We start from the raw sequence: 461,373 nt of genomic DNA, 5'->3' as shown, positions 1-461,373 counted from the left end.
CTTTCTAAAGCGGGCATTAACAAATTTTGGCGCATCACGTTTAAATCGCTACTTAAAGGATTCAAAATTTGTACGGCTTCATCCAGATTTTTAGAATAAGCCATTTTGGTTAAAGAATTGCACCAAATTTCTGCATATCCATTTGCCGTTAACAAATCGGCAATGGTGTTGGTTGTATTTTCCTTTTCTGGCTTTATGCTGTAAGAAAGGGAAGCATTTACTTTTGCCGGGATTTCAATATTATTGTAACCATAAATCCGCAAAACTTCTTCAGTAACGTCGCATTCGCGGGTGACATCTACTTTGTAAGCTGGAACTTTCAGCGATAAGCCTGTTGCACTTTCTGCGGTTGCTTCAATTCCTAAAGCTAAAATTATCGCTTTAATTTCCTCAGCAGGAATGTCTGCGCCAATTAATTTTGTAATTCCATTGTAGGTTACATCAAACTCAAATGGCTTAATCGGGTGAGGGTAGATATCAGAAACAGGTGATGAAATTTCGCCACCGGCTAAGGCCTTGATTAATAAGGCTGCGTATTTTAAGGATGTAACGGTTATTTCTGGGTCTGTACCCCTTTCAAACCGAAAAGATGCATCGGTTTTTAAACCATGCCTTTTGGATGTTTTACGCACCGAAACCGAATTAAAATATGCACTTTCTAAAAAGATGTTCTTAGTTTCTGCTGCTACTCCTGAAGTTTTTCCACCAAAAACACCTGCTATACACATTGGTGCTTCAGCGTTACAAATCATCAAATCATCTGCGTTTAACTTTCTCTCTACGTCATCAAGTGTGGCAAACACCGTGCCTTCTGCCACTTTTTTAACAATAACCTTTCCACCAACAATTTGATCGGCATCAAAGGCATGTAAAGGCTGTCCGAAGCTGTGCAACACGTAGTTTGTAACATCAACGATGTTGTTTATGGGGCGCAACCCAATTACTTTTAGTTTATCTTTCAGCCAATCGGGAGAATCGGCAACTGTAACACCTGAAATCGTTAAGCTGCTGTATCGTGGGCAAGCCTCTAAATCTTCTACTTCAACAGGAATCACCAAATTTTCATTATCTGTTTTAAAATCAGCCAGACTAGGAATTTCATATTTTGTTCTGAAGTAACCTGCCAAATCTCTGGCAACGCCCAAGTGCGAAGCTGCATCTGCACGATTTGGTGTTAATCCAATTTCGAAAACGAAATCATCTTCCATTTTGAAATGGTTTTTAGCCAACATTCCAATTGGTGCATCCTCCGGTAAAATCATGATTCCATCATGAGATTTGCCTAAACCAACTTCATCTTCGGCACAAATCATCCCTTGAGAAACTTCTCCCCTAATTTTAGATTCTTTAATTTTAAATGGTTCTCCTTCTAATGGATAAACCGTTGTACCAACGGGCGCAACAATAACCCGCTGTCCTGCGCCTACATTTGGTGCACCACATACAATTTGAAGATTTTCTGATCCGCCGATGTTTACGGTTGTTACACGCAAGCGATCGGCATTTGGATGCTGTACACAGGTTAAAACTTCTCCAATTACCAAGCCTTCTAAGCCTCCAATTATAGGCTGTACCTGATCTATACTTTCTACCTCTAATCCTACATTAGTTAGAATTAACGAAAGTTCGGCAGGCGTTTTATCGATCTGTACAAATTGTTTTAACCAGTTATATGATATTTTCATGTTTGGATATCGGGTATGAAGTATTGGCAATAGAGATTAAACCTCTGGGCAACACTAAAATTTTATAAAATGCAAAGATATTATTAAAAGCGCAAAGCAGAAAGCGGAATGGCTAAAATTAAAAGTACAAAGCAGAAAGCGCAAAGACTAAAGGTGAAAGCAGAAAGCGAAAAGACTAAAGGTAAAAGCGAAAAGGCTAAAGGTAAAAGCAGGAAGCACAAAGACTAAAGGTAAAAGCAGAAAGCAAAAAGCGAAAAGACTAAAGGTGAAAGCGCAAAGCTGAAAGCACAAAGACTAAAGGTGAAAGCAGAAAGCGAAAAGACTAAAGGTGAAAGCACAAAGCAGAACGACCGAAGTTAAAATCGCAAAAGTGAGTTAAGAATTGATTAATGATTGATAGACAGGTTAGAAAGGATAAGGGCGCAAGCGCCAGCACCGATAACCACCAGAATTACCGCAATAAGCATTAGGCGTAAGCCCAGTTTTAAGGGCTTATGATTTATAGTCTTTATGATGGTGACGATTAGCCCCACACCGAAAAGAATGGCCACCATGACCCAATAAAAAATAAAGACTTCCATAAATTACGATACACTTAGAATCACTGCACAAGCACCAAACCCAATCACCACCATAATTACAGATATAATTATCAACTTAAGACCTGACTTAACAGGCTCATTATTACTGGATTTTACAATTACTTGAATTAAACCAACTATAAAAAGCACAATCGCGGTTAAAGCGTAAAGAAATAAAAGGAGTATAAGCATATCAAATCATATTTAACTTTTCTCTTATTGCATCAATCTTATTGTCTCGATAAAAGATATTCATCGTTTCGAACGGCACTATTTTATATTTATCGCTTACAATATGAACACAAGATTTTTTAACCGCACGAACATCAAAATCCAGCGGATCCATGAAGTTCATGATGATAATTCTAAAAAGATTATCGTAGCTTAAACCATCAGACTGAACTCTTGGTAAGCAGCACATTAATTCTCCGAAGGTATTTTCGGCACAATCTACAGAAACGCCAGTGCTAAATAAATTGAGCATGTGTTCTTTTAGCTGCTCATCATGCTCAAAAACAATTGTGTTTTTGGAATTGTTGAGTAACTCTTCAGGGTTAATCAAATGCGTCATTGGAATAACTTCATCTCCAATTTTGAGGGCGTAGGCCATACACAGTGCATCTGGATTACAAGGAACGGGAATTAAATCTTGTGGAGTGAAGATTGGATATTGCTCATAAATTTTTCGCCTAACCTCTGTTAATGTAATCCTCCCTTGTTGGTCGTTATAGTCATCATTTCTTCCTGCCACCTGGGTGGGTTGAAAGGTTACCCCACGTACACATTTTTGCTTCAATGCATAATCTAGAATATCACCAATTTCATGGTCGTTCAAACCGTTTTGAAGGGTAGCAACCAAAGTTGTTGAAACGTTAAATTGATTTAGGTGCTCTATTGCCTTTTTTCTCACCTGGGTTAAGTCTTCGCCCCTTAGTTTTGTTAAAACTTCTGGGCTAAAACTATCAAACTGCAAGTAAATCTCAAAATCGGGCATGTATGTTGCCAGCTTCTCTACAAAATGAATGTCCTTTGCAATTCTTATTCCGTTGGTATTTACCATTAAGTGTTTAATGGGCTTTGTTTTAGCAAGATCCAATATTGCAAAGAACTCGGGATGAACGGTTGGCTCTCCGCCAGAAAGCTGAACCACATCGGGCTCTCCCTCATTGGCAACCACCACATCCATCATTCTGTTTATTTCTTCCAATGTTCTGTGCCTGCCATAATTTGGTGATGACATGGCGTAGCAGGTTGGGCAAGCTAAGTTGCATCTATCGGTAACTTCGATTACGGTTAAACAAGAATGTTGCTCATGATCGGTACATAAACCACAATCGTAAGGACAGCCATAATGTACTTTCGTGTTGAATTTAAGCGGCATTTCGGATTGTTTATTGTAATTCCGAATCTGCTTGTAATATTCTACATCATCGGCAATCATCACCTTACTGTTGCCATGGGTACGGCAGTTTTTTAACATGAAAACTTTTGCATTTTGAAATACAATTTTTGCATCGCAAAGCTGTAAACATTCAGGACAAAGGCTTTTTGTATAATCGTAGTAAATGTAATCTCGCGTGTTTGCCATAGGTATCAGCTAAAACTTATTTTCGATATTCTGATTATAAACTTATAGTAATATATAAAAATAAACAAGGCAGACCAATGAATACTGCTTAAATTTAGAAATAGCGGATGGTATGGCTTGATAAATTCAATAAGAAAGCGAAATAAAAAATACAGCACCATAAAGAGCTTAAATCGATCACCATTTATCAATTGCTTGTACCGCATTCCTCTGAATAGCAGCATCAATATGATTAAATAAATCATCTCATAAAGCATAATGGGGTGCCTTAGCTTACCATCACCCAAGTCCATGCCCATAAAAAAATGTGTTTCGATTCCAAAAGTGGGTTCATCAATCCCCATAGAGAAACAACCTATTCTACCAATAAAAAGGGCTGCCAGAATGGGAATGACATAAATATCGCCAGAGGCAATTTTAACCCCTATTATTTTTTTAATGATTTCTACTCCAAACAAACCACCTAACAGGCCTCCAATAATGGTTTTACTTTGGTAAAGCATTAAAAAAGTTAAATGGTTTAAAACTTCAGGAGTTTCTAAAATGGCAACAATTCTAGAACCCATTAGCGCCCCTACCATTGCACCCAACATAATCCACAGGCGGTTTTCATCCGAAATTGGATCTGTGATGCCCTTTTTTAAAAAGTAATAAATTCTAACACCTATAATAAAAGCTAGGGTTTCAAAAATATAATGGAAATGGTAAAGTTCGCCAAACAGTTCAAACTGAAATGGAAAATACGATGAATGTGCAGGCTGCAAAAGCTTTATTTAAAGGATAGTTTAACAAAGACAGGTAGATGATCAGAATAGTATCTTTTATCTTGACTATCCGTAAGCACGGCAAATTTTTGCACATTAAAGGCTTTGTTTACAAAGATATAGTCTATTCTGTTTTTTAAATCACTGTTAAAATCGAAACCATTAAAGGTACCTAAGGGTCCATAAGGCGGCTCCATTGTTACATCTTTTGCATCAATTAAAAAAGATTTAATGGTTGCAATGGCTTCAGTTTCTGGAGTAACATTTAAATCGCCAGTAAAAACCACTGGTAAAGTTGGGGCAATTTCTTGAATTTTTTGTTTAAGGAGCTTTGCAGATTCGATTCGGGCTTGAACACCAACGTGATCATAGTGTGTGTTGAACACCAGAAATTCTTTCTTATTCAATTTATCATACAATCTTACCCAAGAGCAAACTCTGTTTAAGGCTGCATCCCATCCTTTTGATGGAACATTAGGCGTTGGAGATAGCCAGAAAGTTCCTCCGTCTTTTTTTGTGAAACGAGATTTATCAAAATAAACTGCAGAAAATTCACCTTTTCTTTTACCATCATCTCGACCTACACCCACCACATCAAAATTTGAGTTTTCCAGCAGAGCATCAAATTGTTCGGGTAAGGCTTCTTGCACACATAAAATATCCGCATCGTGAAATTTTACCAAGGCTTTTACATGGTCTTTACGATTTGGCCAGGCATTTATCCCATCGGAAGCCACATTTAAACGAATGTTGTACGTAATGATATTCAGCGGAACGCCTGCTTTTTGCGCAAAAGATGCAGAGGCAAAAACCAAAAGAAGGAGGAAGATATTGAATGTTTTCATTGGAGCAATTTACAAAAATGAAAATGAAACATGTTTAATTATTATTAATTAAACATGAAGAACGCTACTCTAAATCAAGTCTTCATCTTTATAGCTGTAATAATTATTGTTGGCAAATATGAGGTGATCGACTACGTGGAGATCCAGAAAATACCCGGAATCAACAAGTTTCTTGGTGAGTTTATTGTCGCTATCGCTGGGTTTCAAACTTCCTGAAGGATGGTTATGAGCCAAAACAATATTGGCCGCATTATTTTCTAAGGCTACTTTAAAAATTATTTTCGGATCGGCAATGGTTCCGGCTTGCCCACCTTTGCTAATCAAGTATTTGCCGATGATGTGGTTGGATCTGTTGAGTAATAAAATCCAGAATTCCTCATGATTAAGGTGTGCAAATGTTTGGTGTAAATATTTGAAAACATCTTTCGAAGTATTCACTTGGATCACTTCATCCTCGATATGTTCTTTTCTTCTCAGCCCTAACTCCAAAGCAGAAACGATAGAAATTGCCTTGGCTTCTCCTATCCCCTTAAATTTAGAAAGATCAGCAATCGTTGCCTTGCCAAGTTTGGTTAGGTTGTTTTCGTAAAAAGCTAAAATTCTTTTACTTAAATCGAGTGCAGTTTCAGTTCTACTGCCTGAACCAATTAAAATCGCAATCAGTTCAGCATCTGTTAAGTGCCTCCTACCGTGTTGCAGGAGTTTCTCTCTCGGGCGATCTTCTTCTGCCCAATGCTTAATGCCTAATTTCTGTTCGTAATCTGCCATTTTTTAAAAATAAAAAAGCATCCCAACTTTTGGTTGGGATGCCTTAAAAATCGTAAAAAAACGAGCTTATTTTAAACCGTTAACGAATTTCGTTAATTTTGATTTGTTGTTAGCTGCTTTATTTTTGTGGATAATATTCTTTTTAGCTAAACGATCTAACATAGAGATTACTTTAGGCAAAAGCTCAGAAGCAGAATTTTTATCTTCTGATGCACGCAATCTTTTAATGAATGTACGTGTAGTTTTTGCCTGATATCTGTTACGTAAACGTTTTGTTGCGTTTGCTCTAATTCTTTTTAATGAAGATTTATGATTTGCCATTTCTATTTAGCCTTTTATTTTTTACTAATCGTTTCCTATAATTCGGGTTGCAAATATAGGATTTATGTTTTTAAAATACAAACACTTTTAGTTTTTTTCTGAACTAAAATAAAACCCCATTTCTGTTGGTCAAAAATACAGTTTTTTGATTAATAAAAAACCAGATTATGTAATTTAATAAAAATCAGTTTCTGTTATGAATACACGCTTAAAATACTATTTTTGAGGAAAACGAATTTCGAGTGAAAAAACGAATAGCCATATTTGCATCAGGTTCTGGCTCAAATGCGCAGAAGCTCATGGAGCATTTTAAACGCAGTACCGATATAGAAATTTCTTTGGTTTTAACCAATAATGCCGACGCTTACGTACTGCAAAGAGCAGATAATTTCGAAATACCAAGCCACATTTTTGATAAGCACGAATTTTATAAAACCGATAACATCATTGATTTACTAAAAAATCTCGATGTCGATTTTATTGTGCTCGCAGGTTTTTTATGGTTGGTTCCGCAAAATTTAATTGCAGCTTACCCAGGTCGCATCATTAATATCCATCCCGCTATTTTACCAAAGTTTGGCGGAAAAGGCATGTATGGAGATCATGTTCACAATGCGGTTATGGCCGCAGGCGAAACAGAGGGTGGCATCACCATTCACTATGTGGATGAAAACTATGATGAAGGCGAATACATTTATCAGGCTAAATATAAGATTGATAAACACGATAATCTTGAGATGATTAAGTTTAAAGGACAGCAGTTGGAACATTTACATTATCCAAGAATAATAGAAGGATTGGTTAAGAAAATCAAAAAATAGAATTCCTCAATGGTTCATTTTTGATCTTTTGGAATAAAAACCAATAATGCAGTTTAGCAATTTAAAGATTTCTTCCCCCTTAAAACCATCAGACCTTAATTTTTAAAAAATCCTCATTTTTTAAGAAGACATACTAATAAAAAACCATCGTGTTTTACTACCTTTGCGGCTCAAAATTTACAGTACAATGAGTCAGCCGATTAAGATTAAAAACGCTTTAATTTCAGTATATTATAAAGATGGTTTAGAGCCATTGGTAAAATTGTTAGCCGCTCAGGGCGTACAATTGTTTTCAACTGGTGGCACAGAGCAGTTTATTAGAGATTTAAACCTTCCGGTAACAGCCGTTGAAGATTTAACCGGTTACCCTTCTATATTGGGTGGTCGAGTTAAAACGCTACATCCTAAAGTATTCGGCGGGATATTAAATCGTAGAGCTTTGGCTGGCGATCAAGAGCAGATTGCAGAATATGAAATCCCAGAAATTGACTTGGTTATTGTAGATTTATATCCTTTTGAGGAGACGGTTAAAGCTGGTGGAACGGCTGAAGAAATTATTGAAAAAATTGATATTGGCGGAATTTCTTTGATCCGTGCTGCAGCGAAAAATTTCAATGATGTTGTAATTATTGCATCAAAAAACGACTACCCTACCCTACAAGCTCAATTAGAAACGCAAAACGGAGAAACCACATTGGCGCAACGTAAAGCCTACGCTAAAATCGCTTTCCATACTTCTTCGCATTACGATACTGCGATATTTAACTATTTTAATACAGAGGAACCGCTTGATGTTTTTAAACAGAGCGTAAATACCGCTAAAACCTTACGTTATGGCGAAAACCCGCATCAAGGTGGGGTATTTTATGGCGACCTAGATGCCATGTTTACAAAATTGAATGGTAAAGAACTTTCTTACAACAACTTGGTAGATGTTGATGCTGCTGTAGCATTAATTGATGAATTTGAAGAGCCAACCTTTGCCATTTTAAAACATACCAATGCTTGCGGTATTGCCTCCCGCCCTACCGTAAAACAAGCTTGGCTTGATGCTTTGGCATGCGATCCTGTTTCAGCCTTTGGTGGTGTTTTAATTACCAATGTAGAAGTTGATTTAGAAACGGCTCAAGAAATCAACAATTTATTTTTTGAGGTTTTGATTGCCCCTTCTTACCAACCAGAAGCGATTGAACTTTTCAGCAAAAAGAAAAACCGCGTAATTCTTCAGCGTAACGAAGTAGAATTGAGTAAAAAACAATTCAAAACTTTATTAAATGGCGTTATCGAGCAGGATAAGGATTTGATTATAGAAGGTCCTGAACAAATGACAACGGTAACCGATAAAGCTCCAACCGAACAAGAATTAAAAGACTTATACTTCGCCAATAAAATTGTTAAACACACCAAATCCAACACCATTGTATTGGTAAAGGATGATGTTTTGATTTCAAGCGGTGTAGGCCAAACCTCAAGAGTAGATGCTTTAAAACAGGCAATCGAAAAGGCGGCATCTTTCGGCTTTAGTGTAAAAGGAAGTTCTATGGCATCTGATGCATTCTTCCCTTTCCCTGATTGTGTTGAAATTGCAGCTGAAGCAGGCATTACGGCAGTTTTACAACCAGGTGGTTCAATTAAAGATGCAGATTCTGTTGCCAAAGCAAATGAAATGGGTATCGCAATGGTTACCACTGGCGTTAGACACTTTAAACATTAATTTTTAAAAAAAATCTTAGAAATAACGCCAATACGCCTCAAAAGGCTTTTATTTTAGAATTTTCGCCTTTTACTTTTCTTTGTAACTTTAAACATCTTGATAAACAAGAGGATGAGGAAAGAAAATAATACTTAAAACAATAAAAAAGCTATTTTTACATTAGGAATAGTATAGATTTGATAAAATAAAGAAAACACACCTTATACATGGGATTATTCAATTGGTTTACGCAAGAAGTTGCCATCGATTTAGGCACAGCGAACACCCTAATTATACATAACGATAAAGTAGTTGTAGATGAGCCATCTATCGTTGCTTTTGATCGGACTACAAACAAAGTTATTGCTATTGGTCGTCAGGCCATGCAAATGGAGGGAAAAACCCACGATAATATTAAAACCGTACGCCCTTTAAAAGATGGTGTAATTGCTGATTTCAACGCTGCTGAAGCGATGATAAAAGGCATGATTAGAATGTTAAATGGCGGTAAAGGTTGGATGTTTCCATCTTTACGTATGGTTATTTGCATTCCATCGGGCATTACTGAGGTAGAAAAACGCGCTGTACGCGACTCTGCTGAAATTGCTGGCGCCAAAGAAGTGTATTTAATTCACGAACCAATGGCTGCTGCCGTAGGTATCGGAATTGATGTGGAAGAGCCGATGGGAAATATGATTATCGATATCGGTGGGGGTACTACTGAAATTGCAGTAATTGCACTATCGGGTATTGTTTGCGATCAATCTATCCGCGTTGCGGGAGACAACTTCGATTCAGACATCGTTAACTACATACGTCGTCAACACAATATAATGATCGGCGACCGTACGGCAGAAAAAATTAAGATTGAAGTAGGCGCAGCTTTACCAGAATTGCAAGATGCACCTGCTGATTTTGCCGTTCAAGGTCGTGATTTGATGACAGGTGTACCAAAACAAATTACCGTTTCTTACACAGAAATTGCCCACTGTTTAGATAAATCAATCTCTAAAATTGAAGAAGCGATTTTAAAGGCGCTTGAGATTACTCCACCAGAACTTTCTGCTGATATTTACCAAACAGGTATTTATTTAACAGGCGGTGGTGCATTGTTAAGAGGATTAGACAAACGTGTTGCCGCAAAAACTAAACTGCCTGTTCACGTTGCAGAGGATCCATTACGTGCGGTTGTACGTGGAACTGGCATTGCGCTAAAAAACATTGGCAGTTATAAATTCTTAATGCAATAAGCACATTTACGAATGTAGATTTTAGATTGACGATTGATGAATAACGAAACGTTAAAAACAAATACCCTAACTTATTCTTCTACAATCAGAAAACTAATTTCTACATTGCCTTTTAGTGCTTTAAGTGAATCGTTTAAGCCTAAGGGTTTTGTTGGTGCAGTTTATCAATCCTCAAAAGACCTTAATTTAACTCCAAGTTTTTTGAATAGGCTTATTAAAGTGGAAGCAAGATTGGGTGCAAAAAGGCTTTCCAATCAAAATCATGTAGGCAATCGTAAATCTAAAATCGTGAATTAACATGCGTAACCTTTGGATTTTCATAAGCAGATATAACGCATTTTTCCTGTTTATCATATTTTTTTCAGTTGGCGTTTTTCTCACGGTAAAAAACAATGCTTATCAGCGGAGTGCAACTTTAAACTCTACCAATGAGGTTGTTGGAACGGCATACGAAAGGCTGAATGTGTTTAAAAGGTATTTAAATCTGGGTGTGGTAAATGATAGCCTAGCGGCTGAAAATGCTAAACTTAAAACCAAATTGCTCGATTTAACCACGATTGATTCTGCAAAAGATGTGAAAGTTATCGATACCATAACCCACCAACAATACACCTATTTAGCGGCCAAAGTGGTTAAAAACTCGGTAACCTTGCGTAATAACGTTATGACGATCAATAAAGGTGCGATTGACGGCATTAAAAGTGGGATGGCGGTGCTCTCTCCAGAAAGAGGTGTTGTTGGTTTCATCAGAGACGTATCTGAGCATTTAGCCACCATTCAATCTTTACTGCACAAGGATACCAGGATTAGCGTGGTTGTAAAAAAGAATAATGCCTTAGGTTCTTTGGTTTGGGGCGATGGAAATTTCGACATTAGAAAAGCCTACATCAAAGGCGTTCCCAATCACATTAAAATGAATGTTGGAGATACCATTGTAACCTCTGGTTTTGCTTCTTTCCCTTCAGGGATCTTGGTTGGAAGAATTAGCCGAACCAATGTTGCAACAAATGATAACTTTCTTTCTGCTGAGTTAAATTTATTTAACGATTTTAGCACTTTGCAATATGTTTATGTGGTAAAAGATAATAAAGCTGAGGAACAAAAAGCTTTGGAAAGCATGGTGAAGCCAAATGAATAGTAGAATAATAATTATAAATATCATCAGATGGTTCTCCTTGCTTTTTGTGCAAATATTTTTGCTCAAGAATATGGGCTTCTATGACTTATCTACTCCATTTATTTACGTATTGTTTCTATTGCTATTGCCTTTCGGAATGCCAAACATTCTTTTATACCTTCTGGCATTTGGAACTGGCCTAACCTTAGATGCCTTTTACGATACCATGGGCGTGCACGCTACCGCATGTGTTGTTTTGGCTTTTGTAAGAATTTCTTTCATATCCATAAGCTTAAATAAGGATGCTATTGATGATCCTGAACCATCTTTAAGTTACATGGGTTTCCAATGGTTTTCATTGTATGCCTTTCTCTGCGTTTTAACGCATCATTTAGTGCTCTTTTTTTTAGAAACATTTAGGTTAACCGAAATTGGTTATACCTTAATGAGATGCGGCTTAAGTTGTATCTTTACACTACTCATTATTTTACTGGTAGAGTTTATATTCTATAAAAGAACATCGCGCTAATGGAGCAATTATTTAATCGAAAATATGTTATTCAGGGGTTGTTTATAGTAGTTGCCTTAATTTTATTGGCTAAACTATTTTACATCCAAATTTTTAGCGATGCAGCATTTGTTGCCGCAGAAAGTAACGTATTAAAGAAAAAATTCAAATACCCTGCTCGCGGTGCCATTTTAGATCGCAATATGAAGGTGATTGTACAGAATGAACCTGTTTACGATTTAATGGTTATTCCAAACGAAGTAAAAGAGTTTGATACACTTGCGCTTGCAAATGCCTTGGAAATGACTATCGACGATGTACACAAAAGTTTAAAAAAGGCAAAGGCCAAATCAAACTACCAATCTACACCTTTTTCAAAACAGATTTCCGTTCAAAGCTACGCCCGTTTACAGGAGATTTTATATCGCTTTCCGGGTTTCTCTACCCAGGACAGAACCATTCGGCATTACCCAGATAGCGTTGCCGGACAGTTGTTTGGCTACGTAAAAGAGGTAAGCCAAACGGATATCGATAAATCAGAAGGTTACTACAGACCAGGAGATTACATCGGAAAAAGTGGGCTGGAAAGATCTTACGAAGATGTGCTACGTGGCGAAAAAGGGGTTGTAAATACCGTTTATGATGTTCACAACACGCCACAAGGCAGTTATGCACAGGGCAAATACGACATTAATGCCGTTTCTGGCGACCGCTTAATTTCTGGAATTGACATTGAGGTACAAAAATTAGGTGAAGAATTAATGCAGAACAAGGTTGGGGCTGTTGTAGCCATCGAGCCTGCGACTGGTGAAATTATATCCTTAGTAAGTAGCCCCGGGTACGACCCAAATATTTTGGTAGGTAAGGGTTTCGGAAACAACTATATGGATTTTATTGTTGGTAACCCTTATCGCCCATCGTTGGTAAGACCGATACAAGGTTACTATCCGCCTGGATCATCATTTAAACCTATTGATGCTTTAATTGCTTTGCAAGAAGGAGTTATCGACCCAAATATGACCTTCAACTGCCCTGGTTACTATATGGCAGGAAATCATAAAGTGAAGTGCGAACACGTGGATGGAAACATCAGTATGCGCCGAGGCATTGCCAGGAGCTGTAACACTTATTTCTGCCATGTTTTCCAAAAACTGATTACAAAAAATGGTATGAAAAATCAACGTCAAACCTATCAGGATTGGCGTGATAAAGTCGCAAAATTTGGATTTGGCGCCAAATTGGATATTGACATGCCTTTCGAGCGTAAAGGCTATTTCTACAATGCCGATCACTACGATAAGATTTATGGCAAAAGATGGGGTTACACCACTGTAATCTCTCAAGCTATCGGTCAAGGTGAGATTACCGCCACACCACTGCAAATAGCCAATGCAATGGCTGTAATTGCCAACCGCGGATATTACATTAAACCCCACCTAATTAAAGGCATTGGCGATAAAAAACTGGTTAAAAAAGAATATGTTACCAAAAACTATGTAGATGTTGATCCGAAATATTTTGAGCCTGTAATTGATGGTATGCAAGATGCGGTGAACACGGCATGGGGAACAGCAGTTCTATCTCGAATTCCAGATATTATGATGTGTGGTAAAACGGGTACGGTACAAAACCCACATGGAAAAAATCACTCGGTTTTTATTGGCTTTGCGCCAAGAGATAATCCAAAAATTGCCATAGCTGTAATTGTAGAAAATGCAGGTTACGGAAGTACCTATGCTGCGCCAATTGCGAGTTACATGGTCGAAAAATATTTAAAACGATCGGTTACGGGCGCCAGAGCCAGTCAAATTGAGTGGATGAAAGCGCAAAATCTGCTCCCACCACTTATTGATAAGAAAAATAAAACCAAATTAAGCAAGGCCGATAGCTTGGCTGTTAAGAAAATAGATTCTGTAAAGCGGGTTAAAGACAGTTTAAAAATTAAGTCGGCTGTAATTAAGCAATCGGTATCTACCAAGCCAGCAAAAAGTAAACCCGCTACTATCAATAGCACTAAACCAGAAACCCGATAATATGATGCAGCAACAAGGCAACCGGTTTTTCTTCAATGTAGATTGGATTACAGTTTTAATCTACATTGCACTCTGCACCATAGGTTTTGTAAGTATTTATGCGTCTATCCCACACCATGATCCGGCCGCTTCTTTCGATTTTACCAGTAGTTATGGCAAGCAACTGATCTACATCATTACCGGACTTATTTTGGGCCTATCCATCTTATTATTTGATGGTAGATTGTTTAATGTATTTGCGCCTTTTATTTACGGCATAACCATCCTGTTGCTCATAATCGTACTTTTTGTGGGGAGAAATGTTGGCGGAAACCAAGCCTGGATTCCCATCGGATCGTTTAGATTACAACCTTCAGAATTTGCCAAGTTTGGTACAGCATTGCTTCTGGCTCGATATGTAAGTACTTTTAACCCAAAATTTCGAGACATCAAGTCCATTTTTATCGCAGCAGCCATTGTGCTTGCCCCCCTCCTATTAATTATGCTCCAACCAGATACTGGTTCGGCATTGGTGTTTTTAGCCTTTATGTTTCCCTTGTATAGAGAGGGTTTATCTGGTTACTTCCTTTTAATTTTCCTCGGAATGATTGTGCTTTTTGTAGCCGATTTCTTGGTTCCAACCTATATTTTAATTTTGATTTTAACCACAATTGGAGGCTTGTTTATTTATGCGAATAAGAGAAAGCAAAAGCTCATCATCACCACCGTATTGGTTACGCTAGTGGCTATAGGCTATTTGTTTTTGGTGAAGGTTGCCTATACGAAAGTTTTGGAGCCCCACCAAAGAAGTAGAATTGAATTGATGCTGGGCTTAAAAACCGACAATAAAGGCGCTGGTTACAATGTAATTCAATCGCAAATTGCCATCGGATCTGGACAAGCAACCGGACGCGGATTTTTACAAGGTACGCAAACCAAATATGGCTATGTACCAGAACAAAGTACCGATTTTATATTTTCTACCATTGGTGAAGAATGGGGATTTGTAGGATGTTCTGTAGTGATCGGGTTATATATTTTCTTGTTGTTAAGATTGGTTAACTTGGCCGAACGCCAAAGATCAACTTTTTCAAGGGTGTACGGTTATAGCGTAGCCTGCATTCTATTTTTCCACGTTTTTATCAATATCGGGATGACGATTGGCATCATCCCCGTAATCGGAATTCCCTTACCCTTAATTAGTTACGGAGGCTCATCACTATGGAGCTTTACAATTTTAGTGTTTATCTTTCTGAAATTGGATTCTAATAGAATGGGCTTTATTTAAGCTAGATAACCTGAGGGCGGTGTAAACTAAAGGGTGAAAACAAAAACAATCTAAACATCCATTAAGGTGCTGAAATAAATTCAGCATGACGGATTGTGGACGTAATGGCAAAAAGTTTTAACATCAATTAAAATGCTGAAATAAATTCAGTAAAAACTCATCTGCATTAAAATGCGTTATTTGCTAAACCTTCTATTTAACAGTTCATAAAACTGATCTACCGTGGCTTGTTTGCTTGCCCAATTGTTTTTTACCGCATAGTTTTTCTGTAAAAAGCTATCCGCCATTTCAAAACTGTTCATTTTATTTACCAAATCTATGGCTTCAGAGTAAGCCAAATTGTAGCCATTAAATAAATCCTTAATGAACAACAATTTTTCATTTAGGTTTATGGCTTGTTTCAAATCAGCAATTTGTGGTTTACTTGGTTCCGAATGACTGTTGGTTTTACCAAGCAAATCATTTAAACTCGGTGCGGTTTTGGTTGAAACAGGTTCTACGATTGATTTCACAGGTACAGCTTCTGGGGTAAAAACTGGTCGTTCTTCTACAACCGGAGGCGAAATAACAGGGTCATCAAAATCTACATCTTTCAATGCCTCAATTGGTTCGGTAATTTCATCTGCTGTAGGAAACTCAAGCTCTGGTTCCTTGTGCTGTCCTTCTCCCACTTCATGCGAAATCAAAAACGGTTCAGGTCCAATTTCATCTTCCGTAATGTTTTCAGTTTCTTCTACCGCATCGGCCTGCAATTCCTCTTTTTCGTGGATTCTTTTCTTTTGTGCTAAAATTTCTTCTTCGGCCTTACTTAATGGCCGATCGAAAATTTCCTCCACAGGCTTTGCTTCATAATCAAATTGATCGTTTTCATTGTGGTTGCCCAATACAAACTCAAAAGTTTTATCGCTTTGGTCGGGCTTAAAAAAATCTTGTTCCAAAATCCTTTCGGCCGTTGCTTCATGGATTTCTTGCTCATCAAAAATTTCCTGTTCCTGCTTTACATCTACGCGCTCTTCTTCCTCCTCGGCAGTAGCCACGTCGGCAAGCTCTTCAAGGTCGTTCAACCCCTCATCTATTTGCTGTGCAAAATCATCAACCGCAGTGTGTTGAACGTTTTCAACGCGCTCAAAATTAGCGACTGGTTGACTTTGTGGTTTATCCTTCTGATTGATAGTATTTAATTTCTTTACAATTTGAACATGGTCAGATAGAAAATTGGCATTGGCCAAAAACAGTTCTACTTCCAAATCATTCAACTGACCTGGATTTTGAGCAAGGAACTGATATTGATCATTCAATTCTGTTAAAATATTGCCTATTTTCTTAAAAATATCCTGTTGGTTCATCATAAAGTTAAAACGGATTTTTGGTCGATTTATGTTGGTAACTATGTACCCAAAAATAACACATAATTCTCATATTTGTTCGGTTTAAAAATTATAGCACACACACAAAGGCATAAAAATTAGGGCATGTTATTTAGCGAACAAAATTTTAGGAGGAGAGGCGAATTTTCTGGAAGTATAGAGGTGGTTTGTGGCTCTATGTTTTCTGGTAAAACCGAAGAGCTTATTCGCCGACTAAAAAGAGCGCAAATTGCTAAGTTAAACGTAGAGATTTTTAAGCCTAAAACCGATACCCGCTACCACGAAACTGCTGTGGTTTCGCACGATTTAAACTCCATTAATTCTACCCCTGTTGATAGCGCATCGGCTATTTTATTGCTCGGTACCAATACCCAGGTGGTGGGAATAGATGAGGCCCAGTTTTTTGATAACGAACTGCCCGATGTTTGCAACAAATTGGCGCTGAAGGGCATCCGCGTAATTGTGGCTGGCTTAGATATGGATTTTACCGGAAAACCTTTTGGCCCAATGCCGGCCTTAATGGCTATAGCCGAGCATGTTACCAAAGTTAATGCAGTTTGCGTTTGTTGTGGCAATCCGGCACTATACAGTTACCGAACTGTTTCTAATGAATCGACAGTTTTACTAGGCGAAAAAGAAAGTTACGAGCCACGCTGCCGGGCATGTTATAATTTAGATCGGGGCTAGCAGTTTGTTTGGCTGGTGCGCCAGCAAAGAATAATCAGGTTCAATAAATTTTTCTGTCTATCGGCTGGTATCACACCGAGCGAAAATTATAAAGAAAGGATTGGAAATGAACGTTCGTTGTTTCATTGGTAAAACCTGCCCCGCTGTACCTCCAAGCGCTATGAAAAATAGCGGCTTTCCGTCCCATCGGGTTTAAGATTGAAGGTTTTTGCGTATCGGTTAATGAGCTAAAAAGCAAAGATCCATTGTACGGCCCGTTTGAAACAGAACCATTGTACCTAAACCCGACAGCAGCGGCAGCCTCGAATTTTTTCAATGAGGGCTAAAGCGAATGGCGGGACTACCGGAATGAAAGCATTACTGAACGTTGTTTTCCAAAAAAACATTGTAGCTTAAAAAGAAGATATACAGTTAAATACATAAAGAAAGGATTGGAAATGAACGTTCATTTTTTCATTGGTAACACCTGCCCCGCTGTACCTCCAAGCGCTATGAAAAATAGCGGCTTTCCGACCCATCGGGTTTAAGATTGATGGTTTTTGCGTATCGGTTAAGGAGCTAAAAAGCAAAGATCCATTGTACGGCCTGTTTGAGACAGAACCATTGTACCTAAACACGACAGCAGCGGCAGCCCCGAATTTTTTCAATGAGGGCTACAGCGAATGGCGGGACTACCGTAATGAAAGCATTACTGAACGTTGTTTTCCAAAAAAAACTTTTGCAGGCCTGGAAAATAACCATCAGTTTTGCATTGAAATACTATTTTTGATTGCTTAACCGACAAGTACGGTCGAATATAACAGCTAAAAAGAGCAAACCTATGAGTGAACAAATAAATACCATTGCTATTTTGGGCTGTGGCTGGTTTGGACTGGCTTTGGCGAAAAAGTTGATCGAATTGAATTATTCGGTTAAGGGCTCTACCACCTCCCCTGAGAAATTAGAGCTACTTTCTGAAGCTAAAATAGCGCCATACTTGATTAATTTTACTGCCGATGAAGTGATTGCTGATGATGCTTTTTTTAAAGCTGATGTGTTGTTTATCTGTATTCCGCCCAAAAGAAATTCGCCAACACTTAAAGATTATCCTGATAAAATAAACGCAATTGTAAAGGCTTCAAACAACATTAAAAACATTGTTTTAATTAGTTCTACAAGTGTTTATGCAGATAACAACGAAGCTGTTAACGAAGAGCGTGAAACGCATCCAGATACAGATTCTGGTCGTATGGTTTTGGAGGGCGAAAGGGTATTGAAAGATTTGGCGCTAGATAAGTACACGGTTATTCGCTTTGCGGGATTAATTGGTCCTGAGCGAAATCCAGGTCGGTTTTTTGCCGGCAAGAGCAACATTCCAAATGGCTTAGCACCCGTAAATTTAATTCACCAAACGGATGCAGTGGGCATTGCTTGCGAAATTCTGGCTAAGAAAGCCTTTGGCAGAACGTACAATGCTTGCAGCCCTCAGCACCCAACAAAACAAGATTTTTATACCCATGCGGCACAAACATCAGGATTGGTTTTACCACAATTTATTGCCGAAAAACACAGTTGGAAAATTGTGGAAAGTGTGCATGTATCAAAATATTTAAACTACCAATTTAAGGTAAGTATTTGATATTGAATCGATACGCAAACGGTAACTTAGGCCAGCAAGCCGAGTAACTCCTTTTTGGTTAAATTTTTAAATAGTCCTCCATCGCTTTGGATTAAGTTTTTTACCAGATCTTTTTTGGTGGCTTGCAGTTTCATAATCTTTTCTTCGATGGTATCAGGACAAATTAAACGAACAGCCATTACATTTTTGTGCTGCCCAATGCGATATGCCCGATCTATAGCCTGATTTTCGACCGCTGGATTCCACCAAGGATCTACCAAATATACGTAGTCTGCTTCGGTTAAATTTAGGCCGGTACCACCTGCTTTTAAGCTGATTAGAAAAACGGAAATATCGTTGTTCTGCTGAAAGGATTCTACCGTCTCTTTCCTGTTCCGCGTTTGACCGGTTAAATATTCGTATTTCATTCCTCGTATTTCGAGTTGTTTTTTAATTAAATCGAGCATGCTTACAAATTGAGAAAAGACCAAGATTTTATGGTTTTTGGCTTTGTTTTCTATTTGCTCCAATAAAACCTCAATTTTGGATGATGCCTGAATGTAGGATTTGCCATCGGCCAGTAAGGCTGCCGAGTTGCAAATTTGTCTTAATCGGGTAATGCTTCTTAAAACATGCATAGAACTTTTCGGCAACTCATCTTCGGTTTTCCCCAGTATGTAATCTTGTATTTCCTTTTTATTGGCTTCGTAAACCTCTCGCTGTTCATCGCCCATTTCGCAGTATAAAACAATTTCGGTTTTATCTGGAAGTTCCTTGGCTACTTGTTCTTTGGTTCTTCTTAAAATAAAGGGCTTTATTTTCTGCTGCAACTCTTCTGCTCGGCGACTGTCTTTAAACTGATCGATTGGGGTTGAATATAAATCGGCGAATTGCTGCTTGCTGCCAAATAATCCGGGGCAGGCGAAGGACAATTGTCCGTATAAATCGAAGGTATTGTTTTCAATCGGTGTTCCCGTCATCACCACTTTGTTGCGCGATTGAAGCATTCTAACTACTTTATAACGCTGAGATTCAGGATTTTTAATGTTTTGAGATTCATCTAAAAAGATATAATTAAAGCGATAATCTTTTAAGAAACGAATATCGGAAAGTAGTGTACCATAAGAAGTTAAAATGATTTCAAAATCATCAAAAGTATCCGTAGTTTTTGTGCGCTCATTGCCATAAATGGTTTTCACTTTTATGGATGGCGCAAACTTTTGTACCTCAGCCTTCCAGTTGAATATTAAAGAGGCCGGAACAACAACGAGATTGGTGTTATGGCTTACTTTTTCTCTTTGCGAGAGTATAAAGGCCAAAATTTGAATGGTTTTCCCTAAACCCATATCATCGGCCAGGCAAGCCCCAAAGTTAAAATCATCTAAAAAATTAAGCCAGTTTAAGCCATCTTTTTGGTATTGGCGCAAGCTTGCTGTAAGTGCTTTTGGCACCTCTACTTCGTGCATGGAATGTGGTCCCTCAAATTTTTGCTTATAATTCTTAAGCTCATTTTTTACTTCTCCATCCAGCAAAGCATCTTCATAAAGATTATTTATAGAAGCAAACTTTATTTTATGGGTTAAAAGTCTATCCTCTACAACTTCGCCAGCGCTGAAGTAGCCGACAAATTTTTCTATCCATTCTTCGGGCAAAATACCCTGCGTGCCATCATCAAGCGTAACAAACTTGCTCTTGTTTCTGATGGATTTATGGAGGTGCTTCAAAGCAACATTCTGCTTGCCAAATTTTACTTTAACTTTTGTTTCAAACCAATCTGTTCCGCTTAATACTTCGATATTAATTTCTGCTTTGTGCTCGTTTAGTTTATTGTTTTTGAGTTTATTAAAACCCAAAATATGAATGCCTTTACGTCTCCAAACATCAAAGGCATCCAAAAACCAGCCTTCTTCCAAAAATCGCTTTCTGTGGAGATAATAGGAATCGTTGGTTTCCTGCTCGTAGAAATAAGGATGCTGTTTTAAAATATTCGCGATGAATTGCAATTCCGTATCCTCATCGCGATGGAGTGTGAAAAGGTTGCCAAATTTATCTTGCGCCTGAATTTGCTTTTTTGATAGTACAGGAATTTCGATATTCCCGTAGCGCATTATGGGTGTAATTAGAATATAATCTTCCGATTCGGACAAATAAACCAGTTGTTCATTTTCTAAATCAAAGCCTTTCTCCTCTATCTGGCTTTTTGTTGCGGGTTTTAAGTAGGTATAATCTACTTTTATGCTGCCCTCCAATTGAATTAGGATGACCTTCTGAAAATCTGGATATTTGGATTTATGCAGAATTAAGCGATTGCTTTGTTTTTTAAAGAAGCCAATTACACGCAAAACATCAGAACGGACAATAAGATACAGTTCTTGGTGCAGCTGTATAAAATATTGATAACGTATAACGAGCTGATCGAGTTCGTACGATTTACCTTCTATTAATAGTCGCCCGGTAATTTCGAAGAAATCGTCTCGTTGGCTGACCGATAATCTCAAATCGACATCTAAAAGATGAAGCTTAACCGGTTTGATTGATGAGGCTTGAATATTGGCAGAAACTTTTGCATCGTGCTGGTAAACCGGTATCCCTGAGGGATTTTTAACAATTGATTTTAAGGCAACTAACTCAGCTTCCGTTTGATCGGTATTGTAATTTTGTTGAAAAGACGAAACCCCACTGTAAAATTTGAGCAGGTTACTGTCTTCAGTTTTAAAAAGTAAATCTAAAGGATTGATGCCTTTGAGCGGATTTTTAACCTTTCCAGATTTGGTTGTTTCTGCTTCAAATAAATCGACCGTTAAGTTATTGTAGTATTTGTGCTGACTCAAAACCATCAGCATGGCATCGCTTGCTTTTTTACCCATTAAGCTGGGCTTACCTTTCTTTGAGGGCAATAAAAGTGATTCTAAGTTTTGCTGAGCCTCTAAATTGAAGGCTTGTAAAGATTTCATCTTTGGTTTAATCTCCGTTAAACCGTTTTCATATTTAAGGGCAAAAATCTCATCAAGATTGTTTTCTTTTTCCAAGCCATAGGCCACTGCAATTTTGCTCATTTTTATTCTTCGAAGGGTTTCATCGAAGAAAATCAGCAAATCTTCTCGTTGTAAAATGTTATACAGCACCTGTGTTTGGTGCTCGCATAGTTTGTTTTTGGGGCTTGTACACCTGCAAGATAGTTTTACCGAATTTTCATTTTGCTGCACCTGTACAATCGGAAAGTGAAGGCTGGAATCTTCATAACTAAAGGCTCCAAAATTGATTTCCAGCTGTTCGGGAATTATGTTGAAATATCCCTTCGCATCGGTATAAACCTGATGATTAACATGTTTCAAAATGACAATACTGCTTAAATTTTTGAGGTTGAAATCTCTCAAAATGTAATCGTAGGGATTTTGTTCTATCGATTGATCGCCTGCAGTATCGTCCTTCATTAATATCGAAATGTTAAAGGTCTAAATTAACAAATAATAAGATTTAATAGGTGTACATTTTAATTTTGGCTGGCGCGGAACAGATTAAATGAGCTGTTTGGAGCGCCTAACCGTTAGTGGGTAACCAACCACGCATCGCTTACAATGATTTTCGAAGGTTTAAATAGAAAGGGATCTCAATTTTATCAGTTCTACCGCTTAAAATAAATTCTGCGGCCTGTGTACCCAATTGGTTAAAATCAGTAGAGATGGTTGTAATACCGTCTAAAATGATTCTTTTCAAGGGGGTTTCATTGTAAGAGATGATACCGACCTCCACACCAATTTTCAACTTTTGGGCAATCAGGCGCTCAATCAGCGTAACCAAATCATCTTCCATTAAGTTGATATATACTTCTCCAATTCGAATCTCCTCATCCTTAATATTATGAATCACTTTGTGTGCAAAAGCATATTGCTGGCAAAAACGATAAAAACCCGTTAAAATTTCGTGGGGAAAATAACTGTTCTTCGGAAAAACTATTTTTAATGTGTTGTAGTTGGATAACCGATCCAAAGCCTGCTCAAGCGCTGCATAAATATCTTGTGCAAAATTTTCATAAGCCGCTGCATAATCTCCTGTTATCCCAGGCAACAGCTTATCCAAAATAATTAACTTCTCTTTCGGGATGGTATTGATAATTTCGTGTGCATTTTCTCCACCCTCTAAAAAATGGGGTATAATCACGAAATGAGAATAATCGTCTTTCTTGCTGATTAATAGTTTCTTAAACAAAGCGAAATCATTGTTATAGATGTAAAAATCTATCGCAGCTTGCTCACCAATGGCTTTGGTAAAGGCATCGTAAGTAATTTTTTTATGCGTGCTCAGCTTATTAAACAGCAAGCAAATCTTTAGCTTTCTAGAAAAATCGGTATTGATGATGAAGTAACCCTTACCCGGTACAGAATCTACCACACCCAATTTTTTCAAATGGCGATAACCTTTTTCTGCCGTATCTCTGGACATTTCCAAACCAAAACTTAACTCATTTATAGAAGGCAAAAGACTATTTTTTTTCAGCTTTCCACTTTCAATAGCGGCTAATATGGCATTGGTTAATTGCTTATATTTTGGTGTAGATGAATATTCATCAACATGGATGTGGGCTATTAAATCTTCTGGTTTCAATGTAAAATGATTTGCTGAATTTCGAAGATAATAAAAAATCTGCCTTAGGGTTAGGATTTTACAGGGTTCTTTGGATGGCCGAGTAATATTTTAGCTGGATAATGTCGCTCGGTGCAGGGTTCGAATTCCAAGCATCGTTTATGGCCAGTGCAGTTCCAATAGCCGTAGCTTGAGATACTGAGGAGGCATAAACCTCAATATCTGGTATAGATGTGGCCAGCAAGTGCATGTAAATGGCATTTTTACCGAAACCACCATCCACAAATATTCTACGTACCCCATTATTCAAAATGAGTTTTAGTGCATAAATCTGCTGTTTAATCAAATCGAAAATGAGTTGATGATAAGCTTCTTCGGCAGTTTGGAAGATTGTCAAATCTCGATCTACAAAGGCAGAATTGGCTTTAAATTCGGTTTGAGGACTTTGATTTTCGGGAATCTTATTTGCCAATTTTAAAATCATCCCCGGATTAAATTTCAAATGTTTGAAAAGATAGGCGGCCCGATCGAAATGATCGGCAATTCTTTTAAGTTGAATTTCATGCTCATAGCCCGCAAAAATTCTTGATGCCTTAACGGCCTTGCCCTTAAAATGCATGTAGCAAAGGCAATCCTGTTTCAGTTCGGCTGCCGTAAGTGGCTCTTGGTTAAAAGGATTTAAACTGATGCACCACGTTCCGGTAGAAAGCAAAATAAATGGCGCAGAAAAGTTAGCCAAATACGGAATTAAAGCAGCAGAACTGTCGTGCAAACCTACACCAACTTTAAAATCAGCACCCTCGTATTGGGTTGCCGAACTAGAATCTGCTGGAGTAAATTGTCCAAATTTTTCATCAAGCCCTTCCGCGGTAACCCAATTGTGATATTGGTTTTTATTAAAATCCCACAGTTGGGTGTGGCAACCAATACTGGTAATATCGGCTAGGGCAACTCCTGTAATTAAATAGCTCAAATACTGTGGCAAATGTAATGCCCACTTTACCCGATCAAAAATTTCTGGCTTTTCCCTTTTTAAACGATAAAGCTGCATTCCCGAATTTAAGCTGCCTAAAATAGGCGAGGCCGTTTCTAAGGAGATTTTTTCCTCCCCACCGTAGCGATGATAAAATTCATTTTTAAGCGTTTCGGGGTATTCCTTTAAATAATTGTAAAGGGGCGTTAACGGTGTTCCATTTTCATCCAAATAAACAAAACTAGCCCCATAGGTAGAAAAATTAATGGCTTTGATTTCAAACTCATCCATTTTTAAAACTTGCTGCAAGGATTCGTAAACCGACGTGCGCAGACTTTCTAAATTTTCGCAAGGTTCGCCGTCTTCATCTAAAGTTTCAACAAAACGGGCAGAACGTTCGAAAACAATTTTATAGTTTTCGTCTATTAAAAACAGTTTCTTGTTCGTTTTACCAACATCAAATATGGCTACAACTGGTTTAGGCATCTTATCTATCAAATTATAAACCCGTAGCAACCGTATTTACCCCACGTTGGTTAACCAAAGTTTTTCTACACGCTAAATCGCGATATAAACCAATTGGCGATAGTGCCGCCCCTGCCCTTAACCTGGCTTCTGCCACTAAAGGTCTTAAATCTGTTCTGAATGTATTTTGCAAAATTTCTTGCGCTTTGGCAACATCATTTTGGTCTTGAGCTTTATTAAACGCTTTTCTATCCACCAATAAGGCTTGTGCATAGGCAATCATAATGGCTTCTACCGATTGGAGTAAATCCTCTAAGGGATCTTTCACATTGTGAGATGCATCAATCATCCAGCCCAAGTCTTTTGCGTGGTTCATTCCTTTGGCGTCCATCCCCTCAACCAACTCATTAAATATCAAAAAAAGCTGATACGGTTTTATGCTCCCTGCGGTTAAATCATCATCGCCATATTTAGAATCGTTGAAGTGAAAACCACCTAATTTTCCTTCCATTAATAGCAGTGCGACAATTTGTTCGATGTTGGCATTGGGTAAATGATGGCCCAAATCAACCAAGGTGTAAGCCTTTTTACCCAATTTTGAGGCATATAAAAGCGATTGTCCCCAATCTCCCACCGTTGTTGAATAAAAGTTAGGTTCAAAGGCCTTATACTCAACAAACATTTTCCAATCATCAGGCAATGCCGAATAAATTTCTTGTAAGCTTTCTAAAGTATTTTCAAAAGCCTTGCGGAAATTTAACTGGCCAGGAAAACAAGATCCATCGGCCAACCAAACGGTTAAAGCAGCCGATCCTAAAGCAATACCATGTTTAATTACCTCTATATTGTGTTCAATAGCCTGTTTGCGAATGGCTGGGTTTACATTTTGAAGTGAGCCAAATTTGTAGCTATGGGCAGCGCCAGATTGATCTTGAAAGGTATTCGAGTTCATGGCATCAAATTTCAATCCGTAGCCCGCAGCTAAGCTTTTTAAGGCATCGGCATTTTGGGGAATATCCCAAGGAATGTGCAGCGAAATGGCACCACTTGCAGCGTTTAAGGCGTGCAGTAAACCCACATCTTCAATTTTTTCTTCAATGGTACGTGGCTCTCCACCTGTTATGGCAAAACGGCCAAAACGTGTTCCTCCTGTACCCAAGGCCCAACTCGGTATCGCAATCTGAAAATCAACAAGTTTTTGAATGACACTTTCTAAATCGATGTGCGACCAATCTTCCTTTATAAAATTAAGCTTGCGCTGATGAGCGGATATTAGGGAGTCGTTATGTTGTTCAATTTGGTTCTGCTCGATATTCATCAGAATATTTGGTTTTATTAGGTTAATAATCAAGATGATAAAAGCATCTTTATGGAATCTACCTCTGAAAAAGGTACTTAAAAAGTTGTTTCGGCCTGCATGGCATACAGACCGAAGAAAACAACTTAAAAACAATCTTAAATTTATCGTACAAAAGCCATGGCTACTCCACCATCCACATTGAGTACATTTCCTGTTGATTTATTTAGCAAGCCACCAACAAACGCAAAACATGCATTAGCAATATCATCTGGTAAGATAATTTGGTTTAGCAAGGTGCGTTTTGCATAATAAGCAGGCAACTCGGCAACGGTAATTCCGTAGGCTTTTGCCCTACCTTCGGCCCATCCGCCAGCCCAAATGTTACTATCACTAATTACCGCATCCGGATTTACCACATTTACACGAATGTTATCGGCACCCAATTCCGCAGCGTTTAATCTGCTTAAATGTAACTGAGCGGCTTTGGCACTTCCGTAACCTGCATTGTTTGGACCACTTACCAAAGCATTCTTACTTACAATATTAATGATATCGCCACCAATATTTTGCTTTTGCATCGTATTTGTTGCAGCTTGTGTAATAAAAAACTGCCCTTTAACCAACACATCATAAAGTAAATCCCAATCTTGCTCCGTGTGATCGCCAATGCTTTTAGAAATGGATAAACCCGCGTTGTTAACCACAATATCTATCCCACCAAAAGCCAAGGCGGCAACATCAAATGCGCTATTTATATCCTCCTGATTGGTTACATTTAGAAGCGTAGTGCTATACGAATCTTTGCCAAATTGCGCTTCAAATTCCTTACCTGTAGCCTCTAAACGCTCTGCATTCATATCGTTTAAAACCACTACCCCACCTTCTGAAACGAATTTTTTAGCAATCGCTTTACCAATTCCACCTGCACTGCCTGTAATTAGGGCAATTTTGCCCGTTAATGGTTTTGGCTTCGGCATTCGTTGCAGTTTGGCTTCTTCTAACAACCAATATTCAATATTAAAGGCTTCTTGATGTGGTAAAGAGGTATATTCAGAAATGGCTTCTGCCCCTTTCATCACGTTAATTGCATTGATGTAAAACTCTGCTGCAACCCTTGCCGTTTGCTTATCTTTGGAAAAAGTAAACATCCCGATTCCTGGGTATAAAATTACCACGGGGTTTGTATCGCGAATGGCTGGACTATTTGGATGTTTACAAGCTTCGTAATAAGCGGTGTACATTTTTCGATAGTCTTCAAATGCAGGTTCGAGCGTTTCCTTTAAGCGTTTGGTATCTGATAAATCGGCATCGCTTTGCAAACTTAAAACCAAGGGACTAATTTTCGTTCTTAAAAAATGATCTGGGCAACTGGTTCCCATTGGCGCAAGGCGACTCAAATCATTAGAATTGATGAATTCTAAAACTCTCGTGTCATCTGTAAAATGCCCAATCATGTGTTGTTTTGAAGAACACAAACCACGCAAAACTGGCGCTAAAGCCGCTGCCTGCTTTTTACGCTGACTCGCTTCTGCACTTTGAATTTTTTGTCCGCCGAAAACTGGGCCTTTTTTACCGTAGTTCTTTTCCAGATAATCAGAACAAATTTCAATAACTTCTAAAGTGTTTAGATAACTTTCATACGCCGTATCGCCCCAAGTAAATAAACCATGAGAACCCAACATAATGCCCCGAATACCAGGATTTTCATCCAAACATTGTTTTAAGGTTAAGCCCAACTCAAAGCCTGGCTTCTTCCATTCTACCCATCCAATGCTACCCCCAAAAAGTTCTTGAGTAATTTTTTTACCGTCTTTTGCAGCAGCAATTGCAATTGCAGCATCGGGATGCAAATGATCGATATGTTTAAATGGCAAAAATCCATGCAATGGCGTATCAATAGATGGTGCTTTAGAGCTCAAATCGAAAATACAATGATTAAACAATTCAACCATTTCATCCTCATGTGCTACACCGCGATAAATATTTTTAAGGCTACGCAAACGATCAACATAAAGTGCCGCCAAGCCACTTTTTTTTAGCGTACCCAAATCTCCACCAGAGCCTTTAACCCACATCACTTCAGTTTCTGTACCCGTAAGTGGATCTTTTTCCAATAGCTTACAAGATGTATTTCCACCGCCATAATTGGTTAAGCGCAAATCGGCACCCAACAAATTTGAACGGTAAATTAACAGGGCAACTTCATCGCCAGCTAATTTTGCGGCTTCGTCTTCATCCCACAGATAGCTTACATGCTTATAACTTTTCGTATCGATTGACATTTTAATATTCTATTTATTTTTAAAGATTAACCTTTTATTGAGTTACCGTAACCCACAATGAAAACAGAGGCAATGATGGTTAAAATACCAAAGAGCACTGTTAGCAATGTTTTTCTCGAAACACCTTTCCATTCCTTTAATACCAAGCCCCAAACGTTGGCAATTAATATGATGAAGGCCATGTGCAAAATCCACGAGCTGGCGCCATTACCCATCTTGCTCTCGCCCATGCCGTAAAAAAAGAACTGGAGAAACCATGTGGTACCAGCCAGCGCAGAAAAAATGTAGTTTTTTAAGAGTGGTGTGGTTTTGTTGGTGTAATCGCCAAAGGTTTTATTTCTGGCGTTCAAAATCATGCACCAAATGAAGTTTGTGGTTAAACCGCCCCAAAGTACAATAACGTAGGTAACGTTATTAGAGAACAAGAAATTTCCTGTTTCAGCTGGATTAGCCGCCTTCCAAATGGTGTTTGCGGCATCCGCCATTGGTTTTCCTGCTTCTATTCCGAAATTAAAACAAGCACTTAAAACGCCCGACACTATGCCAACAAATAAACCTAAACCAAATTTATATTCGGTTTTAATTTCTAATCCATGAGGATCGGTAACGCCAGATTTCATTTCTTTCTCCTTCATCATCCCAGCCTTGCCACAAATTACAATGCCGATTACGCAGACCAAGAGTCCGAGTAAAACCATTCGGCCCCAATCGGTATGCAAAAACATGGTGAAAGTATCTTTTCCCGCCTGTGGAAAAAAATCGAAATAGATGGAGGGCAAAATGGAACCCAAAACCATACATAAACCTAAGATAATGCTGCTACCCAGAGATACGCCCAAGTAACGAACCCCCAAACCATAAGTTAAGCCACCAATTCCCCAAAGGATGCCGAAAAAATAGGTGATCAGTAAGATTTTGCCATTCGTGCTGGCAATAATATCAGTAAAATTAGGAATGGTTAAAAATGCAGCTAAGGGCGGAACGATTAACCAAGAGAATATGCCTCCAACAATCCAGTAGCTTTCCCAAGCCCAGCCTTTAACCTTTTTGTATGGAATGTAGAAACTACCGGAAGCGAAACCTCCGATAAAATGAAAAATTACGCCTAGAAATGCTTGCATGCTTTGTTGATATATTTGGTTGGTCTAAAATAGAAATGATGAGAAGCATAACTGTTATGCACTGTTATGTTTTAACCATCAGGTTTTAAAATTTAAACACCATCATTAAGCAATTGGCAGTAAGAAGATGGCTTATGCAGTATCATCTCAACTTGAGCGCAGCGGACCGGAGCGTTCCTTTTTTTTAAAAAAACGCCCTTAAAGATTTATTTAATAACGTGAGTTCGGGATAACAAAGCTATCTGTTAAAAATAGCTAAGACCCTGAAATAAATTCAGGGTGACGATACCTTAAACCCATCCCTCATAGTGAATAAACAATCCGTCCTGCTGAATTTATTTCAGCATCTTAATGGACACAGATTTACGTTGGCTTACGCCCCTCAAAGCTTAAACCGAAACTCAGGTTAATATAGGCAACACAATGCATAAGGCATTTAAAATTGGGATTTAATTTGCACGCCCAAAACTAGGTTGCCGACGACTTTTAGCTTTCGAACACCACTATATTTATACCCACGCGAGGGCGAGCTAAATGTTTTGCAAATTCTTTGCATTTAAATAACGAGCGGTTTAAGTAAACTCACACTTTCCCTGCCGGTTAAAAGGGATTAAACCAAGAGACTTTTTAAATCGGCAGGCGAGTAATTGATTGATTTTAAGGTTTTATCGTCACCTTTTCTAAATACCAAAAATAGCCCATCAATTTCTTTGTAATACGATTCAGTTTGGTCTTTCTCCAAGTAATGTTTAATGGTTTTTTCGGCCTCCTCAATGGTTTTGCAAGCCTTGCTCATGTTAGAGCGATGCACTTCATCAAACAGCGATTTAAACTTGGTGCCTAAACCAAACTCGTGGATTGCCCCCGCCAAAACATATTGCAAATCGCACAGTGCATCAGCTACCTCAACCAAATCATCATTTTCAACCGCTTCTTGTAATTCTTTCAATTCTTCCGCTAAAAGAGAAATTCTGAGGTTCGCCCTCTGCTTTGAAGGTATAATCGGTGTTTCTAAAATTGGATGCTTAAAAGTAGTATGAAACTCTGCAACCTGATTTAAAGAATTTGTTTCCTGCATGGTTATTTTGGCTTAATGTAAATGCCACAAACTTAAAAAAATCGAACTAAATAATTTTGAGAAATTATAAATAGCAGTAAACCAATTTGCTTGGCATTTTAGCCATACCACCTCAAAACTATCCCTTCTTTCCCTCTCGCACCACTTTAAAAAATTCATCTTTATAAGTTTCTCCTATCGGGATGGCTTGATCGTTGATATATACAGTATTCCCATCAATCATCTTGATTTTCTCAATTGAAATGATGTACGATTTATGAATGCGATAAAATGGTGGTCTTGGCAATTCCACTTCGAGTTCTCGTAGCGCTTGGTAGGTTATAATTCTTTGAGAGGCTGTGTAAACCGACACGTAATTCTTTAATCCTTCAATGTATAAAATATCATCATAGTTAACCTTAATAAATTTATTTTTGGTATCGCCCTTGATGAAGATAAAGTCATTCGCTTGGTTTGGTGTAGCTACAAGTTCTGATTGAGCCGCCGCAACTGGCGCTAAAATTTGCTGCGCTTTTATAGCCGCTTTGTAAAAACGTTCATAAGATACTGGCTTCAATAGATAATCAACCACATCAAGATCAAAACCTTCCAAGGCATATTCTGGATAAGCCGTAGTTAGGATAACTTTACATTTCCCGCCGCAGATTTTCAAAAACTGTATGCCTGTAAGTTCTGGCATTTGAATGTCTAAAAACACCAAATCTACCTTTCCATCCTGTACTAAATTCAAAGCCTCAAAAGCATTGGTTGTGGTCCCCACCAGTTCTAAAAAAGGCGTTTTATTAATAAATGCAGCAATAATATCTGAAGCATAAGATTCATCATCAACGGCTAGGCAACGGATCATAGGTGTTTTTGTTAATAAGGATAAAATGAGATTGAAGCTTTAAATTTAAAAATTTATATGTTTAAAATTAGCGTGGTTTTATAAGTATTCCCGTTGTTGGAAACCAGAAGCTCATGCTTGTCTGGATAAATCAAATCCAATCTCCGTTGAATATTAACCAAGCCAACTCCACTGGAATGGTCTTTTTGAGCATGACTAATCTTATTGCTGACTTCAAAACTCAATCGGTTATCTACAACCTTTAATTTAATGCGAACAGGTTGTTTTTCATCATTCACTACCCCATGTTTAAAAGCATTTTCAACAAATGGAATCAACATCAAAGCAGCCACTTTTTGCTCTGCAATTCCGTCAGTGGTAAATTCCACATAAAACTTAGGTTCAAAACGCATTTTAAACAATTCGATATAGCTCTCTAAATACTCAACCTCTTTGATTAGTGTTACTTTTCCATCCGGACTTTCGTTCAAGGTATAACGCATCAAATCTGAAAGTCGCAAAACCGCATTCGCCAATTTATCGGAAACTGGAATGGCTAAGGAATACACATAATTTAAAGTATTGTACAAAAAATGTGGGTTAATCTGCGATTTTAAGAAAGCAAGTTCTGATTTAACAACCTCATCCTTAAGTTTTCTATTGGAAATTTCTGCCTTGAAGTTTTGTTGAACACTATATACCGCAGCCGGAATGATGATGTAAGAAATGCCGTAGTAAATATTATCAGTAATGTATTCGAAAGCAGTTGTACTGTCGTAGTAGTTATGAAAGCCAAACCATTTCAAATATAAAACTTCTTCAATTAGATAACGCAAAGCAATAAAAATGGCCAATGTAAATAATGCGCCCAAAATCAACTGAAAAGCTTTTCCACGTTTTAAATAATTTGGATACAACCACAAATAGCAAATGTAAAATTCGATGAATTTGATTAGCATCATCGATATACCAAGTGCCTTGCTCACAAAATCTACTGACTCAATAAGATAGCCACTAAACTGATAGGCAACAATTAATAGCCAGCAAAGTACGTGTATGGAGATGATTTTAAGATTTTTCATGCTGTAAAACTATCGAAAGCATTTCTTGGGATAAAGTTTCTTATTCCAAACCTAATAAAAATTATCCCAACCCCTCTTTTTTAAGGATAAACACTTCATTAATTATAAATGGGTCTTTGGGATAATAATTTGAGGGGTTGGGATTATATAATTTAAAGCGCTATGCAACTTTTACACCTTTGAATCGTCAATTAAAACAACCAAACATTATGATTAAGCTTTTTAAATTATCCGCTACACTTTTAATACTGATTTGCTTTTTTCAAGTACAGGCACAAACTTTCAAAGTATCAGGTCAAATAACCGATCAAACTAAAAAACCGTTAGATTATGCATCTGTTGCATTAATTCATTTGCCTGATTCGGTTTCGCTCGGCTTACAGGTAACCACTAAAGAGGGGGTGTTTGAATTCAAAAACATCAAAGCAGGGCGGTATTTTATCAAGGTGCTGATGGTCGGTTTCGATAAAAAGCAAAGTTTGTCTTTCGAGGTTAAAGAAAAAGATGTGCTGGTACCAACGGTAGCTTTGAAAGCGCAATCTATAGATTTGAAAGAAGTTAACATCATTTCTAGAGTTCCGGTGATCGATCAGAAAGCCGATCGTACGATAGTGAATGTGGAGCAAATGAATACCGCTGGAGATAATGCCTTAGAAGTGTTAAGCAGAGCTCCTGGAATAAAACTAGACAAAGATGAAAACATCATTTTAAAAGGAAAAAGCGGTGCCAATATTATGATTGATGGGAAAATGAGTTATATGAGCGGTGCTGAATTAACCACTTATTTGAAATCCCTCCCTGGCTCAGTGTTAAGTAAAATTGAGTTAATTACCAATCCACCGGCTTCATTTGATGCCGCAGGAACAGCAGGTTTCATTAATATTAAGGTGAAAAGAAATAAAATGCAGGGCACCAATGGTAACGCCAACTTGGGTGGCGGTTATGGCAAATATGAAAAAGTGTATGGCGGTTTAAACTTAAATTATAATATTGGCAAGATAAGCAGTTATGTACGACTAAATGCAGGTAGATACAATTCGTTCAATCGCCTAACCCTGAACAGAGCAATTGGCAATACCCAATACAACCAAGTTAATTTTTGGCATCCCATTACCAACAGTCTCAATTATTCAGCAGGTGCAGATTACTTTCTAAATGAAAAACACACCGTTGGGGTAATGTTTAAAGGTTATGCCTCTCCAGATGAAACCAATGTTGATAGCAATTCGCCAAATTACAATGCTATTGGGGTAAAACAGGGACAAGTAAATATGATTAACCCACAAGAAAATCATTCTGGAAATTATGCCTTAAACTTCAACTATCGTTTTAAAATGGATACCGCAGGTAGAGAGCTTGGGTTTGATGCCGACTATGTGAATTATAGCAACAACAAAACGGAGCGCTTTACCAACACCTATTTTGATGGCAATGATAATTTACTTGGCCAACCCATAAACCTACGAAACAACGGTATGGGCGAAGTAGCCATTTATGCCTTAAAGTTAGATTACGTGCATCCAATAACTAAAACTTTAAAATTAGAAACTGGATGGAAAAGCAGTTGGGTTACGGCACAGAGTGATGTACGCTTCGATTCATTAAAAACAGCAGGATGGATAAACGATGCCAGAAGAACCAATGCCTTTAACTACAAAGAAAATATCAATGCAGGTTATGCATCACTAAATCAATCGTTTAAGAAAATAGATATTAAAATTGGCATTCGCTTAGAGCAAACTTTAGGTAACGGATTTTCATCAGGAACAAATACCACAATCGAAAGAAAATATTGGAAATTATTCCCCAATCTTTCTGCTTCTTGGGCAATTAACGATCAAAACCAACTAACCGCATCCTATAGAAAAAGCATTAACAGACCATCCTATAGAAGTTTAAACCCCTTTGCCTTTTATTCTGACCCATACACTGCACTACAAGGAAACCCTTTGCTTCAACCCTCTTACGCAAATAATTATGAGCTAAATTACAGCTTGAAAAACTTCAGGTTATTGAGTGTTAGCTATGCCACAACAAAGGGTTCAGAAGCTGAAGTTATTTATCAAAATGATGCAACCAAAGAAAGCATCAGCCGACCTGAAAACTTAAATCAGGTAAGCAGTTTGTATTTCGCTACCGGAAGTCCGGTTGATCTATTCAAATGGTGGAACAACAATACAGAAGTTTCCGCCTCTTACAATAAAACAACCTCTCCTGTTCAAGGATCGGGTTTTAGCGCCGCTCAATGGAGTTGGGGAGTAAGCAGCGATAATACCTTCACCCTCCCAAAAAATTATGCATTAAGTCTGTATGGCTATTACGAAGCACCATCTGTTTCTGGCCTGTTTAAAAATTTAGAAAATTATGCCATCAATATTGGAGCTAAAAAAACCTTTTGGAAAAAAAATGCAACCCTATCTGTTAAATTAAATGATGTATTTGCTACGGGAAAATTCAGAGCCACGCTTAACTACAATAATATAAATACCTATTGGCAAAATGAATGGGAGAATAGAAAGGTATCCGTTAACCTCGCCATCAAATTTGGAAACATGAAAATAAAAACCGCCAGAAACAGAAGAACAAGTACCGGAGAAGAAGAAGGTCGCGCAGGTAACTAGCAAGAGTTTAATGTTAACGTGCTAACAACATAAACAACCAAACAAATAAAAATTAGAGCACCACAAGCATCCAAACATTACAAGCAAAATGACCAGAATTACCTAAAGGCGCCGATAATTTTTTAAAACCAGTTTTTTCATACATCGAAATCGCCGTCTTTAGTTCTGGGAAAGACTCTAAATAAACCTCGTTATAACCAAAGTGCTGTGCAGATTCTATACTTTTCTGCATCAGCATTTTACCAACACCCTTGCCCCGCGCTTCGGCAGCAGTATAAAGCTTCACCAATTCCACACAACCATCGGGTAAGCCCGCAGTAGGATAAATTCCGCAACCACCAATTAACTTGCCATCTTCTTCTGCAACCCAATAAACAGATTTTTCTGCGGTGAAAACATCCGATAAATGATCTGTAGTTGGGTCGGTATAAACCGTACCTGGTTTATCAATCTTGAATTCTCTCAATATGGTTCTGATGACTTCAGCAAGTTCGGTATTATCCCTTTGTTCTATTTTACGATAGGTTATGGCCATTGCATTTTTTTTCCCAAAGTTAAAAATCCATCCATAAGCTTTAAAGAAAAATTCAAACATTTAAATGAATGGAATTTTTGGAGAATGGATCAGCTCAAAATAGATTTACTATTTTGGCGTTATGTTTGCACTATACAAAAGCCTTCTAATTTTGAGGCAAGATTTACACTCACTAACACACACAAAATGAAACAGAAACTCATGCTTTGCCTTCTTACGATATCCCTTTTTGGATGTGGAATTAATAGGCAAGCCCAACAAATTAAAGCGCTTGAAGATTGCACTTATAAAATCACCAGCGTACAACAGGTGCTTGTTGCAGGTACTGATGTAAAAAAACTAATCGAACAACAAAATTTTAACATTGGTAGTTTGCCCGGTGTTGCCTTAGGTTTATTAAGGAAAGATATTCCACTAAGAGCAAACCTGAACTTAGAAATTACCAATCCATCGGCCAACTTAGCGGCAATAAATCAATTCGAATATAAAATTTTAGTGAACAATACCGATTTAGCGGAAGGCATCATCAACCAGAATGTGAGCATTGCCCAAGGACAAACGGTAACCGTTCCTGTGCAGTTAAACAGCAACATCTACAGCCTCATCTCTAGCGGAACGGTTTTAAACGACATCATCAGAGCAGCACAAAAAGGCTCATCTAAGGATGAAAAATTAGGTTTACTGACCATCAAAATTAAACCAACTTTTATGATTGGAAATACGCCATTCAAATACCCTGGCTACATCACCATCAATAAAGACATCAGCAGTAAAATTTTGCTTTAAAAATAAAAAGGTTCTGAAAGTAATCTCAGAACCTTTTGTTTATCCTATAAAACCTAGATTAAAACTTCTTAAACGGCATCTTAACCATGCCTTTAAAGCTGTTTTGATCTAAACTTAATTCCACTGATTTAATTTCAGCTGATGATAATTTCGAAGGCATAACAGTAGAAGTAGCGTTTAAACTGGCTGTTTTAGCCGGTGTAGCCACAAAGCTTCCTGTTCTGGCATACAATAACGCATAGCCTAAAAGTGTTTCAGATTCATCACCCCAGGCTTTTGTTAAATCCTCACTTGAAGATTTATCAACAGTTAAACCTGAGTAGTAACCACCAACTCCGTTTTTATTTTTGGTTTCGAATTCAGGGATATACATGTCCAACTTATCAATCCGAATTGGGAAGAAGCCCACTGGTTTACCATAAGTAGTTGTACCGATCAATTTAACATCCATTACAGGTTTTAAGCTGTTGATGGTTAACTCACTCGCAGAAGCTGTACCGCTACCCACAATAAAATAAACCCGACTTAAATTCAAAGATCCTGATTTGGCAAACTTTTCAATGTTATCAGCTGATGTTGAGCGGTAATCTAAATCGGCATATGTAGCGTATTTTTTATTTACACCTGTTGTAAAGGTTTGAAGTTTGCCATCAGCATCTAGCAAAGGTTGATTTACTAAAATTGATGTACTTCTTTGTGCTGTGGTTAAATTTTGAAGGTAGTCGTTGTAATAATAAGTAAACATGGTATTTCCAGTTTCCGCTGCAGGAGCCGCCAGATTGATAATCTGCGTCGCAGTTGATACATATCCCCCACCATTGTACCTTAAATCTACAATAAGTTCGGTAACGCCCTGAGTGGCAAAGTTTGCAAAGGCAGCATTTATATCGGCTGTAGCATTATTTGTAAAAGTATTAAATACAATATAACCTACCTTTTTGGTACCCGCAGTATAAGTTCCGGTATAAAGAATGGGTTTCACCGTATAAGTTGCATTGGTAACCGTTGCGGTTTTAGTCTCATTTGCCAAATTAACAAAGGTTAATGTTACACTCGCGTTGGTTCCAAAAATTGCATCATTTAAAAAAGTAACGTTACTGTTGTTGTAAGTTAAATCAGTTCTACCGTTTACCGCCGTAATTTTACAGCCACGCGTTAAACCTTGTTGCGCTGCAGGAGAACCAGGGTAAACATATTTAACTCTTAAATCTGTAGTGTTATTGTACATAACAGAAAAGCCATAGTCGTTTGCAGTACCATTCACGTCAGCTTTTAATGCGCTTGTTTTTGCAGCCGTGGTTACGTAATCAAAGAAAGAATATTTTGGCTCTGCATATCCACTAACATACTCGTAAGGTCTTCCTGTTGATGGATCTTTAGAAAACTGCGTAATGGCGTACAGTTCGGTTTCGTTACTGCTATATCCCCTGGGATTGAAAGCAGCATATGTTGGCAAAGAGTTGTACCAATAATAAAGCTCTTTCGAATATAAAAAAATCGAATCTTTCGTCAACTCATCACGAGTAGCGGTAGCAGTAGGAGTTGGTGTGGTGGTAGGCGTGGGATCTACCGGGTTAGGTGTACTTTTTTTACAAGAAACAAAAATGCTGAAGCCCAAAAAAGCCAAAACCACGAAATGAATATTTTTAATTTTTTTCATGTGTATGTTTGTAGTGTTATTGCGATATACGTTGTAGAGCGACATTTGGTTGTCAATGTTAAGTTTTTAATAATCAGAGGCCTAAATTAGCAAAAAAACGCAAAATAAGACTTAAAAGTATAGTTCAACCAAATTTATACATCGTTTCAGTCTTTTTTGATTTATACAATCTAATTTAGAAAATAAAACAGAGATTTAAATGAAGAATGTGAAGAAAGAAAACTTGCCGAGCAAAATCTGTTTGGTTTGCCAAAAACCCTTTTCTTGGCGAAAAAAATGGGCCAAAAATTGGGACGATGTTAAATACTGTAGTGAGCGTTGTAAAAAAGAAAAAAATTTTAAAACAACTGATGGCCAATAAAATTTGTCAAAATTAGCCCCCTAATATGTCCCTTTTACCCCACTACTTTTACCTCGAAAAGCTTCATATTTGATTTATCGAAACAAAAAAACGTTATGGAAAAAGTTAAATTTAACATCAACATTAACGCACCAGCAGAAAAAGTTTGGGCTATACTTTGGGGACAAGATACCTATCCCTTGTGGGCTGCTGCATTTGCAGAAGGCTCAAAAGCGATAACCGATTGGCAAAAAGGCAGTAAGGCTTGGTTTGTTGATCAGAACAATGAGGGTATGGTTTCGCGAATAGCAGATAACATTCCAAATGAATTCCTGTCCATCGAACATTTAGGAATGATTAAAGATGGCGTAGAAGATCTGAATCATGTTTGGAACGGTGCGAAAGAAAATTACAATTTGGAGGAGAAAGATGGACAAACGCAGTTGTACATTACCATGGATAGCAACGCAGAAATGAAAGCGTATTTCGAAAACATCTGGCCAATAGCATTAGAAAAAATAAAAACACTAGCGGAGCGTGATTAAGAAAGAAATCCTAAAATCGAGATGGACAATTACACAAAATATAGCTAGCTCTTACATAAAGCAGTTATGGCATCTGAATATTCTTTTGTAATAAGCCGGCTGTCTACATTTTTGCATTCGCGGTAATACCTTAGGGCGTTAACACAATTTTTTTTCACGTAATATGCAGTAGAGAGTTTAAACAGGGTATTTGCATATTTTGGGTTTATTGAATAGGATTGCTGTAAAAGTTTTACGCCATCGTTAAAGTCTTTGTCCTTATTTGAGTCGGCATATTTAGCAAGGAATATTGTTGCCTTATCTGTTAAAATATTGGTGCTTTTAGGATTTAGTACTAAACCTTCGTCATATTGCTTTAGTGCCAATGTATTGTCGCCGAAGGTGGCATAAATTGCACCGAAACCCCAAAAAGAATTTTCATTTGTAGGGTCTAGCAACCATGCCTGATTAAATCTAAACATTGCCGTCTTTAAATCTCCTTGGTAAAGATATTTAAATCCCAAACTTACTAACATGTCAGAAGCTTTCCGATGGGTGCCTTGTTGCGTGAGATAGGTTTCTATCAGTTCTTGATCCGCTTTTTTCTGCGCTTCGGACTTAATTACATTGCCATATTTTGGAAGTAAGCGTATTTCGCTTTTCGATTGTATCTTCCAATCGGAATAATTGCCCTGTTGTTGTCCGAATGAAAGGAAGCTTACAACAAGGAAAAGTAGCGTCATCAAATATTTCATATTTTTCAGGTTGAATATCTAAAAGTATAGGATTTTTTTGACCTATAGGTAAACCAATAAAAACAATTTGTTTGGTTCGAAAAGAAAGGAAAATTGAGTGGAACGCCAAACCCGAATATTACGAACTCTTAAAAACCAAAAAAGCCCTACATTTCTGTAAGGCTTTGGGTTGTGGTGCCTGCTGGAATCGAACCAGCGACACAAGGATTTTCAGTCCTTTGCTCTACCGACTGAGCTAAGGCACCAACCGTTTGGGATTGCAAATGTAGTGTTCTTTTTTCAAAAGCAAAATTTTTTTTCAAAAAAATCCCTGTAGCGCTGATTATCAATTAATTAATTTTTACATGCATTTTTAAGGCATCAATTTTATAAAGTATAGAATCAATCCAAACAAAAAAATATCAATTTTTTTATGCATGCATAGTAATTTATTTGAATTAAATATTCTAATTTAGCGCTACAAACCTAAAATACATGGTGGCTCAAATTCTTTTTCTAATTTTTACCCTTGCAGCAATTGCGCTGTTTACCATTAATTTCCGGAAAATTATCCGCAACATCCGTTTGGGTAAAACGGTAGATCGTAATGACCAACCTCAAAAACGCCTACTTACGATGATTAAGGTGGCTTTTGGTCAATCGAAAATGGTTGTACGCCCAATTCCGGCTTTCTTGCACTTTTTTGTTTATGTTGGCTTTGTCATCATCAACATCGAAGTTTTGGAAATTATGATTGATGGGCTTTTCGGTACACACCGAGTTTTCAACGGCCTTGGGGGCTTGTACAATTTCTTAATCGGCTCATTCGAAGTTCTTGCCCTCACTGTTTTGCTTTCATGTGTGGTTTTTTTAATCAGAAGAAACGTTTTGAAGTTAAAGCGCTTTAGAGGTACAGAAATGACGGCTTGGCCAAAATCGGATGCCAATTATATCCTAATCGTCGAAATTCTGTTAATGAGTGCGTTCTTATTGATGAATGCTGCCGATGGAAAATTACAAACCTTAGGCGTTGGGCATTATGTAACCGCAGGTGCTTTTCCAGTGAGTCAGTTTTTAAATGGATTATTGCCATCGTCAGAAAGTGCATTGATCATGTTGGAGCGGGGTTGCTGGTGGTTTCACATTTTAGGCATTTTGGCTTTCTTAAACTACCTACCCTATTCAAAACACTTCCATATACTTTTCGCTTTTCCAAACACTTATTTTTCAAATTTAGAGCCTAAAGGCGAATTTACAAATATGCCATCCGTAACCAATGAGGTAAAAGCCATGCTCGATCCTTCGTTTGTTCCGGCAGAAACTGAGCCAGGTAAGTTTGGCGCTAAAGATGTAACCGATTTAACTTGGGTGAATTTGATGAACGCGTACACCTGTACCGAATGTGGGCGTTGCACCTCAGTTTGTCCGGCAAATATTACAGGTAAGCTTTTATCTCCAAGAAAAATTATGATGGACACCCGCGACCGGATTACGGAAGTTGGAAAAAACATAGACAAGTACGGATCAGAACATCAAGACGGTAAATCTTTATTAGACGATTACATCACGAGAGAAGAAATTTGGGCCTGTACAAGCTGTAATGCATGTGTAGAAGCTTGCCCGGTAAATATCGATCCATTGCAGATCATCATGGAATTACGTCGCTTTGCGGTGATGGAAGAATCTCAGGCACCAGCAAGCATCAATGCCATGATGGGAAATATAGAAAACAATCAGGCACCATGGAAATATTCACCAGCAGATCGTTTTAATTGGGCCGAAGGAAATTAATAAATAAGCCCATAAAAAATCCATAAGAACTAAATACTTGATACCCGATACTTGATACTAGATACTCGATACTTGATACCCGATACTAGATACTCGATACTTGATACTAGATACTTGATACCCTAAACTTGACACTCTAAACTAAATACTAATCACTCTACGTAAAGAAATGGAATTTAAAGTCCCAACAATGGCCGAATTAATGGCTGCAGGTGAAGAACCGGAAATATTATTTTGGGTAGGTTGTGCTGGAAGTTATGATGAGCGAGCACAGAAAATAACCCGCGACATTTGCAAAATCTTGCATCATGTTGGGATGAAATATGCTGTTTTGGGCACCGAAGAAAGTTGCACAGGCGACCCAGCTAAACGTGCAGGTAACGAATTCCTGTTCCAAATGCAGGCCATGACTAATATTGAGGTGTTAAACGCTTATAACATTAAAAAAATAGTTACAGGCTGTCCACACTGCTTTAATACCATAAAAAACGAATATCCAGGCTTGGGTGGCACTTACGAAGTAATCCATCATACACAGCTCATACAAGATTTAATAAATGATGGCAAATTAAAGGCTGAGGGTGGCGAGAGTTTCAAAGGAAAAAAAATAACCTACCACGATCCATGTTATTTGGGGAGAGGAAACGGCATATACGAAGCACCGAGGAAAGCTTTAGAAGTTTTAGATGCCCAACTGGTTGAAATGAAACGTTGCAAAAGCAATGGTTTGTGTTGTGGCGCAGGCGGTGCTCAAATGTTTAAAGAGCCAGAAAAAGGCAAAAAAGATGTTAATGTTGAGCGTATTGACGAAGCCTTAGAAACCAACCCACAGGTAATTGCTGCAGGTTGTCCTTTCTGTATGACGATGTTGAGCGATGGCATCAAATTAAAAGATAAAGAACAAGAAGTTAAAGTCCTGGATATTGCCGAAATTACTGCAAGAGCCAATGGTTTATAATTAAAACCTAATCCATGAACACCGAAAAGCTCCTGATTTAGGGGCTTTTTGGATTAATTTTATTTAGGTTCTCACGAATTTGATTCAAATCTTCAGCTTCAATATTTTTAAGTGGAATGATGATTTGAGTAGCCATCGAATCCACATCCCCTCCACGATCTTTATAAGTTTGCACAATTACATCATCGCCTTTGGTACGCAAACACAATTTGCCCGAAACTGTAGTACCATAATAATCCATATCTTTAAACTTAGCCAACTTAAAAGCAAAATATTCTGTTTTACCATTGTTAAAATATCGCTTGTATCTACAAAAACCATTGTTAGTAACATTTAGTTCGTAGCGCTTAATTTGGTTGCTTTCTTGACTAAAATCGTAATGATCCGTAAACGACTTTTGAAGATAGCCCACATATTCATCAATAGAATCAGAATACGAAAAACCGCACAGAAATAAGCAAAAGGCCGGAATAAGAAATAATTTCAAGCGCAATGTAAACTTTTTCATAAGGCAGATATTTTAGGTAAAGCAAATTAAATAAAATCATAAATTTGTATATGAGTTTTTCTCCACAATCAAGAGTTTGGATCTATCAAAGCAACCGTAAGTTTTCGTCAGTTGAACAAGCTGAAATCCTTAAAAAATTAGAGGCTTTTACCAACCAGTGGAAAGCGCATGGAAACGAATTGCTCGCCAAAGCAGAAATCCGTTATGGTTATTTTATAATTCTTACTGTTGATGAGCGCCAAGCAAACGTTACCGGATGTTCTATAGACAGTTCTGTTCGATTAATCAAAGAAATTGAGCAAGAATATCACGTCGATCTTTTCAATAGGTTTAACATTGCTTATAAAGTTAACGATGATGTTGTAGTTAATGGTAAAGAAGATTTCGAAACCTTGGTTAACATCAAACAAGTTACCACAGATACCATAGTATTCAACAATATGGTTCAAACCCTGGAAGAATTGAATACCAAATGGGAAATACCATTTAAAAACAGCTGGCATTCAACAGTTTTTGCTCATTTACTGTAATTCGAGCATTAAGTTTTAATACTTTCTATTCCATTCCTTTATGCATGGCATTTTTGCAGTGCAATACAAACACAAGTTCAAAACCAATATCTCTAATGGCATTTTAATTTGCTTAGAAGCAAACAATTAACGCCTAAAAAAGATTATATTGGTTAAACCAATTCCTATTTATGAAACGCTGGCTCAAAATCTCCCTAAAAATACTGTCGGCAGTGCTTTTGTTAGTTATACTAACTTGGCTTGCAGGCGCCTTTTACATTAGCAGAAACAAAAAAGAAGTATTGGCTTCGATACTTGAGCAGTTGAATAAAAACCTAAACGGCCAAATTACTGCCACAAACATGGAACCTACCTTGCTTAAAAGTTTCCCAGGGGTATCTGTTTCTTTGAATGGTGTATTACTGAGGGATAGCTTATGGGCAACACATAAACACGATTTATTGAAAGCACAAGATATAGACGTGTCATTGAATGTGCTTTCCCTAATTGTTGGCAACATCAACATCAATCAAATTGCCATTAACAACGCATCAATTTACATTTATACCGACTCAAGCGGTTACAGCAATACCAGCATTTTCAAGAGCAAACCAAAAGGAGAACAGAAATCAGCCTCAAAATCATCAGCACTTGAAGTCAAAAAAATTGATTTTAATCAGGTAAGCTTGATACTGGACAATCAAAAAAGATTTAAGCTATTTAACTTTGACATCGATCAGATTCAGGGAAGAATGCAATATCCGGATAGTGGGTGGACGGGCAAGATTAAGCTTAAAACACAAGTGAATAGCTTTGCATTTAACACCAGAAAAGGTAGTTTTTTGAAAGATAAATCATTAGAAGGTACACTTTCCGCTCACTACAGCAAAGATTTAGATGCCGTAATTCTATCACCAGAAATCTTAAATATCGGCGGCCACCCCTTTACCATTGGTGCTAAGATAGAACTTGATAAATCTGCCTTTGCCATAAGTATTGCCGTTGATGACATTTTATACAAAGACGTTGCATTGCTCCTTTCGCCAAACATTTCTTCGAAGCTTTTAAAGTTTGGAATTGCTAAACCGATTGACATTAGGGGCAATATTGTTGATGACGGTTCTGGCAAATATGGCGATCCATTGATAAAAGTTGGCATTAAGGTTAGAGATAATGCTGTAACCATACCCGCCGGAACGTTAACCGCCTGTAATTTTGATGGCGCTTTCACCAATCAAGATACCCTAGGTGGAATTATTGGAGATGAAAACTCATCTATAAAGTTTAGTAAGCTTACCGCCAAATACTTTAATGCACCATTAAGTATAGAAACCTTTACCGTTAATAACCTATCCCGCCCTATTGCTACAGGTTTGGTTACGTCGCAATTTCCATTATCTAACCTCAACAATTCGCTGGGCACCAACGATTTTGTATTTAAAAACGGAACAGCCAATTTGCGCTTGTATTGCCAAGCAGATATCGATAATTTTAGATTTACAAAACCCGTGGTATCAGGAAAAATTGATATTGCCGATGCAGATATACTCTACGTTCCACGTAAACTACACTTGGTAAAAAGTGCACTAAACATTAATTTCGATCAAAATGATTTATCTATTCAAAATGGTCACTTTCAATTAGGTAAAAGCGAACTGAATGTAAGCTGCAACATTGCCAATTTTGCAAACTTGTACTATACCGATCCAGAAAAGATTCTGGTGAATTTAAAAATGCACAGTCCGCAGTTGTATTTAAACGAGTTTCTGCCGTTTTTAGGACCTAGAGCCACGAAGAAGAAAACGAAATCAGGCAATTCGATGAAAACAGCCTCGAAAGAGCTGAGTAATGTTTTGGAAGTTTCTAAAATGAATATTCGCTTAACGGTTGATCGGGCGATTTACGACAAATTTACCGCGAAGAATCTAGATGCTGATATTTCACTTCGAGGAGAAGGTATCTATTTTAACAAAATAAGTGTTGCCCATGCCGGAGGTTTGCTTTCCTTGAATGGAAATATCGTGCAAGAGGCATCTTCTAACCTGTTTAAAATGAGCTCAAAAATTAGCCATGTAAGCGTTAAAGATTTCTTTTACTCATTCGATAATTTCGGACAAAATACCATCACCAATAAAAATATAAAGGGCTATCTATCCTCGTTGGTTAACATTTCTGGCCGAATTTCGCACACCGGCAAGATTTTTCCACGATCCATAAATGGTAAGGTAATTTTCAACCTCAACAATGCAGCACTCGTAAATTTCGATCCGATGGTTAAGGTAGGGAAATTTGCCTTTGCGAACAGAAATTTATCCAACGTAGAAATTAAAAACTTGGATGGTACATTAACCGTAAAAGGCGACAAGGTTGAAATTAGCCCAATGCAGGTTAACTCTAGTGCAATGAATTTCAATATTAAAGGTGTTTATGCACTTGGTTCAGGCACTGCTATCGCAATGGATATTCCACTTAGAAATCCGAAAGGCGATGAAAATCTCACCAAAAGCGAAAAACGCGAAGCCAGAATGCGAGGCATTGTGCTCCATTTAAAGGCGGTTGACGACGAAAAAGGTGGGATAAAAATTAGGTGGAATAAAGACCACGACTAATTAAAATCCCACGTGTTTACGTTTAGTAATTAATGATTATCTCCTCATTTTTATTATCGACCACAAAGGTTTGAGATTCTTTTATTTGATTGCTGATTCTCATGTTTTTAAGGGCCAATGCATCATAATAAATTTGATCTAAATTGGCCAAAGGGTCGAATGGTTTGCAATGCTCTTTTTTCGATTTCAATGCGGTAGTAACATCATTAAAACCGTGCATGATAATTTTGATTTTGGTGAAGTTTGACTTAAACTCACCTTGTTTTTTTGAAAAAGTAATGCTTCTTTTATCTGGGTTGAATTCTATATTCCTTTTATAAAAACTCCCTTTCTCGTAGTTCAGCGTTTCGCCATCATCTTCATAATAAGCAAATGTATTTCTTTTGCTTCCATTATAAATATGAACAAACAATACGTCGTCTGGCTTTTCCTTTGTGCTTTGGGTTACACTTTGCAGCGGGATAATTGAAGATTGTTTTGCAAAAATTGGAAGGTGATAGGCATCTAAATCAATTACTTTTTCTTGATTTCCTTCTATTTTTTCATCCGTGAAAAGATTATAAAAAACATCATCTGGAAAATAAACCTTTTTCTGCTTTTCCTTGCCAGTTACTGGAGCAATAAATAGGGCATCACCAAAGAGGAACTGATATTGATAATTAAGATCATATGTCTTTTCGTTGAAGGGATAATCTAAACATAATGCTTTAGCTATTGGCATTCCATTTTGGCTGGTTTCTTGAAATTTAGAATACAAATATGGCATTAGCTGATACCTAAAATTGATGTAGGATTGTGAAATCAATTCGTTTTCTTCGCCATAGGCCCAAGGTTCGTTAGCGGCTGCAAACTGTTCTCGGTGGTTTCTCAAATAGGGAGAAAAAACACCAACTTCTATCCAGCGTTTGTACAAATCTTTGTTCCCATCTCCGGTGTAACCACCCAAATCGGGCCCTACAAATGGAATGCCTGATAAGCTCATTTGATTATTGAGCAGCACCCCAAGTAATAGATGCTCGTCCTTAGCCTGATTGTCGCCACTCCAAACCGTCGAATACCGTTGTACACCTGCAAAAGCAGAACGTGTCATTACGAAAGGTCGTTTATTGCCCCCATATTTCTTAAAGGATTCAAAAGAAGCGCGTGCCATTAAAAAGCCATACAAATTATGCGATTCTGCCGTATTGGATATCCTTCCATTATAATTAAACACCACGTTATCGGGCATCATTTGTCCATCAATGGCAGGTTCATTCATATCATTCCAATAACCATTTATACCTACTTCTTGATAGACTTTCATTTGATCTGCCCACCAGTTTCTGGCTTTTGGATAGGTAAAATCAGGGAAATGATTGGTATTGGGATATATATCTGCAATGTACTTTTCTCCATCCTGGTATTTTAGAAATACATCTTCTTTGATTCCATTTTGATAAGCACCGTAGCTAGAATCTATTTTAATTCCAGGGTTTACAGAGGCCGTAAGTTCTATTCCTTTAAGCTTCAGTTGCGAGGCCATTTTTTTCATGTCGGGGAACTTTTTTGTATCAATTCGAAAAGGCTCATAATCAACTAAATAGTCTGCATCCAAAACAATTCCATCTAAGGGAATTTTTTTCTCTCGGAAGGTATTTGCAATAAAATTTACCTGGCTTTCATTGTAATAACTGCATCTGGATTGTTGATAACCGATACTCCATTTCGGTGGAAGTGGCATCCTGCCGGTTAAGGCGGTATAATTTTCAATAACCTTGGCAACAGAACTATCGTGAATAAAGAAATAATCCATATCCCCACCATCAAAACTCACAGACATGAAGCGCTTATTGGAAGCTCCGAAATTAAAAGTTCCTTTGTGGGTGTTGTCGTAGTAAATTCCATAAACTTTATCTTTCAAAATCCCGATATAAAAAGGAACACTAATGTACATAGGCACTTTAGCATCGTCATATTTGTAATAATCTGTATTCCAAGTAGTAACGATTGATTTACTTCTGTCTAAATTTCCCAGCGACTCTCCCATTCCTACAAAACGCTCTCCAAAGTGTTTTTTATAAACCGTTACTTTATCTCCTTGAAAGGTTGTTCCTAGGGCCTTTCCGTCTAAATCTTCGTTTATAATTTCGCCTCTGTTATTTTTATAGGTGATTTTAAAATATGGTTTTTTCTGAATTTCTGCTACAATTTTATCTGTAGAAATGGTTAAAACATTGGCATTATCTAGGATTTTGAAATTAGAAAAATCTGGCATTTTTTCACTGACCAGCGCAAAGGAGAAATCCTCGATATTCTTTTTTCCAGAAACCTGCAAGCGGATACAGTTCGGGTTATATACTGATATTTTGAAATAATGTTTTAAGGTACTGCCTTCTATACCATGATTGGTTTTTTTGTACTCTACAATCTCCCCTACTGATTCTTGAGACCACACGGTTTGACTAAAAAGTATGCAGATGAAAAATGTTTTAAATCTTGTAAACTTCATGTTTTGTTCTTATTATTTGGTTATGTACTTAGAGGTCGATCTTCATTAAAAATCGAGTGGCCCCAACCTTCTCATATTTCTTAAAATTAGATATTGCCTGTGCCGAATATAAGGCGTGGCGTTGTTGGGTGTCCACCTTCTCGGATTTGGAAAGCAGGAGGCAATTAATGCGGCCTGATTTTTAGTGAGTTTAGTGCAGGATTTGCCATAATATTCTTGCGCGGCAGCTTCAGCACCATAAATGCCATCGCCCATTTCAATCACATTTAAATAAACTTCTAAAATTCTTTCTTTACTCCAAAAAATCTCGATTAACAAGGTAAAATAAGCCTCAAAACCTTTCCTAATCCACGATCTGCCTGGCCAAAGGAAAACGTTTTTTGCCGTTTGCTGAGAAATAGTACTTCCCCCCTTCACTTTTTTTCCTTTTGCATTACTAGCGAAGGCTTTTTCGATGGCTTTAACATCGAAACCTATATGCTTCAAAAAAAGTTGGTCTTCTGCCGAAACTGCTGCTCTTTTCATATTGTCAGACATGTTTTCAAATTTAACCCACTTTTTCTCCGTTTTAAATGGCTTACCATCCGCCTTGCGTTCAATATTCCTTAATACCATCAATAGTGTTATGGGTGGATTGATGAAACGTAAGGCAATAACCCAAAAAATAGATACCAATAAAAAATACAAAAATACTTTAGTGGCAATATTGGTTATCTTCTTTAAAAGTGGATGCTTTGCTTTGGTTTTAGATCGAGTAGTTTTGGTCATGCTTCAAAGTTAATAAAATCTAAATGTCTGTATAATTTTTACAATCAGGGTAATTACATTCATTTAACCATATTTGAATTGTTATTAAACATATTTGCCTTTCAATCGTTAAAATCAAAAAGAATTATCATGAGCATAAAAGTAGCCCTCATAACAGGAGGAAGTAAAGGAATAGGTTTTGGTATTGCCGAAGCACTTTTAAAGGATGGTTATAAAGTAGCCATTAGCAGTAGAACGCTGGATGCGGCAAATGCTGCAGCTTCACAATTGGTTGCGCATGGCGACATTTTAGCCATAGAAGCGGATGTAAAAGACTACCAGTCACAACAAGAGGCAGTTAATCTCATTATTGAAAAATGGGGACAACTAGATGTGTTAATTGCCAATGCTGGTGTTGGGCATTTCGCACCGATTGAAGATTTGGATGTAGCCCTTTGGAATGAAACGATAGACACCAACCTTACAGGTGTTTTTTACAGCATTAAGGCCGGTTTAGCAGAGATTAAAAAAACTAAAGGCTATATTTTTACCATATCGAGTTTGGCCGGCACAAACTTTTTTGCAGGGGGTTCTGCCTACAATGCCAGTAAATTTGGCTTAACTGGCTTTACACAATCGATTATGCTGGATTTGAGAAGCCACGGAATAAAAGTTAGTACCATTATGCCAGGTTCGGTTGCTACCCACTTTAACGATCACAATCCGAATGCGGAAGAAGATGCTTGGAAAATCCAGCCAGAAGATATGGGTAAACTCGTTGTAGATTTATTAGCCATGCCTGCGAGAACTTTACCAAGTAAGATTGAGATTAGACCAACTACACCAAAAGGGTAAATAAGTGCATAAAAAAAGTCCTTTCAAAAAAATGAAAGGACTTTTTTTATGATTTTTAAAGAATGCTTATTCAGCAATTACTTCAAAAGGAACTTGAACTTTAACTTCTTTGTGTAAGTTTAAGTTAGCAACATATTCGCCAACAAATTTAGGTTCAGTTTCGAAAGTAATACGACGACGATCTACATCAAAGCCTTGCGCTTTTAATGCTTCAGCAATCTGGATGGTATTAACCGCTCCGAAGATTTTTCCGCTTTCGCCAGCTTTAGCACCGATAGAAAGTTTAACGGACGTTAAACGCTCAGCAATACCTTCAGCATCTTTCTTAATTTTATCTTGTTTAAAAGCAGCTTGCTTTAAATTTTCAGCTAAAACTTTTTTAGCAGAAGAAGTAGCCAAAGCGCCAAATCCTTGAGGGATTAAATAGTTACGACCATAACCTGGTTTTACATTAACTACATCATCTTTCTCGCCAAGGCCTTTAATATCTTGTTTTAAAATAATTTCCATATCTCTGAGCCTCCTATTTTAATTGATCTGCAACGAAAGGTAACAAACCGATGTGACGAGCACGTTTAACTGCTTGAGCCACTTTACGTTGGAATTTTAACGAAGTACCAGTTAAACGGCGCGGTAATAATTTACCTTGATCGTTAATAAATTTCAACAAGAAATTTGCATCCTTGTAATCGATGTATTTAATGCCGTTTTTCTTGAAACGGCAATATTTTTTACGGTTATCCTCTACTTTAGGGGCGGTTACGTATTGTATTTGTTCTCTTGCCATTACGCTGCAACCTCCTTAGTTTTTTTGTTAAACGCACCACTACGTTTTTTCTCATTGTAAGCAACAGCGTGTTTATCTAAACGGATAGTTAAGAAACGTAACACACGCTCATCGCGTTTTAATTGAAGCTCTAATTTTGCGATCAAATCACCTGAAGCTTTGTATTCAGTTAAGTTGAAGAATCCGTTTGATTTTTTCTCAATCGGATACGCTAATTTTCTCAAACCCCAATTATCCTCTTGGATAATTTCGGCACCGTTATCTACAAGAACAGCTTTGAATTTGGCTAATGCCTCTTTCGATGCTTCCTCAGATAACAATGGGGTTAGAACGATAACAGTTTCGTACTGATTCATTGTTATAAATTATGTTTTTAATTTGTTAATCCCGAGGTATATTACGGGGTTGCAAAAGTAGCAATATATTTCTTAAAATCAAACCTTTAATTAGAAAAAGGTTCGATTGCTGCTTCATTTACATCAAATCCTGAGGCATGGATAAAAAACTAATAATCCTCAATTTAATTTCCTACTTAAAGATATTCCTAAATTGATAAAAAAAGCGCTCCAATAACCTCAAATCTTCAGTTACAATTTCTGCAGACCCACGTAATTCTTTGTCAAACTCAAGTTCCTTTTTTTGTGAGGTTTCAAGATTGTTAGGCAATTCGGCCTCAATAAAATAATTACCATCCTTATCAGGCGCTAATGAAATGTTCTTAATTCTTCCCTCCACTGTTCCAAACTGCTGATATGGATAATTATCCAGCTTTATTATAATTCTCTGCCCGGTTTTGATTTTCCCCGTGTTAGCCGCTGGAACAATTAATTTACCAATTAAAGATTTCGTACTTGTAGGCAAAATAACGAAAACAACTTCTCCTGACTTTACAAACTGATTTTCGCCCCAATACTGTTGAAAGCTCACTTTTCCATCAATAGAAGAGGTAAGTAAATACATATGCTCCCAATCTTTTAATGATTTTTTGAGCTGATCTAAAGACTGTAGTGTTTCAACTAAAAAATTGGTATCATCTTTTTGTTTTGAAATGGAGCTACCGTGTATGTTTTTTTTGGTGGCCGAAATTGCATTGGCTTGTGACGAAAGAGATATATCGACACTTTGCAGCGCTTGTTGAGCCTGTAGCAACGCAATTTTCTTCTGCTCAAATTCAACCGCTGAAATTACTCCATTATTAAATAATTTTTGATGCCTATTGTAATCTTGTTCAGCTAAATTCAATTTGACTTGCTCTAATTTTCTTTGAATAATTAAGTGTTGCATTTGAGCAGATTGTTCGGATAATGTTTCTTGTCCAGCAACTGTTTCTACCTTGTAAGGCTGTAACTTTTGTTGCAAAACGTACTGCAAATAGGATTTCTCAAACTGAATAAAAGCTGGCTGTATTTCACCCAATTGGAGGGTTCTTAATTTATTTATTGGAAAATGAAATACTTCGAAATTAGGTTTCAGCGTATCTAAAACAGATTTCAGCATCAAAATATGCTGATAGTTAGCGCTCGTTTCAAAGTTGGCCAACACCTGTCCCGCTCGTACAGTTTGTTGGTTTCGAATTAAAATTCTTTCTAATTTACCATTTGTTCTTGCCTCAAGTTTTTCTGGCGGATATTGCGTTGTAATTTGCACCTGGGCAGGAATAAATTCTGGGTATTTTACAATCCAGGATGCAATCAAAATTAAAATTAAGAAGGTAAAAATAACCGTAATTCCCCAACGAATCATCCAAGATGGAGGTTCGCTTAGTACCTCATGAACGGCTTCAGAACGAAGCTGTAATTCATCTAATTTATCTTGCATATTTAATTTCCTAACTCTAATTGATTTTTAACCAATCTATAATATTCACCTCTCAATGCAACTAAATCCTTATGTGTGCCTTCCTCAATAATCTTTCCCTTATCCATAACAATAATTTTATCGGCGTGCTTAACCGTGCTTAGCCTATGGGCTACAATAACAGCCGTCTTGTTTTTTAAAAACTCATTTAAATTTTCGATAATTACCTTTTCTGTATTTGCATCTAATGCAGATGTTGCTTCATCAAAGAAAATATATGCAGGGTTTTTATATACAGCTCTTGCAATTAATATTCTTTGCCTTTGTCCTCCACTCATTCCAATCCCTTCGTTTCCAATTTTCGAGTTGTAACTGAGCGGTAAACTTTCAATGTATTCCTTTATGTTGGCTGTTTCTACAGCTTGCAACAATCGTTTTTTATCGATAAAGTCTTCGCCTATAGCAATATTGTTGGCAATTGTATCATTAAAGATGAAGCCATCCTGCATCACTACTCCACAGAGATCTCGCCAAGACTTTTGAGAAAGATTTATTAAATTATGATGACCGACCTTAACCTCTCCAACAACAGGATCGTAAAATTTCATTAACAACTTCATCAAGGTAGTTTTACCGCTTCCACTAGCACCTACGATAGCTGTAGTTTTCTGTTTTGGAATAACAAAACTAATGTTATCCACCACAAAGTCTGGCGAACCTGTATATCTAAAACTTAGGTTTTTAAGTTCAATATCTGCAATTTCTATATCGTGTATTTTATCTGTTGATCCATCTGGAGATAGTGGTTCTTCATCTTGTTTATCGTGAATTTCTCCCAGTCTTTCTAAACTTATTTTGGCATCTTGCATTTGTCTAAAAAAGTTTACCATTTGAGATAATGGAGCATCTAATTGTCCAATGATATATTGAACGGAAAGCATCATACCTAAGGTTAGGTCGCCCTTAATTACCAATGAAGCTGATAAAAATGTGATGACAATGTTTTTCAATTGATTAATCAGGCTCGATCCGACACTTTGATATTGCTCCAGGGTAAGGGCCTGCATTCCAACTTTAAAAAGCTTGATTTGGACAAATTCCCAAGCCCAACGCTTCTGTTTCTCGGCATTATGAATTTTAATCTCCTGCATTCCGTTTACCAGTTCGATCACTTTGCTTTGTTCTTCTGAAACCTGCGAAAATCGTTTATAATCTAGCTCTCTTCTCTTTTTAAGGAAAAACAATATCCAACCTAAGTAGCATAAGCTTGAAAATAAAAAAACCAAGAATATATATATATTGTAATAAGCTAAAATACAACTGAATACAATGAAATTGAACAACGAAAAAAGCGTACTTAATGTAGCATTTGTGAGAAATTGCTCAATTCTGTGGTGATCATTTATGCGTTGCATGATATCGCCTGTCATGCGTGTATCGAAAAAGCCAATGGGTAGTTTCATTAGCTTAATGAAAAAATCAGATACTATTGAGATATTTATTCGAGTACTTAAATGAAGCAGTATCCAACTTCTGATAATTTCTATGGATGAACTGCCTATAAATAACATAACCTGGGCCGCAAGAACCAAGTAAATAAAATTCAAATCTTGATTCTGAATTCCAATATCTACAATACTTTGAGTAAGAAAAGGAAAAATTAATGAAAATAAACTACCAGCAGCTAAACCAATAATTAACTGTAAAACCAGGCTTTTGTACTTATTTAAGTATGCAAAAAGGAAGGAAAAACTAGTTTTAGAATTCGTATCCTCCCAAATGCTCTTGCTGAATTTTGGAGTGGTTTCTAACAATAAAGCAACACCCTCTTCAGTTTTTTCATGTGCATTATTACCAATCCAAAATTTTAAAAATTCCTGTTTACTGTAGGTTATAAGCCCGTAGCTTGGATCGGATATATGAACCTTATCCTGTTTATCAATTTTATAAACCACCACAAAATGCACTTTATTCCAATGCACAATACATGGCATTGACACCTCATTTTTCAGTATTTCAAAATTAATCTTTACACCTAAAGATTTAAAACCAATATTTTCCGCAGCATCGCTTAGGCCTAACAAACTGCTGCCCTCTCTCGTGGTTTCGCTTAAATTTCGAACCTGCTGTAAGGGGATAACTTTATTATAATATTTAGCAACTATCCTTAAGCAGGTAGGGCCGCAATCTTTAGAATCTGGCTGTTTGTAAAATGGGAATTTTTTCAATTATCAATTTAATTATTTTGTATGTTTTGATGTAAATCAAGGAAGTTGTTAACAGAATAGTGTACCCACCTATATAGCAGTTACATCGCTTGGGCCTAGCCTTATTAGAGTTAAAAAATATTTCTAATTTTTTAGAGATCCTCAATGCCAATCCTCATTTTCAGTACATTCCATGACCGAATATGCTGTGTCTTATCTATCTGATTGAGGTATCGCCTCAGAACGTTCCGTTACAATATTAGCCGAAGGAAATCAGGTAGATAGCCGATGAGTTAATCATCCCACCTGCTCTTGCCCATCTGCATTTTTTTAATCGCATTTTCAATTGATTTATTTTGGTAAGAATCGGCCTCACTTTTATGAGCCTCTAGCTCAAACACGGCTTCTTTAGTTTTACCAATCTTAAAAAGTAAGTCTGATTTTGTCCAGAAACTATATTTGCTTACAGGGAGGGATTTTACATCATACCAATTTAATACGTTCATAATTAATTTTTGATCATCACAACCAAATAAAATGTCCTGAGCCGCTCTCTCAAAAGTTTTATTGGTTAAGATGTTTTGACGTAATTGAGAGGTGATTACTTTTATAAGGTTTTCCCATTCCTTGTTCCAACTATAGTAGTTCAATTTAGTATAGTTTATTATGCTTGATGAAAATTTCGGATATCTCCTATCCATTATTTTTTTCAACTCACTCCAATTAACACTTCTTTTAATTTCACCACTATAAATTGTCATCATTGCCTCTGGCTTAAATTCAGCTTTCCCTCTTACTCTGATGTGAGAAATAGCGACTTCATTGAAAACAATTTCTGAAACTATATCTTCAGCTTTACCTTTACCTACCACCGCATTAATTCTTTGTGGATAACGGGATAACAGATTAAAACCTATGTCTGTACTTTTCTTTGTTGCCATTACAATAAATTCAATATTCTTTTTTGTCAAAAGATTTTTTTGGGTTTTGAGATAGCTGTTTATATAAGTATTCAGCTTAACATAATCATTTACCCTAGTAGCCGTGTTAATAAGCTTCAAAAGAAAATCTGCATCTCGCTTTCCATTATTGTATTGTGTAGTTAGCCCAGTATATTGTGTTTCTGGATGCAGTGCCATCTCAAGCTCACTGATAAAATCGGTAGCATTCCTATAACCCACTATCCTATGGACTATTTCACCGTTTGCACTTAAAATGATAAAAGATGGATAACCCTCCACGCCCAATTCCTTCTCCAATTTCAATGCTTCAGGATATCTGCTTTTGGTTTCTTGACTATCATTTTGTGTAGTATCGCACTGATAACGTGCCGCAATAAAGTTTTTGTTCAATGCAGATGCTACCGAGTCCTGAACAAATATTTCCGACTCCATGCGTTTGCAAGGTGCACACCAAGATGTTTGGAAGTCAAGAAAAATAAATTTATTGGCTTCTGCGGCTTTTAACCTAATTTGCTCCCAACTGAGTTTGTTCTCAAAGTTTGTTTTACTACTGTTATCTTGGGCGCTGACAATTTTCAGTAAGAACAAGAAGCCAATAATTATTATTGATGTCTTCATAAAAGTCATAAGTTTATCTTAATAACGGGGTCCCTTATTTCTAAGTGACCGAAAACTATTTAAGCAGCGCATTTCCATCAACTATTGCAAGTTCCCTTCGCATTACTTGGAACATAGCAGCTGCCACCATGCGAAGTACAATTTTGGTAGTTACAACATTTGTAATAATCTCCACCACTATCAGCCATGATTTTGTGGATTTTTGATCTATTTTTCATATTTTAATTTCTCAGATTTCTTCATTCCTTGAAAAGTTGAGCTAATCTATTTTCTAAATCACTTCCTCGTAAATTAAGGCCAACAACATTTCCTTTACTATCAATAAGGTAATTCGCGGGAATGGCATTTATATTTAATTCTTTTCCTATTCCCGATGCTGCTCCAGGATTAAATAAATTAATGAAATCTTCAATCTTATCTACCTTAATTGCAGTTAACCACTTAAGTTTATCCTTCTCTGCATCGATTGATATGGAAATAATATTAAAACCTTTTTTGTGATATTTTTGATAAGCGAGTTTCAAATTTGGGGCCTCTGCCCTACACGGATTGCACCAACTGGCCCAAAAATCTATCAAAGTATATTTATTCAGCAAATCTTTGCTATTAAGAACTTTATTCTCGGTATTTACAAGTGTAAAAAAAGGCATACGATTTGCCGTTTTTAAGCTCGGTTTCATTTGCTCGGCCAAGTCCTCCATCAAACTTAGCGTATGACTACCATACTTGCTTTTTTTTAAGCTGTCGGGGAATGAATGATAAAGGGTAAAACACTTCTCTATAGGCACAATTGGGATAGATGTAAAATCGTTAAAATTAAACATGGCAACCCTTGAATCTTTATTTTTCTCAATCAAGTAAAATTCTAGTGCCTTTTGCTCACTAAACAACTGTCTTTTAATCTTCTTCTTCTCTTGCTTATTTAAAACATCATTTTTTAACTTCACATCAATAGAGGTAAAAGCACTATCAGTCTTATTCTTATATAGGTAATCGTTTTCATAGAATAAGTTCTGCACTTCATTGAGCTTACCTCCGGTAACGAGAAATTTATTTTTAGAGGAAATGTAAGGAACATTAATGTTTGGCTCCATTATTAGCATTCTGACAAATGGCTTTGAGGGGAACAAGGATTCCTCATTTAAGACTGTGTCCAAATTGCTCAACAATAAAGTCCCCAAACCTATTTCGCCAAACTCGTCTGGTTGTTCTGAAAAATATTCTCCAGTAAACGAAAAAAAACCTTCAATAATTCGTCGCTTACCTATTTGGTTATAGTTATTGTCGAATAAAAATGCATTTTTAAATTTTTGTTCTCCAATCACTTCGCCGTTTAAAATAAACTTCTTTTTTTGTGCATATCCGACCAATCCAAATTGGACTAGATACAGAAATAATAGAATTCTAATCATAGTATTAGATTAATAAAAATATTGTTATGTCGATCAAGGAAACTGTGTAGTGTAGGTTCCTGTCAACGTAGGTTATAAAAGTATTATCTTAGCTTAATACCTCCTTACCCCTTGTTGATGCTATGAAATTCTGAACTTGCTATCGTTGGATGTTAGCTTAGTATTATTATTTCGTGTCGATTATTAAATAAGTAGAGCGGCATCTTTTGTATTGGTATTTAGGTAAAATGTGAATTTCGTTGAAGTAAATTTTTAATTATTTTTTTGGCTCTAGATTAAACAGTAAAAACTTATACAAAGATTTATTTATATCAAAAATCACATCAGTATAGCATCCATTTAAAACATCATCACCAGAAATATAAAACGATAGTCGAACAGGACTAGACTGTGCTATTTGACCAAAGACAGATTGGCTAAATTTCAATTCTTTCGTACTTTTAAACAATAAATCCAGTACATAATTATCCTTAACCCTCACTACTTTAATATTTAAATTAATGATATCGCCTTTTTCATTATGGGAGTTTTGCCTCATTTTTGAATTTGGATAATTTGCCTTGTAGTTGAAGTGAAAGTTATTCTGCTGATTTATAAGCATATTATTTATTAAAAGATTAATCATCTTTTCTTGATCAATCTTCATATCTTCGCTATCAATTCCATTAAAATTAATGATAGCATTTCTTTCTTCATCAACCATTGAAGAAAGATTCTCCTGAGTGCTAAAAACAAAAATACTTAACTGACTATTTAGTATCTTATGTATTCTATCATATAATTCATTAATATTATTAATAATGAGGTCTGGCAAGTCTTTATATATATCATCAGTCTTCATTAACAAAACGTTGTTTGCGCCATTATACAATGAAATGCGATTAAAATATTCAAATCTACCATATGCTACAGCTGGCAAATCATAGAGCTTTTCTGTTCCCATAACTTCTGATTGCACAAACAATTTTAATCTACAAGAATCATTTATTTTTTCACTTTTATCAATCAAAGAGTTGCTTTTTTTTATAGAATCTAAAGCTTTTTTTGTTAAACTATCAATAACCGCTGAAAATTTTGATAAATGATTATCTTGATAGTTTACAGTGTTGATGGTAACATTTACCGCCTTTCCAAGAATTGATGATTGAGCTTTTACCATTAAAAAAAAGAACATCAAAAAAAGGAACAATGATATAAATCTATTACTCATAATTATTTATCAAATGATCGTTATCAAATAAGACGCCCTTTGTTTCCTCAAGGCGTCTTATGATTAAATATTAACAAATGTAAGTTAAAGTGATGCCAGTACATCCTTGATCGCACCCAGCTATTGCCTCATTAAGAGTCGCGTATGTGTTTGGACAAGAATGATTAGTTACGTATGCAAGACAGGCATCTTCCGTAGGAACTTTTCCTCCATTAACATTTTTTAGCTGTTCACGACTTAAAACATTTTCATTTGTAAACTTGGCTTTTTTCATAATTCAAATTTTACTTTTTTTTTAAAGTTATGTTGTCCATTCACGCAAGGGCAACTTAGGCGATACCGATTTAGTCGGTATTTTTGTTTAGGCTATTCGTTTGCAACCGAAAGGCTTATTTTTGCGCAAAAAATTTTCAATAGGCTATTAGTATAAAGTCATTATTCTAAAAACACTATATAACAAGGTATTTTAAATCATCTACACCATATGGTTCTGGTAATTTATAACCATTAATTAGAATAGTTGGGGTAAATTTCATCTCAGCAATATCACACCAGTTTTTCTGTTTTTCTAACGCCTGGGCAATTTCTCCGTTAAATTTTAAGGGGTACTTTTCAGCAAGTTGCTTGTATTGCAAGCTGTCTTCGTACCAATATCTCAAAATATTTTCTGTCTCTTGCTGGCTATTTACATTCCCATAAGCCGTTAAATGTTGCGCAACTTTCGTTCGTTCATCATTATCATTGTTCGTACTGAATATGATGTTTAGTCTTAAATCATCGCTGGATTCCAGCAAATTCATTATGGACTTATGAGCCTTGCTGCAAGGCCCACAAACAGGGTTGCTGACCATCGTGATGATATTTTCAGCATTAGTGTTACCCAAGGTAATCGGCATCAGGTCATCATGTATGGCATAACGCGGCTGATTCGTAAGCACTTGGTTAAATAGATTAGAATCGTATTTGAATTTTTTCAACTGTTCTTTGATGGGTGCTAACTGTACAGCGTTCAAAAAGAATGGTTTTAAAAAAGCCCAAATTAGAATTGGAGTGAGGAAACATATAACGAAATGAAAGAAGTTTAAAGCTGAAAGACCGAAGCTAAAAGTAAAAAGGCCAAAACCCAAAGCATTAACAAATTCTAACACCAATAGGAACTGCACAACGCAGCAAAGTACACACCATTTTTTAAAGCGCAACTGATAACCAATTGAATAAATGGTATAGGGCAAAGCAAAAACATTTAACCAAGCCAAAAAGTTAATTGATGATGGATTAAAAATAAGTTGTAGCAATGACCCAGCAAAATAGAAAAACCCTACCTCGCTCCAACTTAACCAACTGGTAATTTTGGAAGCATCTGATTTTAGGATTGCATTACAATCATTTTTACCGCCTAAACCGCATAAGTTTTTTATTAATGGATTATTGGAATTAATGCTTTGCATCAATAATAAAATAGACACACAAAGTCCTAAAAACTTAACTAAACACAGTACTACACTAGGCCATGAAAATGATGCGGAGCCTAATACAAAAAACAACGTACTCAGAACCAATAGAGAACCGAGTGGTAGAACAAGGCCTTGGAGAAAAAACTTTAGATAGTTATCCCAGAAATTTACTTCTCCACTTTGCGCAGTCTTTTCCGCATGCAAGGCAATGCCATCCCATCGTTTCAAAAACTCCTCTTCAGTTATATTAGCGCTCTTATTATGCTCATCCGTAAAAGTTACAATTCCGTCGTTTATATGGGTAACTATAAGTAATTTGCCGTTATCTTCCTTACAATGAGCCAAGAAAGGGAACAATAAGTCTTCAGGATCATAGTCTGAACGCGAGATATTATATCCTTGATTGACTATTTTAAACTCCGTCAAACAATCACTAATACTTAATAAGCTTGGATAGTCGGGATGGTTTTTTAAAGATTCTGAAATCGTTTTCTTATTAACCTTTACGCCAATTAATTGTATAAGTTTTTGGGTAACGAATTCTACATTTGTAATTTGAGCATTAAAAAAGTTCATCTCCTGTTAATTTGGTTAGCAGCTTCAAAAATTGGATATACCACAATTGCTGGGATGTAAAACGCCTAAGGGATTTTGGCAGATATTGGCTTTTCGAAAAACCAATAATCGAAAGTGGAAAAAGTTTTTTAGAAATTTTAAGTTTTTATTCCAAATGCCCAAAATATTATTCAAAATCGAAATTTTCGAAATCTTATCTAAAATATTCTTTTATATTCCTATTCACTGCCTAAAGATCCGGTACTGCCACTATCTCAACCACTGATTGCTCTTACTTCAGTTGTTAATGAAATTCCTTAGCAGCTGTAATTAATATTGGATAAATTAGAGCTAAAAAAAACCTGAGTTCTTGTTTTTTATTTATGAATTCTTGAAAAATTGATGGAAAAATTTCTGGATGCCATATCTTCTTTAGGGTTTTACGATTATAGAACAGAGAATTGCCCAATTGAATATTGCCTTCGGCTTGATTAACGATAAAATAATATTTTTGAGTTTGGCATCATAAGTCTGAGCATATGCATTAAGGAAATTTGTATAATTAAAATGGCAAAAATATAGAAGATTCCTCATGATTATTTTTAAAGAATAAAAATTAGGCTTGTGTTAGAGATAACTAGACGGGAATAACTGAAAAGTGGTACCAATTCTGATACCACTTTATTTTAAGACCCCACCTAGCACCGCGGAGAGTCAAGTTGGACTATCGAAGAGTTAAATAGCCCAGACGTATCAACGATTAAACTCCTCGTAGTCGTCTTAATACATACTGAAGTGCTGTCTGTTGAAGGAGTTGTTCCTGCTCTGGTAACTGTTCCGTCACTTACAAAACCTTGCCCGCCGAATACATTCTTCATTTCAGCCCTGCTTATTTCATTCCCTTGAAACTTTTTTAAACTTTCTGAATTTTTCATTTTTGTTTAATTTTTGTGACCGTCTCTTTTTTGGGTTCGACAATTCCCATTATAGTATTTGTAAATTCTAAATATGATATTTCAGCATTATTTTGATTTGGTTAGCAGCTTTAAAAATTGGATATACCACAATTGCTGGGATGTAAAACGCCTAAGGGATTTTGGCAGATATTGGCTCTTTGAAAAACCAATAATCTAATTTGGAAAGAATTTTTTTAAAATTTTAAAGTTTTTATTCCAAATGCCCAAAATATTATTCAAAATCGAAATTTTCAAAATCATATTTAAAATTTTCTTTTATATTCGTATCATTATCAACAACATCCCCTATTCATTTTTCATCCCCATAGCAAAACTTAATTAACTATTTGGATGACATTTTCTTGTATTGTAATTGATGATGATCTTGTTGCAGTAGAGCAATTGGAAGAATTTATTCTTAAAATACCAATGCTTACTCTAAAAAAGAGTTATACCAACGCATTGCTTGCTTTAACCGACATTCAAGCACTCAAAGAACCTATAGATTTCTTATTTACAGATATTGAAATGCCAGAACTAACTGGATTTGAGCTTGCTAAACAGGTATCAACTAAAATCAAAAAACTAGTTTTAGTAAGTGGATATATGAATTACGCCGTCGATGGCTATCCGATTAATGCAAGAGCTTTTTTACATAAGCCCTTCGACTTTAAAAAATTTGAACGGGTTGTATTCAGATTGATTAATGAGTTTAAATCTGAAAATCCGTATGTATTTATTAAGTCAGGTAAGCATTCTATAGTAAAAATGCACCTTAAAGATGTAATTGCTGTTGAAGGAAATGGTAATTACATTAACATTTATACATTGGATGAAACCTTATCTATACATTACAAATTATCCGATATTGAGCAAGAACTTAAACCGTTTAAAATATTTGAAAGGGTAAGTAAGTCTTATATTATTTCAACGGTACATATTGTAAACAAGAAAGGCAACAAAATCCTGCTGAAAAACGGATTGGAAGTGTTGATAAGTGAATCATACAGAGAGGCTTTAAAGTTAGAGTTGTGATATTGCAAAAAGGAATCACTTCCAGCATTTATCCAAATGGTTTAGGATGGTCTACCTGAAAAAATTGTGTCAAAACATGCTTAACAAAAAAAAGGAGATCATCATAAAGACAATCTCCTTTTTGTATTTTCAAATTAGCGGGGATTAATTGGCGTCAACGTTTTTTATAAACGTTTGCTTGTTCGATTTTACGATGAAAGTTAATACTTTAGAATCCGTTTGGCCGGCATAGAATTTTTGGTCACCTGTGCTCTATCTGTAAAAGTTTCAGAATATAATTCTTCATTAAACTCATTAAAAACCTGAACTTTTATTGGGTTCTTATCTTTACTTTCTACATTAAGGGTAATTACCTTATCGTTTTTGGTAATCACCGGTTTTAAAACCTCTGTTACGGTTGGTGCAGATACCAAGGCTAAACCATTTCCAATTACCACATCATATTCGGCCAATTTACTGCCTGTCTCTACTTTTAAAGTGTAGTTCCCATCAGGAAATTCTTCTAAATTATAGGTTTTGGTAGAAGGCGCGTCAGTGTGGATTTTTTCTTCGAATAATTTTTCTTCGCCACTTCCGTATAAAGAAAGGGTAATGTCATTAGCCTCGTTGATGAAAAAACGAATGTTCTTTTCTTTCTCATTCTTCACTTTTAAAGTGAAAACATCATCATTTGCAGATGCGCCTGAAGCCGAGAAAAAGATTATTGCGATTAAGCCGATTTTTAAGAAATTTTTCATAACCAAATTGTTTAAAATGTGTGTGATGATTTGATAATGCTAAATTAAGTACAGGCCTGATTAATAGTGAATTGCATATTTTCCTATTTCTATGCTATATTACCCTAAAAATTATCATAATAATGTATACAGAACAATAAAGTATATTTTTTTTAGTTAAGTTTGAGTGATAAATCATGAAAACATTAAAACCCAGTTTCGAAGCCATAGAACCATCTTTTGGGAGTTCTTTCCGATACGCTAAGTATGTGCAAAATGCCAACAACATGGCCCATCTTTGGCATTACCATCCTGAGGTTGAGATGGTTTACGTAAATGGTGGCGCAGGCAAAAGACAAATTGGAAGTCATGTTTCTTACTATACTGAGGGCGATTTGATTTTGATTGGTAGCAATTTGCCCCATTGCGGTTTTACAGACACCAACACGGGCAACAAAAATGAAACTGTAATTCAAATGATGCCCGATTTTTTGGGAGACGATTTTTTAAACTTAAAGGAGATTGTGGGCATAAAAGCGCTTTTTGATAAAGCCAAAGGCGGAATTGCTTTCGGGATGGAAACTAAATTGGCGGTAGGTAAACGTATTGAAATGATGGATGAGCAAGGCCCCTTTAACAAGCTACTTACTTTGATTGGCGTTTTGAAAGAACTGGAAAGCACAAATGATTACAAAATTTTGAATGCCGCAGGTTTTTCAATGGAAATGCAGGTACAGGATAACGACCGCATTAACATGGTTTTTAATTATGTGAAAGATCACTTTCAAAATCAAATTAGTTTAGAGGCGGTTGCCGAAATGGCGAGCATGACGGTGCCTTCATTTTGTAGATACTTTAAAAAAATCACCAAAAAAACCTTTACTCGCTTCGTAAATGAATATCGGGTGGTGCACGCATCTAAATTGTTGGCCGAAAAACCCATCAGCATTGCTAACATTTCGTTTGAAAGTGGTTTCAATAACTTTAGCCATTTCAATAAAATATTTAAAGAATTTACCGGCAAAAGTGCTTCACAATACCGACACGAATTAAAATCGGTGATTAAATAGTTCCGAATCAACTTTTCAACATTCCAACTTCAGCACATTTCAACTCCATAAAAAATTCCTATTTTCGTGCCGATGGAAAATTTTATTGTTTCTGCCCGTAAATACCGCCCGGCTACGTTCGAAACCGTTGTGGGGCAACAGCATATTACAGGCACGCTTAAAAATGCCATCAAAAACAATCAACTCGCACAAGCATTTTTATTTTGCGGACCCAGAGGTGTAGGTAAAACCACCTGTGCCAGGATTTTAGCCAAAACGATTAACTGTACCAACCCTACAGCAGATATTGAGGCTTGCGGACAATGCGAAAATTGCGTTTCTTTCCAAACCGGTCATTCTTTCAACATACATGAGCTAGATGCGGCATCAAATAACTCGGTTGATGATATTCGGAGTTTGATTGAGCAAGTACGCATACCCCCACAAGCCGGAAAGTATAAAATCTATATCATTGATGAGGTGCACATGCTCTCGGCCAATGCATTTAATGCTTTCCTTAAAACGCTAGAAGAACCACCATCTTACGCCATTTTCATCTTAGCTACAACTGAGAAACACAAAATCTTGCCGACGATCTTATCCCGATGCCAGATTTTTGATTTCAACAGAATACAGGTAGAAGATATTTCGAGTCATTTGGCTACCATCGCTCAGCGAGAAAGCATCGCATACGAACCTGATGGTTTGCACATCATAGCACAAAAAGCCGATGGTGGTTTGCGCGATGCGCTTTCCATGTTCGACCAAATTGCCAGTTACGCCAATAAAAACATCACTTATAAATCCGTAATTGATAACCTAAATATTTTAGATTACGATTACTTTTTTAAACTCACCAACCACCTCACCGCAGCAGAGGTTAGTGATACCTTACTGTTATTCGATGAAATTTTGAATAATGGCTTCGATGGAAACAACTTTATAAACGGACTTGCCACACATTTCCGTAATTTGTTGGTGGGTAAAGATGCCGCTACCATTAAACTTTTAGAGGTTAGCGAAAACATTAAGCAGAAATATTTAGATCAATGCAGGAAAACGGAACTCTCCTTTTTGCTAACGGCACTTAACTTAGCCAATACCTGCGATTTAAATTACAAAAACTCAAAAAACCAAAGGCTCCAAGTAGAACTTGCATTGATTAAGATGTGCCACATCCGATCTGTAGTTCAACTCGCCCAACAGCCTTTAAACACAGATAATACAGCAACTGATTCCGATCAGGATAAAAAAAAAACTAATGTCGTAGCCGAGAAAGCACCACAGGCAGAAAGTTTAATCTCAAAATCAGAGAGTGAAAGTTTATCCAATCCAGCCAAAAAACTTCCTGAAACAGAAGTCCCTTTAAGTAAATCTGTTGAAGAGAAACCTAAAGAGACGCCCAGGCAAAGCACCATGCCTTCTGCATCCTCCATCAGCATCAATATCCCAAAGGTTAATGCAGCCAGCACACTCATTCCATCTTTAAACGATTTAAATCGGGTGGCCAATGGCGAGGAAGATAATGGACCCAAGAAAGCCACCGGCGATGCCAGAGAGGCATTCAGTTATGATCGGCTACTGGAAGTTTGGAACAACTATATTAAAATACTTAAAGGGGCAGATAAAATTAACCTATTTACCATCTTAAATAACTTTCCGCCAACACTTCTAAATCCCACGTTGATCGAGATTTCGGTCGAGAGCAAAACACAAGAACAGTTGGTGCAGCAAGAGTCAGTAGAACTCATGAATTTTTTACGTCATCAGTTGCAAAATTTCGCCGTTGACATTACTTTTAAACTTGTTGAGCGTAAAATTGAAAATAGGCTGTACGGAAACCGAGAAAAGTACGACTATTTGGTAAACAAAAATCCCAAGCTTGATGATTTACGCAGGCGGTTTAATCTGGATATCAATCCATAGCATACATTTTCTTACACCCTAATACCAAAAAAGCAGGACAATATCTGGTATCATCCTGCTTCCTTAATTATGATTGTTTTTCGTCAAATAACCATCGTTAAGATGGCGATCGCTGTGACTATTTTTCGGGTTCGTCGTTAATTGGATAACCTTCTTCATCCAGGTCGTCGCGGTTATCTTCTGGTGTGCGGGCCAAAATTTCATCTTCAGGACTCAGTTTTACACTTTCACCGTTATCTACATGCATACCCAACTCCTCTAAATTATCATTTGCAATTTCTTCATCGCTTGCATATTCATCACCTACATAAGGGTTGGCTTCGTCATAAGTAGAATCATCATCCTTCGCACCAACGGCAACCGTTTCATATCCCATAGGGTGGTCGTAATCTGCATCCTCTCCTTTTACATCCAGCTCATAGCTTTGCTTGGTTTCATCGTAAGAAAGGTTTTCTTTGTTAATTTCGCTATTTTCTGTAGTGCTATGTATTTTATCGTTCGATCCTTGATTTTCGTTATTTGCCATGGTATTGGTCTCCTTTATTTTATATGAAGATAACAAATCGAGGGCAATAAGGTTTGTTTTCAAAGCAAGTTAATGGAAAGAATTATTTGGGCGTGCCCCAAGCTGCGCAAGGGTCGGGCTATCCGCTAAATCTTTTTTTTAAAGCCCTAAGGCTGCTGTTGAATTTGCGTTTTCTTCTCGAAGCTTTAAAAAAAAGGATACCGCTCCTATCCCTCACGCAAAATAGGCAAATACAAGGCTGGCTTATATAAAAAAAACGCCTTGATGCGATTCAAGGCGTTTTCAATTATAGGAAAAATTGGCTTACAAAGAAGCCAAAGTGCTGTTCAATATTTCACTTGGACGCATGGCCTTGCTTGCCAAATCATCGTTAGGGTTGTAGTAACCACCAATGTTTTGAGGTTTCCCTTGCGAAGCAATTAACTCTTCATTAATTTTCGTTTCATTCTCAATTAGGGCTTTTGCTAAAGGCGCAAATCTGGCCTTCAAATCAGCATCTTTAGATTGAGCAGCCAATGCTTCTGCCCAATACAAAGCCAAATAAAAGTGAGAACCACGATTATCTATCGTGCCTAATTTTCTACCTGGCGATTTATCCGTAGCCAAAAATTTAGCGTTAGCCTCATCCAAAGCATCAGCAAGTACTTGCGCCTTTGCATTGTTCTGTGTTTGAGCCAAATGCTCTAAAGAAGCTTGTAGGGCTAAGAACTCACCTAACGAATCCCAACGCAAATAACCTTCTTCAATAAATTGTTCGATGTGTTTTGGAGCAGAACCACCCGCACCAGTTTCAAATAAACCACCACCATTCATCAACGGAACAATAGATAACATTTTTGCAGAAGTTCCTAATTCTAATATAGGGAATAAATCGGTTAAATAATCACGCAATACGTTACCTGTTACCGAGATGGTATCCTCACCTTTACGAATTCTTTCTAAAGTAAATTTAGTCGCCTCAATTGGAGATAAAATTCTAATGTCTAAACCTGCCGTGTCGTAATCTTTTAAGTAAGTGTTTACTTTGGCAATAATCTCTCTATCGTGCGCTCTATTTTCATCCAACCAAAAAATAGCTGGTGTTTCTGATAAACGTGCTCTGTTAACAGCGAGTTTAACCCAATCTTGGATGGGTGCATCTTTAGTTTGGCACATGCGGAAAATATCTCCCTTTTCTACCTTTTGATCAAAGAAAACATTACCAGCAGCATCAGTAACACGGATAATTCCATTACCCGAAGCTTGGAAAGTTTTATCGTGCGAACCATATTCTTCTGCTTTTTGGGCCATTAATCCTACATTCGGAACTGAGCCCATTGTGGTTACATCAAAAGCCCCATGTGCTTTACAATCATCAATAGTGGCGGTGTAAACTCCTGCATAACAACGATCTGGTATTAAAGCAATGGTATCTTGTGGCTTACCATCTTTGTTCCACATTTGGCCCGAAGTACGAATCATAGCTGGCATAGAAGCATCTACAATTACATCAGATGGAACGTGAAGATTGGTAATGCCTTTATCAGAATTTACCATGGCTAACGCCGGACCATTTTCAATCGCCGCAGCTAAAGCAGCTTCAACTTCTGCTTGTTTAGGGTTGCCTGCTATTTTCGCATATACATCCCCTAACCCATTACTTGTATCTACGTTTAGTTCCTTAAACACATCTGCATATTTAGCAAACACATCAGCAAAGTAAACTTCCACAATCGCACCAAAGATTAGTGGATCAGAAACTTTCATCATCGTGGCTTTTAAGTGCGCCGATAACAAAACGCCTTCTGCCTTTGCCACTGCAATTTCTTTTGCAACGAACGTTTTCAAAGCGGATAAGCTCAAAGCCGAACTGTCAATCACTTCGCCAGCTTTTAAAGGTGCTAAACCTTTTAATTCTTTTACTGTTCCATCTGTACCTACAAATTCTATTTTAAATTGTGAGGCTTCTGCAACGGTTACCGATTTCTCTGATCCATAAAAATCACCTTCAGTCATACTGGCCACCTTGGTTTTCGAATCTGCAGACCATTTTCCCATCGAATGAGGATTGGTTTTGGCGTAATTTTTTACGGCCTTTGGCGCTCTACGATCTGAATTACCTTCACGCAAAACCGGGTTTACCGCCGAGCCTAAAACCTTTGCATATTTGGACTTTATTGCTTTTTCTTCTTCCGTTTGTGCATTATCAGGATAATTTGGAATGTTGTATCCTTGCGATTGCAATTCGGTAATCGCACCAACCAATTGAGGGATGGATGCCGAGATATTCGGTAATTTTATGATGTTCGCTTCTGGAGTGTTTGCCAAAGTGCCAAGCTCAGCCAATGCATCACCAATTTTTTGATCGTCTTTTAAATACTCCGGAAAGTTTGCCAGAATTCTTCCTGCTAAAGAAATATCTCTGGTTTCTACATCAATACCTGCTGATGCGGTAAAAGCTTGTACAATAGGTAAAAGTGAGTAGGTTGCCAACATTGGCGCCTCATCGGTTTTGGTGTAGATAATTTTTGATGTATTTGACATGTGTATTTTGATTTTGCTTATTAAGGTTAATGATTAATCGAGTTTGCGTTAAAAAAAACGATTATTTTTAAAATCGCCTAAAGATAAAATAATCAGATGAATTTAGGAACACGGCAATGTTATTTAAAGTTTCAAAAGAATAAAGGGGGAGACGAAAAGCGGGAAGACTAAAGAACGAAGCTGAAAGACTAAAGATCAAAGCTGAAAGACTAAAGCTAAAAGACTAAAGCTGAAAGATCAAAGCTGAAAGACTAAAGGGGAAAGATCAAAGCTCAAAGACTAAAGGGGAAAGACTAAAGGGAAAGACTGAAGCTGAAAGACTAAAGGGAAAAGACCGAAGCTGGAAGCGTAAGCACTAAACAGATTAGTTACAAACATATTTCCATGGTGCGGTGTTTATCTTTTTTGTGAACTTATCCCACCCATCAATTTATAAAAAATGAAAAACAAGATTTTATATACAGCCCTATGTTCGGCAGTAACCTTTTTTGGTTGTCAATCCAAATCAGGATCGCAAGAAAACGAAACGAAAACCACCACAGAAGTTGAAACCAAGGTAGAAGATATCAAACTTCCTGCTCCAGATACAACGGCATCAAAAAGTAAATTTAGTAAAGTTGTGGGTTGGCCTGCTGGCAAAATGCCCATTGCACCAGAAGGTTTTGTGGTGACCAAATTTGCTTCAGATATAAAAAGTCCACGCAATATGATTATTACGCCAAATGGCGATGTGCTTGTGGTGCTCACCAACTCAGAAAGAAGTACAGCAGAAGCCGTTGCAAATGCCGTTACCGGAAAATCTAAATCGGAAGTGCCGGGTAAAAGTGCAAATACCATTCTGCTTTACAGAGATGCCGACAAAGATGGCAAACCTGAATTGGTTACCACTTTTTTAACGAATTTAAATCAACCTTATGGCATGGCGATTATTGGCAATCATTTTTATGTAGCCAACACTAACGGCATTTTACAGTTTCCATATAAAGCTGGCGATACTAAGGTTAATGGACCTAGCAAAACCATATTGAGCTTACCTGCTGGCGGTTACAACAACCATTGGACACGTAATTTAATAACCAATGCCGATAAAAGTAAAATTTATGTCAGTGTTGGATCGGGCAGTAATGTTGGTGAAAATGGCATGGAAAATGAGAAAAGAAGGGCCAACATTTTAGAAATTAATCCGGATGGATCTGGAGAGAAAATATACGCCAGTGGCTTGCGTAATCCTGTGGGGCTAGATTGGGCACCAGGAACCAACATGTTATGGACGGCAGTAAATGAACGCGATGGTTTAGGTGATGATTTGGTACCCGATTACATTACAAGTGTAAAACCAGGTGCATTTTATGGCTGGCCTTATTCGTATTACGGCCAAAATGAAGACCCAAGATTAAAAGGCCAAAATCCAGAATTGGTTAAAAAAGCAATCGCTCCCGATGTTCCAGTTGGTGCACATACGGCATCATTAGGTTTAGCATTCTATAAGGGAGACAAATTCCCAGCAAAATATCAAGGCGGTGCGTTTATTGGTCAGCATGGTTCTTGGAACCGCTCAGCCATATCCGGTTATAAAGTTGCATTTGTGCCCTTTAAAAATGGAAAGCCTGCTGGTAAAATGGAAGATTTTTTAACAGGCTTTATTTCTGATGCCCAAAAAGCAGAGGTTTATGGGCGCCCAGTAGGTGTAACGTTAACGCCTGATGGTGCACTTTTGGTTGCAGACGATGTAAGTGGGGTAATTTGGAGGGTAGCCGCAAAATAATTCGACATCCTAAACGCTTTAAGAACCGCAGATTATTGTAATTTTAACACAAAAATCTGCGGTTTCTTTTTAAAAAATTCTTAAACCTAAAAAATTGAAGTCAACCCTTACCTTCCTATTTGCCTTATTTTCACTTTGCAGTTTTGCCCAAAACGTAAAAACCGATTCGGTTAAAAATTTAAACGATGTTGTGGTTAAGGGTTATTACAATAGCCAACCCCTATTAAGATCTGTATCTGCGGTAAGTTTAATAGATAGCAATGCAATAAAAAATCAGCAAAGCAACTCACTTGTAAGCACTTTCAACGCTGTACCGGGTGTACGCATGGAAGAGCGATCGCCAGGAAGCTATCGTTTATCGCTTCGTGGAAGCTTGCTAAGATCGCCATTTGGCATTCGGAACATCAAAATTTACATTGATGATTTTCCGCTAACTGATGCAGGCGGCAATACTTATCTCAATGCGCTTGATGTTTCATCTGTAGGCTCCTTGGAAATTTATAAGGGTCCGGAAGCCAGTATTTTTGGCGCCAATACAGGCGGTGCAATTTTAATTAATCCACCGAGTGTAAACCAAAACCGAATTGATGCTTCGGTAATCGCAGGCTCGTATGGCTTATTTCATCAAACAGCCAACGTCCAGCATCAATTCAAAAATTACAGCTTCAGCTTTTCAGAAGGTTATCAAAAGAGCAATGGTTACCGACAAAATAGTGCTATGGATAGAAAATATTTTCAAACCATGCATCAATGGAATTACAGTCCTGTGGGGAGCTTGAAAGCGTTTGCCTTTTACAGCGATTTAAGTTATCAAACACCGGGTGGATTAACGGCAATACAACTGGAGCAAGATCCAAAGCTCGCCCGTCCGGCCACACCCACCCTCCCGAGCGCAATTACACAACAAGCGGCCATTTACAATAAAACCATCTTCGGAGGCATTTCCAATACCTATCAAATTAGTCGAAATTTTAAGCACGTAATTGCTTTATTTACAAGCTATACCGATTTTAAAAATCCCTTTATAACCAATTACGAAAATCGCTATGAGCGTACATTGGGTTTTAGAACATTCCTGCAATTTGATCAAATTAAGAACGATCTTAAATTTAGTGCGCAAGCTGGCCTAGAAAGTTCTGGAACCAAAAGTCAAATCAAAAATTTCAACAATAATGCGGGCTCGCCCGCGGGCTTGCAGGCTTATGATGATTTAAAGGCCAATCAGGACTTTGCCTTTGTTCGCTTAAACTTCGACATCGATAACAAAGTTTTAATTGAACTTTCCTCTAGCGTAAACTTTTTCAACTACCAATACGAAAGCTTCTTCCCTACTGCAATTGCCGAAAAAGAGCGGAAGTTTAGCACGCAGTTTATGCCAAAGTTGGCAGCTTCATACTTGGTTAATTCTGCATTCTCTCTGCGACTATCTGCCAGCAAAGGCTATTCTCCTCCAACCATTGCAGAAGTGAGATCATCAGACAACAACATCAATAACAACTTGCAGGCAGAATTGGGCTGGAATTATGAGGCTGGATTGAGATACAAAACTGAAAATAACCGTTTTTATGCCAATGCAAGTGTTTTTCAATACCGACTTGAAAATGCCATTGTTAGAAGATTAAATGCAAACGACACGGAGTTTTTTATAAATGCGGGTGGTACAAAACAAAGGGGTATAGAATTGGAAACAGCCTTTTGGATTATACAGAATAGCCCTTCAATTTTAAGTGGCTTACAGCTAAAGAGCAATTATACCTATAGCCATTTTAGGTTTGATGATTTTGTGAGTGGCAATTCAAATTTTAGTGGCAACAAGCTTACAGGTGTTCCAGATCATATTATCGTGAACAGTTTGGAATTTCAATTCCAAAAAGGCTTCTACTTATTTGCACAACACAATCATACTTCTGCCATTCCACTTAACGATGCCAATACCGTTACCGCAAAAAAATACGATTTAGTTGAACTTAAGGCTGGTATAAAAAGTTTGAAGTTATGGAGAACGCAACTTGATTTATTTGTTGGCGTAAACAACTTACTTAACGAACGGTACAGCTTGGGCAACGATTTAAATGCCGCAAATGGACGATATTTTAATCCTGCAACTGGCCTAAATTTTTATACGGGTTTGGCTGTAAAGCTTTAATTCATTCAGAATATTAGTTAAACTTATAGCACCCTGAAGTTAAATTCGGTTTTAATCGTTTCTCAGCAATCTACGTTTAATCAACGAGGCGACATCAGCGCTACCCTCAAACTTCCTAAAATTCCAGTTCGTAAAACTTATGTAAGCCACAGCCAATATCATAGTATGTGGCTTACATAAGGATAAGCAACCCAGTTGATGACGAATGGTTTAATTCACCGTTTCGCGTTCTTTAATCTCAAGCTCGTTTACCACAACTTCTGCAGAAAAACGTTTTGTGCCGTCTTTAGCTTCGTAACTGCCTGTTAAGAGCTTTCCCTCTACGGTAAGTTGTGTTCCTTTTTTAATTTGTGCTTCTGCCAAATCGGCTTTGGCATTCCAAAAAGTTAAACTAATCCATTGTGTTCTATCTATTTCTTCGCCCGATGCCGTTTTATAATAATCGTGTACGGCTAAGCTTACTTTAACCAATTTTTGATTTCCTGCTACCGTTTTAACTTCAGCATCTGCACCTGCAAAACCGCTTAATACTACTTTGTTCATTGCACTTTTCATAATTCTAAAATTTAAGTTTCTAAATATTTAACGAACGGATAGTCACCACGACTACCGACAGGACAAAGGTGCAATAGGTTTAAAATATTAGTCGGTTGATAAATGTTTATAGTCGGTTATAAACGTTTACACACGGATAAGGTTAATATATGAGTATGAAAAGGGTGGTATTGTAAGATTCAGAAATTTGTAGGGAACCGCATTAATCTAATGGCACTAGTTTTCCAAAAACTTGTATCAAAAAAGAAAGTCTATTTTACTTACAAATAAAGGTTTTAGTGATACAATAATGGGGATGTTTCTCCTCAAAATGCCTGCTCGCTAATTAAATGCATTTTAAGAGCCAGAAAATGGTTTTTGGAGTTATTGTTATTTAATCAAATTTGTGTTTAATGTAGAATCCCGGACGCTATATGCGTTAAAAAAGACAATTATTTGCGCTGGTTTTTGAACAATGTCGATTATCGTTTTTTGTAGGTATTCCGGAGTCGGCTATGGGTTTTGCTGCGCAAAAGGGCACGATGATGGAGTTCGGGATGGTCGGCTCAAGCTTTGTTGATCAAAGCCAAATAGAAATCTGCTAAAAATGAAAAGCCCTTATCGTGCGAGACACTTTTGAACGAAACAGGTTGGAAACTCTTACTGACACACAACTTACTTAAACTATTAATATTTGGTCGGGTATCTTAATTTATCTTAATCGTTGTCCCATTAAATGGATGATCCTTTAAAAATTTTAATCGGTCCTTAGCGAATTCTCCTTCAAATTTGTTCATCTCTTCGCTATTGACTAAAATTGAATTTTTAGGTTTTTCCACATTTTTAAAAATGTCTGAACCTGTCCTTAAGTTTGTTAGCTCTACAGTCCTACCAGATGTAGTTTCTATGGCTTTAATAATCAATCCATCTAAGCCTAAAATTCCATATAAATTATGTGGAACTTTGTAACTATCGCAATACCAAATGTCCCATTTAGCGCCATTAGATGATGTACCCTCAACTTTTTTACATTCATAGCCAAATATATTTTGCTTAGTATTTGTATCTTTCCATTTGTAACTAGGTATAGGTACTTCAAAATAAAACTTTTGAAACATGTAGCGGAAATACAAATACTTATTTCTTTGATAATCATATATAATCTGTCTATCTGTACCATATTCATTAATAGTATTAGATAAAAATTTTTTCACATCCATCATTTCCCCACTAGGGCTAGGGTTTGACTTTGCAAAGCCAATTGTATATTTATTTGCATAAGCCGTATCTGTCATAAACCTATCTAGATCTTTTTCAACACTATAATTGTTTGAAATCAATAACAACGAGTTTATGATGTTGGGTTTGATTTTATCGGGTAAAATTGTTAGCGTAGTTTTATAGTGAATCTCATATAAAATGCTATCTGATTGCGCGAAGGAGATACTAACGACAAAAGTTAGTATTATTTGAAATAATAGAGTTGTATATATTTTCATTCAAAATAAGTTGCAATTAAAAATATCCTGTGATTAACTAGTTATGGCATTATAACTCTCACATGTTGACTCCCTGGAGTATCGTCTGGACAAGCTTGTTGAGTTGGACATTAGCTGACAACAAGATCAGGGATAGTAACAAAAAGCTCCGCATTAGTATTGCAAACATAATTGACTACAATGTGCTATAATTACTGAACATCTGCAAGGCGGCTTTTTTATCGAGGGGATTGTTCATCAGCAATTTTTTAAAATTAGAAATCTGATTCACATCCTTGATATTTTGATAATGGATCAAAATTTTATCAAGATAAGCTAAAGCACTATTTTTATTTTTAGCAAATGCTATGATAAAAGCAACGTTAATGTCGTTACCTAAAGCACTATATTTTGCTCTCTTGGCCTTTTCACCAGCAATCATTAAAGCTTTATTAAATGCGACAGACGCTTTTGATCTGTCCAACAAATAATCCCTATAAATTATCCCCTTTTTTAGATAATTGCTGTGATCAGAAGGATTAGATTTTATCGCTTGATCAATATTTTTTATTGCTTCCTGATATTTTTTTAGGTAGATTAATGAAGTTAATTTATTAAGGTAAGCAGAGGTATATCCGGGCTCAAGGTAGGTGGCGGAATCTAAAATTTTAATGACTTTAATGCTAAGCTCTCGTGTATTGAGTCCCTCTTTGGAACCATTTGTTATTAACAGGAAAAATGCCTTTTCATTAAGTGAAAATGCTTTCGAAGTATGTTTTTTTGTGGCTTTCTGTCGGCATTTACCAAATAGGGGCATAAAAAACAGAAGAATGATTGTAAAATATTTCATCATATGAATGGGAAGATTTTTTATAATTTAATTTAAGGAACTTCTTTAGGTTATAGTTATAGGATAGGCAGCAGGTCCTTATCACCTAAAAGGAAGTGCGTCATCGATTTCTTGCACAATGGCTACAATCTCCTTTCCATCCGCACCCCTGTGTATCTCGAAATCATACTGTAGGTTTGCATTGATACATATGATTGAAGCCTCTGTCTTATTCTTTAAACAAACAAATTTAGTAACCATAAAATATAATTTTCCAGATTCAGCCAATTTGCGAATGTCGCTCAAATCATTCTTCTCAAATTTTACAGGTGATTTAAGCCATTGAAGGGAAATATTTTGATTCACTATTTCAGTACTAATCAAGGTTATCTGCTTGTATTGGCGCTCATTGGCGCTTAAAATATTTAAACACTTTTGTATAACATGCTGCCTGTCGCAATCGATTTCAGACTGTTCTGACAGGCATGAACACAGGCAAATTATGTATAAGATGATGAATACACCTACTTTATTGTAATTTAAACTCATAGTTCCTAACGTCCTTTGCATCCTCCGCATCTGCCCTAATACCAATGCCCTAGAGATAGATCATACACATTTAATCCTTCCGATGATTATAAACCGCAAATTATCAAAAACGATCGAGTTTTTATCGAATTTAAAGTTTCCCTTTAACTTATTGTCTCAATACGCGAATTTCTCAACCCTTAACTTTCTATTTTTTGTCTGCATTAGTTAGGCCCTATTCCACAAGCTCAAGAACCCGTTCAATATGCCCAACAAAAGGCCTCACCTACCGCTTTGCTTTTAATTTCCCAAGCATTTTGAAATGGCAACAATTATTTTTAGTTTTGATATCATCCCATAATTTAACCCCAAATAATTATGGAAACCATCTGTTTAGATTGCGGAAACGCGATAAAGGGAAGATCTGATAAAAAATTTTGTAACGACGCTTGCCGAAATCATTATAACAATCGCCTAAAAAGCGAGGACAACTTTCTACTTAAAAGTATTAACCAAATTCTAAAACAGAATCGGTCTATTCTGTTGAAACTCAATCCCGAAGGCAAGGTCAAAATGGCCAAATCGAGGTTATTGAAAGCTGGTTTTAACTTCTCCTACCACACCCACCATCACCAAACTCATAATGGAAACACTTATGTTTTTTGCTACGAACAAGGCTATTTGCCATTGAATGATAATGAGTTGCTTCTGGTTAGAAAAGAAGAAAAATAAGTTGCAGAAACATAAAAAAAGTTAGCTACAAAGGCAACATCTATTATCCGAAACAATTTTTGTATTTAAATAAACCATTATGAAACAATCGAAGTTCTCTATCTTCACGCTCCTTTCAGTTAGCTTAATTTTCACAAGCTGCTCAAAAAACGATAGCAGCAGCAACACAACATCAGGCACTTATACCGGAACTGGTTCAATTACACAAGGCGTTGGCACGGTTACAACCAGCAATCTATTTCAAGCGGGCAACCGGGTGGCTGGTTTGGGCACCATTACCTCATCAGATGGCAAAACCTGGTCACTTCCTGCCGATGTTAATTTCACCAACTCTAGCTTTCCCTTTGCATCTGATTTGTACAATTCGTACGTTTCAGGGCATTCTTATGCTACTGCCGCCAATGCAACGGCTGCACTTTCAGGTTCTGATGTAGTTACCGTTGATGCGACAGGTAGTGTTTATACCGCCTACATTTTTGCCGATAATTATTTTGAAATGTACGTTAACGGAATACCAGTTGGTAAAGATCCTGTTCCATACACCGATTTTAATTCGAGCATTGTACGTTTTAAAGCCAATAAACCATTTACAGTAGCCGTTAAATGTGTGGATTGGGAAGAGCATTTAGGCATAGGTACAGAAGCACAGGGAGCTTCAGCGCATCATATTGGCGATGGTGGATTTGTTGCCGTTATCAAAGACGCGAATGGTGCGATAGTAGGGATAACAAACAACACTTGGAAAGCCCAAACCTATTATACAGCGCCTATTTCAGATTTATCATGTGTAACAGAAAGTGGCAACACCCGATTATCAAGCAGTTGCAGTACATCAGACGGATCATCTACCAGCTACGGCATTCATTGGGCAGTACCTGCCAATTGGTATGCAAGCAACTATGACGACTCTGGCTGGCCTTCGGCAACTACATTTACCAACAATACTGTGGGTGTTGATGGCAAATCATCGTACACCAATTTTGCAGATGTTTTCGATAACAGTAGCAACGATGCCAGCTTTATTTGGTCAACCAACTTATTACTCGATAATTTGGTACTTCTTCGCAAAACCATTCAATAAGGTTTGTGCCACAGCGAGGGATTTGATATTTGAAAATAGCGTACCTCTTCTACATATAAATTCTATTTATAGCAAGGAGAGATACATAATTATATCCAAATTAATTAACACAAAACCAACAAAAAAAAACAAATGAAACTCATACACATCTTAATTAGCATCATTTCATTCTCTATATCATTAAAGGTTAATGCACAAGAATTTTACTCGTTGAAGCATACAGAACTTCAAAACAAAATAAAAGGAGGTTGGGCAGGGCAAATGATCGGTGTATCTTTCGGAAATTTGTTTGAATTTAGATATCAAGGTTCTTTAATTAATGATTATCAAAACTTACCTTGGGAAGATGGCTATCTCGTACCATCGCTCAATCAAGACGATCTCTATCTGGATATTTCCTTCATTGAAACCATCGAAAAAGAAGGAATTAACGCTCCAATTTCTTCCTTTTCAAATGCAATGGCTCATGCAGGCTATTATCTTTGGCATGCCAACCAAGCAGCCAGATATAATATTTTAAATGGAATCTCAGCCCCTCAATCTGGTTATTGGGTTAATAATCCACATGCAGACTGTATAGATTATCAAATAGAATCCGATTTTGCCGGACTAATTTCGCCAGGAATGCCCAACATAGCTTCAGAAATATCAGACAAAGTTGGTCATATCATGAACTATGGAGATGGGTGGTATGGTGGAGTTTATTTTGGAGCAATGTATTCTTTAGCTTTCGTTTCAAAAGATGTAGAATATGTTGTTAATGAGGCCTTAAAATCTATTCCCGAAAACACAACTTACCATCAATGTATTTCGGATGTTATTAAGTGGCATCGTAAATACCCGAACGATTGGAAGCAAACTTGGTTCGAAATTCAAAAAAAGTGGACCGATGATATTGGTTGTCCGGGAGGAGTTTATACGCCATTTAACATCGATGCTAAAGTAAACTCTGCTTATGTGGTTTTAGGATTACTTTACGGAAATGGAAACTTTGAAAGAACTATGGAAATTACGACGAGGTGCGGACAGGATGCAGATTGCAATCCTTCTTCTGCTTGTGGTATTTTAGGTGCAGTGTTAGGATATGATGCTATGCCATCCAAGTATAAAAAAGGATTCCCGGCAGTTGAAAGTGAAAATTTCAAATACACCCATACTTCACTAAATAAAGTATATCAATTAAGTTATAACATTGCGCTTGAAAACATCAAAAATTATGGCGGCATTATCACAAATAACTCAATAAAAATACCTAAAAAACAAATAAAAACAGTTCGTTGGGAGCAAAGTTTTGAAGGGATTAAACCTTTTGAAAAAAGGGGCATTGGACATAAACTTGAAGATGAATACACCTTTGATTTTACTGGCAACGCGTTTGTAATAAATGGAGAACATTTACTGAAAGCAGGAAACCACACAGATTCAGAAAAACTTGCTGACATTGCCATAATAGAATTGTACATTGATGGAAAATTTACTGAAACGATTAAGCTTCCAGTAAATTACATCGTTCGCAAGCACGAAATCGCTTGGAAATATCAGCTTGAGAATAAACAACATCAAATAAAATTGAAACTTTTGAATCCTAGTCAAACATCTTATGTGCAATTAAATGATGTTATCTTTTATGAAAAAACAAAAAATGAGTGATACTATCCTTAAGCTTACCGTTTTACCAAGTTTTTGTTAGTATACTATAAAAGAATCCAAAATGAACACCCAAGAACAAATTACAAATTACATTAATAGCCAACCCGAGGCAAAGCGTATTGACATGGAAACATTACACCAAAATATACTGGCGCTAATGCCCAATACACAATTGTGGTTTCTGGATGGGAGAAACAGCGAAAACAAAATCGTATCTAACCCCAACATTGGTTATGGATCTCGCACCATCCAGTATGCCGATGGAACAAGCAAACCCTTTTATCAAATTGGTTTAAGCGCAAATACAACCGGTATATCGGTGTACATAATGGGTATTGATGACAAAACCTATCTACCGAAAACTTTCGGAGAAACAATAGGTAAAGCAACCGTAACAGGTTATTGCATCAAATTCAAAAATCTAAGCGATATAAACCTAGCGGTGCTCGAAAAGGCCATACGCGCTGGTTTAGCAACATCATAAATGCAGCAAACACTGAATAAACAACGTGTTCCGAAGATGGGAATTGTCTCAATCTACCCACAAAATCGTCTGTTTTACACCTTAACAGTATGATTCTAAGCGCTTAATTTTATATCATCACATAAGCAATAGCCTACTGGCCTAAGATTTAAATAATTCAAAATAACATTAAGCAAAAAGATGTCGAAACCAAGCTTTAGCACAACCTTTCTGGTTAATCATCCGGCAAAAGAAGTATTTAATGCCATTAATAATGTACGTGGATGGTGGCAAGGAGAAATAGAAGGATCTACCAATCAACTACATGATGAGTTCAGCTATCGTTCGGGCGAGTTTCATTTTTCCATACAAAAAATAGAAGAACTGATACCCGACCAAAAAGTTGTATGGCGAGTAACCGAAAGCAAGATTAATTTTGTTGCAAATAAAACCGAATGGGTTGACACAAAAATTAGCTTCGAAATTAAACAAATTGATAACCAAACACAGCTTCGCTTTACGCATGTTGGCTTGGTACCAGACCTGGAATGCTACGGAAGCTGCTCAAACGCTTGGAGCAAATTGATAAACGAAAGTTTATTTAGTTTGATCACCAAAGGCCTAGGCACGCAAGTATTTGGCTAAAGGAAAATATCTATGTAAATTTCCACTATCTATTTGGTGTCATTATGATTTAACTTACCTGTACTTCGGTTCTAATCACCAAGGCTAGGTGCAGCAGAATCACTTAATCTTAATTAAAATCCATCATTAGAATAGCTGAACCAACAAATGAAAACCATTAAAAAAGAATTAACTACAGCGCAAAATCAAGAAATTATCCAAACTTTAAAAAAGCGTTTTGAGGCAAACAGTAATCGCCATAAGGGAATGGATTGGCAAGCCATACAAGCCAAACTCGAAGCTCAAAAAGACAAACTTTGGTCGATTAATGAAATGGAATTAACAGGCGGTGAGCCCGATGTGATTGGGTTTAACGAGCAAACTAACGAGTATATTTTTTGCGATTGCTCAGCAGAAAGCCCTAAGGGCAGAAGAAGCCTATGCTACGATGATGAAGCCCTTCAAGCCAGAAAGGAATTTAAGCCCGCAAATAGTGCCATTGAAATGGCAAAGGAAATGGGAATTAAAGTTTTAAACGAAACAGAATACCGCGCCCTACAAGAACTGGGTAATTTTGACCTCAAAACATCAAGCTGGATTGAAACACCTGCAACCATTAGAAAGCTGAAAGGCGCAGTCTTTTGCGATCGCCGTTATGATACTGTATTCGTATATCACAATGGTGCAGAATCTTACTACGCAGCAAGAGGATTTAGGGGATTACTAATCGTTTAATCAGTCCATTACCGTAAATGCCTTGGTTCGTGTCTTCACGAAACGAAAACAGTATAGACTAGAAAATAATCTTACAGATGCGAGACATTCCTTCTAAATAAACCGCAATTTATTCTTGGAAATGTACGGACAGTAGTTCTTTGCCGATTGCAGTCCTGTTTTCCGCTAAATCCCCAATAGAAAAAATCGGGGGATACCGCTCCAACCAGGTTTAAAATGAACGCCCAGTGATCATCTTTCCATCGCCTAGATGCGTGTCTGCACGAAACGAAAACAGTATACACTAGAAAAATAATCTTACAGATGCGAGACATTCCTTCCAAATAAACAGCAATTTATTCTTGGAAATGTACGGACAGTGGTTCTTTGCCGATTGCAGTCCTGTTTTCCGCTAAATCCCCGATAGAAAAAATCGGGGGATACCGCTCCAACCAGGTTTAAAATGAACGCCCAGTAATCATCTTTCGCCTCGGTTCGTGTCTCCACGAAACGAAAACAGTATAGACTAGAAAATAATCTTGCAGATGCGAGATATTCATTACCAAATAAAGCATTAATTAATTCTTGGAAATGTACGGACAGTAGATCTTTGCCGATTGCAGTCCTGTTTTTCCGCTAAATCCCCGATAGAAAAAATCGGGGGATACCGCTCCAACCAGGTTTAAAATGAACGCCCAGTAATCATCTTTCCATCGCCCAGGTGCGTGTTTCACTGATTGGGCAAACACAAGTCATCATCATTTTTAACATCTTTAATCAATATTGGGTTGAATTTTCTATCTTAATCGCAAATGCACGATACCGTAAAATCAAACAAAAGAATCATAATTGGAGTCATTTTTATTCTGGCTTTGTTATTTGTCCAACAAATTACGTTTTCCCCTTTTTTAAAAAGCATTGGAGCTACTGCAAATGGGATTACCGTATTTACGTCCAGATTGTTGATGTGGTTTTCGTTGCTCCTACTCTGGTTCTACACCATTAAAATAGAAAAGCAAAAGTTCATCATTTGGGAGGAAAAAAACTATAATATCCCATTTTACATTGTTTCCGTAATCTTGATGTTTATAGCCATCATCATTGGTATCGTATTTATTCATAAAATCGTAGCACTATTGGGCTTAAAAAGCAATAGTGCATCCTTGGTTCGAATTATCGCGATTTTTAAAACGCATTACTGGCTCATGGTTGTTACGGCCATAACCGCAGGCATTGTAGAAGAATTGATTTTTAGGGCATACATGCAACCCAGACTCGAGCACCTATTCAAGAGCCCAGTTAGCGCCATTGTAGTCTCCTCCGTTCTTTTTGGCTTGCTACATTTTCAATACGGAACCCTAATCAATGTGTTAGGACCCATCTTTATAGGCGCCATTTTCGCCATTCACTACTATAAATTTCGAAACATTAAAGTATTAATCTTAAGCCATTTCCTATGGGATTTCATATTACTTACGCTTTCCCTAAAAAAGTAAAAATGAGCAAGTATCGGGTATTCCGCAATTGTTTGTAGCCCTATTTTTGTATCTAAACCATAAGATTATGAAAGCTCAGGATGAAATTAACTTTAACAGAATTGCAGAAGCCATCCATTACATACAAAGTAATTTTAAATCACAACCAAGTTTAGAGCAAATTGCCGAAAAAGTAAACTTAAGTCCCTACCATTTCCAAAGATTATTTAGCAAATGGGCAGGCACAAGTCCGAAAAGATTTTTGCAGTACATCAGCATCAGTTATGCCAAAAAGCTATTAAAAGAAAATCAAGCCTCATTGTTTGAAACTGCATTGGAAACAGGCCTTTCTGGAACCAGCCGACTGCATGATTTGTTTATCAATATCGAGGGCATGACCCCAGGAGAATATAAAAATGGTGGCGAAAATTTAAACATCAATTACAGCTCTGCTGAAAGTCCGTTTGGAAACATTTTAATTGCATCCACGCCAAAGGGCATTTGCCACATCTCTTTTACTGATGAAGAATCCCTAGGTTTAGAAAATCTAAAAGCCCAATTCCCACAGGCAAACTATACGCCAAAGCTCGATTTAGCCCAACAAAATGCCCTTTTCATTTTTAGTCACGATTGGACCAAACTCAACCAAATTAAGCTTCATTTAAAAGGAACCGATTTCCAGCTTAAAATTTGGGAAACTTTGTTAAAAATCCCAATAGGTAAGCTTTCCACCTACGGTGCAATCGCCAAACAAGTACAAAACGCTAAAGCATCGAGAGCGGTGGGTACGGCAATCGGCAGTAATCCAGTTGCGTTTTTAATTCCTTGCCATCGTGTTATTCAATCAAATGGAGCATTGGGTGGCTACCATTGGGGCACTGCACGTAAATCGGCTATAATCGGTTGGGAAGCTTCAAAAATTGAATTGAATTATAGCATTTGCGTTAATCAAAAACAATCTGCAAACAAGAACCCCTCAACGGCAATTTAATTGATTCGGCATACCAACATATCGAAAACAGCGCTTAGAAAGCAAATAAAAAATCATGAAATTTGCTTCGGTGGAAATGCCCGACTAAAAATTTATGGCAAACTGAGTTGCAAATCGGGTAAAAAAATGAAAAAGCAAAATCGGGTATTCTTCCATTCAGAGGAAGGTGCTAGGAACCAAGGCTTTCGCCCCTGCGGACATTGTTTAAAAAAGAAATACAAAGAATGGATTTATTTAACCAACAGCCAATAATCGACCATAATTTACTGCCCTACGGTGGAACAGTAAATTATTTTGGGAAACTAATCTCGAAAAAAGAGGCAGATGATTACTTTTCGATTTTAATGGAAACCATTGATTGGCGAAATGATGAAGCTTTTATTATGGGTAAACACATCATCACCAAAAGAAAAGTGGCTTGGTACGGCAACGAAGAATATGCCTATACCTACTCAAAAGCGACCAAACACGCTCTATTATGGACCCCAGAATTATTGGCGTTAAAACATCTGGTTGAAGAAAAAACGGCAACCACTTTTAACTCCTGTCTGCTCAATCTTTATCATAATGGCGATGAAGGCATGGCCTACCACAGTGACGATGAAAAATCGCTCGGAAAAAATACGTCAATCGCATCATTAAGTTTTGGTGCAGAGCGGAGGTTTTTATTTAAGCATAAACAAACTAAAGAAACGGTAACCACCTTTTTAGAGCATGGGAGTTTATTGGTTATGAAAGATGAAACGCAAACCAATTGGCTACATCGTTTACCGCAAACCAAAAAAATTAATACAGCAAGAATTAACTTAACCTTTAGAACAATGGTTTAAAACCACAAAATTCCATAACTCAAAATCAATTGCATAGCAGCAACGTTAAATCTTAAACCCAAATGCAATGTAAAGCGGGACAGCCGATCTCGATGAAACACAGAACTTCAATTCCAGAAATTAAAAGGCGTATTAATTAGATGATGGCTCAAATTCTATAACCCAAAACCTATTTTTTTGGAAACCAACGTTCAGTAATACTTCCAATCATGCAGTCCCTCTGTACGCTAAAGCCGAGCTGAAAAAGCTCGGGCTACCGCTCCCATAGGGTTTAGGCACAACGGAACTGCTTAGCAGCAACCTTAAATCTTAAACCCGATTGTAATGTAAAGCGCCCGATCCTTCATCGGGCCTTGTAATGTAAAGCGGGACAGCAGTTCCCGATGAAACACAGAACGTTCATTTCCAGAAATTAAAACGCGTATTAATTAGATGATGGCTCAAATTCTATAAACTACAACCTATTTTTTTTGGAAACCAATGTTTAGTAATCCTACCAATCAGGCAGTCCCTCTGTACGCTAAAGCCGAGCTGAAAAAGCTCGGGCTACCGCTCCCATAGGGTTTAGGCACAACGGAACTGCTTAGCAGCAACCTCAAATATTGAACCCGATTGTAATGTAAAGCGGGACAGCCGTTTCCGAGGAAACACAGAACGTTCATTTCCAAAGATTTAAACGCATCATCTTTTGCTCATTGTTGGATTGAAAAACAACTTTTAAAATGAATTATCCTAAAATTTAGTCATTAATGCTTAAACTCTTTAATATCAACAATCCTATCTTCATCAGGATTTTTAAGCAAGAAAAGCGTACCGCGGTCGTTCCTTATCCAACTGTAACCTTGTTGAATGTTACTCACTAAAGTTTCTGGCTGGTTGAGTAAGCTTGCATCAACCGGAAGGTTTAACGTTTCGCCGGTTTTATAATTTACCTGGTATAACGAATTTTCGGTTAGGAAAACCAAGGTTGTACGATCTGAAGAATACATAAAAAATTTGCCTTGAATACGCTCATTAGGCTCCTGTCTTTTAATCGGATAGACGGTGCCGTTCACAGAAGTAATCAGGAAATCGTTGTTTACAATAAAGCTTGTGCGACTTATTTCTTCCAATCCCTTTGTTATTTTACTATCGTTCTTTCCCTTTGATGCCCTATCCAAATCGATAACCTGTAAATTTCCATTTTTTAAATAAACGATGTAAAATGGCGAAACCAAACCCGAGCCATCAGCAACTTGAACAAGCAAGGCTGTTTTTTGTGAGTTTAAGTACCTGGCTTCCGAAAATTTACTGGCTACAGGTTTTGGGTCTTTTTTAATGGAAATGATTGTATCCTTATATTGAATGGCAAATAGATCTACATCACTAGACTCATGTTGTACAATAGTGAGGATGTTATCCTTAGCATCAGGAAATTCGTTGAAGCTTTCATTGGTGGTTAATGCTCTGGGCGAATAGGTTTTCTCGTTTTTTCTAGGTTTGCAGGCCAGCAACGAAACAGATAAAAAGAGGGCTAAGAATGTAATTTTCATAGATTTTAGTAACGGCTAAATTTCCCGCCAAAATAATCATCTTTATACAAAGGTTTAAAAAAAATTACTTTTACAACGTAAAGATTTAGTTAAAACGGTTAAATACAATAAAACAGCATGTACACCATTCCATTTACCCACATCAATTGGGACGCCGTAGAAAAAACCCACCACCCTGGAGAAACGGGCGAGTCTTACTGGCAAACTTTAAATTTCGACGGATTGCGCATCAGAATTGTGGAGTGCTCTGCCGGTTACCTTGCCGACCATTGGTGCCAAAAAGGACACATTGTACATTGCCTGGAAGGCAGTTTCACAAGTGAATTGGAAAACGGTGAACAGGTTAGCCTATCAAAAGGCATGACCTATGTGGTATCAGATCAGTTAAGTTCTCATCGTTCAATCTCAGCGGAAAAGGTGAAACTGCTGATTATTGATGGAGATTTCCTGAAACCAGAACTAAAGCAACAAAAATCGGCAGACGAACATTAATAAACAAAATAGGAATATCTCGTTTTAAAATGATATTTTCGCCAAAAAAATCAAACAAATTATGGAAACTAAAGATAGTAACGGCAACATTTTAAACGAAGGCGATTCTGTAACCGTGATTAAAACCTTGAAGGTTAAGGGCATGGCAAGCGATATTAAACAAGGCACAGCCGTGAAAAACATTCGTTTGACTGACGATCCAAAAGCCATTGAAGGCAAAGTAAACGGAACAGTACTCGTACTTAAAACTGAATTTTTGAAAAAGAAAAATTAGCATTTAAAAGTTGTAGGTTTAATTTGTAAGTGAGATGGGGCAACTGTGGTTTAATTTTTGATAATTGTATTCAAAAATTAATAAAACCATGAAAAACTTATTCTTTTTAGGATTAATCGTATGCTTTTTAAGTTCTTGCATCGAAAAAATTGACACCAAAGCGTTAACCAATACCCAATGGGAATTATCGGAATTGCCAGGCACTACCCTGCCAACTACCGCTAAAGCAACGCTAAACATTGCCGATAGCCTAAAAATTGGAGGCAAATCTTTCTGCAACTCTTACGGAGGTCAGGGAGAAATTAAAGACAATAAACTGGCGCTTAAGAATATTTTTAGTACAAAAATGTTTTGTGAAGGTACAGATGCAGCAGAACATGCGTACTTACAAGCGCTAAACCAAGTTGACAATGCTAAAATTATGGATGGTAAATTGCACTTATTTGCCGCAGATAAAACACTTCTCGTATTTACGAAAGTAAATTAATCAAGTTTACACGATAAAGCAAGCCCGAATAAACCGTTTTATCCATAAATTCGGTTTAACCTAAGGTAGAAAGACCAGAATTCACATCTATCAAAATGCCGAAATAAATTCAGTATGATAGATGAGTTTTAAAAGATCGTTAAAATACCTCCTAACCGGGAATTCATCTCAGTATGTTAGTGGTTTTAAAAGATATCTTTGTTACTCCAAATCACGTTATTATTCGTATTTTCGGGCTTTTTAGTTGATTAGAAAGGATGCCATTAAAACTTAAAGAAGATTTAAAATTCTTTTTCTCTACCCTGAGGAAAGCATTTATTTTGTTTCAAAAAAACGATCCTTTGCGTTTGGCAGGAGCAACTGCATTCTTTACCAATTTTGCCCTGCCACCAATTTTAATCATCCTAATTCGCCTTTTCGGTATGTTTACCGATAGAAAATTATTGGTTACACATATTTTTGAGCGCCTAGCCAACATATTAGATGAGAGCAGCATTGCTCAAATTAGGTTAACTTTAAGAAACATTAGAGGCATTGACCAAGCTTGGTATGTAACACTCTTTAGCTTTGTATTTTTTCTATTCGTGGCCACCACCCTTTTCAATGTAATCAAAAATTCGCTCGAACAAATATGGACTATTGGTTTAGAAACCAAAAAAGGGATTTTAGTAACCCTTAAATCGAGAGCCATATCGGTTACGATTATTTTACTGGCGGGAATTTTGTTCTTTTTAGGCTTACTGGCAGATAGTGTTCAAGCTTTTATAGGTGCATATTTGAAAACCGGTTCCCCATCTTTCAGTTTGGTGATATCGTCAATTATCAATCAGCTTATTTTTGTAATCATTGTAACCACCTGGTTTACCATGCTGTTTCGGTTTTTAACCAACGGCAGGCCAACTTGGCGAGCAGCCATTTCTGGTGGATTGTTAACCGGATGCTTATTTACGGCGGGTAAGTACATTCTTCGCATTTTATTGCCACTAAGCAACATTAGCAACATCTATGGTTCGGCTGGCTCTATAATTGTAATTATGCTTTTTGTATTTTATTCTTCCTTAATATTCTATTTTGGCGCATCATTTATAAAAGCTTTAAGCAATGAAAGAGAAACACCTATCGAACCTAAAAACGGAGCTTTCGCTTACGAACTTACGCAAATTGAACACGAAATTTTAAAAGAAGAAAAGGGCAAATAAACTTAATTATTTGCCCTTCAATATTTTGCTTCAACTTATTTAAGCCGAAACCTTTTCATATCCCTGCATTTCGAAAACCGCAAGTTTATTGAGTAAATTGTAATGTAAAGTACCAAACAGGTTTACCAACCCCTCGTTACTTTTGCCTTCTATCCAAACCGACTCTTTAACAACTTCTGTATTGTTGTTGGTCTGATTGCTGAAAATGGTCTCCTCATCTTTAATAATCAAATCTTTAGCATCAATACGAAATTCGTTAAGTAGCGAGATAAAATTCTGGCCTTTGAGTAATAATTCTTTCAAGTTCATAAGGCAATTTATATTAAGTTAGTTCGATGGTAAAAGCAATTATTAGTCCAACTAATCTCCTAACAATCAAAATGTTGATAACTTATAGAATTCTATAGCCTACCCCAATGGTAAATAGGTTTAACTTGGTTCCAGGGTAGCCAGATTTGTTTATTTTAGAAAGACCCAACTCGTAACGTGCATCAAAACTGATCTTTTTTATATCCAGTCCGGCACCAAATTGCCAAGCCAAAGCCTGATCTTTAAACTCTGCCCTAAAAACATTTCCCGCTGCCTGACTAAAACTTTGATTTTCATCTAAAATTAAAGAGAACATTGGGCCTGTATTTAACCTTAAACCAATACCTGCGGCGCCAAATTTAGTTCCGATTAAAAGTGGAACGTCTAAACTCGTAAAGCGAACTTGGTTTACTTCGCCAGTGGCATCGCTAACCAAGTTCGCTTTTTTTCCAGATACATATAATTCTGGTTGAAAGAAAACCCCCGCAGCGCCTACCCTTGCCCATAATCCGCCATAAAAACCTGTACGATTTTCGCTGCTAAAAGTGTTATCAGAATCAAATTTAGAAAAATTTGCTCCGGCCTTTAATCCCAGTTGGAATGAAGGCAAAACCTGTGCGCTTGCATAAAATCCGGCAAATAAACAGGCAATAGTTAGATAGATCGATTTCATAATGAAATGGGGTATTTCTTAAATAAATTAGCTTGTTGCATTGTTAATAGCCTCTTGTTCTTTAAGGGCGTCAACATTATTTTTATCACCAAAATTTTGAGTTTTATCTGCAAAGTAGTCTAAAATACCAACAATGGTATCTAAGTTGTCTGCTAAGCGTTGGTGCATATCAGGCAAGTCTTTTTCTAGTCTGCTATCGCCTAATTCGATATTATCAACCTCAATTTTACCAATTTTTTGAATAAGTGCCTGCTGAGAATTTTGTACATCTTCCAGTTCACGCACAATTTTTTCCATCAATTCAAATTTCTTTAAAGTATTCATAGGATTCTTATTTTAAATTTTTAAAACTGTTTACATACTAAACCAATAGAGCCATATTTTGTTTTTATTTGAAGCATGTTTAACTGTTAATCCGCTAAATATCAATGAATTTTAAGTGAGTAAACTTCAAGCTGATTGAAATTAGGCCCGTTCAATCTTTACGGCCATGTGAAAATTAGGTTAAACTATTAATTTCAATGCGTCATCTCGATTGGAGCATACCTCTACACTCCGTCATCTCGACTGGAGCGCAGCGGAACGGAGACATCCTTGAAACTAAAAACAAAAAACCTTAAAAGATTTCTCCGCTTCGGTCGAAGTGATTCCCAACTTATGCCTATTCCGTAATAAATTTACAAAAGGCTATCAGTACTGAAAAACTAGGTTAAACTTTCAAATACAGGTTTAACGTTGTCCCAAAAATCATCAAGCGCAATCATTCTAGGTTTGAAGAAGGAAATAAGTTGGGGCCAATGCTGCTGATTGTAGATGTTTACATGTTCTAAACTACTGGAAATGCGACTAATTATTTTTCCATACTCATCCGCAACATCCTGTTCCCATACCCAATCCTCCCCTAACGTATTGCTTAACATCAGTTTAAATTCTTCAAATTGATTGAAAATCAAATGCCTAACACCTGTATCACCATGTTCCAAATGAATGGAAATCACCGCTTTTTTCTGATCGACATCCATTTTAAAAAAAATGTTTTTCACACCTGTTTTGTAGTTAATCCAGTTTACAGTTGTGCCACTTGCTGATGGTACGGCTTTCATATATTGCCCAAAACTGATCCAGAACTGTTGCCTTAACCTTGCGGCCTCTTCCTTACTGTACATACTTATTCATAATCGTTGGCATGGAAAACCATCGTTTAATTGGTAAGCTACAATATTAAAAGATTAGTATTTAGATTCAAAATGATAATTACCTGATCCGATTTCTTCTTCCTTATTAGTTTTTGGCAAAATTACCCTTGCTTTCGCATTTGCTGGCACGCTAACGTCCAGTTTGAAAATTCCCTCCTGTATCACCCATGAAGATTTTACAGTACCGTAAACCGTTTCCAGCGTTGCTGAAGCGCTGGTTAAATTACCCCCTGGCTTTGGCGATATCACTACCGCTTTATAACCTGGCTTCTCTTGTACAGGATTAATGCCTGCAATATTCTTGTACATCCAATCGCCAATTGCCCCATAAGCATAATGGTTAAAAGAGTTCATATCGGGCGTTTGGAACGAGCCATCTTGTTTAATTCCATCCCATCTCTCCCAAATGGTTGTAGCGCCCATTTTAACCGGATAAAGCCATGATGGATAACTTTCTTGCAAAAGCAAATCGTAGGCAACATCCTGATAGCCAAAACGGCTTAATACGTGACAAAGATAAGGTGTGCCCAAAAATCCGGTGGTGAGGTGGTTCCCATAATCTTTTACATTTCGAGCCAATCGCTCTGCAGCCTGTTGGCGCATATTTTCTGGAAGTAAATCAAACTGAAGGGCAAGAACATAGGCCGTTTGCGTATTTGAAGCCAGTTTTCCATTCTCGGTCATATTTTCACTTACATAAGCTTTTTTAATTTTCTTAAGCAAAGCGCTGTATTTTTCTACATCTTCCGTTTTATTTAAAACTTTGGCTGCATTTAAAAGCATTTGGGTGGAATGTGCATAAAAGGTTTGTGCAATCATATATTTGTCAGTCACCGCTGCACGCCCATCGTTATCATCATTCGGACGATAAAAAAGCCAATCGCCAAAGTGAGAACCACTATTCCAAAGGTTATTTTGCGAAACCGATGAGATGTAATCTACCCATTTTTTCATGCTAGGGTATTGCGCTTCTAAGATGCCTTTATCGCCATAGGCCACATATAAATCCCATGGAATAATGGTTGCCACATCGCCCCAGCCGGCAGAGCCTGCGTCTCTTTCGTTCAGTACATTTGGCACAACATAAGGAACACTTCCATTCGGTAGTTGATCGGCACTCACATCCTTTAACCATTTCGTAAAAAAGCCCGATACATCCATGTTATAAGCCGCTGTAGAAGCGAAGGCCTGTGCATCGCCTGTCCAACCCAATCGCTCATCTCTCTGCGGACAATCGGTGGGTACATCAACAAAATTCCCTTTCTGCCCCCATTGAATGTTGTGTTGTAACTGATTCAAAAGGGTGTTGGAAGTGGCAAAGGTTCCTGTGGTGTTCATATCAGAATACACCGCAACTGCTGTTAAATCTTCCAGTTTAAGCGTTCCGGGAAAGCCCTGTATCTTTACATACCTAAAGCCCTGAAAAGTAAAATGAGGCTCAAAAATTTGTGGAGCTCCACCATTTACAATATAGGTGTTTTGTTGTTTTGCCGAACGTAAATTGGTGGTATAAAAATTACCAGCCTTATCCAATACCTCTGCATGGCTAATGGTTATTTTTGTGCCCGATGCGCCTTTGGCTTTTACCATCACCCAACCCACCAAATTCTGCCCGAAATCGACAACGGTTTCTCCAGCAGGCGTTTTGAAAATTTTAAGGGCTTTAAATTCTTCGTGTTTGCTCACCATTGGTCCACTCATACCCACTAATTTTTCCGTTCCATTCGGTAAAATCCTAACTGGTTTCCAGTTAGCGGTTTCCTTATATTTTATGTTGTCCCAACCCTGAATTTCCAATCGGGCATCATAAGTTTCCCCATCATAAATGTTGGATGCCAAAATCGGCCCATTTGTGGTTTTCCAGCTGTTGTCTGTGTTTATGATTTCCTTTGTCCCATCAGTATATTCAATCTCCAATTGAAGCAAAAGTGCTCTGGTATCGCCGTAAAATTGGCGTTGATTGCCAAAACCGATTCTGCCTTTATACCAACCATCGCCAAGCATAACCCCAATGGTGTTATCGCCTTTGTTAAACGATTTAGTAACATCATAAACTTGATATTGTAGGTGGTTTTTATAACTCGTCCATCCGGGTGCAAAATAATGATCGCCCAACTTTTTGCCATTAATGTGCGCCTCGTAAAGTCCTTTGGCGGTGATGTATGCCGTAGCCGATTGAATGGTTTTGCTCAGTTTAAAATCTTTTCTAAATAATGGGCTCGCCAATAAAGAATCTTTGCCCGGAACGGTAATCCATTTCGCCGTCCAATCGCTTGATTTTAAACCCGTTTGAAAATATTGAATGGGCGACCATGCCGATGTGTTGCCATGATTATCCTTTACCCGTACCTGCCAATAATATTTGGTTTTAGAAGCCAATGCTGGCCCCGCATACGAAACAAGAACCGATTCATCTCCCTTTTTTTCAACCGACCAAAAAGCTTTTTTAGAAAAAGAAGCCGTGGTTGACAATCTAATTTCGTAAGCGGTTTGCATGGTATTCTGAACCTCAGACACCAATTTCCAACTTAATCTAGGGTTTGGATCATCAACGCTAAGCGGATTGGTTAAATGTTCTACGGTAAGCCCAGTAACTGAAAGTTTCTGAGCGGAAGTATTCATCACAAAAGAAATTAACAGGAAAAGGATAAGCCCTGCCGTTGGTTTAGGGAATGCGTGTTTCATAAATGGTTAGTGTTAATTTATAATGCTTAACAATGCGATATTGAGAAATATAATTCGGCTTACTATCCTGCACTGTTATGAAAAATTAAACGTTACAAACACGCAAATAAATTCATAAGCACCTCTTTAATAGAGCATTATAATATAAAAATACCCGGAAATTATTTTGTTTTTGGATGCTAAAGCCTGTTATTTGGCCATTAAGCGGGCCACGTACTTTCCAATAATATCAAATTCAAGATTTACCGTATCGCCAACAACCACATCTTGCAAATTGGTGTGCTCAAAGGTATAGGGAATAATGAAAACTGAAAACTCATCTTGCTCGGAATTTACAACCGTTAAACTGATTCCATTAACGCAGGCAGAGCCTTTCTCTACGGTTACATTTCCGGCAGAAGCATCGTATTTAAAACGGTATTCCCAGCTTCCATCCAATTCTTCGCGTTTTACGCAGATGACCGTTTGATCTACATGACCCTGCACAATGTGTCCATCTAGGCGGGCGTTCATTTGCATGCAGCGTTCCAAATTTACTTTACTGCCCACTTTTAAATGATCCAGATTGGTTTTATTCAAGGTTTCATCAATCGCGGTAACGGTGTGGCTTCCATCGTGCACAGCCACAACGGTTAAACAAACACCATTATGGGCAACACTCTGGTCAATTTTTAATTCATTGCTAATGGCTGATGATATGGTGAAATGAACATTTGTTTGATCGTTTTGTACGGCCGTTACCTCGCCAAGTGTTTCTATAATTCCTGTGAACATTTTATTTTATGGTATTCATCAAACCAAATGGTTAGGCATGATGATGATGTTAATATTTCTGTCTATTTTTTCTCCAATCAGAACTCCCCTTACTTTTTCCATCCGATTGAACCACATCCGATTTCTTTTCAAACAGGGCCGATGCAATTACCGCAGCAATTAAGGCTTCGGTTTCATCTTCCACTTTTAGGCTATTGGCGTTAAAGTATTTGCCAACAAAATGAGTGTCAAATTGCCCTGTTTTAAAGGCTTCGTGTTGCATCACAAAAGTACCAAAAGCCAAAGTGGTTTCTATCCCGGTAATCTCATATTCTGCAATTGCCCTAATCATTCGTTCAATGGCCTCTGTCCGATCTTTACCAAAGGTGATGAGCTTTGCGATCATGGGGTCGTAATAAATGGGAATATCCATACCTTGCTCAAAACCATCATCCACCCTTACCCCATTTCCTTTAGGGGTTTTATAGGTTTGCAAAGTGCCAATATCTGGCAAGAAATTGTTGTTTGGATCTTCTGCATACACGCGAAGTTCTACGGCATGTCCATTGATTTTTAAATCCTCTTGGATAAAACTCAATGCTTCTCCCGATGCAATTTTAATTTGCTCCTTCACCAAATCAATTCCCGTAATCAGCTCTGTAACAGGATGCTCTACCTGTAAACGGGTATTCATTTCTAGGAAAAAGAAATCGAGGTTTTCATCCAAAATGAACTCTACCGTTCCGGCACCAGTATAATTTACCGAGCGGGCAACATCAACGGCACACTTACCCATGCGTTGCCTAATTTCTTCGGTAAGTACCGATGATGGCGCTTCTTCAACCACCTTTTGATGCCTGCGTTGTACCGAACATTCTCTTTCGAAAAGATGAACAATATTGCCATGCGTATCGCCCAAAACCTGAATTTCTATGTGCCTTGGCGAGGTAACATAACGCTCTATAAAAACAGAACCATCGCCAAAAGCCGAAGTGGCTTCACTTACCGCAAGTTGCATTTGTTCTTCAAAATCATCGGCCTTTTCTACAATGCGCATCCCTTTGCCCCCACCGCCTGCCGCAGCCTTAATTAAAATCGGGAAACCAACTTCTATAGCACGGAGTTTGGCTTCGGCAACATCTTGAATCGCTTCTTCCGTACCGGGTACCATAGGGATGTTATATTTCAAAGCCGCTGCTTTTGCAGAGAGCTTATTCCCCATAATTTCCATGGCTTGTGGCGATGGGCCGATTAAAATTAAACCGGCATCGGCAACCATTTGCGCAAAGGCAGCATTTTCAGACAAAAAGCCATAACCTGGGTGAATGGCTTCTGCACCGCTTTGTTTACAGGCATCAATAATTTTTTCGCCAACCAAATAACTTTGATTAGAAGGCGCTGGCCCGATAAAAATCGCTTCATCAGCGTAACGCACGTGCAAGGCATTTCGATCTGCTTCAGAAAAAACGGCCACCGTTTTAATGCCCATTTCTTTTGCTGAACGCATAATCCGTAAAGCAATCTCGCCACGGTTGGCCACAAGTATTTTAGAAATTTTAGAATGATGATTTTGGTTTTCAGACATTTGGCTATGAATACGTTAGTTTTTCAATCGTTAATTGGGATGAACTATTGATTTTGAACTCTGTTTACAAATGTAATATTATTTCAACGGCTTGGTCAATCATTGCTGGGCTCAAATCCAAATGCGTAACCAACCTCACCGTACTTGCGCTGGTGGTATTACAATGTAAACCCTTTTCCTTCAATCGATTAACAACCTGCTCCGCGGTTCCTTTGGCTACTTCGAATACCACAATGTTGGTTTCAACAGGCATCACTGAAAGCACATAATTGGTTGAGATTAAAGCATCTGCCAAGGCCTTTGCATGCTTATGGTCGTCCTTTAAACGTTCTACGTGATGATCCAACGCATAATTTCCCGCAGCTGCCAAAAACCCTGCCTGACGCATTCCTCCACCAAAAGCTTTTCTAATTTTTCTGGCCTTTTTAATGGTTTCTTTACTTCCCAATAAAACAGAGCCAACTGGTGCACCCAAACCTTTTGATAAACAAACCGAAATGCCATCGAAATATTTTCCATAGCCATGTGCGTCATCTCCAGTTGCCACCAAGGCATTAAAAATTCTGGCTCCATCCAAATGAAGTTTCAATCCTTTTATGTTACAAAGATGATGAATTGGAGCAATTTGGGCTAAGGTGTAACAGCTCCCGCCACCTTTGTTTACGGTATTTTCTAAAACCACCAAAGATGAATTCGGATAATGAATATTGTCTTCATTAATTTCCGGCTCAATCAATTCGGGGGTTAAAATTCCACGCTCGCCATACAATAAGCGAACGGATGCCGCAGAATGATAAGCAATTCCACCAATTTCATAACGATACACATGTGCCGTTTGATCGCAAATCACCTCATCCATTGGTTGTGTAAAACATTTAATTCCGATTTGGTTGGTCATCGTTCCCGAAGGGCAAAACAAACCCGCCTCCATATTAAATGTTGCCGCCAATTTGTTTTCCAATTTTTGCACGGTTTCGTCTTCACCAAAAACATCATCCCCTACTTTTGCGCTCATCATGGCATCCAGCATTCCGGCCGTTGGCTTGGTTACGGTATCACTTCTAAAATCTAAAAAACTGCTATTCATTTTATCTATATTGTAAAATATTTCATACGGTTCAAAAAAAAGACCAATGCTCTTTATGGTATAATTTTAAGGATTTTAGCCCATTAAACGCATACTATAGTGTATTTTTTACACACTTAAAAAACAACAACAACAAATTGTTAAAAAATTATTAAAAAAAAAGATACAAAATATAAGAGTTTTTATACTTTTATCGTGCTAAAACCAAAAATAAATAAAATGATAGTAATTGCAGACGGTGGATCAACCAAAACAAATTGGTGTTTGATTAACGAGGCCGGCAGAAAAATTTACTTTAACACCGAAGGGTACAACCCATATTTTTCGAAAGGAGAATATATTGTACAGTCTTTAAACGAAACGCTTCCAGACCACTTGGAGCGAGAAAAATTAACCGCAGTTTACTATTATGGTGCTGGATGTTCTACCCCTGCAAATGTAAAGATTGTGGCAGATGCCATGAAACAGATTTTTACGCATGCTACAGTTTTTGTTGGCCACGATTTACTGGCCTCATGCCGTGCCCTTTTAGGTAACGAGCCTGGCTTTGCTGGTATTTTAGGTACCGGAACAAACTCTTGTTTATACGATGGAACGGATATTACTTTAAATATCGATTCATTAGGCTATTTTTTAGGCGACGAAGGAAGTGGTTCATACATCGGTAAACGCATTTTAAGCGATTACATGAAAGGTTACATGCCGAAAGGTTTGCGTGAGGCTTTTTATGATAACTACGCTTTAACCAACGAAGACATTTTCGATAACATTTACAACAAGCCGTTACCAAACCGTTTCTGCGCAAGTTTCAGTAAATTCTTATACGATTTTAAAGATAACTACGAAGATTATGCCTTTAGCACAATTGATTATGCCTTCACTGCATTCTTCGAAGCTTTAGTAATCCACTATCCAAACTACAAAGATCACAAATTAAATTGCGTAGGTTCGGTAGGTTACAGTTTCCGCGATATATTGAGCATTGTAGCAGATCGTTACGAGATGGGCGTGGGTAAAATCATCCGCTCACCTATAGATGATTTGGTTCACTACCATTTGGAATTGGCTCCAAACGTATAATCCATTGATAACGCTTCGGTTTTGAGTTGAGCATTTAAAACTGAGCTAAAAAAAGAAAGTCCCGATTTGTAAACCAAACCGGGACTTTTTTTATGATTGCTTTTTGCGAAATACTTAGGTTAAAAAGAGATCTCTTTACCAAATAACTTCGCGTATTTACGCTTATCAAAACGATATAAAGTAGCCGCTCGGTAAGAAACGCCCTTTTGTTTTTCATCTAATTCTTTTAAAACACCAAAGCCTAGAATTTTCTTTCTAAAGTTTCGCTTATCCAGTTTCTTACCGATAATCAATTCGTAAACATGCTGTAATTGGGTCAGCGTAAATTTTTCGGGCAAAAGTTCGAAAGCAATGGGTTGATGTTTTATTCTGCGCTTTATTTTTTCGAGGCCCTTATCGTAAATTTTCTGGTGATCGAAGGCCAGTCTTGGCAAATCGGTAATGGGCAGCCAGTTGGCACGTTTTGCATAATTACTTACTGGCCGTAGTTCTTTATCGCCGCCTAAACGGATCAAAGCATAGTAGGCTAAAGTAATTACACGTCCTTGAGGGTGCCTGTTGGGATCGCCGAAAGCATAATACTGCTCCATAAATATGCCACGTAAACCGGTAAGTTCGTATAAAATGCGGGAGGCCGATTGATCCAAACTTTCATCAGGCCCAACGATGTTACCAGGCAATGCCCACCAATCTTTAAATGGTTCTTCGTTTCTTTCGATGAGGAGGATTTTTAGTTCTTTGCCATCAAATCCAAATAGGACACAATCAATTGAGAATACGGAATCTAAATGAGGTAAAATTTGTTCCAAGGTAAAATTTAGTTATTTTAAGCAGATAAAGGTATGACTTTCAATATTAAGTAAAAAAAATAAAAAAAATTACTTAGTGTAAAAATTACACACTATATTCGTATTATAAAGATGAAGCCAAATATTAAAAATATAGCTGTATTGACTTCTGGAGGCGATGCCCCAGGAATGAATGCTGCGATTAGAGCTGTAGTACGCACCGGAATATACCATGGCATCAATATGTTTGGTGTTATGCAGGGGTACCAAGGCCTAATTACCGACAATATAAAACCAATGGACGCCCGTTCAGTAAGTAACATCTTACATTTAGGCGGAACCATTTTAAAAACTGCCCGTTGCTTAGAATTTAAAACCGACGAAGGACAGGAAATAGCTTATAAAAATTTAAAGAAAAACGATATTGATGGCCTTGTGGTTATTGGTGGCGATGGAACTTTTACTGGTGCCAGACGTTTCTCTGAAAAATATGGCGTTAAAGTAATTGGCATTCCAGGAACTATTGATAACGATTTAGGTGGATCTGACTTTACTTTAGGTTATGATACGGCCATTAATACCGTTATTGAAGCCATAGATAAAATTAGAGATACGGCAGATGCCCACGATCGCTTATTTTTTATTGAGGTAATGGGTAGGGATTCTGGCTGTATTGCTTTAAGAAGTGCAATTGCCAGCGGCGCAGAAGCCGTGTTGTTGCCTGAAAAGGAAACCAGTGTAGGCGAATTGATTGAAAAATTAGCTTTAGGTGCAGCTACCAAGAAATCATCGAGCATTGTAATTGTTGCCGAGGGGCACAAGCAAGGTGGTGCGTATGATGTTGCGAAAAAAGTGAAAGAAACTTTCGATCATTACGATACCAAAGTAACCATTTTAGGGCACTTGCAACGTGGCGGTAGCCCAAGCAGTTTCGACCGGATTTTAGGAAGCAGACTTGGTTTTGCCGCGGTAAATGCTCTTATTGCCGGGCAAACCGAACAGATGGTTGGACTAAAAGGCAACGAAATTAAGTTAACCAGCATTGTTGAAGCCTTAACCGCACATAGCTTTAAACTAGAGCCTGATTTAATGGAAATGACTGAAGTGCTATCCATATAACATGATAGCAGTTGTTTATAGCGGATCGAGAACGGCGTTTTGGAAACTTACTCAAAATGGAAAAGTGGTGGCACATTGCAATACAACGGGCATAAACCCTTGTTTTGTAGATGCTAAAACCATACTTCAAATTTTAAATAAGAAAGTTGTTCTGGTAAACAATGCAGAAAATATAAAGAAAATTTATTTCTTTGCAGCGGGAGCTTCCTCTGCCGATCGTAAAGAAGCCTTATCCAATACTTTATCTTCTTTTTTTAGATACAGTAAAATCATTGTAGAAAATGATTTGTTTGGTGCCGCAAAGGCCGCTTGCTTTGATAAAACGGGAATAGTGGGAATGTTGGGCAGTGGCGCAAATTGTGCTTACTTTGATGGCAAAAAACCCATAAACAATAACTTTGGATTAGGTTATATTTTAGGCGATGAAGGTTCATCAAACTATTTTGGAAAAGTTTTGTTGAAAGATTTTTTAAGCAAAAAACTTCCTAAAGACCTTGAAACTAAATTCATTACCAATTACAATTTAGACCGCCCTCAAATTTTAGAACGCATTTACAATAAGCCACAGGCGAATATATTTTTAACCTCTTTTTTTGATTTCTTTACCCAAAACAGCCAACATGAATACATCACCAAGCTGATTGATGAAGGATTTGAAAAGTACTTCGAAATTTACGTGCTGCCCATGGTTGCCAAATATAAAAACGAAGACATACACATTGTGGGTAAGGTAGCTGCCGAATTGGAAGATCGACTGCTGTTAACCGCAAAAAAGTACAACCTAGAAATTAAAACGATTATTAAAGAACCTATACTAAATTTATTAAAACATTACATTAATTAACAAAACAATGAGCAAAATTGGAATTAACGGCTTTGGCCGTATTGGCAGACTGGTTTTCAGAGCTGCTTTGAAAAGAGGATTAGATATTGTAGCTATAAACGACTTAATTGAGCCGGATTATATGGCTTACATGTTGAAATATGATACTACCCACGGTAAATTCGATGGAACAATTGAAGTGGTTGATGGTAATTTAGTGGTAAATGGTAAAACGATTCGCGTAACTGCCGAAAGAAATCCTGCTGATTTAAAATGGGATGCTGTAGGTGTTGAAGTGGTAATCGAATCTACTGGTTTATTTTTAACTCGTGCTGATGCTGAAAAACACATCGCCGCTGGTGCTAAAAAAGTAGTGTTCTCTGCTCCTGCTAAAGATAGCGATATCCCTACTTACGTAATGGGTGTAAATCATCATAAACTTACTGCAGATCAAACAATTGTATCTAACGCATCTTGTACTACAAACTGCTTAGCGCCAATTGCTAAAGTATTAAACGATAACTTCGGTATTGTTGAAGGCTTAATGAGTACCATCCACGCGGTAACTGCAACTCAAAAAACTGTTGATGGTCCATCCGCTAAAGATTGGAGAGGTGGCCGTGGTGGTTTCTCTAACATCATTCCTTCATCAACAGGTGCTGCTAAAGCAGTTGGTATGGTGCTTCCAGAATTAAAAGGTAAATTAACGGGTATGTCATTCCGCGTTCCTGTAGCCGATGTTTCTGTTGTTGATTTAACTGCACGCTTAGAAAAACCAGCTACTTACGAGCAAATTAAAGCGGCTATGAAAGCTGCATCTGAAGGTGAATTAAAAGGCGTGTTGGCTTATACTGAAGACGAAGTTGTTTCTTCTGACTTTATCGGTGATGACCACGCTTCTATCTTTGATGCTAAAGCGGGTATCTCATTGAATGATAACTTTGTTAAAGTGGTATCATGGTACGACAACGAATGGGGATATTCTTCTGCATTAGCTAAATTCGTAGAATACTACGCAAGTTTATAAATAAAATGGCCGAAAGGCTGATTTTTAACATTTTAAAAGGCAACATTGTTACGCAATGTTGCCTTTTTGTTTTAAACACGATGCTCATCAGTGAAATTAATTTTTATTTCAATTGATTATTTGAAAATAATTAAAACAACCTATCATATTTATACGTTTTAACTGAGTATTTACAATTATGAGGCGTAATATTTTTTGATTTGTCCTATTTCGGGGAAAACTGATACAATTTGCTTATATCATACCGATTTTTGACAATATTTAACAATTGCTTAACATATTTTTGCTTTATATTTGCAATACAGTCATTTTATATCCCTAATCCTTCTATAAAAAGTGTAGTAAATAAAAAATGACAAAAAAAATACTTAAAAATTTCTTAGTGTATTTTTTACACTATCAAAATTTTTCCTATATTTGTAGAGTAATAAACGGAACGATGTTTATCACCACAAAAAAAGATAAATCATTTTCTTGAAAAACTTCGGTTTAGATGGAAAATTAAAGACAAAGCCTGGCTCATAACAGGTTTATATTTGGTTAGAAAAAAGAGACAAGTCTGGATAGATTGTCTCTTTTCTTATTTTTGGGGATTCGGGTGGTAGTGTTGAATTTAACGTTACTCAACAAAAGTCCAAGACTATTCTAAGGGTTGAAATCTTTTCCCTTCCATTGGTTTTCTTCTTTGCAAAGGTTATTACATTCATGGACTATATTGTTGCCTGACCTTAAAATAAATACTTTATTAAATCGGCTTGAAACATCTATTAGCTTTGCAAAGCTAAAATCAAAATAATTAAGAGGACTCCATTGATCTTCTACTAGCAACAACCACAACTCGCCATACAAAGCTGAATAATTCTTTAGTTTACCATCTTTTGCTTTTACTCTTTCCTGTAAAACATCGCCTTTAATATTAGGTACCATGCCTGCCTCGACAACTGCCCAACAATCATATTTATTGTAAATTGATATATGCCCAATCGGGTCAGGTAATTGATGTTCTCCAGTGTCCATATTAAAATTTTCGAAAGAAGCGTTCGTGTTTAGCGTAGGAATATTGGTTTTGACAAACTCTAAAAGGAAATTCGACAAAGTTTTTTCATCCTTCCTTGTCAACATCCTTGACGGCATATCTAAACCATATGATGAAACAAAATCGACATATACGGATAACCGTTCTTTATTAGTAGTTTTAAACATGTGGTGGGCATACGCAACAATTCTATTTGCTGTTACATAATGCCTGGTTAAATCATCACCCTTAGCATCCTTGGGCAAAAACATTCTTGTATGTTCAACCCCAATTATCTTATCATCACTAATTTTGAACTTAAAGTCGGGTTGTGGCTCTGGACATTCATCAAACACGACAGGTAAATTCTGAAGCTTCAGAAATTGTGCCATATGAGCGATTTCTATTTTTTTATGTCCCATGTTTACCGGATACTTGCGTAGTTACGTATGAAAGTGATGTACGCTTGACGAGGAAAGCGTGTCTTTTATTAAATTTAATACCATAGAGAAACTCTCTCAAAAACAATTGCGCTGGCGACAAAAAGATTAATTTCTACCTTAATTTTTTAATTGAAAGATTTGTAGCCCCACCTTTTCGGTAAGCTTATTGATTTTCTTACTCATATCATTTTGAAAAGTATCTACCTTAATTTCAATGAAAATTATTTGTGATTTCATTCACTACAACGTTCGTAACACGTGGACACTCTAGCTAAGTTCGCTAAAGTAACACATCGAGTTACATTTTTAAGCAACTGAATCACAAGCTTATTTATACTTTATTAATTCTGTGAGAAATTTAGCCATATTAACAAGGGACTGCTTCTGCTCTGGGGTTATACCCTCAGGGTCAAAATGCATTATATCATTCCGAATCTCTCTAATGGAATCTAGTTGATTTATAAATGGAATTCTGTCAATTTTCAAATTTAATTTAATCCAGTTATCTGGCTTTTCAATTAATCGAATATATTGACCAAAAGTAAGGTCATCAATAAATTCAATCGTATTTTCAAATTCTTCCTCTTCACAGAAAGATTTTATATCTTGAACTAAGAACTTTTCATCGAGCAGCAATCTGATAAGATTCTCAATCTGCTCCAGAAGAAGAAAGGGCTCAGTAAGCAATAAAAATTGAGTACTGATGTCAGCGATTGTAACGATGCCACTTAGGGATTTGTCCTTTTTTTGAACTAATACGAAGTCCTTTTCTATCACAATTTTAATCGCATCTAAAAGTGGTTTATCAAGGTCTACAATAGTCACGTTAGTGTCTAAAAAGTCCTTAACTTCATTGGAACTATTGCCGTTAGTTATCCCATAACCTATACTTTCCCATGTAATGAAGCCTGCAACGCTTCGAGGATTACTCATAACGGGAAGCTGTGAAAAATTATGCATCATCATTTGTGTAATTGCATCACTTAACTTCGCATCTCTTGAAATTGAGATGGGTGGCTTATTCGCTGCGGGTAATATACTTATTTTTTGAATGGGGCTAGTTGACGCTTTACTTTTGGCTCTAGCCTTGTGCTTTAAAATAAGAGTACCATCGATCCACAATTCCGCATAGTTAGGACTTGTCTCTAGATTTTGTTCTTCTAGATATACGTCAATTCTCCCTTTATTACCTTTAGTTCGTTTTTCACAACTAAAGTATCTTAGAAAGTCTCTTGTTGTAAGTTGAATATCGATATTCTGCTCTTTGATATCCTTAATAATTTGCAAAAATTCTGGTTTGATGTTCATAATTAGCGTTAATTTTTTTTATGATGAAGTGATAAAAGTTTAATGGTGCCCTATCAATATTAGTGATTTTGGAAAAAGGCATCTCGTGGATGTGTTGTGAGAATCTTATATCTCTGTCAACTATCCAACTGACATATGTTTTCGATTACAAAAGTTCGGAAAGATCAAGTTCCGACCTATGCTAATAGCCCGAAATGCCAAGGAAAAAACATTTTTCAAATCTGTAAGAATTTACCTTTACCACCCTTTCGAGGACTTGAGGAAGGATTCCAATTTGTGAGAAAGTTTAAAAAATAGTGGATTTTGGTTTTGACCAACGTGATCTGATACTCCTGAATTAACTCCTTGGATTCCTATTACTTCCCGAGTGCCTATCACAATAAGTTGATGAATGGATTTAGAAGAATTATAAGCAGTGCGATATCTGCTTTCGCGATTGGGAGACGAAGCCGCTTCGCTGTCGGTTCGATAATCGTTTCTTGGTGTCGTGCATCTTGCCATGACCTTAAGTTTGAGAGGTTAATATTTTTAAAATTACGTTAAAGCGTTCCCTAGAAGAAGGTTACAGATAGAATGTTCGAATAGGATGAGAGCTTAACTGTTACTAAGCTAACACTTACGTTTGATTTTCACAAATTTCATTTGCTATCATGTGTAAAGACTTTGCGTTTAATGATTTAAGAAATTTCTCTTTTCCCTACACAAAATCCCCCTTGCTGGCGCACGCATGCCGCGTGTGCATTTAGTGTTCCAGAAAAATCGCATCGTAAATGTGCTCCTATATGAGGTTGTTTTCATAATGATGTATATAGGAAGTAAATTCTTTTATTCCTACCGTCTTTTATTATGCAATTTAAATCTTGTATATAAAAGTCAAAATAATTTAAGGAAATGTCCTTTATAAACCATTTAGGTCTTTTTGGCGAAACTATTTTATTCAAGATTGAATCAACTTCCAGTTTCTTGATCTGTTTGTACTTCTTAGTGTCCGCAAGTATAGAATTTATCCTTTTTTCGTCAACGAATGCAAAAGTTCCATATGAATTGTTGTTTCCTAAATTATGAATTTCCTTAAAGTCAAAACAGTCCGGTCCCAAAATCTCTGGAAACCACCCCTGTTGTCTAGCTGATGATTTCTTGAAACTTAAATAGTCGGTATAATATTGTTCATAATTATCAGAACAAGAAGCAAGAAATAATGCAATCAAAAGTGTGAATATAAATCTCATGTCTAATATCCTGCTATGCCACATAACCCATAAATATCGCAACTCGTTCGCCCAAAAAGATGCTTTAATAATTTAAAAGGCTTTTTTCAGGTTCAAAATGTAACGATGTTCAACGTTTATATCCGTTCACATACTTACGGGAGAGAAATATTATTGAAATAAGAGCGTAATTAATTATCACTAATATATAAAAATATTATCGAGATACAATACGGGAACCCGTAAAGATCTACACCTAAACTGCTCGTTACCTGCAAACTAAGAAAAGCGTGCCTAGTAAGCTACCTACAAAATTATAGATGTATTAATATTAATAAGAAGAAATTCTCAATCAACACATTTCTGCTTCGCAATTCTGCTTAACCAAGTAAACATTTTACATTGAGATTCTTGATAGCTTGGAAGGTATTCCCAGGCTTCGAGAAAGGTTTCTTGAAGGATGGCTTCTGCTTTGCTTTGATTGTTAACGGCTCTGAGTATGGTGCCATAAAGCAGTGGAGAATATTGCTTGTACAGCAATTTAAATGCTTGAATGTCTTGCATTTTTGTTTTTTGCAGTGTAATCTCTTGTCCACTCACCCAAGTTTTAAAGGTTTTTTGCTCTTGGTGAAGTTTCGTTTTGGTTAGAGATAGTTGCATTTGTTAATTACGATTATAAGGGCTTAACAGCAGTAACCGCTTATTGTTCTGCGGTTTGGCTTTTAATCGAACAACTAAAAGGAATGTAATCTTGAAATCGCTTTTTAGGCAATATTATTTGGAATTGATTTGAGCGCGTAGGGTTTACAGATGTGATTGATGAGGCCATTATTTGAAAAGTTGGCAGGTAACATGGGCCAAAGGCTTGTGCCTTAAATTTTAAACCCGGTTGAAGCGGTATCCCCCGATTTTTTCTATCGGGGATTTAGCGTAAAACGGGACTACCTCTTGCCAAGCATTACCGAAGCCTTGTTTTTCTAATTAAAGTTTAAAGTCAGCAGGCAGCCAAAGCAATATTTATAGCTTATTAATGAGTTGAACCGCAGCTTTGTGTTGCACAGCATCGGCCGGGATTTTTTGAAGCCAAATTTTAGTGTCTTGCTTCCGATCGTTTTTTAGGTAACTGAGCGCTATGGCATAAGCTGCATCGTACTTGAAGGCCGACTTACCTGCATAAATAGGATTTAAAATGGCTCTGGCTTGATCTAAATTGTTGGTTTCGATTAGTGAATTGCCGTAATAATAGGCCAGCATGGCGTTTTTTGGGTTGGCTTGATACTGCTTTTGTAATAGCGGTTTTGCGGCATAAAAATTCCTTTGATTGTAATAGAGCGCAGCATTTTCTAAATCGTTATTGTTAATGCCCTTGCTTGGGCTAATGTTCATGGCACGTCCGTCGGCGTATTGATTGTATAAATTGGTTCGCCAAGGTGCCCAAATTAGAAAAACTAAGAGCAGTGTGGCCAAAACACCTGTTAACCAATTGAAAAGGGGCTTAAGTGTACCCACCTTGGCTTCTTCTACGAAAGGTTGTTTATGGAAAGCATAAAGGGTATCGCGAAATAAATCGTCATCTTGGTTGGGAGCTAGATGGATTTTTAGGCTTTGATGAATTTCGTTATAATCTTTTAAATGCTCTTGCAAATCGAGTTCGTATTGTACACGCATCTCAAAACCCATTCTTTCCGTTTCGTTCATGTCGCCCTCTACATAACGTGCGGTGAGTAAAATTTTGTCTTCAATCATTAATTTACCTATAAACTAATGGCTTAAACAATTATCCCCTTTGTTTTGTGTGCAAAAAGCATATAAAAAATTGGATAGAATGTTTTTTTTTGCTGATGCAGATTGAGCAAAGGGGAGATAAACTTTATCTTATTTAGCGCGGGATTGGATAACTACTGTGGGTTCGGTTTGAGCGCAAAGGCTAAAGCAAACCTACGCCATTTAGATGCTGATATAAATTCAGTATGACGAAAGGGATATTACAGGATTAAAAGCAAACACACAGCGTATATGATTTTATGCGCTGCGTGTACGCATTATTTACTTTTAAAAACAACTACGGCTAAAGGCGGCAGGGTAATGTTGATGGAATATTGTTGGTTGTTATACCCTTCCAAATATGGGCTAATGTCTCCTCTGTTGTTGATTCCGCTTCCGTAATAAATGATGTCGTCGGAATTGAAAATTTCTTTCCATTTAGTTTTAAAGGGTACGCCTACTTTATAATTTTCTCGAACTACTGGGGTAAAATTAAGCACAACGATTAGGGTATCTTTTGCTTTTGGGCCTTTGCGGATGTAAGCAAAAACAGATTCGTTTGCATTATCTGCATCGAGCCACTCAAAACCTTCGTAACTAAAATTGAAATGGTAGAGTGCGGGCTCTTTCCTGTATAAGAAGTTAAGTGCTTTAACGGTTTCTTGCATCCCTTTGTGTGGCGCATATTGCAACAGGTGCCAGTTTAAGGATTGCTTAAAATTCCACTCGCCTGTATCTGCAAATTCGTTACCCATAAACAATAGCTTTGCCCCTGGGTGGGTAAACATGTAACCGTACAGGGCTCTTAAGTTGGCAAATTTTTGCCAATCATCGCCCGGCATTTTATACAACATGGGCGATTTACCGTGAACCACTTCATCATGCGAAAAGGGCAACATAAAGTTTTCGGTAAAGGCATAAGTCATGCTGAAACTGAGGCGATTGTGGTGGTGTTTTCGACCTAGAGGATCTACCTTGAAGTATTTTAGGGTATCGTTCATCCAGCCCATCATCCATTTCATGCCAAAGCCTAAGCCGCCTGCATACACGGGTCTGGTTACGCCATCAAAGGTACTGCTCTCTTCGGCAATGGTTTGCACGCCCTTAAAGTTTCCGTAAAGGGTTTCGTTTAAATCTTTTAAAAATTGAATGGCGCCTAAATTTTCGCTTCCGCCGTATTCATTTGTGGCTGCATCTCCATCTTCTCTTGAGAAATTGAAGTAGAGCATAGAGGCTACGGCATCTACCCGTAGGCCATCGGCATGGTATTGATCGATCCAAAAGGTGGCATTGCTGATTAAGAAGGACCGTACTTCTGGCCGATCGTAATTGAAAATGTACGATTTCCAATCGGGATGAAAGCCTTTCTTCATATCTGCATGCTCGTACAAATGCGTGCCATCAAACTCGTACAGTCCGTGCCGATCGCCCGGAAAGTGTGAGGGTACCCAATCTAAAATAACTGCAATATTGGCTTTATGAAGCTCATCGATGAGGTACATTAAATCTTGTGGCGATCCGTAACGTGAGCTGGCACCGAAATAGCCGGTAATTTGGTAGCCCCAACTTGGCGAATATGGAAATTCCATTACAGGCATTAGTTCCACATGGGTAAATCCCATGTTTAACACATACGGAATTAATGTATTCGCAACCTCCCTTGCATTTAACACCCGCTTTGGGTTATCTGGATCGCGTTGCCACGAGCCCAAATGAATTTCGTAAACGGAAATGGGTTGATTGATATGGTTCAGTTTTGGACGTTTGTTTAACCAGGCCTTATCTTTCCAACTGTAATCGGTATCCCAAACAATGGATGCGGTTTGTGGTGGATGTTCCCACCTGCGTGCATAAGGGTCGCCTTTTTCGTGTTCAGAATGGTCGAATCCTTTTACAAAATATTTATAAACTTCGCCTTTGCCAATATTGGGGATAAAACCTTCCCAAATTCCTGATTTATCCCATCTTCTGTTGAGTGGATGTGCTGTTCTATCCCAATGGTTAAAATTCCCCACTACGCTAACTTGATGGGCGTTGGGTGCCCATACCGAAAAATAGGTGCCTTGCGTTTGTTCTACTTCTACCAAATGCGAACCCATTTTCTCGTACAAACGGAAATGTTTGCCAACCAAAAATAAATCGATGTCGTAATCTGAAAACAGGCTGTAGGCCCATACCGATTTGCTTTGATCAATTTTGGTTACGGTTGCTTTTTTTGCAGGAACTTTTTTTGTAGATGGCATAGCTATTTTTGGCTAGATAGTGATAACCCCAAACACTAAACAGCATTTGGGGTTATTTGTTACAGACTTAAAATCTGTATTTCTGAGAAGTTTTTATTGCACTTAAAGTGTAAACAGTTCTTATCGTCTGTGTAATAATCTGTTACTTCTTTATTATCAACAATGATCTTTTTTACTTGAAAAGATACACCCATTACGTTACAAGCATAAAACTCGTAGTTCGGGGTATAAAGACCTTCTGTAAGTTGATTAATTCTTAAGAGTTGACTATCGCCTTTAACGGTGAATTTCTTTTCTAAATAGATATCTTGTTCGAAAGCAAAGGTATCGCCATGATCTTCGTACATAAATGAGTTTACTTCGTAATCGCTGCTGTAAATATTCATCACCACTTCTGTAATGGCTTTTTCATCTACATATTGCATTACTGGGTATTCTGGTATCACCGATCCTGCTCTTACAAACATAGGCATGCTGTCAATTTTGGCGTCAACGGTATATTCATTTTCACCCACCAAAACTTCATTTGTCCAATAGTTATACCATGTACCTTTCGGAAGGTAAACTTTTCTTGAGATAGCGCCTTGCTCTAAAACAGGGCATATCAATAATTTATCGCCATAGCAAAACTCATCTTGGCGGAAACTGTTGCTGATGTTTTCTTGCTCTAGCATCACCAATGGCCTTAAAATTGGGAAACCATAACGGTGATGTTCCCAAAAAACAGAATACAGATAAGGCATTAAGCGGTATCTCAATTCGATGAATTTTCGGTTAATGTCTTCAAAGAAATCTCCAAAACTCCAAGGTTCACGCTCGGCGGTATCTCCGGCAGAGTGCGCTCGCATAAATGGCGAGAATGTTCCCAATTGAATCCAACGGGTAAATAATTCGCCATCTGGCTCACCACTAAAACCACCGATATCGGTTCCGCAGAAAGGAACGCCTGAAACAGATAGCCGCTGACATTGAATGTTACCAATTTTTAAGTGTTCCCATGTGGCAATGTTATCACCTGTCCAAACGCTTGCGTAACGTTGCATTCCCGAATAACCTGCTCTGGTGATAGTAAACGGACGTTTATTGCGCATAAGTTTTTTTAGTCCTTCATACGTAGAACGAACCATTTGCATGCCATAAACGTTGTGTGCTTTACGGTGCGAACCGCGGAAACCATCGTAGTTGTGTCGCACATCGTTCGGGAAAGTGCCTGATCCAAATACTGCTGGTTCGTTCATATCGTTCCAAAACCCCGCTACGCCCATATCTACCAATTCTTTGTATAAATCGCCCCACCACTCGCGTACTTGTGGGTTGGTAAAATCTGGGAACTGGCAACGTCCTGGCCACACATGCCCTTCCATATAATAATCGTCGCTTCGGCGACAGAAATATCTCTTTTCTTTTCCTTCTTTGAAAACCCAATAATCATCATCCACTTTAATTCCGGGATCAATCATAACAACGGTTTTAAATCCATCGTCAGAAAGTTCTTTAATCATTCTCCGTGGATCGGGAAAGTATTTTTTATTCCAAGTGAAACAGCGGTAACCGTCCATGTAATCGATATCCAAGTAAATGGCATCGCATGGAATTTTACGATCTCTAAATTGTTTTGCAATTTCTTTAACTTTCGTTTCTGGATAATAACTCCAACGGCATTGCTGATAGCCCAAAGTCCATTTTGGAGGCATTGGGTGGGTACCGGTTAAACTTGCATAGCGTTTAACCACATCCATCATGTGTGGACCGTGGATGTAATAATATTGCAACTCACCCCCATCTGCCCAAAAACTGGTTTTGTTTACATCTTCACCACCAAAATCGAAATACGATTTAAAGGTGTTATCGAAAAATATACCATAAGCCGCTTGGTTGTGTAAACCAATGTAGAAAGGAATAGTTCTATAAAGTGGATCTTGATTCCATCCGAAAGAATAGGCATCGGTATTCCAGTTCTCAAACCGGCGACCACGAAGATTAAAGTTCCCAGATTTATCGCCTAAACCAAAGAAATTTTCTTCGGGGTGGCATTTCTTGGTAGCAAAAATATAGTATCCGCCAAAATCTGTGTTTTCTTCCCAGTGCATGGAGTTGGCTTCATCAACCATAACCAAATTGGTTATGTTATCTGAGAATGAAACATGAAAGTTTGCTTTTTCTATCTTGCAGGTAACGGAGTGGGTAGATACGGTGTAACTATCTTCATGTTCTTGCATTTTAAATACCGTTACCTTTTGATCTACTTCTGGTACGGCGTAAGAAAAATCATCTAAAAAAACACCGTGCGGCGCAAGCCGAACGCGGATAATATCATCACTTACTACTCTTATTTCTACCCTTGCATCCCCATCCGAAAAATAAAACCTGTTTCCGTCTTTACTAACTTCTTTAACTGAGCCAAGATATTGTTTTACAATTGGCTTTACAGATATATCAACTGGATTGTTTAAATGCTGTATTTCTTGTTCTTTTTCAATTAGATCGCTAACCTCGTTTGGCTTATCGTTTTGCGCTTCCATCCTTATTTATAAAAAATTTAATATTAATTACTCCTTAAACTGGGATGTGCTTAAGAAAGCACTATAATACAAATATTTTAGATAAGCGCCCTAATAAATCATAAAAAAAGCCTTCCCCGCTTTGCAGCAAGAAAGGCTTTGGCAATACTGTTTTTCAATTTAGGGGTTAAACGTAAAGGCTAAATAATAAATGGCGCCTGCTTGAGGGTTTCCATAAGAGGTGAAATAGTATTTGTTTAAAATATTCGATCCACCCAATTTAACGATCGACATTACTGAAGGGATTCTTAAACTTACCTGAGCATCTAAAGTGCTGTAGGCTGGTACTTGCCCTGCAGAGAATGATGAGTTCCAGTAGAATTGATCTTGCCAGCGATAAGAAACATTAAAACCAAAGTTTTTTACAATTTCCTTATTGCCTAAACCCAAATTGTAACGGATTTTCGGTGTGTTGAAATCGTTAATGTAATTGGCAGGAAGGTCGCCAATTTGATTGTAAGATACGTTTCCGCTGATGTTATATTTTCCAATTAAATAATCTAAACCTAATGCTGCGCCATAAGAGGTTACTTTACCCTCTGCATTAACAGGCACACCGTATTTTACAAAATTGGTGGTTGCTCCAACTTGCTGATAAACATTTACTGCGGTAATGAAATCTTTGTACTGATTATAATAACCATAAGCATCTATCAACAATTTTGGACCCAACAAACCTTTGTAACCAAGTTCATAAGCTTGTACACTCTCTGGTCTCACACCTCTGCTATCAAAAGTATATTTCTGTAAAATACCTGTGGTAGATCCACCCAATGATAAAGCCGACTTATAAGCACGGAAACTGCTTTCTGTATAGCCTTTAGTGGCTTCGGTACCTAAACCATATTTAGCCAAACTTTCTGGTAAACCACCAATTAACCTCTGCGAACCTCCACCTACAGAAAGATCGATGTATTGATTTTGGGTGGTTGGGTTACGATAGCCAGTTTGGTAGGATAAACGGATATTGTTGTTTTTGGCAACCGTAAAAACTCCAGTTATACGAGGTGTAAAACGTCCTTCGAAATTGGTGCTTTTATCATAACGGCCGGCAACAGTAAGTTTAAAGAACGCTCCAAACTTTTTCCCTGCCTGTGCAAAAGCGCCATATTCGTTAATATCGATTTTGCGATTCAAATCATCAAAAATGGTTCCTCCTGATCTAAGTTGATATAACCTACTCGATGCACCCACCTGAAATTCGATTACATTGTTAAGTGCATTGGTAAAATTGTACATAGCTTCATAATGATAGAGATTGGTTTTATCATCAAATCTGGCTCCATAAGCACCCGTCGCAAAGTTTGTGGCACTGATATTTGTATTTTTAATGGTTTCTTTGTTGGTATTAAAACTCATTGAACCCGGTAGTGCTCTTGCTGCATCGGCTGCTGCCCGAGCAGAGGCATTTGCAGCATCTTCTGAAGCCCCCTGAGCTCTTGCAGCAGAATATTCAAGTGTATAATTTTGAAACCATCTGCTTGATGAAGTACCTTTTTCATTTATGTAACTACCTAAAATTGAAGATATATATGAATCACCTGAGCGCTCTTGAGTGGTATAGGCTTTGACGTAGAAATCTTGCCCTTTTAATTCTAACTTGTACTGTCCGATGCTGAAATTTCGTAGAGAATAACGATCTGATCCAGTGTAAACCGATGTTCCTGTGCCCCAGTTTGCCTGAGCGGTTAGTTGGATGGTATTGGTGAAATTATAATATAGAGCGCCCGAGGTTTTAAGCGATTTAGTATTATAGTCAACCAAATCTTCTTCATTATACCCCGTTCTGGAAACTTGTTGATTCGACGTGGTACCTTTATTTAAACTATAGGCAACCCCTAATAATGGCAGGGCTGGCCGTAAAGCAATGTAAGCAGGGTTCGTTCTCACCAAGTTGTCAATTTGCGGGTAGGTTAGGCCTAAACTAATGAGGCTATTAAATGCCCCAACAGCGGCTGGCTGGCTTGCCAAAATACCCCTTGCCACAAATTGCAAATTTTCATTTACCTCATCGCCATACACGTTCACACCATCATAACCTGGATCTGAAGCCCGTGTGCCAGGTTTTACGGTATTTGCTACGCGATCAAAGTTGGAATAGTTGTTGCCAAACCAATCTTTAGCCTGTAAAAACGAAAAAGCTGCCTTAAACCCAAATTTATTATTCCACGATTTTGCCACACGAACATCCAACTGATTAAAAGGCTGAACGCTGCTATTGTCGTCGTTTACATGATTTACACCTGTTTTATATTGAAAACTTGCGCCTTGATATTTGAAAGGGTCTTTGGAAGTCATTAACAAGGTACCATTAATACCACCAGCGCCATATAAAGCAGAAGATGCGCCGGGCAGAAGTTCTACATTATCAATATCAAGTTCTGTAATTCCAACAATGTTGCCCACAGAAAAATTTAAACCTGGTGCTTGGTTGTCCATTCCATCAATATATTGGTTGAAACGGGTATTTCCATTTGAATTAAACCCACGTGTATTAATTGATTTGAAAGTTAAACTTTGCATACTGCTTTCTACACCTTTCATATTGTTTAAAGCATCGTAAAAAGATGGTGCTGCAATTTCCTTTATCGTGGCTGCACTCATTCGCTCGATAGAAACAGGCGATTCCAAAATACGCTCTGGTGTTCTGGAAGCAGATACCACAACATCACCACCCAAAACAACCGCAGTTTCGAGCTCAATGTTAATTCCAGTAGCACTTCCCGTAACTTGTTGCTCTGCCGTGCCGAAGCCAACTGAAGATGCTACCAGCGTAAAGGGAAGCTTAGCTGTAGTGGTAAACGTAAACACACCACTCCCATTTGAAGAAGTTCCACCCGATTGGCCTTTGATAATAATACTCACGCCGGCAAGCGCTTCTTTAGATTGCTTATCCTTAACGGTACCACTTACCGTTATGCTCTGTGCCTGCACCACAACAAAAGTTGCGCATACAAATAAAAACACAAAGATGATCTGTGTTAACATTCTGCTCATAAATGATTATAGTTTGGTTATTTGTTTATTTAGTTAATATAAACTTAAATGCTTTTTTTTAATTAAACAAATTATGTTTGCATAATAATTTTATTGAAATTTTTAATTTTGCTTGATAGGCAGTTTTGTTGTAATTTGCATATATCCTTCAAAAAGAAACGATTTGGATCTTTAGCTAACCATTATGAATAAAATCAAGGCTCTTCTCTGTATCATAATACCCATAGCAATAGCTTTTCTATTTAACACAAAAATCGGAAGTACGCCACCCCTCCTCAAATTTCTAAACCCTTTTATGGGTTTTTGGCAAAATGCCGAAAATAACCACTTTATGTTTAACCATAAGGCAAAGATTAAAGGCGCCATTGATGAAATTGAAATTGTGTTCGATGACCGAATGATTCCGCACATTTTTGCCAAGAACGATCATGATCTTTATTTGGCGCAAGGTTATGTAACGGCCATGCATCGCCTTTGGCAAATGGACTTCCAAACCCGCTTTGCCGCTGGCAGAATTAGTGAGGTAGTTGGAGAAAAAGCTATTGAAGTAGATCGCTATCAACGCAGAATGGGTATGGTTTATGGTGCCGAAAATTCTTTAAAGGGGATGATGAAAGATGCCAAATCTAAAGAAATGATTTTGGCTTACACGGAAGGAATTAATGCCTACATCAAAACCCTTTCACATGCAAATTACCCAATAGAATACAAAATACTGGATTTTAAGCCCGAAAATTGGACACCGGTTAAATGCGCCCTACTCTTGAAACAAATGTCGGCCGTTTTGGCGATGGGCTCTGATGAATTTTATATGACTAACATCCTCAAAAAGTTTGGTCCTGAAATCACTAAAGACCTTTTCCCTGATTATCCTTTCCGCGAAGATCCAATCATTCCTGTCGGAACGAAGTGGGATTTTTCTCCGCTACCCATTCCGAAAACGCCTCAAAGTTTTACAAATGCACAAACTGGCGAAGTAAGAACTAAGGAAAAAGTAGAAGGAATTGGCAGCAACAACTGGGCACTATCGGGTTCTAAAACGGCGTCGGGCTTTCCGATACTATCTAACGATCCGCATTTAGACTTAACTTTGCCTTCTATTTGGTATCAAATTCAACTGAATGCACCTGGCATTAATACGTATGGCGTTTCTCTTCCAGGCGCACCTGGGGTAATTATTGGTTTCAATCAAAAAATAGCCTGGGGTGTTACGAATGTTGCGGCAGATGTGCTTGATTTTTATCAGATTAAATTTAAAGATGCCTCCCATAACGAATATTGGTACAACAATAAATGGAACAATACCACTAAACGCTTTGAAACGATTAAAATACGGGGCGGAAAAGACGAGATTGACACTGTTTATTATACACATCATGGCCCAGTTGTATATTTCCAGAAACCAAAATACTCAAAAGCCAATAATGTTCCGGTAGGTGATGCTTTGAGATGGATTGCGCATGATGAATCGAACGAACTCATGACCTTCTATTATTTAAATCGTGGCACAAACTACAATGATTACCGCAAAGCCCTTACTTTCTATACGGCTCCTGCACAAAATTTTGTTTTCGCCAGTGTAGATAATGATATTGCCATCACACCGAACGGTAAGTTCCCATTAAAATGGAAAGATCAGGGTAAATTCATTTTAGATGGAACAGATCCTGCTTACGACTGGCAGGGCTGGATTCCGCCCAACCAAAATCCAACAGTTAAAAATCCACCGCGAGGCTTTGTGAGCTCTGCAAATCAATCCTCTACCGATAAAACCTATCCATATTACATCAATTGGGAATTTTCACCCTACGAACGTGGTAAGAGAATAAACGACCGACTTAGCGCAATGACTAAGGCCACCCTAGACAGCATCCGGCTAATGCAAACCGACAACTATAGCATCATGGCTCAAAATGCTTTGCCAGCCCTAATGCCCTTAGTTAATACAGAACAACTTAACGCCACTCAAAAGGAAGCATTTTCTTACCTAAGCAAGTGGAACAAAAGATATGATGCAAAAGAAATTGCGGCGAGCGTTTTTGAAATTTGGACTAAACGTTTAAGCTTTGATATTTGGAATGACGATTTCGAGGTTGAGGGCATCCCAATGCGCTACCCTTCCAGAGATCGTACAGTCGAAATGATCATCAACGAACCGAACTCAAAATGGTACGACAATACCAAAACCAGTCAAAAAGAGACCCTTGCCGATTTGGTAAATGAAGCGTTTAAGTATAGTTGCGACAGCCTAGAACGCCGCTTTGGGCCAATTAATAAAGATTGGAATTGGGCAAATGTAAAACAAACCAATGTTCCGCATTTGGCAAAAATTCCTGGCTTTGGGTCAAAAGTATTGCTGATTGGTGGTGCCAAAAGCACCATTAACGCGCTGAGCGAAACCAACGGCCCTTCTTGGAGAATGGTCATCGAATTGGGCAAAAAACCAAAAGGCCATGGGGTATATCCTGGTGGTCAATCTGGCAATCCCGGAAGTAAGTTTTATGATAATATGGTTGATACTTGGGCCAATGGCAAACTTTACGATTTGTTTTATATGCAATCTGCTGATGATCAATTGGGTACAATTATTTCACGTTTAAAAATTTCAAAATAGCAAAATGGTATTCATCGTTATATTAATTATTTGTTTCCTACTTCAAATGGTTGCGCCGTGGTGGGTTATCATCATTATTGCTTTTGCTACTTGTGGCATAATTGGTAAAACGGGTAAAATAGCCTTTTGGCAATCCTTCCTAGCCATATTTCTACTGTGGATAGGCTATGCACTTTTCAAAAGTTTACCTAACGATAATGTGCTAGCCAGCAGAGTGGCGGTAATGACGGGCGTTAAATTATGGTGGGCATTACTTCTGGTAACTGGAATTTTAAGCGGATTAGCAGCGGGCATAAGTGGTTATTGTGGCTACCAATTCCGCAAAGCGATGCTAATCAAAAAAACTGACGAGAAAATAGCATAAGCCTTCGTACTTTTGTGTTGTGAACATAACCGCTGAAGCTATTTTTTCTATCGATAATGATGAGCAGTTTAAAAGACTTGCACTAGAAATATTCAAATTCCAAGCAGCGCATTGCGCTGTCTATAAAGAATATATTCATCATTTACATATCAATATTGAAGCGGTTTCTGAAATTGAACAAATTCCCTTTCTGCCGATTGGTTTTTTTAAGAGCCATACCATTTTAAGCAGCACCAAGCCTGTTGAAGTGGTGTTCAGCAGTTCTGGTACAACAGGCATGATTCAAAGTCAGCATCAAGTAATCGATGCAAAATTATATGAACAAAGTTATTTACAGGCTTTTAAAGCGTTTTACGGCAACATCGAAGATTATTGTTTCCTAGCTTTACTCCCCTCCTACCAACAAAGGGCTGGTTCTTCCTTAATATACATGGTAAATGATTTAATTGAAAAAAGTAAGCACCCAAAAAGCGGCTATTTTCTGTATAATCACGATGACCTGCTACAAACCCTTAAAGAACTTAAATCAAAGAATCAGAAAACAGTTTTGATTGGCGTTACTTATGCTCTGCTGGATTTTATTGAACAATTTGACGTAGATTTTGAAAATCTGATTGTTATGGAAACTGGTGGAATGAAAGGAAAGCGCAAGGAAATGGTTAGGGCCGAACTACACGAACAGCTCACTAAAGGTTTCGGGATCAAATTTATTCACAGCGAATATGGCATGACGGAACTTCTTTCTCAAGCTTATTCTTTAGGTGAGGGTGTTTTCAATTGTCCAAAGTGGATGAAAGTTTTAATTCGAGACGTGAATGATCCATTAACCTTAATTCCAAACGGTAAAACTGGTGGCATCAACGTGATTGATTTGGCTAATGTAAATTCTTGTTCGTTTATTGCAACACAAGATCTAGGTAGAATTAATCCCAATGGGAGTTTTGAAGTTTTAGGCCGTTTTGATAATGCAGATATTAGAGGCTGTAACTTGTTAGTTCAATAATTACAATAGCCGATTGTCAAAACTGAAAGGCTTAACCTCGAAAATTTAAGTTCCTTAACCAAAGGATGATTCACATTTTATTATAAAATTACATTCATCCTCAATCCCTGTTGAGGGAACTTTAAGCAATAAAAATTCAATATCCTTAACAAATAAAAAAAGCCTCAATCAAATCGAGGCTTTAGGATAAAAATTTTAACAAGGTTATTCGGCAATGAGTAGAAAATAGTTTTTCTTACCTTTTTGTACCACAATAAATTTATCATTTAATAAATGTTCAGCGTTGAAAAGCTGTGATGGCTCTGCAATTTTTTCTTTATTAACTGCCACGCCACCACCTTGAATTAACTTTTTGGCATCACCTTTTGATGAGGCAACGGTGGATTTTTCGGCTAGCAATGTTGCGGCGTCAATTCCAGCATCCAATTCCGATCTATCAATTTTAAATTGAGGAATTCCCTCAAAAATATCCATAACCTGATGTTCTGAAAGGCTTTTTAAAAAGTCTAAGGAGCCGTTTCCGAACAAAAATTCTGATGTTTTAATGGCTGTTTCTAAGGCTTCTACAGAGTGCGTTTTTACTGTAATATCTTCTGCTAAAGCTTTTTGCAAAATCCTAAGGTGTGGAGCTGCATTATGCTCTTCTTCCAGTGCCTCAATTTCTGATTTGCTTTTTAGGGTGAAGATTCTGATCCATTTTTTAACGTCATCGTCTGATGCATTTAACCAAAATTGGTAGAATTTGTATGGTGAGGTTTTTTCTGGATCCAACCAAATGGCTCCGCTCTCCGTTTTTCCAAATTTTGTACCGTCGGCTTTTTTTATGAGTTGTGTGGTAATAGCATAAGCCGTTCCACTGTCTTTTCTCCTAATTAATTCCGTTCCAGTTACGATATTGCCCCATTGATCCGAACCACCCATTTGCACCATGCAATTGTGATTTTTCCATAGGTAGTAGAAATCGAAGCCCTGTACAAGCTGGTAGCAAAATTCGGTGAATGACATACCTGTATCGCCTTCCAAGCGTTTTTTAACGCTATCTTTTGCCATCATATAGTTTACGGTAATGTGTTTACCAACATCACGGATAAAGTCTAAAAAATTCATGTTTTTAAACCAATCTGCGTTGTTAACCATTACAGCGCCATTGCCCTGATCTTCAAATTTCAAAAATTTAGCCAGCTGGCGCTTCATTCCGGCAAGGTTATGCTCAACCATTTCCGGCGTTTGCAGATTACGTTCGTCTGATTTCCCAGAGGGATCTCCAACCATTCCTGTTGCACCACCAACCAACGCATAAGGCTTATGGCCAGCATTTTGAAAGTGGATAAGGGTCATGATTTGGGTTAAGTGCCCAACATGTAACGAATCTGCGGTTGGGTCAAATCCGATATAACCAGAGGTCATACCTTCATTTAACTTTTCTTCAGTATTCGGCATAATATCATGCAGCATGCCACGCCACCTTAACTCTTCAACAAAATTCGTCATTGTACAAACACATTAATTATTGTGCGTGCAAAGATAAAATTTTAGCACAGTTTATAGCAAAATTAGTTAATCGGGATTTTACATCAGCTTTGGCGGGGTTTGGGATGTAAATGAGGTTATTTGTAAAGATGCATCCCATCTTCTTCGGAAATGTTTTCCCAAGTACTGAACTTTGTATTTGTTATCCAGCTACATTCTGTAATTCCTAAACTATGGTCAATATGACGTGCAAAGGATCCGTCCTCTTAATTGAAGCGCAGCGAAATGGAGAGATCTTCGAAATTAGAACTAAATTTGTGAATACATCAAACTTCAAGGATTTCTCCTCATACCTATTCCTAATATTTTTAAGGAGGGGTTTTCTACATTTGATTTTAATATTACCTTGCAACATGAACTTTTTGTCCCATTACTATTTCGATCGATTAAATGCTGATGCACATGTTGTAATGGGAACTGTTCTTCCAGATTTGATTAAGAACGCATCGAAAGAGGCCAATTTGTATCCTCAAAAAAATGAATTTCTGTTTACAGGAAATCCCGATGAGGAAAGTTTATTGTATGGATGGAAAAGGCATTTGGCTGTAGATTTGTTATTTCATTCCTCAAACTTTTTCTTGGAAAAAACTACAGAATTAAAATTTCTGATTATCCCTGTTGTGGAGCACACGCCAGTTAGACCTTCTTTTTTGGCGCACATAGGCCTCGAACTTTTATTGGATCACCTTTTGATTGAACATAATTTAATCCAAGTTCATCATTTTTATGATAAGCTTAGTGCCGTTAAAACGGATTCTTTGAGCGATTTTCTTGAACACTGTAATCTCAGTAATCCAGCTCAATTTTTTGCCTTTTTAGATCGCTTTATTAGTAGTAAATACTTATTAAGCTACCAAAAATTGGAGAACTTGAGTTATGCCTTAAATAGAATTTGCATGCGCTTATGGCCAGAAAGTTTGAAGGAGGAAAAGCTAAATGAACTAACCCTACAACTCGGCATTTTCAAAAATATTTTGGAACGAGATTTTATGGATATTTTCGACGAAATTGAAAGCAAATTGATTTAATCGTTTGCCTGAAAACCTGCGGGTAGTGCAGATGCCATTATTCATAAACCTTATTGCAGCGAAATCCTTTTTTGTTTTTCGCAAAAAAGATTGGAGCGGAAAGAAGGGCTATAGATACCAATAAAATGCTGAGCGTAGATTTACAAAATGTTTATTTTTTTTAACCATAACAGGCTACTAAATACGGTTTAATCCATTTAAAAGCAGAAAAAGCACTTAAAACTCGCACTTGTATAAGTGAAAAAAGAACATTTTTATCTAAGTTTGTTGTATGTCGCTATTAACGGTAAAAGATGAAATGGATGCCTTGGTTTCGGAGCTTAACCAACATAATTATAATTATTATGTTTTGGCCATGCCGACCATTGCAGATTATGAATTTGATAAAAAACTGGCACATTTAAACGAGCTGGAAAAAGCCAACCCTCAGTTTGCCGACCCTAACTCCCCTACCCAACGTGTTGGAGGCGATATTACCAAAAACTTTATAACTGTAAAACATAAGTACCCAATGCTTTCGCTGGGGAATACTTACAATGAACAGGATTTACGGGATTTTGATGAACGCATTCGCAAAGCGATAGGTGATCATTTTCAATACGTTTGTGAGCTTAAATTTGATGGCTTATCCATTAGTTTAACTTATGAAAATGGCAAACTTGTTCGGGCGGTTACGCGTGGCGATGGTACTAAGGGCGATGATGTAACTAATAATGTAAAAACAATCCACACCATCCCCCATCAAATTAAAACGGTGGAGGCACCTGAGCACTTTGAAATCCGTGGGGAGATTTTTATGCATAAGGCTGCTTTTTTAAAGTTGAATGCAGCGAGAGAGGAACTTGGCGAAATCCAATATGCTAATCCAAGAAACTTTGCATCTGGCACCATTAAAATGCAAGATAGCAGGGAGGTAGCGAAACGGCCTTTAGATGGTTTTATATATTTTTTATATACCGACAATAATGATTTTAAAACCCATTGGGAAAGCTTACAGGCGGTAAAAGATTGGGGTTTTCATGTTTGTGAGCACAACAAATTGGTTAATACAATTGATGATGTACTTCACTTCATCCACCATTGGGAAAGTGAGCGCTTTAAATTAAGTTATGATATTGACGGCATTGTAATTAAGGTGAACAGCTACGCCCAGCAACAAGAATTGGGTTTTACATCGAAATCGCCACGTTGGGCAATTTCATATAAATACAAGGCTGCTGAAGTAGAAACCGTTTTAGAAAAAGTGACCTATCAGGTTGGGCGCACTGGTGCTGTTACGCCCGTTGCAAACTTGAAACCTGTTTTACTTGCGGGTACAACGGTAAAGCGGGCAACACTACACAACGCAAACGAAATAGAGCGCTTAGATTTGCATGAGGGCGACACCGTTTTTGTAGAGAAAGGTGGTGAAATTATTCCAAAAATTATCAAGGTTAATTTGGATAAGCGTTTGCCAAACTCAAGCAAGGTTCATTATTTGCACAACTGCCCCGAATGTGGAACTGAATTGGTTAGAAAAGAGGGTGAAGCAGTGCATTATTGCCCTAATGATGAGGGTTGCCCTCCACAAATTGTAGGCAAAATTCAGCATTTCATATCTCGCAAAGCGATGAACATTGATGGACTTGGTGACGAAACGATTGAAACTTTTTTTAAGCGTGGATTGATTAACCACATTAGTGATTTATATACCTTATACCAAAAATCTGATCAGTTGAAAACAATTGATCGTTTTGGCGAACGCTCTATAGAAAACATGCTTGGCGGGATAGAAAAATCGAAAGAAATGCCTTTTGAGAAAGTGCTGTTTGGTTTAGGCATTCGGTATGTGGGCGAAACGGTTGCCAAAAAATTAGCTGCTGGAGTTAAAAATATCGATAACCTATCCAAAGCAACAGTTGAGGATTTAATTGCCATTGACGAGGTTGGGCAACGGATAGCGGAGAGCTGCGTTGAGTATTTCGGAAATCCAGAGCATATGAGGCAGATAGAATTACTAAAATTAGCTGGATTGGCATTTGAAATTGAAGAAACTGTAATTGAGCTGGCGAGTGATAAACTTATTGAAAAAACATTCGTAATTTCGGGCGTTTTCGAAAACTACAGTCGTGAACAATTGAAAGATTTGATTGAAGCGAATGGCGGTAAAATTCTGAGTGGTATCTCAGGAAAATTGAATTATTTGGTTGCTGGAGATAATATGGGTCCCTCTAAATTGGAAAAGGCTACCAAACTAAACGTGCCGATTATAAGCGACGCGGATTTATTGGAAATGATTAAATAAGAGGCTAAAGGGGAAAGGTTAAAGCGTAAAGACTAAAGCGGAAAGACTAAAGGGGGAAAGCTAAAAGAGGAAAGACTAAAGGAGGAAAGGCTAAAGGGGAACGACTAAAGGAGGAAAGGTTAAAGCGGAAAGAATAAAGCGGAAAGGTTAAAACGGGAAGATTAAAGGCAGTAGTTTAAAGCAAGAGAATGAAACTTTTGTTTTCTTTCGTTGCTTTTGTGGTTTAAAAAAAGGGAATGACCAAAGGAAATTAATATCCTTTAAGATGCTGAAATAAATTCAGCATGACGGAAGTGTGCATGGTGGGTTAGTTTAAAAAATCGCTATAAACCGTTCGTCGCCCTGAATTCATTTCGGGGCCTTAGCTATTTAAAGCTCGTTTTGTCATCCCGAACTCATGTTAAATGAGCTTATTTAATTCGCGATTGATATAAAAGAATAAGTTGAACTATAATTAGTTTTATAATTCAGAAAAGATAAACACCTTGTTGCCTTCAAAGGCTTCCAGGCAAAAAACAATTGATATATAATGAACAAATTTCAGGGTACAGGTGTAGCGCTCGTTACACCGTTTAACACAGATGGATCAGTTGATTATGATGGCTTAAAAAACCTAATTAATCATTTGGTTGATGGAGGGATAGATTATCTCGTTTCTTTAGGTACAACCGGCGAAACCGCTACCATGACCAAAGAGGAGAAGAAGAAGGTGTGGGCTTTTACTGCTGAAATTAACAATAACCGTTTACCGCTTGTTGCTGGAATTGGCGGAAATGACACTGTGGCCGTTGCAAACGACATCCAGGAATTTGACGCCACTGGATATAGTGCCATTTTATCGGTTAGTCCGTATTATAATAAACCTACTCAAGAGGGTATTTATCAGCACTATAAATATCTTGCTGAAAGCTCTCCACTAGATTTGTTGTTGTACAACGTTCCAGGGCGTACGGCTAGTAACATGAGTTCGGAAACGATTTGCCGCTTGGCACATGATTTCAAAAACGTTATCGGAATTAAAGATGCCTGCGGGAATTTTGACCAGTTTAACCAGATTATGAGGGATAAACCTGAAGATTTTCTTTTGATTTCTGGCGATGATCCAATTACTCTACCGATGATTGCCCTTGGTGCTTCAGGAATTATTTCTGTTGTGGGAAATGCCTTACCAAGACAGTTCTCTGATATGATTAGACAATGCCTGGCGGGCGATTTTAAAGCTGCTTTGCCTGCGCATTTAAGTTTAGTAGAGTTTACCCGGCTGGCATTTGCAGAAGGCAACCCTGCTGGCGTTAAGGCCGCTCTAAAGCATTTGAATATTTGTGGTGATACGGTTAGACTTCCTTTGGTAAAAGCATCTTCGGCATTAACCCAAGCAATCGTTACCGAAATTGAAAAGCAAAGCCAATTTGCTTAAAGATTAAACTTAAGCGACGACCATTTTTCAAAAAAACCATTTATCCTCAAAAGCAAAAGGCTTTTAGAAAATTCTAAAAGCCTTTTGCTTGGTTCAAATATTATATCAATAGTTTAAGCTTTGTTTTTAGTGTCTTGCACTTCTAAACGAATCGCTTGAGCTAAATTTTTCAAATCTTGCATTCCCTTGCGAACGCGGGTTCCAGCAGCGCTGTTCCCTTTATTATAAAACTTATCTGCGTCAGCTTCCAAAGCTGAAACTAAATTTTTTACTTCTTCAAATTTTTTCATTTTTAATTACTCCTATAATTTTTAATGTTTAAGTTTTAATTATCTTACTCTAATTTAAACGGTTTAACGGTATAAAAAAATTTTTAGCATTAGAAAAAACAGCCCTTAAAATGGTTTTTTTCCACATTTCGTGCTTTTATAAACATTTTAAAGCTTAAATAACCAAATAAACCGCTATTAATCAGTTCTTTACAAATATCCATAAAATACAAAAGCCCTTTAAACAAGTTTAAAGGGCTTTTATGATTTGTTTGTTACTTAAACAGTTGCAAACAAATTTTCTTTATAATATCCATTTTCTAGCTTGGTAGCCACTTCGCTAAAGGCATCCAATGTACGTTGTACATCTTCTAAAGTATGTACCGCAGTTGGGATTAATCTTAATTCGATCATTCCTTTTGGAATAACCGGATATACCACGATTGAACAGAAAATGCTGTAATTTTCACGTAAATCAAAAGTGATTGCAGTGGCATCAGATAATTCTCCTTTTAAGAAAACTGGGGTCACCACCGAATTGGTTACTCCTAAATCAAAACCACGGTCCCGCAATCCTTTTTGCAAGGTAGTTGCAATTTCCCAAAGTTTATCTTTTAATTCTGGTTTGCTTTTTAGCAATTCTAAACGCTTTAATAAACCCATTACCATTGGCATAGGCAATGCTTTTGCAAAGGTTTGAGAACGCATGTTATATCTCAAGAAATTTGTGATTTCCTCAGTTGAGGCAACAAAAGCACCAATTCCCGCCATTGATTTTGCAAAGGTTCCGAAGTAAACATCAATACCTTCAATACAATCTTGTGCTTCGTGCGTTCCTGCTCCGGTTTTACCCATTGTGCCAAAACCATGTGCATCATCAACCAGAATACGGAAATTGAAATCTTTTTTCAATTCAACAATTTCCTTTAACTTACCTTGAGCTCCACTCATTCCAAATACACCTTCGGTAATTAAAAGAATTCCGCCTCCCGATTCATTGGTTAGTTTTGTAGCACGCTCTAATTGCTTTTTGGCGCTATCAATATCATTGTGTTGATACACAAACCTTTTACCCATGTGTAAACGTAAGCCATCAATAATACAGGCGTGAGATTCACCATCGTAAACAATAACATCGTTTCTATCTACCAAAGTATCGATAATAGACACCATACCTTGATAACCGTAGTTTAATAAGAATGCATCAGGCTTGCCTACAAATTCAGCCAGCTCTTGCTCCAGCTGTTCGTGATATTTGGAGTTACCGCTCATCATTCTGGCGCCCATTGGGTAAGCCATACCGAATTGAGCAGCAGCTTCTGCATCAGCCTTTCTAACTTCTGGGTGATTGGCTAAGCCTAAGTAATTGTTTAAGCTCCATACCAAATGCTCTTTTCCTTTAAACTGCATGTGTGGCGCAATTTCTCCCTCTAATTTTGGAAATGAGAAATATCCATGAGACCATTTTTGGTGTTGCCCAAGTGGCCCCATGTGCTTTGCTATCTTATCAAATATATCCAATGTATTATGTATTTATTGTACTAAAATTTTGCGAATTTACGGTTTATTACGCTTATAATCAACTCGCTTCATCCTAAGCTTGTCAATTAACTTAATTTAACACTCCAATTTTACGCCAAAAAAGCCCCGATTACCTCGGGGCTCTAATTCTATATTTGGTTTATTCTAGTCAACGTTGTCGTGTAAAAAAGAATTGTTTGGTCTGATTTCGGTACCACCTTCTTCATCGTTACTTAGCGTAAAGCGACTCACTTGAGATTCTGAAGAATGCTGAACTTGTTGCAATTGCATTTGTTTGCGTTTATAAGCAGGCTCATTTTCCAATTCTTGTAATCCGTTTGTGGTACGCAATTTCATACTCAAATCTTTCAGGCGCAAAATGCGTTCTTTTGATTTTTTCAATTGCTCCTCCATGGACTCATCATTCTTATCATCATCCAAACCTACAACTGGCATTTCTGGTTCAGGTTCTGGAATAGCAGGAATTTCTGCTACAGGTGTTTCAAAAACATATTCTGTTTCGGCCAATTTAATCTCAAACTCGAAACCTGTTTCTTGTGGTTGCTCTGCCTGTGGTTCTTCTTCTACTAAGGTATGACGAACGATATTATTCTCTGGCTCCTGAACTTTTGGAGTTTCTTGTTTGTTGGCAAACATACCGCCAAATAAATCGGCTTGGGCAATTTCTTCTTTTGCTTTCATTACTGGCTCATAAGAAGGCGTTGTTTTTGGCTGTATAAATGAATTTACAGGCTCAACAGGGCGAACCAATGGCGCTTCTTCTGGCGTTAATAATGATATTTTCTTTTTGTTTTTCTCTTCGTTTACACGTTGTTCTGAAGTTTGGAAACCTGTAGCAATAATCGTTACCGAAAGTTTATCTCCCAGCGATTCATCAGAACAGTTACCCCAAATCAAATCTGCTGATAAACCTGCTTTTTCTTGTATGAAATCTGTAATGATTGATACTTCATCCATGGTTACCTCTCTTACACCAGAACTGATGTTCAATAAGATGTAACGCGCACCTTCAATTTCATTATCTTTTAACAATGGAGAAGCCAATGCACCTTCTACAGCTTGCAAAGCACGATCATCGCCCTCTGCTGCAAAGCTACCCATAATGGCTACACCGCTATCTTTCATTACGGTACGCACATCTTTAAAATCAACGTTGATGTAACCTGGTACCGTGATGATTTCTGCAATACCTTTAGCCGCAGTCGTTAAGATATCATCTGCTTGGCCAAAGGCCGAACCTAGTGTTAAGTTTCCGAAAATCTCACGCAATCTGTCATTTGAAATCACCAGATAAGAGTCAACGTATTTTTTAAGTTCCTCCATGCCTTCGTCGGCCTGGAGTTTACGTCTTTTTCCTTCGAAAGAAAAAGGTGTAGTAATAATTGCAACTGTTAAAATATCAAGTTCTTTAGCTGCTTTGGCAATAATCGGACTTGCACCTGTACCTGTACCACCGCCCATACCAGCTGTTATAAATAACATTTTGGTTGTGCTACCCAGCATGGCTTTAATGTCATCAATATTCTCTATTGCTGAATTTTTACCAACTTCAGGGATAGATCCTGCGCCCATTCCTTCGGTTAAGCTAGCACCCAACTGTACCTTATTAGGGATAGGGCTAAACTCCAAAGCCTGAGCATCGGTGTTACAAATAATAAAATCTACACCATTAATACCAGACAGGTACATATGATTCACTGCGTTGCCGCCACCGCCACCAACACCAATTACTTTGATGATGGATGACTTATCTTTTAACATTTCGAACTGCATATCTTTATGAATCAGTTGTTTAAAAATTTTTAAATTCTGTTCATTACTCAACGTAATATTAACACTTTTTCCACAGACGTTTTCCACAAGTGTTCATAATGTGGAAAACTCTTATTTTGTTGAAAAATAATTAACTTTTCAAGTAATCTTCATCACTTACATTCATATCATCTTGAATGAAAGTTCTAGTTTTTGCAAGTAACTTATCGAATAAACCCGGTCCGCGTTTTTCTTTTTCCTTCGCCACTTTTGCTTTCTCTACAAACACACCTGGTTGTTTCATTTCTTCAATCAACTCTTCTGCTTTCTGGATGCCTTTGATCAACAAACCAACGCTGGTTGCATACATTGGGCTTTTTAAGTCATCGTAAATCGCCTTTGGCATTTCTTCGTATTTAGATAAATGCTCATTTGGATAACCAATACGGCAATCTAAACCGGTAACATATTCTACCGCTTGACTTAAGTGCTTTAATAATGCACCACCACCTGTAATAACGATACCACCGATTAATTTTTTCTCGTATCCGGATGATTTGATTTCATAATATACATGCTCGATGATTTCTTCCATACGGGCTTGAATTACATAGGCAAGATTTTTTACAGAAATTTCTTTCGGCTCGCGACCGCGTAATCCTGGAACGCAAATGATTTCATTTTCTTTATTTTCTTCTGCCAATGCCGATCCAAAGCGTGTTTTTAACAACTCAGCTTGATTACGCATTACAGAGCATCCTTCTCTAATATCTTCCGTTACGCTATTGCCACCAAAAGGAATTACGGCCGTGTGGCGAATGATCCCTTCGTGGAAAATTGCGATATCGGTTGTGCCCCCACCAATGTCGACCAATGCAATACCAGCTTCTTTTTCTTCATCGCTCAACACCGATTCTGAAGATGCTAGTGGCTCAAGAATCAAATCTTGAGTTTGTAACCCTGCATTATTTACACATTTGATGATGTTTTTTACCGCCGTTACCTGTCCGGAAATGATGTGGAAATTGGCTTCCAGGCGTACACCAGCCATACCAATTGGATCTTTAATGCCTGGTTCATTATCGATGGTAAATTCTTGTGGCAATACATGGATAATTTCCTCTCCTGGAGGCATCACCAATTTAAACATATCATCAATTAACTTATCGATGTCTTTTTTACCGATTTCGTTGTTTAATTCTCTTCTGGTTAAAATCCCTCTGTGCTGCAAACTTTTAATGTGCTGCCCAGCTATCCCTACATTTACCACTTGTATTTCTACATTGGATTGTCCGCTGGCTACTTCTACTGCTTGAGCAATACCTTGCACCGTTTTTTGAATGTTAGAAACTACCCCACGTGTAACTCCCGCTGATTCTGCTTTCCCTATTCCTAAGATTTCGATTTTGCCGTGTTGTGTTCTACGACCAACTATGACACAAATTTTTGTAGTACCGATATCTAATCCTACTACAATTGGCGACTGACTGGTAAATTTTGCCTTGTCCATATTCGTTAATTTTGTTGAGTTTTATATTGTTTTTCTAGGGCTCTTATTTCTTTTTCTCGGCTTAACTTTAGCTCGGCTTCCGTTTTTTTAGGCTTCGAAGTGTTTGTTGTTTTTTCCTTTTTTTCTTCTGTTTTTGTAAGCGTTGGCTTGGTTGCTGTTACTGCCTTTTCTTTCTTTACTTCTGGTTTTGCTGTAACGGCTTTTTTAACCTCTGGCTTTTTTACCTCTACCTTCTTTGGTATTGTTTTTTGGGGTTCGGTTTTTTTGGCCTCAGGTTTTTTAGGTTCTGGTTTTGGCGTAGTTGCTGCAACTGTTTTTGCTTCAACAATATCTCCAATTACATCATTTATCAACGAATCAGACACTTTTTGATGTAATCTTAAACTATCAGCCGATGAAATTGTTTTGGGTTTTCGTGCCAATTCTAGTGAGTCTCTTCGTTCGCAAACAATCTGATTGCTGTATTTAATGTTGATGGTTTTGTAACGTCGGGCAATTACTTGTGGCAATGCCCTGTGGTAGAAAACTTTAAGATTTCTCATTTTAACATCAAGCGAATCTGCATTACCAAGAATGATGGTTTCATCGCCAACTCTTGGGATTAGTACCATATCATTTTTTGCATTGACCTCGATCTGTTCAATTTGATTATCCCAAAGGGTATCCTTCTTGATGTATAAGGCTGTTTTGTATAGATCTCTTGCCAATTGCGTGTGTAAAGTATCTACCCGACTACCAAAAACCTCAGTAATATTTCCGGTGGCGACCAACACATTTGCCGTGAAGTTTGATGAAATAGGCATTTTTAAACCATCGTTGTCGATGTAAAAATCTTGTCCACCAGCATTCATAATCCTCAAAATGGGCTGACGCTGTTTTACTTCGATGTGCATCACACCATCCATATCCATATATACTTTGGCAAAGCCAATGTATGGATTGGACCTTAGCTTTTTCTCAATTTGGTGGATATTAATTTTTTCGATGTTTCTACCCAACAAAACGCCTTGATCTTGTCTTAAAATCGCATCAATTTCTTCTCTCTCAATAAAATTATCTGCGCCTGGAATTAGAATTTTAACGTCGGTACATTTTACGGTTTGCTTTTTAACGTTGATAAAACTTAAAAGCACCACCACACCTGCTAGACTAATTAGCCAAGCACAGCCTGTTAAAATGGCGTTCCAGTTTACTCGTTTAAGCATGGTTTAATGTGTTTTTTAAAGGTTCAATCAAAGTATCAATATCGCCGGCACCAACTGTTAAAATTAACTCAGGTTTTGTATTCTTAACTTGTTGAATGACAAAATCTTTTCCACATATTTTTTTATCGTTTAGAGTAATCTTATCCAATAAAAACTGAGCGTTGATGCCTTCAATGGGCAATTCTCTCGCTGGGTAAATATCCAATAGCATCAATTCGTCGGCAGTGCTTAAAACTTTCGCAAACTCATCTGCGAAATCTCTGGTGCGTGTAAACAAATGCGGCTGAAAAATTACGGTCAATTTCTTATTTGGATACAGCTGCCTTACGGCATCAAAACAAGCTTTTAATTCTTCTGGATGATGGGCGTAATCGTCTATATAAATCTGCTGTCCGTTATTTACGATATATTCAAAACGGCGCTTTACGCCTTTAAAATTAGCAACAGCCTGTTTTACTTTTTCTGCATCAATACCAAGTTGCAAAGCAATGGCAATGGCCACGGTTGCATTTTCTACGTTATGTTTTCCGGGCAACATTAAACTAATATTTTTAATGCTTTGTGATTGATCAACGTAATCGAAAACAAATTTTGACCCTTCTACTCTCAAATTTTCAGCTTTTGCTGTTGCCGTGGTGCTGGCTGCATAACTGATGCCATTGGCCAAAGGCAAACCTTCATGGGCATACAGTGTACCACCCTCTTTTAGCTGTCCTGCAAATAGTTTGAAGGATTCTTCAAGCTGGCTTTTATCTCCATAAATATCCAAGTGATCGGCATCCATAGAAGTTACCACTGCAATATCTGGATGCAAGGTTAAAAACGAGCGATCGTATTCATCCGCTTCAACCACCACTACATTATTTTTACCAAATAATACATTGGTGTTATAGTTGCTTGTAATGCCCCCAAGAAAGGCAGTACAATCGTAACCGGTATCTTTTAGAAGATGAGCCACTATTGATGAGGTAGTGGTTTTTCCATGTGTACCTGCAACGGCAATGCAAAACATTCCTTTGCTGATGATACCCAAAACTTCTGATCGTTTTTTAAGGCTAAATCCTTTGTCGTTAAAGTGGCTTAATATTTTCGAGTCTTTTGGAATAGCGGGGGTGTAAACAATTAGGCTGTCATCGTGACGATCTAAAAAGGCACAGGGTAAGGCTGCTGGTTCATCCAGGTAAGTAATGAGGATGCCTTCTTGCTCTAACGTTTCAGTTAGTTTGGTTCTGGTTTTATCGTAACCGCAAACTGCACAGCCTCGCTTAGCAAAATAACGAGCAAGCGCACTCATACCGATACCACCGATACCCACGAAAAACACTCTGTTAATTTTGCTTAATTCCATTTCTTTTTATTTTAGTTTAGAGATCTGAGATACTAGATCTGAGATTTTAGATGTGAGATCAAGACTTACGCCTTACACTAATCTTTATATCTCATGCCTCGTGTCTTCCCGTCACCTATCTCCCGTCTCATATCTCATATCTCCCATCTCATATCTCCCGTCTCCGTCTCACTTCATCAATTTCAACACCTCATTTGCGATAATTTCATCTGCTTGTGGCAAGGCCATTTTACCAAGGTTTGCTGAAAGTAAATCGCACTGTTCTTTGTTTTTTAGTAGCGCCAACGCCTCTTTTACCAACGTTTCTTCTGCATCGCGATCGTTTACTAAAAGAGCAGCACCATTTTTAACCAATGCCATTGCATTTTTAGTTTGATGATCTTCTGCTACGTTTGGTGATGGTACCAAAATAACAGGCTTCTTAATTAAACAAAGTTCTGCTATGGTTCCGGCTCCTGCTCGGCTGATGATCACATCTGCTGCTGCGTAAGCTAAGTCCATTTTATTTAAAAACTCCAAAATTCTAACGTTTGGATGGTGATCTGGCCCCAAACGTTCTATAATTCCTTTGTAGTAGAATTTTCCGGTTTGCCAGATTACTTGCACATCCTGCGCTATAATTTCTGGAAGATGTTTTTCGATGCTTTTATTTAATGTTCCTGCACCTAAACTTCCGCCAGTTACTAAAATCGTTTTCTTTTGAGGATCGAGTTTTAAAAGTTCTGCTCCTGCAAAATGTTTCCCTTTAATATCGATGACTTCTTTGCGTACCGGATTTCCAGTTTTCAGGATTTTATCACCCGGAAAAAACTGATTCATATCATCAAAGGCTACGCAAATTTTCGAAGCCTTTTTACCCAACCATTTATTGGTTACCCCTGCGTAAGAGTTCTGCTCTTGAATTAAATAGGGTATGCCTTTCAATGATGCGGCGTACAATAGTGGTCCTGATGCGTAACCGCCTACGCCCACCACTACATCGGGTTTAAACTCGTTAATAATTTGCATGGCCTTACGCACACTTCCAATTACTTTAAAGGGCAAGGCAAGGTTTTTTACAATTGAGCCTCTTTGAATGCCACTAATGTTTAAGCCTACAATTTTATATCCTGCAGCTGGAACTTTTTCCATTTCCATTCTGCCTGTTGCGCCCACAAACAAGATTTCACAGGCTGGAACAATGCGTTTTAGGGCATTGGCTATGGCTACGGCGGGAAAAATGTGCCCGCCGGTGCCACCACCTGATATGATAATTTTTGGGGAATTATTCATTTTTATTTAATTATTGAATTTTGAATGATTAATTGTTTGAATGTTTAGTGCAAACGTTACATTCCACATTTCTATAAATTACCTTTTATTTCATTTATTATTACTCACTGTTTTCCTAGCTTTCGCTGTTATGGCTAAAATCTCGTTTACTTCCTTTAGCAGAAATTGAGTTTTCAAATTATCCGTAATTCCGGATTCAGTCAAAATCTCTATCCAAAATGCTGTTTCATCTGCCTCCTCCACTACTATACTTAGTTTGGCAAAAAACTCGGCTTTTGACCTACTTCTACAAGCAGCTCTGTAATTTGCGCCAACGGACGATGCTGATCTTATAAACTGTCTTCCAATTATTCTTGCCTCTTCTGTTTGTGGAAGTGTTTGATAAAATTTAATCGACTCCAAAACAAAATTTTTTGTCCTTAATTTAATTCCTGTTACAAAATCTATTTTAGTTACATGCTCCATTGTGATTTTTTATTTTTTTCAACTTTGGGATGTTAACTGAGTTAGATGATTGCTTCAACTTTTCTTATGCTACTATTTTTTTTGCAGCTACACCTAATTTTATCATTTTTTCATTCAATAATTGAATCATTCATTAATTCAATCATTAAGCCATAGCTGGTATTTCTCCAACAATTACTTTATTATTTTTAATTTTTTCGGTTGTTTCTTTTCCGGCGAGGTTTTCTTCAACATCTCTACTTACGCTCAAGATAATCCCGAATGCCACACTGGTAAAAATCATTGAGGTTCCGCCCATGCTTACCAATGGAAGGGGTACACCTGTAACCGGCCCCAAACCAACCGCAACCGCCATGTTTGCGAAAGCCTGAATGGTTAAACTAAAACTTAGTCCGGCGGCAAGCAGTGCACCAAAGGCCTTGGGTGCTCGAGTTACAATTTTTATACATCGGTATAAAAGCACCAGATAAAGTATCATAATCACAAGTCCTCCAAACGTTCCCCATTCTTCAATAATAATGGCGAAAATAAAATCAGAATAAGGATGCGGGAGGAAGTTGCGCTGCGTACTATTACCTGGACCTTTACCAAAAACACCACCAGTTGCCAATGCAATTTTTGCTTGATCTGCCTGGAAAGTTTTATCTGAATGCTGTTGTTCTGGATGAATAAAAGATTTTATCCTTGAGGCATAGGTTGCACGCCTCGGACCCAAAAACACAACAAATAACAATAAGATTGCTCCACCAACACATACAATGGATATTTGCTTAATGCTGATTCTACCAATAATTAACAGCAAAATGCTCACACCAAACAACATTAAAGCGGTAGATAAGTTGGCTAACGCAATTAACACGAAAACCACACAAACTGAGCCCATTATCGGAATGAAAGACTCTTTTACATTCTTAATATTTTCTTGTTTCTTGGTTAACATGCGCGCCAAGAAGGTTATCAGTGCTAGTTTAGCCAAATCGGATGTTTGAAAAGTTAAGCCAATAACCGGAATTTTAACCCAACGTGATGCATCGTTCACATTAGCACCAAAAACCAAAGTATAAAGCAACAACGGAATGGTTATAATCATCAAGATTTTTGAAATTCCCGCATAATACCTGTAATCGAGTAAATGGGCAATGTAGATCATCCCGATACCCATTAAAACGAAAATAAAATGCTTAAAGAGAAACAGCTTTTCAACAGCCTCACCCCTTTTATAAGCCAGCGTTCCTGTTGCACTATATACTGCCATAACAGATATAAGTGAAAGCAGAATGATGATCAACCAGATCCATCTATCTCCTTTTGTTTTATTAAGTAGTGCTTGAAACATATCTTAAGCCTCCTATTATAATTCTCTAACTGCCGCTTTAAATTGATTTCCGCGGTCTTCGTAATTTTTAAATAAATCGAAACTCGCACAGGCTGGCGATAACAATACGGCATCCCCACGTTTAGCTAAGTGAAAAGCAATTTGTGCAGCTTCTTCTGCCGAAAAGGTATTTACAATCACATCCACATCATCCTCAAAAGCATCGTGTATGCGTTTGTTATCTTTCCCCAAACAAACAATGGCTTTAACTTTACTTTTAACCAAATCTTTCAGCATGTTGTAATCGTTACCCTTATCCACGCCGCCCATAATCAAAACCACATCGCTCGTCATGCTTTCTAATGCATACCAGGTAGAATTTACGTTGGTTGCTTTGCTATCGTTAATGAAATCGATACCAGAAATCTTGGCTACATGCTCTAATCTGTGCTCAATATTTTTGAAATTACCCATGCTCTCGCGAATGGTTTCATTTCTGAGCTCTAAAACCTTCGCTACAATACCCGAAGCCATAGAATTGTAAATGTTGTGCTTGCCTTGTAGGGCTAAATCTGATATAGACATGGTTAGTTCGTTATTTGGTTCTGTAAGTATATGTATGGTATTGTTCTCTAAATAAGCACCTTGATCAACGGTTTGCACAATCGAAAAAGGATAAGATTTTGCCAAGGGCTGTTTGGTTTGAAGTGCTTTTAAACTTTCTTCATCGTCAGCACAATAAATGAAAACATCATCTGCTGTTTGATTTTGAATAATGCGCATTTTGGATGCGGCATAATTTTCTAATTTATAATCATAGCGATCTAAATGATCTGGTGTAATGTTGAGTAGAACGGCAATATCTGCCTTGAACTCAAACATATCATCCAACATAAAGCTCGAAATCTCTAACACATACCAATCGTAGCTCTCCGAAGCTACTTGAGCGGCAAAGCTCTGCCCAATATTACCTGCCAAGCCCACATTGAGACCTGCGTTTTTCAAGATGTGATAGGTAAGCAAGCTCGTGGTCGATTTACCGTTTGATCCAGTGATGCAAACCGTTTTTGCGTTGGTGTATCGTTTGGCAAATTCAATTTCAGAAATTACGGGAATACCTTTTGCCACTAATTTCTTAATGATTGGCGCAGTTGCCGGAATACCTGGACTTTTAATCACTTCAACGGCATTAAGGATACTTTCTTCTGTGTGTTTTTCAGCCTCAAAAGGAATTGAAGCACGTTCGAGCATTGCTTTATAATGATCTGCAATTACACCGAAGTCGGACACAAAAACATCAAAACCCTTTTGCTGTGCCAAAAGTGCCGCACCTACGCCACTTTCGCCTGCACCCAAAATTACGACACGCCCCTGCCCTGTCAATCCTGACTTGGCATTAATATTTGGGTTTGTTATCGAGTTATTGGTGTTCATGGTTTTTGTTTATGTTTTGTTGATTTTGATGCTATTCAGTATTATCTCAGTTTTAGTGTTACAATGGTCATAATGGCGAGCATAATTCCGATAATCCAGAAACGGGTTACAATTTTCGCTTCGTGATAGCCCTTTTTCTGATAGTGATGGTGTAGTGGAGACATTAGGAAAATGCGCCGCCCTTCGCCAAACTTCTTTTTGGTGTATTTGAAGTATGATACCTGCATAATCACCGAAACCAGCTCAATTAAAAACACGCCGCATAAAATCGGAATTAACAATTCCTTTCTAATCATAATGGCAAAGGCGGCAATAATACCACCGATGGCCAAACTGCCTGTATCTCCCATAAAAACCTGAGCTGGATATGAATTATACCAAAGGAAACCTACACAAGCACCCACAAAAGCTCCAGCGAAAATCATCAACTCCCCAGAATTCGGGATGTACATAATATTCAGATAATCAGCCATTACAGTGTTACCAGATACGTAGGCCAAGATGCCCAGCGTAGTGCCAATTACGGCCGAAGTACCTGTGGCAAGGCCATCAATACCATCCGTAATATTTGCACCGTTAGATACCGCGGTGATGATAAAAACGGTAAATGCCAGAAAGATAATGAAGGCGTATTTTTGATAGTCTTTGCCCAAAAACTTCAACACCTTTGCATAATCAAACTCATTGTTTTTATAAAAAGGCATGTTGGTTTTAGTCGATTTTACATCTTGGGTATAGTAAAAGGTTTCTCCTTTTTGGCGTAAAACCATTGGCACAGAAGAAGTATTTTTAACATCATCTTGAACGGTTTCTCTAACCACAATATTTGGATGGTAATACATGGTCCAGCCGATAATTAAGCCTAAACCAACCTGTCCAACAACTTTGAACCGTCCTGCTAATCCCTCTTTATTTTTCTTGAAAACTTTAATGTAGTCGTCTAAAAAGCCAATTGCACCCATCCATACTGTAGTTACAATCATTAAGATTACGTAAATATTAGCGATGTTTGCGAACAGAATTGTCGGTATTAGAATCCCCAACAAAATCATAATTCCACCCATTGTAGGCGTACCTTGTTTTTGCATTTGTCCTTCTAAACCCAAGTTTCTCACTGTTTCGCCAACTTGCTTGGTGTGTAAGAAATCTATAATTCTACGGCCATACACTGTGGTAATAATCAGCGACAGGATTATGGAAATAGAAGCACGAAACGTGATGTATTGAAACAACCTTAATCCAGGAATGTCATAGTGCTTATGCAGGTATTCGAATAATAAATATAACATTAGCTGTTTGCGTTTAATTGTTCACTTAAAATTTCTTTATCATCAAAATGGTTGCGCACGCCATTAATCTCCTGATACTTTTCATGACCTTTCCCTGCAATAAGTATTATATCTCCGCTCTGCGCTAAATGGCATGCCGTTTTTATGGCTTCCCTTCTATCCAAAATAGATATGGTTTTACGTTTGTTTGTTGGTGAAACACCTGCCTCCATCTCGTTGATGATGGCTTGAGGATCTTCTGTTCTTGGGTTATCAGATGTTAGGATTACCTTATCGCTCCAATCGCAAGCTACCTGCGCCATAATCGGGCGTTTAGTTTTATCTCTATCGCCTCCACAGCCAATTACCGTGATCACCTGTTCTGTACCTTTTCTGATGTTGGCAATGGTACTCAACACATTCTGAACAGCATCTGGAGTATGTGCATAATCTACAATTCCGATGATTTTCTCTGGTGAAACGATATAATCGAAACGACCTTCAGCCCCCGATAAACGACTTAACAAGGTTAATACCTTGAGTTTGTCCTGCTCTAATAAAATTGCTGTGCCGTACACGGCTAATAAATTGTAGGCATTAAAAGAGCCAACCAGCTTGAAATACACATCTTCATTATCGATGTCTAGATGCAAACCACTAAATTGGTTTTCGATTATTTTAGCTTTGAAATCTGCAATTTGTTTTAGGGCATACGTTTTTTTATACGCCTTCGTATTCTGCAACATTACCGCCCCGTTTTTATCGTCAATATTGGTTAAGGCGAAAGCATTTTTCGGCAAGCCATCAAAGAAAGCTTTTTTCGCTTTTAAATAGCTATCAAAGGTTTTGTGAAAATCTAAATGATCGTGCGTAAGGTTTGAAAAAACACCACCAGAAAAGGTTAAGCCCTCAATTCGGTGCTGTGAAACTGCATGTGAACTTACTTCCATAAAGCAATAATCACAACCTGCATCAACCATTTTCCTTAACAATTCATTTAAGGCGATTGGATTTGGTGTGGTGTGCGTTGCTGCTACAACAACTTCATTTATGTAATTTTCAACCGTAGATAACAAACCTGTTTTGTACCCTAAATCTCTAAACAGTTTATACAAGATGGTTGCTATGGTGGTTTTTCCATTTGTTCCAGTTATACCGATTAATTTTAAATCAGCAGAAGGATTACCGAAATAGTTGCCCGCCATAATGCCTAAAGCCACTGAGCTGTTTTCTACTTTTACGTAGGTTAGGGTAAAATCCTCTATCTCCGGCAAGTTTTCACAAATGATAACAGCTGCACCCTGACTAATGGTTTGTTCTATAAATTGATGGCCATCTGCAACTGTACCCACTACAGCAAAGAAAACATCATCTTGGCCTACTTTACGCGAATCAAAATTTAGGGCGTTAATCTCCCGATCGGTTTTTCCAACCAACTCTTTAATGGTTACGCCATAAAGTAAATCCTGTAGTTGCATTTTTTTTAATTATTAACTTTTTGAATTTTGAATGAGTGAATTTCTAATTTTGAATGAGTGAATTTTGAATGAGTAAATTTTGAATGAATGAATTTTAATTTTGAATGAATGAATTTTGAATGAGTGAATGATAATTGCAATCGCTACATTCTCCATTTTTTCCTTATTTCATTCTATCATTTTCTCATTCCGTCATTCTCTCATTCTATCCTTCCCTCATTCTCTCATCCCATCATTCTCTCATTCCATCATTCTCTCATTCCATCACTCTCTCATTCCATCACTCTCTCATTCCCTCATTCTATCATTCAATCACTCCATCATTCCCTCATCCCATCATTCTCTCATTCCATCGTCCTCACATTATCACATTATCTCATCCTCACATTACCTATTGTAATTCTATCTGTACGCCTATACCTTTTCCTACCTTTGTTCCGGCAAGAATGGATTGACTCACCACTTTACCAGCACCAATCGCTTTTGTCTTTAAACCAGCGTTTCCTAAAAGATAAAGGGCATCTTTTAAACCCATACCTGCAACGTTTGGCATTATGCCTTTACGCTCATTATTTTCTTGAAATACGGTTCCTGCGCTGGTATCAATGGTATTGTAATATTCAGATTTAGAAGCAAATAGCGGCTTAAATCCAAAGGCCTTGTAAACTTTTTGGGTAGCCTTACTTTGTCCTGCTTTGGTTGGTGGATTGCCTGTATTACCCACTAAACGAGTAGGCACATCATCATACATTTGCATATCGCTGGCATAAATACGATCTGCGATTTCACGAAACACTGGTCCTGAAACTAAAGCACCATAATAGTTCCCTTTAGGATCATTTATCACCACAATCATCGAATACTTAGGTTTATCAGCAGGAAAATAGCCCACAAACGATGCTTGATATTGCTTATTAGCCTTATATCCTTTATTCGCGTCAGCAACCTGTGCCGTACCGGTTTTACCTGCAATTTTGTAAAGCGGATTATAAACCACCTGTTTACCACTACCCTCTGTTACCACACCTTCTAGCATCTTTTTAACTTTGCTTAAGGTTTTATCCGAACAGATTTTTTCGTTAATTACTCTTGCTTGAAATTGCTCGATTGGGTTACCCAGTCTTCTAATCTCTTTTACAAAAATTGGCGCAATGTATTTCCCGTTATTGGCAACAGCATTGTAAAACGAAAGCATTTTTAAAGGTGTGAGTTGCATCTCATAACCGTAAGCCATCTGCGGCAAGGTCATATTCTTATTCCAGCTTTTGTTTTTTGGCGTTTTAACCACTGGCTGTGCTTCACCTGGGATTTGTAAACCTAACTTTTCGTTTAAGTGCCAATCGTACAAATGATCTGTAAATTTTGATTGATCCTCGCGATAGCCATTATTTACTAAATACGCAACGGCTGCATTTGATGATTGCTCAAAAGCCTTTTTTACGCTCACTACACCAATACTGCCGTGAGAATCTTTAATTAAGTGACCAGGAATTTGGTAATTCCCTGTTGCCACCATCGTACCTGTATCTACAATTTTATCTTCAAGCAAAGCCATGTAAGAGGCCAACTTAAATGTTGATCCAGGATCTTGATTACCGGCAATTGCGTAGTTAAATTTTTCTTTATAAACGCCTTCTTCTACTTTCGAAAAATTGGCAACCGCTCTAATTTCGCCAGTGGCCACTTCCATCACAATCACCGCTCCATGATCGGCTTGGCTTTTGATCAATTGTTTTTCCAATGCACTTTGAGCCAAATCCTGCATGTTAATGTCGATGGTCGAAATAATGTCCGCGCCATCTTTAGGTGCAACCTCCGCTTCTTCATTTACAGGAATGTAAACACCACCTGCAATACGTTGCATCAATCGCTTGCCCGTTTCACCGTTAATGTACTCATTGTAAGCCCCTTCCAAACCTACACCATTCTTTACATTTTCGTTTTTATAACCAATGGTACGTGCAGCCAAAGCCTGAAAAGGAAGAATGCGCTTGTTTTGCTGAACAGCAATTAAACCACCGCTAAACTTACCGATGTTATACAGCGGGAAGGTTCTGATGACCTTTAAATCAGAATAACTAACCTTGCGGTGAATTAATAAATAACGCGCACTATCTTGGCGACCGATGCGCAAATAACGAGCATATTCTTTTGGTGTTTTATCGCCAAAAAGCTGAGCTAATTTCAAACCCAACGAATCTACTTTTTCATTAAAAACTTTATCATCGGCAATACCGCCCGCAAACATATCCATCCTCAACTCGTATTCGGGTACTGAAGTAGCCAATAAACTCCCATCATTCGAATAAATGTTTCCACGTGTGGCTTCTACATTTACATAACGCGTAGAAAGACTATCTGCCATAGCTTTCCATTTATGCCCCTGTACAAACTGCACCTGACCAAGGCGGAGAAATACCGCCAAAGCAAAAAGCACAATTAAGCCAAATGCCAGATATACACGAAGCAAGATGTTTGCTCTAATATTCATCGCTTTTAACAATTATTTTTTTTGGTGGTTCAATTAATTCTTTTATTCCGAGTGTATCTACCTTTTTAGCCACCTCCGTTAATTTACTTTTAAACATGAGGTCGGCTTTTAAAGATTTATATTCCCATCTTAACTCTTTCACTTCTTTGTTCAACTTATCAATTCGGCGTACATTGTTTACCGCGAAATGGCTGTTGGCAATGTAAACCATACCCAACAAGGCCAAAAAACATAAAAAAGGCAATGCATTAGTTGCGGCATCTTTGGTTACCAACCCATCATTAAACAGCTTGCTAATGAATGAATTGCTGTCCATTTTCTCTTCAGCAGTTTTCGGTTTTTTAGGCGCAGCTTTTAATTCTGGCTCAGGCCCAATCTCTTCTTCTTCTATATCCGCTCTAAACCTGTTCATATTTTCTCTGCAATTCTTAATTTCGCACTGCGGGCTCTGTTATTCTGAGCAATTTCCTCATCAGAAGCAATAATCGCTTTGCGGGTAATCACATTAAATGGCTTTTGTTGGTTTCCGAAGAAATCTTTTTCTACCTCGCCCTGAAATTTACCTTTAGCCATGAAATTTTTAACTGGCCGATCTTCCAAAGAATGGTAAGACATCACCACCAAATGACCGCCGGGCTTTAAAACTTCTGCTGCTTGTTGAAGGAAATTTTCTAACACTTGAATTTCGGCGTTAACCTCAATGCGTAAGGCCTGAAAAACTTGAGCCAAATACTTATTTTCTTTTCCTTTCGGGATATATTCGGAAATGGCGGCTTTAAAACTATCGATATCGGTAAAAGATTTCTCTAACCGAGCAGTAACGATAGCACGCGCTAAAGTCTTGGCATTCTTAACTTCTCCATAAATGCCAAATAATTTATGAAGTTTGTCTTCGCTGTATGTATTTAAAACTTCTGCCGCGGTTAACTTTCCGTTTGGATCCATACGCATATCCAAATCTGCATTGAAGCGAATAGAAAAGCCGCGTTGAGGCACATCAAATTGATGAGAAGAAACCCCAAGATCGGCCAAAATGCCATCTACTTGCTTAAATCCTTTTAAGCGAAGATTATTTTTTAGGAAACCAAAATTTTGATCGATAAATATAAAACGATTATCGTTGGGGATATTAGCTTGTGCATCAGGATCTTGATCAAAGGCAATCAAAGTACCGTTCGGACCTAGGTGCTTCAAAATTTCTTTCGAATGCCCACCGCCGCCAAACGTTACATCAACATAAACACCATCAGGTTTAATATCTAAGCCATCAATGCAGGGCTGCAACATTACAGGAATATGGTAATTATTCTCCATCTTCCCTCCTGTTTTTACTGCCCATTACTTCCTCCGCAAGATTTGCAAAGTTTTCTGGAACATCATCAAATAAATCTTCGTATGCTTTTTTGTCCCAAACCTCAATTTTATCTAACTGGCAAGCCAAAACCAAATCAGCTCCGATTCCAGCAAATTCAACAAGAGATTTCGGCAACAATACACGGCCGGCAGCATCTAGACTAAGCTCCGTTGCACCACGAGTAAAGGCTCTAACAAAATCACGATTCTTTTTCTCGTAAATATTTAATTTGTTTAGGTCTGCAAGAATTGCATCCCAAACTTTTCTCGGATAAATAACCAGATTTTTTTCAAAACCACGGTTAATCACCAACCCATCTTTCTCAGCCTCAGGCAATTGTTTCTTAAGCGCAGCAGGCACCATAAGGCGTCCCTTTGCGTCAAGTTTACAATCGAATTCTCCTAAAAGTTGGGTCATAGTGGTATTTACACTTTTTATCTAGTGTAAAAGTAAAGAGTTTTACCACTTTTTACCACTTTTTACCACAAAAAAGTTTTCAACACCCTAAATTTCTTTTTTTAGGCTTTATCAAGTAACAGTAAGTACACAAACAGAAAATTAAAAAACGCCTTATTTACTGATAACTAAGGGGTTTACGATGAATTTATGAGCATGTGTAAGGAAATCCCACTTTCTAAATTGAGCGCAAAAAAAAACCTCGCAGGTTTTAGTAACCAGCGAGGTTTTGTTTAGTCGGAGCGCAAAAAATTGGCTCGATGTTGCCGTTTAACAGTGAATTTTATGAAGAACTTTTAAGGTCTATTCGTTATCACTAAGACCCTGAAATGAACTCAGGGTAAGGATTGTTTTAGGAAATCTCTTAAAGTCATCCTTCATGCTGAATCGACTAAAACACAGCTCCGTCATGCTGAATTTATTTCAGCATCTTAATGGATATATAAAAGTTTATGGGTTTCCGAAAATCTATCCAAAACAACTAAGACCCTGAAATAAATTCAGGGTGACGATCGTTTTATTCTTTCAGCCTTTCCACTTTTAGTCGTTAAGTGCTTTAACACCAGGCAATTCTTTACCCTCCATATACTCTAACAAAGCACCACCACCAGTTGATACGTAGCTTACTTCATCTTCGAAGCCAAATTTTGCAATTGCCGCAGCTGAATCGCCACCCCCAATTAAGGAGAAAGCCCCGTTTTCTTTGGTGGCTGCTACAACGGCTTCTGCCACTGCTTTTGTACCTACTTCGAAGTTTTCCATCTCAAAAACACCCATAGGCCCATTCCACAATAAGGTTTTTGAGTTCTTAATTACCTCTTGAAATAAAGCAACTGATTTTGGACCAATATCCAAGCCCATCCAATCTGCTGGAATATGACCGGAATCAACATCCTTTTTATCGGCATTGTTTGCAAATTTATCTGCAATAACGGTATCAACAGGTAAAATGAGTTGAACACCTTTGGCTTTAGCTTTTTCAAGCAATTCTAAAGAAAGTTCTTGCTTATCAGCTTCTAATAAAGAAGTTCCGATTTCGCCGCCTTGTGCTTTTGCAAAAGTATAAGCCATACCGCCACCAATAATTAAGTTATCTACCTTATCCAATAATTTTTCAATCAGAAGGATTTTATCAGATACTTTAGCACCACCCATAATGGCAGTGAATGGTCTTTCTGGGTGATTTAATATTTTTTCTGCGTTTGCAACTTCGCCAGCCATCAAATAACCAGAGAATTTGGCATCTGGGAAGAACTGTGCAATGATAGAAGTAGATGCATGTGCACGGTGAGCCGTACCGAAAGCATCGTTCACATAAACATCGCCTAGCTTGGATAATTTTTCTGCAAATGCAACATCGCCTTTTTCTTCTTCTTTATAAAAACGAAGGTTTTCTAGCAACAAAACTTCGCCAGGATATAAATTATTGGCTTGGTTTACAGCACTTTCTCCAATACAATCGTCGGCAAACTTCACTTCTAAATCCAACATCCTAGAAAGATCGCCAAGAATATGTTTTAAAGAATATTTATCAGTTGGTCCATCTTTTGGACGACCCAAGTGCGACATTAGAATTACTGAACCGCCATCGTTTAATATTTTCTCGATTGTAGGCAATGCAGCACGCATTCTTTTATCATCGGTAATTTTGAAATCATCATCGAGCGGCACATTAAAATCTACTCTGATTAATGCTTTTTTATCTTTAAAGTTAAACTGGTCAATCGTTTTCATGTTTAATTATTATATTTTAAGTTTAATTTCATTTCGTAATGGAAACCAATTCCGGGAATGTCAAATTCTGGAGCATCGGTTGTAAATCCTAATTTTTTATAAAACGAGGCAGCGGTAGAACGGGCATTACACCACAAATAATCTGTACGGTATTCTTTCAGGTATTCAATAGCAAAGTTAATCAGGGCTGCTCCATATCCTTTCCCTCCTTCATCGGGATGCGTGGCCATTCCTCTAAGCTGATAGCCTTCCCCTTCATCCGGAAAGAAATCATTCCGCATAAAAGTAGCTATCGATTTGATCTTATCGTGCTCAACATAGCCCAAGTGAAAAGTATCGTATGCCACATCTCCAGCAAAAACACATTGATCAAATGGCTTACCGTTTCGTAAAACCAAACTTCTTAAAGGAAGAACTTCTTCAGGAAGAATAAATTTAATCATGTTTATTAAATTTTAACCGAGTGACCTAGGCCTTTAATGCATCTATCTTTTTTACAACATCAATCAAACGGCTGCTGTAGCCATATTCATTATCGTACCAGCCTACTACTTTAACCAAATCGCCAACAATAGAGGTGAGCTGGGCATCAAATATACAAGAATGTGGGTTATCTATAATATCAATTGACACAATTGGATCTTCTGTATATTCTAAAATATTTTTTAGCGCATGTTCTGAGGCATATTTAAAAGCCAAATTAATCTGCTCTATGCTTGTTTTATTTTTCAACAAGCAGGTAAAATCGGTAAGCGAACCATTTAAAACCGGAACCCTAATGCCTGCTCCGCCTAATTTACCATCCAATTCTGGAAAAATATGGGTAATGGCTTTGGCTGCACCCGTTGTGGTTGGAATAATGGAGGAAGATGCGGCTCTGGCCCTGCGTAAATCTTTGTGGTTACTGTCGTGAAGATTTTGATCGCCCGTCATCGAGTGGATAGTGGTGATGTAACCTTCTTCCACACCCCAATTGTCGTTTAAAATTTTAATCATCGGGGCGATGTTGTTGGTGGTACAGCTGGCGTTAGACAGGATGGGGCTTCTCAAATCAATACGATCATCATTCACACCCAAAACAACCATCGGAATTTCATCAGCCGCGGGGGCCGAAATGAGCACTTGGCTGGCACCTGAAGTTAAATGTTTCTCTGCTGCTTCTACAGTTAAATTTTTCCCTGTACAATCTACAACCAAATCTACCCTCAATGCCGACCAGGGCAGCTCATCAGCCTCTTTAATTGAGAAAACAGGAATGGAATGTTGCCCAATAACCAAACAATCTGGCATCGCTGATACCGAATCGGGGAAAACCCCATGTACGGAATCGTATTTAAATAAATGAGCCATGGTTTTAGCATCAGCGAGGTCGTTTATGGCTACAACATCAAAACCCTGAGCCAAAGCCAAGCGTAAAAATGTTCTACCAATCCTACCAAAACCATTAATTGCGAGCCTCATTTTATATACTTTAGAGCGCAAAATTAGTGTTTATTTTCATATTTGATGGATGAGGAAATTGGTTAAATCCCATGTGAAAGTAAATAGATTTGCCTTGCGATGTTAGTCATTGAACTACTGCACATTAACTGGCAATTGCAGATGATTTGACAGATGTAACATCTGAATTTGATCTTGCTTGATTTTTATTCGATTCTATTTTAGACAATTGCAAGGTGATGATTAGATTAAAGGATGCGCATAGCCCGAATAGAATGATGATGAGCAAAAAATTACCCAATGTTTGAAAAGCAATCGTACTACCAATGGTGAGTACATTAAGACTGGCGGTTAAGGCCACTATTTTATTGGGTTTTAAACCCAATCTTTCTAAGCGATGATGCATGTGATTTCGATCGCCCTTAAAAGGTGATTTTCTATGGTAAAGCCTGATGCAGAAAACCCTAAGCGAATCGAATATTGGAACAATTAAGATGGAGACTGCAATTGCCGGAGCAGAAAAAAATGACGGATGGTTTGCCCCGGTAAATTTATTAAGTTCGATAAACTTGATGGCCAATGCAGCCGAAACCAAGCCAATGATGAGCGCCCCAGTATCGCCCATAAAAATTTTTGCTGGATACCAATTGTATTTTAAAAAGCCACCAATTGCGCCAGCAAGTGCAAAAGCGATAAAGGCATAAGGCAATTGATGCATAAGACAAAACAATACACCAAAAGTGAGTGTAGAAATGATACCGATAACACCTGCTAAACCATCAATACCATCAATTAAATTGAAAGAATTGTTTAAAAAAATAATCAGAATTAAAGAAAAAATACCGCCCCATAAAAAATTCATTTCGCCAATATTGAGTACGCCATATAAACTGGTTAACCGGAATCCACCAAAAAACACCAAAATTGCAGCCACCGCAATTTGAATGGCAAATTTGGTACTGGTGTTGGTGCCATAAACATCATCTTTTAACCCTAATGCTGTAAGCAAAATACAAGATGTTATTAAAAAATTAGCCTCTTTGTAATTGGTTAGGGTAGAAAAAAGCAGAATACTAATGGTGAAACTGCCTACAATGGCCAAGCCCCCTAAACGTGAAATGTTTCTATCGTGGTTTTTCCGATATAAATCGTTCTTATCGAAAAGACTGTATTTTAACGAGGTATAGATTACTGAAGGTATGCTGAACATAACCATCCCAAAGGCCATAAAAAAAATGGCTCCGTAAAATAGCTCTGGGTTTGTATTTAAAATATCCTTAAGCAATATAGAATGTTTGATAGTCAAAGATAAAACAATAAGGCATAAAACATTAATTGTTGGCTATAATACAGGTTGACATAAATCAAAGAAAATTAGCAGTACTTTATGTTGTTCACTAGTATTATCCATTTTTAAATTCATTGAATTGAAAAATTCTCCGCCTGATGACTGTTAAATGATTAGATAAACTGCAAGAGTTTGCCAAATTTTTTTCTTAAAATAGTGATCATTGGGTTGGGTATCTCGTTTCTTTTCAATACTTTATAATCATTTTTGAAAGCTAAATATCTACTATTGAAGGATTTATTGCTTAGCCCGCCAGTGCGCATGTTCACCATCAATTTTGGAAGATATTGGGCAACAATTTTATGTTTGTAAAAATACCTCACAATCAAGTCGTAATCGGCTGTGGTTCCTAAATCTAAGGCATAAGGGCCCAATTTTTCAAATAAAGTTCTTTTCAAATATAAGGTTGGGTGTGCGGGCATCCATCCTTTTCCAATGTCTATCCAAGAGGTTTGACGGGATTTCCATGTACGGAGGATGTTCAAAGTATGTGGGTGAACATAATTCAAATCGCCATAAACTGCATCGATGTGTGGGTTTTGAATAAAAGCCTCCGCAACCTGTTTTAACACAGCATCTGAAGCAAACATATCATCCGCATTTAAAATCCCCACAATATCTCCACTAGCCATCTTAATTCCTTTATTAATAGCATCGTACAGCCCTCTATCTTGTTCTGAAACGAATTTATGAATGTGCGGCCGATACGCTTCTATTATATCTAAGGTGCTGTCAACCGAGCTTCCATCGATAACAATGTATTCCACATCTGTATAAGATTGAGCAATAACAGATTCGATGCAGTTCTTTAAGAATGCTTCTCCATTATACACAACGGTAACTAATGATATCTTCATTTAAACGGTGGCACGGCTATTTAAGTTTAAAGCTAAATCTAACCTTATTATTAATGAGTTTGCAATGGTGAGATCGTTAAATTCAAATTTATCCTTGGCCAAAAAAATAATAATCCAAAAATATAATATAAAATTGAGTTTTAAATTACACAATTCTTTTCCTAACCATAAAAACACCCATAACAGCAGAAGATAAGGCGAATGCCCAGGTATAGTTGTCAATCGGGCAATCTATAATTGTAAAGCTTGATGCCTCGTAACCCGTGTAGATTGTCCCTAAACAAGCACAAGTACCCCCAACACAAACACCTAAAAAACTACAAACTCCGCAAGCTTTTCCAGTAATACCAACGGGTGTCCAACCACATTCGCTATACATTGAAGGCGTAGCATTGTACATGGCATATCCACCAGCTAACACATTAACATTTGGCGAGGTATAAACCCGATTATACGCAGGCCCCGCTTGGGTGATTAGGCACTCTTGACTATTGGCCTTATCCATAAAAACAAAATTAAACAAACTGAAAATCAATAAGATTACAAAAATTTTCATAAACCATTTTTAAACAAAAAAACAGCTTATGAGGCTTACAACCTACGTTCGTTTTGTTCAAGTTAACGAGGGTAAAAAATCGCTTAAAAGGCTGAAAATGAACATTAAGGATAATGTACTTTTGAGATGGCTTACATGTATTGGGATGGCGATTACATTTTAAGATTTGACCTTAAAACAGATAAAAACCAATCAGACGATTCTTTAAAAGAAATATCTATTTTTACAAACAGATCAGCAAACGATTTATATGGTTGAAAAAATAGAACATCAGGGTATTTTACTCGCAATTATCATTAGGGCCAACTATGAAAAAGATGGCATCAGCTTTTTTACACCCAATGATTTTTCGCAGCAACTGGGTTATATGAATCGAAAAAAGGGTTACCTAATCGAACCCCATATTCATAAATTGATAGAAAGAAAAGTGGTGTTAACTCAAGAAGTACTATATATCAAAAGTGGCAAGGTTCTGGTCAACTTTTACGATGAGGCCCAACGCTATCTTGAAAATCGCATCGTAAGCACTGGCGATGTCATTCTGTTGGCCAATGGCGGGCATGGTTTCGAAATGCTTGAAGATTCGGAAATGATCGAAATTAAACAAGGGCCTTATGTTGGCGAAGAAGATAAAGTAAGATTCAAATCCTAAGCCATGCCAGATGTTTTTAATATATACAGTTCTTATTACGACTTACTGTACAAAGACAAAGATTACGAACAAGAAGTAGATTATATTTTAGATTTGATCAACCGATATCAAGATCACACAACAAATATTATTGAGTTTGGATCGGGCACGGGAAAACATGCTAGTATATTGGCATCCAAAGGATTTGACGTAGTAGGCATAGAGCCAAGCGAGGAGATGATTAAAATTGCAAACGCCAAAAGTAAATCCAATCTTTCCTTTGTTCAATCTTCTATTGAAAGTTACAACGGTTTAAAACATTTTGATGTCGCCATTTCTCTTTTCCATGTAATGAGTTATTTAACCACAAACGAAGACTTAAAAAAAGCATTCGCAAACGTAAATAACAGTCTAAAAACAGGTGGCATTTTTATATTCGACATTTGGTACAGCCCTGCGGTTTTAACCCAACTACCAGAAAAAAGAACAAAATCAATTGAAAACGAAGTAATTAAAGTGCTTAGGCATGCCACACCCGAAATTCATTGGAACAGCAACGTAATTGATGTGAACTACCACATTGAAGTATTGGATAAAATGACGAACACGAGCACTTACTTTGATGAAATCCATAAAATGCGTCATTTCAGTATTCCAGAAATTAAACTACTGGCTGATGTTTCTGGATTTAAAGTAGTGGCCAATCACGAATTTTTAACGGCCAAACAACCTGGCGCAGATACTTGGGGCGTGTGCTTCGTTCTTCAAAAAATATAATGTACTTATGAAATTTATACCTGTTAATACACCTTTGTTAAATGGCAACGAACTTAAATATTTAACTGAATGCATTACAACAGGTTGGATTAGTAGTGAAGGCCCTTTCATAAAAGAATTTGAGACGAAGTTTTCGGCCTATATTGGCCAAAAATATGGCGTTGCAGTTAGCAATGGCTCTGCCGCGCTGGATATTGCTGTAAAAGCATTGGGCATAGGTACAGGTGATGAAGTAATTATGCCCACCTTTACCATCATTTCGCCAGCACAATCTGTAGTTACAGCTGGCGCAATCCCTGTTTTAGTAGATTGCAGTTTAACAGATTGGAACATGAATGTGACAGAGATTGAAGGTAAAATCACCGCCAAAACAAAAGCCATTATTGTGGTGCATGTGTATGGCTTACCGGTTGATATAGAGCCTATTCTTTCACTTGCAAAAAAATATAATTTAAAAATAATTGAAGATGCGGCTGAAGTGCATGGGCAAACCTACAATGGCCAAAAATGTGGGTGTTTTGGTGATGTTTCCATCTTCAGTTTTTATCCAAACAAACATATTACCACAGGTGAAGGCGGCATAATTTTAACCAACAATCAAGCCATTGCCGAGCGCTGCCAAAAATTGAGAAATTTATGTTTTGAACCTGAAGGGCCAAGATTTGTACATTATGAATTGGGCTGGAATTACAGAATGACCAATTTGCAAGCTGCGCTCGGCCTTGCCCAGCTCGAACAAATAGATTCATTCCTAAGCAAAAAAAGACAGTTAGGCGAGTTTTACCAAAAGGAATTAAGTTTTTTAAAGGATGAAGGCTTTTTACTTCCCGAAAAATCAAGTGCCCAGGCAGAAAATATCTATTGGGTATTTGGCTTGGTGGCCCCATCAGAAAAAGAAAAAGAGGGCTTAATAGATTGTCTTAATCAAAATAAAATTGCCACCCGACCCTTCTTTTGGTGTATGCACGAACAACCTATTTTTAAACAAATGGGTTTCTTCGAAAAAGAATCTTTCCCAAATGCAGAAAAATTGGCGAGAAGGGGATTCTACTTACCTTCTGGCTTAGGATTGGAAAATGACGACTTGGAAAGAGTTGTATCTGTAATTAAACAGTATAAGGGAAAATAAATAAACTTAAAACCAAGTTCAGCTCTTATAACTAGCGCTGAAGTACGGCGTTCATTTCAACTTTGCTTCTAAACAGATAGAAAACCAAACCTGAAAACAAAGCCAACATCAACCAAACATAATCATCTAACGGACACATGGTTATTGTGTAGGTTTCTAATGTTCCGTTGTTACCAGGATAACTTGGGGCAACCCCACCCGGATAAGAATTATATTGAGTACTCGACATTACGAAGCATAGTGGCCCAGATCGTGTTATGCTATTATTGCTTGAACTTACCGTATTACAAATTTCGTAGGATTGATAATTGATATCTGACTTGTTTCCATTTAAATCGTAAACTCTTGGAGATCCAGAGAAGGAATTATCACTTGGGGACGAGGTGACCATACCTAAATAAGATGTGTAAAACGTATTACTAATTAAGCACCCAGTGGTTTGAGCATTCGAATGGAAAGTTATAAAAAACAAAGCCACGAATAGACTCAGCCTAAAATTATTCATAAAGAAACAGACAACAATGGTAAATTTAATCCTACTTTTTTTTAGCAAATATTCAAAATTAAAATGTTTTATTCTAATTTTAGAAATATTTTGGCTTTCTTCAGACAATACGAAAGAAAAGCTCCGTTGGATTTTCGTTTTTAAAAAAAGTTAATTAGCTACAGATATCCCTATATGATTGTTTTCGAATAAACCAGTAGCCAAGAAGGGAAAGTGAAACAAACAGGTATCCTACATAATCATCTAGTGGACAATTAGAAAGCGCAGAATATGTTGTTAAAGAGCCAGATAAAGTACCGAAAAATGGAACACTTACGATTGTGCATGTTCCATTGGCCCCAACAGAGGTAATACAAACGGTTGTAGGAATGGCGGCACTGGCAATTACAGTTCCAGTATAATCATAATTTGTACCAGTAGTATTGGTTGTATATAACTTGCCCGAAATACTCCCAATGCAACCGGTTTGTGCAAAGGCGCTTTTAGTCATGAGAGCAAGCAACCCCATAATTAAAAAACTCTTGAAATTCCCCATCGATTAAAAAGTTGCTTATTTAATCATGGAAATAATCGAAACAATAAGGAGGATTTAGAGTAAATATAATTGATTTTTAGCTCACTTACTTAAAGCAAAGGCAATAATTTTTACATGAATAAAGAGATGTTAATGATAAAACATTCGTGTTTAAAAGATACAATTTAGGAGAAAATCAGTTTCTTTCTTAAGATCGAAAATCCCGCAGCGCCTAAAATCACAGGTAAAACCCAAACGTAATCATCTAGTGTGCAATTATAAACTGCGTAGTTGCGAATTACGCCACTACTCGACTGTAAATAACAAAAATTACATGTGGTTGTACTCGACCCCGATATGGCCACAACCTCTCCCTGAGGATCATCATTTGGGCAATAGTTTCTGTAAAAAGAACAATTGTTAACGTTTCCAGTATTGAGATACAAAGTATTTTGGGCGGCAACATAACAGCCTGTACCTGATTGAGAAAAGGAATGGAGCGGGATAGAACACAAAAATAGAAGCGAAATACGGAGAATATTTCTTATCAGCACATTCATACAACAGGGATTGAAATGATTTTGATGCAAATTTACCCAAATCAGCTCAGAATACCAACTAATATGATTAATACTACAAAAGCATGCCTATTTTAAACTTACGCGTTAACATTCACTAGGGAGTCGTTTTTTTGCACGTCTTCCGATGAAACAGAAAACCAAAAGAGAAAACCCTGAAAAGACATATTCATCACCATCTAACGAACATCCAGCAGGCAAACTATACGTAGTTAAGGATCCCGATACGGAGCCAAAAAATGGAACACTTACTACCGTGCAAGTTCCATTTGCGCCGATGGATGTGATACAGTACGTTGAATAAATATTGGCGCTAGCAATCACGGTACCACCATAATTGTAATTTGTACCCGTGGTATTGGTGAGATATAAATCGCCAGTTATACTCCCGATGCAACCAGTTTGTGCGGAAGCGTTTCGATTCAGAAGAAAAACTAAACCAAACACCAAAAAAGATTTGAAATTCCTCATCTATTGGAAATTGACCTTTTATTACTTAATAAATTGAAAGGTTGAGGAGGATGTGATATCAAATATAGCCTATTTCAAATTCTATGGATTTAAATGAGGAATAATAGTGTTGACTTTTATCAACAATAATAATTGGCTGATAGAAGTTTTCATACGCTTTGCATTTATTGAGTTGAACTGCGCTCTAAAATCCCATCCCATCGATTTAAGAACAACTGCTCAACCGCAGAAAGTATATTGATAATTTGGAGAAGGGGAAAAGAGGTTAAGGCCATTGCATGTTAAGCGTACACGCAATCAAAAGCTAATAAGTATTGACTTTTATCAACGTATTCGTGATATTTTAAGACAAAGTTGTATGACAACTGCCTTTATTTTTCTTTTTTAGATAATTTAAAAGCTATTTTTGTACTTTACAAAATCAAACTAAACTGTCATCTTTATGACCAAACAACTACACATAATTTATGTCTTTATAGCTATTCTGTGTATCCTTTCATCCTGCGCAGTCCGCAAGCAATCTACTCTATTTTATTCCCCAACAGATCAATTTACAGATACGATTAAACAAGTTTATGTTGTAAACGACCAAGGCATTAGTGATGCATACTATAAAATCAAGGTGAACGATCAATTGGCGGTTCGTAACGTTCAGAATTTCGAATTCGGGGCATCGATTTCTCCTGGAGCAACAGCATCAAGTGGCACAAGCGGCAATGTTTCTTCATATGCTGTAGATTTAGATGGGACGGTAAATTTACCTGCCATTGGAAAGCTTGAGGTTGCGGGCTTAACGCGAAGAGAGGCGGCTTTAAAAATTCAGGATGTGTATAAACAAAAACTCCTAAAAGATCCAATTATCGAACTTAGCGTTGTAAACCTCAAGGTTACACTACTGGGCGAGTTTGCAAAACAGGGAAATTTTTTATTGGAAAGAGACAACACAACATTAATTGATATTATTGGCGAAGCGGGAGGAATTAACAAAACTGCCGATCCGAAATCATTAAAAATTATCAGGGGGGATAGAAGTAACCCTGAAATTATCTATGTAAATCTAAATGACATTAATAGCCTGGCCAGCAAAAAGCTCATTATGCAAAACAATGATATTGTTGTTTTACAGCAAACCAAATCGCAAGCGATGAGCGAAAAACTGCAACGCGCCAACAATGTTATACAACCGCTCCTCGTTGTAATTAATTTGGCCGTTTTAATATTTACCCTAACCCGTTAATGAATCAGAATAGTCCAAACGAACAAAATAAGCTCGCCAACCAAACCATTAATTATTGGAAAATTCTACGGATTTTTTTAAGCAGATGGTATTGGGTTGCCGGCTGCGTGCTCATTAGTTTTATAATAGCCTGGCTATATTTACGTACCATCACCCCAATTTACATTACCTCTGCCTCGCTAAAGTTGGATAACAGCGATCAGCAAATGAATGTGTTGCCCAGTGCTCCAGCGGCTTACAGAGGTTTTGGAACCAATCAAATTCAAACAGAGGGCATTATCATGCGTTCGGAAGACGTGATTTTAAATGCTTTGAAGAACCTAAATTATAGGGTTAGCTATTATTTGGAAGGCCGTGTAAGAACCTCAGAACTGTATCCAAAAAAGCCTTTCGAAGTCGAAATCATCAGCCAAGATTCGGTAAATTTTAGTCGAGCCACTTATAATGTAAAGCCACTTGATGCCAACACATTTGAAATTTCTACAAGTGACAATCAATTTAAAACACAAGAAAAATATAAGTACAACCAACCCATTAACATGGGCAATATGGTATTTGCCATTAAATCTGCCATACCATCAATAGGCAAATACAGCTTTAAATTTAACGGTATCAGAGATTTGTATGGCAGAGCATCGGCTGGCTTAAACGTTTATGAGCAAGAAAAAAACACCAATATTATGGGGGTTACACATACCGATAGTAATCCTACATTTTCTGCCGATGTGTTGAATGAGATTATTAAACAATATGTTAAAAACGATGCTGAACTTAAAAAAAGATCTGCAAAGCAAACTATTGATTATCTAAACAGTCAGATTGATTTTTTAGATGGACAAGTGAATAAGGTAGGCAGTAAATTATCCAGCTTTCAAACCAATAATAAAGTGATTGATCCGGTAACGGATAAGCAGATTAATAGCTCAAAACTTTCTCAGTTACAAGAGCAAGTCGCTCAACTTCAATTGCAAGAATTGGGCATTCAACAGCTCGAAGAGCAGATTAAAAACAACAAGGAAAAGATTCAGTTTAATCTTAATCTTGAAGGAACCAATAGCACACTGGTGTCAACTTTAATTTCTCAACTCAACGCTTTAATCATTTTAAGAGAAAATAAATTACAAAACTTTAATTCAGAAGCACAACCGGTAAAGGACATTGAACGTCAGATTAACGAAATTAAGCAAGCCATTACCACCAATATTCGTTTGCTTCACGAAAGAAATCGGAAAACGATTAATTACATAAATGGGCAAATTAATAGTGCCAACCAAGCCTTAAGCACCATCCCATCCAAGCAAAACGATTTTGCAAAATTGCAAAACAACTTCGACATTAATCAGCGGATGTTTTCGATGCTTTTTGAGCGTAAACTCTCTGCACAGATCAGTTCTGCAGCTGTAATTTCTGGCGCTACAATTATTGGGCAGGCACAACCGTCATTTTATCCCATTTCTCCTATCCCCCGTAAAATTTACTCATCTTACATGTTTATGGGCTTATTTGCAGGCTTAGGATTAATCTTAGCAGCACGATTGTTAAACCCTTATTTATATGATATTGAGACGATTGAAGGGATAACTGCTACGCCCATTATCGGTGTGATTTTAAAATATCCTAAAAAAATAGATTTCGAGCATCAAAGCGTACTATCTATCGAAAAGCCAAAATCCATATTTGCAGAATCCGTACGATCAGTAAGAACGAATTTAAGCTTTATGGCGAGCGATAAAGCAACGAAAGTAATTTGTGTTACTTCAGAAATTTCTGGAGAAGGCAAATCCTTTGTCAGTTTAAATCTTGCAGGCACACTATCCATAATTGATAAGAAAGTTATTTTAATTGCTGCAGATTTAAGGAAATCAAAACTCCATAAAGCCTTTGGTTTTGATAATAAAACCGGGCTAAGCACCTATCTGGCCAAACAAAATACATTGGAGGAAGTTATCCATAGTGACGAAAAACACAACATCGATTACATCACCTCTGGCCCTGTACCTCCAAATCCGTCTGAACTTTTGCACAGCAATCAAATTCAGGAGCTTATCGCCAAATTGAGACTTAAATATGAGTATATCATAATTGATACTGCCCCTGTTGGATTGGTTTCTGATTCAATTCCTTTGATTAGGCAAGCCGATGTGAATTTATTTATCATACGTTCTGGAGTTTCTAAAAATAGAGCTGCCAGTATTCCCGATCGCTTATCAAAAGAGTACAGTTTAAATAACATTGCCATTATTCTGAATTCTTTTGGCAACGAAAAGCTTCACTCTAATATCTATACCACCAATTATGCTTATGGTAATACGGGCACTTATTATTACTCTAATTATACAGGCTACGGCAGAAGCGGTTACTACGACCATGATAAACGTTGGTGGGAGTTTTGGAAAAAGTAATCACCTACCCTAAAAAAATCGGGCAGATAAAAAGGAGTACAAAGATTCAGTTGATGAACCAAGAAACGAAGCAATTGCACAATAGATAAGCTAAACTGAAATCGATATTTTTTCTTAAAAATGATTGACAATAATTATAGGTGGTATCCAGTTTATACGCGTTCGAGGGCAGAAAAAAAAGCTTACGATGAACTGCTCCGCAAGGATATTATTGCCTATCTACCTCTTAAAAAGACACTTAAACAGTGGAGCGATCGTAAAAAAATTGTTAAAGAACCGCTCATAAAATCTTATCTGTTTGTGTATATTTCGGCCAAGGAGCATGCAGAAGTTTTAATGACTAATGGCATTGCTCGGTTTATCTATTTCTCCGGAAATATAGCAAGCTTACCAGACAAACAAATACAAGATTTAAAATTATTATTGGCTACTGAAGATGATTTGGAGGTATTCGATTTTGCAATCAAAACTGGCGAAAAGGTCATCATAAAAGCTGGCCCATTTAAAGGCATGCTGGCAGAATTGGTTTCCATTCACAACAAGCAACGTATTATTTTACGTTTGCAAAATATGGGTTACGCCATTGAAATTAACACTTCAATGGGCTTTATTGAGAAATTTTAATGCGAATGGATTGGTAGCTTATGGATTGAAACTTTGCAATAAGCTTCTTTATTTTGCCCCTAAAACCACAAACATTTAGGAGCTAAATTAAAGATTGTTTTTAAGGCATTCTGGGGTTGAAAAGTGGGTTGTATTTAAGGAAGTGATTAGTCCATCAATAATGGTGGCCTATAATAGATAAGTCTATTTTTAAAAGAAAATGTGACTGAAAGGGCGAAGCTGTGTACAGACCAGATAAAATTTTAATTGTTGAGTATTATAAGTTGGCTTCATCATAAAGCAAAATGTGTCGTATAGCTGGAATTATTGATCGAAATCAATCTGTAGAAACCCTTGCTCATCGAGTTAAAGGCATGTGCAACAGTATGCAACATGGTGGACCAGATGACGGAGGCGTGTACACCGATTTAGAAGCCCATGTTTGCTTGGGTAATAGGCGACTCGCCATTTTAGACTTAAGTTCGGGCGGGCATCAGCCTATGGAAAGCAAAGATGGAAATCTTGCCATTACCTACAATGGCGAAATCTATAACTTTAAAGAAATCAGGGCAGAACTTATCGCACAGGGTTTTCTCTTCAGAACGCAAACCGATACAGAAGTTGTTTTATATGCCTATCAACACTGGGGCGAAAAATCTTTCGAAAAGTTAGATGGCATTTTTGCTTTTAGCATTTTTGATAAGCACAAACAATGCGTTTATTTGGTAAGAGACTTTAACGGAATCAAGCCGCTCTATTATCACCTAGAAAATGGTCAGCTTACTTTCGCTTCTGAAGTGAAAGCTTTTCAGTATGCAAACATAACGCAAGAGGATGAAAACTGGAAAATCTATTACTTGGCCTTCGGCCACATTCCAGAACCCTATACCACATTAAAAAATGTCCACAGTTTTGCAAAGGGAAGCTATTTAAGATATGATTTAAGAACGGCAAAATGCGAGATTACTTCTTATTTTGAGTTTGAAAGTTCCTCTTCCATTACCGACGAAAACTATGCAATAAAGAGAATTAGAGAGGAGCTCAGCAAATCTATTCAACATCAACTCATATCTGATGCAAATATTGGGGTTTTATTTAGTGGCGGATTAGATTCTAGTATTATTACGGTGCTAGCCAATCAATATAGCCAAGATAACCTAAGCTGTATTTCTGCCAATTTTGATGAAATCGATTTTTCGGAGCATAAGCAGAGAACGGGTTTATTGAATAAAATCAATGCAACAAAAATCGAGCAGCTCATCACCTATCGAGATTTTGTTCAAAATTTTGATACAGTAATTCAAAACATGGATCAGCCTACAAACGATGGCATTAATACTTGGTTTGTTTGCAAAGCCGCCAAAGAAAATGGCATAAAATCGGTACTCTCGGGTTTAGGTGCCGATGAATTATTTGGTGGATACCCATCTTTTGATAGAATTCATAAAATTCAAAATTTAAATTGGTTAAGTAAAAGCAGTTTAAAAAGTATGCGTTACTTTAAAAACATTAAACTTAAACGCCTTTACTACCTCAGCCTAGACTCCCCTATTGGTGAATACTTATGTTTGCGGGGTGTTTACTCGCCAGATGTAATTGCCGAACTTTTAGACATTGACATGAAAAGCGTTATCGAGTGTCTGGAAAATATTCCAATAAATGCACACATAAAAAATACCAGCAACGAAACGAGAGCCAGTTGGTTCGAATTTAATATGTACATGCAAAATCAGCTTTTAAAGGATACCGATTTTATGAGCATGAGTCATGGTGTTGAAGTTAGGGTGCCTTTTTTAGATCGTAATTTTGTGAGCTTGGTGCTCTCCATCTCAAATGAGATTAAATTTAGCTACGAACAAAAGAAAAAACTGTTGGTAGAAGCTTACAAAGACGATTTGCCTGTTGAAACCTGGAACCGATCTAAAATGGGATTTACTTTTCCTTTTCAAGAATGGATGCGAAAAAATAGAGATATTTCCGATCCAGATCGCTACACAAACAAAAGAGCTAAGGGCTTAATGCAAACCTTTGGCGATAATAATCTGCATTGGTCTTCAGCATTTGCACTTTACCGAATCTTTCATGCAAGCTAAAGTTCTCTTTCTAACTTTAAAAACATTTGGCTTTACGGGCGGTATAGAAAAGGTTTGTCGTACCCTATGTCGCGTTTTTTATGATTTGAGTGAGGAAAAAAAGGTAGAGCCTTGTGTGTATTCCATGTACGATCGAAACTCCGAACGCGACTCTAGATACCTAAGTAAGAATCAATTTAGGGGCTTTAACTTCAATCGAAAATATTTTGTACTAAAGGCCTTAATTAGAGGTTTACAATCTGATGTGATTGTGCTCAGCCACATCAACCTGCTCAATGTAGGCTATTTAATTAAAAAACTGCAACCCAAAAAAAGGGTTTACCTCATTGCCCACGGCATAGAAATTTGGCGAACACTGCCAGAAGCAAAACTGAGTGTGCTTAAAAGTTTAGATAAGATTATTTGCGTAAGTCATTTTACAGCAAGCAAAATCCACAATATACACGGCATACCCGAGGCACAGTTGGAAGTTTTAAACAACTGCTTGGATCCGTTTTATTACATCTCAAAAAATTTTGACAAACCGAAATTCTTGTTAGATCGATACCACTTAAGCGAAAAAAATATCATCTTATTTTCGCTTTCCAGATTATCATCATCAGAAAAATACAAAGGATACGATCACAATATCGAACTCCTTCCCTCCCTGTTGGAAAAACACCCAGACCTAATTTACTTATTAGGAGGCAAATGGGACAATCTCGAAAAGCGCAGACTAGACCAACTGATAAAAAAGCATCATCTAGAAAAACGAATTCGGATTATTGGCTTTGTTGATGAAGCAGAAGTAACCGACCATTTCCTACTATCTGATATGTTTATTATGCCGAGTAAGAAAGAGGGTTTTGGAATTGTTTTTATAGAAGCCATTGCAAGCGGATTACAAGTAATTGCGGGCAATAAAGATGGCAGTGTAGATGCGTTGAGAAATGGAAGACTGGGTGCTTTGGTAGATCCAGATAACTTGAAAGATATAGAAGAGAAAATACAATACTTTTTAGATCACCCACAAACGAAAGCGGATAAGCTTAACTTACAGTGTGATTGTATCGAAGTGTTTAACTATGGTAGATATAAAAAAGCAATATCGTCATTAATTTCTACCGGAACCACCGGAAAAAAATTTGTTGATGCCTAAAACAGCGATGACTAACCCAATGAACGAGCACGAACACGACTGGACGATTGAAGCAAAAACCACGCTATTTGATTTAAAATTGGGTGAAGTTTGGGCCTATCGGGATCTCTTGTTGCTGTTGGTTCGTAGAGATTTTGTTTCCTTTTACAAACAAACCATCCTAGGCCCGCTATGGTTCTTTATCCAGCCCTTATTTACCACCATCATCTTCACCTTTATATTTGGAAACCTAGCTGGAATTTCTACTGATGGCTTGCCCAAACCCTTATTTTACATGGCAGGAATAACCGCTTGGAATTACTTTGCTGATTGCCTAAATAAAACGTCATCAGTTTTTAAAGACAACGCAGGTATTTTTGGCAAGGTTTACTTTCCAAGATTAATTATGCCCCTAAGTATTGTGGTAAGTAATTTAGTGAGGTTTGGTGTGCAATTGATGTTGTTTTTACTTTTCATGGGCTATTACTATCTTTCTGGGGCCCACATCCAAATCTCTTGGGCCATTTTATTGTTTCCTTTATTGTTAATGTTAATGGCCTTTTTAGGCTTAGGCGCTGGCATGATTATTTCTGCCATGACAACCAAATACAGAGATCTTGCTTTTTTAATTGGCTTTGGCGTTCAATTGTTGATGTATGCAACCACTGTGATTTACCCACTATCTACCGCAATAGAAAAATATCCTAAATACAGTTGGATTATCGAATACAATCCGATGACACCCATTATAGAAACCTTTAGATATGGCTTTTTAGGAGAAGGGAGTTTTAGCTGGAATGGCTTGGCCTATGCAACCGGTATAACTGCTGTTCTTTTTATAGTGGGTATCGTAATATTTAACAAGGTAGAACGGAATTTTGTTGATACAGTTTAGATTATCAAGATGGGCGTTGCAATTAAAGTAGAAAACTTATCAAAAGCATACCAGCTCGGGCAAATTGGTACAGGAACAATTAGTCGCGATTTGGAACGTTGGTATGCCCGTATTCGCGGTAAAGAAGATCCGTTTTTACGCATAGGAGAAAGTAACGATCAGCATAGCAAAAGCGAAAGCAATGTGGTGTGGAGCTTGAAAGACATCAACTTTGAAATTGAGCAAGGCGATGCAGTTGGCATCATCGGAAGAAATGGTGCAGGGAAAAGTACCCTATTAAAAATTTTGAGCAAAGTTACCGCCCCAACAACTGGAAAAATTTCTGGCAAAGGCCGAATTTCAAGTCTTTTAGAGGTGGGCACAGGATTTCATCCAGAATTGAGTGGTAAAGAAAACATCTTTCTTAACGGGGCCATTTTGGGTATGCGGAAAAAAGAGATTCAACGCAAGCTAGATGAAATTGTAGATTTTGCGGGGATAGAAAGATACTTAGATACACCCGTAAAGCGCTATAGTTCTGGCATGTACGTGCGTTTAGCCTTTGCAGTTGCAGCCCATTTAGAATCTGAAATTTTGATTGTAGATGAAGTGCTTGCCGTTGGAGATGCCGAATTTCAAAAAAAATGCCTTGGTAAAATGGGCGACGTTAGTAAAAGTGAGGGCAGAACGGTATTGTTTGTGAGCCACAATATGGGCGCCATTAGGCAGCTTTGCCAAAAAGGAATTGTGCTTAAAAATGGTGCATTAAGTTACATGGGGCCAACCAAACTTGCCATTACAAACTATCTAAACGAAGCACAAGCGGCACTTTCGCCCCGCACAATTGATGGAACATTAAAAGGCAAAATAATATTCGAAAGCGTTTCCATCAACGATAGCGAAATTCTTCAGAACGAGCTGCTCCCAACAGACAACATTACGATAATGATAAAAGGTAAATGCATTAGCGAATTGGAAAAATTCAGAGTTTCCTTATCCATTTTTAAAGAAGGAGAAAGAATTTTCACCATGCAAGATGCTCAAACACCATTACTTACCAGGGTAGGCAATTTTAGGTCTGTGTTTAACATCCCATCTAACCTATTAAGACCAGGACAATATTTTATTTCCATTGGTGGCCATGATGGCAATCACCTTGGAATGGGAAACGATTGGATTTTTGGTAAAGATGTTGCATCATTCACCGTTGCAGAAGAATATAGCCACACTAATGATTTTGCTAATGAGGGTTTAATAAATGTTCCATTTAACGCAAAAAGGGAAAACTCAATCTAATTATGCCAAAGTTTAACGTAAATTATATTCGAAACGGCATCAAGAATAGATCATTCAAGATTTTAAAGCAGATAGAAAATTTGGTGGGTTATGAGCTGGTTAGGGTAGAAAAATATCCATATACTAAGTATAAAAACATCAAACTCAATAACAATTTATCCTTAAGTCAAAACCATAAAAACATTAACCCACTAAAATTACACTTCGGCTGTGGCCCGAGGGTGCTAAAAAACTGGATTAACATAGATTTAGCCTTTGAACCCTTTGAAAATTATTTGCAGCATTACCAACACCATTTTAATGAGGAAGTGCGAGGTACAATCGCTGATTTTTACGCCATCGATATCATTACGCAAGGCTTGGCCTTACCTGATAATTGTGTAGATTATATCTTCCATGAAGATTTTTTCGAGCATCTTAATCAACGCGATCAATTTGTTTTTTTAGCAGAAACCTTTCGAGTAATGAAAAAAGGGGCCGTACAAAGAATTAATACCCCAAATATTTCGGCCAGTATGAGAGATCATTCCGATTTTAAGAAAGGAAAAACAGGCGTATATACTCAAGAATGGAACCAGTGGCACCATTACAATGTTGTTTCGCCAACAATTTTAAAGGAAATGGCAAACCTAGTGGGCTTCTCAGAAATTATTTTTAACAATAAAAATGAGAGCATCATAAAAGCGCATTTGCCATTGGAGTACAGACCAAATTTTGAAGATCGGCCGGCAAGTGACAGTAATGTTTTTGCAGATTTGATTAAATAAAATGAAGATTTATATTCTTCCAGTCGAACAGCATTTGCAACCCCCAAGCCAGAGCTTTGTTTATCCAAATCATAACATAGATTATGGGGTAGAACAAGACTTCCTGATTTACCTGAATAAAAACCCTCAACTGATAACAAAAGACGCTAAGGCTGCGGATTGGCATTACCTGCCCGTATTTTGGACCAGGTGGCACATCAACCACAATTTTGCAGAAAACGGCGATGGTTTGGATGCCTTAAACCCAATGGTGGAAAATGTGTTAATTGATTCGGAAAAAACTTTTACGATAACACAATTTGATGGAGGAACGCTATTAACCGCTACAAATATCTTGGAGTTTACAGCTGCAAGAACGACCAATGAAGGGATCGATATTCCGATCTTGTGCGCTTTACACAAGCATCCGCTTTTCCCGATCAAAAAGAAATATATTGGTTCATTTAATGGATCTGTACAAACTCATCCTTTAAGGCAACAGCTTTTCGATTTTTATCAGCATAATCCTGAAATTAACTTAGGTGGCAACTTACCTACTAGATTTTATAAACGGTGGATTCAGGGGAAACAATTTAACCTAAACATCATGGCATCGCACATAGCGCTTTGCCCGAGAGGCACCAGCGCTAATTCATTTCGGTTTTTTGAAGCCATGCAACTTGGTGTAGCCCCGTGCCTAATAGGTGATTTAGACGTACGGCCGTTTCAGAAATACATCAATTGGGATGATTACAGCTATTATGTGAAGGATATTAAGGAATTATCAGAATTAGTTGAAAATCTGAATCCGCAAGAGGCCAAAAAAAAGGGCAAGGCAGCAAAAGCACTGTTTTACAACGATTTATACTATCAAAAATGGTGTAAATATGTAGTTAAAGAACTAAATGACCACTCCAATTAATCCAAAAAATTACATTGAAGGACTAAATGGAATCAGGGCATTATCTGCCTTCCTGGTCATCTCAGCACATTGGCCAGGCTACCTGCTTTCCTTAAAATTTGGATGGATTGGTGTGAATATTTTCTTTGTGTTGTCTGGCTTTTTAATTACCAGAATACTATTGCAAGAAAAGAAAGACACTAGCCTCAAAAAATATTTGGCTAACTTTTATTATAAACGCTCGCTTAGAATTTTCCCACTTTACTACGCTTTTTTAGGCGTGTTTAGCGTGTTGATTATTTTGAGTTTAAATATACCTTCCCTACTCAATAATGAAACGTTTAAAGGGGGCTATAATGCAGTAACTAAGGATATGCCTTATTACCTCACTTATACCTATAATCTTAAAATCAATTTTCGGTACCTTTTAGATTTAGGAGATAGTTCAAATCAATTTTTTGGGCATCTATGGTCATTAGCAGTTGAGGAGCAATTCTACTTGATTTTTCCTTTCGTTGTTTATTTTGCATCCGTAAAAAGGCTGAAACACATCATCATAGGCATACTCATTATTTGTCCATTAATTCGGTTATGGTCTGCCTTGTATGGCATTCACGTTTTTGAAGATCGGTACTGGTTAGGAGAATTTATATACAGCAACACCTTTTGTCAGGCCGATGCGCTGGCTACCGGAGCCGCACTTGCTGTTTTCAATTTTAAATTGGTAAAACCATATCTCTTTCTTTTTTCAATGATTTTGATCTGCTTAACTGTAGGTATAATCAATTTAATTGCACTTCGAAAGTCAGGCTATTTTTTGGTTGAAGGAAAAAGTTTAGGCTTTAATTTTCCTGCATTTTGGTTTGTACAGCAGACAAAATATCTCTTTGTGAACATTAGAGCATTTTATTCTTACACACTGATTAATGTATTAGCCGTTTCATTAATATTGCCATTTGTGAAGAATAAGCCCATTTTTCTGAAATTTTTTAAGTTTAAGTTTGTGGATTATTTAGGAAAAATATCCTACGGGATATATATTTTTCACAATCCTATAATCGCATTTTTGATTATCGCACTTCAGTCTTTTGGATTAAATAATCTAGACGAACATCCTATTTTACAGGTATTTACCTTCATTTTGTATTTATTTGTAGTGATTGGAATCTCTCATTTAAGTTATCAATTCTTTGAGAAGAAAATACTCTATTTGAAACACAAACAAACTCCAATGTTAGCGTCATAGATGAACACCGCGATTTCATTTTTTATCCCAGCATATAATTGTGCGCAAACTATAGAGGAAGCTGTTCGTTCTATCCTTGATACCAACTTTAAAAATGGCGACGAATTGATTATCGTAAACGATGGATCAACGAATGATACGCAAACTGTTTTAATCGGGCTTCAAAGCACATACCCTACAATACAAGTTATCGAACACGGCAGAAATAAAGGGGGCGGTGCCGCAAGAAACACTGCAATAGAAGCCAGCAAAAACGAGCTTTTGTTTTGTTTAGATGCCGACAATGTTTTAGAAGAAAATAGCATTGCGCCATTATTAAGCCATTTTCAGGAAACAGAAGCAGATGTAGCTTCATTTCAGCACCACTATTATTTTTCGAAAACTAAGACAGAAACCGACACGATTTGGACCTTGCCCAGTGGGGTTTTTGAAAAAGAAATGGCTTTATCCACATCATTTACGCCTGGTTCTGGTGGAAATTATCTTTTCACTAAAAACAGTTGGGTAAAAGCTGGTGGTTACCCAGAATTTGCTGGGGCTTTGGATACATGGGGCTTCGGCCTAAGGCAACTTTTAACAGGCGCAAAAGTTGTGGTGCTAGCAAACAGTTATTACTACCATCGGCTAATTAATGATTCTTATTACTTGAGAGATGCCTGGAGCCGAAGAAAATCCATATCGTTGAGGGCCACTCAGTTGTTGATTCCGTTTTTTGACGAAATAGAAGATCGAGATATTGATTACATACTGAGTAACAAACATAGATGTACCTGGTTTGATGATTTGGATAGCAGACCCATTCGTTTGGTGAGCAAAACAAAACAAGATGGAATTTTTAATTCGTCAAAGCAAAACCAAACCCCTTTTAAAAGTCACCTCAAAAATCTAATCCAAAAATTTATTAAATAATCCTGAAAGACATCCCTGTAATTTAAATGAACCAAAAAATTAAGCTATTTATCAAAAAATCATTAGTTATATCTCATTTCTACCGAGCCAGCAAGAGTTTCTTAACCGAGAAGAAGTACCATCAAGAATTCAAAAAAGATTTGGAAGATTTTAAGAAAAGTGAAGCCCTAAGTAATAAAAGATTTGATGGCAATTTTAAAGCCTATCCCATCTTAACGGATAAAACTTCCTTTACCAATATTGAACCGCACTATACCTACCACCCGGCATGGGCGGCAAGAATTTTGGCACAAACGAAGCCGATGAAACATGTTGACATCAGCTCTACTTTAAACTTTTGCACGCTTGTTTCTGCCTTCATTCCGTTCGAGTTTTATGATTACAGGCCAGCAAGCCTCCATTTATCGAACTTAAAATCAGCACATGCCGATTTAACAAACTTGCATTTTGAATCAAATTCGATTCCTTCCCTATCCTGCATGCACACCGTAGAACATGTTGGCTTAGGCAGATATGGCGATCCGATAGATTATGATGGTGATTTGAAAGCCATGTCAGAATTAATAAGAGTGCTTGCGGAAGATGGAGACTTACTTGTTGTATTTCCTATTGGCAAAGCCATGATCGCTTATAATGCCCATCGAATTTATTCATACGAGCAAATCCTTTCCTATTTTAAGGAATTGAAATTAATAGAATTTTCTTTAATTCCAGATGACCATATCGGTGTAGGGATTATAAAAGATGCAACCAAAGAACAATCTGATGCTCAAAATTGGGGTTGTGGCTGTTTTTGGTTTAAAAAAACAAAAAATTGATTGCAGTAAGAATTGAAGGCAGAATGGGAAATCAATTGTTTCAATATGCTTTCGCCTATGCCACTGCCAAAAAATTGGGCGTTAAATTTTATCTAGACAAGAGTATAGAAACCTATCTATTAATCGATTTTTTTAATGTTAAACAAGATGCTTTTCAATTTTTTGACACGTACTTATTTGGAATCAAAGGCTATAAAAATTTCTTTAGCTACCGTTTAAGAGCCATATTTTACCAAAATTTAAAAAATTTATTCGGGTTAAAAACTGAAGTGTTTTCAAATGAATTGGACTTCGAAATCCAAAAGTTTAAAATCAAAGACCAATTGATGTTTCAAGGCTTTTTTCAATCAGAAGATTATTTTGCCTCATCAAAAGAAGAAATTAAAACACTTTTTGAAGTAAAAAATCATCATCAAGTAGCGTTTAAAAAAATTGCGGGGAACTTCCCAAAAGACAAAAGAATAATAGCCATTCACATCCGGCGTACGGATTACCTTGAAATGAACTTTGCATTGCCCATTTCTTATTACCACGATGCAATTTCTGAAATCAACCCAGATCAAAGCTTCTTTGTTTTTGTTTCTGATGATCCAAAATTTGTAGAAAATGAGTTTCATTACATCAAGAATAAGTACATTTCAAACCACAATGCGATTACCGACTTTCAATTTTTAATCCATTCGGATGTCTGCATCATCGCCAATAGCTCATTTAGCTGGTGGGGTGCTTACTTAAACAAAAAGAAGGCAACAGTAATTGCCCCAAAATACTGGAGTGGTTTTAGCACAGAAACGGAAGAACCAAAAGGAATTTTATTGAAAAACTGGATTCAAAAAGCGATCACATGGAATTAGCACCCATTGTACTCTTTGTATATAACCGATTTGAAAATACCCAAATTCTGTTAAATGCTTTGGCAAAAAATGAGCTGGCGAGTGAATCTACCTTGTACATTTATGCTGATGGAATACAGGAAAATGCTTCTAAAAAAGAAGTAAACGACATACAACAAGTAAGAGATCTCATTCGAAGTTCGAAGTGGTGTAGAGAGGTGATAATCAATGAATCAGACAAAAATATTGGCTTGGCAGCATCTATCATTCAAGGGGTTACAGAAATCATCAACAAATATGGTAAAGCCATCATTTTAGAAGACGATCTTAATTTGTCCCCGTATTTTCTGTCTTACATGAACGATGCTTTGCAGGTATATCAGGAAGATAAACGTGTGGGGCAAATTGGTTCTTGTAATTTCTTTGCAAATGGACCAAAATTTCCACCAACTTTTTTTGCGCCAGCTGCCGATTGTTGGGGTTGGGCAACTTGGGCAGATAGGTGGAATAAGTATGAATATGATGCCGAAAAATTGTTAACGGAGCTAAAACAAAAAGGATTAATGAAAAAATTTAATCTGAATAACAGCGCTGATATGGAAGGCATGCTAACAGCGCAAATTAAAAATCAATTTAATACTTGGGATATACAATGGCTGGCAGTATGCATCCTCAACAGTTGGGTTACCCTTTATCCAAATCTATCAACCTCACAACATTTATATCTGGGCAGCGCAACACATAACACCACAAATTTACGCCCACCTTTACTTTCACAAAGATTCCAACTAAAGAAACTGGATGCTGTGGTTCTACCAGAAATTTTAAAGGCTATGGAGTTGGGATATAGTGGGCGGGGCGACTTTTATGGAAACAAAGTGAAAATAAAGAAAGACATTCGCTACTTTAAAGATAGATTAAGAAAAACGGCATTTAGGATTAAACAATTTTTTACCTATTAAGCCTTCGGCTTAAAACTCATGATTGAAAAATTACTCAAGAACATTTTAAAATCAATAGGAATTCAAATTTCCAGAACGGATCGAACTGACCCTAACCAGATTACAGAAAGAAATATTGGTGGGTTTAACATGAAAATGAACCACAGTCATATCCATAATTCTAAGTTCCTATATCAAAATTATGACCAAAACCTTTCAAGATTGGTTGAAATCGTAAAGCAAAAATTTCCGGATTTAAGTGTGGTTGATGTAGGCGCTAATATTGGTGATGGTGTTGCCATTATCAAGCAATTAAACGACGTGCCAATTGTTTGCATTGAGGGAGATGACAAATATTTTAAACTTCTTGATGAGAACGTTAAACAGTTTGATAAGATTCAGCTCTTTAAAGCTTTCTTGGGAGAGAAGAATGAAGTTATTCACGGCGCGTTAAACCACGACAGCGGCACCTTAAAAATCGACGTGTCCAGACAGAATGAAAAAATAACAATACAGACTTTAGATTCGTTAGTTGACCAAAATCCAAACACGTTTGCAAGATCTAAAGTTTTGAAAATTGATACTGATGGCTTTGATTTCAAAGTATTGAAAGGTGCAGCTCGTTTTATTAATCAACAAACACCAATAATATTTTTTGAATATTCTGAGCACCATTTAAGAGAGGTTGGAGAAAATGGTTTATTGCTATTCGATCTGCTTAAAGAACTTGGGTATGAGTATTTGGCTCTTTACGATCACACGGGTAGGTTTATGCTGTCCTTGAATGTAAATAATGCAAATACCATTGAACAAATTCATTATTACATATCTAACTATAACGCTACAATACCTTATTTCGATATTGCAGCCTTTAGCGCATCGGATATTGATGTATTTGAACAGGTTATCGCTGGAGAAATTAAAATTAACATCGCTGGGCCAAATAGATTGATTTACAATATCTAATCTATTCAAAGTAACACCGACAAAAAAGAATTTGTTAAACAAGCATGCATAAAGTAAAGATTGGCATTCCCTTCAATGAGAACTATGCCCCAAATGCTGGTGGTGGGTTTTCTTACACCACTCAGCTTTTAAAAGCGATAGACGACTACCAATTTAACGATGAAATCGAAATCGTATTTTTAGATTTTACCGGAAAAACTAAACTCACCTTTAACCAATCTTTGCTGTCTTTTCATCCTTTCAAAAATGCCGGATTTAGCGATTTCATCAGAAAAACAATATTGTTGGTGTTGCGGAAGCTGGGATTTAGACCTTTTAAACATCTCATCAACCGCATCGAACACCTACATGCCGGGGCGAGAGATCAATACATCGTTAAAAATTTAAGATCGAACAACATTGCATTACTATTTTATGCAAACCCAGATGGAAACACCTTCAATTATCCTTTTATAACCACCCATTGGGATATTGGGCATGAATCGACGTATATGTTTCCAGAATTCGCTGAAAGTTTGAAATCACGACAAAATTACTACAACCATGTTATTGTGAAGGCATTAGCCATTTTAACTGAAACCGAAACTGGGAAGAAAGAACTGATCCGATACACCAACCTCAATAAAGATCGTATCTCTGTAATGCCCATGTTTCCAGGAAACATTATCAATCAGCATGTTGAGCAATCTGAACAGCATTTAATATTGCAGCAGTATGGTTTAAATAAAAATGAATTCTTTATCTATCCTGCACAATTTTGGGCGCACAAAAACCACATTACTTTGATAGACGCATTTAAACTTCTATTGAGCAAAAGACCCAATTTAAAACTCGTTTTAACGGGATCAGATAAAGGTAATCTCGAATACATTAAATTTTACCTAAACAATAATAATTTAAAAGGGGACGTAAAAATGCTGGGTTTTGTCTCCAATGCAGAACTCTACACTTTTTACAAAAATGCGATTGCCTTAACAATGCCTACATTTTTAGGCCCATCAAACATGCCCCCGCTCGAAGCCGCAAACTTGGGTTGCCCAGTTTTGTTAAGTGATTTAGAAGGACATCGAGAATTAATGGGTGATTACCCAACGTACTTCGACCCGCTAAATGCTGAAGATCTGGCTGAAAAGATGTGGCTACAAGTGAATGCTATTTCCGAACAAAAACCTTTTCCACATCAAACTAAATTTAGCACCGCGAGTGCAATGGAAGCCCTTGAAAAAACCTTCCTCAAAGTATTAAAAATTAGAAAAAATTGGGCATAACGATTGACAAAATAAAGTCGTTCAGTGTTTTTTCATTAAAGGAAATCGCATCACTTCTCAAGGAAATGTATGTTCACCCAACAGGGAAAATAAATAACTTGATTCATTCCAGATTTTTAGTAGAGAAATTATATGGCCTTAAAGCCAAAGTTAAAAAAGCACCTAATGGATTTATTGTAGAAGATTTTGAAGGAATATCATCTTTCATTCGAAAGAATTCCAGTGATGGTTATGTTTTCAAGCAAATTTTCCTTGATCAAGAATATGCCCCATTAGTGAAATTGCTTAAAAAGAATAACATCAAAGTAAACACCATTATAGATTGTGGGGCAAATGTAGGTTACACCACTACCTATCTTAAAAACGCCTTTCCAGCTGCCAAAATTTACTGTGTAGAACCCGATGTTGAAAATTTGGCCTGTGCAGCAAAAAATACAGAATTAAATGCCCTGCACGCTACTACACTGATTAACAAGGGTATTTGGGGCAAAAATGCATTCTTAAAAATTACAAAAGACTTTCGGGATGGGGAAAGTTGGTCTTTAGCTCTTGTAGAAGTTGCGCTTGAAAAAGATGCTGATGTGTACGCAATCACGATTGCACAATTGATGAAGGAATATCAAATCACTGAAATTGATGTCCTCAAAATCGATATTGAAGGTGCCGAACGATACCTCTTTGAAGATGAGGCAGATGCCAGCTTTTTCTTGTCTAAAACCAAATGTATCGCTATCGAGATACACGATGAATTTAATAGCCGAGAAATGATTATGATCACGCTCGTTAAACACGGTTTCACGCTCCAACAAAGTGGGGAACTAATATTGGCTTGTAAATGAAAATTTGGTTAATTGGAAGCATTACGCCCGTAAATGATGTAGCAGGACCACTGATTATTTACAGGCATTTCAAGCTTTTTGAGGCACAAGGGCATCATTTAAAGGTGATTACGCACCAATTTGCGGGCTTCCAACCGAATGAAAAATGGGAAACGGTAAAACTCGAACATACCAAAGCCATCAAATTTTTTAGAAGAATATTTTTTAGAAAGTACTTGAGGTGGATTGGAGAAGAAATTGTTTCCTATCTGCTTTACTTAAAGGCTAAACATCAATTTAATGAAGAAAAACCCGATGTAATTTTAACTACATGGAGCGATTACCTCCTTCCAAGTGCACATCGTTTGGCTAAAAAACATCAAATCCCCTTAGTCATTTTTTGCCATGATGATCTCGAAAATCAAATCGTTTCCGATCCCATCAATAATTTCATCAAAAGAAGAAGACTAAAAACATTCTACCAATTTGCAAAAGCCAGACTGTGTGTAGCGAGTGGAATGAATGAAGAATTTTATAAAAGATATGGCGTTTGGGGAGATGTTTTATATCCGATTGGAGGCCTAAGCAAAAAGCAAATTCCCAAACAAGAAAAAGAACAGGATAAGAAACTCATATTTGGGTATTTTGGATCAATAAGCAACGGACACATTCCCTTGCTTTACTTAGCCGATTGTTTAGCAGAAATAAATGCCGAATTGCACATCAGCAGCACAGGATTTCCGCATAGCGGCCCATTTACAACACATAAAACCATTAAAAACATTGGTTTTTTTAAAGAGCGTGAGGAATTACTTAACTACATCGATGAACATATTGATGTTTGTGTGGTGGCTCAATCTTTTGATCCAGAAAATAGGGTGTTCTTGGAAACCAATTTCCCCTCTAAACTGATTGACATGATGGGATTTAATTTGCCAATTTTAATCCTATCGCCAGATTATAGCAGTTCAGCAAGGGTGGCGCTAGAAAACCCAAACACCTTTTGCTACATCAATGAATTGAACAAAGCCTTGATTATGGATAAGCTTTTGATGCTTCAAGATGCTGCCTACCGAAAGGAATTGGCCTCAAACATAGCTGAATTGCACACGAAAAGCTTTAATCCTTTTAAAATTCATCAGCAACTCGAAAATATACTTGCTCAAGTTACCAATGGTGCCCTATTGTAATCTTTGCCAAAGCAACCACGTTCAATTACATTTAAAATTGAATGACTCGCATAGCATTTACACATGTAAAAATTGTGGAAATGGTTTTACCGATCCTCCACCCCAAACAATAGCCTATACCGAAGAAGATTTCCATGAGCAATTTGGATTTACCACCATAGCTGATTTACCCAAACAATGGAGAAATAGCGTATTAAAACAAATCAAATTCATCAAGAAATACATTCATCCAAATGCGAATATTTTAGAAATAGGTTGTGGTCAGGGCTTGTTTTTAACACAGTTGGAAAAAGAAGGCTATCAAGTTTATGGCATTGAGCCAAGTGTAAAAGCATCGGCTGTGGCCAGAAGTAAGGGTTTAAACGTTAAAACCGGCTATTACCCTGCGCAAAACTTTGATGGAGTTAAGTTTGATTTAATCATCATGGCTCAGGTTTTAGAGCATGTAGAAGCTCCACTGGAGTTATTGCAACAAATTTCGAGCTTAAATAAAAATGCCTATTTGCTGTTGGTGCAAACAAACTTTAAGGGCTTAGTTCCTCAAAAACAAAAGCAAAATTGGTATGCTTGGGTTCCAGATCAACATTTTACGCATTTTACAGCCAAAGGCATTCGATTTTTAACGCAGACCATCAATCTTAAAACTATAGAAATTGAATACAGTACGTTGGAACACAACAATTACTGGTTATCGAAATGTGCCAGCATTTTACCTGGTACTGGCGATCAAATTCATGCTATGATAAAACTCTTTTAGTTGAAAAGACAAGTAATCTGTATTACACCAGTTAAAAATGAAGCATGGATCTTGCCAACATTTCTAAAAGCGGCAAGTTTATGGGCCGACCATATCATCTTGTCAGATCAGGGCTCAACAGATAACTCTGTTGCTATTGCAAAATCCTTCGATAAAGTAACCTTAATTGAAAATCTGGGGAAGGAATATAACGAATCAGAAAGGCAGGCTCAACTCCTAGCCGAAGCAAGGAAGATTGATGGGGAAAATAACATTTTTATTGCGCTTGATGCGGACGAATTATTGGTAAATTACCACAACAATCCCGAATGGGAAAGCCTAAAAGCCGAAGAACCTGGTACAACAATCTGGCTGCCTTGGCTAAACGTACTGCCTGATTTTGAGCATTACTATGCATCAACTGGCGGGGAAATGCTTTTTGGTTACATTAATGATAATCGTGAGCATAAAGGCAATACGATTCATAGTCCAAGGGTGCCGTCAGATTTGACGGAGAAAAGGGTGGTTTTTAAAAACTTAAAAATACTCCATTTTCAATACGCCTTTAAGGAAAGATTATGGAGCAAACACCGTTGGTATGAGTGCTTTGAAAAACTAAAACACCCCCTTAAAAACAATATCGACCTATACAGGCAATACCACCACATTGATTTACCTATAAAAAAAATCGAAAAAATGAATCCGCTCTGGCTTGAGCGAATGCAGGAAAATCAAATCTACATCACAAACATCAAGGATGACGGAAACTATTGGTGGGACAAACAAGTTTGCTTATGGTTTGATGATTACGGTGTAAAGCATTTCAAAAAAATTGCCATCTGGAATGTAAATTGGGCGAGCATTTATTACAATACCTTACATCGAGATGCAACACACATTAAAGATCCAAGAAGCTGGTTAGATAAATTGGTGCATCGATGGTTGGCAACGTCTCAGGCGGACAGATTTGCCTTTCATAATAAATTGATTAATAAACTTTTAAGAGCAATAAACTGGTAATGAAGATTGCCTATCTAACCAATCGTGATCCTGAAGATGTGCACAGCTGGTCTGGATTAACGCATTTTATTGCCCAATCACTAAAAATGGCCGGTAACGAATTGGTTTATGTAAAATCCATTCAACCTAAAATTGGTTTCATTTTAAAACTCAAACAGAAACTGTTTCCTAAACTAACCGGAAAATTCTTGCAAGCCAATCGGTACCAAAGTTATTGTAAGCAATACACCAAACCATTTGCCGAAGCATTGAAAAAAGAATCTTCGCTGGATTTCATTTTTAGCGATTCTTCTGAGTTGATTGCTGCCGCCCCGACAAGCTTACCAAAGGCTTTTTGGGTAGATGCTTCTTTCGCGGGAATGTTAAATTATTATCCAGAGTTTTCGATTTTACATCCGGAAACCGTTAAACATGGTAATCGGCTTGAACAACAAGCTTATGATGCCGCTACTGTAGTTTTTTTCGCTTCGGAATGGGCCGCTCAAATGGCAAGAACTCACTATAATATTCCCGAAAACAAAATAAAAGTGGTACCATTTGGCGCAAACCTCAACGAAGCTTTAACCGCAGCCGACATTGCAAGTAACTTAAATCAAAAGTCGTTCGATACTTGTGAATTGCTTTTTGCAGGCGTAGATTGGCATAGAAAAGGTGGCCCATTGGCTTTAAAGATTACCCAAGAACTTAACGCAATGGGCATAAAAGCACAACTCACAATAACTGGATGTAAACCATTTGCAGACGATGAAGTGCCACCATTTGTAAAACAGATGGGCTTTTTGTCAAAAAAAAATCCAGAGCAGAAAAAAATATATCAAAATCTATTTCTTCATGCCCATTTCCTACTTGTGCCCTCGCAGGCAGAATGTTATGGCTTAGTATATTGCGAAGCGAATGCATACGGTTTACCAGCACTAGCCACCAAAACTGGCGGAATTACCACCATCATTGAAGATGGGGTTAATGGAAAAACTTTCGATCTGAATGCCTCAGCAACTGAATATGTGGCCTTTATAAAACAGCATTTTACCAATAAAACGCTGTATCAAAAGCTAAGTGAAAATGCGTTTTCCACTTACCAGGCCAAACTCAACTGGGAAGTAGCTGGCAAAAGCGTAACGGAAATTTTGAAAGAACAGCTGATTGAACAAGCCTAAAAAATTACTTTTTATACATGATAGATTGCCCGCAGAAGGAATTTCGGGAATGGTTATCTTTTTGAGGCATTTTAAACGATTAAGAAACTGGGAGATACACCTCCTAATTCCCGAAAACAGTTTTAATGTGGATGTAGTTAGTAAATACCCTAAAAACTTTTTCGTTCATACCTTTAAATTAAGACAAAGCTGGTGGCCGCCGTTTAGAGAAAATAATGCCCTTTTGGTAAAAATCAGGTTGTATTTAATGAGACAATCGTTTGAAAAAGTGGTTAAAGATGTAAAACCAGATGTGGCAATTTCAGTCTTGTATCACTTTTACAGCGTTGCGCTTGCACAGCTTTGCGCCAAAATTAAATTGCCTTCTATTCTGTTTTTGCACGATCGGTGGGATAACAAAACCGCCGATAAAAGCGCACAACAAATTCGATTTCAATATGGTGCAGAAGCCATCAGCAAAAGCAGTTATGTACTTTCCGTAACCGAGCATTTGGTTGAACATTATGTGAAAGATTCCGTTTCAAATTGTGAGATCTTCCCTCCAATTCCTGAAGGATATCATGGTATTTCTGAAAAGGGGGCAAAGCAAACAATTGTGTATGCGGGTTCCGTAAATCAATATCATATCCAATTATTTGATCAGATTTTAAAGGTTCTTGCCTTAAAAAATTATACGCTTTTGGTGATTACTAATGAGCTAGCAAAGCTTAACACGCTCACCAAAACACATAAAAACTTAATCGCAAAACAAGCACTGCCATCAAATACCGAAGCGATGGGCTTTATCGCTGACAACGCTTCAGCAATTTTGGTAAATTATGGACTAAGCGAAGCGGATAATCCAGACGCATTTTATAGTTTTCCGAGCAAGTTTATCGAGTTTGTACATTTAAACATTCCAATAATCGCTTCGGCACCGAAGGACAGTCCGTTTCATAGCTTCTTGACCGACCACAATTGGCCATTCATGCTTGGTGAGCCAACAGCAGAAAGTATGACCAAGCAATTGGAAAATTTAAACAACTTAATGATTGTGGATCAATGTTTTGGCATACAGAGGCAATTGGCGGCTGGCATTTTTAATCCTGACAAAATTCAGGAGAGATTAGAAAGCATTATAAATCAAGCGATTAAAACAATCGACAGTGAATAGAATTGCCATTTGCATACCCGCCTACAACGCAGCGCTATATTTAGGCCGATTGTTAAAATCGGTGGAAGCGCAAGAGATTCCTTTCGATGAAGTTCTAGTATATAACGATGCCAGCACAGATGAAACCGCAGCAATTGCTTTAAAATTTAATGCAACAGTCATCAACGGCGAGCGCAACCTTGGGTGCTCAGCAGGCAAAAACGTGCTTTTAAATAAAACCTCATGTAACTATGTCCATTTCCATGATGCAGATGACGAGCTCCTGCCCAATTTCACGCATCTGGCGCATCAATGGATAGATAATGGAAATTGTCCGGATGTGGTGTTATTTGATTTTGAATGGCGAGATCAAGAGCGCAAACAACTCCTAAGCAAATCCGATTTTAACGACGCAGCATTGAGGGAAGACCCCATTCGATACACGATTTTAAACCAAATCAATCCATTTTGTGGATTGTATAAAGTGGATAGATTGCGGGAAATTGGTGGTTATGATGTAGATGCAAAAATCTTATACAATGAAGATGTAGCCTTCCATTGTAAATTGGCTATTGCTGGTTTAACTTTTGCCGCAGAAAAAGAAATTTCAATTATCAACTGGCGAATGAACAATTCCATGTCAGCCTCAAATCAACTCAAATGTGCCCAAGCGCATTATGAAGTGATGAAAATTAATGCAGATAAACTAGGCAATACTTATACAAAAGAAATCGCTTATAAATTGTGGGCGAATGCAAACGCCCTTGCCAGCTTTTCCGATTGGGATACTGCAAAAAAATCGATAAAACTCGCCACAAAACTGAATGGAAAGTTTCCGCCAGAGCAGGAATCAAGGCTATTTAAATTACTTGCAAAAATAGACCCCTATTTTGGGCTTTACCTGAGAGAACAATTCATTAGATTTTTTAAACCAGATTTAAGAAAAAAACACCGCTAAATTGGAGCCATTAGTATCGGTTGTTATTCCCCTTTTTAATGCAGAAAAATATATAGCCACTGCAATTGAAAGTATAATTAATCAATCCCACCAAAATTGTGAAATTATTGTTGTTGATGATGGTTCTACCGACCAGTCATTTCAAGTGGCAAGGCGGTATCAATCTAATCGAGTAACCCTTATCCAACAGCAAAACAAAGGTGCCAGTGCCGCAAGAAACGAAGGCTTAAAGCTTGCTAAGGGTGAATATATCCAATTTTTAGATGCAGATGATTTTCTTGGAAAAGATAAAATCAAACATCAAATAGAACTTATTAGGAATCAGATAGATATACTCGTACTTGGCCCAACAGTTTATTTCCAAGATGGACAAGATCCTTTCACAACCCCTTTTACACATGAATGGTTTAGTGCAGGGAGTAATAACCCCATAGACTTTCTTACCAAGCTTTACGGAGCAGATTTAATTGGCCAAAATTATGGCGGAATGATTCAACCGAATGCATGGTTAGTACCAAAATCCATAATAGATCAGGCGGGTGCTTGGAATGAAACCCTGACCCTAGATGATGATGGAGAATATTTTTGCAGAGTTGTGCTTGCGAGTAAAAGCATCCTTTATGCCCCAACCAGCATCAATTATTATAGAAAATTTGCATCTAACCAAAACCTCAGTTCTATAGCTACGGAGCAGGCATTTAGAAGTTCAATAAAATCTACTCAATTAAAGCATCAGCATCTTCAGCCACATATAGAAAAACAGCTTTCAGATAAAATTTTTAAGCGACTGTATTGGGGAATAGCCATACAACTATACCCAAAATATTTAAAGCTTTTTAAAGAACTTGCTGTGCAATTAGGTAAAGACAAAGTAGATGGATTTTATACCCATACCAAATTTTATAGACTCATAACCAAGTACTTTGGCTGGAAAACGTCGGCATGGTTGAGTTACATTAAAAATGGACGATGAGCTAATTTTACATTTAAATAATTGCCACGAAAACAGGAAAAAAAGAGACAGATAATGCAGGAGAAAATTACAAACCCACATTTTTATGGAATGAGATGATTATAACCAATGAATAAAGAAAATTTAAAATTCATATTAAAACAGTTTCCATACATCTATCCGAAGGGTTTTATTCGTTCTGCGAAATTGCACATTGAAAAGTTAATCAATAAGGATAAGCTGTATTCAAAAAATAGATCAGCACAATATTATCTAATTGATGAAGGAGAAACCTACTTTTTGCCGCCACCAAATGGATTGCAGCCACAGTATTTGAGTGGTTTTACCCTAAACCAAGCCTATAAAACCACTGAAAAGTATCTTTTTTTCTTGCCCGACTCATTTATAACTGGAAATGAGGGCATTACGGCAAACAATCGGAATTATATTTACGAAGATTTTGCCCATCATTTTAATATCTCATCCTTAAAGGGGAACCATTTTAATAAGCCTTTTCAAAATTTCTCTTTAAACATTAAACCCCTATCAGGTACCACAGCTTCGCTTCTTTGTCCAGAGCCTGCAAATGTGTACCATTGGTTTTTTGATGTTTTGGCAAGAATTAGATTTTACGAACCCGTAATCGACCAAATTGATCATTTCTTAATTTCGGATGCTGTACCACAAAGCTTTATTGATCTTTTACCTCTATTTTCAATTCCTATAGATAAAATTGTTAGGGTGAAAGGTGATGAGAAACTTCATTTGAAATACCTTTACATCAGTAGTCTTGCCGGCAGCGAAGGGCGAAGCAGTCAGAAAGATTTAGCGTACCTGAACGACAAGCTTAGGATAGCAGCACCGCAGATTGGAACAGAGAAATTTTATTTAAGGAGAGGCAAATCTACTACAAGAGCCATCCTTAATGAAGAGGAGTTGATAGTTATTTTAAAAGCAAATGGCTTTACTATTGTGGATTCGGGCGAACTATCTTTTGAAGAACAGAAAGTTACGTTTAGCCGTGCAGCAATTGTAGTCGCTTTCCACGGCGCATCGCTATTCAATCTATTATTTGTGCCCAAAAACTGTAAAGTATTGGAGTTGTTTTCGCCAGATTATTTTAGAACAGATTGCTATTACAACTTAGCCAGCTTGAAGCAATTACGCTATTGGTACTTAGTTGGTGAAAAGGCTGCAAAAGTAAATTGGGGTGATACGAGCTTTAATCCACACCTGTTTTCTGACCTACTGAAACAAGTCGCCAATAATGAATAAGTTACTAGGAATAGACTTACTAAGAGGATTTGCCGCTTTCTCCGTTTTTTACAGTCACCAACACATCGGTAGCCTAATATCTAAATTTACCGGCCTAAGTTGGTTTACCTCTACCGATTTGATTGGAGCCGTTTACGCCGTTCCATTGTTTTTCCTGCTAAGTGGTTATTGCATTCATTTATCGAGCTTCAAACAAAAAGAGCTTGGCGAACCCTTGCAACTGAAAAAATATTACTTCAATAGGTTTTTAAGAATTTATCCCGCCTATTTATTTGCGTTGCTCTTTTCCGTAATGGTAAACTATGTAAGCTATGATAAAAAGCCATCGCTAGAAGACCTGATTGTCCATTTATTTGTCGGACAAGGATTTAGCTCCACATATTTTAATAGTATTAACCTGGTTTTATGGACGATAACTGTTGAAGCTGCCTTTTACATCATTTACCCAATTTACTATCGCATCAATCAAACGAAAGGAATCAATCAAGCTTTGTTGTTTTCTTTTCTTGTGAGTTTAATTAGCAACTTAATTTGCTTCCTTTTTTTCCGGAATTTATCCATCTCCGTGATTTTTTTCTTTACTAATCTATGGTTTGGGTGGTGTTTTGGTGCTTGGCTATGTGATCAATATCATCGACAACCTGATTTCTTCAAATCGAAAAATTGGATTTTTATAGTTGGGGCTATCCTTTGCTTTTTTGTTCTTTTACAGATTTACCATTTTGATAACGAACTCATTGTACACAATACCATTAACATATTAATTTGGGCTCCCCTATTTATCCTAACCCTTCAATCAGAAAAATTTTTTCAACACTATAAAAAATGGCTCGCCATACCTCTAGCCATTGGCATATCGAGCTACAGTTTGTATTTATTGCACATGCCCTTAATTCTGTTTAAGAATTTTTTAATCCATAAATATCTAAACAACAACTCATATATACTTTTAATGGCTATCGGTACTATTCTTATTCCTTTGGTTTGCTATTTTAGTTATCGAATTATTGAAGTGCCATTTTTCAATCTCAGACGGAAGTATGCTGTTAAACCTCATACAAATGGCTAGGGATTTAAGTTCCTGTTTACAACAAATCTCTTGTGTCTAAATGAATAAGAATGTGCTAAGCATTGCTATGGGCAAGAAACTCTATTTGGATTTAGCGGTAAACCTAGCCCGATCTTTTTGGTATTGGAATGCAAAACAAGACATATCTTTTTATTTGGTTACCGATATGGCACATTTTCTGCCGGCAGACATCAGGGAATTCACCAAAATTATTGAGGTTGAAAATGATGCGCTTGGCAAAGGGTTCACACCAAAACTGTATTTAGATCAACTCGCCCCGGATGGCCAAACCCTTTTTATCGACAGCGATTGCTTGGTATATGGCAATTTAACACCGGTGTTTGAAAAATTCCAGAACCATCAGGTTTCCGTAATTGGAAATTATATTGATACAGGGGAATGGTTTGGAAATATCGATCACATTTGTCGGCAATTTAATGTTTTACGGTTACCAAAATTTAACGGTGGCGTATATTATTTGGAAAATGGCGAGGCCGCTGCACGGGTATATCAAACCGCACGTGAGCTGGAAATGAAATATGATGAAATTGGATTTGTTAGGCTCAGAAACCGACCAAATGACGAAGTGTTGATGGCTTTAGCCATGGCACTTCACAAGCAGGTGCCAATTGCCGAAGATGGGTCCATCATGGCCGAATTTGTGAACTTTAAATCGGGTGTTCGTTCAAACTTATTGGAGGGAAAAGTGATTTTATACAACACGCCAACCCGGAAAAGTTATCAAAAATCTTGGCCTCTCGAAAAAGCCGAGCCCTTAATTGTCCACTACCTCGGGCATTACAACTTATTATATCCATACATCAAAGAAGTGAAAATTTTGCAGTTACTAGCGAAGGGTTATCATCAGCAACTGGCAAAGCTAATTACCCTTTTCGGGGTAAGCACTCCATACTTCATTAAGTTGTGGTTAACCAACATCTTTAGGCCGGTATATAGATTTTTATTTGGATTTAGGGCAGTGGCAAAATCAGAAAGGATTATAGATTAATGGATGTAACCATCATCATTCCAACCTTTAATCGTTTGTGGAGTTTGCCCAAAGCGATAGCTTCATGCTTTGAAAGCCCACTAAAAATTCAAGTTATTGTTGTTGATGATGGAAGTACAGACGGTACATTGGCGTGGTTAAATACTCAACAAAACATTTTGATTGTTCATCAAGAAAATCAAGGTAAAGATCACGCCATCAATAATGTATTTCATCTTGCTCAAGGAAAATACATTCGGTTTTTAGATTCGGACGATTGGTTTTTACCAAACTCTACAACAAAATTGTTTGAAGCGGCAGAATCAACACAAGCTGATGTAGTGGCTGCTGGATATGAAGTTTATGATGAGCATGAAAATTTTATCCGCAAGGGCGATTGGATTGAATGCGATGATTTTATAGCCCAGCAATTGGGAGAATGCGATTCTTCACATTACTCGGCCTACTTATTTAGAAAATCATTTAGTGCAGACATTCCGCATAGACAGGAATTTGGCGCTAGAGACGATCGCCAATTCCTTATTGAGGTTGCTTTAAAACATCCTAAAACCACTTTCATTACGGAAAGAACGCTTGCACACCGCAGCCATACAAAAAATCGCCTGCAAAACATGGATGACACAGCAACAGTGGCAAACAACCTTGCAAGCCTAGAAATTTATAGGCAAGCCTTAAAAGTTTTGGAAGCTAAAAACGAACTCACGCCAAGAAGAATACAAGCAAGTATAAAAATGCTATGGCCACTTGCCCATTGGATTGCTAAACATGACCTACAAAAAGCCACCACTGTGTATAATTGGATAAAAAGTTTAGATCCAAATTTCAGTATGCCAACAAAGGGATTTTTGGGTTTTACGTACCGTACATTAGGCTTTGAATGGACTGAAAAACTATTGCATTTCCGAAGAAAAATGATTAGACAGAAACTGTGAAAATCTTCATTTCCTTTTTACAATCTAAAATACAGCATCCCATTTCAGCTTATGGATTTTGGGAATACTACATAAAAAATGGTATTACAGAAGCTGGCCACGATTGGCTTGAAGCTGAAGATATTGATTGGGCTTATGGGCTAGTTCCACAAAGTGAAGAAAGCTTAGATAATTGGAAATCAGATGCATGGCAAAAAACACTGCATTTTTTAAAAAACAACCCGGTTGATCTTTTTTTAAGTTATCTGTATCCCAATCAAATAGATGAAGAGGCTATAAAAGAGATTAAGAAGATGGGCATTCCCTGCGTTAACTTCTTTTGCGATAACGTAAGAAACTTTCAAAAAATACCAAAAATTTTTGGTGTATTCGATAAAAATTGGGTGCCAGAATATCAAGCGTTGGCCATGTATAAAAAAGCGGGCTTCAACCACATCCATTTACCCATGCCCATGTGGATAGACCCCAAATACAGAAAACCCGGTAATGTAGAAAATGGCAAGGTTTCATTTATTGGATCAAAAGATTTACAACGGCAGTTATTTTTCGAGCAGTTACTGGTTAAATGCCCAAATTTATTAATCGACATATATGGCGCAAATTGGATGGTGGGATCAGAAAAAATATTGGATGCAAAAACTTCTCTTACCGATAAAGCCCTCAATCAAATCGACTTTATACATAAATTTGGAGTAAAAGCTTTCGTAAACAAATTAAAGTCTAGGCAATACATTCCTACGAATAACCATAAACTGAATGGCCTACTGAAGCCGAAACCTAACTTTGAAGAATATATTCAAATCACTAGAGAAAGTAATATCACCCTTGGCATCAACCGTTATCCGAGTTATCAATACCCAATGTTGAATCCAAACCGATACTCAAGGTTAAGAGATATCGAAGCCCCAATGTTAGGCGCATGTTATTTAACCGAGTGGGCAGAAGGATTGGATGAATTGTATGAAATAGGAACGGAAATCGAAGTTTTTAGTAATGAAGAATCGCTTAACGATAAAATAAAAGCGCTTAATGACGATCAAAGCCTAAGAAAGAAATTGAGAATTAATGGGCAGAAGAGAGCGTTACAAGACCACTGTATTCCGAACAGCCTAAATAAATTAATGCAGAGTTTATGATGGTAAGGTCTGACGATCATATTCCGATACTTGACTTCCTAAGAGCTTTTGCAAGCCTAAGCGTGTGCATTGTACACATGAGTTTGGCTACAGACTTGCAGCATTATCCAATCCATAACTTGTTGGCTTATGGACAACAAGGCGTACCAATTTTCTTCGTCATTTCAGGCTTCGTAGTACCATATTCCTTGTGGAATGTTAATTACCAAACCAGCAACTTTTTCAGGTTTATTGAAAAAAGATTGATTAGAATTGGAATACCATTTTCGATCACGGTAATCACATTTGCTATATTTGAACCTCAATTTAGCATCCTGAAGTTCATTTACAACCTATTTTACCTGGTTCCATTTACGAATTCAGAATGGTATTCTTCCGTTTTTTGGACACTTGGTGTAGAATTTCAATTTTATATTTTAATTGGTTTGCTATTTTATTACATCAGAAACGGCAATAAATACATTTTAATGAGCACTCTAATTTTCTTAGGGTTTTTAGGGCCTTGTTTGAAACTGGACGAGCGTTATATGCTGTTGGTGCACAACCTACATTACTTTGTTTTTGGAATGCTGGTGTTGCTAATTAAAAAGAAAAAAATAAGTTTGGTAGAGGGGCATGCAATGTTAGTTATCTTAACACTTTTTCTCTGTTTCAAGGTGGCAATTGTAACTGGCTTAATCGGCTATCTTACTGCTGTGGCCATACTCCACTTAAATTTTAAAATTATTTTCTCCAAATGGCTGGGTAAGATATCCTATTCGCTCTATCTCACCCATATCTTAACCGCCGATCTAATTTTAATTATCTTGAGCAAATTAACCATCAATCCCTATTTGCTTTTCATCATTTTGATTTTAGGCTGCATATTTGGCGCCTCCATGTTTTATATAATTTTTGAAAGAACGGCCTTAAAATGGTCAAAAAAAATTAGTGTCACATGATCCATATTTATTTTAAACCATTGCCTTTAAAAGACAGGTATTTTTTTGGAGATCGGTATCTAATACCATTTCTTAAAAAGTTAATGAAAGGCAAAAGGGTGAGTGGAATAGAAAAAGTGTTCATTAATCTCTGCAAGAGTTTTGATCAAATGGGAATTGCCTACAAAAAGAATCAAAAATTCAGGTCGCTCAAAGCTGAAGACAAGGTGATTGTTTTGGGCATTGGTAAAGATATTCTTAACGCATATCAGCAGCCAAACCAAATTATTGCAGGAATTGCTTTAGTTAGCCACCCGTCGGAGTGGACAACAATGCTCGAAGATTATCCAATAGCTAAATATTTACAGCATTCTGCATGGGCAGAAGCGATTTACATTTCATACTATGGCCAAAAAGTTTGCGACGTTTGGTTTGCGGGTATTGAGACTGAAAAATGGAAACCACCAGTAAACGAAAATAAAGCGTTTGACTTTTTGATATACAATAAAATCAAATCGAAATATGATGCGGATCTGCTTATGCCCATCAAAAACCAGCTGGAAGCACAGGGATATACATTTAAGGAAATCATTTACGGCCATTACAAAGAGAAAGAATATTTCAATTTATTGAGTGATTGTAAAGCCATGATCTATTTGTCTGAACATGAAAGCCAAGGTTTTGCTTACCAAGAAGCCATGTCTATGAATGTTCCTATTTTAGCTTGGAATCAAGGCTATTGGCTTGATCCAAATCTGGGCAAATGGAATAACAACATGCCAATCCCTGCATCATCGGTACCTTATTTCAATGCGTATTGTGGGGAAACATTTGTCGATTTTGCAGCTTTTAAAGATAAACTCCCCCTGTTTTTATCTCGTATGGTAGGCGGCAAATATCAGCCACGGCAGTATGTTATTGAAAATCTTTCACTCGCCAAAAGTGCTAAAAGAATGCTCCAAATTATAGATGAAGTTTACGAAACTGAAGTGTAGTATGTCCAACTTAATTCGCCTTTAGCTTCATGCGCATTGCGATAACAGCTGATCCATTTATTCCAGTCCCTCCTCAAAACTATGGAGGCATAGAACGTATGATTCACTTTTTAGTGGAGGGTTTAATTGAGGCTGGGCATGAAGTTATTTTGGTTGCGCATCAAGATTCCATAACCAAAGCTGAATTGTTAAGTTATCCAGCCAATCAGCAAGGGATGATCGCACACCTAAAAAACATCCAAACCATAAGGCAGTTAAAAAAATGGAAACCAGATGTGATTCATAGTTTCAGTAGGCTTGCATACTTAATGCCATTTTTGCGAACAGACATCCCCAAAATCATGTCATACCAAAGAGAGCCGACCATTTCTCAAATAAAAAAAGCCGTTTATTTATCCAAGAGAAATACCTTGTTCTTTACTGGATGTAGTCACTACATTAATCAAAAGATTTTGCCCTATGCAAGTACGCAAACCATTTATAATGGCATTGACCTTAGCATCTATCAGTTTCAAAAAGAAGTGGCTGCTGATGCCCCATTGATGTTTTTAGGGAGGATAGAGCCTATAAAAGGCGCGCATGAGGCCGTAAAAGTTGCATTGGCAACCAATAGGAGGCTCATCATCGCGGGTAATGTTACCAACGAACACCAAAATTATTTTGACGAACAAATTCGACCTTATTTAGGTCAACAGATTGAATATGTTGGAGCGGTAAATGATGTTCAAAAAAATAAATTACTGGGCACTTGTTCGGCATTGCTGATGCCCATTGGCTGGAACGAACCCTTTGGCATTGTTATGGCTGAAGCACTTGCCTGCGGCACACCCGTAATTGGCTACCCTAAAGGTGCCGTAGCAGAAGTTATTGAACATGGCCAAAATGGCTTTCTAGTAAATAATTACACGGAGTTATGTGATGCAGTTGGTAAGCTGAAAGAAATATCCAGACACGAAGTAAGGGCAAGGGCAGAGAAAAATTTTTCGAGTGAAAAAATTGTAAGAGATTACATTTCATACTATTCAAAATGTATCGCCTATAAATCTTGATGAAGTATGTTTAAATCCCTTAAAAATTTATACCAAAACGAATACAACAAGAAACATGTTTTTTTCGCCTTCTGCCGTTTTGTAGGGTGGAAAACCATTCGCTTGCTCGGATTGAATCAAGTAAAGTATTCACTTTGGGGCGATAGGAAAATTTTATTGGATGGAAGATCTTTCCATAGCATGTGGCTGATGTACAATTATATCGTAGATTGGGAGGAGTTTAATTTGATTCAAGATTACTTAAAACCAGCTGATACCGTTTTGGATATTGGCACCAACATGGGCTATTACACGGTTTGGATTTCGAAATTTATAGGCGAAAAAGGCGAAATACATTGTTTTGAGCCAGACGCTTCCAACTTCGACAAACTTAAACGTAACATTCAATTGAATCATCTCGAAAAAATTGCAAGGCTTAACAACACGGCCTTATCCAATATGGAGGGTTTGGTATCATTTACACAAGGTCTTGACGGCCGAAACCACATTAATTTAAACAACTCAACCCAAAGTATTCCAGTAAAAGCTAAAAAGCTGGATGACTATGCAAGGGAAAACAACATTCAGCACATTAGCTATGCCAAAATTGATGTGGAGGGCTTTGAATTTAGTGTATTACAAGGTGCAGAACAGCTATTGAACGAGAAAAGAATTGATATTTTACAACTCGAAATTAACATTACCTTAGAAAACTCAAACCACGACGTACATGATATTCTAGAACTTTTACGTCAGCACGATTATAGGCTTTGTGCTTATCATGTGGATCGCAAAAGTTTACATCCGATAAGCTACACAGCCAACAGAGAAAATTACTTTGCTGTACATAACTTAGATTTCGTAAATCAAAGATTATCCTCCAATCCTTGAAACCAACTAAAATAGTTTTAATAACTTCTGGACAACCAGCTACCAATCCGCGTTTGGTAAAAGAAGCTGATGCACTTACCGAAGCAGGCTATGAGGTGGTTGTACTTTATCAATATTACAGCCATTGGGCTACCGAACTCGATAAGGTACTTTTGAAAACAAAAAGATGGAAAGCGATAAAGGTGGGTGGAGATCCTAATCAAGATAAAATAGCCTATTTCAAATCGAAAATTGCGCATAAAATTTCAAAAGCGCTATCAGCACAGCTGGGTTTTAGATGGGGGTTGCCCCTATCAGCCATTGGTAGAGCAACACCATCGTTAATTGCAGAAGCAAAAAATATTAAGGCCGATTTATACATTGCACATAACTTAGCGGCGTTGCCAGCAGCGGTAATTGCCGCCAAAAAACACCATGCAAAATGTGGTTTTGATGCAGAAGATTTCCATCGAAATGAGGTAGCTGATGGACAAGATCGTTTTGATGTTAAGCTTAAAACGGAAATAGAAAATCGTTTTCTAAACAAACTTGATTATTTAACGACCTCCAGCGACCAAATCGGTCTTGCCTATCAATCCATTTATCCGAAATTAAACCCGATAACCATTCTAAATGTCTTTCCCACAACCCAATACACACCAAATAAAATTGGGAATGGATTAAAATTATTTTGGTTTTCGCAAACGGTTGGTGCGGGTAGAGGCCTAGAAGACGTGATTAAGGCCCTTGCTCAACTGAAAGATCTGGATATCGAACTGCATCTACTTGGAAACGCCGACGAGCAAAGCCAATCCTCAATCAAAGTAACTGGAGAAAAATTAGGCCTCCATGACCGTAAAATAATTTTTCATTCGCCCATCCCACCTGATGATATTGTGAGATTTGCCAGCGCTTTTGATATTGGCTTGGCCACAGAAATTGGAATACCCAGAAACAGAGATTTGTGCTTAACCAACAAACTATTTACTTATCTAAATGCGGGTTTAGCCGTCATCGCAACAGATACATCGGCACAAAAAGCATTTATGGAAAAATACCCGCAAATAGGCAGCGTTTATCCAATTGGTAATCTTGAAGCTTTAATAAACATCATCAGCAATTACTATCATGATAGAACACGTTTAGAAGAAGCTCAATTCAATTCACTTTCTTTAGCCAACCAAACATTAAATTGGGAAAACGAGAAATCCAAATTTTTACTTATAGTTAAAAACGTTTTATAGTTGAAAAATACATCGAAAAATGTTCATTTGGAGGTCATCCGCGGAATGGCGGCATTCTTGGTCGTGATTGGACATTTAATCAACAAGTTCCCAGAAATATCCAAACACAAAAATCACTTCACTAATTTAATTGGAAACTGGGCAACAGAATCGGTGCTCATATTCTTTGTACTATCAGGCATTGTAATTCATTCATCCGTTGAGGCAAAGCATAAATCGGCCAAACAGTTTTTAATAGATCGGTTTATACGCATCAATCCAATACTTTTCATCGCCGTAATGGTAAGTATTTTATTGGAAATTTATATGTTTAACAACGTTCCATCCACAAGCATGATTATTGGAAACTTAATACCTGTGAGCACCATGCAAGGCTGCTTGTTAGATGTATTTTGGAACAGCAATCCGGTAATTTGGAGTTTAAGTTTCGAGATGTTCTTCTATGTTATATTTGCACTTTTTGTAATCAGAAAAGATCACATTCACAATCGAAATGTAGCCATCTGGTTTCTTCTTGGACTTTTTTGCATTTATTTCTATTACCATCCGATTTCTGAAAGCATCATCTTGAACTATCTCCTATTGATGCTTGCTTACTCGCCAGTGTGGATTATTGGCTTTTACATTTGGAAATATAGAAATACCATTCGGACTAACTATACGCTGGCCATGCTCGCCCTTTGTTGTTTACCAATTGTTTCGCGAGCCCATTTTACCGACAACTACTACGACCCGATACGGAACGTCTTATTTGCCCTATGTAGCGTACCGCTATTTCTGTTTTTAGTTCAGCATAAAAAGGGGCAACATTTCACTAATTTCCTATCGAATTACTTAGGTATTTTTTTAATTTCGATTACCTATTTGCTCAGTTTGTTATTTATTTTTAACGATTTCACCTATCCTTTAACAAGTAGAATTTTATACATCTGTTTACCCATTGCCATCCTTTTTATCGTACCATTTAAAAAATTAATTTATAGATTTTATACATTTATATTACTGAAACCATTCAAATACATCGGCCTTCTATCCTATAGTATTTATTTATTTCACAACCCAATTTTGATTATACTGGCTAAACTTACCGCCATTCCACTCCTGCTGAGAATTGCTATATTCGTTGTAATCACATTTGGAATAGCGTTTTTATTAGAAAAGAAATTACAGCCGGCACTAAATCGGTTATTAAAGCCCAAACCAATCCATTGAAAAAGGTACTGATTATTTCTCCTCATTTTCCGCCAAGTAATGCGGCAGATATGCATAGAATTAGAATGAGTTTACCTTATTTTAAAGAATATGATTATGAAGTTGAAGTAGTTACCGTTTATCAAAAGTATTACCAATCAACTCAAGACCCCTTGCTGCTGCAATCTGTTCCAATCGGGATCAAGATTCATCAAGTAAAGGCCTTTTCAAAAAAGTGGACCACTAAAATAGGTTTGGGTAGTTTAGCCCTTCGATCGTTATATTTCTACAAGGCCTATGTAAATAAGCTTTTAAAGCAAACCAAATTTGATCTGATTTATTTTTCTACCACAGAATTTCCGCTTTGTATTTTAGGCGCCTATTGGAAAAAGAAATTTGGCATACCGTATGTTATTGACATGCAAGACCCTTGGTATTCTGACTATTACGAGAGCAAGCCAAAGGCAGAACGACCAAAGAAATATTGGCTTTCTTACAGAATGCATAAATTTTTAGAGCCCATCGCAATGAAGGGCGTATCGGGCATCATTAGCGTTTCAGAAAATTACATTACCAATTTAAGGGCAAGATATCCACATCTAAATTCCATACCTAATGAGGTGATTACATTCGGTGCGTCGGAGGTGGATTTTGAGATTGCCAAACAAAATACAGATCAGCTTAAACTATTCTACAAACTAGAGCAAGATTTAATCAATCTGGTATATGTGGGTAGAGGTGGCTACGATATGGATAAATCCCTCAAGATTCTGTTTTCAACTTTCAAAAAAGGCTTAGACGCAAATGAAAATTTATTCAAAAAACTTCGATTTTATTTTATTGGAACAAGTTATGCACCAAGTGGTGAGGGTAATGAAACCATTGCGCCAATTGCAAAAGCACTCGGCGTTGATTCCTATGTTACTGAAATAACAAATAGAATTGGTTTTTACGAAAGCATCAAAAATTTAGAATCTGCTGATGGCTTAATCATTATTGGCTCGAATGAAGCCGCATACACTGCATCAAAATTATCGCCTTATGTGCTTGCCAAACGACCACTTTTGGCAATTTTTAATGCGAAAAGCAGTATTGTAAAAACGATACGCACATGTGCTGCAGGAGATTTAATGCTGCATGATGAAGACCCAAACCTGAGCTACAATATTTTTAAAGAATACCTAATCAAAGTTGAAAGCAATTTATCGCCAAATACCAATTGGGAAGCATTTGAGCCTTACACAGCACCCTATCTGACCCAAAGGCAAACCGATTTTTTTGATAAAATCATTTCATAAAGCAAGAGTTAATGATTCAAAAATCCCTCCTAACAAAAATATTGAGACGACCATCCTTCATAGGGCAATATCGGCTGTTTAATTATTTATTTGTTAGGCAAAAGTTAAACATAGGCAACCAAATGGCCACCCCACTAAATGGCAATTTCAAAATCAATTGCGATACCTCAACGTGGATTGGTGCAAAAATTAGGTTTACAGGAGATTATGAGCCCGAACTGAAATCGGTTTTTAAAGCTTATATCAAGAAAGGTGATACAGTTATAGATGTAGGTGCTAACATTGGTTTTCACACCTTATATTTTGCGGAATTGACAGGAAATACGGGTAAAGTGATTGCTTTCGAGCCTGTTCAGTACAATTTCAAATCCTTGCTAAACAACATCAGCTTGAACAAGTTTGCGAACATTCACCCGCATAACGTAGCCTTAAGCAATAAGGCAGAAGAAATTAGCATTCACATTAATGAAGATAGCGTTAACCCTGGTGCTTTTAACCTTTTTGAAACGGGTAAAGGAACAGTGGTAAAGTGCGAAGTAGGTGATGACGTGCTCAACAATGAACATGTTAACTTTATCAAGATTGATGTAGAGGGATACGAGAGTTTCGTAATTGAGGGGCTAAAACAAACCATCAAAAAACATAAGCCTTACCTTATCTTCGAATTCGACCGCAATTACCAACAAAAAACTGGACTTCCTCCATCTCATATTTTTGACATTTTAACACCATTGGGCTATTCTTTTTTTGCGGTAACGAACAAAGGATTAGTTGAGTTTGATTTGAAAAAAGTTAAATCGTGCAATGTTTTTGCCAAGCCAAATCTATTTTAATGATTACTTCGATAAAAAGAACATTCACCTTCATTAATCAACATCCCTTAGCACAAAGACATCTGTTAAAAGCATACAGTAAATTTTTGTGGTGGCAAATTAAATCAAGAACATCCAAAAATTTGATAGAGGTGCCTTTTCTGGAGGCCACAAAGTTCTTTGCCAAAAAAGGCTTAACCGGAATTACAGGAAATATTTATACGGGCTTACATGAGTTTGAGGACATGTCTTTTTTAATTCACTTCCTTCGTTCGGAAGATGTATTTTTTGATGTTGGCGCCAACGTCGGTTCTTACACCATTCTGGCTTCTGGCATAAAAAGAGCTAAGACAGTTGCTTTTGAACCGATAAAAATAACCTATGATATTTTAAAAGAAAACGTAAAACTGAACCATTTACAAGATTTGGTTATATGTAAAAACAACGCGGTTGGTAGCGAAGAAAGAGATTTATATTTCACTAATAATGAGGATACTACCAACCATATGGTGGTTTCCCCCAGCAACCATGTAAGTGTGGTAAACATGCTAACCCTAAATTCATTGCACCCAGCCCATCAGCCTAAACTTATAAAAATTGACGTTGAAGGTTATGAAACTGAAGTGATTAATGGTGCATCGCAACTATTAGAAGATGATAACTTAAAGGCCATAATTATAGAATTAAATGGTAGCGGGGCAAGATATGGCTACAACGAAAAAAACTTGCATAAGCATTTAACAGATCATTTGTTTTTCCCCTATCGGTATCTTCCTTTTAAAAGAGAATTGCTTCCTTTAAATTCATATGGGGGATATAATACTATCTACATCAAAGATTTGAATTTTGTGCAGGAACGCTTGCTTACTTCCGATTCGTTTCACATTTTTGATGAGTCTATCTGATATGAAAAGACTTGCCATTATCACCACACATCCAATTCAATATTATGCCCCAGTATTTAAGTTATTGGCAAAAGCGATAACATTAAAGGTTTTTTACACCGGAGGCGAACAATTAATTAATCAGTTTGATAGGGGTTTTAATAAAAAAATTGAATGGGACCTTCCCTTGTTAGATGGTTACGATTATCAGTTTTTAGAAAACAGTTCGGCCGATGCTGGCACACACCATTTCAAGGGAATAGTAAATCCAAAAGGAATCCAACGTATAAACGAGTTTAAGCCCAATGCAATCCTAATTTATGGTTGGGCTTTTAGTAGTCACCTAAAAATAATTAGATTTTTTAGCGGTAAAATTCCACTATATTTTAGAGGAGATTCTACGCTGATGGATGATAAACCTACCATTAGAACACTTTTAAAAAGAGTTTTTCTAACGTGGGTATATCGGCATATTGATGTTGCCTTTTATGTGGGCGAGAAAAATAGGGCTTATTTCGAACACTTTGGTCTTGCAAATCGACAGTTAATATTTGCACCTCATGCAATTGATAATGATAGATTTAGCAACGACGAGACCGATGCGCTTGCAGTGCGGAAACAGTTCAAACTCAATAATGATGACGTGTTGATTTTGTTTGCGGGTAAATTAGAAGCGAAAAAGAATCCAGCGTTATTGTTAAATACATTTTTTGATTTGAATTTATCTAAGGCACACCTGTTATTTGTTGGAAACGGACCGTTAGAAAGTAAACTAAAAGCTGAAATTGAGGGTCATAAAGCAAAAGATAACCGAGTTCATTTTATGGATTTTCAAAACCAAACCCAAATGCCAGCAATTTATCAATCCTGCGATTTATTCTGTTTACCATCCAAAGGCCCAGGAGAAACTTGGGGGTTGGCCGTTAATGAGGCTATGGCAGCAGGTAAAGCGATTTTAATATCGGATAAAGTTGGTTGCAGTACAGATTTACTAAAACCTGGCCTAAATGGAGAAATTTTTAATACTGAAAAGGCCGAGGATTTTAGAAATAAATTGATTAATATGTTGGGTGATAAAACGAGGCTTGTTCATTACGGAGAAGCTTCAAAAAAAATAATACAAGATTGGTCTTTCGAAAAGCAAGTAAATTCTTTTCTAGAGGTTTTTAATTCATAAGCATGCAACCCAAAAACCCGCTTCAAACTATATTAATTCTATATATCCCAGTCCTTTTTTCCTATTTTTTGGTAAGCAGTCCGGTTATATCTTACTTTATAGCATGGGCTGGCTCTCTATTTATTTTTTACATTACATGGTTTTCGCCTGCTGCATATTTTGATCATACGGTTCCGATTTACAAGCAAATTATGCGACCAATTTTTCTAACGCAATTTATTTTTGCTGGTTTTATGTGCAGTACTTCTATTTTCTATTTTTTGGATCATTTGGGTTATCGCTACTTAACCGAACTAAATTATGGTGCACAATTCAAAGAAAGTGAACAAACCGATTTTATTGCCACAGCACAACGCTTAAGTTTGCTTGCACACGCAGCCATTACAACTGGTTTAATACTCGCCATGAATTTAGGAAAGCAAAAGGCTAAGTACGTTCAAGCATTTCAAAATAACGATTTTTTAATTTGGCTTGGCATTATCGTGTTTGGAATTGGGTCTGTTTGTCAACAAATATCTGGTTTAAGCCAAATTGCCATACCACTAACCACCGTCGGCATTTCCTGTGCGGCTGTACTTTTCGTAAAAGGTGTCCTTTTCAAAAACGTAAATTATCTAGGTATAGGGGCAACAATTTTTATCCTAAATTTTATACACGCCTCACTATCAGGCTATAAAGAACCAATAATCATCAACATAATCGTGCTGGCCTGTGTTTTTTTCCCTTATTATAAAAAAACAATTATGTACCTCGCATTGCCTGTGGGTTATGTTTTACTTTACTTTTTACCCACGTACAATAATACCGTACGTCAAAGTTGGAATGGAGAAATTAGTGCAGAAGAAGCACAATCGCAAGCCTTCGAAACGCTCAATGTAAATAACGAGGAAGAAATTGAAGATACCAATTGGGGCTTTCTTACTGGCCGTTTGAGTGAGATTGGGATGTTTACAAGATTTATAGATTTTGTTCCCGAGCATCACGATTTTTATGGATGGCAGATTATCAATGATTCTTTTGAGGCTTTGATTCCGCGTGCCATTTGGCCCGAAAAACCCAATATGGAAACCGTATCCATGCAACGGGTTTATGATGCTGGAGTAGCCTATAAAATGTCATCTGTATCAGCCAAAACCCGTCCTGTTGTAGATGCTTATCTCAGTTTTGGAATTCCAGGTGTGTTTTTTTGTATGCTGATTTATGGGCTAATCACCCAATACCTTTGCAATGTGGCCGAAAAAATGTTCGGTGGATATGAACTGGGCTGTGTAATCATTTTTAATAGTATTTTTCAAACCCTGTGGCGAGGAAACAACTTCGAATTTATGATCAACAACATTTTTTATGGCTTTTTAATTATGTGGGGGCTATTTTATTTATTAAAAACATTGAAGGTACTAAAACCTGTATATGATTAAATTGAATGAGCGATGGTTTATTATAGCATTATAAATGCAACAATTTGCCCACAAATATTACCATTGAAAAATTAAAGTTCCGAAATGATATTGATGAAAAGCCTTAAACTTTCGTAAGTAGTTATTGAAATGAAAATTATTCACATCACCCCATCTTACAAACCAGCGTATATTTATGGTGGCCCGATACAATCTGTAGGGAAGTTATGTGAAGCAATAAAGAAATCATGCTCAGCAACTGAAAAAAATTCTCCCCATAACTTTGAAAATGAGCCTTTTGAAATTGAGGTACTTACTACAACCGCTAATGGTAGATTCGAACTCGATATGGAGGCCGGAAAACCTCAAATTGTGGATGGTGTTCCGGTTACTTATTTCAATAGGTGGACAAAAGATCACAGTCATTTCTCCCCTTCTATGTTACTAGCGCTTAGAAAAAGGCTGAAAAATAATAAGGGGAAAAACCTTATTATTCACATTCACGCTTGGTGGAATCTGGCTTCCATCTTAAGTTGTTGGATGGCGAAATGGTATAAAATCCCTGTGATACTCTCACCTAGAGGCATGCTAACGGGTTATACCATGCACAATCGAAATTCTTTTCCAAAAAAAATGCTTCACCAGTTTATGGGCAAGAATTTGCTAAAGTATGTTTATCTACACGCCACAAGCGAGCAGGAAAAAACCGATATACTGCAAATGTTTCAACCCAAAAGCATTACGACGATTCCGAATTTAGTTGATTATCCAGTGAAGAGTGTAGAGGATCAAGGTAAGGGTATTGAGGATCAAGTAGCAAGTATTAAGTATCAAGTAGCGAGTATTGAGTATCAAGTAACGAGTATTGAAGAGCAGGCGTTGAGTAGGAAGTATCAAATAGAAAGTGATGGAAATAATGAGGTGATTAGCACATTTCAAATGATTTTTTTATCCAGAATAGAAGAAAAGAAAGGCTTGGAACTGCTGTTTGAGGCTTTGTCCTATTTGAATTTTACATGGACCTTATCAATTGCAGGTTCAGGAAAAGCACATTATGTAAATTATTTAAAGAATAGGGCAGAAAACTTGGGTATTTCCAATCGAATAAAATGGTTGGGGCACGTTTCAAATGAGGATAAATTCAATGTACTGTCTGTTTCTGATCTATCAGTTTTAACTTCATACAATGAGAATTTTGCCAACGTAGTTATAGAAAGCTTAAGCGTGGGCACAGCCGTTTTAATATCCAACTCCGTTGGTTTAGCAGATTATGTTGCCACAAAAAATTTAGGTTGGATTAGCACCTTAAATCCGATTGAAATCGCAGAACAAATTAAATTGTCATACCATGATTCAGCTAAAAGAGGCTACATTCGAGCGCATGCGCCAGCCCAAATTGCACTCGATTTTGATGACAATACGCTTGTTAAACAATATTTCAAACTATACCAAAGCATTGTAAATGGCTAATTATAAAGATTATGGTTACTCGAACAATGAGGCTACACATGCCCATGGGTATATCACCAAACCGATATTGGGTTTACTCAATCGACAAAAAAATAAGGCTATTTTAGATTTGGGCTGTGGAAATGGTGCCTTAGTTAATGTTCTACTGGAGAAAGGATTTAACGCCTATGGTACAGACGCTTCTGAAACCGGGATAGAAATTGCTTCTAAAACCAATCCAAATCGCTTTGCGGTACAAGATTTATCCTCCGATCATCTTCCAGCTCCGTTAAAGGGTATCCATTTCGATACCATTATTTCAACCGAAGTAATTGAACACTTATACGATCCTCGGAAATTTATCACTTTTTGCAAAAATGTGTTGGACAAAAATGGTGGTGGAGAGATTATTTTGAGTACCCCCTATCACGGATATTTAAAAAATCTTACATTGGCTCTGGCTGGTCAGTGGGATAAACATGCAAATCCGCTTTGGGATGGCGGGCATATTAAATTATGGTCGAGGAAAACGCTTACGCTTGCATTAGAGGAGCAGGGTTTCAACATTACTGATTTTATAGGCTGTGGTCGTTTTCCTTTTCTATGGAAATCTATGGTCATCAAGGCAAGGATTTAGATTGTTTCCCGAAAAATGAATAAAAATTTTAGTTTCATCATTTTAACGTATAACGAGGAGATCCATTTGCCACGGCTCCTGGAATCGATAAAAAATTTAAAAGCTCCAACTTTTATTCTGGATAGTGGAAGTACAGACCAAACGCTATCCATTGCTGCCCAATATGGTGCTAAAACCGCAACAAATGCTTTTACCAATCACCCCAAACAATGGGATTTTGCCCTGAATCATTTTGATATTAGAACACCGTGGATTGTTGGCTTGGATGCCGATCAAACCGTAACTCCGCAGCTTTTTCAATTGCTTAACGATTTTAATACCGATGATTATGCTGAGGTAAGTGGCATATACTTCAACAGAAAAAATTTCTTCCAAGGCAAATGGATTCGATTTGGGGGCTACTTTCCGTTTTATCAACTTAAAATGTTTCGCAATGGCGTAGGTTTTTCTGATTTAAATGAAAATATGGATCATCGCTTTGTGGCACCCGGAAAAACCATCATTTGGAAAAATGGCTATTTACTCGAAGAAAATTTAAAGGAAAACGACATCAACTTTTGGATTGCCAAACACCAGCGTTATAGCGATTTAGTAGCAGAAGAAGAATTAGATCGAATTAAAAACATTAAAGCTCAAAGCCTTAAACCTTCCCTACTCGGAAACCCAGATGAACAGCGTGCGTGGCTTAAAAGATTATGGTGGAAGCTTCCCTTGGGCCTTAGGCCATACCTTTATTTTAGCTATCGTATAATCTTCAAATTGGGTATCCTAGATGGAAAAACTGGAATGAAATTTCATTACCTGCAGGGTTTTTGGTTTAGGCGTTTGGTTGATCGGAAAATAAAAAGGCTTAAAACCGCTCTGAAAATTTAATTTTCAGAGCGTCAATTTTTGATTAAATTACGTTAATCTCAGTTCTTTAAACCAAGAATTGAATCCGAAAAAACGACAAAATTAAACTTATCTTAGCCATTTCAATTTGACATGAACGAAATCGAACTCAAACAAGCGAAAAAACAGGCAGATAAAAAAGCGCTTAAATTTATTATTTCATTATTCATCCTTTACATCTTTTTCAGTCAAGGAAATTTGTTTATGAATAGTGTTTTAAGTCCCGGTTCTCGATTTTATAATGAATTTATTGCTGAGCATTTTAATTACATACAAGGATTAAAAACTGCCTTGATTACGTGTGCGGTTTGGATCATCAAGCTATTTGGTTTTTACGTTATCTACAACAAATCTGATGTGATGGTGGTGGCTGGGCCATATTTACGAGTTAACTACTCTTGTTTGGGCCTGGGGGTAATGAGTTTTTTAACGGCCTTCGTTTTAGCCTTTCCTGCGAGTTGGAAAGCCACCTTCAAAATGATGGCAATCGGTTTAATCACCATTTTTGTTCTAAATGTGTGCCGAATTGCAGGTTTAGGTGTACTGCTTGGCTTCTTTGAATCTCAACGAAATAATTTCACCTATCACCACGAGATTTTTAACGTAATCGTTTACATCTGTATTTTCGTGATGCTGTACCTTTGGATTAAAAAGAATACCGGTTCCAATGCGTCAGAAAATGAAATCAAAAAACAACCATTAGTGCCCTAATATTTTGGAAAAAACGCAATTACATAAAGCTTTTAATACGGGGAGCTTCCAAATTGGTGCTTCTAAATTGAAACAACTTTTATGGTATTACACCTCTGTTTTTTTCTTTAAAAGCGGCATAATTCCTTTTAGTGTTATTTTGGTTGCAATTTTGCGCTTATTTGGTGCCAAAATTGGTAAAGAGGTTCGGGTAAAGCCTGGCATTCACATCAAATATCCTTGGAAACTCAGCATTGACGATTATTCTTGGCTGGCAGACTGCTACATTGAAAATCTGGATTGGGTTAAAATTGGTAAGAATTGTTGCATTTCCCAGCAGGCTATGCTTGTAACAGGTAACCACGATTACCGTAAGAAAAATTTCGATCTCTTAGTGAAACCAATAACTTTAGAGGACGGGGTTTGGGTGGGCGCATCTTCAAAGGTTGGCCCAGGTGTTACGCTTTATAGTCATTCTGTTTTGGCTTTGGGAAGTGTTGCGACCAAAAACCTCGATGCCTATTCTATTTATCAAGGTAATCCTGCTCAATTTATAAAGGAACGCGTAATTATTGTGTAGAATTGCGCAATTCAGAAGGACGCACGAATTGTAACAGATAATAAAAGACATCGCCACCAGAGATCTATTTCAGGGGTTAAGCTATTCAAAGATATTTTTCTTATCCCGAACTTAAGTTATATATGATTTATAGAAGCCATCTATAAATACTTTCCCTTTCAAATTTCTAAATATGTTACTTTAAAACTTGATTTATATCAAGTAAAAAGTGCGAAAATCACCTTCAACTGAACGATTTTGTAGTATTAAAAAGAATTATTTTGCGATATTTATACCGTCTATCTGTGTCGTTAAAGAACCGATGCTTTGAATATCATGAAATTTCTGAGGAATAATTACACCATATCTTCCAACTTAATATTCGGCACTTTCATCATCGGAATTGCCAATCTCTTCGTTTACGACCCAGAAAGCACAACTGATTTTATTATGATTGGCGTGGTATTGGTTTTGCGCTACGTACTTGCGGTAATGATTAAAAGAAGATTTGCATGGAGTCTTTATTTGATGATCATCTTGCTCATTAGAAGTGTGTACCGCTCAGTTTACATCATCGATAACATCAATGTTAATCCAATAGCAAAGGTTAACGTGGTGATGCAATTGGTAATGTCGGTATTGGCCTTCGGCATCCTGTTCATTATGCCTAAATTAAAGAAACTAAAAACAGCAAGAAAAAATAAACCAGAAGTATATTCCGATTCGGAAATGCCTTTAAATCTGCAATAGGATAATCTATCATTAACAAGGCAAATTCAATGAATTTTGAAATAATCTAATTATGTAATTGATATTTCTTTATAATTTTCGTAAATTACTCATAACCAATATTTAAAGTTATGAGCGTTTTAAAGAAAATCCAAGATTGGGGCGACTTGCATCATCCAATTTGGCTTGATTATGTTAGAATTACTTTAGGTCTTATTTTGATTTGGAAAGGATTAATTTTCGCTACAAATCTGGAATCTTTTAATCACTTAATGCGAGGCGCACCATTAGGCACCGCACTTTCCATCAGCTTGTTCGCACACTTAATTATTATGCTGCATTTAATTGGTGGTTTGGCAATTGCATTGGGCACACATACACGTCTTTTCTGTCTGCTAAATTTACCCGTATTGGTTGGTGCGGTGTTCTTTATCAATTTATCTCCAGGCATTTTTAAACCCTATTCTGAATTTTGGCTTTCTGCATTTGTATTAGCAGGATTGATTTGCTTTTTGATAGAAGGAAATGGCAGACTATCTGTGGAAAATAATATAGGTATTCGCCATCAAAATAAACATGTCGATTCAAAGCTCCTATAACCATTTTCTACAAGTCGTTTGTCATGCTCAATTTATTTCGGCAGCTTAAGGGCTATTGATTTGCTTTTGATCTAAACTTAGTGATTTACCTAAATCTTGTTGGTTTAAACCAGCTAAAGGACAAATTTACAAATGTAGCAATACAAATTCTACCAAATCTTAGGTGTCTTAGCATCCTTAGGTGGTAATAAAGCTTATAAGATCTACTTACTTAAGCAGATCCTTAAGCACGGCCCAAACATTTTCGGCAAGTATCTTATCGCCTTCAGCAGTTGGATGAATTCCATCAGCTTGATTTAACTTCGGAACACCTCCAACCTTATCCAGCAAAAAAGGAATCAACTGCATATTGTTTTTTGAAGCCAATGCAGGGTACATATTCTTAAAATCTGCCGCGTATTTTGCACCCATGTTTGGCGGAACTTGCATGCCAGCCATCACCAATCTGGCCTCAGGGTATTTAGATTTAACTCGGTCGATAATATCTTGCAGGTTTTTTGTGGTTTCTGCAACTGGCAATCCGCGCAAGCCATCATTGGCACCAAGCTCTAGTACAAAAACATCTATAGGCTGTTTTAGCAGCCAATCTATTCTCGCTTTTCCGGCAGCAGAGGTTTCGCCACTTAAACCTCCGTTAATCACCTTATAATTTAATTTTAAAGAATCAATCCGATTTTGAATTAAAGCCGGATAGGCTTCCGTTGGATCTAGTCCGTAACCAGCGGTTAAGCTCGTTCCAAAAAAGAGGATATTTTTCATTTTAACCTCGGGATGAGTTGATGTATGGTCAACCGAATCTAACGTTTTATCGTTCGTTGATTTATTTTGTCCGTTTCCACATGCAGCTAACATCGCGGCCAAAACAAATATGCCTATTAATCGTTTTCGTAACATATCTATAAATTGTATCTCTAATTAAAACCATTATAACATAATTGATTATCTTATGTTTGGTTATCCTCAAAACGCAAATCCTTTAAAAAATTTCTAATTTGGAAAGCATATTAAACATTCGAAATGTAAGCAAAATTTACCAAAGTGCTGGTCGGGCACTTACGGTTTTAGATCAGATTAACTTCTCTATTACGGCTGGCTCAACAGTGGCCATAACTGGCCCATCAGGCAGTGGCAAAACAACGCTTCTTGGCCTATGTGCGGGTTTAGACCGTGCAAGTAGTGGGACGGTTGAACTGAATCAAATTGCTTTAGAAAAATTAAACGAAGATCAAAGAGCCGCTGTACGAAATGAATATGTTGGGTTTATTTTTCAAAATTTTCAGCTTTTGCCTACCCTAACTGCCTTAGAGAATGTAATGGTGCCGTTAGAGTTGAGGGGGGCAAAAAATATTAAGGCACATGCGCTTTCTTTGTTAGATAAGGTTGGTTTAGCCGATCGTTCTCACCACTATCCCGTTCAATTATCTGGTGGTGAGCAGCAACGCGTATCTTTGGCCAGGGCATTTTCTAATCAACCCGCCATTCTTTTTGCAGATGAACCCACGGGAAATTTAGATGCAGAAACCAGCGAAAAAGTTATCAAATTGCTTTTCGATTTAAACAAAGATGCGGGTACAACTTTAGTAATTGTTACCCACGACCTTGATTTGGCGGCTAAAACAGGCAGAACGATAAAAATTAAAGGTGGTACCATTCTATCAGACGAAAGCCAGAATTATGTTTAAAAACAACGTACCAAACCCACATATCCAATTTTCTTGGCTTTTTAAAATGGCTTGGAGAGACAGTCGCAAAAACCGATCGCGGTTGTTGTTATTTATTTCTTCAATTGTTTTAGGTATTGCTGCACTCGTGGCGGTTTATGCCTTTAAAGATAATCTGCAAAGAGATATTGATGGCCAAGCAAAAGAGCTTACGGGTGCCGATTTGGTTTTAGAAAGCAGAAAAGGGGTAACCAAAGCCATGCAAAAGATACTTGATACGCTGGGAGATGAGCGATCACAAGAGAAAACCTTTGCGTCTATGATTTACTTCCAAAAAAGTGGTGGCAGTAGATTGGTGCAAATGAAGGCCTTGCAAGGCAATTATCCATATTATGGAACAATAGAAACCATTCCTGTTGGTGCGGCTAAAACTTTTCAAAGAGGCAAGAGCGCATTGGTAGACCAAACTTTAATGCTTCAATTTGATGCTAAGGTGGGGGATTCGATCAAAGTTGGCGACCTAACATTTAAAATTGCCGGAACATTAACAAAAGCTCCCGGCCAAACGGGCATTTCATCTAGCGTGGCACCAACGGTTTACATTCCGCTTCAATTTCTAGATCAAACCAATCTGATTAAAACAGGCAGCCGAATTAGCAGTAAATTCTATTACAGATACAATAACCCAGCTGGGGTTGAAGCCCTAGTAAAAAAACTCGAACCCAAACTTGAAAAAGAAGGTTTTGATGCAGATACGGTTGAATCGAGAAAAGAACAAACCGGAAGATCGTTTAAGGATGTAAATCGTTTCTTAGCCTTATCAGGTTTTATTGCCTTATTGCTGGGTTGTGTTGGGGTGGGTAGTGCAATACATGTTTATATCCAAGAAAAGCTTAATGCGATAGCCACATTGCGATGCTTGGGCTTAAAATCGAAAGATGCATTTTTAATTTACCTAATCCAGATTTTCTTTATTGGCTTAACTGCATCATTAATTGGTGCCGTTTTGGGCACAGGCATTCAATTTCTCCTTCCGCTGGTGCTAAAAGATTTTCTACCTGTTGAAATTACCATGCGCATTTCTTGGCTGGCTGTTGGGCAAGGCATTTTGTTGGGCTTAATTATTTCCATCCTTTTTGCTCTACCTTCACTCCTTTCCGTAAGAAAAATTTCACCTTTAAATGCCATTCGGGCTTCCTTTGAAAAATCGGCTGGAAGGAGAGATCCCCTAAATTGGTTAGTTTACTTGCTGATGGGTGCTTTTGTTTTAGGGTTTACGTATCTGCAAATGAAAACCTGGGTTCAAACCTTTGCGTTTACTTTGAGTATTGCATTTGCCTTTGTTGTACTCATTATTCTTTCAAAAGTTTTGATGTTTCTGGTCAGAAAACTGATTCCAAACTCATCTAGCTATTTGTGGCGACAAGGTTTCGCAAATTTATATCGGCCTAACAATCAAACCTTAATGCTTACGGTATCCATTGGATTATCAACAGCCTTTATTTGTACACTGTTTTTTGTGCAGGGGATATTGATGAATCGGGTAAGTCTGTCTTCTGGCAATAATCAGCCGAATATGGTTTTATTCGATATTCAGAATACGCAAACTCAAGGTTTGGATAGCCTTACCAAATCATTCAAATTGCCTTTGATGAATCAAGTTCCAGTGATTACCATGCGAATTGAAGAAATTAATGGCAAAAAGGCAGGCACAGATAGTACCAATAGAGGTGCTTTTAGAAACGAGATCAGAGCGACTTATCAAGACACTCTAACGGCGGCTGAGAAAATAACAGCGGGAAAATGGACTGGCAAAGTTAATCCGAATGAGACGATTTACATCTCTCTAGATCAAAGTTTTGCCAAAAGAATTAAGGTTGGTGTAAACGATAAAATTGTATTCAATGTGCAAGGAATGCTTATCAATACCGTGGTAGGAAGCTTGAGAGAAGTAAACTGGAGCCGAATGCAAACCAATTTCAGAGTGGTTTTTCCAACAGGTGTGCTTGAAGATGCGCCACAGTTTCATGTATTAATGACCAGAGTACCATCAAGCGAAGTATCTGCAAAATTTCAGGGAAGTGTGGTTCAAAAATTCCCTAATGTTTCGGTAATTGATTTAGATTTGGTTTTAAAATTATTGGATGAACTTTTAAGCAAAATCGGTTTCGTAATTCGCTTTATGGCAGGCTTTAGCATGGCAACTGGATGGATTGTTTTAATATCTGCTGTGCTCACCAGTAAAAATCAACGAATTAAAGAAAGCATTTTATTAAGAACCTTGGGTGCCAGTAGAAAGCAAATTTTAAGAATTAATGCGATAGAGTACTTCTTTCTGGGCACTTTTGCCGCGGCAGTTGGATTAATTTTATCGATTGCAGGAAGTTGGGCCTTGGCTAAATTTAGTTTTGACGCTGCTTTTATCCCGCCCTTGCTACCTACCCTATTACTTTTTGGATCTGTGGTTCTGCTTGTTGTAGCAACAGGTGTTTTAAGCAGCAGGAGTGTGCTTAACCAACCTCCGCTAAAAATATTAAGGAATGAAGGAAATTAAAGCGCCTTTATAAAATTCCAGAACTAAACTTTTTTAGCTGTACTATGTTTCTCTAATAAAAAACATGAATTCAAAATACAATAAAATTCTTATTGCTTTGGTTATCGGCGCCGTTGCGGTAAATCTCATTTCTTGCGTATCTATTCCAAAAGGTGCAAAAGCCGTTAAGCCTTTTAAAAAAGATAAATATCTTGGAAAATGGTACGAAATTGCCAGAATGGATTTTAAATTCGAGAAAAATCTGAATAATGTTACGGCTACTTATTCTTTAAATGAAGATGGATCGATAAAGGTTGACAATAAGGGTTACCAATACATCAAGAAAGAATGGAAAGAAAGCATTGGTAAAGCAAAATTTGTAAAGGATGAAGATGAGGCTAGGTTAAAAGTATCCTTCTTTGGACCTTTTTACGCTGGTTACAATGTGATACAAATCGATCCTGATTATAAATATGCTTTGGTGGCAGGGAATAATTTAAAATACCTATGGATTTTATCCAGAACGAAAACCATTCCCGACACCATAAAATCTGTTTATTTAGATACGGCAAGAAAGCTCGGGTACGAAACCGGAGATTTGATTTGGACCAAGCACGACTAATTTTTGTGGTGGCTGATTAATCAAGTATTTGATTACTTTTATTGTATGATTAGATTGAATAACGCTACGCCAAGCGAAATTTTACAAGATGTAAAAATTGGCAGCATGGTTACCGATACTTTTAGCAAAACTGGTTTGGTAGAAAGTATTGACATTAGTGATGACGGCTTATATCGTGTCTATGAATTTAATCTGGTAACGGGAAGAACCATCACCGTAAAGAAATAAGGATCAGCCGCTGCTATGCAATTACTCACGCTTCTTTTCGGGATTCTTCTACTGTTTGTATTCATCCTTAAAAAGGTTAACACAATGATTGCGCTGTTAGCAGTAGCGATTATTACGGGTTTATTACTTGGAATGCCAACCAATAAGGTAATGGCATCCATCAGCAACGGAATTGGCAGTACCTTGGGCAGCATGGTTATGGTGCTGGCTTTGGGTGCCATGATGGGTAAATTGATTGAGGATAGTGGCTCAGCCAAAAAAATCGTTTTTATTTTAATTAAAGCATTCGGGCAGAAGAACATACAGTGGGCGGTTTTGCTTACTGGCTTTTTGGTTGGAATTCCCTTATTTTATAATGCAGGTTTTGTTGTATTGATTCCGTTGGTATTTGCAATTGCCTCAACAACTGGCTTATCCAAACTATACATTGGCATTCCGATGGCTGCTGCATTATCTGTAACGCACGGCTTTTTGCCTCCACACCCCGGGCCTATTGCCTTGGCTGGAATTTTCCACGCAAACATTGGCAAAACCTTAATTTATGGCTTAATTTTAAGTTTGCCCATTGCAACTATTGCTGGAATCTACTTCCCCCGATTAATCCTTAAAAAACAAGATGCAATTGCGAATCCTCACTTCGCTGTAAGCGAAGAACAACATTTACCTTCTGGAATTAAAAGCTTTGTTACCGCTTTACTACCCGTTTTTTTAATCGTAGCCGGAACCATTGGCAACAGCTTCACAGCTGATTTCGCCTTTAAGCCTGTTTTTGCTTTTCTCGCCGACCCTACGGCGGCATTGTTAATTTCTGTTTCCATCGCCTTGTTTCTACAAAATGCGCCTATCGCTAAAGCTATGGAATCTTGTGCAGAAGGGGTAAAAAGTATTGCTATGATTGTTTTGATTATCGCAGCAGGCGGTGCTTTCAAACAGGTTTTGATAGATAGTGGAATGGGCGAAGTTGTAAAACAATTAACAGGAGGCCTTAATATGTCGCCATTGGTGCTCGCTTGGCTAATCACTGCATCATTAAGGGTAACTCTCGGATCGGCAACGGTGGCTGCGCTCACGGCATCAGGTATGGTACTTCCATTAATCGGACCTAATGCCCCGCCAGAATTGATGGTTTTATCTGTAGGTGCCGGAAGTCTGATGTTTTCGCACGTTAACGATACTGGATTTTGGATGTTTAAGGAATATTTCAATCTCAGCTTGAAGCAAACGTTCAGTACATGGACAGCCATGGAAAGTATCGTTTCTGTTTTAGGATTGGTGGGCGTTATGGTCTTAAATCACTTTGTTTAAAGGGTCCTTTTCAACGCAACGACAATTTTCCAAATCGCAAAAACTACTAATCTGGATTTTCCAGACTAGCAGTGTATCTCGTTTTTTCAGTTAATTTTGACGATCTATCTCGTAGTTATAGTTTAACGAATGACTTTCTTGCTTCAAATATTTGGACTTATACTTTTGGTGAATATTGGCGCTTTGCTTAACGCCATTAACCACTAAACTATTCTTGTTCAATTGATAGGAAAGCTTATTCGTGTTTGTAATGATTTTATCTTTTAAAAGATCTTGATTAATGTCTGCTGTGTAATCACGACCGTTTCCATCGGTTTCGGTTATTGTAGAAACAACATGTTCCGAATCTGTTTTGGTAACTGATTTTGAACTTGATTTGGCTTTGCGGGCCGGAGGTAATGGTGGTGTAGAGGTGTGTGCAGGTGGCGATGGTGGCAAAGCTGGGGTTGGTGGCACTGGCATGGCTAAAGGAGCTGCTGGAGCTGGCGGCATTGGAGGTAAGGCTGTGCCATAAACCTGACTTCTTTTAGCATATTGTTGTGCACGTTTTGCATAAGCTTCGGCTGATTTTGCATACCGCTTCGCATCCTCCTCATAACGTTTTTGCGCAGCTTTATAGGCCGCATCTTGATTACGTCGTTGCGAATTATTTTGGTTGGCATTGAATTTCCTTTCTTCTTCTGCCCATTTTCTATCCGCCTCTGCTCTCTTTTTGTCTTCTATTACCAACTTAGCATCTTCTTTTGCAAGCTTTGCATCTTCTATGGCAATTTTGGCGTCTTCTTCCACCCGCTTTTTATCCTCAACTGAAAGCGCCTTTTCTTTTTGATTCAATAACTTTTCAGTTCGGTTCATCTTTTCTTCAATCGCCTTTTCCATCGAATCGTCTGAGCGATTTTCTGAAGGCTCAATTGCGCCTACCTTTTTATCAGAGGCTTGATCTACTTTCTTTTTGGCTGATTTCTTCGTGGTGTCTTGAAAAACTTGGTAGGTTTTAATAATTCCTTTTTCAGTAGATTTTGTTGCCCGGCCAACATTTTTAAATGCGGCTGTACAAACCACTACCGAGACTAATGCGAGGGTTAAGATTGTTTTTTCCATTTTGTTTAAGGTTGATTTTGTATTGAATAACATTCGGCTTGCACGGTGCAATAAAGTATTTTTTCTACCCATTATCGCCATTGCAAATACAGGCGCGTTTTGGTTAAACTCTTGACATGAGATGAGTGCCTGAACATAATTTTTACGATCGTTAACACAGCCAATGGCCATATCATCACAACAATGTTCTCTTTCTGTTTTAATTAAATTGGATACCCACAGAACTGCTGGATTGAAGAAAAATACGATTTCGATAAAGCTTTGCAAGATGTTCACCAAATAATCTCTTCGCTTGATGTGTGCCAATTCGTGTGCTAAAATGGCTTCTATCTGGTCATTTGATAAGCCACCCAATAAACCTAAGGGGACTAATATCAATGGTTTAAAGTTTCCAACAACCATCGGCATTTTTGCAATACCCGATTGAACAATTTTAATTTGTTGCTTGATTTTTAATTTTTCAGCCAATGTTTCAACCCTTTCTTCCCATTTTTTTCCGGCTGGATAAACTTTATTATTTCTTAAGTAAAAGATGCCATTCAAGCCCACCAAGAGCTGAATACTTTTAATACAAATAATAAAAAACCAAATCAGAACGATTTGATAAGCGTAAGTATTCCACAAGGCCAGCAAATCGTTCAAAGCTGTTGACATGTTATATTGAACATCATTTACTTGTAATGCCGATACGCCTTGCTGATTTACGGCCGATGCAACTGGATTGTTAGGATGATGATCTGTAACCTGAATTGGTTTTTGCAATTGCAGTGCAAACATAAGTACGATAGCTCCAACAAATAAACACAAACAAACGGTTAGCAAGTTGTAACGCAAGGTTGCGGTTGCTTTTCTTGTTGTAAACATCACCAAGCCACTTGCCAAAGCCAACAAAACACCAAGCCAAAGGGAATGAAACAAGGTGGCACCCAAGGCGTGAAGCCAATTTTCGGGCAGAAGATCTATAAATTTAAATTCCATAGTTGTGGTTCTTCAGGGATTTTAATTAATTCATGTCATTCAAAAGTTTTTTAATCTCTTCAATCTCCTCCTTCGAGGTTTTCTCGTTACCCAAAATCTGCATCATTAACTGAGAAGCTGAGCCTTTATAAAGTGTGTTCACAAAACGATTTAACAACTGACCTTTAGTTTTCTCTTCTGCCTCAACCGGAATGTAGATGTGCTTCATTTGACTTTCATCACGCGTCAAAATGCCTTTTTCGGTAAGGATTTGCATTTGCTTTAAAGTGGAAGTGTATATCACCTCCTTTTGCTCGTTCAACTTATCGTTTACAAATCTTACCGTTGATGGCCCAAATTCCCACAAAATCTGAAGGATTTCCAGCTCTGCTTTGGTCGGTTCTGGTAAACTATTTTCTGAAGAATTACTTTTCATATTTCAAAGGTACGATAGTTTTCGTACGAAACAATGGGTAGCCTATTTTTTTTTATTATTTTTATTTAAATAATATTGAAAACGTTATTGAACTCTTGTGAAGTGGATTATGCATAAAGTGGATTCAATCTATGGGTTCTAATCCTGCGGCAAAATGTCATACTGGAATCGATTTGTGGAAGAAAGGAACATGAGAAATTGCTCAATAGAACCAACCTTTTCAAATTGCTCCAAAAAAAGAAAACCCTCATCAAGGATTTAGCACTTTAAATCCTTGATGAGGGTTTTGACAAAATGATTTTATCTGCTTATAAAGCTTCCGCTCCTGCTGTGGCCACTGTATGGTCGTCATCAACTGTACTTCCTGAAACACCAATTGCGCCAATAATTTCGCCAGATGAGCTTTTCAAAATTACACCTCCTGGAAAGGTAATTAAACCACCGTTGGAATGTTCGATATTGAACAATGGCTGCCCCGGTTGTACCAATGGTGTTAATGCTTTGGTATCCATGTTAAACCAGTTGGCTGTTTTTGCTTTTTTCTGTGCAATATCTGCTGAACCCAACCATGCTCCATCCATCCTGGCGAAAGCAACCAGATTACTTCCAGTATCTACAATTGCGATGTTCATTTTGGTATTGATTTCTGCGGCCTTGGCTTGGGCTGCTTTAATGATTTGTTGTGCCTGCTCTAATGTAACGTTCATAATTTATTGATTTTATTCAGTTTAGTAAACAAATTTAACAAGAATGTGTAGTAAAAGTTTGTGCATAATCCACTTTGAGGCTGCATCATAAACCAAAATAATAGTAGCGAGCAAAATTTATTTTGAACCACATAAGTAACAAAAGGGCATAAAAGCAGCGATGCAATACCCTCAAGCGTAATTTAACTTTTAAAGATCATTTTGATTTTTGTTGCAAAATATTATTCGGCGACCTCAAAGGCTTTTTATGATTGATTAATCAAGCGCTTTGATAATGGCGATGATGTCGCTTTCGCCATAAGTCTGTTCAGCACTTTTAAACGTATCAAAGGCAGTTTTAGCCAATGGAGAAGAAATGCCTTCATCTCTAGCTAGGCTGAGGTCTTTAACGATGTGCTTCAACGCAAAGGCTGCTTTATAGTTGTCGCTGATAATGGCTTCGCCTTTAATTTTTGTAAAAATATTACCTAATGCTGCGTTGTTAATCAGGTTAAGTAGATCTGAAGTTTCGATACCATTTTTATTGGCGAAAATAACGGTTTCTGCCAAACCCTGTGCGTAAAGTGCAAGCAACGAGTTTATGGCTAATTTTGCCGTATTTCCTGCTCCATTTAACCCCACAAGCAGTGTCATCTTTCCAAGTTTGTCTAAAATTGGCTTAACTTTTTGGAAAACTTGCTCTTCCCCCCCTACCATAATTACCAACTGACCAGTTTCTGCTTGTTTAACACTTCCTGATACGGGTGCATCCAGATAAAAGCTTCCAACAGATTTGCAACGTTCGGCCATTTCTTTCGAAATTTTAGGCGAAACTGTACTCATGTTAATCAATATTTTATTGGATGTTTTAGCTGAAAGCAAACCATCCTCACCATCAAAAATATCCTGTATGGCCTTGTCATCTGAAACCATAATGATGACGACATCAGTTTCTTCTAACAACGCTCTTGGAGATGGCGCAATGCCGGCACCTAAGTTTTTTAAGGCAGCCTCCTTAGCTTTGCTTCTATTGTAAACCACTACGGGGTAACCCGCATTTAGTAATTGCTCTGCCATTGGGATACCCATATTGCCTAGCCCAATCCAACCTATTCTGGTCATATTCATTTGATTTGTTGTAACTCTTTGGGGGAATCTTGCCTAAGCTCGTGTTCTAAATTCAAAACAACTAGAGCATGCAATCCATCTGTAAATATCCAAATTCTAAAGAATAGTTGAGGATGTGTATAAGAATTTTACAATTCGAGGCTTTGTCTCAATTCATCAAGCAAGGCGATTTGTTTCTCGTTGATGAACTTAACGGCTTCTACGTAATTAAACCATTCTGAACGATCTATTTCAGGAAAACTTTTCATCTTACCCGAGCGGGGTGGCCATTCAATTTCGAAAGTATTACTAATCAGTTGAGACGGGTCGCAATCCATTTCCAATGCCCAGCATGTCACTTTTTTGCCACCTTTCTGGATGATTGGATTTAACTCAATAAATTTCCCGTTCGGCTTGAAGCCAGTTTCTTCTTCAAACTCTCTTTGGGCGGTGAGGAATAGATCTTCATTTCCCAGAGGTTCTCCCTTCGGGATTGTCCAAAACCCTTCATTTTTCCGGGCAAAGAAAGGACCCCCGGGGTGCACCAAGAAGAACTCTAGATCATTTTCAACTCGGCGGTATAACAGTAATCCAGCACTTTCTTTCATCTCAAATATTTAAAAGACTAAGTTAAGGTGTTTGCGATAATAATGATAAACCTGAAAAACTAAGGAGGCGTATCATTCATCAAAAAATAGTTGTAGTAAACAAAATCAAATTGAACCGACTAAGCAACCTAAGAACATATAATGCAAAGGGCATCTAAATCTTCGGTTCACCAAATTTTTATGTTCTGTGATTCCTTGGCCAAAAAATGTAGTTTAAAAGCTTTGGAAGCCAAATACAAACGTAAAGAGACTAAATTCGGCATTTTAATGGATGTTAAGTTGCCTCATTATTAAAAGAAAAAGCCTCCCAATAAAAATTAGAAGGCTTCAAATGTATATGAGTAGAATTGGGTTTAATTTTGTACGCCGCCCATGCCACCGCCACCTTGTTGCTGTTCTTGCTTAATGTCGTCGTTTTTAATTTTTTTCTTCTCCGTAAATTTAAGCTTACCGAAAGAGTAACTAAAATTAACACCAAAAGAACGGAGTGGGTAATAAATATTCTGACTTTGAAACACTGAACCTGTTGCGGTTACAGAATTGTTAACGGTTTGAATGTGTAAATCGCGGTTGAAAGGATTTAATACATTTACCCCAAAGCTGCCTTTTTTATTTAACACCTCTTTTTTAAATGAAGCTCCGTAGAAAAAAAGTGCATCGGTTTTACCTTGATAGGTTCTACGTGGAGAGTTTACAACACCAAAAAGTTCGAAATTAAAACCTTTACCAAATCCATAAGCAGAACGGGCAAATATATTGTAATTCATATAGGTTCCGGTACTTACACCCGTAATGTTATTGGTTACGCCGTAAGTATTTAAACCGAAATTACTCATCAATGTCCATTTTGGTTTTGGATTGTAAGATCCGAAAATATTGAAACCATAAGTTTGAGCGGTACCCACATTAATGTAAGTGGTTAGCGGAATGTTTCCTAAGGTAGTAAGGGAACTTTCAATAACTCCACCCGTACGGCGGTAAAAAACAGATGCGTTGATAACTGATCCTTTAATAAAAGTGCTGTAACCAAGCTCGTAATTATCGCTCAACTCAGGACTTAAGAAAGGGTTTCCTTGCGATAGGCTAACAGGGTTACTGCTGTTAAGAAACGGATTTAAATAAGATTGGGTTGGCCTTTGCACCCTGCGGTTATAGCTTAATTTAAGGGTTGCATTTCCTTTTAGCGCTTGAGATAGGATTACACTTGGGAATAAATTAAAATAATCATTTTTCTGAATTCCGCTGGTTTGTGTATTGAAGTCAATTTGCGTGTATTCTGCTCTTAAACCACCCTTAAGTTTCATTTTTTTAGTTAAATCGAAACTGATTACACCGTAAGCCGAACCCACATTTTGGTTATAGTTAAAATCCTGGGCGGAGTTATCAAATTGGCTTTTAATGTTGCGGAAAATGCCTTTCGCGCCAACTTCTAAAGTTGTTTTCTTATTAAATGGATAGGTATAATCCGTTTGCGCGGTGTACTCATTGTTTTTACCGGTGTTGCTTGCTACCAAGGTATTGCCTGTTGTAGCACCCTGAGCTATGAATGTATTGCTAAAACTTTGTGGTGTGCGTCCTGTAGATAACTGTGCCGAGATGGAAAATTCTTCGCCCTCTGTCTTGGTGGTTTTCTTGTAATCTACATTCCAGTCCATATTGTTAAAGGTCATATCCATATCATTAATGTTTTGGCTGATTACACCATTGGTGATGAATTCGGATTGACCTGGCCCTCCGTTAGAAAAACGATTAAATTTTACATTTGAACTGATGTTGTTATAAGCATTAAAATCATAATCAACACCTAAACTTCCATTTAATCCGTTACGGCTCCATTTAGAAAAACCATCCTGTGTTACATTATTAAAACCACCAGAATTCAATTGAGTATTACTTACGATAACGACTCTAGAGTTTTGAGCATAAGAAAGATTGGTACCTACAGCAGTATTTAAACTCAAACGACCTGTTTTTGCCGTTAAATTAAAGGAACCGTTGTTTTGACGCGTACCTGCTGATGTATTAACCGTTCCGCTAACACCTTGTGCGTTAGATTTTTTGGTGATGATGTTGATGATACCACCAGAACCTTCCGCATCGTATTTAGCGGATGGGCTTGTAATCACCTCAACACTTTTAATTTGTTCGGCAGGAATCATCTTTAAAGCATCAGCTACGCTGCTTGCCATAGTACCCGAGGGCTTACCATTGATTAAAACCCGAACTGCACCACCACGAAGTTGAACGTTTCCATTCATATCTACGGATAGCATTGGCACTTTACGCATTACATCCGTTGCATCGCCACCGGCATTTGTACCATCGGCTTCAGCGTTGTAAACCATGCGATCGATTTTGTTCTCAATTACAGCCTTTGTGCCTTGTACCTGAACATCTGCCAAAGCATTTGCGGTAGAAGAAATGTAAATGGTACCCAAGTTTACATCAGGTTTAGCTGGTGTAGTAGTTACTGCCACCGATTTGGTTTTGTATCCCATAAAACCAATCATCAGTTTGTATGAATCTGGTGATATATTTTGTAGAGATAGTTTTCCTTTTTCATCCGTTACGCCCCCGTTTACAGATTTGCTATCTTTAGCGTTCACTAAAGATACTGTTGCGTAATCAATCGGCTTTTTTGTAAGGGAATCTAATATGGTAGCGGTTATACGACCCGTTACTGTAGATTTTTTCGCTCCCCCACCAAAACCCCCTGCCGGAAACTGGGCTTGAGCAGTTAATATAGTTCCTAGGATGAGGGAAAGAAGTATAATTTTTTTCATAATTGATTAGTCTTTAGTTTTAGTCTTCGCAAAAAGGATTTTGTTACACATACATATGTGTAAAATCATTTCTACATGAGTTTGGTTGTTTGGTCGGCAAAGGTCTGACTTTTCTAGGTAAAAAAATAGCAAATCAGAAAAAAAAGGATATAATTTCTAAATCAGATAAAAATTATAACTGACTTAAAAACAATAGGATTAAAAAAAAACTAAAAAAAAGGGGAACAGAAAGGACTTGAAAGTTCAATAGCACACAAATTGTAAAATTACATATCGGGCTATGCCTAATTATTATCTATTTATATTATTTGGCCTCGAATAAACCATTTGCATTACATTAATATTTCTCATGCCAAAGGCAGCTTCGCAGTAGTTTAAGTAGTAATTCCACTTTCTGATAAACTTATCATCAAAACCCAAAGCCTTAACCTGATCTAAATTTTTATTAAATTCTAAAAACCAGAGATGAAGTGTCTTGGCATAATCTAGGCCCATGTCTTTTAAATCAACCATGGTGAGGTCGCCAGTGTTATTAATGGCCTTATTTATGGCAGCAACCGATGGCAACAGAGATCCGGGAAAGATATGTTTTTGAATCCAATCTACTCCGTTTCTGAGTTTGTCGTAACGACAGTCTGGCGAAGTAATCACTTGAAAAGCCAAAATCCCGTCTGATTTCAAAAGCTGATGGCACTTTTCAAAATAAGTTTCCAAATACTGATGTCCTACAGCTTCTAGCATTTCAATGGAAACAATCTTATCAAAGGTACCCGTAATTTTACGATAATCTTGAATGATGATAGAAACCTTAGCCTCCAACCCTTCTGCTTTAACGCGCTCTACGGCAAGTTTTTGCTGCTCTTTCGAAATGGTTACAGAAGTAACCTTACAGCCATAATTCTTGGCTAAGAAAATTGCATTGCCACCCCAACCACTTCCAATTTCAAGCACATGATCGGTTGATTTTACTTTGAGTTGTTTGGCCAATCTATCGTATTTTGCATATTGAGATTCTTCCAAACTTAAACTGTCAGGACTAAAATACCCGCTTGAATAGGTCATGGTTTTATCCAAAAACGTCGCGAAAAAATCGTTATTCAAGTCGTAATGTGCTGAAATGTTTTTCTGCGAACCGGCCAAGGTGTTAGCCCTGCGGATGTGTGTAAGCTTATTTACCCATTTAAATAAATTAAGCGCAACAGAATTTACCTTGCTTCCTGTAATGGATGGTGCATTCTCAATATTTAAGATCACCCATTTGATTACGTTTGTAATATTCGAGGTTTCCCAAAGTCCATCGGTATAACCTTCGCCAAAACCAATATCGCCATACAAAGCAATCGATTTAAAAAAATCCGGGTGATTCACTTGAATATTCGCTTCTACCTTATGTTCACCATTGCCAAAAACAAGGCTTTCACCACTGGGTAAAGTAATTTCCAATTTACCTAAGGTCATTTTAGAAAGGGCATTGATTACAATTCTTTCGAAAAAACTAGTGGATGTTTTGGTAGCGACTAGCGAATTCATATTCTATTGAGCGTTATGTTATGGTTTATATGGTTTATATACGTTGCGTTGGAGTTCAGGGTTTTCGGCCTTAGGATGAAAAGATAGTTTTTTTAGCCATAATTTCAAAGCTTGCCAGTGGATCATTCCCATAATTTGTAAAGGAATTAAGGGTATAGAAAAAAAGCTTTTAAGTAAGCTTCCGTTGGTGATTAACCTTCTATCGCCTTTTAGAGTGGTGTAAAAGAACTTTTTACCGCTTTTATCAATATCATCTATTTTAATATCCAATTTTTGGGTGGGTACTTTCAAACTAAAATCAAAAGAATCATCATGATCTATAAACGGCGAAACATAAAAGTATTTTGTCGTAATTTTTTTAAAAGTATCACCCTCCAATTCGGCCTTCCCAAAGAAAAAAAGTTTCATTTCTCTGTAGGTATTACTGATTTCGGCTATACAACAAACTGGGTTTTCGTGCGCATCGAAACAGTAATAAAAAGATACCGGATTGAAATTGTAGCCCAGCACATTTAGGTTGGTGAGTAGCTTAATTTTTAAATTGGAGCCATCAACCCCCTGTTCTTTCAAATAATCTTCGATATGTTGGCGCGTATTTTTTGTTTGGTCAGGATGATCTTTTGGCAATTGCAAATGTTCTCTATCTCTAAAAGAAAACAGATTAAACCGGTTTCTACTAAACCAACGAAGTTCTTTTGCCAAAGCATCTATTTCATCTAGATCGATGTAAAACATATACACGTTATACCAAAAAGCATGCTTTTTGGGCGTTATGCGATGATGCATCACTTTCGCAGTATATATGTAAGAGTTCGTTGGCATTAGTTTTACAAATTAAGAAAATATTTTTTGCCTAATGTTTGGCGCTGCACAAAAATGCAAATCGGTTGAAATTATCGAAACACTTAAAGTCCTTTACACAAATCTACGGCACTTTTATAAGCATCTTCATGGAAACCATATTTGAAATAGCTGCCACAATAGTAAATTGGACCATCTAAATTAAGCTCATGTAAACGCTCTTGCGCTTGCATTGCTGGAACATCAAATAAAGGGTGGTGGTAATCGATTTCCTTTACGATTTTTTTCGCATTTAAAGTTTCTGTTGGATTTATCGATACAAAGTAATTGGTTTTCTTAGAAACCCCTTGCAGGCTATTCATCCAGTAAATTGTACTCGGCAACAACTTGTCGCCATGCTTTTCTACACGGTAATTCCAACTGCTCCAAGCCAATTTGGCTATGGGCATTTGGGCTTCATCGGTATGCACAACTGCTTTATTAAGTTGATATTTAAATTTCGATAAAAGTTCTGTTTCTAACACTGTCTTATCTTTTACAATGTCGAAGGTTTCATCTGCATGGCTTGCCATAATAACCTTATCAAACTCAAATTTCTCCCCCATCGAATTTTCGACCGCTACTTTTCCGTTCTCCAATCTCTTTACCGCTACGATTTTATTGTTGATTTTAATGCGATCGCGGAAAGGGGCAATCAACTTTTCCCGGTAAGACTGACTTCCATTTTCTAAGGTGTACCATTGGTGTTGTGTATCTAGACCTAAAAAACCATGATTCTTGAAAAAGCGAATTAACGTTACCGCCGGAAAATCTAAAATTTGTTCCATTGGCGCACTCCAAACCGCAGCACTCATCGGAATCAGATATTGCCAAAGCATGTCATCACTATATCCAAATTCTTTAAAAAATCGTCCAATGGAGTAATCTTGATATTGCGGTTGATCCAAAATCTCTACACTTTGCTTATTAAAACGGTTAATCTGCATCAACATCTTCAAATAAGAAATGTTAAATAAATTTTTCCGCTGTGCGAACAAATGATTTAAACTAGAACCGCTATACTCTAATTTTTTAGGCAAAAACTGCACACTAAAAGACATGTCGGTTTTGATCACAGGAGCATCTATTTCGGCAAACATTTCCGTTAAATTAGGATAGGTTTGATAATTGAAAACCATAAAGCCGCTATCCAAGTAAATGGGTTTTCCATCTTCTTGAAGGGTAACGGTATTAGTATGCCCGCCAATATAATCGGCTTGCTCAAACAAGGTAATGTCGTATTTGTGTTGCAATTTATGGGCACAACCCATTCCTGCTATTCCTGAACCAATAATGGCTAGTGTCTGCATGTTTATTAATTTTATCGTTATGCCAAATTAATCGGCATCACTTTCAAAAAGCCTGTAAATTAAAACTTTGATCTCCTAGGTGATTTAAACTTTTTCGAAAAGATAGTGGCAAACCATCCACTCATTCCCTTTATTGTAGTTAAACAATTCTGCACAAGACATGTAGAATAATCTCCAATACACCCACCATTTTACTGCTTGATCTTTGCCATAGGTATTTTCCAAAATGGGCATAATTTCTTTTTTATGCTTATCCATGTTGCTTAACCATGCTTCTGATGTTTTGCCATAATTGGTTCCATTTACTACCCAATGCTTATCAATTTTAAGGTCATCGTTAAAGTAGAAAAATAGATGATTTGAAGGCATAATACCGCCAGTAAAAAAGTATTTGCTCATCCAATCGGTTTCATCAATTACTTCAAATTTATACGCTAAGGTTTTGTGTGTAAAAATATGCACAAACAGTTTTCCACCAGCTTTTAAGAAACCCGCAACCTTGTTTAGCAAAAATTTATAGTTGCGCATGTGCTCAAACATCTCTACAGAAACAATTCTATCAAAAGTGTCGGCAATGGTGAAGGTGTTCATATCGGCTGTTAATACCGTTAAATTTGCTATTCCTCTTTGCTTTGCAGTGTCATCGATGTAAATTTTCTGTGTTGCAGAGTTTGATACCACTGTAAAAGTGCTTTTCGGAAACTTCGCGGCCATGTACAAGGAAAGCGAACCCCAGCCACAACCCAATTCCAAAACGTTTTGCCCGTTTTGTAAATCAGCCCGTTTGCAGGTTAGGGCCAACATATCGTCTTCTGAGGTATCGATATCCTTAACGCCTGGTTTCCAATAGCCACTGCTATATTTTAAATTCTTACCCAAACAATATTGAAAAAACTGCGTCGGCAATTCGTAATGTTGCTCATTGGCTTCGGCAGTATTTACGGCAATTGGCGATTGCTTGAGCTCAGCAACCAAATCCATAAATTTTTCTTGCTGTAACTCCTCATCACCCAGCGTTTCATCGTCTAGGCGCTGTTTGCAAAGTTTTCTAATCCCAAGGCGAAGCGCTGTATCTGGAAGTTTATCGTTTTCTAAAAGTTTATCGTACCACATTGTAAGGCAAAGTTTTAAGTTATGGGTTTAATGCTATACAGCTTTTTTAAACCATGGAAAAAAGGAACTGGTTGTTTGTTGATATTTCTTATAAGCGTCAGGCTTGCTTCTTAAATTCTGCTCTTCATTATTTGGAACGCCCGTAACTTTGGTGAGTAAATATAAAATTACAGCAGGGCTTATAATGGCCAATATGCCCCACGGCGATGCCAGGGCAAAAACGAAATAAGCCATCCAAGTAAGCCATTCAAAAAAGTAATTGGGATGTCTGCTATAATGCCACAAACCGGTATCGCAAACCTTACCTTTATTTTTCGGGTCTCTCTTAAAAGCAGCAAGTTGTCTGTCGGCAACCATTTCGCCAAAAAAGGCGATAATCCAAATCGCTAAACCGATATATTCTAAAACTGAAATTGTTGGAGCGGTATTGGCCGTTACGATGAAAAACGGAACAGCCAAAATCACATTTGAAATGGCCTGAAACTGGAAAAATATGAAAAAGTTTCGATCGGCTTGATTGGCCCATTCCTTTCGAAGTTGCTGGTACCTACCCTCTTCTTCGCTTAAATGACCAATAACCCTTTGCCATAAGTGTATGCCTAATCTCAATTCGGCAAGTAAAAACATCCCACAAATTAAAATTTTTCGAGGCTCAAATCCATGCGAGAAAAAAAAAGTAATTACAGTAATTACGGGAAAATTGAGTGCCCAAAAAACATCAACCACACCTGCGTTTTTAATACGCTTTGCCCAAAGCCAAACCAGCGCCATAATTAGGCAACAAGCTATTAATGAAATTAATGCGATTAAAAGTACATGTCCTGTTTGAAAAGGCATAAAGTAAAATATGTAATGGTTTAAGGCATTAGCCGCACTTACCGAGCCGAAACTGTAGTAAGATAGCTTAAGCGTAAAACTACTATACCTTACTCAGCAACTCTTTTAAGCCTTCGCCCTCTTTTAGTTTAAACAAATGAACCAAAACATAGGCTAGCGTTGCAATGCTACCCAAACATACGAACAAAACTGTAATAGAGATTTTAAGAATAATACTTTTTTCTTTATAAAACATCCACAAGGTGATAATGAAGATGTTGGCGTAGAAATCCCAAAGTGTGGCGCGCATCCACGGAATGCTACCCAAAAAATCCCATTGCTCAAAAAGGTTGCTTTCGAGCGAAGTAGAAATCACTTTGTAGCACATAAAAACCAAAAGTGCAGAGAAAACGATTTTTAGAAAATTTATCATCATATAGCCTTTAATTTTATTGGAAAAGCGGTACCAGTTTCAATCGGTCACGATAGCCCTGCCATCCGCTTTACTCCTCCCGATAAAAAAAATCGGGATTCGTGCTCGCTCTTGTCAGGTTTATGATACTCAAAGCATTGCAAATGGATAAAACTGTTCCAAAGCCTAAGTTATTGTGATTGATTAGCTACCTTACCAAGTGTAATTGTACATTATTTGTTGGGCCACTAAGCCAAGACTACCTAAACCTTTCTAATTTTGATAATTTTCATCCAGTGCAAAACCTTCATCATTGGGTAGGTTGGATCAAACTCCCACCACTTACTTGCGAAGTTAGGGCTATTTGGTTTTTTATGATGATTATTTTGAAACAACTCGCCCATCAATAAGAAATCCCAAGGCAAAGAATTTTTGCTATGATCTTCATTATCGTGGTTCGAATAACCATATTTATGCCCACACCAATTTACTATAGCGCCGTGTAGCGGACCCATTAAAAAGTGTACAGGCAATAAAATAAATAACCACCAATGGTTTGCAAATATTACATAGAAGCCGATATAAAACAAACCGCAACTTATTCTCCATAACCATGAATTTCCAATTTTATCAACAAGCGGCCACTCTGGGTAATTACCTTGAAAGGCGGGCTCTGGCTGAATTTTAAAATGCAAATAATTCATGTACATGTTTTTGGTTGCAATCATCATCCCGAATACGTCCTTAAAGAAATGAGGTGAATGTGGGTCTTTCTCTGTATCGCTATATGCATGATGCATACGGTGCAAAATGGCATAAGCCCTTGGGTTTAAAAAAGATGATCCTTGAGAAATTAGCAAAACCAAGTAGAAAAATCGCTCCCAAAAGGGTTCCATTTTAAACATCTTGTGCGATGAGTAACGGTGTAGAAAAAATGTTTGGCTGAATAAGGATAAAAACCAATGGCAAAGAAAGAAAATGAGGATAATCATGTAAAATGTGTATGCTTTATAAACGAAATTTGAGGGCGTTTAGTTTTCGAGTGGCTTTAAAGTATTGAAAATTAACATTATAAATACAAAAGAATCCTGCCCTAAAGTATGGAGCAGGATTCTGAATTAGGATATTATCTACCGAAATCGTCTTGAACTCTAACGATGTCGCTTTCATCTGATGGATTTGAAGCATCAGTATGTTGCCAAATCTCAGCAACTACACCCCAATCTTCAAGGCCAATTAAACGGTGACGCTCGCCTTGTTGTAATTTTATTTGATCTTTTGGGCCGTATTGTTTCACTTCACCTTCCTCGTCGGTTTGGCTGGTTTTAATGCCAACTGTGCCATTTACTACTTGCCAAATTTCGGCTCTGCGATGGTGATACTGCCAAGATAGACGCGTATTTGGTGCAACAATTAAAATTTTGGGACTTAATTTTCCGCCAATTTTAAGACTTTCTACATCTAAGCCATCAAAATAAGTATCTGCAAATTGCTGTGCTTGTGCTTCATCAATTACAAAGAAACCACCCCATGGGCGAGTTTCATCGCGGTTTACTACATTAAAACCTTCAATTTTTAAACGTTGTGCAACGTTGTCAAATATTTCCTTTTTGTCGTTTGTCATCGGTTAATCTTGTTTTTTTAATAGAGTTGATTCATCGAAAGCATATCTGGTTCATTTTTGTGCCTATGATGTGTTTTTTACTTTGCGCAAAAATAAGGCTTATAAATTAAAAAATTCATTTAGAGCCCTTTATTTTTTGCCTAAGTTGTATTTCACTAAAACTCTGCTCGCCGAGGTCGGTGTCCTAAGAAAACATTATCAAATTATATTAATTGTTGCACGGCAATTTTGTCTTTTTTGCTTTTGTATCGTAGTTTGTAAAACATTTGGAACTACCTACTTTTGCCACAGAAACGAGAATAAAGGGAACGAAGAAAATAAACCAACTAAAGTTTTCTTTCTGCTTTAGTCTTTCTGCTTTTTCCTTCACCACAAAAGAAACAAAAGAACACAAAAATTCATCCATTGCCTATTCTTTGAGCTTCGGTCTTTCAACTTCGGACTTCCGTCTTTCCGTCCTTCCCCTTTAGTCTTTCAGCTTTAGTCTCTCAGCTTTAGTCTTTCCGCTTTTTCCTTCACCACAAAAGAAACAAAAGAACACAAAAATTCATCCATTGCCTATTCTTTGAGCTTCGGTCTTTCAACTTCGGACTTTCAACTTCCGTCTCCCGTCTCCCGTCCTTCCCCTTTAGTCTTTCAGCTTTAGTCTTTCAACTTCGGACTTCGGTCTTTCAACTTCGGACTTCCGTCTTTCCGTCCTTCCCCTTTAGTCTTTCCACTTTAGTCTTTCCCCTTTGGTCTTTCCACTTTAGTCTTTCAGCTTTAGCCTTTTTCTTTAGTCTTTCCCCTTTAGTCTTTCCTCTTTAGTCTTTCCGCCTAGGCTGTATTTAATTTAACGGATTGGCAAAACTATCATTTATAAATTTGAGCTCGTTATAACTTTTTAGAAACTTATACCGAAGTTCAAGTATTTTTTCTTGTGCATCAATCAACTTATTTTCTCTGCTATTAATCAGAAATAAAGAACTTTCCCCATTCTGAAATTTTGTTTCTTCTGCCTGTAACAAGCGGTTATAATTGCCAATATTTTGTTGCGCGATATTAATTTGGTTACGGTAATTAAGTACCTCATTGGTATAGCTGTTAATTTTGGCATTAAGCGATTGGCGCTTTAAATCACTATCCAAACGATTTTGAGTAAGCTTAAGGTTAGCCTGACGATAATCAGCCCTAGCCTGCCTTAAAAACAAGGGAATTTCTAACTTTAAGCCATATTGATAATTGTTTTGAAAGAGCGGAAAAAGATTGGTTTTATAATTTTCTTTGTTAAAAAAATTATAGGTAAAATCAATTTTTGGTAAAAAACTTTGCCATTTTAATTTACGTTCACTCTCCAATATGTTTTGCTTTTGCTGATAATAAATGAGTGATAAGTGGTTGTTGATGGGTTGATTATTTAGTTTAGCGATTAGCGAGGTGTACGCATTATAGGCAGCACTAGCGTTTATGTTTTCGGATGGTAAAATTGGCTTGGTGAGTTCAAAAGGTTCTTGATTTTCTTTCCACAGATATACACAAAGATCCATAGTAGCTTTTACAAATTGCAAATTGGCATCCTCTCGTTCCAATTCAAAACTGCGCAATTGTGAGAGCGTTTCTGTGGTATCAATTGATGCTCTTTCTCCATACTGCAAGGTTTTAATTGTTAATTCTAAACGCTTTTGGTTTATCGATACGGCCCTCTGCTGAACTAAAAATAAATCGTAGCTTTTAACCCATTGCCAATAAGCATTTTCGGCATCTCTAAACAACTCATTGGTTAAAACCTGCTGTTCAGCTTCTGTCATCACCTGTGCATATTTTGCCTGGTCAAGCATCGCCCTGCGTTTGTCATAAATCAGATTTTTGGCTAATGGAACGGTTAATCCGAACTGATATAAGCCACCACGAGTATCGCTATTATTTAAACGTTGACCATCAATATAGTTATAACTACCGCTGAGCTCTGCACCATACCAAGTTGGAATAACCAGCGCGGAATTATTTTGATCGTAATAATTGGTACCATCAATGGTTTTAGACCCTTTTTTAACATCTAAAATCGGATCGAAATTTCCCCTGGCCTTTAATATTTCAGCTTCTGCAATGTTGTTTTGCAGTCTGTATTTAAACGCAAGAGGGTGGTATTTTTTTACGATGGACAAAAATTCGCCGTGAGAAAGCCTTAAAGTATCTTGCGCAGCAGAAACTTGGGCAATACTCCATAAAACTAAAATGATCCAGATTCTATTTACTTTTTTCATCTGCTGATTTAGATTTTTCTGTCTTAGAAGCATAATAATCTGGCGGGAAACCATTGATATTTCGCCATATCTCATACCAAATTGGTACATCATTCAGTATAGCAATCCCTTTTACACCGGCACCCATTTTAATTTGAGGCGGCCATTTTTTTTGACCCTTATCTTCAATTACTAAAGCCTTAAAAAGTCCGTTGGCATTGATGTTACTTTCAATTGCGATTACTTTGCCAGAAAATGTACCGTAGCTAGAATTTGGCCAACCTGAGAAAACGATTGCAGGGAAGCCATCGAAGATGCACATTACCTTTTGTCCGATTTTTAGTAAGGGTAAATCTACCGGCTTAACATAAATTTCTACGGCATAATCTACCTGTTTAGGTACAATAGTGCCTATGCTTTCCGTTTCCTTCAATATTTCGCCAATACCAGCTTTGTTTAATTGCACCACCTGCCCATCTTGTGAGGCCACTACCGAATATAGCCCTTGGCGAGCTTGGTAGTTGGCGGCTTGGTTTTCTAATTTGGCAATTTCGCCCGCACTTCCCTGAATTTGGCCCAAGCTTGAAAATCGATCTCCTTCGGTTTTGCTTAACTTCTCCATATAATCTTGGATGGTTGCATTTTGCTCGATGTTAATGGTTGTAATTTCTTGACGTGTTTGAGCCAATTTATTTTCTATGGCAGTTTTTTTTGCCAGCACATTTTGGTAAGAAACGCTTCTTTGCTGAAACTGGGTTAAAGAAACCAATCCATCATCATACATTTTTTTCTGCCTGTTGTATTGGTCTTCGCTAAGCTTCAGCTCATTGTTTACCGCCCCAAGCTCGGCCTCTTCTGCAGCAACCTTATTATTTAGCTGGGCAATTTTTATTTTGAGTTGTTTTAATTTCAACTCTCTCGCTGCATTTATAGCCTGCAATTGTATGTTAGTGGCACCAACCTTTGCCTGGTAATAATCTCTTACCCCCTTTTTAGCCACAACTTGGTCGTTGGTACGTTGCAGCAATTTAGGATCTAGGTAATCTTCCTTAATCTCAGCGAGTTGCAGAAGCGTATCGCCCTTTTTAACATAATCACCATTTTTTACGTGCCATTTAGTAATGCGGCCAGGAATTGGCGAGTTGAGTTGCTGAGGGCGCTGTTCTTGGTAAAGCGCAGTTACATTACCTTTAAGCTGGATATTTTGTGTCCATGGTATAAAAAGTACAACAACCATTGCAACTATAAATATGTAAAACCATCGTTTCACACGAGAATCTCTATGGATATGATAAATATTATCAAACGATTTAATTTTCATGATGCCTTAAATTTAAATTTGATCGACTGCAATTGTGCCATTAGTTAATACCAATTTCTGATCGGCAATAGCCAGTAGCTCTTTTGATTTCGATATTACGACAATGGTAGTATGTTGTTTGATGGCTTTAAAGTACTCCACAATTTTTTGCTTAAACTTATCGTCCATCCCATATAGCGGATCTTCTAACATGAGTAATCTATTTTGACCTAACAATGCACGCAAAAGGGTAATCTTTTTTTTCGAGCTGTATGATACTTCAGTATCCGTTTCACTAAGTTGGGTATCAAAACCATTACTAAACTGGCTCGAAAAATCATCTAAACCAATCTGTTCGCATAGCTCTAAAATATCTTCTGTAGAAACGTCATTTCTGCCGAGCAAAATGTTTTCCAATAAGGTTCCCTTTATAATAACCATATCTTGCGTGTATAAACCCAATCGATCTCTCAACGCCATCTTGTTCAGGTTTTTAATCGGGATTTTATCGAACATAATTACACCAGATGTAGTTTCGTAAAACCCTGCCATCAAATTGAGCAATGTGGTTTTACCAGCACCTAAACTTCCAGATATTATATTAATGGTGTTGGGCTGAATTTCAAAATTGATATTTTTAAGAATCTGTTTATCGTCGGAAAAGGCAAAACTTACATCTTTCAAAATAAGCGACAAACCTCCGTTGTTGTTCTCTAGTACGAGTTGACCGCTACTTTCTTCACTTAATTCGGTAACCTTATTCAGTTTAACCAGTGCCGCAATTACATCATAGTAACTTTCTAAGCTCTTAATTAAACTTTCTACCGCATTCATAATAGTAAGCACCACAATTTCAGTTGCTATAAATGCACCAATATTCAATTTCTGATCAACCAATAAGTACGTACCAATGGCCAACATCACCAGCGTAATTACAACCTTAAAACCAATAATTGTTTTGTATTGAAACTCCAGCACTTTAAAATGATCTGTACGATGTTTGAGGTAGGCATCCACACGATCATCTGTACCCGTAAGGTGCATATTTGCTCTAGAGTTGGTTTTGAAAGTTTTAATGGCACTTGCCACATCTTCCAGCCAAGAGGCAACCTCATATTTTTTATCGCTTTCCTCTAAACTAGATGAAATGCCCGAATTCATGGTAAATCGAAATATAAAAATTACGATGATGATAACCAACGCACCAAAAACCAAGAACCATGGGTGGTAAAACGACAAAAGCAAAATACCAAAGCTGATTTGAATTAAGGCTGTTGGAATATCCAACAAAATTTTTGAGATGCCTTTCTGCAAATTTTGGGCATCAAAAAAACGATTAATCAATTCTGGAAGAAAGTATTTTTTGGCCGAGGTTAAGTCGATTTTAGGTATTTTGTTGGCGAAGGCAATGGCGTACTCTACAAATATTTTCTGTTGTATTTTTTCTATGAGCTGCATCACTTTAACCCTAAAAAAACCAGCCAAAAATGTGCCTAAAACCACAAAGCCAATTAATAAATAAAGTGAGGTTACCATTGTAGCTCCAATTACAAAACTAACAATAGCCTGAATACCCAATGGAATACTTAACTGCACTAAGCCACTAAAAATGGCATACATGTAAATGGCAGTAACATCCTTCTTTTCTTTGGTTATGTACTTAAAAAGTTCAGAAGTACTTACCTTATAATCTTTAGTGTTATACATATTAAGGATCGGTTATCGTGGAAAAAGTTAATCGGGTTAAATATTTCAGCACATAATCTTTATGATTATTTCTGGATTTATTATCTGTAAGTTTTGGCAGATGTTCAGAAAAAAATTGCTGATCGTGAGCCGTTTCCAAGAGTGTGCTGGCCAAAGATTTTGGATATGGAAACTTGGGGGCCAGCGTTAGTAATACCTCACTAATAAACAAACACAAACTCTTTAAAGGCGCAAACATCATCTCATTATTGATTTCATCCACTTCTTTAACCAAATAAGATTTACTGCTTTCAGAAATCACAATGTGATGAAGATGATCGAGATTGTAATCGTGCAGATGAGTATGATGATCGGCATGATGGGTGATGATTTCCAAAATCAACATCATTTTTTTGGTTGGATCATTTATTTCAGCCAGACGCATTTTACACACATACTCCAGATAACTCCAATACCAATTAAGAATGTAGGTAAGCAACTTATGTTTCGATGTAAAATATCGATAAATGGTAGGCTCAGTTGAATTGATTTTTACAGCAAGCTTTTTGAACGTGAACTGCTCAAAACCAATTTCAAAAATGAGCACAATGGCATTACTTACAATGGCCTTACCAATCTCCGTTTGTTCTGGGTCTCGAAGATAAAGATGCTCGCTTAACTTAAATTTAAGTAATACTTCCATATCAAAGTTTAAACTCAAAAATAAAACAACATCAAGAAAAATAGTATCACTAATTTAATAATTACAAAATAATTACAAATGATAGTATTACTAACACAGAAGGCGATTTTACTTTATTGGATGAATTAATGAATGAGTGAAGGAATGATTGAGTGAAGGAATGAGTGAGTGAGTGAATGATTGAGTGAAGGAATGATTGATTGATTGAATGATTGATTGATTGATTGAATGATTGATTGATTGATTGAATGAATGATTGGGGATGGATTAGTCTAGTTTTCATTCCTTTAATACGATAAGATTCAAAATTTTTATTTTGTACGAGAAAATGTTTAACCTAACTTGGTTACAAAATTACCTTTAGTATTTACTTAGCTATATAAGATGAGCAAATCATCCTCGAAACTTACCGACGCTGAAATTATAGATCTGTTGAGCAAACAGAATTTTGATAATGAAGCCGTTAAGGCCTTATATCTTAATAATTTTACCGTTTTGAGTGGCTATATTCTGCAAAACCAAGGTTCGGAGCAAGATGCTGAAGATATTTTTCAAGAGGTGATTGTGCGTTTTATAGAAATTGTTAGGGCGGGGAAATTTCGTGGAGAATCTAGTATCAGAACATTTTTATTTAGCCTAAACCGTTTCTCTTGGCTAAACGAACTGCGAAAGAGAAATAAATCATTACTACGGGAGAACAGCTACCAAACAGGTATGGGTGAAATAGAACCCGACGTGAGTCGATTTATCATAAACAGAGAAGATAAAGCGATAATAACCAATACGATTGATTTATTGGGGGCGGTTTGTAAAAAAATTCTGCTGGCCTACTACTATGAAAACCTAACCATGAAAGAAATTTTAAAGCTGGTAGAATTTGAAAGTGAACAGGCATTAAGAAATAAAAAATATAAATGTATGAAGAGTTTGGAACAGCTTTTTGCTAAGGATCCATCACTCGCCAAAAAGTTTAAAGCTGCCCTAACCTATGAATAATTCTGAAGAAAACACCGAGCTTGTTTTGAAATATCTTGACGGCGAATTAACTGAGGCCGAGCAACTTAGTTTCGAGACAAGCCTTAAATCAAATATAGCCATGCAACAGGAATTCGAGAACCTTAAAACTGCTAAATTAGGCCTGAAACACTATGGATTAAAGGCGGATGTTGCTGCTGTACATCAAGACATGATGCATGCAATTAAAGGCAATGATTTAAAAGTACATAAGCTTAAGTGGTTACCAAACATCTTTAAAATAGCAGCATCTATTTTTGTAATTTTATTTCTAGCACTCTCTTACAAGTTCTTTTCCGTTAATCCCGAACGCATATATGAGGAGCAATACATCCCTTATACAATCGGCATAGATAGAGGAAATGCCAACACAAATTCCTTAGAAATTGCTTACCAGAATCAAGATTACCAAGCCGTAATTGCCGTTTACAAGCAACTTAAAAAAGCCTCTACAAAAGAACTGTTTTTAGCGGCACAAGCTTACTCTAAACTGAACGATTTAACAAACGCCATCATCATACTGCAATATATTCTTCAAACAGAAGGTAATGAAGGTCCTTTTCATGATGATGCGGAATACTACCTCGGCTTGGCTTATATGTGGAAACATGACTACAACGCCACCTTTAAAATTTTTGAAAAAATTTATCAAGACAAATCGCACGTTTACCATGAAAAAGTGTCGTTAGGTACTTTATTCGATTTAAAATTATTGGCTTTAAAAAAATAAATTAAATTTCTGGTTACAACTTCCCCATCTGTGGTTACCAATCAATAAAAACACAGACATTATGGAAATTTTAAAACAAACACGCTTAGGATACGGACTAATTGGATTAGCCTTATTAAGCTTAGGAAGTTGTAAAAAAGATGGCGTTGCTTCCCTAAATCAAGACTCTCAAATCACTTTTAGCGTAAAGGCAGATTTATTGGCTACAACTAATGCAATTAGCGGCTTAAGTACACCAGCTGGAACCACAACAAGCCCCGCCATAACCTGGACAGATGCCATTGCAAATGTGAGCAAATTTAAGTTTGAAGCTAAAAAAGGCAATGTTAAGAAAGAGATTGAAACGAGTGGCTTAACCAACATTAATCTTTTTGCGATTGATCCGGCCGCGGTAAAATCGGTAATTGACACCGGTACTTACAAAGAAATTGAGCTGAAATTGATGTTGACTAAATCTACAACCTCTGCCATTCCGCTAGCCCTTAAAGGAACGTTTACCGCAGCAGATGGCACCTTAACCCCGATTGAAATTAACGTAAACGAGGATTTGATTGTAAAGGTGGAAGTAGAAAACATTAAAATAGACCCTTCAACAGACCTAAAAGCCACTTTTGTGCTTGGCCTTAACAAAATACTTCAGGGCATTACCATAGCAGATTTAAGCGCCGCCACCAAAACTGGAGGTAAAATTGTAATCAGCAGCACATCGAACACCGCTTTATTAAACAAAGTAAAGCTTAATTTACAAAACATTACCGGAGCTAAAGTAGAAAGCAAACACAAAAATGGTAATGATGATGGTCCTGGACATTCATAAAAATAACTAGATCTTAAGCCTCCCGGAATTTCTTAAACATTTTCCGGGAGATTAAGGCTAGCCCAATACAGAATGGAATCATCAGAAAATACACCCAGATTTTTCTTGTTTCCGATTCCACTTCAAAGCCTCCAATAAAACGAAGATGTGCCCAATAGGCTTGATTTTTTCGTGCTGGAGATATTTGGCTATCAGCGATGTAATCTAGTTTCGACTGTTTTAGCGCAGATGCAAAAGATTGTCCATCGGCTAAGTGTTGATGAAATTGACTTAAAATCACGGCCGTAGATGCATCATCCGCATTCCACATGGAGGTTATAATGTTGTTGCATCCAGCATAAGAAAAGGCCCTGGCCAAGCTCATGATACCTTCTCCATTTACTGCTGCCCCATTCCCACTTTCACATGCACTTAAAATAACCAGTTTCGCTTCGCGCAACTTTAAGTTATAAATTTCGGGCAGGTACAATCGCGTGCGTAGAGTAGAATCGGCATTATTGGGGTAAAATGCGATGTAGGAATGCTCTGGATGAACGTTATCCGCTATGGCATGTGTAGCCAAATGAATGATTTCGAAATGATGAGCTTGTTTAAGAAACTGCTGTTTACTTGCAGATTTCCCCAATAACTTCAAGCCATCTGAACGTTGAATTTCTTCAGACGAACGACTTAAAATAGGCCACATTTTGCTACCAGATGAATTGAATGGAGCAAAACCTAGGGTTTTAACCCGATTACTAGCCGGCTCATTTTTTGCCGTTTGGAGAATTTTACAAGAGTAATTATACGTGATTGCAAATTTATCAATCAATTGTGCACCATCGCCATCTATTAAAATTTCAAATGGAAGCTGATTCAGCCGATCATCTGGAATGATGTATAGATTTTCTATACCAGATAACTGTTTTGAGGCGGGTTCAATCAGTGCTCTGTAGATTTGCCTGCTCGATTGCTCAATTGCTTTCTTATAATTCCCCTCTTTTAAGCGAAGCACCTGCGCTAGCTGGGCCAAATTTGAATTGAAATTTGCGCCGATCGGACTTGTAAACGCTTCAAATTTATCTCTCGTTAAAACAAAGCATAAAATTTGAGTATTACCGAAATGATAAGATAGCACGGCCGCATCGCTCGGAATGCTTTTTTGAAAGTTTTGAAGGTTTATTTTTCCACCATCAACCGTGGTGGATGTGCGTTGATCTGCCTGATTAATTTTCAGTTGTACATTGGTCAGTTTGATGATGTCGTCATTTAAAACCTGCTTAAAATCGCTTAACTTCTTCTGGTTCACCTCCGCAGATGCCATAAGCGAAATGCGTGTGATGTTATTCTTCAACTGATTTTCAAGAGATAAAAGCACTTTTGGTGCTTTGCTGTTCGCTCTTGACGCCAATTCATCCTTAGATAGACTTAACACGGAGGCTTTGTTTCCCTCATCCAAATAAAATGCCTTTTCGAGATAATTTGCGCGCTTTGTTAATTTAAACAGCCTCAAGCAAACCTCAATTGCATCTTGATGCACCGTATATTTCCGATTGCCAATTAACAATCTAGCCTCATCATTATCATAAAATTTAGTTACACGGTCAGCAAGTGCATAAAATGAATCATAGGTTTCGAGGCAACCCACAAGATATTCCATCCGATGACTTCGCTGATACATCAGCCTTTGAGCATTTGCCTTGGCAACAAAAGTTTCCAGTAAATCTATCGTGTTGAATACCCCAGAAAAATCTTTTGGACTTTGATTTAGATATTTCGGATTGAAGTTTGGATTAAAACTTTGTATGGCATACTGATAAAAAGAGATGCCCCGCTTAAATTGCTTTTTTAAAATACAAGCATCGCCGGTAAGTTTAAGCGCCTGACCATAAACATTGTTCAGGCCATTTTTTTTTGAGATCTCTTTGCTTAAACCAAGATAATGAAGTGCTTTGAGTGGATCTCTTTTAGCCAGATAAGCTTGAGCCATATCGTTTAGCATTTTAGGGTTTCTAACTTTAAGCTTAGAAAAATACAGAAGGGCACTGTCTGGCTTATTTACCGCCAAATAGGCTGAAGCCATGTTGTGGTTTATACTTTCCATTTCAAGCCCATAGTTTAACAAGCTCTTATACATCCGAAAAGACTCATCATAACGTTTTAACTTTCTTAAAGCAGAGGCTAAATTACTTTGATAGGTTAGCAGTAAACTTTTATCGAAATTGCTTTTCTTATTTAATACAGAAATGGCCTTTTCGTAGTAAGGCACACTTTTATTATAATTTCCTGTTGCATAAGCCATCACCCCAAGCGTATTGAATAGGCGCTCTTGCTCATCTACTTTAGGAAATTGTTCTGCTATTTCTTTGGCCTTCAAATAAAAATATTGCGCAGAATCGGGTTTGTCTTTTTTAAAATAAGCATTTCCGCAATATACATAAGGTGCGAAAAGTACTGAATCGCTTAAACCAATAATTCGATTTTTTAACTTGAAAGATTGTCTGTAAAAATGGATTGCCTCATCCTGCCGATCCAGAACCTGCATAAAAGCACCCACATCAACAAAGGTTTTAAAAAGAAAGACGTTATCCTTTTGGGTTGAAGATAAAATTTGAATGGCCTTTAGATAATGCTTCAGGGCTTGTGCATCCGTAGCATCCGTAGGTTTCGCTGCATTTGCATAATGCTCTGCCAAAGCATATTGTTTTTTATACTCAGACACTTGACCTTGAACAACTGTTGAAAGGACAAACAGCGACAATAAAAGAATACCTTTTTTAAACATTTAATTTCCGACAACAATGATGCAGGGCGGCCTTGGTCTTGCAATACTTCCAGTTCGAGAAGCAAAACTGAGTAAATTTTGGGTGCTTAAACTGGTGGTTTGGGTATTGGTGCCCGCCGCCAAAACGGTTGTTTGCCTAGTAGCCAACAAATCAGTTAAATACTTAGGTATTTCTTTCGAGTTTCGATAGAAATAAATCTTCACGTTTAAACCATTTACGGCTTTGTTACTGCCATCGTTAATTCGGTAGGTCAATTTTACCTGCTCTGTAGCGCCTGTATCAATGGCTTGATTTCGAACGGATTGCGCAAGGTTTATTCTGCCATTTTCAGCATTAATTACAATCCCTGCCTTTTTACAACCCCCAGTTTCATCAAAAAGGTTGCTTTTTCCGGGATTTGGAAGGGCTAATTTGGCGTTGGCGTTGTATATCGGCTCTGCAATAGAATCGCCCTGTGAAAGATTAAAAATTTTATCAGCGTAATTTATTCCGGAGATGGTTACATATCCTTTTACGCTTTCTGTAGCACCATCAGGCGTAAACAAAACCAGGTAACGAAGCCCCGACTCGCTTTGGTTCACATCAATATAGCCCGTTTTTTTATCTATTTTTAAACCTTCTGGTAAAGACACATAACTACCAGATGATGCTTTAATAGGCTTAGCAACCACATCTGTGTTCTGCATGTAAAACACAGAGTCGGCATAAATTTTTTGAATATTATCCACTGGCGTTTCAATGGAACTGCTTTGTTTTTTACAAGCACCTAGAAACAACATCAGTGAAAGATAAAAAAACGCCGACTTGTAATTTTTAACCAACATATTAGGGTGTATAAATTAGGTTAGATCACTGGCTTGTCAAGACTCAAAATTAAGCAATAATGTTTAATATTTTATCAAGATACATCTTCAGTATAAACACGTAAATTCTTCCAAAACAAGGCCACGCTTTGCAGTTTTGCCATCTGCGCTGCCCCATCTTATAATTAGAAACATCTGTTTAAAAAAATGTAACCGTTTCTTTCATTTTTTTTTTTTAAAAAATCGAGTTTGGTATTTGGCACAGCTTTACTTGATCACTTTAAACATTACCCAATCTTTATTAGATAGAACTTCTGATAAGTTTACCTGCCGGGCATTTACTGATAATAAGGAATAATGATTGAGCTTGCTATATTTCTCTAATACACTCCCCTTTTGCGGAATTAAAATATAATTAACATACTGCTTTGGGTCGGTACAGGCATCTGTAAAAAGCGCACTTTGTTGCGTAATCACCCGGCATTTAGATTCCGTCATGGCAAATATGCGGTAAGCTACATCATCATCAGCCAACAGCACCTCATTAGTGGGCAATCTCGAAACAAATTTCGCGAAAACTAAATCATCATCCTTCTGCTGATAACCTTCTGGCGTACATAAAGATACAAGCGCATTGATATAGTTTTTATCATCAGCTATGGTTCCAGAAACAAAAGAAAATACGCCTGTCATAATTTGCAAAACGGTGATTACAACCAAGGCATTGCTGTAAAAATTTGAATAATTGTAAGTGCCAATAGCCGATAGCAAAGCCCAACCCGTAAGAATAAAAACCGCAATGAATTGAATGGCCACGAAAGATTCTGAATATCGGATGGATAAAAACTCGACCAAGCAAATTAAAACACCAAATATAAGAACGCTTAAAAACACATTCCTAGAAATGTACAGATAAAAAAATGGCAATGGTGCTATGATAAACGTTTTGAGCAGCGTATAATGGTTCAAATAAAAACCGATGGGATATAACTGTTTAAAATAAGAAAGCTTGGCATCGTTAAATTGGAAAATTGGAAACAGGTTTTCAAAAGAGTGATCTAAATAATAATTAGAGCTCCCTGTGTAAAACTCATTAAGCAACCTGTAAATTACCATCAGCCCCAATGGGAGCGCAAAAAGTACCATATTCAGCGCCAGCAACTTGTTTGCAAACCTTCGCCGCAAAGAAACGGTATTAAAAATGATGATGAGTTTATTGAAAAAACTATCCTTAGCAATGGGCAAAGTTTCTACCGTAAAAAGGAATATAATCGGTACTAAAAGTAAAATGAGCCAAATAAATTTATGGCAGCTAAACACCAATAGGCTAAAATATAAACTGGCCACGAATACATTATAAGTAGCACTTGTTTTGAGAAATTTTAGCAGATTGTAAATAAAAAGGTAAAAGAAAAGTAATGATGCATAAAGGCTTGTACCCGAAATGGCCGAAAAGACAAAAAGTGGGTGGAGCAAAAAAGTTGCTAAAATACAGTAATACAGTTTAGAATAAAATCTTCTTGGTTTTAAAGCCGTTGTAACTTTATAAAACAAAATGCTTGTCCCCAAAATTGAAACCAGTATTGGTCCGAACCGAAATTTAAAAAGCGCAGTAAACGAGGTTAAAATAAAGGGCACCTGTGGAAAGGTTAAACCAAATATCTTAATCTTATCCAACTCTGGTATTTGCAACAAGCTCGCCTTTCCTAAAAAAAACAAACACTCGCTAGATAGAATGCCCTTCGAAAAAACAACTAAGGCAATAGCCAAATAATACAAAAATAAAAGCACTGCACCTTTCAGCTCTAAGCTAAATCGCTTATTTATTTTGTTTGAATCAGACATTTTTTTCTTTGAAACCAATTTTGGTTAAACCATGAACCGTTTTTTCCCAATAGAAAGGATTATAAATGAGTTGCCAAAGCGCCTTATATGCCGAGATAGAATGCAATAACCAATAAACCGGATTTAAAGTAGCTAAGAGAATAAGGCCATAATATCTTCGCTTAAACACCGCAACCATGTTGATATAAACAATGAGCATATTGCCAGCGAAGAAATTAAAGAGCGAAATGTACATTACCCAAGGGGGGAAAATCTCTTTAATGCTGGCTCCATCAAAAAATAGATAGATAATGAATAAGCAAATTAAAATTGGGTAAGCAATAAAGGTTACGGGTATAGCTCCGATAAAGAAATTAAAAGCAAAGAAACCTTTAAAACCTACTTTTTTAATCAGCTTAAAGGGGTTTCTCATGTGCACCAAATAGGTTTGCATATATCCTTTAATCCATCGAGAGCGTTGCCTAATCCAATTAAAATATTCATTATTTGCTTCTTCATAGGTAGTAGAATTTAAAAGTGCCACCTTATACCCTTTAGCAAAAGCCCTTATGCCCAAATCGGCATCTTCAGTAACATTAAAAGGATCCCATTTACCCAATTCTCTTAATTTCTCCGTTACAAAATGATTGCTGGTACCCCCCAATGGAATCGGGAGACTCATCCGCTCTAGGCCTGGCAACATATAATCAAACCAATAGGAATACTCTAGCGTAAACATTTTGGTGAGGAAATTCTCGTTTTTATTAAAGTAATTTAGCGAAGCCTGTATGCAGATAAAAAGGTTACGTTCGTGTTATAGAACGTAACCTTCAAATTGCCCTAACGATAAAAGACTATGATTTTATCGAACTTTAAATTAAAACGAGAACTAATGTTTTACTTATTAAAAGTGGAACATTAAACCTAACTTTGGCATAAATGTATCAACATTTATTCCAAAAGAATTGGTTGATGTCTTAACTCCAGCAACAGATTTCATTCCCTCATGTTGGTATCCAATACCGTCAACAGAAACTTCGATAGCTACTTTTTTATTTGGGAAAAATGCAAAACCTGGAGCTAACTTTACACCAACCATGGTTAAATCAGCAACTTTGGCTTGAACATCTCCGTTAGCAGCCACAGTTTTTTGTTTTCCAAACACCATTGGCACGCCAAGCTCAGCGAAAAATTTGAATTGGTCGTTCAATTTCACATAGTGACGAGCGAATGGACTAACTTCGAAACCATTTTTTAAAGTAAGTGCGCTAACCATTTTTTGCGACATGTATCCAACACCAGTACCCAATGCTAAGTCATTGCTTACAAAATAACCCACACTTGGAACCAAGTTAAATGTAACATCGGCTTTTTGTGCACTTGTTGTTTTTGCTGACCATAAAGTAAGGTTTCCACCAACGATAACTTTACCTTTTTCTGTTTGTGCATTTGCACCGTAAGCTAATCCTGCTACTGTAATTAATGATAATAAAATTTTTTTCATGTGATAATTGATTAATTTTTAACTGATATTAAATATTATATGAACTCGCTATAGCCAAAAAAAAAGCCAGAGAATTTGATTATTTCCGTAAACGAGAAAAAAAATTGTTATCTCCTAATAATCAATAAGAAAGAAGATAGATTTAATCCAACGCTGCCGATATGAAGAGTAGAATAAAGCTACATCGGGGAAAAATATACTCGATTGAAAACCGAAAACTTAAATTTTGGGTAAATAATTACACTAATCAATTTGTTTTCCAAAACGGCTTTATCTTTTTTATAGCGCCTGTTTCCGGGTCGAAAACAGTGTAATGATCAACGTCAATGATTCGTATATCCGCCACTAGATTTGTTGCTCTGTATCTCGATCCTTTTATTTTGCCATAGATTACGATATCGCCCATATCCGTTGGTAGGTCTTTTAGTAAAGGATTTCTCAATGCCTGATTTAAGGGCTGGATAATAATTCCAGATAGGCTTCTTGCAGAATTTTCAATTTTATACCAATAGAGTGATGGCGAAAGGCCATAGGCCGCTTTTACGAGATGATAAAGATACCGCTCCCCCTCATCTACCTCATCCGTATCGAAGTTATCTGAGTTGTCGATTTTATAAGATACTCCGATGGCAGGGAAAGAAATAACCCCGGTGTAGTTTCTTTGCGCAGATGCACAAATAGTGAGTAGCAACATTAAAGAAGCCACAATAAATTTTAGTCTCATTTAAATATTTGTTTGATAAAAACCAATAGAAAAAAGTCTTTCAGGAGATTTTGAAAGTTATTAATGTTTTATGCGATAGAAATAAGTTATGCTTCTCTCAATAAAATGTAAGAATTTGATGTACAAGTAACATAACGCAGCTATTTACAACTTGTGTAGACCCCCACATCATCGGGATAACTTCGTCCGGATGCTAGTGCAAGATATTTGCAGGCATTTATTTTATCCTGTTTTTTTAAGTATAGAAAGCCCAGATAATATTCTGTTTTTCCATCTATTAAAACGCCTTGTTCAATGGCTTGCTTTAAGCATTTAATCGCATCGTCAGCTTTATTAATGTTGTAATAGAAAAAACCTAAATTTTGTAGTATGTAAGCATTATTAGGAGCCACCTTTAGTCCAGTTTTATAGGTTGCCACCACATTTGCATATTTGCCTTGCGCGAACTGCTTTTGTGCAAGCAATAGGCAACTATCTACAGTAATTCGCGTGGTTAAATCAACAATTGCACTATCCTTTGGAAAGTATTTTATTCCTTCTCGAATAAAACCTTTTATGCCCTTATAGCCCATATTATTTAACACGGTATAAGTATTTATCCAGTCTATAGGCTTTTTTACTACCTTACTTACTGCATTATATAAATTTAAAGCGCCAAGTGTATCTTTTTTAACTTCGGCCATATGCAGCGCGAAATGTAAATTTCTTGTACTATTGGGCTTTATCGCTATTGATTGTTTTGCATATTGGTAAGCACTATCCACCAAACCGTTACCTTCTGCTCCATAGGCTTTTAAGAAATAACCAGTACCCAAATATGGATTAATTGCGATGGCTTGATCAAGATAGAATTTAGATTTATCGAAGTTTTTCTCCCGCATGTAAAATGCCCCAGCGTATTCAACAAATGGGGCAAGCTCCTCGCCCATTACATTTGGGTAAAATGGCATTTGCGCCACAACCTCATCTCCTGTTAATGTTCCTTGAATACTGTTTGTTTCTTTAATTTTTTGATCATTCTCGATAATCAACTGTGCAAATTGAGCTGTTTTTAATGCTTTGTAATTTATATATAGTGGCAATACCGCAATTACAATTAAACCAGTAACCCATAATTTATTTTGAGGTTGAGCGGACAAATTTCCATCAGTGGTGTTGAGTAAAGTGAGTACGATACACAAGCAAAATTGAACTTGCATAACTGGCACCAAAAAGGGAAAGTTAAAGGTGGAATCAATACCGAATACAATCAACATCAATAAGGCCAAAAGCGCAATAATTTGCTTCTCTCGGGTATCTGGTTTCAAAATTCTTTTCAAGTTTATCAAAAAAATCAAAACAAAAATGGATAGGTACAAACAACCATTTAACACACCCGTTTCTGCAAAAAGCTGCAGAAAGTCGTTATGTGTATGGATAGAAAATATACTTTCTTGTGTAGATTCGTATGGTATAGATTCGACTTTCCAATTGTTTAGTCCGATACCTATAACTGGATATTTCTTTGTAATCTTTATTGCATTTTCCCAGTACATTAACCTAGCATTGATTGATGCATCATTTTTGGTTTGCTTTAAACGACTTAAGGTAGATGAAAACCTCTGTTGATTATTTCCTCCAGCTTTAAAAACCATGTTGGCAATTGCTAGAGAAAGCAATAGTGGCAGAATCAGGTAAAGCAAATTGAAGAATGCGGGCTTTTTGGCGCCATTTATCTTGATGTAATAAATAATGAAAATAACTGAAATCAAGATAATTGCGATAGCAGATGCCCTTGCGTTGATTAAAAATACAATCAAAGATGACAGGCAAAGCGCTGAACTAAAAACCCATTTTTTGTAGTCGGTAGAAGAAATAATACCAAAGAAAATAAGTGGTAGTTTAATTAAGAAACTCATGGAGAAAATATTGATGTTTCCAGAGTTTCCTTTAAAGTTTTCGGATGAAATCGCATCCAATACTGAATGGGTATTAAATGCCAGTAAAGCGTAAGAAGCTTGTAAAATTGCAATTATGGCCAACACAAAAGCCACCTTTTTGATTAAATGCAAGCGATTGTAAAACAAGGCGAGCAAATTGATTAATGCAGAAACTAGCACCCCGATTTCAGCAATGGCAACAATAGAGAGCGATAAGTTTTCTGCCGCAAAAATGGATATTCCACAAAGCAATACAAACATTAGATAGAGCCGAACAAGCCAACTACTTTTTAATGAATTAAATAAGGAAATAGGATATAAACCTTTCGATCGCCCATAAAGAAGAACAATTATATTTAACAAGGTTAAATACAAATATTGGGGCATTGTCCGATCGTGGCTTCTAAAATGAGGGATAAACTCAACAAATACATAACATATAAAAATAAACAGGATCCTGTTATCTGCTACTGCTTTTTCTGCGATGGGCTGTTTAGGCACAACCTTTCCAATTTTTTTTTTCATTTTGTATAACTAAAATAAATTGGGATGTTGCGAAACTGGATAGGGGGCCAGCGTATTAAAATATCAATTTTTGTTTACGAAGTGCTTAATGTTTTTACATGATGCATTTGTTGTAGAGCATCATCTCATCAGGATATTTCCGAGCCGAGGCTATGGCTAAGTATTTACAGGCTTGTGTGTGATCATTAGCACGCATATACAAATAACCCAAACAATATTCAGCCTTTCCATCTGTTAAACCAGGTTTACCAACGGCTTGCTCTAAGTACCGTATCGCATCTTCAAATTTACCAAGATTAAGGGCGTAAAATCCCATATCCTGTAATATGTAAACATTTGCTGGCGCTTCCTTTAAGCCTGCGTTACACGTAGCAAATACCGCCGAATACTGCTTTTGCTCAAATTGCTTTTTGGCAATTGACAAACACCTGTTTACAACAATTTGAGTTTTCAAACTTGAAACCGTGCTATCTTTTGGAAAGTCTTGAAAACCTTGTTTCAAAAAGCGATCAATGTTTTTGTAGCCCATATTATTTAACACCGTGTAGGTATCCATCCAATAATCTGGCCGTTTTATTAATTTACTTACTTGGTTGTAAAATTTTAGCGCACCTGCCGTATCTTTTTTGATTTCGGCAAGTTGCAACGCGAAGTTTAAATTCCTAGTGTTATTTGGCCTTATTGCCATTGCCTTTTTTATATAGTAGTACGCACTATCTACTAAACCATTATTGGCGGCCCCATATGCTTTCAAAAAATATCCAGATCCAAAATAAGGATTTATAGAAATTGCTTCGTCTAAATGTAATTTAGATTTCTCGATTTTTTTCTCTTGCAAGTATAAACTGGATGCATATTCAACAAATGGAATGAGGGCATCTGCCATTACATTGGGGTAAAAAGGCCTTCCTGCAATTACTTCATCACCAGTAGGCATATTCAAGGTACTTTTTGTTTTTGTAAATTCTATGTCCTTCTCAATAATCAATCGTTCCAACTGAGCTGTTTTCAAAACTCTATAATTTACATACAAGGGAAGAATTGCCATAATGATTAAACCATACAGCACTAATTTATTTTGCGATAGATGGGGCAATCTTTCTATATGCGTGTTGAGCAATGTGAAAACAATACAAAGGAAAAACTGCACATGTACTACGGGGAATAGAAAAGGGAAGTTAAATGTCGAATCGATACCAAAAACAATCAACATCATTAAGGCTACTACTGCAATTGTTTGTGATTGTGGAGATTCTGCCTTAAGCAGCCTTTTCAGGTTAATTACAAAAATGGTAAAGAAAATACATAAATAAATACAGCCATTAACTACCCCTGTTTCAGCAAAAAACTGCAGAAAATCATTATGCGTATGCCCTGATAAAATCTTTTCCTGAAGGGGTTCGTAAGGAATGGATTCTACTTTCCAATTGTTTAATCCGATACCTAAAAAGGGATGTTTCTGGGTCATTTTGAGGGCGTTTTTCCAATACATTAACCTCATATTGATTGATCCATCATTAGAGGCTGCCGTAAAACGGCTTGCAGTTGATGACCACCTAGATTGCACAATACCTGATGATTTGAAAATCATATTTGCGGTGCCCAGTGCCAATAATATTGGAAGATAAACATACAACGCATTTAAAAAAGCAACTCTTTTGAAACCCTCTATTTTTAAATAATAAATAAAAAAAATGATTGATATCAAAATGATGGCTAAAAGAGATGCTCTGGCATTAATTAAAAATATTACCAAAGCTGATAAACCCAGCGATAGACTAAAAATCCACTTTTTATAATCGGAAGTTTGGATGATGGCAATAAAAATAAGTGGTATTTTAATCAAAAAACTCATTGAAAAAATATTGATATTATCGGTACTGCCTTTAAAATCGTTAGAAGAAAGTGCTTCAAGAAAAGAATAATGATTAAATGCCAATAATGCATATAAGGCCTGTAAAATTGCTATTAAAGCCAACATAAAGGCTACCTTTTTGATTAAATGCAAGCGATGATAAAATAGGGCGAGCAAATTAATTAGGGCAGAAACCAAAACCCCAATCTGAGCGATTGCTACAACAGAGAGTGAAAAGTTTCTGGCCACGACAATGGACAGGCCGCATAAAACGAAGAAGGCCATATACATCCGAACCAGCCAGCTATTTTTTAAGAAATTGAATAGGTAAATTGGATATAAATCCCTCGCACGCCCGTAGAAAAGAACAATGGTATTTAAAAAAGTTAAGTACAAATATTGAGGCATCACATGTTCGCGACAATTGAAAGATGGCATAAACTCAATTAGTGCGTAACAGAGAAAAATAAACAGGATGCTATTATCTGCTGCTGTCTTTTCCGCGAGGGGCTGCTTAGGCACACCCTTTCCAATTTCCTTTTTCATTGTATATGACTAAAAATAAATTGGGATGTTGCGAAACTGGATAGGGAAGCCAGCTTATAAAAAAACAAAAATAGCACATAACCATGCTAAAAACAAAGTTTCAACAGTTTTCTATACAAGTTTATGATTATCTTGAAGTTACAACAAATAATGATGTTGTTCAACAATTTAAAATAACGCAGGTTCGGACAAATAATACCTTTAAAAAAACTAAGACCCTGAAATATATTCAGGAGGGCTCCTCATAAATCCCCATTCGCCAAGCTGAATTCATTTCGGTATCCTAATGGATATTACCATGCCTTGGCCTCTAAAGCCTGGATCTTAAACCAAACGCAAGTTGAACTCGATTTAAAAATATTTCAAGCTTGTTGCCAACTGGAGCAGATGCTGTCCAGATAGCAAAACACCATTAAGATAGCGCTTTAGCATTGTACCAATTGGTAAATTGGTATAAGCCTTAACGCTACTTAATGATGAACCTAAATTAACAAACAGTTTAAATATTTGGATGTTAAACTGAAAATACCATAGGTATTGAAAAACTATAAAAGCTTCCTATGGCATGTCGGAGAAACCAAAAACTAAGCCAAAGTAACGGAAGTAGCTTACACCTACTAGAGTGCCAATTTTTTGGGTATTTTGGGGAAATCGCTTGAGCTACGGAATTCAAAACGATGAAAAAAAACCCCAAAAAACTACAGACCACCAGAAACAAAATCAAATAACAAATAGGCATTCAACTCAAATAGACTTACTCAATTTCTTTGTTTTGATGCTCTTAGTTTTAAACAAAACACCCCAAACCTATTGGTTTTGGGGTGTTCATTTTGTAAATAAGAATTGCTGATGATTAATATTAGGGCTATGTCGATATTATTTTTCTAAGAATCCTACTTCTCCAATATTATGTCCTGCTCTTGGAGATAGCTGATTGAGCGATTTTACCATTGCCAGCTTAAAATATCTAAAATCTTCAGTTTTGGTTAATGCCAAATATTCTCTTGGTATTTTTAACAAATTCCTGTTCCACCATAAACTTGGTTGATGAAAGGGGGTTGATTTTTCAATAAATATGCCGATCCATTAAGCGCTTGCATAGGATCGGCATTTTAGAAATATCTAGATGAGAGACAGCCAAATTTAGATCTCGTCTCCTGTTTATGAGCCAGAAAAAGGCCTCTCTGATCACTTAGTTTGCACTAAGGACGCTTGGGCCAAACTCTTCAAAAAAGATTTGATTGGATGGAACCCCAAAAGCTTTAAGATCTTGAAGCTGTTTTTCTATGAAAGCGCCTGGACCGCAAATAAAGTATTGGGTTTCTGTTTGATGATGAACTGAATTTAAGGTCTTCAAATCTAAATACCCTTCCATAATTCCCTCTAGTTTATCTTCTGGTGTGCAATGGTTATAAAAAATGTACTTACTAAAACTTGTACCCGCATTGGCTAGCATATCAATATCTGATTTAAATGCATGCACTTCACGTCCCCTACAACCATGAATCCAAGTGATGCCATGAGTATGCTTTTCGGCAACCAACTTGCTTACCATACTGATGAATGGCGTGAGCCCTACCCCGCCACTAATGAATGTAATGGGTTTATTCAATTGCCCCGGAAGTATAAAATTGCCAGATGGTGCGGTAATTTCCACCAAATCACCCTGTTCCATTTGATTATGCAGATGGTTGCTGATCATGCCATCTACATTCATTTCTGCATTCCGTTCTTTTTTTACTGAGATGCGGTAGTGCTTTTCATCGGGTTCGTTTGATATACTATATTGCCGAATTTGGTTAATGCCCAATTCTGGAAGATACACCTTTAAACTAATGTATTGCCCTGGTTGGTGTTTAGGCACCAAACCACCATCTGCGGGAGCGAGATAAAAGGATGTAATTTCGGATGATTCTTTCTTTTTCTGACTAATGGTGAACGGTCGCCAGCCAATCCATCCATGTTCTTGCTGTAGTTTCGAAGCGTAAATATCAGATTCGTGCCCAGACATGATTGCGGCCAACTCGCCGTAAGCTGCTGCCCATGCATCTAAAATTTCTGGACTTGCCGCATCGCCCAACACTTCTTCAATAGAGCCAATTAAATGCTTGCCAACAATTGCATAATGCTCGGGGCGAATATCAATACTCACATGCTTGTGGCCAATCCTATCCAATACCGGCATTAAAACAGCAGGGTTTGCAATGTTTTCTGCATAAGCCAGAACGGCCAATGCCAGCGCAGTTTGTTGTTTGCCACTGTGTTGGTTTCCCAAGTTAAAAATGTTTCGCAACTCAGGATTTCCATTAAACATCCGTTGATAAAAGTATTTGGTTAAGGTTATGCCATGTTCTTTCAAAATTGGAACCGTGGCAAGAATTAGAGATTGTTGTGTTGAATTCATATTAAAATATATTAAGATGTTTTTATCTTTTATTAAGCAAATATAAAACAAATCTTATAAAAGATAAAAATATCTTTTATTATTTTTCTTATCTTTGATGCATGGCTATATTTTCGAAAACCTGTGAGTATGCAATCCGTGCGGTATTTTACATTGCGCAAAAATCCGCATCTGGTATGAAAAGTGGTATAAAGGATATTGCTGCAGAAATCGATTCTCCTGAACTTTATTTGGCCAAGATACTTCAGGATTTGAGTAGAAAAGGATTAATTACATCGACCAAGGGCCCAAATGGTGGTTTTTTTTTGACAAGCGAAATGCTCGAGCTTCCATTAATTGAAGTTGTTAAGGCCGTTGATGGAGATGCGCTTTTTACGGGTTGTGGTCTTGGGCTTAAACAATGCTCTGAATTGCATCCTTGCCCGCTGCACAATGAGTTTAAAGCAATCCGAAACGATATTACATTGATGCTTAGCAATGTGAGTATCGGCGGGTTTAATCAAGAGTTAGCTGAAGGTTTGGTTTCGCTAAAAAAATCAAAGACAGATTAAATTTTTTTAGTCAATTTCGAATTGAGACCAACAACCTAGATAGAGTTTGCTGCACCAATTAATGCGGCATCTTCTCCCTTCGAGGATATGTAAATGCTAACCGGAGTATTCATGCTTTGCAGATGGTATTTCAACTGGGGTAGAAAAAGGCTTGAGGCGTTGGAAATGTTTCCACCGATTACGACGCATGAAAATTGGTCTTTTTTATGAATTCGAGATAGGAAAGTACTGAGGTTGATGCTAAATTCATCAAAAACTTGAAGCAGCGGATTAGCCACTTCAATGTGATCAATTAAATCTTTTACATTTTTTACTGCACGGCCAGCGCATTTTTCATATTGGCTGGTGAACCATTTTGAGGAAAAGAAATCTTCACATATCCCGCCCATAAACGGATGACGCCAGTAATCAGCATCTTTTGCTACACCCGCCGTTCCAAGTGCGGTTCCGAAGCCTGTACCTAGGGTAAGTCCAAAAACTTTTTGATGTGCACTCGCCTCGCCGTATGCTAATTCTCCTTGCAGGAAGCAAGCGGCATCATTAAAAAAATCTATTCGACTGATTTTTTGTCCAAGTTGCTGCAGCATTAGCGATCGCACGTTTTGTTCGTACAAAGACTCGTATTTACCCATGCCAGTCATGTGCGAAATGCCATTTTCATAATCAAATGGACCAGGCATAGCAATCGCCATTTTTCCTGAATAGTTCGTACCTTGAATGGTTTGGGCAATTACCTTGCACCAGTCAAATACAATTTGGGATGCGCTTGCATTTGAATCTATTTTTGATCTCTTGGTTGTTTCAGGGATTACAGTACCTGCTTTTACATCAACCAAAGCTGCTGTAATGTGTGTACCACCGATATCAACGCCTAGGCTTATATGTTCTTCCATTTCTTTTTTTATTTGATGTTCAGTAATCCCAATCGTGCGTAAAGTTCTGCAATGCAAGCCTCGTCGAGCAACCATTTTGTTTTTTTTTTGCTTTGCATATCCGTTGCCCATTTTGCAGTGAGGAAACCATACTGATCGGCAGAAAGTTCCCATGCTTGATTAAGTTGAGCGGTGATGGATTTTAGGTAACGTGGGTTTTGATCGACTTTATACAGCGCTTCGTAACCTCTGAATAAAACGGTAACAAACCATGGCAAATCGATTTTTAATTGAGATGTTCCATTTTCTTGAACGGAAAAGAATTCAAAGGCATTTTTTGCAACGAGTTTTGCTTCTTTCAAATAGGCTTCCTCATCGGTAAATTGATAAAGCAATACTGCCGCCTCCAGCATAGAACCTGTGTTATAGGTGTAATATGTTGGATTTTGCTTACCATCCATTTTAATGTCGTTGTAATAAATTCCTTTTGGATTTCGGAGCTTAGTATGCATCCAGCTGTAAAACCGTTTGCCCCAATCGAGGTATTCCTTTTCTTGCGTGCCTTGATAAAGTTTGAGCGCTGCTAAGGTGGCCATTCCATTGCTACAGGCTGGCTTTTGATCTTTGTGCCCTTCTAGCCAATACACTCCACCTTGCAGCTTTTCATCCCAACCACTTTCTATAAAACGGAATACTTCTTTTGCTTTGGTGATGTATTGGGGGTTTCTGGTATTAAAATAGGCTTCCATGTAATCGATGCACACCAGCGCATTGTCATCATAATATCGATCAGCTTTTTCTAGTGCCACGGGATAAGCCTGATAGCCAACAGGACTGCGCAATGTATCTCTATAAGCTAAAACACCTGTTGTTAGCGAATCTAAATATTCTGTATAATGGGCCTTTAATTCTGGATATTTAACCAACACATTGGCGGCTGAAAACATACCTGAAAAGGGCCATAAAAAGCTTATTTTCTTTTCTTTAACGCCAGCACCTTGAAAATAATCGAGGTTAACGGTTGTACCGGATGGATAATTTTCGCTGAAAAGCCCCGTATAACCTTCTACTCGATAGTGCTTCCAGATTTTGGCAAACATTTCTTCAGCTCTTGCTTGATGGCTTTTGTTTTGAGCAGATTTCTGAGCATAGGTATTCGCAGAGAAAAGCAGAATCAGTACATAAATGATTTTTCTCATATACATTTTTAGAATGGCTATCTGTACTTATTGCACTGATGGCGGGGCTAACTTTGTAGCCCAGTTTTTATTGGGTTTATTGCCCATCTTCAATAAAAGTGTTCCGCCTTGCATCAATTCATCGCGATAAATCCAGGCCTGATTGAGCACCTTGCCATTCCAGGTTGCAGATTGCACATAAACATTGCTTTTTGAATTATTAAGTGCGCTTATGGTGAGGCGTTTACCATTGCCAAGGGTGATGGTTGATTGATCGAAAACCGGACTTCCAATTTGTATGGTTGGTCTAAAATCTGTCAAGCCTTTTACATCGAACAAGCCGAGCGATGACATGACATACCATGAACCAAGCTGACCTTGATCTTCATCTTGCCCATAGCCGTAACCATGGATGCTTTCTGTTCCGTAAAATTCGTCGCATATTGCTCTTGTCCATTTTTGAGTTAGCCAAGGTGCTGAAGAATAGTTGAACAGCCAACTGATGTGTAGATTGGGTTGATTGCCATGGTTGTAAAGCGATTGTATGCCCGCAAATGCATCAATGGTTTTGCCACCGCCAAAGGCATTTTTTCTGGAGGTTTCGAAAATTTCGTTTAGCCTGGTGTTGAAGGTGTTTTCGCCGATTTGACTAATCAATGCTTTAGGATTCTGTGGCACATAAAATGTATATTGTGTTGCGTTACCCTCTTGAAAACCTCTCCAAGCTTCTAGTGGGTCAAATTTATCGATGAATGTTCCATCTGCTTTTTTCGGACGCACCAGTTTTAACTCGCTGTCGAATATGTTTTTCCAACCATTTGAAAGCTGAATAAATTGCTGATAATCGCTTGTTTTACCTAATCTTTTAGCAAATTGTGCGGCTGCAAAGGCACTATAACTGTATTCTAGTGTATGAGAGCCTGAAAAGTGAGATCCTGTTGAATCTGTTTTATCTGCATCTAAAAAAGGAACATAAGCCTTTGAAACAAAGCTTTTCGTATCCATTTTACCTGATCCTACCAAACGATTTTTATAGCCGAGTTCATTTCCTTTTACGGCTTCGTAAGCTAGGTTAAGGTCGTAATCGCGTATGCCTGCCTGATAGGCGCCTGCAATGGCAAGGCCCACAAAATTGGTACCCACGCCAGATACGAAATTGCTATTGGCAATCCCATCTCCAAACCAGCCTCTTTCTTTATAAATTTCTAGCTGGGTGTGCACAAAATCACTGTAATGTGTTGGATATGAAAGTGCCCATAGTTGGGTAAGGTTCCAGAAACCGCCCCAAATGGCATCGGTATTCATAAAATTATAGCTGAATTTGCCTTGTGGATCTTTCGGCAACTGCCCAATGCTTCCATCGTGACGCGGAAAGTTTCCGTTTACATCGCTGGCAATACCTCTACCCAAAAGGGCATGATAAAGGCCGGTGTAAAATTTTGTTTTATCGGCATTGTCTTTACCTGTTACTTTAAGTTTGCCCAAGGAGGCTCTCCACTCCTTTTGTGCGGCTGCTTTGGCACCAGCAAAAGTAAGTTTTTCGGCTTCCGTTTTAAGGTTGAGTTTTGCATTGGCTACTGAGGTGTAAGAAAGGCCAACCTTAATTTCAACGGTTTCATTTTCAGTCGTGTTGTAACCCAAGTACAGGCCTGCACCAATGCCCTTTGATGTTTTTTGGTTTGCTGTAGCCTTTTCATTATTTAAGGCACCTACTGTAAGTGGTTTTTTACTAAGCTCGCCGAAAATATACATCGCCACGCGTCCACCTTCATCGTAAGTTTTAACATATTTGGGATAGGTAATTACATAGCCTTGAAAATGTGTATCATCAATCATTTCTACTGAGGCATCCGTTACTGGTCCGCTTTCACCCTGAACATTTCCTATGGATAGGATAATCCTAGAACTATCTGATTTTGGAAAGGTATATCGGTGGAAACCCACTCGTTTTGTTGCGGTGAGTTCTGCTTTGATCTTAAAATCGTCTAAAATAACCGAGTAGTAGCCTGGCTGGGCAATTTCATTTTTTCTTGAGAAATTGGATCGATAGCCACTTCCGGGTTTATCGAGCTCGCCCGGCACGGCCTTCAGCGTTCCAGCGGTTGGCATAAAGCTTATCCCTCCTACCTGCCACTCATGAAAATGCACAAAACCTTCGATAGAGGTGTGGCGGGTGTCATATCCCACGGCTTCCCAGCCTTGCAAGTTTCCGTAGCTGCCATTTGTTGATGGGGCAAGTTTTGCCATTCCGTAAGGTACGGCCGCAGGGGTGTAAAAAAACCATCTACTGTGTGCGGTACCAATATTGGGATTTACAAAACTCAACACATCTTGTGCGAAGGCTGCAACATTAAGCAAGATTAAAACGAGGAGAACGGCTAGAGATTTATGACCTATTTTCATATAATTGGGATCTATTTTTAATATTTTGAGAGCATTGCCTGTAGCCTTTGCATCCAAGCTTGATCTACGGTTTCCATTTCTGTTGAGCGATTTTGACCATCAAAACCTGCGAAAAAATAATAACCCAAGTTAGTGGTATTTCTGTTGGCAATATTCAGTCGGTTGATGTTTTCTTTGGCGTACACGAGCCAAGATTCATTTTTATCGGCTTCGTAAAGTCGAATCATAGCTTGTGAGCCCCAAGCACACCACGCCGGGTTGATTCTGCTTTCGGCAGTGTTAAACACATAGCCTTTATACAAAGCATTCCAAAGGGTAGTATTCATGGCCCTGCCTAAATTCTGCGCTTTGGTTAAATATGCTGGATCATTCATTACCTTGCTGTAAATCAAGAAGGCTTCTACCATTATGGCATTATCATAGGTAAATTTCTCTGTATGTTTTAGCCCTTCTCCAGCGCCATCTATCTTCCAGATGTAAAGGCCCGTATTTGTATCGAACATTTTTGCACTTAACCAGGCATCAACTTGCCTTGCCCAGTCTCTGTAAATCGATTCTCCTGTTAAGCCATAAAGTTTAGCAAATAGTTGCAGTGTAAGTCCGTTGGTTTGTGTTGGTTTTTCTGGTTTCAGTGTGTTCCAATAAAAGCCTCCGCCATAAACATTATCCCATAAACCACTATTAATTAGCCAGTCGGCGCATGCCTTAGCTTTTGCAAGATAGGCTTGCTTATCGGCGCCTGTTGTAACCTCATAGGCTTCAAGATAAACCATCCCACTTAGGGCATTGTCATCTACATATTTATCGCCGCCGGCACCGCTGCCATCCAAATTAACAGAGGCAAAGTAACCACCACGCAAATCCTTTTTATCCCACATGTTTTCCATGAACTTAAAAGTATTGTTCATGTAAACTAAATAGCTACTTTCTCCTGCTGCAACCATGGCGGCATCTGCATAAATCTGACTTACGTTATACCACTCAAAGCAATTTGCAGCTTTGGATGTGGTATTTGCCCGGTAACTATAACTTCCTGTAAGCAGATTGTTTACTGTAAAATTATGGGTTTCTTTGGCCAACTGAAGGTAATTAACTGGCGCACCAGGCACTACCGGAGGGGTTACAGGTGGTGGGGTTACTGGAGAAGGATCAGCTCCTTTTTTACAGGAAACCGCAAAGAAGAGGGCGAAAAGTAGTACTGTGTATTTGAGTATTGCTTTCATAAAATAGGTTTAAACCACCGGCAACACACCGGTGGTAGAGCTTAACTTATTGGGTAACAATGTTATGCGTATATGGTCCGCTTGCGCCTAAATTAACCGTTGCTTTAATGCTTTTATTATCGGCAGAAGGATTGAATTTATACGTATTGTTCCATTGATCGTTGGTAACGGCATTTAGGTAGAAATACGAAGCGGCTTGCCCTACAGGGCTTACGTTGTTTACATTACTGCTGCCCATGTATTTAATACCTGCCGAAGTGTGGAGTGCAAACTTGTAACGCTCATCTCTACCCCAAGAAAACTGATAGAATACAACAGGTATTACTCCAGATTGCCATGTGCCGCCAGAAGTATAGCTTAACTGGCCAATTTCAGAAGCATAAGCAGACATATAAAGTCCTACACTCTGAATTTCACTCACTTCAACTACACTCGCCACATTAAAATCGTATTTTAAATAATAAACTTTTGTGCCCCCAGTTACGGTAATTGCGGATGTGCCTTCTTTCAACAGGGTGCCATCAGCATAAAACTTTCTTCCCGCAGCGGTTTGTTTGTCGGTAAGTTGATAAGTTCCGGCTTTTAGCGAGGTATATAGTTCATAAACACCATCTTCAAGCTTTTTGAATTTTATCCCTTTGGTTACATCATCGCCGCTTTCTGTAGCCGAACCTGTTAAATAAAGGTCGGTTGGTACTTCGGCGAAGCCTGCGGGGCGTTCGAGTTGAAGCGATCTGCTTTCTTGTCCTACTTTTTTACTGCTGGCCTTTGAAGCAATTACCGTCCAGTTTACTTTACCCGTTGAGGAAGAATTGATGCCACACAATGCCGCAATTTTGGTGAGGTCTTTATGTGAAATGGTTACTTGGGCTTGCACCCCTCCACCATCTGAAACCACTTTAAAAACAGGGTTTGTAAAATTGCCGCCTTCTTTATCGAAGGCTACTTCGTAAAGGATGAGCCCTCCATCTTCAGGCGTTGCGGCTGTCCATTTAAATTGCTGTGAGGCAGATGCATTTGATGGAGTTAGTTTGATACTTGCCTGATTTGCTGGTAAGGTTAATCCTCCAATTGGGCTAATGTTTTCATTGAGTGCTTTCTCATCTTTTTTGCATGAAATTGCAGCGGTGCATACAACGAGCACCATGGCGAATAATTTTTTAAAATTTTTCATATCCTAATGAGGTTTAGTAACCAGGGTTTTGTGTTAAATTTTTATTTAGGCTTATCTCACTTGATGGAACTGCCCATAAATAATCTCTTTGTGGATTGAATTTGCGTTGCTGGGTTCTGATGTAGCCATTATCTATGTTTTGATCGGTTGCAAATTTTGCTCCATGGGCAAAGCCATTCATGGTTGTTTCTGCCACTCTCCAACGTCTAATATCATCTACTCTTAAACCTTCCATTGCCAGCTCTGCTCTGCGTTCGCGACGAATAACGGCCGTTAGGTCGCCTGCAGGAAAGCTCAAAGCTGCTGCATCTGTAAAACCAGCCCTTGCACGCAGTGCACCAATTGTTTTTGCCCAAACTGTGGCATCCATTTGCCCTAGAGCATTTTTTGCCTCTGCATAGGTTAACAACACTTCCGCATAGCGAAACAGGTGTAAATTATTACCAGAAACAAAGCTTGATAATGCAATTGGATCGAAATATTTTCTCCAATAATACCCTGTTGCAGAAGCACTTTGCGAACCTGGCGAATATTCATCCAAGCCTGGTTGAACAGGATCTGAACCTGGTCTGATGTAAATTGTTTTGGTGGTATTGTTCGGATTTACCCATGTATATCGGTCGTAAACTACGGTTGCGGTAAGTCTTGGATCGCGGTTTACATAAGGATTAGTTTCTACATAACCCGAACCTGCTTCTTTAATGCCTTTACCATTTAGCATTACATAATCATCTACCAATTCTTGTGTAGGTGCCATGGCACTTACCCTTCCGCCAACTGTTCGTGGTGCGAAATCCCAGAAGTTTTGCCAAGTTCTAACGGTTGGAACGTATTGTAGAGACAATATGCTTTCGCTATTGGTTTTGTTGGTTGCTGGATCGCTAAATAAAGCACTATAATTTGGTGTTAAAGAATAGGTACCATAAGTTGCTTGATTGTTGATTAACTTCTCGCAAACCGCCACTACTTCGGCCATTTTATTGCCTTGATAAAGCAGTGTTCTCATTTGCAATGCAAGTGCTGCCCCTTTTGTAATCCTGCCGTTTTCGCTAGCGGGAAGCTGATCTTTACTTGGAAGACTTGGAATAGCCGCTTCCAGCTGCGCGATAATATAATCGCTAACTGCTGCCTTTGATGTACGTGGAATTACCTGAGCCTCTTCTGGTGTAAGGTTGTGATCTGGAAGGGGCACATCGCCATACCATTTGCTTAGGTTAAACAAGGCAAACGCCCTCATAAACTGATTTTCGGCTTTCATTCTGGCAATTGTTGCGGCCGGAAGGGTTTTATTTTGGTCGATATTCTCCAAAAATATGTTTACCGATTTTATGGTTCTGTAGTAACTTGCCCAATCTCCTGCAAACTTTGCCGTAAGTGAAGTTGCGTTTCCGCTGGCAATTAGGTTAAGATCTCCCGATGGTGAGTAAGCATTATCAGAAAGTGCTTCGGGTTCAAAGTACAGGGAGCTGTTGTAAAGCAAGCTGTAATTGTTATTAAGCGCGTTGTTTACGTTTACATCCACGGTCCAGAACGTTAAATCTGAAAACCGATCCGTTGGCGCAATATCGAGCTTTTTACATCCTGCGAGTGCCAGGAAGCTTAAAGCGATGATGAGGTTTTTATTTAAAAATTTCATATGAGTAAATCTATCCGTGAATATTAAAAGGTGATATCCAATCCTGCTCCGTAAAAAATTGGCAATGGATATTGGCGGGCACTGTTTGAGCTTGATCCAGTGCTCAGGTTATTTCCGAATTCTGACGTTTCTGGATCAATAAATTTAAGTTTTGAAAGCGTAAACAAATTCTGTCCAATTAGTGAAACCCTTAGGCGCTGAATACCTGCTTTTTGTGTTAATGCTTGTGGCAAAGTATAGCCAATGTTTACGTTTTTTAAACGTGCATAAGCTGCATCATATTTGTAAAGATCAGAGCCTGTTCTCCAGTTGTTGGTGTTGGATGGCGACCCGATGTTTGCAAAAATTGGATAACGTGCATCAGGATTTGCTGGGCTCCAGTAATCAGTCATGTGCTCATAAACGGTTGCACCATAACCATAGTGGAATGGCTCAACAAGCTCTCCACGTAAGAAAGTTTCGCGTTTGCCTACCCCTTGGATAAATAATTGAAGATCGAAACCTTTTACTGCTAAACGATATGTGAAGCCGAAAGTATATCGTGGGAAAGGATTGCCTAAAACCGTTTTATCTTTTGCATCAATTACGCCATCGTTATTCAAATCCTTAAATTTAACATCGCCCGGTACAACTGCATTTCCAGCAATTTTAGGTGAGTTGGTGATGTCTGCCTGATTTTGGAAGAATCCATTGGTTTGATATCCGTAATATTGAGTAATCGGTTCACCTACACGTCTAAGCAACTGGAATACATCTTGGTTGATGATTTGTTCGGTAGCTCCGCCTGATAGTTGAAGCAACTTGTTTTGGTTGTCTGCAACATTGAGGCTAAAGCTTTGGGTTACTTGCTCTCCACGTAAATTATACGTTAGTGAAGCTTCCCAACCTTTACTTCTTACTTTCGCCACATTGAAATCGGGCGTAGCGGCACCAAAAATGGTTGGAATATCTTGTCTTGGTTGAAGAATATCTCTCGTTACCTTGTTAAAATAATCAAAAGTAGCGGTTAACGTATTGTCGAAAAATCCTGCTTCCAAACCAATGTTTAAGGTTGATGCTTTTTCCCAAGTTAGATCTCTGTTGGATAGCAAGGTACCTGCACCACCTACTGGTACATTGTTGAAGCCGTAAGCACTTGCATAGTTGAAATAGGTAGTTTGATATTGGAAGTTACCCACATTCTGATTTCCCAGTACACCATAAGATGCACGAAGTTTCAAGTTGCTTACTGTATTCTTTATACCTTGCATGAAAGATTCTTGAGAAATCAACCAGCCGGCGCTTACCGATGGGAAGAAACTTCCGCGATTGCCTTTGGCAAATTTTGATGAAGCATCGTAACGTGCGGTTGCCTCAAGCAAATAACGATCTCTAAATGAATAGTTTAACCTACCAAATAAAGATTGTAAGCTATTGGAGTTAACGGCAATACTGTTGTTAGAATTGATTGGATCGACAATCGTTCCTGTTGTTGGCGTACCCAATAATTGATCTGTTAATGTTTTTTGAAGTTGGAAGCCACGTTGCGAAAAATTTTCGCTTGAGGCACCTAGCTGAACTTTAAAATCGTGTTCTGCTATTTTCTTTCCATATTCTAAATAAACTTTGGTATTGAAAAGTTGCGATTTGCTATTGGCATCTAATACCGAGCGATCATCTCCATAAACACCAGAAGGCAAATAATTTACTTGAGTACGGCGGAAGAAAGTACCATTGTTTTGCAGTGTACCACCAAACTCACCGGTCAATTTCAAATCTTTGGTAATGCTAAACTGACCATTGAATGATCCGAAAATTTCATCATTATCTGCCTGATTGAATCCACCTTTTTCCAACACACCATATTCGTTGTATTGTGAAGCAAAAGGATTGGTTAAGTAATTGCCATTTTCATCTTGCCAGTTGAAATTATGTGGAACCCTGTTGGCATCGGCAAATATATTGTTATCGCCTACGCTATTGGTTTTGTTTCGGGTTTTGGTATAAAGCAAGATAAAATTGGTACGGAATTTCCCAACAACATTGGTTTGGTTTAACCTTAGGTTGTATTTCTGATAGCCGAATTTTGACCCCTCGCCACCGTTGCCGATGAAATTGCTTTGCTGATCTTGAAAACCTGCTGAAATGTAAAACGCACTTTTCTCGCCCCCACCTGCAATGTTGATATTATGAGACTGTTGCGGTGCGGTACGCAAGAGGTGTTCAATATCCCAAGTACCGTCTCCTTGATCTTTTAGCTGTTGAATTTGATCTGGCGTATAAGCTGGACTTAAGCCCGAGTTCACTAATGATTCATTTTTATAGTACGCATTTTGCCAAGCAGGAACCTTATGTACCAACACATTGGCATCTTGAATACCATAACTACCATTGTAAGAAACTGTGGTTTTTTGATTCAGCTTACCTGCTTTAGTGGTAATTAAAATTACCCCGTTTGCTGCTCTCGATCCATAAATCGCGGCAGAACCGGCATCCTTCAATACCGATACACTGGCGATGTCATTGGGGTTGATGGTGTTCAGATTTCCTCCAACAATACCATCTACAACCACTAAAGGCGTGTTATCGCCCAAGGTACCTACGCCCCTAATGTTAACGGTAACATCACTTCCTGGGTTTAGGTTGGTTTGTTGGATAATTAAATTGGGTGCCTCACCTTGTAGGGCTTGGTAAGCATTTAGCACGGGTTTGTTTTCGATATTTTTCGCGTCAATTGTACTTACTGAACCCGTTATCGATACCCTTTTTTGAGTTCCGTAACCCACCACAACAACATCGTTTAGGGCATTACCTGCTGTAGGCGCCAACTTCACGTTTATTGTTTTTTGAGATGCGATAGCAACTTCTTGACTGGCATAACCCACGTAAGAGAAGGTTAGGCTTGAAGAAATCATATTATCCGGAACAGAAATGCTGTAATTTCCGTTGGCATCTGTAACTGTACCTATTGATGTGCCCTTGATTTGAACACTTACCCCAGGTAAGCCGATGCCCTTTTCATCCACTACTTTTCCACCTACGTTGATGTTTTTTGTGCCCTGCTCTACTGGTGTTAAAGCGAAGGGTTTAGCGGCGAGGTAACCAGGCATAAAGGGCACCAGTACCGACACCAGCAAGGCAAGCTGCCTGCGAGACAGTCGCTTAAATTTTTGTGTTTGGTAAATTTTTAGTCTCATAACATTGTGATTGATTAGGATGCTTTGCAACATCTGAAATATATGGTTAGGTTCTTTTGGTGTTTATTACTTGTTTAATTGGTGGCTTTTTTGCCAGTGTTCATCAATTTCTTCGAGCGAACGTCCTTTAGTTTCGGGTATGAGTTTCCAGGTGAGGAGCAGTGCTGGTGAACAGCAAATGGCGAAAATCCAGAACGTCCACGATGAGCCCAAGCCCTGAAGCATAACTGGTGTAAGCTGCCCAACGAAAAAATTTCCAATCCAAAGGGTTAGCGTTGCCAAAGACATGGCTTTGCCGCGAATACCGTTTGGAAAGATCTCTCCGATAACCACCCAACAAACCGGCCCAAATGAGAAGGCAAAGCAGGCGATAAAGGCAAGGATGAAAATAAGGATCCATGGACCAGAGATTATGCCGAATTGGAAAAGCATACCGATAATGATAAGCGAGATTACCGCCCCTCCAACACCGATATACAGTAATGGCTTTCTTCCCCATTTATCAACCGTAAAAATGGCCACAAAGGTGAATACCACATTTACTAAGCCGATGGTTACTTGTCCACCAAGAGCATTATTTAGCGTAAAGCCCGCCTGTTCTAATATTCTTGGTCCGTAATAAATTACTGCATTGATGCCACAAACTTGAGATAGGAAAGGAAGCAAAAGCCCAATCCACAGTGCCTTACGGTACACTGGGTTAAAAAGTGTTTTAAATGAACCTTCTTCCTCTGAAATTTTACGATTTGAAAAAGCTTCTAATTCTTTCCTTGCCGCAGCTTCTCCATCAATTTTGATGAGTATTTGCGCTGCTTGTTCTTTACGGCCCATCGTTAACAACCATCTAGGCGATTCGGGAACAACAAATAATGCCAATAAGAAAATCAGCGCTGGTAATGCGCCCAAGCCAAGCATGGCACGCCACACTTCACCAGATAAGATCCTTTGCACATCTGCATTCGCATAAGCATCTCCGGTATGACTTGCCAAATATGCATTGGTGAAATAAGCCACCACAATACCAATGGTTAAAGCAAGCTGATACAAGGAAACCATTGTTCCTCTAAGTCTAGACGGCGCAAATTCTGAAATGTAAAGTGGGGATACCATTGAGGCAACTCCGATTCCAATTCCGCCAATTAGCCTGAACACAATTAAGGAAGAGAAAGACCCTGCGTACATGCAGCCCAGCGCAGAGGTGAGGAAAAGGAATGCCGATAGTATTAAAACTATTTTTCTTCCAAACTTATCGCTGAGTTTACCTGAGATAATTACCCCGATAATGCAACCTAAAAGTGCGCAACTTACAAACCAACCCTCGCTTACTGCATTAAGGCTATAATCTTTTGTAACCAAACTTATTGTTCCAGAAATTACAGCAGTATCAAAGCCGAATAAAAAGCCACCCAAAGCTGCAACCAAGCAAACTAAGTACAAATAGGAACGGCTTTTTTTAATATCGATTTGTGTATTATGTATCATGGCGATTTATTTTAAGAAGGCTTTGATTACTTTGGCCTGCTGGTTAGCGTTGTTTACAATCTTATAGCTTCTGGCTGCTGCCGGAATGACGAAGGTTTCAGCATACTGAAAACTCATGGTAGATCCGTCGGCAGTGGTTACAGTAACCGATTCGCCTTCAACAAGCATCAGTACGTGGCAAACATTTTCCGTTTCAACCTCCGCAACTGACTCAAAATCCAAGCGATGCACATCGTAAAAATGTTCCTCGTGGGTAGGCAGGTGATAGCAGGTTAAGTCATCCTTTTGGAAGAGGATGCTCGGTTTAGAAATGAGTTCTTGTTGTACCTTTTCGCCTTTACGAGAAAAATCGAGGTTTTTAAAGGCGTGTTCGATGTTTATTGGACGAGGTTTGCCATTTAAATCTAGTCTTAACCAATCATACATCTTAAAAGTGAAAATATATGGTGTTGCACTAATTTCCAGCACCAGATTTTGTGCCCCAGCACTATGAATGGTTCCGTTAGGGATTAAAAATAAATCATGTTTCTCTGCCTTGTGGCATTGCACATATTGCTCAATATCAAGCTCTACCCCATTTTCATTGCTATCTTCCAACACTTTTTTAAATCCCTCTGGATTAATATCTTGTTGAAAACCTAGATATACACTTGCATCTTTATCGCAGTCGAGGATGTAGTAAGTTTCATCTTGGGTGATGTTTTCACCAAACTCCTCTTTGATATAATTCAGGCTAGGGTGGCATTGTATAGAAAGGTTACCTCCATCAAAGGTGTCTAGAAAATCAAAGCGTATCGGAAATTCATATCCAAAGCGCTGATAATGCTTTCCTAGTACATTTTCTCCCTGTTCGAACATTAACAAATCGAAAGAAACTTCTAAAAGCAGGCCATTGCTTTCAAATACCAACCCATTTTCGGGAACGATCAGTTCGAAAGACCATGCATAATTCACTTCATTTTGATCGAGTTGCGGCATACGGTGTTTCATCCACTGGCCACCCCAAGCACCTGGCGCAAACCAGGGCCTTGCACGGAAAACTGACGTGGACATTTGCTTAAGCCCTGCCCGAACCGCCTCGCCGTAACCCCAATTTATATCTTCTTCCCATTGTGCATCAACAAAAACAGCCACGTTCTTTGCCAATTGCTCTTTATGAGTATTAAGTACAACCCAATCAACAAAATAAAAACGCTTGTACATTTCTGTTTGCTCCTGCGGACTAGACTTACCCAGATTGCAGATTGCTCCAGCACTCATACGGTGCTGCAACTCATTTTTTGGTAAATCAACATAAATTAGAGCTGCATCCCATCCACACAATGAAGCACCACAACCGATAATCAGGTTTACATCGTATTTTTCGTCAACTTGAACACTCTTTAGTGCTTCAAGATCGAGGAAATCAGCTAAACTCAAAGTGGTCTTTTTTCCCCATACGGCTCCACTCTCACCCAAAAACTCTGCTGTAATCTCATCAATCCAATCTTCATCCTTTAAAAATGCAGAGGTTTCTATAACGTTTAAACGCAGGCCTTTTGAAGCAAGTTCCTTTTTTAGGGAACTAATCAAAAGATTCCAATACACGCCAACATAACCATCAATGATAACGGTTTTTTGAGCAGTGATGTACTCAGCCAAGGTTGCATAGCCATTGAAAATCTGTTTTTCGCCAAGCGTAAAGTATGGGTAGATATCATAACCCTGCGGCTTGTTGATTTCTTTCCTAAATGCCGGCATAATTTCTTGCTCGGTTTTTCGCATCGGTTCTTCTATTGACATATCGATATGAGGATTCTGATAAATGTTATTTTGAAATTGGTCCATGTTTGTACAATGTTCTTGCATTTGATATTTTACGCATAAAGAAAGAAAACTTCCTGTCTCGTTAGCGAAGCCTTAATCATCTTCATAGGGCTAAAATTGAATAGAAACTGATATAGACTTAAAAAGAGAAAGGCTTCGGCTCATCATCATGCAAAACTCGGCTATTGAAATAAAAAATCTGGTTAGACAATACATTCTTTAGTATGTATATACAAATGTATTATTAAAAAATTTACTTCCAAACTTTTGTTTAAATATTTTTAAATTATAAGTGCACTTTATCGTTCTAGCCACGGAAGCACAGAAAACACGGAAGGTTGGTTAGTAAAAATCTGCGGGATAATCAATACACTATTTGCCATCGAAGCACGAAAGCATGAAAAAGTTGATTTATTGAAATCTGCATAAAAACCACCTTAATCTGCGAGAAAATTTATACACCATACATCACTGAAACACAGAAACCACGGCAAGTTGATTATTTAGAATCTCGGTAAAAATCACCTTAATCTGCGGGAAAATTTATACATCACACACTATTTAAACACAGAAACCGCGGAAAGTTAGATTATTTAGAATCTGCGGGAAAATCACCTTAATCTGCGGGAAAATTTATACACCACACAACAATTAAACACAGAAAAATTGACCAACTCAAAATCCACTTCAGTGATCTCGCCCCATACAATGTATGTACATAATGCAAATCACCCAAAATTTTTATATTATTGCATTGACTATGAAACTAACGATAGACCATAAAAGTCCGGTACCTTTGCATGTTCAGGCGGAAGCGTTGTTGAGAAAATTGATTGAAAGTCCTGAATATATTGGCGGCAAATTGCTCCCTAACGAAGTGGAGCTATCAAAAGAATTGTGCATATCGCGTACTACTTTGCGCCAATCCATCAACAAGTTGGTTTATGATGGCTTACTCATCCGTAAAAAAGGAGTGGGTACAAAAGTGGCAGAATCAAAATCGCTGAGCTCAAAATCAAAAAACTGGATGAGTTTTTCTCAGGAAATGAGTGCTCGTGGAATTCCAATCCGAAATTTTGAATTGCACGTAAGCTGGGTTTATCCCGAAAAGCGTTTGGCTAGTTTTTTTCAGATCAAAGAAGATAAGAAAGTTTTGAAGCTGGTGCGCTTAAGAGGCCGCCCAGAAGGACCATTCGTTTATTTCGAATCGTACTTTCATCCGAATGTGGGCCTTACAGGTGAGGAAGATTACAAAGCTCCCTTATACGAAATGCTTGAAAAAGAACATTCAGTTGTTGCGATGATTTCTAAAGAGGAAATCAGTGCGTTGCTTGCCGACGAGTTTATTGCCGACAAATTAGAAACAAATGTTGGCGCCCCAATCTTATTTAGGAAACGATTTGTGTATGATATCGAAGAAAGACCAATCGAATACAATCTTGGCTATTACAAAGCCGACAGTTTTGTGTACACGGTAGAAAGCAGAAGAGAGTGATACTCAGCAGAATATAACAACCAAACCAAATTCAAACAGAAGAACCAAAATAAGTTATCGAAATGTCACCCAGACAAATCTGTGATTAAGCCATAAGCCCATCAACCATACCCATCAATTCACTAAAATCAAAAGGCTTAGCGATAAATCCGGTAGCTCCTGCATCATATGCTATTTGCCGGCCTTCTCTGCTGGCAGATATCACAATTACAGGAAGCCCAATAGTAGAAGGATTTTTCCTCAACGTTCTGAGCAGTTGATCTCCAGATAAAACTGGCATCCACAAATCCAAAAGGATAAGATCAGGCGATTCTCGCTCCACAATACTTTTAATATTAAGACTATTTTTTTCAGGTATTACGGTATAAGGACTATCTTCAAATACCATTTCCAGCATATCTAAGATCCCTTCATCATCATCACAGATCAGAATTTTCTTATTGCTCATTATCTTCTTTTGCTTGAATGGGTAAAGTAAAACTGAATGTAGAGCCTTTTTCTTTTTCGCTCTCCACCCAAAGTGTTCCATCGTGGTTTTTGATGATTTGCTCACAAATGTAAAGGCCGATGCCCATTCCTGGGAAACGCTGCTGAATATCTCCCGCCCTGTAAAACCGCTCGAATATTTTTTTCTGATCTTCGGGACTAATGCCAATGCCAGAATCGGTTACAGAGAGTTTTACGTAATTGCTTACTTTAGAAATATACACATGTACCTGGCCAGATTCTGGTGCATATTTAATGGCGTTAGAGAGTAAATTGGTTAACACCTGCGCAATGTGCGATTCATCAGCTGGTACCTGAACACCCGAAAAACCCTCTATAATGATGTTATGATTTTGTGTTGCGGTTTGTATGGCTTCAACGGTTTCTTTAACCATTTTATCAAAATCAAACGGAACTTTGTGCAGCTTCAAATTCCCGGTTTGGATTCTGGAAACATCAAGGAGTTCAGCGATCAAATTATTTAAACGATCGAGATATTTTGCCGTTTTAGAAAGGAAGCCTAAGAAGCGTGCTCCAGAATCTTTTGGCACCATGCGTTCCATGGCTTGTACATACCCTTTAATGGTAGTTAATGGGGTTTTAAGTTCATGGCTGGCGATGGATAGAAAATCATCTTTTCTGCGCTCTATTTCTCTGCGTTCTGTAATGTCTTCAATGGCCAGCAGAATTTGATCTTTATACTGGCCTTCCAGCTCAATCCGGTGTGCATTTAAGAGCATCAGTTTACGCCCAATGTGCGGAAAATCATGCTCTACCTCAAAGTCTTCTACAGGGTTGTTGGTTGGCAGAATATCCGTTAGTAGCTTGCGCAATTGTGGAATATCCCATTGGTGATTACCCAGCTCGTAAAGGCCAGTGCCAACGGTTTCTTCTAGTGAAACTTTAAAAGTTTTGAGAAAATGATCGTTAGCACTAACTACCTTAAAATCAGGATCGATAACAATCAAACTTTCTCTAACGGTTTGTATAATACTGTATAAAAATTCTTGACTTTCCTTCAGGTCTTTTGTTCTTTCTAAAACCTGCTTTTCCATCAAATCCTTTTGGGCACGGAGGTCTTGCTCAGATTTCTTGCGACGGGTAATATCATTCTGCACGCCTATAAAATTGGTTACCTTACCATCATCCCCTACAATTGGAGAAATGAATAATTCATTCCAAAACAAGTCGCCATTTTTGCGATAATTCCTGATATCTACGGTACACACTTCGCCATTGGCAACCGCTTCTCTAATGATGGCCCTAGCCCTTTGTGAGCGATCGGCACCCTGCAAAAAACGACAGTTGTGACCTATGATTTCTGAGCGACGATAACCGCTCATTTTTTCGAACGCCTCGTTGCAATAAATAATTGGATTATCAGGTAAGAGATTGTCCGTGATGATAATACCCGAATAAGAGGCATCTAATGCCCTGGTCAGAAGCTTAAAATCTGCCTTGATGTCATCTTTGGAAAATGCAAATTCCCCATTATCAAATTTGTTCAATATATCCATGCTTTGAGTGAAAACCTTGATTCATCATTGACTTTTATTCAAAGAGACCAGAAGTTAAAAAACAATTAATTTGCCCAGTATTATATCTTATTAAGGTATATAAACTAAAATCAGGGGCATTTGGTTTTTGTGCATAACCGTTTTTTTGAAAAAAAGATAAATCTGTTTCTAACGCTAAATGGCAAGCGTAATTTGATTTTCTTAATGGAGCTGGAAAGGCATTAATTTAGCAAATATAAAAGCGCATCAAAAACGCTAAGGCTCTTGATGCGCTCAAAATTCTACTCAATCTTTGTTTATTTTAAGGGTATTCTAAAACAAAATAACCGTTTTACCGATGGTTTTTCCGCTTTCCAATAATTGGTGTGCCTCTTTAATGTTGGCTACATCGAATCCTTCAAGCACAGTATTCAGAGTGGATTTCAATATGCCATCTTCAAACAATTTCTTGGCTCGATTTAAAATATTTCCTTGCTCGCCCATGTCTTCGGTTTGAAACATTGAACGGGTAAACATCAACTCCCAATGGAAACTTGCACTCTTGCTTTTCAACTGTCGAAGATTTACTTCATTTGTTGGATCGCTGATTGAGCCGATATGGCCTTGTGGTTTAATGAGTTGCACGAAGGCTTCCCAATATTGATTTACATCTACAAAATCTAAAATATAATCTACATGCTCAAAGCCGGCCTGCCTAACTTCATCAATTAGATTTCGGTGATCTACCACCACGTCTGCCCCATAGTTTAAACACCAATTTTTACTATCTGGCCGTGATGCTGTTGCGATTACTTTAAGGCCCGCGAGTTTCTTAGCGATTTGTATTGCGATAGAGCCTACACCCCCAGCACCACCAATAATTAAGATTGATTTTCCCTTATCTCTTTCGCCTATTCTTATTCTATCGAAAATAATTTCCCAAGCGGTTAGCAAGGTAAGTGGCATGGCCGCAGCTTCAGCAAAAGATAGATTATCAGGTTTATGGCCCATAAGACGTTCATCTATGAGCTGATATTCTGCATAACAACCTTGTCTATTGAGATCTCCCGAATAATACACCACATCGCCCACTTTAAAATTTCGAACATCATCTCCTATCCTGTCAATTACCCCACAGGCATCCCAACCTATTATTTTTGGTACCTCTAGATTTTTATCTTTCGCACTCCCCTTTCTCACTTTAAAATCGACCGGATTGACACTTATGGCCAAAATTTTTACCAAAATATCTCTTTGTGTGGGAGTGGGTTTTTCTATTTCAAATTCGATAAAACTCTCCTCTTCTTCTATCGGAAGTGAGGTTTTAAAACCGATTGCTTTCATAAATTAATTGTTTAATGGATTGTATAATTTCTTATTCTTTGTGCTAAAGTGCACATTAAAGTTTAGGAAATTAACGATTACTTATTCTGTGTATTATAGCGTATTCTGCTGTCACTTCGCTATCGATTGTTAAAACAAAGGCCGAATGATAATGTTTGTCGCATCTTGTGCTGAAAGATCGCTTCGTAAATTGAAACCAAGCCCGATGCCTAAAAAATAGATGTGCCTTTTACGAATAATAGCATAACACCAAAATAGCTAGGACAAAAATTGATGGGATTAATCTCGTAATATGGAGCCTAGTTTATTTTCGATACAGCGGACATCTTTTCAGCAAGTACTCCAAGGGGCCACTGTAAGATCCATCGGTATTGCTTAAGAAAGCTTTATGATTTTCGTTGTAAATGCTGGCATTGTTATCCATATAAATCTGCAAACTCACACTTACATCGTAACGCTGAACAGCACTACTACTCGAAGAACCGTAACTGGAAACGCCCTTAACTTTATCTGCATCATCACGCTTCACTTTCGTATCGTCACTAGCTGAAGTGTAACTGGTTTGGTAACCTTTGTTTTGGGTAACTGTGCCATCAATTACATATTCTACGCCTAAAATATCACAAAGATTTTTCATCGTAAAACCGATCATCTTATCGCGGGTAGCACCTGCTTGTACCAGCATGGCATTGGTTGTACGTGGATCGAGAATGGTATATCCTGCCGAATGCTGATTAAGCAATGCGAAGGCGTCTTGCTGTGCCTTCAGGCCAATTTGGTCGGCACCCGGTTGATTGTCCATTAAAAATGTAAAGGGTAGTATAGCGATCTTATTATGATGATCTGCGGGGGTTGCCGTCATGGCTACCTGATCTTTTTGCCGGGTTTCAGCTGGTGCACTTACTTGAGTGATGTTTTCTACACGCCCACTAGAATGGATAATTTGTGAGATATCGTCTTTTTTGATTACATATTCAGCCGTTTCTCCAGCATAAACAAAGGATACATCCGTATCTGTTATTCGGATAATTTTGCCTTTCAGCTCCTCCCCGTTTGATTTTTTGATTACATCTGTTTTTTGATTGCTCTGATTTTGAGCGTATGTGCTGACAGCTATCATCAGACACATAAAAAATAGGGAGAATTTTTTCATGGGTTTTCTGGTCTTTCCCATAAAATTAAAAAAATATTCTTTTGATTAAAAATAAAGCCAAAAAGTTATGAAAATCAATTACAAGGGCGTATTTCCCAAAATACAGCCGACAAATGTGCCAGTTGCAACTGTGCGTCTTTTATTTATGGATTGAATAGATGTTAGAAATTTGGATACATTTTGAATTTTATTTAATATTGAATATAGAGTGTGTGGCATGAAAATCAAATTCCCTTGGATTACTGTTGTTATTTTAAGCTTTGTCCTCTCGGCGAACACCAGCTTAGGGCAAACTAAAATTGAAGATACGACGAAAGTAGAATCAGGGAAAACCAAAGCAAAAGGCTTTCTGGCTAAAATTCAGGATTTTTCGAAGAAATCTGCCAAAGAAAGTATTGAAGACTTCAAGGCAGATCAGGTGGCCATGATACAGATAGAAGTCATCAATAAAATCAGGCTAACCATTCAAGAAGCCAAGGGCTTTCTAAAAAATGGTATCGACACGGTTACGATAAAGAAAAGAATGACCAGGTTAAAAGATGACTACCATACTGCTTCCGACGGGGTTTTTATAAACTTAGGCACCACTCAAACGTACAGAAATTTGGCTGCAACAAAACGGGTATTAAGGGAACTATCTTTGGATGCCAAAAAAATAAGAACCTTATTAGAGATTAAGCAAAAAGGCTTAGCAGGTTTTCATTTTAAAATAGACTCTCTTTCTACGGCACCGGAACTTTTTATCTTCCCTAAAGATTCAGTCCAAACCGTAGATTATTTCCGTACACTGGCCTCAGTTGCGGTTGAGGCTGCTCCTGTAGATTCTGTATTAAAAACCTCCAATATCCAAGTTCAAAAACTTTTAAACAGCTATAACCTCACCATTAGCGAGTTGCAAAATGCTGTAGAGCAGGTAGAAACTTTTGAGCGACAAATGGCCAACGAAACACTGGCCAGAGAAGTACCCAACATATGGCAGAAACAGCTTCATTTCAGGCCAATTACGGATATAATAAAGTTTTCGCTCAATAAAAATATTTTAACTTTTAAATTTTATGTTTTAAATAATGCTGGTAGACTTTTCCTAATTATTTTGCTTGTATTGGGTTCTTTTATCTATTTGAACGCACTCCAGAAAATTTATCGTGAAAAGGGATTGATCAATAAAGAAATGAATGGCCAACTTGCAATCCGTTACCCAGCATTGTCAGCTGCACTGATTGTGCTTAGCCTATTTCAATTTTTACTGATATCCCCTCCATTTTTGCTGAGTTTTTGTATTTGGATAATTTGCTGTGTGTGTTTAACTATTGTATTTAAGAATTTCATTACCACCTACTGGATGCGGGTTTGGTTATTGATGGTTGTATTCTTTTTATTTGCATCAGCAGGAAACTTATTATTGCAGGCATCGCGTGTAGAGCGTTGGTATATGCTTGTGGTAGCATTAATTGGCGCAATAGTAGGCACAATCATCATCCGGCAAAAAAGAAACCGCGAGCTCAAAGAGAAATGGATAGCCTATTCTATCATCATCATGATACTCCTTGAGCTAATATCCATAATTCTAAATATTTACGGTCGATTTAACCTCGCTAAAACCCTCTTTTTAGTGGGTTTTCTAAACGTAATTATTGCCATCCTTTTTCTTTGGGTAGTGCGGTTAATCAATGAAGGATTGCTATTGGCCTTTGAGGTTTATACCGTTCAAGACAGAAAGTTGTTTTATTTAAATTTTGGTAAGGTAGGCAGTAAAGCACCTGGGCTTTTGTATTTTTTACTAGTAGTGGGCTGGTTTGTATTATTGGGACATAATTTCCCAGTATTTGATTTGTACTCTAAACCAGTACTTGATTTTATGAGCGAGGAGCGAACGCTTGGAAATTTTAGCTTTAGCATAAACGGGGTCTTGTTATTTTTCGTGATTATGACCATATCGGTCATACTGTCTAAAATCGTTTCTTTTTTCACGTCCGACGATCATTTGGTTGGCAGTAAGAACGACAATACTACGAAACGCGGTTTGGGAAGCTGGGTATTGCTGTTGCGCATCAGCATACTTTCAACAGGGCTTTTTTTAGCCATTGCCGCCGCAGGGATACCGATGGAACGCATCACCATCATCATTGGTGCGCTAGGTGTGGGCATTGGTTTTGGTTTGCAAACCTTGGTTAACAACTTGGTTAGTGGGCTCATCATCGCTTTCGAAAAACCAGTAAATGTGGGCGACATTATCGATGTTGATGGTCAAGGCGGTACGGTAAAGTCTATCGGATTTCGAAGCAGTGTAATTACAACTTGGGATGGTGGAGATTTGGTCATGCCAAATGGAGACTTGCTCAATTCACACCTAATGAACTGGACACTTTCAGGAAATCGGAAACGCTTATCTTTGGTAGTCGGTATAGATTATGGGGCAGACCTTGAAAAATGTAGAGCCATTGTTATAGAAATTTTGGAGGCTGAAGATCGCATATTGAAAAACCCCAAACCGGCAGTTAATTTCGAACTGTTTGGTGATAGTTCTATCGAACTCAGAATTTTGGCCTGGACCCATCACCTACGCGAAAATAACCCCACCAGAAATGACATCATCATCGCCATAAACGAAGCATTCAAGAAAAATAACATTAAAATACCGTTCAAACAACAAGAAATCTATCTGCACCCAGCGCCTAACGAAAATCCGACTGATCACCTATAATGAAATCGGGCAAAATTTAACGGATGTACTTTAGCTAAAAATTGTTATCAATTTAAAATAATCTGCGGATAAGGCCTCATTCGCTACAATTTATCAGTGTTTCAAAATCGGTCAATAATGGCTAAAATAGGCGTGGTTTACCGAATGAATATTAAAATTAAATTTCGCAAAGCATTTTAAAAAATATCTCACTAACTTAGTTTACCTAACGACATTGAAAATGGCTAGAATCCTGGTAGTCGAAGATGACTTCAGTAATGCTGACGTGATCAAACAAATGCTCGAAGAGGAGCATTTTGAAGTAGAGAGTATCAATACTCCATGGCTTATCGCTCAGTCTATCAACCACTTCCCTCCCGATTTGATTTTGATGGACATTTTGCTGCGTACAGGCGATGGAAGACTTTTTTGCAATTCATTAAAAGAAAACCCTGATACCTGGCATATTCCAATGTTGCTCATCACCGCCATGCTCGAGTCTGAAATTCCACGTGTGCCATGCCTGCCAGATGCCATTATGCTTAAACCCTTCGATTACCATAAGCTCACAAAAACAATAAAAATGCTGCTTCAACATTCTGGTGAATTCCGAGAATAAAACAAACTCCCTTTAAACTCCGCCAATTGCTTCACCCATTTGAAGATAAGACTTACGTTTTCCTGTGCTTTTGATTTCTGCTCGTTAAATACTGCTGTGTTTTGATGTTTTCCCACATAATCAGCTTATCTTCTATCTTTGAGAACGCTCTTATATCTCCATCTTGTGAGATGACGAGACCTAAGGACGATGGATGATTCCAACAATAAGCAATCATAGAACGATGTCGAGTGCCGTAATTACGCGGATCATGCGGTTCAAGAGATTTGGGCGTTGCTGTAGCGGTTGAGGAAACATAAATTTTACGGGGCATTTTCTTTGCCCGAAGCACTGCACCAAAACCATTACTCACCATGTTTCTATTGAATAGTACCACCCCATCCACACAAGTTTGAGAGGCAATAAAACTAATGGCACCTTTAATCTCGTCAGCCGTTCCTTGCTTATTATAAAATGAACCTGTTTCCTTGAGATAAAGGGATTTACTTACCGATCTTTTCTTCCCATCTAAATCCCTTTGTATTTTGCTTTCAGCCAAAAAGTTATCTATTGAGGCTTTTGCATGCGCTACCATAGCTAATGTTAAACGTTCGTAATGAATTCTGTATTTAACGTCTAAATCGACACTGTCATCCGCAATTAAGATGGCGCCACCATGCTGATAATTTTGGATTTTGAGCAGTAGTCTGGAAAATGTTTGTATCCATAACCCATCCAAAAAGCTTTCCCAATCGAGGTACAGTTCTCCTGGGTGAATTTGTTCGATATATTCTTGCAGGGCAATCTTTAAAAAATCTGCGTTCTTTCTCAGCATTTTTGAAATTGGCCCAATGGTAAGTACATCGAGGTAACGCTTAACCAAAACATTATGCTTCAAAGTAGCCAAAAGTTCATAATCAAAAAGTACGTTCAAAGTACCGATATCGCTGATTGAGACTTGAAACAATCCGGGTTGTTCTGACCCTGTATCCGACTCGTAATTTAGAAAATTCTGATAGTGCATGGCCTGATCAATCATTCCCCAAATGTAAATGCAGCCTTTTTCATCATAATATACGGCGAGAGATGAACTTGCCGGATCTGCTGCTTTTGAAAGTTTTGCAAGTGACTTGGTAGTCATGGGTACCCGTTGATCGAAAGAAATACAACTCCATCTTTCTGGCACGATATGGCCCGGAGGTGCAGGATCAGGATTTAAGGGATCGATAAATGTAACGGTAACCTTTATCAGCTCACTTTCCTCCTTGCACATACTCGAATAGAAAAGGCAATCAAATAGATCTTCTAAAACTTTAAGTTCGGGAAGCATTGAACTGCTCCTGCTTAAACGCAGCTTGTTCAAAACCAAAAGGGCCAGATCGTTGGGGCGTGAATTTTCCAATATATCGTTATTTGATAATGAAACAGCTAATCTGTAAAATCGTTTGTAGCCTTTGGTATTATTATCAAAACCAACAGGGTTAAGTCACTGCGGGAACTGTCACGTGCCTAACTGGGCCAATTACTTTTAATAAACTTTTCACTTAAAACGCCAATTTAACCCAAGCCGAAAGTAGGAGAAATTAAAACTATTTCTACATACAGGCGTTTATTGTTTCAGGTTTTTCAGCGAGCAATGTATTAACTTTACAGCATTATAAATTATTCCATGCCCATTAATCCGCCCTTCCTCGATGCCCTTAAGGTAATAGAAATTTTCGCTCATACAAAAACGGCCACAGCACTGCATGTTGGTGAAGAGGCTTATATTCAGTTCGCTAACGATGCGATGTTGAATATTTGGGACAAGGATAAATCTGTAATCGGCAAATCTTTGGAGGATGCGCTCCCTGAGCTTAAGGGACAACCTTTCATCGAGATGTTTGCGCAAGTTTGGCGGGATGGGATAACCATTTCTGGTGCAGACACGCCTGCGCAATTGGTTGTGGGTGGTGTAGAACAAACCTTTTATTTTGATTTTGAATATCGCGCCATTCTGGATCAAAGCGGTAAAACCATCTGTATTTTACATAGTGCTACCGATGTAACTGATCGCTATTTAAAGCAGATGGCCATACAGCAAGCCACCGAACAATCTGGTTCTCTAAAAACCGAATTAGCCCTAAATGAGCAGCTTGCCAAGAAAAATAAGGAACTTTCTGCCGTTGTTGAAGAATTAGGTTCATCCAATCAACACCTACACAAAACAAAAGAAAGCCTTGAATACTTAAACCGTAAACTTGATGCACTCGTTAAAGACAGGACAGAGCGGATTTCTTTGTTAAACCAAGAACTGGAGGCATCAAACGAGGAAATCAGAGCTTCTAACGAAGAACTTGCGGCCACCAATGAGGAGCTCTTCACCATCAACGAAAAGATGGAGCTGCTAATTGATGACTTGGCTACAAGCGAGCGGAAATTTAGAAGACTCATTCAGAAAGCTCCTGTTGCAATTAATGTTTTTAAAGGGCCCGATTTTATTATTGAGAGTGCGAATGAGCGGATGCTCGAAATCTGGAATAAGACGGCAGCCGTTGAAGGCAAACATTTTGCCGAAGCTTTGCCGGAGATTGCAAATCAGCCTTTCATCAACATATTGAGAGGCGTTTTGGAAACGGGCATTCCGTATCATGGTCATGAGAGCAGAGCAATTCTCATTAAAAATGGTGTGCCCGAAGAACGTCATTTTGATTTTATCTATCAGCCCATACCAGAAGAAGATGGCAAAATAGGAAGCATTTTACAAGTGGTAACCGAAGTAACCGAACAGGTAAACGCGAGAAAGGAAATCTTGGAGATGAATACCCGATTAAACATTGCTATGGAAGCGGGATCATTAGGCTCTACCGAGGTTGATCTTGAAACCGGGACAATGAAATATAATGATCAGTTTAGGCGCATGTTTGGGAAAAAGCCTGATGAGAATTTCGTCTATACAGATATGTTTGAAGCCATGCTTCCGCAGTATAGAGAAAAGATTAAAGAACTGGTTGGCATTGCTAAGGCAAACCACAGTATTTATAAGGGTGAGTACGAAATTAGGTGGCCCGATGGTTCGCTGCATTGGATTAGTGCGCATGGCCGAGCAAGGTACAACAGCGAGGGCAAACCGATAAAAATGGTTGGCATATTAGCCGATGTTACGGAGTTGAAAGCTGATGAGCAACGAAAAAATGATTTCATTGGCATGGTGAGCCACGAACTTAAAACCCCGCTTACTTCACTTACGGGTTACGTGCAGATTTTGTTATCAAAAGCCCGCAAAAGCGGCGATAGCTTTGCAAATAATGCTTTGGAGAAGGCTGATTATCAGCTCAAAAAAATGGCAAATATGATTAATAGTTTTCTGAACGTATCTAGATTGGAATCTGGAAAAATCCACATCGAGCGTAAAAACTTCGACTTGGTGGAACTTACGCAGGAAATGAAAACGGAATTTATGGTTACTTCAACCAGCCACACGATCATTTTTAACCCTACAGAAAACATTTCAGTAAATGCCGACCGCGATAAGATTGGCCATGTTGTAACTAACCTTATCAGCAATGCCGTAAAATACTCGCCTGCGGGTACAACCATAACCATCAGTTGCCGTGTAGATGGAAACCAAGCCATTACCTCCGTAAGCGACGAGGGCGCGGGCATTAGTGATGAAGATAAAGCAAAACTGTTTGAGCGCTACTACCGCGCAACCAACCAACCTCAAACCATTTCTGGCTTTGGAATTGGACTTTACCTTTGCGCAGAAATAATTAGTAGGCATGATGGCAAAATATGGATAGACAGCGAACCAGGCAAGGGATCGACATTTCTTTTTAGCCTTCCCATTTAAAATGAACACAGGTATTTGAAGCGAAGCGTTTTTGCCAAGATTTTCCTCTTTGGGCCAGAGCACAATTCGGGAAATACTTGCGAAGCATAAAAAACCCAGAGTCTTTTAATTATTTTCAATTCCATTTATCTGAATTGCAACTTATATACATATCATTTTTTAGCATCAATAAAGCTAAATGATTGTATATTAGCATATCCAAAACAAACTTCCCTACAGAATCGAACAGGTTATTATCCTAAGCATGTAGCTATGCGGCATGATCACGGTTGGCATTAGGGCATATTGGAAAAAAACTAGTTACAAGAATGCAGGAAAACATTTGGAAAGATATTCAAAATGGTGATGCCACAGCAATGAAAACACTCTACCGAGAATGTTATCAAAATTTGTATGTGCATGCCTACAGAATGCTACCGGATAAAGAAAAGATAAAAGATTGTCTGCATGAAATTTTCTGCGAACTCTGGGAAAAAAGAAATCATATTGGAGATATAGCCTACATAGAAGCCTATCTAAAAACCTGTGTACGAAACCGGATTCTTAAAGAAATTAAACAAAACAGCCATACCGAGAACTTAGATAATATTGGCGAAAGCTCAGAAATGAGCGTGTATTCATACGAACAGTTGCTTATCGAATCTCAGTACCTGGAAGAAAGGAAATTAAAGATCTGGGATGCCGTCAACAAATTAACCCCAATGCAACGGCAAATTATTTCGCTAAAGTTTTACGAAAGCCTTAGCTATCAAGCAATTGCCGTACAACTTCAGTTAAAACCTAGAACAGTTTACAACCATGTTTACGCAGCCATCTATACGTTGAAAACCGCTTTGAAAGTATGAAAAGGTATTCATAAAAAAATAATTAAAAAATATCTGGTAAAAACAGGCAATCTTTTTCTCTTATAGAAAGAAGCCAATAAAAACCAACATATTTTAAATTATTATTGTGAACTACAACCTATATCTGGCAGAAGATTTTGCTACGGATGAATCTTTTATAGCCTATTACCTTAAAACTGACGTCAATGCGATAAAATTTTGGGAAGACTGGATTAGTCATCATCCTGAAAAAATCGACGAAATTTTTAATGCAGAGCAAATACTTGCACTGATGTATCTTCGGTTACCCGATGAGGAATTCCAGTCGGAATCCAGCCGATTTGATGATTTTCTAAACGTTGTTGCGGCAGAACAGATTTCGACGAAAAGAAAATTTACTTTCAGGCATTCTACTATCCTCACCGCAATTGCAGCCTCGGTAATAGTGGTCATTTTTGCTATTTTCTATTTCAGTCCTGCTAACCAAAGCCTAACCTACATTACCAAGCATAATGGCAATGGTAAAATCTCATCTTTTTATTTGAGCGACGGCACCAAAGTAATTCTTAATGCCAACAGTAGCATTAAGTTGCCTGAGGTTTTTGGCACTGACAAAAGAGACGTCTCCTTAACTGGAGAAGCTTTCTTTGAAGTTGCCAAAGATCCGTCGAGACCTTTTACTGTTGAGGCTAATGGCACCAAAACAACTGTATTGGGTACAAAGTTTAATGTTTCTGCATATGGCAACAGTAGCCATATACAAGTTGCGCTACAGGAGGGAAGTGTAGAATTTTCTGCCAATGCCGATCGAGATAAAATGCGATTAAGGCCTATGGAGATGGCTACGTTTTCGAAGAATAGTAAAACACTTGTACGCACTGCTTTTAATCTAGATGCAGTTTCATCATGGAAAACTGGGCAGATTACTTTTCATCATGCCACCTTTCAAGATATTTCCGAAAGGTTTAAGAACAGCTATGGAATTGTCCTTATCGACCAATCTGGCAAAAAAGACTGGAACTATTCTGGGCACTTTGTAAAAACAGATTACCTCAGCATCATAAAAAGTATCTGCTTTGCCGAAAACCTCAACTTTAAACAAACCAATCAAACTATAGAACTTAAATTAAAAAAATGAAGAAAATTTTATTCAAATGTCTCTTTGCATTAGCCTGCTTTGTGCTTTTTGAGCCGGGTGCCTTTGCGCAACAAAAGAACCCAAGCAACATAAGCGTAAAGTTGAATATTCAAAACAGGCCAATTTTGGAAGTGATCAAGATTCTTGAACAACAAACTGGCTATACCTTTAATTACGACCAGAATATGGTTAAACTGGATCAGAAAATTTCCTTAAAAACTACAGGAAGCTTGCGTAGTGTACTGGATATAATTGCTGAACAGCAGGATCTGGAATTTGGAATTAACGGCAATTCCATATCGATAAGAAAAGCCGCAAGGAAAAGCCCAAAACCCACCCGTACAATAACTGGTACGGTAAGAGATACAGACACAGGAACGCCAATGCCCGGCGTTAATATTTTTGTAAAAGGAACCAGACAGGGGGCCCTCACCAACAGCAATGGCGAATTTATTTATAAAGTAACTGCTGATAAGATAGAGGAAACGGTGTTGGTTTTCAGCTACATTGGGATGAAAACCAAGGAAATAAAAATAGGAAGCCAAGTTTTTTTTAACATCAACCTAGAAACAGAATCTTTTGGCATGAACGAGGTTGTGGTAACGGGATCGTACACAAAAGATAAACGTAGAGAAGATGTGGTAGGAAGTATCTCACAAGTTAGTGCAGAACAGCTCCAAACCGACCGACCTATTGAAAGTTTCGATAAAATGCTTGAGGGGCTAGTAGCAGGTGTTCAGGTAGAAACCACCACAGAACTTAACACCCCTGTTAAAATTAACATACGTGGACTGGGCTCTTTACCTTCATTCGGAGCCTCTAAAAGTAGTTCGACACAGCCTTTATATGTGATTGATGGCATCCCGATGTATGAACAGCAGCGTGGCGATGAAAACATAAATTTTAATGGAGAAAGCTATTTGAATCCCCTTTCTAATGTTAATCCAGACGATATTAAAAGCATTTCGATTTTAAAAGATGCTACCGCTTCGGCATTGTATGGTGCGAATGGTGCAAACGGTGTTATCATCATCACTACAAAAAATGGGAAAGCAGGCAGAACGGTTGTAAACCTCAGCGCTGATGCCGGAGTGGCAACTTTTATTAATCAGTATAAATGGTTAAGCGGCCCTCAATATTATAGTTTATTAAGAGAAGCCTATATAAATGGAGGCCGAAGCGCAACTGAAGCTTCACAGCTTTCTGGCAGCAAAACAACCAATACAGATTGGTTTGATCTTACACAGCGAAACGCCATTTACCAAAATTACGGATTAGAAGTATCGGGCGGAACAGGAAAAACGACCTTTCGTTTTTCAAGCGGTTATAGAAATCAACAGTCTAGCACCTTAACTAATGATTTGAAGAAAATTTATTCTAGGTTAAGGTTAGAACATGAGTTTAGCGATAAATTTAAAGTTGGCATTAATTTAAGTCCGACTTTTAGCAGAAGCAATTCACTTTCTGATTATGGTGCAGTAACCCTGCCTCCAAATTTAGAGCCTTATACAAATGGCACCTACACCGATTTTTTGGGTGTTCCTAACCCATTGGCTGTGTTTGATCAAAATGAAAATAGCGACAAGGGTTTTGAGTTTTTGGGTAACATCAACGCAAGTTATAAGGTTACCAACCATATTTCGCTTTCTGGAACTTTAGGTGCCGATGCTTACCAAAACAAACAATTACAGTATTTATCGGCCTTAAATGCAACAGGAAGAACTGCAAACGGAAGATTGGAGATTTTTGATCGAAGTTATACCAGCTACATTGGCTTTGTACAAGCTGCTTACGATCGTACATTTAAAAAACATACCTTAAATTTTTTACTAGGTACACAAATCGAAAATAAAGAAACTGAACTTTTAAGAGGATCTGGAAGCAACTTTACTTTTGATCGCTTACGGGTGCTTAGTGCCGCAGGTACGAGAAGTTCGGCTTCATCGGCCTCAGAAAACGCTACGGTATCTTATTACTCATCATTAGGTTATGATTTTGAGAAAAAATATTATTTAAACCTTAATGGTCGGATAGATAAATCATCCATTTTTGGGGGAGACAAACAGGTCGCCTTCAATGGTTCGGTGGGGGCAAGTTGGATTATCTCCAAAGAAAATTTCCTTCTCGATAACAAAACACTTACGTTCTTAAAATTAAGAGCAACCTATGGTTCAACGGGGAACTCCAGAATCGGAAATTACTCTGCAAAAGGGCTTTATGATTTTGGTACCTCGTCTGGCACCACCTACAACGGAAATATAGCCGCCACGCCAGATGGTACCGCCGCACCAAACCCTGATTTGGGCTGGGAAAAAAATTACAAGTTTAACTTAGGTTTGGATTTTAATCTATTCGGAAAAGTAGATGTAACCGCCGAATACTACAACAATAAGATCACCGATCTGATATCGAGCGCACTCGTTCCGCTGGAAACCGGGTTTCAAACCATATCAGCCAATACCAGTACTACCGTAAACAAAGGGTTTGAACTAACTATAAGTAGCCAAATCATCAACAATAAAAATTTTAGTTGGAATCTGGCCTATAACTTTGGCACCAATAAAAACAAGCTCATTTCTTTTAACAAAGGTTTGGGCACTCTATACAGTTCGAGAGATGATGCCGCAGCGCTTAGAGAAGGAAACAGCACCAGCGCCATTTATGGCTACTTATGGGCTGGAGTTGATCCACAAACGGGTATGGAAATGTTTTATGATAACAATGGAAAACTCAGCACCGCATCAGAAATTAATGCACTGCCAATATCTTCCGTATCGGTTTTGGGCGATCGTTTACCACAATTTCAAGGTGGGTTAATCAACTCTTTTAACCTTTATCGTTTTAACTTCTCGTTCAATATTTTATACAGCTATGGTGCTGATAAACTAATATTTTACATTAACGAAGCCGATGGGAGGAACCTCCAAAACCGCAACCAAAGTGTTAATTTGATAGATAGATGGCAGAAACCTGGAGACATAACAGATGTTCCACAGTTGCTCATTAATAGGTCAATTGTTTCCAATTCGTCAAGGTATCTGTACGATGTAAGCTACCTAAAGTTATCCAACATATCGCTCAGCTATAAAATTGCCGAAAAATTGGCCAATAAACTACAGCTGCAAAATTTTTCGCTGTTTGCAAACGCAACAAACCTGTTTTATGTATATAAAGATGCAGGCACTAAAGGAAGAAACGGAATTGCTGAAAAAAGATTTACAACACCCGAAACCAGCGCATTTACTGCCGGAATTAGAATCGGACTTTAAAATTTAAAATATGAAAAATTCAACCCCAACCATATTTCTGATCATGGTATTATTCATGTTCAGTTCGTGCGAAAAAATATTAGATAAGGAACCTACAGACAGAATATCCATCGCCGATTTGTTTAAAGATACACAGGGATCAAAAGCAGCACTATCGGGTGCCTACCATGATCTTTTAAGCGAAAATCATTATTCTAAAAACTATATGGTGTACCCTGATTTGCTGGCGGGTAATATTAAATATAGTAAAACCGTTAATAATAGACTGGAAGATATTTACAATGCCAACCAAACGGCAATATTATCTTCAATGAATGATAGTTATACAAGTTTATACGCAGAATTAAATAATGTAAACAACATCATTAGCTATACCCCATCTGCTGCTGGATCTGATTCAGATAAAGCCAAAATTATTGCCGAAGCAAAATGCTTAAGGGCACTTATACATTTCGATTTGGTACGGGCTTTCGCAAGGCCATTTAGTTTTACCGCTGATGGATCACATATCGGCATTGTGGTTAATCTAAAACCCCAATTATATGGCGATGCAGCACCTGTAAGAGCAACTGTAGCGCAAACTTATCAAGCCATTGTAAACGATTTAACCGATGCCATTAACACGTTTGATAATAACAATGTGGGCATTTTAAGTGGTGGCAGTAAACAAAATTATTTCACCAAAACAGCTGCACAAGCCCTATTGGCTAAAGTTTATTTAAATGCAAACAACTGGGACAAGGCCTTTACCACAGCGGATGATTTGATAAAAAGCAACCAATACAGCTTAATTAGCAATGCAAATTACGTTTCAAGTTGGACAGGACGTGTACCCTCTAGCGAATCGATATTTGAGCTTGCCATCGAAACTACATTTTCTGGCACTGGATTAGGCGGCTATTACGATGTAAACAATACAACCTATAGGCAATATGCTGCCACAGGCGATATTACATCCCTCTACTCGGCAACAGATGTAAGAAGAGCTGCAACCATGTTTAATAGCGTTTCAATTAACGGGACAACTTATTTTTTCAGCAAGAAATATGCAATAGGCGGCACCGCCCAAACACCTATCAAAGTGCTTCGACTATCAGAACTCTATCTAATCAGGGCAGAGGCTGCAATAGAGAAATCGACACCTGATTTTACAACCGCAAATGCCGACTTAAACTTGATTAGAAAGCGTGGTGATGCCGCCGCATCAACTTTGAACATTGCCATTAAGGCTGATTTGATAGATGCTATTTTATTAGAACGCAGGAAGGAATTGGCTTTTGAAGGAAACTTACTGTTTGATTTGGCGCGTCGTAAAAAGAATATTGCGAGAAGTGATTGCAATGCAAACGCCTGCAACCTAAATGCTGACGACACAAGGCTGGTGATGCCATTGCCTGCCAATACCATTATCGCAAACAACTCGATTATCCAGAACAAAGATTATTAATTTAAAAGACATGAAAAAGATATTCATTATCCTAACGGCAATTTTGATGGCTGCTGGTTGTAAAAAAGATCAACCAGAAGATAAAACAGATTTATATCCAGACCAACCAGCAACGGTTCCATCATCAAGTGCAATGGCTACATTTCAATCCAATACCTCTTTTTATCAAATGTTTGTTTACCGTTTCGATCCAGTTGCAAACGCTTGGACGAATCGAATTGCCAGTCACTTCTCGACCATATCCTCAACTGATCCATCATTTTTAGGTTTTACAAACCCCTATGTAGCAGATAGCGGTGTCCCTCTTTTTGATATGGTAAGATTATACTCCACCCAAACGGGTACAACCAACATAAAAACCGTAAAAATAAATGCCGATCAAGTATTGCAATTTTTCCCAGATTATATTGGCTCAAAAACTGGAGTTGTTAAGGTTAAGCCACAAGATATAACGCTCACCAAAGCAGATGCGAGCACCTTTAAAATAGGCATAACCGGATCGGGAACCTACAGCGAGATCACAAAAGTGATTGATTTATCCATAACCTTTAACGAAGCCAGCATCGGTGCAACTACAAGAACCTTTGCATATAAGTTAAGTCCAACAGCATTATCCTTATAACACATGAAAAGAATAACCCTAATTGCCACGGTACTGGTATTTTTTGTTTTCAGCACTGCCTTTTTACAAGATAAAGATTATACCATTGCACAACTCAGAGAGATATATAGCGGTGATGCTTCCAAATGGCCAAAACCATTTTTAGATGCTGAGGCTAAACCAGGTTTTAAAGATATTGGTTATTTAGGCAGACCTGTATATCCGGAAAGCAACCCCTACTCTGCCGAAAAAGAAAAACTGGGCAAAATCCTTTTCTTCGACCCTAGAATGTCGGTTTCCAAGCAAATTGCCTGTGCATCTTGCCATGATCCTGAACTCGGTTGGGGCGATGGAAAGCGAGTGGCTTATGGTCACGATCGGCAAAATGGCAAAAGAAATGCCATGACCATTTTGAACACCGCTTTTTACCAGAAACTTTTTTGGGATGGAAGAGCCACCAGCTTAGAACACCAGTCGGGTTTCCCTGTAAAAGACCATGTAGAGATGAATCAGGATTTATCGGTGATGGTGAAAAATATTAGCGAAATTGAGGGCTATAAATCGTTATTTGCCAAAGCATTTGGTTCAACACAAATCGATTTGGATAGAATACAAAAGGCCATTGCCACCTTCGAACGTGGTATTGTAAGCACGGGCAGCCAATTCGATGCCTTCGTTAGAGGTAATAAAGCGGCTTTAAAAGACGAACAGGTGTTGGGTTTACATCTTTTCAGAACAAAAGCCAGATGTATTAATTGCCACAATACGCCGCTTTTCAGCGACAATAAATTCCATAATGATGGACAAGCCTTGTTGGGCTCCAAATTTGAGGATCTTGGCTTATACAATGTAACCAAAAACCTAAAAGATGTAGGGGCTTTTAGAACGCCTTCTTTAAGAGAGACCAATATTACAGGTCCTTGGATGCATCATGGAAATTTCCCTTCGCTAAAAGATGTAATCGAATTTTATAACCTTGGTAACCCAATTGCAGAACAAAGGGCTTTAAAAGTGCCCGATTCCTTGAAAACGCCAAAATCGACTATGTTACGCAAATTGAATCTTAACTTAACTGAACAAAATGCTTTAGAGGCTTTTTTAAGATCGATAAGTACAAGAGTAAATAAAATTAACCCACCAATACTTCCAAAATAATGCAAAGTGCAAATAGGATAGCTCTTAAATACGACCTATCCTATTTGCCTTGTAATCAGGTTAATTTCAATAAAAAGCCTGTATAAACCAATTGATCATCGAAAATGGAGATGCAATTCAAACAAAAATCATCAGCGGATGCGTTGTGAATAAGTCTTATATTTCTTTAACATAATTAGATATGGAGTACAAGCTTGCAGCGCCTAAAATCGCACATCGTTCTCCCAATTCAGATCTATGTATAATAGCATTTGTAGTTGTGAGCTGTTTACTAAATAATTCGAAAGCGTTTGAAATATTCCCACCCAGAAATACATGACCGTATTCCTGATTTTGCATGGTGGACTTGAGCAAACTGTTTAGGTTATCGCCAAATTCTTCAAATATGTTGGCAACCAATTCAGGGTTTTTATCCGCTTCGAGCAAATCTTTTGCCCCTCTAATGTATTTGCCTGTCATCCGATAATACTTCTCTATAAACCAGCCAGTAGAGAGATAATCTTCGGCTATGCCATTTTTAAATGGCATGCACCAAAGTTTCATATCGGTGTAAGCGCCCCTTACATAACTACTGCTGCCAAAGCCAGTGCCTAAAGTAAGCCCAATGGCCGAGTCATTTTCTTCAATAAAACGGTGGAATATCTCACCCCTTAAAAAACACAGGGCATCATTTTCAGTTAAGATGGATAGGTCGAATCGATTAATTGCCTTATGTAAAGCCTCTTTGATATTTATTCCGTATAACGACCTGAATTTTTTTTGGTCCTTAATCAGCATAATGCCATTTTGGTAGTCCATCGGGCCAGGCAAAGCAAGCCCTATGTGTTCAATTTTTCCTTTATAAGAAGCAATAAGTTCTTTGAGCAAAGCTGACCAAGAGCTTAGAATTTCCTCACTGGATGAAGAAGCATCTATTTTGCATTTTAGGAATGTACCATCTAAAAGATTTCTTGTAGAAAGATCTACCAATCCTGCACTCATGTGCGAGCCACCTATATCTGCACCAATAACAATATTCATGGTAAATTTTATTTGTAGGTTTTCTTAAATTCCATTAGTTTGGTCTGCATTATGGCTGTTCGGCATAAGCTTTAAAGAATTCACTATGGAGCTTAATGCCCTCATAGAAAAAAAACACCTCCCCTTTCACACCGTTCTCTCTGTTTAACCTAACCATTTCTTTCAAAAAAGTTGCATCGGGGCTATAATCGTCCACTTTTAGCAATAGGCCTGGGTAAAAGAGCCGTTTCTTATCGGCTGGTATAAAGCTTAAAGTTGCCTCTAGTGCTAACTTATATTTCTTTAAATCGTAGCGGTAAATCTGCGGGAAAATATAATCTACATAACCATCTTTTAACCATGTTGGCCAATCTTGAAGATACTCTTCCTTACTCCATGGATAAATACTGGGCGCCATCGTGACCAGCATATTAGGCTTAACTTTCTTTACGTTTTGATAAAGTTCTTTCAAATAACTGTTAAGCCTTTTTGCCCTCCAATCTACCCATTCAGGCTCCTTATAATCTGTAGGGGGAAGTTTTCCGCCATGTTCTTTTTTGTACTCAGCAATGGTATATTTATCATAACCTGCGGTTGAAGGTTGTGCTGGCAAACGGTCATCTCCTTGAACCCCATCAACATCATATCCTTGTACAACTTCCATTATCAATGAGTTAACAAAATGCTGCACTTCAGGCAAAAATGCATTCATCCACTCGAAATTATTTTTACTCACCAACTTACCTTGACTGTTCTTGGCTGCCCATTCTGGACGCTTTTTTATGATATTGCCTCCATTATCTTTGTATGATGAAGAAAAGCCAAACTCAAACCAGGCATGTACCTTAATGCTTTTCTTATGGGCCTCTTCTATCAGTTCTTTCAAGGGATCTCTTCCATTAAACCGTGGGTCGATTTCTACGCCAAACGCTTTCTTCATTACCTTGCTCGGATAGAGCGTATTTCCCCTATTCCAAGTCACAACGAATATGGTATTAATTCCACTTTGCTTACAAAGGGCCACCGCATCTACAATATTTTTACGCGAATCTAAAACCTGACTGGCGACATTGGTTAGCCAAACTCCCTTTATTGGTTCTTGAGCGCTTACTCGAACCATTGCTGTTACCAAGCATAACGCTAGAACAATATTTTTCATGTATTTAAAATTTGATGGTTTTAAGCTGTTTTTCTTCAATTTTTTCAAGTGTTTTATACACTTGTAGCAATCCTCTTGGGATGTGAAAACAACCTTTCCACTTCCCCCCTTTGGCTGGGATGAGCACCTTACCTTCCCGATTTAGATATCCGAACCATTCGCCATACTCCTCATCTCTAAAGTGCTTCCATGTGTATTCGTGAACAATTTTAAACCACTTTTTACATTCTTCGTTTGCCGTTAATTCGTATGCTTTCGCCAAACAAACTAAGGTTTCGATATGTACCCACCAAAGTTTTTGATCCCATTCGAGTTGTTGCATCGGACTGTTTTTTACATCCAGAAAATAAAAAATGCCTCCATTTTCCGTATCCCATCCAGTTTTAAGGGTATGAAGCGCAATTTCAATTGCCCGCTCGATCAACTTTTTATTGTGGAGCCTTTTTCCTAAATCCATAATAAACCACATGGCCTCAATGGTATGGCCAGGGTTAATGCTGCGCCCCTCAAAAGAGTTTACAAAACTGCCATCAGGTGCTACATTTTCCAGAATAAGCCCGCTTTCCTCCTGATAGAAAATGTCCATCACCTCGTGGATAACTTCTTCGATAAGATCATCTACAATTCTTTTGTCGAGCAAATGTTCCATTTCTAAGGATAAATTGCAGAGAATCATAGGCAGCGCAAAATTCTTTAGTGGCCTGGTTTCTGGATATGCCTTGTTGTAAATCCCTTTGGGGTTGTTTCGTTTGTGAAGTATATTTTGGAAAGTTTTTGTTGCAATATCTGCATACTCATCCTGCTGATCAATTTTATACAGGGCACCAAAGCCCATAGCGGCAAAACAATCCGAAAAAATGTTATAGGGCTGAACCAGTGGGCTTCCGTTTCTATTGAAAGAAAAATACCAATTACCTAGTTTATCCCTGCCATGCTTCTTCATAAAATCGGCCCCATGCCTAGCCATATCCAGCCATTCTTGTTTGGCTTCTACTTGCTTGTACATGGTCGAAAATGTCCAGATTTGGCGGCCCTGAAGCCATGCAAACTTATCGGTATCGTAAACTTTCCCCTCCCTGTCTAAACAAGTAAAATAGCCTCCATGAGTTTGATCAATAGAATGCGCTTCCCAAAATGGGAGTACATGATTTAATAGTTCGTTTTTGTAAATGTTGTGGTGGACGTTCATGTTAAAGTAGTGTGTTAATGTATTCTTGGTAGCGATTGAAAAGATGCCCTGCCTGTAGATAGGAAGACTGTGGGCTCATAAAATGTGAAAATTCAAAAGTGATGGCCTTATCGTAACCAGCCTTAGCTGCTGCTTCTAGCTTAAGCTTTAGCTTTTCAAATTTGATGGGTAAAAACTTGATGGGCATATCCCGGTCGAAACTTTCGGCATTAGTCCAGCAAGAGAGGCCAAAACGATCGGCCATTTGCTTGTTAACAGCAAAGAAATGTTCAAGTTCATGGTAATCGATGTGCCCATCCTGAAAAGCAACTGCATCTACAGAGCCCTTTAATCCAGAGAAAATTTCCGACCATTCTTTTTCATGTTCCTCCACCGATACAGCATCAGATTTAATCAAGTTTGATGAGGCTGCCATAACCGCTTTTTTACCGTCAATCCATGGAGAAATTAGTGTAGGCAAACCACCACTTACACCCTTACATTGCAAGCCAAGCGTATTAAATGCTTCAGTCGCACCTTTTGTTTTTCTACTGATTTCCATGCTTAAATACCAACCTTTAAAACTTTTATGATGGCCGTATTTTGCCCACACCTCATCTACAACATATCGATTTACATCAATTTCGTGTGTCATATTACCCGTATCCCAATATTTCCCGCTATCATACAGTCCGAAATAAAAATTCATGTTTAGTTGATCGGCGAGGTTGAGAAACAGTTCCACCAAATCAACAGGCGGGTTATAGCAGCCAAAAGTTTCTTGCAGGTAAACGGATGGGTAGGTAAGAAATCTGCGATAACCACTCCGGATTAATATTACAGTATCAATCCCTATAGCTTTCATGTATAGAAAATCTTGCTCCCACTCTTGGGCACCCCAATTTTGATGGGGAATGTCGTGAGAAATCTCATCGATAAAAGTGCCTGTTATTTTCATTGATTTGCTTTTCGTTAAGGTTATATCAAACCCTTCTTTCTTAGATATTTTACCCATGCTTCATAGGCTTGAGGTTTCAAATGAAGTCCATCAGTACTCCATTCAGCTTTTAACTGTCCATCTTGATCTACAAAAATTGGCTGTAAGTTGATGTAGCCAACATGGAGTTCACGGCAAAGGGCTTTTAGCGCTTTGTTCATTTTTAAAATATCTTTGTTATTAAGCCTGCTGTATATTTTGGCAAGCATTTTTTCATTTACTGGTAGTGTTGCCTGCATGTACAGCAGGGTATTGGGCGCCTTTGTGCGGATAAGCTGAATGATTTCTCGTTGCCGAGCGGTAATTTGTGCAATAGGAACGCCGATTTTCAAATCATTTATTCCAATCATTACAAATACTTTTTTGGGTTTGTTGGCAACTTCTTCTGCAACGCGGGCCAATACGCCCAAGGTTACGTCGCCACTAATGCCGCGGTTAAGAACACGCTCATCCGGAATGAGTTTTTGCCAATTGCCAACTTCGGTTATGCTATTCCCAATAAAAACCACTTCCCCACCAACGGTTGGCGTTTTATTGAAAATTTCGCGGCGTTGCTTGTAATTAGGGGTTAAAAAGGCCGAATCGATAGAGGCTTGTGCATGTGCGAACAGCACAGAACCGAGTATTAAAACGACAAGCAAGTTTAAAATCTTCATCATATATTTTCTTCTTTATCTTCTTGAACGGGCTGCAACGGAACAAGCCATGTAACTATAAAAGCTGGAATAGTGGCAACCAATACCCAAATGAAAAACGATTTATACCCCAAGTAGTCGCTCAGTACACCGCTAATCATAGAAGGAATCATAAAGCCGAGATTCATCAAACCACTTCCGAAGGCATAATGTGCCATTTTATACTTGCCAGGCGCAATATTCTGCATCATAAATAAGATTAACCCAACAAACCCAAATCCGTACCCAAAATATTCTATGGCTACAGCTGTACCAACAACAAATAAGCTTGTAGGCATGGTAACGGCCAGAAAAGCGTATGCAGCAAAAGGTAAGTTGAAAAATGCACAAAGGATGAGCAAGGTTTTTTTGCTGAGGCCTTTGTTGGAGATGAAATATCCCGCCGCTAAAGAACCCAGTACGAAAGAGATAGAACCGAAAACACCATACAGCAAGCCAATTTCGGAAGTACTAAGTCCAAGCCCACCGCTTGCTCTCGATGCTTTGAAAAACAGTGGCGTAATTTTGATGGCCTGCCCTTCTGCAAAGCGATAAAAAACGATAAAACAGAGGCTAAACAAGATATTCTTTTTCTGGAAAAAAGTGATAATCACATCTTTAAGCGTTGCAAAGCCACTTTTGAGTGTGTGTATCTTTTGCGCTTCACTGCTATTTGGGATTACTTTCATGTTGTAAAGCCCTAGGCAAACCATAATGACACCGTAAAGAAACATAACCACCGTCCAGGCGTTTGTGATTCCGATTTTATTTTCAAGTTCTCCAGCCAAATAAACGAGCACACCGCCAGACAAAACTTTTGCGATGTTGTAAAAAGCGCCCTGCCAACCCACAAATTTAGCCTGTTCCTTAGCATTAAGTTCGTTTAGGTAAACACCATCTGCCGCGGTATCGTGGGTAGAGCCACTGATGGCAATTAAACCAAGCATGGCAATAGAAAAACTAAAAAAACGATCCGCTTGAAGACTCAAGGCTACCAAGCCAAACAACACTCCGGTAAGCATTTGGGTGATGTAAACAAAAAACTTCCGGGTACGATACATTTCCAAAAATGGCCCCCAAAGTGGCTTAACTGTCCAAGGAAACATAATCAAGGAAGTCCAGAAGGCAATTTTTGTGTCCGAAACCCCCATATTTTTATACATAATGGCGCTTGCGCCAGAGAGGGCTACAAAAGGTAAACCCATGGCAAACCACGTTGTTGGAATCCAATAAAATGGACTTATCTTTTTAGGCTGTATGGTATCCACAGTGTTTTCTTTTAATATTGGATTAAGGGTTTTGATAAGCGCCATTGAAATCCATTTTAACAGCAAACGGATTGAGGAATTTATCAACTATGCGAGCGATCATCCTCCTCTTTATTGGGCCTGTCAGCGCAATTTCTTGCGATTTTAAAAAGCCGTTAAAATCATTTTTGGTAACTGTGCTTTTTTGGGTTGATAGTACTTTGAAACAGAAATCAGCATCAACCAAATCGGTAGCAACGGTGAGTTTTTTGCTTGCCGGATATAAAATAGATAGCCCGTCCAAAAGTTCGCGTTTTTCAAGCGTGGAATCGGGATAAAACCAGGTTTGATTTGCCCATTTATACGCTATGCCCGTTCCTTTTATAATTCCTGAAGCGCCAATTCGCTGTATTGAAGCAAAATCTTTATCATCTGGCTTAACATCGATATAAGGCATCAGGTAGGCTTTGCCATTCAATAATGCCTGCTGCACCTGTCTAATATTCACATTAGCAGGTTCCATTTTGGTTAGTATGGATGTAGCCGCAAGCGCTCCGGCAGCCTGCCCAACAAGGAGTACAACCGGTTGCAAACGCGTGGTACCCGCTACAATATTGGAAACGCTGATGCTCTTTTCGGCCACAATTAAACCATCGGTATTGGCAGGGATTAAACTACCCAAAGGGATAGAATAGGATGGAACTTTTATTTTAATGAAATCTATTTTCGGTGCATTTGGATTTTTAAGGTGATGATGATCGATTGGGTAATCACCAACTGCAATCCCAGTTCTATACAATGCGGTTTGCTGTGTGTAGGGATTCATTAAATCGTTGACGGTAAAGTTAACCTTACCTGATAATCTTCGAGATTCCCGATAATAGGGCATCATGGGCAAGCCATCGGCGGTTGGGTATTCATCATCAGGTAAGCCGAGGTTTTTATATCCGAGAACCTTTTGGATGTAGTAAACAAACCGTAAGCTGTGCAACTTAGCTTCCTTTAAAGCCTTCTCACGATCTACCTTGCTCATCTCAACAATATTCATGTAAATATCGTTACCACATTTTGGCCAGTTAATCATGTACTTACCGTTTGGTAGCCTGCCATAAGCCAGCATTTTGGCACAATCATTTTTGGCTTGTTGTAGATCGGCCGACGGATCGGAAACATCACATGCACATTCAAAATCTTTAGCATTGTAACCGATTGGTTTTGGTATTGTTTTATCGGCATTTTTGCCATAATCTTTCAGGGTAACCACATAAGTTAAATCCTGAACAATATCATTTGATTTTTCTGGCGCAAACGCTTCTCCTGTCCTCGCTCGGCTGTCCATCCCCATTACATAAGGAACTTTAAGATAAGCCATTACATCGCCCAGTTCTGTCGCATCTATTATAAGTTTAGAGCGTATTTGGGTTTTGCGCCCTGCCTTTAGGATTTGTGTAGTCCAGCCACCTGTAGTTCTATCTACTTTTTGCCAAACAGTTTGGTAGATGATTTGGAGATTTGGATTTTTAGCCATTTCGACTAAAATTTTTTGGCCAACTGACGGCTCAAATAAAGTATTGCTTACCCAACCCGTTTCTACTTTTTTGGGCCCACCATAATGCTGATATAACTTTTCTCTAAACTCTCCCCATAAACCAGAAGGCAAATTGTGGTTTCCATCTATTGCAGAAACACCCGCAGAAGTGAGCATTCCACCAAGCCATTCAGTTTCTTCAATTAATATTGTTTTAACCCCCATCCTCGAAGCCTGCACCGCAGCCATAGTACCACTTGCACCACCACCAATAATAAGGAGATCGGTAGTGAGCTTTTGCTGTGCACGAACCGGAGTATTTGCTAGAAATAGCAGAAAAAAAACAACTAGCTTAGTAAAGTTTGATAGCATAAGGGATATTGTTAGAATTGCCCGAGTTGTAAATATATAACTTTTTTAAAAAATTTAATAACTTGAATTTATTTTTTAATAAATTTTATCAACATTTTGTGCAGCATCCAAAACCTTTTTATTATTTTTAGAAAATGAAGTTCCAAAAACAAATTATTTGAAACACATAAACCAAGCATGACATTTTTTGAAGAGATAAACGAGGAAAGCCTCTCTGGAGTAGCCTACAAGAACATAACATTAAAAAAATCCATAATATCCTATTTTGTAAAAAACGGTAATTGCACCATTGCCGACCTTTGCGCCACAGTTGGCCTAAGTGCACCTAAAATTAACACCATCCTCAATGAACTCATAAACGATGGACTTGTTCAGGACCTGGGGAAAATCGAATCAAGAGGAGGTAGGAAACCCAACTTGTACGGATTGGTGCTTGGATCGGGATTCTTCTTGGGCGTAGATGTAAAACAGAACCATTTGAATATGGGGATCATCGACTTGGAAAAAAACATTGTCCACACATCGTTAGAACGCCCTTTTAATTTGCAAAACAATAACGAATCTCTATCAGAACTATACCACGTCATCAATCAATACATAAAAGAAAGCCGCGTACCAAAAGACAAAATTCTTGGAATGGGTCTTAATCTATCTGGAAGGATAAACCATGCAAGCGGCTACAGCTACAGCTTTTTTAATTTTGACGAAGAACCATTGAGCAAAAAACTAGAGCGTAATCTGGGCATGCGGGTATTTCTAGAAAACGACTCCAGGGCAATGGCGTACGGGGAATACTCTGCAGGGATTGTTGGGGAAGAAAAAGACATTCTTTTTATCAATATGGATTATGGACTTGGCGTTGGGATTGTGATTGAAGGTCAGCTTTATTATGGAAAATCTGGCTTTGCAGGCGAATTTGGCCATATACCCAGCTTCAACAACGAAATTATGTGCCGATGCGGCAAAAAAGGCTGTTTGGAAACTGAAGTTTCTGGACTTGCATTAACACGTATTTTTAAGGAAAAGCTAACATCGGGATCTACGTCTATTTTATCTGAAATGGATATTAACGATATAAATTTTGAGCACATTATAAACGCAGCATTGAATGATGATGTACTTGCGATAGAGGAAATTGCTTCGATGGGCGAAAAACTAGGCAGGGGCATTGCCGTCCTAATCAATATATTTAACCCCGAATTGGTTATTCTTGGTGGAAGCCTTGGTGAAACAGGAGAACACATACGCCTACCCATAAAAAGTGCGCTCAACAAATATTCCCTAAGTTTGGTGAATAATGACACCAAAATCCGCATGTCAAAACTCGGCAAACAATCTGGCGTAATTGGAGCTTGTTTCCTGGTTAGAAACAGATTATTATCTACTAATTAAAAAAAGAAAAGGGTGTGGGATCAAAATCAGCTCTAGCAAAATTTAATTTTGAACCACCAAAGAAACAATAACTAAACAAGCTTTTTCCTTTCAGCTTTTTCTTTAAGCTAAAAAAAGCGACGCCCGTAATGCGCCGCTAAGACAAGCACCATGGCGATTGAATGTAGCAGATCCTTTTAGTGTTCTTTCTACTTTTGACTTTTAGCTTTTCCCTTTTAACCCTTTCAGCTTTCCCCTTTCAGCTTTTTCCTTTCCCCTTTCAGATCTTTAACCTTAATCAAATGCACAAGGCGGTCAATTTATAGAAGAAGGCCAATCTTTTGGTTTTGATGCCCAGTTGCGGTTCGGCTTACTCCCCATCAGAAATACAAGTTTTCCGCCACTTAAAATTTGATTATGGCTAATAAAATCTGCAGAGAGCACTTTCCCATTCAACCACACTTTCTGAATGTATTTATTGGTTTTTGAATTGTTATTCACCTCCACATGAAGTGATTTTCCGTTAGGCAATTGCAAATCAGCCCGATCTACAAGCGGCGAACCAAATACGTATTGGCCGCTAACAGGGTTTGCAGGATAAAACCCAATCGCATTCCACACAAACCAGGCACTCATTTGCCCACAATCTTCATTGCCCGCATAGCCATCTGGCTTAGCGTGATACATAGAATCGGCTATCATTCTTACTTTTTCTTGTGTTTTCCAGGCAGAGCCGACGTAGCTATATAAGTAGGCAATATGATGGCTGGGTTCATTGCCATGTGCATACTGACCAATTAGCCCACTCACATCGGCAGAGGCATTTTGCCCTTTAACAACAGAACTCACTGAAAAAAGAGAATCTAATTTCTTTACAAATTGCCCATATCCACCATGTTCATTTGCCAATCCACGTGGATCCTGCGGAACGAAGAAAGAATGCTGCCAAGCGTTACCCTCAATGTATTCGGCCTTTTCTTCATGCTCGGAAAAATAAGGATCAAAAGGAACCGTAAATTTCCCATCCGAATTTCTGGCTCTAATAAACCCCGTTACAGGATCAAACAAGCGCTGATAGGCAACAGCTCTTCCCATAAAAAGCTTGTAATCATCCATCAAACCGAGTTTTTTTGCCACTTGCGCAATGCAATAATCATCAAAAGCGTATTCCAATGTAACCGTAACGCTCCACCCACCTTTATCCTGTGGCAAATAGCCATACTTCATGTAATCGGGAACATTTCTTGAAGTTTGTGTTGCACTCGCCCTCATTGCCTGGTAGGCTTCCTTAATGTCCAGCCCCGGAACGCCTTTCAAAACCGCATCTGCTAGAACCGGAACTGCATGGTATCCGGTCATTGTGTTGGCTTCCCAAGTACTCAGATCCCAAACAGGTAGCAAACCATTTTCACGATAAAATGCCATCATACTTTTCAATATGTCTGGATATTTTTTGGGCTGTGTTAAAGTGAAAAGCGGATTTAATGCCCTGAAAGTATCCCAAAGGGAATATACCGTATATCGCTGAGCACCCTTTTCCATTTTTAATTGGGCTGATTTTGCGTTTTGATAAGCTCCATCAGCATCAGAATACAATACAGGCGATAAACAGGTATGATAAAGCGCTGTATAAAAAATTTTCTTCAAAGCCTGATCTGAAGATTGAATTTTGATTTTCTGAAGTTCGGCTTCCCATTTCGCAGAAGCATCTTTTCTGGTTTTTTCGAAATCCCAATGTTTAACTTCATTAAGCGCTAGAAGCGCTTTCTCTGCAGTTGTGCTGGATAGCGCAACTTTTAGCAATACCTTTTTTCCTGCAGCATCAGGAAAAAAAAGCTGAACTCTTGCAGCTGTATCCAATAATTTATTTCCCGCAACAACTCCACCCGCTGCATAAAGTTTATACAGACTAAAAGCTTTTGAAGTTCTCGCCGCGAAATACACTTTTTGATTTTTGGCCCAGCCTGTAGAATAGCGATAACCAATTAACGTACTATCATTCAACACACTAACATAGCCCTGCTCTGTTTTATCCCAGTTAATATGAAAACCCAAGTCAAACTGAATCATTGGCTTAGCGCCTTCCGGAAAGGCATATGAATGAAAACCAACACGCTCCGTTACGGTAAACGATGCCAAAATTCCGCTACTCATTTTAACTGAATAATAGCCAGGCGCAGCCTTTTCATTTTTATGACTAAAAGTTGCCTTCTTATCGGTATCGGAATTTACAAAAGGCATTACCGAGATGTCGCACCAATCTCCAATACCTGTTCCGCTTAAATGGGTATGACTAAATCCGGTAATTGTTGAGTCGCTGTAATGGTATCCACTACTCCAATCCCATCCCGAGCGCCCGTTATCTGGACTAAGCTGCACCATACCAAAAGGAACCGCTGCACCTGGATAAGTGTGCCCATGCCCACCTGTACCTATAAAAGGATCAACAAGATCTGTAAGCTTTTGTGCATTAACACTTTGGAACGAAAAAAGCACTAAAAAAAATAGAGGGAATTTTCTTATCATTTTAATTAGAATCGAAGATGAGTTGTTGGTTGGCCGTTATTAATCCCGGCACATAAAATTCTATGGTTGCATTAAATACCCCTGGAGGAATTACCCAAGATGCAAGCTCTTTTCGCGGATTATTCAATTGCGTATAAACATCTATCACAGTACCGTTTAATTTTATTGGGCCATTCCATGTTGCATTACTTTGCGCAGCATTTACCGAATTAGACGCAAAAAAGAGCTTTACGTTTTTTGATGTTGCATTTTTATTGATTAAATGAAACTTTACCAAATACCTATGACCATAATTCCCATAAGTATTTGAGGAAGAACCGGTCAAGTTCATCAACTTAGCTGCCGTTTGATTTTCTATTGCAGCAGCAAATTTATTGCTTGTATTTAGCGCGAAACCGATATGGGCTGCCCGATTTGGAATATCGAGATTATTGTCGGCAGTAACTTCTGAATATTGATAAACGCCAGCTTCACGCCCATAAGCATTTGTCGATTCAGTGAGGTAAGTACCAGCAGCAGGCCCGCCTTGGGTAGCATTAATTGCATCGTCGAGATTACCCGTTGAGGTAACAACCGTATAATAATAAGCATTGCCAGAGGTGTTTAACTCAAAACGCGCATCAATCATATTGCTCACATTCGCCTGAACCTTGAATACTTCTACTGCTTGTGAAGGGGCTATGGTTATTGGCTCAGACTGAACTTTGCGCAAAGTATTATTTATCCAATCTTTAGCTACAAAATAACTCGGACCAGTACCTGAGCCGGTTAGGGGTTTTTCGCTATTGTTATAATAAGAACCTTTGCTGGTTAAGGTTATTGGCGCTGTGCCAGGATTAGAAACCATTAAGTGATAATACTTTACCAAACCACTTTGGTTAATGTGGAACATATAGGCTGTTGCGTTTCCATTTATTGGATAAACATTTCCACCCCTGCTCGCATCTGTTCTTGAGGTTTGCATCAGCCAGCCATTTCCCGTAAAAATTTCAGGGTTATTGCACTTGAATATTTTATTGCCACCATAAACCACGTTTAAGGGTTGCAGCTCTGCATTGGGTAGAATTTGAGCAGCCGGATCAGTGCTCGATGTAAGCGGGCCAATGGTCCAACTGGTCGGATCAATCAAACTCGTTCTGAATTTTCCATCCACAAAATTTTTTGAGGTATCGATCTGCTTCTTGCAGGATACCGTTAGTGCCGAACAAAAGAGTAATACATGTAAAGTTTTAAGTCTCATAACTTGTTTATATTTTTCGAGCTAAAGTTATTAATATTTTTTAATAATTATAAATTTTGGAAAATACTTAAAAATATTTCTAAAAATGGGCATATTAAAGCTATAAACAAGCATTAAAGCAACTCTGAGATAAACAACCGGAAATTAAATTCTAAAACTTACTAAAATAATACAAGTCAACTTAATAATATTTTTTAATAAATACTTTTTTATTATTAAAAAAATTTATTACTTAGTACTATCATCTGGAGCACTGATATTCTGGGCTGAGGGTGGGCCAAATAATCTAACCAACAACAAAATTATATTATGAAGAAAAATGTACTGTTATTTTTAATGTCTATCCTGGGCATATTTTCTCTTCGTGCACAGGAAGTGCTCGTCTCAGGAAAAGTGGTGGATAGCCAATCAGGAAAAGCACTGGAAGGCATTTCGGTTTCCGTAAAAGAACAAAAAACGGGAACAACCACCTCCGCAACGGGTACTTTTAGCATCCGAGCAAACAAAGGGGCCTTATTGGTTTTCAGCTCGGTAAGTTATGCCACTCAAGAAGTTCCCGTTACATCAGAAAGTATGTCGGTAGCTTTAATTAGTAAAGCAAACGATTTGGATGCCGTTGTAGTAGTAGGCTTTGGCACCCAAAAAAAAGTAAACCTAACGGGATCAATAACCACACTTAAAAACGAAGAACTTACTAAAAGGCAAGTATCTACCTCAAGCAACCTTTTACAAGGTTTAGCACCCGGAGTAACTGTTACGCAGCAATCAGGACGACCTGGTGGCGATGGAGCGTCCATCAATATTCGTGGTTTAAGCTCCATTTATGCAGGTCAGGGTCCGCTTATCCTTATAGATGGTGTGGTTTCGAGTTTGGATAACCTAGATGCAAATGCCATTGAAACCATTACCATACTTAAAGATGCCGCATCTACCGCCGTTTATGGTTCAAGAGCAGCAAATGGGGTAATTTTAGTGAGTACGAAAAGGGCGAAAGGAAAAGAGCTTAATATCAGCTACAATTCTTTTTTTACTAAACAATTTGCTACGAACATACCTGAACGAGCAAGTGCGCTTGATTTCTTAAAGTTGAGCAATGTTGCACAGCAAAATAGTACAGGTAACCCAAATGCATTTGTTTACAGTCAGGCACTGATTGATAAATATGCCAACACGCCACCAAATAATCTGGATGTAATTGACAATGATTGGGTCAAACTATTATTCACAAATTCGGGCTTTATGCAAAATCAGAATGTAAACGTATCTGCTGGTGGCGATAACCTTAAATTGTTCGCCTCTGCAACTTACCTAAGTCAAGACGGACTAATCCCAAACACCAGATATACAAAAACCGATATTCGGGTAAATCCTGACTTAAGGGTAAATGATAAGTTGAGCTTTAACGCAGTGCTGAATTTTACTCAAAACAACACTACCATTCCTTCAACCAATAGTCCAGAATTTATTATTCGTCAAGCAATAGGTCTTATCCCAATTGGTGGAGCCAAATTTGGCGAAGGCATGTATGGAAATGCCGGGCAAAGCAACAACCGTAACCCGCTTGCTCAGGCCGAGGCCGCAGGAACGTCTAACACCATTACACAATCTTTGTTGGGTAAAATTGGCTTTACCTATAAACCCATTAAAAATATAGATGTTGAAGCTTTTGTTGCTCGCGAATCTTGGACACCAAATACCAAAACGCAGGTTAAAAACGTAGATATTTATCAACCAAATGTGGCAAACCAAAGTTATGATTTGGTTAACAAATGGCCTGGAACCAATAGTTTAAGCGAATCGTATTCTACCAATATCAGAACCACCTATCAGGCGCAAGCTTCTTATACCGGATCTATAAAAGATCATAATTTTAAATTTTTAGCTGGCGTTCAGAACGAACAGTTTTCTTACCGAGGCATCAGCGCGGCGAGAACAGACTTTACCAATCAAGATTTGCCTTACCTAAACTTAGGTACGCTTAACCAAACCAATGCTGGTGGCGCCTACCAAACTGCGATAGTTGGTTTTTATGGCCGTTTTAATTATAATTATCGTGAGAAATACCTTTTAGAACTGAATGGGCGTTATGATGGTTCGTCAAGATTCTCTCAAGCTGCCAATCAACAATGGGGTTTCTTCCCTTCGGCCTCTGCAGGTTGGGTTTTCAGTAAAGAAAGTTTTTTTGAAGGGTTAAACAACGTCATCGTATTTGGTAAAATCAGGGCCTCTTACGGTAGCCTTGGCAATCAGGCTTTATCCAGCATATATCCCTTTGCAGCCAATTATACCTCTGGTTTAAATGCTTATTTCAACGGCGTTACCAATGCAGGCTATGCATTACTTGATGCGCCTAATCCAAATATCACTTGGGAAAAATCGAAACAAAAAAACATCGGTCTTGATTTAACTTTCGCCAAATATTTTACGTTTACTGGCGATTATTATATTAGAGAAATAAGCAACATATTACTAATTAAACCCATACCTACTTACGTTGGCTTAAATGCTCCGTATGTAAATGCGGGCACGATGGAAAACAAAGGTTATGAGTTAACGCTTAACTTTAAAAGAAAACTGGGCGATTTTGGCTTCGACATTACTGGATTGTTTGCCGATTCAAAAAATAAAGTAACAAGTTTGCCTGGTGTTCCGTATCTGGATGGTGGCTCTGTGAGATCAGCGGTTGGGCAGCCCCTGTTTTCTTATTTCGGATATGAAGCTGATGGTTATTTCCAATCAGATGCAGACATTGCAGCCTCTCCTACCCATTTCTTTGTACCAAAACCAGGAGATATAAAATACAAAGACCTAAATGGTGATGGTAAAATTGATCCGAACGACCGAACCTTTATTGGAAACAACTTCCCAAGGTATGAATATAGCTTAAACGCAAACTTCAGTTTTAAAAATTTTGAGTTGGGATTATTTTTCCAGGGTGTTGGCAAAAAAGAGAATTACATCTCTGGCACAGGCGCTTATCCATTCTATGCAGCAGATTTTATTCCAGGCTTGTTAGAGGTACATAAAGATTATTGGACTCCAGATAATCCAAATGCTACATTTCCTAGATTATTACCAGCCATTGGTGTAAACGGCACAACATCGTCATTTTGGGTGAAAAATTCGGCTTACCTGCGATTGAAAAATGTAAACTTAGCTTACCGACTTCCAGGCATGCTGATGAAAAAACTTCACATCAAGAATGCAAAGGTATTTGTGAGCGGTCAGAATCTGTTTACGGCTACGAAATTCTGGGAAGGCTTTGATCCTGAAGTAAATAACCAGAACGGTGAGTTTTACCCACTGATGAAAACAGTAACGGCAGGCATTAATGTTAACTTTTAAAAGCACTTACATGAAAAAGATTTTTTATATAATCATCATAATTGGTCTTGGTTTTTCAAGCTGCAAAAAGACGCTTGATTTACAACCTTTAGACACAGTATCTTCAACAAATTTTTTAACAAATGAGGCCGAAATAAAACTTGGACTATCGGGGGTTTACAATGGCGCCCAATGGAATTATGGAGCAACAAATACGCCCCTATTAAAAAGAATTGAGGCTGCTACAGATTTTTGCTTATCCAGAAAGGGAAGTGATCAAGAAGATCTTATGGCACTGGGAGACAATGGGCCATTTGTGAATGGAAATGGAATACCAACTTCGGCTTGGAGCAATGCCTACACCTTAATCTCAAGAGCCAATAGTTTTCTAGAAGGCATCAAAGCCGGGCAAGCAGCAACGCCAGCAGCTGCATACAACAGAATGCGTGCAGAAGCCCTCGTATTAAGAGCCTGGTCTTATTATCATTTGATGGCTTGGTTTGGTGATGTTCCATTTATTACCGCTCCTCTTGCGCCTTCCGATTATGAAACACAAACGAGAGTAGCAAAAGCAACGATAGCAGATAGACTTTACGCCGATCTTGATGAGGCTTGGAACAACCTTCCGGCACAAAACGACAGAGGTAGGGTAAATAAAGGGGTGGCTTATGGCTTAAAAGCTAAAATAGCCATGTTAACAAAAAACTATACACTTGCGGCTGCAGCTTCAAAAGCAGTTATTGATGCAAATATTTACAGCCTGAATCCAAATTTCATGAACTTATTCTCATTAGCTGGCCAGAATGCTAATGCTGGAAATGAGATTTTGTTTATGACACAGCTTCCATCTGATAACGCCAACCCACTGAGTTATTTACAAATAGGCTTACTGCCAAGACAAGTGCTGGGTACATCAGGAAACAATTACCCAACGCAGGCACTAATCGATAAATTTGAGTGTACTGATGGTAAACGGATTGATCAATCTCCAATTTACGACCCTGCAAATCCGTCTAGAAACAGAGATAAAAGATTGGGTTGGACCATATTTATGCCCGGTGATGAAATGAATGTTGCAACAGGTGCTAATGTTTCACTTCCTTACCAAAATCCAGTTCAACGCATACAGTATAATATTTATACAGATGTGGTTATTCGTTACAACTGGACCACCAACACATTTGTAAATGTGGCTGGAAACCCCGATTACGTATCATCAAGTAATAGTGTATGGCAATTTGGATCAACCGGATCGGTAGGTGGTGTAGGCTATTGCTGGAGAAAATACATCGACCCTGCACAAAATGCATTTGCAGGTAAATCGGGCTACATATTGATGCGCTACGCAGATATTTTGCTTACTTATGCAGAAGCTAAAATAGAATTGAATCAAATTGATGGAACCGTTTCTTCGGCCATAAATCTGGTTAGGACTAGAGCTGGTCAGCCTGCGCTTTCGGCTATCTCACAAGATTCATACAGACAATTGGTAAGGCGTGAGCGAGGTGTAGAATTTGCTATGGAAGGGATTAGATATATTGATTTGATACGTTGGGGAATTTATAATGAGGCAGTGAATGGCCCAATTGTTGGAGCTGCGAAAATCCCTACGGATGTGCCTGCAATACCCACCTTTACGGCAGGAACGAAAGACCTCAACGACATACCCGATTATACGGCAAGTGCGGCTAAACGTATCAGCTCTCGTAATCAAACCCGATTAACAACGCCAAAACATACCCTCTGGCCAATCCCCCAGGGCGAGATCGATAAAAACCAAAACCTAACTCAAAACCCAGGCTGGTAAATAATGTATTGCTAATTTGGAAGGAGTAGAATCGTGATGTTTCTACTCCTTTTTTTTATAAACTCTGCAAGATCAATTTAGATTGATTTGATTCCAGACATTATTGCCTAACCACATCCGCCTCTAAAGATTAGTCCAATTGTGGATAGGCTTTTGCGATAACTCGTTTTAAATTGTCTTGATGGTCATCTCCCCAGTTACCAATGGCAGCAATTACGGGAATTAAAGTTTTGCCAAAATCGGTTAGTGAATACTCTACTTTAGGCGGCATTACGGGGTAGATTTTTCTTACAACCAACTCATGTGCTTCTAGCTCTTTCAATTGAATGTTGATTACCCTACGACTCGCATCGGGAATTTTGCGCTGCAACTCGCTGGGGCGCAGGTTTCCCTCATGTATAAACCACAACAAACGCATTTTCCATTTGCCATAAAGCACCTCTCCAACTAAATCGAGACCACAGTTCAAATTCGGAAAGGTTTTTTTCTCATACATCTAACAAAGATAGGCTTGCGCCAATAATGAAACAATACGGATAAATTATTCCCTATTCGAATCGTAATGCCCTAATTGTGAATCACGAGCGTACGACCGAAATTTGTATAACAGTTTTAATCTTAAAAAATCAAAATCATGAATTTACCAAAATTAATAGAGAACTTAGTTGAAGCTCAAAATAACCATGATGCTGTAGCCTATTCTTCCCTTTTTTCTGCCAATGCAACGGTATTTGATGAAGGCAAGCATCATCTTGGAAACGCAGCAATACAAAAATGGATTGAAAATTCTAACCAACAGTATCAAACTACCCTAAAACCAATTGCCTATAAAGAAGATGAAAATGGCGCTGTTTTTACTGCCGAAGTTGCTGGAACATTTCCAGGTAGCCCTGCTGTGCTTAACTTTAATCTAGTTATTGAGCATGACCTGATTCAATCGCTGGAAATTACTGGCTAAAGCGGACATATAACTGTTATCATTTAAGGATTTTAGCCAGAAAACGTCAAAATTAGTACGTTTTGGATGCAGATAAAGATTGGGATTTTTCATATAAACGAGTTTGCAGTAAACAACCATTGCCATCATCGTGTTGAAGAATCCCAATTGTGCACTAAAAAAATCAACCTTTCCCGCTTTTCAACCGCGCGTATGTCTCGAAACTTTCGGTGCCATCAGATTAGGAGGGAATTGGTTTCTTTCGTCAACCTAAAGTTATGCTTTATTGTATAGCCGTCCTCCCAATTCAAAGTTTTGCCCTAACTCGGCCAATTCTGATTTAGAAATCAAATTTGGATCGTTAAATTGCTTCATCAATACTGCTTTTGAAATACGTAATTGGCCTGTGGTCGTTTTAATTAAACAATCATTTTCTTGTTCTAGCGCGGATAAATAATCTCCAATATTGGGCACAAATTCTTCCAAACGGATAAGGATTTCGTAATAGAGGTACAAAGGGAATTTCATTGCGCAAAGTTAAATAACATCAATATAAGATTAAATTATCAATAGGTTAACATGAACTCGAATCTTAACCTTCGATTAACTTTGCTTTCGCCACATTAAAACTGCTTAAAAGGCAAATCTCTATGCATCATTTCGTTCAACAACCCATAAAATCTTAATGATCAAAACAATACAGTAACTAGAATTAATGCGTGTTTAATCTTGCCTTAATAGCACTTGTTTAGTTTGCCAAAAATTCCTTAATGAACATACCGTCATCAATGATGCATCGAAGATTGATTGAGACGATCTATTAAATTCTTAACATGAAAACTTTTAGTGCAATTATTTTGGCTGGACTTGCAATGAGCATGCTCGATTACCAGCCTATATCTGGAAACATTACCAAATCTTTTACCTTAGATTCTTTGGGTGCCTGTCAAGGCATATCCAATCAAAAAGGAACCTATTTTTTATATGGCGAAAGGGAAATCGGCGTGATGAGGGCCTACACTTTAAAAAACGATTCTTTAATTGATCAAAATAAAGAGTATCGCTTTACCATCAAAGGCAAAAATGTAATTAAGCACCCCACAGGGATTGCTTTTAAACCAGGTATGCCCACCTTTATTGGCAATTCTGTACGCCAAAACCCCGAAGGAACCCTTTGGAAAGCGATGATTTATTCCATTAAATGGGAGGGATTTTTAAAAAGCAAAACCTTAGATGGAAATCTATTAAATACCATAGAAGATGATGCCTGTATTCAAGGAACACGGCCCGAATATGTAAAGCACAAAGGCAAATGGTTTATGGCCACTGCCGATTATGGTAACAAAGCAAACGAAGTGCGATTGTACCATGCAGGCAAACTTGCCAAAGCTGCTAAAACAAGCGAAGCAGGCTTACTCTACAAAAAGTTTACCTGCTCTCCTTGGGTACAAAACTTACATTTCGTTGCTGATAAAGGAATTTTGATACTGATTCAAAACCAGATAGAGGGTAGAAAATGGCGACTAACCTTTTTAGATCTGGAAAAATCTATAGCCAGTGGGCATGAAGAAGTACTTAAAGTGATTGATACCGACAAGGCCGATGAACTAGAAGGCTTTACCCTTACAGATGATGAAAGTAAGGCCATTGCCGTAAGTTCTTCTCGAAAAAATAATGTAAGCCTGATGAATCTCGTTTGGAAATAGAGAAATCCACGAGGTCAATTTTTATTGTAATATTTCTGTTCTTATGAAACCATAATTCGGCGGGCCTGTTCATTTATTTGTATTCTACAAATTACCAAACGCTTAACTAGTAAATTAAAAGCATGGCCCACAACAATACCCCACTTACAGAAGAGGAGAAAAAACTTTTCGGAGACCTGATGCCAGATGAGTTGGACGAGGTAATTCAAACGGGATTAAAAAGAAGGCATTTTTTAAAGTTGGTGAGTCTCGCCTCAGCGGGTTTGCTGGCTAGCCATTTAATTGGGGCTGAACAACTTTTTGCTCGGGCTGTAGATGTTGATGTTGATGTTGATGTTGAAGACCCTCCCGCTATTGCCGTTGAAAATGGCGTAAACGTAAGTTTTCGCGTCAATTCCATCAACAAAAAAGTGCTTATCGATTCTCGTATGACGCTTTTAGATACACTCCGCGAGCGATTGGAACTCACCGGTTCTAAAAAGGGATGCGATCATGGCCAATGCGGTGCATGTACGGTAATTGTTGATGGAAACCGAGTGCTATCTTGCCTCACCCTGGCTGCAAGCTGTGAGGGTAAATCAGTGATTACCATTGAGGGTTTGGCGAAAGACAATGAGTTAAACCCAATGCAAGATGCCTTCTTAAAACACGATGGATTTCAATGTGGTTATTGTACGCCTGGACAAATTTGTTCTGCGGTAGCACTGATGAAAGAAGCCAAAGAAGGCCAAGCCAGTTACCTCACTCAAAACATTAGAAATCAACAAGGTTCAATCATATTATCAGACGAGGAAATTGCAGAACGGATGTCGGGAAATATCTGCCGTTGTGGCGCCTATCCAAATATTGTGGCTGCGATTAAAGAAGCGCAAACCGGAAAAGATATTGAACAAACCTGGCTTTTTGCAGGTTAAATTTTAAGCAAATCCAGCAATGAGACCATTCAAATACACCAATACCAATAGTAGCAGTGATGCCATAAACCTCCTGATCAAAAACCCCAATGCCAGCTACTTGGCGGGGGGAACCAACTTAATTGATTTGATGAAGGAGGATGTAGAAAAACCGAACGAGCTGATTGATTTAACCCGATTGGCACTGACAAAAATTGCTCTCCTGCCTACGGGTCAAAATGGCATTTCCATCGGCGCTTTAGGCAAAAATACAGAAGCTGCCAATCATCCTATGATTCGTGAGCAGTATCCGTTATTAAGCAAAGCCATACTTGCGGGTGCATCAGCACAAATCAGAAACATGGCAACCAACGGTGGCAACTTGCTACAGCGCACCCGTTGCTCGTATTTTTATGATACGGCTATGCCATGCAACAAGCGAAACCCTGGAAGTGGTTGTGCTGCAAAAGATGGCTTCAACAGAATGCATGCAATTTTTGGTTGGTCGGAAGAATGTGTAGCGGTTTATCCGTCTGACATGGCAGTTGCTCTTTCTGCTCTTGATGCCAATATTAAGGTCATTCAACCCGACGGAAAATTTAGATCCATTTCCATCCATGATTTTCACAGGTTGCCGGAGCAGCAACCCGAACTCGATAATACACTGAAAAGAGGCGAGTTAATCAGCTCCATTGAACTTCCGAAAAATGATTTTGCCAACCACTCGGCCTACATAAAAGTAAGGGATAGAAATTCTTACGCATTTGCTTTGGTATCTGTAGCGGCAGGCGTGGTACTCAATGGAAACAGAATTGTGTCTGCACACATCGCCATGGGCGGTGTTGCACATAAACCTTGGCGGGCGCGAAAAGCAGAGGCCCTATTGAAGGGTAAAATGGCAACCGTAGCCAATTTCGAATTGGCTGCACAGGCAGAAATGGAGCAGGCCAAACCATTGGCACAAAATAAATTTAAAGTTGCTATGGGCAAAAATACCATCGTAAGTGCGCTTAGCATGGCTACAAAAGGAACGTAAAAACAGGATAATCAAGATTTTATCGATATGGAAGAGAAAAATAAGGCAATAGGTAAAGGCGTTAGCCGGATAGAAGGAATTTTAAAAATCACCGGAAAAGCAACCTACGCAACCGATTATCCAGCTAAAAATATGGCCTATGCAGTCTTGTTCAAAAGTACAATCGCATCAGGCACGATTACCAGTTTAGATACATCAGCGGCAGAGAAATCACAAGGTGTACTCGCCGTAATCACACATAAAAATGCGCCAAAACTTAATCTTAAAGGTGGCTTGCGTGGAGGGGCTTTGCTCCAAAGTCCAGAAATTTTATTTCATGGTCAGCATATCGGAATCGTTGTAGCACAAAGCTTTGAGCAAGCTACCCATGCCGCTCATTTGATTCATGTTGAATACCAGAAGAAAGAAGGAAAAACTGATTTTGATAAACTGCTTCCGAATGCAGAAATGCCAAAGGGAAAAGAACTGGCAGATTTGGTTAGAGGTGATGCGAAAGCCGCCTTCGAAAATGCTGCGGTTCGTGTTGAAGAAATTTATGAAACCCCAATCGAACATCACCACCCAATGGAACCACATTCTACCGTGGCCGTTTGGGAAGGTGAACAGCTCACGCTATACAACGGTTCACAAATTATTAACGGTGCTCAAACCGCAGCAGCCTCAACCTTAAATCTGAAACCAGAACAGGTTCGAATTATATCGCCATTTATTGGTGGTGGCTTTGGATCAAAAGGTGGTCAATGGGCAAATCTTGTTCTTACGGCAGTAGCTGCGAAAATGGTTAACAGACCAGTAAAACTGGCATTAACCCGTCAGCAAATGTTTAACTCCGTTGGGCTTCGCCAAAGAAATCATCAAAAAATAAGCCTAGGGGCTTCAAAAGATGGCATTTTACAGAGTTTATCGCACCAAACAACGAGTCATACTGCTGTGGATAGCGAATACTTAGAACCTTGTGGCGACTGTTCTAAAATTATGTATGAGGTGCCCAATTCTTTAATCTCCTATCGAGTAGTACCAATGAACGTTATTCTACCCACCTATACACGTGGCCCTGGAAAATCGACAGGGAGTTTTGCCCTAGAATCGGCAATGGATGAATTGGCTTACAAGCTCAACATCGATCCCATTGAACTTAGGTTAAAGAATGAGCCAAAGAAAGACCCATCTAATGGAAAACCCTGGTCATCAAGAAAAGTAGTAGAATGCTTAAAAGAAGGTGCAAAAGCTTTCGGTTGGGATAAAAGAAAAGCCGAACCAGGAACCAATAAAATTGGAGATGATTTGGTTGGCTATGGCGTAGCCTGTGGTACTTATCCGGCCAGACAAAGAGACAGTTCTGCTGTTATTAAATTAACAAAAAAGGGGAACAATGTTAATGCTACCGTAGAAATTGCTGCATCAGATTTGGGTACAGGCACAAATACCATTCTTGCGCAAACGGCCGCAGATGGGCTTGGCTTAGCGATGGAAAATATTACCGTTAAACTGGGAGATTCAAATCTACCCCCGGCAGCAGGGTCGGTAGGTTCGGTAGGTGCGGCAAGTTTTGCAAATGCGGTGAACGATGCTTGTACCAAAATTACCGACGAACTTTTGGCGAAATCGGGCAAGCAATTTTTTGTACGCCCAACTGCAAAAGATTTGATGATTTCTGAAAACGTTTCTGCATTTGAAACACGTGCCGATGCTAAAGCACCAACACAAGCCGACCAATACTCTGCACACAGTTTCAACGCTAATTTTGCGGAAGTAAGGGTAAATGCTTTGACAGGAATGGTGAAAGTAACTCGTTTTCTTGCAGTTACGGGCGCAGGAAGAATATTAAACCCCAAAACTGCTCGCTCTCAAATCATTGGGGGAAACATCTGGGGCATCGGGATGGCGCTTAGCGAAGAATCCATAATCGACCCTAGATGGGGGAACTTTGCCACGCGCTCATTTGCCGATTATCACGTGCCTACTAATTTTGACATTGGCAAGCTAGATGCCATGTTCATCAATGAGGAAGACAAAATACCCAATAAAATGGGCGTTAAAGGTATTGGGGAAGTGGGTATTGTAGGTGTTGCCGCAGCAGTTGCCAATGCAGTGTTTAACGCAACCGGCAAAAGGATTAGGCATTTACCAATTACGCCTGATAAGTTGCTGTAACATTCGGTAAAACAAATTCCTTAGGAGGTGTTGGTGAAAGTTATTTCACCTTTACATAGACCCGTCCTTAATTTTCTCTTTTACACCTGATCCTGCTTCAACCCATTTTTCGAATGCTTTAATTGCCTCACTCGCTGAGATACGTTGAAAGGCAATGTCTTGATCTTCTATTTTTTTCTGTAATTGCTCCATGATAAATTGATCGCCAAATCCCGCCCATTCCGCATCTCTTTTGGTATTGCCGTAATACACCTGACCTATATTTGACCAATAAATTGCGCTCAAGCACATTGGGCATGGTTCGGCACTGGTGTACATAATGCATCCGCTTAAATCGGCTTTCCCAATCTTCTTTGATGCAGCGCGAATGGCGTTAATTTCGGCATGGGCTGTGGGGTCGCAATCCTGGGTAACAGAATTCGCTTCCGCACTCAATATTTTACCATCCCTTACAATTACACAACCAAAAGGGCCGCCATTCATACTTTTAAGGTTATCTTCAGATAAGGAGATTGCCTTTTGCATAAATTTTTTATGTTCTTCCATAGTCTATCAACAGATGGAAAATGAAGAAGTTTTGCTTAGTTTGGAAGAAAAGAATAAAAAAGGATCGATATATTAATCGAACACTTTTCCAGAAAAAAACCATTCTTCGATAAGACTATTAATCTCCGCTTATGCACCATATCGACTTCCAACGCCACTCGAATTTGAAAGGTAAGATAACGTGTTGAAGAAAGGAAATATAAATTACTCAAATGCTATCGTGTATCCGAAATGAGTAAAATGTGCGCTCAAATTCGTAGTTTTGGAACTCTAGAAAGTAGTGCAATAGTAATTCAAAAAATGCAGATTGAAATTAAATGCTAGAAACAAACAAGCCGAAGCGAATTGATTTATCGTATATTTTTCACGAAATAAAGCATCTTTTACACATTGAAAGTGGTTTCCTATATACAGTAGGACAACTATCCCTCCGGCCAGGAAAAATGGTCAGACGTTTTATTTTGGAAGACAGAAGTAAAGTTACCAAGCCTTTAATATTTTTAATATTTTCCGGGACAATTTTTACCCTAGTTTTTCATTTTTTTAAGATTGAATATATCTTTTTTTCATTTGATCAAAACTCCAGAGTCATCAATGAATCTTTGCGAAACAACACTATTGATCATTGGACCAATACTCACATCGCATATATTTCACTCATAACTGGGTTTTTCATTGCATTATGGATAAGTTTATTTTTCAAAAAGCATAACTATAATGTTTTTGAAATCACTATCTTATTATGCTATTCGGTTGGCCAAGGTCTGTTACTGATCACATTATTTGCTTTAACATCAATTTTATTTGCAAATAAATCAATAGCGGCGGTCGGTATTTTTGTATCATATTTTTACGTTTTCTGGTCTATCGGGCAATTTTTTGGCGAAAGAAAATTGATGAATTATGTTAAAGCAATAATATGCTGTATTCTTGGAGCAGTATCGGTACAGCTGATTTTAATATTACTTGCCTATATCCTTTACCAGTTGAAAGTTAATTAGTATGCCTTGGTGGGAAGCTGGGAAAGTTGCACTTAACAATAGTCCAAATTTGCTATTTTCCCATCATACGTATACGAACTGGTAGATATGAAATTCACAGCTAATGAGGCAGTTATTTTAAACAATGAAGCCCAACAACTTTGCAGCGTTGGGCTTGCGCTATAATTATATCATTTTGCACACGCGACATGCGTGCGCCAGCTGAGGGAGTACCATCTATATCTGACAGTATCACAATAACCCAATAACCACTCGAAATAAAAAAATTATCAACATCAAAATTCCTATCGATAGAATCATATAGGTTAATAATGAATGCTTTATTACTTTAGTTTGAACTAAGTATGCGCCCTCCCTCCAAAAAACGTGTTTATCTGCAATGAAAAAAGAGAGACTTATAAGCAACAAGGAAACTCCCACTCCAAATAAATGCTTTTGATCTATAAAAACCACCTTTCCGAAGAATGGTGCTGCACAACAGGCAAAACCTAAGTATAGAACAACGCCATACCACTTATCCATGTTCAAACCTTTCAAAAAATCTACCATAACAATATTTTAATAAAGCGATGGCAAGATACAGTTAATTTGTAACATTTATATTACAATAAGGTTAATCATTTTTTTTTCCATAGCCTATTTTCAGATTTCGAATATTTCACATTATGGAAAATGATAAAAATCTTAATAGAAAAGGTTTCTAAGATTAAGTGCAAAAGATCCGAGAGGAAAAGCTAAGGAAGGAGATTGAACATAAGCTTTAATTATTGGATTTGAGTACTTAATTGGATGAAGCCAGAAAAGATAAGATTCGGGCTGGAATGGAGAGATAAAAACATTAAAACCTTGGCAAAAGAAGTATTAAAACCAGATACACCAGTTAAAAAATTAATAAAAAAGGAACAGACAGAACTACGAGCAAGTGAAATAAATGATTTGAAAAGGTTAGAAATAGTTGCTAAACACCACAATAAAAGATATCGAACTATTTTCTAAAATTAAATACAGTCCTAAAAAATCAAAAACTGATACCTTTCAGAACCATTATTGCATAAATAAAGCCTTTAGAATACAATCTAAAGGCTGAAATTAACTTGGTGGAGAATATCGGATTCGAACCGATCACCTCTTCACTGCCAGCGAAGCGCTCTAGCCAAATGAGCTAATCCCCCATTTTTGAATGTTAAAACTTGCAGCAAAAATAGCAATTTGTTTTTCTAATGCAAATGTTAATTAATCTTTATGCGCAAATTAAACAGAGCAATTAAACAACAAATCACCATTGCCGATTGAAAAGGGTAAGTGATGAACAGAAAAAGTATAAAAGTTGCAATAAGCATGGTTAACAACAGCATCAACGCTTTGTAAAACGACTGCATATAAAACATTGCAATAAACCCCAAAATGTAAATCGGAACAATAACAAAGGCTATAAACATAACCCAAGTTAAAATGTGCCTATTACTTAATTGTTAAATTACGGTGTTATCATCACAATTGTTTAACTATTGAGCAATTTTTGATAAGCATCTACAAACTGTGAAACGTGAAAGCCATCCATCAAAGCATGGTTTACGTGAATGGAAATGGCCATAATCTTACGTTCACCCTCATCCCTCACCTGCCCGAAAGAGATTTTTGGACAACTATCCTTGAAAGAATACTTGCGCGCATGAGACATCGACTTGAAGTTTAACCACGGCAAAGCCGAATAATGAATTACGTTTTCTCCGGAACTTGATGGAAATAAACCCGTGCCATTCTCCACTTTCTCCATTTCGATTTTAGCCTGAGTGTTAAACTCATTGAAATCCTTATAGAAATCTATATAACTGAACCCAAATGTACCATTTAATCTGTTGATGGTTGCCGAAGCATGCACCTCATCAAATAACCAAACTTCATCCTCAATAATTCGATATCTAAAAGCTTCAATTGTATTGGCAGCCAAGAGCGATTTATGTAAATACAGCAAAAAAAACGATACACCTATGTTTTTCGCCTCTTTGTAACTTGCTGTACAATCTACATCGACTGTTACACCGAAAAATGGCTCTTCGAATGTATTGAAAAAATTAAAATGATCTTTTCTTACCCAAGTGTTAATATCTATTTTTTTCTTCATTCGATTAATTTTGGTAAAACCTCCATAAGGCTATCCATTTGATAAAAATTTTGATGTTCTATTGTATGATCGATATGCTCGTGGGCCCAAGTAGTATGGTAAGGAATATGTACCGCATGCCCACCAATAGCCAATACAGGCAAAACATCTGATTTTAAGGAGTTGCCCAACATTAGAAATTGATCTGCCGGACAATCCAAATGCTTCAAGAGTTTCTGATAATCTTGTTCCTGTTTGTCGCTCATAATTTCGATGTGGTGGAAATAATGATCTAAACCAGATTTATTTAATTTTCTTTGTTGATCTAGCAAATCGCCTTTGGTAGCTACAACCAATTTATATTTTCCATGTAGTGCTTTCAAAACATCCTCAACCCCATCTAAAAGTTCAATCGGTTTGTTTAACATTTCCTGCCCCAATTGAATGGCTCGGTTTATAACGGACGGATTGGCCTTGCCCTCGGTAATTCTTAAAACCGTTTCAATCATGCTCAACATAAAGCCCTTAATGCCATAACCATACAATGGCAAATTGGCAATTTCCGTTTTGTAAAGCTCGGCTAAGATGCTATGACGAGGAAGAAAATCTTCTAGCAAAGCTGCAAACTGCTCCTCGGTGTCGCGGAAATACGGCTCATTTACCCAAAGTGTGTCATCAGCATCAAAAGCGATTACGGTGATTTGATTTCTCATGGTTATGCTTAATTTATTGCAACAAAAGTAAGCAACCAATAATAAATTATGGGAGAATTATCTTGTTAAAAACGAGCCTAACAGCAGAAACTAATCTACTTGTCTTTTAACCTTGAATAATTTGAAATCCTGTTTGTAGGTAAGGAAAAAGGAATGGTTAAACTGAAGTTGTTTATCGGTATGATCCAAATCGATATGTGGCTCAAAACGAACATCAAGATATAAATGAGGGATAAGCTCTTTTTGATAGGCGTATCTTAAGGAAACAATATTTCTGTTGCTTTGCTTTAGGCCTGCACTATACAAATTATCAGAGACAGATTGGTACAAAGGCATTCCCTTAATCGAGATGAAGTTATTTCCTTTCCAGTACGAAGCAACCAAACTGCCCCATTTACTCTCCACGCCGGCATTTAACCATAATCCAAAGCCACCCTGATAAGCCCTCCTTTTATCTGGAGAAAAATCTTTATACACAGCAAGGTAGTTATCTGTGTAAACCTGTTTAATGTTTGAACCAATTGTTTTATGGAGTTTTAATCCAGTTGCACCGTTAAACATGGTGGTAATTGGAATTTCCTTTAACACATCGATTTGACCACCTTGATGAAAAGCCAGGAACTGAGCAGGAAAGCTTAATTTCCACCCATTATCTTCGGTAAGAGTGGTTTCAGTAGATAAACCGCCAATAATTTCCTCTTTAGCTGGGTCGCCTTTGTAAATCATCTTTTGCCAAGCAATCCAGGCATCTAACGTAAACTTTTTGCGCTCCACCAATAACTGTGTTCCATATTCAATTGGTGTGGTAATGGTGCGCTCAAAATTGTACAGCGGCTCAATGTACTTATGTTGAATGCCACCTTCTAAACTGCCGAAAATTAAGGTTAAATTTCTTTTATGATATTTTACACTAAATAAAGGCTTCGCATCAGAGATTCCATTTCTGCCAAAGTCTTTTCTGATAAAGGCACCAGCCGTAATGGCTAAATTTGGATGTGCGTAATACACAATCTGAGGCTGTAGTTGCGTTCCGTAAAGCGTATAACCATCATGAAAGTCGTTGGTGTATTCGTAGTTCCGAACGTAATTCAAATTATAGAAGTTAAAGTGAACTTCGTTTGTTAAACTGCTATCCGGACGAATCCTGTTTTCGAATGCCGATTGATTAAACTGTGCCGAGGCGGAATAAAAACTTGTAAGGAATGATATGAAGACTAAGGCCCTTTTGAGGTTCATTATGTTAAACATGAGCTTTGATTTTAACGGCCAAATTTATAGAGATTTTCCTGTAAAAAAAATGTTGCACACCAATAAATGTACGTCTGATTTGAAGCTTTAAATTATTTCTTAAGGCGATAATTTTTATACAGTTTAACCGCAATCATAATCACCAGCGCAACGCCCATAATTCCAATTAAGCCATAAATCCAGTTTAGTGCGTTCTTTAATATTACAATGAAAACAATGGCAATCATAAAAATAGTGGCCAGTTCTCGCCATAAACGAAGCTGAAAACTACTCAACTTAAATTGATCGTTTTTTAATTGTTTCACGATGTTTTGACAAACGAAGTGATAAATCAGTAAACCAACTACAAAACCCAGTTTAACCAACATCCAATCCAGTTGCAAGAGCGCAGGATTTAATGTGAGCATAGAAACACCAGCCAAAACAGTGATGACCATTGCAGGGGCAGCAATAATTTTCCATAAAGTAGCCTCCATTTTAATAAACTGTTGCTTGAGGATACCTTTTTCAGGTTCTGGCTTTTCGTTTGCTTCAGTATGATAAATAAAAAGACTCAAAATATAGAATAAACCCGCCATCCAACTAATTACGAATACAATGTGTACCGCCAGAAAGTAAGTGTAATATGGCTGAAAAAATTCTATCATTAGAAGGAGATATTTAAAAATCGAGGCTTATAATGGCTTAAATGAGTAACTAGTACCTAAATTCCTTTACCACTTCAATAGCATATTTTACATTCTGGAAAGGAATATCAGGCATAATGCCATGACCTAAATTAAATATAAATCCTTCTGTACCACGCATGCGCTCGAAAAGTTTATGAATTTGTGCTTTAATTACAGGTTGATCAGCATATAAAATGTGAGGATCTAAATTTCCTTGAACAGCAATACCTGCCGGCAAAGCGCTCTTAATATTCAGCAAATCGGCATTCCAATCTACAGAAATCACATCTGGTTTCGCTTCTGCCATAATGGGAGCAAAAACAGAGCTTCCTTTACAAAAGGAAATAACCGGAATATCTTTTCTATTTAGGTTGGCTATAATTTCTTGTATGTAACGATGTGAAAATTCTTGATAATCGCTCCACGATAAAGCCTGTGCCCAACTGTCGAAAATTTGAACGGCATTAACACCGGCTTCAATCTGTAGATTCAAATAATCGGCAGTTACCTTGGCAATTTTAGCCAAAAGCCTGTGCGCCAACTCTGGATGGTTGTGCAACATCAGTTTGGTTAGCTTAAAATCTTTTGATGAACCACCCTCTACCAAATAACTCATTACAGTAAATGGTGCACCTGCAAAACCAATTAAAGGAATATTTCCATCCAAACGTTGTTGAATAACCCGAATGGCATCAGCAACATATTGTAATTCATCTAAACAATCAACATTCAAATTATCAATATCTTGAGCAGTACGCACAGGATTGGCAAACTTAGGTCCAACACCTTGGGTAAAACTCAAATCGCCACCCATGGCCTCTCCGGTTACCAAAATATCACAGAATAAAATGGCCGCATCAATACCCAATAAATCAACTGGCAACATGGTTACATCAGCCGCAATTTCTGGGGTTTTACACATCTCTAGAAAAGAGTATTTGTTTTTGATCTCCCAATATTGTGGCATAAACCGACCCGCTTGACGCATCATCCATACCGGTGGGCGTTCTGTTTGTTTCGAAAATGCAGCGTCTAAAAATAAATTATTTTTCATGTTTTGTAGTTGTGTTCCATCGTCGTCAACCTTAAAATTTTTTATTGTTAATTATAAAGCTAGCTGAACAAAATCAGCATAACGATTGAGCTAAAAATTTAATTCCGCAAATGTATAAATAAAAAAAAAACGAAGTACCATTTTATTCCTAAACCGGTGCTTCGTTCTTCAAAATGACAATACGAATATTATATTTTGCCTATTTCTTTTTCAATTTTGGCAATAATGTCTTTTGATCGTTGAGTTTCTGCAAGTTCTTTAGCCAATTTGGTGTAAGCCTCTGCACGTTCTCTATCTTCCTTTTGCAAGGCGATGGTGGCAAGATAAATGAGTACATACGATTTCTCATTTTTACCGCCAAAAGGAAACCTACTGGCCAGCTGAAAATGATATTCGGCCTTATCGGTATTTTTCTCATGCATGGCTATTTTACCTTGCATATACTCGTAGTATCCCCGCCTGCTTTTGGCTAAACGCTCAGGCTTTGAAACTTCTGCCAATAGGGCTTTGGTTTTCTCAAACTCATTATTTTTAAAATGCTTCGAGGCCATAAGCACCGAACTGTGCTTAAAATGGCTCCAAATAACAAAAGCAAATAATAGTAATGAAACCGCCGCGAGCTGATATTGGTTGTAGAAAATACAAACCAAGCCTGCCAGCGCAAAAACGGCCATTAAAGCGTATCTGCCTTTATTATTGTACATTAATGAATATCAGTAAATTTATAGCCTACACCACGAATAGAGTGGAAATAAACGGGATTCTTTTGATCCGGCTCGAAATATTTACGGAACGTTAAGATGAAGTTATCAATGGTTCTGGTTGATGGATAAACATCATAATTCCAAACCGTTTCTAAAATCTGCTCACGAGATACCGCATCGTTTTTACGTTCAATTAAGAGCTTTAACAACATCGTTTCCTTTTTGGTTAACGGTGTAATGGTACCATCATCATGTTTCAATTCGAAAGAGTTGAAATAGATTGTTTTATCGCCAATTTTGTAAGAATTTAATTCTTTTAAATCGTCAGATTTTAAACTGCGTTTCACCAAAATACCCACACGAAGAATTAATTCTTCTAAGTTGAATGGCTTAACTAAATAGTCATCAGCGCCTTTTTTCAAACCTAAAACACGATCTTCTGATGTGTTCTTAGCAGTCAAAAACATAATCGGAACTTCTGCATTCTCCAAACGAATGGTTTCGCAAACTTGGAAGCCATCCATTTCTGGCAACATAACGTCTAAAATAATGAGATTGAAGCGTTCTTCTTTGAAAATTTTAAGAGCGGTTTTGCCATCTTTAACGGCGTGAACTTTATAACCCTCAAGTTCTAGGTTTAATTTGATAGCATCTAACAAGTGATCCTCGTCTTCTACCAATAGAATTCTTAATTTTTGTGACATAATTGAGATTAACTAAATGTTACTTCAAAAATACTTCCTTGAGGCAAATTGTCTTTTACTGTAATATCTGCATCATGGTATTGTAAAACCTCTTTCACAATAAACAAGCCTAAACCTGTTCCTTTCGCTTTCCTGACATTCTCATTACCAACGCGGTAAAACTTATCAAATATCAACATTTTTTCGGCATCTGAAATGCCAGGGCCTTTATCTATTACACTCAATTGAATATGTCCATCCACTTCGTTTAAATGCACATTTACCTCATCACACGGACTGGAATATTTAACTGCGTTTTCAATTAAATTGGTTACTACTGACGATAAGGCAAACTTGTCACCCATTATCTGCAAATTTGGCTGAATTTGGGCATTTATCAATTGCTCATTTCCGCAGGAGTGAACCTGCAATCGATCTGTAATTTTATACACCAATTCCGAAAAGTTAAATTCTTCTTTCGGAAAGGTATATGATCGATTTTCAATCTTGGTTGCCAATAACATATTCTCCACCAAATCATCCAATCGCTCAATATCTTTTAAGGAGTTATTCAGCAAGGAAGTTTGGCGGGCTTTATCCAAATCTCTCTTAACAATGGTTTGAATAGAAAGTTTTATTGCCGCCAAAGGCGATTTCAGCTCATGGGTTATAGACATCAAGAAATTTTGCTGTTGTTCTCTTAATTTATCTTCTCGCTTAAGCGATTGGTGTAAAAAATAGCCACCAATGCAAAGCAGAAACAGAAACACCGATCCTTCCCCCATAATCATCGTCATTCGACTTGGTTGCAAACGAACCACTAAGGTTCCCCAAGAAACAAGCTGAATTAGTGCATAAAGCAATAATGCGTAAAATATGATAATGGATTTCTTCATGTATGCCACCCCCAAAAGGGTTTTTATATTTATAGTTTATTTAATGCTGCCTTGCTTCGTGTCTTCACGAACCAACAAACCATCTACTTTTTAAACACCAAATCTAAAGCCTCAAAAATTGCTCGTTTGGCCTTTTCGAGTTCTATCTTAGTATGTGCTGAAGATACGAAACCAACTTCATAACCAGATGGGCCTAAATAAATTCCTCTATTTAACAACTCACGATGCATCACCTTGAATTTTTCCATGCTGCTCGCATCAATATCATCAGCGGTTTGAATTTTAGCCTTATCGGTAAATGCAAACCAGAAAATAGAACCCACAGTAAACACTTTAAATTTGTAACTCCTCGCGGTAGCAAAACGCTGGATGCTTGCCACAAAGTCTTGTGTTTTATTATTCAAATCTTTATAAAAACCAGATTTATTCAGCTCCGTTAGAGTCGCAATACCTGCGGCCATTGCCACCGGATTTCCAGATAAAGTTCCGGCTTGGTAAACGCCACCATCGGGAGAAATGTGTGCCATTATTGCATTAGATGCGCCATACATACCAACAGGCAAACCACCACCAATAATTTTACCGTAGGTAACAATATCGGGTTTAACATTGTAATAAGCTGCTGCACCCTCAAAACCCACTCTAAATCCGGTAATTACCTCATCAAAAATTAACAAAGCGTTATTTTCGGTACAAATTCTACGCAAAGCATGGATGTATTCTTCATCTTGCATAATTAGGCCATTATTGGCCGGAATACCTTCTATAATTACGGCTGCAATTTGATCTTTAAACTGCTCGAAAGCTTGTTCAATTGCGTTAATATCATTTAAAGGGATTACGATGGTTTCTTCAGCAAAAGATTTTGGAACACCAGCTGATGAAGTTTCTCCGAAAGTCACCAATCCAGATCCCGCTTTAACCAAAAGCGAATCGCTATGACCGTGGTAACAACCCTCAAATTTTAGAATTTTATCTCGACCCGTATAACCTCTGGCCAAACGAATGGCCGACATAACCGCTTCAGTACCAGAACTTGTGAAACGAATTTTTTCAACAAAACGGTTGTTCTTAATAATTAATTCTGCCAATTCATTTTCTAAGGCCGTTGGTGCTCCAAAACTCATCCCGTTCTGCATCACTTCAGTAACCTTTTCACGTATTTTAGGGTTGTTATGTCCTAAAATCAAAGGTCCCCAACTTCCGCAGAAATCAATAAATTGGTTTCCATCAGCATCCCAAATGTAGCATCCATCACCCTTTTCAATAAAAAGCGGTGTACCGTAAACCGACTTAAAAGCCCTTACTGGTGAATTTACGCCACCTGGGAAATACGTTTTTGATTTCTCGTACAATTCAGCAGATTTTACCCTCGAAATATCAGGTTTACTTCCTGTATTTACTGGTACATCGGCTTCGTTACCCGAAAACATTTTTTTTAATGAATCTAACATTTTTATTAAGCTATTATTGAATAAAAGGCTGAAAGCTGAAAGGCTAAAGCTGAAAGGCTAAAAGCTGAAAGACTAAAGCTTAAAGACCAAAGCTGAAACACTCAAACTGTAAGAACTAAGCTCAAAGCAAAATCAAATTTAGGATTCAGTCATCAATCTTTATTTTATATTTCTTTCCTTTTGTTTATACCCTTTAATTTTTATCCTCTATTCTGTGTCCTTTGATATTCTTCACTCAGTTAAGGCTTCAGTCTTTGGACCTTAGTCTTCGGTCCTTCGACTTTTTCCTTTGGTCTTTAGACTTTGGTCTTTGGACTTTGACCTTTAGCCTTTGGACTTTGACCTTTGCCCTTTGGTCTTTGGTCTTTAGACTTTTACCTTTGGTCTTCGGTCTCTTTCACCTGTGGTCTTCTCTTACATCCAACCGTTGTTTAAAATATCTTTAATATGATAAGTGGTAATTATACTTGCACCAGCTCTCGCAAAGGCATGCATCGTTTCCATAACTACTTTCTGTTCATCAATCCAGCCACGCTCTGCAGCAGCTTTAACCATCGAGTATTCTCCAGATACATTATAAACCGCAATAGGCAGGTTGGTATCTTGTTTAAGGCGTTGTATAATATCTAAATAAGCTAAACCAGGTTTAACCATTAGTACATCAGCGCCCTCTTGCTCATCTAGTTGTGCTTCTCGAAGTGCTTCAAGCGGATTTCTAAAGTCCATTTGATATGCTTTCCGATCGCCCTTACTGGGTGCACAATCTGCGGCCTCCCTAAAAGGACCATAATAAGCCGAGGCAAATTTTGTTGCATGACTCATAATAGCCGCATTTACAAAACCATTTTCATCCAAAAGATTACGCATGGCTTTTATGCGCCCATCCATCATGTCAGATGGTGCAAACATATCAGCCCCAGCCTGTGCATGGGTTAGGGCCATTTTAGCAATTACATCAACTGTTTTATCATTTTGAACGTAATCATTCTCCAAAATACCACAATGTCCGTGGGTGGTATAAGAACAAACGCAAACATCTGTAACTACATATAAATCTTCACCAAATTGTTTTTTCAACTCTCGTACGGCAGTAGGTACTAACGAATGATCATGATAGGCAGATTTTGCATCCGCAGATTTCTCATCACCCACACCAAAAAGCATAATTTTATTTAAGCCTTTTTTCATCCCCGCTTCCACATCCTTTACCAAGGCATCAACCGAATAATGGTTAACACCTGGCATGGCATCAATCGCATGGGTAACGTTCGTTCCAGGTACCACAAAATAAGGGTACACAAACATATCTTTCGATAGTCGGGTTTCGGCTACCATCTCTCTAACCAACGGGTTCTTCCTCAATCTTCTCGGACGATGTAACATATTTTGTATCAATTATTTATTATCAAACATCAACAACTTAAAAGCTGCTGTAATGTAGCGTAATGGAATCTAATCAGGTTTAGAAAAGCACTTTCAGTAGTTCTTTTGTACCAGCAGTCCTGCTTTTCGTTTCAAGTTTTTAATGGTTTTCGGCAAGCTCAAACGCACATTAAAAAGCTTTCCACTTCAATCAGGTTTAGGTAGCGTGGCCTGTAGTTAAAACCTAAACTTTACCATTTTATCACCTTGTTTGGTGCCAGGATGGCTCATGCCCCACGAACCGTTCTTTTTCTTTGTCTTTCTACTTAATCTCGATTCCAAAAACGGCTTCAGCTAATCCTATTTCATCGGGCGAGTAAGGCAAAGCATAACGCACACCCATTTCATCAAATTTCTTACCCGTAGAGTTACCGATTGCGATTACCTGCTGCCCAGGCTCCAACAAATTATTGGCGAAATAAGCATCAACATTAGAAGGACTGGTAAAAATTAAAACATCAGCATAACTCTGATCAATGTCTTCTTCAATTACGGTTTCATAAATGGGTAAATCTATAATCTTGGCATCTGCAGGCAGGGATTTCTGAATGGATTGTAAAGAATCTTGTGCCCTAGGAAACAGAATATTTTTACCCGAAACCAATTTTGCAAAGTTTTCTGCTACTTCGGTAATGTCGCCGCTTGCACCCACAAAATCTGCAAAATGACCATATTTACGGAGCGCATCTTCTGATCCTCTACCCACTACACCAAACTGTGTTTTCTTTGGTAATTGAGGCTTTAAGTTAAAGAAATACTCTACGCTGTTTCTGCTGCTAAAGAAGATCCAATCAATGTTTTTTAATATAAACTGATCGAGCACAGTTACGATAGGAAAAGTACGAATTAACGATCGCCCTTCAATTTCTATATTATTATTTTCGAGCGCTTTACGGAAATAGCTATGCTCGCCAATTTCACGCGAGATAAATACTTTAGCTGGCTTTTTCCTATCTGCACTAAATTTAGCCACAATTTTCTCTGCGAGTCCTTCTGTAGTTTCCGAACGTAAAAACAAGCGTTCTGGAAAATCTTCGGCAGTTTCAGCTTTTGATGTCCACACTTCAAAAACACCATCTTCTTTTTTGCAGTAACAGCCTAGGGGCATGTGGCAACCGCCTTCAAAAATATTGAGCACTTTACGCTCTACACCTACTTCCTCTGCCGTTGCCGGATCGTGTAATTTCTGTAGCGCTTCAAAAAGTTCGGTATCATTTTCCCTAATCTGAATCGCAAGAGCACCCTGAGCAGGCGCAGGTACAAATTCAGTAGGTTCTAATTCTTCGACATGAAATTCGCTTACATCCAATCCTAAACGCTTTATGCCCGCTTTTGCCAGCATTATTGCATCATAATCTTCATCTCTAAGTTTTTGAATGCGTGTTGGAACGTTTCCGCGTAAATCTTCAATTTCTAAGTCAGGGCGTAAACCCAAAAGCTGGGCTTTTCTCCTATTTGAAGAAGTACCCACCATTGCGCCTTTTTTTAAGGATAGTTTTTGAGATACATCCACGCAATCTTTTAAAATTAAAAGGTATTCGGTTGCTTCCTCGCGAGGGGGAATGGCGGCAATTGTTAAGCCAGCAGGATGTGCTGTTGGCAAATCTTTTAAGCAGTGAACCGCCAAATCAATTGTACCACCCAACAACTCTTCTTCCAACTCTTTGGTAAAAAAGCCTTTACCTTCTAGCTTATCTAAACGTAAATTCAGGATTTTATCGCCCTGCGTTTTGATAATTTTAATTTCAGCTTCTATTCCAATTGCAGCCAATTCATCCTTTGTATGATTGGCTTGCCATAAAGCTAAGTCGCTACCGCGTGTTCCGATGGTTAATTTCTTCACTGTGTTTTTAAATGATTTGCAAATCTAACTAAATACGGCTTTATCTGGTAAAATGTTTAAAAATGAGACAGTGAGGTTACAGAGTGGGTATTGTATGGTGTTAGAACGGATATTGCTTTAGGCTTGCAGCGGTCAATAGAACGGAGAGTGCCTGACGAAAAAATTTAGAGTTTTTAATATTGGTTAATGGCCAACTAACCTATCGGTTTAAATGATCTCTCTCGGCTCGCCGCCGCCGAAAGGGCTCGTTCTTTTGACAACAAAAGAACCAAAATTGCCAGCTGAAAATTTTTCTATTAAAGTTTGGAGTAGGGCTCGGACGGTGCTTCCCGAAAAATTTGTTAGGCTGGGGATTACGGTAACGGAGAAATAGTGCTCTGGCCTAGCTGGGTGGAGAAGCAAAACTGAAACTAAGCGCAAATAATGCTTCTGGTTATGGATACAGGCTTTAGGTTTGTTAGCAGCGGCTTGAGTGCTTCAAACCCGATTGAACGGAAAGCCACAATTTTTCATTGTGCTTGGAGGTAAAGCGGGACTGAAATAACAAAAATGCACAGAACCCTGCTTTCCCAAACATTTGTGACTTTAGGAAATAGATTTAGGTGATAGATTTGTCTAAAGATCTTGCTCGGCTCGCCGCCGCCGAAGGGCTCGTTCTTTTGACAACAAACCTGCGAAGCAAGCTTGAACGCCAAAAACAAATAGCAGCACGTGAAAAACACCAAACTTGATTTCTGTAAATAAAATATAGCACTGTGACCTGGCTGCGTGGAAAAGCAAAAACCGGAACTACGGGCAAATAATGCTTCCGGGTTATGGATACGGGTTTTAGCTTTGTTGGCACCGGCTTGAGTGTTTCAAACCCGATTGAACGGAAAGCCACAATTTTTCATTGTGTTTGGAGGTAAAGCGGGACTGTAATAACAAAAAAGCACAGAAACCTGCTTTACATAATTATTTACGATTTAAGAAAAGCGATAGCCAAATGCTGTGGCTTAGCTTTGTGGATAAGCAAATATCAAGAAGATTCTAAGATTGCTTTACCAAAATCTCTTTGGCCATAATCATTGGAACGCTGATGTATTTTTTCTCCATGTAGTTCATTACACGTTCTAACACTTCGCGAGAGGCTTCATCCATCTGACTAATTTCTTCTGCAAATACACCATTTATAGCTGTATTTTTGATTTCTTTAATCTTTCTGGGTACATCTTGCATGGCCAATTCAATTCGACGCTGTTTGAGTACGGTAAAAAACTCGGTGATGTTTGCGCTGATAATGTCTTCAGCATGAACGAGTTCGTTGTAACGCTCCTGAATGTTTTTCCGGGCAACTTCTTTGAGCGATTCTACCTCAATATAATGGATTGGATTATTGTGAACAACCGCGGGTGCTACATCGTTCGGAATGGCTAAATCAACAATTACCTTTTTGCCTGTATCGCCATGAAGCAATTTAGCGTAGAGCGCTTCAGTAATAATAGGCTCTGTAGACCCTGTACAAGTGATGATTACATCAAAACCCTCGTTAAAGTTTTCCAAGGCTTCTAACGGATAGGCTTTTCCATTCAATTCGCTAGCAAGGCTCTCTGCTTTAGAGAGTGTACGATTAAAGATTGAGAAGTTAGAATATTTATGCTTGTTGAGGTATTTTGCAATGTTTTGATTGGTTTCTCCTGCACCAATAATTAAAATGCGTGAGTTACCACACATGTTTAATTCTTTGAGTTTGCGATAAGCCAAAGAAACAACAGAAACTGGATTTTTTGAGATATTGGTGTGCGTATAAACTTCTTTAGCCGTTTTCACCACCCTATCCATAATCATACGCATGTAATCGCCAGTAAAACCCGCATCTCTACAATTTTCGTAAGCTTTACGTATTTGAGCTAAAATTTCTTTCTCGCCAACAACTAAACTTTCTAAAGAGCAAGATGTTCTGAGTAGGTGATTAAAAGCCTCTTCGTTTTCGTAAACGGTTACGTTTTCTAAGAAACGCTCCATAAATTCTGGAGGTAAGCCCATGTCCAAAACGGTAAGAAACTTGGTTACAAATTCTTTATCTGTTTTTTCTTTGGTAAGGAAAACGAACTCTACACGGTTACAGGTACCAATGTAAAAAATCTCGCTAACAGGTAACACGGTTTGAATATTCTTCAATCTGTTGTCCAAACTTTCATCACAAATAACTAACTTCCCTAAAGATTTTAGGTCGATGTGGTGATGTGTAAAAGCGATTACTTTTAAATATTCCAAGTGCTTCCGTTATTAACTATTGTCGGGATACAAAAGTAACATGGCTAGGGCATGTGACTGTCATTAACCTGTAATTTACATCAATTTAGAACGGTTTTAAATAAATAGAATTCTATAACAAATCTTCATGCCCTATAAAATATTTCTAATCATTTATGCCGTTTTCTACATCCTTGCGGGCTGTAATCACTTTCTCTCTACTGAAGGGTACTACGCAATAATGCCGAATTGGTTGCCCGCACACCAATTTTTAATTTATTTATCGGGCGTAATAGAAATAATTTTAGGCGTTTTATTGTTATTTCCAAAAACCAGAAAGCAATCTGCTTTATGCATTATTTTAATGCTGCTTGCCTTTATGCCGGCTCATATTTATATGATTCAAATGGCGCCCTTTATGCTCGGAAAAATATTGGTTACTCCGCTAATTGCCTGGGCTAGGTTACCTTTTCAACTACTTTTTATGGGTTGGGCCTGGTATTACTTCAAAAACCCTAAACAGAAATTTTACTTTAATGTTAGTAAGCAACCAACCAAGGGATATTAAGCCACTAAATGGCTGGGCCCTAAATCTATTTTCTAAAGGCACAAATGTTTGGGTCATGCGCTTCTCCACCCAGCTAGGCCAAAGCACTATTTCTCCGTCACAGTAATCCCCAGCCTAACAAATTTTTCGGGATGCACCTTCCGAGCCCTTCGGCGGCGGCGAGCCAAGCAAGATCTTTAGACAAATCTATCACATGCATATATTTCCTAAAGTCACAAATGTTTGGGAAAGCAGGGTTCTGTGCATTTTTGTTATTTCAGTCCCGCTTTACCTCCAAGCACAATGAAAAATTGTGGCTTTCCGTTCAATCGGGTTTGAAGCACTCAAGCCGCTGCTAACAAACCTAAGGCATGTATCATAACCCGGAACCATTATTTGCGCTTAATTTCAGTTTAGCTTCTTCACCCAGCTAGGCCAAAGCACTATTTCTCCGTTACCGTAATCCCCAGCCTAACAAATTTTTCGGGGAGCACCGTCCGAGCCCTACTCCAAACTTTAATAGAAAAATTTTCAGCTGGCAATTTTGGTTCTTTTGTTGTCAAAAGAACGAGCCCTTCGGCGGCGGCGAGCCGAGCGAAATCTTAATCGTTTCATTAATTGGTTAATGAGTAACTAATCATAGGATATTGAGCCACAAAATGGTTGGACAATGCGCTTCTCCACCCGGTTAAGCCCGAGCACTTAATCCACGTTTCACTAATCCCCAGCCTAACAAATTTTTCGAGATGCATAACTCGAGCCCCTCGGCGGCGGCGAGCCGAGCAAGATCTTTAGACAAATCTATCACCTAAATCTATTTCCTAAAGTCACAAATGTTTGGGAAAGCAGGGTTCTGTGCATTTTTGTTATTTCAGTCCCGCTTTACCTCCAAGCACAATGAAAAATTGTGGCTTTCCGTTCAATCGGGTTTGAAGCACTCAAGCCGCTGCAAAAAAAACCTAAGGCATGTATCCATAACCCAAAACCATTATTTGCGCTTAATTTCACTTTAGCTTCTCCACCCAGCTAGGCCAGAGCACTATTTCTCCGTTACCGTAATCCCCAGCCTAACAAATTTTTCGGGAAGCACCGTCCGAGCCCTGCTACAGACTTTAATAGAAAAATTTTCAGCTGGCAATTTTGGTGTTTTTCACGCGCTGTTATTTGTTTTTTGGCGTTCATGCTTGCTTCGCAGGTTTGTTGTCAAAAGAATGAGCCCTTCGGCGGCGGCGAGCCGAGCAAGATCTTTAGACAAATCTATCACCTAAATCTATTTCCTAAAGTCACAAATGTTTGGGAAAGCAGGGTTCTGTGCATTTTTGTTATTTCAGTCCCGCTTTACCTCCAAGCACAATGAAAAATTGTGGCTTTCCGTTCAATCGGGTTTGAAGCACTCAAGCCGCTGCTAAAAAACCTAAGGCATGTATCCATAACCCAGAACCATTATTTGCGCTTAATTTCAGTTTAGCTTTTCCACCCAGCTAGGCCACAGCACTATTTCTCCGTTACCGTAATCCCCAGCCTAACAAATTTTTCGGGAAGCACCGTTCGAGCCCTGCTCCAAACTTTAATAGAAAAATTTTCAGCTGGCAATTTTGTTTCTTTTGTTGTCAAAAGAACGAACCCCTCGGCGGCGGCGAGCCGAGCGAAATCTTTATCGTTTAATTGAATGGTGGCTGAAACCGCCACATATGCCATCCCAAAACCCTCCAACACAACAAATTTGAATTTTGTAGGTTTATAATTTGAACCAATTCCTTAAATTATGATTACACAAAGTGAATTTAGCCTAACCGGTGCAGATGGAAAAATCATTGTAGGCGATATTACATTTGATGAGAAAAACCCAAACACGCCAATCGTCCTTTTCATTCACGGCTTTAAGGGCTTCAAAGATTGGGGCGCTCACAATCTAGTAGCAAGGCATTTTGCAAGCAACGGCTACCGATACATTAAATTTAATTTATCGCACAGTGGCGTCCCTGCCAATGATCCAAAGGATGTGACTGACATGGAAGCCTTCGCCAGCAATACCATCTCGAAAGAACTTTTTGACGTTAATGCTGTACTCGATTTTATCGAAAAAGCCTACGGGAAAGAAACCAAAATAAATTTAATTGGACACAGTAGAGGAGGCGGATTAGCAATAATAGAGGCCTCTAACGATGTAAGAATCAACAAATTAATAACTTGGAGTGCCATTTCGAGTTTTAACAGCCTTTGGAAAAAAGAACAAGAAAGTGAATGGAAGAGGACAGGGAAAATCTCCGTTACCAATGCCAGGACTAAAGAGGAGATGCCTTTAAACGTTACTTTACTGCAAGATTTTGAAGATAATGCAGAAACATTCAATATTTTGAAGGCCGCTAAACAGATTAATATTCCCTGGCTTATTGTTCAGGGCGATGATGATGTAAACGTTCCGTTTGAACATGCACAAAAATTAGCCGATGCAAATTCAAACAGCAGGTTGATTAAAATTGAGGGCGCAAATCATGTTTATGGCGCAACTCAACCCTATCAAAATGAAACCCTACCCCCACTTTTATTTAAAGTATGCGAGAAATGCTTGCTGTTTTTGGGTGAAGGATAACATTCAGTTATTATAGGAAATAAAATTGCCACGGACGCACGGAACTGGATTGTCTTCCAAGAATTCCGTGTTTCAATGGCAAAACAAAATAAGCAGATTGCTTTGGAATTACCGAATGCACGGCGTTGGATTGTCTTAGAAAGAAGTTGACCTAATCAATACCCCTTTGCACAAAACTTCGCATATCGCTACCACTTGGACTCTGGAATATCTCCAAATCGAAATAAGGTACCGTAGCCAGAAGATGGTCGAAAATATCGGCGGCAACCTCTTCAAATTTCTTTAATCCTTTTTCTTTAGAGAATACATAAATCTCTATCGGAAGTCCGTTTTCAGTAGCCTGTAGCTGCCGTACCATAAAAGTTAAATCGGTATTGATGTAAGGGTTGCTCTCCAAGTACTTCTCTGCATAAACTCGAAATGTACCAATGTTGGTCATGTGCCTTCCGTTAACCAAACTATTGGGGTTTACCGTATTTTCGGCATTAAATTTTTCAATTTGCAATTGGGTTTCTCTTAAATAATCCTTTAAAAAATCAATATTCTTTAAGCGGTTAATTAATTCTTCATCGCAAAATTTGATGCTTGAGATTTTGATATTGATGTGGCGTTTTATTCTTCTACCTTCACTTTCTTCCATTGCCCGCCAATTCTTAAACGACTCGCTAACAATGGCATAACTCGGCACAATGGTAACAGTTTTATCCCAATTTCGAACCTTAATGGTGGTTAAGTTTATTTCAGTCACTTCCCCATCAGCACCATACTTTTCTACCGTAATCCAATCGCCAACCCGAACCAAATCAATGGCGCTCATCTGCACGGAAGCTACGAAACCCAAAATAGGATCTCGGAATACCAAAATAAAAACCGCTGTCACCGCCCCAAATCCACCAAAAATATACAAAGGCGATTCGTTTAAAATAATGGAAAGAATCAGAACGAAACCAACAATATAAAATACAATCTTCGCAACCTGCTTGTAACTTCTGATGGGCTTATCGGCATATTTCTTCGAGGCTTCCATAATGGAAACCAAAGCGTTAAGAAATGCGTTTACCGCAAACATAACCGCCAAAACAATGTAGATTTTAGAAAAAATTAAGGCATAAAACAACCAGTTTTTAAAATCTATAAACACAAAAGGCACGGCATTATAAATGATGTAAGCACCAAAAATTAAAGCAAAAGCCCTAAAAACCCTAAACTCGAAAAGGGCCGTTTGCCAATTGGATTTGGTTTTCGCCCCTTTTACGGCAACAATAAAAACTTGTCTGGTTAAAAATATGGTTACAAACAGAAACAAGGTTACCCCAATTAGGCCTATAAAAAAGTAGGCATATACAAGTTCGCTACCTGTAAGATCTTTGCAAATTAGCCAGTTTCTAAGCGCATTAAATATGGATTGGAATTCTGGAATCTTCATAGAGGTAATTTAAGAATTATTAGTTAGAAAAAATGAGTGATTTACAAAGATTGAGTTTAACCTGAGTTACATTTAAGTCCTAATAGATAAGGACTAAAGCGATTCAAACAGATTAAGGTGCTGAAATACATTCAACAGGCCGGACGAGTTTTAAAAGATTTTATAACAAATCGAGGCTGTTTCTTCACTCAATTTACGCCTTAAATTGCCAAATAACAGTTTGCAACAAAAAGCAAAATGATTTTAAATTCAATTTTTGCCTGTGAATTTCCGTTTGCATCCTTTGCCACCTTTTGCATCACAGGTGTTTCAAAATAAGATTTTGTTCGCTATTGTGAATTTGGACTAATCATTCAACCTGCCTTTTTGATTCAAAGCTATTTTTGTTAGCCCGAACTCATGGTATTTAAATTTTTAAGGCTTATCACTCCTAAATAAAAGGAACTAGGCTTTCTCCACCCAATTTCCATCTCCCTTTATAATATCAATCAACTCATCCAAAGCAAAAGCAGTATTTACGTTCTTCTTTACGACTTCCTGCCCACGGTAGAGTGTAATTTTATCTGGGCCGGTTCCAACGTAGCCATAGTCGGCATCAGCCATTTCGCCTGGACCATTTACAATGCAACCCATAATGCCGATTTTTAGGCCTTTTAAATGATCGGTACGCGAACGAATAAGTTGAGTGGTTTCTTGCAAATCGAAAAGCGTTCTGCCACAACTTGGGCAAGAAATATATTCGGTTTTACTAATTCGTGTTCGGGTTGCCTGCAAAATACCAAAGCTGGTAGAATTGATTAGCGCCAAATTCTGAGCAGGTGCATCAATCCAAGTTCCATCACCAAAGCCATCTGTAAACAACGCGCCAAGGTCGGTTGCAGAATAAAGCATTAAAGTATCTGCATCCAAATCTGTATAGCTGCGCTTAATAATTACAGGAATTTGCAACTGCTTCTCTTGCAAGGCAACAAAAAACGCTCTTTGTTCGGCCATTCCATGACTCGCAGAAGTTTCTAAAATTAGTACCGTGTTTTTATATTGCTCGATGTTTAATGCATCAAATTGCTTGGCATCAATCTGTACAAACTTCAATAAGTCGTCGCGAACATCTGAGGTTCTAAATTCATCAAAAGAAAACAGAGGGTGGCAATTATTTTTATCCGTTAAACCGAACCAAGTTTTAAAATTATAAACCTGCTTTAAGTTTCCTGGAAAAGAAAACGAGGGTAAACTATCACCCAAATAAGCCAAATCACAAGCCTGATCTGCCAAGTTATACTTATCTAAACCAGCACTGTAATTATAGCCCACAGCACTCAAGAAATAAGGGTCTTTTAAGTTTTCCTTAGATACATCAATCATCACTACTGGATGGTGATGCCCACCAATGTGTTGAATGGTTTCCGTATTTCTTCTAGAATATGAATACGGTGAATAGGTTTTAATACCAGTTGAATGATGAAAAACAGATACGGCATCTTCAGAAACCTGAGTATCATTTTTAGCCTCTTTACTCCTCAATACATATCGATCTGCAAGTGCTTTAGCTACAGGTGCTTCAAACTCAGGGTCTTCTGTTAAAGAAACGCGAATGGTATCGCCGAGTCCGTCTTCGAGCAAAGTGCCGATGCCGACGGCAGATTTTATTCGTCCATCTTCTCCATCACCTGCTTCCGTTACGCCTAAATGTAAAGGATAATTCATCCCCTCTTTGGTCATAGTTTCTACCAATAAGCGATAGGCCTGAACCATCACTTGCGTGTTGCTGGCTTTCATGGAAATAACCAAATTGTAGTAGTTTTGGTCTTCGCACATGCGAATAAATTCCATTGCGGATTCTACCATTCCTCTAGGAGTATCGCCATAATGGCTCATAATCCGATCAGAAAGCGAACCGTGATTGGTACCAATGCGCATGGCCGTGCCGTACTCTTTACAGATTTTTACGAGCGGAATAAACTTTTTATAAATCCTTTCCAACTCTGCATCATACGTATCTTGTGTATATTCTATATTTTCGAATTTCTTTTTATCGGCATAATTACCGGGATTTACCCTCACCTTTTCTACAATCCGTGCAGCCATTTCAGCGGCATTGGGCGTAAAATGAATATCGGCAATTAATGGCACATCGTAACCCCTAAAACGAAGTTCTTTCTTAATATTGGCCAGGTTTTCTGCTTCTTTAATGCTCGGGGCAGTAATGCGAACGTATTCGCTTCCCGATTCTACCATGCGGATGGTTTGCTCAACCGTTGCCAAGGTGTTCATGGTATCAGTGGTGGTCATAGACTGAATGCGGATGGGGTTATGAGCACCCAATGCTATATCTCCAATTTTAACTTCGCGGGTTAAAAACCTTGAATATCGCGTTAAACTGTTGCAATATCCGCCATCTAAATCATGCTTTACCGATAAATTTTCCATGCGAATGCAAAGATACAATATTGAATTTTGAATGCGTGAATTTGAATGTTGGAATGCTGTAAATTATATCAATCTATCTTTAATCACCAATGTGTTTGCGGCTATATCGTGCCAGCATTGATGTTTCTTGTTTAAAAAGCTATAGAAATAGCCGAAAAAAACGGGCAGCACCGATAGGACTTTAGAAAAATTCCGAACAAAAGAAACCCCGGTAGAAACCCTGCTCCCCTCCAAATCACTAACTTTTATACCAATTAACCTTTTGCCAATAGTCGCTTGTTTTACAGATGATTCTGCAAATGTTCCGTACAATAATTTAAAGATAAAAATAGACGGAAGCGGAACAGCAAAGGCCATTATTCTTTGATCTTTGCCTTCTATAAACATAAAGCTGATTAAAATGATGAAGATATATATGCCGAAGATGATAAAATGATCAATTACCGAAGCCAATAATCGTTGATCAAAAGCTGCAAAATATTGAGGGGCCGTTTTTTGAAAGCTAAAACCCAAAAGCTCACGCAATTCGGGAATTGCATGAGCTTCTTTATAATCGTCCATTCCGGGTTTTCGTATAAATGTATTCGGCGTTAGGTTTAAATCTTTAAGCTCGGATAAATTATAAGGCCCTTTAGGTTTACCATTTATAACTACTGTATATTGATCGAGATTCATTGGGTATTTAAGATTAAAGCGAACAGGAGGTTTTTAAGCTTTCAACCTTATTCCTTTTAGTATCTGCTCACTTCAAAGTTACTTAATCCCCCATCCAAATTGATAAAGATTTTTTTTGCTGAGGTTTTATAGTTTGAAGTTTCATAAACGCCATCACTTATTTTGTCAAAGCCTTCGAAATCTTTTGCAGATAAACCTGTTTTTGTATTTATTCTACAGCCCGAAGTGGTTGGAATTTGGATTTTCACATCGGCTACGCCCGATTTTACAACCACATCTGTAATCGGCAATAAATCGCCAAACTTAATGTCCAGCGCAGCCGCTCCACCATCAAAACGGAAAGTGCGCACTTTATAATCAGCAAAATCGAAATCGGCTTCACCTGCACCTAACTTCATAATCACATCCCAATTTGGCGCCTTATTTAACTTAAAGTTCACATCGTTGCCTCCATCGCCGAAATTATATCTGCCTTTCTTATTATCCATTTTAAAGGTTAACACGGTTGCGCTATCTGTAACTACTTTATTTAAGGAGAAATTACCATGTTTTTTATGAACATCTGCATTAATCAACTCGCTTGTTTCGCCATCTAAATTGAAAGATATACCACCCCCAGAAATATTTAAAACTGTTTTTTTAGCATTTTCTGTTGATACAAAGGGTTGAGTAAGATTCAGATTGCTGTATGTGCTATCCCGATCGTTATTATCGTCGCCATCATTGTTATCCTCGTCGCCCAAATTAATATCAATATCTTTGTTGAAGCGATTGTTTCCCCACCATCCATGTTCTGGTGGCTGCTGCCCACGGTAGAAAAGAAACGCTAATCCCACCACCAAAACACCAATTGAAATCATGCTGCCGGTTTGAGAATTATTTCTATTGAACAGCATGTTAAGGCCAAAAATGATGAGCAATAGTGGCCAAAAGCTCCATACGTTACGCCAATAAAAATCAATTACGCCAAAGTTTTCGAGTAAGAGTACTCCGCCTATAAAAAGCAAGATAATACCCCAAATTAATCTATCTAATTTCATAATATTTTATGCTTGAGGGTTTGTAGGGGACTGATTGTTTTCATCTTTTGGTACTGGTTGATCTTCCACAACAATGGCTTCAGAGAAATCGGTTGGCTTTTTAGCTTCCTCTTCCGTGTTTGCTTGTTGATTTTGAAAAGCATTCCATTCGTTTTTACGTTTCGATTTAGCGATAATGCTTATACCCAAAGCAATAAATAACAAAGGCCACATAAACTTAAACAGGTTTCTAAAACTGAACCAATCAGGGATAAAATCCAATTCGCGCATCAAAAAGAAACAGCCAATTACCAATAATAGTAGGCCCCCAACGGTACGCCCAGTATCATTCGGTTTGTTAAACTTGCTAAAGTCGGGTTGCGTTTCAAATGGTTTCTTTCCTAACCCTTCGTTAACTGGCTGACTCCAGTTCGGATTTGTATTTGCAAATGGATCGGCCATGCCAAAAGGAGGTGTGTTTGGATTGTTTTTGTTAAAGTAATCGTTAAATTTTGAAAATTTAGATGCCGGATCATTATTCACTGGAACAATAATCCACATGATGATATAGGCCAGTAAGCCTCCGCCAGCCATAAAAATAGCCGATAATACAAACAATAATCTAATTATGGTAACCTCCACTTGCATGTAATCTGCAAGGCCCGAAGCTACACCGGCAATCATCTTATCGTGTTCATTTCTAAAAAGCTTCCTTTCCATAATCGTGTTCATTTTGTGTTTAAAAATCGAGCGGAGTAATTAAAACCTCATCAACATTTACCCCTTTACTTAAGTTTAAAATGGTAAATAGCGTATCTGCAATATCTTGGGGTTGTACAAATTTGTCATCTGGAATGCTTGTGCCTTCCCATGATGAGGTTTTTGTTGAACCCGGCAAAAAAGCAGTTACTTTAACTTGATGGGGTGCTAACTCTTGCCGCAATACATGATTAAGACTGAGCATCGCTGCTTTTGTTACACTATAACTTCCGCCATTTTTTACTGGCGCATTACTGGCAACCGAACAGATATTGAAAATATGACCATGCTTCTGCGAGCGCATTTTTTTACCATAAAATTTACCAATGTAATAGGCTGCATTTACATTTATATTTTGCTGTTTTTCAAAGATTTCATCCTCTTCATCGAGCATAGAACCTGGCAAAAAGGCTCCTACATTGTTTACCAACACATCCACATCACCAAAATCTTTTTCAACAGTATGTAAAAAACGATACACTTCTTCCTTTACTGCACAATCAACCGAATAAATTAAAATTGTGCGACCAATTAAAAAAAGTTCATCCCTAAGTTGTTCAAGTTCTGTTAAATTTCGGGCTACAAGCGCTAGGTGATAACCTTCATTGAAAAGTTTAATGGCTATTGCCCTACCAATTCCTTTTGTTGCTCCTGTTATTACCGCTTTCATATTTTTGTGGTTTAATTTTTGTAAGCAAAAAACCATATTTATATTTAAAACCACGAATATTTCTGCAATTAACCAAAGGCTACAACTTTTTTATTGTTTCTTTGTAGTATTATAGAATGATCATTTAAATTAAGCAAAAACATACGGAATGAATTTTACCAATTTCGGCAGATACATCCTGCTACTCAAATCTGTATTCAGACGGCCGGAAAAACTCAAGATATATCTTAAGGAAATTGCCAAACAGATGGATTATGTAGGTGTAGGCTCATTAGGGCTTATCGCAATCATTTCTACCTTTATTGGCGCGGTAATGACCTTACAAATTGCTTTCCAGTTGGTAAGTGATTTTATCCCAAAAACAATTATTGGTTCAGTAAATCGCGATTCGAGTATTTTAGAACTGAGTCCCACCATTAGTGCAATTGTACTTGCGGGTAAAATTGGATCTGCCATTTCATCAGAAATTGGATCGATGCGGGTTACCGAGCAAATAGATGCCTTAGAAATTATGGGTATCAACGCGCCTGGCTATCTTATTTTACCGAAAATTATTTCGGGCATCACAATGGTACCGATGTTGGTTATTATTTCTATGTTTTTAAGTATTACTGGCGGATACATTGGTGGATCAATCTCTGGTGCAGTTACTCCGGCAGAATACATTCAAGGGATTACAACTGATTTTAATCCATATACCATTACAGTTGCTTTGGTTAAAGCTTTTGTATTTGGTTTCATCATTACCTCTGTACCGGCTTACGAAGGCTTTTATGTTAAAGGCGGTGCATTAGAAGTTTCTCTGGCAAGTACAAGAGCAGTTGTAATTAGCTGTATCTCTATCCTTGTTTGCGATTATTTGGTTACTCAACTGTTATTATAATGATTGAAATAAAAGATATTTATAAATCATTTTCGGGAAATGAAGTTTTAAAAGGCATTTCAGGATTATTTCAAGAAGGGGTAACCAATTTAATTATTGGAGGTTCCGGATCAGGAAAAACAACATTGTTGAAATGTATGGTGGGTTTACACCAACCCGATTCGGGCTCGGTGCTTTATGATGGAAGAGACTTTACACCAATGAGTTACGAAGAACGTATTGATGTCCGTAAAGAAATCGGTATGCTTTTTCAAGGCTCTGCACTTTTTGACAGTATGACGGTTGAAGAAAACATCATGTTTCCTTTAAACATGTTTACTACACAAACGCGAAGCGAAAAACTTGATCGCGTAAACTTTTGCTTAGAACGCGTTAACCTGGAAGGCAAAAACAAATTGTTTCCATCAGAATTATCGGGAGGGATGAAAAAAAGGGTTGGTATTGCCCGTGCAATTGCCATGAATCCGAAGTATTTGTTCTGTGATGAACCAAACTCGGGCTTAGATCCAAAAACATCCATCGTAATTGATGAATTGATTAAAGAATTAACCGAGGAATACAAAACCACTACCATTGTGGTTACCCACGATATGAACTCGGTAATGGGAATTGGCGATTATATTCTATTTTTGCACGAAGGAAAAAAATTCTGGGAAGGCAGCAATAAAGAAATTGCCCATACTGATATTCAAGAGCTTAACGACTTTGTTTTTGCCAGCCGCTTTATGAAAGCCGCGAAAGATAAATTTTAAGCAACCATAACAACGCTCGCTTTAAATTGGCACCTAGCTAGGTAATTGCGAGTAATATTTATAATAAATGATACAATTACTTACCCCAACCCATTGGAAAGATTACGAACTAATTGATTGCGGGGATTTCGAAAAATTAGAACGTTTTGGAAATGTTATTTTAATCAGACCGGAACCTCAGGCGGTATGGAAAAAAACATTATCCGAACAAGAATGGAAAAAAACGGCCACGATTACCTTTAGAGGTCGTTCGGCAACTTCTGGCGAATGGGTAAAGAAAAACCAAAGCACACCAGACCGTTGGCATGTTGAATATAAAAATAACGAAGTAGCCATTAAACTTCGCTTAGGATTAACTTCTTTTAAGCACGTTGGGGTTTTTCCCGAACAAGCTGTTAACTGGGATTTTATATCATCATCAATTAAAAAGTTTACTACACCCAATCCAAAAGTTTTAAATCTCTTTGCCTACACCGGAGCTGCGTCTTTAATTGCAAATGCAGCGGGTGCAGAAACCACTCACGTTGATTCTATTAAACAAGTGGTGACTTGGGCGAATGAAAACCAAGAACTTTCGGGATTGAAAAATACCCGTTGGATGGTTGAAGATGCCTTAAAGTTTGTAAAAAAAGAATTAAAAAGGGGTAAAAAATACAATGGGATTATCTTAGACCCACCCGCTTATGGCCACGGACCAAATGGCGAAAAATGGAAACTTGAAGATCACATTCAAGAAATGATGCAGGATGTTGTTCAACTTTTAGATGAAAAAGAGCATTTTTTAATACTCAACACCTATTCTTTAGGCTTCTCTTCTGTTATTGTGGAGAACTTAATTCGAACATCTTTCCCAAATGTTAAAAATTTAGAAACTGGAGAATTGTATTTACAAGCCACTGCTGGCATTAAACTTCCACTGGGTGTTTTTGGTAAGTTTTGCAATGTTTAAATGTTGAATACTTTATTTTGCGCTACCAGTTTTCCAGCCTACTTTAATACCCTACAGATTCGGAAAACCTGTTTAAAACTATAATCTATAATAATCTATGAAAATACCTCAATTAGCGGGCACACTAATGCTTGGTTTTGCTGCAATTAGCTTATTTGCCAACTGCAATTCGGATGGTAAAGGCGGCGTGAGCAAAATCTTCTCTTCCGACACCACAAAGAAGAAAACAGATTCTACAGCCAATGTAATGAAGCCTGTAGATCCTAAACTTTACGATTCTTTAGTGCTCAAATTGGCTAATGGAGATACAACAGGAAAATGGCCAGTAAAAAAACAACCATACCCATTGGCTGGTGCAATTTTACCATTTAAACGTATTGTAGTTTATTATGGCAACCTGCACTCAAAAAAAATGGGTGCCTTAGGAGAATATGCGCCAAAAGAGATGTGGCAACGCTTAAATGCTGAGGTGAAACATTGGGAAAAGGCAGATCCATCTACCCCAGTACAGCCAGGCTTACATTATATCGCTGCAGTAGCGAGCGGTACTCCTGGAAAAGATGGTAAGTACATAAACAGAATGGGCAACAAACAAATCGACTCGGTACTAAAAATCGCGAAAATGCAACCTGGAACGATTGTATTTTTAGACTTGCAAGTTGCATTGAGTACGATAAAGGCAGAATTGCCACACATTGAAAAATATTTAGAGCTACCTTATGTTCATTTAGGTATTGATCCTGAATTTTCGATGAAAGACGGAACACTTCCGGGCAAAAAAATTGGAACTTACGATGCGGCAGACATTAACTATGTAACTGGATATTTAGCTGATATTGTTAAAAAGCACAACTTACCTCCAAAGGTTTTTACTTTACACCGCTTCACCAGAAAGATGGTAACCAATTATCAAAATATCAAATTACGCCCTGAAGTTCAGGTGGTTATGCACATGGATGGATGGGGAGAACCTGAATTGAAAAAAGGAACTTATCGCCATTTCATTTATGGAGAACCTGTTCAATTTACAGGCTTTAAATTATTCTATAAAAATGATTTGAAAAAAGAGCCTAAGCGTTTAATGACTCCAGAAGAATTATTAAAACTAACGCCTAAGCCAATTTACATTCAATATCAATAACATTTTGGTTTAGGCCAATTTGAAAACCTCGTGAATTTAGTTTTGCGAGGTTTTTTTGGGTTTTAAAAAAACTGAAATGGCATGGTTTTCGTTAACTTAGTATATGCAAACAGCAATTTTTGGGGGAGGGTGCTTTTGGTGCACTGAGGCGGTATTTCAAACCGTAAAAGGCGTAAAACAAGTGGTTTCTGGGTATATGGGTGGGGAACTAAAACATCCCACATATATGGAAATTTGTAATGGAGACACCGGACACGCAGAAGTAATTCAAGTACAATTTGATGAGAAAGTAATTTCTTTTAACGAACTGTTGCTAATCTTCTTCAAAACACATAACCCAACCACGCTGAATAGACAAGGAAATGATACTGGAACGCAATATCGGTCGATTATTTTTTATGCAAATCAAGAGCAGAAGGAACAAGCTGAAAAAATGATTGACGAGTTGACCAGAGAAAAGGTTTACGAAAAAGCCATTATTACTGAAGTTTGCCCGATTTCTGATTTTTATGAAGCTGAAGATTACCATCAAAACTATTTCCTCCAAAACCAGGGAAAGCCTTATTGCGCATTTGTAATCCAGCCAAAACTGAATAAATTTATATCAGATTTTAAAGATATGGTTAAGCCTGATGATTCTGAATAAATTTAAGACTCAAAAGTGAGTAAGGCATGTTGACTCGATGTGTGTAAATCTCTCCAAACTCTATTGATTTCGGTTTCCTTTCTTGCAGCTTCCAAACCACCATAAATAAATAAAGAATCGGCAATTTTTCTGCAAAGATGTGCCAATTGCCTACTTGATAAACTAACCTTCTTTAACTGGCTTTCTCGAACAATTCTATTACTCGTCAATTCCGCCCAAGACTCATCAAATACGGCGTAAAATGCTGCTTTGGCCTTTGCCAAATTTTGTTTGCTTGCTTTCAACTCGCGATCGAAAAAAGCAATCTGGGCTTCGGTATAGCGTTTCAAACCCGATCTGGCATAAAAAGCACTTTCTACCAAGCTAATGAAGTGGTTTGCCATACCAAGATTATTAACAGCGAGCGTAGTTTCTGCCAATTGTAAAAATGGATAATCAAAACCTTCATCGGCAACCTCGATAGTGTTGTTTATTTTGAAGGTTCTATTGCTCGGAACTTCCACGTCAATCACATCAAAGGCATGGCTACCTGTAGCAATAAGCCCAAAATAAGACCAGCCAGGCAAAATATTTATCTCATCTTTCTTTAAGATGAATGATTTTACCTCTGGATTTCCCGCTTCATCTAATAGCTCTGAGCCATCCTCATTTTGCAATGTGCAGTTGGCGGTAAAAATCGTAGCATGTAAGGCTCCACTCGCATATTTCCAATGTCCATTGATTAAATATCCATTGGCGGTTTTAGTTGCTGTACCTCCAATTGCCCCGCTTCCTGCGAAACAAACGGTCCTATCGGCAAAAATTTCTTTGGCCAAGTCGGCATCAAGAAATCCTGCAAACCAACCCGCGCCAGCACAAAGGGTAACTGTCCAACCCAAACTGCCATCGGCTTCTGCCAGTGCTTCCTCAAGTCTTAAAATTTCGGGTAATTTCTTCCCCGGTCCACCATAAATTTTGGGCACAAATAATTTGAACCATTGCTGTTGATAGGCCACCTCTAAAATTTCGGGATGAAGTTGCCCCAGTTCTTCTGAGGCTGCTGCAAATTCTTTTACCTTTTCTTGCCAAGATTGAGCGATGGTTTTTTGCATATTCGATTTAGGGAATAATTTCAATTTAGGTTCCGATTAACTGAATTTGGAAAACTTAATTAGCGATTGCCATTTTTTTGTTGTTGATGATTTTCTTCCAATCTAGGTATCCAAAAATGGCAACGATAAACAAAAAGGTGGTTAAGCAGCCCATCATGATGTATTTTTTGTGAATCAACAAGGGTATGGCTACAATATTGGAAATGTTCAGAAAGATCCAATTTTCGATTTTTCGCTTTGCCAATAGCCACATTCCTGCCCATGCAAAGGCAGATACAAAGGCATCAGCAAATGGCACATCAGATTTTGTAAAGTAGATATCGGTTCCATTGATGATAAAATGTTCGGGCAGGTTAATCAATAGCGTATAGAACACGGCAAAGCCAATGATGGAAATTGATATGGCAATAATCCATTCCTTCCTTGTTGAAGCATACACCTCTTTGTGATGATGGTTCTCTTTATTTTTCCAAATCATCCAGCCATACACACTCATAATGAGGTAGTAAAAATTAAGAATAATTTCTGCGTAAAGATTGGCTTTAAAAAGTAAAAACATCCCCAATAAAATAGAGACAATTCCGGTTGGATAGAGCCAAATGTTATTTTTTTTGGCCAATAATACTTCAGATACGCCAAAGCCTACGGCCAACCATTCGATAATTGAGGTGTTTAAAATCTGCTCTTGAAAAAGCCTAATCCAATCTTGAAAATTCATTTACAATCGTTTTTGCTAAAAGCCAATACATAAAATTGGAAACTGCTTTCAGGGCGAAACAGCATTGTAAAATTAACCTCTTCCCTACGTCGGCATTATCCGAATCAGGTCGTATGAGGTAGTGGTTTAATTTGCGTAAAAGCAGAAAGATTAATCTTCCACACCTTAGCCATTAGACAGCTACCTCTTTTTGGGTATAATCTCAGCCAATTAAGTGCAACAGAAATTGCAAGCTTAAAAAGCACCCCTTTGAGTAAGGCAAATATAGTTTTTTAACTTAATGATTCGAATTTTTATTCTGCTTCCGCTTAATTGAGCTGGGTGAGATTAAAATTTGGGGCGTTCTAAAGCTTAAGGGACTCTAAAAACCAACCCTTGATTTTCCCCGCATGCAAATCACAACTTTATGTAAATACCTTATCCGCCATTTCGACCTTAGTTGAGAAATCTTTTAAAGGATGTTTTCTGTTTTTGGTTCAAAGATCCCTCCATTCCGCCGCGCTGCAGTCGGGATGACGGATTAAGGCAGCTGCGCTCCAATCTAAAACAAGCCCAATTGCCCTTTGTCATCAATATCAATGTCGTCTGGATTGGTAATCTCGAAATCTACTTTTTTAGCTGGCTTCTCCTCAACTGGCTTTTCGGCTGCTTGAGGTTGCTCTTTTTTTACAAGTTCGGGTTTTAAAGTTTCCACTGGTTTCTTTGCAATCGGCTTGTCATCCTCAACAACTTGCTTAGTCTTTGCTGGCTCAACAGCAGGCGCAGGTATGGTTTCAATAATCTCTTCTTCAGATTTTACGGTTTTAATTTCTTCTGCCACGGATTCCGCAGTTACCGCCTCTCTCTCGGTATCAATATTTTCGTCTATCGAGTTATCCGCTCCACCAGACTCCTGTTCCTCAGATTCTTCAATAGCCGCCTCTGGCTCTTCCAAAACTACTTTTTGAACATCATGCGGCGATAATCTATTTCCGTTTGCTTTTAAACCCTTCACATCAATCAGTTCAGATAAAGTAAGCTCCAAGGTTTCTGGTATTTGAGTTTTCCCTTTTAAAACATCAACAATAACTTTTGATGCTGGATTTGCGGTTAAATACAACAACCTTGATTTTGGTTCTTCACTAATGAAAATGGTTTTGCGCCCAATAGACTGAAGCTCAAATACAAAACGTTTAATGAAATAATTTTGTGCCTTACCCTCAAAATGAACCGCAGCAAATACTTTTTCCGGATCGAATTTTTGGATGAGTATCAATCCATCATCAAAGTGATTGCTCAACTCAAAAGAACTTAGTTCGTAGTAGCCATCCTTATGCACCTGCAAAATGCGATCGTCTCCATCAAATTCGCCCAAGTACTTACCTCTTCCGTCCACATTGAGGCGTTTTAATAAATCATCGTACCAAATTTTTAAGCCCGATAAGGTAGAAACGCCCTTACTTTTTAGTGTAATTTTTTTAACTGGATATTTTGAAATGATGTTTCCTTGCGAACCACGACCTTTAATTGCAACCTCTGCGAAATCTTGATCGAACTGAAGCTTACGCAATTTAGAATGCGGTTTCAAAGCAACATTGATAATTTCTGCCTCTCCGTTAGGGTTGGCAGTGAAGTATAGAATTTTTGAACCTTTTGATCCTTTGGTTAAGTCATATTCTTTATCGCGGGTTACGCCAACCACTGCAAAGCGTTTGATGTATGAGGTACCGCTTGCACCATCTTTATAAATCAAATTATAAATGGTACGTTCATCGTTTTTCTTAAACACTTGGGCATGAATAATTCCCTTGCCAACGAAGGTTTTATCTGCAACTTTTGTGATGATACATTTACCATCCTCACGGAAAACAATAATTTCGTCGATGTCAGAACAATCTGCAACAAATTCATCTTTACGCAAGCCCGATCCGATGAAACCATCTTCACGGTTCATGTACAGTTTTACGTTAGCTAGTGCCACTTTAGATGCCTCTACCCGATCAAATAAACGAATCTCAGTTTTACGCTCACGTCCTTTACCGTATTTATCCTTCAAACGTTGAAACCAAGCTATTGCGTAATCGGTTAGGTGTTTCAAGTGATTTTTAACCACTTTAATTTCATCCTCCAGATTTTTCATCTGTTCGTCGGCCTTTTTCACATCAAAACGGGTGATGCTACTCATTGGCTTATCAATCAGTTTTTTAAAATCCTCTGGCAAAATTTCGCGGTAAAGAGAAGGTTTAAAAGGTTCGAAAAGTAGGTGCAATACTTCTACAACCGTATCGAAATTACTGGAATTTTCGTATTCAGGATTTTTGTACATGCCCTCCTGAATAAATATTTTTAATAGCGAACTGAAGAAAATTTTCTCTTGCAACTCGTGCAAGCGGATTTCCAGTTCTTTTTTAAGTAAGCTTTTAGTATGCTTGGTATTCTCAATCAGAATATCGTTAACACTTAAAAAATGTGGTTTATCATCTTGAATGATACAGGTATTTGGCGATATCGAAACCTCGCAAGCGGTAAAAGCGTAGAGCGCATCTATGGTAACGTCAGGTGAAATACCCGGAGCCAAGTGGACAACAATTTCTACATTGGCCGCGGTATTATCTTCAATTTTTTTGATTTTGATTTTACCCTTGTCATTAGCCGATAAGATACTATCAATTACAGAACCTGTAGTAGTGCTAAAGGGCACCTCGGTAATCACCAGTGTTTTTTTGTCTTTTTCGGTAATCTTGGCTCGGACACGAATTCTACCACCCCTTTGCCCTTCGTTGTAGTTGGTGAAATCGGCCATACCACCGGTAAAGAAATCGGGTAGAATATTAGGGCGCACACCCTTTAAGGCTTCAATAGAGGCATCTAAAAGCTCGATAAAATTATGAGGCATTACTTTGGTAGCCAAACCTACTGCAATACCTTCCGCTCCTTGCGCCAACAGCAACGGAAACTTAACGGGTAAAGTAACAGGCTCATTATTTCTACCATCGTAACTTAATTGCCAAACCGTGGTATCGGCATTAAAAACAACTTCGTTTGCGAATTTTGATAATCTGGCCTCAATATAACGAGGTGCAGCGGCACTATCGCCAGTAACTGGATCGCCCCAGTTTCCCTGCATGTCAATCAGTAAATCCTTTTGACCAATTTGCACCATAGCATCGCCAATAGAGGCATCGCCATGCGGATGATATTTCATCGTATTACCGATCACATTAGCCGCTTTATTGAAACGCCCATCGTCCATCTCTTTTAACGAGTGCATGATACGACGCTGCACCGGCTTTAAACCGTCATGAATATGCGGCACAGCCCGATCCAAAATTACGTATGATGCGTAATCGAGGAACCAGTTCTCGTATAAACCGTTAATTGGTGTTATGGTATGCTTATGTTCTTCGTTTGGATTTAAGTTTTGGTCTGATTCTTCACTCATCTATTTACAAAAATTGGCAGCTGTAAATATAATAAAAATGATTTCACAGTGTGAAGTGAGGTTATTCACATTTCAATACCCAAAAATATAGATTGCTACATTAAAATCAACGTTAAGCGATAAAGTTAAGCCTTAGCCCCAGTTAATCGATCTTCTACAAAGGCGAAAGGCAATAAACTCTGCACACTTGGTATTTTCATAATTTCACCATTAAGACAATAAAATATCACGGCTATTGATGAGTTTTGTTTACGCTCGAATTCTGCCATTACCTGCAAACAGCCTCCGCAGGAAGTTACGGGCTGTAAAATTTCAAAGGCATCGGTTTGTGCCGTAATGGCCATGCGCTCAATCGTAGCTTTGGGATAAGTTGCACCAATGGTGAAAAGGGCTACCCGTTCTGCACACAAACCAGATGGATAAGCTAAGTTTTCTTGATTGCTGCCCAATACCGTTTCGCCAGATGCCAAACGAATTGCCGTACCCACTTTAAATTTGGAATAGGGTGAATACGAACCTGTTAGGGCCTGTTCAGCAAGTTGGCACAATGCTCTATCCTGCTCGTCCAACTCTTCTATACCATCGTATTTTTCGAAACTAATATTTAGGTTTACTGATTTCATTTTTAAGGGATTACAAAACCGCCATTGTTAAATTTTTATAGCGGGCGAACAATTTAGGTTATTTTTTGTATTAATTATAAAATTGTGCGGTTAATTAATTTTAATGGCATACTTATAGCCTTTGTAAAACACCAAACTCGCATAGCTTTGAATAAATACGTACGTAAAAGTCTCAAAATTTTACTTTGGGTAATTGCTTCAATCATCATCCTCGTTGTAGGTATAGCCTTATCCTTAAACATCCCAGCAGTACAGAATTTTGTTAAGGGAAAGGCTATTAACTACCTGAAAAACAAAACGAAGACAGAAGTTAGTTTAGAAAGCATTAAAATCGCACTACCAAAGGATGTGGTTTTAAATAAGTTTTATATCGAAGATAAAAAAGGTGATACGCTATTATATGCAGAGAAACTAGCCGTAGATATTAGCTTGTTTAAATTATTAAAAAACACCGTTGAGATTAACAACATTGAACTAAAAAATATACGCGCAAATGTAAAGCGCATAAATCCCGATACAACTTTTAACTTTTCTTTTTTGGTGGATGCTTTTATGAGCGACCAAAAGAAACCAAAAGAGAAAGTCGATCAGGATACCACTTCTACACTAAAATTTTCTGTGGATAAGGTTTCGTTTGAGGATATTGGCATAACCTACCGTGATGATGTTGCTGGAAATGATGTGAAACTGTATCTCGGTGCATTTAAAACAAAAATCAAAGATTTCGATTTAGCCAACCAACACTACGTAATTAAAGAATTAAGTTTAAACAACACTTCTTTAAAGTATTTACAGCAAAAACCGCTTACCCAATTGGTTCAGCACATTACCAATAGCGTAGATAGTAGTGAGAAAGAAAAAGGAAAACTACCTTTAATCGAAGTGGAAAATTTTGCCTTCAACAATGTAAAGGTAAACTACGATGATCAAATTTCGACTACAAAAGCCGTTGCCGATGTAAATGAACTTGGTTTGGTAAACTTGAAAGTAGATTTAACCAATAGTAAATATACGGTTGATGATGCTAAGCTAAATCAATCTAACATCTTATTTGCCTTTAAGCCTGCGCCATCTAACGATTTAAAAAAAGTAAAAGATACAGTCGTGCCTGAGAAATCGCCGCTTGCACTAGTCATCAAAAACATCAGTTTAAATCGAAACAACGTAAAATTCGATAACCTTGGAGCAAAGCCTGCGCCGAAAGGTATGGATTTTAATCACCTAAACATTAAAGGCTTAACCTTGGGTGCGAGTGATGTAAACTATAGCGCTGCCGGAATAAAAGCCAATGTTAAAAATGGTTCGTTAACAGAGAAAAGTGGTTTTGCTTTAAATGAGTTAAGGGGTAATGCAATTTACAACGATAAATTGATTAAGCTCAGCAACTTTGTTTTAAAAACACCAAATACAACGATAGAAAATGCAACCGAGCTCAACTTTACTTCTATGGATGACCTCACCAAGCATCCTGAACGTGTTAAGCTAAGCCTCAACTTTAAAAACACCACAATTGGCTTAAAGGATGCCGGTTATTTTAGTGATGCTATTCCGGCCAATTATCGCAATCAAAAAATTAAGCTCAACGCAGACGTAAACGGATATTTAAATGATTTGAATATCCCGCGCTTGCAAATTAGTGGATTAAGAAACACCCAAATTGACATTAGTGGAAAAGCCAAAGGCTTGCCAGATATTAAGAAAACCTTTCTAGACTTAAACATTAAAAAATTCTACATAACCAAAAGCGATATTTTAGTTGCCGTACCGAAAAAATCTTTGCCCCCAAGTATTGAACTGCCCTACGTGATACAAGCAAAAGGTAATTTCAAAGGTTCGATAACGGATTTTAACACCAACCTGAATATTCAAACGGATATGGGTGGTGCAGTTGTTGTGGCTGGTATGAATGGACCGAAGGGCAGAGAAAGTTACAAGGCCAATGTAAGTTTAAATAATTTTAACGTGGGCAGATTGTTGAAAATGCAACCTAAATTGGGCCGTGTTTCTGCAAAAGCTGATGTGGTTGGAACGGGACTGGACCCTAAAAAAATCAATGCAAAATTTAATGCGAAAGTTTTAAGCGCCTACTATAACAAATACACCTATCGCAATTTAAACGTAGCCGGAAATTACAGCGGACAAAACATCAATATAAAAAGCAGCATGCCAGATAGCAATGCAAATTTTGCTTTGGATGCAAAAGTAAATCTTGCGGGGAAATACCCTGCGGTAAAAGCCAATTTAAACTTAAAACAGCTCAATCTTCAGGCTTTAAATTTTAGCCCAACGGTTTTAAGCGCCGCTGGATTAATAAAAGTTGATTTAAGCACGGCTGATGCAGATTACTTAAATGGATCGGTTGATGTTACTGGCTTACAACTGGTAAAAGATGCACAGCGAATTAATGTTGATACCATTTCTGTTCGAGCAAAATCTACCGCTACAGAAAACCAACTCACACTTAAATCAGAAATTTTATCTGCTAAAATTGATGGAAAATATCAGCTAACGAAAGTTAGCAACGCCATCATCAATGAAATTAATAAATATTATGCTTTTGGCCAGGTAACTAAAATCCCCGATCAACGCTTGCGGTTTTTTGTACAAGTGTACGATTCTAAGTTATTGAAAAATTTTGTACCCGAACTCACAGTGTTTAAGCAATCGCAGTTTTATGGCCTAATTGATACCCAGAAAGACAGCTTGCAAATTAAAGCCAATTTTCCGCAGGTTGTTTATGGCGATTTTAAGGTTGATACAACGGTTTTAAACATCAACAATGATAATAACAAACTTGCTTATGCCCTAACCGTTAAAAGCTTGCAAAGTCCTTCCATTGCCCTATTTAATACAGAAGTAAGTGGGGATGCGGCCAACAACAACCTAGGGGTGAACATATTTTTAAGAGATAGACAGCTGAAAGATAAATATAGAATTGGTGGTATTTTCCAGTCCATCAACAAAGATTTCAAATTCAGTTTAGACCCTCAGAAACTGCTTTTAGACTATCAGAAATGGGTGGTTTCGCCTGACAACTATATCCAATTTGGGCAATCGGGAATTTTGGTCAATCAATTTCAAATCAGCAATAGTGGGCAATCATTATCCATAAATAGCAATCCAACTACGCCGAATGCACCCCTAACTGTTGAATTTAAAGATTTCCAATTGGAAACCTTAACCAAGTTTGCAGAAACCGATACTACTTTAGTTGGTGGCAAATTAAATGGAACGGCAAATGTTAAAGATCTGGCCTCTAATCCAAAATTCGAAGCCAACTTAACGATAGATCAATTGCGTTATCAAAAAGATCAACTAGGAACATTACGTGTTGCGGTAAACAACAATACCCAAAACGCTTTTGAAGTTAACGTAGCCTTAACGGGCGTGCACGAATTAAGGGTAAATGGTTTCTATTACACCGCGCCGCAAAGTGCATTGGATTTAACGGTTAACATCGATAAAATCGAAATGAAAAACATCGAAAGTCTATCGCAAGGTCAGTTAAAAAATGGAACAGGTACCCTAACTGGAGCCTTATCTGTTAAAGGTGCATTAACCGCGCCTAGGATATTGGGCGATTTAACCTTCAACAATGCTGGCATTAAAGTGGCGTACGTAAATTCCTATTTCCGCATGCCTAACGAGAAAATTTCGTTTACCAATGAAGGAATACGTTTTAACAATTTTACTTTGATAGATTCCTTGAATCAAAAAGCAACCATCAATGGGAACGTATTTACCACCGATTATAAAAATTATCGTTTCGGTTTAGATGTAAATATGAACAACTTCAGGGCGATTAACTCGACCGCGGCAGATAACGACATGATTTATGGAACAGTCTTTATCACGAGTAACATTAAAGTTCGTGGAGATTTGAACCAGCCAAGCGTTAACATGAACATCAAGGTCAACAAGGGAACAAAATTCTTTTTCGCTTTACCTTCAAGCGATCCTTCTGTCATCGATCAAGATGGAATTGTTCAGTTTATAGATGCTGATGCACCTCCTTTTAACGGACAAAGAGCTTTAAAGGTAGATAGTGTAAGTAAGTCGCCTATTAAGGGCATAAACTTAGTGGCCGCGATCACTATAGACCCTGAAGCCGAATTGAATGTGGTAGTTGATCCTGCAAATGGCGATGCTCTAAATGTTAAAGGCGATGCAAACTTAAATGCTACAGTGGATCCTAGCGGAAAAATTAGCTTAACAGGTCGTTATGAAATTGTTGATGGATCGTACAATTTATCCGTTGGCCCCTTAGGTAAAAAAGCCTTCAAACTGGTAAAAGGAAGCACCATTATTTGGACTGGCGAACCCACTACAGCAAATGTGAATTTAAGCGCACTTTACGAAGTTAATGCAGCGCCTATCGATTTGATTAATGATCCGACTAACGTTCAGGCGAAAACTAAACTTCCTTTCCAAGTTTATTTAATGATGAAAGGCGAGCTTTTGAAGCCAATCATTTCCTTTAAATTGGATTTACCTGAAAACGAGCGAAATGCATTACAGGGCATTGTGTACACCAAATTGCTCAATGTAAATCGCGATGAAAGCGAGCTTAACAAACAAGTTTTTGCACTATTGGCATTGAATAGATTTATAGCCAATAATCCGTTTCAAAGTTTAGCTGGTGGCGGTGGTGGAGTATCTACCCTGGCACGTGCAAGTGTAAGCAAACTCTTAACTGAGCAGTTGAATAATTTAACATCTGATTTAATTCAGGGTGTCGACCTAAACTTTGGCGTAAATTCATCCGAAGATTACTCTACCGGCTCGTTGCAACAAAAAACCGACTTAGAAGTTGGACTATCTAAAAAACTTTTAAATGATCGGTTAACCGTAACCGTTGGAAGTTCTTTCGCCTTAGAAGGGCCACAGGCACCGGGAGAGAAATCGACAAACATTGCTGGAAACGTTAATGTTGAATATGCACTTTCTGCCGATGGTAGGTATCGATTAAGAGCCTATCGCAGAAATCAAAACGACGTAATTGTTCAGGGCCAAATTATAGAAACTGGCTTGGGCTTTACACTCGTTGTCGATTACAATAAATTCAAAGAAATTTTCCAGAAAAAAAGAATAAGAAGAATCAGAAACCTTGAACAAAAAGCACAAAATGAGACAACTAACTAGACCTTTTTTATTTTTATTGGCCTGTTTAGTTTGGGCAAGCTGTAGCAGTACGAAATCCCTAAAACCTGGGCAAATTTTATATACAGGTGCCGAAGTGAAAATTAATCCAGATTCTTCTGGCAAAATTGATGATGAGAAACAAGTTAAATCTGATTTGGAAAGTAAAACTAGGCCACGCCCTAACAAATCCATCTTAGGCATTAAATACAAATTAGGCATTTACAATCTTGCTGGAGAACCTAAAAAACCAAAAGGATTTAAAAACTGGTTGAGAAAACAAGGCGAACCACCTGTTTTGCTTAGCGAAGTGAAGTTAAAATACAATAATGATGTTTTAACAAGCTATTTATTAAGTGAAGGCTATTTACAGGCTGAAGTTACGGGCGATACCGTTGTGAAGGATAAAAAGGGTAAGGCAATTTACACGGCAGTTACGGGTGATAGATATAAAATTAACAAGATTAATTTTCCACCAGATACAGGGGTGTTAACAAAAATCATCAATGCCAACAAAGATAAAACGCTCTTAAAAACGGGCGATTTTTACGATCTCGATGTGTATAAAAATGAACGAATTAGAATTGATAACGACCTTAAAGAACAAGGTTACTTCTATTTCAGCCCCGATTATTTGATCATGCAAGTTGATAGCACAATCGGAAAAAATCTAGTTAATATTTCAGTAAAGATTAAAGATATCGCTCCAGATGCTGGCTTAAAACCCTATACCATTAAAAACATCAACATCTATCCCAACTATTCCTTGAGACGAGATAGCCTTTTAAGAAATTTAAAGCCGCTTCAATATAACGACTTTAACATTTACGACGATAAAAATACCTTTAAGCCAAGGCTTTTCGATCGCTTGGTTTTTTTCCAAAAAGGTGAGCCCTATAATCGTAGAGATCACAATCAATCGTTAAATAGGATGGTAAACATTGGCGCTTTTCAAGATGTGAGGGCCGAATTTCTGCCAGACAGTTCTAAAAATGCAGAACTCGATCTTAATATTTATTTAACCCCACTGAAGAAAAATTCATTAACATTCTCCGTTACAGGCACGAGCAAATCAAACAATTTTGTGGGATCAGAAGTGAAATTAACGCAAACTACCCGAAACCTTTTTAGGGGTGCAGAGCAACTTGATGTGAGCGTAAGTGGTGGATTTGAAACACAAACTTCGGGTACCTCATTAGGCAAAAATTCCTTGTCGCTAACAGCGGAAGGAAAATTAACCTTTCCAAGATTTATCGTTCCTTTTTACAAGCCAAATAGCACCAACGCATTTATTCCAAAAACCATTGCATCCCTCTCCTATCAGATGCTAAATCGTGGCTCGGAATATACGCTAAATGCATTCAAAGCAGAATTTGGTTATAATTTTAAGGAAAACATTTACAAAGAACATAATTTCAATCCAATTTCAGTAAGCTACATTTCTACAAGCTTTCCAGATGTGGATACACAAGAGAGACTCTATGCAGAAAATCCTCTGCTAAGAACTACCCTAGAAAATCAGTTTATCATCGGCAGCAATTATAATTTTACTTACACCAACCAAATGGAAAATAGCCGCAGAAATAATATGTATTTCTATGGCGGTTTAGAAACTGGTGGCAATGTTTGGGGTGCATTTGTTCCAAAAAATGAAGTGGGCAAACGCACACTCTTTAACGTTCCACTTTCTCAATTTATAAGAACAGAGCTTGATTTTAGAGATTATTATAAAATTAACCGGAACCTCATTTGGGCCAACCGCTTGAATTTGGGATACGGCTATGCTTATGGAAACAGTACCTCGCTACCTTTTGTCAGACAGTTTTTTGCAGGTGGTAGTAACGACATCCGCGCTTTCGCTGCGAGAACACTAGGTCCCGGAACATATAAAGTGCCAGATGATGCAATATTTTCGGATCAGGGTGGAGACATAAAACTAATGTTAAACTCCGAACTTAGATTTAAAATTGTAAGTATTCTTTATGGAGCACTCTTTGTAGATGCAGGAAACATTTGGTTGAGAAAAGAAGATTTGGGTGTACCAGGAACCACAAATCTTGGTAGACCAGGATCGGGCTTTAAACTAAGCAACGCACTTAACGAATTGGCCGTGGGTACTGGCGCAGGCGTACGCGTAGATGCAACCATTTTTGTGATTCGGTTAGATGTTGCCTTTCCAGTGCGCAAACCTTACCTGCCTGATGGACAACGCTGGGTACTCGACCAAGTTGCTTTCGGAAATAAAGATTGGCGAAAACAAAACTTAATCTTTAATATTGGGATTGGCTATCCATTTTAAATTTTCAAATGAAAATAATAAACAAGATCAAGAATTTTTTTATTGCACTGTACCATCTTTTTATAGCGGCAGGGAAAGGCTTTGCTGAAGACAGAATTACCAAGCTGAGCGCATCATTGGCTTACTATACAATCTTCTCCTTAACACCACTGATTATCATCATTTTATCTGCCGCTACCCTATTTTTTGGCGATAAGATGAATACGGACACCAGAAATAAGTTTTTTGTTCAGGTAAATGAAATGGTTGGAAAGGATGCGGCAACTCAAATCCAGGGTTTTGTAGAACATGCTAATAAATCTGGCCAATCAACAATTGGATTAATCATCGGCGTAGCTACACTAATAATTGGTTCAACGGCCATATTCATCGAAATTCAAGACAGCATTAACATCATTTGGAAGGTAAAGGCAATCCCTAAAAAGGGTTGGTTAAAAATGCTAACCAATAGATTGCTTTCTTTCTCGCTTATTGTTTCTATGGGCTTTTTGCTCTTGGTTTCATTAGTGATTAACAGTATTGTTGTTGGTTTAGGAGATAAGCTGATTTCATTGCTTTCGAGAAGCCAAATTGATAAAGTTGTTCCTGTTGCAGATGATACAATGGCGTTAATTATTTACATTTTGAATAATGTAATTACACTAGCCGCGGTTACAGCCGTATTTACTGTGATCTTTAAAGTTCTTCCAGATGTGATTATTAAATGGAAATCAGCCATTATAGGGGCTTTGTTTACGGCTGTTTTATTTAGCTTAGGAAAATATCTAATTGGGATTTATATCGAAAAAGGAAATCCAGGCTCTGCATTTGGTGCAGCTAGTTCCATCATTGTGATTCTGCTTTGGATTTACTACACTTCGATCATCTTATATTTTGGCGCAGAATTTACGCAGGCCTATGCCGAAAAATATGATGGCGGGATTATGCCAAGCAAATATGCCGTGTTCACTAAAATTACAATAGTTGAAAAAAAGGTGGATGTACTGCCGCCTCAACATCCAGAAGATACAGTAAACGCTCCTAAGATTGATTGAAGTTAATAATAACATCAACGTGCAAAACATTAAGCTCAATAAGTTTTGCGTCAAGGAAAAAAATTAGCGAATTATTTTTGAATCTGCGGCACCAAATATGTGCCCAACACCGAGCAAAAAGACAAGAATCCCGTTATTTAACAAACCTCAAAATCTTCTCCAGCAGTTCCTTTTCCAGGAAAGGTTTTAGCACCAATTCGTCCATTCCAGAAGCAAGGTAACGCTCCCGATCTTCTTGCAACACATTTGCCGTTATACCTAGAATTGGGATTTTCCTTTTTGCAAGATCTTCACCATTCCTAATTTTGTTTGTCAATTCAATGCCGCCCATTTCAGGCATTTGAATGTCCGTTAAAATCAAATCGTATTGATTATCGTTAAAGAGCTCCAATGCCTCCATGCCATTGTACGCTGTATCGAAAACAATTTTATACTTCTTTAAAATAGTAGTGGCCAATAAAATGTTAAGGGTATTGTCATCAGCCAATAAAATCTTTTTACCTTCTAATCTCTTGGTCTCTCCACTTAGTTTATCAACAGGAAGTTCGCTGGCTTTAGGTTTGCTCGTTGTTTCATAAGGGAGCGCAAAAGAGAAGGTGGAGCCCTTGCCTACCTCACTTTTCACCCTAATTTTGCCGCCCTGAAACTCCACAATTTTTTTGCAAATTGCCAATCCTAAGCCTGTACCCTGCTGTTTTTCTTTGGTGGATGAGTAATAAACCTGTGCGAACTCGTCAAATATGATCTTCTGATCCACTGGATTTATACCCTTCCCGGTATCTGAAATGCTAACCTTTAATGTGGAATTGCCGCCTTGGTTTTTTACAAGACTTGCATTCAGCGTAACACCACCATTAGTGGTAAATTTAATGGCATTACTTAAAAGATTCATTACAACTTGTTTCAACCGCAGCGGATCGCCTAAAATATAAAGGTCTTTATCAATGGGCATGTCAATTTTAAAACCAATCTTCTTTTTGCTGGCTTGAATTTGCATGCTATCAAAAACCTCTTGAATGGCTAAATTGGGAGAAAATGGAATTCGCTCCATAGATACTTTTCCAGTTTCATATTTGGAAAAATCTAAGATATCGTTAACCACATCAAGCAACATCACAGAAGAATTTCTTATGGCTTTAATTTGCTCTTTTTGTTCAGATTCGAGATGTACCTGTTGCAATTGCTCCGAAAAACCAACGATAGAATTGAGGGGTGTTCTAATTTCGTGACTCATATTGGCTAAAAACCTACTTTTTGATAGCGCATAGAGGGAAGCCTTGTTGCTATAATTAATCAAGGCCCTTTCGTTTTTATAAAAGTTGTAAATCGTAAAGAGAACGAAAACCAAAAGCCCTGCTGCTAAACATAAAAGAATCACAGTGAAAAGATCCAAATTTTGTAAAGTGCTCATGGTAGAGCTACCCAGTAAACTTTGAACCGTACTATAGTAATTACTTTCATTTACTTTGTATGCTTTTAACCCATTAACAATACTATTGATTAACTGATGATTAACATCCAAAAGCTCTCTTTCTTTATCTTTTAGCCTCTGATTGATTCGATACAGTTTTAAATAATAATCGTTAATGGCTCTTAGTTGTTTCTTATTATAGGCAACATTTAAAGAGGATGTGTCAGCAGATATCACCGTTCTAACGTAGGTAGATTTAGAACTATCAATTGCCTTTTTACCTTTATCGCCTATGGCATCGAATATTCTACCAAAAAATTTCTTCTTCAGTTTAGCCGCAACTGCCGGCCTAATGGTATCCACTTTTAGAATACTTTTAAATTGCCTTGCTGTGAAAAGCTTACTTTTTGGATTGATATTTTCTACATCCTGATCTACCGAAATCGAAAAATTAATCAAGCTATCCGAAAGTTTACGGAGTTGTATAAATTGAGCAGTTCTTATTTTTTTCTGCTTAATCAGATTGTCAAAGGCTTCCACGGAAAATGCCTTTTCATTTTGACTTTGCCTTTCGATGGTATCCATGATTAAAGAAATTTCTTTAATCTCACCAGCAAACTGATTGTAATAAACCCTTTCTCCGCTTACAATATACATTCTGCAACTGTTTTCAGCATTATAAAGCTTGAAAATACAGCTATCCAATTTCGTAAAATCGCTCTGCACCTGAACAATTTTAGACGCCGATTTTAACAGCGGGATCTTGGAGAAATTCACAAATAATCCAACGGTGATACCGAAAATTATGAGAATTAAAAATACAACTAGTAAATACTTGGTTGCAGAACTTTTTGTGGGTTTCAAAATGCGTTGATTTAATTTTAGATTACATCAACGCCGAATTTTATGCTACTTCATCAATAATTTTGGGTTCCTCTTCCACCTCGTCTTTTTCTACACGCAGATTTTTGATGATGTGCTGTTGCCTATCTGGGGTGTTTTTACCCATATAATATTCCAAAAGACTTTTAATGGTTTGATCCTTTAAGATAACAGGATCTAGCCTGATATCTTTCCCAATAAACAGTCCAAATTCATCCGGAGATATTTCTCCCAATCCTTTAAAACGTGTAATTTCTGGTTTATTCCCTAATTTCTCGATCGCATTTCGGCGCTCTTCATCACTGTAACAATAAATGGTTTCTTTTTTATTTCGAACTCTAAAAAGCGGAGTTTGCAAAATGTAAACGTGTCCTGCTTTTACTAAATCAGGAAAAAACTGAAGAAAGAAAGTCATCATCAGCAATCTGATGTGCATTCCATCCACATCGGCATCCGTAGCAATTACAATATTATTATAATGCAAGCCCTCTAAGCCATCTTCAATATTTAAAGCATGTTGCAATAAATTAAACTCCTCGTTTTCGTAAACCACTTTTTTGGTAAGCTCATAACAATTTAATGGCTTCCCCTTTAAACTGAATACAGCCTGACAATCTACATCACGAGATTTCGTAATCGATCCTGACGCAGAATCACCCTCTGTAATAAATAAAGTGGTTTCGTAACGCTTTTCATGCGTGGTATTAAAATGAACTTTACAATCGCGAAGTTTTTTATTATGTAGCGAAGCTTTTTTTGCCCTATCGTTCGCCAATTTTTTAATGCCCGCAATATCTTTTCTTTCTCTTTCTGATTGCAGAATCCTTTTTAAAAGCGCATCGGCAACATCAGCATGTTTGTGTAAGTAGTCATCCAGTTCTTTCTTTACAAAATCCATGATGAACGTTCTAACCGATGGCCCCTCAGGACCCATATTTTGAGAACCCAATTTGGTTTTCGTTTGCGATTCAAAAACAGGTTCTTGCACCCTTACAGAAATCGCGGCTATGATTGACGAACGAACATCAGACGCTTCAAATTCTTTTTTATAAAATTCTCGAACGGTTTTTACCACCGCCTCACGAAATGCCGCTTGGTGTGTCCCGCCTTGCGTGGTATGCTGTCCGTTAACAAAAGAGTGATAGTCTTCTCCATATTGCTGACCGTGGGTCATGGCAATTTCGATGTCGTTCCCAATCATGTGTATAATTGGATAACGAATTTCTTCAGGCTTGTTAAACTTAGATAGTAAATCGTATAAACCTCTTTCAGAGAAATACTTTTGATTGTTAAAATTGATGGTTAAACCCGTATTTAAGAAAACGTAGTTCCAAACCATGCTTTCCACAAAATCAGGAATGTAGTGGTAATTCCTAAAGATGCTTTCATCAGGGTAAAAAGTAATGGCAGTTCCGTTTCTTTGGGTGGTATCAATTATAGGCTGTTCGCTTACAATCTCTCCTTTAGAAAACTCAACCTTTTTGGTTTTACCATCTCGGTAAGATTGCACTACAAAATTTGTTGATAGCGCATTTACAGCTTTCGTACCTACTCCATTTAAGCCTACCGACTTTTGAAAGGCATTGCTGTCATATTTACCACCCGTGTTAATTTTACTTACACAATCTATAACTTTACCGAGTGGAATCCCACGGCCATAATCGCGAATATTTACTTTTTGTTCTGAAAGTGTAATTTCGATGGTTTTTCCGGTACCCATCACAAACTCATCGATAGAGTTATCTACAATTTCCTTTAACAAAACATAAATTCCATCGTCTTGCGCAGAGCCGTCACCTAACTTACCGATATACATACCGGGGCGTAGTCTGATGTGTTCTTTCCAGTCTAATGAGCGAATACTGTCGTCGTTATAAATTACTTCTGCCATAAATTTTATTTGTTTTTATCAGATTGATCGAACTTTGGTTTTTTTCCGAAAACAAAGCAGCCCTGCCGTAGGATGGTCGCAGAAAGCTTTAACGTTCAACATGACAAGTATTTAGAGATGATTTGATACTGAGAAATGGGGAATTAACGCCGCAAATCTCAAATAGCAAAAATTATTATACAATAATAGTTTTATTCTTTGAGGGTAGCAAAATAAAATTTCAACATACAAACAATATGTATCGACAAAATACTTAGAAATTGCGATGTCGAATGGGGTTGCAAATGCTCCAAACTAAATTGCAACCTAGTTTACATCTAAAAATTACAACATTAATATCGAATTTTTAAACAACATTTTACAAGTCTGTTACCTCTGCTATCTTCATAAATTACTTATCTTCATCCCACCTTTAGTACATCCTTAAATGCAACAAAAAAAGCAACTTTCACTCTTCGATTTATCCATGATTGTAGTAAGCCTGGTTATTGGCATGGGTATTTTTCGCACACCAGTTAATGTTGCGGCGAAGGCACAAATACCCGAATTATTTTACTTGGCATGGGTAATTGGCGGCTTTGTTGCTTTTTGTGGCGCACTAACTTACGCCGAAATTGGCGCTCGCTATCCGGTTACGGGTGGTTATTACAAGATATTTTCAATTGCTTACCACCCCTCAATTGCATTTGCAATCAATTGTATTGTACTCATTTCCAGCGCCGCATCTGTAGCAGCCATTTCCATTATTGGAGCGGAGTATTTAAGCAAAATTATTCTCCCAATAGATAAACAAAACGAAACCTATCGTGTTGCCATTGCCATTACAACCATTCTAATTTTTTATCTGATTAATCTTTTAGGCTTAAAAGCCAGTGCCAAAACCCAAAATGTATTAACGATTATCAAAATTGGAATGGTACTTATACTAATATGTGCCATATTTTTCGGTGGAACAGCCGAAACTGTAACACCGATTTTTAAAACCTTAAATGGTGGGCTACCCACTTGGTCTGATTATGGCAAAGCCTTAGGGCTCTGCTTAATTGCCGTTTCCTTTTCTTATGCAGGCTATGCTCAAACCATAAATTTTGGCGGAGAAGTTAAAGAAGCCAAAAAAGTAATCCCACGCGCTATTATTATCGGACTTACCATCATCGTGAGCTTATATTTGGCCATAAATTACGTTTACGTTAAAGTTATTGGTTTCGAAGAATTAAAATCGGCAGAGAGTATTGCTGCGATATTGGCCTCCAAAATATTCGGGTCTGTTGGCTTCAACATGCTTTCGATAATCATTTTCATTTCAGTAATGGGCTACGTAAATGTTAATTTACTCAGCAACCCAAGGGCTATGTTTGCTATGGGCGAAGAAGGGGCGCTTCCTAAAATATTCAGCAAAATCAATAAAAAAACTGAAGTAATGACTTTAAGCCTAACCGTTTTTACAGTGGTAGCTATTGTAATCATCTTCTTTGCCAAAACCTTTGATAAGATTTTAAACTACACCATTTTTTTAGAAAGTATTAGCATGGCCAGTTCGGCAGCAACACTTTTCATTTTAAGAAAGCGGACTCAGCATCTAGATAAAAAAACCATTTATACTGTTCCTTTATATCCTATATTGCCAATAATATTTATAGCAGCATATACTTTCGTGGCTTTTAGTATTTATGCAGACGATCCTAATGCAGCGTTGAATGGGCTTTATATCTTTATTGGCTTTTTATTCATTTATTTCATTTCGAGGTTGATGAATAGAAAAGAATAAAAAATTACTATAGCCTTATAAATACAGTCTAACATTAATCTTATTGATGAATAAAACACTCTCCTTAAAACAAGAAATTGCTTACGCGGCTGGTATGATTGGCTGGAGTACGATGACCAACATCATCATCGTAATGCTGCCTTATTTTTATCTTCCGCCAAGTAACGCGGGCTTGCCTCCACTAGTACCACAACTTGTTTTTTTGGGTGCCTTTAACATCCTTTCGATTATTGCTGCCTCAGGCAGGTTGGTAGATGCTATCTTCGACCCATTTATTGCATCTAAAAGCGACGCCAGTACAAATCCTAACGGCCGAAGGATGCCTTTTATGAAGGTGGCGATTTTACCTGCCATGCTATTTTGTGCTTTGGTTTTCTATCCCATACAAAAAGGAGAAAGCTTGCATAATGCCTGGTGGTTAACGCTTACACTTTGCTTGTTTTTTGTTTCGGTAACCACTTACATTATACCCTACAATGCTTTACTCGCTGAAGTTACAAACACGCCCAGGCAGAAGGTTAAATTATCAAGCTATCAGCAGGTTGGCTTTGTAATTGGTATTATCTTATCGGCATGTACAAACAATTTTGCCGATTTGGTTCAGCATAACTTTCACGTTGCCAATCGCAGTGAGGCTGTGCAAATTGCCATTTGGGCTTTGTGCATATTATCGGGATTGGTGATGCTTTTGCCAATATTTTTCATAGATGAGAAGCAATTTTCTGTTGCCAAACCTACTCATGTTCCCCTGTGGCCTGCCATTAAGAGTACCTTTAAAAACAGTAATTTTAAATATTACCTGATTTCTGATTTTGCCTTTTACACGGCGCTCAGCATCATCTCAAGTGGATTATTGTTTTTTTGCACCGTACTGCTGGGCTTACCAGAATCAGAAGGTGGAAAATTTATGGGCGCAATGGTGATGGCCTCTTTGCTGTTTTACCCGATTGTCAATTTTGGATCGGCCAAAATTGGAAAAAAACCATTTGTGTTGGCTGCCTTCGGGGTGCTATGCTTAATATTTGTAACGATATTCTTCCTCGGCAAATTACCATTTGGCCCTTACACGCAAATTTATCTATTGGTACTTTCTGCCTCCTTTCCATTAGCCGCATTGGGTATTTTACCGACGGCAATTTTAGCAGATATTGCCCAAAAAGACACAATCGAAACGGGAGAAAATCATGAAGGAATGTTCTTCGCCGTGAAATACCTTTTTGTTAAGCTTGGGCAAACCTTAGGTATTGCCATTTTCGCCATGTTAACCATTTATGGGAAAGACCCAGGAAACGATTTTGGGCTGAGGTTAAACGGTGTTGTAGGCTTTGGTCTTTGTTTAATCGCACTTCTCTTTTTCAGCAGATTTAAAGAAAACAAAGAATAATATGGTGTAGTTTTTCGGTTACTACGCAGAATGGTGATTGCCTTTAGTGCATCCTCAAAAGCCATTTGTTCACTTATCTAAAGAACTGATTTTCAATATACTTTGAAGCACACCAACTGGTTTTTTAGCAAAAAACAATTAATTTACATATCTTTGCCACCGAAGCAGAATTTCTTTATCATTTAAAGCAATCCGCAAGTTAGTCCTTCAACAAATGATTGTTCTAGCTTCTTCGATAAATATTACACAAAAAAATACATGTTATTCAAAGAATTAAACCTCATTGAGCCAATTTTAAAGGCCCTTGAGAAAGAAGGTTACACACAACCCACGCCTATACAGGAGCAATCCATCCCAACAATATTAAAAGGAAAAGATTTATTAGGTTGCGCACAAACCGGAACCGGAAAAACCGCAGCCTTTGCCATTCCGATGTTGCAATTACTGCACGAAAAACACATCAACACTAAAGCAACAAAAAACATTAAAGCTTTGGTTTTAACACCCACCCGTGAGCTTGCCATACAAATTGAAGAAAGTTTTAAAGCTTATGGAAGCAATTTGAACTTACGTAGATTGGTAATTTTTGGTGGTGTAAATCAGCATTCCCAGGTAGAAGCACTTAGAAAAGGTGTGGATATTTTGGTTGCCACCCCCGGCCGATTATTGGATTTAATGAACCAAGGTTTTATCAGTTTAAATTCTATTGAACTTTTCGTTTTAGATGAGGCCGATCGTATGTTGGACATGGGCTTTATTCACGATGTGAAAAGAGTTGTGGCCAAGCTGCCTGCAAAACGACAAACCTTGTTTTTCTCGGCTACCATGCCAGATGAAATCCAAAAGTTAGCCAATACCATTTTATCTAGCCCCACCAAAGTAGAAGTTACACCAGTATCTTCAACTGCCGAAACCATAAATCAATCTATCTATTTTGTTGATAAGCCTGATAAAAAGAAATTGTTGATTCACCTTTTGGAGGATAAAGCAATAGAAACCGCTTTGGTGTTTACCCGTACCAAACATGGGGCAGATCGCATTGTTAAGGATTTAGGTTTTGCTGGAATTAAAGCCGCTGCTATCCATGGCAATAAATCTCAAAATGCGAGACAAAGAGCTTTAACCGATTTTAAAGATCGCAAAATACGCGTTTTGGTTGCAACTGATATTGCAGCACGTGGAATTGACATTGATCAGTTATCGCACGTTTTCAATTATGAATTACCGAATATCCCAGAATCTTACGTGCATAGAATTGGTCGTACCGGTCGTGCTGGTGCAAATGGAATTGCCATTTCGTTTTGCGATGCCGAAGAAAATGAATATTTGTTAGATATACAAAAGCTGATTAAAATTACGCTTCCAATTGTTGACGATCATCCTTACCCATTATCGTGGCAAAATATGATGGCTAAAAATCAGGTTAAACGTAAGCCACAAACGCCATCAAAAGGTGGAGGCGGTGCTAAACGCAGTGATGGAAACATGAGTGGAAAGCCTCGCAACGGAAGTTCACAGAGAAAATTTGGCGGAAATAGAAGAAAAGTATCATAAAACTAGTAAACGATTGAGGCTTGAAGAAATCAATGCTTTAACGGTATAAACAACCGAGTTGTTAAATGCAACTCGGTTTTTTTGTAATCTGTTCGCTATTTGCGCTTTTTTTGGAGATGAGAATGAACAGCCTCACTTATGGTAAAGGTCTAAGAACTAACATCAAGGCAAATTAATATTTATTAAGATGTTGAAATAAATTCAGCAAAACAGATGCTTATTTTGAGTTGCCGGCGACCTAAACTTTATGGTTTTCACTTTCTATCTTTCGGTTTTCACCACAAAAGAAACAAAAGAACACAAAATTTGGTCTTTAAGCTTTCGGTCTTCCAACTTCGGGCTTGAACTTTGGTCTTCCAAATTCGGTCTTTTAGCTTTGGTCTTTTAGCTTTGGTCTTTAGTCTTTCAGCTTTAGTCTTTTATCTTTTAAACCACTACATTAATAATTTTTCCTTTAACAAAGATGATTTTCTTTGGTGTTTTGCCTTCCAGATATTTCTGAAATTGCTCATCCGCAAATAAAATGGTTTCCACCTCTGGTTGAGCGAGTGTTAAAGCCAAATTCAAATTCATCTTCATTTTGCCATTGATAGAAACAGGGTAAGCAAATTCATCCTCAACTAAATGTTCTGGATTAAAAGTTGGGAAAGCCGTATAAGATAAACTTCCTGCCTTATTACCCAATTGAACCCAAAGTTCTTCACAAATGTGTGGCGCATAAGGCGATAAAATGATCACCATATCTTGCAAGATGCTACGTTTGTTGCATTTCACATCTGTTAACTCATTAACTGCAATCATGAAACTAGAAACAGAAGTATTGAATGAAAAACGCTCTATATCGTCCTGAACTTTTTTAATGATTTTATGTAGGGTCTTTAGCTCAGCCTTTGTTGGTGCTTCATCAGACACATTAAACGCCCATGCCTCATTGTGGAATAGCCTCCAAAACTTACGTAAGAATTTAAACACGCCCTCAATCCCATTCGTATTCCAAGGCTTGCTTTGCTCTAATGGACCTAAAAACATTTCGTACATACGCAAGGTATCCGCTCCGTAACGCTCAATCAAATCATCGGGGTTAACCACATTGAATTTCGATTTCGACATTTTTTCCACTTCGACTCCGCACACGTACTTTCCACCTTCAAGAATAAATTCTGCATTTGCATATTCTTCCCTCCAAGCCTTAAATTTATTTAGATCAAGGGTGTCGTTCTCTACAATATTTACATCCACGTGTAATGCAGAGGTTTTATAATCTTTTCTTAATCCGGCAGAAACAAAGGTATTTGTGGGCTTACCATTTTCGTCAATCACGCGATAAACAAAATTACTTCTGCCTTGAATCATCCCTTGGTTAATTAATTTTTTGAAAGGCTCTTCCTCTTTAGTATAACCTAAATCTTTCAAAAATTTGTTCCAGAAACGACTGTATAGCAAGTGGCCTGTTGCATGTTCAGAACCTCCAATATATAAATCGACATCTTTCCAATACCCAATCGCTTCTTCAGAGGCAAAGGCACTATCATTATTGGCATCCATATATCTGTACCAATACCAGCTACTTCCTGCCCATCCTGGCATCGTGCTTAATTCGTACTCCCCGCCCCCTGGAGGAACCCAACCTTCTGCTCTCGCTAAAGGCGGTTCTCCTGTTTCTGTCGGTAAATATTTATCAATTTCTGGCAAAAGTAAAGGCAATTCTTTTTCATCGATTAAATAGGGTAACCCATCTTTAAAGTAAACCGGAATTGGCTCACCCCAATAGCGTTGGCGACCAAAAATTGCATCTCGTTGACGGAAGTTAACCTTTGCCTTTCCAACCTTATTCTCCTCTAACCAATTGTTTAATAAAGGAATAGCTTCTTGGTAAGTTAAGCCATTAATGAAACCAGAATTGATGTATTTACCTTCTTTTGTATGATCTGCCTGTAAATCGATATCTTTCTGTCCATCCAAAATCTGAATAATCGGTAAATTAAAATGCGTTGCAAACAGCCAATCGCGTTGATCGCCACTTGGCACACCCATTACAGCACCGGTTCCATAACCTGCCAGCACGTAATCTGCAATCCACAGTTGAACACGTTCACCATTTACTGGATTAATCACATAACTACCTGTAAAAGCACCAGAAACAGTTTTAGTATCCGCCATGCGGTCTAATTCTGATTTCTTTTTAGTTTGAGCAATATAATTTTCTACATCTTGTTTTTGAGTTGATGTGGTCAATTCAGCAACCCACTCATGTTCTGGTGCCAAAACCAAGTAAGAAACACCGAAAATTGTATCTACACGAGTAGTAAATACTTCTATTTTTTTATCGCTTCCCTCTACTTGGAATTTCACACTTGCACCAACACTCTTCCCAATCCAATTGCGTTGCATTTCTTTAATCGGCTCAGGCCAATCAATGGTATCTAAACCCTGCAACAATCGATCTGCATAAGCCGTAATTCTCATGCTCCACTGCATCATTTTCTTTTGCTCAACCGGATATCCACCACGTTCGGAGAAACCATCTTTTACCTCATCATTTGCCAAAACCGTACCCAAAGCCGGGCACCAGTTTACCGTGCTTTCCCTTAGGTAAGTCATGCGGTATTTTAACAACTCTAACTGTTTTTCTTCATCGCTAAATGTTGCCCAATCGCTAGGCATAAAAGATTTTACATCTTCATCGCAAACCGCTTTAACATCAGCTGTGCCAGATGAATTAAATTTTTCAATTAGCGTGGTAATGTCTTCTGCCCTATCGTTTTCAATGTTGTACCACGAATTGAACAGCTGCATAAAAATCCATTGCGTCCATTTATAGTAAGATGGTTCACTGGTGCGCACCTCTCTGTTCCAATCGAAAGAAAAACCAATCTGATCCAATTGGCGGCGATAGGTTGCAATATTCGCTTCGGTTGTAATGGCTGGATGTTGGCCCGTTTGTATCGCATATTGTTCTGCGGGTAAGCCAAATGAATCGTAACCCATTGGATGCAGAACGTTAAAACCTTTAAGGCGTTTGTATCTCGAAAAAATATCTGAAGCAATGTAACCCAGTGGGTGACCAACGTGCAAACCTGCTCCCGACGGGTAAGGAAACATATCTAACACATAATATTTTGGTTTTTCAGAATTGCTTTCGGCTTTAAATGTTTGATTGTCAGCCCAAAACTTCTGCCACTTTTGTTCTATTTCTTTGAATTGGTAATCCATTGCAAGTATTAATTTTTTAAAGGGGCGAAATTACGCAAATTAAGGGGTTTAGTGAAACATAAATTTTATGAGATTAATACAGAACAAATGGCCCATCACTTTAAAAACTTGCTCAAAAAAATGCGCCATTGATGTAAAAACCAATGGCGCAAGCAAATAATCGGGGGATTAGATTTTTAACGCGACAAGTAATATACTTTCACGATGTTCGTTTTATCAACCTTTGCTGTAAATTGCAACACGTTTTCTGTTAAGGTGTTGATGGTGCAATACGATGAGCCCTCTTCTGGGAAAGCCATATTAAAGCTGTCAATAGTTCCTTCATACGTACCAATGGTTCGCTGTCCAGATAAACCCAACTCAACCTGATCGTCTTCATTAGATTTAAAATCCATATAATCAGTAGTTTTGCCATAAGTGAAAGTGCCATTTGCAGCGTCAGAAGTATTGCCCGTGATAACAATTTTGTTTACAGACCACTTGCCCATAATTCGAGCCTTGGTGGATTCGGTATCCTTCTTACAAGATAAAAAGGCCGTCGTGACTAAAAATAATAAGCTTAGAAATGTAATTTGTCTTTTCATGATAAATTTTAGGGATTAGATATAATTAATAACGGCCTTTAACCAAATTTCGTACCGATTTTAAAAAAAAGACCAATTTTGATTTGGATTTCCGTTCAAACTAAAACTTCAACTTGGGCGTTAGTGTTGATTTAACCCCGCATTAAATTGGTGTTTATCAGGTATAATTTATATTTTCGCAGAAACAAAATTGAAATACATGGAAGAATTCGAAGTAAGTGATGCATCTAAGAAAACCAAAACAGTTTACATCTCTACTATTATTAGTATTGCATTGGTTTTATTAATGCTCGGGCTACTTGGGTTGGTACTTGTACATGCCAAAAACCTATCTAACTACGTTAAAGAAAACATCGTTTTAAATATCATTGTGGATGAAGGTGCCAAAGAAACAGATGTTTTGGCTTTCCAGAAAGAACTCAATTCTAACCCTGCCGTTAAGCAAACCCAATATGTAAATAAAGAGTTGGCCGCCAGAAATTTAACGCAAGATTTAGGCGAAGATTTTGTTAACTTCTTAGGTTACAATCCACTTACATCCACGTTTGATGTGTATTTGAAAGCAGAATATGCCAATAACAAAAGTATTGATGCATTAAAAGCCAGCATTTCTAAAAATCCAGTGGTTAAAGAAGTGGTTTACCAAAGCTCATTAATTGATATGGTAAACAAAAACATCAACACCATCGGATTAATTATTTTAGCTTTTGCATTGCTGCTTTTGGTTATTTCTATTGCGCTGATTAACAACACCATACGACTAGCCATTTACTCTCAGCGTTTTTTAATCAAAAGCATGCAGCTTGTTGGTGCAACGAAAAATTTTATCCGACGTCCTTTCTTATTATTTGCTGCGCTGCATGGTTTAATTGCAGCCTTTATTGCAATTATTATTTTATTGGCAACATTAATTTACGCACGCAAAGAAGTGCCCGAAATTATTATCCTAAACAATTACAAAGAATTTGGATTTGTGTTTGTAGGGTTAATTATTATCGGGATTTTCATTACAGGCATTAGTACCTGGTTTGCAGTGAGCAGATATTTACGTTTAAAATCTTATCATCTTTACAGATAATGGCAGAAAAAAAAGCAAGTCCGATTATTAAGGACAGCAAACAAGGCGAATTGGTTTTTACCAAAAAAAACTACCAGTTATTACTAATCAGTATTGCAATTGTAGCCCTTGGTTTTATTTTAATGATGGGTACAACTGGAGATATATACGATTTCAGAAGAACCCTGTTGGCACCTCTTGTTGTACTTTTCGGTTTTGCTTTTGGTATTTATGCAGTGCTGAAAAAATAAATTGCATCAACTAAAGCATTTTTTTAACTTTAAGAATGACAACAACAAACTTACAGATAGAAATAAACTCCTTACCTATAGCACTTAGGCAAGGAGTTGCTGATTTTGTTGAATTTTTAAAAATAAAACATCAAAATACGCAAAAAGTAAAATCTAGAGAGTTCGGTTACGCTAAAGGAAAAATTAAGCTGTCTGACGATTTTGACGAACCTTTAGAAATGTTTTCAGCATATATCTAATGGCTTTCTTTTTAGATACACACGCCTTCTTATGGTTTATTGATGGAAACATACAACTACCAAACTCTATCAAAAAGGAAATTTCAAACATTAACAATTCCTGTTTTTTAAGCATAGTCTCGCTTGGCAACTAAATCTCGAATTCATCAATAGTGACCCTTTTGATAGAATCATTGTTTCGCAAGCAATAGCAGAGAACTTAGTTTTAGTCTCTCGAGATAAAAAATTAAAAAACTATAAAATAAAGATAAAATGGGATTAGTCCCAGCCAATTAACCTATGAACTACCTTGAAGCCATTGTCCTCGCTATTGTAGAAGGATTAACGGAATTCCTACCCGTATCCAGTACTGGGCACATGATTATAGCATCTTCTTTCATGGGGATAGCAAGTGAGCCATTTGTAAAACTATTCACTATCGCCATCCAGCTAGGCGCTATCCTTTCTGTTTTGGTACTCTACTTCAAACGATTCTTCAAATCCATCAATTTCTATTTTAAACTCATTGTCGCATTTATACCCGCAGCCGTATTTGGTTTATTATTAAGCAAAAAAATAGATGAACTGTTAGAAAGCCCTATGGCCGTTGGAATCTCATTGCTCGTAGGCGGAATAATTTTATTATTTGTTGATAAATGGTTCAACAAACCAACCATTAATGAAGAGGAAGATGTAACCTATTTAACTGCCTTAAAAATTGGCTTTTTCCAATGCATAGCCATGATTCCAGGTGTTTCCCGTTCAGGAGCAACAATTGTTGGAGGCATGAGCCAAAAATTAAGTAGAAAAGTAGCCGCAGAATTTTCTTTCTTCTTGGCCGTTCCAACCATGTTTGCCGCAACAGCCAAGAAACTATTCGATTTCTACAAAGAAGGGCATACCATCACCCACGAACAAACTAACTTGCTCATCATTGGTAACGTAATTGCATTTATCGTCGCTTTGCTTGCCATTAAGAGTTTCATCGGCTACTTAAACAAACATGGTTTTAGAGTTTTTGGTTGGTATAGAATTATAGCAGGCTTAGCCATTATTATCCTATTGCTCACCGGCCATAACTTACAAATTATATAATCTGTATCTTTGCGCAAAAAAGATTTGTGAGTACAGAAAATTCAAAGTTTAAAGATTTCAATTTTGCCGAAGGCGAACTGCTTTTAATTAATAAACCCTACCAATGGACATCCTTTGATGTGGTTGGCAAAATTCGTAATTCTTTAAAACCCCTAAAATTAAAAGTTGGCCATGCTGGCACGCTCGATCCGCTGGCAACCGGCCTGCTCATTATTTGCACTGGCAAGCTTACCAAGCAAATAGATACCTTTCAGGCAGAAGAAAAAGAATACACAGGCACCATGATTTTGGGGGCAACAACCCCATCTTTCGATCTGGAAACCGAAGTGGATACCACTTTCGATATCAGCCAAATTACCGAAGCCCAAATTTACGCCGCAACAAATCAATTTACGGGCGATATAGAACAATATCCACCCGCACATTCAGCGGTAAAAGTAAATGGCGAACGCTTATATGTTAAGGCCCGTTTGGGCGAAGAAGTAGAACTGCGTAAGCGTTTTGTAACCGTTCCAGCTTTCGAAATTACACGCATCGCTTTACCAGAAATCGATTTCCGAATTGTGTGTAGCAAAGGCACTTACATCCGCTCATTAATATCCGATTTTGGGAAAGCATTAAACAATGGGGCCTATCTTTCCAAGCTCGTTCGCACACGAAGCGGAAACTTTTTGCTCAGTAATGCGTTTGAGGTTTTAGAACTCGTTAATTATATTCGCAGTAAGAAAGAAGAAGCTAAAAATCAAGCCCAAGTATGAATCACATTAAAAACAGAAATGCCAGATTTCTAAAAGAACTCTTTCTAATCATTGCTGGCGTTACTTCAGCATGTTTTGGCTTAAAAAGCTTTTTAATGCCAAGTCATTTTATAGATGGAGGCGTAACCGGTATTTCTCTTTTAATTAGCACATTAACCGGCTTTAAACTATCATACTTAATCGTAATCATTAATATTCCTTTTGTAATTTTAGGCTACAGGCAAATTGGGAAAGGTTTTGCAATAAAAACAGCAGTGGCCATTGCAGCCTTATCAATTGCACTAATAGTGCTTCCCTTCCAGCCCATTACACATGATAAATTATTAATTGCCTTCTTTGGCGGCTTGTTTCTAGGGGGTGGCATTGGCCTGGCCATGCGTGGGGGCTGTGTTATCGATGGAACGGAGGTTTTAGCCTTGTACATCAGTAAAAACAGTGTTTTAACGGTTGGAAATATCATTTTAATCCTCAACATCATCATATTTGCTTTTGCAGCCTATTTCCTAAACATCGAAACCGCGCTGTATGCAATTTTAACCTATTTATCCGCATCCAGCACCATCGATTTTATCGTAAATGGTATAGAACAATATACAGGCGTTACAATAATTTCCGAGCACCAAGACGATATAAAAGCGTTTATCATAAACGATATGAAACGCGGTGTTACCATTTATAAAGGCGAAGGTGGCTATGGAGAGAAAAAAGACATCGATATTATATTTACAGTAGTTACAAAATTAGAAATGAGCAAGTTACAAACCGCAATAAGGCAAATAGATGCCGATGCCTTTGTAATTCAACAACAAATAGCCGATTTAAAAGGTGGTGTAGTAAAGCGCCATGCATTACATTAAAAAAAGAACATTATAATTTGGGCATGCCCCCAAGCTACGCAAGGGGTCGGGCTGTACGCTAAATCTTTTTTGTTGAAATAACAAAAAAGGATACCGCTACCATCCCTCATGCGAAAACCCATTCATTAAAATAACATTCACCATTGAAAATATACAATAACCTTTCCGATTTTAAGAAGCTAAACAACGCCATTGTAACCATTGGTACATTTGATGGCGTACACTTCGGACACCAAAAAATAATCAAACAGCTGGTTGCAAAAGCTAAAGCCAACCACGGCGAAAGCGTAATATTAACCTTTTTTCCTCATCCAAGATTGATTATTGATCCTGAAAATCAGGATTTAAAAATGATCAATACCATTAACGAAAAAGCCAAAGTTTTAGAGCACTTGGGTGTCGATCATTTGATTATAACCCCATTTACAAGAGATTTCTCAAATCAGTTACCAGAAGACTACATCAAGAATACCCTTGTAGATAATATTGGCACTAAACACATCATCATCGGTTACGATCATCGTTTCGGAAAAGATCGATCTGGCAACTTAGCTGATTTAAAAAACGCAGGCCAACATTTTGGCTTCACCGTAGAAGAAATTATGGAACAAGACATCCACGATGTTGCCGTAAGTTCAACTAAAATTCGCCAAGCACTTTTAGAAGGCGATGTAAGTTTAGCAAACGATTATTTGGGTTATCCTTTCTCCATTTTCGGACGCGTAATTAAGGGTGATAAAATTGGACGTACCATTGGTTTCCCTACAGCAAATATCTTTGTAGAGGAAACTTATAAGCTGATTCCTGGCGATGGCATTTACGCGGTTACCGTTGAAATGAACATGGAAGCAAATTCGACCCTAGAGTTGCCCAAAGGCAGTCAAAAAACGTCAACCTTTAAAGGCATGGCATACATCGGGCAACGCCCAACCATAAACGGAATGACTAGAAATATCGAAGTTAACATCTTCGATTTTAATCAAGAAATTTATGGGCAAGATATTAAAATGAACTTTTTAAAGTTTCTCCGTCACGACGTAAAATTTACAGGCTTAGAAGCACTAACCCTCCAATTACAAAAAGATAAGGTTGCCACGTTAAACTACTTCGATTCGGTTTCCAACTAAACTTAAACCACCTTTTCCTTTTAAAAAAGCCTCATTTTCGTTATATTTACGGCAATGAGGCTTTTTTACTTTTTACTTTTTTTTCTTTTTTCATTCAATTCTGCAAGTTTAGCAATGCAGAAAAAAGAGCTTACAGCCCTAAATAAAGGTTATAAAGAAAGCTTCCTTTCCACCAAATCAATTGCAAAATTTCATCTGAATAATCAGCAAGATAATGAGTCGTTGCAGAGAGATTTCAGTTCCAATAGCCCATTAAAAATTTCTAAAGGATCCATTCTTGTTTTATTGGGTTTAGTTTTTCTATTTATAATCAAAAGAAAAATCGACCCGAAAATTATCATAAAAAGATTAAAATATAATTATTGGTGTTTATTCAAAATGCTTTATCCGAAGCATGTTTTTTGGTAATTAATTTGATTTTTAAACTGTAACACAGTCTTATTTTTTCAAAACAAACACAAGCCCATTTGTAGCTTGCGCCCTATTATTTACTTAACAATATTATTTTTTATAAATGCATTTACCAGACTTAATAGCCGATTTAGGATTAATACTTGCCGCAGCAGGAATCACTACACTTATATTCAAAAAAATTAAACAACCGCTCGTGTTGGGCTATATTTTAGCCGGCCTTTTGGTGGGTTCACATTTAAGCTTTTTTCCATCCGTTACCGATACCAAGAGCATTAATATTTGGGGGGAAATTGGAGTAATTTTTCTTTTGTTTAGCCTGGGTTTAGAATTCAGTTTTAAAAAATTAGTTAAAGTTGGGGGTTCTGCTTCCATTACAGCCATTGTAAAGGTTCTATTCATTATCCTAGCCGGTTATTTAGTGGGTAAGGGCATGGGCTGGAAAGATATGGATAGTTTGTTTTTAGGTGGTATTTTGTCTATATCATCAACCATGATAACCATTAAAGCATTTGAAGAGCTTGGTCTTAAGCATAAAAAATTTGCAGGTTTAGTGTTTGGCGTTTTAATTGTTGAGGATTTAGTTGCCATCTTGTTACTGGTTTTGTTCTCTACGCTTGCTGTTAGTCAGCAATCTGCAGGTACCGAAATGCTTTACTCCATTTTAAAGCTGGCATTTTTTCTGGTGCTATGGTTTTTAGGCGGGATTTTCTTGGTGCCTTCTTTTTTAAAGGCCACCAAAAAATTAATGAATGATGAAACTATGCTTGTCGTATCACTAGCCTTGTGTTTGGTAATGGTTTTACTGGCAGATAAAGTAGGTTTTTCACCTGCTTTGGGCGCTTTTATTATGGGCTCTATCCTTGCAGAAACCACTCAGGCAGAGCGAATAGAGCACTTAACAAAATCGGTTAAGGATTTATTTGCCGCTGTATTTTTTGTATCTGTAGGTATGCTTATCGACCCTGCCATGCTGGTGAAATATGCCGTTCCAATTCTAGTGGCATCGTTAGTGGTTATTTTGGGTAAAATTATTTTCACCATACTGGGTGCATTATTGTCTGGTCAGCCCCTAAAAACTTCGGTACAATCGGGTATGAGTTTAGCGCAGATTGGTGAGTTCTCTTTCATTATCGCCTCCTTAGGCTTAACATTAAAAGTAACCAGCGATTTCTTATACCCAATCGCCGTAGCGGTAGCCGCCATTACGACCTTTACTACGCCTTATTTGATTAAATTATCCGAGCCATTTTATCAATTCTTGAAAAGAAAACTTCCGCAACGTTGGTTGGATGGTATAGATCGATACAGTTCTAGTACAGAAGGAATTACTACTTTGAGCGACTGGAAAATACTTTTACGCGCTTACATCTCCAATACCATTATTCATTCCGTAATTATTATAGCCATTATCTTTTTGGCTTACAGGTATGTACAGCCATTCATCGTTAAAAACATTGCGAATAGTCTAACTTCAATCATCATCAGCGTAGTGGTGTCATTTATCCTGATGTCGCCATTTTTATGGGCTTTATCCATTAGGCGAATTCAGAAAACAGCCTACTCACACTTGTGGTTAAATAAGAAATATACCCGTGGACCACTAATTGCAATCGAGTTTTTTAGAATAGCCTTGGGAATCTTTTTTGTAGGGTTTTTAATGTACGAATTCTTCGATACCTGGGTTGCCGCGGTAATTGCACTCGGACTCATTGTCTTGGGAATGATTATTTTTTCTAGAAAACTCCAATCGTTTTACGATAAGCTAGAGAAACGTTTCATGCTAAATTTAAACGCCAGAGAAAATCAAAAGCCAGCGATATTGCCTTGGGATACACATTTGGCCGAATTAACGGTCTCTCCAGAATCTGAAGTGGTTGGTAAAACGTTAGCTGAATTGATGATTCGAGAAAAATATGGGGTAAACATCGCCCTAATCGAGCGTGGAAGAAATAACATTCCAACGCCAGGAAGAGACGAGCGATTGTACCCTAACGATAAACTGCTTTTAATTGGGGCTGATGATCAGCTTGCATCGGTAAAAAACCTGTTGGAGGTAGATATCCCTGAAACAGAATCTGAAAAAAGCTTCCCTGATAAGGAAATGACGCTACAAAAAGTCGTTGTTAATACAGAATCGCCAGTATATGGTTTAAGCATCAGAAACGCAGGGATTAGAGAACAGGCTCAAGCCCTGATTGTTGGCATTGAGCGTGGCACCGATAAAATTCTGAATCCTTCGTCCGATTTCGTATTTGATAATGGCGACATCATTTGGATTGTTGGAAATAACAAAAAAATCAAAAGCGTTATTTAATGTGCTCAATAGCAGCAGTAAAATTAAATTTCAATCAAACTATAGCAGAATATTGAAAGCTTTAATCTTGGAACTAAATTTATATCTTCGTTTATAACACAAGCTATGAGAATAGATAGAGAGAAGAGTGAGTTTCTTGATGACATGATTGAGCAATGGCAAAATGATGGCTTAATTAATGAAGAAACGAGCAGCAAGCTTCGAAAGAGTTATGAGGCGAAAAATTTTGACTGGCTTCGTCTTGCACAATATGCATTTTGGGTGGCGCTGGCCTGCGGATTTATTGCTTTAGGTTCACTTCTGATTGATAATTCAATTTTGAATTATTTGAAAAGAGTGTACAATACACCAAATATTGTAATTGCAATCGTTTCTGGATGCTTAGCTGCCTGGCTATACATTCTTGGCTTTAGAAGAAAGAAAAAATTAGCACAATTAAAATTGAGCAACGAAGCCATTATCTTTTCTGCAATACTGCTTACAGCCAATGCAATAGCCTACTTTGGAAAGGTTTTGGATAATGGATCAGGCAATTTCTCCATATTGATTTTAATTTCTGTATTTATCTATGGCGGCCTAGGCTATCTCTATAACTCCAGATTGATTTGGATCTTCGCGCTGATTTCGCTGGGAGCTTGGTTTGGCACAGAAACTGGATATTTAAGTAGGTGGAATTACTACTTCCTTGGTATGAACTACCCTTTGCGATTTGTAATTTTTGGCGCCATTTTAACCGCCGCATCTTTTATTATGAAGTTGCTGCCGAAAACGCAACATTTTTTTCAGGTTACCTATATGGCAGGGATGGTTTACCTATTTGTATCCCTTTGGGCATTATCGGTTTTTGGCAATTTTGCTAGTTTAGAAGAATGGTACAACGTTAGGCAGTTGAGCCTATTTTATTGGGCTTTGCTATCTGCAGCAATTTGTGTAATCAGTACCGTTTTCGGGTTAAAATATCACGACGATGTTGCCCGTGAATTCGGGATTACTTTTCTTTTCATTAATCTGTACACCCGCTATTTCGAATATTTTTGGGACAGCTGGCATAAGGCTTTATTCTTCTCTGTATTGGCCGCATCTTTTTGGCTCATTGGCAGAAAAGCTGAAAAAATATGGAATGTAGAGTTTCTGAAATGATGTTAGGTAATTTAGGATTGTTAGCTCGCCAACTACATCAACACGTTGGAAATTTAGCGCTCGTTACAAAATGATGATTAACTGCTTTACAACCAAATAAGCAGCCAAAACAAATAGGAAAATGGCTATCGATTTGTTTACCAATGTGCTGCTTAAAGCAAATTTCTCTTGTATGTAGGTTGCAAAATGAGCATATAAATACAATGCACCAGCAGAACCAAAACCCGAACCTAAAGCGAACACAACCAGCGATAGATAATCCGTTTCAATCCATTGATGAAGGATGACGTAATTGCCAAAAAATAACCAGAAAGGAATTTGAACAGGATTTAAAACCCCCAAAATCAATCCATATAAAACACTTCCACTACGCTTATCTTCCTTTTTGCTACTCGTTTTAGGCACCTTTTTTCTATTGCGCCAGGTAATGGTTCCCATAACCAAGAACATCAAAATCATAAAGCAATCAACCAAAGTACCCAATCGCACTTCGCTCACCGCCTCATTCGGATTAATATCACTCATCGCCCAACGGGCAAACCGCATCATGCCGAAAGTAAAACACACTTCCACGCACGAAAACGACAGAATAAAATACCATACCTGGCGCATGCCTTTATTAATGGCAAGTTGTGCAACGGTTAAGTTAATGTTGCCTGGGGGGATGTAGCCCATGGCATTGAGCATGATGCCTATGAAAAACGTTAAAAAAAGCATTGCCGAAATTATGGATTAAAATTCAAATGGGTTGCTAAATATTTGCCTGTGTAAGATTTTTTTTCCTTTGCCAGGTCTTCTGGAACGCCTTCAAAAACGACATGACCGCCCCCATCACCACCTTCCGGACCAATATCAATTACCCAATCCGCACATTTTATCATATCCATATTGTGTTCGATAACCAAAATGGTATTGCCTTGCTCAATTAGAGTGTTTAAAGCTTTAAGGAGCTTCTTAATATCGTGAAAGTGTAAACCCGTTGTAGGCTCATCAAAAATGAACACCGTTTTGTTGGCGTTGTTCCCTTTAATTAAGAATGAGGCCAATTTAATCCGCTGCGCTTCACCGCCTGATAGCGTATTGGACGATTGCCCTAAATGCACATAGCCCAAACCAACATCAACAAGCGGATTTAATTTATTCAGAATTTTTTGTTCATCCTTAAAGAAATCAACAGCCTCATCAATGGTCATGTCTAAAATTTCAGATACATTTTTTTCTTTGTAGGTAACATCCAAAACCTGCTGTTTAAAGCGTTTGCCACCACAAGCTTCGCAAGGCAAATAAATATCAGCCATAAACTGCATTTCGATTTTAACCTCTCCTTCACCTTGGCAAACATCGCAACGTCCCCCCTCTACATTAAAAGAAAACGCAGCAGGTTTTAAGCCCGCGGCTTTGGCAGAGGCTAGATTAGAAAATAATGCACGAATATCATCCCAGGCTTTAACATAAGTTACTGGGTTAGATCGACTAGAACGACCGATGGGATTTTGATCGACCATTTCTACAGCACTCACCAAATCATAATTACCGAAGATGCCATCATAAGCACCCGTTTGTTCCCCAGCGTAATTGCCAATGGCCTTTTGCAAAGCCGGATATAAAATCTTTTTAACCAAACTGGTTTTACCAGAACCAGAAACCCCGCTCACTGCCGTGAAAACCCCTAAAGGAAACTTCACATCTACATTTTTTAGGTTATTCTCCCTAGCGCCTTTTATTAAGATATGGTCTTTCCATTTTCTTCGTTTTTCTGGGATGGCAATATGCTCTATACCAGCTAAGTACCTGCCAGTTAAGCTCTTTTTATCTGTTAAAATTGCTTCGTAATTGCCACTAAATACCAAGTTACCACCATGCGTACCTGCCTCTGGCCCAATATCAATGATGTGATCGGCTGCACGCATCATTTCTTCCTCATGCTCTACCACAATCACTGTATTTCCTACATTTCTTAACGAAACCAAAACCTCAATTAGCTTATTGGTATCGCGAGGATGCAGGCCTATACTAGGCTCATCTAATACATAAATAGAACCAACCAAACTACTTCCCAGCGAAGTTGCCAGATTAATCCGCTGCGATTCTCCACCAGATAGCGTGTTTGATAATCTATTAAGTGTTAAGTAGCCTAAGCCCACATTATTCAAATACAAGAAACGATTGTTAATTTCGGCTAATAATCGCTTAGCTATTTTCGCATCGTTCTCATTCAGTTGCAACTCATTAAAGAAAATTAACGCTTTTGCCAAAGGCATCAACACCACATCTATGATAGATTTCTCCGCAATTTTTACGTATGAGGCATCCTTGCGCAATCGAGATCCCTTGCAATCTGGGCAAGTGGTCTTTCCGCGGTAGCGCGATAACATAACACGGTATTGTATTTTGTAAGTTTGCTCTTCCAGTTCTTTGAAAAAAGCATCTAGTCCAACAAAGTATTTATTTCCGCTCCAAAGTAACTGCTGTTCCTTCTCCGTTAAAGCACTATAGGCCCTATGTATGGGAAAATCGAATTTTGGTGCAGCTTTAATAAAATTCTGCAACCAAACGCCCATTTTCTCTCCTCGCCAAGGTGCTATGGCATTATCATAAACACTTTTGCTTTTATCTGGGATAACTAAATCCTCATCAATTCCAATTACGTTTCCATAACCTTCACAACGCTTACAGGCACCATATGGATTGTTAAAGGAGAAAAAGTTTGGCGTAGGCTCTTCAAAGCGCATACCATCCAATTCAAACCGATCGCTAAAGTGCTTCGTAACCCCTTCAGCTTCAACATAACAATCTCCTTTGCCCTCAAAAAATGCAGTTTGTGTAGAATCCGCCAATCGGCTTAAAGTTTCCTCTTCTTTATTAGTTACAATTCGATCGATTAGTATTTGAACCGTTTTATCGTCAGTTAATTCAGCATCTTTAAAATCAGAATCATCTAAAACCGTTTCTATTTTCTCAATTTTATTCTCAATCAGAACCCTTAAAAAACCTTTCTGTAATAAGATGGCCAGCTCCTCTTTAATTGTTCGATTGTTATGCGGATATAATGGGCAAAAAATGGTAACCGTTGTATCTTCGGGCATTGCACCCACATAATCAACAACCGTACTTACCGAATCTTTTCTAACTTCTTTTCCTGAGATGGGTGAAATCGTTTTCCCGATTCGGGAGAATAAAAGTTTTAAGTAATCGTATATTTCTGTAGAAGTACCAACAGTTGATCGTGGATTGGAAGTAATTACCTTCTGTTCAATCGCAATGGCAGGTGCAATACCTTTAATGTAATCTACATCTGGTTTGTTCATTCGCCCCATAAATTGGCGCGCATAAGACGATAAACTTTCCACATAACGACGCTGACCTTCAGCATATAGAGTATCGAATGCAAGAGATGATTTACCCGAACCCGACATGCCAGTAATAACCACCAATTTATTTTTTGGAATGGCAACATCAATATTTTTTAGGTTATGTACGCGGGCACCTTTTATGATTATATTTTTATGCGGATCTTTTTCGGCTTCGTTTTTGCTCATGTATTATCAAGAATATAAATATAAACCCCAGTGATTTACAAGGGTTTTAAAAACATACAAAAATAGGGTACTGAGACGGTTAATTTATTTTTTAACATTTTATTTTTTGTTTTTTGATAAAAAAAACACTTTCTTTGAATATTAACAACCTCAGAACCAAACTAACAACATTCAAAAACATAGGAGATCAGCTATAGAAATTAAACATCTACAAATTAATTTTTAGCAAATAGTACGGGATTTAGTGTAGGTAAACCTATGAATTTACAATCATATAATGATCAGGACCTGGTAAAGTTATACATTACCGGTGACGAGAATGGATTGCAGGAACTTTTACGAAGACATAAAAGCAAAATTTATACTTCTATCTACTTATTGGTTAAAGACCAATATTTGGCGGAGGACATTTTTCAGGATGCTTTTATCAAGGTAATTAATACGTTGCGATCAGGAAGATATAACGAGGAAGGCAAATTCTTACCTTGGGTAATGCGTATTGCGCACAACTTAGTTATCGACTATTTCAGGAAGGAGAAAAGAACTCCAATAATTACGAGTTCTGATGGAATGGATGTATTTAATATGCTACACTTTTATGATGAGAGTGCAGAAGAAAAAATGCTCCGAGATCAAACCCATAAAGATTTAAAAGCAATGATTCATTTATTGCCTGATGAGCAAAAAGAAGTGCTTCTGATGCGTCATTACGCCGATTTAAGCTTTAAAGAAATAGCCGATTTAACTGAGGTAAGCATTAATACCGCTTTGGGCCGTATGCGTTATGCATTGAGCAACTTGCGCAAAATGCTCAAGACTAAGGAAATGACATACAAGGGGTAATAAAAAAGTTACAAAAAATGTTTTTGCGATTGAAATAAAGCATAGCAACTATCGTTAAGTTTATAAAACAAAAACATTTAGTTGCTTATGACAAAAACCTCTACATCAAAAACAAATGTAAACTTACCAACCCAAAACATGTTTCAGTCAACAACTGATAATGAATCTGATGCGGATATCGACTTATTTTACGACCAAATCAAAAGTAAGTTAGATGGGCTGTTAACAAATCCTCAAGATGAAACCATCAATAGGATTTTAGCTTACAGCAAATCGAAGTAATTTTACAAGAGCTACAAAGCTGTCTTACAAAGTGAGACAGCTTTTTTTATGCCCCATGCCCACTCAATCGTCCCAAAACATCCTATACCCATCACGATTATTATCATGGAGATGAACTACACCTCAACGCTCCTCCAATAAATCTTGCTTGGCCTTCAGATTTAGCCAAAGATATCTCAATTCTCAAAATGGCTTGAATTTTACAATTCTTGGGCTCAGAAAGTGTTACCTTTACATAGTGTATTTTTAACACTAAGCATCCCTATGAATAAAAATTTAATCCCACTAACTTTAGGAGGTTTAGGCATCGGAATAACAGAATTTGTTATGATGGGCTTACTTCCTGATATTGCTAAAGATTTGAAGGTAAGCATCCCACAAGCGGGTCACTTGATATCTGCCTATGCGCTTGGCGTGGTAATTGGCGCACCTTTGCTCATCATGATCGCTGGGAAATACCCTCCAAAAAAGATTTTGATTGCCCTTATGGTTATGTTTACTGTGTTTAATGCGTTTTCTGCCTTTGCTCCAACTTTCGATACCTTATTTATCGCCAGGTTACTTTCCGGTTTACCTCATGGCGCATTCTTCGGCGTTGGTTCTGTAGTTGCCAGTCGCATTGCCAAAAAAGGTAAAGAAGCACAAGCAGTTTCGCTCATGTTTATGGGCTTAACCATTGCAAACGTAGTGGGCGTACCTTTAGGAACATTTATCGGACACAATTTTTCTTGGAGAATCTCATTTGCTGTTGTCGTTCTTGTAGGCCTAATTACTTTATTAAGTTTAAAATTATGGCTTCCTGCACTAGAGGCCACAAAAAATCGCGATTTAAAAGCAGAACTCAGCTTTTTTAAAAAGAAAGAAGCGTGGATCATCATCGCCATGATTTCCATTGGCACAGGCGGATTGTTCACCTGGTATAGTTATATCGCACCACTAATGACAGATGTTGCAGGTTTTTCTGCATCAAATGTAACCTATATTTTAATGTTGGCTGGCTTGGGCATGATGGTGGGTAATTTTATCGGTGGAATCCTCGCCGATAAATACTCCCCCGCAAAAGCTTCTGCTTCGCTACTAATTGTGATGGTGATTACCTTAACCATTGTACACTTTGTTTCGGGTAATCAGGTATTGGCACTCGTAATGACATTCATTACAGGTGCAGTTGCATTTGCCCTCGCCGCGCCCATCCAAATGTTAATGATCCAAACTGCAAAAGGCTCAGAAATGCTCGCTGCATCTGCCAGTCAGGCCAGTTTTAACATCGGCAACGCGTTAGGTGCATTTTTTGGTGGCCTGCCACTAGTTTATGGTTTTGACTACACATCTCCTGCTTATGTAGGTGCAGCTATGGCACTTGTTGGGTCGATGTTTGCATTATGGTTAATTAAAACAAATGGTTCAAAAGCTTTACAAAACAATCCCTCTGTTGTAAAATCTGAGTATGTAGGCATACATTAAAAGTCTTATCAAGTCAAGATTTGGTGGGTCAGCCACCAACTGAGGCCTAAGCGTTTAAATTTTTGGAAATGAACGTTTTGCGTTTCATCGGCTACGGTTGTCCCGCTTTTCATTACAAGGCCCGATGAAGAATCGGGCGCTTTTCATTTCAATCGCGTTTATTATTAACGGTTGGTGCTGGGCTTACCGTTGTTATTAAACCCGAGCATAGCGGCATCCCCCAATTTTTATTGGGGATATAGCGGAGCGTGGGACTGCATTTTCAAAAGAATTACTGAACGTTCATTTTCAAAAAATAGATTTACTAGGGTATTGGATTTGGCGGGTCAGCCACCAACTGAGGCCTAAGCGTTTAAATTTTTGGAACTGAACGTTTTGCGTTTCATCGGCTACGGTTGTCCCGCTTTTCATTACAAGGCCCGATGAAGAATCGGGCGCTTTTCATTTCAATCGCGTTTATTATTCACGGTTGGTGCTGGGCTTACCGTTGTTATTAAACCCGAGCATAGCCGCATCCCGCAATTTTTATTGGGGACATAGCGGAGCGCGGGACTGCATTTTCAAATGAATTACTGAACGTTCATTTCCTAAAAAAATAGATTTACAAGGGGTATCGGCTTTCGTGGATCAGCAATCGACCGGAGCGCTAAGCGTTTAAATTTTTGGAAATGAACGTTTTGTGTTTCATCGGCTACGGCTGTCCCGCTTTTCATTACAAGGCCCGATGAAGAATCGGGCGCTTTTCATTTCAATCGCGTTTATTATTCACGGTTGGTGTAAGGCTTACCTTTGTTATTAAACCAGAGCATAGCGGCATCCCCCAATTTTTATTGGGGATATAGCGGAGCGCGGGACTGCATTTTCAAAAGAATTACTGAACGTTCATTTCCAAATGATAAAATTTGATTTGATTTTAGTCCAGCAATCACCATCTAAAGAACGGGGGGGTACCAACAAAGCACAGACTAATAAAAAACGAACAGATTTCTTTTTGCTTGCTATATTTGCCAATGCTTAAAAAAGAACGCTATAAACTTTTTGTAGAACATTTTTCGGCCAAGCAGCCAGATGCGGAAACCGAATTGCATTACAATAACCCCTATCAGCTTTTAGTATCGGTTATTCTTTCGGCTCAGTGTACCGATAAGCGTGTAAATATGGTTACACCTGCTTTGTTCCAACGTTTCCCGAATGCAAAGGCACTGGCAGAGGTAACGCCAGATATTGTTTTTGATTATATAAAAAGCATCAGTTATCCGAACAATAAAGCCAAGCATTTAGTGGGGATGGCGAATATTTTAATTAACGAATTTAATGATGTGGTGCCATCGGATGTTGATGACTTGCAAAAAATGCCTGGCGTTGGACGCAAAACAGCCAATGTTATTGCCTCAGTAATTTACAATGCCCCTGCTATGGCGGTAGATACACATGTTTTTAGGGTAGCCAACCGTTTAGGCTTAACCAATGGAAAAACACCTTTGGCTGTGGAGAAAGATTTGGTTAAACATTTGCCACAGCAGGATATTCATATTGCACATCATTGGCTTATTCTTCATGGCAGATACGTGTGCGTGGCTAGGAGTCCGAAATGTGCGGTTTGCGAAATCACCCATATTTGCAGATATTTTGAACGGCTAAGAGCTCAAAATGAACGAGATAAACACACGGCTTAAATTATTTTCGTTTTGCTATTGACATTAGTTAAAAAACCATTAACTTAGCTAAATATTTTAGTATTATACTTATAAACATAAAAGCATATTAGCCGATAATCAATTATATTTGCGCAATCAAAATGAAAAAAGAAATGAGTACTGCGAATCCTGACAAACTGAAAGCCCTACAATTAACATTAGATAAGTTAGAAAAATCTTACGGTAAAGGCACCATAATGAAATTGGGTGATACCGCTATCGATCCTATAGATTTTATATCTACAGGTTCTATTAGTTTAGATATAGCCTTGGGCATTGGTGGTGTTCCGAAAGGTAGGGTGATTGAAATTTATGGCCCTGAATCATCAGGTAAAACCACCTTAGCAACTCATATTATTGCAGAAGCACAGAAAAAAGGAGGAATTGCTGCATTTATTGATGCGGAACATGCTTTCGACCAGTTCTATGCAAAGAAATTAGGTGTAGATACCGATAACCTTTTAATCTCTCAACCAGATAACGGGGAGCAGGCTTTAGAAATTGCAGATAACTTAATTCGCTCTGGTGCAATTGATGTGATTGTGATTGACTCCGTTGCCGCATTGGTACCTAAGAGTGAAATTGAAGGTGAAATGGGCGACAGTAAAATGGGTTTACATGCGCGATTAATGAGTCAGGCTTTACGTAAATTAACCGGTACAATCTCTAAAACCGGATGTTGCTGTATCTTCATTAACCAATTACGTGATAAAATTGGTGTGATGTTTGGTAATCCTGAAACAACAACTGGTGGTAATGCCTTAAAGTTTTATGCGTCAGTTCGTTTAGATATTCGTCGTATTTCTCAAATTAAAGATTCTGACGAAGTGTCTGGTAACCGCGTTAAGGTAAAAATTGTTAAGAACAAAGTTGCTCCACCTTTCAGAATTGCGGAATTTGACGTGATGTTTGGAGAAGGAATCTCTAAAAATGGAGAGATTGTAGATTTAGGTGTAGATTTTGGAATTATCAAAAAAGCAGGTTCATGGTACTCTTACGGAGACACTAAATTAGGGCAAGGTAGAGATGCTGTAAAACAACTGCTAAGTGATAACCCCGAATTAGCTGATGAATTAGAAGTTAAAATTAAAGCCGAAGTTACAGGCGATAAATTAGAAGAAAAATAGATTTCCAAAAGCATACGAAAGGACTGTGAATGAAATTCATCGGCCTTTGAGGCAAGCAGACTAGATTTGCCGCGTACATGTTTAGAATCAAAAAAGGCAATTTTCAATAACGAAAATTGCCTTTTTTGGTATTTAATTTCTTCTGATGATTTAAAATTTAAATTTCAGTCCGTTAAGCCATATTTCGATAGATTTTCGAAACGTCAATCAGATTAAACGCCTGATTATTTATCTTGACTGAATACAGCATCAAAATCTTTAGTCACAAATACAATCACCAGCAGTGCAGCAACGAGCAGTACTCCGAGTACAATAATACCCCAGCTTCCTTTGAGCTTGTTTTTGTCTTTTCTAATTAGCCAATATAAAATTCCTGTTAGGGGGATGGCACAAACAATCCAAAATACTAACGATGCTCCACTCATATGTAAAAAAATCTATTATTAATTCATGTAAAAAGCCAGATCTATAATCAACTAGAACTCCATTCTGGCCATTGGAGAAACCTCTTGCCCAACAAAATCTCCCTTAAGAAACTTTTGGTAGCCCGCAATTGCAATCATCCCCGCATTATCTGTGCAATACTGAAAAGCAGGGATATAAACTTTCCAACCCTCTGTAACAGCAACATCTTGCAGTTTATTTCTTAAACCAGAGTTGGCAGACACACCACCCGCTATGGCAATTTCATTAATGCCATATAGTTTAGCAGCTTTTTTTAACTTATTCAATAAAATCTGTACGATGCTGTATTGCACGGATGCACAAATATCATTTAAATTTTCGGCAATAAAGTTTGGATGCTCCTGTTCCTGTTTTCTGATAAAATATAAAATGGAGGTTTTAAAACCACTGAAACTAAAATTCAAGTCTGGAATTTGCGGAACAGCAAATTTGAATTTCTGTGGATCGCCTAATTGAGCATACTTGTCAATTAATGGTCCACCTGGATAAGGCAATTGCAAAATTTTGGCCGTTTTATCAAAGGCCTCCCCCGCTGCATCGTCTAAAGTTTCGCCAACAATTTCCATATCAAAGTAATCTTTAACCAAAACAATTTGAGTATGCCCACCCGATACCGTTAGGCATAAAAATGGAAAATTGGGTTTCGGATCGTCAATAAAGTGCGCCAGGATGTGCGCATGCATATGATTGACAGAAATTAAAGGTATATTTAAGGCTAAAGCAAAAGATTTGGCGAAAGAAACACCAACCAAAAGCGAACCTAATAAACCCGGGCCACGTGTAAAAGCTACGGCGTTAATGTCCTGTTTTGTAACTTTAGCATTTAATAGAGCTTGGTGCACAGCAGGCACAATATTTTGTTGATGTACCCTCGAAGCCAATTCGGGGATTACACCACCATAATTTTGATGAATTGTTTGGTTTGCAATAACATTGGCAGTAATTTTGCCGTTGTTACATATGGCAACCGAAGTATCGTCGCAAGAGGACTCTATAGCAAGTATAACAGACAAATTATTAATATTTAAGCTGCAAAATTATTAAAAAACTATTTAAAATACTCCTTTGGGTAATTGCATCAATAATTTTGCTGCTTGCGCTAATTATATTTTCCCTACAATTTAAGCCAGTTCAAACTTATGTTGCACAAAAAGCAGCCGCATATTTATCAAAGGAGCTTAATACCACTATTAAAATTAAAAGCTTATACATTAAGCCTTTCAAATCCATCGTGCTCGAAGATTTACTCGTACTCGATTTACAGAAAGATACCTTGCTAAGCACCCCACAATTTATGGTTGACATTAATCAGTTATCCATAGATAAAAAGATAATTGACATTAATACCATTCAAGTTAACAACGGACACTTTTTCCTAAAGGATTTCAAAGATAATTCTTCTAATCTTGATTTCATCATCAATTACTTCGATAGCGGTAAACCTACTGTAAAGAAACCGAAGAAAGAGCCTTATAAAATCGATTTCCGCCGAATCATTTTGAATAAAATGAGTTTTAAATATAAAAACTATAAGGCAAAAGATTTATCGCAAGGAAAAAGTGTAAACTTCGATAATGTTGATGTTAAGGAGCTAAGCGGAATTTTTGAAGGTTTAGACACCAAAACCCACCTATTCAAAACCAACATCAAAAACCTAACCCTAAAAGAAAGAAGTGGTTTTTATTTAAAAAACCTTACTGCTTTAACCACTGTAGATAGCAATGCCATTGAACTTAAAAATTTGTTATTGGAAACGAGCCAAAGCCGATTGACAAACTATTATCAAATGCGCTTTAATAGCTTTAAAGATTTTAACAAATACATCGACAATGTGAGGATGAAGGCTGTTTTTAAGGACAGTCACCTTAGCTCTAGAGATGTAGCTTTCTTCGCTCCAGAACTGAACGAAATGAAGTTGGACTTGGATATAGACGGGCAAATCACGGGATTGGTTAATAATCTGAAGGCTAAAAAGTTATCTATCAAATCTGGCAAGGCCACTTACATCAAAGGCGATTTCATTATAAAAGGACTTCCTAAATGGAAAGAAACTTTTATGGATTTGAATATTGAAATGGCAGGAACAAACAAAACCGATTTGGATGAGGTTTTGGCAGGCATTACAAACAGTAAGAAAAAACTGATTCCAAGCATTGTAAACAAATTTGGCAATATCAATTTTAATGGAAGCTTTACGGGTTTCCAAAATGATTTTATCGCCTACGGCGAGTTCAAAACGAAATTAGGCCGCTTTGTATCGGATGTGAACATGAAAATCGACAAGAATGATGTTCCTTCCTATACCGGAAATATCAAAACCTACGATTTTAACATCGGTAATTTGCTGGATGAAAAAAGCTTAGGCAGAATCAGTTCTTCACTATATGTTAAAGGGCGTGGCACAGAACTGAAAAACTTATCTGAAAACATTAATGGAGATGTAACTTACATCGATTTTAACAATTACAGATATAGAAATGTAAAAATTGATGGGACGTTTAACAAAAAATACTTTGATGGAAAACTCAGCATCAACGATAAAAACGTTAAACTGGTGTTTGATGGAGGGGTGAATTTAAACCCAAAACTTCCAGTATTTAATTTTAAAGCAACCATTACTAAGGCAAAATTAAAGGCACTTAAACTGCTAAAAGATTCTTTGATGGTTGATGCAAAATTTAGCACCAACTTCTCCGGAACAAACTTAAACAACATTGAAGGGAAACTCCTAGTTCAAGAAATACGACTTCAAAACCCGAAAGGAGTTTACGAGGTAGATTCAGTGCAGCTGCTTGCAAAAGGAAGCGGCGCAAATCGGAATTTGACCATCAAATCTGACATTTTAGATGCCAGCGTAAGTGGCGAATATGATCTAAACTCAATTGGCTCCTACTATAAGGCCATTGCAAAAACCTATGTTCCATCGCTCAAAGCCGATATTTTTAAATATAAGAACCAAATTTTTCAATTTAACCTGCAAATTAAAGATTTTGAACCATTGGCTCAATTCATTTCGCCGGGACTACAATTGGACGATGGCGCCCTGTTTATCGGCGATTTTGATAGCAGAAACAACAAGGCAACTCTGAGTGGCTTTGTTAAAACCTTAAAATTTAATGGTGTTGTGGTAAACAACATCATTTTAGATGAGAATACCACCAAAGAGCAGCTTCAATTAATTGTTACTTCCGATCGCGTTCAAATTAACGACAGTTTATTTATTAAGGATGTGAATATTTCGAACATTCTGCGCAACGATAGCTTGGCCTTTAACGTTAAAATGTCTAATTCTGATGATGCCAATCAACTGGATTTGAACGGTTTGGTAGAGTTTACAAAGAACCAAGACACTACCGCTCGGTTGAGTATTTTGCCATCCATCCTCAAAATTAATAGCGAAGAATGGCGCATCCAAGAAAAGGTACGTATCGTTCTAAATAATGGAAAAACACAAATCACCAACTTCGATTTAACCAATGGCAAGCAGCAGATTACCGTTGACGGTTTAATTTCAGATGATCCTAACGATTTAATGAAGATTGGTTTTAAAGACTTTAGCTTAAAAACACTTAACCCTTTTACCAAAGGTTTTGGGGTAAGCTTAGCCGGAAATGCGAATGGAACAACCAATTTGTATGGAATTTTAAAGTCGCCGAGGGTAAATGATGATCTAAAAATAGATTCGTTAAACTTCAATAACATTTACATCGGCACTTTAACCGATACCTCATCTTTCGATAATGAAAACAATAAAATAAATGTTTTCACCAGAATTATGGCCGATGGAGACGAAACTTTTAAACTCACCGGAAATTTGGATTTAAAGGAGAAAGACATCGATTTAGAAATCAAGATGAACGACAGCAAACTGACTGTTCTTGAGCCTTTTGTAAAAGAATTAGTGTCTAATTTGAAAGGTAACATCTCTTCAGATTTGACGATTAAAGGTAAATTTGATAAGCCCGAAATTAACGGAACACTTTCGCTTGATAAAGGTCAGCTCATGGTTAATTATTTAAAAACCACCTACGTTATTACCGATGAAGTTAAGGTTGAAAATAGCGTCATTAGCTTGGAAGATTTTGAACTGAACGATTTAGAAGGGCATAAAGCCATAGCCAATGGATCGGTTGATTTAAACGACATTAACTACCCCGATTTAGATGTGACTTTGAATGCCAACAACTTTTTGGCTTTAAACACTACCGCCAAAGACAACTCTGTTTATTACGGAAAGGCGTATGGTACAGGTGTGTTTAAGTTTACAGGGCCCACCAATAAAATGAAAATCGACATCAAGGCGAAGACTGAAAAGGGAACGATTTTCAACCTTCCTTTAAATAGCTCGGAAACCGTATCTGATAAAGATTTTATCAATTTTATCAGCAGAGACTCGGCTACCGTGGTTAAAAAGAAAACGAATTTTGAAGGTCTAACGCTTACGTTTAAACTTACTATTGATCCGAATACCACTGCCAATATTTATACTACACTGGGTAATTTAAGTGGTAAAGGTAGCGCAGAGCTTAACCTGAACATCAACAGCTTGGGCGATTTTGAAATGTCTGGAGATTACATTATTGAAACGGGTAGTTTCGATTTTACGGCTCAAGAGGTTATCAACAAGAAATTTGATATTAGACAGGGCGGCACAATTAGGTGGACTGGTAATCCAACCGCAGCACAAATCAATTTAAAAGCGGTTTATGCCTTGAGGGCAAATTTAAATGAGTTGTTTAAGGCCGCTAATAGGGATGCGAGTAGTAATGCTAACCAAAGGGTAAATACGGAAGTTGAAATGGGTTTAACGGGCTTGCTCTTAAAACCAGATATTAAGTTAGACATTTATTTTCCTTCTCAACCTGCCATAAAAGAGGAGCTGCAAACCTATTTCAGCGACCAGAACAACCTGAACTTACAGGCCTTTAGTTTAATTATTAGAAGAAGCTTTGCACCAGGAAATGGTGGCGAATCTATTGGAAACCAATTACAGTCTACGGTGTCGAGTACCGCAACGGAGCTCGTATTTAACCAATTCAACAATGTTTTATCGTCGCTGAACTTAAATTTTGTGGATTTAAACGTAAGATCGTTGAGTGAGGCGAATGCATCATTTAAGTTTTTCAACGATCGTTTGATTATCAATGCTGGTATTGTAGATCGAAACAGTTTGAATGATTTAACCATTATCGATTTTTCCAAAAATGTAGGTAGTGAGGTAGAAGCCTTATTTTTAATTAAGAAAGATGGTAGCCTAACCGGAAAGGTGGCTAACAAACCGCCAACACAGCAGAGTATTTTCTTAAATAGTGGGATTAGCCCAACGGCCAACGTAACCTCATTTGGTTTGGTTTACACCCAGCAGTTTGATACATTTACAGAGTTTATTCAGAAACTTTCTGGTGCTTATCGTAGAAACTTAAAAAGAAAGCAGGCCGAGCAGCCGGTTAAAACCAATAAGGCGATTACTAAGGATGCGATTATAAATCAAACTAAGGGCGGCCCAAGAAGGTAAACTGAGCCATTAGGATCATGTAATGATAAAGGGCTTTGAGCCTAGCGTAGAAGCCTGGTATGTATGTTCACTTTAGAAATTTTAAATTTATTTGGGCGTTTTAACACGTTGTCCGCTATATCTTTTTGGCAGAAAAAGCCAAAAAGGATGCCGCTTCCATCGTTAACGCGGGCTAACCTTTGTTCCTAAACCTGATTGGACGGAAAGCCCCAATTTTTCATTGGGCTTGGAGGTAAAGCAGGACTGAAATTGCCAAGAACCACTGAACGTTAATTTCAAAATAATTTAATGCTAAAGTATTGAAACTAGCTTCTTATAATAATTTGGGCGTTTTAACACGCTGTCCGCTATATCTTTTTGGCAGAAAAAGCCAAAAAGGATGCCGCTTCCATCGTTAACGCGGGCTAACCTTTTTTCCTAAACCTTATTGAACGGAAAGTCTCAATTTTTCATTGGGCTTCGAGGTAAAGCAGGACTGAAATTGCCAAGAACCACTGAACGTTAATTTCAAAATAATTTAATTCTAAAGTATTGAAACTAGCTTCTTATAATAATTTGGGCGTTTTAACACGCTGTCCGCTATATCTTTTTGCCTGAAAAAGCCAAAAAGGATGACGCTTCCATCGTTAACGCGGGCTAACCTTTGTTCCTAAACCTGATTGGAGGTAAAGCAGGACTGAAATTGCCAAGAACCACTGAACGTTAATTTCAAAATAATTTAATTCTAAAGTATTGAAACTAGCTTCTTATAATAATTTGGGCGTTTTAACACGCTGTCCGCTATATCTTTTTGGCAGAAAAAGCCAAAAAGGATGCCGCTTCCATCGTTAACGCGGGCTAACCTTTGTTCCTAAACCTGATTGGACGGAAAGCCCCAATTTTTCATTGGGCTTGGAGGTAAAGCAGGACTGAAATTGCCAAGAACCACTGAACGTGGATTTCCAAATAATTTAATACTAAAGAATAGAAATTTATGTTTCCAATAATTGTGGCGTTTTAACACGCTGTCCGCTATATCTTTTTGGCTGAAAAAGCCAAAAAGGATGCCGCTTCCATCGTTAACGCGGGCTAACCTTTGTTCCTAAACCTGATTGGACGGAAAGCCCCAATTTTTCATTGGGCTTGGAGGTAAAGCAGGACTGAAATTGCCAAGAACCACTGAACGTTGATTTCCAAATAATTTAATGCTAAAGCATTGAATACTAGCTTCTTATAATAGTTGTGGCGTTTTAACACGCTGTATGCTATATCCTGAACCAAGGCCTTGAATTGGACTAGCTTTGATTTGGCAATAGATTAGCCTTGCCAAATCATTATCCTTTCATGATGGAATGACCCATTTTATCTCTTTTGGTTTTTAAGTAACGCTCGTTGTGTACGTTGCTTTCGATTTCGATGGGAATGTTTTCTACAACTTCTAAGCCATAGCCAATTAAGCCTGCTCTTTTGGTTGGATTGTTGCTCATCAAGCGCATTTTAGAAACGCCTTCTGATCTTAAAATTTGTGCACCTACGCCATAATCGCGTTCATCGCCTTTAAAGCCTAACTTAATATTGGCTTCTACGGTGTCGAAACCAGCATCTTGCAAATTGTATGAGCGTAGTTTGTTAATTAACCCAATGCCTCTACCTTCTTGATTCATATAAACTACAATGCCTTTGCCTTCTTTCTGAATCATTTCTAAAGCTTTGTGTAGCTGTGGCCCACAATCGCAACGGCATGACCCGAAAATGTCGCCTGTAACACATGAACTGTGTACACGGGCCAATATTGGTTCGTCGATGGTCCATTCGCCTTTAGAAATGGCTAAATGGGTTGCGCCATTATCCAATTGGGTGTAGGCGGTCATTTTAAAATCGCCCCAAGCGGTTGGCAAATCGATGGTGACTTCGGGTTTAACCAAGCTATCCATGTTTAACCTATAGGCGATTAAATCTTCGATAGATATAATTTTTAACTGATGTTGTTCGGCTATTTTAAGCAAATCGGGCAGGCGAGCCATTTCCCCGTCTTCTTTTAAAATCTCGACAAGCAAACCTGCTGGTTTCATACCTGCTAAGCGGGCTAAATCTACTGCGGCTTCTGTATGTCCTGCTCTTCTGATTACACCACCATCTTTGGCGATCAATGGAAAGATGTGGCCTGGTCTGCCCAGTTCTTCCGGATCGGTATTTGGATTAACCAGTGCTAACATTGTCTTGGAGCGATCGCTAGCTGAAATTCCTGTGGTACAGCCATGTCCAACCAAATCTACAGAAACTGTGAAATTGGTTTCGTAAGCTGCTGTATTTTTACCAACCATCAACGTAAGGTTCAATTCTTTACAGCGCTCTTCGGTTAAGGGTGCGCAAATTAAACCACGCCCGTAAGTTGCCATAAAATTGATCACTTCTGGTGTTGCGTTTTCTGCTGCAGTTAAAAAATCGCCTTCGTTCTCTCTGCCTTCATCATCTACAACGATAATCACTTTACCGGCTTTGATATCTGCAATAGCTTCTGGTATGGTATTTAATTTTGTTTGCATGTTATGGAAACACTAATATTTGATTGTTGGAGTCGCTAGTTTTTATTCAATCGAATGGCTATAAACTGGAACAATTTAGCTTATGCAAAGGTACAACCTATTTTAAGCAATTTGATTAATAAAATATCATTTAGAAGTAAAGGATATTAGTCTTCTTTCTGCTTAATTCTAAGCAATTTCATGAAGAACTGCTTGTAATAATTCACATCGAAAAGCGCCGAATCTACCGTTGCTTTGTAGGTTAAAAATGCGGCTAGCGGCGTAAGCACAATAAAGGCAATCCACATGGCAAAAATTGGATTTAGAGAGCCTTCTCTTGCTGATTTTTCGGCAACGGTGGTTAAAATGTGATAAATTAAAAAGAATGAAATGGCAATTACTACGGGCAAACCCATGCCGCCTTTTCTGATAATTGCACCGAGCGGGGCTCCAATAAAAAAGAGGAGTACGCAGGATGCGGCCAATGTAAATTTGCGTTGATACTCTACACTGGTAAAAATAAGTTCGCCCATTAAATCTTTGTAGCGTGGGGCGCCGTTACTTAGGTTTTGCGCAATGCTAGAAACAATGCCGTTGGCCGTTTCTAAAGCTTGCTTACGTGCGCCGGATGGAATACTCGTCAAAATTTGATCGCCAATTTTTTTCGGACTGATTTTAACTTTGGTATAGCCTTTAGCGGTATTGTTCTGCCTGAAGTTGTTGGAAAGGTTTGCGGTGGTGTTGCGGTTTAAGGTATCGATTACTTTGCTCAGGGAATCTCGTTTCCGATCTATACCTTTCAAATTCAGCATTACTGTACTGTTCCCGAAAGCATTCGGATCGGTTTTATTCATTTTAAATGAGGAAAGGTCGAATTTGGGTTCTGTTTCCTTAAACCTGCTTCTTATTAAAACTTGCCTAGGGTTATAAATGCCATTGTTATTGGCTTGTTCTTCGTACTGAACGCCATTTTTTAGCTTTAATACCATATAATTACCATCGCTGGTTTTGTTCATCTCCCCTTCTTGTGCCTTTATAATTTTCGGGATGCCGTTTGATCCTCTATGATCATACAAGGTGATGCCATATAAAGTACCATTTAGGTCTTTCCGATCTACCCGAATGGAAAAGTTCGGAATGCTGTTGTTGAAAACACCTGGTTTGATTAGAAAGGCTAACTTTTTATTCCGAACATCGTACATGAGGGAATAGAACTTAAGGTTGGCCTTAGGCAACATATAATTGGAAAAGAAAAAGGAACTTACGGATAGGGCAAAAATGAGTATCATTAATGGCCTCATGGCTTTTTGAAGGGATATTCCAGCTGATTTTATGGCGACGAGCTCATAATTTTCTCCAAGTGTACCGAAGGTCATGATAGAGGAAAGCAAAACGGACAGGGGCAATGCCATTGAAATTTGCACCATAGATTGATAGTACATCAACTCTAAAATGGTGTACCATTCAAATCCCTTGCCGATTAAATCATCTACGTACTTAAATAAAAAAAACATCAACAGGATAAACATCACTACAAAAAAGGTAGCGATGAATGGCCTAATAAATGCTTTTATAATAAGAAGATGTATTTTTTTCACCTTACAAAGGTAAACAATGCATGGGGAATTTTATGCACCTAAAACACTTATGAGATAATCAATCTGGTTGTCCCAAATCGATTTTTTCTCAGCAAGGAGGTCATCTGTTGTAAAGTCGGTTATGGAGAGTGCTACATCATTGGTTAATTCATCTTGTACAATTTCCATTTCGAAATAGCACTGCGGTTCATCGTCCAACCATTTGAATTTTACCAATTTGTTCTCTTTTATGGAAACGAGCTTAGCTTTTTGCTGCTCATCATCCCAAGTAAAGGTATATACTTGATCGCGAAAATTTACATCATCTGCAAACCATTGCGACAAGCCATTTGGCTCACTTATAAAACTATACAGTATTCGTGGTGACGATTTAACCTCGTACTCAAGCGTAAATTTTTTCTTTTCTGCCATGTTAATTCATTACCAGAATAAATTTCCGGACTAATTTTTTATTTTATTTTTCTAAAGAAAGGTAATTTATTCTATATTTGCAACTCCAAAAAATAACCACTTAAATATTTGATATTATAAGCAAATATTTTTACCCGGCGGGGTAGCTCAGATGGTTAGAGCGCAGGATTCATAACCCTGAGGTCGGCAGTTCGATCCTGCTCCCCGCTACCATAGTGGGCAAATCAAATTTTTGTTTGATTTGCCCCTTTTTTTTGCCTTCGAAAACCGTCTTTAAAGTACCTAGAACGCGGATTGCCTCATTCATTCGAATAGTTCGATGTTGTATTCCGTCAAAAGTGAGATTTTGAGGATACATCGAACTAATTATTCGTCGTTTCCCTTCAGAATCTGCATTTAAATAGGTTTCTGAAAGGTTTGTTATCATTTTAGTTGCTTTTCCAATTAAATCACCAATATTCTCTTTCCCTTTGGATAGGTCAATTAGTTTTCCTTCCAAGATTGATATGTTTTTCTCGCATTCCGATTTAATCTTCCGATACTCAAAATCAAGAATTACATCATTTAGCATTTTATCTCTAGCTTTTGTAATTCGTGAATTAAATTCTTCCAGCTGTTTTTTCACATTCCAAATCTGGTCATTATCTTCACCAGCTATTGCTTGATATACCTGTTTGAGAATCATACTGTAGGCTTCGTTTAGGACAGGGTCTATAGAATACTTTTCTAGCTCCTTAATAAAAAGTTGATTAACCTTATCTGCATTGTACCTCACCCCGCATTTAGAAAAGCAATGGTAATAATGGTAATGCTTTTTGCAACCTTTGGAAGCACTTCCGGACAGCATATAACCGCATTTTGGGCAGATCAGAAAACCCCTCAGAGGCAACATATCCAATGAGGCAATGGTTGTTTTCTTGGGTTTATTACGGCGATCTAAAATATCCATTGCTTTATAAAAAACTGCTTCGGAAACAATCGCATCGTGCTGACCTTTAACAGTATGCGCTTCTTCATCTTTAAATTTAGAAATAGGAATTCTACCGCAATAGATAGGGTTGCGTATCACCTGCCAAAAATTCTTTCGACCAGTTTTTAACCCTTTTTCAAATGCTTCTTTCCAAATTTGATCTATGTACCACTTACCCGTTGACAATTCCTCGTAGACCCATCTCATCAAAGATGCCTGTGGTTCGACCGGACAGATATATTTTTTGCCGTCCTCGGTAACTTTATTTGCATAACCAATCGGTGCGGGACCCATCCAGCGCCCTTCTTTTCTTGCCCTTCTCATGCCGTGAAAAGTATTTAGGGCCCTTCGATCATTTTCCACCTCTGGAGCAGCAAGATAAAAGGCCAGCATCATTTTATTTTCAGGAATTGTGATATCTAAAGGCTGTTCTATCGCCTGAGGTTCTACACCATAATCGGATAACAATTTAATCATCTGATATGCGTCACCGGCATTTCTACTGAACCTATCCCATTTGGTAAAGAGAACAAGATCGGTTTGCCCCCGCTTTTTCTTTATTTCGGTTAGTAGCTTTTGCCAGGCGGGGCGTATGAAAGTTTTGGCCGAATGATCTTCATACACCACCTTTCTTACAGCAATATCCCTTGAAAAGCAATAGCGCTGTAAAACTTCCTCTTGGTTGCGTTGAGAATAACCTTTATCTGCCTGTTCATCAGTACTTACTCTTATATATAAATCGGCTATAATCATGTCTTTAATACTTGCTCAACTTCCAAAATAGCTAATACATACAATAAATCCAAGACTTCTTTAGCATGAGTTATCGACATTTTTACACCCTTCTTGTTTAGCATTTCAACCAATTTTTCAGGCTGCATCTTTTCAATTTTCAGCTTTCTCATAATGATCTCGTTTGGAAGGAAACTTATCAAATGTGCGCTTGGATATTTGCATATCACTAACGTGAGCAAGCCTAATAAAAAAAAAGATTTTTCCTTGATATTCAGGAAGCAAATTGATTGCATGAAATGAGTAATAAAAAAGGGCTGAAAAAATCAGCCCTGTAAAATATCTTTTGTATTAAAGAAATTTCAGTTGGTTTGGCATTATGTTTTGAGGCCTATTTCTTTTAGTTTGCTTATAATTTTGATCACCAGCTTTACCAACACATCAAAAAGGATAGAGATTAAAACTATCCCACACAAACCGACCCAGTATTGTTCCCGAGGAATATTGCCGCTATGGGTAATTTCGTAACAATAGATGTTCGCACTGATTCCTAATACCATAGATAGCCAATTTAAAGCATAGAACATTCTGTAAACATCCTTTTCGCAAAGGAAAACTTGCGTTTCTATTGCTATTTCTACGAAAAAAAGTACCATCACAGCAATACAGTACATTACAATATATAACATTTGGTCAATGGCCAATGCCATGGTATGAATGTTATGGAAAACTTGAATTAGCTGTAATGAAAGTGGAGGCAAAAGCCTGGTAATGCTCCATTTTAATATGATTTTTAACATCGTTTGTATTTTTAAAGGGGATAGAACTTACTCTGTTAAGGATTTTGGAGTAGGCATTCCGTAAGAAAAGTGTGTTAAGAGCATTACACCTGAAATACCAATCCTTCTGCGCCCGCTGAATGACAACAAACGCCCGATGCTGGCCTTGAGTTTATGGCCCTTTATTATTTTCAAGAATCTGGGGTGTGGCCGGAATGCACCGGGCCAATACATTTGGAATGGTCAGCATAATAGTAAATTTTAGTGTTAAAATTGTTTATTGCTGACCGATGTATTTAATAATCTAGATCAGCATGCTTAAGTGTTCAATCATTTATCTTTTAGTGATGCATGTATGTTTTACCTTTCATTTCAGGGTTATTAAAGCTAATGTATAGACAAAAAAGCAAGCTGAATGCTACTCGCTTGGGTTATTTTGTTTATTGTGAAAAAAAGTTTTAAAGCTCTTGAATAACTTTAAAACTCTTTCTTCTAAGAAGGCTATTTACGACTATTTGAAAAGACATTTTGAAATAAAAATGCTTATTACTTTCAGAAGTTAAAAGTTTTTAATAAGTTTCAAAAACTATTTAAATCTCTCAAAAACAAAATGAGCCGGCAAACGAATTTACATTTCCATCCAACTGAACCTGCCATTAAGGCCTTCATGGATTTAATCCTTTTTAAAATCTTTTCGACTGAGGGGCTAAGCTCCCCAAAAGATCAAGCTGCATTTTGTCAGGAACAAACAGAAGGGGCAAATGAAAAGGCAAAACGGATTGCTTCTTCGATGATGCTGGAGTATATTCTTGAACCCTATCAGAAGAATGAGAAGCTAAGCATATCTTTACGTTATTTGGAAGCTCTGGATTATTTAATTCAACAAGTAAAAAAGAAAGAACATCACCGCAAATATCTTTTTAGTCAAACAGAGCATCTAGATGCTTTTCGAAATTATATAAAATCAAGTTATGAAAGAGTAAAGGATCCCCAGGCTTTACTAGAACAGATATATGGCCAGAATACAAATGTAGAATTTTTGGATAGTAGCCGATGGCTACTATACGAACGTATCGGCAAAAAACAAAGCCCGATAGACGATCAGTGGGGTATTGCTGTTGGTGAGGTTAAATTTAATACCATGGGCAAATATACTTTGGTGGAAGTGCGCTTCAAGAATGGTAATACTATTCGGTGCTATGAAGGCATAGCTTCAAAAGATCCAGCTTCAGACTATCTTTACCTTAACCTTTCACTCGAACAGGGAAACGATAAGCGTGCACACATGAGTTTCCGTCTTGAAGAAACGGAATGGGAAAAACAAAACCTTCTATTGGGGATGTTCTGTTTTCATTCCAAATTATACGGCCACTTACTTGCCAAAACGGTTGTGATGGAAAAAATCATAACCGAAGTTTCTGACTTATCAAAGGATGCTTCTATGCCAAGACCTGGTATTAACGAGTATTTAGCTAATGATGAAGATTTTTTAAGGATTGCCCCGTCTATACGTAAATTCCTGTATCCAAGAGAGCTTAACCGAATGAGTTTCCCTGATTCAATAATCTCGAATTTAGCAGAACTGGAGGATTTTTTGGAGCAAAAACGCGCTGATGTAGAAAGCCAGGACCTTATGAAACAGCTCTGTGGCAACTACGACGTTATTTTTCCAACCGATAAAAAATATTTAAGTAACGACGAACTTGAAATAAAGTATCTTGAAGATGCGTTTGCTCTTCATTTTGAATTTAGCCATAAAACCACCAAAAGGATTGAAAAAAAGAAAACTTGGGTATCGGCGCAGGAAGTAAGTTCTGATGATAATATTGTTTCTATCAAGCTGCTATCCAAAAAAACAGCGAGTCGTTCTTCATCCAAAAAGCACTCCCCCCTATCCCTTATCCTACATTTGCCGACCGAAGATCTCAACCCCGAGGATTGTGACTTCTTTCCAGCATTGTTGATTGGGCTGCATGATGCTGAAGGCGAAAATATCTGTACACCTGTGATGTTGCTTAAAAAAGAATTAAGCACCGTGGAAAATCAAAAAGCTATTGGTGCTTATTTTTCTGAACCTATTCCAAAAAAAGTATTCATACTTTCGCTCGATTAATATTTTACATGGCCATGCCCCAGTTCTTTTCGATGAGGCCAAATTGACAGACGTTTTAAACTCTCAACCTAAAATATGCAACTAAAAGACATCGCGCTTTTTATTAAGGAAAATTCCAAGGAACAGCTGACAAGTTACTATGGTGAGCTTAAAGAAAATATAAAAGAGACGAATCATTCAATAAACAAGCTTTATTTTTGGATGACCGTCACGGTAGTGATTTATTATCTCTATAAAACTTCAGCCATTTCGGGACTGGAATTTAGTATAATCAAACTGGAGAACATAAAGCTTCTTGGACTCGTTACTGCTCCTATTTTTGCCACGATGTTCCTTTTCAACACCTTACTGGTTTCCCGCCTTTCTGAACTTATACATTTCTCAAAATTGATTGGTTTTCGTATTTATAACCATGGGGAAGTTTCCAGACTCGACCTGATGCCATCCCGGTATATGGGTTTTAGCAGATTGATCCAGCCGTTTTCTTTAAGTCAGGAACTGGCAAAAGACGATGCATCTGAAAAGCTAAACGCTGTCCATATAGCCCTCCGATTACCGGGCGCAATAGTTGCATTAGTACCTCTAGGGTTTCTATTCTATAGTAACTATAAATTGTTTTACGAGAATTTGGATAGTAGTATGGGAATCGCATCGGTTGTGTATACTACCTATATAAATGCATATTCAGTTTACCGATTTTGCAGTAAGATTTGGAAAGAGGCAAAAAAAGCGCCTTTAGCCGAAAATAATACATTGATGTATATTGAAGACTTTTATCCTTACCGACAATTAAATAAGTGAAGCATTAAAAGGTCTTTAGGAAATATTTTTTTGCCTGCTATAGATATGTTCATATGCATTTAAACAAAAATAACAGGCATGAATTAAACATGCCTGTTATTTTTTTACTGAATCTTGTTTACAACAAGGTCATCAAAATAAATGTAACTGGTCTGACTTGACCCCCATACTGCAACATCTTTCCCACCCCTAAAATTGTGGAAGGATAGCCTATTGATCAAGCGCTGGGCGTCATTCGTAGTCCATCGTATTGATTTGTCAAGGACCGTAGTTCCATTAATAATAACCTGGACCCATCCATTTTTATTTGAACCTGTATTACTCTTGATGTAAAGGTGAACGGTATAGGTATTTCCTTTTACGAGGCTTCCGCTGGAAGGATAAGATTTTCCAAAGGTATCACCACAAGGCCCTGCCATATCTCTATGGTAAACATAAGGCTGGAAGTAAACGCGGCTGCCGCTATTGTACCCTAAATGAAGATTACTTTGAACACTTAAGTGACTTATTAAAGGTATTACAGCCGATTGTTGATGACTTAAAAAGCAAAGGATTTATTTAGAACATTTTAAAACCCAAAATAACAGCCCCGTTTAGTTGGAATTTTAGAACACAAATATTTGGCATGTTATGAAAATATTTTGTAAAACTTAGTTTATGAAATATGGATATATTATATCATAATATTGGAGATTGCTTGTTAGAGGTATAAATCAATTCTTTTAATTAATTCCATACACGCTCTGCTGTTATGATATGGGCATTTCCAAACACCTACTTTATCCTCATTTGGCATAATTTCTCCAGCTTCGGTTATTCCCCAAAACCATTCGCCTTCATCATAACTGATGATTCTATCTTTTACGAACGACCAGTTTTTTAAACTAATCTCTAAGAACTCGTCGTTTTTGGATATTTGCCATGCATTGAAAAAACCAACCATGGCTTCTGCCTGAACCCACCAGTGTTTTTCTTTTACGATATGATTATTAGATGGCTCATCCTCATACCATAAACTTCCGTCGGCATCTAAACCTTGCTTAGAAACACTTGCCATCTTCATCGAAATTAATTTTATGGTTTCGATTGATGCTTCATCGTGTACCGCTTCTGCAGCCTCGAGCAATAACCATGCGGCCTCAATATTGTGTCCGTAAGAAATTATGTCTGATTTTGGAACCCAGTTTTCGTCAAAAAACAAAACTAAATTTCCAGTTTCCTTATTGATGATATGTGAGGTAAAATTTTGAAGAAGCTCCATAATTTTTCGCCTCAAATGTTCATTGGGCCAAATTTTATAAAGCGTTGTAAATGCTTCCAGAACATGTAAATGCGTGTTCATTGTTTTCTTTTCATTTGCATCTTTATTGCTTAGCCTCAAATCATCCAAAGGTTTCCACGCTCTACTAAATGCTTCGAAGTAACCGCCTCTTTCAATATCATAACTATTGGCGACCAAGTTTTTGTACAGCTCAATAGCTCTTTCTTTAGCAAACTCATTCTTACTCGCAATAAAGTATTCGCTAAACGCATAAATGGTAAAGGCTATTGCATAAATCTGCTTTTTTATATCGATTGGATTTCCTTTTGCATTAAGCAACCAATAAACACCGCCAAATTCATCATCAATAAAATGATTTATTATGTAGTTGAAAGCTCGATCGGCAATTGCTAGATCATCAGAATTCCCATTTAAATTATAGGCTGAAGAAAAGGACCAAAGAATCCTAGCATTTAATACACTTCCTTTCGGCGCTGTATAATCAATGTTATTATCATTATCAATCTTTCCAACAAAGCCTCCATTAACCTCATCAACAGTAAAATTTTTCCAATAGCTCAGAATATTTTCCAATTCTGAGCTTAATTCTTCTTTATATTTTGCTAAATCTAATTTCAAACCTATTCCGAAATTATAGAAGTTACTTTATTCTTTTCAATGTTGCTTATAATTCTATTGACAGTAGTGGCAGAACGGAATTCATCGGCAGGCGTATTTATTACATAGTCTATCAGAATATCTAATGTACTGGTTGCAACATGCATTCTCGTATCGGATGAGGCGTAATATATAAACATCGTTCCGTCTTCATCCAAAATCCAGCCATTGCTAAAAACTACGTTGGATACATCTCCGATCCGTTCCTCTCCTTCTGGAGCTAAAAAATATCCAGCAGGTTTATAAATTACTTTGGTTAAATCGTCTAAATCTGTCATAAACATATACAGCACGTAACGCAATCCAGCGGCTGTATTTCTTACACCGTGAGCTAAGAACAACCAACCATGCGCTGTTTTAATTGGCTCAGGCCCCATTCCATTTTTTGCCTCATAAACGGTATGGTAATTTTTATTATCAACGATTGATTCTTTATCGATCACTGCATTTTCAATGGATTCACTCAATCCAAATCCAATTCCGCCACCGGTTCCGCTTTCAATAAAACCATCTTGGGGGCGAGTATAAAAAGCATATTTACCATCCACAAATTCTGGATGCAAAACCACATTTCGTTGCTGTGGAGATGGTGTTTTTAAATCAGCCAAACGCTCCCAAGTTTTTAAGTCTTTGGTGCGCACAATTCCACATTGTGCAACCGCCATAGATTGATCGTGTGCAGGCGCATTCGGATCTTTTCTTTCTGTGCAGAATAAACCATACATCCAACCATCTTCGTGGGCAACAATACGCATATCATAAACATTTGTATCAGGTTCGCTCGTTTCCGGTAGTGTTACAGGCTCATTCCAGAAGGTAAAATTATCTACTCCATTATCGCTTTCGGCAACAGCAAAAAAAGATTTTCGATCAGATCCTTCTACTCTTACAATTAAAATATATTTATTGTTAAACTTAATTGCACCCGCGTTAAAGGTTGCATTGATTCCAATTCGCTCTAACAAATAGGGATTCGTTTGAGGATTGAAATCATATTTCCAGTTTAAAGGCGCATGAGCGGCAGTTAAAATAGGGTTTTCATATCTGTCAAAAATTCCATTTCCCAAAACTGCTTTTTTATTCTTAATTGCAATTAAATTGTGGTGTGCTTCCTCTAATTGCTGTCTTCTTTTTTCAAAATCTATCATAAAAATATTTTATTATCTTTTTTAATCTTCTAATTTATTCCACCAAGTTCTTTTCAGGATGAATACAATTACCGCTAAAATGGCAATCGTTATAAAAAGAGGTGTGTGCATGCTCAAGATGAAATACATCGGTAAAATGGTTAGGCAGAGCTGAGCAATTATTCCCAGCAATACGTTGAACATATCGAGCTTAAATCCTTTATTGGCTTGGAAAGTTGGATCATCGGCTACAACCAAAGCGTGAATTGGTTTCCAAAAACCCCACGGCCTAACTGTTTTGTAAAAAGTTTTCAGTGTAGCCTCTTCAGTTGGCGGTGCTGCATACGTACCTACAATACAACCGATCATAGAAAGCGCAAATAACAGTGGCCACCAATAAAGCGGTAAACCATGCGTTACGTAAGGCATTGCCAATGCGGCACCAATACCAACGGCCATACCCCAAAAAAATCCGTTTGCATTAAAGCGCCACCAATACCATTTTAAGCAGTTGGCCGCTACGTAACCTCCGTATAAGCCCCCAACAATCCATTGCAGAATATCGTTTACATTATTGGCGAAAAAACCTAGAATCACACCTATTGCAACCACTACAATACCAACAATATAATTCATGTTGATTACCTTTTTTGTGCTTGCTTTCGGATTGATATATTTTAAATAAATATCGTTTACAATGTAAGCCTGAGCTGCATTAAGCGTACCGCTAAAAGTACCCATAAATGCCCCCAACAAACCTGTAAGCACGACCCCCAAAATCCCAACGGGGAGAAAATTATTTATGGTAGCAGGTAAAATCCGTTCAAAATCGGTAACGCCATCTGGTCCCTTCAAATAAATTTGGTTGTAATATAATAGCGCCAAAACGGTTAAACCAATCACCATAGAATAACGAATCGGCAATAAAATGATACTTACAAAACCTGTCATTTTACTTGCATCCTTCGGGCTACGGGTACTCAAAACCTTTTGCATATCGTAATTTGGTGCTGGGCCCGCAAGCGATGCAAAAACACCTTTCAATAACATCATTCCAAAGAAGATCCCGAATAAACTAAATCCATCATCAGCAATTTTTTTATTGGCATCTGCAGCAATTTTGCTCCAATCCAAATCTAATTTCCAACTGAAGAACGGATCATCCCAACCTTTGGGAACATTTAAAGTATGGCCGTGAAGATGGTTCATGGCAATAACTGCAATTGCAACACAGCCAATCGTCATAAAGGCATATTTAATCATATCCCCAAGAACAATGCTGTGCATACCGCCCAAAATGGAATAAAACATGGCAAATAATGTAAATACAATTCCATAGAAATGAGGAACGTATTTGGCAGGAACATCAAACGGCACATAAGCTTTTACATAATCCCATGGGATAAAAATTTCCATGAATTTGCCCAAACCAATAAAACCGTAGGCTAAAAATCCGAAGCAACTAATTAATGCAAATGCGATTACCACAACGTGAGAGCCCTTTACACCTTTCCCAATGGTTCCAAATCTGGTTTGCAACCATTCTGCACCAGTATTTGCATTACTTCTACGCAACCATTTACTTAGGAACATCATCATAAAAACCTGATTGAAAACCGGCCAAAGCCATGGAATCCAAATACTTTTTAAACCATACACAAAGCATAGCGCAACCATCCACATGGTTCCGCTTATATCGAACATGTCTGATGCATCACTCAAACCCAACTTATACCAAGGCAGAGATTTTCCGCCCATCATATAACTTTCCTTGTTCTGCTTGGCTTTCTTTCGATACCAAAAGCCAATGAAAATCATTGTTGCAAGGTAGAGGATGATGATTAAAACGTCTATTAATTGTAACTTCATATTTGGTTATTATTCTGTAAATTATCTAGTTAGGTAATATTATTGATTTTCTAGTGTCGTACATATCCCCTATATTTTTAAGAAAAAGTGTTTTTGGGTTTTTATAAAATTCTTTAAAATCGATTTCACTCGAGTGGCCAGGATATGGCGCATAAAAATGACCGGTATGCGCATTGCGCCAAACCATTAAATAAGAGATTTTTGAAGCTTCAGCATCGTTCATGATTTTATTAAAAACCGTTGTAAACCATTGTGGCTGAATAAGTTTCTCCTGACCCGTTTCTGTAAGCGCAACAATCTTGTTTTTAGAAATTGCATAATTACAAATCTGTCCGATTGATTTAACGGCTAAATCAATTGATCGTTCATCGTTTAGATCTTTAAATTCGTAATAGTTGTCAAAACCTAAAACGTCTACAAAATCATCTCCTGGGTAGCGCTCCATGTAGTGGTCAAAATTCGCTGAAATTCGATCGGGAGAATAGGCGTAAATTAGATTGTGCAGTTGCTTTTTATCTCGAAGATATTGAACTGTAAATTGCCACAAAGCCTTATATTCCTGAGCCGTACAAAAAGGTTTCCCCCACCAAAACCAATTGCCAGTATTTTCATGAAAAGGACGAAAAATAATTGGAATAAAAACTCCTTTATCGGTTTTTAAAGATTTAATTAGCGAGGCAACTTTATCTAATGCTTTAATAAATTGCTTGTGTTTTTCGCCACCAGGCAGAATAGAAGTAACACATTTTGTGGTATCGTAAAAATTCTTTCCTGTTACAAAATTTTGAACATGCCAGCTTAATGTATTTATTCCACCCATTTTATAAGCCTGTAAACAATAACTTTTAAGTTTTTCGGCACTTTGAAGATCTGAATTGTCTTTTGCAATGGATTCCAAATCCCATCCGAACAGCGCTGGATGTGAACCTGTTATACTCTTAACATCGCTCTTATCATATTCGCCTTTCCAACCAACCCCATACATTAAAGCATCTTGCTGACCGAAAAGCACTCCCTTTCCTGCCAAGTTTTTTAAATTATAGAACAGCGCTTTTGTTTCTATAGTGGCCTTAGGATCTATTGTGTTATTTTCTACAACAGATTTCTGTCCATAAGAAAACCCGAACGTGGCAAGAAATGAGAAAAGCAATAAGGGAAGATATTTTTTCATGCTTTTCTAATTATAAATCGAATACTTTTTTAATCCCTTTTGAAGAAGCATTTTATTACCTTTTAAAAATTCTAGAAAATTTGGAGCAGAAACCTGTCCGGGAAATGGAGCATAATAATGGTTATCCTTTTCCTTTTCTCGATAACCAGCATTGCGCCAAAATAGAACATAAGATGGTTTATGCTCTAGAATTGCCTTTGCAAAAACGTTAGTCCACCAGTTTGCATCAGGAATTTCGACAAATCCAGTTTCTGCAAGTGCACTTAATTTTTTGCTTCTTTTGGCTATTTTATTTTGAATGGCTAAGTTTTGAGCAACATTTAGCGCAAATGATTCACCTTTTTCTACTCCTCCATATTGATAGTAGTCGAAACTTAAAACATCAACAAAGCCATCGCCTGGGTAGCGTTCCAAATATTGTTCTTCTGTTTTAAAATCGCAGGGATTAAAAACATAAATCAAATTGTGTATTTGTTTTTTATCTCTTAAATACGCAATAGTGAATTGCCATAAAGCTTTATATTCTTGAGGGGTACAGGATTTTGCTCCCCACCAAAACCAACCTCCGCCGTTTTCGTGAAAGGGTCTGAATAAAATCGGAATGGCTTTGCCATCACTACCTTTTAGTGATTTAACAAGTACTGAAAATTTATCTAGCCAGCTTTTATACAGCACATGTTTTAAACCATTAGGAAGGATAGATTTTACCGCAACTGAACTGGTATCCCAAGAAGTTTTTCCATTGTAAGGATTATCCATATGCCAGCTTATAGTATTTATTGCGCCCAAATCATAAGCTTTTTTAATATACTGTTTCATTTTTTCGAATGGAACACCATCAATATTTTGCTTTTTATCGGTTTCTAAACCAGAAATATCCCAACCAAAAACCGCAGGATATTCTCCAGTTAAATCTTTGATATCGCTCCGACCATTTTGATATTTCCAGCCTATTCCATAAGCCAAATCATCTTGATGCCCGAATAGCACTTCCTTACCCGACAACTTGATTAAGTTTCTATATAAATTCTTAGTATTTAAGGTTGCTTTTTTATCAATCAACTGTCCAAAAACGTTAACAAGCCCTAAACAAAAAACAAAGAAAAATGGAAGTATTTTTTTAATCATTCTGATATAATTTGGCTAGTGTTTCGGCTCATATAATAATTATCTAAAATACTGATGTAATTAACTTAAACAATAATACTATTTTAACCAATTAGTATATAATATACATTATTTAATGATAAATTATGGCTTAATATATTAATAAACAAATATATTTTTATTACATTGCATCAATGTTCTTTTATCTTAAAGATATTTTTTTCGAACGTATCAGTTATGAATAACATCATTAAAGAAATAACGCCTCTCACTCAAAACGATTGTTTTACGATTTTTTCGAGAGTAAAAAAAGACTTTGACTTCCCGCTTCATTTTCACGAAGAATTCGAATTAAATTTAATATTAAATGCTTCGGGTGCAAAGCGAATTGTTGGCGATAATATTGAAGAAATTACAGATATGGAATTGGTGTTGGTTGGCCCAAATCTTTCTCATGTTTGGACAACGCACAATTGCAAAAGCGAGGAGATAACTGAAGTTACGATTCAGTGGCACAAAGATCTTTTTGATGATAAAATGTTGCGCAGAAACCAGCTCAGTTTTATTCGTAAAATGTTCGAACGTTCGGTTAGAGGGATTTTATTTCCCAGAGAAACCATCGAAAAAGTTTACAATCGCATTTTGGCGATAAACCAATTGCAGGGATTTGATTCCGTTTTGGAACTGATGAGCATTCTTCACGATTTATCAACTTCGAAAAGTATGCGGGTTTTATCTGATGCGACTTTTAATAATGATCAGGTGTTAAATTATAATAGCAGAAGAATTGACAAGGCTTTCGAGTTTATGAATGCTAATTTCGATAAGCCAATCACCTTAAAGGATTTATCGAAACTGGTAAGCATGACTGAAGTTTCCTTCAGCCGATTTATAAAAAAACGTACGGGAAACACTTTTATTGATAGTTTGAACGAAATTCGTTTAGGACATGCTACGCGAATGCTGATTGAAACTACACATTCAGTTGCAGAGATTTCTTACAATTGCGGTTTTAACAACATTTCAAACTTTAATCGATTATTTAAGAAAAAGAAGCATTGTACACCAAAAGAGTTTAGAGAAAATTTTTCGGGAACGAGGGTATTTATTTAGTTTTTTGAAGAAGATTAATTATCAAATAAAAGTTTATACCCCCTGAGTTTAAGAGTTTCGGTAGGTGAGACATCAATCAATTAGCCTAACAAATTTATTTAGTTTTTTCATCTATCGGTTGGTGCCTCACCGACCGAAAAAGCCAAGGTTAACTTACTTTTCCAAAATTAAAGTTAAAACATCATGAGATGGAACTTCCGTTTTTAAACCGTTTTTTGTTGTTCCAACAGATTTTCTCGTCCAGGCATTTTTAATTTTATACAAAATAGAGTTTGCATTCAGTTCTTTTTTAAAAACTTCATCCTTAACTTTTTCTATCTGCCAGTTAAAATCGATTTTTTTGGTTTCTCCAGCGCGATTTAAGAACGAAACCGCCCAATTACCATGATTTAAAGGTTTAAACCAAACTTCAAATCCATCTAATTTTGAATACTGAAAGCCTTGAACACCCAGTACATCCTGATTAATTGCAATAATATCTTTATTTGTTAAAACTTCAACCGTTTCTTGATTCATGTTTCTTAAATCGTTACCAGCAATTAACGGCGCAGCAAGCATTGCCCACATGGCAAAATGTGCTCTGTCTTCGCCTGCAGTAAGCTTCCCATTTCCTATCTCTAACATATCTGGATCGTTCCAATGGCCCGGGCCAGCATATTGGCGTAAGCCATCTTGCTTGTCCAAAATCTGCATCACACCCCACGATTTCCACGTTCCATGATCTTCAATGCAATCAAAACAGTTAAAAATATCTCCGCTGGTACGCCACAAATGCCCAACCGATGGACCCCAAACCCAAGGTTTATCTGTTCCCCATTCGCAAATGCTTAAAACCATCGGCCTGCCTGCTTTGCGCAAGGCGGCGGTAATTGTTTTATAAGCACCTTCAGCTTTTAACCCATCGGTGTTGCACCAATCATACTTTAAATAATCAATGCCCCAACTTGCATAAGTTAATGCATCTTGAAATTCATAACCTCTGCTTCCTGGTCTACCTCCACAAGTTTGAGAACCGGCATCAGAATATAAGCCCAGCTTTAATCCCTTGCTGTGAACATAATCGGCCAAGGCTTTCATGCCAGAGGGAAATCTTTTCGAGTCTGGATGAATAAAACCCAGACTATCCCGATCTCCATGCCAACAATCATCAATATTAATGTAAGTATAGCCAGCCTGTTTCATCCCTGAGCTTACCATGGCATCAGCCGTTTCTTTAATTAATTTTTCGTCTACATTACAGGCAAATTTATTCCAGCTGTTCCATCCCATAGGAGGCGTTAATGCTAAACCATCAAATTTGTTATAATTCTGAACATAATTATTTCCTTGGCTAAAAGCAACCGAACTTGTAAAAAAAGCAATTAATAGAAGAAATCTAAACTTCATAAACTGAGATATTATTTATTAAATTTTTTGAGTTGAGTTCTGATATAAAGACCTGCAGGTGTAAGCATATTGAGTTTCCATTTTCCTGTTGAAGATGCTCCTGGCTGTAATATTGCGGTGGTTTCTTTTTTATCGGTAATGTTCCAGTTTGCCCAGCTCAATTTATTTTTTTCCATCCAAGCAAACCACTTGTCAGTTTTTTCAACATCAAATTTCCCATCGCCGTTGGCTTCTCCAACGCCCCATTCAGTTACAAAAATGGGTAAACCAGCAGAAATTGCTTGATCGGCACGTTTCATTAAAAGTTCTTGATGGCTTGGCTCTGAGGCATAAAAATGGAAAGAATATGCAATATTATTGAAACCTTTAATCGGATCTTTTGCAACAATATCAATATCCTGATCCCAATGCGGACTGCCTACTACAATTATATTTTCAGCATCGTATTTTCTAATTTCCTTAATCACCTCAACAGCATAATCTTTTACTGTTTGCCACTCTATCCTTTCGGGTTCGTTAAATATTTCATATATGACATTTGGTTTTCCAACATATCTTTTAGCCATTTTGGCGAAAAATATTTTCGATTGCTCCAAATGTTCATTTGCATGGTGATCATGCCAATCGATAAGTACATACAATCCCTGCTTAATTGCAACATCAATGGTTCTGGCAATCAGTTTTTCTTGCTCAACCGGATTTTGCAAATAACCACTATCTGGTTGAACCGCCATAGAAACCCGCAGTAAACTGATGTTAAAATCTGACTGAAGCCAGTTTACAACATTTGGATTATAATATTTTTTTCCGCCCCAAATACTCCATGATAAACTCACGCCACGGAGCTGAGGGTCAACATTTTTGCTGTTCAAGATTTTTCCTCCAACAACTTTTAATGCGCCATTACGATTAACCCAATTAATATTCTGGGCAAAGCTGGTGCTGAATATAAAAGTGAACATGGAAAGCAATAAAACTCTTTTCATAAATTATTTAATTTGATACACTGAGGGCATTTTATCTGCAAAAAGCACAAAGCCATCATTTTTAAAAGTCATAAAATCGCTCGCAGCCGGGTGGCCAGCATAGGGTGTCCAATAGGCATCTTTAGTATTGGCCCAAAGTAAAGCATATGCAAATTCGAGATTTTGATTCTTTAAAGACTTAAGTAATTGTTGCGTAAACCAATCACTTCTGGTTAGGTTTTGCAATCCGGTTTCGGTTAGTGCAGCCAATTTATTATGCGCTTTCGCGTAATCAGAAACCATTTTAAACTTAGATGCAGCAACATCTGGCGAAACATTAGCCTTCATGTCTTCGTAATTATCCGTTCCAACTAAGTCTACATAGTCATCACCCGGATAATAATTTAGATATTGAGCTTGGGAATTGAAATTCCGATCTGGCGACCATGCAAATAAAAAGTTTCTTACACCCAAATCATCTCGAAGATATTTAACCGTGTATTGGTACATGGCAATATACTCTGCACTTGTACAGTGCCCACTGCCCCACCAAAACCAGTTGCCATCCATTTCATGAAAAGGACGAAAGATAACCGGAATTAATTTTCCATCTGCACCTATTAGCGTTTTGGCATAATCAGCTACAACTTTTAACGAAGCTTTAAACGTTTCATTTGCTGTTCCACCCGGCAAAACCTGATTAACAGCCGTAACCGGAGAATCAGACCAATAAAATCCACCTTTTGAAACCGGATTTGCGTAGTGCCAGCAGTAAGTATTTATTCCGCCACGATTGTAGGCCTCGATAGTTAAAGTGCGGGCAATAGATTTTTCATAATCGAACCAATTGCCTGTTGCAAAGTTTGTCATGTGGATAAAATCATGTCCATAAACAGCAGGATATGATCCGGTAATGGTTTTTACATCGCTCTGCGTTGTAGAGACTCCAGAAAACTGTTGTTCATTGGCCCACTGTGTAGTTGCATTTGTAACACCTCTTTTGGTATCGTCCTGATGCCCGAAAAGCACATTGGTTTTAGCACTTTGTTTCAGATTATAAAACAGAGATGCTGTTTCATCTGTCGCATTTTTATCTACCAGCCAAGTTTTAACTGTGGCTAGTGTTGGTGTTGTAACAACCGGCACTACAGGCGTTACCGGTGGAGTTACAGGCTCAACAAGCTCTGTATTTTTCTTGCAGGAAAAGAATACAATGGAGCATGCAGTAATTCCAAAAAATATTTTTCTTAAATTCATATTAATTCGTTTTTGAAACCGCAGTTTCTTTTTCAAAATCGTCAAGAGAAATTACCTTTGCGGTTAAATCATCAACAAAGAAAGTTCCTGAAGATTCGCTTAAAGCAATCATTATCCTGAAGCCCGTTGCTTCATCTGGCACTCTTAAATTTTTCTTAAAATTAATCCAATCTTCTGTCCCCGTTTTCTCGACTATTGGAATTCCATCTCCTAATTTTGCATCACCCTTAGTAAATTCTAAAATAATTACAGCTGTGTTCCATGCATTTGCACCTTGCTCCACCTCATCCATTTTATAAAAGCCAGAAACCAAAATTGCTTTTGAGTTTTTGGGCAACTTTACTTTTTGGTCAATCCCCTCCCATTTCCCTTTTACGTAAGAAACGAGCGCTAAACTTGCCTCTCCAGACTTCTGAATTACCGTAGTAACCTTGGCATTGCCAGCTCCCCAACTATTTAAACCATCTTCAAAGCCACCATTACTGATCAAATTCTTTTGCGCAGAGGCTTGATTGATGCTAAAAAGCAAAATCATTAACGAAGAATAGATATATTTTTTCATTGCTATTTATATTGAAATTCATCACTTAAATCGCCGATCATTACTTTAAAAGCTCCGGTTTCGGTAACTGTTTTTAACGATGCATTTACAAAAGCCAGATCGTTTTTGTTTATTGTGAAGGTTACCGTTTTACTTTCTTCAACTTTTAAATTAATTTTCTGAAAGGCCCTTAATCTCTTCATATCCGGACTGATGCTGGCATGCATATCTCTTGTATATAATTCTACAGTCTGCTTTCCATCCATTTTACCTGTATTGCTTAACACGACAGATACCTGTAAACTGTTATCACCAGTTAGATTTTTGGTGCTTAATTTTAAATTGCTGTAGGTAAAAGTGGTATAACTTAAACCCGTACCAAATGCAAATAATGGATTGTAGCCTGTGTGCACATCATCATTAAAAACTTCCCTAATGTCTTCCGCAGGTTTTCTATCGTATAAAACTATTTCTCCACTACTTCTTGGGTAGCTAAATGGAAGTTTGCCATTTGGGTTGTAATCGCCAAAAAGCACATCGGCAATTGCTTCTGCGGTTTTCTTGCCACTCCAATAGGCCATTAAAATTCCATTAATTTTAGGCTCAATATTGGTGATAAATCTTGGCCTACCTTCTGTTAAAACAAGAATAATAGGTTTTCCCGTTGCAATTGCTGCTTTTGCTAGAACCTGCTGATTTTCATCTAAGGCTAAATCTGCTATATTTCCAGGGCTTTCAGCATAAGCATTTTCGCCAAGACATAAAATGATCGCATCGGCATTCTTGGCTACTTTGGTAAGCGCATCAGCATCAAAATTTTCTGGGCTTTCAAAACCTTTTACTGTTGTGGTTAGAACATTTTTTTCGCCAACTTTGGCCGTAATGGTTTGCAAAATGGTTTTACTATCTTTTGGATACCATTGCTCCTCTTTCCCTTGCCATGTATAACTCCAGCACCCGTTTAATGCACTAATACTTTGTGCACCTGGCCCAACAACTAAATATTTTTTGCTTTTTGATAAAGGCAAAATATTTTCTTGATTTTTCAATAAGGTCATCGCTTCGTGCGCAGCATCCAAAGCAAGTGTTTGATATTCTGTTTTGCCAAAATTTGCCTTCGCATTTTCTTCAGGATATGGATTGTCAAACAAGCCCAATTTCATTTTAAGCATTAAAATTCTTTTAACAGCTTCATCAATTCTGGCCATAGAAACTTCCTTTTTTTGAACTGCTTCAATCAACAGATCATAAAAAGTAAAATCACTTGGTACCATGCTCATATCTACGCCAGCATTTACGCACATAGCTACCGCTTCCCTTGGTGTAGTTGCCACATGATGCCATGCATAAACACGTTTAATATCTTCCCAATCGCTTACAGCAACGCCATTAAAACCCAATTCTTTACGCAAAATATCTGTTAATAAATACTTACTTGCATGAACCGGCATCCCATTTATAATACTAGAATTTATCATTACCGATGATGCACCTGCTTTTACTGCTTCTCTAAACTGAGGCATATAATACTCTCTCATTTCTATTTCTGGCAGATATATTGGTGTTCTATCCTTGCCATTTCTTGAGGCAGAATAACCTAAAAAGTGTTTCATACAACTTGCAACGGCTGTTGTTTTGTTTAATCCATCTTCTTCATAAGCCTTAATTACCGCAGCGCCCATTGTTTTGCCAATAAAAACATCTTCTCCATAAGTTTCTGGAAAGCGAGACCACAAAGGCTGTCTGCCACAATCCAAAACGGTCGCAAAATTCCATCTTACCCCACTTGCTCTTAATTCTTTAGCGGCCACTTTGGTTACCGCTTTGGCGAGATCTAAATTTCTTGTGGCAGCCATCCCAATATTTTGCGGAAAAAGCGTTGATTCCAAAGTATACGTTTGACCATGAATTCCATCAAGCCCATATAAAACTGGAATTTTTAATCTTGTATTCTTGGCTTCATCGGCGATTTTAGTAAGCAAATTATGCCATTCATCTACCGTTAAAGCATGGTTAGTAACATTTAAAATTGAACCAACCTTATGTTTAATTATTGCGTTTTTTAAAGCCTCAGGATTAATTTCGCCATCTGTTTGCGTACCCACCACACCTAAAGTAATTTGGGTCATTTGCCCAACTTTTTCCTCTAATGTCATTTTCGCCAAAATAGCATCTACCTTTTTTTGGTTTAAATCTACTTTTTGTGCCTTTAAACTTATTGCTGAAGCAAAAACTGCGATTATTAAAAAATATTTTTTCATTTTAATTTATAAACTGAATGGTTTGGTATACTTAAATCGGGATGGTTACTTTTTTAAATAGGTCTGAATAATTTCCCAAGTCGATTGATCAGCATCAAAAACAGAATTTAGTCCTTGCTCTTCCTGCGGAGGATCTCCAGAAAAATCATCTCCATCTTTCCAAAATAGCTGACCATCAATTGGCCTGGATGAGCCACCGAACGACCAAAAATTACAACCGGCAATTGCGCCACCCTTAGCTCTGCTCTTTGCCCAAATAGAGAAAATATTTCCAAAATATTCATCTCTCAATTTTGTTATGCTCGAGGGATCAAAAGCATGTCCATCTCTCGGCAAACCAAATTCTTCAATAACTAAAGGCTTATTTAATTGTTGGGCAATACTTTCGTGTTGCTTAATATATGCTGAAGTTTTTTCTATAACTGTAGATAAATTCTCAGTTGTTGGAGCATCCTTAAACCAGCCCCAATTTTTTGGCCAAATGTGAATGGTTAAATAATCAATGCCTTTATTGGCATGGATTTCTTTAAATAAATCCCAGTTCTCTTCTGTGCCCATAAAACCTTCAGTACCAATGGTAATCAAATGATTTTTATCAATGGATTTAATATAGGTCGTAGCATTTGCGATCCAGTTTTTATAAGCTTCAATGGCTTCTGGTCTCATTGGTCGTGGTTCATTCGCCAATTCCCAAGCCATAATGGCGGGTTCATTAATGTATTTTTTACCTGTGTAAACATTTTTATGTTGAAGTATAAATTTCACCTGTTTTTGATAGTCTATTTTGCAGGCATCGCATGAGTAGAACTTACTGGTATAATCCCGTTGTTCATCCCAAGTTAATTTTCGTTTTAATGTATCATTATCAATTTGGCCATTCCAGTTTAAATACTGCATAAAGCCACCACTCCATTCCCAATTATTACTTAAATACAAAACAGCATACATCTTTCGCTTCGCCATTTCCATTAATAAAAAATCTAATCCTTTTAAAATCTCTGCATTGTAAACGTTATGCTGAGTTTGTAAGGCGGGTTTAACCCGATCTACTCCGTTAATTTTTCCTTCACCTTCAGAGCCAACCAAAACACGAAGGTTGTTGATCCCTTTCGATTTCAGAAAATCAAGCTCTTTGAGCAATCTTTGTTTACCTCGTACTGGATCATTTTGTAAAGCCAATAAGCCACCATACCAATAATTTGTACCAATGTAGTAGTATGGATTTCCGTTAATCAGAAACTGATGCCCCGCCGATTTTACAAAATTTGTTTTTTGAGCATTAGTACTTAATACCATTAGCATTAGCGCAATCGAAAAGACAATTCGAGATTTAGTTTTTTGAAAAAAATAGATCATATTTTTATTGTAGACATAAAAAAACCCGGCTCATCACTTTCGTTTCATGGAGAACCGGGTTATGGTTATTTTAGATTTATTTTACAAGAACCCAATCGTCAATATAAAAGCTTTCATCCTGTGCATCAGGCCCTTTAATCCAGAAACCTAATGTATTAGAAGGTGAACCTGTAGCCCAAAGGCCAAGGGTAGAAAGTGGAATTTTATAATAATTCCAGATACTGGCTTTTACAGTTATAGGTGTAGATTGATCTCCATTCCCATAAGGTGTTGCACGTTTATCGCCAGTAAGGTACAAGGTATAATCTTGAGAACCTCCCTTTATATAGAAAGACAAATAAGTATACCCACCTGTGCTCGGCAACCCGGGATACCAATTGGCAACGCCATTAGCGCTCCAATTACCTTTGGCATAGGTAAGTTTAAGAGATTTTACACCAGATTTTGCAGTTGCTGAAGAAACTTCTCCACTACCCCAAAAATTCCCGCTCCAATCTGTTCCATAATCATCGGTAAAGAATTTATATGTTAAATCAAGATTAACGAATACTTGTTTTAATGACACCTGCCCTCCCGGATAGGTTAACAATAAAGTGGTAGATGTTAAGGTAGACGTTGGCATTTTAATGGTTAACTGCGTATCACTTTTAGATGAAATTGAGGCTTTGCTTGTCGAGGTACCCAATTGAACATCGGTAACACTAGCAAGTCCAATACCTATTAAGGTTATTTCAGATCCACTTGAAAAATTGTAATTGGATACATCTGTAACTGTTGGTGGTGGGAGCAAAATTGAAAATTTATAATCTACTTTGCCATAAAGCGTCGTAACAGATAAAGTATTGCTCTGCGTTGGTCCGGCTGGAGTTGTTTTCGGAATGCCAACTAAAATTGTGCTGTCAGAACCTAAAGCTTTATTAAAGTATACAGAAACTCCATTAAATGAAACTGTTGTAACACTGGCTAGGTTTGTACCAATTATAGCATACATGTTTTGTAAATTTCCATCTGTTGTGGTAGAATCCATTGCTACAACCTGTGGCGTAGTATTTGGATAGGTTACTGATGTTGCTTTTCCATTGGCATCGTATGTTGTAATGGTTGTCGTTAACTTACTATCAATATATGATTTACTGATGGTGCGTACCCTCGAAATTGTTGGTGCACCTTTTCCACCCTCAGAACCATCTTTTTTACAAGCCGTGATTCCGGTAACTGCTAAAACCAAGAGCAGAAATAAGGTTTTTTGTTGTTTATTAATTGATGTTTTCATTTTCTTTCTTTTTAAATGAGATGCTGTAAATCATATTTTATTTAAAAACATAAGGTACTGGAGGCTGGTTTAATGCAGGATCGTTTGCAACTTCAGTAGCTGGATATGGAAATAAGAAATTTGCATTAGTTGGCGTGTAATATCCATTGCCGTATCTTACAGGTGGTGTATCATTACTTGAATCTCCCCTATCCTGGGCTTTAATTATTGCAATTGCTTTTGGATGTGCTGTAACATTAAATCCATCAATTCTACATAAGTCGAACCAATAATCACCTTCAATGGCAAATTCCAACCTACGCTCTTTTAAAAGATCCTGAAAAGTGAAGGAAGAAACTGATCCAAGCCCGGCTCTATTTCTTATTGTGTTTAAATATTTTACTGCAGTAGCATCGCTCGTGGTCGCTGATAAAGCCAATCCAGTAGAACTATTTCCTGCTGATGCACCTAGAATTGCCTCCGCGGCAATTAAATACATATCAGCCAAACGCAACATGTAAGTATTCATTCCGGTAGATTGGAATGCGCTTTTACCGCCATTATCTGCCGGAGAACCCACAACATATTTTTTTATCTGAGCATGGGTACCTTGCGAACTTGCATTGGCAGGAACGGTGAAACCACCACCAGCTTGATTTAATTCTGGATAGTAATCACCAGGCAACATAATGGTCGCTTTTCTTCTTTGATCGTTAGATGCATATGCATCAATTAAATCGAAAGTTGGTGCCAAAACGCCGTAACCATCACCAGTTTGTGTAATGGTAGAACTATAAGCTAATGAAGCCTGTACTCCGTTTCCAAAACCATATCCACCGTTAGATAGCCATTGCAAGGCGATGATAGATTCCTTATTGTTGTTATTTGCTATTTTGAAAAGATCTGCATAAGTTCTTCCTGCCACATCTACTCCGAACAAACCAAATTCATGACTATTGATTACTTTTTCGGCCTGAGCTTTAGCATTTGCATAATCTTGCATATACAAATAAACTTTTGCCATTAAGGCTGATGCAGAACCGCTCGAAACATGGCCTGTACCCGCAACATTGGCAGTACAATTTACTTCTCCAAATTTTAAATCATTTAAGATGAACTTATAAACATCGGTTACCGGATTTGTACGAATAGTTGAAGGACTGCCCACAAAATCAAGTGGATTCTCGATAATCGGAACATTTCCAAAAATTCTTACCAGATGAAAATAAGCCAAAGCACGTAAAACATGTGCTTCGCCCAAAGCATTATTAACAACCGAAACAGGAACCGAGGCCGGAACCGTAGGTAAGTTATAAATTACCGCGTTGGATTGGGCTACAACAGTGAATAATGAATTCCATGCCGCACTCAATTCAAAATTCCCGTTTGATACAGAGAAGTTTCCAAATGCTTTAACATCATCCGAACCACTTCTTCCATTCCCACTTGCAAGCTCGGTTATGGCCCAGCTTACTTTGGTATTCCAACCAAACCAAGGTGCCGCGTAAAGCGCATTTGTGCTCGATTGAACCTGAGCAGCGGTAGTGTAATATCCGCCAACCGTGTATTGATCTTCCGGTGGTCGATTAAAAAATTCTTTCTTACAACCAGAGGTAGTTACTCCAACCAAGGCTGCCATTGTTATGATCTGTTTTATATAAAGTTTCATATCGATGTCGTTATTAATTAAAACTGTGCGTTGACTCCAAATGTGATGGTACGTGGAATCGGATATCTTCCCATATCAATATTGCTATAAATTGGGTTTTGATTTAGTGAACCGATTTCTGGATCTAAACCCGAGTATTTTGTAAATACATATAGGTTCTGACCGCTTGCAAAAACATTTAGGCGACTTAGTTTAGCATGTTTAATCCATTTTTCCGGGAAATTGTATCCTAATCTTACATTCTGAATTCTTAAGAAAGAAGCGCTTTCCAAAAAGCGATCAGACATAACCAAATTGTTATTTGCAATACCACCTTTTGGTGCAGGAATATCTGAAGTTGGGTTACTTGGGCTCCAAAAATTACTTGACGAAGCCAATTGGTTGGTATATAATCCTGATAAACCTGCAATTTGATAATTTAAAGCATTTAAGATTTTGCCACCATAAGATCCGTTTAAGAAAATAGATAGATCAAAGTTTTTATAGGTAAAATTATTGGTTATACTGTACGTGAAATCTGGATTTGGATTACCCAAAGCAACCTGATCATTCGCATCTACCTTTCCATCACCATTGGTATCTTCATACATTAAATCCCCCAGATAAATTGAATTGGCAATAGCCGGATCGTTGGTAATAACCGCTGGAGATGTTCCGCCAGTTACGTTTTGAGGATGAGAAGCAATGTACTGTAAATCTGCAGCGTTTTTAATTACCCCTTTAACTTTGTATCCGAAAAATTCGCCTACAGGACCACCCTCCGTAGTTTTAGTTACTGGCAAACTTATAAAACTACTGTTTATACTTCCAATTAATGCTGGCGAACCGTTTAAGGAAACAACATTGTTTTTATATTTCGAGAAAATTAAAGTCGTATTCCATTTAAAGTTCTGGTTAACAATATTTTTTGTGTTGATGCTAAATTCAAAACCTTTATTTTCAATCTGGCCAGCATTATAGTAAGGAGATTTAATTGCAGCAACGTCAGAATATTCAGCAGATCCACCCAATAAAAAGGCTGGAAGTGGTTTTTGAAATAAGAAATTTTTAGAGTTTTTAATATAGTAATCAAAACTCGCATCAATTCTACCTTTAAATAAGCTAAAATCTACACCAGCTCCCTTTTGAATTGCCGATTCCCAGGTTAAATCCAAGTTGGCAACGTTATTGGTTACAAAACCTGTTCCTAAACCAGTAGCAACAGCTTTTATAGATGATCCATATAAGTAGTTTGGGATATTTTGATTTCCTGTCTCACCATAGTTTAACCTAATTTTAATGTTATCGATAACAGATTTAGTACTTTCCATAAAAGATTCTTCTGATAATCTCCATGAAACAGCAGCTGCAGGGAAATAACCTACTTTATGCCCCTCTGCAAATTTTGAAGATTTATCAGAGCGGATACTTGCTGTTATACTATATCTATTATTGTAGGTATAAATTGCCCTTCCCAAAAATGATTCCATAACCTGGCTACCTTTATTCTGATCGATCAAAGCTGTGGTTTGATCGCCGAAGCCTAGAGTTTGAATGGTATTTCCAGAAGCAAAGTTTTCAATTTTGTTGGATACACCGCCCCAAGTAGCCTGCCAAACTTCATATCCAGCTAATGCGGTTAAATTATGCTTAGTACCAAAAGTATGCGAATAGTTTAAATATTCTTTCCAGCCCCAATAGGTACTGTTAGAGTTGTATTGATCTAAACGTGCGGTTTGGTTGGAAAATGCACCCCATTGATAAGTTGGCTTAAAAGTTTGAGCTTCAGACCAGTTAAAATCGCCGTTCAGTTCCGATCGCAAACTTAAATCTTTATAAATCTTTAAATCGGCGTAAGCACTTCCATTAATATTATTGCTCAATAACGTATTTGTTAAACTTAACGCCTGCGCAACCGGATTAACCGTTCCCTGTGCCAAACCACCTGCATCAAGCGTTGGGCCAGCATACGATCCGTCTGCATTATAGATTGGATTATCTGGTGCACTCGATAAAGCATTGTAAACAATACCGGTATTGCTTCCCAAACCAATGTTTTGATTGGTTCTGGCCGCACCGATTGTGCTACCGATCTTTAACCAATCCTTCACCTGCCCGTTAACATTAGTACGGAAAGAATAACGTTTAAAATCACTTCCAATAATTGTTCCTTCTTGTTTCAAATAACCACCAGAAACATAATAATCTACTCCATCTTTACCGCCAGAGAAAGATAGCTGGTGATTTTGTTGAGGAGCGGTTTGAAAAATGGCATCTTGCCAATTTGTGCCGGTTCCTAAAATACTTGGATCCGCAAACTCAACCCTTCTCTGCTGACCGAATTTATCAGCTAAGGCATTTTGTAGGTTCGCAAATTGTTTTAAATCCATCATATCCAAAAACTTACCCTGCTCTTGAAAACCATAGTAACCATCGTAGCTAATTTTTGCGCTACCATTTTTACCACGTTTTGTTGTTACGATAACCACACCATTTGCACCACGACTACCATAAATAGCTGTTGCCGATGCATCTTTTAAAATATCGATAGATTCTATATCACTCGGATTGATTCGAGAAAGTGGACTTACACCCGTTTCTTCCTGGCCACCGCCTGTACGTGTTAACTGAGGAGATCTTCCGTTTCCACTTTTATTAGTTGCATCACCTTGAATCGGTACTCCATCAATTACATATAAAGGCTCACTTCCACCAAAAGAAGTAATGCCTCGGATGCGTACCGAAGTTGCACTACCCGGGCCACCAGAGTTTTGCGTAATGGTTACCCCTGCAGCCTTACCTTGAATCAACTGATCTAAACTTGGCTGAGGAACGTTTGCGATATCTTTTGCTAAAACGGAGGAAACCGAACCATTAACATCCTGTCTTTTTTGAGTTCCATAACCAATTACAACAACATCAGATAAAGCAGTTGAAGCAGATTTTAAATTGACATTTATAAGCGTTTTGCTTCCTATCGTAATCTCCTGACTAGTAGACCCAATAAAACTATACACTAGAACTGTTCCACTTGCAGGGACGGTAATTGAATATTTCCCGTCAATGTTGGTACTCGTTGCTATGGAAGTTCCTTTCACCATAACACCTACCCCAGGCAGGGTTATACCCTTTTCATCATAAACTGTTCCTGTGACTACCTTGGAGGCATTTTGTGCAGAGACTCTGGTTAGAAAGCCTACACACATCACAAACAGAATTACTGTTCGTAAAGTTGTACTCATAATGTTTATATTTAGTTATTATTTATTAACTCAAATTTAACAGCATTGTTAAGGGCTTTTATAATAGTATTTTAACTTATAATAATCTAAAAAACACATTAAAAAACAATAAACACACATAATAGTATCATTATCAGTGTTTTCATCAATAATTATGGAAAATTAATACATATACTTTTTTTTCCCATTATAATTAAAATCAGCCTACTAAAACATAATAGCATGCATTTAGCAAGTTATACGCGTTAAAATATCAAAACAAATATATCTTATCCATCTGTACAGTGATGTTTTATATCACCTTCACTTAGCCATTAAAACAGCTGTACTTAACCTTAGATTCACAACACTATCAATATATATTTTAGAGCGAAAAATCGGATGATGCATTTTTTTTGGTTTCTGTAAGTAAAGTGCTGGTATTTTAATATTTACTGTTTTACCAGCTTACTAAAGAATGGTTTTAGCTGTTCAGCCATAATAAGATGGTCTGCAACACTTGGATGCCCTGTACAACCATGTGCCTGCATTAATGGAAAGAAAAAGGTTGCAATAGGCTTATCCTTGGGATACAAAACATCAACCTTTGATTTTATAGAAAGAAGACACCTTTCAAGAATTTCTCTAGAAGAGCCTGATACCATCGGGCTGCTCAACAGTGCAATTTTGGCTTTTGGATATTTAAGCTTGATTAAACAGATAAAATCTACAAAATTTTTAATAAAAATTTTTTCGTCGAAAGGTTTTCTCGACGATTTTGCATCTCCGTTACTGAGGTCGTTTGTGCCTAAAGCGATGCTTACAATAGCTGGATGGAAAGTATTAAAATTCCATTTGATTGGATTATTTAACTGAAAATCGATTTTTTCATAAACCTGAGGCATAGATGGGCCGTCTAGATTCCAGGTTCTGTAAACCCCTATTCCACTCACGCTGCTTAAAACATAATTCAAGCAAAGGCTTCTCGCTACTCTCGGTCCGTAGGCCATATATGCATTATGCTGATCTTGATACTTACCCTTCCCGCAGGGAACGTCGGTGGTGTCTGCTGCCGCTCCGCAGGTAATGCTGTTGCCGATAAATTCGATTATAGGTGCATTAGTTACTGGTACCGCCTTTATGTTTCGGCCTACAATTTTCGAAATTATTACTGGTCCAGTAGTCGCTTCTGTAGCCTTATACAACCATATTATATGTGAGCCATAACCCACTGCATTGACAATAATTGGTTGTTCCGAATCTCCACCAATGCGAACTTTTTTTTGATACACCCCATCTAACTCGTACTGAATATAATTATGGCTGTTTGAATCTTTAACAGAGGCATAAATAGCGCATTGATTTCCTTCGAATTTAAAGCCCACATGTACTGCTGAACTGATGAGTTCCAACTTATGATCTGACTTGAGTAACGACCGTCCAAACGGCATTAAAGCAGAAGCGGAAAGAGTATCCCTAACACTTTGTTTCTTTTGGGCCTTGACGAATTGTGCCAGAATAACAAGAGCAATGATTTTGATATAAGTTTTCATTTCCGAAAAATTTCCATGAAAGTAAAAAAACAAAGCCATCTGAGGCTTTATTGACAAATAAATATCAGAAAATGAGCGAAAAGTGCTCATCAAATTTCTGTCTTCAAAAAAATAATCCGAAATTCTTTCAGTCCTAAAAAAACAGTAAATTTTTCAATTACAGTCAATTAGAAAGAAAATTAATTATCTTGTTTTAATTAACTTCAATTTTTAGTTAGAACTTTTTTAGTAGGCTTCAAGACGGGAAATTCGGTTTTTTTTAATGTGTTTTTCAGTAAATGGCCGTACTTAAAAGGTGACAAGATCATTAAAATGCTATAATTGAATTAGTCCGTGAGCAGCCGATTTCTTTTAAGTTTATTGTTCTGTAGGCATTTTGCTAACGTTTTATTTCTATCTTGTTTGTGTATTTCGGTAAAAGTATCCACCCTGTTTCGTTCCAAACTGTCCAGCCCGATCAGGGCTTTTTCTTTTTAGGGCCTTTCCTTCGGAGACAACATCGGATAGCCTGGCCCCAGATTGGACACCCCCCGTCCAGGAGCTTTTGCTCCGCAAAAGCCCAGAATCGCCTTCACAACGACATCATATTCCAGTAATATATATAGGTAAGCTTACAGCCGAAAAGACCTGTCGATTTTAGCCCTTAGAAAAGCCAGGACTTATTTTTAGTGCGCCTAATGAACGATGAGTCCAGAAGGCATTTCCAGAGTCTTAAAACGCCTTAAAATCAGCCGACTGCACACTTTTAAGCGAAACGGAGTGCACACTTTGGAGCGGAAGATGTGGCCACTTTGCAAAAAAAGATGCGGCCACTTTTGGAATAACCCCCAATAATGTTACAGCTTTTTTGTCTGATTCATAAAAAGATAGAAAAAAAGGTAAATTCTAACGCTATTTAAACTTTATTGTATTACAAAAGGTTTTTCTAAGCATCATTTCTATTAGACGGTTTCAGAAACGAATTTTCATGTGATGACGGGAGGATGGGATACAATTATGAAGTTTATGTTTTTATGCTCCGCGTGTTATATACTATCAACCAATTTACACTGCAACCGACGGTTTAGAATCAATTTTGCCCTTCGGATCTTCATTTTTTAACAATGCATTAGTGGTATTCTCCCAACTTTTATTTTCCGGATAGAATCTTGTACGAATGTAGTCCGATGTGATTTCGCCTACAAACTTTACCGTTCCGGGATTTTCATCATTCGTTTGAGCCGTTTCCAAAGCATCGTAACCTGAAATCCCACCCAACATATGTCCAGAATTAAAAACAGTTAACAAGGTTTTCGGCCCGGGACTTGCTTGATAAGCATCCATTCGCCAATCACTCCTGGTGGAAAATAAATTGCTGCTATCGTGCTCTCCCGCTACCACAAGAACCTCGCGCTCCATTTTAGAAAATTCCGTTCCCTTAAGTATTGGGTAGCGTTTGGATGCCCATTCGGCGATATCTTCCCCGTTGCCCGGTGTACCGAACATTACAAATGCATTGATACGTGGTTCTGCAATCCCTACAAATTTGCAAGAAACAGGGTCATATACCTGCATACCTGCCAGCATCGCAACGGTATGTCCGCCCATCGAATGTCCAACGGCTGCAATATTATTTATATTCGTACGCTCATTAAGACCTTTAATATCTGATAAAATTTGTTTGAGGTTATCAATGATAAAAATTAAATCTTCTGCTCTCGATTTCCAGAATAAGGCACCCTCCGGTCCATTGGTTTCAAGCGCTAATGTTTTTGAATCCTGATGGGTTGGCTGTATTACGACAAATCCCTGAGATGCGTAATAATCAACAAGTGGTGCATAACCACGGTAGGATGAAAGAAAATTTGAAGCCCCATGACCATGGGACAATAAAATCACCGGAAGATCTCCACCGCTTGCGGGCGCTGTAACTTTAATTTCCAATACTGCCAAACGGTTTGGTACCCTTAATAAAATTGGACTAATTGAAATAATAGGATTTTGAAGTTTCATTATTTTAAGTTCAATTTTTAATCGATGTGAAAGGAGTAATTCCATGGAACCTTATACTTTTCCATCAAGAATATCGCTACCGAATTGAAGAACTGTTGAGGATCCGTTAGATCCCAATAAAGCGTAATCAGAACGACTATCTTTTAGGTCTTTTGTTAATGAATATTTCAGCGGCAAATATTTCTACTGCAATTGCCAAGAAGGAAACAAAACTTAAACCTATTTTCCGGTTCCTTTATTTGTCATGATAATCCAATGTGTAGGTGGATAATATTTTTGATTTCCAGTTTTCTACGCTTTGCGGTGCTGGTCTATCCGCTCTGTCAAAAAAGAAGTGCCTGTTGATTTCAAGACCGCAATAGGAAAATATGCCTCGGTCAGATGTTAACGACAAAGCTTTGTCCATTCCAATCTCTTCATATTCGGATTGTGATTTTCCATGCGTATTGATTATGGTTGTCTGTTTACCAGTGAGCAAACCTTTTTGTTTTCCCTGGTCATAACGATAGGCAAAACCGTAACTAAAGACACGGTCAATGAAACCTTTCAGAATTGCCGGCATTCCTGTCCACCAAATGGGATAGATAAATGTGATATGATCTGCCCAGGAAATAAATTCCTGTTCGAGTTTGACGTCTTCTGCAACTTTTCCCGCTCGTTGCCCCTGAATATCTTTCATTGAGAGTACCGGATTGAAATTGAGTTGATAAAGATCCCTAACAACTATTTCATGACCTTTGTTATCTAAATATCCAAAAAGTGTTCGTTCCAGATGGCCGTTCAAGCTCTGTGGATCCGGATGGGCAAAAATGATTAAATATTTCATTGTATATCATTTATTAGTTTTATAACACAAAACTAGATAAACGATTCCTGTCAAAATTGTAAGAAAACGAAATATGCCTATTCTGCCTTGGGATTGCAAATGTCTTGTTTAACTTTGAGATATCCGGTAGGGGTGATTTTGATGTAATGTCTGAAATCGCGAATAAGTTGACTTTGGTCATAGTAGCCACATTGGTTAATTATCTCTGACCAATCTACTTTCGCAGAAGCCGAAGCTATAGCCTGTAATAGTTCAATAGCTTTTAAAAACCTTTGATAACGGTTAATTTCTTTTGCTGTATACCCTAAACATTTTTTATGATTTAGTTGGATATTCCTTTCCGTCTGATTATGCAGATTTGCGACAGTTTTGATTGGGTCTAATGCTCCATCACTGAAGGTTGTAAGTTTGACAATAATTTCGTTTCTCAGTTTTAGATAAGGTTTGCAAAAGTTAACAATAGAATCAATCTGTTGGTGGATGCTGCCTATTTTGTCGAGTTGTGTCCACAATGTATTAAAACAATTGTCGTTCAACAAATCATCAGGACTGATCGGCATATGTTCCGCAAGCAAAGCATCGCCGAAAAATCGGTAAAAAGCATCATCTTTAAGATTCGCAACCAATATCCTTGAATTTGGTGGCAGTGAGTAAACAAAAGATTGTTTTATGGGGCCTAAAAGCAGACATTTCTCTGTTTCTATTTTACCTATTTCGGAGAAACATAGGATAGCCGGCGTTCCAAAACTAAAAATCAAAATGGTCTGGTATGAGGGGAGCAAGGTTTTGGTAACTACCTCATCGGTCATGTTTGCAGCAAAATAAAAATGGGAAAAAATTTCTTCATAGCCAGGTGGAACAGGTATTCTAAAATTCAAATATTTGTCCTTGTTTTCTTTCATCCTATAGAATTATTTTCATTCGATGGTTTCGATATCGCTGCCCTATGGCGGTTTCCCAATTGACGATAAATCAGACTATCGGTACATAGCCCACCAATCATTCATACAATTGCATCCGGCACAACTTGCTGAAGCGTGACTTTAGCGCCCTAGCTTAAAAGGCTTACTCTCTGATGTTGTTATGCCTGGCATTCCTGAGCTCATCATAAGCCTCAAAATACCTTATACCAAACCTCCTCTGTGACTTGGCATCAAAATGTATTAGGTCCGGATTGGCAGTAAGCCCAGAAGCAGGCACAAAATAACAGTCAGGATCTGCATCTGCAAAATCGCGCAAGGATTTATTAACAATCGGAAACGCTGAAAAATATGATCCATAAACTCCCTTGGTTAAAAAATCGCCAAGTCCACCCAAAATGAAGGGCAGATTTGGAGCATCTAGTCTATTTCGGATTGATTTCACTATCAGGGAAAACTTTTCGAGATAACAACCTGCATTTTCAGGAGCTGAATCGTTTTCACCCTGATGCCAAAGAACACCTTTCAGTACGCTATTTCTTCGGGCTAATTCTACCTGCATTATCGCGTTTTCAAAAAGTTCACCCTGAATACCCCAATCATCCAAAGACGTTCCCCCATCTGCACAAGGAATTAAACCAATCTCATCTGATCCATTTTTTAAACGCCAAGCTGTGGCAAAAGAAGCTGCAAGACCTATTCCCGCTGTTGGACGGTCATAATTTATGGGCTCCACCATTGTTTGCCATCTTCCGTTTCGAAGCATCTTTATATGCTCATCAAAGATGGGATCAACGTCCTCAAGAAAACCACGTCCCGCCATATTTGACTGACCTATCATTAAAAAGGAATGAACCATTCGTGATCGTATTATTGTCTAAGTTCTTGATTACTAAACTCTCTTTCTTAAAAATTTCTTGAGCTAGTGAAAGGATCAAAGGTCTTTCACCAGCGATTTGCAGCAGGATGGATAATGATGAAAATAATTGATAGAGTTTTAACATTGCAGCGGCAAACCAATCAAAAATTTTGTACATTTCGGCAACATCACACGATCTGACCCCACAAGGCCCCGAACCATTTCTATAGCCAATCAATATCGGTATTTAATTAATGTTGCCAACCTCGTTACACCTCATCCCCCGCGTTCATCAGATCTGATTACAAATGCCCTCAACTCAGCCATTTTTCCGTCACGAAATCTCCAGACGTCGCAATATGAAAACCTTTCTGTTATTCCATCTTGGTTCATTACTGAGATATGGCCGATTACTGTAAGGTAATCGTTTTCAGCGATCAGATTCTCTACAATATTCTCCGGGGGTTGCTTATAACTGTCCAACATCCAATTCCGTACTTTCTCTTTCCCGTTGAGGACCCTGTCCCCTATAAATGTCCAATTAGTATCATCGGTACAATATCGGAGAAATCCCTCATAATCACCTTTAGCAACCGCCTGGTTCGCCCTTTTCAGGATTGTTTTGTTACTTTCCAACATACTTGCATTATTAACTGGCTTTTTCTTGGCAAGCTCGATTCTTTAATATTCTTTTACAGCGGTCGAAATAATTATATACAGTATTAAATGAACAAATATTCGAACCTTTGGTTTTCTAAAAAATGTTTGGCAAGCCACCATCAATTCCGGATGCGTCTTGCTTAGAGGAAAGCTTATGGCGCACACCTCAGATTTACCTTGGTCGGTGCTGGAGGCATTTTCTGTGGCAATCATGTCATGGCTCAATTGGATGCTTGTCAATATCGACAGTCAAGAATTGTAAATCTCCTCCAATCCCTCTATGATGTAGGTTGGTCTCCTGCCGAGCAGGTTTCCCAGATCCTTGGTAACGATTTCGAACTGATGATTTTTATATCAGTCTCAAATCTGGTAATTATTGACATCCCAAGTTCATTACTGTGTTGAAAACGGGATTAACATTTGAACTATCCATGTTTTTTCAGCTATAAATTTTTCTCACCGATAACAAAAAAAAGTATATCAAAAATAAATAGCTTTTTGATGATATATCTAAGTAAAGAAATGATATAGATTTAAGCATACAGCATGCTTGAAGTATATGACTTATTGACCTCTTCTCTCGCTTGGCTAAAATCTTAACTTAGTTGGCAGCCATAAATTTAATCCCTTGCACACGGACAGTGAACAGCACTGTATTAAATTGGTTTTTGCATAAGATGTTGTATTTTTATTCAGTTAAACGACTGCCTAAATTCTTTTGGCGAAAGATTTGTTTTTGTTTTAAAAAGTTTGCTGAATGACTGGATATGTTCGAATCCCAGTGAATAGGAGATTTCACTAATCGTAAGTTGTGATGTAGATAGTTTTTCCTTCGCTTTTTCAATTAGTTTATCATGTATAAGTTGCTGCGTAGTTTGTCCGGTTAGCGTTTGAAATAAACTGGAAAGATATTTCGGAGAAACATTCAGTTGTTGGGCAATGTATTGAACGGTTGGCAAACCTTGGTCAATTAAATTTTCACGATTGAAATAATCGTTTATCAAAATCTCGAAATCTTCCAATGTTTGGTGGTTACTTTTTTCTCTTGTAATAAACTGACGGCTGTAAAATCTATCTGCGTAATTCAAAAGAGTTTCAATCTGCGATATAATAATATGCTTACTGAATTTGTCAATGTTGGACTGCGTTTCCTTTCTAATATTTTGAATAATTTGGTTAATGGATGCCTCCTCTTTTTCGGAAAGAAACAGAGATTCGTTTAGTGTATAATCCCAAAAATTATAATTGTTAATCATCTTTGCCAAAGATGTATTCCAAATAAAATCAGGATGGATATAAATAGCCCATCCTGATTTGTTCACTTCTTCATCTTTGTTGTCAGCAGCTATACTAAACACTTGTTTGGGCGACATAAAAGACATGATACCTTCATTAAAATCGAACGGTTGCTGTCCGTATTTAACTTTGACATTGTGCATTCTTTTCACAGCAATTGAATAAAAATCCAATACCAATTGCTCTGAATTGCTGCTGTGTGAATCCGGAAGTGCATCTGCGACATTTATGACGCTAATTAGCGGATGGTCTGGTTTTGGGAGATTTGTATATTCGTGGAATTCACTGATGGTTCTAATATGCCTCATTGATCTTGTTCTCTTACCTGCAATATTAATTTTCCGTTAACAGATTTATTTTCTATCAAACTATGAGCTTCAACTGCCTCATGTAATACAAATATTTTACCTTGTGGAACTTTTACCTTTCCTGACTCTATAAGTTTTCCGATTTCTTCCAACCATTCTTTTCTTGCCTGGTTGGCGGAAAGTTCGCCCCTACAATTCTTCTTGTCAAGTGCATGTATTACTTCTTCATTAAACGGAAAATCAGTATTTACACTCACCAAAATACCATTATTTTTTAAAACTTGTACAGATTTTTCCCGTTCATTGTTATCGCGAACCGACGAAACCTCTAACACAACATCAACTTTCTTTACTAAGTCTTCAAATTTCTGTGTTTTGTAATCAATCAATTCATCTGCGCCAATTTGTCTAAGATAATCAAAGCTATCTGCAGATGCCGTTCCTATGACATAGGCTTCTATTGATTTTGCAAACTGCACCGCAAAACCACCCACGCTTCCTGATGCACCTTGAATTAAAATCCGTTGTCCCATTTTTAATTTTCCAAATTCGAACATCGCAGTCCAGGCAGTAAGCGCAGCCAATGGAACTCCTGCTGCATCATTAAAACAAATATTATATGGTTTAAGTGCAAATCGTGATGCTTTTGCAGCGACATATTCTGCATAACTTCCCTCGCCGGGAAAATTTGGCACCCCATAAACTGCATCTCCCTTTTGAAAACCGGTCACTTTTTCTCCCAATTCTTCTATAACTCCTGCCGTGTCCCAGCCAAGTGTCATCGGTAAGTTGAGATTATAGCTTAGCGCGGCATTGCTACCGGCACGTACCACAAGATCCACAGGATTTACACCGCTTGCATAAACTTTCACTAAAATTTCGTCACTTTTAGGAACAGGCCTGTCAATTTCTGTTAATTCCATTACTTTCGGTAGTCCGAATTCACTAATTCTAATTGCTTTCATAAGCCTTATCTTTCGTTTTTAATTAATTACTTGTTAGGATTTTGATTGAGAAGAGTATGTCCTTTTGAATACTCTTCATCCGTTACTTTTTCTAAAAACCGCACAGCGTTTTCATTTTTAGATTCGTGAAGAGCGATGTAAGTAAGCGTTTGATTAGGCATTGCACCATCCCAATGTCTCTTCCCTTGCGGAAATTGAACGATGTCTCCAGCTTTAATTTCAAATACATCTTCGCCTTCGCATTGTGCCCAACCTCTACCACTAATTATGATAAGCGTTTGGCCAAGAGGGTTTATTTTCCAGGGGCTACGTGATCCAGGTTTGAAAGTAACAGTGGCGCCGATTAATTTGCTTGGGTTTTCGCATTCAAAATAATTACTAATCAAAACTTCGCCTGTGAAGCTATTTTCTGGTGCCTGGATGTTTGGAAGACTGCCTGCCTTGTAAACCTTAACTTTTTCCATTTGACTACATTTCTATTTCTAATTGATACAAAGGTTAGAATTGATTGAAAGATGGATTTAGTCAAAATACCTTTTGTTTTAGTCAAAAAGCCATTTAGATGCTGAATTTGCATATATGGTTTTTCGCTGGGTTGAATATTTGCATAATTATTAGAGATCTTCTATCATATTGAACATATCAATAAATTTCACCCCTTCTCGCTAATTTACAAATATTCTGATAATCAAAAACTTAAAATGCATCTAATGCTGGTGAGACGGGGCCAATATTACTCTGGTTTATCCAATAGGATACTAACGGGATTTTCTATAGGCGCTCGATTCTATATCCAAAAATATATTCCGATCAATATTTTAAAGAATTTTGGCGCTGGCCTGGAGTATAGCTATCTTTAAATCCAAAACAGCTAAAATTAAGGATATGACCATTGCGGAATAAATCGATAGACTTTTTCCCCGGTTTGAACCGGCGCTCAAGACCATACTTATCGAGCATGCCACGCTTCGGGATTTTCAGCGAGGCGATGTGCTCATGCATACCGGGCAAAATATGCGCTCCACAGTGCTTATCATAGAAGGCATGGTAAAGCTCTCTAGGGAGGGAGAAGATGGAGAGGAATTCTTTATGTATTATCTCCAGCCAGGAAATGCCTGCGCACTTTCCATGATATGCGCAACCAAACAGGAAACCAGCCAGGTAATGGCGAAGGCAATTGAACAGACCAAGGTACTCATGATTCCCATTGCCCTGATGGATACCCTGATGCGGGATTACAGAAATTGGTATTACTTTGTCATCGAAACCTACCGCATGCGCTTTGAAGAACTTCTCTTTGTCATCGATAATATTGCCTTTAAGGCAATGGATGAGCGGCTGGCATTTTACCTGAAAAAACAAGTCGGAGATTTAAATAAAAAACAACTTCACCTTACCCACAGTGAAATTGCATCTGATTTGAACACCTCCAGGGAAGTAATTTCAAGGTTGCTTAAAAAAATGGAGCAGGCCGGAGAAATTAAAATGTACCGTAATTACATCGAATACTTATCATAAGACCATAATAAAACACAGAGGTATTTTTTACTGCGAAACGCATCGTGTCTTAAAAATATAACGGGCGTGACAAAAGTCACCAACATTGGTAAATGATAACCCGATTTTTGTTAAAAAATAACAGAAATGGAAATCATCGCATACGTTGCATCTGCCTTAATTGGAATTTCGCTTGGATTGATCGGCGGTGGCGGTTCTATCCTCACCATGCCGGTACTGGTTTACCTATTTGGGGTTAATCCGCTATTGGCTACTTCTTATTCATTGTTCATCGTTGGCTCCACCAGTTTAGCGGGTACAGTCGGTAATTTTAAGCGTAGGCTTGTGAATATTAAAACAGCTTTGCTGTTTGGAAGTGCATCCATCTCAACTGTATTTTTAACCCGTAAATTCATTATCCCCGTTATCCCTAAAACAATAATAAAAATCGGAGATTTTGAGTTAACAGAAAACATGCTTATGATGGTACTCTTTGCAGTTTTGATGGTAGCCGCCGCAACAGCGATGATTAAAGGTGGAAGAGCAAATAGTAGCAATCAAATCAAAAAACCCCAACTTGACCTGGGTAAACTGTTGCTATACGGTATTGCCATTGGGCTTGCTACCGGGTTTTTGGGTGCCGGCGGCGGCTTTCTACTTATCCCGACTCTTGTAATTTTAGTGGGATTACCCATGAAAGAGGCCGTAGGCACTTCACTTTTCATCATAGCCCTTAGATTGACACAGGAATTTTGAATTTATTACAGATTGACGGTGAACTTACCTACAAAGAGATCTCCGGAAAATTAAAGAGAAGCAAGTCCACGATTGTGGAACGTATAAAAAATCTCAAGGATGCTGGCTATATCGAGAAAAAGGTTGCGATCATCAATATCCAAAAAATCAGAAATATTTTTACCGCCTTTTCCCCTCGTTCAGTTAAAAAACCATGGTCAGGACTCTATTGACATTTTTAAGCAGGAGATGGGACGGCATGCGCAGGTAATGGAATGTTACCATGTAACGGGCAACTTCGACTTTATGCTCAAGATCGTTACTATTGATATGACGGCATATAACGATTTCCTAAGGGAAAACATTTCAGCCAATCCCCTGGTGGGCAAGATACAGAGCTTCATGGTTTTATCCCAGAGCAAGCGAGAGACTGCTTATATGATTTAGAAGATAAAAATAAGTCTGGATCAACAAACGGCTTTCACAGGAAAAATTAATGAAAAACTTTGGGCTGATCTAGGGGTGAATAAGGATATTATTAAATAAGAGGTCAGGCAAGTGGAACACTGAGATAAAAAATACCGCAAGGATAAAATCATTTTTACACTGCAGTATTTTATTACCTGACAAGACCATAAATCTGAAATTAGATTACTTTCCTTTTTTATGATCATGAGGTTTCAAGGTAGGCGTATTGCCTGGCGTTGCCTTGTTGTCTCTCTGACGTTTGTCCGGTTGACCTGTAGATTCAGCGATCTTTTTCGGTCCTGTTTTGATACCCATAATTTTATCTGTTTAAATTAAATAATTATACAATTTACCTCTTTTTTCGAATTAATAGAGACGGTTTTTGTCCACAACTTGAAGTTTCCAACATTCATGATACCGATTGGGAAAATTAATTCAACACCGTATTATTTCAAGGTCGCTGGTAGATAACCCCATTAGCATTTTCGAACATAAAAATGTTTTAGACTACGATTTTAAAAGACGGGGTCGTGCCTTAAATGTCTTTGTATTCAGGGACTTTTAATGGTAGAAGTAAAAGATAAATTTTAGAAACTAGAAACCTTTTTTTTAAAAGTAAGCGTTGAGAACAAATGGGATTAAGATAAATATGCAACCCAGTCATTTGCTTACAAACAACGAGGTGAGGAAAGATTAAACAGATTGAGAGTTTTATTGCTCTCAAATCTGCTTAGATCTTCAGTCGATTGATTTCCTCATTCCCTTAATGGAACACGTTCAAGGCTTTTCAATCTGTCTGGAAATATATATGGCAATTAACTTATGCAAAAGTCGCTTTAACATTTCTCTGTTGTTCAGTTTTGTTTAATAAGCTGTACCTCGGCAATAAACTTGATCTCGTCACTGACCACTATGTTTCCTGCCTCGGTAATTCCTTCCCAGGTCAGTCCGAAGAGCTTTCGCCTAATTTTACCGGATAAACTAAATCCCGCTTTGGTCTGTCCGTATGGGTCAACCGCAATTCCGCCATACTCCACATCAACAGTGATCGGCTTGGTCACTCCTTTAATGGTAAGGTCACCTGTGACTGAATAGTCTTCTCCTTTGTTTTCGAATTTATGGCCCTCAAACAAGATAGCCGGATAACGCTTAGCATCGAAAAATTCTTCTGATTTTAGATGCCCGTCACGCTGTTCGTTGTTTGTACTGATCGAATCCACCGTAGCAGAAAAACTGATCATGGATGACTTTGTGAAATCGTCGCCTTCTGTTTCCACTTCCAGATCATAAGTACCGAAATTGCCGGTAATCGTTGTGATCATCAAATGTTTTACCTTAAACTGCACCTCACTATGTGAGGGATCTACTTTCCAAACTGTTGTCATGATTTTATTTTCCCATTGAAAGTCAAATTGGGTGCCAACAGTTTAAAACACTGTTAATCAAACAAATAAGTATTTTTAAAAAAATATAAGTTTCTTTATATCGCTAAAATTTCTTCCGGTTTGGCTAAATAAAACCAATGAGTGGTCATGTTTGAGTTTTTTTTACTGGCTTAAAATTCAGGTATCAATCAAATAAATTTTGTGTTCGTTGCATTGCTGTTCATAGCACTTTTCGTTAGGTCGACATAAATCAAACGGTTTTTAGAATTGACCCCAGTGGGCTTTCTTATTTGATGGCCCTCTTCATCCTGAAATCCAGAAATTGAATAAGTATTAACAGAGCTGTATACTGACATAAGGCGCGGAGCGCGACCCGCAGATTTTAAAAAAATTAAGTGGCTTTTATGCCACTTAATCTAGCTTAGTACCAGACTGCCTTTTCTTGCGAATTCATCACATAGATTAAATGCGGTCTGCGCACGTTGCAAGCCCGTGCCGTACATAATGCTTTTGAACTTGCTTTCATCGTTTTTGAAATTCCGTACATTCTGATAATAACCTGTTACGGCATTATATGTCCCAAAGAGCGTGTTTTTTGTTGTGATTTCTTTTTGGGTTGGACTTGTTGTTGAATATTCCAGTACGCCATCAACAATTTTATTGTAGTGCTTGGAAAGTTCGTCGTCTTTTCCGTCATGGAGATTTTGCAGAACCTCTTTACTTGGTGCCATTGCCATCTGAACAAGCTTTTTTATCTCGTTATCGGTTATGTGAACCTTTGCCCAATAGTTGAATATTTCGCCGATTTCCTTTGCAAATACATTACTGATGCTCATTAATTGGTGCGCCTGTTTTAGCTTTTCGGCGGCGTTTGCGGTATGCCTTATCTTAATGGTATTGGTGCAATTCCGCAAAGCTGCATTCAAAGTATTCTGGCAAACAATTCTTACGGGCGTGAAGGATGCAGTAATGCTTCCAAACCCATCGTGCGAAGTAGTTAAAAAAATGTACTGTTCTAAAAGATCATCCCTCCCGATTCTGATATATTCAGGCAGTTTTGCGGTAATGAAAATCTTTTCGCCTTTACCGAGTGCACCAGCAGTTTCGTAACGAATGCCATCCCCTGAGCCAACAATACTATCAAAAAGTGAAAAAGCTTCAGTATTCTGCACGACGTGGTAATCTTTGCCTACCACGCCCAAAACTTCCTGTGTATCTGTCCGAAGGGTCGAATAATAATCAGGCACTAAAATTCCTGCATTAACATTATCTACCAAACTAATGTTATCGGATGTTTTAAAGTCATTACTGTTTTGGTTATCCAAAGTAAAAAGAGGGCGTTTTTCAACGGTATAATCCAAGCCAGCGTATAAAAGGGCTTCGGCACTTGTTGGATAATCTTCGATAACCGTACCCAGGCTATGCCATGCTTTTTCCTTTACCGAAAAAAAGCTGTGTTTTTGGTTTGCAGAATTGTAATTGAGGTTATGCGCCATGATTTCTATTTTTTAGGTTTCTTGTTTTTGTGGAAAGTATCTCGGAGGTCAGGACTTTAACCTTTGGTGTATTGGTTATAAAAAACCTCGAGGTTCTTTCCATTTCCTGTAGGGTTTCATCAATATGCCCGTGTTCAGTCTTTACCTCAATGCGGACGATAAAAAATATTTCTTCTGTTTTCATAGTGTTTTAATTTTGGTAGTCGTTTAAGAATTCATTGTAGTGAATCTGAAAATCACAGGGTTTTGTTCGAGCAATTCCTCGGCATAACCTTTCCAGTACAGCTGGTCTAAAAGTTCAAAAAATGCTTCATACATCGCTTTTGGATTTAGGTTAAGCCCTGCCCGAATTGGACAGGGCAAAAAATAATTAAGCAGGAATTGTAATTTCGGCTTCGATTTCGCCAAGTCTGTTTGTACACAGGTCACGTACAAAAGTTGCTACCGCTTTGATGATGACAGGATTTTTTGTCGAAAACTTGTTTCGTTTATCGTCCGTGATCTCGAGTTCGCAGCCCTGATAATAATTTGAAGTTGTGTCTTCGGCTTCCTCTTTTTGTTCCAATTCGAATTTATCAAGGTTGTCGATGGTGTGAACTAACCTGCCCCTTTGAACCATCCTACGGTGCAGTTCTTCAACAAGCTTTAGCGTGCCTTCAAGGTTAAGAGATGGTTTTTCGATTTTCGTTTCTACTTTTTCAGCTTTTTTTTCCTCTGCTTTTTGTTCCGTTAGAACAACTGCCCCTAACGATTTAGGTGCTTCGACAGATGGTTCGTTTTCCTCCGCTTTTGATGCAGGGGCAACATCTTCTTTTTTCGCCTGGTTCGTAACCTCTGCCTTGCTTTCGACATTTGGCACTTTGCCTGCAAGAGGCTGATAAATTGGATTTTTGGCGTTTAAGTCTATGAAGTCTGCTTTTGAGTTTGCTGAATTAATGCTCTGATTTTTCATGATACTGAATTTTGAATGTTTATAAAAAAATTGATTAATAATCTCTCCTATGGGCGCAATGTTGTTTGTGCGTACCGATTGGTTTCGGTTCGGGACGGTCGGCGGGCTTCTTCCTTTTTTCGGGTTCATGGCTTAATGGGTTTTAGTAATAAAGTCAGTCGGCAGGAGCCTTCTGGCTTTTTGTTAAGCCACCTCACCTTGATACAATCCGGTTGCAAGGCAAGACTTTGCGAAAAAAAATACACTCTCGCAGAGAGGAAGATTTTTTTTTCAGCAAACCCCGCAGGGGCCTGGTCTTTCCGGCAAACGGATTGTTCAGAAATTTGCTACTCAAAATGCCTACAGATGAATTTTGGGATAAAAAATATCGAGAAGAAAAACAGATAAAGAGAAAAAAATAGAAAAAAGGCTTCCCCGGGGAATTCCGGAGAAGCCTGAGGTAGCTTCAGATTATGCCTTCTTCTTTAAAACTGTAAAAACTATCATTACAGACGATGATGTGGTCGAGAATTGGGATATCCAATAGCACCCCAGCCTGGAAAAGTTTCTTTGTTAGATTGATATCGGCCTCACTTGGGTTCGGTTCGCCCGATGGATGGTTATGGGAAAGAATGATTCCGCTGGCACATGCCTTCAGCGCTATTGCGAAAATGATTTTTATATCGGCAACTGTCCCCGAAATTCCGCCCTGAGACAGGTTTACAAACCCCAGGACGCGGTTTCTTCTGTTCAGCAAAACCATCTTGAATTCTTCAAGGAGTTCTATTTTATCTTCACTCCAGTTTTCAAGTATAATCCTGTAGGCCTTATCTGGGTTATCGATTACTGGACGCTCAGAAGATTTAAATTTTGGCTTGTAGCTGATTTCGATTTCTGCCAGCTGGTACATTGACTTTTCCATAATATTTTTTTTAATTATGGAGCTCAGGTAGGTCTGTATGTCCGCCAAAGCGAAAGAAGCAACGGAATAAATGGATATGCGGGCAAAGGCTACCCGAGGGTTTATGCCGGAATTTCTTTTGCGTGCCGGACTTCAGACCTAAATTTGTTTTTAATTAAATGGTTATTTTCTCTCTTAGATTCACGAAACCCTCGCATGAAATTCATTGGTGAATTCACTATTGTAGACCTTGAAATCAATCGGCCATGGATCTTCAACAAGCTCTTCAATGAAGGAACAAAACATTTTCTGAAATCTTTCAAAGCTTATATTGGGACGCGTTACGATCATATACTCACTATCTGTTCTAATGATAACTTCGGCAACATATTCCTGCCAGTGTGATTTTATTTTTGATGGTAGAAGATTAAAGTGCTGCGCATCTATAAATTTACCGATGTCGAAAATCTGGGCTTCGTCTATTGTTTCACCGATAACCTTTATCCACTTGTTTTGGTCCTTACGTACCAATGCCAAAAGTCGCCCGTCAAAGACAACGTTCCAGGCCTCACCTGCTGCGAAGCGGATCAGCTGGTAAGACTGTATATCGCCTTCGCCAAAAACATAATCCAGCACAACCATTTTACCGGATTCTGTCTGCATCATATATCCATTAGCGTTTTGTTCCATGATTATTCAATATATAAATTTTATACCAATGTAAATTCGATTACAACCAATTTTCATCCTATAGTATAAATCAGTCCATCACAGGGTTTGGCAGAATTTCCAGCTTGGCAAATTTTTTCACTTCGATGCTTGGGAAACCAAAGTCCTCGACTACTACGCCGGCAATCAGATAACAGCCGTGACCCCTGAAAGGATAAGCGGGCGTTGAATTCGCAAAGTGAGTCGTATCGAAGAAATTTCCGTCCGCATCCAGAAAAGTTCCGAACCACATTTTTTTGTTGTTTTTGGTGTGTACGGTTTTTTCACATACATAAAGTCCTACCATTTTGACCATCTTGCCGATATGTTGCTTCAGGTTTGAAACCCTAACCTGCCCTCTGTAGACTGTTTTTAAAAGATCGAACATGGACATGGAAAGGGGAAAGCCGAGCAGTTCAAGTTCATGGTAGGCATTCTCCAGATCTGTATTTATCAGCACAGGCATGGCATAATTTTTCTTTTCTATCTGAAAAAGTTCGGCATTATTGGAAGGTTTGGGTTTCTGGCCCATCATTAGGTGCACTTCCCAGAGCAGCTCTTTCTTACTTTTTCCTGTAAACCGCAGCGCTCCGACCCTTATCAGAATAACAACCTGCTCGATTCCGATACCCGTTCTTTTAATCAAATCCTCGGCTGAAATATAAGCTCCGTGGGAAATTCTTTCTTCGGGTATGAGATCCATAAACCTATTTTCAAGCCCATGAACGCCTACAAAACCCAGGTAGGCATCCTCATTAACAATAGAAACGGTCGCAAGACTGTTGTTTACGCAGGGCAGATGAACATTCGCGCCGGCTTTTTTTAGTTCATGCACATAAAGCCACCTGGAATAAAATCCACCATAATTATTGAGTACGGCCACCATAAATTCTCTTGGAAAATACGTTTTTAAAAAAAGGCTCTGATAACTTTCGACTGCAAAGCTCGCCGAATGTGCTTTAGAAAAACTGTAGCCGGCAAAACTGGATACCTGTCTCCAAACCTCGGTGATTGTTTCATCGGGCCGGCCAAGCTTTCTTGCCTCTTCAAAAAATCTTTCTACAAGCCTGTCAAATTCTTTTTTAGACCTGTATTTTCCGCTCATGCCCCGCCTTAAAATATCCGCATCCGTTCCATCCATTCCCGCAAAGTGGATACAGATTTTGATTACGTCCTCCTGATAGACCATCACGCCATAGGTCTCGCCAAGCATTTCCTCCATGACAGGGTGCAGATAGACTACTTTGGAAGGGTCATGGTGGTAGCGGATATAGGCGGGCATCATTCCAGAGCTTGCTACACCGGGCCTTATTATGGAGCTTGCCGCAACCAGAACGAGGTAAGAATCACAGTTCAGTTTGGTGAGCAGCTGGCGCATAGCAGGCGATTCGATATAAAAACAGCCTATGGTATCCCCTATTTTAAGCTTGTTGTTCAGGAGCGGATCTTTCATAAATTTTCTTACCTGGTGCACATCGACCTTTTTGCCAAGGTTTTCTTCAACAAGACGAACGGCTTCTTTTATGTGTCCGATGCCGCGCTGGGAAAGGATATCATATTTGTCAAAGCCAATTTTTTCAGCTTCGTACATATCCCACTGAACGGTGGGCATACCTTTTGGCGGCAGGTCAAGTGCCGTATAATAAGTAATGGGTTCTTCCGAAATCAGTACGCCGCCGGCATGAATGCTCCGTTGGTTCGGCATATTTTGCATCATCTGATAAATAGCCGTTATTTTTTTAAAGGTTGGATTGTCCCGGTTTGCAGTCGCCCGGGTGGGATCAGTGAATCCATCGATTTCCGCCTTTGGCAAACCCATTACTTTTCCGATTTCGCGGATCACTGATCTATCCTTAAAGGTCGACATGGTGCCCAGTAACGCAGTATGCGCTGCTCCGTATCTTTTAAAGATATAGTCCTGCACATCTTCACGTTCGTCCCAGCTAAAATCCAGATCAAAATCAGGCGGTGAGGTACGCTGGGCATTCAGAAACCGCTCAAAATACAAATCAAGTTCGATTGGGTCGACATCTGTTATGCGCAGGCAATAGGCCACAGTGCTGTTTGCACCAGAGCCCCTGCCTACGTGATAATAACCACGGGAAGATGCGTAGCGGATAATGTCCCAGGTAATTAAAAAATAGGCACAGAAGTCCAGTTCAAAGATTACCTTAAGCTCATGTTTTACTTTTTTTAGCGCTTCTTTATTCGATTTACCATATCTGTATTCTACTCCACCCATTGCAAGTTTTTCAAGGAGTTCGCGGTCATCCTTTTTACTGCCTGTAAAGGTCTTACGGTTTAGGTTTACTCTTCCGCTGTTGTATTCATTCATTGAGCAGCTATCCATGAGCGCACGGGTATTGTCAAGGATAAAGGCATACTTTGAAAATCTGGATTCCAGTTCTCCCGGAGGCAAAAAACAGTCTGTTCTTGCGCATTTGTCTTCCTTCGTAACCATGGTCAGCACCAAATTGAGGTCTATTCCCCTGAGGTATTCATGTAGCCGGTATTCCAGTTTATCACAGACAAAAACGGGCTGAAGGACCACAAGTTTATTTCGAAGCAGATTGATATCTGCATTAAAAAGAAAGTGCAGTTCATCAGCACGTATACCGATATACTTGTTTTTCCGTAGCTTACCGCGGTAGCCGTATGGGTAGATTGTATAGGCATTGGCAAAGTCTGCAGCCTGATCGAGAAGTTCAAGGGAATTTAGGTTGTGGTGGGTCAGAAACTCATTGAGTTCCCGCATGCCTTCCTTATTTCTGGCTATGCCGATATAAAGCAGCTTTTTGTCTCTTCTATATTCAATGCCGCAAATCCCTTTCATTCCCTTTTCACGGCATTCACGGATAAATTCCATTGCGCCTGTCGAATTGTTGATATCGGTTAGTACCATCTGGGTAACCCCACGCGCCATCGCCTCTTCTATTAGACGTGGAACGGGCATGGTGCCGTAACGAAGGCTATACTGGGAATGGGCATTCAGGTACATTGGCTTAGAGGTTAATGTTCATGGTCGATGCGATAGCAATAGATTTACTTCCAAAACGGTGGCGGATTTTATCCAGCGCCTGATAAAGTGAATACTGTTCCTCGCTCTGGGAATAGAGATCAATTTGCTCATAGCCCGTTACCAGATTAGACAAGCGCACGCCAACCAAACGAATGAGCTTCCTTTTTTGGAATAGTTGTCGAAAAAGTTCCTTGGCTTTGGCAATAAGCACTGAATCGAGCGCAGTGTATGGAATAGACGCCTGCCTGGTTACGTCTTCAAAATCAGAATAACGGATAGTCAGGGTTATGCAGGCACAAAGTTTTTTTTGTTCTCGGAGCTGAAAAGCGATGTCCATGACCATAGCGGTCAGCAGGTTGCCGATCATGACGATATCAATCGAATCGGATTTGAACGTACTCTGGGTTCCGATACTTTTAGCTTCAGAGTAGGGAATCACCGGCGAAAAATCAATGCCCTTGGACTTTTGCAAAAGCGAGAGACCATTTTTCCCGAGCAGCGCAGTCATATGATCTATGGGTACCTGGGAAAGAGTCTCGATTTTTTTGATGCCCATATCGCTGAGCTTTATAAAGGTCTTCTCACCGAGCCCGGGAATCTTGCGAATGGAAAGGGGATTTAAAAAAGGCACCACCCCCGGATATTCGATATTGAGTTCGCCATTTGGCTTGCACTCATTGGTAGCCATTTTGGAAACGGTCTTGTTTACCGAAAGCCCGAAAGAGATCGGTAGCCCGGTTTCCCTGATAACTGTCGCGCGAAGTTCGTGGGCATATTTCATGCATCCGTGAAAACGGTCCATACCGGTCATATCGATGTAGTGTTCATCAATACTAGCTTTTTCGATTAGGGGAACACGCTCTTTGAGGATGTCGGTTATTTCATGCGAGGCTTTGGAATATTCGTCCATGTTTCCGCGGAGAAAAACAGCATGGGGACAAAGCTGCTTAGCCATACGGGCAGGCATTGCGGAATGTACGCCAAACTTTCTGGCTTCATAGGAACAGGATGCCACAACGCCGCGGTCAGAACTCCCACCGATGATCACAGGCTTTCCTATTAGTCCAGGATTTTTCCTGACCTCGACCGAAACAAAAAAAGCGTCCTGGTCCATATGGATAATGTGCTTGTCCTTTTGCATAAAAAGTCAATTAATTCATTCAAAATTACTAATTATATTAGCAAATAAGAGTGTTAAAAAGTTTTTAACAATTTTCAAAACTAAAAATGTTAGTAATTATACACAACAAAAATCCTCTTATTGCATGCTACAGGCTACTTTCTGATGATCTAGCAGAAGTGTGAGATGTTAATAACTTGATAATTGAGACAATTAACATATCTAGTTATCCCGAAAAATTGGGTTTGGTTAAAAGCTTAAAGAATTGTATCTTAGTTCTTGAGAGCGTTAATTTAGATAAACGGGAATATGGCTTAGGCAATGTTCCCGTTTTCTTATCTAATAGTTTATAATTTACTAGGCTGCATTCATCTCAGATCTCGCAATCATCCAGTCTTATATAGGTTATCAAATCACCTAAATAATTATATATTTGAGATAATCTTAATTAAGCTCTATGATTTCTTACACTAAATATCCCCGTGGATCGGAATGGCGAATCTGGGATTTACATATCCACACGCCAGAGACTAAAAAAAACGATCGTTTTATTGGCCCCAACCCAGAAACGAGGTGGGAAAATTATATTCAATCAATTAATGAGAGTGCAGCCGAAATTGCATGCATTGGGATTACTGATTATTTCAGTATTGAAAATTACTTTAAGTTTAAAGCCTTCGTCGCTTCAGGGAAGATTTTGAAGAAATTTGAAATGATTATTCCTAATATAGAGCTTCGTATCCTACCAACAACGTCAACTTCTACGGCGATCAACATACATTGTATTTTCAACCCCAACATTGATCATGAAATTGAAAATCGTTTTTTAGCGAAGCTTTCGTTTCAGCATTCAGGAACAAATTATTCTGCCGCCCCTTTAGAACTTGCCAGACTTGGAAGAGTTTTGAAAGATGACCCTAATATGGAGAGCTCGATTGCCACTAAATTTGGAATTGAACAGTATGTTATAAGCTATGATCATTTACGCACAATTTTTGAAAAAGATCAAAATCTAAGAGATAACACAATTATTGTTGTTTCAAACAAAGGCAATGATGGGGTTTCTGGAATTGTAAAACATGAGGACTTTTTCACTGGGAATGTATCTCAGCTTGACGCAACAAGGCAGAGTATATATCAGTTTTCTGATGCTATTTTTTCGTCAAACGAAAATGATAGAAATTATTTCATAGGTAAGGGTGCAGATAAAAAAGAAATTGTTATCAAAAAATGCGGTACGTTGATGCCTTGTTTTCATGGATGCGACGCTCATTCAAATGATAAAATCTTTAACCCGGAGCAAAACAGATTTTGCTGGATTAAAGCTGATCCAACATTTGAAGGCCTTAAGCAGACTCTGTATGAACCAGAGGATCGAATCAGGATTCAGACCTTAAAGCCAGATATTAAAAATGAACGCTATGTTATCTCAGAACTTAAGTTTTTGGATGAGCACAATTTATTCGGGAATCGGTCCATTTATCTGAACGAAAATCTCAACTCGATTATTGGTGGAAAATCCTCTGGAAAATCTCTCCTACTCTACAACACAGCAGAATGCATTGATCCCGATCAGGTAGGAAGGGCTTCCAAAAGACTAAATTTCGAAGGTTATAAGTTTGAGCAATCATATGACTTTGAGGTTGTGTGGAAAAACGGAGAGATAGATAGATTGAATGATCGCCTGCTTACCAACAAAAACCATGGAATTACCTATATACCGCAGCTTTACATAAACTACCTCGTCGAGCGTAATAATAAAGAGGAGTTAAATGCCTTGATTAGGAACATACTTGTTCAAGATGTTATTTATAAAGCTTTTTTCGAGGCTACAAACGATCGAATAAAACGGGCTACCACTGACATTGAGCGCACTATAAATATCTACTTTCAAATTAGAAACAAAGCGTTAGAAATCCAAACTAAAATAAAGGAAACAGGCGCATCTGCAACGATTTTAAATGGCATCAACCAAATTCAAAAAAACATTGAAGACGGCCAAAAAACTTCGAATCTGAATACCCTTGAATTTTCGGCATACACATCACTGGCAAAACAAAAAGCGGAGAAAGAGAAACAACTAGCCTTAGTCGAGCAACAAGAGAGTATTATCAACAAAATTGAGGCTGAACTTTTGGCAAATATGGTCAATCTCCTTGGTAAACAGGAAGAGGAAACCACTTTTATGAAAGGACAAATAGACCGTTTACTTGACGAAGTCACTGAAATACCTGTTGGACTAAAGAAGATCAAACAGAGATTAATGGTAGATTATAAAACTTTAATTAAGAATTTCAAAGAAGAGGTCGAAAAGATTAATACTGCAAAACAAAAGTCTGATCTTATTTTAGAAATCGCCGCTTTAAATATCTCGCTCGGCCCCTACCTCGGAAAAATTGCAGGGCAGGAAGAGCTCAAAAAGCTTACGCTACAATTACAAGCAGAAACAAAGAAAAAGGAATTCTCCGAGAATCTTGAAAAACAGCTTAAAGAATTATCAAAAGATTACGAAAGTACAAGAGCTCAACTTGTGAGGTTTTTGAGCGAAAGATTCGAAGAGTATAAAAGCCTTGTCTCTACTATCAATTCGACAAAGAGTGAAATTGGATCAGAGATTAAATTAAGTGCGGAACTAATATATAAAGATCAGCAACAACCGTTATTTGATTTTGCAAACAAATCAGCGATATCGAGGGATCATTTTTTCAATTCCCTGTTTAAAAATGGGTTCTTAGACTATGGGGAGCTATTAAAGATAACGGCACTACCTATACGGGTAGTGGATGACAAATTAATTATAAGCTCAGAAATACAGATCCCACTCAAATTAAATATTGATTTTGAAAGTATACTTCGCGGCCTGATCAAAGATGAGTTTGAAATAGATTATACAGTAACGTATAAACTCGATAATCTATTAACAATGTCTCCGGGCAAAAAAGGTACTGTTCTATTAATCTTGTTCTTACAGATTAGTTCTGCAGAATATCCAATTTTGATAGATCAGCCTGAAGATAATCTCGATAATAGAACCATATATGATCTGCTGTGTCAAATGATTAAAAACAAAAAAAAGGAACGACAAATTATTATCGTTTCACATAACGCAAATCTAGTTGTTGCTACAGACAGCGAAAATATTATTATTGCAAATCAAGCAGGGCAAAGTAATACGGTAGAGACCAATCAAATGAGGTTTGAATATGTGAATGGTTCTTTAGAACATAGCTTCACTAATAATGGTACGAACATTTTACATCGGCAAGGTGTAAAGGAGCATGTAACCGATATTTTGGAGGGAGGGGGAGAGGCTTTCAAACAAAGAGAAAGGAAATATGCAATTAAATAGAAACTATTATGACATTTGAGGAGCTTTTCAATGATCCGTTATTCGTTCTTCCGAAGGAAATTCCTAAAATAAGTAATTACGCAAAGTACATTAAGAAAATTTTTGAGCAATATTTGAATCTGCTTTCTGAGGTAACAGATTTGAAAAATGTTAAAGGTTTATTGTCTAGTGTTACAATCAGTCGCACGATGGAACGACAGGAAGAATTTTTAAACGGTATAACTGACGCCATAGATCTTTATTATGCCGGAAAACCTTCAGAGGCCTATCTTGCTCTTGCAGACACAATCTCCAATCGAGTTGCGAAAAACAAATCTATGATCCGTATAGGAGAATACGAAATCGGGGAATCTTTTTACAGAAGTAGAATTGGAACGGACAACTTCCTTTATAAAAAAAACCAAATGTTCCACATTCCTTTTGAATTGAGGGGAAATGTGGCCACTCAGCGCTATAGTATCCCTGGATTTCCATCTCTTTATTTGGGCAAGACTATCTACGTTTGCTGGGAGGAATTAAAAAGACCTGATTTGAATATCTTTCAAGTTTCAAAATTAGAGAACACTGATGTAGTGACCTACATCGACCTTACTCCTCCGGATTTTACGAGTGGTTTATATAACACAAAAGTTTTTGGATACCTGATGGCATGGCCGTTAATTGCCGCCTGTTCGTTAAAAGTTTCTAATCCAAATAGCCATTTTAAGCCTGAATATATCATCCCGCAATTGCTGTTACAATGGGTGAGAAATGAAAATGAAGTGGATGGAATTAAATATAACTCAACAAATATCCCAGCTAAAACAATAAGGTCTGATGGGGAATTTCATAACCTTGTTTTCCTGTTAAAAAAAATGCCTCCAAAGGGTTATGCCCTGAGCTTTCTAGCATGTTCAGCATATCTGATCCCGTATCTTGGCAATCAATCCAGGTTACCACTGGCGGTGATTATAAACTGCCAATGAGCAAGTCCAGATATATTGACGAAAAATTACCAGATTTAAGAATATACAGTGGTCGGGAAACAAACTATAGCCGATCGGTACTTGGTAAAATGGAGTTCTATCTTGACGAAAATTCTGAAAGCATTTGAGAGTCAATGAATGTTTATAAACACAGGAAATTTAGATTTGATTGCTGCGATTTTTAAACATAAGGCCTAGACATAATTTGACTAGGCCTTCTAATTTCCCAAAACACTTTGACTTACTTCGCGCTGTTTTTCTTTTCTGTTACTTCTGATCTGATTTCCTGAGCCAGGTTTTTCAGTTCCTGCATTGCTTTGCGGACACGGGTTCCCGCTGCAGCGTTTCTGCCATCATAAAATTTTGTTACATCTGCTTCAGCCGAAGTAATCAGGTCCTGTACTTTTTTGAATTTGTCCATAATTGTTTTTTATTTGCCTGCCCATTACGGGCAGGCGCTTTAATTGATTAATTTGTTTTTACAAAAAACGAGCCACTAAAGTAGGCCACTTTTTCTAAACGCCCAAGCCCTGGGCTTCAGAAACGCCTTTTTCTTTCGATTTAGCTTTAGACACTTCCCTGTTTACCGAGGGCTGTTTTAAAAACTGCTCCCTTTTTTCGGTCCTACCGCTTGAAGTATACATGTTCAGCTGCGAGTAGCGGGGAACAGCTTCTACAAAGACTTTAAGCGGTTCGCCGTTCTTTTCAACGGTTACCGCCGGGCGGTCGCCGTTTTTCAGCTGGGACTCCAGTTTTTCCCTTTCTTTTGGCGTTTCAAGTTCCTTGATATTGAACTTGTCCAGCACTTCTTTCAGGTTAAAACCGTAAGAAGGATCGTGGTACTGGTTCATATTATAGTTCATATGCCTGTCCCGCGGACCGTCAAGATCTAGTTTCATCCATGCCTTATACGGCATACCGCCCTGGGTGAGCATATCCTCGCGGTAAACAGCACGTCCCTCGATCAGGTTAATCGCCTGAGGTGCGGTAAAGCCCTTGCCCCTGTCTACCCAGATGGTCTGCGGCAATGGCGGGTTGCGGAAAATCCTGCCGAAATCTTTTTCGACATAATTGATCTTTCCGTTTTCCATAGATGCCAGCTGTGTTTTATGCGCAGCATCCTTTCCTACGGCAAGTTCGGCATTACCGGTGTGTTTTTTGAAAAGCTCAATGGCTTCGGCAACATTTTCTCTTTTCCAGACATTGTTTTTTCCCGGCGTATCGGAAGGGGAGATAACCAGATACTGCTGCCCCGCTTCCAGGGCTTTGCCCTCGTTCAGCGAAACGTCAAACTTGTTGAGATAATAGTTCTCGCTCTGCCCGGACTGTTTAAAGTATACGTTCAGATCCACCTGTCCTTTGTGGCCGTTAACCTGGTCCTTTAGGACAAACTCGGGAAGGCCGGCTTTGACCTGCTCTTCCATCTTTTCTATAAGCTCCGCTTTGAAGCCCAAAGTTTTCATCTCCGCTTTGAGATTTTCCAGATTGTTCAGATTCATAAGATATTGGTTTTTATGGTTAATATTCTGCGCCATTGCGCTTAGTTTCTCGATTTCAGCACGATCGTCCGCGCGGTTTCCGGATACGCCCGAGTGGATGTCCGGGGGGAAAATAAACCGAACGGTAAAAAGTTTCCCTGCGAAAGGGAATATCCCTGAGAATGGATTTTTCCAGTGGCATCCCCTTTAAGTACCTGTACATGAGCTGATCGACGATCTCGTTTGCCCGGGCCCAGGTTTTTTCGTCTTTTAACGGATCAATATTGGTGAACCGGTACAGTTCCTTCATGATTTTGTCCATCTCCTCCCTGAGGGGATCAGGCCTCATGTAATCACGCGAAAAAAAATGCCCCGAATGCAGGGACCAATCGACCTTTTTCATGCGTTCTTCAATCTTCCGGCTATCTACCCCGTTGATCTTAGTGTGCACCAGTTTGCCGTAATCCGGGTTTAGGATCAGGGCGTAGCCGAAAAGATGAAAGTTCATTTCGGCATCGGCTTCAATAAAGATTTCGAACTCCCGCTGTTTTCCCTGAAACGCGCGTGAGATTAAAATCGGTTCCGCATTCTGCGGGTCATAAAAAAACTCCCTGATCTGTTTCTCCGAATCCGTTCCGTCCAGCCCGATCTTATGAAGCTCAGCCCGAACAGTGTCGATCTGCTTTTGAAAAGGGTTAACGGAGGATGCCTGCCGGCTCAGATCCCTTAGCTTTTGCGGGCGGTCGATCAGTCTTAGTACCTGTGAAATATGCACGCTTACCGGAAAGTAGATCCGGTCGAGCGCATCCCCGTTCGGGATTTCTACCGCATAGTCATCGATCCGGACCGGGCCATACTGGAGATCGGTCATGGGATAGAAATCGACCGTTTTTCCATTATGGATTCTTTCGACCATAAGATCCGGGCCTTCCGGATAATCTATAATGGCCTTGATCCGCTTGCCGATACCCGGTTCATTGAGCCCGCAGAGTTCCAGCATGGATATCGCTTTGGGCATCCCGCTCAGCATGAGTTCCCGGCTCCAGGGCAGTTTGGCATATGGTTCCATCCAGCTCATAGGCTCTGATTAATATTTTTTAACAGGCTGGTTGTTGCGGAGCAGAACGGAATAACCTGGCTTGAATTTTATTTTGACACGCTTCACTTTCTTGGAGAAAAGGCTTTTGGCGGCATCAATCCCAGCCCCTGCAACCTGCGCGCCCATCGACTGGTCCATCGTCATAAACTGAAGGCTTCTTACCGCATCATCTGCGCCACCGGAAATGGCCTGCCCGACCACCGCATCGGGGGCCGAAATTCCCCTGATCCCATCAAGGCCATAAACCGAAAGATCTACCGGAATGATGCGGTTGCCCGTCCTGATGGTTTTGATGTCCAGCAACAACCGCTGGTTGGTCAGGTTGCAGATCCCGAAAAGGAGCTGTCCTTTTGAAAGGTAGATCCCGTTGATCACCAGGCTATCGGTCAGGCGAAGCTCAAGGGCCGAACCCTGGCTAACGGTCTGCTTCCTGTTGATTACCGCAGGTATCGCAGCAAAAAGGCTGTCCGGGGAATCATTTACCTGTCTGATATAGGCATCGCGGACGCGTTCGGGATGCTGGATATCAAGAACCTTTTCGAGCATGCCGCTGAGCTGTTTCATTTCTGCATCCTCGCCCTTTGAGGACTGCATGTTCGACATGAGAGACTCAAGCCTGTCCACGTCGGACTTCATACCCGGAACCCGGATTTCCCGTCTGACCGGTTTAACAGGACCGGAATTATCGGTGGAGGAGATCTGCTTACCCAGCAGTTCAAGTTTCTCATTGATCTGGTCTGCGGGATCCTTTTCAGTGGGACGAAATCCCAGCCGCTCAGAAATCTGGTCCAGGCTGCCCTTAGAAGCTGAATCTTTTGCGCCGAGCTGATAAATATCCATCTTGTCCCGGGGCACTTCTTTTTTAAAGGTCGCATTGGGAAGCGAAGTACTGATTTCCTTTCTTGGTGCCGGACCGGACGGACTGCCCTGTCCCCAGCCGAGAGCATAAAATGCAAGCGCCAGAAATGGCATGAGCAGCAGCGGCAAGACCAGGAGGATTTTTCTCGGGTCTTTCTTTTTTTGATTTTCCATGTTTTTGTTTTATTAGTTGATTAATCCGAATATTAGCGACATGCAGTACAGCCCTGTCATCGTGCAGAAAAGGATAAAAATTGCCATCAGTGTCTGAGCCGAAAGCTTTCTGCAATGCTGGTTGAGCCAGTCTGCTATTTTGCGATGGAACAGCCCGATGTTTCTCTGTGACACGGACCCAAAAGCGGTCTGTACTTTTTCTTCTTGTTTCATGGTTGGGGCTTTTGAGGTTCATCGTGGTTGTCCAGGGTTTCCCAGTTCTGGATCAAAAACCCGTGCGGATTGTCATCCGAACGGCTGACGTTGCGAATCTCACCTGCGGTGATGAGTTTTCTGACCAGTGTCGAACTGGACCGGATCAGGCGCTGGGTAGCATAGCACCTGAACCTGTAAGGATACTGATCGAGATCAAGCTCTGTGCTGTCCACGGTAATTTCCTGGGAGATATTGGCCGAGATCAGGTTATTGAAATAGCCCTTTTCCCGCAGGTTGTCATAAGCTTTTTTGGCGCTTTCATCTGCAAGGTTCAGCGCCATCAAGATGTTTGCCCGGATCACCTTTTCATCGGGATCCATGGAAAAGAAATAGTGGTGGAACATTTTTACATGGTCCCTGATCTCAACTGAAATGTTGTCCCTGCGCGCTGCGCCGGCTGCTTCCAGCGCCTTTCCGTTTGCCAGGATATAAACCCGGTCTTGCGCCCGAGAGGCAATATCAAATCCCTTGTAGATCGCAAAACCGGATATCAGCAAGCAGGCCAGGATCAGGAAGATGCTGAAGCGTTTGATGTGCCGGAAGGCGGTGTCGATATTTTTGAACTGTGTGAACATAAGATCTGTTTTAAGATGATTTTCCTGTTATTCGAGATTTCTGGTGACTGGACTGGTCCGGGAAATAATCCCCCTGTGCAGCGCTTGCATAACCCTGCGCCTGTTTTCTGGCACTATCGCCCAAGGCATCGGCAACCATTCCGCCCCCACCCATGGCCATTCCGGCCGCCCTGCCGGGCGTACCTACGAAAAGCGAGTTGACCTTGGTCAGTATTGCATTTCCCCCGCCTGCGTGCACGACATAATTTGCGACGTTGGGCACCGAGAAATAGCCGACGATCCCAATGATGAGAAAGATCAGGTAAGCGGTATCCGTGGAAGAAAAAAAAGTATCGCCTTGCGCCTCGATCTGCGAGAGATCTACTTTGATCATGTTTTCTTGGATTTTTCCAAGGATGCTACCGAATATGTTGGCGATGGGCAGCCACAAAAAAATGTTCACGTATCTCGCCAGCCAGACGGTAAGGGTCTGCTGAAATCCGTCGAACACTGCAAAGCCGAAAACAAGCGGGCCTAGTATAGCCAGTACGATCAGGAAAAATGTCCTGATGGTATTGATGCAGAGGGCAGCTGAGGCATAGAGTACCTCGAGCACTTCCTTGAGCCAGGACTTGATGGAATTGCGGAAGTTGTAGCTCTGTTTTTCCATCCAGAACTGCATATCGTTTCCAAGCCCGTCGAGAAAAGTCTCATCATCCCGTCCCGGATCCTTGGGGTGGGTATATTTATACCATTTGTCACTGTCCCCCTGACCGGATTCGCCGACATACATCTGCCAGTTTTTGGACTTTTTGATTGCCTCTTCCTTCGCCTTTAACAGCCGTTCGATGGCTTTGTTGCTGTCAGATACCATGGCACCCGTCGCGGTCACGGTCGGACTGAGAATCCCGTTCATGATTCCGATCACTGCAGGAAACATCATAATGCAAAGGCCAAGGGCAAAAGGCCTGAGCAGGGGATAAAAATCAATGGGTTCTGCCGAGGCGATCTGCCTCCATACCTTGTTGGCAATGAACCAGAGGGCTCCAAAACCTGCGATGCCCCTTGCAACATCGATCAGCCTGGAGCATAGCGGAAGCATATCGTTATATACCCTGTCCAGTACCGGCTGCATGCCATTGAGCTCGCTGGCGATTCCCTGCGCGGATGCGATCCAGGGGAGCAAAACAAAAGCAAGGGCTGCGCCTGAACCCTTAAAAAAAAGGCTTAAAATATTTTTCATGATGGTCGTTTTTTATTGTTTCCGAACAAGCGTTTTTGTAGTCTCCAAGTCTGCCTTTGCCCGTTTTCGCTGAAGAAGCAAAAGACCGGCCTGCTGGTTAAAGCTTCGCAGGAAATCGAGCTTACCTAAAGTATCCTCGAAAATGCGGTCAATGCTGTGAAGCCTTTCCTCATCGTTCATGCGGAGTTTGGAAGAAGTGATCACCATGGTCAGCTCATCCAGATTGTCGAGCGACCCTTTGGCCAAGCTGCCGTATACACTGGACAGGTAGTCCATTTCCCCAGCATCGAAGAGATCAGAACCACTAAATCTTTTCAGGGCGCTTTTGTATTCTATAACCAGATCCTTTTGGGCAGCAATAATATCGGCCACGCGTCTATATTTTCTCACCTCGGGACTGACCGCCATCAGGCCGTCCAGAAAAACCTCATGGATGGAAAAATTACCCTCGGCAATATGCTGCACCCCTTGATATCCATTGGAGACCACCATATATCCTTTTTTCATATCCGAAAGAATGTTCTTGAGCTGGCTCAGTTTTTCAACATTCAGTAACAGCTGCTGGGCTTCGGTCGACTGCGCATCTGCAATCTTGCAGAAAGACAGAAGTGAAAGCAATACCAAAATGAAACATCTATTTTTCATACCATTCCTCCATTTCCAATAAATCTTTAATTTCCCTGCTTTTAGAATTCTGCAGACTGATTAAGCCTGAAAGAAAGCGCTGTGCAAAGGCTTCTTTCTCTTCCATGGCAATGTTTATTTTATCTATTCTGGCAAGCCGTTCCTCATCTCCCATTTCCAGTTTTCCCGAGCTCAGCACAAGCAACAGTTCTTCGAGATCATAAAGACAGCTCTGCTGAAGATTATTTTTCACCCTAACCAGATAGTCACTATGAATAGGAAAGCTTTCAATCTGCACATTGATTCCCCTGATTACACGCCGCACCGATAACTGTTTTTCCAAAATTTGCCTGGCTGCGCTGCTGCCAAGAATTTCGGGGCTTACCTTTTTGAGCGAAGCGAAAAAACCCTCGTGAAGACTGAATTCCCCTTTTGAGGCATCCTTTATAAAGGATAGCCCTGATTTTGAGATCTCATATCCTTTTTTCAGGTAGCCTGCATAAAGTTTCAGTGCGGCGAGCTGTTCCAAAAGATATTTCTGCTGGGTCTTCTTTTGGGAAAACCATTCGGACCAGGTCTGCGCCGATGCGCCAAGGGAGATAAGCATCAGGATGCCCAGCATCCCGGCTTTAACTTTTTTAATTGATCCCATAAAGCTCCCTTAGTTTAGCGGCCTCGTCCAGCGAGGCGGAGCGCTGAATACTGACCGAAATGTTTCCTGCATTGAACTGTTTGAGGTCACGGTAGTTTTCGTCCATCTTGTCCGCAGCGGCCACTATAATCTCGAGCCTCTTCGCATCGCTCATCTGTGTCTTAAAGGAATTTACGACCAGCAGGACCTGATCGAGGTTTTTCACGCTTTCCTCAAGGATACCGAGATAGGTTTTCTCCATTGTCTGAAGCTCTTCGGCATTAAAGTGCCTGTCCTTTTGGAACATTCCCCATGCCCACTTGTATTCATCAACGATTGCTAGCTGCTTGGCCGTCAGTTCTTTTACCCGCTTATAATAGGCAATTGCGGATTTCACTTTCCATAGCGATGTATAGTATTCGGAATAAAGATCCTTCTGTCTTTCGGTCCAGTCGGCGATTTCGGTCAGTTTTAGCTTGGAAAGCTGGTTTTCCAGCACCTTCTGCGCATTCTGAAGCCAGATGGTCTCGTTCTGAAGGCGCTGAACTTTGAGGTCAACGGCTTTGATTACTTTTTTTACGCCGGCCTTGATCACTTCAAGAACAGCGATCTGCGCGGTTGCCCCTTTTGGGATACTCACACAGATGGTCATTGCGCTGACCGGCAGGATTACCATATAGTTTCTCATGATTCGTCTGATTTTGTGCCCGATAAATCCCATTATTTTTGACGGGTTCGGCAGGCTGTTTCTCAATTTGGCGGTGCGTGGCCATGCACCAGTTTGAAGCGCTCTCATATCTATTTTTTTATTTTTTGATGTACTTTCTTTTCCCTATCCGGATGTATCCCGAATCGGGGTAGACCGTGATAAGCTTTCCCTTTTTTATTTCGCTAAGGGTTTTGGTACTTTCATCGTAAACCGCCTGCCATTCCTCCCGTTCATATTGTCTCTTGCCTGTGACTCCTTCACGGATCAGGTTATAGCCTGTCCTTCTGTGCAGCAGAAAATTATTGGATGCAGCGGATTCAATGATCAGGGTATCATCCGCTTTGCTGAATTCTCCGATAGCGGAACTTACAAATGTGCCGGAAATAAAATCCCGGGACTGGTCTGCATGGCAGGCAGCAAGACCTGCTACCGTTAAGGCCATAAACATTGTCTTTAGTGTTTTCATAGTTATAAGAGTTTACTGTTTCTGATTTCACCTGCTAACATTTCGATGCCTTTTTGAATACTCCCGTACTGCCGGGCGTAACGCTGTACCTGGATCTTTTCGGATTCCTCAGTGGTATAGGCGAGGTATTCTTCAAGCGATACTTCTGTTCTATAGACCTGGCTATATTGGCCGCCGAGCGAGACAAATACCTCCTTGTACTTCCTCTTGGGATCATTCGCTCTGTTCATGGAAAGGATCTGGGCTTTTTCTTTTTCGGTCAGGCCGAGCAATTCCTGGATCGCATCGAACTTGTTCTGGTACTTGCTCTGATCGAGCAGGATCTTGCAGTCGGAGTTGTTGATGATCGCCTGCTTAACGATGGGCGAGG

At 38.0% G+C, this 461,373-nt stretch carries 381 protein-coding genes, 3 tRNA genes and 1 pseudogene (2 of these 385 only partly in view); 166 read left to right on the top strand and 219 right to left on the bottom strand.

All coding sequences use genetic code 11. The annotated features are described in order from the left end of the window. From pheT to rpsT, 6 genes are all read right to left on the bottom strand, one after another. Positions 1 to 1,685 carry the 5' portion of a phenylalanine--tRNA ligase subunit beta gene (pheT, locus tag DHW03_RS17415; protein WP_109927113.1) on the bottom strand. Its footprint begins 715 nt before the window's first position, so only the first 1,685 of its 2,400 coding nucleotides appear in the window; the start codon lies at positions 1,683 to 1,685; the stop codon falls past the left edge of the window. A 774-nt stretch (positions 1,686 to 2,459) separates the two neighbouring features. After that, entirely contained in the window at positions 2,460 to 3,854 is a 1,395-nt protein-coding gene (locus DHW03_RS17400) for a radical SAM protein (RefSeq protein WP_109927110.1), read from the bottom strand. Between the two features lie 5 nt (positions 3,855 to 3,859). Beyond that, positions 3,860 to 4,618, bottom strand: a complete 759-nt coding sequence (locus DHW03_RS17395) for a prolipoprotein diacylglyceryl transferase family protein (RefSeq protein ID WP_109927109.1) — start codon at positions 4,616 to 4,618, stop codon at positions 3,860 to 3,862. A gap of 5 nt (positions 4,619 to 4,623) precedes the next feature. Continuing rightward, positions 4,624 to 5,463 (bottom strand): endonuclease/exonuclease/phosphatase family protein, encoded by an 840-nt coding sequence (locus tag DHW03_RS17390; protein WP_109927108.1) that lies wholly within the window; start codon positions 5,461 to 5,463, stop codon positions 4,624 to 4,626. Between the two features lie 69 nt (positions 5,464 to 5,532). After that, positions 5,533 to 6,231, bottom strand: coding sequence for a RadC family protein (gene radC / locus DHW03_RS17385; protein WP_109927107.1), 699 nt, complete (start codon positions 6,229 to 6,231; stop codon positions 5,533 to 5,535). Between the two features lie 66 nt (positions 6,232 to 6,297). Further along, positions 6,298 to 6,552 carry a 30S ribosomal protein S20 gene (gene rpsT, locus DHW03_RS17380; protein WP_109927106.1) on the bottom strand — a complete coding sequence of 85 codons (255 nt, stop codon included), beginning with the start codon at positions 6,550 to 6,552 and terminating at the stop codon, positions 6,298 to 6,300. 242 nt (positions 6,553 to 6,794) lie between these two features. On the opposite strand from rpsT, the gene purN reads away from it, so the two are divergent. The 8 genes from purN (at position 6,795) to rodA (ending at position 15,241) form a co-directional block, all read left to right on the top strand. Then, the gene (gene purN, locus DHW03_RS17375) at positions 6,795 to 7,373 is read left to right on the top strand and encodes a phosphoribosylglycinamide formyltransferase (RefSeq protein WP_109927105.1); all 579 of its coding nucleotides are present in this window, start codon (positions 6,795 to 6,797) and stop codon (positions 7,371 to 7,373) included. Between the two features lie 187 nt (positions 7,374 to 7,560). Beyond that, positions 7,561 to 9,087 (top strand): bifunctional phosphoribosylaminoimidazolecarboxamide formyltransferase/IMP cyclohydrolase, encoded by a 1,527-nt coding sequence (gene purH / locus DHW03_RS17370; RefSeq protein WP_109927104.1) that lies wholly within the window; start codon positions 7,561 to 7,563, stop codon positions 9,085 to 9,087. Positions 9,088 to 9,293: 206 nt separating this feature from the next. Next, positions 9,294 to 10,316 (top strand): rod shape-determining protein, encoded by a 1,023-nt coding sequence (locus DHW03_RS17365; RefSeq protein ID WP_109927103.1) that lies wholly within the window; start codon positions 9,294 to 9,296, stop codon positions 10,314 to 10,316. A gap of 36 nt (positions 10,317 to 10,352) precedes the next feature. After that, positions 10,353 to 10,613 (top strand): hypothetical protein, encoded by a 261-nt coding sequence (locus DHW03_RS17360; protein ID WP_109927102.1) that lies wholly within the window; start codon positions 10,353 to 10,355, stop codon positions 10,611 to 10,613. A 1-nt stretch (position 10,614) separates the two neighbouring features. After that, positions 10,615 to 11,454, top strand: a complete 840-nt coding sequence (gene mreC, locus DHW03_RS17355; RefSeq protein ID WP_109927101.1) for a rod shape-determining protein MreC — start codon at positions 10,615 to 10,617, stop codon at positions 11,452 to 11,454. After that, a complete protein-coding gene (locus DHW03_RS17350) occupies positions 11,447 to 11,962 on the top strand; it encodes a rod shape-determining protein MreD (RefSeq protein ID WP_109927100.1) in 516 nt (171 codons plus the stop codon). The genes mreC and DHW03_RS17350 overlap by 8 nt, the downstream gene beginning before the upstream one ends. After that, complete coding sequence (mrdA, locus tag DHW03_RS17345; protein WP_109927099.1) at positions 11,962 to 13,974, top strand: penicillin-binding protein 2; 2,013 nt, start codon at positions 11,962 to 11,964, stop codon at positions 13,972 to 13,974. Before DHW03_RS17350 ends, mrdA begins: the two co-directional genes overlap by 1 nt. A gap of 4 nt (positions 13,975 to 13,978) precedes the next feature. Then, positions 13,979 to 15,241 (top strand): rod shape-determining protein RodA, encoded by a 1,263-nt coding sequence (gene rodA / locus DHW03_RS17340; protein ID WP_109927236.1) that lies wholly within the window; start codon positions 13,979 to 13,981, stop codon positions 15,239 to 15,241. 176 nt (positions 15,242 to 15,417) lie between these two features. Here rodA and DHW03_RS17335 read toward each other — a convergent pair whose 3' ends face one another. Further along, positions 15,418 to 16,590 (bottom strand): hypothetical protein, encoded by a 1,173-nt coding sequence (locus tag DHW03_RS17335; protein WP_109927098.1) that lies wholly within the window; start codon positions 16,588 to 16,590, stop codon positions 15,418 to 15,420. 123 nt (positions 16,591 to 16,713) lie between these two features. Between DHW03_RS17335 and DHW03_RS17330 the strand changes: the two genes are divergently transcribed. Further along, positions 16,714 to 17,295, top strand: a complete 582-nt coding sequence (locus tag DHW03_RS17330; protein WP_109927097.1) for a thymidine kinase — start codon at positions 16,714 to 16,716, stop codon at positions 17,293 to 17,295. Between the two features lie 820 nt (positions 17,296 to 18,115). Continuing rightward, positions 18,116 to 18,913: an SDR family oxidoreductase gene (locus DHW03_RS17315; RefSeq protein WP_133248550.1), complete on the top strand. Its 798-nt coding sequence runs from the start codon at positions 18,116 to 18,118 to the stop codon at positions 18,911 to 18,913. Between the two features lie 26 nt (positions 18,914 to 18,939). Here DHW03_RS17315 and DHW03_RS17310 read toward each other — a convergent pair whose 3' ends face one another. From DHW03_RS17310 to DHW03_RS17270, 9 genes are all read right to left on the bottom strand, one after another. After that, positions 18,940 to 22,326, bottom strand: coding sequence for a DEAD/DEAH box helicase (locus tag DHW03_RS17310; protein ID WP_109927093.1), 3,387 nt, complete (start codon positions 22,324 to 22,326; stop codon positions 18,940 to 18,942). 139 nt (positions 22,327 to 22,465) lie between these two features. Next, positions 22,466 to 23,497: a GntR family transcriptional regulator gene (locus DHW03_RS17305; protein WP_109927092.1), complete on the bottom strand. Its 1,032-nt coding sequence runs from the start codon at positions 23,495 to 23,497 to the stop codon at positions 22,466 to 22,468. 58 nt (positions 23,498 to 23,555) lie between these two features. Next, complete coding sequence (locus DHW03_RS17300; RefSeq protein ID WP_109927091.1) at positions 23,556 to 24,935, bottom strand: FGGY-family carbohydrate kinase; 1,380 nt, start codon at positions 24,933 to 24,935, stop codon at positions 23,556 to 23,558. Positions 24,936 to 24,948: 13 nt separating this feature from the next. Next, positions 24,949 to 26,232, bottom strand: a complete 1,284-nt coding sequence (locus tag DHW03_RS17295) for a sugar isomerase (protein WP_109927235.1) — start codon at positions 26,230 to 26,232, stop codon at positions 24,949 to 24,951. Positions 26,233 to 26,375: 143 nt separating this feature from the next. After that, the gene (locus tag DHW03_RS17290; protein WP_109927090.1) at positions 26,376 to 28,496 is read right to left on the bottom strand and encodes a bifunctional aldolase/short-chain dehydrogenase; all 2,121 of its coding nucleotides are present in this window, start codon (positions 28,494 to 28,496) and stop codon (positions 26,376 to 26,378) included. Between the two features lie 26 nt (positions 28,497 to 28,522). Continuing rightward, on the bottom strand, positions 28,523 to 29,617 hold the full coding sequence (gene rhaT / locus DHW03_RS17285; protein WP_109927089.1) for an L-rhamnose/proton symporter RhaT: 1,095 nt from the start codon (positions 29,615 to 29,617) through the stop codon (positions 28,523 to 28,525). A gap of 610 nt (positions 29,618 to 30,227) precedes the next feature. Then, the gene (locus DHW03_RS17280; RefSeq protein ID WP_109927088.1) at positions 30,228 to 30,695 is read right to left on the bottom strand and encodes a pyrophosphohydrolase domain-containing protein; all 468 of its coding nucleotides are present in this window, start codon (positions 30,693 to 30,695) and stop codon (positions 30,228 to 30,230) included. Between the two features lie 118 nt (positions 30,696 to 30,813). Beyond that, on the bottom strand, positions 30,814 to 31,542 hold the full coding sequence (locus DHW03_RS17275; protein ID WP_109927087.1) for a LytR/AlgR family response regulator transcription factor: 729 nt from the start codon (positions 31,540 to 31,542) through the stop codon (positions 30,814 to 30,816). 53 nt (positions 31,543 to 31,595) lie between these two features. Next, complete coding sequence (locus DHW03_RS17270; RefSeq protein WP_109927086.1) at positions 31,596 to 32,603, bottom strand: sensor histidine kinase; 1,008 nt, start codon at positions 32,601 to 32,603, stop codon at positions 31,596 to 31,598. A gap of 209 nt (positions 32,604 to 32,812) precedes the next feature. Here DHW03_RS17270 and DHW03_RS17265 point away from each other — a divergent pair, with 209 nt between their 5' ends. Then, positions 32,813 to 35,224 (top strand): outer membrane beta-barrel family protein, encoded by a 2,412-nt coding sequence (locus tag DHW03_RS17265; protein WP_133248549.1) that lies wholly within the window; start codon positions 32,813 to 32,815, stop codon positions 35,222 to 35,224. A gap of 52 nt (positions 35,225 to 35,276) precedes the next feature. On the opposite strand, the gene DHW03_RS17260 is transcribed toward DHW03_RS17265, so the two are convergent. After that, positions 35,277 to 35,819, bottom strand: coding sequence for a GNAT family N-acetyltransferase (locus DHW03_RS17260; RefSeq protein ID WP_240618568.1), 543 nt, complete (start codon positions 35,817 to 35,819; stop codon positions 35,277 to 35,279). A 126-nt stretch (positions 35,820 to 35,945) separates the two neighbouring features. Between DHW03_RS17260 and DHW03_RS17255 the strand changes: the two genes are divergently transcribed. Next, positions 35,946 to 36,545 (top strand): hypothetical protein, encoded by a 600-nt coding sequence (locus DHW03_RS17255; RefSeq protein ID WP_109927233.1) that lies wholly within the window; start codon positions 35,946 to 35,948, stop codon positions 36,543 to 36,545. Positions 36,546 to 36,603: 58 nt separating this feature from the next. Here DHW03_RS17255 and DHW03_RS17250 read toward each other — a convergent pair whose 3' ends face one another. Beyond that, positions 36,604 to 38,205: a S41 family peptidase gene (locus DHW03_RS17250; protein ID WP_165825457.1), complete on the bottom strand. Its 1,602-nt coding sequence runs from the start codon at positions 38,203 to 38,205 to the stop codon at positions 36,604 to 36,606. A gap of 199 nt (positions 38,206 to 38,404) precedes the next feature. Here DHW03_RS17250 and DHW03_RS19600 point away from each other — a divergent pair, with 199 nt between their 5' ends. Further along, positions 38,405 to 38,566, top strand: a complete 162-nt coding sequence (locus DHW03_RS19600) for a DUF2256 domain-containing protein (protein ID WP_109927084.1) — start codon at positions 38,405 to 38,407, stop codon at positions 38,564 to 38,566. 95 nt (positions 38,567 to 38,661) lie between these two features. Continuing rightward, positions 38,662 to 39,090: an SRPBCC domain-containing protein gene (locus DHW03_RS17240; RefSeq protein ID WP_109927083.1), complete on the top strand. Its 429-nt coding sequence runs from the start codon at positions 38,662 to 38,664 to the stop codon at positions 39,088 to 39,090. A gap of 44 nt (positions 39,091 to 39,134) precedes the next feature. On the opposite strand, the gene DHW03_RS17235 is transcribed toward DHW03_RS17240, so the two are convergent. Together DHW03_RS17235 and DHW03_RS17230 are read right to left on the bottom strand one after the other, a co-directional pair. Then, positions 39,135 to 39,824: a tetratricopeptide repeat protein gene (locus DHW03_RS17235; RefSeq protein WP_133248547.1), complete on the bottom strand. Its 690-nt coding sequence runs from the start codon at positions 39,822 to 39,824 to the stop codon at positions 39,135 to 39,137. 172 nt (positions 39,825 to 39,996) lie between these two features. Continuing rightward, positions 39,997 to 40,069: transfer RNA gene (locus DHW03_RS17230), tRNA-Phe, on the bottom strand. A 229-nt stretch (positions 40,070 to 40,298) separates the two neighbouring features. Between DHW03_RS17230 and DHW03_RS17225 the strand changes: the two genes are divergently transcribed. Beyond that, a complete protein-coding gene (locus DHW03_RS17225) occupies positions 40,299 to 41,594 on the top strand; it encodes a (Fe-S)-binding protein (RefSeq protein WP_109927081.1) in 1,296 nt (431 codons plus the stop codon). Positions 41,595 to 41,763: 169 nt separating this feature from the next. After that, positions 41,764 to 42,552 carry a (Fe-S)-binding protein gene (locus DHW03_RS17220; protein WP_109927080.1) on the top strand — a complete coding sequence of 263 codons (789 nt, stop codon included), beginning with the start codon at positions 41,764 to 41,766 and terminating at the stop codon, positions 42,550 to 42,552. A gap of 37 nt (positions 42,553 to 42,589) precedes the next feature. On the opposite strand, the gene DHW03_RS17215 is transcribed toward DHW03_RS17220, so the two are convergent. After that, on the bottom strand, positions 42,590 to 43,060 hold the full coding sequence (locus DHW03_RS17215; RefSeq protein WP_109927079.1) for a hypothetical protein: 471 nt from the start codon (positions 43,058 to 43,060) through the stop codon (positions 42,590 to 42,592). A gap of 50 nt (positions 43,061 to 43,110) precedes the next feature. On the opposite strand from DHW03_RS17215, the gene DHW03_RS17210 reads away from it, so the two are divergent. Together DHW03_RS17210 and DHW03_RS17205 are read left to right on the top strand one after the other, a co-directional pair. Then, the gene (locus tag DHW03_RS17210) at positions 43,111 to 43,590 is read left to right on the top strand and encodes an ABC transporter ATPase (protein ID WP_109927078.1); all 480 of its coding nucleotides are present in this window, start codon (positions 43,111 to 43,113) and stop codon (positions 43,588 to 43,590) included. 170 nt (positions 43,591 to 43,760) lie between these two features. Beyond that, positions 43,761 to 46,178, top strand: coding sequence for an AsmA family protein (locus tag DHW03_RS17205; RefSeq protein ID WP_109927077.1), 2,418 nt, complete (start codon positions 43,761 to 43,763; stop codon positions 46,176 to 46,178). 22 nt (positions 46,179 to 46,200) lie between these two features. Here DHW03_RS17205 and DHW03_RS17200 read toward each other — a convergent pair whose 3' ends face one another. Further along, positions 46,201 to 48,666 (bottom strand): glycoside hydrolase family 31 protein, encoded by a 2,466-nt coding sequence (locus tag DHW03_RS17200; protein ID WP_109927076.1) that lies wholly within the window; start codon positions 48,664 to 48,666, stop codon positions 46,201 to 46,203. A 45-nt stretch (positions 48,667 to 48,711) separates the two neighbouring features. Next, positions 48,712 to 49,434 (bottom strand): monofunctional biosynthetic peptidoglycan transglycosylase, encoded by a 723-nt coding sequence (gene mtgA, locus DHW03_RS17195; RefSeq protein ID WP_109927075.1) that lies wholly within the window; start codon positions 49,432 to 49,434, stop codon positions 48,712 to 48,714. Positions 49,435 to 49,563: 129 nt separating this feature from the next. On the opposite strand from mtgA, the gene DHW03_RS17190 reads away from it, so the two are divergent. Continuing rightward, a complete protein-coding gene (locus DHW03_RS17190; protein ID WP_109927231.1) occupies positions 49,564 to 50,268 on the top strand; it encodes an SDR family oxidoreductase in 705 nt (234 codons plus the stop codon). Positions 50,269 to 50,334: 66 nt separating this feature from the next. On the opposite strand, the gene rplI is transcribed toward DHW03_RS17190, so the two are convergent. The 10 genes from rplI to DHW03_RS17140 form a co-directional block, all read right to left on the bottom strand. Continuing rightward, on the bottom strand, positions 50,335 to 50,778 hold the full coding sequence (gene rplI, locus DHW03_RS17185; RefSeq protein WP_109927074.1) for a 50S ribosomal protein L9: 444 nt from the start codon (positions 50,776 to 50,778) through the stop codon (positions 50,335 to 50,337). Positions 50,779 to 50,791: 13 nt separating this feature from the next. Next, complete coding sequence (rpsR, locus tag DHW03_RS17180) at positions 50,792 to 51,055, bottom strand: 30S ribosomal protein S18 (protein WP_010599582.1); 264 nt, start codon at positions 51,053 to 51,055, stop codon at positions 50,792 to 50,794. Further along, positions 51,055 to 51,411, bottom strand: a complete 357-nt coding sequence (rpsF, locus tag DHW03_RS17175) for a 30S ribosomal protein S6 (protein ID WP_109927073.1) — start codon at positions 51,409 to 51,411, stop codon at positions 51,055 to 51,057. The genes rpsR and rpsF overlap by 1 nt, the downstream gene beginning before the upstream one ends. A 172-nt stretch (positions 51,412 to 51,583) precedes the next feature. Continuing rightward, positions 51,584 to 52,873, bottom strand: coding sequence for an HlyD family secretion protein (locus tag DHW03_RS17170; RefSeq protein ID WP_109927072.1), 1,290 nt, complete (start codon positions 52,871 to 52,873; stop codon positions 51,584 to 51,586). Positions 52,874 to 52,875: 2 nt separating this feature from the next. Further along, entirely contained in the window at positions 52,876 to 55,080 is a 2,205-nt protein-coding gene (locus DHW03_RS17165) for a peptidase domain-containing ABC transporter (RefSeq protein ID WP_109927071.1), read from the bottom strand. Between the two features lie 272 nt (positions 55,081 to 55,352). Further along, complete coding sequence (locus DHW03_RS17160; protein ID WP_165825455.1) at positions 55,353 to 56,639, bottom strand: thioredoxin family protein; 1,287 nt, start codon at positions 56,637 to 56,639, stop codon at positions 55,353 to 55,355. A gap of 239 nt (positions 56,640 to 56,878) precedes the next feature. After that, complete coding sequence (locus DHW03_RS17155) at positions 56,879 to 58,051, bottom strand: TlpA family protein disulfide reductase (RefSeq protein WP_109927069.1); 1,173 nt, start codon at positions 58,049 to 58,051, stop codon at positions 56,879 to 56,881. 256 nt (positions 58,052 to 58,307) lie between these two features. Then, positions 58,308 to 59,261 (bottom strand): hypothetical protein, encoded by a 954-nt coding sequence (locus DHW03_RS17150; protein WP_133248546.1) that lies wholly within the window; start codon positions 59,259 to 59,261, stop codon positions 58,308 to 58,310. Positions 59,262 to 59,331: 70 nt separating this feature from the next. Next, entirely contained in the window at positions 59,332 to 59,535 is a 204-nt protein-coding gene (locus DHW03_RS17145) for a hypothetical protein (protein ID WP_109927067.1), read from the bottom strand. Between the two features lie 175 nt (positions 59,536 to 59,710). Next, positions 59,711 to 61,291, bottom strand: coding sequence for a thioredoxin domain-containing protein (locus DHW03_RS17140; protein WP_109927066.1), 1,581 nt, complete (start codon positions 61,289 to 61,291; stop codon positions 59,711 to 59,713). A gap of 1,286 nt (positions 61,292 to 62,577) precedes the next feature. Between DHW03_RS17140 and DHW03_RS17130 the strand changes: the two genes are divergently transcribed. Continuing rightward, positions 62,578 to 63,261, top strand: a complete 684-nt coding sequence (locus DHW03_RS17130) for a LytR/AlgR family response regulator transcription factor (RefSeq protein ID WP_109927064.1) — start codon at positions 62,578 to 62,580, stop codon at positions 63,259 to 63,261. 200 nt (positions 63,262 to 63,461) lie between these two features. Here the strand turns inward: DHW03_RS17130 and DHW03_RS17125 are convergent, their stop codons facing one another. Next, positions 63,462 to 63,998 carry a hypothetical protein gene (locus tag DHW03_RS17125; RefSeq protein WP_109927063.1) on the bottom strand — a complete coding sequence of 179 codons (537 nt, stop codon included), beginning with the start codon at positions 63,996 to 63,998 and terminating at the stop codon, positions 63,462 to 63,464. 176 nt (positions 63,999 to 64,174) lie between these two features. On the opposite strand from DHW03_RS17125, the gene DHW03_RS17120 reads away from it, so the two are divergent. Together DHW03_RS17120 and DHW03_RS17115 are read left to right on the top strand one after the other, a co-directional pair. Next, positions 64,175 to 65,047, top strand: a complete 873-nt coding sequence (locus DHW03_RS17120) for an AraC family transcriptional regulator (RefSeq protein WP_109927062.1) — start codon at positions 64,175 to 64,177, stop codon at positions 65,045 to 65,047. Between the two features lie 72 nt (positions 65,048 to 65,119). Next, positions 65,120 to 66,952, top strand: coding sequence for a DNA polymerase III subunit gamma/tau (locus DHW03_RS17115; RefSeq protein ID WP_109927061.1), 1,833 nt, complete (start codon positions 65,120 to 65,122; stop codon positions 66,950 to 66,952). 118 nt (positions 66,953 to 67,070) lie between these two features. On the opposite strand, the gene DHW03_RS17110 is transcribed toward DHW03_RS17115, so the two are convergent. Continuing rightward, entirely contained in the window at positions 67,071 to 67,478 is a 408-nt protein-coding gene (locus DHW03_RS17110; RefSeq protein ID WP_109927060.1) for a hypothetical protein, read from the bottom strand. 303 nt (positions 67,479 to 67,781) lie between these two features. Continuing rightward, positions 67,782 to 70,001 carry an NADP-dependent isocitrate dehydrogenase gene (locus DHW03_RS17105; RefSeq protein WP_109927059.1) on the bottom strand — a complete coding sequence of 740 codons (2,220 nt, stop codon included), beginning with the start codon at positions 69,999 to 70,001 and terminating at the stop codon, positions 67,782 to 67,784. A 439-nt stretch (positions 70,002 to 70,440) separates the two neighbouring features. On the opposite strand from DHW03_RS17105, the gene DHW03_RS17100 reads away from it, so the two are divergent. Further along, positions 70,441 to 71,766 carry a PQQ-dependent sugar dehydrogenase gene (locus DHW03_RS17100; RefSeq protein WP_109927058.1) on the top strand — a complete coding sequence of 442 codons (1,326 nt, stop codon included), beginning with the start codon at positions 70,441 to 70,443 and terminating at the stop codon, positions 71,764 to 71,766. A 94-nt stretch (positions 71,767 to 71,860) separates the two neighbouring features. Continuing rightward, positions 71,861 to 73,912, top strand: a complete 2,052-nt coding sequence (locus tag DHW03_RS17095; RefSeq protein ID WP_109927057.1) for a TonB-dependent receptor — start codon at positions 71,861 to 71,863, stop codon at positions 73,910 to 73,912. 210 nt (positions 73,913 to 74,122) lie between these two features. Here the strand turns inward: DHW03_RS17095 and DHW03_RS17090 are convergent, their stop codons facing one another. From DHW03_RS17090 to DHW03_RS17075, 4 genes are all read right to left on the bottom strand, one after another. Continuing rightward, entirely contained in the window at positions 74,123 to 74,467 is a 345-nt protein-coding gene (locus DHW03_RS17090) for a single-stranded DNA-binding protein (RefSeq protein ID WP_109927056.1), read from the bottom strand. A gap of 686 nt (positions 74,468 to 75,153) precedes the next feature. Then, positions 75,154 to 75,945: a GLPGLI family protein gene (locus DHW03_RS17085; RefSeq protein WP_109927055.1), complete on the bottom strand. Its 792-nt coding sequence runs from the start codon at positions 75,943 to 75,945 to the stop codon at positions 75,154 to 75,156. Between the two features lie 175 nt (positions 75,946 to 76,120). Beyond that, entirely contained in the window at positions 76,121 to 76,777 is a 657-nt protein-coding gene (locus DHW03_RS17080) for a tetratricopeptide repeat protein (RefSeq protein WP_133248545.1), read from the bottom strand. A 78-nt stretch (positions 76,778 to 76,855) separates the two neighbouring features. Continuing rightward, positions 76,856 to 77,302, bottom strand: coding sequence for a hypothetical protein (locus DHW03_RS17075; RefSeq protein WP_133248544.1), 447 nt, complete (start codon positions 77,300 to 77,302; stop codon positions 76,856 to 76,858). 357 nt (positions 77,303 to 77,659) lie between these two features. Here DHW03_RS17075 and DHW03_RS17070 point away from each other — a divergent pair, with 357 nt between their 5' ends. The 10 genes from DHW03_RS17070 to DHW03_RS17025 all read left to right on the top strand — a co-directional run bounded on the left by DHW03_RS17070 (position 77,660) and on the right by DHW03_RS17025 (position 85,841). Continuing rightward, positions 77,660 to 78,013 (top strand): hypothetical protein, encoded by a 354-nt coding sequence (locus tag DHW03_RS17070; RefSeq protein WP_109927052.1) that lies wholly within the window; start codon positions 77,660 to 77,662, stop codon positions 78,011 to 78,013. A 79-nt stretch (positions 78,014 to 78,092) separates the two neighbouring features. Next, positions 78,093 to 79,094, top strand: a complete 1,002-nt coding sequence (locus DHW03_RS17065) for a hypothetical protein (RefSeq protein ID WP_205941022.1) — start codon at positions 78,093 to 78,095, stop codon at positions 79,092 to 79,094. Positions 79,095 to 79,226: 132 nt separating this feature from the next. Continuing rightward, a complete protein-coding gene (locus DHW03_RS17060) occupies positions 79,227 to 80,744 on the top strand; it encodes an ADP-ribosylglycohydrolase family protein (protein ID WP_109927051.1) in 1,518 nt (505 codons plus the stop codon). A gap of 61 nt (positions 80,745 to 80,805) precedes the next feature. Next, positions 80,806 to 81,228 (top strand): DUF1801 domain-containing protein, encoded by a 423-nt coding sequence (locus tag DHW03_RS17055; protein ID WP_109927050.1) that lies wholly within the window; start codon positions 80,806 to 80,808, stop codon positions 81,226 to 81,228. 180 nt (positions 81,229 to 81,408) lie between these two features. After that, positions 81,409 to 81,852, top strand: a complete 444-nt coding sequence (locus DHW03_RS17050) for an SRPBCC family protein (protein WP_109927049.1) — start codon at positions 81,409 to 81,411, stop codon at positions 81,850 to 81,852. A 147-nt stretch (positions 81,853 to 81,999) separates the two neighbouring features. Next, positions 82,000 to 82,566 carry a DUF4256 domain-containing protein gene (locus tag DHW03_RS17045; protein ID WP_109927048.1) on the top strand — a complete coding sequence of 189 codons (567 nt, stop codon included), beginning with the start codon at positions 82,000 to 82,002 and terminating at the stop codon, positions 82,564 to 82,566. 791 nt (positions 82,567 to 83,357) lie between these two features. Continuing rightward, positions 83,358 to 84,041: a CPBP family intramembrane glutamic endopeptidase gene (locus DHW03_RS17040; protein WP_109927047.1), complete on the top strand. Its 684-nt coding sequence runs from the start codon at positions 83,358 to 83,360 to the stop codon at positions 84,039 to 84,041. A 67-nt stretch (positions 84,042 to 84,108) separates the two neighbouring features. Beyond that, a complete protein-coding gene (locus DHW03_RS17035; protein WP_109927046.1) occupies positions 84,109 to 85,011 on the top strand; it encodes a bifunctional helix-turn-helix domain-containing protein/methylated-DNA--[protein]-cysteine S-methyltransferase in 903 nt (300 codons plus the stop codon). Further along, positions 85,012 to 85,263, top strand: a complete 252-nt coding sequence (locus DHW03_RS17030) for an Ada metal-binding domain-containing protein (protein ID WP_109927045.1) — start codon at positions 85,012 to 85,014, stop codon at positions 85,261 to 85,263. After that, positions 85,236 to 85,841: an alpha-ketoglutarate-dependent dioxygenase AlkB family protein gene (locus DHW03_RS17025; protein WP_109927044.1), complete on the top strand. Its 606-nt coding sequence runs from the start codon at positions 85,236 to 85,238 to the stop codon at positions 85,839 to 85,841. Before DHW03_RS17030 ends, DHW03_RS17025 begins: the two co-directional genes overlap by 28 nt. 746 nt (positions 85,842 to 86,587) lie before the next feature. Here the strand turns inward: DHW03_RS17025 and DHW03_RS17020 are convergent. Further along, positions 86,588 to 87,373 carry a hypothetical protein gene (locus DHW03_RS17020; RefSeq protein WP_109927043.1) on the bottom strand — a complete coding sequence of 262 codons (786 nt, stop codon included), beginning with the start codon at positions 87,371 to 87,373 and terminating at the stop codon, positions 86,588 to 86,590. A gap of 117 nt (positions 87,374 to 87,490) precedes the next feature. Between DHW03_RS17020 and DHW03_RS17015 the strand changes: the two genes are divergently transcribed. From DHW03_RS17015 to DHW03_RS17000, 4 genes are all read left to right on the top strand, one after another. Further along, the gene (locus DHW03_RS17015) at positions 87,491 to 87,865 is read left to right on the top strand and encodes a DHCW motif cupin fold protein (RefSeq protein WP_109927042.1); all 375 of its coding nucleotides are present in this window, start codon (positions 87,491 to 87,493) and stop codon (positions 87,863 to 87,865) included. A 61-nt stretch (positions 87,866 to 87,926) separates the two neighbouring features. After that, the gene (locus tag DHW03_RS17010) at positions 87,927 to 88,139 is read left to right on the top strand and encodes an alkylphosphonate utilization protein (RefSeq protein ID WP_025144571.1); all 213 of its coding nucleotides are present in this window, start codon (positions 87,927 to 87,929) and stop codon (positions 88,137 to 88,139) included. 88 nt (positions 88,140 to 88,227) lie between these two features. Beyond that, complete coding sequence (locus DHW03_RS17005; protein WP_109927041.1) at positions 88,228 to 88,626, top strand: META domain-containing protein; 399 nt, start codon at positions 88,228 to 88,230, stop codon at positions 88,624 to 88,626. Positions 88,627 to 88,883: 257 nt separating this feature from the next. Beyond that, positions 88,884 to 89,825, top strand: a complete 942-nt coding sequence (locus DHW03_RS17000) for a YihY/virulence factor BrkB family protein (RefSeq protein ID WP_109927040.1) — start codon at positions 88,884 to 88,886, stop codon at positions 89,823 to 89,825. Positions 89,826 to 89,864: 39 nt separating this feature from the next. Here the strand turns inward: DHW03_RS17000 and DHW03_RS16995 are convergent, their stop codons facing one another. From DHW03_RS16995 to DHW03_RS16960, 8 genes are all read right to left on the bottom strand, one after another. Beyond that, positions 89,865 to 90,134, bottom strand: a complete 270-nt coding sequence (locus tag DHW03_RS16995) for a hypothetical protein (protein WP_109927039.1) — start codon at positions 90,132 to 90,134, stop codon at positions 89,865 to 89,867. An 82-nt stretch (positions 90,135 to 90,216) separates the two neighbouring features. Next, entirely contained in the window at positions 90,217 to 90,807 is a 591-nt protein-coding gene (locus tag DHW03_RS16990; protein ID WP_109927038.1) for a porin family protein, read from the bottom strand. Between the two features lie 27 nt (positions 90,808 to 90,834). Beyond that, entirely contained in the window at positions 90,835 to 91,131 is a 297-nt protein-coding gene (locus DHW03_RS16985) for a hypothetical protein (protein ID WP_109927037.1), read from the bottom strand. A gap of 380 nt (positions 91,132 to 91,511) precedes the next feature. Continuing rightward, positions 91,512 to 91,973, bottom strand: a complete 462-nt coding sequence (locus tag DHW03_RS16980) for a DUF4268 domain-containing protein (protein WP_109927036.1) — start codon at positions 91,971 to 91,973, stop codon at positions 91,512 to 91,514. A 63-nt stretch (positions 91,974 to 92,036) separates the two neighbouring features. Beyond that, a complete protein-coding gene (locus DHW03_RS16975; RefSeq protein ID WP_109927035.1) occupies positions 92,037 to 94,688 on the bottom strand; it encodes a glycoside hydrolase family 78 protein in 2,652 nt (883 codons plus the stop codon). A gap of 189 nt (positions 94,689 to 94,877) precedes the next feature. After that, positions 94,878 to 95,462 carry a riboflavin synthase gene (locus DHW03_RS16970; protein ID WP_109927034.1) on the bottom strand — a complete coding sequence of 195 codons (585 nt, stop codon included), beginning with the start codon at positions 95,460 to 95,462 and terminating at the stop codon, positions 94,878 to 94,880. A gap of 49 nt (positions 95,463 to 95,511) precedes the next feature. Beyond that, positions 95,512 to 97,026: an acetyl-CoA carboxylase biotin carboxylase subunit gene (accC, locus tag DHW03_RS16965; RefSeq protein WP_109927033.1), complete on the bottom strand. Its 1,515-nt coding sequence runs from the start codon at positions 97,024 to 97,026 to the stop codon at positions 95,512 to 95,514. A gap of 64 nt (positions 97,027 to 97,090) precedes the next feature. Then, complete coding sequence (locus DHW03_RS16960; RefSeq protein WP_109927032.1) at positions 97,091 to 98,113, bottom strand: threonine aldolase family protein; 1,023 nt, start codon at positions 98,111 to 98,113, stop codon at positions 97,091 to 97,093. 219 nt (positions 98,114 to 98,332) lie between these two features. On the opposite strand from DHW03_RS16960, the gene DHW03_RS16955 reads away from it, so the two are divergent. Beyond that, positions 98,333 to 99,193, top strand: a complete 861-nt coding sequence (locus tag DHW03_RS16955; protein WP_109927031.1) for an N-acetylglucosamine kinase — start codon at positions 98,333 to 98,335, stop codon at positions 99,191 to 99,193. A 119-nt stretch (positions 99,194 to 99,312) separates the two neighbouring features. Here DHW03_RS16955 and DHW03_RS16950 read toward each other — a convergent pair whose 3' ends face one another. Then, the gene (locus DHW03_RS16950; RefSeq protein WP_109927030.1) at positions 99,313 to 100,002 is read right to left on the bottom strand and encodes an NUDIX hydrolase; all 690 of its coding nucleotides are present in this window, start codon (positions 100,000 to 100,002) and stop codon (positions 99,313 to 99,315) included. 111 nt (positions 100,003 to 100,113) lie between these two features. Here DHW03_RS16950 and pfkA point away from each other — a divergent pair, with 111 nt between their 5' ends. The 3 genes from pfkA to gap (DHW03_RS16935) are packed head-to-tail and all read left to right on the top strand — an operon-like array spanning position 100,114 to position 102,950. Further along, entirely contained in the window at positions 100,114 to 101,100 is a 987-nt protein-coding gene (gene pfkA, locus DHW03_RS16945) for a 6-phosphofructokinase (protein ID WP_109927029.1), read from the top strand. 1 nt (position 101,101) lies between these two features. Beyond that, positions 101,102 to 101,944 carry a hypothetical protein gene (locus DHW03_RS16940; RefSeq protein WP_109927028.1) on the top strand — a complete coding sequence of 281 codons (843 nt, stop codon included), beginning with the start codon at positions 101,102 to 101,104 and terminating at the stop codon, positions 101,942 to 101,944. A 7-nt stretch (positions 101,945 to 101,951) separates the two neighbouring features. Further along, complete coding sequence (gene gap, locus DHW03_RS16935) at positions 101,952 to 102,950, top strand: type I glyceraldehyde-3-phosphate dehydrogenase (RefSeq protein WP_025144555.1); 999 nt, start codon at positions 101,952 to 101,954, stop codon at positions 102,948 to 102,950. Between the two features lie 645 nt (positions 102,951 to 103,595). Here gap (DHW03_RS16935) and DHW03_RS16930 read toward each other — a convergent pair. The 7 genes from DHW03_RS16930 to DHW03_RS16895 all read right to left on the bottom strand — a co-directional run bounded on the left by DHW03_RS16930 (position 103,596) and on the right by DHW03_RS16895 (position 116,489). Continuing rightward, complete coding sequence (locus DHW03_RS16930; protein WP_109927027.1) at positions 103,596 to 104,387, bottom strand: hypothetical protein; 792 nt, start codon at positions 104,385 to 104,387, stop codon at positions 103,596 to 103,598. A 348-nt stretch (positions 104,388 to 104,735) separates the two neighbouring features. Continuing rightward, entirely contained in the window at positions 104,736 to 105,716 is a 981-nt protein-coding gene (locus DHW03_RS16925; protein WP_109927026.1) for a CBS domain-containing protein, read from the bottom strand. A 1,556-nt stretch (positions 105,717 to 107,272) separates the two neighbouring features. Beyond that, positions 107,273 to 107,584 (bottom strand): RNA polymerase sigma factor, encoded by a 312-nt coding sequence (locus DHW03_RS16915; RefSeq protein WP_109927024.1) that lies wholly within the window; start codon positions 107,582 to 107,584, stop codon positions 107,273 to 107,275. Between the two features lie 357 nt (positions 107,585 to 107,941). Next, the gene (locus tag DHW03_RS16910; protein WP_109927023.1) at positions 107,942 to 108,670 is read right to left on the bottom strand and encodes a tetratricopeptide repeat protein; all 729 of its coding nucleotides are present in this window, start codon (positions 108,668 to 108,670) and stop codon (positions 107,942 to 107,944) included. 296 nt (positions 108,671 to 108,966) lie between these two features. After that, positions 108,967 to 110,931: a 1,4-alpha-glucan branching protein GlgB gene (glgB, locus tag DHW03_RS16905; RefSeq protein ID WP_109927022.1), complete on the bottom strand. Its 1,965-nt coding sequence runs from the start codon at positions 110,929 to 110,931 to the stop codon at positions 108,967 to 108,969. 59 nt (positions 110,932 to 110,990) lie between these two features. Beyond that, on the bottom strand, positions 110,991 to 113,453 hold the full coding sequence (locus DHW03_RS16900; protein ID WP_109927021.1) for a glycoside hydrolase family 31 protein: 2,463 nt from the start codon (positions 113,451 to 113,453) through the stop codon (positions 110,991 to 110,993). A gap of 159 nt (positions 113,454 to 113,612) precedes the next feature. Continuing rightward, positions 113,613 to 116,489 (bottom strand): TonB-dependent receptor, encoded by a 2,877-nt coding sequence (locus DHW03_RS16895; protein ID WP_109927020.1) that lies wholly within the window; start codon positions 116,487 to 116,489, stop codon positions 113,613 to 113,615. A 295-nt stretch (positions 116,490 to 116,784) separates the two neighbouring features. Here DHW03_RS16895 and DHW03_RS16890 point away from each other — a divergent pair, with 295 nt between their 5' ends. From DHW03_RS16890 to DHW03_RS16880, 3 genes are read left to right on the top strand one after another with little or no spacing between them, the layout of a single operon-like run. After that, the gene (locus DHW03_RS16890; RefSeq protein ID WP_317046819.1) at positions 116,785 to 119,103 is read left to right on the top strand and encodes a penicillin acylase family protein; all 2,319 of its coding nucleotides are present in this window, start codon (positions 116,785 to 116,787) and stop codon (positions 119,101 to 119,103) included. A gap of 4 nt (positions 119,104 to 119,107) precedes the next feature. Next, on the top strand, positions 119,108 to 119,467 hold the full coding sequence (locus tag DHW03_RS16885) for a hypothetical protein (RefSeq protein ID WP_109927018.1): 360 nt from the start codon (positions 119,108 to 119,110) through the stop codon (positions 119,465 to 119,467). 19 nt (positions 119,468 to 119,486) lie between these two features. Next, positions 119,487 to 120,470, top strand: a complete 984-nt coding sequence (locus DHW03_RS16880; RefSeq protein ID WP_240618567.1) for a LuxE/PaaK family acyltransferase — start codon at positions 119,487 to 119,489, stop codon at positions 120,468 to 120,470. Between the two features lie 204 nt (positions 120,471 to 120,674). Here the strand turns inward: DHW03_RS16880 and tyrS are convergent, their stop codons facing one another. Further along, positions 120,675 to 121,961, bottom strand: a complete 1,287-nt coding sequence (gene tyrS, locus DHW03_RS16875; RefSeq protein ID WP_109927017.1) for a tyrosine--tRNA ligase — start codon at positions 121,959 to 121,961, stop codon at positions 120,675 to 120,677. 392 nt (positions 121,962 to 122,353) lie between these two features. On the opposite strand from tyrS, the gene DHW03_RS16870 reads away from it, so the two are divergent. From DHW03_RS16870 to dapA, 3 genes are all read left to right on the top strand, one after another. Beyond that, entirely contained in the window at positions 122,354 to 123,028 is a 675-nt protein-coding gene (locus tag DHW03_RS16870) for an ACP phosphodiesterase (RefSeq protein ID WP_109927016.1), read from the top strand. Between the two features lie 271 nt (positions 123,029 to 123,299). Continuing rightward, positions 123,300 to 125,312: an NAD-dependent DNA ligase LigA gene (ligA, locus tag DHW03_RS16865; RefSeq protein ID WP_109927015.1), complete on the top strand. Its 2,013-nt coding sequence runs from the start codon at positions 123,300 to 123,302 to the stop codon at positions 125,310 to 125,312. A 529-nt stretch (positions 125,313 to 125,841) separates the two neighbouring features. Continuing rightward, positions 125,842 to 126,729 (top strand): 4-hydroxy-tetrahydrodipicolinate synthase, encoded by an 888-nt coding sequence (gene dapA, locus DHW03_RS16860; protein WP_109927014.1) that lies wholly within the window; start codon positions 125,842 to 125,844, stop codon positions 126,727 to 126,729. A gap of 113 nt (positions 126,730 to 126,842) precedes the next feature. Here the strand turns inward: dapA and DHW03_RS16855 are convergent, their stop codons facing one another. The 22 genes from DHW03_RS16855 to DHW03_RS16750 form a co-directional block, all read right to left on the bottom strand. Continuing rightward, the gene (locus DHW03_RS16855) at positions 126,843 to 127,019 is read right to left on the bottom strand and encodes a histone H1 (RefSeq protein WP_109927013.1); all 177 of its coding nucleotides are present in this window, start codon (positions 127,017 to 127,019) and stop codon (positions 126,843 to 126,845) included. Positions 127,020 to 127,277: 258 nt separating this feature from the next. Continuing rightward, positions 127,278 to 128,519 (bottom strand): aminotransferase class I/II-fold pyridoxal phosphate-dependent enzyme, encoded by a 1,242-nt coding sequence (locus DHW03_RS16850; RefSeq protein WP_109927012.1) that lies wholly within the window; start codon positions 128,517 to 128,519, stop codon positions 127,278 to 127,280. 165 nt (positions 128,520 to 128,684) lie between these two features. Continuing rightward, positions 128,685 to 130,313, bottom strand: coding sequence for a cell division protein FtsZ (gene ftsZ / locus DHW03_RS16845; RefSeq protein ID WP_109927228.1), 1,629 nt, complete (start codon positions 130,311 to 130,313; stop codon positions 128,685 to 128,687). Between the two features lie 130 nt (positions 130,314 to 130,443). After that, positions 130,444 to 131,802, bottom strand: a complete 1,359-nt coding sequence (gene ftsA / locus DHW03_RS16840; protein WP_109927011.1) for a cell division protein FtsA — start codon at positions 131,800 to 131,802, stop codon at positions 130,444 to 130,446. Between the two features lie 5 nt (positions 131,803 to 131,807). Further along, positions 131,808 to 133,007: a cell division protein FtsQ gene (locus DHW03_RS16835; RefSeq protein ID WP_109927010.1), complete on the bottom strand. Its 1,200-nt coding sequence runs from the start codon at positions 133,005 to 133,007 to the stop codon at positions 131,808 to 131,810. After that, the gene (gene murC / locus DHW03_RS16830; protein ID WP_109927009.1) at positions 133,000 to 134,355 is read right to left on the bottom strand and encodes a UDP-N-acetylmuramate--L-alanine ligase; all 1,356 of its coding nucleotides are present in this window, start codon (positions 134,353 to 134,355) and stop codon (positions 133,000 to 133,002) included. Before murC ends, DHW03_RS16835 begins: the two co-directional genes overlap by 8 nt. A 168-nt stretch (positions 134,356 to 134,523) precedes the next feature. Then, the gene (murG, locus tag DHW03_RS16825) at positions 134,524 to 135,627 is read right to left on the bottom strand and encodes an undecaprenyldiphospho-muramoylpentapeptide beta-N-acetylglucosaminyltransferase (RefSeq protein WP_109927008.1); all 1,104 of its coding nucleotides are present in this window, start codon (positions 135,625 to 135,627) and stop codon (positions 134,524 to 134,526) included. 90 nt (positions 135,628 to 135,717) lie between these two features. Then, positions 135,718 to 136,092: a four helix bundle protein gene (locus tag DHW03_RS16820; RefSeq protein ID WP_109927007.1), complete on the bottom strand. Its 375-nt coding sequence runs from the start codon at positions 136,090 to 136,092 to the stop codon at positions 135,718 to 135,720. A 145-nt stretch (positions 136,093 to 136,237) separates the two neighbouring features. Beyond that, on the bottom strand, positions 136,238 to 137,428 hold the full coding sequence (locus DHW03_RS16815) for an FtsW/RodA/SpoVE family cell cycle protein (RefSeq protein ID WP_109927006.1): 1,191 nt from the start codon (positions 137,426 to 137,428) through the stop codon (positions 136,238 to 136,240). Positions 137,429 to 137,443: 15 nt separating this feature from the next. Next, complete coding sequence (murD, locus tag DHW03_RS16810) at positions 137,444 to 138,841, bottom strand: UDP-N-acetylmuramoyl-L-alanine--D-glutamate ligase (RefSeq protein WP_109927005.1); 1,398 nt, start codon at positions 138,839 to 138,841, stop codon at positions 137,444 to 137,446. A 41-nt stretch (positions 138,842 to 138,882) separates the two neighbouring features. Then, positions 138,883 to 140,130 (bottom strand): phospho-N-acetylmuramoyl-pentapeptide-transferase, encoded by a 1,248-nt coding sequence (gene mraY, locus DHW03_RS16805; RefSeq protein WP_109927004.1) that lies wholly within the window; start codon positions 140,128 to 140,130, stop codon positions 138,883 to 138,885. Then, positions 140,130 to 141,587 carry a UDP-N-acetylmuramoyl-L-alanyl-D-glutamate--2,6-diaminopimelate ligase gene (locus DHW03_RS16800; protein WP_109927003.1) on the bottom strand — a complete coding sequence of 486 codons (1,458 nt, stop codon included), beginning with the start codon at positions 141,585 to 141,587 and terminating at the stop codon, positions 140,130 to 140,132. The genes mraY and DHW03_RS16800 overlap by 1 nt, the downstream gene beginning before the upstream one ends. Before the next feature lie 391 nt (positions 141,588 to 141,978). Beyond that, positions 141,979 to 144,078: a penicillin-binding protein gene (locus DHW03_RS16795; RefSeq protein ID WP_109927002.1), complete on the bottom strand. Its 2,100-nt coding sequence runs from the start codon at positions 144,076 to 144,078 to the stop codon at positions 141,979 to 141,981. Next, positions 144,068 to 144,490 (bottom strand): FtsL-like putative cell division protein, encoded by a 423-nt coding sequence (locus tag DHW03_RS16790; RefSeq protein ID WP_109927001.1) that lies wholly within the window; start codon positions 144,488 to 144,490, stop codon positions 144,068 to 144,070. Before DHW03_RS16790 ends, DHW03_RS16795 begins: the two co-directional genes overlap by 11 nt. Then, positions 144,487 to 145,392 carry a 16S rRNA (cytosine(1402)-N(4))-methyltransferase RsmH gene (rsmH, locus tag DHW03_RS16785; RefSeq protein WP_109927000.1) on the bottom strand — a complete coding sequence of 302 codons (906 nt, stop codon included), beginning with the start codon at positions 145,390 to 145,392 and terminating at the stop codon, positions 144,487 to 144,489. Before rsmH ends, DHW03_RS16790 begins: the two co-directional genes overlap by 4 nt. Beyond that, positions 145,382 to 145,849, bottom strand: a complete 468-nt coding sequence (gene mraZ, locus DHW03_RS16780) for a division/cell wall cluster transcriptional repressor MraZ (protein ID WP_109926999.1) — start codon at positions 145,847 to 145,849, stop codon at positions 145,382 to 145,384. The genes rsmH and mraZ overlap by 11 nt, the downstream gene beginning before the upstream one ends. 579 nt (positions 145,850 to 146,428) lie before the next feature. Next, the gene (locus DHW03_RS16775) at positions 146,429 to 147,622 is read right to left on the bottom strand and encodes a phosphoglycerate kinase (RefSeq protein ID WP_109926998.1); all 1,194 of its coding nucleotides are present in this window, start codon (positions 147,620 to 147,622) and stop codon (positions 146,429 to 146,431) included. A gap of 2 nt (positions 147,623 to 147,624) precedes the next feature. Next, positions 147,625 to 148,065: a GNAT family N-acetyltransferase gene (locus DHW03_RS16770; RefSeq protein WP_109926997.1), complete on the bottom strand. Its 441-nt coding sequence runs from the start codon at positions 148,063 to 148,065 to the stop codon at positions 147,625 to 147,627. 25 nt (positions 148,066 to 148,090) lie between these two features. After that, entirely contained in the window at positions 148,091 to 149,083 is a 993-nt protein-coding gene (gap, locus tag DHW03_RS16765) for a type I glyceraldehyde-3-phosphate dehydrogenase (protein WP_109926996.1), read from the bottom strand. A 124-nt stretch (positions 149,084 to 149,207) separates the two neighbouring features. Continuing rightward, a complete protein-coding gene (locus DHW03_RS16760; protein ID WP_240618565.1) occupies positions 149,208 to 150,347 on the bottom strand; it encodes an MraY family glycosyltransferase in 1,140 nt (379 codons plus the stop codon). 176 nt (positions 150,348 to 150,523) lie between these two features. After that, on the bottom strand, positions 150,524 to 151,267 hold the full coding sequence (locus DHW03_RS16755; RefSeq protein WP_109926995.1) for a glycosyltransferase family 2 protein: 744 nt from the start codon (positions 151,265 to 151,267) through the stop codon (positions 150,524 to 150,526). A 145-nt stretch (positions 151,268 to 151,412) separates the two neighbouring features. Beyond that, the gene (locus DHW03_RS16750) at positions 151,413 to 151,823 is read right to left on the bottom strand and encodes a hypothetical protein (RefSeq protein WP_109926994.1); all 411 of its coding nucleotides are present in this window, start codon (positions 151,821 to 151,823) and stop codon (positions 151,413 to 151,415) included. A gap of 250 nt (positions 151,824 to 152,073) precedes the next feature. On the opposite strand from DHW03_RS16750, the gene DHW03_RS16745 reads away from it, so the two are divergent. The 3 genes from DHW03_RS16745 to DHW03_RS16735 are packed head-to-tail and all read left to right on the top strand — an operon-like array spanning position 152,074 to position 154,360. Further along, complete coding sequence (locus DHW03_RS16745; RefSeq protein WP_109926993.1) at positions 152,074 to 152,475, top strand: cupin domain-containing protein; 402 nt, start codon at positions 152,074 to 152,076, stop codon at positions 152,473 to 152,475. 3 nt (positions 152,476 to 152,478) lie between these two features. Next, entirely contained in the window at positions 152,479 to 153,231 is a 753-nt protein-coding gene (locus DHW03_RS16740; protein WP_109926992.1) for a class I SAM-dependent DNA methyltransferase, read from the top strand. A 7-nt stretch (positions 153,232 to 153,238) separates the two neighbouring features. Continuing rightward, positions 153,239 to 154,360, top strand: coding sequence for a DegT/DnrJ/EryC1/StrS family aminotransferase (locus DHW03_RS16735; protein ID WP_109926991.1), 1,122 nt, complete (start codon positions 153,239 to 153,241; stop codon positions 154,358 to 154,360). Positions 154,361 to 154,391: 31 nt separating this feature from the next. Here DHW03_RS16735 and DHW03_RS16730 read toward each other — a convergent pair whose 3' ends face one another. The 4 genes from DHW03_RS16730 to DHW03_RS19355 form a co-directional block, all read right to left on the bottom strand. Further along, complete coding sequence (locus DHW03_RS16730; protein WP_165825454.1) at positions 154,392 to 154,751, bottom strand: hypothetical protein; 360 nt, start codon at positions 154,749 to 154,751, stop codon at positions 154,392 to 154,394. Positions 154,752 to 155,019: 268 nt separating this feature from the next. After that, positions 155,020 to 155,373, bottom strand: a complete 354-nt coding sequence (locus DHW03_RS16725) for a hypothetical protein (RefSeq protein WP_165825453.1) — start codon at positions 155,371 to 155,373, stop codon at positions 155,020 to 155,022. Positions 155,374 to 155,564: 191 nt separating this feature from the next. Next, positions 155,565 to 155,939 (bottom strand): hypothetical protein, encoded by a 375-nt coding sequence (locus DHW03_RS16720; RefSeq protein WP_109926988.1) that lies wholly within the window; start codon positions 155,937 to 155,939, stop codon positions 155,565 to 155,567. 105 nt (positions 155,940 to 156,044) lie between these two features. Continuing rightward, entirely contained in the window at positions 156,045 to 156,428 is a 384-nt protein-coding gene (locus DHW03_RS19355; protein ID WP_165825452.1) for a hypothetical protein, read from the bottom strand. 442 nt (positions 156,429 to 156,870) lie between these two features. Here DHW03_RS19355 and DHW03_RS16715 point away from each other — a divergent pair, with 442 nt between their 5' ends. The 47 genes from DHW03_RS16715 (at position 156,871) to DHW03_RS16485 (ending at position 205,432) form a co-directional block, all read left to right on the top strand. Beyond that, a complete protein-coding gene (locus DHW03_RS16715) occupies positions 156,871 to 157,665 on the top strand; it encodes a polysaccharide biosynthesis/export family protein (RefSeq protein WP_109926987.1) in 795 nt (264 codons plus the stop codon). Then, the gene (locus DHW03_RS16710; RefSeq protein WP_109926986.1) at positions 157,665 to 160,067 is read left to right on the top strand and encodes a GumC family protein; all 2,403 of its coding nucleotides are present in this window, start codon (positions 157,665 to 157,667) and stop codon (positions 160,065 to 160,067) included. Before DHW03_RS16715 ends, DHW03_RS16710 begins: the two co-directional genes overlap by 1 nt. 120 nt (positions 160,068 to 160,187) lie before the next feature. Continuing rightward, positions 160,188 to 160,691, top strand: coding sequence for a UpxY family transcription antiterminator (locus DHW03_RS16705; RefSeq protein WP_109926985.1), 504 nt, complete (start codon positions 160,188 to 160,190; stop codon positions 160,689 to 160,691). 284 nt (positions 160,692 to 160,975) lie between these two features. Beyond that, on the top strand, positions 160,976 to 162,763 hold the full coding sequence (asnB, locus tag DHW03_RS16700; protein ID WP_109926984.1) for an asparagine synthase (glutamine-hydrolyzing): 1,788 nt from the start codon (positions 160,976 to 160,978) through the stop codon (positions 162,761 to 162,763). Continuing rightward, positions 162,753 to 163,901 (top strand): glycosyltransferase family 4 protein, encoded by a 1,149-nt coding sequence (locus DHW03_RS16695; protein ID WP_109926983.1) that lies wholly within the window; start codon positions 162,753 to 162,755, stop codon positions 163,899 to 163,901. Before asnB ends, DHW03_RS16695 begins: the two co-directional genes overlap by 11 nt. Then, a complete protein-coding gene (locus tag DHW03_RS16690) occupies positions 163,894 to 164,775 on the top strand; it encodes an ABC transporter permease (RefSeq protein ID WP_240618564.1) in 882 nt (293 codons plus the stop codon). Before DHW03_RS16695 ends, DHW03_RS16690 begins: the two co-directional genes overlap by 8 nt. Positions 164,776 to 164,784: 9 nt before the next feature. Beyond that, a complete protein-coding gene (locus tag DHW03_RS16685; protein WP_109926982.1) occupies positions 164,785 to 166,050 on the top strand; it encodes an ABC transporter ATP-binding protein in 1,266 nt (421 codons plus the stop codon). Positions 166,051 to 166,052: 2 nt separating this feature from the next. Continuing rightward, positions 166,053 to 166,817 carry a class I SAM-dependent methyltransferase gene (locus DHW03_RS16680; protein WP_109926981.1) on the top strand — a complete coding sequence of 255 codons (765 nt, stop codon included), beginning with the start codon at positions 166,053 to 166,055 and terminating at the stop codon, positions 166,815 to 166,817. Position 166,818: 1 nt separating this feature from the next. Beyond that, positions 166,819 to 167,718 (top strand): exostosin domain-containing protein, encoded by a 900-nt coding sequence (locus DHW03_RS16675; RefSeq protein WP_109926980.1) that lies wholly within the window; start codon positions 166,819 to 166,821, stop codon positions 167,716 to 167,718. After that, positions 167,702 to 168,943, top strand: coding sequence for an acyltransferase family protein (locus tag DHW03_RS16670; RefSeq protein WP_109926979.1), 1,242 nt, complete (start codon positions 167,702 to 167,704; stop codon positions 168,941 to 168,943). Before DHW03_RS16675 ends, DHW03_RS16670 begins: the two co-directional genes overlap by 17 nt. Continuing rightward, positions 168,944 to 169,852: a glycosyltransferase family 2 protein gene (locus DHW03_RS16665; RefSeq protein WP_109926978.1), complete on the top strand. Its 909-nt coding sequence runs from the start codon at positions 168,944 to 168,946 to the stop codon at positions 169,850 to 169,852. A 26-nt stretch (positions 169,853 to 169,878) separates the two neighbouring features. After that, entirely contained in the window at positions 169,879 to 170,670 is a 792-nt protein-coding gene (locus DHW03_RS16660) for a DUF268 domain-containing protein (protein ID WP_109926977.1), read from the top strand. Continuing rightward, positions 170,667 to 171,524: an alpha-1,2-fucosyltransferase gene (locus DHW03_RS16655; RefSeq protein ID WP_109926976.1), complete on the top strand. Its 858-nt coding sequence runs from the start codon at positions 170,667 to 170,669 to the stop codon at positions 171,522 to 171,524. The genes DHW03_RS16660 and DHW03_RS16655 overlap by 4 nt, the downstream gene beginning before the upstream one ends. Further along, positions 171,515 to 172,465 (top strand): hypothetical protein, encoded by a 951-nt coding sequence (locus DHW03_RS16650; protein WP_109926975.1) that lies wholly within the window; start codon positions 171,515 to 171,517, stop codon positions 172,463 to 172,465. The genes DHW03_RS16655 and DHW03_RS16650 overlap by 10 nt, the downstream gene beginning before the upstream one ends. A gap of 18 nt (positions 172,466 to 172,483) precedes the next feature. Then, complete coding sequence (locus DHW03_RS16645) at positions 172,484 to 173,410, top strand: FkbM family methyltransferase (protein ID WP_109926974.1); 927 nt, start codon at positions 172,484 to 172,486, stop codon at positions 173,408 to 173,410. 44 nt (positions 173,411 to 173,454) lie between these two features. Beyond that, on the top strand, positions 173,455 to 174,678 hold the full coding sequence (locus DHW03_RS16640; RefSeq protein ID WP_109926973.1) for a glycosyltransferase family 4 protein: 1,224 nt from the start codon (positions 173,455 to 173,457) through the stop codon (positions 174,676 to 174,678). A gap of 98 nt (positions 174,679 to 174,776) precedes the next feature. Next, complete coding sequence (locus DHW03_RS16635) at positions 174,777 to 175,517, top strand: FkbM family methyltransferase (RefSeq protein WP_165825451.1); 741 nt, start codon at positions 174,777 to 174,779, stop codon at positions 175,515 to 175,517. Next, on the top strand, positions 175,514 to 176,686 hold the full coding sequence (locus DHW03_RS16630; protein ID WP_109926971.1) for a glycosyltransferase: 1,173 nt from the start codon (positions 175,514 to 175,516) through the stop codon (positions 176,684 to 176,686). The genes DHW03_RS16635 and DHW03_RS16630 overlap by 4 nt, the downstream gene beginning before the upstream one ends. Positions 176,687 to 176,723: 37 nt before the next feature. Continuing rightward, complete coding sequence (locus DHW03_RS16625) at positions 176,724 to 177,443, top strand: class I SAM-dependent methyltransferase (protein WP_165825450.1); 720 nt, start codon at positions 176,724 to 176,726, stop codon at positions 177,441 to 177,443. After that, the gene (locus DHW03_RS16620; RefSeq protein ID WP_109926969.1) at positions 177,444 to 178,442 is read left to right on the top strand and encodes a glycosyltransferase family 2 protein; all 999 of its coding nucleotides are present in this window, start codon (positions 177,444 to 177,446) and stop codon (positions 178,440 to 178,442) included. Further along, the gene (locus DHW03_RS16615) at positions 178,442 to 179,599 is read left to right on the top strand and encodes a glycosyltransferase family 4 protein (RefSeq protein WP_109926968.1); all 1,158 of its coding nucleotides are present in this window, start codon (positions 178,442 to 178,444) and stop codon (positions 179,597 to 179,599) included. Before DHW03_RS16620 ends, DHW03_RS16615 begins: the two co-directional genes overlap by 1 nt. A gap of 247 nt (positions 179,600 to 179,846) precedes the next feature. Beyond that, the gene (locus DHW03_RS16610) at positions 179,847 to 180,752 is read left to right on the top strand and encodes a glycosyltransferase family 4 protein (protein ID WP_165825449.1); all 906 of its coding nucleotides are present in this window, start codon (positions 179,847 to 179,849) and stop codon (positions 180,750 to 180,752) included. Further along, entirely contained in the window at positions 180,745 to 181,689 is a 945-nt protein-coding gene (locus DHW03_RS16605; RefSeq protein ID WP_165825448.1) for a glycosyltransferase family 2 protein, read from the top strand. Before DHW03_RS16610 ends, DHW03_RS16605 begins: the two co-directional genes overlap by 8 nt. 1 nt (position 181,690) lies before the next feature. Further along, complete coding sequence (locus DHW03_RS16600; protein WP_109926965.1) at positions 181,691 to 182,662, top strand: glycosyltransferase family 2 protein; 972 nt, start codon at positions 181,691 to 181,693, stop codon at positions 182,660 to 182,662. Between the two features lie 108 nt (positions 182,663 to 182,770). Further along, entirely contained in the window at positions 182,771 to 183,916 is a 1,146-nt protein-coding gene (locus DHW03_RS16595) for a glycosyltransferase family 61 protein (protein ID WP_109926964.1), read from the top strand. Continuing rightward, positions 183,909 to 184,985 carry an acyltransferase family protein gene (locus tag DHW03_RS16590; protein ID WP_109926963.1) on the top strand — a complete coding sequence of 359 codons (1,077 nt, stop codon included), beginning with the start codon at positions 183,909 to 183,911 and terminating at the stop codon, positions 184,983 to 184,985. The genes DHW03_RS16595 and DHW03_RS16590 overlap by 8 nt, the downstream gene beginning before the upstream one ends. A 40-nt stretch (positions 184,986 to 185,025) precedes the next feature. Beyond that, entirely contained in the window at positions 185,026 to 185,994 is a 969-nt protein-coding gene (locus DHW03_RS16585; protein WP_109926962.1) for a hypothetical protein, read from the top strand. Further along, on the top strand, positions 185,994 to 186,926 hold the full coding sequence (locus DHW03_RS16580; protein ID WP_109926961.1) for a glycosyltransferase family 2 protein: 933 nt from the start codon (positions 185,994 to 185,996) through the stop codon (positions 186,924 to 186,926). Before DHW03_RS16585 ends, DHW03_RS16580 begins: the two co-directional genes overlap by 1 nt. Then, a complete protein-coding gene (locus tag DHW03_RS16575; protein ID WP_109926960.1) occupies positions 186,923 to 188,062 on the top strand; it encodes a glycosyltransferase family protein in 1,140 nt (379 codons plus the stop codon). Before DHW03_RS16580 ends, DHW03_RS16575 begins: the two co-directional genes overlap by 4 nt. Beyond that, the gene (locus tag DHW03_RS16570; protein WP_109926959.1) at positions 188,059 to 189,003 is read left to right on the top strand and encodes an acyltransferase family protein; all 945 of its coding nucleotides are present in this window, start codon (positions 188,059 to 188,061) and stop codon (positions 189,001 to 189,003) included. Before DHW03_RS16575 ends, DHW03_RS16570 begins: the two co-directional genes overlap by 4 nt. An 83-nt stretch (positions 189,004 to 189,086) precedes the next feature. After that, on the top strand, positions 189,087 to 189,977 hold the full coding sequence (locus DHW03_RS16565) for a glycosyltransferase (protein WP_240618563.1): 891 nt from the start codon (positions 189,087 to 189,089) through the stop codon (positions 189,975 to 189,977). A 29-nt stretch (positions 189,978 to 190,006) separates the two neighbouring features. Next, a complete protein-coding gene (locus DHW03_RS16560) occupies positions 190,007 to 191,026 on the top strand; it encodes a glycosyltransferase family 4 protein (RefSeq protein ID WP_109926957.1) in 1,020 nt (339 codons plus the stop codon). 6 nt (positions 191,027 to 191,032) lie between these two features. Continuing rightward, positions 191,033 to 191,896: an FkbM family methyltransferase gene (locus DHW03_RS16555; protein ID WP_109926956.1), complete on the top strand. Its 864-nt coding sequence runs from the start codon at positions 191,033 to 191,035 to the stop codon at positions 191,894 to 191,896. After that, a complete protein-coding gene (locus tag DHW03_RS16550; protein WP_165825447.1) occupies positions 191,893 to 193,119 on the top strand; it encodes a glycosyltransferase in 1,227 nt (408 codons plus the stop codon). The genes DHW03_RS16555 and DHW03_RS16550 overlap by 4 nt, the downstream gene beginning before the upstream one ends. After that, the gene (locus DHW03_RS16545; protein ID WP_109926954.1) at positions 193,120 to 194,331 is read left to right on the top strand and encodes an acyltransferase family protein; all 1,212 of its coding nucleotides are present in this window, start codon (positions 193,120 to 193,122) and stop codon (positions 194,329 to 194,331) included. It abuts the gene before it with no gap. Beyond that, on the top strand, positions 194,328 to 195,608 hold the full coding sequence (locus tag DHW03_RS16540; RefSeq protein ID WP_240618562.1) for a glycosyltransferase: 1,281 nt from the start codon (positions 194,328 to 194,330) through the stop codon (positions 195,606 to 195,608). Before DHW03_RS16545 ends, DHW03_RS16540 begins: the two co-directional genes overlap by 4 nt. Before the next feature lie 122 nt (positions 195,609 to 195,730). After that, a complete protein-coding gene (locus DHW03_RS16535) occupies positions 195,731 to 196,441 on the top strand; it encodes an FkbM family methyltransferase (RefSeq protein WP_165825446.1) in 711 nt (236 codons plus the stop codon). After that, positions 196,441 to 197,325 (top strand): FkbM family methyltransferase, encoded by an 885-nt coding sequence (locus DHW03_RS16530; RefSeq protein WP_109926952.1) that lies wholly within the window; start codon positions 196,441 to 196,443, stop codon positions 197,323 to 197,325. Before DHW03_RS16535 ends, DHW03_RS16530 begins: the two co-directional genes overlap by 1 nt. A gap of 1 nt (position 197,326) precedes the next feature. Beyond that, positions 197,327 to 198,481 carry a glycosyltransferase family 4 protein gene (locus DHW03_RS16525; protein ID WP_109926951.1) on the top strand — a complete coding sequence of 385 codons (1,155 nt, stop codon included), beginning with the start codon at positions 197,327 to 197,329 and terminating at the stop codon, positions 198,479 to 198,481. A 2-nt stretch (positions 198,482 to 198,483) separates the two neighbouring features. Continuing rightward, positions 198,484 to 199,899, top strand: a complete 1,416-nt coding sequence (locus DHW03_RS16520) for an exosortase Y-associated Wzy-like protein (protein WP_109926950.1) — start codon at positions 198,484 to 198,486, stop codon at positions 199,897 to 199,899. A gap of 129 nt (positions 199,900 to 200,028) precedes the next feature. Continuing rightward, on the top strand, positions 200,029 to 201,348 hold the full coding sequence (locus DHW03_RS16515; protein ID WP_109926949.1) for an XrtY-associated glycosyltransferase XYAG1: 1,320 nt from the start codon (positions 200,029 to 200,031) through the stop codon (positions 201,346 to 201,348). Next, on the top strand, positions 201,341 to 201,964 hold the full coding sequence (locus DHW03_RS16510) for a class I SAM-dependent methyltransferase (RefSeq protein WP_109926948.1): 624 nt from the start codon (positions 201,341 to 201,343) through the stop codon (positions 201,962 to 201,964). The genes DHW03_RS16515 and DHW03_RS16510 overlap by 8 nt, the downstream gene beginning before the upstream one ends. Positions 201,965 to 201,979: 15 nt before the next feature. After that, complete coding sequence (locus tag DHW03_RS16505) at positions 201,980 to 202,837, top strand: glycosyltransferase family 2 protein (RefSeq protein WP_109926947.1); 858 nt, start codon at positions 201,980 to 201,982, stop codon at positions 202,835 to 202,837. A gap of 111 nt (positions 202,838 to 202,948) precedes the next feature. Further along, on the top strand, positions 202,949 to 203,566 hold the full coding sequence (gene xrtY / locus DHW03_RS16500) for an exosortase Y (protein ID WP_109926946.1): 618 nt from the start codon (positions 202,949 to 202,951) through the stop codon (positions 203,564 to 203,566). Positions 203,567 to 203,570: 4 nt separating this feature from the next. Next, entirely contained in the window at positions 203,571 to 204,125 is a 555-nt protein-coding gene (locus tag DHW03_RS16495) for a WcaF family extracellular polysaccharide biosynthesis acetyltransferase (protein WP_109926945.1), read from the top strand. A 315-nt stretch (positions 204,126 to 204,440) separates the two neighbouring features. Then, positions 204,441 to 204,854 (top strand): hypothetical protein, encoded by a 414-nt coding sequence (locus DHW03_RS16490; RefSeq protein WP_109926944.1) that lies wholly within the window; start codon positions 204,441 to 204,443, stop codon positions 204,852 to 204,854. A gap of 110 nt (positions 204,855 to 204,964) precedes the next feature. After that, a complete protein-coding gene (locus DHW03_RS16485; protein ID WP_109926943.1) occupies positions 204,965 to 205,432 on the top strand; it encodes a DoxX family protein in 468 nt (155 codons plus the stop codon). 207 nt (positions 205,433 to 205,639) lie between these two features. On the opposite strand, the gene DHW03_RS16480 is transcribed toward DHW03_RS16485, so the two are convergent. Further along, on the bottom strand, positions 205,640 to 206,326 hold the full coding sequence (locus DHW03_RS16480; RefSeq protein ID WP_109926942.1) for an arylesterase: 687 nt from the start codon (positions 206,324 to 206,326) through the stop codon (positions 205,640 to 205,642). A 98-nt stretch (positions 206,327 to 206,424) separates the two neighbouring features. On the opposite strand from DHW03_RS16480, the gene DHW03_RS16475 reads away from it, so the two are divergent. From DHW03_RS16475 to DHW03_RS16455, 5 genes are all read left to right on the top strand, one after another. Continuing rightward, positions 206,425 to 207,114 carry an ABC transporter ATP-binding protein gene (locus DHW03_RS16475; protein WP_109926941.1) on the top strand — a complete coding sequence of 230 codons (690 nt, stop codon included), beginning with the start codon at positions 206,425 to 206,427 and terminating at the stop codon, positions 207,112 to 207,114. Further along, complete coding sequence (locus tag DHW03_RS16470; protein WP_109926940.1) at positions 207,107 to 209,647, top strand: ABC transporter permease; 2,541 nt, start codon at positions 207,107 to 207,109, stop codon at positions 209,645 to 209,647. Before DHW03_RS16475 ends, DHW03_RS16470 begins: the two co-directional genes overlap by 8 nt. A gap of 64 nt (positions 209,648 to 209,711) precedes the next feature. Continuing rightward, the gene (locus tag DHW03_RS16465; protein WP_109926939.1) at positions 209,712 to 210,248 is read left to right on the top strand and encodes a lipocalin family protein; all 537 of its coding nucleotides are present in this window, start codon (positions 209,712 to 209,714) and stop codon (positions 210,246 to 210,248) included. A gap of 45 nt (positions 210,249 to 210,293) precedes the next feature. Continuing rightward, positions 210,294 to 210,476 (top strand): hypothetical protein, encoded by a 183-nt coding sequence (locus tag DHW03_RS16460; protein ID WP_109926938.1) that lies wholly within the window; start codon positions 210,294 to 210,296, stop codon positions 210,474 to 210,476. Positions 210,477 to 210,491: 15 nt separating this feature from the next. Then, positions 210,492 to 211,781 (top strand): GntT/GntP/DsdX family permease, encoded by a 1,290-nt coding sequence (locus tag DHW03_RS16455; protein WP_109926937.1) that lies wholly within the window; start codon positions 210,492 to 210,494, stop codon positions 211,779 to 211,781. 90 nt (positions 211,782 to 211,871) lie between these two features. Here DHW03_RS16455 and DHW03_RS16450 read toward each other — a convergent pair whose 3' ends face one another. The 18 genes and pseudogenes from DHW03_RS16450 to DHW03_RS16360 all read right to left on the bottom strand — a co-directional run bounded on the left by DHW03_RS16450 (position 211,872) and on the right by DHW03_RS16360 (position 233,015). Then, positions 211,872 to 213,860: a M56 family metallopeptidase gene (locus tag DHW03_RS16450; protein ID WP_109926936.1), complete on the bottom strand. Its 1,989-nt coding sequence runs from the start codon at positions 213,858 to 213,860 to the stop codon at positions 211,872 to 211,874. 25 nt (positions 213,861 to 213,885) lie between these two features. Further along, positions 213,886 to 214,275, bottom strand: a complete 390-nt coding sequence (locus DHW03_RS16445) for a BlaI/MecI/CopY family transcriptional regulator (protein WP_109926935.1) — start codon at positions 214,273 to 214,275, stop codon at positions 213,886 to 213,888. A gap of 308 nt (positions 214,276 to 214,583) precedes the next feature. Continuing rightward, entirely contained in the window at positions 214,584 to 214,982 is a 399-nt protein-coding gene (locus tag DHW03_RS16440; RefSeq protein WP_109926934.1) for a GlcG/HbpS family heme-binding protein, read from the bottom strand. A gap of 255 nt (positions 214,983 to 215,237) precedes the next feature. Further along, positions 215,238 to 216,098: pseudogene (locus DHW03_RS19710) on the bottom strand (NAD(P)-dependent oxidoreductase); the annotation flags it as partial. A 119-nt stretch (positions 216,099 to 216,217) separates the two neighbouring features. Further along, positions 216,218 to 216,676 (bottom strand): NUDIX domain-containing protein, encoded by a 459-nt coding sequence (locus DHW03_RS16430; RefSeq protein WP_109926932.1) that lies wholly within the window; start codon positions 216,674 to 216,676, stop codon positions 216,218 to 216,220. A 353-nt stretch (positions 216,677 to 217,029) separates the two neighbouring features. Continuing rightward, positions 217,030 to 219,459: a TonB-dependent receptor domain-containing protein gene (locus DHW03_RS16425; protein ID WP_109926931.1), complete on the bottom strand. Its 2,430-nt coding sequence runs from the start codon at positions 219,457 to 219,459 to the stop codon at positions 217,030 to 217,032. A 291-nt stretch (positions 219,460 to 219,750) separates the two neighbouring features. Beyond that, positions 219,751 to 220,989: an SAM-dependent methyltransferase gene (locus DHW03_RS16420; protein ID WP_109926930.1), complete on the bottom strand. Its 1,239-nt coding sequence runs from the start codon at positions 220,987 to 220,989 to the stop codon at positions 219,751 to 219,753. An 18-nt stretch (positions 220,990 to 221,007) separates the two neighbouring features. Then, positions 221,008 to 221,811 carry a DUF1365 domain-containing protein gene (locus DHW03_RS16415; RefSeq protein WP_109926929.1) on the bottom strand — a complete coding sequence of 268 codons (804 nt, stop codon included), beginning with the start codon at positions 221,809 to 221,811 and terminating at the stop codon, positions 221,008 to 221,010. A gap of 83 nt (positions 221,812 to 221,894) precedes the next feature. Continuing rightward, positions 221,895 to 223,139, bottom strand: a complete 1,245-nt coding sequence (locus DHW03_RS16410) for an NAD(P)/FAD-dependent oxidoreductase (RefSeq protein ID WP_109926928.1) — start codon at positions 223,137 to 223,139, stop codon at positions 221,895 to 221,897. Between the two features lie 84 nt (positions 223,140 to 223,223). Beyond that, positions 223,224 to 224,252 carry an SAM-dependent methyltransferase gene (locus DHW03_RS16405; protein WP_109926927.1) on the bottom strand — a complete coding sequence of 343 codons (1,029 nt, stop codon included), beginning with the start codon at positions 224,250 to 224,252 and terminating at the stop codon, positions 223,224 to 223,226. Positions 224,253 to 224,285: 33 nt separating this feature from the next. Beyond that, on the bottom strand, positions 224,286 to 225,089 hold the full coding sequence (locus DHW03_RS16400) for a DUF1295 domain-containing protein (RefSeq protein WP_109926926.1): 804 nt from the start codon (positions 225,087 to 225,089) through the stop codon (positions 224,286 to 224,288). An 82-nt stretch (positions 225,090 to 225,171) separates the two neighbouring features. Further along, on the bottom strand, positions 225,172 to 225,504 hold the full coding sequence (locus tag DHW03_RS16395) for a DUF1475 family protein (protein WP_109926925.1): 333 nt from the start codon (positions 225,502 to 225,504) through the stop codon (positions 225,172 to 225,174). 239 nt (positions 225,505 to 225,743) lie between these two features. Continuing rightward, positions 225,744 to 226,472 (bottom strand): acyl-CoA desaturase, encoded by a 729-nt coding sequence (locus tag DHW03_RS16390; RefSeq protein WP_109926924.1) that lies wholly within the window; start codon positions 226,470 to 226,472, stop codon positions 225,744 to 225,746. Positions 226,473 to 226,606: 134 nt separating this feature from the next. Next, positions 226,607 to 227,104 (bottom strand): cupin domain-containing protein, encoded by a 498-nt coding sequence (locus DHW03_RS16385; protein ID WP_109926923.1) that lies wholly within the window; start codon positions 227,102 to 227,104, stop codon positions 226,607 to 226,609. 827 nt (positions 227,105 to 227,931) lie between these two features. Beyond that, complete coding sequence (locus DHW03_RS16375) at positions 227,932 to 229,347, bottom strand: TolC family protein (protein ID WP_165825445.1); 1,416 nt, start codon at positions 229,345 to 229,347, stop codon at positions 227,932 to 227,934. Beyond that, positions 229,331 to 230,647, bottom strand: a complete 1,317-nt coding sequence (locus DHW03_RS16370; protein WP_109926920.1) for an HlyD family secretion protein — start codon at positions 230,645 to 230,647, stop codon at positions 229,331 to 229,333. Before DHW03_RS16370 ends, DHW03_RS16375 begins: the two co-directional genes overlap by 17 nt. A 12-nt stretch (positions 230,648 to 230,659) precedes the next feature. Then, positions 230,660 to 232,333, bottom strand: coding sequence for a peptidase domain-containing ABC transporter (locus tag DHW03_RS16365; protein ID WP_109926919.1), 1,674 nt, complete (start codon positions 232,331 to 232,333; stop codon positions 230,660 to 230,662). Position 232,334: 1 nt separating this feature from the next. Then, positions 232,335 to 233,015 (bottom strand): TetR/AcrR family transcriptional regulator, encoded by a 681-nt coding sequence (locus tag DHW03_RS16360; RefSeq protein WP_109926918.1) that lies wholly within the window; start codon positions 233,013 to 233,015, stop codon positions 232,335 to 232,337. A 384-nt stretch (positions 233,016 to 233,399) separates the two neighbouring features. Here DHW03_RS16360 and DHW03_RS16355 point away from each other — a divergent pair, with 384 nt between their 5' ends. The 3 genes from DHW03_RS16355 to DHW03_RS16345 all read left to right on the top strand — a co-directional run bounded on the left by DHW03_RS16355 (position 233,400) and on the right by DHW03_RS16345 (position 235,576). Continuing rightward, positions 233,400 to 234,011 (top strand): RNA polymerase sigma factor, encoded by a 612-nt coding sequence (locus DHW03_RS16355; RefSeq protein ID WP_109926917.1) that lies wholly within the window; start codon positions 233,400 to 233,402, stop codon positions 234,009 to 234,011. After that, positions 234,004 to 234,759 (top strand): hypothetical protein, encoded by a 756-nt coding sequence (locus DHW03_RS16350; RefSeq protein WP_109926916.1) that lies wholly within the window; start codon positions 234,004 to 234,006, stop codon positions 234,757 to 234,759. Before DHW03_RS16355 ends, DHW03_RS16350 begins: the two co-directional genes overlap by 8 nt. 61 nt (positions 234,760 to 234,820) lie before the next feature. After that, positions 234,821 to 235,576: a hypothetical protein gene (locus DHW03_RS16345; RefSeq protein ID WP_109926915.1), complete on the top strand. Its 756-nt coding sequence runs from the start codon at positions 234,821 to 234,823 to the stop codon at positions 235,574 to 235,576. 13 nt (positions 235,577 to 235,589) lie between these two features. On the opposite strand, the gene DHW03_RS16340 is transcribed toward DHW03_RS16345, so the two are convergent. The 9 genes from DHW03_RS16340 to hmpA form a co-directional block, all read right to left on the bottom strand. Next, positions 235,590 to 238,340 (bottom strand): CHAT domain-containing protein, encoded by a 2,751-nt coding sequence (locus DHW03_RS16340; protein ID WP_109926914.1) that lies wholly within the window; start codon positions 238,338 to 238,340, stop codon positions 235,590 to 235,592. Then, positions 238,341 to 239,120: a hypothetical protein gene (locus DHW03_RS16335; protein ID WP_165825444.1), complete on the bottom strand. Its 780-nt coding sequence runs from the start codon at positions 239,118 to 239,120 to the stop codon at positions 238,341 to 238,343. 291 nt (positions 239,121 to 239,411) lie between these two features. After that, complete coding sequence (locus tag DHW03_RS16330; RefSeq protein ID WP_109926912.1) at positions 239,412 to 240,989, bottom strand: hypothetical protein; 1,578 nt, start codon at positions 240,987 to 240,989, stop codon at positions 239,412 to 239,414. Next, positions 240,982 to 241,758, bottom strand: coding sequence for a glycosyltransferase family 2 protein (locus DHW03_RS16325; RefSeq protein ID WP_262503187.1), 777 nt, complete (start codon positions 241,756 to 241,758; stop codon positions 240,982 to 240,984). Before DHW03_RS16325 ends, DHW03_RS16330 begins: the two co-directional genes overlap by 8 nt. A gap of 114 nt (positions 241,759 to 241,872) precedes the next feature. Beyond that, on the bottom strand, positions 241,873 to 242,472 hold the full coding sequence (locus DHW03_RS16320; protein WP_109926910.1) for an outer membrane beta-barrel protein: 600 nt from the start codon (positions 242,470 to 242,472) through the stop codon (positions 241,873 to 241,875). 247 nt (positions 242,473 to 242,719) lie between these two features. Continuing rightward, positions 242,720 to 243,196 carry a hypothetical protein gene (locus DHW03_RS16315; RefSeq protein ID WP_109926909.1) on the bottom strand — a complete coding sequence of 159 codons (477 nt, stop codon included), beginning with the start codon at positions 243,194 to 243,196 and terminating at the stop codon, positions 242,720 to 242,722. 140 nt (positions 243,197 to 243,336) lie between these two features. Beyond that, the gene (locus tag DHW03_RS16310) at positions 243,337 to 245,640 is read right to left on the bottom strand and encodes an O-antigen ligase family protein (RefSeq protein WP_109926908.1); all 2,304 of its coding nucleotides are present in this window, start codon (positions 245,638 to 245,640) and stop codon (positions 243,337 to 243,339) included. Between the two features lie 94 nt (positions 245,641 to 245,734). Continuing rightward, positions 245,735 to 248,041: an O-antigen ligase family protein gene (locus DHW03_RS16305; RefSeq protein ID WP_109926907.1), complete on the bottom strand. Its 2,307-nt coding sequence runs from the start codon at positions 248,039 to 248,041 to the stop codon at positions 245,735 to 245,737. A 1,192-nt stretch (positions 248,042 to 249,233) separates the two neighbouring features. After that, positions 249,234 to 250,445: an NO-inducible flavohemoprotein gene (gene hmpA, locus DHW03_RS16295; protein WP_109926905.1), complete on the bottom strand. Its 1,212-nt coding sequence runs from the start codon at positions 250,443 to 250,445 to the stop codon at positions 249,234 to 249,236. A gap of 101 nt (positions 250,446 to 250,546) precedes the next feature. Here hmpA and DHW03_RS16290 point away from each other — a divergent pair, with 101 nt between their 5' ends. Then, positions 250,547 to 250,996, top strand: a complete 450-nt coding sequence (locus DHW03_RS16290; protein ID WP_109926904.1) for an RrF2 family transcriptional regulator — start codon at positions 250,547 to 250,549, stop codon at positions 250,994 to 250,996. 35 nt (positions 250,997 to 251,031) lie between these two features. Here DHW03_RS16290 and DHW03_RS16285 read toward each other — a convergent pair whose 3' ends face one another. The 9 genes from DHW03_RS16285 to DHW03_RS16245 all read right to left on the bottom strand — a co-directional run bounded on the left by DHW03_RS16285 (position 251,032) and on the right by DHW03_RS16245 (position 265,967). Then, positions 251,032 to 251,889 carry an ROK family protein gene (locus DHW03_RS16285; protein WP_165825443.1) on the bottom strand — a complete coding sequence of 286 codons (858 nt, stop codon included), beginning with the start codon at positions 251,887 to 251,889 and terminating at the stop codon, positions 251,032 to 251,034. Positions 251,890 to 251,897: 8 nt separating this feature from the next. Continuing rightward, the gene (locus tag DHW03_RS16280) at positions 251,898 to 253,067 is read right to left on the bottom strand and encodes a glycoside hydrolase family 76 protein (protein ID WP_109926902.1); all 1,170 of its coding nucleotides are present in this window, start codon (positions 253,065 to 253,067) and stop codon (positions 251,898 to 251,900) included. 27 nt (positions 253,068 to 253,094) lie between these two features. After that, positions 253,095 to 255,449 (bottom strand): GH92 family glycosyl hydrolase, encoded by a 2,355-nt coding sequence (locus DHW03_RS16275; RefSeq protein ID WP_109926901.1) that lies wholly within the window; start codon positions 255,447 to 255,449, stop codon positions 253,095 to 253,097. A gap of 17 nt (positions 255,450 to 255,466) precedes the next feature. Next, positions 255,467 to 256,672 carry a glycoside hydrolase family 76 protein gene (locus DHW03_RS16270; protein ID WP_109926900.1) on the bottom strand — a complete coding sequence of 402 codons (1,206 nt, stop codon included), beginning with the start codon at positions 256,670 to 256,672 and terminating at the stop codon, positions 255,467 to 255,469. 46 nt (positions 256,673 to 256,718) lie between these two features. Continuing rightward, positions 256,719 to 257,846, bottom strand: a complete 1,128-nt coding sequence (locus tag DHW03_RS16265; RefSeq protein ID WP_109926899.1) for a SusE domain-containing protein — start codon at positions 257,844 to 257,846, stop codon at positions 256,719 to 256,721. A gap of 13 nt (positions 257,847 to 257,859) precedes the next feature. Next, positions 257,860 to 259,482 carry a RagB/SusD family nutrient uptake outer membrane protein gene (locus DHW03_RS16260; protein ID WP_109926898.1) on the bottom strand — a complete coding sequence of 541 codons (1,623 nt, stop codon included), beginning with the start codon at positions 259,480 to 259,482 and terminating at the stop codon, positions 257,860 to 257,862. Between the two features lie 23 nt (positions 259,483 to 259,505). After that, on the bottom strand, positions 259,506 to 262,658 hold the full coding sequence (locus DHW03_RS16255; RefSeq protein WP_165825442.1) for a SusC/RagA family TonB-linked outer membrane protein: 3,153 nt from the start codon (positions 262,656 to 262,658) through the stop codon (positions 259,506 to 259,508). A 66-nt stretch (positions 262,659 to 262,724) separates the two neighbouring features. Continuing rightward, positions 262,725 to 264,140, bottom strand: coding sequence for a sugar porter family MFS transporter (locus DHW03_RS16250; RefSeq protein WP_109926897.1), 1,416 nt, complete (start codon positions 264,138 to 264,140; stop codon positions 262,725 to 262,727). 6 nt (positions 264,141 to 264,146) lie between these two features. Continuing rightward, complete coding sequence (locus DHW03_RS16245; RefSeq protein WP_205941021.1) at positions 264,147 to 265,967, bottom strand: class I mannose-6-phosphate isomerase; 1,821 nt, start codon at positions 265,965 to 265,967, stop codon at positions 264,147 to 264,149. Positions 265,968 to 266,706: 739 nt separating this feature from the next. Here DHW03_RS16245 and DHW03_RS16240 point away from each other — a divergent pair. Beyond that, on the top strand, positions 266,707 to 267,441 hold the full coding sequence (locus DHW03_RS16240) for a GntR family transcriptional regulator (RefSeq protein WP_109926896.1): 735 nt from the start codon (positions 266,707 to 266,709) through the stop codon (positions 267,439 to 267,441). An 85-nt stretch (positions 267,442 to 267,526) separates the two neighbouring features. On the opposite strand, the gene DHW03_RS16235 is transcribed toward DHW03_RS16240, so the two are convergent. The 4 genes from DHW03_RS16235 to DHW03_RS16220 form a co-directional block, all read right to left on the bottom strand. Further along, positions 267,527 to 267,889, bottom strand: coding sequence for a response regulator (locus DHW03_RS16235; protein ID WP_109926895.1), 363 nt, complete (start codon positions 267,887 to 267,889; stop codon positions 267,527 to 267,529). After that, complete coding sequence (locus DHW03_RS16230) at positions 267,879 to 269,444, bottom strand: PAS domain-containing sensor histidine kinase (RefSeq protein ID WP_109926894.1); 1,566 nt, start codon at positions 269,442 to 269,444, stop codon at positions 267,879 to 267,881. Before DHW03_RS16230 ends, DHW03_RS16235 begins: the two co-directional genes overlap by 11 nt. 312 nt (positions 269,445 to 269,756) lie before the next feature. Continuing rightward, positions 269,757 to 270,767 (bottom strand): zinc-binding alcohol dehydrogenase family protein, encoded by a 1,011-nt coding sequence (locus DHW03_RS16225; RefSeq protein WP_109926893.1) that lies wholly within the window; start codon positions 270,765 to 270,767, stop codon positions 269,757 to 269,759. Positions 270,768 to 271,071: 304 nt separating this feature from the next. Then, the gene (locus DHW03_RS16220; RefSeq protein WP_240618560.1) at positions 271,072 to 271,941 is read right to left on the bottom strand and encodes a FlgO family outer membrane protein; all 870 of its coding nucleotides are present in this window, start codon (positions 271,939 to 271,941) and stop codon (positions 271,072 to 271,074) included. Positions 271,942 to 272,137: 196 nt separating this feature from the next. On the opposite strand from DHW03_RS16220, the gene DHW03_RS16215 reads away from it, so the two are divergent. Then, positions 272,138 to 274,624 (top strand): mechanosensitive ion channel family protein, encoded by a 2,487-nt coding sequence (locus DHW03_RS16215; RefSeq protein WP_240618559.1) that lies wholly within the window; start codon positions 272,138 to 272,140, stop codon positions 274,622 to 274,624. 220 nt (positions 274,625 to 274,844) lie between these two features. After that, entirely contained in the window at positions 274,845 to 275,222 is a 378-nt protein-coding gene (locus DHW03_RS16210; RefSeq protein WP_109926892.1) for a response regulator, read from the top strand. A 52-nt stretch (positions 275,223 to 275,274) separates the two neighbouring features. Here DHW03_RS16210 and DHW03_RS16205 read toward each other — a convergent pair whose 3' ends face one another. Continuing rightward, entirely contained in the window at positions 275,275 to 276,603 is a 1,329-nt protein-coding gene (locus DHW03_RS16205; RefSeq protein WP_109926891.1) for a putative sensor domain DACNV-containing protein, read from the bottom strand. A gap of 267 nt (positions 276,604 to 276,870) precedes the next feature. On the opposite strand from DHW03_RS16205, the gene DHW03_RS16200 reads away from it, so the two are divergent. The 7 genes from DHW03_RS16200 to DHW03_RS16170 all read left to right on the top strand — a co-directional run bounded on the left by DHW03_RS16200 (position 276,871) and on the right by DHW03_RS16170 (position 287,467). Continuing rightward, a complete protein-coding gene (locus DHW03_RS16200; RefSeq protein ID WP_109926890.1) occupies positions 276,871 to 279,033 on the top strand; it encodes an ATP-binding protein in 2,163 nt (720 codons plus the stop codon). Between the two features lie 308 nt (positions 279,034 to 279,341). Next, positions 279,342 to 279,878, top strand: coding sequence for an RNA polymerase sigma factor (locus DHW03_RS16195; RefSeq protein ID WP_109926889.1), 537 nt, complete (start codon positions 279,342 to 279,344; stop codon positions 279,876 to 279,878). Positions 279,879 to 279,984: 106 nt separating this feature from the next. After that, the gene (locus DHW03_RS16190; RefSeq protein ID WP_109926888.1) at positions 279,985 to 280,995 is read left to right on the top strand and encodes a FecR family protein; all 1,011 of its coding nucleotides are present in this window, start codon (positions 279,985 to 279,987) and stop codon (positions 280,993 to 280,995) included. Further along, entirely contained in the window at positions 280,992 to 284,264 is a 3,273-nt protein-coding gene (locus DHW03_RS16185) for a SusC/RagA family TonB-linked outer membrane protein (RefSeq protein WP_109926887.1), read from the top strand. Before DHW03_RS16190 ends, DHW03_RS16185 begins: the two co-directional genes overlap by 4 nt. 10 nt (positions 284,265 to 284,274) lie before the next feature. Further along, entirely contained in the window at positions 284,275 to 285,711 is a 1,437-nt protein-coding gene (locus DHW03_RS16180; protein ID WP_109926886.1) for a RagB/SusD family nutrient uptake outer membrane protein, read from the top strand. A gap of 10 nt (positions 285,712 to 285,721) precedes the next feature. Then, positions 285,722 to 286,333 (top strand): restriction endonuclease subunit S domain-containing protein, encoded by a 612-nt coding sequence (locus tag DHW03_RS16175; protein ID WP_109926885.1) that lies wholly within the window; start codon positions 285,722 to 285,724, stop codon positions 286,331 to 286,333. Between the two features lie 3 nt (positions 286,334 to 286,336). Then, complete coding sequence (locus tag DHW03_RS16170; RefSeq protein WP_109926884.1) at positions 286,337 to 287,467, top strand: cytochrome-c peroxidase; 1,131 nt, start codon at positions 286,337 to 286,339, stop codon at positions 287,465 to 287,467. A gap of 156 nt (positions 287,468 to 287,623) precedes the next feature. On the opposite strand, the gene DHW03_RS16165 is transcribed toward DHW03_RS16170, so the two are convergent. From DHW03_RS16165 to DHW03_RS16135, 7 genes are read right to left on the bottom strand one after another with little or no spacing between them, the layout of a single operon-like run. After that, the gene (locus DHW03_RS16165; RefSeq protein WP_109926883.1) at positions 287,624 to 288,487 is read right to left on the bottom strand and encodes an ROK family protein; all 864 of its coding nucleotides are present in this window, start codon (positions 288,485 to 288,487) and stop codon (positions 287,624 to 287,626) included. 49 nt (positions 288,488 to 288,536) lie between these two features. After that, positions 288,537 to 289,625 (bottom strand): glycoside hydrolase family 10 protein, encoded by a 1,089-nt coding sequence (locus tag DHW03_RS16160; RefSeq protein ID WP_109927220.1) that lies wholly within the window; start codon positions 289,623 to 289,625, stop codon positions 288,537 to 288,539. Between the two features lie 4 nt (positions 289,626 to 289,629). Beyond that, positions 289,630 to 290,814 carry an AGE family epimerase/isomerase gene (locus DHW03_RS16155; protein ID WP_109926882.1) on the bottom strand — a complete coding sequence of 395 codons (1,185 nt, stop codon included), beginning with the start codon at positions 290,812 to 290,814 and terminating at the stop codon, positions 289,630 to 289,632. Between the two features lies 1 nt (position 290,815). After that, a complete protein-coding gene (locus tag DHW03_RS16150; protein ID WP_240618558.1) occupies positions 290,816 to 291,808 on the bottom strand; it encodes a DUF4434 domain-containing protein in 993 nt (330 codons plus the stop codon). After that, positions 291,772 to 292,449: a GDSL-type esterase/lipase family protein gene (locus tag DHW03_RS16145; protein WP_109926881.1), complete on the bottom strand. Its 678-nt coding sequence runs from the start codon at positions 292,447 to 292,449 to the stop codon at positions 291,772 to 291,774. Before DHW03_RS16145 ends, DHW03_RS16150 begins: the two co-directional genes overlap by 37 nt. Further along, positions 292,446 to 293,777 carry an MFS transporter gene (locus DHW03_RS16140; protein ID WP_109926880.1) on the bottom strand — a complete coding sequence of 444 codons (1,332 nt, stop codon included), beginning with the start codon at positions 293,775 to 293,777 and terminating at the stop codon, positions 292,446 to 292,448. The genes DHW03_RS16145 and DHW03_RS16140 overlap by 4 nt, the downstream gene beginning before the upstream one ends. Further along, positions 293,755 to 295,611 carry an FAD-dependent oxidoreductase gene (locus DHW03_RS16135; protein ID WP_109926879.1) on the bottom strand — a complete coding sequence of 619 codons (1,857 nt, stop codon included), beginning with the start codon at positions 295,609 to 295,611 and terminating at the stop codon, positions 293,755 to 293,757. Before DHW03_RS16135 ends, DHW03_RS16140 begins: the two co-directional genes overlap by 23 nt. Before the next feature lie 177 nt (positions 295,612 to 295,788). On the opposite strand from DHW03_RS16135, the gene DHW03_RS16130 reads away from it, so the two are divergent. Then, complete coding sequence (locus tag DHW03_RS16130) at positions 295,789 to 297,003, top strand: ROK family transcriptional regulator (RefSeq protein WP_109926878.1); 1,215 nt, start codon at positions 295,789 to 295,791, stop codon at positions 297,001 to 297,003. A gap of 294 nt (positions 297,004 to 297,297) precedes the next feature. Here the strand turns inward: DHW03_RS16130 and DHW03_RS16125 are convergent, their stop codons facing one another. Together DHW03_RS16125 and DHW03_RS16120 are read right to left on the bottom strand one after the other, a co-directional pair. After that, positions 297,298 to 299,508, bottom strand: a complete 2,211-nt coding sequence (locus tag DHW03_RS16125; protein WP_109926877.1) for a GH92 family glycosyl hydrolase — start codon at positions 299,506 to 299,508, stop codon at positions 297,298 to 297,300. A 1-nt stretch (position 299,509) separates the two neighbouring features. Further along, positions 299,510 to 300,748 (bottom strand): DUF3370 family protein, encoded by a 1,239-nt coding sequence (locus tag DHW03_RS16120; protein ID WP_109926876.1) that lies wholly within the window; start codon positions 300,746 to 300,748, stop codon positions 299,510 to 299,512. Positions 300,749 to 301,057: 309 nt separating this feature from the next. On the opposite strand from DHW03_RS16120, the gene DHW03_RS16115 reads away from it, so the two are divergent. Both DHW03_RS16115 and DHW03_RS16110 read left to right on the top strand, forming a co-directional pair. Continuing rightward, positions 301,058 to 304,093, top strand: a complete 3,036-nt coding sequence (locus DHW03_RS16115; RefSeq protein ID WP_109926875.1) for a SusC/RagA family TonB-linked outer membrane protein — start codon at positions 301,058 to 301,060, stop codon at positions 304,091 to 304,093. A 10-nt stretch (positions 304,094 to 304,103) separates the two neighbouring features. After that, the gene (locus tag DHW03_RS16110) at positions 304,104 to 305,879 is read left to right on the top strand and encodes a RagB/SusD family nutrient uptake outer membrane protein (RefSeq protein ID WP_109927218.1); all 1,776 of its coding nucleotides are present in this window, start codon (positions 304,104 to 304,106) and stop codon (positions 305,877 to 305,879) included. Between the two features lie 130 nt (positions 305,880 to 306,009). Here the strand turns inward: DHW03_RS16110 and DHW03_RS16105 are convergent, their stop codons facing one another. Then, positions 306,010 to 306,375 carry a winged helix-turn-helix transcriptional regulator gene (locus DHW03_RS16105; protein ID WP_109926874.1) on the bottom strand — a complete coding sequence of 122 codons (366 nt, stop codon included), beginning with the start codon at positions 306,373 to 306,375 and terminating at the stop codon, positions 306,010 to 306,012. 138 nt (positions 306,376 to 306,513) lie between these two features. Between DHW03_RS16105 and DHW03_RS16100 the strand changes: the two genes are divergently transcribed. After that, positions 306,514 to 306,837 (top strand): Cif family virulence factor, encoded by a 324-nt coding sequence (locus tag DHW03_RS16100; RefSeq protein ID WP_109926873.1) that lies wholly within the window; start codon positions 306,514 to 306,516, stop codon positions 306,835 to 306,837. 255 nt (positions 306,838 to 307,092) lie between these two features. On the opposite strand, the gene DHW03_RS16095 is transcribed toward DHW03_RS16100, so the two are convergent. Further along, a complete protein-coding gene (locus DHW03_RS16095; RefSeq protein ID WP_109926872.1) occupies positions 307,093 to 307,344 on the bottom strand; it encodes a hypothetical protein in 252 nt (83 codons plus the stop codon). Positions 307,345 to 307,649: 305 nt separating this feature from the next. Here DHW03_RS16095 and DHW03_RS16090 point away from each other — a divergent pair, with 305 nt between their 5' ends. From DHW03_RS16090 to DHW03_RS16075, 4 genes are all read left to right on the top strand, one after another. Further along, positions 307,650 to 308,522 carry a hypothetical protein gene (locus tag DHW03_RS16090; RefSeq protein WP_109926871.1) on the top strand — a complete coding sequence of 291 codons (873 nt, stop codon included), beginning with the start codon at positions 307,650 to 307,652 and terminating at the stop codon, positions 308,520 to 308,522. A gap of 122 nt (positions 308,523 to 308,644) precedes the next feature. Continuing rightward, entirely contained in the window at positions 308,645 to 309,436 is a 792-nt protein-coding gene (locus tag DHW03_RS16085) for a (2Fe-2S)-binding protein (protein ID WP_109926870.1), read from the top strand. Positions 309,437 to 309,455: 19 nt separating this feature from the next. Beyond that, the gene (locus DHW03_RS16080; RefSeq protein WP_109926869.1) at positions 309,456 to 310,451 is read left to right on the top strand and encodes an FAD binding domain-containing protein; all 996 of its coding nucleotides are present in this window, start codon (positions 309,456 to 309,458) and stop codon (positions 310,449 to 310,451) included. A gap of 27 nt (positions 310,452 to 310,478) precedes the next feature. After that, positions 310,479 to 312,605: a xanthine dehydrogenase family protein molybdopterin-binding subunit gene (locus tag DHW03_RS16075; RefSeq protein WP_109926868.1), complete on the top strand. Its 2,127-nt coding sequence runs from the start codon at positions 310,479 to 310,481 to the stop codon at positions 312,603 to 312,605. Between the two features lie 51 nt (positions 312,606 to 312,656). Here the strand turns inward: DHW03_RS16075 and DHW03_RS16070 are convergent, their stop codons facing one another. Beyond that, entirely contained in the window at positions 312,657 to 313,151 is a 495-nt protein-coding gene (locus DHW03_RS16070) for a nucleoside deaminase (protein WP_109926867.1), read from the bottom strand. 317 nt (positions 313,152 to 313,468) lie between these two features. Here DHW03_RS16070 and DHW03_RS16065 point away from each other — a divergent pair, with 317 nt between their 5' ends. Together DHW03_RS16065 and DHW03_RS16055 are read left to right on the top strand one after the other, a co-directional pair. Continuing rightward, positions 313,469 to 314,152 carry a DUF3667 domain-containing protein gene (locus tag DHW03_RS16065; RefSeq protein ID WP_109926866.1) on the top strand — a complete coding sequence of 228 codons (684 nt, stop codon included), beginning with the start codon at positions 313,469 to 313,471 and terminating at the stop codon, positions 314,150 to 314,152. Positions 314,153 to 314,941: 789 nt separating this feature from the next. After that, the gene (locus DHW03_RS16055) at positions 314,942 to 315,148 is read left to right on the top strand and encodes a hypothetical protein (RefSeq protein WP_109926864.1); all 207 of its coding nucleotides are present in this window, start codon (positions 314,942 to 314,944) and stop codon (positions 315,146 to 315,148) included. 99 nt (positions 315,149 to 315,247) lie between these two features. On the opposite strand, the gene DHW03_RS16050 is transcribed toward DHW03_RS16055, so the two are convergent. The 13 genes from DHW03_RS16050 to hemA all read right to left on the bottom strand — a co-directional run bounded on the left by DHW03_RS16050 (position 315,248) and on the right by hemA (position 329,197). Further along, positions 315,248 to 315,324, bottom strand: a tRNA-Ala gene (locus DHW03_RS16050). A 329-nt stretch (positions 315,325 to 315,653) separates the two neighbouring features. Next, positions 315,654 to 316,277 (bottom strand): chloramphenicol acetyltransferase, encoded by a 624-nt coding sequence (locus tag DHW03_RS16040; RefSeq protein ID WP_109926862.1) that lies wholly within the window; start codon positions 316,275 to 316,277, stop codon positions 315,654 to 315,656. Then, on the bottom strand, positions 316,274 to 316,969 hold the full coding sequence (locus DHW03_RS16035) for an HAD family hydrolase (RefSeq protein WP_109926861.1): 696 nt from the start codon (positions 316,967 to 316,969) through the stop codon (positions 316,274 to 316,276). The genes DHW03_RS16040 and DHW03_RS16035 overlap by 4 nt, the downstream gene beginning before the upstream one ends. A 90-nt stretch (positions 316,970 to 317,059) precedes the next feature. Next, the gene (locus DHW03_RS16030) at positions 317,060 to 318,217 is read right to left on the bottom strand and encodes a hypothetical protein (protein WP_109926860.1); all 1,158 of its coding nucleotides are present in this window, start codon (positions 318,215 to 318,217) and stop codon (positions 317,060 to 317,062) included. Positions 318,218 to 318,309: 92 nt separating this feature from the next. Beyond that, positions 318,310 to 318,864 (bottom strand): CopD family protein, encoded by a 555-nt coding sequence (locus DHW03_RS16025; RefSeq protein WP_109926859.1) that lies wholly within the window; start codon positions 318,862 to 318,864, stop codon positions 318,310 to 318,312. A 49-nt stretch (positions 318,865 to 318,913) separates the two neighbouring features. Beyond that, positions 318,914 to 319,939 (bottom strand): uroporphyrinogen decarboxylase, encoded by a 1,026-nt coding sequence (gene hemE, locus DHW03_RS16020; protein WP_109926858.1) that lies wholly within the window; start codon positions 319,937 to 319,939, stop codon positions 318,914 to 318,916. A gap of 188 nt (positions 319,940 to 320,127) precedes the next feature. Beyond that, the gene (locus tag DHW03_RS16015; protein WP_109926857.1) at positions 320,128 to 320,643 is read right to left on the bottom strand and encodes a hypothetical protein; all 516 of its coding nucleotides are present in this window, start codon (positions 320,641 to 320,643) and stop codon (positions 320,128 to 320,130) included. Further along, positions 320,643 to 321,347: a response regulator transcription factor gene (locus DHW03_RS16010; protein WP_109926856.1), complete on the bottom strand. Its 705-nt coding sequence runs from the start codon at positions 321,345 to 321,347 to the stop codon at positions 320,643 to 320,645. The genes DHW03_RS16015 and DHW03_RS16010 overlap by 1 nt, the downstream gene beginning before the upstream one ends. An 8-nt stretch (positions 321,348 to 321,355) precedes the next feature. Further along, the gene (locus tag DHW03_RS16005; protein WP_109926855.1) at positions 321,356 to 322,222 is read right to left on the bottom strand and encodes a sensor histidine kinase; all 867 of its coding nucleotides are present in this window, start codon (positions 322,220 to 322,222) and stop codon (positions 321,356 to 321,358) included. Positions 322,223 to 322,305: 83 nt separating this feature from the next. Next, the gene (gene hemL / locus DHW03_RS16000; protein ID WP_109926854.1) at positions 322,306 to 323,676 is read right to left on the bottom strand and encodes a glutamate-1-semialdehyde 2,1-aminomutase; all 1,371 of its coding nucleotides are present in this window, start codon (positions 323,674 to 323,676) and stop codon (positions 322,306 to 322,308) included. 414 nt (positions 323,677 to 324,090) lie between these two features. Further along, positions 324,091 to 325,059: a porphobilinogen synthase gene (hemB, locus tag DHW03_RS15990; RefSeq protein ID WP_109926853.1), complete on the bottom strand. Its 969-nt coding sequence runs from the start codon at positions 325,057 to 325,059 to the stop codon at positions 324,091 to 324,093. Between the two features lie 301 nt (positions 325,060 to 325,360). After that, entirely contained in the window at positions 325,361 to 326,941 is a 1,581-nt protein-coding gene (gene hemC / locus DHW03_RS15985; protein ID WP_109926852.1) for a hydroxymethylbilane synthase, read from the bottom strand. Between the two features lie 1,029 nt (positions 326,942 to 327,970). Beyond that, on the bottom strand, positions 327,971 to 329,197 hold the full coding sequence (hemA, locus tag DHW03_RS15980) for a glutamyl-tRNA reductase (RefSeq protein ID WP_109926851.1): 1,227 nt from the start codon (positions 329,195 to 329,197) through the stop codon (positions 327,971 to 327,973). A gap of 127 nt (positions 329,198 to 329,324) precedes the next feature. Between hemA and DHW03_RS15975 the strand changes: the two genes are divergently transcribed. Together DHW03_RS15975 and DHW03_RS15965 are read left to right on the top strand one after the other, a co-directional pair. After that, positions 329,325 to 329,744: a DoxX family protein gene (locus tag DHW03_RS15975; protein ID WP_109926850.1), complete on the top strand. Its 420-nt coding sequence runs from the start codon at positions 329,325 to 329,327 to the stop codon at positions 329,742 to 329,744. 1,744 nt (positions 329,745 to 331,488) lie between these two features. Then, positions 331,489 to 332,316 (top strand): alpha/beta hydrolase family protein, encoded by an 828-nt coding sequence (locus DHW03_RS15965; RefSeq protein WP_109926848.1) that lies wholly within the window; start codon positions 331,489 to 331,491, stop codon positions 332,314 to 332,316. 151 nt (positions 332,317 to 332,467) lie between these two features. Here the strand turns inward: DHW03_RS15965 and DHW03_RS15960 are convergent, their stop codons facing one another. The 6 genes from DHW03_RS15960 to DHW03_RS15935 all read right to left on the bottom strand — a co-directional run bounded on the left by DHW03_RS15960 (position 332,468) and on the right by DHW03_RS15935 (position 339,292). Continuing rightward, on the bottom strand, positions 332,468 to 333,742 hold the full coding sequence (locus DHW03_RS15960; protein ID WP_109926847.1) for a mechanosensitive ion channel family protein: 1,275 nt from the start codon (positions 333,740 to 333,742) through the stop codon (positions 332,468 to 332,470). 444 nt (positions 333,743 to 334,186) lie between these two features. Next, positions 334,187 to 336,169, bottom strand: a complete 1,983-nt coding sequence (gene ispG / locus DHW03_RS15955) for a (E)-4-hydroxy-3-methylbut-2-enyl-diphosphate synthase (protein ID WP_109926846.1) — start codon at positions 336,167 to 336,169, stop codon at positions 334,187 to 334,189. A 63-nt stretch (positions 336,170 to 336,232) separates the two neighbouring features. Continuing rightward, the gene (locus DHW03_RS15950) at positions 336,233 to 336,844 is read right to left on the bottom strand and encodes an RDD family protein (protein WP_109926845.1); all 612 of its coding nucleotides are present in this window, start codon (positions 336,842 to 336,844) and stop codon (positions 336,233 to 336,235) included. A gap of 56 nt (positions 336,845 to 336,900) precedes the next feature. Continuing rightward, positions 336,901 to 337,884 carry a LiaF transmembrane domain-containing protein gene (locus DHW03_RS15945; protein WP_109926844.1) on the bottom strand — a complete coding sequence of 328 codons (984 nt, stop codon included), beginning with the start codon at positions 337,882 to 337,884 and terminating at the stop codon, positions 336,901 to 336,903. A 6-nt stretch (positions 337,885 to 337,890) separates the two neighbouring features. After that, positions 337,891 to 338,583, bottom strand: coding sequence for a PspC domain-containing protein (locus DHW03_RS15940; protein WP_165825441.1), 693 nt, complete (start codon positions 338,581 to 338,583; stop codon positions 337,891 to 337,893). A 19-nt stretch (positions 338,584 to 338,602) separates the two neighbouring features. Continuing rightward, positions 338,603 to 339,292 (bottom strand): SDR family oxidoreductase, encoded by a 690-nt coding sequence (locus DHW03_RS15935; RefSeq protein ID WP_109927217.1) that lies wholly within the window; start codon positions 339,290 to 339,292, stop codon positions 338,603 to 338,605. A 148-nt stretch (positions 339,293 to 339,440) separates the two neighbouring features. On the opposite strand from DHW03_RS15935, the gene DHW03_RS15930 reads away from it, so the two are divergent. The 5 genes from DHW03_RS15930 to msrA all read left to right on the top strand — a co-directional run bounded on the left by DHW03_RS15930 (position 339,441) and on the right by msrA (position 343,663). Further along, a complete protein-coding gene (locus tag DHW03_RS15930; RefSeq protein ID WP_109926842.1) occupies positions 339,441 to 340,175 on the top strand; it encodes an MlaE family ABC transporter permease in 735 nt (244 codons plus the stop codon). Beyond that, positions 340,175 to 340,927: an ABC transporter ATP-binding protein gene (locus DHW03_RS15925; protein ID WP_109926841.1), complete on the top strand. Its 753-nt coding sequence runs from the start codon at positions 340,175 to 340,177 to the stop codon at positions 340,925 to 340,927. Before DHW03_RS15930 ends, DHW03_RS15925 begins: the two co-directional genes overlap by 1 nt. Positions 340,928 to 340,994: 67 nt before the next feature. Further along, on the top strand, positions 340,995 to 341,876 hold the full coding sequence (locus tag DHW03_RS15920) for a class I SAM-dependent methyltransferase (protein ID WP_109926840.1): 882 nt from the start codon (positions 340,995 to 340,997) through the stop codon (positions 341,874 to 341,876). 97 nt (positions 341,877 to 341,973) lie between these two features. After that, entirely contained in the window at positions 341,974 to 343,017 is a 1,044-nt protein-coding gene (locus tag DHW03_RS15915; RefSeq protein WP_109926839.1) for a hypothetical protein, read from the top strand. A 103-nt stretch (positions 343,018 to 343,120) separates the two neighbouring features. Beyond that, entirely contained in the window at positions 343,121 to 343,663 is a 543-nt protein-coding gene (msrA, locus tag DHW03_RS15910) for a peptide-methionine (S)-S-oxide reductase MsrA (RefSeq protein ID WP_109926838.1), read from the top strand. 2 nt (positions 343,664 to 343,665) lie between these two features. On the opposite strand, the gene DHW03_RS15905 is transcribed toward msrA, so the two are convergent. The 4 genes from DHW03_RS15905 to DHW03_RS15890 all read right to left on the bottom strand — a co-directional run bounded on the left by DHW03_RS15905 (position 343,666) and on the right by DHW03_RS15890 (position 349,516). Continuing rightward, positions 343,666 to 344,754, bottom strand: a complete 1,089-nt coding sequence (locus tag DHW03_RS15905; protein WP_109926837.1) for an acyl-CoA dehydrogenase family protein — start codon at positions 344,752 to 344,754, stop codon at positions 343,666 to 343,668. 55 nt (positions 344,755 to 344,809) lie between these two features. Next, positions 344,810 to 345,472, bottom strand: a complete 663-nt coding sequence (pnuC, locus tag DHW03_RS15900) for a nicotinamide riboside transporter PnuC (protein WP_109926836.1) — start codon at positions 345,470 to 345,472, stop codon at positions 344,810 to 344,812. A gap of 541 nt (positions 345,473 to 346,013) precedes the next feature. Continuing rightward, positions 346,014 to 348,893, bottom strand: a complete 2,880-nt coding sequence (locus DHW03_RS15895; protein WP_109926835.1) for a DNA gyrase/topoisomerase IV subunit A — start codon at positions 348,891 to 348,893, stop codon at positions 346,014 to 346,016. 125 nt (positions 348,894 to 349,018) lie between these two features. Continuing rightward, a complete protein-coding gene (locus tag DHW03_RS15890; RefSeq protein ID WP_109926834.1) occupies positions 349,019 to 349,516 on the bottom strand; it encodes a cytidine deaminase in 498 nt (165 codons plus the stop codon). A 147-nt stretch (positions 349,517 to 349,663) separates the two neighbouring features. Between DHW03_RS15890 and DHW03_RS15885 the strand changes: the two genes are divergently transcribed. Genes DHW03_RS15885 through DHW03_RS15875 form a run of 3 tightly spaced genes read left to right on the top strand, consistent with a single transcriptional unit; the run spans position 349,664 to position 357,988 of the window. Further along, on the top strand, positions 349,664 to 354,658 hold the full coding sequence (locus tag DHW03_RS15885) for a translocation/assembly module TamB domain-containing protein (RefSeq protein ID WP_109927216.1): 4,995 nt from the start codon (positions 349,664 to 349,666) through the stop codon (positions 354,656 to 354,658). Further along, positions 354,642 to 356,954 (top strand): translocation and assembly module lipoprotein TamL, encoded by a 2,313-nt coding sequence (gene tamL, locus DHW03_RS15880; RefSeq protein ID WP_109927215.1) that lies wholly within the window; start codon positions 354,642 to 354,644, stop codon positions 356,952 to 356,954. Before DHW03_RS15885 ends, tamL begins: the two co-directional genes overlap by 17 nt. A gap of 8 nt (positions 356,955 to 356,962) precedes the next feature. Further along, positions 356,963 to 357,988 carry a YihY/virulence factor BrkB family protein gene (locus DHW03_RS15875; protein ID WP_109926833.1) on the top strand — a complete coding sequence of 342 codons (1,026 nt, stop codon included), beginning with the start codon at positions 356,963 to 356,965 and terminating at the stop codon, positions 357,986 to 357,988. A gap of 133 nt (positions 357,989 to 358,121) precedes the next feature. Here DHW03_RS15875 and DHW03_RS15870 read toward each other — a convergent pair whose 3' ends face one another. After that, positions 358,122 to 360,263, bottom strand: a complete 2,142-nt coding sequence (locus DHW03_RS15870; protein WP_109926832.1) for an ATP-binding protein — start codon at positions 360,261 to 360,263, stop codon at positions 358,122 to 358,124. A gap of 40 nt (positions 360,264 to 360,303) precedes the next feature. Beyond that, positions 360,304 to 362,172, bottom strand: a complete 1,869-nt coding sequence (locus DHW03_RS15865) for a DNA topoisomerase IV subunit B (RefSeq protein ID WP_109926831.1) — start codon at positions 362,170 to 362,172, stop codon at positions 360,304 to 360,306. Positions 362,173 to 362,599: 427 nt separating this feature from the next. Here DHW03_RS15865 and DHW03_RS15860 point away from each other — a divergent pair, with 427 nt between their 5' ends. The 3 genes from DHW03_RS15860 (at position 362,600) to DHW03_RS15850 (ending at position 366,878) form a co-directional block, all read left to right on the top strand. Further along, positions 362,600 to 363,940, top strand: coding sequence for an APC family permease (locus tag DHW03_RS15860; RefSeq protein ID WP_109926830.1), 1,341 nt, complete (start codon positions 362,600 to 362,602; stop codon positions 363,938 to 363,940). Positions 363,941 to 363,986: 46 nt separating this feature from the next. Continuing rightward, on the top strand, positions 363,987 to 365,324 hold the full coding sequence (locus tag DHW03_RS15855) for an MFS transporter (protein ID WP_109926829.1): 1,338 nt from the start codon (positions 363,987 to 363,989) through the stop codon (positions 365,322 to 365,324). 258 nt (positions 365,325 to 365,582) lie between these two features. Beyond that, entirely contained in the window at positions 365,583 to 366,878 is a 1,296-nt protein-coding gene (locus tag DHW03_RS15850) for a DEAD/DEAH box helicase (protein WP_109926828.1), read from the top strand. Between the two features lie 426 nt (positions 366,879 to 367,304). Here DHW03_RS15850 and leuS read toward each other — a convergent pair whose 3' ends face one another. Together leuS and DHW03_RS15840 are read right to left on the bottom strand one after the other, a co-directional pair. Then, complete coding sequence (gene leuS, locus DHW03_RS15845; RefSeq protein WP_109926827.1) at positions 367,305 to 370,091, bottom strand: leucine--tRNA ligase; 2,787 nt, start codon at positions 370,089 to 370,091, stop codon at positions 367,305 to 367,307. Between the two features lie 176 nt (positions 370,092 to 370,267). After that, on the bottom strand, positions 370,268 to 370,675 hold the full coding sequence (locus DHW03_RS15840; protein WP_109926826.1) for a hypothetical protein: 408 nt from the start codon (positions 370,673 to 370,675) through the stop codon (positions 370,268 to 370,270). A gap of 199 nt (positions 370,676 to 370,874) precedes the next feature. Here DHW03_RS15840 and DHW03_RS15835 point away from each other — a divergent pair, with 199 nt between their 5' ends. The 9 genes from DHW03_RS15835 to DHW03_RS15785 all read left to right on the top strand — a co-directional run bounded on the left by DHW03_RS15835 (position 370,875) and on the right by DHW03_RS15785 (position 379,906). Further along, entirely contained in the window at positions 370,875 to 371,753 is an 879-nt protein-coding gene (locus DHW03_RS15835; RefSeq protein ID WP_109926825.1) for a cell division protein FtsX, read from the top strand. After that, the gene (locus DHW03_RS15830) at positions 371,753 to 371,983 is read left to right on the top strand and encodes a DUF3098 domain-containing protein (RefSeq protein ID WP_109926824.1); all 231 of its coding nucleotides are present in this window, start codon (positions 371,753 to 371,755) and stop codon (positions 371,981 to 371,983) included. Before DHW03_RS15835 ends, DHW03_RS15830 begins: the two co-directional genes overlap by 1 nt. Before the next feature lie 35 nt (positions 371,984 to 372,018). After that, complete coding sequence (gene vapB, locus DHW03_RS15825; protein ID WP_109926823.1) at positions 372,019 to 372,222, top strand: type II toxin-antitoxin system VapB family antitoxin; 204 nt, start codon at positions 372,019 to 372,021, stop codon at positions 372,220 to 372,222. A gap of 279 nt (positions 372,223 to 372,501) precedes the next feature. Then, on the top strand, positions 372,502 to 373,296 hold the full coding sequence (locus DHW03_RS15815) for an undecaprenyl-diphosphate phosphatase (protein ID WP_109926822.1): 795 nt from the start codon (positions 372,502 to 372,504) through the stop codon (positions 373,294 to 373,296). A 26-nt stretch (positions 373,297 to 373,322) separates the two neighbouring features. Next, a complete protein-coding gene (gene truB, locus DHW03_RS15810) occupies positions 373,323 to 374,054 on the top strand; it encodes a tRNA pseudouridine(55) synthase TruB (RefSeq protein ID WP_109926821.1) in 732 nt (243 codons plus the stop codon). Continuing rightward, the gene (locus tag DHW03_RS15805) at positions 374,051 to 374,911 is read left to right on the top strand and encodes a YitT family protein (protein WP_109926820.1); all 861 of its coding nucleotides are present in this window, start codon (positions 374,051 to 374,053) and stop codon (positions 374,909 to 374,911) included. Before truB ends, DHW03_RS15805 begins: the two co-directional genes overlap by 4 nt. A 143-nt stretch (positions 374,912 to 375,054) precedes the next feature. Further along, a complete protein-coding gene (locus tag DHW03_RS15800; protein WP_109926819.1) occupies positions 375,055 to 376,038 on the top strand; it encodes a bifunctional riboflavin kinase/FAD synthetase in 984 nt (327 codons plus the stop codon). A 514-nt stretch (positions 376,039 to 376,552) separates the two neighbouring features. Continuing rightward, on the top strand, positions 376,553 to 378,766 hold the full coding sequence (locus tag DHW03_RS15790) for a cation:proton antiporter domain-containing protein (protein ID WP_109926817.1): 2,214 nt from the start codon (positions 376,553 to 376,555) through the stop codon (positions 378,764 to 378,766). 105 nt (positions 378,767 to 378,871) lie between these two features. Continuing rightward, the gene (locus tag DHW03_RS15785; protein WP_109926816.1) at positions 378,872 to 379,906 is read left to right on the top strand and encodes a DUF2157 domain-containing protein; all 1,035 of its coding nucleotides are present in this window, start codon (positions 378,872 to 378,874) and stop codon (positions 379,904 to 379,906) included. Between the two features lie 63 nt (positions 379,907 to 379,969). Here the strand turns inward: DHW03_RS15785 and DHW03_RS15780 are convergent, their stop codons facing one another. After that, entirely contained in the window at positions 379,970 to 380,623 is a 654-nt protein-coding gene (locus DHW03_RS15780) for a LysE family transporter (protein ID WP_109926815.1), read from the bottom strand. Between the two features lie 8 nt (positions 380,624 to 380,631). Further along, positions 380,632 to 383,445: an excinuclease ABC subunit UvrA gene (uvrA, locus tag DHW03_RS15775; protein ID WP_109926814.1), complete on the bottom strand. Its 2,814-nt coding sequence runs from the start codon at positions 383,443 to 383,445 to the stop codon at positions 380,632 to 380,634. 258 nt (positions 383,446 to 383,703) lie between these two features. On the opposite strand from uvrA, the gene DHW03_RS15770 reads away from it, so the two are divergent. From DHW03_RS15770 to recA, 5 genes are all read left to right on the top strand, one after another. Then, entirely contained in the window at positions 383,704 to 384,288 is a 585-nt protein-coding gene (locus DHW03_RS15770) for an RNA polymerase sigma factor (protein WP_109926813.1), read from the top strand. An 87-nt stretch (positions 384,289 to 384,375) separates the two neighbouring features. After that, positions 384,376 to 384,570, top strand: coding sequence for a hypothetical protein (locus tag DHW03_RS15765; RefSeq protein WP_109926812.1), 195 nt, complete (start codon positions 384,376 to 384,378; stop codon positions 384,568 to 384,570). A gap of 264 nt (positions 384,571 to 384,834) precedes the next feature. Next, a complete protein-coding gene (locus DHW03_RS15760) occupies positions 384,835 to 386,034 on the top strand; it encodes an MFS transporter (protein ID WP_109926811.1) in 1,200 nt (399 codons plus the stop codon). Between the two features lie 1,010 nt (positions 386,035 to 387,044). Further along, a complete protein-coding gene (nth, locus tag DHW03_RS15755) occupies positions 387,045 to 387,710 on the top strand; it encodes an endonuclease III (protein ID WP_109926810.1) in 666 nt (221 codons plus the stop codon). A gap of 134 nt (positions 387,711 to 387,844) precedes the next feature. After that, positions 387,845 to 388,858, top strand: a complete 1,014-nt coding sequence (gene recA, locus DHW03_RS15750; protein ID WP_109927214.1) for a recombinase RecA — start codon at positions 387,845 to 387,847, stop codon at positions 388,856 to 388,858. 224 nt (positions 388,859 to 389,082) lie between these two features. Here the strand turns inward: recA and DHW03_RS15745 are convergent, their stop codons facing one another. Next, entirely contained in the window at positions 389,083 to 389,283 is a 201-nt protein-coding gene (locus DHW03_RS15745) for a hypothetical protein (protein ID WP_109926809.1), read from the bottom strand. A gap of 51 nt (positions 389,284 to 389,334) precedes the next feature. Further along, the gene (gene tsaD, locus DHW03_RS15740; RefSeq protein WP_109926808.1) at positions 389,335 to 390,336 is read right to left on the bottom strand and encodes a tRNA (adenosine(37)-N6)-threonylcarbamoyltransferase complex transferase subunit TsaD; all 1,002 of its coding nucleotides are present in this window, start codon (positions 390,334 to 390,336) and stop codon (positions 389,335 to 389,337) included. A gap of 74 nt (positions 390,337 to 390,410) precedes the next feature. Here tsaD and DHW03_RS15735 point away from each other — a divergent pair, with 74 nt between their 5' ends. Next, on the top strand, positions 390,411 to 394,838 hold the full coding sequence (locus DHW03_RS15735; RefSeq protein WP_109926807.1) for a translocation/assembly module TamB domain-containing protein: 4,428 nt from the start codon (positions 390,411 to 390,413) through the stop codon (positions 394,836 to 394,838). Positions 394,839 to 396,151: 1,313 nt separating this feature from the next. Here the strand turns inward: DHW03_RS15735 and DHW03_RS15730 are convergent. From DHW03_RS15730 to DHW03_RS15720, 3 genes are all read right to left on the bottom strand, one after another. Continuing rightward, on the bottom strand, positions 396,152 to 397,363 hold the full coding sequence (locus tag DHW03_RS15730; RefSeq protein WP_109926806.1) for a bifunctional 3,4-dihydroxy-2-butanone-4-phosphate synthase/GTP cyclohydrolase II: 1,212 nt from the start codon (positions 397,361 to 397,363) through the stop codon (positions 396,152 to 396,154). A 146-nt stretch (positions 397,364 to 397,509) separates the two neighbouring features. Beyond that, a complete protein-coding gene (locus tag DHW03_RS15725) occupies positions 397,510 to 398,940 on the bottom strand; it encodes an LptF/LptG family permease (protein ID WP_109926805.1) in 1,431 nt (476 codons plus the stop codon). A gap of 30 nt (positions 398,941 to 398,970) precedes the next feature. Continuing rightward, complete coding sequence (locus tag DHW03_RS15720) at positions 398,971 to 399,351, bottom strand: START-like domain-containing protein (protein WP_109926804.1); 381 nt, start codon at positions 399,349 to 399,351, stop codon at positions 398,971 to 398,973. Between the two features lie 136 nt (positions 399,352 to 399,487). Here DHW03_RS15720 and DHW03_RS15715 point away from each other — a divergent pair. After that, positions 399,488 to 399,564 (top strand) — tRNA-Met (locus DHW03_RS15715). Here DHW03_RS15715 and DHW03_RS15710 read toward each other — a convergent pair. From DHW03_RS15710 to DHW03_RS15700, 3 genes are all read right to left on the bottom strand, one after another. Beyond that, positions 399,521 to 401,074, bottom strand: coding sequence for a recombinase family protein (locus DHW03_RS15710; protein WP_109927213.1), 1,554 nt, complete (start codon positions 401,072 to 401,074; stop codon positions 399,521 to 399,523). The two genes, DHW03_RS15715 and DHW03_RS15710, sit on opposite strands and share 44 nt — an antisense overlap. Next, the gene (locus DHW03_RS19350; RefSeq protein ID WP_165825440.1) at positions 401,071 to 401,226 is read right to left on the bottom strand and encodes a hypothetical protein; all 156 of its coding nucleotides are present in this window, start codon (positions 401,224 to 401,226) and stop codon (positions 401,071 to 401,073) included. Before DHW03_RS19350 ends, DHW03_RS15710 begins: the two co-directional genes overlap by 4 nt. 204 nt (positions 401,227 to 401,430) lie before the next feature. Beyond that, complete coding sequence (locus DHW03_RS15700) at positions 401,431 to 401,853, bottom strand: hypothetical protein (protein ID WP_109926802.1); 423 nt, start codon at positions 401,851 to 401,853, stop codon at positions 401,431 to 401,433. A 589-nt stretch (positions 401,854 to 402,442) separates the two neighbouring features. Between DHW03_RS15700 and DHW03_RS15695 the strand changes: the two genes are divergently transcribed. Both DHW03_RS15695 and DHW03_RS15690 read left to right on the top strand, forming a co-directional pair. After that, positions 402,443 to 403,945 carry a hypothetical protein gene (locus DHW03_RS15695; protein WP_109926801.1) on the top strand — a complete coding sequence of 501 codons (1,503 nt, stop codon included), beginning with the start codon at positions 402,443 to 402,445 and terminating at the stop codon, positions 403,943 to 403,945. A gap of 75 nt (positions 403,946 to 404,020) precedes the next feature. Then, positions 404,021 to 404,746, top strand: coding sequence for a hypothetical protein (locus DHW03_RS15690; RefSeq protein WP_109926800.1), 726 nt, complete (start codon positions 404,021 to 404,023; stop codon positions 404,744 to 404,746). A gap of 104 nt (positions 404,747 to 404,850) precedes the next feature. Here the strand turns inward: DHW03_RS15690 and DHW03_RS15685 are convergent, their stop codons facing one another. The 6 genes from DHW03_RS15685 to DHW03_RS15660 all read right to left on the bottom strand — a co-directional run bounded on the left by DHW03_RS15685 (position 404,851) and on the right by DHW03_RS15660 (position 411,980). Further along, positions 404,851 to 405,165 (bottom strand): polysaccharide lyase, encoded by a 315-nt coding sequence (locus DHW03_RS15685; RefSeq protein ID WP_109926799.1) that lies wholly within the window; start codon positions 405,163 to 405,165, stop codon positions 404,851 to 404,853. Positions 405,166 to 405,446: 281 nt separating this feature from the next. Beyond that, on the bottom strand, positions 405,447 to 406,646 hold the full coding sequence (locus tag DHW03_RS15680; protein ID WP_109926798.1) for an AGE family epimerase/isomerase: 1,200 nt from the start codon (positions 406,644 to 406,646) through the stop codon (positions 405,447 to 405,449). A gap of 2 nt (positions 406,647 to 406,648) precedes the next feature. Further along, complete coding sequence (locus DHW03_RS15675) at positions 406,649 to 407,833, bottom strand: glycoside hydrolase family 130 protein (RefSeq protein ID WP_109926797.1); 1,185 nt, start codon at positions 407,831 to 407,833, stop codon at positions 406,649 to 406,651. A gap of 21 nt (positions 407,834 to 407,854) precedes the next feature. Beyond that, positions 407,855 to 409,681 (bottom strand): sodium:solute symporter family protein, encoded by a 1,827-nt coding sequence (locus DHW03_RS15670; RefSeq protein ID WP_109926796.1) that lies wholly within the window; start codon positions 409,679 to 409,681, stop codon positions 407,855 to 407,857. Positions 409,682 to 409,706: 25 nt separating this feature from the next. After that, positions 409,707 to 410,852 carry a glycoside hydrolase family 26 protein gene (locus DHW03_RS15665; RefSeq protein WP_109926795.1) on the bottom strand — a complete coding sequence of 382 codons (1,146 nt, stop codon included), beginning with the start codon at positions 410,850 to 410,852 and terminating at the stop codon, positions 409,707 to 409,709. A gap of 6 nt (positions 410,853 to 410,858) precedes the next feature. Continuing rightward, on the bottom strand, positions 410,859 to 411,980 hold the full coding sequence (locus tag DHW03_RS15660) for a glycoside hydrolase family 26 protein (RefSeq protein WP_109926794.1): 1,122 nt from the start codon (positions 411,978 to 411,980) through the stop codon (positions 410,859 to 410,861). A gap of 216 nt (positions 411,981 to 412,196) precedes the next feature. Between DHW03_RS15660 and DHW03_RS15655 the strand changes: the two genes are divergently transcribed. Beyond that, the gene (locus tag DHW03_RS15655) at positions 412,197 to 413,072 is read left to right on the top strand and encodes a helix-turn-helix domain-containing protein (RefSeq protein ID WP_109926793.1); all 876 of its coding nucleotides are present in this window, start codon (positions 412,197 to 412,199) and stop codon (positions 413,070 to 413,072) included. 153 nt (positions 413,073 to 413,225) lie between these two features. Here the strand turns inward: DHW03_RS15655 and DHW03_RS15650 are convergent, their stop codons facing one another. From DHW03_RS15650 to DHW03_RS15565, 18 genes are all read right to left on the bottom strand, one after another. Further along, positions 413,226 to 414,458, bottom strand: a complete 1,233-nt coding sequence (locus DHW03_RS15650) for a glycoside hydrolase family 27 protein (protein WP_109926792.1) — start codon at positions 414,456 to 414,458, stop codon at positions 413,226 to 413,228. Positions 414,459 to 414,469: 11 nt separating this feature from the next. Next, entirely contained in the window at positions 414,470 to 415,444 is a 975-nt protein-coding gene (locus DHW03_RS15645) for a glycoside hydrolase family 5 protein (protein WP_109926791.1), read from the bottom strand. 3 nt (positions 415,445 to 415,447) lie between these two features. Beyond that, entirely contained in the window at positions 415,448 to 416,680 is a 1,233-nt protein-coding gene (locus DHW03_RS15640) for a glycoside hydrolase family 26 protein (protein WP_109926790.1), read from the bottom strand. Between the two features lies 1 nt (position 416,681). Beyond that, positions 416,682 to 417,242 carry a carbohydrate binding domain-containing protein gene (locus DHW03_RS15635; RefSeq protein ID WP_109926789.1) on the bottom strand — a complete coding sequence of 187 codons (561 nt, stop codon included), beginning with the start codon at positions 417,240 to 417,242 and terminating at the stop codon, positions 416,682 to 416,684. A gap of 2 nt (positions 417,243 to 417,244) precedes the next feature. Then, entirely contained in the window at positions 417,245 to 419,482 is a 2,238-nt protein-coding gene (locus tag DHW03_RS15630; protein ID WP_109926788.1) for a glycoside hydrolase family 3 N-terminal domain-containing protein, read from the bottom strand. A gap of 45 nt (positions 419,483 to 419,527) precedes the next feature. Continuing rightward, positions 419,528 to 420,778, bottom strand: coding sequence for a glycoside hydrolase 5 family protein (locus tag DHW03_RS15625; protein ID WP_240618556.1), 1,251 nt, complete (start codon positions 420,776 to 420,778; stop codon positions 419,528 to 419,530). 136 nt (positions 420,779 to 420,914) lie between these two features. Then, positions 420,915 to 422,111, bottom strand: a complete 1,197-nt coding sequence (locus DHW03_RS15620) for a cell shape determination protein CcmA (RefSeq protein WP_109926786.1) — start codon at positions 422,109 to 422,111, stop codon at positions 420,915 to 420,917. 37 nt (positions 422,112 to 422,148) lie between these two features. After that, on the bottom strand, positions 422,149 to 423,759 hold the full coding sequence (locus DHW03_RS15615; protein WP_109926785.1) for a RagB/SusD family nutrient uptake outer membrane protein: 1,611 nt from the start codon (positions 423,757 to 423,759) through the stop codon (positions 422,149 to 422,151). A gap of 17 nt (positions 423,760 to 423,776) precedes the next feature. Further along, positions 423,777 to 426,980 (bottom strand): SusC/RagA family TonB-linked outer membrane protein, encoded by a 3,204-nt coding sequence (locus DHW03_RS15610; RefSeq protein WP_109926784.1) that lies wholly within the window; start codon positions 426,978 to 426,980, stop codon positions 423,777 to 423,779. A 431-nt stretch (positions 426,981 to 427,411) separates the two neighbouring features. Continuing rightward, a complete protein-coding gene (locus DHW03_RS15605; RefSeq protein WP_165825439.1) occupies positions 427,412 to 428,512 on the bottom strand; it encodes an SGNH/GDSL hydrolase family protein in 1,101 nt (366 codons plus the stop codon). Between the two features lie 1,044 nt (positions 428,513 to 429,556). Continuing rightward, complete coding sequence (locus tag DHW03_RS15600; RefSeq protein WP_109926782.1) at positions 429,557 to 430,504, bottom strand: alpha/beta hydrolase family protein; 948 nt, start codon at positions 430,502 to 430,504, stop codon at positions 429,557 to 429,559. Positions 430,505 to 430,739: 235 nt separating this feature from the next. Continuing rightward, positions 430,740 to 431,330 carry an NAD(P)H-dependent oxidoreductase gene (locus tag DHW03_RS15595; protein WP_109926781.1) on the bottom strand — a complete coding sequence of 197 codons (591 nt, stop codon included), beginning with the start codon at positions 431,328 to 431,330 and terminating at the stop codon, positions 430,740 to 430,742. A 77-nt stretch (positions 431,331 to 431,407) separates the two neighbouring features. After that, on the bottom strand, positions 431,408 to 432,232 hold the full coding sequence (locus DHW03_RS15590) for a helix-turn-helix domain-containing protein (RefSeq protein ID WP_109926780.1): 825 nt from the start codon (positions 432,230 to 432,232) through the stop codon (positions 431,408 to 431,410). 163 nt (positions 432,233 to 432,395) lie between these two features. Further along, positions 432,396 to 433,109 (bottom strand): sialate O-acetylesterase, encoded by a 714-nt coding sequence (locus DHW03_RS15585; RefSeq protein WP_109926779.1) that lies wholly within the window; start codon positions 433,107 to 433,109, stop codon positions 432,396 to 432,398. Between the two features lie 276 nt (positions 433,110 to 433,385). After that, a complete protein-coding gene (locus tag DHW03_RS15580; RefSeq protein WP_109926778.1) occupies positions 433,386 to 433,748 on the bottom strand; it encodes a nuclear transport factor 2 family protein in 363 nt (120 codons plus the stop codon). 713 nt (positions 433,749 to 434,461) lie between these two features. Next, the gene (locus tag DHW03_RS15575; RefSeq protein ID WP_109926777.1) at positions 434,462 to 435,373 is read right to left on the bottom strand and encodes a helix-turn-helix domain-containing protein; all 912 of its coding nucleotides are present in this window, start codon (positions 435,371 to 435,373) and stop codon (positions 434,462 to 434,464) included. Continuing rightward, positions 435,370 to 436,338, bottom strand: a complete 969-nt coding sequence (locus tag DHW03_RS15570) for an NADP-dependent oxidoreductase (protein WP_109926776.1) — start codon at positions 436,336 to 436,338, stop codon at positions 435,370 to 435,372. Before DHW03_RS15570 ends, DHW03_RS15575 begins: the two co-directional genes overlap by 4 nt. A 26-nt stretch (positions 436,339 to 436,364) precedes the next feature. Beyond that, positions 436,365 to 436,802: a cupin domain-containing protein gene (locus DHW03_RS15565; RefSeq protein WP_109926775.1), complete on the bottom strand. Its 438-nt coding sequence runs from the start codon at positions 436,800 to 436,802 to the stop codon at positions 436,365 to 436,367. Positions 436,803 to 437,241: 439 nt separating this feature from the next. Here DHW03_RS15565 and DHW03_RS15560 point away from each other — a divergent pair, with 439 nt between their 5' ends. From DHW03_RS15560 to DHW03_RS19700, 4 genes are all read left to right on the top strand, one after another. Next, on the top strand, positions 437,242 to 437,856 hold the full coding sequence (locus DHW03_RS15560) for a Crp/Fnr family transcriptional regulator (RefSeq protein ID WP_109926774.1): 615 nt from the start codon (positions 437,242 to 437,244) through the stop codon (positions 437,854 to 437,856). Positions 437,857 to 437,982: 126 nt separating this feature from the next. Beyond that, positions 437,983 to 438,591, top strand: coding sequence for a sulfite exporter TauE/SafE family protein (locus tag DHW03_RS15555; RefSeq protein ID WP_109926773.1), 609 nt, complete (start codon positions 437,983 to 437,985; stop codon positions 438,589 to 438,591). Further along, entirely contained in the window at positions 438,588 to 438,803 is a 216-nt protein-coding gene (locus tag DHW03_RS19705; protein WP_165825438.1) for an Lrp/AsnC family transcriptional regulator, read from the top strand. The genes DHW03_RS15555 and DHW03_RS19705 overlap by 4 nt, the downstream gene beginning before the upstream one ends. Continuing rightward, complete coding sequence (locus tag DHW03_RS19700) at positions 438,715 to 439,017, top strand: Lrp/AsnC ligand binding domain-containing protein (protein ID WP_165825437.1); 303 nt, start codon at positions 438,715 to 438,717, stop codon at positions 439,015 to 439,017. The genes DHW03_RS19705 and DHW03_RS19700 overlap by 89 nt, the downstream gene beginning before the upstream one ends. Positions 439,018 to 439,892: 875 nt before the next feature. Here the strand turns inward: DHW03_RS19700 and DHW03_RS15540 are convergent. From DHW03_RS15540 to dinB, 8 genes are all read right to left on the bottom strand, one after another. Then, the gene (locus DHW03_RS15540) at positions 439,893 to 440,423 is read right to left on the bottom strand and encodes a YceI family protein (RefSeq protein ID WP_109926770.1); all 531 of its coding nucleotides are present in this window, start codon (positions 440,421 to 440,423) and stop codon (positions 439,893 to 439,895) included. Positions 440,424 to 440,839: 416 nt separating this feature from the next. Continuing rightward, positions 440,840 to 441,919, bottom strand: coding sequence for a DUF932 domain-containing protein (locus DHW03_RS15535; RefSeq protein ID WP_109926769.1), 1,080 nt, complete (start codon positions 441,917 to 441,919; stop codon positions 440,840 to 440,842). Then, on the bottom strand, positions 441,909 to 442,103 hold the full coding sequence (locus DHW03_RS15530; RefSeq protein ID WP_109926768.1) for a hypothetical protein: 195 nt from the start codon (positions 442,101 to 442,103) through the stop codon (positions 441,909 to 441,911). Before DHW03_RS15530 ends, DHW03_RS15535 begins: the two co-directional genes overlap by 11 nt. 186 nt (positions 442,104 to 442,289) lie before the next feature. After that, positions 442,290 to 443,000, bottom strand: coding sequence for a hypothetical protein (locus DHW03_RS15525; protein ID WP_109926767.1), 711 nt, complete (start codon positions 442,998 to 443,000; stop codon positions 442,290 to 442,292). A gap of 316 nt (positions 443,001 to 443,316) precedes the next feature. Then, positions 443,317 to 443,772 carry a JAB domain-containing protein gene (locus DHW03_RS15515; RefSeq protein WP_109926765.1) on the bottom strand — a complete coding sequence of 152 codons (456 nt, stop codon included), beginning with the start codon at positions 443,770 to 443,772 and terminating at the stop codon, positions 443,317 to 443,319. Between the two features lie 180 nt (positions 443,773 to 443,952). Then, the gene (locus DHW03_RS15510; protein WP_109926764.1) at positions 443,953 to 444,441 is read right to left on the bottom strand and encodes a hypothetical protein; all 489 of its coding nucleotides are present in this window, start codon (positions 444,439 to 444,441) and stop codon (positions 443,953 to 443,955) included. A 70-nt stretch (positions 444,442 to 444,511) separates the two neighbouring features. Further along, positions 444,512 to 447,457 (bottom strand): DNA polymerase III subunit alpha, encoded by a 2,946-nt coding sequence (gene dnaE, locus DHW03_RS15505; protein WP_109926763.1) that lies wholly within the window; start codon positions 447,455 to 447,457, stop codon positions 444,512 to 444,514. A 4-nt stretch (positions 447,458 to 447,461) separates the two neighbouring features. Beyond that, positions 447,462 to 448,619, bottom strand: a complete 1,158-nt coding sequence (gene dinB / locus DHW03_RS15500; RefSeq protein WP_109926762.1) for a DNA polymerase IV — start codon at positions 448,617 to 448,619, stop codon at positions 447,462 to 447,464. A gap of 436 nt (positions 448,620 to 449,055) precedes the next feature. Here dinB and DHW03_RS15495 point away from each other — a divergent pair, with 436 nt between their 5' ends. Genes DHW03_RS15495 through DHW03_RS19585 form a run of 3 tightly spaced genes read left to right on the top strand, consistent with a single transcriptional unit; the run spans position 449,056 to position 453,040 of the window. Next, a complete protein-coding gene (locus tag DHW03_RS15495; protein WP_109926761.1) occupies positions 449,056 to 451,947 on the top strand; it encodes a TrlF family AAA-like ATPase in 2,892 nt (963 codons plus the stop codon). Positions 451,948 to 451,955: 8 nt separating this feature from the next. Next, the gene (locus tag DHW03_RS15490; protein WP_109926760.1) at positions 451,956 to 452,912 is read left to right on the top strand and encodes an RES domain-containing protein; all 957 of its coding nucleotides are present in this window, start codon (positions 451,956 to 451,958) and stop codon (positions 452,910 to 452,912) included. Next, positions 452,909 to 453,040 carry a hypothetical protein gene (locus tag DHW03_RS19585; protein WP_262503185.1) on the top strand — a complete coding sequence of 44 codons (132 nt, stop codon included), beginning with the start codon at positions 452,909 to 452,911 and terminating at the stop codon, positions 453,038 to 453,040. Before DHW03_RS15490 ends, DHW03_RS19585 begins: the two co-directional genes overlap by 4 nt. A 113-nt stretch (positions 453,041 to 453,153) precedes the next feature. Here the strand turns inward: DHW03_RS19585 and DHW03_RS15485 are convergent, their stop codons facing one another. The 12 genes from DHW03_RS15485 to DHW03_RS15435 all read right to left on the bottom strand — a co-directional run. Then, positions 453,154 to 453,333 (bottom strand): histone H1, encoded by a 180-nt coding sequence (locus tag DHW03_RS15485; protein WP_109926759.1) that lies wholly within the window; start codon positions 453,331 to 453,333, stop codon positions 453,154 to 453,156. A gap of 94 nt (positions 453,334 to 453,427) precedes the next feature. Next, the gene (locus DHW03_RS15480) at positions 453,428 to 454,447 is read right to left on the bottom strand and encodes a hypothetical protein (RefSeq protein ID WP_109926758.1); all 1,020 of its coding nucleotides are present in this window, start codon (positions 454,445 to 454,447) and stop codon (positions 453,428 to 453,430) included. Between the two features lie 19 nt (positions 454,448 to 454,466). Continuing rightward, positions 454,467 to 455,468, bottom strand: coding sequence for a hypothetical protein (locus tag DHW03_RS15475; protein WP_133248536.1), 1,002 nt, complete (start codon positions 455,466 to 455,468; stop codon positions 454,467 to 454,469). A gap of 9 nt (positions 455,469 to 455,477) precedes the next feature. Next, positions 455,478 to 456,521, bottom strand: a complete 1,044-nt coding sequence (gene traM / locus DHW03_RS15470; RefSeq protein ID WP_240618555.1) for a conjugative transposon protein TraM — start codon at positions 456,519 to 456,521, stop codon at positions 455,478 to 455,480. Between the two features lie 12 nt (positions 456,522 to 456,533). Next, positions 456,534 to 456,734 (bottom strand): hypothetical protein, encoded by a 201-nt coding sequence (locus DHW03_RS19195; RefSeq protein WP_133248535.1) that lies wholly within the window; start codon positions 456,732 to 456,734, stop codon positions 456,534 to 456,536. After that, positions 456,731 to 457,351, bottom strand: coding sequence for a conjugative transposon protein TraK (traK, locus tag DHW03_RS15465; protein WP_109926756.1), 621 nt, complete (start codon positions 457,349 to 457,351; stop codon positions 456,731 to 456,733). The genes DHW03_RS19195 and traK overlap by 4 nt, the downstream gene beginning before the upstream one ends. A 10-nt stretch (positions 457,352 to 457,361) precedes the next feature. Beyond that, positions 457,362 to 458,573 carry a conjugative transposon protein TraJ gene (gene traJ, locus DHW03_RS15460; protein WP_109926755.1) on the bottom strand — a complete coding sequence of 404 codons (1,212 nt, stop codon included), beginning with the start codon at positions 458,571 to 458,573 and terminating at the stop codon, positions 457,362 to 457,364. 12 nt (positions 458,574 to 458,585) lie between these two features. Next, complete coding sequence (locus tag DHW03_RS15455; RefSeq protein ID WP_109926754.1) at positions 458,586 to 459,218, bottom strand: hypothetical protein; 633 nt, start codon at positions 459,216 to 459,218, stop codon at positions 458,586 to 458,588. Then, positions 459,208 to 459,849, bottom strand: coding sequence for a hypothetical protein (locus tag DHW03_RS15450; protein ID WP_109926753.1), 642 nt, complete (start codon positions 459,847 to 459,849; stop codon positions 459,208 to 459,210). The genes DHW03_RS15455 and DHW03_RS15450 overlap by 11 nt, the downstream gene beginning before the upstream one ends. After that, positions 459,836 to 460,624, bottom strand: coding sequence for a conjugal transfer protein TraI (locus tag DHW03_RS15445; protein WP_317046818.1), 789 nt, complete (start codon positions 460,622 to 460,624; stop codon positions 459,836 to 459,838). Before DHW03_RS15445 ends, DHW03_RS15450 begins: the two co-directional genes overlap by 14 nt. 10 nt (positions 460,625 to 460,634) lie before the next feature. Then, complete coding sequence (locus DHW03_RS15440; protein ID WP_109926751.1) at positions 460,635 to 461,003, bottom strand: hypothetical protein; 369 nt, start codon at positions 461,001 to 461,003, stop codon at positions 460,635 to 460,637. A gap of 2 nt (positions 461,004 to 461,005) precedes the next feature. Continuing rightward, on the bottom strand, positions 461,006 to 461,373 hold the 3' portion of the coding sequence (locus DHW03_RS15435; RefSeq protein WP_109926750.1) for a TraG family conjugative transposon ATPase. It continues 2,101 nt past the right edge of the window; 368 of the gene's 2,469 nt are visible here — the last part of the coding sequence; the start codon falls outside the window, past its right edge — the gene reads right to left on this strand; its stop codon occupies positions 461,006 to 461,008.

The sequence above is a fragment of the Pedobacter yonginensis genome, assembly GCF_003173595.1.
GTDB classification, from domain to species: Bacteria; Bacteroidota; Bacteroidia; order Sphingobacteriales; family Sphingobacteriaceae; genus Pedobacter; species Pedobacter yonginense.
The sequence above is the reverse complement of the archived record's forward strand: the minus strand, read 5'-3'. Positions and strand labels throughout refer to the sequence as shown.

Bases quoted from the DNA above. Each gene is read 5' to 3' on its own strand.
- DHW03_RS16815 (WP_109927006.1), bottom strand. From the start codon at position 137,428: ATGTTTCAAGCACTACTTAATAAAACAAAAGGAGATAGATGGATCTGG.
- DHW03_RS15895 (WP_109926835.1), bottom strand. From the start codon at position 348,893: ATGAGTGAAGAATCAGACCAAAACTTAAATCCAAACGAAGAACATAAG.
- DHW03_RS16130 (WP_109926878.1), top strand. From the start codon at position 295,789: ATGACATTTTTTGAAGAGATAAACGAGGAAAGCCTCTCTGGAGTAGCC.
- DHW03_RS16245 (WP_205941021.1), bottom strand. From the start codon at position 265,967: ATGGACCAATTTCAAAATAACATTTATCAGAATCCTCATATCGATATG.
- hemE (WP_109926858.1), bottom strand. From the start codon at position 319,939: ATGAAAAATAATTTATTTTTAGACGCTGCATTTTCGAAACAAACAGAA.
- DHW03_RS16505 (WP_109926947.1), top strand. From the start codon at position 201,980: ATGAATAAAAATTTTAGTTTCATCATTTTAACGTATAACGAGGAGATC.
- DHW03_RS17295 (WP_109927235.1), bottom strand. From the start codon at position 26,232: ATGAATATCGAGCAGAACCAAATTGAACAACATAACGACTCCCTAATA.
- DHW03_RS16010 (WP_109926856.1), bottom strand. From the start codon at position 321,347: ATGTCACAAAAATTAAGAATTCTATTGGTAGAAGACGAGGATCACTTG.
- DHW03_RS16640 (WP_109926973.1), top strand. From the start codon at position 173,455: ATGCATAAAGTAAAGATTGGCATTCCCTTCAATGAGAACTATGCCCCA.
- DHW03_RS16925 (WP_109927026.1), bottom strand. From the start codon at position 105,716: ATGAACATCAAACCAGAATTTTTGCAAATTATTAAGGATATCAAAGAG.
- DHW03_RS16270 (WP_109926900.1), bottom strand. From the start codon at position 256,672: ATGAAAGCAATACTCAAATACACAGTACTACTTTTCGCCCTCTTCTTT.
- DHW03_RS16660 (WP_109926977.1), top strand. From the start codon at position 169,879: ATGAACCAAAAAATTAAGCTATTTATCAAAAAATCATTAGTTATATCT.
- mraY (WP_109927004.1), bottom strand. From the start codon at position 140,130: ATGTTATATTTATTATTCGAATACCTGCATAAGCACTATGACATTCCT.
- pfkA (WP_109927029.1), top strand. From the start codon at position 100,114: ATGAAGCCAAATATTAAAAATATAGCTGTATTGACTTCTGGAGGCGAT.
- hmpA (WP_109926905.1), bottom strand. From the start codon at position 250,445: ATGAATTCAACACAACAATCTCTAATTCTTGCCACGGTTCCAATTTTG.
- DHW03_RS17070 (WP_109927052.1), top strand. From the start codon at position 77,660: ATGGAAACCATCTGTTTAGATTGCGGAAACGCGATAAAGGGAAGATCT.
- msrA (WP_109926838.1), top strand. From the start codon at position 343,121: ATGCAAACAGCAATTTTTGGGGGAGGGTGCTTTTGGTGCACTGAGGCG.
- DHW03_RS16580 (WP_109926961.1), top strand. From the start codon at position 185,994: ATGGATGTAACCATCATCATTCCAACCTTTAATCGTTTGTGGAGTTTG.
- DHW03_RS15960 (WP_109926847.1), bottom strand. From the start codon at position 333,742: ATGAAGATTCCAGAATTCCAATCCATATTTAATGCGCTTAGAAACTGG.
- DHW03_RS16520 (WP_109926950.1), top strand. From the start codon at position 198,484: ATGCAACCCAAAAACCCGCTTCAAACTATATTAATTCTATATATCCCA.
- DHW03_RS17010 (WP_025144571.1), top strand. From the start codon at position 87,927: ATGGAAACTAAAGATAGTAACGGCAACATTTTAAACGAAGGCGATTCT.
- DHW03_RS15935 (WP_109927217.1), bottom strand. From the start codon at position 339,292: ATGAAAGCGGTAATAACAGGAGCAACAAAAGGAATTGGTAGGGCAATA.
- DHW03_RS15565 (WP_109926775.1), bottom strand. From the start codon at position 436,802: ATGGAAAAAGTTAAGGTTTACAAGGCAGGCAGTCTTCCAAACATCCAG.
- DHW03_RS15525 (WP_109926767.1), bottom strand. From the start codon at position 443,000: ATGAACCCGAAAAAAGGAAGAAGCCCGCCGACCGTCCCGAACCGAAAC.
- DHW03_RS15945 (WP_109926844.1), bottom strand. From the start codon at position 337,884: ATGAAATTAGATAGATTAATTTGGGGTATTATCTTGCTTTTTATAGGC.
- DHW03_RS16790 (WP_109927001.1), bottom strand. From the start codon at position 144,490: ATGAACAGGTTTAGAGCGGATATAGAAGAAGAAGAGATTGGGCCTGAG.
- DHW03_RS16835 (WP_109927010.1), bottom strand. From the start codon at position 133,007: ATGCTTAAACGAGTAAACTGGAACGCCATTTTAACAGGCTGTGCTTGG.
- xrtY (WP_109926946.1), top strand. From the start codon at position 202,949: ATGAACGAAATCGAACTCAAACAAGCGAAAAAACAGGCAGATAAAAAA.
- ftsA (WP_109927011.1), bottom strand. From the start codon at position 131,802: ATGGACAAGGCAAAATTTACCAGTCAGTCGCCAATTGTAGTAGGATTA.
- DHW03_RS16040 (WP_109926862.1), bottom strand. From the start codon at position 316,277: ATGAAGAAAAAAATAGATATTAACACTTGGGTAAGAAAAGATCATTTT.
- DHW03_RS16285 (WP_165825443.1), bottom strand. From the start codon at position 251,889: ATGGAAGAACATATAAGCCTAGGCGTTGATATCGGTGGTACACACATT.
- DHW03_RS17290 (WP_109927090.1), bottom strand. From the start codon at position 28,496: ATGTCAATCGATACGAAAAGTTATAAGCATGTAAGCTATCTGTGGGAT.
- DHW03_RS15595 (WP_109926781.1), bottom strand. From the start codon at position 431,330: ATGAAATATTTAATCATTTTTGCCCATCCGGATCCACAGAGCTTGAAC.
- recA (WP_109927214.1), top strand. From the start codon at position 387,845: ATGAGTACTGCGAATCCTGACAAACTGAAAGCCCTACAATTAACATTA.
- DHW03_RS19350 (WP_165825440.1), bottom strand. From the start codon at position 401,226: ATGAGAAAGCTGAAAATTGAAAAGATGCAGCCTGAAAAATTGGTTGAA.
- DHW03_RS15655 (WP_109926793.1), top strand. From the start codon at position 412,197: ATGAATAACATCATTAAAGAAATAACGCCTCTCACTCAAAACGATTGT.
- rhaT (WP_109927089.1), bottom strand. From the start codon at position 29,617: ATGCAAGCATTTCTAGGCGTAATTTTTCATTTTATCGGAGGTTTCGCT.
- DHW03_RS16075 (WP_109926868.1), top strand. From the start codon at position 310,479: ATGGAAGAGAAAAATAAGGCAATAGGTAAAGGCGTTAGCCGGATAGAA.
- DHW03_RS15685 (WP_109926799.1), bottom strand. From the start codon at position 405,165: ATGGCAGGGCCTTGTGGTGATACCTTTGGAAAATCTTATCCTTCCAGC.
- DHW03_RS15660 (WP_109926794.1), bottom strand. From the start codon at position 411,980: ATGATTAAAAAAATACTTCCATTTTTCTTTGTTTTTTGTTTAGGGCTT.
- DHW03_RS15510 (WP_109926764.1), bottom strand. From the start codon at position 444,441: ATGGAACAAAACGCTAATGGATATATGATGCAGACAGAATCCGGTAAA.
- DHW03_RS15585 (WP_109926779.1), bottom strand. From the start codon at position 433,109: ATGGTTCATTCCTTTTTAATGATAGGTCAGTCAAATATGGCGGGACGT.
- DHW03_RS17000 (WP_109927040.1), top strand. From the start codon at position 88,884: ATGCCATTAAAACTTAAAGAAGATTTAAAATTCTTTTTCTCTACCCTG.
- DHW03_RS19195 (WP_133248535.1), bottom strand. From the start codon at position 456,734: ATGAAACAAGAAGAAAAAGTACAGACCGCTTTTGGGTCCGTGTCACAG.
- DHW03_RS16775 (WP_109926998.1), bottom strand. From the start codon at position 147,622: ATGAAAACGATTGACCAGTTTAACTTTAAAGATAAAAAAGCATTAATC.
- DHW03_RS17040 (WP_109927047.1), top strand. From the start codon at position 83,358: ATGCACGATACCGTAAAATCAAACAAAAGAATCATAATTGGAGTCATT.
- DHW03_RS19585 (WP_262503185.1), top strand. From the start codon at position 452,909: ATGAGCAAGTCCAGATATATTGACGAAAAATTACCAGATTTAAGAATA.
- DHW03_RS15710 (WP_109927213.1), bottom strand. From the start codon at position 401,074: ATGATTATAGCCGATTTATATATAAGAGTAAGTACTGATGAACAGGCA.
- DHW03_RS15445 (WP_317046818.1), bottom strand. From the start codon at position 460,624: ATGAGAGCGCTTCAAACTGGTGCATGGCCACGCACCGCCAAATTGAGA.
- DHW03_RS16555 (WP_109926956.1), top strand. From the start codon at position 191,033: ATGTTTAAATCCCTTAAAAATTTATACCAAAACGAATACAACAAGAAA.
- DHW03_RS16940 (WP_109927028.1), top strand. From the start codon at position 101,102: ATGATAGCAGTTGTTTATAGCGGATCGAGAACGGCGTTTTGGAAACTT.
- DHW03_RS16255 (WP_165825442.1), bottom strand. From the start codon at position 262,658: ATGAGACTAAAAATTTACCAAACACAAAAATTTAAGCGACTGTCTCGC.
- mreC (WP_109927101.1), top strand. From the start codon at position 10,615: ATGCGTAACCTTTGGATTTTCATAAGCAGATATAACGCATTTTTCCTG.
- DHW03_RS16365 (WP_109926919.1), bottom strand. From the start codon at position 232,333: ATGTATAACACTAAAGATTATAAGGTAAGTACTTCTGAACTTTTTAAG.
- DHW03_RS15490 (WP_109926760.1), top strand. From the start codon at position 451,956: ATGACATTTGAGGAGCTTTTCAATGATCCGTTATTCGTTCTTCCGAAG.
- DHW03_RS15540 (WP_109926770.1), bottom strand. From the start codon at position 440,423: ATGACAACAGTTTGGAAAGTAGATCCCTCACATAGTGAGGTGCAGTTT.
- DHW03_RS16735 (WP_109926991.1), top strand. From the start codon at position 153,239: ATGAAATTTATACCTGTTAATACACCTTTGTTAAATGGCAACGAACTT.
- traM (WP_240618555.1), bottom strand. From the start codon at position 456,521: ATGGAAAATCAAAAAAAGAAAGACCCGAGAAAAATCCTCCTGGTCTTG.
- DHW03_RS16800 (WP_109927003.1), bottom strand. From the start codon at position 141,587: ATGCAACTACAGGATTTACTTTATGGCGTAACCATTAAAGAGTTGGTT.
- DHW03_RS16195 (WP_109926889.1), top strand. From the start codon at position 279,342: ATGCAGGAAAACATTTGGAAAGATATTCAAAATGGTGATGCCACAGCA.
- DHW03_RS16410 (WP_109926928.1), bottom strand. From the start codon at position 223,139: ATGCAGACACTAGCCATTATTGGTTCAGGAATAGCAGGAATGGGTTGT.
- DHW03_RS16480 (WP_109926942.1), bottom strand. From the start codon at position 206,326: ATGTTACGAAAACGATTAATAGGCATATTTGTTTTGGCCGCGATGTTA.
- DHW03_RS16930 (WP_109927027.1), bottom strand. From the start codon at position 104,387: ATGGGACATAAAAAAATAGAAATCGCTCATATGGCACAATTTCTGAAG.
- DHW03_RS17200 (WP_109927076.1), bottom strand. From the start codon at position 48,666: ATGAAGTTTACAAGATTTAAAACATTTTTCATCTGCATACTTTTTAGT.
- DHW03_RS15745 (WP_109926809.1), bottom strand. From the start codon at position 389,283: ATGAGTGGAGCATCGTTAGTATTTTGGATTGTTTGTGCCATCCCCCTA.
- DHW03_RS16405 (WP_109926927.1), bottom strand. From the start codon at position 224,252: ATGTGGTACGATAAACTTTTAGAAAACGATAAACTTCCAGATACAGCG.
- traK (WP_109926756.1), bottom strand. From the start codon at position 457,351: ATGTTCACACAGTTCAAAAATATCGACACCGCCTTCCGGCACATCAAA.
- DHW03_RS15625 (WP_240618556.1), bottom strand. From the start codon at position 420,778: ATGGTATTAAGTACTAATGCTCAAAAAACAAATTTTGTAAAATCGGCG.
- DHW03_RS16080 (WP_109926869.1), top strand. From the start codon at position 309,456: ATGAGACCATTCAAATACACCAATACCAATAGTAGCAGTGATGCCATA.
- DHW03_RS16720 (WP_109926988.1), bottom strand. From the start codon at position 155,939: ATGAATGTGCTGATAAGAAATATTCTCCGTATTTCGCTTCTATTTTTG.
- DHW03_RS17215 (WP_109927079.1), bottom strand. From the start codon at position 43,060: ATGAAAAAGTTTACATTGCGCTTGAAATTATTTCTTATTCCGGCCTTT.
- DHW03_RS15605 (WP_165825439.1), bottom strand. From the start codon at position 428,512: ATGAAAACTTATATCAAAATCATTGCTCTTGTTATTCTGGCACAATTC.
- rodA (WP_109927236.1), top strand. From the start codon at position 13,979: ATGCAGCAACAAGGCAACCGGTTTTTCTTCAATGTAGATTGGATTACA.
- DHW03_RS15965 (WP_109926848.1), top strand. From the start codon at position 331,489: ATGATTACACAAAGTGAATTTAGCCTAACCGGTGCAGATGGAAAAATC.
- DHW03_RS16510 (WP_109926948.1), top strand. From the start codon at position 201,341: ATGGCTAATTATAAAGATTATGGTTACTCGAACAATGAGGCTACACAT.
- DHW03_RS16710 (WP_109926986.1), top strand. From the start codon at position 157,665: ATGAATCAGAATAGTCCAAACGAACAAAATAAGCTCGCCAACCAAACC.
- DHW03_RS15440 (WP_109926751.1), bottom strand. From the start codon at position 461,003: ATGAAAACACTAAAGACAATGTTTATGGCCTTAACGGTAGCAGGTCTT.
- DHW03_RS15635 (WP_109926789.1), bottom strand. From the start codon at position 417,242: ATGAAAAAATATATCTATTCTTCGTTAATGATTTTGCTTTTTAGCATC.
- DHW03_RS16210 (WP_109926892.1), top strand. From the start codon at position 274,845: ATGGCTAGAATCCTGGTAGTCGAAGATGACTTCAGTAATGCTGACGTG.
- DHW03_RS16090 (WP_109926871.1), top strand. From the start codon at position 307,650: ATGAAAACTTTTAGTGCAATTATTTTGGCTGGACTTGCAATGAGCATG.
- dapA (WP_109927014.1), top strand. From the start codon at position 125,842: ATGAACAAATTTCAGGGTACAGGTGTAGCGCTCGTTACACCGTTTAAC.
- DHW03_RS16970 (WP_109927034.1), bottom strand. From the start codon at position 95,462: ATGTTCACAGGAATTATAGAAACACTTGGCGAGGTAACGGCCGTACAA.
- DHW03_RS16085 (WP_109926870.1), top strand. From the start codon at position 308,645: ATGGCCCACAACAATACCCCACTTACAGAAGAGGAGAAAAAACTTTTC.
- DHW03_RS15570 (WP_109926776.1), bottom strand. From the start codon at position 436,338: ATGAAAGCAATTAGAATTAGTGAATTCGGACTACCGAAAGTAATGGAA.
- DHW03_RS15975 (WP_109926850.1), top strand. From the start codon at position 329,325: ATGCCCTATAAAATATTTCTAATCATTTATGCCGTTTTCTACATCCTT.
- DHW03_RS16560 (WP_109926957.1), top strand. From the start codon at position 190,007: ATGCGCATTGCGATAACAGCTGATCCATTTATTCCAGTCCCTCCTCAA.
- DHW03_RS16140 (WP_109926880.1), bottom strand. From the start codon at position 293,777: ATGGCGCTTATCAAAACCCTTAATCCAATATTAAAAGAAAACACTGTG.
- DHW03_RS16335 (WP_165825444.1), bottom strand. From the start codon at position 239,120: ATGTTGTTTCTAGGTGCTTGTAAAAAACAAAGCAGTTCCATTGAAACG.
- DHW03_RS17205 (WP_109927077.1), top strand. From the start codon at position 43,761: ATGAAACGCTGGCTCAAAATCTCCCTAAAAATACTGTCGGCAGTGCTT.
- mrdA (WP_109927099.1), top strand. From the start codon at position 11,962: ATGGAGCAATTATTTAATCGAAAATATGTTATTCAGGGGTTGTTTATA.
- DHW03_RS16390 (WP_109926924.1), bottom strand. From the start codon at position 226,472: ATGATTATCCTCATTTTCTTTCTTTGCCATTGGTTTTTATCCTTATTC.
- DHW03_RS16005 (WP_109926855.1), bottom strand. From the start codon at position 322,222: ATGAAGAAATCCATTATCATATTTTACGCATTATTGCTTTATGCACTA.
- DHW03_RS16750 (WP_109926994.1), bottom strand. From the start codon at position 151,823: ATGAAAATTTTTGTAATCTTATTGATTTTCAGTTTGTTTAATTTTGTT.
- DHW03_RS15455 (WP_109926754.1), bottom strand. From the start codon at position 459,218: ATGAAAAATAGATGTTTCATTTTGGTATTGCTTTCACTTCTGTCTTTC.
- DHW03_RS16355 (WP_109926917.1), top strand. From the start codon at position 233,400: ATGAGCAAATCATCCTCGAAACTTACCGACGCTGAAATTATAGATCTG.
- DHW03_RS17055 (WP_109927050.1), top strand. From the start codon at position 80,806: ATGAACACCCAAGAACAAATTACAAATTACATTAATAGCCAACCCGAG.
- DHW03_RS16120 (WP_109926876.1), bottom strand. From the start codon at position 300,748: ATGAGACTTAAAACTTTACATGTATTACTCTTTTGTTCGGCACTAACG.
- DHW03_RS15700 (WP_109926802.1), bottom strand. From the start codon at position 401,853: ATGTTAAAAATCATATTAAAATGGAGCATTACCAGGCTTTTGCCTCCA.
- DHW03_RS17315 (WP_133248550.1), top strand. From the start codon at position 18,116: ATGAGTGAACAAATAAATACCATTGCTATTTTGGGCTGTGGCTGGTTT.
- DHW03_RS15530 (WP_109926768.1), bottom strand. From the start codon at position 442,103: ATGAAAACAGAAGAAATATTTTTTATCGTCCGCATTGAGGTAAAGACT.
- DHW03_RS17105 (WP_109927059.1), bottom strand. From the start codon at position 70,001: ATGTCAAATACATCAAAAATTATCTACACCAAAACCGATGAGGCGCCA.
- DHW03_RS15615 (WP_109926785.1), bottom strand. From the start codon at position 423,759: ATGAAACTTTATATAAAACAGATCATAACAATGGCAGCCTTGGTTGGA.
- DHW03_RS17220 (WP_109927080.1), top strand. From the start codon at position 41,764: ATGGAATTTAAAGTCCCAACAATGGCCGAATTAATGGCTGCAGGTGAA.
- DHW03_RS16525 (WP_109926951.1), top strand. From the start codon at position 197,327: ATGAAAAGACTTGCCATTATCACCACACATCCAATTCAATATTATGCC.
- DHW03_RS16065 (WP_109926866.1), top strand. From the start codon at position 313,469: ATGCTAGAAACAAACAAGCCGAAGCGAATTGATTTATCGTATATTTTT.
- rsmH (WP_109927000.1), bottom strand. From the start codon at position 145,392: ATGGAGAATAATTACCATATTCCTGTAATGTTGCAGCCCTGCATTGAT.
- DHW03_RS17360 (WP_109927102.1), top strand. From the start codon at position 10,353: ATGAATAACGAAACGTTAAAAACAAATACCCTAACTTATTCTTCTACA.
- DHW03_RS16135 (WP_109926879.1), bottom strand. From the start codon at position 295,611: ATGCTATCAAACTTTACTAAGCTAGTTGTTTTTTTTCTGCTATTTCTA.
- DHW03_RS16125 (WP_109926877.1), bottom strand. From the start codon at position 299,508: ATGATAAGAAAATTCCCTCTATTTTTTTTAGTGCTTTTTTCGTTCCAA.
- DHW03_RS17150 (WP_133248546.1), bottom strand. From the start codon at position 59,261: ATGAGTAATAGATTTATATCATTGTTCCTTTTTTTGATGTTCTTTTTT.
- DHW03_RS16160 (WP_109927220.1), bottom strand. From the start codon at position 289,625: ATGAAAAATATTGTTCTAGCGTTATGCTTGGTAACAGCAATGGTTCGA.
- pnuC (WP_109926836.1), bottom strand. From the start codon at position 345,472: ATGAATTTTCAAGATTGGATTAGGCTTTTTCAAGAGCAGATTTTAAAC.
- DHW03_RS17090 (WP_109927056.1), bottom strand. From the start codon at position 74,467: ATGAAAAGTGCAATGAACAAAGTAGTATTAAGCGGTTTTGCAGGTGCA.
- DHW03_RS15610 (WP_109926784.1), bottom strand. From the start codon at position 426,980: ATGAGTACAACTTTACGAACAGTAATTCTGTTTGTGATGTGTGTAGGC.
- DHW03_RS16485 (WP_109926943.1), top strand. From the start codon at position 204,965: ATGAGCGTTTTAAAGAAAATCCAAGATTGGGGCGACTTGCATCATCCA.
- DHW03_RS16820 (WP_109927007.1), bottom strand. From the start codon at position 136,092: ATGGAGCATGTAACTAAAATAGATTTTGTAACAGGAATTAAATTAAGG.
- DHW03_RS16460 (WP_109926938.1), top strand. From the start codon at position 210,294: ATGATTAGATTGAATAACGCTACGCCAAGCGAAATTTTACAAGATGTA.
- DHW03_RS16180 (WP_109926886.1), top strand. From the start codon at position 284,275: ATGAAAAATTCAACCCCAACCATATTTCTGATCATGGTATTATTCATG.
- DHW03_RS16740 (WP_109926992.1), top strand. From the start codon at position 152,479: ATGCCAGATGTTTTTAATATATACAGTTCTTATTACGACTTACTGTAC.
- DHW03_RS16585 (WP_109926962.1), top strand. From the start codon at position 185,026: ATGAATAAGAATGTGCTAAGCATTGCTATGGGCAAGAAACTCTATTTG.
- nth (WP_109926810.1), top strand. From the start codon at position 387,045: ATGCTTAAAAAAGAACGCTATAAACTTTTTGTAGAACATTTTTCGGCC.
- DHW03_RS15780 (WP_109926815.1), bottom strand. From the start codon at position 380,623: ATGCTTTTTTTAACGTTTTTCATAGGCATCATGCTCAATGCCATGGGC.
- DHW03_RS16975 (WP_109927035.1), bottom strand. From the start codon at position 94,688: ATGAAACACGCATTCCCTAAACCAACGGCAGGGCTTATCCTTTTCCTG.
- DHW03_RS17075 (WP_133248544.1), bottom strand. From the start codon at position 77,302: ATGAGTTTAAATTACAATAAAGTAGGTGTATTCATCATCTTATACATA.
- DHW03_RS17110 (WP_109927060.1), bottom strand. From the start codon at position 67,478: ATGGCAAATAACGAAAATCAAGGATCGAACGATAAAATACATAGCACT.
- DHW03_RS16595 (WP_109926964.1), top strand. From the start codon at position 182,771: ATGAATAAAGAAAATTTAAAATTCATATTAAAACAGTTTCCATACATC.
- DHW03_RS15620 (WP_109926786.1), bottom strand. From the start codon at position 422,111: ATGAAAACATCAATTAATAAACAACAAAAAACCTTATTTCTGCTCTTG.
- DHW03_RS16170 (WP_109926884.1), top strand. From the start codon at position 286,337: ATGAAAAGAATAACCCTAATTGCCACGGTACTGGTATTTTTTGTTTTC.
- DHW03_RS16795 (WP_109927002.1), bottom strand. From the start codon at position 144,078: ATGAATATTAGAGCAAACATCTTGCTTCGTGTATATCTGGCATTTGGC.
- DHW03_RS17260 (WP_240618568.1), bottom strand. From the start codon at position 35,819: ATGTTTGAATTTTTCTTTAAAGCTTATGGATGGATTTTTAACTTTGGG.
- DHW03_RS16330 (WP_109926912.1), bottom strand. From the start codon at position 240,989: ATGTCTGATTCAAACAAAATAAATAAGCGATTTAGCTTAGAGCTGAAA.
- DHW03_RS16895 (WP_109927020.1), bottom strand. From the start codon at position 116,489: ATGAGCAGAATGTTAACACAGATCATCTTTGTGTTTTTATTTGTATGC.
- DHW03_RS16220 (WP_240618560.1), bottom strand. From the start codon at position 271,941: ATGGGAAAGACCAGAAAACCCATGAAAAAATTCTCCCTATTTTTTATG.
- DHW03_RS16955 (WP_109927031.1), top strand. From the start codon at position 98,333: ATGATAGTAATTGCAGACGGTGGATCAACCAAAACAAATTGGTGTTTG.
- DHW03_RS17225 (WP_109927081.1), top strand. From the start codon at position 40,299: ATGGTGGCTCAAATTCTTTTTCTAATTTTTACCCTTGCAGCAATTGCG.
- rplI (WP_109927074.1), bottom strand. From the start codon at position 50,778: ATGGAAATTATTTTAAAACAAGATATTAAAGGCCTTGGCGAGAAAGAT.
- DHW03_RS15475 (WP_133248536.1), bottom strand. From the start codon at position 455,468: ATGAGCTGGATGGAACCATATGCCAAACTGCCCTGGAGCCGGGAACTC.
- DHW03_RS16530 (WP_109926952.1), top strand. From the start codon at position 196,441: ATGATTACTTCGATAAAAAGAACATTCACCTTCATTAATCAACATCCC.
- DHW03_RS16745 (WP_109926993.1), top strand. From the start codon at position 152,074: ATGGTTGAAAAAATAGAACATCAGGGTATTTTACTCGCAATTATCATT.
- ispG (WP_109926846.1), bottom strand. From the start codon at position 336,169: ATGGAAAATTTATCGGTAAAGCATGATTTAGATGGCGGATATTGCAAC.
- DHW03_RS16280 (WP_109926902.1), bottom strand. From the start codon at position 253,067: ATGAGAAAAATCATTTATGTACTGATTCTGCTTTTCTCTGCGAATACC.
- DHW03_RS15905 (WP_109926837.1), bottom strand. From the start codon at position 344,754: ATGCAAAAAACCATCGCTCAATCTTGGCAAGAAAAGGTAAAAGAATTT.
- DHW03_RS16985 (WP_109927037.1), bottom strand. From the start codon at position 91,131: ATGAATACTTTAAAGAAATTTGAATTGATGGAAAAAATTGTGCGTGAA.
- DHW03_RS16630 (WP_109926971.1), top strand. From the start codon at position 175,514: ATGAAAATTTGGTTAATTGGAAGCATTACGCCCGTAAATGATGTAGCA.
- DHW03_RS15760 (WP_109926811.1), top strand. From the start codon at position 384,835: ATGAATAAAAATTTAATCCCACTAACTTTAGGAGGTTTAGGCATCGGA.
- DHW03_RS17400 (WP_109927110.1), bottom strand. From the start codon at position 3,854: ATGGCAAACACGCGAGATTACATTTACTACGATTATACAAAAAGCCTT.
- DHW03_RS16715 (WP_109926987.1), top strand. From the start codon at position 156,871: ATGACCAAACAACTACACATAATTTATGTCTTTATAGCTATTCTGTGT.
- DHW03_RS17050 (WP_109927049.1), top strand. From the start codon at position 81,409: ATGTCGAAACCAAGCTTTAGCACAACCTTTCTGGTTAATCATCCGGCA.
- DHW03_RS15790 (WP_109926817.1), top strand. From the start codon at position 376,553: ATGCATTTACCAGACTTAATAGCCGATTTAGGATTAATACTTGCCGCA.
- DHW03_RS16705 (WP_109926985.1), top strand. From the start codon at position 160,188: ATGATTGACAATAATTATAGGTGGTATCCAGTTTATACGCGTTCGAGG.
- DHW03_RS16200 (WP_109926890.1), top strand. From the start codon at position 276,871: ATGCCCATTAATCCGCCCTTCCTCGATGCCCTTAAGGTAATAGAAATT.
- DHW03_RS16250 (WP_109926897.1), bottom strand. From the start codon at position 264,140: ATGATACATAATACACAAATCGATATTAAAAAAAGCCGTTCCTATTTG.
- leuS (WP_109926827.1), bottom strand. From the start codon at position 370,091: ATGGATTACCAATTCAAAGAAATAGAACAAAAGTGGCAGAAGTTTTGG.
- DHW03_RS16025 (WP_109926859.1), bottom strand. From the start codon at position 318,864: ATGATAGAATTTTTTCAGCCATATTACACTTACTTTCTGGCGGTACAC.
- gap (WP_109926996.1), bottom strand. From the start codon at position 149,083: ATGAGGCTCGCAATTAATGGTTTTGGTAGGATTGGTAGAACATTTTTA.
- tamL (WP_109927215.1), top strand. From the start codon at position 354,642: ATGAGACAACTAACTAGACCTTTTTTATTTTTATTGGCCTGTTTAGTT.
- DHW03_RS16240 (WP_109926896.1), top strand. From the start codon at position 266,707: ATGAAACTAACGATAGACCATAAAAGTCCGGTACCTTTGCATGTTCAG.
- DHW03_RS16290 (WP_109926904.1), top strand. From the start codon at position 250,547: ATGGCTATATTTTCGAAAACCTGTGAGTATGCAATCCGTGCGGTATTT.
- DHW03_RS17255 (WP_109927233.1), top strand. From the start codon at position 35,946: ATGAAACAGAAACTCATGCTTTGCCTTCTTACGATATCCCTTTTTGGA.
- DHW03_RS16340 (WP_109926914.1), bottom strand. From the start codon at position 238,340: ATGTTTAAAAAAGGTATTCTTTTATTGTCGCTGTTTGTCCTTTCAACA.
- DHW03_RS15495 (WP_109926761.1), top strand. From the start codon at position 449,056: ATGATTTCTTACACTAAATATCCCCGTGGATCGGAATGGCGAATCTGG.
- DHW03_RS16400 (WP_109926926.1), bottom strand. From the start codon at position 225,089: ATGCCTTTTCAAACAGGACATGTACTTTTAATCGCATTAATTTCATTA.
- mraZ (WP_109926999.1), bottom strand. From the start codon at position 145,849: ATGACCCAACTTTTAGGAGAATTCGATTGTAAACTTGACGCAAAGGGA.
- DHW03_RS17160 (WP_165825455.1), bottom strand. From the start codon at position 56,639: ATGAAGACATCAATAATAATTATTGGCTTCTTGTTCTTACTGAAAATT.
- DHW03_RS15785 (WP_109926816.1), top strand. From the start codon at position 378,872: ATGAGAATAGATAGAGAGAAGAGTGAGTTTCTTGATGACATGATTGAG.
- DHW03_RS16320 (WP_109926910.1), bottom strand. From the start codon at position 242,472: ATGAAAAAAATTTTATTATCATTAATTACAGTAGCAGGATTAGCTTAC.
- DHW03_RS16535 (WP_165825446.1), top strand. From the start codon at position 195,731: ATGGCCACCCCACTAAATGGCAATTTCAAAATCAATTGCGATACCTCA.
- DHW03_RS17270 (WP_109927086.1), bottom strand. From the start codon at position 32,603: ATGAAAAATCTTAAAATCATCTCCATACACGTACTTTGCTGGCTATTA.
- DHW03_RS15770 (WP_109926813.1), top strand. From the start codon at position 383,704: ATGAATTTACAATCATATAATGATCAGGACCTGGTAAAGTTATACATT.
- DHW03_RS16675 (WP_109926980.1), top strand. From the start codon at position 166,819: ATGAAGATTTATATTCTTCCAGTCGAACAGCATTTGCAACCCCCAAGC.
- DHW03_RS15485 (WP_109926759.1), bottom strand. From the start codon at position 453,333: ATGGACAAATTCAAAAAAGTACAGGACCTGATTACTTCGGCTGAAGCA.
- DHW03_RS17240 (WP_109927083.1), top strand. From the start codon at position 38,662: ATGGAAAAAGTTAAATTTAACATCAACATTAACGCACCAGCAGAAAAA.
- DHW03_RS17250 (WP_165825457.1), bottom strand. From the start codon at position 38,205: ATGAAAAAAATTAAAAATATTCATTTCGTGGTTTTGGCTTTTTTGGGC.
- DHW03_RS16015 (WP_109926857.1), bottom strand. From the start codon at position 320,643: ATGTACAATAATAAAGGCAGATACGCTTTAATGGCCGTTTTTGCGCTG.
- DHW03_RS15640 (WP_109926790.1), bottom strand. From the start codon at position 416,680: ATGAATTTAAGAAAAATATTTTTTGGAATTACTGCATGCTCCATTGTA.
- murC (WP_109927009.1), bottom strand. From the start codon at position 134,355: ATGGAATTAAGCAAAATTAACAGAGTGTTTTTCGTGGGTATCGGTGGT.
- DHW03_RS15670 (WP_109926796.1), bottom strand. From the start codon at position 409,681: ATGAAGTTACAATTAATAGACGTTTTAATCATCATCCTCTACCTTGCA.
- DHW03_RS16150 (WP_240618558.1), bottom strand. From the start codon at position 291,808: ATGGGTAAAATATCTAAGAAAGAAGGGTTTGATATAACCTTAACGAAA.
- DHW03_RS16305 (WP_109926907.1), bottom strand. From the start codon at position 248,041: ATGAAAAAGGAAATTGGAAAGGGTGTGCCTAAGCAGCCCCTCGCGGAA.
- mtgA (WP_109927075.1), bottom strand. From the start codon at position 49,434: ATGACCAAAACTACTCGATCTAAAACCAAAGCAAAGCATCCACTTTTA.
- DHW03_RS16565 (WP_240618563.1), top strand. From the start codon at position 189,087: ATGAAAGGCAAAAGGGTGAGTGGAATAGAAAAAGTGTTCATTAATCTC.
- DHW03_RS16670 (WP_109926979.1), top strand. From the start codon at position 167,702: ATGACCACTCCAATTAATCCAAAAAATTACATTGAAGGACTAAATGGA.
- DHW03_RS16395 (WP_109926925.1), bottom strand. From the start codon at position 225,504: ATGATGATAAATTTTCTAAAAATCGTTTTCTCTGCACTTTTGGTTTTT.
- DHW03_RS17145 (WP_109927067.1), bottom strand. From the start codon at position 59,535: ATGAAAAAAGCCAAGTTTACAAATGAAAATGTTTTAAGTCGTGAACAG.
- DHW03_RS15515 (WP_109926765.1), bottom strand. From the start codon at position 443,772: ATGGAAAAGTCAATGTACCAGCTGGCAGAAATCGAAATCAGCTACAAG.
- DHW03_RS16695 (WP_109926983.1), top strand. From the start codon at position 162,753: ATGCAAGCTAAAGTTCTCTTTCTAACTTTAAAAACATTTGGCTTTACG.
- DHW03_RS16225 (WP_109926893.1), bottom strand. From the start codon at position 270,767: ATGAAAGCAATCGGTTTTAAAACCTCACTTCCGATAGAAGAAGAGGAG.
- DHW03_RS15675 (WP_109926797.1), bottom strand. From the start codon at position 407,833: ATGATAGATTTTGAAAAAAGAAGACAGCAATTAGAGGAAGCACACCAC.
- DHW03_RS17350 (WP_109927100.1), top strand. From the start codon at position 11,447: ATGAATAGTAGAATAATAATTATAAATATCATCAGATGGTTCTCCTTG.
- DHW03_RS16690 (WP_240618564.1), top strand. From the start codon at position 163,894: ATGCCTAAAACAGCGATGACTAACCCAATGAACGAGCACGAACACGAC.
- DHW03_RS17155 (WP_109927069.1), bottom strand. From the start codon at position 58,051: ATGATTAGAATTCTATTATTTCTGTATCTAGTCCAATTTGGATTGGTC.
- DHW03_RS16315 (WP_109926909.1), bottom strand. From the start codon at position 243,196: ATGAGACTAAAATTTATTGTGGCTTCTTTAATGTTGCTACTCACTATT.
- DHW03_RS17005 (WP_109927041.1), top strand. From the start codon at position 88,228: ATGAAAAACTTATTCTTTTTAGGATTAATCGTATGCTTTTTAAGTTCT.
- DHW03_RS16350 (WP_109926916.1), top strand. From the start codon at position 234,004: ATGAATAATTCTGAAGAAAACACCGAGCTTGTTTTGAAATATCTTGAC.
- DHW03_RS15480 (WP_109926758.1), bottom strand. From the start codon at position 454,447: ATGGCGCAGAATATTAACCATAAAAACCAATATCTTATGAATCTGAAC.
- DHW03_RS16115 (WP_109926875.1), top strand. From the start codon at position 301,058: ATGAAGAAAAATGTACTGTTATTTTTAATGTCTATCCTGGGCATATTT.
- ligA (WP_109927015.1), top strand. From the start codon at position 123,300: ATGTCGCTATTAACGGTAAAAGATGAAATGGATGCCTTGGTTTCGGAG.
- DHW03_RS16650 (WP_109926975.1), top strand. From the start codon at position 171,515: ATGGAATTAGCACCCATTGTACTCTTTGTATATAACCGATTTGAAAAT.
- DHW03_RS16230 (WP_109926894.1), bottom strand. From the start codon at position 269,444: ATGGATATATTGAACAAATTTGATAATGGGGAATTTGCATTTTCCAAA.
- DHW03_RS15850 (WP_109926828.1), top strand. From the start codon at position 365,583: ATGTTATTCAAAGAATTAAACCTCATTGAGCCAATTTTAAAGGCCCTT.
- rpsF (WP_109927073.1), bottom strand. From the start codon at position 51,411: ATGAATCAGTACGAAACTGTTATCGTTCTAACCCCATTGTTATCTGAG.
- DHW03_RS16310 (WP_109926908.1), bottom strand. From the start codon at position 245,640: ATGAAAAAAAAAATTGGAAAGGTTGTGCCTAAACAGCCCATCGCAGAA.
- DHW03_RS16265 (WP_109926899.1), bottom strand. From the start codon at position 257,846: ATGAAAAATTTTAAAAAATTATTCGCCATGGTGCTCGTTGTATGCACC.
- DHW03_RS15630 (WP_109926788.1), bottom strand. From the start codon at position 419,482: ATGAAAAAATATTTTTTAATAATCGCAGTTTTTGCTTCAGCAATAAGT.
- DHW03_RS16345 (WP_109926915.1), top strand. From the start codon at position 234,821: ATGGAAATTTTAAAACAAACACGCTTAGGATACGGACTAATTGGATTA.
- DHW03_RS16960 (WP_109927032.1), bottom strand. From the start codon at position 98,113: ATGAATAGCAGTTTTTTAGATTTTAGAAGTGATACCGTAACCAAGCCA.
- DHW03_RS15555 (WP_109926773.1), top strand. From the start codon at position 437,983: ATGGAAATCATCGCATACGTTGCATCTGCCTTAATTGGAATTTCGCTT.
- DHW03_RS16030 (WP_109926860.1), bottom strand. From the start codon at position 318,217: ATGTTTAACATAATGAACCTCAAAAGGGCCTTAGTCTTCATATCATTC.
- DHW03_RS16155 (WP_109926882.1), bottom strand. From the start codon at position 290,814: ATGAACGTCCACCACAACATTTACAAAAACGAACTATTAAATCATGTA.
- DHW03_RS16105 (WP_109926874.1), bottom strand. From the start codon at position 306,375: ATGTATGAGAAAAAAACCTTTCCGAATTTGAACTGTGGTCTCGATTTA.
- DHW03_RS15915 (WP_109926839.1), top strand. From the start codon at position 341,974: ATGAAAATACCTCAATTAGCGGGCACACTAATGCTTGGTTTTGCTGCA.
- DHW03_RS17265 (WP_133248549.1), top strand. From the start codon at position 32,813: ATGATTAAGCTTTTTAAATTATCCGCTACACTTTTAATACTGATTTGC.
- DHW03_RS16685 (WP_109926982.1), top strand. From the start codon at position 164,785: ATGGGCGTTGCAATTAAAGTAGAAAACTTATCAAAAGCATACCAGCTC.
- DHW03_RS16470 (WP_109926940.1), top strand. From the start codon at position 207,107: ATGTTTAAAAACAACGTACCAAACCCACATATCCAATTTTCTTGGCTT.
- DHW03_RS17170 (WP_109927072.1), bottom strand. From the start codon at position 52,873: ATGCAAGATAAATTAGATGAATTACAGCTTCGTTCTGAAGCCGTTCAT.
- DHW03_RS16175 (WP_109926885.1), top strand. From the start codon at position 285,722: ATGAAAAAGATATTCATTATCCTAACGGCAATTTTGATGGCTGCTGGT.
- DHW03_RS17125 (WP_109927063.1), bottom strand. From the start codon at position 63,998: ATGAAAAATTTCTTAAAAATCGGCTTAATCGCAATAATCTTTTTCTCG.
- vapB (WP_109926823.1), top strand. From the start codon at position 372,019: ATGACAACAACAAACTTACAGATAGAAATAAACTCCTTACCTATAGCA.
- DHW03_RS15580 (WP_109926778.1), bottom strand. From the start codon at position 433,748: ATGTTGGAAAGTAACAAAACAATCCTGAAAAGGGCGAACCAGGCGGTT.
- DHW03_RS15690 (WP_109926800.1), top strand. From the start codon at position 404,021: ATGCAACTAAAAGACATCGCGCTTTTTATTAAGGAAAATTCCAAGGAA.
- DHW03_RS16425 (WP_109926931.1), bottom strand. From the start codon at position 219,459: ATGAAAAAAATTATACTTCTTTCCCTCATCCTAGGAACTATATTAACT.
- DHW03_RS17280 (WP_109927088.1), bottom strand. From the start codon at position 30,695: ATGCAGGAAACAAATTCTTTAAATCAGGTTGCAGAGTTTCATACTACT.
- DHW03_RS17310 (WP_109927093.1), bottom strand. From the start codon at position 22,326: ATGAAGGACGATACTGCAGGCGATCAATCGATAGAACAAAATCCCTAC.
- DHW03_RS16645 (WP_109926974.1), top strand. From the start codon at position 172,484: ATGATTGAAAAATTACTCAAGAACATTTTAAAATCAATAGGAATTCAA.
- DHW03_RS17025 (WP_109927044.1), top strand. From the start codon at position 85,236: ATGGATTTATTTAACCAACAGCCAATAATCGACCATAATTTACTGCCC.
- DHW03_RS16070 (WP_109926867.1), bottom strand. From the start codon at position 313,151: ATGGAAGAACATAAAAAATTTATGCAAAAGGCAATCTCCTTATCTGAA.
- DHW03_RS16730 (WP_165825454.1), bottom strand. From the start codon at position 154,751: ATGGTCACCTCGTCCCCAAGTGATAATTCCTTCTCTGGATCTCCAAGA.
- asnB (WP_109926984.1), top strand. From the start codon at position 160,976: ATGTGTCGTATAGCTGGAATTATTGATCGAAATCAATCTGTAGAAACC.
- DHW03_RS16610 (WP_165825449.1), top strand. From the start codon at position 179,847: ATGAGACAATCGTTTGAAAAAGTGGTTAAAGATGTAAAACCAGATGTG.
- DHW03_RS17085 (WP_109927055.1), bottom strand. From the start codon at position 75,945: ATGAAAATATATACAACTCTATTATTTCAAATAATACTAACTTTTGTC.
- DHW03_RS15650 (WP_109926792.1), bottom strand. From the start codon at position 414,458: ATGAAGTTTAGATTTCTTCTATTAATTGCTTTTTTTACAAGTTCGGTT.
- DHW03_RS16990 (WP_109927038.1), bottom strand. From the start codon at position 90,807: ATGAAATCGATCTATCTAACTATTGCCTGTTTATTTGCCGGATTTTAT.
- DHW03_RS17190 (WP_109927231.1), top strand. From the start codon at position 49,564: ATGAGCATAAAAGTAGCCCTCATAACAGGAGGAAGTAAAGGAATAGGT.
- DHW03_RS16980 (WP_109927036.1), bottom strand. From the start codon at position 91,973: ATGTACAGTAAGGAAGAGGCCGCAAGGTTAAGGCAACAGTTCTGGATC.
- DHW03_RS16910 (WP_109927023.1), bottom strand. From the start codon at position 108,670: ATGATTGAAGACAAAATTTTACTCACCGCACGTTATGTAGAGGGCGAC.
- DHW03_RS16855 (WP_109927013.1), bottom strand. From the start codon at position 127,019: ATGAAAAAATTTGAAGAAGTAAAAAATTTAGTTTCAGCTTTGGAAGCT.
- DHW03_RS15805 (WP_109926820.1), top strand. From the start codon at position 374,051: ATGAATCACATTAAAAACAGAAATGCCAGATTTCTAAAAGAACTCTTT.
- DHW03_RS17335 (WP_109927098.1), bottom strand. From the start codon at position 16,590: ATGATGAACCAACAGGATATTTTTAAGAAAATAGGCAATATTTTAACA.
- DHW03_RS16885 (WP_109927018.1), top strand. From the start codon at position 119,108: ATGGTATTCATCGTTATATTAATTATTTGTTTCCTACTTCAAATGGTT.
- DHW03_RS16385 (WP_109926923.1), bottom strand. From the start codon at position 227,104: ATGACAAACGACAAAAAGGAAATATTTGACAACGTTGCACAACGTTTA.
- DHW03_RS17210 (WP_109927078.1), top strand. From the start codon at position 43,111: ATGAGTTTTTCTCCACAATCAAGAGTTTGGATCTATCAAAGCAACCGT.
- DHW03_RS17045 (WP_109927048.1), top strand. From the start codon at position 82,000: ATGAAAACCATTAAAAAAGAATTAACTACAGCGCAAAATCAAGAAATT.
- DHW03_RS16515 (WP_109926949.1), top strand. From the start codon at position 200,029: ATGAAAATTATTCACATCACCCCATCTTACAAACCAGCGTATATTTAT.
- DHW03_RS16725 (WP_165825453.1), bottom strand. From the start codon at position 155,373: ATGGGGTTGCTTGCTCTCATGACTAAAAGCGCCTTTGCACAAACCGGT.
- DHW03_RS17390 (WP_109927108.1), bottom strand. From the start codon at position 5,463: ATGAAAACATTCAATATCTTCCTCCTTCTTTTGGTTTTTGCCTCTGCA.
- ftsZ (WP_109927228.1), bottom strand. From the start codon at position 130,313: ATGCAGTTCGAAATGTTAAAAGATAAGTCATCCATCATCAAAGTAATT.
- dnaE (WP_109926763.1), bottom strand. From the start codon at position 447,457: ATGTACCTGAATGCCCATTCCCAGTATAGCCTTCGTTACGGCACCATG.
- murG (WP_109927008.1), bottom strand. From the start codon at position 135,627: ATGAATAATTCCCCAAAAATTATCATATCAGGTGGTGGCACCGGCGGG.
- DHW03_RS15875 (WP_109926833.1), top strand. From the start codon at position 356,963: ATGAAAATAATAAACAAGATCAAGAATTTTTTTATTGCACTGTACCAT.
- DHW03_RS16275 (WP_109926901.1), bottom strand. From the start codon at position 255,449: ATGAAAATAGGTCATAAATCTCTAGCCGTTCTCCTCGTTTTAATCTTG.
- DHW03_RS17115 (WP_109927061.1), top strand. From the start codon at position 65,120: ATGGAAAATTTTATTGTTTCTGCCCGTAAATACCGCCCGGCTACGTTC.
- DHW03_RS16915 (WP_109927024.1), bottom strand. From the start codon at position 107,584: ATGCAACTATCTCTAACCAAAACGAAACTTCACCAAGAGCAAAAAACC.
- DHW03_RS16450 (WP_109926936.1), bottom strand. From the start codon at position 213,860: ATGGAATTTAAATTTATAGATCTTCTGCCCGAAAATTGGCTTCACGCC.
- DHW03_RS16665 (WP_109926978.1), top strand. From the start codon at position 168,944: ATGAACACCGCGATTTCATTTTTTATCCCAGCATATAATTGTGCGCAA.
- DHW03_RS17365 (WP_109927103.1), top strand. From the start codon at position 9,294: ATGGGATTATTCAATTGGTTTACGCAAGAAGTTGCCATCGATTTAGGC.
- DHW03_RS16415 (WP_109926929.1), bottom strand. From the start codon at position 221,811: ATGCCAACGAACTCTTACATATATACTGCGAAAGTGATGCATCATCGC.
- DHW03_RS17015 (WP_109927042.1), top strand. From the start codon at position 87,491: ATGTACACCATTCCATTTACCCACATCAATTGGGACGCCGTAGAAAAA.
- DHW03_RS16370 (WP_109926920.1), bottom strand. From the start codon at position 230,647: ATGAAAATTAAATCGTTTGATAATATTTATCATATCCATAGAGATTCT.
- DHW03_RS15730 (WP_109926806.1), bottom strand. From the start codon at position 397,363: ATGCAAACAAAATTAAATACCATACCAGAAGCTATTGCAGATATCAAA.
- DHW03_RS16615 (WP_109926968.1), top strand. From the start codon at position 178,442: ATGAAGATTGCCTATCTAACCAATCGTGATCCTGAAGATGTGCACAGC.
- DHW03_RS16465 (WP_109926939.1), top strand. From the start codon at position 209,712: ATGAATTCAAAATACAATAAAATTCTTATTGCTTTGGTTATCGGCGCC.
- DHW03_RS15890 (WP_109926834.1), bottom strand. From the start codon at position 349,516: ATGAAATCAGTAAACCTAAATATTAGTTTCGAAAAATACGATGGTATA.
- DHW03_RS16095 (WP_109926872.1), bottom strand. From the start codon at position 307,344: ATGAAATTCCCTTTGTACCTCTATTACGAAATCCTTATCCGTTTGGAA.
- DHW03_RS17065 (WP_205941022.1), top strand. From the start codon at position 78,093: ATGAAACAATCGAAGTTCTCTATCTTCACGCTCCTTTCAGTTAGCTTA.
- DHW03_RS15920 (WP_109926840.1), top strand. From the start codon at position 340,995: ATGATACAATTACTTACCCCAACCCATTGGAAAGATTACGAACTAATT.
- gap (WP_025144555.1), top strand. From the start codon at position 101,952: ATGAGCAAAATTGGAATTAACGGCTTTGGCCGTATTGGCAGACTGGTT.
- DHW03_RS17060 (WP_109927051.1), top strand. From the start codon at position 79,227: ATGAAACTCATACACATCTTAATTAGCATCATTTCATTCTCTATATCA.
- DHW03_RS17080 (WP_133248545.1), bottom strand. From the start codon at position 76,777: ATGATGAAATATTTTACAATCATTCTTCTGTTTTTTATGCCCCTATTT.
- traJ (WP_109926755.1), bottom strand. From the start codon at position 458,573: ATGAAAAATATTTTAAGCCTTTTTTTTAAGGGTTCAGGCGCAGCCCTT.
- hemB (WP_109926853.1), bottom strand. From the start codon at position 325,059: ATGTTACATCGTCCGAGAAGATTGAGGAAGAACCCGTTGGTTAGAGAG.
- DHW03_RS16185 (WP_109926887.1), top strand. From the start codon at position 280,992: ATGAAGAAAATTTTATTCAAATGTCTCTTTGCATTAGCCTGCTTTGTG.
- DHW03_RS15590 (WP_109926780.1), bottom strand. From the start codon at position 432,232: ATGAAAGAAAACAAGGACAAATATTTGAATTTTAGAATACCTGTTCCA.
- DHW03_RS17275 (WP_109927087.1), bottom strand. From the start codon at position 31,542: ATGATCCGTTGCCTAGCCGTTGATGATGAATCTTATGCTTCAGATATT.
- DHW03_RS15765 (WP_109926812.1), top strand. From the start codon at position 384,376: ATGACAAAAACCTCTACATCAAAAACAAATGTAAACTTACCAACCCAA.
- DHW03_RS15535 (WP_109926769.1), bottom strand. From the start codon at position 441,919: ATGGCGCATAACCTCAATTACAATTCTGCAAACCAAAAACACAGCTTT.
- DHW03_RS19355 (WP_165825452.1), bottom strand. From the start codon at position 156,428: ATGAGGAATTTCAAATCTTTTTTGGTGTTTGGTTTAGTTTTTCTTCTG.
- rpsT (WP_109927106.1), bottom strand. From the start codon at position 6,552: ATGGCAAATCATAAATCTTCATTAAAAAGAATTAGAGCAAACGCAACA.
- DHW03_RS17100 (WP_109927058.1), top strand. From the start codon at position 70,441: ATGAAAAACAAGATTTTATATACAGCCCTATGTTCGGCAGTAACCTTT.
- DHW03_RS16260 (WP_109926898.1), bottom strand. From the start codon at position 259,482: ATGAAATTTTTAAATAAAAACCTCATCATCGCTTTAAGCTTCCTGGCA.
- murD (WP_109927005.1), bottom strand. From the start codon at position 138,841: ATGAACACCAATAACTCGATAACAAACCCAAATATTAATGCCAAGTCA.
- DHW03_RS16055 (WP_109926864.1), top strand. From the start codon at position 314,942: ATGAAGCCAGAAAAGATAAGATTCGGGCTGGAATGGAGAGATAAAAAC.
- DHW03_RS15840 (WP_109926826.1), bottom strand. From the start codon at position 370,675: ATGAAAAGACAAATTACATTTCTAAGCTTATTATTTTTAGTCACGACG.
- rpsR (WP_010599582.1), bottom strand. From the start codon at position 51,055: ATGGCAAGAGAACAAATACAATACGTAACCGCCCCTAAAGTAGAGGAT.
- DHW03_RS16215 (WP_240618559.1), top strand. From the start codon at position 272,138: ATGAAAATCAAATTCCCTTGGATTACTGTTGTTATTTTAAGCTTTGTC.
- DHW03_RS17330 (WP_109927097.1), top strand. From the start codon at position 16,714: ATGTTATTTAGCGAACAAAATTTTAGGAGGAGAGGCGAATTTTCTGGA.
- DHW03_RS15600 (WP_109926782.1), bottom strand. From the start codon at position 430,504: ATGAAACTTCAAAATCCTATTATTTCAATTAGTCCAATTTTATTAAGG.
- DHW03_RS16100 (WP_109926873.1), top strand. From the start codon at position 306,514: ATGAATTTACCAAAATTAATAGAGAACTTAGTTGAAGCTCAAAATAAC.
- DHW03_RS16900 (WP_109927021.1), bottom strand. From the start codon at position 113,453: ATGGAAGCGCAAAACGATAAGCCAAACGAGGTTAGCGATCTAATTGAA.
- dinB (WP_109926762.1), bottom strand. From the start codon at position 448,619: ATGCAAAAGGACAAGCACATTATCCATATGGACCAGGACGCTTTTTTT.
- radC (WP_109927107.1), bottom strand. From the start codon at position 6,231: ATGGCAGATTACGAACAGAAATTAGGCATTAAGCATTGGGCAGAAGAA.
- DHW03_RS17140 (WP_109927066.1), bottom strand. From the start codon at position 61,291: ATGAACTTTTTTAATGCTCAAATTACAAATGTAGAATTCGTTACCCAA.
- tyrS (WP_109927017.1), bottom strand. From the start codon at position 121,961: ATGACGAATTTTGTTGAAGAGTTAAGGTGGCGTGGCATGCTGCATGAT.
- DHW03_RS15855 (WP_109926829.1), top strand. From the start codon at position 363,987: ATGAATAAAACACTCTCCTTAAAACAAGAAATTGCTTACGCGGCTGGT.
- DHW03_RS16490 (WP_109926944.1), top strand. From the start codon at position 204,441: ATGAAATTTCTGAGGAATAATTACACCATATCTTCCAACTTAATATTC.
- DHW03_RS15950 (WP_109926845.1), bottom strand. From the start codon at position 336,844: ATGAATCTCGATCAATATACAGTAGTTATAAATGGTAAACCTAAAGGG.
- DHW03_RS19600 (WP_109927084.1), top strand. From the start codon at position 38,405: ATGAAGAATGTGAAGAAAGAAAACTTGCCGAGCAAAATCTGTTTGGTT.
- DHW03_RS15645 (WP_109926791.1), bottom strand. From the start codon at position 415,444: ATGAAAAGAGTTTTATTGCTTTCCATGTTCACTTTTATATTCAGCACC.
- DHW03_RS16590 (WP_109926963.1), top strand. From the start codon at position 183,909: ATGAATAAGTTACTAGGAATAGACTTACTAAGAGGATTTGCCGCTTTC.
- DHW03_RS16770 (WP_109926997.1), bottom strand. From the start codon at position 148,065: ATGATTAAATTTATTCTTCCTGAAGAAGTTCTTCCTTTAAGAAGTTTG.
- DHW03_RS17120 (WP_109927062.1), top strand. From the start codon at position 64,175: ATGAAAACATTAAAACCCAGTTTCGAAGCCATAGAACCATCTTTTGGG.
- DHW03_RS15450 (WP_109926753.1), bottom strand. From the start codon at position 459,849: ATGGGATCAATTAAAAAAGTTAAAGCCGGGATGCTGGGCATCCTGATG.
- DHW03_RS15830 (WP_109926824.1), top strand. From the start codon at position 371,753: ATGGCAGAAAAAAAAGCAAGTCCGATTATTAAGGACAGCAAACAAGGC.
- DHW03_RS15575 (WP_109926777.1), bottom strand. From the start codon at position 435,373: ATGAGGCATATTAGAACCATCAGTGAATTCCACGAATATACAAATCTC.
- DHW03_RS16680 (WP_109926981.1), top strand. From the start codon at position 166,053: ATGCCAAAGTTTAACGTAAATTATATTCGAAACGGCATCAAGAATAGA.
- DHW03_RS16420 (WP_109926930.1), bottom strand. From the start codon at position 220,989: ATGAATTCGCTAGTCGCTACCAAAACATCCACTAGTTTTTTCGAAAGA.
- DHW03_RS16375 (WP_165825445.1), bottom strand. From the start codon at position 229,347: ATGAAAAAAGTAAATAGAATCTGGATCATTTTAGTTTTATGGAGTATT.
- glgB (WP_109927022.1), bottom strand. From the start codon at position 110,931: ATGCCATCTACAAAAAAAGTTCCTGCAAAAAAAGCAACCGTAACCAAA.
- hemL (WP_109926854.1), bottom strand. From the start codon at position 323,676: ATGTTAGATTCATTAAAAAAAATGTTTTCGGGTAACGAAGCCGATGTA.
- DHW03_RS16890 (WP_317046819.1), top strand. From the start codon at position 116,785: ATGGGTTTTTGGCAAAATGCCGAAAATAACCACTTTATGTTTAACCAT.
- DHW03_RS16235 (WP_109926895.1), bottom strand. From the start codon at position 267,889: ATGAGCAATAAGAAAATTCTGATCTGTGATGATGATGAAGGGATCTTA.
- DHW03_RS17130 (WP_109927064.1), top strand. From the start codon at position 62,578: ATGACATTTTCTTGTATTGTAATTGATGATGATCTTGTTGCAGTAGAG.
- accC (WP_109927033.1), bottom strand. From the start codon at position 97,026: ATGTCTGAAAACCAAAATCATCATTCTAAAATTTCTAAAATACTTGTG.
- DHW03_RS15835 (WP_109926825.1), top strand. From the start codon at position 370,875: ATGGAAGAATTCGAAGTAAGTGATGCATCTAAGAAAACCAAAACAGTT.
- DHW03_RS17020 (WP_109927043.1), bottom strand. From the start codon at position 87,373: ATGAAAATTACATTCTTAGCCCTCTTTTTATCTGTTTCGTTGCTGGCC.
- DHW03_RS16870 (WP_109927016.1), top strand. From the start codon at position 122,354: ATGAACTTTTTGTCCCATTACTATTTCGATCGATTAAATGCTGATGCA.
- uvrA (WP_109926814.1), bottom strand. From the start codon at position 383,445: ATGAGCAAAAACGAAGCCGAAAAAGATCCGCATAAAAATATAATCATA.
- DHW03_RS15815 (WP_109926822.1), top strand. From the start codon at position 372,502: ATGAACTACCTTGAAGCCATTGTCCTCGCTATTGTAGAAGGATTAACG.
- DHW03_RS15925 (WP_109926841.1), top strand. From the start codon at position 340,175: ATGATTGAAATAAAAGATATTTATAAATCATTTTCGGGAAATGAAGTT.
- DHW03_RS15665 (WP_109926795.1), bottom strand. From the start codon at position 410,852: ATGAAAAAATATCTTCCCTTATTGCTTTTCTCATTTCTTGCCACGTTC.
- DHW03_RS16430 (WP_109926932.1), bottom strand. From the start codon at position 216,676: ATGAAAGAAAGTGCTGGATTACTGTTATACCGCCGAGTTGAAAATGAT.
- purH (WP_109927104.1), top strand. From the start codon at position 7,561: ATGAGTCAGCCGATTAAGATTAAAAACGCTTTAATTTCAGTATATTAT.
- DHW03_RS16165 (WP_109926883.1), bottom strand. From the start codon at position 288,487: ATGAATATTGTTATTGGTGCAGATATAGGTGGCTCGCACATGAGTGCA.
- DHW03_RS15720 (WP_109926804.1), bottom strand. From the start codon at position 399,351: ATGGCAGAAAAGAAAAAATTTACGCTTGAGTACGAGGTTAAATCGTCA.
- DHW03_RS15860 (WP_109926830.1), top strand. From the start codon at position 362,600: ATGCAACAAAAAAAGCAACTTTCACTCTTCGATTTATCCATGATTGTA.
- DHW03_RS16035 (WP_109926861.1), bottom strand. From the start codon at position 316,969: ATGAGAAATCAAATCACCGTAATCGCTTTTGATGCTGATGACACACTT.
- DHW03_RS15695 (WP_109926801.1), top strand. From the start codon at position 402,443: ATGAGCCGGCAAACGAATTTACATTTCCATCCAACTGAACCTGCCATT.
- DHW03_RS16995 (WP_109927039.1), bottom strand. From the start codon at position 90,134: ATGAACTTGAAAGAATTATTACTCAAAGGCCAGAATTTTATCTCGCTA.
- DHW03_RS17300 (WP_109927091.1), bottom strand. From the start codon at position 24,935: ATGCCTAAACCAGTTGTAGCCATATTTGATGTTGGTAAAACGAACAAG.
- DHW03_RS16755 (WP_109926995.1), bottom strand. From the start codon at position 151,267: ATGAAGATATCATTAGTTACCGTTGTGTATAATGGAGAAGCATTCTTA.
- DHW03_RS15865 (WP_109926831.1), bottom strand. From the start codon at position 362,172: ATGGCAGAAGTAATTTATAACGACGACAGTATTCGCTCATTAGACTGG.
- DHW03_RS16445 (WP_109926935.1), bottom strand. From the start codon at position 214,275: ATGAAAAGTAATTCTTCAGAAAATAGTTTACCAGAACCGACCAAAGCA.
- DHW03_RS17035 (WP_109927046.1), top strand. From the start codon at position 84,109: ATGAAAGCTCAGGATGAAATTAACTTTAACAGAATTGCAGAAGCCATC.
- DHW03_RS16455 (WP_109926937.1), top strand. From the start codon at position 210,492: ATGCAATTACTCACGCTTCTTTTCGGGATTCTTCTACTGTTTGTATTC.
- DHW03_RS17235 (WP_133248547.1), bottom strand. From the start codon at position 39,824: ATGAAATATTTGATGACGCTACTTTTCCTTGTTGTAAGCTTCCTTTCA.
- DHW03_RS16440 (WP_109926934.1), bottom strand. From the start codon at position 214,982: ATGAACGTTACATTAGAGCAGGCACAACAAATCATTAAAGCAGCCCAA.
- DHW03_RS16145 (WP_109926881.1), bottom strand. From the start codon at position 292,449: ATGATGAAGATTTTAAACTTGCTTGTCGTTTTAATACTCGGTTCTGTG.
- DHW03_RS16570 (WP_109926959.1), top strand. From the start codon at position 188,059: ATGATGGTAAGGTCTGACGATCATATTCCGATACTTGACTTCCTAAGA.
- DHW03_RS16360 (WP_109926918.1), bottom strand. From the start codon at position 233,015: ATGGAAGTATTACTTAAATTTAAGTTAAGCGAGCATCTTTATCTTCGA.
- DHW03_RS15940 (WP_165825441.1), bottom strand. From the start codon at position 338,583: ATGGAAAGGAAGCTTTTTAGAAATGAACACGATAAGATGATTGCCGGT.
- DHW03_RS16110 (WP_109927218.1), top strand. From the start codon at position 304,104: ATGAAAAAGATTTTTTATATAATCATCATAATTGGTCTTGGTTTTTCA.
- DHW03_RS15930 (WP_109926842.1), top strand. From the start codon at position 339,441: ATGAATTTTACCAATTTCGGCAGATACATCCTGCTACTCAAATCTGTA.